Consider the following 452,810-nt stretch of genomic DNA (forward strand, 5'->3'; position numbering starts at 1 on the left):
ATGGTCGGCATCAGGAAGCGCGAATAGTGAGTTTCAAACTCCAGCTCCAGCGCGTTTTCCAGCCCGAATTGCTGCTGCAGGTGCCGTTGCCACCACTGGTTGACCCGCTGCACCAGCGCGCGGCCAATCTGCGCCGCCTGTTGTTCATCGTGCGGCTGTTTCAGCCACACGAAGGTGGAGTCGGTATCGCCGTAGATCACCTGGTAACCCTCGGCCTCGATCAGTTCGCGCGTCTGGCGCATGATCTCATGGCCGCGCAGGGTGATCGAGGAGGCCAGGCGAGGATCGAAAAAGCGGCAGCCGCTCGATCCCAATACGCCGTACAGCGCGTTCATGATGATCTTCAGCGCCTGGGACAAGGCCTTGTTGTGCTGGCGTTTGGCCGCCTCGCGGCCCTGCCAGATCTGCTCGACTATCGCCGGCAGGCAGTGTTTGCTGCGTGAGAAACGCGCATTGCGAAAACCGGCTACCGAATCGGCGTCACCCGGATGGCGCATGCCCTCCACCAGCCCGACCGGATCGATCAGGAAGGTGCGGATAATCGAGGGGTACAGGCTCTTGTAATCCAACACCAGCACCGAATCGTACAGACCGGGCTGTGAATCCATCACGAAACCGCCGGGGCTGTGCTCTTCCGGCTGCTCGCCGAGGTTGGGCGCGACAAAGCCCAACCGGTGCATGCGCGGCATGTACAGGTGGCTGAACGCCGCCACCGAGCCGCCGCTGCGGTCGGCCACCAACCCGGTGACGGTGGCGCGCTCCAGCAGGAAGTTGAGCAGATCGGTCTTGGCGAAAATGCGTGTCACCAGCTCGCAGTCTTTCAGGTTGTAACGGGCCAGCGCCGGTTTGTCTTCGGCGAAGCGCCGGTCGATCTCCGCCATGCGCTGGTAGGGATTGTCGATCGATTTGCCTTCGCCCAGCAAATCCTGAGAAACGTATTCCAGGCTGAAGGAAGGGAAGTTCCAGGTGGCCGACTTCAGCGCTTCGATGCCGTCGATAATCAGCCTGCCGGGGGCGGAGGCGAAAAAGTGATTCTGCTTGAAGCCGTGCTCGCGCCACTCCAACAGGTTGCCGCCGCGCCCCAGCCGCAGGGGGATCTGGTAGCGTTCGGCATGTTTTTGCAGCACCCGCAGATCGAACTGCACCAGGTTCCAGCCGATGATGGCGTCCGGATCGTAGCGTTCCAGCCACTGGTTCAACCGCTCCAGCATTTGCGGGCGGCTTACGCAGTACTCCAGCTCGAAATCCAGCGCGTCGTCACCGCCGTTGGCCGGCCCCAGCATGTAGACCTGCCGCTGGCCGCAGCCTTCCAGCGCGATAGAGTAGAGTTCGCCGTGGGCGGTGGTTTCGATGTCCAGCGAGACCAGCTTCAGCGCCGGGCGGTATTCCGGCGCCGGTTTCATCTGGCCGTTAAGCTGCGGGCCGTCGCCGTTGGGTTGGCCGCTGAACCACACCGGCGCGGTGATAAAGCGCTCCATCAGGTAGCGTTCCGGCGGCCGGATGTCCGCCTCGTAAACCGAGACGCCGCCTTCTTTCAGCAGCTTTTCCAGCTTGATCAACTGGCGATGCTGGCGGCAGTACAGCCCGAGCATCGGCCGGTGGTGGAAATCCGTCAGCGACAGCGGTTTCAGCTCCACCTGCCGCTCTTCGCGCAGCAGCAGTTCAGCGCGCTGGCGCTGTTCCGCGGGAATAAAGGCCACCGAGGTTTGCGGCGGCAGCCGCAGCCGCTGCGGCCCGGCGTCGGTCGCCAGCCAGAATTCCACTTCGGTGCCGGCGGGCGTGTCGCGCCAGTGGCGGGTGAGGATAAAACCCTGTTGAAGTGACATCACGCGGTTCCTGAGAGGCTAAACGGCAAGGCAATCGGCATAAGTTACAGTATGGGTTTTTATACAGGTATTGTCCACGGCTGTGCGGCATTGCCAAAAACGCATACAATTCATCGATTGACTCGTCTCCGGCTGCACCGGACAATCCTTCGCCCGCGCTTTGCCTAACGAACAGAGGTTTAATGGAAGCCTATTTACAGCATTTGATCACCCAGTCATTGGCTTTCACCCTGATGGTCGTCATGTTGGTCGCATTTTTGGAATCGCTGGCGTTGGTGGGGCTGTTGCTGCCCGGTACGGTAATGATGGCCAGCATCGGCGCGCTGATCGGCAGCGGCAAGGTGGACTTCTATTACGCCTGGGCGGCCGGCATCCTCGGCTGTTTGTTGGGAGACTGGATCTCCTACTTCATCGGCCGCGCCTTCAAGGGGCCGCTGCATCGCTGGTCATTTCTGAAGAAGAACAAGGCGATGCTCGACAAGACAGAGCACGCGCTGCACCAGCACAGCATGGCCACTATCCTGATTGGCCGTTTTGTCGGCCCGACGCGCCCGCTGGTGCCGATGGTGGCCGGTATGCTCGATCTGCCGCCGTACAAGTTCGCCCTGCCGAACATCATCGGCTGCGTCACCTGGCCGCCGGTGTATTTCTTCCCCGGCATTTTGGCCGGCGTGGCGATCGACATTCCCGCCAGCGCCGACAGCGCCATGTTCAAGTGGTTGCTGTTGGCGGCGGCGGTGCTTATCTGGCTGGCCGCCTGGCTGAGTTGGCGCTGGTGGCGCGAAGATAAGCGCCGCGCCGATCGGCTGAGCCGGTGGCTGTCGCCGGGGCGGCTGCGCATAGCCTGCGTGTTTAGCTGGCTCGCGGCGCTGGCGGTCGGTTATCTGCTGAGCCAGCAGCCGCTGATGCCGGTGTATCGGCATCTGTTGTGGAAGGTGTTGTCCGGGCAATGACAGCGGGGCGTTTGCCCCCGTTCGCTTTACTGGAAGAACGCCTCCAGCTGTTCGAACACCCGCACGTCTTCGCTGTGGCGTTTCACCTGCAGCACGTCCTCCAGTTTTTCCACCTGGCTTATCATCTGCACCAACCGCTGGTCGTCGGCCACCAGCAGCCAGATGCGGCTCTGCTGGCCGTCTTTCAACGGCATGCACAGGATGCCCTCGACGTTGAAAGCGCGGCGGGCAAACAGGCCGCAGACGTGCGACATCACGCCGGGATGGTTTCGTACCGCCAGCTCCAGGATCACCTGTGGTTTATCTTGTTGTTGCAGCATGGCTTATTCTCCAATCATGTCGATGTTGGCGGCGCCCGGCGGCACCATCGGGAACACTTTTTCGTTAATATCGATCAGCGCGTGGATCAGGCAGGGCCCTGGACGCTGAATCGCCTCGGCCAGGGCGGCCTGCGGATCTTCCGCGGCGTTCAGGTCGCAGGTGTCCAGCCCGAAACCGGCGGCGATCTTGAGGAAATCGGTGCGCTTAGGGTAGGCGGCGGCAAAGATGCGTTGCTGGTAGAACAGGGTTTGCTGCTGATGCACCAATCCCAGCGCCTGGTTGTTCATCAGAATGATTTTTACGTCCAGATCCTGCTCGACCGCGGTGGCCATTTCCTGAATGTTCATCATCAGGCTGCCGTCGCCGGAGAAGCACAGCACTTTGCGTTGCGGTTCGGCCAGCGCCGCGCCGATCGCCGCCGGCAGACCGAAGCCCATGGTGCCGAGGCCGCCGGAGGTCAGCCACTGGCGCGGGCGGCTCAGCGGATACGCCTGCGCCACCCACATCTGATGCTGGCCCACGTCGGTGGTGATGATGGCGCTGTCGTCCACGCAGCGTGCGGCGGCCAACACCAAACCATAGTGGCTCAGCGGATCTTGCGCATTCGGCATGTTGAACGGGAACTCGCGCTTCAGGTCGTTCACGGTGCTCAGCCATTCGCTGCGCGGCTGCGTCTCGATCAGCGGCAGCAGCTGCTGCAATACCTGGCCGACGTCGGCATGGATAGCCACGTTGGCCTGCTTCACCTTGCCCAGTTCGGCGCGATCTATGTCCACGTGAATGATGGCGGCGTTGGGGCAGAACTGTTCGGTTTTGCCAATCGCCCGATCGTCGAAGCGCGCACCCAGCACGATCAGCAGATCGGCCTCCTGCAGAATAAAGTTGGTGCTGCGCGCCGCATGCATCCCCAGCATGCCCAGCGACAGCGGATGCTCCACCGGCATCGCGCCCAGCGCCATCAGCGTCATGGTGGTGGGCAGGCCGGCGCGTTCCGCCAGCTCCAGCGCCTGTTGGTGGGCTTCGGCGCAGATAATGCCGCCGCCGAGGTAGAGGATCGGGCGCTTGGCCTGGTTGATCATCGCGGCGGCCTGCGCCACCTGCGCCGGTTCGAAGGCCGGTGCCGCATCGGGTACGGCGATCGGCGGCAGCTCATCCAATGTTATCTCGGCGGTTTGCACGTCTTTCGGGATATCGATCCACACCGGGCCGGGGCGGCCGGATTCGGCGATGCGGAAGGCGTCGCAGATCACCTGCGGCAGTTCGCGGATATCGCGCACCAGGTGGTTGTGCTTGGTGATCGGGATTGAGATGCCGTAGGTATCCACCTCCTGGAAGGCGTCGGTGCCGATCATCGAGGAAGGCACCTGAGCGGTGATGCACACCAGCGGGATGGAGTCGAGCTTGGCGTCGGCGATGGCGGTGACCAGGTTGGTGGCCCCCGGGCCGCTGGAGGCGATGCATACCGCCGCCTTGCCGTTGGCCCGCGCCATGCCCTGTGCCATAAAGCCGGCACCCTGTTCGTGGCGCGCCAATACGTGGTGGATGCGGGTGCTTTGGCTCAGCGCGTCATACAGCGGCAGCGCCGCGCCGCCCGGAATGCCGGCGACCGTGGTGATGCCCTGGCGCTCCAGCAGGTGAACGATCAGTTGTGCGCCGGTGAATCTGGTGCCTGGTTGAGACGTGCCCGAAATTGCCATGTTCCTGTCCTTTCTCGAGGCCGGTTGCTTTTCTGGGCAGGGTGCTAAAACAAGAAACCCCGCCCGGTTTGCGCCGGCGGGGTTTGGGAATCGATGCGTTGATTCGGACCCTACGGCGCATTGCCGACGACCACCACCACACGCACGACGACCACCGCGGCTGGTAGCGCGGTAACTAGTAGGGTCGAAGTCAGCGAGGATGCGATCACAGGGAACCTTATCATCAGTAAAAAAGTCAGGTTTTTATAAAACCACAGGCGAAAAATTCGCACAACAGGTTTATTTGCCCAGCATAAAAAACGCGCGTCCGATCACGCTTTATGCGCAATGCCCAGCACCTGCGCCTCCGGCGCGCTGCCGTCCAACAGGGCCTGCGTCGGGCCGTCGTAATAGATGCGGCCGTCCACCACCAGCAGCGTGCGCGGGGCGATGCGCGCGGCGTCGTCCAGGTTGTGCGACACCATCAGCAGCGTCAGGCTGCGCTGTTCGCACACCTCCTGCAGCAGCTGCAGCATTTCGTTGCGCAGCGCCGGATCGAGCGCCGAGAAGGGCTCATCGAGCAGCAGGATCGGCCGTTGGCGTATCAGGCAACGCGCCAGGGCGGCGCGCTGCCGCTGGCCGCCGGACAGCTGTGCCGGCAGGCGTTCAAGGTGTTCTTCCAGCCCGACCTGCCCGGCTATCTGCGCCAGCTGCCGCTGTTGCTGCGCATTCAGCCGCAGGCCGGGATCGAGGCCCAGCCCGATGTTCTGCGCCACCGTCAGGTGAGCGAACAGGTTGTTTTCCTGAAACAGCATCGACACCGGCCGTTTGGCCGGCGGCGTGGCGGTGTGCTCCTCGCCGTCGAGCAACAGTCTGCCGCTGGCCGCCGGCAGAAAACCGGCGATCAGGCTCAGCAGGGTGCTTTTGCCCGCGCCGCTGGGCCCGAGCACCGCAACGCGCTCGCCCGGCTGAATGTGCAGGTCAAAGCGCATCGGCAGGTGTTCATACAGGTAGGTCAGTTTTTCAAGCGTCAGCATAGGTTTTTCATTTTTCAAGTCGCCGCCTTGCAGCAGTTGCAATCTATTGAGCGGAGCGGCCCGGTAGACGTTCGATCAGGGTAAACAGCAGGAAGCACAGCAGCAACAGCAGCAGCGCGGTTACCGCCCCGTCGTTGCTGCGGTAGGCGCCAATCTGCTGATACAGGTAAAAAGGCAGGGTACGGAAATGCTCGTTGCCGAACAAGGCGACCACGCCGAAATCGCCGATGGACAGCACGCAGGCGAAGGCCAGCGCCTGCGCCAGCGGGCGGCGCAGCGCCTTCAGTTCGATCAGCCGCAGCCGCCGCCAGCCGCGCATGTCCAGCGACAGGCACAGCGGATTGTAGCGCTCGGCCAGATCGCGCATCGGGTTTTCCAGCACCTTCAGCGCATAAGGCACCGCCATCAGCGCATTGGTGAGGATCACCAGCGCGTAAGGCGACTGCGGCAGCCCGAGGGTGTCGCTCAGCAGCAGGAAGAAACCGGTGGCCAGCACGATGCCCGGCATCGCCAGGATCACCATGCCGCTCAGCTCCAGCGTTTGGCCCCAGCGCAGACGTTGGCGCAGCTTGAGCTCGCGGCTGCTCCACAGCAGCATCATGGTCAAGGCCACGCACAGCAGGCCGGCGCCGAGCGCGATGCGCAGCGAGGTGAACAGCGCCTGCCACAGCATCTGCTGTTGCAGCACGCTGACCATCGCCTGATTGGCGCCGTCGGCGACCACCGCCAGCAGCGGCGGCAGCAGCAGCAAGAGGGCGGCGGCGATCAGCAGGAAATCGCTGACGCGGCGCCACAGGCTGTCCTCCGGGTTGCGCCAGAGGTGTGCTTGGGTATGGCCCACCGGCAACGCCTGGCCCAGCCGCTGGCTGAGCACCACCAGGCCCAGGCAGCATGTCAGCTGGATCAGCGCCAGCAGCGCGGCGCGGCTGAGATCGTAGTCGTAGCTCAGCGCCTGATAGATAGCCAGTTCTATCGTGGTGGCCTGGGGCCCGCCGCCCAGCGACAGTACGGTGGCGAAACTGGCGAAGCACAGCATGAAAATCAAGGCGCCGCTCGGCAGGATCTGCCGGCGCAGCGCCGGCCATTCGACAAAGCGGAACTGCTGCCAGCCGTTCATGCCGAGCTGAGCCGCCAGCTGGCGCTGTTCGACCGGGATATGTTCCAGCGCCTGCATCAGCAGGCGGGTGGCCAGCGGCAGGTTAAAAAACACGTGCGCCAGCAGGATGCCCTGCAGGCCATACGGCGAGAAGCTGTAGTTGACGCCCAGCCAGCCGCACAGCGTCGCCAGCCAGCCCTGGCGGCCATAGACGCTGAGCAGGCCGAACACCGCCACCAGCACCGGCAGCACCAGCGTCATTGCGCACAGCCGGAGCAGCAGTTGGCGGCCGGGGAAGCGGCGGCGATACAGCGCCCGCGCCAGCAGGATGGCGGGCAGCACCGAGATCAGCGCAGACAGCAGCGCCTGCCGAAAGGTGAAGCGCACCACGTGCCACAGGTAGCTGTCCTGCCACAGGCCGCGCCAGTCGCTTTCCGGCGCGTGCCGCCACAGCGAGCCCATCGCCAGCGCGGCGATGGCCAGGATCAGCCCGGCGGCCAGCAGCCCCGGCCATAGCCAGCGGGGGATTACTGGCTGACGGCGGTTTGCCATGCCCGGATCCAACTGCCGCGTTGCCTGGCCACCTCTTCGGCGCTGTACTGCAGCGCGGTCTGTGGGACTATCATCTGTTCAAAGCCGGCCGGCAGCGGGGTGTTTATCACCGGGTACATCCAGTTGCCGGTCGGAATGCTGTTCTGGAACGCCGGTGTCACCATAAATTGCATGAAGCGCTCCGCCAGCGCCGGCTGTTTGGCGGCCTTCAGCTTGCCCGCCACTTCAACCTGCAAGTAGTGGCCTTCGCTGAAGTTGGCGGCGGCGTAGCCGTCTTTTTTCTCTTCAATCAGGTGATAGGCCGGGGAAGTGGTATAGCTGAGCACCAGGTCGCCTTCGCCCTTGAGGAACAGGCCGTAGGCTTCGCTCCAGCCTTTGGTGACGGTGACGGTTTTCTTCGCCAGCTGCCGCCAGGCCGCCGGCGCCTTGTCGCCATAGACCTTTTGCATCCACAGCAGCAGGCCGAGGCCCGGCGTGCTGGTGCGCGGATCTTCATAGATCACCTTCCAGTTTTGATCGCTGCTGACCAGTTCCTGCAGGCTTTTCGGCGGGTTTTTCAGTTTGTCCTTGTTGTAGACGAAGGCGAAGTAGCCGTAGTCATAAGGCACGAAGGTTTTATCCTGCCAGCCGCCCGGCACGGTCAGTTTGCCGGTATCCACGCCGCTCGGCGCGAACAGCCCGGTCTGCTGGGCGGCCTGCAGCAGGTTGTTGTCCAGGCCCAGCACCACGTCGGCTGCGCTGTTGGTGCCTTCCATGCGCAGGCGGTTCAGCAGCGACACGCCGTCTTCCAGCGCGACGAATTTCAGCTCGCAGTCGCAGTCGGCCTCGAAGGCTTTTTTCACCGCCGGGCCGGGGCCCCAGTCGGCGGCGAAGGAGTCATAGGTGTAGACCGTCAGCGTCGGCTTGGCGAGCGCCGGCGCGGCGCACAGCAGCAGTAAGCAGGGCAGATATTTTTTGACCACGTTGCACTCCTGAAAAATAAGGGGGCAAGGGCATCTGAGAGGGGCGAGGCGGCCAGGCCGGATCGCTATGCTCAAATCCCTCCGCCGGTATTGACCGGATCAGGTTCGACGGGTGTGCTCTCAGCGGAAAAGCGGGCTTTCTTCATCGCCTGCTTTCCGCACCCCGTTGAGACGGCGCTATTGTAAAGACTAACCGACGCAGGCGAAAGGCGCTTATGCCTCCGGCGGTGCAAACCAGGCGGATTTGAAGTCGAACCAGCCGAGGGTGTTCATGCGCACGCCGCGCATGCTGCGCTGGCCGTGCAGCTGCAGCCAGTGGTGGAACAGCGGATGCAGCTGGTGTCCGCTGACCAGCCGTTGGCAGAAATCCGCCAGCGGCAGGCGGTTGGCGCGCCACTGCGCGGCGTCCTGCGCCAGATCTTCATGCATGCAGTGCTGCAACAGCGGCAGCTCATACAGGGTGGCGAACAGCGAGAATTCCAGCGGCAGGGTAAAATTGGCGCTGCCGAGCCACAGATCGCTCTGCGCATCGCCCTTATGCCAGGTGGCGTAATCTACGGTCTGCACAATCAGCCTGACGCCATGCTGAGCCAGCAGCGGTTCGATGGCCTGGCGGATGGCGTGGAACTCCGAGTGCTCGTTGAAATAGGTGATCGTCAGCGCGGTCAGGCCCGCCGGTTTGGGCTGCTGCGCCAGCGCGCGATTGTGATGCCAGCGCGGCAGCAGGCCATAGGCCGGCGACCAATAGCGTTGGTAGACCGGCCCGGCGTTGCTCAATAGAGATATTGGGTTGATCAGTTCGCACAGCCAGCTGCGGATGGCCGGATCGGCCGCCAGCAGGGAACGCTGGTCGAACAGCAGAAAGTAGCAGCCTTCCTCCAGCCGGCTTTCCAGCTCGTTTTTGCCGGTGTCGTCGCCCTGCAGCTGGACGCCGGAGTGCACCAGCTCCTCGGTAACTTCCGGCAGCACCCAGATATTCACCTCGTCGATCAGCGCCCGGTAGCCAAAATAGTCATCGAAGGCGTGGATCTTCATCTGGCTGCGGTGGTTACGCACCACGCTGTATGGGCCAGTGCCTATCGGATGGCGGGCGAAATCCGGCAGGCTGCGCCATTCGCGCGGCAGGATCATCGCGTGCACGCTGCCCAGCAGCCAGGGTAGCCAGTAGTCGGGGCTGTTCAGGCGCACATCGATGACGTAAGGCGTCGGCGAGGTGACGCTCTCGATGTGTGAAAACAGCGGTTGCGGCATCAACCGGTTGAGCGAGCTGATGACGTCTTCCATCTCCAGTTCGCGGCCGTGGTGGAAATGGATCGCCGGGCGCAGGTAAAAACGCCAGTGCAGCGGTGTCAGGGCCTGCCAGTGATGGGAAAGATCGGACTCCAGTTCCCCGTTTTCCTCATTTATGCGCGTCAGACCGCTGAAGATTTGCCGGGCCAGGTGGGTTTCCGAACGCCGCAGCGCCGAGCCGGGCAACAGGTTGTACAACTGGCGATAGTAGAGCACCCGCAGAATGTGTTTGCCCTGGCGGAAGCTGCGGCCCAGCTGGGACAACAGCATCTGGCGCACCACGTTTTTGTCGCCGACCAGCTGTACCAATTGATCGATGCGATCCTGCTCCAGCAGCTCCTCGGCCCGCTGCTGCTGCAGCGCCAGGCCGGTATAGTGGAAGCTGAGCTGCGAACGCTTGCCGCGCCCCGACTCCGCCTGCCAGGTCAGCCAGCCCTGCTGCTGCATGGCGCTCAGCAGCGAGCGCACGTGGCGCCGCGAACAGCTGAGCACCTCCGCCAGTTCCTGCAGCGTGGTTTCGGTGGTTTCGCCATGGCAGCGCTGCCACAGGCGGATGAACTGCTGCTGCAATCTGGAGGTGGACATAAAAGAGGAACGCTCCCGCATCAATTCGTCAATTTATCTTTCCCTATATTACGCCGATAATTTTAATCAATGAAAGGGGGAGGGCGAATGATGAAAGCTTTCTTGTCAAAACGGTTCTATCAGCGCTATTTCAGCGCGGTGCGCCGCCAGCACGCCGACTGGCTGGGTCTGGTGCCTGAGCAGGCGCGGCTGGAGATGCTGGCCCACCTGACCCAGTGGGATATCAAGGACATGAGCGAAAAGCAGTACCGCGAACATCTTTGAACGACGCTGCGGCTTGAAATACGCGGGGCAAAAGAGTTTCTGAGTAATGGTGCAGTTTCACCAGCCAGTGGGGTAACCCACTGGTTTTTTTATTCGTGGTCCTGGCGAGGCGCTTGCATTTTTCCCGCCGTGGCCTAAGGTTTCCACTTCTGCTTTAAGGTCAGGGACGAAGATATGCAACGCCTGAGCTGGCTGTCACAACGTTTTAATCCCATTTTTGCCGCTTTCCTGCTGATCGCCTTTCTTTCGGGCATCGCCGGTGCCTTGCTGGCGCCGACGCTGAGCCTGTTTCTGACCACCGAGGTGAAGGTGCGGCCGCTGTGGGTAGGCTTGTTCTATACCGCCAACGCGGTGGCCGGCATTGTCGTTAGCTTCCTGCTGGCCAAGCGTTCCGACACCCGCGGCGATCGGCGCATGCTGATTCTGCTTTGCTGCCTGATGGCGGTCGGCAACTGCCTGCTGTTCGCCTTCAACCGCGACTACCTGACGCTGATCACCGCCGGCGTGCTGATGTCGGCGGTGGCCAATACCGCCATGCCGCAGATTTTCGCGCTGGCGCGCGAATACGCTGACAGCGAAGCGCGCGAGGTGGTGATGTTCAGTTCGGTGATGCGCGCACAGCTGTCGCTGGCCTGGGTAGTTGGGCCGCCGCTGTCTTTCGCGCTGGCGTTGAGCTACGGCTTCACGGTGATGTTCCTGATTGCCGCCGCTACCTTTGCCGCGTGTACGCTGCTGGTGTGGTTCGCCCTGCCGTCGGTGCCGCGTGCGGAAGAGGCGGGCGATAGCCTGCAGGGCGGCACCTCCGCGCCGATTGCGCCCGCCAGCGCCTGGCGCAACCGCGACGTGCGGCTGCTGTTTGTCGCCTCGATGCTGATGTGGACCTGCAACACCATGTATATCATCGATATGCCGCTGTATATCACCGCCGATCTCGGCCTGCCGGAGAAGCTGGCCGGGCTGCTGATGGGCACCGCCGCCGGGCTGGAGATCCCGGCGATGCTGTTGGCCGGTTATTACGTTAAACGCTTCGGCAAACGCAACATGATGCTGTTTGCGGTACTGGCCGGGGTGCTGTTCTACGGCGGGCTGATGGTGTTCACCGGTAAAACGGCGCTGATTGCGCTGCAGCTGCTGAACGCCATTTTTATCGGCATCGTAGCCGGTATCGGCATGCTGTATTTTCAGGATCTGATGCCGGGGCGGCCAGGCGCTGCCACCACGCTGTTCACCAACAGCATTTCCACCGGGGTGATCCTGGCCGGGGTGCTGCAGGGGGCGCTGGTGGAGAACCTGGGGCACTACGCCGTTTACTGGCTGGCGGCGCTGCTGGCGGTGGCGGCGTTGTGGATGAGCGCCCGGGTGCGCGAAGTGTGAGATCAAACGCCGTCATTATTGACGCAAGTCATTGAGAAGCTTAAACCAGACGCCCAAGCTAAACGGACACAGAACGCGTTCGCCGCGTTCTCGCCCATCTTGCAGCTGAGATGCCGATCCGTTTAGAAAAGTGGGTACGTTATGGATAAACTGACACCGCTCAAGCCTGTTCCTTCCCTGTGCGCCGTCGCCGCCACGCTGATCATTTGGTTTCTCATCCCGGTGCCGGAGGGGGTCGCCCCCAACGCCTGGCAGCTGCTGGCGCTGTTTATCGGCACCATCATCGCCATCATCGGCAAGGCGATGCCGATCGGCGCCGTTTCGACGATCGCCATCGCGCTGGTGGCGGTGACCGGCGTAACCAACCCCGGCAAGCCGGGCGCGGCGCTGGACGACGCGCTCAGCGGATTTTCCAACCCGCTGATCTGGCTGATCGGCTTTTCTATCATGATCTCCCTCAGCCTGAACAAAACCGGATTGGGCGCGCGCATCGGTTACTATTTCATCTCGCTGTTCGGCAAAAAAACGCTGGGTATCGCCTATGCGCTGACGCTGGCGGAAACCACGCTGGCGCCGGTAACCCCCAGCAACACCGCGCGCGGCGGCGGCATTATCCACCCTATCATGAGGTCTATAGCCGACAGCTTCGGCTCCAGGCCCGAGCTGAATACCTCCGGCAAAATCGGCCGCTATCTGTCGCTGGTCAACTACAACATCAACCCGGTCACCTCGGCGATGTTTATTACCGCCACCGCGCCTAACCCGCTGATCGTCAGCCTGATCGCCAAAGGCACTCACGGCAGCTTCGAGCTTTCCTGGTCGATGTGGGCGGTGGCCGCGCTGGTGCCGGGGCTGTGCTCGCTGATCGTTATGCCGCTGATAATCTATCTGCTGTACCCGCCCGAGGTGAAAAGCACCCCGGATGCGCCGCGTTTCGCCCGCGAGAAACTGCAGGCGCTGGGGCCGGTGACGCTGCCGGAGAAAATCACCCTGGCGGTGTTCGCACTGCTGTTGGCGCTGTGGGCCGGTATCCCGGCAATGATCTTCGGGCCGGCGCTGGCGGTTAATCCGACCACCGCGGCGCTGATTGGCCTGGCGGTGCTGCTGGCCACCGGCGTGTTGAGTTGGGAAGACGTGCTGAAGCACAAAGGGGCCTGGGACACCGTGGTGTGGTTCTCGGCGCTGGTGATGATGGCCAGCTTCCTCGGCAAACTGGGGCTGATCGGCTGGCTGTCGCAGACCGTGGGCAGCGGCATCGACCATATGGGCATGAGCTGGGTCGGCGGTACCCTGCTGCTTACCATTATCTATCTGTATTCCCACTACTTCTTCGCCAGCACCACCGCGCACGTTACCGCGATGTTCGCCGCCTTCTTCGCCGCCGGGATAGCGCTTGGCGCGCCGCCGGCGCTGCTGGGGCTGATTCTGGCGTTCTCTTCTTCGCTGATGATGTCGCTGACCCATTACGGCACCGGCACCGCGCCGATTATTTTCGGCTCCGGCTATGTGACGCTGGGCGAGTGGTGGAAAACCGGGCTGGTGATGAGCGTGATCAACCTGCTGATCTGGGTGTTGATCGGCGGGGCATGGTGGAAGTGGTTGGGTTATTGGTGAGAAAAAAATTCACCCGCCGGGCGGCGGGTGAAGGGGATTAATTCAGAAACGCCGGCTGCTGCGCCTCGTAGCGGGAGATGTCCGCTTCGTGCTGCAGCGTCAGGCCGATGCTGTCCAGCCCGTTGATCATGCAGTGGCGGCGGAAGCTGTCTATCTCGAACGGGTAGCTCTTGCCGCCGGCGCTGACGGTCTGGTTTTCCAGATCGACCACGAACTCGACGCCTTCGTGGTCCGCTACCAGCCTGAACAGCTCATCGACCTGCTGTTCGCTCAGGGTGACCGGCAGCAATTGGTTGTTGAACGAGTTGCCGTAGAAGATATCGGCGAAGCTCGGTGCAATCACCACCTTGAAACCGTAGTCGGTCAGCGCCCAGGGCGCGTGCTCGCGTGAGGAGCCGCAGCCGAAGTTTTCCCGCGCCAGCAGGATGCTGGCCCCTTTATAGCGCGGTTTGTTCAGCACGAAATCCGGGTTTGGCTGCTGGCCGGCGTCGTCGAGGAAGCGCCAGTCGTTGAACAGGTGCTGGCCGAAGCCGGTGCGCGTCACTTTCTGCAAAAACTGTTTTGGAATGATGGCGTCGGTGTCGACGTTTGCCGCATCCAAAGGCACCACCAAACCGGTGTGTTGAGTAAATTTAGCCACGGTCGTGCCCCTCAGTGAATGTCGCGAATATCGGCGAAATGGCCGGCAACGGCGGCCGCGGCGGCCATCGCCGGGCTGACCAGGTGGGTGCGCCCACCGCGGCCCTGACGCCCTTCGAAGTTACGGTTGCTGGTGGATGCGCAGCGCTCGCCCGGGTTCAGGCGGTCGTTGTTCATCGCCAGGCACATCGAGCAGCCCGGCAAACGCCATTCAAAACCGGCTTCGATAAAGATTTTATCCAGGCCTTCGGCTTCCGCCTGCGCCTTCACCGGGCCGGAGCCCGGCACCACGATCGCCTGCACGCCGCTGGCGACCTTGCGGCCTTTGGCGATCGCCGCCGCCGCGCGCAAATCTTCGATGCGTGAGTTAGTGCAAGAGCCGATAAACACTTTATCGATCGGCACTTCGGTCAGTTTGATGCCCGGTTTCAGGTCCATATAGGCCAGCGCTTTTTCGGCGGAGGCGCGCTCGACCGGATCGCTGAAGGATTCAGGTGCGGGGATCGCCTGGTTGACGGCGATCACCTGGCCCGGGTTGGTGCCCCAGGTGACCTGCGGCGCGATGTCTTCGGCGCGCAGCGTGACCACGGCGTCGAATTTAGCCGCGTCGTCGGATTTCAGCGTGCGCCAGTAGGCGACCGCCTGCTCCCAGCTGTCGCCGGTCGGCGCAAACTGGCGGCCCTTCAGGTAATCGAAGGTGGTGTCGTCCGGCGCCACCAGGCCCGCTTTGGCGCCCATTTCGATTGCCATGTTGCACAACGTCATGCGGCCTTCCATGCTCAGCGCCTCAATGGCTTTGCCGCAGAATTCCACCACGTGACCGGTGCCGCCGGCGCTGCCGGTTTTGCCGATCACCGCCAGCACGATATCCTTGGCGGTGATGCCTTCGGCGGCGTCGCCGGTAACTTCAATCTTCATGGTTTTGGCGCGGCCCTGCTTCAGGGTCTGGGTGGCCAGCACGTGCTCCACTTCAGAGGTGCCGATACCGAACGCCAGCGAACCGAACGCGCCGTGGGTGGCGGTGTGCGAGTCGCCGCAGACGATGGTCATGCCCGGCAGCGTCATGCCCTGCTCGGGGCCGATCACGTGCACGATGCCCTGGAACGGGTGATTCAGGTCATACAGCGAGACGCCGAATTCCGCGCAGTTCTTGATCAGCTCCTGCATCTGGATGCGCGCCATCTCGCCGCTGGCGTTGATGTCTTTGGTTTGGGTCGAAACGTTGTGATCCATGGTGGCGAAGGTCTTGCCCGGCTGGCGCACCTTGCGGCCCATGGCGCGCAGGCCGTCGAACGCCTGCGGCGAGGTGACTTCGTGCACCAAATGGCGGTCGATATACAGCAGCGGCGTTTCGTTCGGCGCTTCGTACACCACGTGGGCATCGTACAGCTTCTGATATAAGGTCTTGGCCATGTTATGCCCCCTGGGTTACAAAGCGGGCGATGATGTCGCCCATTTCATCGGTGCTGACGGCTTTGCCTTCACCGGCCAGATCGGCGGTGCGGTAGCCCTGTTCCAACGCCTGGTTGATGGCGCGTTCAACGGCGTCGGCCGCTTCATCGGCGCCCAGGCTGTAACGCAACAGCAGGGTGGCGGACAGGATCTGAGCTACCGGGTTGGCGATGCCTTTACCCGCTATGTCCGGCGCGGAGCCCCCGGCCGGCTCATACAACCCGAAGCCTTGTTCGTTCAGGCTGGCGGACGGCAGCATGCCCATCGAGCCGGTGATCATCGCGCACTCGTCGGACAGGATGTCGCCGAACAGGTTGGAGCACAGCAGCACGTCGAACTGGGACGGATCTTTAATCAGCTGCATGGTGGCGTTGTCGATGTACATGTGCGAGAGCGAGACGTCCGGATAGTCTTTGGCGACCTGATTGACCACTTCACGCCACAGGATAGAGCTTTGCAACACGTTGGCCTTGTCGATAGAGGTGACCTTGTTGCGGCGCTTGCGGGCGGATTCGAAGGCGATGCGCGCGATGCGTTCAATTTCGAAACGGTGATAGACCTCGGTATCAAAGGCGCGTTCCTGCATGCCCTGGCCTTCGCGTCCCTTCGGCTGGCCGAAGTAGATGCCGCCGGTCAATTCCCGCACGCACAGGATATCGAATCCGCGCGCGGCGATGTCGGCGCGCAGTGGGCAAAACGCTTCCAGGCCCTGGTACAAACGCGCAGGGCGCAGGTTGCTGAACAGCTTGAAGTGTTTGCGCAGCGGCAGCAGGGCGCCGCGTTCAGGCTGCTCGGCCGGCGGCAAATGCTCCCATTTCGGGCCGCCTACCGAACCGAACAGGATCGCATCCGCCTGCTCGCAGCCGGCGACGGTCGCAGGCGGCAGCGGGCTGCCGTGGCGATCGATGGCGATGCCGCCGACGTCGTATTCGGCGGTGGTGATGCGGATATCAAAGCGCTGACGCACCGCGTCCAGCACCTTGTGCGCCTGAGCCATTACTTCCGGGCCGATTCCGTCTCCGGGCAAGACGGCAATATGGTAAGTCTTCGTCATGTTCACACCGTTTCCTGATTATTTTGATGTTTGCTTTGCTGCAGACGCTGCTTTTCTTTTTCTACCTGCTGTGAGCGCCAAATATTATTCAATACGTGAACCATCGCCTTGGCGGAGGATTCGACGATGTCGGTCGCCAGGCCTACGCCGTGGAAGCGGCGGCCGTTGTAGGACACCACGATATCCACCTGGCCCAGCGCGTCGCGGCCCTGGCCCTTGGCGGTCAGCTGGTATTTCACCAGTTCGATAGGGTAATCGGTGATGCGGTTGATCGCCTGGTAGACCGCGTCGACCGGGCCGTTGCCGGTGGCCGCTTCGGCTTTTTCTTCGCCGCCGCAGATCAATTTCACCGAGGCGGTGGCCATAATGCTGCTGCCGGACTGCACGCTGAAGTAATCCAGGCTGAAATGCTCCGGCTCTTCCTGCTGCTTGTTAATGAAAGCCAAAGCTTCCAGATCGTAATCGAACACCTGGCCCTTCTTGTCGGCCAGCTTCAGGAAGGCGGCGTAAAGCGTGTCCAGGTTGTAGTCCTGTTCCTGATAGCCCATCTCTTCCATGCGGTGTTTCACCGCCGCGCGGCCGGAACGTGAGGTCAGGTTCAGCTGCACGTCTTTCAGGCCGATCGACTGCGGGGTCATGATTTCGTAGTTTTCGCGGTTCTTCAGCACGCCGTCCTGATGGATGCCGGAGGAGTGGGCGAAGGCGTTGGAACCGACGATGGCCTTGTTGGCCGGGATCGGCATATTGCACAGTTGGCTGACTATCTGGCTGGTACGGAAGATTTCCTGGTGGTTGATGTTGGTGTGCACGTTCATGATGTCCTGGCGCACCTTAATCGCCATGATCACCTCTTCCAACGAGCAGTTGCCGGCGCGTTCGCCGATGCCGTTCAGGGTGCCTTCGACCTGGCGTGCGCCGGCCTGCACCGCGGCGATGGAGTTGCCGACCGCCATGCCCAGATCGTCGTGGCAGTGTACGGAGATGATGGCTTTGTCGATGTTCGGCACCCGGTCGTACAGGGTGGTGATGATGCCGCCAAACTGGTTCGGCGTGGTGTAGCCGACGGTGTCCGGGATGTTGATGGTGGTGGCGCCGGCGTTAATGGCGGCTTCGACCACCCGACACAGGTTGTCGATCGGCGTGCGGCCGGCGTCTTCACAGGAGAATTCCACGTCGTCGGTGTAGTTGCGAGCGCGTTTGACCGAGCGCACCGCCATCTCCAGCACTTCATCGAACGAACGCTTCAATTTCGATTCGATGTGCAGGGTCGAGGTGGCCAGGAAAACGTGGATGCGGAAGGCCTCGGCGACGCGCAGCGCTTCGGCGGCCACGTCGATGTCTTTATCTACGCAGCGCGCCAGCCCGCAGACGCGGCTGTTCTTGATTTGGCGGGCGATGGTTTGCACGGATTCGAAGTCACCCGGCGAGGAGACCGGGAAGCCGACCTCCATCACGTCGACGCCCATTCTTTCCAGCGCCATCGCAATCTGAATCTTTTCTTTGACGCTCAGGCTGGCCTGCAGCGCCTGTTCACCGTCGCGCAGCGTGGTATCGAAAATAATGACTTGTTGGCTCATCGGGGCGTTCCTTATCGTGTTGATTTCACGCTAAGCGGGTAAAAAAAAACCCGCGCAGTAGCGCGGGTTTTTTATGGGGGATGGGCTGAATCAGCTCCGAATTCCATCCACCGGCATACCGCGCAAACAAGATGCGTTAAGTAGTAGGCCTAGTAGACGTTGAGTACGGATCATGAGGGTTCAGCTTCTCTTAATTTGTGTGTTGCCTAATTTGATACGTGATTGGCTTGGCGATGTCAACACCTGATTGAATGCGCGGGCAAGGCGGCGTCGATAAATTGGCGTCGGGGGAAAGTAGAGGATAGTTCGGTGAAAAAGCCTCTGGTCAGAGAAAAAACAGGGGGCGGTTTGCGCGCTGCTTAGCATAAACGAATCGAATATATACGGCGGCAATTGCTTCTGTTCCTCATTGGGTTAAAATTTATGGGAAGCAATAAGAGGTGCCGGCTGCGGGGAATAGGCTGTTTTTTATTGTTTTAGTAAATGATTTAAATAAAATGTATATATTTTATTTATTGCTTTAAGAATAACCCTCCCATAGCTGCGCCTTTACATACGTTATTGATGGGTTTTTAAGTAGTTTGATTGTTCATGATGTGTTTTTATAGTCTGGATTATTAATCCGGGGCCGGTTTTATAGCTTCATTGTTGTTGCTACCTATTTATTAGTACGGAATTGGCTGGGTACCTCTCGGTTGAGTGAGGGGTTTCTGATATGCGCCCTATATTCGTTTTATACCATGACATTTATCGACAGAATTGAAGGGTGCTGGTTGTGTCGTGTGGGAATAAATCAATGCGGCTTATCATTGTTTCTCCTACATAGGGATTGGATTATCTACACAGGATTGAGTGGAGTGAAATATGGCTGAATACGATTCAGAAGTGACCATGGTTAAAGAACCGTCGGATATTCATTTGCGCAGCGTCGATCTTAATTTGTTGACCGTTTTTGACTCTGTTATGCAAATGCAGAATATTACGCGAGCCGCTAATTCGTTGGGAATGTCGCAGCCGGCGGTGAGCAACGCCGTTGCGCGCCTGAAGGTGATGTTTAACGACGAACTGTTCGTGCGCTGCGGGCGCGGGATCCAGCCCACCATGCGCGCCAGACAACTGTTTGGGCCGGTACGCCAGGCGCTGCAGCTGGTGCAAAATGAGCTGCCCGGCGCCGAGTTCGAACCCTTCACCAGCGCGCGGGTTTTCTCGTTGTCGCTGTGCAGCCCGCTCGATTTACGCCTGGGAGCGAACATAATCAACCATGTTAAACAGATCGCGCCTCAGCTTAATTTACAAATAAAGTCATACATTAACGATAACATAGAACATCAATTGCGTTATCAGAATGTGGAATTCGTCATCGGCTACAGTCATTTTGAATCGGCGGAATTCCGCAATATAGCATTATTTGACGATGAGTTAGTGCTGGCGGTGGCTCAGGAACATCCGCGCATGACCGACGGCGTTACGCGGGATCAGATTTTAACGGAACAACATGCGGTAGTTTCTCTGGAAAGTTTCGGATCGTTCAGCAAACCTTACTATACCGATGAATTTATGCAGCGCGCGGTTATTCAACAATGCACTGACTTATACAGCGTATTGAATATGGTTTCCCTTACGGAGATGGTCGCCATTGCTCCGGCATGGCTGGTGCGACAGCAGGCGGCCTCACTGAAAATAAAAGCGCTGCCGTTATGGCGGGAAGAAAGTAAGGCGACCTGCTATCTGTCCTGGCATGATTCTTCGGAGAGAGATAAAGGGCATCAATGGATGAAATCCGTCCTGGCCGAAGCGGGGGCCCATAAATAAACCGGCGGTTGATTATTTCCAGGGCGTGATAATAACCATGATGATGGAGGAGACGTGACGAAAAGGTAAGAACTATCTGTGCTTTTATTAAGATGTTTCTTGGCGATAGGGTGATGCTTTAATAGTTTTTGACGTTGCCATGATGAATTTATGAGAAACAGTTAATATGAAGTTATATTCTGCTCCTGCCATTTTTACTGGTGTTTTTATCTGATGTTAAAGATCGGCCCGCAGGGGCCGCATTTTGTTGCCGGCATAAAACCTTTTCACCGCCCCTTTGTCCAATCTGTAGGTGCGGTGAGGGTTGCTAAAGTTTTGGCTCACACCTCTACGCTGAAAATGCTTTTCCCGCTGTCAGAGAGTAGGTAGACTGCGCGAAAAAAAGTAAACACGTGTAAGCTGAGATGCAGGGCGAAAGGCCCTTCGAGGCTAACTGTTTGATTCATTTCAGGCTCAGAGCGCTATGATCAATAATCTGCTGCAATACCATCTGACTCATCGTATACAGCACCAGGCTTCCCACCGCGCCGATCGCACAGCTTTTCGCCAATGGTCTCCCCAGGGAGAGACGCAGCTTAGCTGGCGGCAGGCCGATATGCACATTACCCGCATCGCCAGCGCGTTGCTGGCGCTGGGCGCCGAAGTTCAGGAACGTATCGCGATATTTGCCAATAACAGCATGGCCTGGTCGTTGGCCGATTTGGCCATTCTGCAGCTGCGTGGGGTCAGCGTGCCGCTGTATGCCACCAATACGCCGGCCCAGGCGGCCTTTATCATTAATGACGCTGATATTCGCATCCTGTTCGTCGGCGAGCAGGCGCAGCTGGATGCGGCGATCGCTCTGCGCGGCGTGTGCCCGCAGTTGAGCCACATTATCGCGTTCGATGACGGTGTGGATCTGCGTGGCTGTGAGATTGCCCGGCACCTGAACGCCTTTGAGCGGGAAACCGAGCCGGCGGCGTATCAAGCGCAGCGGCTGCAGCGCATCGCAGACTGCTGCCTGGAGGATCTTTTCACGCTGATCTACACCTCGGGCACCACCGGTGAGCCCAAGGGCGTAATGCTGGATTACCGCAACCTGGCGGCGCAGCTTTATCTGCACGATGAGCGCCTGACGGTAAATGACGAAGACGTCTCGCTCAGCTTCCTGCCGCTATCGCACGTATTTGAACGCGCCTGGAGCTTTTTCATTATGCATTCCGGCGCGCAAAACGTGTATCTGCCGAATACCGATTGGGTGCGCGAGGCGATGGCGCAGGTGCGCCCGACGCTGATGTGCGCGGTGCCGCGTTTCTACGAGAAGATCTTCAGCGCGGTACAGGAAAAGGTGGCGCGGGCCCCCTGGCTGCGCCGCGCGCTGTTCCATTGGGCGATCGTCTGCGGTGAACGCAAGTTCCTGCAGGAGCGCGCCGGTAAACCTCTGGGCAAGCTGTTTGTGCGCTCTCACCGCTGGGCCGATAAGCTGGTGCTGAGCAAGCTGCGCGGCATTCTTGGCGGACGGGTGCGATTCCTGCCTGCGGCGGGCGCCAAGCTGGATGACAACGTGATTCTGTTTTTCCAGGCGATAGGCGTCAACATCAAGTACGGCTACGGCATGACCGAAACCTGCGCCACTGTTTCCTGTTGGGAAGAGGGCACTTTCCGCTTTGGCTCTATCGGCAAGCCGCTGCCGGGCGTAGAGGTGCGCATTGGCGAGGAAAATGAGATCCAGCTGCGCGGGCCGATCGTTATGCGCGGTTATTTCAACAAACCGCTGGAAACTGCCGCTTCTTTTACCGCCGACGGCTGGCTGAAGACCGGCGACGCCGGCGCGATCGATGAAGAGGGCAACCTGTTTATTACCGAACGCCTGAAAGATTTGATGAAAACCTCCGGCGGCAAGTATATCGCGCCGCAGATGCTGGAGGGTGCGCTGGCGCAGGATCGCTTTATCGAACAGGTGGCTATCATCGCCGATGCGCGCAAGTTTGTTTCCGCGCTGATCGTGCCCTGCTTCGAATCCCTGGAAGAATATGCGAAGTCGATCAATTTGAAATATCAGGATCGGCTGGATCTGCTGCGCCACAGCCATATCATCGAGATGTTCGAGCACCGCCTGCGCGATATGCAAAAGGAGCTGGCGCGCTTCGAGCAGGTGAAGAAGTTTACCCTGCTGCCCGCGGCCTTCTCGATGGAGCTGGGCGAGCTGACGCCGACCCTGAAGCTGCGCCGCAAGGTGATCCTGCAGCGTTACCGGCGTGAAATAGATTCGATGTACGCAGAGCAGGCCTGAAACCGCCGCCGGCCCTGTCCGGCGAAAAAAACGGCAGATTCTCCGCCTGATATAGTTCTGTAATTCCCTACCGGTTTGAAACAATGCCTAGCCTGATCGCCACAGGGCTAGCGCATTGTTTTTATAAAGCGCCAATCTCCAGCCGCTTGGCAATAACCCTTGCATCGCTAAGCCATTTTGCCGTTTGCCTGCCCCATATTCTGACGTTATGTTAATCAGTTATAGTCAATCCATAAAAACGTTGGGGCATTAGCCCGCAGCAGGCGCCACGTTCCGGCGCCAGACAAGAATAAGCAAGCCTGGAGGCAAACCCATGGAGATGTTGTCAGGAGCCGAGATGGTCGTTCGATCGTTGATCGATCAGGGCGTTAAGCACGTATTCGGCTATCCGGGCGGGGCGGTACTCGATATCTACGACGCCCTGCATACGGTTGGGGGAATCGATCATATTCTGGTGCGCCACGAGCAGGGAGCGGTACACATGGCCGACGGCTATGCGCGCGCCACCGGTGAAGTCGGCGTGGTGCTGGTGACCTCAGGCCCTGGCGCCACCAACGCCATCACCGGTATCGCCACCGCCTATATGGACTCCATTCCGATGGTGGTGCTGTCAGGCCAGGTTCCCAGCTCGCTGATTGGCTACGACGCCTTTCAGGAGTGCGACATGGTGGGGATCTCGCGTCCGGTGGTGAAGCACAGCTTCCTGGTGAAGCGCACCGAAGACATTCCCGGCGTGCTGAAAAAAGCCTTCTATCTGGCGTCGACCGGCCGGCCCGGGCCGGTAGTGATCGACCTGCCGAAAGACATCGTCGGCCCGGCGGTCAGGCTGCCTTACGCCTACCCGCAAGAGGTGAGCATGCGCTCCTATAACCCGACGGTGCAGGGGCACCGCGGGCAGATCAAGCGTGCGTTGCAAACCATTCTGGCGGCCAAGCGGCCGGTGATGTACGTCGGCGGCGGGGCGATCAACGCGGCCTGCGACGCGGAACTGCTGGCGCTGGCGGAAAAGCTCAACCTGCCGGTGACCTGCACCCTGATGGGGTTGGGCGCTTTCCCCGGCACCCACCGTCAGAGCGTCGGCATGCTCGGCATGCACGGCACCTATGAAGCCAACAAGACCATGCACCACTCCGATGTGATTTTCGCCGTCGGGGTGCGTTTCGATGACCGCACCACCAACAATCTGGCCAAGTACTGCCCAGACGCCACCGTGCTGCACATTGATATCGACCCGACCTCGATTTCCAAAACGGTGGACGCCGATATTCCGATCGTCGGCGACGCCAGGCAGGTGCTGACCCAGATGCTGGAGCTGCTGGCGCAGGACGATAAAACGCAGGACCTCGATGCGCTGCGCGACTGGTGGCGGTCTATCGAACAGTGGCGCGCGCGCGACTGCCTGGGCTACGACAAGCACAGCGGCACCATCAAACCGCAGGCGGTGATAGAAACGCTGCATCGCCTGACCAAGGGGGACGCCTATGTGACCTCCGATGTGGGCCAGCACCAGATGTTCGCCGCGCTCTATTACCCGTTCGATAAGCCGCGCCGCTGGATCAACTCCGGTGGCCTCGGCACCATGGGCTTCGGCTTGCCGGCGGCGCTGGGCGTCAAGCTGGCGTTGCCGGACGAAACCGTGGTGTGCGTAACCGGCGATGGCAGCATTCAAATGAATATCCAGGAGCTGTCCACTGCGCTGCAGTACAATCTGCCGGTGGTGGTGGTGAACCTGAACAACCGCTATCTGGGCATGGTGAAGCAGTGGCAGGACATGATTTACTCCGGCCGTCACTCGCAATCTTATATGGATTCACTGCCGGACTTCGTCCGGTTGGCGGAGGCTTACGGCCATATCGGCATCGCCATTCGCACGCCGGACGAGCTGGAAAGCAAGCTGGCGCAGGCGCTGGCCGAAAAAGAACGGCTGGTGTTTGTCGACGTGACCGTCGATGAGACCGAACATGTTTATCCAATGCAGATCCGCGGTGGAAGCATGGACGAGATGTGGTTAAGCAAAACGGAGAGGACCTGATCATGCGCCGTATTTTATCTGTATTGCTGGAAAACGAATCCGGGGCGTTATCGCGCGTGGTTGGGCTGTTCTCTCAGCGCGGTTATAACATTGAAAGCCTGACGGTGGCGCCGACCGACGATCCTACGCTGTCGCGCATGACTATCCAAACCGTTGGCGATGAAAAGGTGCTGGAGCAGATCGAAAAGCAGCTGCACAAGCTGGTGGACGTGCTGCGCGTCAGTGAACTGGTGCAGGGCGCCCATGTCGAACGCGAAATCATGCTGGTGAAGCTGCAGGCCAGCGGCTATGGCCGCGAAGAAGTGAAGCGCTGCGCCGATATCTTCCGCGGCCAGATCGTTGACGTCACCGCCACGCTTTACACCGTTCAGCTGGCGGGCACCAGCGACAAGCTGGACGCCTTCCTGAACGCGGTGCGCGAAGTGGCGGAGATCGTGGAAGTGGCGCGCTCCGGCGTGGTCGGCGTATCGCGCGGCGACAAAATCATGCGCTGAAGTCTGGCTCAGTATAATCTGAGGGCGCGGCCCGGCTGCACCCTCAGATTTTCGGCGTTTTTTGCCCGTTTGCTGGCACCTTTCGGCAAAAGCGGTTGCTCGGCAGTGTTTTCTGCTGTTAGATCGCAGAGGCTGGATTGAATAACCGCACGGGATGCGATGGTTAATCCGAGCCCAGCTTACTCTTCTATTTTCAGCGTCATTAAGGGGTTAACGTGAAACTGGATGAAATCGCGCGTCTCGCGGGCGTTTCGCGCACCACGGCCAGTTATGTCATCAACGGCAAGGCGAAGCAGTATCGTGTCAGCGATAAAACCGTCGACAAAGTGATGGCCGTGGTCAGGGAGCACAACTATCACCCGAATGCCGTCGCGGCTGGGCTGCGCGCCGGGCGAACCCGTTCCATCGGGTTGGTGATACCGGATCTGGAAAATACCAGCTATACCCGCATCGCCAACTATCTTGAGCGCCAGGCGCGTCAGCGCGGCTATCAGTTGCTGATCGCCTGTTCGGAAGATCAGCCGGATAACGAAATGCGCTGCATTGAGCACCTGCTGCAGCGCCAGGTAGACGCGATTATCGTTTCCACCGCGTTGCCGCCGGAACACCCGTTTTATCAACGCTGGGCTAACGATCCGCTGCCGATCATCGCACTGGACCGTGCGTTGGATCGCGAGCATTTCATCAGCGTGGTGGGCGCCGATCAGGAAGACGCCTTTGCGCTGGCGCAGGAGCTGCGCACTTTTCCGGCGGAGTCGGTGTTGTATCTGGGGGCGTTGCCGGAGCTTTCCGTCAGCTTCCTGCGTGAGCAGGGGTTCCGCCAGGCCTGGCAGGATGACCCGCGCCATGTCGACTATCTTTATGCCAACAGCTACGAGCGCGAAGCCGCCGGCGCGTTGTTTGCCGAATGGCTGAAAACGCACCCGATGCCGCAGGCGCTGTTCACGACTTCGTTCTCTTTGCTGCAGGGAGTGATGGACGTTACGTTGAAGCAGCGTGGCCGCTTGCCGACCGATCTGGCGATCGCCACCTTTGGCGACCATGAACTGCTCGACTTCCTGGAGTGCCCGGTGCTGGCGGTGGCGCAGCGTCATCGCGACGTGGCTGAACGGGTGCTGGAGCTGGTACTGGCCAGCCTGGACGAGCCACGCAAACCGAAACCGGGCCTGACGCGCATTCGCCGCAACCTGTTCCGCCGCGGCAGCCTCAGCCGCAAGTAATCTGCATTATCTTCACGGTGCCCGTTTGCCGGGCGCCGTGAATAACCTCACGCGTACCCCGCAAGCATTTGCTGCCGCCGGCGCCAACGTTCCCCCCGGTGCTGACGCGAAGCGATTAAAATCCAACTTTCAAAAAAGTACATTAAAAACAATATGTTGAGATTTTTTGGTTTCAGCGGAGGAATTTTGCAGAAAAAATTGTGGGAATTAAGGTGCAAGAAAATGAAACCATAATTGTAAACAGGTATTTTGAGAATAATCTTACCGAATTGATTTGAATCGAAATTAGCTCTCCTCGTAATATCCGAGCCATTTATTTTTTCTGTGGTCTCATCATTAGCGCTGCAATTGAAGTAAAATAGCGCGCGGTTCCGTCGGCAATAACCGTTGAGCGTTATTAACTCAAGGGCTTATGGCATATTCCGCCGCCGATTGTGCTCAGCGCCGGGCCTTGGCCGACGCGGCCCGCCGCAGGATACAGGCATGCGATTGCCGAGCTGAAAAATGAGACATCGATTGCAGAAGGAAGTAATGAGTTAATTAATCGCCAATTTGTCAGGTTTTTAATCAGGCTCTTTCCGCTAAGAAAATTCTCTCCGTTTATCATGGTGTTAATTTTTAATCGTCGAATAAATAGAGTTCCTTTCGCGAGTCAGCTCCCAAAATGACCAGAGAAATATTGCCAAAGCGCAGCCGCTCTGGCTTGACAAGGTTTTCATACCCTCCGTAAACTCCATTATGTGGGAATTTGTGGGGTAAAGTGGTGAAAACGGTCATGAAGGGGTAGCTCAGGAATGTTCCGTGGAGCAACGATGGTCAACCTCGACAGCAAAGGGCGGCTTGCCGTACCAACCCGATATCGGGATTTGCTGAACGAGGAATCGCAAGGCCAAATGGTTTGTACCATTGACCTCCATCAGCCCTGCCTGCTGCTTTACCCGCTGCCCGAATGGGAAATTATTGAACAAAAATTGTCTCGTCTGTCGAGCATGAATCCCGCCGAGCGCCGCGTTCAGCGCTTGTTATTGGGGCATGCCAGTGAGTGTCAGATGGATAGTGCCGGTCGATTGCTGTTGGCAAGTACGCTCAGACAGCACGCCGGGCTTACTAAAGAAGTGATGCTGGTCGGGCAGTTCAACAAGTTTGAACTGTGGGATGAACAGACCTGGTATCAACAAGTCAAGGATGATATTGACGCTGAACAGTCGACTCAGGAACCGTTGTCTGAGCGGCTACAGGACTTGTCGCTATAAGCATGTTGGAAAACTATAAACACACCACCGTACTGTTGGATGAGGCGGTTAACGGCCTCAACATCCGCAGCAACGGCACATATATCGACGGTACTTTTGGCCGCGGTGGCCATTCGCGTCTGATTCTGTCCCAACTGGGGCCGGAAGGACGCTTGCTGGCAATTGACCGCGACCCTCAGGCGATTGCAGCCGCTGAATCTATTGACGACCCTCGTTTTACCATCGTACACGGCCCATTTTCCGATTTGTCACACTATGTGCGGGAACGCGAACTGGTGGGGCAAATTGACGGTGTTCTGCTCGATCTGGGCGTTTCTTCGCCGCAGCTGGACGACGCGGAGCGCGGTTTCTCCTTTATGCGCGACGGCCCGCTGGACATGCGCATGGACCCTTCCACCGGCCTGTCCGCCGCCGAATGGTTGATGAAAGCCGAAGCCGACGACATCGCCTGGGTGCTGAAAACCTTTGGCGAAGAGCGTTTCGCCAAGCGCATCGCCCGCGCCATCGTGGAAAAGAATCGGGTTGAGCCGATGACGCGCACCAAGCAACTGGCCGATCTGATCGCCGACGCCAGCCCGTTCCGTGAGAAGCACAAGCATCCGGCAACGCGCAGCTTCCAGGCGATCCGCATTTATATCAACAGCGAGCTGGAAGAGATCGAGCGCGCGCTCGACGGCGCGCTGGAAGTGCTGGCCCCCGAGGGCCGTTTGTCGATCATCAGCTTCCACTCGCTGGAGGATCGCATCGTCAAACGTTTTATGCGCCACCACAGTCGCGGCGCCCAGGTGCCGGCCGGTATTCCGCTGACCGAAGAGCAGCTGCGCGGCATGGGCGGGCGGACGCTCAAAGCGCTGGGCAAGATGATGCCTTCGGACGCTGAAGTGGCGGAAAACCCACGCGCCCGCAGTTCGGTGCTGCGTATTGCCGAGAGGATGCCCGCGTGATCGGTAACGAACGTCACGGCCTGGTCGGGGTGATTGGCGGCGACCTGCTGCGCAACGCCAAGATCCCATTGATTTTACTGGTTGCTTCGCTGGTCTCCGCCGTTTTTGTGGTGACCACCGCCCACCGCACCCGCCTGCTGACCGCCGAGCGCGAGCAGCTGGTGCTTGAGCGGGACGCGCTGGATATCGAGTGGCGCAACCTGATTCTGGAAGAGAACGCCCTCGGCGATCACAGCCGGGTTGAACGTATTTCGACTGAAAAACTGCAGATGCAACATGTTGATCCATCGCAGGAAAATATCATCGTTAAACAATGAATGGTTTAACCGGAATAATGACACGGAGTAGAAAGGAAACGCATGAAAGCAGCGCGCCCCGGTAAGTTGAAACGCCAGGAAGATCAGGCCAGCTTTGTAAGCTGGCGTTTTGCGTTGCTGTGCGGCTGTATTTTGTTGGCGCTGGTGGGGTTGATGCTGCGCGTGGCCTACCTGCAGGTCATCAATCCGGACCGCCTGGTGAAAGAAGGCGACTTGCGCTCGCTGCGCGTGCAGGAGGTGCCGACCTCGCGCGGCATGATCAGCGATCGCGCCGGACGGCCGTTGGCGGTGAGCGTGCCGGTCAACGCTATCTGGGCGGATCCTAAGGAGCTGAACGAGCGCGGCGGCATTACGCTGGACAGCCGCTGGAAGGCGCTGTCCGACGCGCTGAATATCCCGCTGGATCAGCTCTCCAACCGCGTTAACGCCAACCCTAAAGGGCGCTTCGTCTATCTGGCGCGCCAGGTCAATCCGGCGGTCGGCGATTACATCCGCAAGCTGAAGCTGCCGGGGATTCACCTGCGCCAGGAATCGCGCCGCTACTACCCGGCCGGGCAGGTCACCTCGCACATCATCGGCGTGACCAATATCGACGGCCAGGGCATCGAGGGCGTCGAGAAAAGCTTCGACCGTTGGTTGACCGGGCAACCGGGCGCCCGAACGGTGCGGAAAGACCGTTTTGGCCGGGTGATCGAAGACATTTCCTCGGTCGACAGCCAGGCCGCGCATAACCTGGTGCTGAGCGTCGATGAACGCCTGCAGGCGCTGGTGTACCGTGAATTGAATAACGCCGTGGCCTTCAACAAGGCCGAGTCCGGCACCGCGGTGTTGATCGACGTGAACACCGGCGAAGTGTTGGCGATGGCCAACAGCCCGTCTTACAACCCGAACAACATGGCCGGTACGCCGAAAGACACCATGCGTAACCGCGCTATCACCGATATTTTCGAGCCTGGTTCCACCGTGAAACCTATGGTGGTGATGACGGCGTTACAACACGGCGTGGTGAAAGAAAACAGCGTGCTGAACACCATTCCTTTCCGCATTCAGGGCCACGAAATTAAAGACGTGGCGCGCTACGCGGAGCTGTCGGTAACCGGGATCTTGCAGAAGTCGAGTAACGTCGGTGTTTCAAAGCTGGCGTTAGCGATGCCGTCCTCGGCGTTAGTAGATACTTACTCTCGTTTTGGACTGGGAAAGGCGACCAATTTGGGGCTGGTCGGAGAAAGCAGTGGCATATACCCAAAAAAACAACGGTGGTCTGACATAGAGAGGGCCACCTTCTCTTTCGGCTACGGGCTAATGGTAACTCCGTTACAGTTGGCGCGAGTCTACGCAACGATCGGCAGCCTGGGCGTGTATCGCCCATTGTCGATCACCAAGGTTGACCCTCCGGTCGCCGGCGAACGCGTTTTCCCTGAACCTCTGGTGCGCACCGTGGTGCACATGATGGAAAGCGTAGCCCTGCCGGGCGGCGGCGGCGTGAAAGCCGCCATCAAGGGATACCGTATCGCCATTAAAACCGGTACCGCCAAAAAGGTCGGTCCGGACGGCAAATACGTCAACCGCTATCTCGCTTATACCGCCGGCGTCGCGCCGGCCAGTAACCCCCGTTTTGCTCTGGTGGTGGTCATCAACGACCCGCAGGGCGGGAAGTACTATGGTGGCGCAATTTCCGCGCCGGTGTTTGGCGCCATCATGGGCGGCGTATTGCGCACCATGAACGTCGAACCGGATGCGTTGCCTACCGGTGATAAAAGCGAATTAGTGACTAACAAAAAAGAGGGTTCAGGTGGCAGATCGTAATTTGCGCGACTTACTCGCCCCGTGGGTGCCGACGGCGCCCGGGCGCGCGCTGCGGGAAATGACATTAGACAGCCGTATCGCGGCTGCCGGGGATCTGTTTGTCGCCGTTGCCGGCCACCAGACGGATGGACGCCGCTATATTCCGCAGGCCATCGCGCAGGGCGTCGCCGCCGTGATAGCCGAAGCTGACGGCCAGGCCGCAGACGGCGCCATCGTCGAAATGCACGGCGTGCCGGTTATCTACCTGAGCCAACTGAACCAGCGCCTTTCCGCGCTGGCCGGGCGTTTTTATCATCAGCCCGCCGAGCGTCTGCGCCTGGTCGGCGTGACCGGCACCAACGGCAAAACCACCACCACGCAGCTGCTGGCGCAGTGGAGCCAACTGCTGGGCGAAACCAGTGCGGTGATGGGCACCGTCGGCAACGGCCTGCTCGGGCAGGTGTGTCCGACAGAGAATACCACCGGTTCCGCAGTGGATGTTCAACATGTATTAAACGATCTGGCTGAGCAGGGCGCGACCTTCGCCGCCATGGAAGTGTCTTCCCACGGGCTGGTTCAGCACCGGGTAGCGGCCTTGCCGTTCGCCGCAGCGGTGTTCACCAACCTGAGCCGCGATCACCTGGATTACCACGGCGACATGGCTAATTACGAAGCGGCCAAATGGTCGCTATTCGCCGGCCACGAGGTGGGCCAGGCGATCATCAACGCCGATGACGAAGTGGGTCAACGCTGGCTGAGCAAGCTGCCGGATGCGGTGGCGGTCACCATGCAGGGCAACCTGCAGCCGGGTTGCCACGGCCGTTGGCTGAAAACCACGGCGGTTCGCTATCACGACAACGGCGCCACCATTCGCTTCAGCTCCAGCTGGGGCGACGGCGAGATTGAAAGCCGCCTGATGGGCGCCTTCAACGTCAGCAACCTGCTGTTGGCGCTGGCGACGCTGCTGGCGCTGGGCTATCCGCTGGAGCAGCTGGTGGAAACCGGCAGCCGCCTGCAGCCGGTCTGCGGCCGGATGGAAGTGTTTAACGCGCCAGGCAAACCGACGGTGGTGGTGGATTACGCCCACACCCCGGATGCGCTGGAAAAAGCGCTGGAAGCGGCGCGCCTGCACTGCCAGGGGCAGCTGTGGTGCGTGTTCGGCTGCGGCGGCGATCGCGACAAAGGCAAGCGCCCGCTGATGGGCGGCATCGCAGAACAGTTCGCCGATCGCGTGGTGATTACCGATGACAACCCGCGTACCGAAGAGCCTAAGGCCATCATTGCCGATATTCTCGCCGGGCTGCTGGATGCCGGGCAGGCGCTGGTGATCCACGGCCGCGCCGAGGCGGTGACCAGCGCCATCATGCAGGCGCAGGAGCAGGACGTGGTGCTGGTGGCGGGTAAAGGCCACGAGGATTACCAACTGGTGGGTAACCGCCGTCTGGATTACTCCGACCGCACCACGGTCGCCCGACTGCTGGGGGTGCTGGCATGATCCCTGTCTCTCTTCAGGCACTGGCTGAGGTATTGAGCGCTGAGCTTTACGGCGCCGATTGCCAAATTGTTGAGGTGACGACAGATACCCGCAAGGTGACCGAAGGTTGCCTGTTTGTGGCGCTGAAAGGCGAGCGTTTTGACGCTCACGATTTTGCTGCTGATGCCATAGCCGCAGGCGCCGGGGCGTTGCTGGTAAGTAAGCGCTTATTGGTGGACGTGCCGCAGCTGGTGGTGAAAGACACTCGTCTGGCGCTGGGGCAGCTTGGCGCCTGGGTGCGTCAGCAGGTGCCGGCGCGCGTTGTGGCGCTGACCGGCTCCTCGGGCAAGACATCGGTAAAAGAAATGACCGCCGCCATTCTGCGTGAATGCGGTGAAGTACTTTATACCGCCGGCAACTTCAACAACGATATCGGCGTGCCGCTGACGCTGCTGCGTCTGCAGCCGCAGCATGATTTTGCCGTGATTGAGCTGGGCGCTAACCATATTGGCGAGATTGCTTACACCACCGCATTGACGCGTCCGCAGACCGCTCTGGTGAATAACCTGGCGGCTGCTCACCTGGAGGGTTTCGGCTCATTGGCCGGGGTCGCCCAGGCGAAAGGTGAAATATTTACCGGCCTGCCGGCCGACGGCGTGGCGATCATCAACGCCGACAACAACGACTGGCCGCACTGGCAGAGCATGCTGGGCGGCAAAACCGTCTGGCGCTTCTCGCCGCAGGCGGCGGAAGGCGTGGACTTCTTTGCCGGCGACGTGCGGGTTAACGGCGCGGGCACGCAGTTTGTGTTGCACAGCCCGTTTGGCCACGCCGAGATAGCGCTGCCGCTGCCGGGCCGCCACAACGTAGCCAACGCCCTGGCGGCGGCCGCGCTGGCGATGTCGGTGGGCGCCACCCTCGAGGCGGTGCGCCAGGGGCTGAAACAGCTGGAAGCGGTGCCTGGGCGTTTGTTCCCGATCGCGCTGGCGGCAAACAAGCTGCTGTTGGACGACAGCTACAACGCCAACGTCGGGTCGATGACCGCGGCGGCGCAGGTGTTGGCGGAGATGCCGGGCTACCGCGTGATGGTGGTGGGCGATATGGCCGAGCTGGGCGCAGAAGCGGAAGAGTGTCATCGTCAGGTGGGCGAAGCCGCCCGTCTGGCCGGGGTAGACAAGGTGATCAGCGTCGGCGGTTTGAGCCAGGTGTTGAGCGCGGCGTCCGGCAACGGCGAACATTATCAGGACAAGGCAGCAGCGACCGCGCGCGTAGCGGAGCTCCTGTCGGAACATGCGGTAATTACCGTGTTAATCAAGGGTTCACGTAGTGCCGCAATGGAGCAGGTAGTACGCGCGTTACAGGAGAATGCACCATGTTAGTGTGGCTGGCCGAACATTTGGTCAAGTATTACTCAGGCTTCAACGTCTTTTCCTATCTGACGTTCAGGGCCATTGTCAGCCTGCTGACCGCGCTGTTCCTTTCCCTGTGGATGGGCCCGCGGGTGATCAAACGCCTGCAGGAGATGTCCTTCGGCCAGGTGGTGCGCAACGACGGCCCCGAGTCGCACTTCAGCAAGCGCGGCACGCCGACCATGGGCGGCATCATGATCCTGACCTCCATCACCATTTCGGTGCTGATGTGGGCTTATCCATCCAACCCATACGTCTGGTGCGTGCTGTTCGTGCTGGTGGGTTACGGCATCGTCGGCTTTGTCGATGACTACCGCAAGGTGGTGCGCAAAGACACCAAGGGGCTGATCGCCCGCTGGAAATACTTCTGGCAGTCGGTGATTGCGCTGATTGTCGCATTCGCCATGTACGCCGTAGGAAAAGACACGCCAGCCACCGAGCTGGTTGTGCCGTTCTTTAAGGACATCATGCCGCAGCTGGGGCTGCTGTATGTGCTGCTGGCTTATTTCGTGATTGTCGGCACCAGCAACGCGGTCAATCTGACCGACGGGCTGGACGGCCTGGCTATCATGCCGACGGTGTTCGTGGCCGCCGGTTTTGCGCTGGTGGCCTGGGCGACCGGTAACATGAACTTCGCCAACTACCTGCACATTCCGTATCTGCGTCATGCCGGTGAGCTGGTGATCGTGTGTACCGCCATCGTCGGCGCCGGTCTTGGCTTCCTGTGGTTCAACACCTACCCGGCGCAGGTGTTTATGGGCGACGTGGGTTCGCTGGCGCTGGGCGGCGCGCTGGGCACCATCGCAGTGCTGCTGCGCCAGGAGTTCCTGTTGCTGATTATGGGCGGCGTGTTCGTGGTTGAAACGCTGTCGGTCATTTTGCAGGTGGGATCGTTCAAGCTGCGCGGGCAACGTATTTTCCGCATGGCGCCGATCCACCACCACTATGAATTGAAAGGCTGGCCGGAACCGCGCGTGATCGTGCGCTTCTGGATCATTTCGCTGATGCTGGTGCTGATTGGCCTGGCGACGCTGAAGGTGCGGTAATCATGGCAGACTATCAGGGTAAAAAAGTGGTCATCATCGGGCTGGGCCTTACCGGCCTGTCCTGTGTTGATTTCTTTATGGCGCGTGGCGTAACGCCGCGCGTTATGGATACCCGCGTCTCGCCGCCAGGGCTGGACAAGCTGCCCGACAGCGTAGAGCGCCACCTGGGCGATTTGCATCAGGACTGGCTGCTGGCGGCGGATTTGATCGTCGCCAGCCCGGGCGTTGCGCTGGCCACTCCGGCGTTGAGCGCCGCAGCGCAAGCCGGGGTGGAAATCGTCGGCGACGTCGAGCTGTTCTGCCGCGAAGCCCAGGCGCCGATCGTGGCGATCACCGGTTCCAACGGCAAAAGCACCGTCACCACCCTGGTGGGCGAGATGGCGAAGGCGGCCGGCTGGGCGGTGGGCGTTGGCGGCAATATCGGCCTGCCGGCGTTGAGCCTGCTGCGCCAGGAATGCCGGCTGTACGTGCTGGAACTGTCGAGCTTCCAACTGGAAACCACCCATAGCCTGCGGGCGGCGGCGGCGACCATCCTGAACGTGACAGAAGATCATATGGATCGTTACCCGTTCGGCCTGCAGCAGTATCGCGGCGCCAAGCTGCGGGTGTACGAAAATGCCGAAGTGTGCGTGGTGAATGCGGATGACGCGCTGACCATGCCGGTGCGCGGTGCAGATGAACGCTGCGTCAGCTTCGGCGCAGACGTGGGCGATTATCACCTGAACCGTCAGCAGGGCGAAACCTGGCTGCGGGTGCGCGGTGAGAAAGTGCTGAATACCCGCGAGATGAAGCTAACCGGTCGGCATAACTACACCAACGCCCTGGCGGCGCTGGCGCTGGCCGACGCGGTGGATATCCCGCGCGCCTCCAGCCTGAAGGCGCTGACCACCTTTACCGGTCTGGCGCACCGCTTCCAGCTGGCGTGGGAGCACAACGGCGTGCGTTGGATCAACGACTCGAAAGCCACTAACGTCGGCAGCACCGAAGCGGCGCTGAACGGCCTGCAGGTGGACGGCACGCTGCATCTGCTGCTGGGCGGCGACGGCAAATCCGCCGATTTCTCGCCGCTGGCGCATTATCTGCAGGGCGACAGCGTGCGCCTGTACTGCTTCGGCCGTGACGGCGCCCAGCTGGCGCAGCTGCGGCCTGAAGCGGCGACCTTGACCGAGACCATGGAGCAGGCGATGCGCGTTATCGCCGGCCGGGTGCAGCCTGGCGATATGGTGCTGCTGTCGCCGGCGTGCGCCAGCCTCGATCAGTTCCGTAATTTTGAAGTGCGCGGCGACGAGTTCGCCCGCCTGGCACAGGAGCTTGGCGGATGAAACTACGCTTGCCGAATTTTGGGCTGACAGACCGGCTGAAAGACTGGGTGATGGGATCGCGCGACAACGATTCGGTCACCATGGTGCTGTACGATCGCACGCTGCTGTGGCTGACCTTTGGCCTGGCGATCGTCGGCTTCGTGATGGTGACCTCGGCCTCGATGCCGATCGGCCAGCGCCTGGCGGACGATCCTTTCCTGTTCGCCAAGCGTGACGCGCTGTATCTCGGGTTGGCCTTTGGCCTGTCGATGGTGACGCTGCGCATTCCGATGGAAGTCTGGCAGCGCTACAGCAACGTGATGCTGTTGATGTCGATCGTGATGCTGCTGATCGTGCTGGTCGTCGGCAGCTCGGTAAACGGCGCATCGCGCTGGATTGCGCTGGGGCCGTTGCGTATTCAGCCGGCGGAGCTGTCCAAGCTGTCGCTGTTCTGCTACCTGGCGAGCTATCTGGTGCGCAAGGTGGAAGAGGTGCGCAGCAATTTCTGGGGCTTCTGTAAGCCGATGGGCGTGATGGTGGTGCTGGCGGTGTTGCTGCTGGCCCAGCCGGACCTCGGCACCGTGGTGGTGCTGTTCATCACTACCCTGGCGATGCTGTTCCTGGCCGGCGCCAAAATGTGGCAGTTCCTGGCGATTATCGGCTCCGGCGCCTTTGCGGTAGTGCTGTTGATCATCGCGGAACCTTACCGTATGCGCCGCGTGACGTCGTTCTGGAACCCGTGGGCCGATCCGTTCGGCAGCGGCTACCAGCTGACCCAGTCGCTGATGGCGTTTGGCCGCGGCGAATTTTGGGGCCAGGGCCTCGGCAACTCGGTGCAGAAACTGGAGTATTTGCCGGAGGCGCACACCGACTTCATCTTCTCTATTTTGGGCGAAGAACTGGGCTATATCGGTGTGGTTTTAGCCTTGTTAATGGTATTCTTCGTCGCTTTTCGCGCGATGTCGATCGGCCGCCGCGCGCTGGAGATCGATCAGCGTTTTTCCGGCTTCCTGGCCTGCTCGATCGGCGTGTGGTTCAGCTTCCAGGCACTGGTTAACGTGGGGGCTGCCGCCGGCATGCTGCCGACCAAAGGTCTGACGCTGCCGCTGATCAGTTACGGCGGTTCGAGCCTGTTGATCATGTCGACGGCGATCGTGCTGTTGCTGCGTATTGATTATGAAACGCGTCTGGCCAAGGCCCAGGCGTTTGTGAAGAGGTAAGGGATGAGCGGGAAACCTAAGCGTTTAATGGTGATGGCAGGCGGTACCGGCGGGCATGTGTTCCCGGGGCTGGCGGTCGCGCATCATCTGATGGCGCAGGGCTGGCAGGTGCGCTGGCTTGGAACCGCAGACCGAATGGAAGCCGATCTGGTGCCGAAGCACGGGATCGAGATTGATTTTATCCGCATCTCCGGCCTGCGCGGCAAAGGGCTGAAGGCCCAGCTGAGCGCGCCGCTGCGCATTTGGAGCGCGGTGCGCCAGGCGAAGGCGATCATGCGCAATTTCCAGCCGGACGTGGTGCTGGGCATGGGCGGTTATGTTTCCGGCCCCGGCGGCCTGGCGGCCTGGCAGTGCGGTATCCCGGTGGTACTGCACGAGCAGAACGGCATCGCCGGCCTGACCAATCGCTGGCTGGCGCGCGTCGCCAAGACGGTATTGCAGGCCTTCCCCGGCGCGTTCCCGAACGCCGAGGTAGTGGGCAACCCGGTGCGCACCGACGTACTGGCCCTGCCGTTGCCGGCGGAGCGTCTGAACGGGCGTGAAGGCCCGATCCGCGTACTGGTCATTGGCGGAAGTCAGGGCGCGCGGGTGCTGAATCAGACAGTTCCTGAAGTCGCGGCGCGTTTGGGCGATAGAATTACGCTTTGGCATCAGGTAGGCAAGGGCGCACTGGATACGGTGCTGCGCGACTACGAGAGGGTAGGGCAGACGCAGCACAAGGTGACCGAGTTTATCGATGACATGGCCGCCGCCTACGCCTGGGCTGACGTAGTGGTATGTCGCTCCGGTGCGCTGACCGTCAGCGAAATCGCGGCGGCGGGCCTGCCGGCGATCTTCGTGCCGTTCCAGCACAAAGACCGTCAGCAATACTGGAACGCCCGTCCGCTGGAAGAAGCCGGCGCGGCGAAGATTATCGAACAGCCGCAGTTCAACGCCGATGCGGTGGCGGAACTGTTGGCGAGCTGGGACCGCCCGGCGCTGTTGGCGATGGCCGAAAAGGCGCGCGCGGTCGCCATCCCCGACGCGACCGAACGGGTGGCGGCGGAGCTGGTGCGGGTCGCCAAATAATATGCAGGGGCTCGGTATGCCGGGCCTGAATTGAAGAATTTGTAGGGGTCCGGCTACTCGGACCTGAATTAGAGAGACTGATGAATACACAACAACTGGCGAAACTACGTACTATAGTGCCCGAGATGCGACGCGTCCGGCACATTCACTTTGTCGGCATCGGTGGTGCCGGCATGGGTGGTATCGCCGAAGTGTTGGCTAACGAAGGTTATCAGATCAGCGGCTCAGACCTGGCGCCTAACCCGGTCACCCAGCAGCTGAGCGCGCTCGGGGCGACGATTTACTTCAATCACCGCCCGGAAAACGTGCTGGACGCAAGCGTGGTGGTGGTGTCTACCGCCATCTCCGCCGATAACCCGGAGATTGTCGCCGCCCGTGAAGCGCGCATCCCGGTGATCCGCCGCGCCGAAATGCTGGCCGAGCTGATGCGTTTCCGCCACGGCATCGCCGTCGCCGGCACGCACGGCAAGACCACCACCACGGCGATGGTGTCGAGCATTTATGCCGAAGCCGGCCTGGACCCGACCTTCGTCAACGGCGGGCTGGTGAAGGCGGCGGGTACCCACGCGCGTCTGGGTTCCAGCCGTTACCTGATTGCGGAAGCGGATGAGAGCGATGCGTCGTTCCTGCATCTGCAGCCGATGGTGGCGATTGTCACCAACATTGAAGCCGACCATATGGATACCTACCAGGGCGACTTCGAGAACCTGAAGCAGACCTTTATCAATTTCTTGCACAACCTGCCGTTCTACGGCCGCGCGGTGATGTGCGTCGACGATCCGGTGGTGCGCGAGCTGCTGCCGCGCGTGGGCCGCCATATCACCACCTACGGCTTCAGCGAAGATGCTGACGTGCGCATCGAGAGCTACAGCCAGGTTGGGCCGCAGGGGCACTTCACCCTGAGCCGTCAGGATAAACCTTTGTTGACGGTAACCCTGAACGCGCCGGGCCGCCACAATGCGTTGAACGCGGCGGCGGCGGTGGCGGTGGCGACTGAAGAAGGCATTGCCGACGAAGATATTTTACGCGCGCTGGCGGGCTTCCAGGGCACCGGGCGCCGCTTCGATTTCCTGGGCGAATTCCCGCTCGAGCCGGTCAACGGCAAAGCGGGCAGCGCGATGCTGGTGGACGATTACGGCCACCATCCAACGGAAGTGGACGCCACGCTGAAAGCGGCGCGCGCCGGCTGGCCGGACAAGCGCCTGGTGATGATTTTCCAGCCGCACCGCTACACCCGTACCCGCGATCTGTACGACGACTTCGCCAACGTGCTGTCGCAGGTGGATGTGTTGCTGATGCTCGACGTGTACGCCGCAGGCGAAGCGGCGATCCCGGGCGCGGACAGCCGCTCGCTGTGCCGCACCATCCGCAACCGCGGCAAGCTGGATCCGATTCTGGTTTCCGATGCCGATACCGTGCCGGAAACGTTGGCGCAGCTGCTGCAAGCCGAAGATCTGGTGCTGGTGCAGGGCGCCGGCAACGTGGGCAAAATCGCCCGCAAACTGGCTGAGCTGAAGCTGCAGCCGCAGAATAAAGAGGAGGCGCGTCATGACTGATAAAGTGGCCGTACTGTTGGGCGGCACCTCCGCTGAACGTGAAGTCTCGTTGCAATCCGGCACCGCAGTGTTGGCCGGGCTGCGCGAAGCAGGCATTGACGCGCACGGCGTCGACACCCGCGACTTCCCGGTAACTCAACTGAAAGAGCAGGGCTTCAGTAAGGTGTTTATTGCGCTGCACGGTCGCGGCGGCGAGGACGGCACCCTGCAGGGGCTGCTGGAATTCCTCGAGCTGCCTTATACCGGCAGCGGCGTGATGGCTTCGGCGCTGACCATGGACAAATGGCGCACCAAGATGGTGTGGCAGTCGATGGGCCTGCCGGTGGCGCCTTATGTGGCGCTGAATCGCCGGCAATACGCCGGCGGTGAGAAAGCCGCGCTGTTGGATCGCGTGGCGTCGCTGGGGCTGCCGGTGATCGTTAAGCCGAGCCGCGAAGGCTCCAGCGTCGGTATGAGTAAGGTCAGCGAAAGCGGCGCTCTCGAGGCGGCGTTGGAAGAAGCCTTCCGCCATGACGACGACGTGCTGGTGGAAAAGTGGCTGAGCGGGCCGGAATACACCGTAGCAATGCTGGGCGATCAGGTTCTGCCGTCGATCCGCATTCAGCCGGCCGGGGTGTTCTACGACTATCAGGCCAAGTACATTTCGGACGATACCCAATATTTCTGTCCGAGCGGCCTGAGCGCGGAGCAGGAAGCCGAGATGGCGGCGCTGGCGTTGCGCGCCTATCGCGGCCTGGACTGCAGCGGCTGGGGCCGCGTAGACGTGATGCAAGACAGCGATGGCAGCTTCTATCTGCTTGAGGTGAATACCTCTCCGGGCATGACCAGTCATAGCCTGGTGCCGATGGCGGCGCGCCAGTTTGGATTAAGCTTCTCGCAGCTGGTAGCGAGAATTTTGGAGTTGGCCGACTGATATGTCGCAAGCTGCCCTGAATGCGCGCGATCGCGAGGTGGACAATAACCCGCGCCGCAGCAATGGAACCCAATTGGCGGGAATGATCTTCCTGCTGATGGTGTTGGGAACGGTCCTGTGGAGCGGTTGGGCGGTGATTGGCTGGATGAAAGACGCCAGCCGCCTGCCGCTCTCGCGACTGGTAGTGACCGGGGAACGTCACTACACCACCAACGATGATATTCGTCAGGCGATTTTGGCGCTGGGCGCGCCGGGCACCTTCATGACGCAGGATGTCGATGTCATCCAGCAGCAGATTGAACGCCTGCCGTGGATCAAGCAGGCCAGCGTGCGCAAGCAGTGGCCGGATGAGCTGAAGATCCACCTGGTGGAGTATGTGCCGGTGGCGCGCTGGAATGATTTGCATATGGTGGATGCCGACGGCAAATCATTCAGCGTGCCGGCAGAGCGGGTAGGCAAACAGAAATTGCCGCTGCTTTATGGGCCGGAAGGCAGTGAACAGGACGTTCTGGAAGGCTATCGGACCATGAGCAGCATGTTGGCGGCCAGCAAATTTACGCTGAAAATGGCGGCGATGAGCGCCCGCCATTCCTGGCAGTTGGCTTTGGATAACGATGTTCGGCTGGAGCTGGGTCGTGACGACCGCGCCGGGCGTTTGCAGCGGTTTATCGAGCTTTATCCGGTATTGCTGCAGCAGGGCCAGGCGGAAAGCAAGCGCGTCAGCTACGTCGATTTGCGCTATGAATCCGGCGCTTCGGTAGGTTGGGCGCCGTTGCCCATCGAGCCGGCGGCTGGCGGTCAGCAAAACAGTAATCAGCAACAGAATCAGGCACAGGCAAAACAACAATGATCAAGTCGACGGACAGAAAACTGGTAGTTGGACTGGAGATCGGTACTGCAAAAGTCTCCGCATTGGTAGGGGAAGTTCTGCCCGATGGCATGGTCAACATTATCGGGGTGGGCAGTTGCCCGTCTCGCGGTATGGATAAGGGTGGCGTAAACGACCTGGAGTCGGTGGTGAAGTGCGTACAGCGCGCCATCGATCAGGCCGAGCTGATGGCGGATTGCCAGATTTCTTCGGTTTACCTCGCGTTATCGGGGAAACATATCAGCTGTCAGAACGAAATAGGGATGGTTCCTATTTCCGAAGAGGAAGTGACTCAGGAAGATGTGGAGAACGTGGTGCATACCGCTAAATCGGTACGCGTTCGCGACGAGCACCGCATCCTGCACGTTATCCCTCAGGAATACGCCATCGACTATCAGGAAGGCATCAAGAACCCGGTTGGGTTGTCCGGCGTGCGCATGCAGGCCAAGGTGCACCTGATCACCTGCCATAACGATATGGCGAAGAACATTGTCAAGGCCGTGGAACGCTGCGGCCTGAAGGTTGACCAACTTATTTTCGCCGGTCTGGCCGCCAGCTATGCGGTGTTGACCGAAGATGAACGCGAACTCGGCGTCTGCGTAGTGGACATCGGCGGCGGCACCATGGATATGGCGGTGTACACCGGCGGTGCGTTGCGCCACACCAAGGTTATCCCTTACGCCGGGAACGTGGTCACCAGCGATATCGCCTACGCCTTCGGCACGCCGCCGACAGACGCGGAAGCGATCAAGGTTCGGCACGGCTGTGCGCTTGGGTCGATTGTTAGCAAGGATGAGAGTGTAGAGGTGCCTAGCGTCGGGGGGCGTCCCCCGCGGAGTCTGCAAAGACAGACACTGGCTGAAGTTATTGAGCCACGCTACACCGAACTGTTGAATCTGGTTAACGATGAAATTTTGCAATTGCAGGAGCAACTGCGTCAGCAAGGGGTGAAGCACCATCTGGCAGCGGGTATCGTGCTGACCGGCGGCGCCGCCCAGATTGATGGCCTGGCAGCCTGTGCGCAACGGGTGTTCCACACCCAGGTACGCATCGGCCAACCCTTGAACATCACGGGTCTGACGGATTATGCGCAGGAGCCTTACTACTCTACGGCGGTAGGTCTGCTGCACTATGGAAAAGAGTCTCACCTGAGCGGTGAGGCAGAAGTAGAAAAACGCGCCTCGGTGGGCAATTGGTTTAAACGCATCAATAGCTGGCTGAGAAAAGAGTTTTAATGTTTCAACAAAGAGATCATGCTGAGTAATCTTTTTATGATCTCGCAGCGACAGGCACAAAACGGAGAGAAACTATGTTTGAACCAATGGAACTAACCAATGACGCGGTGATTAAAGTCATCGGCGTCGGCGGTGGCGGTGGCAACGCCGTTGAACACATGGTGCGCGAGCGCATCGAAGGTGTCGAATTCTTCGCCGTTAATACAGACGCTCAGGCGCTTCGTAAAACGGCAGTTGGCCAAACCATCCAGATTGGTAGCGGTATTACCAAAGGTCTGGGTGCGGGCGCGAACCCGGAAGTGGGTCGCAATTCAGCGGAAGAAGACCGTGAAGCCCTGCGCGCGGCGTTGGATGGCGCAGACATGGTCTTCATCGCAGCCGGCATGGGCGGCGGTACCGGTACCGGTGCGGCGCCGGTGGTGGCTGAAGTTGCCAAAGATCTGGGTATTCTGACAGTGGCCGTGGTTACCAAGCCTTTCAATTTCGAAGGCAAGAAACGCATGGCGTTCGCTGAGCAGGGTATCGCTGAGCTGTCCAAGCATGTGGACTCCCTGATCACTATCCCGAACGACAAACTGTTGAAAGTTCTGGGCCGCGGTATTTCTCTGCTGGACGCGTTCGGCGCGGCCAACGACGTGCTGAAAGGCGCGGTGCAGGGTATCGCCGAGCTGATCACCCGTCCGGGCCTGATGAACGTCGACTTCGCCGACGTGCGCACCGTGATGTCCGAAATGGGCTACGCGATGATGGGTTCCGGCATTGCCTGCGGTGAAGACCGCGCTGAAGAAGCGGCCGAAATGGCGATTTCCAGCCCACTGCTGGAAGACATCGACCTGTCCGGCGCGCGCGGCGTGCTGGTCAACATCACCGCCGGCTTCGACCTGCGTCTGGATGAGTTCGAAACCGTGGGTAACACCATTCGCGCCTTCGCTTCCGACAACGCCACCGTGGTTATCGGTACCTCGCTGGATCCGGAAATGAACGACGAACTGCGCGTAACCGTGGTTGCGACCGGTATCGGTATGGACAAGCGTCCTGAAATCACCCTGGTGACCAATAAGCAGGCCAGCCAGCCGGTGATGGATCACCGTTATCAGCAGCACGGCATGTCACCGCTGCCGCAGGAAGTGAAGCCTGCAGCCAAGGTGGTTAACGATCAAGCTGCGCAGCCGAATAAAGAGCCCGACTATCTTGATATTCCAGCCTTCTTGCGCAAGCAGGCGGACTAAGAATAACCTGAGAATTTGGAATCTCCGCTCTTTGTGCTAAACTGTCCCGCCGGCCCTGCTGTATGCTTGGCCGGTAGGATGGATAACATTGCGAGATAAAACGATGATCAAACAAAGGACATTAAAACGTATTGTTCAGGCGACTGGCGTCGGTTTGCATACCGGCAAAAAAGTCACGCTGACAATGCGCCCCGCGGCGGCTAATACCGGGGTCATCTATCGTCGCACTGACTTGAATCCACCGGTTGATTTTCCGGCTGATGCAAAATCCGTGCGTGATACCATGCTCTGTACTTGCCTGGTGAATGAGCATGACGTGCGTATTTCTACCGTTGAGCATCTCAACGCCGCACTGGCTGGGCTCGGCATCGACAACATCATCATTGAAGTTGACGCCGCCGAAATCCCAATCATGGACGGTAGTGCCAGTCCGTTCGTGTTCCTGTTGCTGGATGCCGGCATCGAGGAGCTGAACTCAGCGAAGAAATTCCTGCGTCTGAAAGACACCGTGCGTGTTGAAGATGGCGACAAGTGGGCCGAGCTGTCCCCGCATAACGGGTTCCGCCTGGACTTCACCATCGACTTCAATCACCCGGCTATCGACGCCAGTACGCAACGCTACCGTCTCGATTTCTCCGCCGACTCGTTCGTGCGCCAAATCAGCCGTGCGCGTACCTTCGGTTTCATGCGTGACATCGAATACCTGCAGTCCCGCGGTTTAGCCCTGGGCGGCAGCTTCGACTGCGCCATCGTGGTGGATGACTACCGCGTGCTGAACGAAGACGGTCTGCGTTTCGAAGACGAATTCGTGCGTCACAAAATGCTGGACGCCATCGGCGACCTGTTCATGTGCGGCCATAACATTATTGGCGCGTTCACCGCGTACAAGTCTGGCCATGCTCTGAACAACAAACTGCTGCAGGCCGTGCTGGCCAAGCAGGAGGCCTGGGAATACGTGACGTTCCAGGACGAAGCGGAAATGCCTCTGGCATTCAAGGCGCCGTCCACCGTATTGGCGTAAAGCCAGGACCCATTGCCTTCGGGATACCGGCAGGCGACAACCGATCCCCGAGAGCCTGGCTTGCCAGGCTCCGATGAACAGGTGTCGTCTGTGGGTCGCCTTGCAGATTAAGTGCCTTGTCGCTGGCTACTTATCACGACTGGTTGTGTTGGCACCCTCTCCGGCCAATGCCGCCAGTCGTTCCAATATCTTGCGCAGTTTCTCCGGGCTGCGGCTCGCCAAAACCTTCAGTTCTTCCGCGCTTTCTTGGCTCAAATGACGCAAAGGCGCCGTTTTTTCCGGCTTTTTCTCCGCATTCTGCAGTTGATTGCTGCCTTTCGCCATCAAGCCCGGATTAATCCTGATGTCGATCGACGACAATGATGGTAGAATTTGCGCTCGCAGTGCAGAGAGCAAGGCGGGCTGTTCGTAGCGCAAGCGCATCATCCAGCTGGCATTTGCCGTTTCTAGCACTAAAATACCCTGTCGGAAATTCGCGACGCGGCACCAGGGATGCAGTTGAGCGGGCAACAGGCCCTTCACTGCACGGTTAAGCTTGAGCAGCGCTACCGCGCGTTGCTGGACGTTATGCAGCGGCCCTTTGTCTGCTGCAGACGCGTCGTCGAACAGGACATCTAATAATTGTGGACGGCTATCGCGCATAATGGGCTCCGGCGGATTATAAACTCGTGATCGGTATTCTAAATCGTTGGCGACAATTTGGCAGACGTTATTTCTGGCCCCATCTCCTGTTAGGGATGGTTGCGGCCACGCTTGGCGCACCTTCAAATTTGTCCGGCGCACCCGATCAGGCCGCTCTGCCAAGCAGCTCGTCCAGCCTTAACCGGCAAAATTCAGCCAGCAGCGCCTTTAACAGCCTGGCGTTGCTGCAGGAAGCGCACCGTCGCCCGACCTTCAGCGTCGACTACTGGCAACAGCATGCGCTTCGCACCGTCATTCGTCACCTTTCTTTCGCGCTGGCGCCGCAGGCGGTCTATGCGCGGGTGCAGGAGAGCGAAACCGAAGCGGCAGAACCTCCGTTGCAGGTGGCGCAGCTGGCGTTGCTTTCCACCCTCAACGCGCTGCTGACGCACGAGCCGAAGCCGCCGACCATCATTCGTCATACCCATCTCGAGGTGCTGCCTGCGCTGGCGCAGCATCAGACCGGCCTATGGCTGGCGCAGGTTCAGGGCATCCGCGCCGGGCCTGCCGCACTCAGCTGACCTAGCCCGCCGGGCGAAAAAAACCGATAAAACAACAGCAAGTTGACTGCCGTTTTGGCCGTCACGACAGAGATATCAAACATCATGTTAGTGAAATTATTAACCAAAGTTTTTGGTAGCCGTAACGATCGTACGCTGCGCCGCATGCGCAAAGTGGTTGAGCAAATCAACCAGATGGAACCGGACATGGAAAAACTGTCCGACGATGAACTGAAAGCCAAAACCAACGAATTCCGCGCGCGCCTGGAAAAAGGCGAGGTGCTGGAAAGCCTGATCCCGGAAGCCTTCGCCGTGGTGCGTGAGGCGAGCAAGCGCGTGTTCGGCATGCGCCACTTCGACGTGCAGCTGTTGGGCGGTATGGTGCTGAACGACCGCTGCATCGCCGAGATGCGTACCGGTGAAGGTAAGACCCTGACCGCGACTCTGCCTGCCTACCTGAACGCCCTGAGCGGCCGCGGCGTGCACGTGGTTACCGTCAACGACTATCTGGCGCAGCGCGACGCCGAAAACAACCGCCCGCTGTTCGAGTTCCTCGGCCTGAGCATTGGCATCAACCTGCCGGGCATGCCTGCGCCGGCCAAGCGCGAAGCTTACGCTGCGGACATCACCTACGGCACCAACAACGAATACGGTTTCGACTACCTGCGCGACAACATGGCGTTCAGCCCGGAAGAGCGGGTTCAGCGCAAGCTGCACTATGCGCTGGTGGATGAGGTGGACTCCATCCTGATCGATGAAGCCCGTACTCCGTTGATCATCTCAGGCCCGGCTGAAGACAGCTCCGAGATGTACATCAAGGTCAACAAGCTGATCCCTAAACTGATCCGCCAGGAAAAAGAAGACTCCGACTCCTTCCAGGGCGAAGGCCACTTCTCGGTGGACGAGAAGGCGCGCCAGGTGCACCTGACCGAACGCGGTCTGATCCTGATCGAAGAAATGCTGGTTGACGCCGGCATCATGGAAGAAGGCGAGTCTCTGTACTCCCCGACCAACATCATGCTGATGCACCACGTGACTGCCGCTCTGCGCGCTCACGTGCTGTTCACCCGCGACGTCGACTACATCGTGAAAGACGGTGAAGTGATCATCGTCGACGAACACACCGGCCGTACCATGCAGGGCCGCCGCTGGTCCGACGGTTTGCACCAGGCGGTGGAAGCCAAAGAGGGCGTGGAGATCCAGAACGAGAACCAGACGCTGGCCTCGATCACCTTCCAGAACTACTTCCGCCTGTACGAGAAGCTGGCGGGCATGACCGGTACCGCCGACACCGAAGCCTTCGAATTCAGCTCTATCTACAAGCTGGATACCATCGTGGTGCCGACCAACCGCCCAATGATCCGTAAAGACATGCCGGATCTGGTCTACATGACCGAGCTGGAGAAAATTGGCGCGATCATCGAAGACATCCGTGAGCGCACCGCCAACGGCCAGCCGGTGCTGGTGGGCACCATCTCGATCGAGAAATCCGAGGTGGTTTCCCGCGAGCTGACCAAAGCGGGTATCGATCACAAGGTGCTGAATGCCAAATTCCACGCCATGGAGGCGGACATCGTCGCCCAGGCCGGCCAGAGCGGCGCGGTAACCATCGCCACCAACATGGCGGGCCGTGGTACCGATATCGTGCTGGGCGGCAGCTGGCAGGCTGAGGTCGCTCAGTTGGAAGAGCCGACCGAAGAGCAAGTCGCCGCCATCAAGGATGCCTGGAAAGTGCGCCACGATGCGGTGCTGGCGGCGGGCGGCCTGCACATCATCGGTACCGAGCGCCATGAGTCACGCCGTATCGACAACCAGCTGCGCGGCCGTTCCGGTCGTCAGGGCGACGCCGGTTCATCCCGCTTCTACCTGTCGATGGAAGATGCCCTGATGCGTATCTTCGCGTCGGATCGCGTATCCGGCATGATGCGCAAACTGGGCATGAAAGAAGGCGAAGCGATTGAGCACCCATGGGTGACCAAGGCGATCGCCAACGCCCAGCGCAAGGTGGAAAGCCGCAACTTCGACATTCGTAAGCAGCTGCTGGAATACGACGATGTGGCCAACGATCAGCGCCGCGCCATCTACAGCCAGCGTAACGAACTGCTGGACGTGTCTGACGTGAGCGAAACCATCGCCAGCATCCGTGAAGACGTGTTCAAGAGCACCATCGACAACTACATCACCCCGCAGTCGCTGGAAGAAGAGTGGGACATTCAGGGGCTGGAAGAGCGCCTGAAGAACGATTTCGACCTGGAGATGCCGATCGCCGAGTGGCTGGACAAAGAGCCGGAGCTGCACGAAGAGACGCTGCGCGAGCGCATTCTGGAGAACGCCAAGGCGCAGTACCTGCTTAAAGAAGAAGTGGTTGGCAGCGACATGATGCGCAACTTCGAGAAAGGCGTGATGCTGCAAACGCTGGACTCCCTGTGGAAAGAGCACCTGGCGGCGATGGACTACCTGCGCCAGGGCATCCACCTGCGCGGTTATGCGCAGAAGGATCCTAAGCAGGAGTACAAGCGCGAATCCTTCAATATGTTCGCCACCATGCTCGAGTCGCTGAAATACGAAGTGATCAGCGTGCTGAGCAAGGTGCAGGTGCGGATGCCGGAAGAGGTTGAAGCGCTGGAACAGCAGCGTCGCGAAGAAGCCGAGCGCCTGGCGCAGCAGCAACAGCTGAGCCATTACGAAGAGAACGCGCTGGTTACCGAAGATCCTAACGCACCGGCCAGCGCCGAGCGGAAAGTGGGCCGCAACGATCCTTGCCCGTGCGGTTCCGGCAAGAAATACAAACAGTGCCACGGCCGCCTGCAGAAGTAAGCTGAGTCGGGTTTAACGGGTTACATCAGGGGTTCAGCGTGCTGAACCCCTGCTTTTTGGCACCAATCAGGAGGGTGTGATGAAACATCTGAACATCGCCGTGGGCATTATTCGTAACGATCGGCAGGAGATCTTTATTACCCGCCGCGCCGCCGATTCACATATGGCGGGTTTTTGGGAGTTTCCCGGCGGTAAAATCGAGCAGGGCGAAACGCCGGAGCAGGCGCTGAGCCGCGAGCTGCGCGAAGAGACCGGCATCGAAACCGAACGCGCAACGCTGCTGGAGGTGCTGGAGCATCGCTTTAGCGACCGCATCGTCACGCTGAATTTCTATCTGGTGGAAGCCTGGCAGGGCGAGCCGTTCGGCCGCGAAGGCCAGCCGATGCGCTGGGTGAAGCAGGCGGATTTGCGAGAGGAAGAGTTCCCCGAGGCCAATATCAGCATTATCAAACTGCTGGTGCAGCAGGCCAACGCCGCGCAATAACACCAAAGGCCCGGCGGCGCCGGGCCGTCATTCGGCGATCAGCGGTCGTCGTCCGCTTCGCTCCAGTCATCGCTTTCCGACAGTTCGTTGTTGCTCGGAATGCGCTTCTCTTCATCGGCCCACTCGCCGAGATCGATCAGCTGGCAGCGCTTGCTGCAGAACGGGCGGAACGGGCTCACTTCTCCCCACACCACGCCTTTGCCACAGGTTGGGCATTTCACTACGGTCGTCATAACGGTTCCTTACGCCCTTTCATCTCTGACAGGGTTATTATTTCAAATGATTGTTCAACAACAGGCCAGTTCGAACGTCAGGCGTTCCGGCACCACGCCGCGCTCGCTGTCCAGCGGCAGGAAACGAATGGCATAGCGCGTTTTATGACCGGAAATCTGCGGATACAGCTGCGGCGCCAGGCTGATGCGCAGGCGCAGCAGATCGGCCCCTTCGGCGTTATCCTGGAAAAATCCGTTCAGGCTTATCTGGTTGCGGAACGGCCCCGACTGGCGGATCAGGTCCAGCACCATGGTCAGCGCCTGATTCAAAGGCTCCAGCGTCTGCAGCCATTCGACGACGTCGGCGTCGCGCTCCTGCTGTGGCGCGTGCATCCACATGTGCAGCGTCGGCAAATCGAAGCTGCAGCAACCGCCGGGAATGCTCAACCGCTGGCGGACCAGGCTAATCAGCCGGTCTTCGCGCAGCGCCTGGCCAAGACGCGGCGCCGACATCAGGGCGGAAGAACGCCCCTTCAGTTGGCTGCGCAATTGTTCGATCAGCGACATATCCACACCCGGCACATCGGCCCAGGCTAAAAGCTTCTGCTGTTGGCGCTCCAGCTCCTTCAGCAGTTCGGTGCGTACTTCGCCGCGTTCCAGCACGTCCAGCAGATCGGAAACGGTACGGAAGAAGGTCAGGGCGATGGCGGTTTCGCTCAGGGCGCGCTGGCCGTACAGCTGCTGAAGTAAAAATTCGATGCGCAGCCAGGTGCGCATTTTTTCATTCAGTGGATGTTCAAAGAGAACGCTTGGGGAAACATCACTCATGCAGTTTAATCCTGTTGGGTCGCTGATGCCGCCAGTTCGAGGTAGCGGCGATGCAGTGCGGCGACCAATGGCTCTATCCCCTGAGCGGCGCCGCTATTGTCAATGATGTCATCCGCCACGGCCAAACGCTGCTCGCGCGTGGCCTGGGCGGCAAGAATGTTTTGCGCCTGCTGGCGGCTGATGCCGTCGCGCGCCAGGGTTCGGGCCAACTGGGTTTCAACCTCGACGTCGACAACCAGCACCCGATCGGCGCGATGCTGCAGGCCGTTTTCCACCAGCAGCGGCACTACCCACAGCGCATAAGGGCTGGTGGCCTGCGCCAGCTGACGTTGGGTTTCCTGATGGATCAGCGGATGCAGTAATTGGTTCAGCCAGGTTTTATCATCAGGCTGGCTGAAGATTCGCTGGCGCAGCGCCGCGCGGTTTAAGCCACCGTCCGCCAGCAACATTTCATTACCAAAACGTTCGGCGATCGCGGCCAGGGCAGGGGTGCCCGGCTCGACAACCTGACGGGCAATCACGTCTGCGTCGACAACGGCAGCGCCGTGGCGCGCAAAGGCTTCCGCTACGGTCGACTTGCCGCTGCCGATACCGCCGGTCAACGCAACAATGTAGGCCATGGTGTTAGGTGCACCCGATATTCATAAAAAAATAATAGACGAATCATAAAGCGATCGCGCAGAAGTGCAAGTCGACAGGGTCGCTTGCCCGATGGCCTGCGTGATGCGGCGATAAAAAGCGCAGCCGAAAAGGGAAAGTGAGCGAGAGGTCACACTGCGGTTTCGCAGGTAAATTTGTCGGATTGTAGCGCAAATAATCGAGAATTCGCAGTCTTGTCCGGCGATTATTAGCGCGTATGATAACGTCACTGGAACTGGCATTACTCTACCCGTCGCCTTTCAAGCCGCAGCGTTGGCCCACCCCGGTCACTTACTGATGTAAGCTCCTGGGGATGAGCGCTCTGGTCGCCTGGCCGCAACTTGAAATTCGTCGGGTATAGGCTCGAATATTCTCCTGCGATCCGTCGCCATAAACCAGGAAATCATTAGTCATGCGTATTGAAGAAGATTTGAAGTTAGGCTTTAAAGATGTGCTGATCCGTCCTAAGCGTTCCACGCTGAAAAGCCGTTCTGAAGTTGAGCTGGAACGTCAGTTCACCTTTAAACATTCCGGCTGCAGCTGGTCCGGCGTGCCGGTTATCGCCGCCAATATGGACACCGTCGGCACCTTCCGCATGGCAGAGGCCCTGGCTTCCTTCGACGTTCTCACCGCGGTGCACAAACATTACAGCGTCGAACAATGGGCGGCTTTCGTACAGCGCGCGCCAGAGTCGGTGCTGCGTCACGTCATGGTTTCCACCGGCACCTCCGAAGCCGATTTCGCCAAGATGAAGCAAATTCTGGCGCTCTCCCCGGCATTGAAGTTTATCTGTATCGACGTGGCCAACGGTTACTCGGAGCACTTCGTCGCCTTCTTGCAGAAGGCGCGCGAGGCATGCCCAAATCATGTGATTTGCGCGGGCAACGTGGTCACCGGCGAAATGGTGGAAGAGCTGATCCTGTCCGGCGCAGACATCGTTAAAGTCGGCATCGGCCCCGGTTCGGTGTGCACCACCCGGGTAAAAACCGGCGTGGGCTATCCGCAACTGTCTGCGGTGATCGAGTGTGCGGATGCGGCGCACGGCCTGGGCGGCCAGATTGTCAGCGACGGCGGTTGTTCCGTGCCGGGCGACGTGGCGAAAGCCTTTGGCGGCGGCGCCGACTTCGTGATGCTGGGCGGCATGCTGGCCGGCCACGACGAATGTGAAGGCACGGTGGTGGAGGAGAACGGCGAAAAGTTCATGCTGTTTTACGGTATGAGCTCCGAGTCGGCGATGAAGCGTCACGTTGGCGGCGTTGCCGAATACCGGGCGGCTGAAGGTAAAACCGTCAAGCTGCCGCTGCGCGGCGAAGTTGAGTTCACCGTGCGCGACATCCTCGGCGGCCTGCGTTCCGCCTGCACCTACGTTGGTGCAGAACGCCTGAAGGAACTGACCAAGCGCACTACCTTTATCCGCGTGGCGGAGCAGGAAAACCGCGTCTTCGGCGCGAAATAACCCCGCGTTCCGGGCGCAGCAGGCTGCGCCCGTTATCTCACCGTTTATCCCAATACGTTCCCCAACTGAAAGATCGGCAGATACATGGCAATCACCAGCGCGCCGACGATCCCGCCAACCACCAACATCAGCAGCGGCTCCAGCGTTTGCGCCAGCGTATCGGCCAGCTCCAGCGTCTGCTGCTCATGCCATTGCGCCAGCTTGTCGAGCAGGCTGTCCAGCGAACCGGATTCCTCCCCCACTCGCACCAGTTGCCGGCACAGAGCGGGGAACAGCGGCTGTTGGCTCAAGGCATGATGGAAAGTTTCTCCTTGGGAAATCTGGTGTTGCACTTGTTCGAGCGCCTGCCGATAAAACAGGTTATCCACCGCCATTGCCGCGGCGCTCAAGCCGTCGACCAGCGTCAGGCCCGCCTGCTGGGTCATGGCCAGAATGCGAAATATTTGGCTTAACGCGCTGCCTTCGATCAGGCGGGCGATCAACGGCAGGCGTAGCTGTGCCGCCTGTTCGCGGCGGCGCCACTGCGTCTGCGGATGCAGCCAACGGCAGTAGCCGAAAATCAGGCCGCCCAGCAGCAAGGCAAGATAAGGCCCTGTGCCGATCAGCAGGGCGGAGAGGTGCAGCAGCCCTTGGGTAAACCAGGGCAGCGGCGCGTCGAACGACTGATAAACCCCGGCAAATTCCGGCAGCACCATCACCAGCATCAACACGCTGACCAGCAGCGCCACCGCGCAGATAAATAGGGGGTAACGCAGCGCCTTGACGACCTTGCTGTGCAGTTTTTGCCGGGATTCTTGCTGTTGCGCCAGCAGCAGGCAGCAACGTTCCAGGTTGCCGGTCAGCTCGCCAATGGCGATCAGCGGGCGGTAGATCTGCGGGAAGACGGCCCGCTGTTCGGCGACGGCTTCTGAAAAGGGTTGCCCCTGGCGCACTCGTTCCCCCAGTTGCCGCAGCAGGCAGCGCCAGGCGGCTGCCGGGTGTTCCGTGGCCAGCAGCTGCAGCGCGTTAACCAGCGGCAGGCCAGCCTGCAGCAGAGTGGCCAACTGGCGGGTGAAGTGAATCAGAGGTTCGCCGCGCCATTGGCCGTGGGGGATGCGTTTGCCGCGCTTTATCTGGCAAGGTTGCAGGCCCTGTTCGATAAGCTGCCGGCTGACCCGGCTTTTTTCGCTGCTCATCAGTTCGCCATGACGTATCTCTCCCTCTGCATCTATGGCTCGCCAGAGGAAAAGGCGACGGACCATCACTGCCGCTCCCCGCCACAGGCGGTAATATCCACCACGCGGTACAGCTCTTCAAGCGAAGTGACGCCTGCGGCAACCAGCGCCAACCCGGCCTGCAGCAGCGTTATCTGCCCCTGTTGGCGGGCGATATCCGCCAGTTGGCCCGGCGTGGCGTTCTGCAGCAGGCCGGCCTGCACTTCAGGGGTGACCGCCAGCAGCTCGTAAACGCCTATCCTGCCGTAGTAGCCGCTGAAGCAGTGTTCGCAGCCGTCGGCGCGCCAGGCGGTCAACGGCTCCGGCCAGATCGCCGCAGGGAACTGCGTCGGCCGGCTCTGCTGATAGCGGCAATGCTCGCACAACCGGCGCACCAGCCGCTGGGCGATCACCAGTTTGAGGCAGGCGGCGATCAGGTAACCGGGAATGCCCATGTGCGTCAGGCGCGTCAGGGTTTCACCGGTAGAGTTGGTGTGCAGCGTCGACAGCACCAGGTGGCCGGTCTGGGCGGCCTTGACGGCGATCTCTGCGGTTTCCTGGTCGCGTATCTCGCCGATCATGATAACGTCCGGATCCTGGCGCAGCAGCGCACGCAGCACTTTCGAGAAGCTCAGCTCGGTTTTGGCGTTCACCTGGGTTTGATTGACGCCAAATAAGGGGATTTCGATCGGATCCTCGACGCTGCACAGATTGCTCTGCGCGTCGTTCAACTGGCGCAGGCCGCTGTACAGCGTTACCGTTTTGCCGCTGCCGGTTGGGCCGGTCACCAGGATCATCCCTTGCGGGCTGGCCAGCGCCGCCGCATAGCTACCCAGCGCCGCCCGGCTCATGCCCAACCCTTCCAGCGGCAGCTCCTGCCGCTCGGTTTGCAAAATGCGCAGCACGACTTTTTCGCCGTGCAGCGTCGGCAATGTGGCGATGCGCATCGAATAGCGGGCGTTATCCAACCAGAGGCTGAGCTGCCCGTCCTGCGGCAGCCGGCGCTCTGCGATGTCCAGTTGCCCCATAATCTTCAGCCTGGCGCTCAGTCGCGCCGCCAACTCGGCCGGCGGCGAGGCGATGGCCTGCAGCACGCCGTCAATGCGCAATCGCACGCGAAACCGCTGCTGATAAGGCTCAAAGTGCACGTCCGAGGCGCGGCGCTGAATGGCCATGCGCAACGTCTGGTTGATAAACTGCACCACCGGCGTATCGCTCGCGTCGTCCAGAGACGCGGCAGCGGGCGCCCGCTCTGCGGCGGCCAGCGGTGGCGTTTCCGCCTGCAGATAACGCTGATTCAGCGCCAGCTCCAGCCGGGCCGCCGGCCATTGCTCCAGGTGGATGCGCTTCCCCGTGGCGAAGCGCAGCGCCGCCAGCAGTTCCTGAGGGGCTTCCTCGCTGAGCGCCACCGTCAGGGTGGTGTGATCTTCATTAAGCGCCAGGGTTTGGTAGCGGCGACACAGGTTGTGAACTTCTTCGCTGATCGCTTCAATCATTGCCGTTACTCCGCCGCGTTGTCAAAGCGGAACACTTCCTGGCAGACCTCAGTCAGGCTGGCGTTTTCGCTGGTGCACAGGCGGGTCCAGCGGGTCAGGCCGCCGGCGTTTTGCGTGGGCGTCAGCGCGACTTTCAACCCCAGCAACGTCTGTGCGCCGGTGAGGGTGATCACCCCCTTATCGACCTGCAGATCGCTGACGTAGCGCGAGGATCCGCCGGCGGGGATCCCTTTGCCGCCGGCGTTGCAGCCGGTTGGCTTGCCTTCGTCCAGTACGCAGAGCTCTACGGCCAGTTTGTAGGGCGCCATGGTCTGCAGCATGTCGGTCATCGCCGCCTTCTGGATATAGCGTTGGTAGGCGGGAATGCCGATGGCGCTCAGTATGGCGATAATGGCGATCACCACCATCAGTTCAATCAGGGTAAAACCGCGCTGCGTTTCCATTTTTTGTTTCCTCCATGTCAGTGTGGAGGGGACGGTAACCGGTCTGGCGGCGGGCTGCGATAACCTTTGGCGCGTTTCGCGGTGCGCTTCCGGCACATGCAGCTTCGGTTGCAACGGGATGAAAAAAACTGAGGTGCGGTGCGCAATTTTGGCGGGGGAAATGCCTTCCCGCGCAGCGGGAAGGCGGGGCGTTATTTGAAGCGCATCGACAGATCGAGCGCGGTCACGTGCTTGGTCAGCGCGCCAACCGAAATATAGTCCACGCCGGTTTCGGCAAAGGTGCGCAGCGTTTCACCGGTAACGTTGCCCGAAACTTCCAGCTGCGCTCGGCCCTGGGTCTGAGCCACCGCCTGGCGCATCATCTCGACGCTGAAGTTGTCCAGCATCACGATATCGGCGCCGGCGTCAAGCGCTTGCTGCAGCTCGTCGAGGGACTCTACCTCCACCTCGACCGGCACGTCGGGGTGCAGCCAGAAGGCTTTCTCCACCGCGTTTTTGATCGAGCCGGAGGCGATGATGTGGTTTTCCTTGATCAGGAAAGCGTCGGACAGCCCCAGCCGATGGTTGTTGCCGCCGCCGCACAGTACGGCGTATTTCAGCGCGGTGCGCAGGCCCGGCAGCGTTTTGCGGGTATCCAGCAGGCGGGTCTGGGTGCCCTGCAGCATCGCGACATAGCGGCTGACTTCGGTCGCCACGCCGGACAGCGTCTGCACAAAGTTCAGCGCGGTGCGTTCCCCGGTCAGCAGCACCCGGGCCGGGCCGCTGAGACGGCACAGAGGTTGGTTCGGCGTCAGGCGATCGCCGTCCGCCACCAGCCAGTCGACCTTCACCTGATTGCCCAGCTGGATAAAGACTTCGTTCAGCCAGCGCCGGCCGCAGAATACCCCGGCTTCACGAGTGATGACGGTGGCTTCGGCCTGTTTGTCGGCCGGTAACAATTGCGCGGTAATATCGCGCCCGGCATCGACTTCGCCCCCCAAATCTTCACGCAGCGCCTGGGCGACGGCATAGGGGATATCACTTTCAATTCGTTCAAGAAGCTCGGTGCGGCGGCTGTCGGCACTGTAGCGACGTGTCGGCATGGAAAACTCCGAAATGGACGGTTAGATCGTAGGGGAACATGCTACTCTGTTGCAGGAATAAGTACCACCGCGGAGAAGTGTCTGATGCAGTTGGAAAATGGCTGGATTGTCGGGGTGAGGCGGGTTGTTTCGCCACACAGCGATCGGCGGCCGGACGATGAAACGCCCTCGCTGCTGGTGATCCACAATATCAGCCTGCCACCCGGCGAGTTTGGCGGCCCCCATATCGATCGGCTGTTCACCGGCACGCTGGATCCCGCCGATCACCCCTATTTTGCCGATATTCATCAGCTGCGGGTCTCTGCGCACTGCCTGATCCGCCGCGACGGCGAAATCGTTCAATATGTGCCTTTCGATCGGCGCGCCTGGCATGCCGGCGTTTCTCTCTATCGGGGGCGTGAAAAGTGCAACGACTTCTCCATCGGCATCGAACTGGAAGGCACCGATCTATTGGCCTATGAGCCACAGCAATATCGCAGCCTGCAGGCGGTGACCGCACTGTTGGCTAGGCATTATCCGGGCCTGGCGGATAATATCACCGGGCACAGTGACATCGCCCCCGGGCGCAAGACCGATCCTGGCCCGGCGTTCGACTGGAAACGCTATCTGGCATCTCTGGAACAACGGGATGGCGCCGATAACGCTATGCTTGGCAAAAGAAAAAGGGAGAGGAATCGCGAATGACGCTGTTTACGCTGTTACTGGTTCTGGCGTGGGAACGCCTGTTCAAACTGGGTGAACACTGGCAGTTGGACCATCGCCTGGAAGTGGTGTTCCACCGGCTGCATCGGGTGTCGTTGGCGCAAACGCTGGCGATGACCCTCGCCTTTATGGTGGTGGTGTGGGGCATTTTGTGGCTATCTCAGGGACTGTTCTTCGGGGTGGTGACGCTGCTGCTGTGGATTGTCATCGATCTGCTGTGCGTCGGCGCCGGCGTTAAACGCAAGCATTATCGCGCCTATCTGAAGGCCGCGCGGCAGGGGGACAGCCACGCCAGCGATCAGATGGCGGAAGAGCTGGCGCTGATCCACGGTTTGCCGGTGGATTGCAGCGAAGAACTGCGCCTGCGCGAGCTGCAAAACGCATTGCTGTGGATTAACTTCCGCTACTATCTGGCACCGCTGTTCTGGTTTGTGGTTTGCGGGCCTTACGGGCCGATCGCGCTGGCGGGTTACTCTTTCCTGCGCGCCTATCAAACCTGGCTGGCGCGCCACAATACGCCGCTGGAGCGTTCGCAGTCGGGCATTGATCATCTGCTGAACTGGCTGGACTGGATCCCGGTGCGCCTGGCGGGGGTGGCCTACGCGCTGTTCGGTCACGGAGAGAAGGCGCTGCCGGCCTGGTTCGCTTCGCTGGGCGACCGCCACTCTTCGTCATATCAGGTGCTGACACGGCTGGCGCAGTTCTCGCTGGCGCGCGATCCGCATATGGATCCGGTGCAAACGCCGCGCGCGGCGGTGACTTTGGCGCGCAAGGTGACGATGATCATCGTGGTGGTGGTGGCGCTGTTGACCATTTACGGTACGCTGCTTTAAGCCGCAGCAACTAAAACGGGCGCCTTGGCGCCTGTTTTAGTTGCACTGCAAACTCAGAGTTTGGCGAAGCTGCGGCGCGCGGCGTCGATAGTGCGCTGGATGTCTTCCTTGCTGTGGGCTACGGACATAAAGCCTGCTTCAAAGGCTGAAGGCGCCAGATAAACCCCCTCCTCGAGCATCAGATGGAAGAAGCGCTTGAAGCGCTCCACGTCGCACCGCATCACGTCCTGGTAGCAGGTGACCGCCGGCGCGTCGGTGAAGAACAGGCCGAACATGCCGCCGACGTTGTTGACCACCAGCGGGATGCTTTCTTCTTTCGCCGCATGCAGCAGGCCATCCGCCAGCATTTCGGTCAGTTCGGTCAGCGTCTGGTGCACGCCCACCTGCGAGACTTCGGTCAGGCAGGCGTAGCCCGCCGCCATGGCGATCGGGTTGCCGGACAGGGTGCCCGCCTGGTAAACCGGGCCGGTCGGCGCCAGCGCTGCCATCACGTCGCGGCGGCCGCCGAAGGCGCCCACCGGCATGCCGCCGCCGATGATTTTGCCCAGGCAGGTCAGATCCGGCTCAACGTCGTAATAGGCTTGCGCCCCGGCCAGCGCTACGCGGAAGCCGGTCATCACTTCATCGATAATCAGCAGCGCGCCATATTTATCGCACAGCGCGCGCAGGCCCGGCAGGAATTCAGGCAGCGGCGGCACGCAGTTCATATTGCCGGCCACCGGCTCGACGATAATGCAGGCGATCTCCGAAGGGTATTGCTCGAACGCCGTGCGCACCGAATCCAGATCGTTATAGGTGCAGGTGAGGGTGTGCTTGGCGAAGTCCGCCGGCACGCCCGGGGAATTCGGCTGGCCGAGGGTCAGCGCGCCGGAGCCGGCTTTCACCAGCAGGCAGTCGGCGTGGCCGTGGTAGCAGCCTTCGAACTTGATTATCTTGTCGCGGTTGGTGTAGCCGCGCGCCAGGCGAATGGCGCTCATGGTGGCTTCGGTGCCCGAGTTCACCATACGCACCATGTCCATGGTCGGCACCAGCTCGGTGACCAGCTGCGCCATTTTGACTTCCATCTCGGTCGGCGCGCCGAAGCTCAGGCCGCGCTGCGCCGCTTCGATCACCGCGTCGCGGATCGCCGGGTGGTTGTGCCCCAGCACCATCGGGCCCCAGGAGCCAACGTAGTCGATGTAGGCTTTGCCATCGGCGTCGAACAGGTAAGCTCCGTCCGCCCGCTCGATAAACAGCGGCACACCGCCGACGCCGGTGAATGCACGCACCGGAGAGTTAACCCCGCCGGGGATCAACTGTTGCGCCTGGGCATACAGACTTTCGGACTTGCTGTGTAAGCTCATAAATCGGCTCCTGGATTCTCTTTTGAATGATTTGACCGCGCTATTCTAGAGGAGAGCGCCGCGTTATGAAACGATCACAGCCAGATACCTATTAACGGCGGCGGCCGGGGCGGGGGTAAGGTAGAATAGCCAGCTTACCTATTTGTATTACATTTGATCACACGAATGAATAACCCGTTATGACTGAAATGCAGCAACAGCCTTCAGCGGCGCCGCCGCGCCTGAAGCGCAGCGATGCGGTGCGGCAGTTTATCCGCCGCGACAAGACGCCGGTAGCGGTATTGATCATGGCCGCTCTGGTGGGCACGCTGGCCGGCCTGCTCGGCGTGGCGTTCGACAACGCCGTGAACTGGGTGCAACAGCAGCGGCTGACCGCGCTGGTTCAGGTGGCCGATTATTGGATCCTGGTGTGGCCGCTGGCGTTTATTTTGTCCGCCGCGCTGGCGGCGCTGGGCTATTACCTGGTGCGGCGCTATGCGCCGGAGGCGGGCGGCTCGGGCATTCCGGAAATTGAAGGCGCGCTGGAAGAGCTGCGGCCGGTGCGCTGGTGGCGGGTGATCCCGGTGAAGTTTATCGGCGGCATGGGTACGCTCGGCGCAGGCATGGTGTTGGGGCGGGAAGGGCCTACGGTGCAGATGGGCGGCAACGTCGGGCGCATGGTGCTGGATATTTTCCGCATGCGCGGCGCCGAGGCGCGTCATTCGCTGCTGGCCACCGGCGCGGCCGCGGGTCTCTCCGCCGCGTTCAATGCGCCGCTGGCGGGCATTCTGTTCATCATCGAAGAGATGCGCCCGCAGTTCCGCTACAACCTGATTTCGATTAAAGCGGTGTTTATCGGCGTGATTATGTCGAGCGTGGTGTTCCAGCTGTTTAACGGTTCCGGCTCGGTGATCGCGGTCGGCAAGCTGTCTTCGGCGCCGATCAATACGCTGTGGTTGTATCTGGTGCTGGGAGCGATATTCGGTGCGGTCGGGGTGATGTTCAACGCGCTGGTTTTCCGCAGCCAGGATATGTTCGCCCGCCTGCACGGCGGCCGGATGCGCAACGTGCTGCTGATGGGCGGCCTGCTCGGCGGCGTCTGCGGCATTCTGGGGCTGATCCAGCCGGAGGCGGCGGGCGGCGGCTTCGGGTTGATCCCGATCGCCGCGGCGGGCAACTACAGCGTCGGCATGCTGATGTTTATTTTCATCACGCGGGTGTTCACCACGCTGCTGTGTTTCGGCTCCGGCGCGCCGGGGGGGATTTTCGCGCCGATGCTGGCGCTGGGCACGCTGTTCGGCACCGCCTTCGGGCTGGCGGGCGCGCATCTGTTCCCGCAGTACGGCATCGAGGCGGGCACCTTCGCCATCGCCGGCATGGGTGCGCTGTTCGCCGCCACGGTGCGCGCGCCGCTGACCGGCATTGTGCTGGTACTGGAAATGACCGACAACTATCAGCTGATCCTGCCGATGATCATCACCTGTCTCGGCGCGACGCTGGTAGCGCAATTCCTTGGCGGTAAGCCGTTGTATTCGTCCATATTGGCCCGCACATTACGGAAGCAGGAAGCGCAGCAGGCGCGCGAAGCGGCGGAGAAAACAGGTAAAGAAAATACAACAAATGCGGTGAATACTTGAACGCAACACTCAGGTATCGGATAATCGTTAATATTAATCAGGCAGCCATTGTAGCGCTCTGATGCTGAACAATGTTGGGAGTAAAGAGTATGAGTGATGAAACAGCACTGCCCCTGCAATTCACCGAGGCAGCGGCAAGTAAGGTTAAGTTCCTGATTGCCGACGAAGAAAATCCTAACCTGAAGCTGCGGGTTTACATTACCGGCGGCGGCTGCAGCGGATTCCAGTACGGCTTCACTTTTGACGACAAGATCAACGACGGCGACATGACCATCGAGAAGCAAGGCGTGGCGCTGGTGGTGGATCCTATGAGCCTGCAATACCTGGTGGGCGGCTCGGTGGATTATACCGAAGGGCTGGAAGGCTCGCGCTTTGTGGTGACCAACCCGAACGCCAAAACCACCTGCGGCTGCGGTTCTTCGTTCAGCATCTGAAGCCCTTCACTGCACGATCAACCCGCCAGCCGCTCCGGCTCGCGGGTTTTTTTTATGCCCCTAGCGTTCGAGGATAAAGGCGGGCAGTTTGAGGTGCCAGCGGATAGCCGCCAGCCGGATGGCCAGAGTAATGACCATGCCCAGCATCATCGCCTGCTGCAGCGGCATGCCGAAGGTATGAAACGCGGTAGCGTGCACGATGCCGCCGATGATGCAGGCGGTTGCGTAGATTTCGGTGCGCAGGATCATCGGGATCTCGCGCGCCAACACGTCGCGGATAATGCCGCCGCCTACGCCGGTGATCACTCCCATGCAAATCGCCACCAGCGGGCCGGTACCGGCGGCGAAGGCCTTATTGACGCCGATGCCGACGAATACCGCCAGCCCGACGGCGTCCAGCACCGGCAGGATCCATTTCGGCAAGCGGCGCGGTTGGCGCACCAGCAGCAACGTCAGGACGCAGGTGATCATCGCCACCACCAGATCGGTGGGATCCTTTACCCAAAACACCGGGCCGTTGGCCAGCGCCATATCGCGGATGGTGCCGCCGCCGACAGCTGTCACCACGCCCAGCACCAGCACGCCGAACGGATCCATGCGCAATTTGCCGGCCAGCAGCACGCCGGAAATGGCGAATACCGCGGTGCCGAGAATATCCAGCCAGAACACCAGCATTAATGCATCTCCGCCAATTGGCTGCACAGCTGCTGCGCCGCCAGCACGATGCGTGGCCCCGGGCGGTTGAACCAATCCTCATTCAACGCGATCACCGGCACCTGCAGCTGCGGCGCCCAGAAGGCCTTCACGCTGGCGAGCTGTTGCGCGCCGCCGGTGATGACGATAGCCTGCGGCCGGCGGGCCAGCACCTGCTCACGGCTGATTTGCGGCCAGGGCATGCGGCTGTCGGCAAAGATGTTCTCGGCGCCGCACAGCGACAGCACCTGGCTTTGCAGGGTAGCGCCGGAGCCGGTGAACAGCGGCTGGGTACCGAACTGCAGCAGCACGCGGCGCGGTTGATTGCGGGCGTATTGCTGTTTCAGCGCCGCGGTTTGCCGGCGAACGGCGTCCGCCGCCTGATGCGCCTGCTCGGGATGCGGGCTGTATTGGGCAAGATCGTCCAGCGAACGGGCGATTTCGTCGAGGCTGCCGGCGTTCGCGTAATAGATAGGTATGCCGAACGAGGCGAGCTGATCCAACACCCGCTGCGGATTGCCGCCGCGCCACGCCAGGATCAGGTCCGGCTTCAGCGCCAGCACCCGTTCGATATTGACGCCCTGCCAGGAGGCCACCTGTTCAAGCTTGCCGGCCGCCGGCGGATAATCGGAAAAGGCGCTTACCGCCAGCAGGCTATCGCCCATGCCGGCGGCATAGGCAAGCTCGGTGGTGTTCGGCGCCAGGCTTATCACTCGCTGGGCAGCGCCGGCGGGCAGCGCCAGCCACAGCGTGAACAGCCACAGCAAAGAGGCGAAGCTCAGCTTCACATCAACCGCGCTTGGCCAGGGTTTGCAGCATGGCGTTTACCATCAGCGTCGACTGCTTGGCGGCCACGGTGAGGAATTCGTCGAAGCTCATGTGCGATTCGCTGTCGGCAACGTCGGAGATGGCGCGCACCACCACGAACGGCGTACCAAACAGGTGGCAAACGTGGCCGATGGCTGCGGCTTCCATTTCAACCGCGGCAACGGCCGGGAAGGTGGTGCGAATGCGCGCCAGCGGCTCTGCGCCGTTGATGAAGGCGTCGCCGCTGCAGATCAGGCCGCGCACCGCGTTCAGGTCCAGCTGTTTGATGCAGCCTTCCGCCAGGGCGATCAGCGCGTCGTCTGCCACGAACGCCGCCGGGCAGCCGGCCATTTGGCCCGGCTCGTAGCCAAAGGCGGTCACGTCGGCGTCGTGATAGCGCACTTCTTCGGATACCACGATATCGCCCACTTTCAGCGTGCTGGCCAGGCCGCCGGCGGAGCCGGTATTGATCACCACGTCCGGGCGGCAGTGCTCCAGCAGCAGGGTGGTGCCCATGGCCGCGGCGACTTTGCCGATGCCGGATTTCAGCAGCGCAACCTCAACGCCGCCGATCTGGCCGGTATAGATTTCACAGCCCGCGCGTTGAATGGTCTGACGATTTTCAATTTGATCGCGCAGCAGGGTGACTTCCTGCTCCATTGCGCCGATGATGCCTACTTTCATAAATAACACTCGCTGATTGGGTGTGGGAATTGCGCCATAGTCTATCATGGCTGTCAGAGAGAGATAATCCGTTGCATCCGCCGCAGGGAATTGTTATCACGGGGGCTGGGCGCAACCGCGGAGAAACAGATGTCCGGGATCGACTTCAAACAAAAAATCAGCTTCCAGCGGCCATTCAGCAAACCGATAGAGGCCGAGGAAGAGTATGACATCGTGCGGCAGTTCGAGAGCGATCGCGGGCGCATTGTCAACTCGGCGGCGATCCGCCGCCTGCAGCAGAAAACTCAGGTGTTTCCGCTGGAACGTAACGCGGCGGTGCGCAGCCGCCTGACGCATTCGATGGAAGTGCAGCAGGTGGGGCGGCATATCGCCAAAGAGATCCTCAACCGCTTCAAGCAGGAAGGGCGCATCGACGAGCTCGGCCTGGCCCGGCTGCTCGCGCCCTTCGAAAGCATCGTAGAAATGGCCTGCCTGATGCATGACATCGGCAATCCGCCGTTCGGCCACTTTGGCGAGTCGGCGATCAACGACTGGTTCGCCCAGCGGCTCGATCCCGCCAGCTGCGGCAGCGAGCCGGGCAGCCACGATCGCTGCCAGGTCGCGGTGCTGCGCCTGCACGAAGGAGAAAGCGATCTTAATCGGCTGCGCAGCCGTATCCGGCAGGACCTGAGCCATTTTGAAGGCAACGCTCAGGCGATCCGCATGGTCTATACCCTGCTTAAACTCAATCTGACCTATGCCCAGGTAGGCTGTATCTTGAAATATACCCGCCCGGCCTATTGGGCGAGCGAGATCCCGGCCGGCCGCAGTTATCTGATGAAAAAGCCCGGTTATTATCTGGCGGAAGAGGCCTTCGTCGATCGGCTGCGGCGCGAACTGCATATGGGCGAATTCGATCGTTTCCCGCTGACCTATATTATGGAAGCCGCCGACGATATTTCTTATTGCATTGCCGATCTTGAAGACGCGGTGGAAAAAAATATTTTCACCGTCGATCAGCTGTATCAGCATCTTATTCAAGAGTGGGGCGAAATTGCGCCGGGGGATTTATTCGATAAAACCGTTGCCAGCGCTTTCCGGAAAATCGATAAGGGCGGCGCGCGGCGCAGTGCGGAAGATCAATTCTTCATGTATCTGCGGGTATTTACCGTCGCGCGGCTGGTGCCGCACGCGGCGCAGCGCTTTATCGACAACCTGGAGGCGGTGTATCAGGGCCACTTTAATCAGGCGCTGCTGGAGGATTCCAGCCCGGCCTACCAACTGTTGAAAATATTCAAGAATGTGGCGCTCAAGCACGTCTTCAACCACCCGGAGGTGGAGCAGCTCGAGCTGCAGGGGTATCGGGTGATCAGCGGCCTGCTGGACATTTACAGCCCGCTATTGGCGATGCCGCTGGGCGACTTTACCCAGCTGGTGCAGGAAGACAGCCACCGCGCCTACCCGATTGAAACGCGGCTGTTCCACAAGCTGTCCACTAAGCACCGGCTGGCATATGTCGAAGCGGTTGAAGGGCTGCAGCATTTGTCGCAGGAACAGCAGGCAATCAGAGAATATTATTTCCGCGCGCGCTTATTACAGGATTACATCAGCGGAATGACCGATCTTTATGCTTACGATGAATACCGTAGATTAATGGCGGCGGAATAATTCATTGCCTCAATAATTACCAGCGAGGCCAAAGGATTGTCTGTCTCGAGTTTTGTAAAGACAGACAATATTTGTTTACTATTACCAATAACCTGCGCCGGAACTTCAGGCTATTAATCAACTCTGACTATGCACAAGACAGCAGTACTTTTCTGAACGACTTTATAAGAGACACACAGATGAAAAAAACCGCATTAGTTCTGAGCGCGCTGGCATTCAGTATCGGCATGGCGATGGGCCCGGTCACGGCCAACGCCGCAGAAACCGCGTCCTCCAGCACCCAACAGTTGCCAAGCCTGGCGCCGATGCTGGAAAAGGTGATGCCATCCGTGGTGAGCATCAACGTGGAAGGCAGCACCACCGTCAATACGCCGAGAATGCCGCAGCAGTTCCAGCAGTTCTTCGGCGAAGACTCGCCGTTCTGCCAGGACGGTTCGCCGTTCCAGGGCTCGCCGATGTGCCAGGGCGGGCAGGCCGGCCCGGATGGGGAGCCGCAGGGCACGCAGCAGAAATTCCAGGCGCTGGGCGCCGGGGTGGTGATCGATGCGGCTAAAGGTTATGTGGTGACCAACAACCACGTGGTGGACAACGCCAATAAAATCCAGGTACAGCTGAGCGACGGGCGCCGCTTTGACGCCAAGGTGATCGGCAAGGATCCGCGTTCAGACATCGCTCTGATCCAGCTGAAAGACTTCAAGAACCTGACGGCCATCAAGATGGCGGACTCCGATCAGCTGCGCGTCGGCGATTACACCGTGGCGATCGGCAACCCGTATGGGCTGGGCGAAACCGCCACCTCGGGCATCGTTTCCGCGCTGGGGCGCAGCGGGCTGAATATCGAAAACTACGAGAACTTCATCCAGACCGACGCGGCGATTAACCGCGGCAACTCCGGCGGCGCGCTGGTTAATCTGAACGGCGAGCTGATCGGCATCAACACCGCGATCCTGGCGCCGGACGGCGGCAACATCGGCATCGGTTTCGCCATTCCAAGCAACATGGTGAAGAACCTGACGGCGCAAATGGTTGAATATGGCCAGGTGAAGCGCGGCGAGCTGGGGATTATGGGCACCGAACTGAACTCCGAGCTGGCCAAGGCGATGAAGGTAGACGCGCAGCGCGGGGCCTTCGTCAGCCAGGTGATGCCGAAATCTTCCGCCGCCAAGGCGGGCATCAAGGCCGGTGACGTGATAGTGACCATGAACGGCAAAGCAATCTCGAGCTTCGCCTCGTTCCGCGCGGAAATCGGCACGCTGCCGGTCGGCAGCAAGATGTCGCTGGGCATCATTCGCGACGGCAAACCGGTCACCATTGACGTCACGCTGGAGCAGAGCACCCAGACCCAGGTTGAGTCCGGCAATATTTACACCGGTATCGAAGGGGCCGAGCTGAGCAACACGCAGATCGGCGCGCAGAAAGGCGTGAAGGTCGACAACGTGAAAGCCGGCAGCGCCGCGGCGCGCATCGGTCTGAAAAAGGGCGATGTGATCCTGGGCGTGAACCAGCAGCCGATCCAGAACCTGGGCGAGCTGCGTAAAATCCTCGACAGCAAGCCGTCGGTGCTGGCGCTGAATATCCAGCGCGGCGACAGCCAGCTGTATCTGCTGATGCAGTAATCCTGCTCCGCAGGAAACACAAGGCACGCTTCGGCGTGCCTTTTTAGGTTAGGCCTGGCGCTGATTGCCCAGGTGCGCGTGCGCCGCCTGGCATACCAGCTCGATTTCATCCAGCAGCTCCAGCCACTCAGGCTCCAGCTGGTCATGGCCGACGCCCTGGCGCAGCTGCTGTTCCAGATAGAAACACAGCTGCTTCAGGCGCGGCACGCCGCTGTAGCTGCAGCTGCCGTGCAGTTTGTGGATCAGATCGAGAATGCCGTCGTCCGGCCGGCCGTCGACCAACGCCTGCACCCGCTCGCGCACCTGCGGCAGGAAGTCGAGCAGCATTTGCAGCAGATCGCGCGCCAGATCCTGTTTGTTGGCCGCCTGGCGCAGCGCCAGCGGCCAGTCGAGCGACAGCGGCTGGCCGGCAGGGTGCTGCGCAGCGGCGTTCGGCTCGCCGCTGTGGTAGCGCGACAGCACGCGGGTCAGCATCGCTTCGTCAATCGGTTTGGCCAGGTAGTCGTCCATGCCGGCCTGCAGCAGATGTTCGCGTTCGCCGCTCACCGCATGGGCGGTAACGGCGACGATCGGCGTTGAATTATGGTGCGGCAGTTGGCGGATCAGCTCGCTGGTGCGAATGCCGTCGATCTTCGGCATCTGGATATCCATCAGGATCAGGTCCAGCACGTTGTCGCGCGCCAGCGCCAGCGCCTCTTCGCCGCTTTCGCACAGCAGGGTTTTCTCCACCTGTTCCGCCAGCAGGGTGCCGATCAGCTTCAGGTTGGCCGGGTTGTCGTCGACCGCCATCACCGTCAGCGGCAGGCGTTTACGCTCCGGCTGGGCGCTGAGGCGCAGCGGCTCCTCCATTTGCAACAGCGGGAACAGACGGTTGCTGGTGATGGGTTTGATCAGGCAGCCGAGCGCGCCCTGCTGCTTGAGCAGCTCGGCGTCGATCTGCGCCTGGCACGGCAGCGCCAGGATCACTCTGCCGGCCACCTTCAACGCCGCCAGCAGCTTGTCTTGATGCTGCGCCATATTGTTGCTGAAGGGGATAGGCACGCCAACCAGCAGGAAGTCGTATTCGTTTTTCGGCAACTGAGCCAGGGTCGGCGAGTGGGTGAGAGCCAGTTGGGTGACGCTGAGCATGTTGAGCGTCGCCTGCGCTGCTGTCGGGTTGGATTCGATGTAGGCCAGGGTTTTGCCGCGCAGATCCGGCAGGTTTGGCTGCAGCGACAGCATGCCTTCGTTCAGATCGAGCTGAATGTGGAACCAGAAGGTTGAACCGCGGTTCAGCTGGCTGTGGAAGCAAATATCGCCGCCCATCTCTTTCACCAGCTTCTGGGTGATCACCAGCCCCAGGCCGGTGCCGCCGTGGCGGCGGGAAATGCTGGCGTCCGCCTGGCGAAACGCCTGGAACAGCTGCGACTGCTGGCGCTCGGAAATGCCGATGCCGGTGTCGTGGATCTGCACTTCCAGCTCCACCTGACGTTCCAGCTGTTTGCGCAGCTCGACGCGGATGTCGATGTTGCCGGTCTCGGTAAACTTGACCGCGTTGCCCAGCAGGTTGGTGATGATCTGCTGCAGGCGCAGGGAGTCGCCGATCACCTGTTCCGGCACGTCGTTGTGCACGTCCAGCGTCAGCTCCAGCCCTTTCTCGTGGGCGCTGGGGGCCAGCAGCACGATCACTTCATCCAGCGTTTCGCGCAGCGAGAACGGGATATGCTCCAGCACCAGCTTACCGGCCTCCAGCTTGGAGAAGTCCAGCACGTCGTTGATGATGGTCAGCAGGTTATTGGCCGAGCGTTCGATGGTTTGCAGATAATCGGCCTGGGTAACGCTCAGGTCGGTTTTCAGCATCTGGCGGGTAAAGCCGATCACCCCGTTCAGCGGGGTGCGCAGTTCGTGCGACATATTGGCCAGGAACTCGGACTTGATGCGCGCCGCTTCCTGAGCGCGCTTTTTCGCCAGATCCAGCTCGACGTTCTGGATCTCCATTTGCTCCAGCGTTTCACGCAGGTCGGAGGTGGCCTGATCGATGTTCTGCTGCATCTCTTCGTGGTAGGCGGTGAGCGACATCGCCATCGAGTTGATGCCGTTCTTCAGCATGTGCAGTTCGCCGAGCATAAAGCCTTCGACGCGGCTGTCGAGCTGGCCGCGGCGAATGCGGTCGACGGTGTTCACCATGTTGCGGATCGGGCCGGTCACGTCGCGCATCAGGCGGTAGGCGAACAGAATGGCGATGCACATGCACAGCAACAGCAGCAGGGTGGAAACGAACACTTCTTTATACTGCTGCAGACGCACCGACTGCAGATCCAGCTCGATCGCCACATAGCCGAGATTGTTGTCGGGGTGGTTGCCGGCATCGGCGGCTTCGTCCGGATATTGGCTTTCCGACAGGATCGGCGTGCGCAGGATCAGCGAGTCGCCGCGCCGTGTCAGCATCAGATCGGTGGGCATTGGCACACCTTTCGGCAGCTGCAGCTGGGCGAAATTATGGTGATAATTGGAGGTGACAAACAGGTTGTTCTGCGCGTCGAACACCGTAATCGAACGCACGATGTCCGAATGACGGCGGTGCAGCAGGCTGACCAATTGCCGAACCGATTCGCGGCTGCGGAACGTCATGCCGTACTCGCTGGCCACCGCCAGCGGCTCGATAATGCTGGCGCCGGCGTCCACCAATTGCTCCTGCAGCTCGTTGTAGCGGTGCACCACGAAGAAGGTGCTGAGCAGCAAACCAATCAGCAAGGTTGGGGCCAGAATCAGGATCATCATGCGCGCACGCAGGCTGTATTTGGTCATGGGATTCCAATGTGGGAGAATTGACAGCTGACACTAGCTTAATGAACCAGCACACAATCGACAAATATGGCGCAATTCTACTCTCCCAAACGCCGCGTGACGACCCGGCAGAACTTACAAATGTTAACCGTGACGGTGAATGACCTCGATCCCTTCGGCCAGGGCGTGGCGCGCCATGACGGCAAGGCGATATTCGTGCCGGGAGTGCTGCCCGGCGAACAGGCGGAAATCCAGCTGACGGAAGACAAGCGCCAGTTCGCCAAAGGCAAGCTGAAGCGCCTGCTGACCCGCAGCCCGCAGCGGGTTGAGCCGCGCTGCCCGCACTTTGGCGTCTGCGGCGGCTGCCAGCAGCAGCACGCGGACGAGGCGCTGCAGCAGCAGAGCAAGGCGGCGGCGCTGGTGCGCATGATAGCCCGCGAAACCGGCGTTACGCCGCAGCAGGAGCCGGTGATCGCCGGGCCGCAGTATGGCTACCGCCGCCGCGCCCGTCTGGGCCTGAGCTGGCAGCCGAAGCAACAGCGGCTGGTGATGGGGTTTCGCCAGGCGGCCTCCAGCGAGCTGGTGCCGGTGCGCCATTGCCCGGTGCTGTGTCCCGAGCTGGAGCAACTGCTGGCGCCGCTGAACGCCTGCCTGAGCGCGTTGCAGGGCGCGCGGCGTTTGGGCCACGCGGAACTGGTGCTGGCGGACAACGGCCCGGTGTTGGTGTTGCGCCACCTCGATGCGCTGAAAGAGCCGGATCGTCAGGCGCTGTTGGCGTTTGCGCAGCAAAAAAACGTAACCATTTATTTGGCGCCGGACAGCGATCGGCTGGAAAAACTGTGCGGTGAAACGCCGTATTATCAGGTCGACGGGCTACGCTTAGACTTCAGCCCGCGCGACTTTATTCAGGTCAATGACGCGGTAAATCAGCAAATGGTGGCGCAGGCCCTTGAATGGCTCGAGGTTCAACCCAATGATCGGGTATTGGATCTGTTCTGCGGCATGGGCAATTTTACTCTGCCGTTGGCGCGCCGCGCCGCTGCGGTGGTGGGCATAGAAGGTGTTGCCACACTGGTAGCGAATGGGCAATATAATGCACATAAGAATAGGCTGAATAATGCTTCGTTTTTCCATGAGAATCTGGAAGACGACGTTGAGCGGCAACCTTGGGCAGCACAAGGATTTGATAAAGTGATGCTGGATCCCGCCCGCGCCGGCGCGGCTGGAGTGATGTCACACATTGTAAAACTGGCGCCAGAGCGGGTGGTCTATGTTTCCTGTAACCCCACCACGCTGGCACGCGACAGCAAAGTGCTGCTGGACGCCGGTTATCGTCTTGCGCGCGTGCGGATGTTGGATATGTTTCCGCACACGGGGCATCTTGAGTCAATGGCGCTGTTTATTAACGACACTGCGCCAGAGGTCGCTGCAGAGTAGGGAGAGGTTATGGTTGCGGTAAGAAGTGCACATCTGAATACGGCGGGTGAATTCGCTCTCGACGAGTGGATCGCCAGCTTGGGGCTACCTAACCCGCAGTCATGTGAGCGATTAGCCGCGACCTGGCGTTATTGTGAGCAGCAGACCCAAAACCATCCCGACGCGCCGCTGTTGCTGTGGCGCGGGCTTGAAATGGTGGAGATCCTCTCCACCCTGAGCATGGACAACGACAGCATGCGCGCCGCGCTGCTGTTCCCGGTGGTCGATGCCGGCATCGTGCAGGAAGATACCCTGACCGAAGAATTCGGCAAGGGCATTACCTATCTGGTGCACGGCGTGCGCGATATGGACGCCATCCGCCAGTTGAAAGCGACGCATAACGATTCGATGGCCTCCGAGCAGGTCGACAACGTGCGCCGCATGCTGTTGGCGATGGTGGAGGATTTCCGCTGCGTGGTCATCAAGCTGGCGGAGCGTATCGCCCACCTGCGGGAAGTGAAGGACGCGCCGGAAGACGAGCGCGTGCTGGCGGCCAAAGAGTGTTCCAACATCTACGCGCCGCTGGCCAACCGCCTGGGCATCGGGCAGCTGAAGTGGGAGCTGGAGGATTTCTGCTTCCGCTATCTGCACCCGGAAGAATACAAGCGCATCGCCAAGCTGCTGCATGAGCGCCGCATTGACCGCGAACAGTTTATCGACGATTTCGTCGCCTCGCTGCGCGGCGCGATGGCCGATGAGAGCGTCAAGGCCGAGATCTACGGCCGCCCGAAACACATCTACAGCATTTGGCGCAAGATGCAGAAAAAACATCTGGCCTTCGACGAGCTGTTCGACGTGCGCGCGGTGCGCGTGGTGGTCGAACGCCTGCAGGACTGCTATGCGGCGCTGGGGATTGTGCATACCCACTTCCGCCACCTGCCGGACGAGTTCGACGATTACGTCGCCAACCCGAAGCCTAACGGCTATCAGTCGATCCATACCGTGGTGCTGGGCCCGCGCGGCAAAACGCTGGAAATCCAGATCCGCACCCGCCAGATGCATGAAGACGCTGAGCTGGGCGTCGCCGCGCACTGGAAATACAAGGAGGGCGCGGTGGCGACCGTGCGTTCCGGCTACGAGGAACGCATCGCCTGGCTGCGCAAGCTGATCGCCTGGCAGGAAGAGATGGCGGACTCCGGCGAGATGCTCGACGAAGTGCGCAGCCAGGTGTTCGACGATCGGGTTTACGTGTTTACGCCGAAAGGCGACGTGGTGGATCTGCCGGCCGGCTCCACGCCGCTCGACTTTGCCTACCACATCCACAGCGACGTCGGCCACCGCTGCATCGGCGCCAAGATTGGCGGCCGCATCGTGCCTTTCACCTACCAGCTGCGCATGGGCGATCAGATTGAGATCATCACCCAGAAACAGCCGAACCCGAGCCGCGACTGGCTGAACCCGAACCTGGGCTATGTCACCACCAGCCGCGGGCGTTCGAAGATCCACAACTGGTTCCGCAAACAGGATCGCGACAAAAACATCCTCGCCGGCCGCCAGATGCTGGACAGCGAGCTGGAACACCTGGGCATCAGCCTGAAAGAGGCTGAAAAGCTGCTGATCCCGCGCTACAACATGAATTCGCTGGATGAAGTGCTGGCGGCGATCGGCGGCGGGGACATTCGTCTCAACCAAATGGTGAACTTCCTGCAGGGCAAGTTCAACAAACCGAGCGCCGAGGAGCAGGATCGCGAGGCGCTGCGCCAGCTGGTGCAGCAAAAAGCGCCGCCGCCGACCCGCAACAAGGACAACGGCCGGGTGGTGGTCGAGGGGGTGGGCAACCTGATGCATCACATCGCCCGCTGCTGCCAGCCGATCCCCGGCGACGACATCGTCGGTTTCATCACCCAGGGGCGCGGCATTTCCATCCACCGCGCCGATTGCGACCAGTTGGTTGATCTGCAGTCGCACGCGCCGGAGCGCATCGTCGACGCGGTGTGGGGCGAAAGCTATTCCAGCGGTTACTCGCTGGTGGTGCGGGTGATGGCTAACGATCGCAGCGGGCTGTTGCGCGACATCACCACCATCCTGGCCAACGAAAAGGTCAACGTGCTGGGCGTGGCCAGCCGGAGCGACACCAAAAAGCAGTTGGCCACCATCGATATGGATATCGAAATCTACAACCAGCAGGTGCTGGGCCGGGTGCTGGCGAAGCTTAACCAGCTGCCGGACGTGATAGACGCCAAGCGCCTGCACGGCAGCTAAATCCCCTGCGTATTTCGAGCCGCATCGTTGTTGGATGCGGCTCGGGATCCATGAGCTCCGGTGAACACGCCAGTGCGCCCCCTTTTTCTCAGAGATTTTTTTATGACCCAATCCACTCCGCTGCAGCGTCTGCTGAACATCATGAAAACGCTGCGCGACCCGCAGAACGGTTGCCCGTGGGACCGTCAGCAGACCTTCGCCACCATTGCGCCCTACACGCTGGAAGAAACCTACGAAGTGCTGGACGCCATCGAACGCCAGGACTACGCCGATCTGCGCGATGAGCTGGGCGATCTGCTGTTCCAGGTGGTGTTTTACGCCCAAATGGGGCAGGAACAGGGGCTGTTCGGCTTCGATGAGGTGTGCAACGCCATCAGCGGCAAGCTGGAGCGTCGCCACCCGCATATCTTCGGTGACGCCGATGCGGCGGACAGCGAAGCCGTGGCGGCCCGCTGGGAGCAGTTGAAGGCCGGTGAACGCGCCGAGAAAGCGCTGCATTCGGCGCTGGACGATATCCCGCAGGCGCTGCCGGCGCTAATGAAGGCGCATAAAATTCAAAAGCGCTGCGCCGCGGTGGGCTTCGACTGGCATACGCTCGGCCCGGTGCTGGACAAGGTGTACGAAGAGATCGACGAAGTGATGCATGAAGCGCAACAGGCGGTGGTCGACGAGCAGAAGCTGGAAGAGGAGATTGGCGATCTGCTGTTCGCCACGGTCAACCTGTCGCGCCATCTCGGCCACAAGGCGGAAAACGCGCTGCAGGCGGCCAACCGCAAGTTTGAACGCCGTTTCCGCCAGGTGGAAGAGATAGTCACACTGCGCGGCCTGTCGATGGAAGACGCCACCCTCGAGCAAATGGAAGAGGCCTGGCAGCAGGTGAAAAGCCAGGAAAACTAATTTCGGCGAGCGTTGTCCTATCTGTGTCGCAATGTTGATCGGCGACAAGGTTCACACAAGCTGAAACGGTTAAGCTTGAAATCATGCCAAGCTTAACCGCGAGGCAGCGGCAGGAAAATGCCAAGAAACTGAAATCTAAGGCGTTTTATCGTCGCAGAGTGGCGGTAAAATCAGATTTTCTCTGTTAACTCTTTGTTTTTGAAGGTGGGTTACAGGAGCGCCGACGGATTAAACCCCGATGAACGCCGGAGGGTGGTTGAGATGATGGGCAGCAAAACGATCGTTTGTAGGTCAAGAGAGGTTCGGGTATACTACTTTCCCGTCTTGGTTCTTCCATCGTCTTTAAACCTAAACTCTCAGGTTCAGCATGACAACTAATTATATTTTTGTGACCGGCGGGGTCGTATCCTCTCTGGGTAAAGGCATTGCCGCAGCCTCTCTGGCGGCTATTCTTGAAGCCCGTGGCCTCAACGTTACCATCATGAAACTGGACCCGTACATCAACGTGGATCCGGGCACCATGAGCCCGATTCAGCATGGGGAAGTTTTCGTCACCGAAGACGGCGCAGAAACCGATCTGGATTTGGGTCACTACGAGCGCTTCATCCGCACCAAAATGTCGCGCCGCAACAACTTCACTACCGGCCGTATCTACTCCGACGTTCTGCGTAAAGAACGCCGCGGCGACTACCTGGGCGCAACCGTACAGGTTATCCCGCACATCACCAATGCTATCAAAGAGCGCATCCTGGAAGGCGGCGAAGGCCACGATGTGGTGCTGGTGGAAGTGGGCGGCACCGTCGGCGATATCGAATCGCTGCCGTTCCTGGAAGCCATTCGCCAGATGGCGGTGGAAGTGGGGCGCGAGCACACGCTGTACATGCACCTGACGCTGGTGCCGTATCTGGCTGCCGCCGGTGAAGTGAAAACCAAGCCGACTCAGCATTCCGTAAAAGAGCTGCTTTCAATCGGTATTCAGCCTGATGTGCTGATTTGCCGTTCCGATCGCGCAGTTCCTGCTAACGAACGCGCGAAAATCGCACTTTTCTGCAACGTGCCGGAAAAAGCGGTTATCTCCCTGAAAGACGTTGATTCCATTTATAAAATCCCAGGCCTATTGAAATCTCAGGGGCTGGACGATTATATTTGTAAACGATTCAGCCTGAACGCACCGGAAGCGAACCTGGCCGAATGGGAACAGGTGATCTACGAAGAAGCCAATCCGGGCGGCGAAGTGACCATCGGCATGGTCGGCAAATATGTCGAACTGCCGGATGCCTACAAGTCGGTGATCGAAGCGCTGAAGCATGGCGGGTTGAAAAACCGTCTGACCGTGAACATCAAGCTGATCGATTCGCAGGATGTGGAAACCCGTGGCGTAGAAGTGCTGAAGGGGCTGGACGCGATCCTGATCCCTGGCGGTTTCGGCTACCGCGGCGTGGAAGGCAAGGTGATGACCGCGCGTTATGCGCGTGAGAACAATATCCCTTATCTGGGCATTTGCCTGGGTATGCAGGTGGCATTGATGGAGTTCGCTCGCAACGTTGCGGGTATGGAGAACGCCAACTCGACCGAGTTTATGCCAGACTGCAAATACCCGGTGGTGGCGTTGATCACCGAATGGCGCGACGAAGACGGCAACGTCGAAGTGCGCACTGAAGAAAGCGATTTGGGTGGCACGATGCGTGTCGGTAGCCAACAATGCCATCTGACCGACAATAGCCTGGTGCGCCAGCTGTACGGCGAGCCGACCATTGTTGAACGCCATCGTCACCGTTACGAAGTTAACAACATGCTGTTGAAGCAGATCGAAGCCGCCGGGCTGCGCGTAGCCGGCCGTTCCGCCGACAACAAGCTGGTTGAGATCATTGAACTGCCGAATCACCCGTGGTTTGTGGCCTGTCAGTTCCACCCGGAATTTACTTCAACGCCGCGTGATGGGCATCCGTTGTTCGCCGGCTTTGTGAAGGCCGCCGGTGAGCATCAGAAGCGCCAGGTGAAATAAAATATTTGGTGGGCGGCGCGCGGTGAGAACCGCGCGCTGTTTGTCTGGAGTTTTAGTTTAACTTGTACTGAGGAAAACCTAATGTCCAAAATCGTTAAAGTCATCGGTCGTGAAATCATCGACTCCCGTGGTAACCCGACTGTTGAAGCCGAAGTTCATCTGGAAGGCGGTTTCGTCGGTTTGGCTGCTGCGCCGTCAGGTGCTTCCACCGGTTCCCGCGAAGCTCTGGAACTGCGTGACGGTGACAAATCTCGTTTCCTGGGTAAAGGCGTACTGAAAGCCGTTGCTGCAGTAAACGGCCCAATCGCTCAGGCAGTACTGGGTAAAGATGCCAAAGACCAGGCGAACATCGACAAGATCATGATCGATCTGGACGGCACCGAGAACAAATCCAAGTTCGGCGCTAACGCCATTCTGGCGGTTTCTCTGGCTGCCGCTAAAGCTGCCGCAGCTTCCAAGGGCATGCCGCTGTACGAGCACATCGCTGAACTGAACGGCACCCCAGGCAAATTCTCCATGCCGCTGCCAATGATGAACATCATCAACGGCGGCGAGCACGCCGACAACAACGTCGACATTCAGGAATTCATGATCCAGCCGGTTGGCGCGAAAACCCTGAAAGAAGCGGTGCGCATCGGTTCTGAAGTGTTCCATCACCTGGCGAAAGTACTGAAAGCCAAAGGCATGAACACCGCAGTAGGCGACGAAGGCGGCTACGCGCCAAACCTGGGTTCCAACGCCGAAGCGCTGGCTGTTATCGCCGAAGCGGTAAAAGCGGCGGGCTACGAGCTGGGTAAAGACGTTACCCTGGCGATGGACTGTGCGGCGTCTGAATTCTACAAAGACGGCAAATACGTGCTGGCCGGCGAAGGCAACAAAGCCTTCACTTCCGAAGAGTTCACTCACTTCCTGGAAGATCTGACCAAACAGTACCCAATCGTCTCTATCGAAGACGGCCTGGACGAATCTGACTGGGATGGTTTCGCTTACCAGACCAAAGTGCTGGGCGACAAAATCCAGCTGGTTGGCGACGATCTGTTCGTGACCAACACCAAGATCCTGAAAGAAGGCATCGAGAAAGGCATCGCTAACTCCATCCTGATCAAATTCAACCAGATCGGCTCTCTGACCGAAACTCTGGCTGCCATCAAGATGGCGAAAGACGCCGGCTACACCGCGGTGATCTCTCACCGTTCAGGTGAAACCGAAGACGCTACCATCGCCGACCTGGCGGTAGGTACTGCGGCTGGCCAGATCAAAACCGGTTCCATGAGCCGTTCTGACCGCGTTGCCAAATACAACCAGCTGATTCGTATCGAAGAAGCGCTGGGTGACCGCGCGCCGTTCAACGGCCTGAAAGAAGTTAAAGGTCAGTAATTACCCTTTGGCCGATTGCTAAATACCAACCCGCCTCGGCGGGTTTTTTTTCGCTGAATACAGTAAATATTTCATTTAAAATAATGAGGTGGTTATATTTCGCGGATTTTTAACTTTATAATTTCATTGTAATAATAATATCCTTATTTTTATATTCCGTTTTTATTTGATTTATATTTTTTAGTTACTAGACTGCCAATGAGGCAGTGTTATTACCCGTCGTTCTGCCGAACCATTCCCTTAATCGTAACGCTTAGAAACTGCCGGCTCAGCGGCCGGTTGGGTGAGGGCTTGATGCGAAAAAGAATTGTTATTGTCGGTGGCGGAACCGGGGGCACCATATTAGCCAATTTGTTGGCCGCCAAGCTGCATCGGGAAATATTGAATAATAAAGTCGAGTTATTAATGATTTCGGATTCACCGGTTCATTATTATAAGCCGGCGTTTATGTATGTGGCGTTTAACGCATTTTTCAAACAGGAATTAACCCGTTCCCAACAAAGTTTGCTGCGGCCGGAAATACAATTTATTGTCGACAAGGCCGAGGCTTTTGAATTAAAGCAGCGGCGCATCATAACGCGCAGCGGTAAAAGCTACCCGTATGATTTTCTGGTGTTCGCCACCGGCTGTGTGCCCTGGCCGGAACGCATCGAGGGGCTGGCGCAAGCGGGCGATCATTTTTATCAGTACCAGGCCGCGCGCCAGCTGGCGCAGCGGCTGGCGACCATCGAAAAAGGCCGCATCTTCATTACCGTCTCTTTCCCGGAAACCCCCAACGTACCGCACCAGTGCGGCATCGCGCCGATCGAAACCACCCTGATGCTGGACGACTACCTGCGGCGGCGCGGCGTGCGCAAGGCGATAGAAATTGTTTATACCTACCCGACCATTTCCCAACTGCTGCGCAACTGCCTGTTTCTGCAGCGCCCGACGGGCGAGGCGCTGCCCGCCATTTTCGCCGCGCGCGATATTCGCCACCAGCGCGGCTTCACCCTCAGCCGGGTCGATGAGCAGCGCAACATCGCCTATTCCGCCGAAGGCGAGGAACAGCCGTTCGACATCCTGATGGCGACGCCGCCGATCCGCGCCGTCGAAGCGGTGCGCAATACCGGGCTGAGCGAGATTCAAAACGGCGAGGGCTGGCTGCCGACCGACCACCAGACGCTGCAGGTTTATGGCCAGCAGGGGGTGTATGTGATCGGCGATACCGTCGATCTGCCGGTCAGCAAGGCCGGCGGCTCCTGCCACAATCAGGCGCCGGTGATCGCCGACAATATCGTGGCGGAAATCCGGTTAGGGCAGACCATCAGCCATTATGACGGCAAAGTGCAGGCGATCGCTCAGATGGGGCTGCACGCCGGCATGCCGCTGGTGTACGACTATCGTCACGACGTGTTGCCGACCCCGGCCACCAAAGCGGGCGGCATGCTGCGCAACGGTTTTAACCGCGGCCTCTATTGGGCCACGGTGAGGGGGCTGATATGAGCGATAACGCAGAACATGAGCCGCTGGCGGCGCTGTTGGCCAAGCTGCAGCCGCTGCTGGCCGGCGGCAGGCTGGACAACGTAGTCGATCTGCTGTCGCTGCTGTCGGACCTGGTGGATATCGCCGACAACGCGCTGGTGGAGAAATTGGCCGGCGTGTTTGAAGGGCTGGTCACCGTGGGTTGGGAGGGGGGAACGGCGCTGAAGATGGCGCATAGCGAACTGCAGCTGAACCCGCCGGCGGCCAACTTTCGCGCGCTGTACGCTCTGTTGCGGCAGCCGGATACCCTGCTGGGGCTGATGCTGGTGCTACGCACTCTACAGATCGTCGGCCAGCGCACACGTCGCTGCGCATTGCCGCAGGACGACCCGGAGCGATAACCGAATTTGCTTTACTCACTCAGGTAAGGAGTTGTTATGTCTGCCACTTTTGGCCACGCCTTTGCCACCCGTGCGATTCACCACGGCTACGATCCGCAGCAGCATTTGGGGGCGCTTTGCCCACCGGTGTATATGAGCTCTACCTTCACCTTCCCCACGGCGGAATACGGCGGCGCCTGCTTTGCCGGCACCGAGTCGGGCTATTTCTATTCGCGTATCGCCAACCCGACGCTGAATCTGCTGGAACAGCGCATCGCCAATCTGGAAAGCGGGGAGGCGGCGGTGGCGTTCTCCTCCGGCATGGGGGCGATCACCGCCTGCTGCTGGACGCTGCTTAGCCCGGGCGATGAACTGATCGTCGATGAAACCATTTATGGCTGCACTTTCAGCTATTTTCATCAGGGTCTGGCGCGCTATGGCGTGAAGGTAACCCACGTCGATCTGACCCGGCCGGAACGGCTGGCGGCGGCGATCGGGCCGCGTACCCGGCTGGTGTATTGCGAGACGCCGGCCAACCCCAACATGCGGCTGATCGATATCGCCGCGGTAGCGGAGATCGCCCACCGTCAACGGGCGCTGCTGTTGGTGGATAACACCTACTGCACGCCTTATTTGCAACGGCCACTGCCGTTGGGGGCCGACATCGTGGTGCACTCGGCCACTAAATACCTCGGCGGCCACGGCGATTTGCTGGCCGGTTTGGCGGTGACCACTCAGGCTCTGGCGCAGGATATCCGGCTGGTGGGGCTGAAGGACATGAACGGCGCGGTGCTGTCGGCGCAGGATGCGGCGCTGCTGCTGCGCGGCCTGAAGACGCTGCCGCTGCGCATGGAGCGCCACTGCGACAACGCCCAACGGCTGGCGGAGATGCTGGCGCGGCATCCGGCGGTGGCGCGGGTTGACTATCCCGGGCTGGAAACCTTCCCTCAGCACGCCCTGGCACAGCGGCAAATGGCGCGCCCCGGCGGCATGCTGGCGTTCGAGCTTAAGGGCGGCATGGCGGCGGGTATCCGCTTCCTCAACGCGCTGCAGCTGATACTGCGGGCGGTCAGCCTGGGGGATTGCGAAAGCCTGGCGCAGCACCCGGCCAGCATGACCCACTCGGCTTACAGCGCCGAAGAGCGGCGGCGCCACCATATCAGCGACGGGCTGATACGGTTGTCCGCCGGGTTGGAGGCGTTTGAGGATCTGCAGGCGGATATCCTGCAGGCGCTGGAGCGCGCTGAATAAGCTACCCCGCAGTAGCCGGCCGACTGCGGGGTGGCGATTAACGCAGATCGGCCGCGATATCCGCCAGGATCCGCTCGTCGCGCAGCAGCGCGGCAGCGGCGGCGATATCAGGCGCCAGCCAGCGATCCTGATGATAAGGCGCCACATGCTGGCGCAGTTGCCGCCAGGCCCGTCCGGTGCCTTCGCCAAAACGTTGCGGCTGCAAAAACTCGAAAGCCTGCGCCGCCAGCAGATATTCTATCGCCAGGATTTGGTTGCAGTTATCCAGCGAGCGCCGCAGCCGCAGCGCAGCGCCGGTGCCCATGCTCAGATGGTCTTCCTGCAGCGCCGAGGTGACGTAGTTATCTACCACGCAGGGCTGGGCCAACTGACGGTTTTCGGCACACAGCGAGGCCGAAACGTATTGGGCGATCATCATGCCGGAGTTGACTCCCGGCTCGCTGACCAAAAACGCCGGCAGGCCGCTGACCAGCGGATTGATCAATCGATCGATGCGCCGTTCGGCGATGCCGCCCAGCTCGGCGATGGCGATTGCCAGCAGATCGGCGGCCATCGCCACCGACTCGCCGTGCGGGTTGGCCTGCGACATCACCCGGAAGGCATCCGGCGTGCCGAGCAACAGCGGATTGTCGCTGGTGCCGCCCAGCTCGGTCTCAATTTGCCGCTCGGCATGGGCGATTTGGTCGCGACAGGCGCCATGCACCTGCGGGATCGAACGAATGCTCAGCGCATCCTGGGTGCGGATGCCCTCGCTGGCGGCGATCACCTCGCTGCCGTTCAGCAGCGCACGCAGGTTCTCGCCCACCGACTGCATGCCGGGGTGCGGCTTCAGCGCCAGGATCTCCGCGTCGAAGGCGGCGATCTGCCCGCGCAGCGCTTCAAAGCTCATGGCGCCCAGCACGTCGGCCCAGCGGCTCAGCCGGGTCGCATCGGCCAGGGCCAGGCAGCTCAGCCCGGTCATGCAGGGCGTGCCGTTGACCAGGCACAGCCCGTCTTTGGCCCCCAGCGGCGGCAATTCCAGCCCCTCGGCCGCCAGCGCCTGCGCGGCGCTTACCACCTGGCCGCGGTAGCTGACCTCACCCAGGCCAAGCAGGGCAACGCCGACGTGCGCCATGTGGGTCAGATAACCGACTGAGCCCTGCGCCGGCACCTGCGGCGTGATGCCGCGGTTGAGCAGAGTCAATAGCATCGCCACCAGCGGCCGCTGGATGCCGGATTTGCCGTGGCTGTAGTTGACGATGGCGCAGCAGATAATGGCGCGCGTTTGTTCATCGCTCAGCGGCGCGCCGACGCCGCAGGCGTGGCTCATCAGCGTATTGCGCGACAGCTGCGCCAGCTGCTCGCGGCGCAGCGCCTGATTGCACAGTGCGCCCAGGCCGGTATTGACGCCGTAGGCGCGCTGCTCGCTGGCGACGATCTTTTGCACGATCGCCTGTGCGTTGTCGATGCGCGCCCAGGCGGCGTCAGACAGGTTGAGCGGCGCGCCGTAACGCGCTACCGCCACGACGTCCCGCCAGCGCAGCGGCTGGCTGTCGAGGGTCACGGAAGAAGGGTAATTCATCATGTTCTCCTCAGGCGCTGGCCATGATCATCGGGCGCGGCTTCTGCACGTTTTCATCCAGCGCCAGACGACGCTGCACGAAGCGGTTAACGTATTCATCCGCCGGGTTGTTAAGGATCTCCTGCGGAGTGCCGACCTGGATCAGCTTGCCGTCTTTCAGGATGGCGATCCGGTTGCCGATGCGCACTGCCTCGTCCAGATCGTGGGTGATGAACACCAGCGTTTTATGCAGCTCTTTTTGCAGCGCCAGCAGCTGATCCTGCATTTCGGCGCGGATCAGCGGATCGAGCGCGCTGAAGGCTTCGTCCAGCAGGATGATGTCGGTGTCGGTCGCCAGCGCGCGCGCCAGGCCGACGCGTTGGCGCATGCCGCCGGACAGCTGGTGCGGATAGGATTTCTCATAGCCTTTCAGCCCGACGGTGTCGATCCAGTGCCGCGCCCGCTCCTGATATACCTCTTTGGCTTCGCCGCGCACCTTCAGGCCATAGCCGACGTTGTCCAGCACCGTTTTGTGCGGCAGCAGGCCGAAGCTCTGGAACACCATGCTGATCTTGTGGCGGCGGAAGTGCTCCAGCTGTTTCTCGTCGTAGCGCAGGATATCTTCGCCGTCCACTAGGATCTGGCCGCTGGTAGGGTCGATCAATCGGTTGAAGTGGCGCACCAGCGTAGACTTGCCGGAGCCGGACAGCCCCATGATCACGAAGATCTCGCCGGCAGCGATCGACATCGAGAGATCGTGCACCCCGACCACGCAATCGGTGGCCGCTTGTACCTCTTGCTTGGTTTTGCCTTGCTGGCTCATCGCCAGCGCCGCCGCCGTTTTGTGGCCGAAAATCTTGTAAACGTTTTGGATTTCGATTTTGTTCATCGGGATTACCTCGCCACGGCGGAGCGGCCGTAGGCCTGAGTGATACGGTCAATAACCACGGCCAGAATGACGATCGCCAGACCGGCTTCCAGCCCCAGCCCGACGTTCAGCGTCTGGATGCCCACCAGCACGTCTTCGCCCAGGCCGCGCGCGCCGATCATCGAGGCCACTACCACCATCGACAGCGACATCATGGTGGTTTGGTTGATGCCGGCCATGATGCTCGGCAGCGCCAGCGGCAGCTGCACGCCAAACAGTTTCTGCCAGCGATTGGCGCCGAAGGCGGTGACCGACTCCATCACTTCCTTGTCGACCTGGCGGATCCCCAGGTCGGTGAGGCGGATCAGCGGCGGCGTGGCGTAGATCACCGTCGCCAGGATCGCCGGCACCTTGCCCAGGCCGAACAGCATCAGCACCGGGATCAGATACACGAAGCTCGGCATGGTTTGCATCACGTCCATCAGCGGCATCATCACCGCCCGCACCCGGTCGTTGCGCGCCGCCAGCACGCCCAGAGGAATGCCGATAACCACCGCCAGCAGCGTGGCCACCAGCACCAGCGCCAGGGTTTGCATCAGCTTGTCCCACATGCCGGCGGTGCCGACCAGCAGCAGCAGGCCGACAATCACCAGCGTCGGCAGCCAGCGGCGGGTGGCGTGCCAGGCCAGCAGCCCGACCGCCGCCAGCATCAGCCACCAGGGGGTGGCGCGCAGCAGGCTTTCAAGATGGATCACCGCCCACAGCAGGGTGTCGGAGATCTTGCGGAACATATCGCCATAGTTGGTGACCAACACATCGACCCAGCCATTGATCCAATCGGCGATGGAGAAGGTAAAGCGTTCTGGAAACATAAATTTTGCCCCTGTCCGGCCCGGGCCATGCAGGCACCGGGAGAGTGTTTACTGAAACCTGAAAATGCTTACAAGGAGGCCTGGATTTTTTTCGCCGCGTCTTCGCTCACCCACTGTTGCCAAATGTCCGGGTGCTGCTTGAAGAACTCCAGCGCCAGCTTCTGCGAGCTGATGCGTTCCTTGCTCATGCGCGCCAGATTCTGGTTAACCAGATCGAGCGGCAGATTCACTTTCGCCAGCACCTGCACCAACTCAGGCGCCTGCTGGTTAAACACGCTGGAAAGGCCGACCTTGATGTGAATGTTTTTGTCTACGCCCGGCTCTTCCAGCTTCACCAGATCGAGCTGGCCCATGATCGGCGTCGGCGACCAGTAATAGAACAGGATTGGCTCGCCGCGGCGGTAGCTGGAGAGGATGGCGGTATCCAGCGCCGGGCCGGTGCCGGGGCGGAAGTTGGTGAACTTGTCGTCCAGCTTGAATTTCTTCAGGATGGCGGTGTTGTCCAGCTCGCAGGTCCAGCCGGCCGGGCAGTTGTAGAAACGGCCTTTTTCCGGCTCTTCCTGATCGCGGAACAGCTGCGCGTATTTGGCCAGGTCCGGAATGCTCTTCAGATCCGGCGCCAGCGGTTTCAGCTTGCGCTTGGCATCGCCTTCAATCACGTAGCGCGGCACGTACCAGCCTTCTACCGCGCCGACGATCGGGGCGCCGACGCTGACGGCCTTACCTGCCTTCTCGGCCTTGTTCCATACTTCGCTGCGGCCGATCCACTCTTCGGCGAACACCTGAATATCGTTGGTGCCGACCGCCTGCTCCATGGTGATGGAGTTGCCGGGCAGCGAATCGGTTTTACAGTCATAGCCCTTCTGCAGCACGTACTGCATGACGTCGGTCAGCAGCATGCCGCTTTCCCAGTTCAGGCCGGCGAATTTCACCGGCTTGCCGGATTCGCACCAGCCTGCTGCGCGGGCCGAGAGGCTGCCGGTCATCAACCCGATCGCCAGGATCGGTAGCCATATTTTGTGTCGTGTTTGCATAGTGATACTCCGCTTTAATGACAAAGAGCCCGGGAACGGCGGGCTCATGGTTTTTAATAGCTTTGCGGTGTGGCTGCGACGGGTGAACCCCCGCCTTTTTTGCGCACCCACAACCAGTAAGCCAGGGTGAGGAAGGCGACCCACACCAGCCCCACGTACAGGGCGATGCGGCTTTCCTCAAAGTAGCCGAGCAGGCCGATGACGAACAGCATGAACGCCGTCGCCAATGCGGGGGCTACCGGCCACCAGGGCACCGGGAAGCTCAGCTGGCTGACCTCCTGCGGCGACAGGGTGCGGCGCATGGCTGCCTGCGACAGCAGGATCATCAGCCATACCCAAACGGTGGCGAAGGTGGCGATAGAGGCGATGATCATAAATACCTGTTTCGGGATCAGGTAATTGAGGATCACCCCCAGCAGCAGGGCGACCGACATCACCAGCACCGTCATCCAGGGCACGCCGCTGGCGGTCAGTTTGGAGAAGCTTTTCGGCGCCTGGCCATCCTGCGCCATGCCGTACATCATGCGGCCGGCGCCGAAGATGTCGCTGTTGATGGCCGAAATGGCGGCGGTGATCACCACCACGTTGAGCACGTTGGCGGCGGAGCTGATGCCGAGGTTACTGAAGATCTCGACGAACGGGCTGCCGTTCTGGCCGATGCTGTTCCACGGATAAATCGCCATCAGCACCAGCAGCGTCAGCACGTAAAACAGCAAGATGCGCACCGGTACGGCGTTGATCGCTTTCGGCAGCACCTTGGCGGGGTCTTTCGCCTCGCTGGCGGTAATGCCGATGATCTCGATGCCGCCGAAGGCGAACATCACCACCGCCAGCGAGGCGATCACACCGCCGATGCCGTTAGGCATAAAACCGCCGTGCTGCCACAGGTTGCTGATGCCGGTGGCGTGCTGCGTTTGGCCGAAGCCGAACAGCATCACCGCCGCGCCGCCGACAATCATGGCGACGATAGCGGCGACCTTGATCAGCGAAAGCCAGAATTCCATTTCGCCGAACACTTTGACGCTGCACAGATTGAGCGCGCCGATGAACATGATGATGCTGAGCACCCATACCCACTGGGCGACGTCCGGGAACCACAGCCCCATATAGATGCCGAAGGCGGTGACGTCCGCCAGGGCGACGATCACCATTTCGAAGGTGTAGGTCCAGCCGGTGAGGAAGCCGGCCAGCGGGCCGAGATAGTGGCTGGCGTAGTGGCCGAACGAACCGGAAACCGGCTGATGCACCGCCATTTCACCCAGCGCGCGCATCACCATAAATACCGCGGCGCCGCCCACCAGGTAGGCCAGCAGCACCGCCGGGCCAGCCAGCTGGATAGCGCCGGCGGAGCCGTAGAACAGGCCGGTGCCGATCGCCGAGCCGAGAGCCATAAAGCGGATGTGCCGCGCGTTTAGTCCGCGTCTGAGTTGTGTCGTGTCGTTACGCATGTTGCTTCCCGTTGAGTTTTTGCCGAACAGGCACGCGCTGCCCGCACCGGGTGGCATGCACCCGGTGGGACAGAACAAACTGCGTGGTCAGATTTTTTGTGGTTACGCCAGGCTAGGCAGCAGCGCTGCAGGCAGCAGCGATGTCAGGTGACCGGCCGCCAGCAGTTGGCTGGCGGCTTCAATGTCGGGGGCGAAGAAACGATCCTTGTCGTAGAAACTGACATGCTCGCGCAGCAAACGGCGCGCCTGCTCCAGGCCTGCGGTGGTTTTCAGACCGGTGCGGAAATCCAGACCCTGGCAGGCGGCCAGCCATTCGACCGCCAGAATGCCGCGCACGTTGTCGGCCATTTCCCACAGGCGGCGGCCGGCGGCCGGCGCCATGGAAACGTGGTCTTCCTGGTTGGCGGAGGTCGGAATGCTGTCAACGCTGGACGGGTGTGCCAACGCCTTGTTTTCACTGGCCAGCGCCGCGGCGGTAACCTGGGCTATCATAAATCCGGAGTTCACCCCGCCGTTTTCCACCAGGAACGGCGGCAGCTGCGACATGTGTTTATCCATCATCAGCGAGATGCGGCGCTCGGACAGCGAGCCGATTTCAGCAAACGCCAGCGCCAGGTTGTCGGCGGCCATCGCCACCGGTTCGGCGTGGAAGTTGCCGCCGGACAGCACGTCACCCTGTTCGGCGAACACCAGCGGGTTGTCGGACACCGCGTTGGCTTCGATTTCCAGGACTTCGCTGGCCTGGCGAATTTGCGTCAGGCAGGCGCCCATCACCTGCGGCTGACAGCGCAGGGAGTAAGGATCCTGCACTTTTTCGCAGTTGCGGTGCGAATCGGACACTTCGCTGCGCTCACCGAGCAAATGGCGGTAGGCGACGGCGGCGTCGATCTGGCCGCGTTGCCCGCGCACTTCATGGATTCGGGCATCGAACGGGCTGCGTGAACCCAGCGCCGCTTCCACCGTCAGGCTGCCCGCCACGGTCGCGGCGGCGTACAGGTCTTCTGCGTCGAATAAACCGCGCAGGGCGAAGGCGGTAGAAACCTGGGTGCCGTTCAGCAACGCCAGGCCTTCCTTCGCCGCCAGCGTCAGCGGTTTCAGGCCCGCCTTGGCCAACGCTTCGATCGCCGGCAGCCATTCGCCCTGATAGCGCGCCTTGCCTTCGCCCAGCAGCAGCAGGCTCATGTGCGCCAGCGGCGCCAGGTCGCCAGAGGCGCCCACCGAGCCTTTCAGCGGAATATGCGGGTACACTTCGGCGTTGACCAATGCGATCAGCGCCTGGATCACTTCCAGACGGATACCGGAGAAACCGCGCGACAGGCTGTTGATCTTCAACACCATAATCAGGCGAACCAGGTTGTCGTCGGTCGGGGCGCCCACGCCGGCGGCGTGAGACAGCACGATCGAACGCTGCAGGTTCTCCAGATCTTCCCGCGCAATGCGGGTGGAGGCCAGCAGGCCAAAGCCGGTGTTGATGCCGTAGGTGGTGCGGTTTTCTTCCACAATGCGTTCCACGCAGGCGACGCTTTGCTGGATGGCGGCGTAGGCGTTGTCGTCCAGTGTCAGGGTGACCGGATGCTGATACACGTCGCGCAGCTGCGCCAGGGTCAGTTTGCCGGGGCGGATAGTCAGCGCCTTCATGCTTTTCCTCCTTGAGTCGCGGCAACCATCGGCAGGTTCAGGCCTTGCTCGCGGGCGCAGTCGATGGCGATGTCGTAGCCGGCATCGGCATGGCGCATTACGCCGGTGGCCGGGTCGTTATGCAGTACGCGGGCGATGCGTTCGGCGGCTTCATCGGTGCCGTCACAGACGATCACCATGCCGGAGTGCTGGGAGAAGCCCATGCCGACGCCGCCGCCGTGGTGCAGCGAAACCCAGGTCGCGCCGCTGGCGGTGTTCAGCAGGGCGTTGAGCAGCGGCCAGTCGGAGACTGCATCTGAACCGTCTTTCATCGATTCGGTTTCACGGTTCGGGCTGGAGACCGAGCCGGAATCCAGATGGTCGCGGCCGATAACGATCGGCGCGGACAGTTCGCCGCGGCGCACCATTTCGTTGAACGCCAGGCCCAGCTTGGCGCGCTGGCCGAGGCCAACCCAGCAGATGCGCGCCGGCAGGCCCTGGAAGCTGATGCGCTCGCGGGCCATGTCCAGCCAGCGGTGCAGGTGTTCGTCGTCCGGGATCAGTTCTTTGACCATGGCGTCGGTTTTGTAGATGTCCTGCGGGTCGCCGGACAGCGCGGCCCAGCGGAACGGCCCGATGCCGCGGCAGAACAGCGGACGGATATAGGCCGGCACGAAGCCCGGGAAATCAAAGGCATTGTCGACGCCCACTTCTTTCGCCATCTGGCGGATGTTGTTGCCGTAGTCGAAGGTCGGCACGCCCATCTGCTGGAACGCCAGCATGGCTTTCACGTGTTCGGCCATCGATTGTTTGGCGGCGGCGACCACCTTGGCGGGTTCGGTCTGCGCGCGCTGGCGGTATTCTTCCCAGCTCCAGCCGTTTGGCAGGTAGCCGTTCAGCGGATCGTGGGCGCTGGTCTGGTCGGTGACCATGTCCGGGCGCACGCCGCGGCGCACCAGCTCCGGCAGAATTTCCGCCGCGTTGCCGCACAGCGCGATGGAGATGGCTTTGCCTTCGGCGGTGTACTGTTTGATGCGCGCCAGCGCGTCGTCCAGATCCTTGGCCTGCTCATCGACGTAGCGGGTTTTCAGACGGAAATCGATGCGGCTTTGCTGGCATTCGATGTTCAGCGAACAGGCGCCGGCCAGGGTGGCGGCCAGCGGCTGCGCGCCGCCCATGCCGCCCAGACCGGCGGTCAGCACCCAGCGGCCCTGCAGGCTGCCGTCGTAATGCTGGCGGCCCGCTTCGACGAAGGTTTCATAAGTGCCCTGGACGATGCCCTGGCTGCCGATGTAGATCCAACTGCCGGCGGTCATCTGGCCGTACATCGCCAGGCCTTTGGCATCCAGTTCGTTAAAGTGTTCCCAGGTGGCCCAGTGCGGCACCAGGTTAGAGTTGGCGATCAGCACGCGCGGCGCGTTGCTGTGGGTTTTGAACACGCCGACCGGCTTGCCGGACTGCACCAGCAGGGTTTCGTCGTCTTCCAGCGTTTTCAGGGTTTCGACGATTTTGTCGTAGCAATCCCAGTCGCGCGCGGCGCGGCCGATGCCGCCGTACACCACCAGCTCATGCGGGTTTTCCGCCACTTCCGGATCGAGGTTGTTCATCAGCATGCGTAACGGCGCTTCGGTCAGCCAGCTCTTTGCATTTAATTGTGTGCCGCGTGGCGCGCGTACATCGACATTGCGAACTTTGTTATTTGTAGTCACAGCATTTTCCTCAAACAGTATCGGTGCAGATCCCATGACGCGGTGGGGTAATCACCACGGCATAATAATGCGTAGGGTTTATTAACATATACTTGTATGTACAAGCATATGCAACACTGACCAGTTGCAGTGAAAAAAGGCATAAGATAAAATTATTTTTGTTTATTATCAGTTGATTATGGTTGTGGTGATTGCCCGCGTCATAAGGTGCACGCGAGAGAACAGTGAGCTGTTCAACAAAAATGAATTAAAATTGAGTCATTTTTGAGCGTTAAATCACAATATTTTTACACCCTCGTTACAGTTCGGCTTCGGCGATAAATAAATCCTATCGCTGGAAAGCAAAAAGCCCGCCTGGCGGCGGGCTTCTGCATTTATGCAGCGGGCTGTAGATGGGGTTTGCGGGTCATTTTGAACACCGTGGCTATGGCGGCGATCAGCGCCGGCACGCACAGGAACATCAGGATGCTTTGCACCTCCCACTGCATGGCCAGCAGCTGGGCGCCCATCATGGTGCCGGCAACGCCGCCAAAGCGGCCGATACCCTGCATCCAGGCGATGCCGGTGGCGCGGCTGTGGGTGGGATAGAAGGTGGCCGCCAGGGTTTGCAGGCCGGACTGCGCGCCGTTCATGGTGATGCCCATCAGGAAGATGAACGCGCCCAGCAGCACGATATGGCTGTCTTCAGTAGCCATCGCCACAATCAGCAGAGCGGTGATGACGAAGCCGCTCGACACCACCTTATGCGCATTCCAGCGATCCATCAGCCAGCCGGCCACCAGAATGCCCAGCGTGCCGCCGAAGGTGAACAGCGAGGTGAGGATCGCCGATTGCTCCAGCTGATACCCCAGCCCCTGCATCAGGATCGGCATCCAACTCAGCAGCACGTAGTAGATAACCAGCCCCATAAAATAGGTCAGCCACAGCATCAGCGTGCCGAGCAGGTAGGGGCGGGTGAACAGCAGGCCGACGCTGGTCTTCGACTGCGCCAGCTTCTCCTCATACAGATAAAAACGCGTCACGTGCTCAAGATTGTGGCTGACAAACCGCTGGGCGATGCGTTTGATTTTCATCGCGTCCTGGCCGCGGTTGACCATGTACTTGACCGACTCCGGCAGGAACAGGATCAGTAAAACGGTCAGCGCCAGCGGCGCAATCGCCCCCAGCAACAGCACGCTATGCCAGCCGTAGGCCGGGATCAGCCAGGATGAAATGGCGCCGCCGCCGGCCGCGCCCAGCGGGAAGCCGCAGTACATGGTATTGATCGCCAACGAACGGCAGCGCTGCGGCGCATATTCGGAGATCAGCGTGATGGCGTTAGGCATCGCCGCACCCAGCCCAAGGCCGGTGAGAAAGCGCCACAGCGTCAGGCTGTTGAGCGAGCCGGCGTAGGCGGTGGCCAGGCTCGACAGGCCGAAGAACAGGCAGGAGAACACCAGCACCCGTTTGCGGCCGATGCGATCCGAGATTGGCCCGGCGACCAGCGCGCCGAGCGACAGGCCGAGCAGCGCGGCGCTCAGCACCGGCCCCAGATCCTGTTTGACAATGCCCCAGTCTTTGGCGACCGAGGGCGCGATATAGCCCATGGCGGCGGTGTCAAAACCGTCGATGGCGAGGATCAGGAACCCGAGAATGATCAAGGTCCAGTGAAACAGCGAAAATTTGCTGTCGTCGATAGCCTGCTGAATATTCAACTCGGTGGAATGAGTCATGGCACCCTCTAAACGCAGATGTTGTCGTGATGGATACGTTACCGGAACTGTCGCCCGGCTTGTGTTTGCTTGTATATACATCTGCGCAGCGAGGCTTCATGTCAAATATATTTATCTTATTTGTTAACTCCGTGTTGTTTTCTGTCAGGCAGCATGCACCACCGATCGTCGAGGGTGGGTCAGGAAGAAAATTAAATAAGGGTCATAACCGGTGAGATATGCTGGCTGCGGCGTTGAGGATAAAATTTAATACAATTTTGGCCGTTTGGTCGCCGGGCCGGAATCTGCGATAATCGCTTTTTACCTTTCCAGATTGAGAAACCGATGCAGTACCCGATTAATGAGATGTTCCAAACCTTGCAGGGCGAAGGCTTTTTCACCGGCGTGCCGGCCATTTTTATCCGCCTGCAGGGCTGCCCGGTAGGGTGCAGCTGGTGCGACACCAAGCACACCTGGGAAAAGGAAGCCAATCGGGAAGTCGACATGCAGCGGATCCTGGTCAAAACCGAAGAAAGCGACGCCTGGGGCAGCGCCAGCGCCGAGCAGCTGCTGGCGGTGATGCGTCAACAGGGCTACACCGCGCGCCATGTGGTAATCACCGGCGGCGAGCCCTGCATCTACGATTTGACGCCGCTGACCGAGCTGTTTGAACAGCAGGGCTACGGCTGCCAGATAGAGACCAGCGGCACCCACGAGATCCGCTGTTCGGCCAAAACCTGGGTGACGGTTTCACCCAAGGTGAATATGCGCGGCGGCATGAAGGTGTTGGATCAGGCGCTGCGGCGCGCCGACGAAGTGAAGCATCCGGTGGCGCGTGAACGGGATATCGAGGCGCTGGACGCGCTATTGGCGACGCTGCAGGATGACAAGGCGCGCATTATCGCGCTGCAGCCGATCAGCCAGAAGGAAGAGGCGACCCGCCTGTGCATTGAGACCTGCATCGCGCGCAACTGGCGCCTGTCGATGCAAACCCACAAATATTTGAATATTGCTTAGTTGCCTGAGGCAAAAGCTTTCAAACTGCAGCCAACAACGCTGCAGCTTGAAAGATGAAGGGGATCAGCCTTTATATACGCACCCGGCGGTGCAGGTCTCTTTTACCATCACCGCCGTCAGTTCCGGCAACTGAGGTTTGAGCTGCTGCCAGATCCAGGCGGCGAGCACTTCGCTGGTGGGATTTTCCAATCCTGGAATATCGTTCAGATAATGGTGATCCAGGCGCTCCCAAATTGGCGAGAACACGGCCTTAAGCTCGGCGAAATCCATCACCCAACCGGTGTGGGCGTCCACTTCACCGGTTACTTCCAGACGCACCATAAACGAATGCCCATGCAGACGGCCGCATTTATGGCCCTCCGGCACGTGCGGCAAACGGTGTGCGGCTTCAAACTGAAAATCTTTAAACAGCGTGGTTGCCATTATTACGGCCTCATTGACTCAAAAACCGCCGCATAGTACCGGAAAGCGCGCCTGCTTGCCATTTATACCGCTTTGGTCTACGCCTGCGGCCGCAACCCCGGGGTTAACACTTTTTTTGTTTGGTGCGCGCGGCACCTATCGGCTGGGGTAATGAGAGGTAAATGCGATTCATTCAAAAATGGCAAAAAAAACAGGTTATATTTCAGCTGGATAAAAAACATTGTTTAACGCTTTAAGCGTTATGCCTTACCAGAAAAACAGCTTAGTCATTTTGGTTATTAATTATTGCTATCCCTTATTTATTCGTTGCTATTCTGCTCGGTAACCTTACAAACTCTCCTGATCTTTTCAGGACACCCGACTGAACGAACAGACAGCGACTGACACTGGCGAGCGCCGTTCACACAGGCGCTAAGTATAGGAAATAAGTACTGCAATGACGACTCAGGCTCCTCCAACATCTTTGCTCCCGCTGACGCCCGAACAGCTGGCGCGCCTGCAGGCGACGATTGGTGAATATTCGCCGACGCAGCTGGCGTGGCTGTCAGGCTATTTTTGGGGAATGGTTAACCAGCAGCCTGGCGCCGTAGCCATTGCGCCTGCCGCCCCTGCCGCCGCCAGCATCACCATCATTTCCGCTTCGCAGACCGGCAACGCGCGCCGCCTGGCGGAACAGCTGCGTGACGATCTGCTGGCCGCCAAGCTGAGCGCCACGCTGGTCAACGCCGGCGACTACAAATTCAAGCAGATCGCGCAAGAGCGCCTGCTGGTGATCGTCGCCTCCACCCAGGGGGAAGGAGAGCCGGCGGAAGAGGCGGTGGCGCTGCATAAGTTCCTGTTCTCGAAGAAAGCGCCGAAGCTTAGCGACACCGCTTTCGCGGTGTTTGGGTTGGGTGACACCTCCTATGAGAACTTCTGCCAGTCGGGCAAAGATTTTGACGGCAAGCTGGCCGAACTGGGCGCCGAGCGCCTGGTGGAGCGGGTTGACGCCGACGTGGAATACCAGGAGCTGGCCGCCGCCTGGCGCAAGCAGGTGGTGGAGGTGCTGAAGGCGCGCGCGCCGGCGGAAAACGCCGCGTCGGGCCAGTTTGCCAGCGGCGCGGTCGATCTGCTCGACAGCAGCCCGTACGGCAAGGAACAGCCGCTGACAGCCCAACTGGCGGTGAAGCAAAAGATCACCGGCCGCGGTTCGGATAAAGACGTGCGCCATATCGAAATTGATCTCGGCGACTCCGGCCTGCGTTATCGGCCGGGCGACGCGCTGGGGGTTTGGTTCGACAACGATCCGGCGCTGGTGGACGAACTGGTGCAGCTGCTGTGGCTGAAAGGCGACGAACCGGTTGAGGTGGAGGGCAAGACCCTGCCGCTGGCGCAAGCGCTGCGCAGCCACTTCGAGTTGACCCAAAACACCACGCCGATCGTCGATAAATACGCCGCGCTGTCGCGCGACGAGAAGCTTATCGGCCTGCTGGCGGATAAAGCCGCGCTGCAGCACTACGCGCACAATACGCCGATCGTCGACATGGTGCGCCAGGCGCCGGCCGATCTCAACGCCGAGCAGCTGATTGGCCTGCTGCGCCCGCTGACGCCGCGCCTGTATTCCATTGCCTCTTCGCAGGCCGAGACCGAAAACGAAGTGCATATCACCGTGGGCGTGGTGCGCTACGACATCGACGGCCGCGCCCGCGCCGGCGGCGCCTCGAGCTTCCTGGCGGATCGCCTGGAAGAGGACGGCGACGTGCGGGTGTTTATCGAACATAACGATAACTTCCGCCTGCCGGCCAACCCGGACGCGCCGGTAATCATGATTGGCCCGGGTACCGGCATCGCGCCGTTCCGCGCCTTTATGCAGCAGCGCGACGCCGACGGCGCGGGCGGCAAAAACTGGCTGTTCTTCGGCAACCCGCACTTTACCGAAGATTTCCTGTATCAGGTCGAATGGCAGCGCTACGTGAAAGACGGCCTGCTGACCCGCATCGATCTGGCCTGGTCCCGCGATCAACAACATAAAGTCTACGTACAAGACAAGCTGCGCGAACAGGGCGCGGAAGTGTGGCGCTGGATCCAGGAAGGCGCGCACATTTACGTCTGCGGCGATGCCAACCGCATGGCGAAAGACGTGGAAAACACATTACTGGAACTGGTGGCCGAGCACGGTGGCATGGATACCGAGCTGGCGGACGAATTTTTAAGTGAGCTGCGCCTTGAGCGCCGTTATCAGCGAGATGTTTACTGATGAGTGATAAACACCCGGGGCCCCTGGTGGTCGAAGGCAAACTGGCCGACGCCGAGCGCTTGAAGAAGGAAAGCAACTTCCTGCGCGGCACCATCGCCGAAGACTTGAATGACGGCCTGACCGGCGGCTTCAACGGCGATAACTTCCTGCTGATCCGTTTTCACGGCATGTACCAGCAGGACGATCGCGATATCCGCGCCGAGCGCGCCGAACAGAAGCTGGAACCGCGCCATGCGATGATGCTGCGCTGCCGTTTGCCGGGCGGCATCATCAGCCCGCAGCAGTGGCTGGGCATCGACAAGTTTGCGCAGGAAAGCACGCTGTACGGCAGCATTCGCATCACCAACCGCCAGACCTTCCAGTTTCACGGCATTCTGAAGGGCAACGTCAAACCGGTACATCAGCTGCTGAACCGGCTGGGGCTCGACGCGCTGGCGACCGCCAACGACGTCAACCGCAACGTGCTGTGCACCTCCAACCCGGTAGAGTCCGAGCTGCATCAGGAAGCCTACGAGTGGGCCAAGAAGATCTCCGAGCATCTGCTGCCGCGCACCCGCGCCTATGCGGAAGTGTGGCTGGATCAGGAAAAGGTGGCGACGACCGATGAGGAACCGATCCTCGGTGCCACTTATCTGCCGCGTAAATTCAAAACCACGGTAGTGATCCCGCCGCAAAACGATGTGGATCTGCACGCCAACGACATGAACTTTGTGGCGATCGCCGAGAACGGCAAGCTGGTGGGCTTTAACCTGCTGGTGGGCGGCGGACTGTCGATCGAACACGGCAACAAAAAGACCTATGCGCGCAAGGCCAGCGAGTTTGGCTATATTCCGCTGGAACATACGCTGGCGGTGGCGGAGGCGGTGGTGACCACCCAGCGCGACTGGGGCAATCGCACCGACCGTAAAAACGCCAAGACCAAATACACCCTGGAACGCGTCGGGGTGGATGTGTTCCGCGCCGAAGTAGAAAAACGCGCCGGCATTACCTTTGAACCGATCCGCCCATACGAATTCACCGGCCGTGGCGATCGCATCGGCTGGGTAAAGGGCATCGACAATCATTGGCACCTGACGCTGTTTATCGAGAACGGCCGGCTGCTGGATTACCCGGGCCGCCCGCTGAAGACCGGCGTGGCTGAGATAGCCAGGATCCATCAGGGCGATTTCCGCCTGACCGCCAACCAGAACCTGATCGTCGCCGGCGTGCCGGAAAGCGAGAAGGCGAAGATCGAAGCGCTGGCGCGCGATCACGGGCTGATCGACGACGGCGTCAGCGATCAACGCAAGAACTCGATGGCCTGCGTGTCGTTCCCGACCTGCCCGCTGGCGATGGCGGAGGCCGAACGCTTCCTGCCGGAATTTGTCACCAAAGTGGAAGGGATCCTGCATCAGCACGGCATGGGCGACGAGCACATCGTGTTGCGTATCACCGGCTGCCCGAACGGCTGCGGCCGCGCGTTGCTGGCCGAGCTGGGCCTGGTGGGCAAGGCGGTCGGCCGCTATAACCTGCATCTGGGCGGCAACCGCGAAGGCACGCGCATTCCACGTATGTATCGTGAAAACATCAATGAAGGGGAAATCTTGCAAGAGATCGACCAACTGGTGGGGCGTTGGGCGCAAGAGCGCCAGGCCGGCGAAGGCTTTGGCGATTTCACCATTCGCGCCGGCATTGTTCGCCCGGTGGTGGATTCGGCGCAGGATTTCTGGGACTGAGGCGGTGCGGGCCCTGGGCAGAGGGGCCGTGCAGGCAATCTTACAAGTATCAGGAGGCAGGCAACATGGCTGAATTCGATCTGGCGGCGCTGAATGCGCTGCCTAAATCCGGGCAGGCGCTGGCGCTGGCGGTAGTCAACGGCCAGTTGGAAAACCTTAGCGCCGAGCAGCGGGTGGAATGGGCGCTGGAGCATCTTCCGGGCGAGTTTGTGCTCTCTTCGAGCTTTGGCATTCAGGCGGCGGTGTGCCTGCATTTGGTCACCCGCATCCGGCCGGATATTCCGGTGATCCTCACCGATACCGGTTATTTGTTCCCGGAAACCTATCAGTTTATCGACCAGTTGGCCGACAGGCTGAAGCTGAATCTGCAGGTATTCCGCGCCGAGCACTCGCCGGCCTGGCAGGAAGCGCGCTACGGCAAGCTGTGGGAGCAGGGCGTTGACGGCATCGAAAAGTACAACCAAATCAACAAGGTTGAACCGATGAACCGCGCGCTGGAAACGCTGGGGGCGCAGACCTGGTTCGCCGGCCTGCGGCGCGAACAGTCCGGCAGCCGCGCTAACCTGCCGGTGCTGGCGGTGCAGCGCGGGGTATTCAAGATCTTGCCGATCATCGACTGGGACAACCGCAAGATTTACCAGTATCTGACCGAGCACGGCCTGAGCTATCACCCGCTGTGGGAGCAGGGCTACCTGTCGGTTGGCGACACGCACACCACCCAGAAATGGGAGCCGGGCATGAGTGAGGAAGAAACCCGCTTCTTCGGCCTGAAGCGCGAGTGCGGTTTGCACGAAGGCTGAATGCGGTAAATTATTTCAGGGCCCGGCAGACGCTGGGCCTTGTCAATTTAACCGCATATGCAGCGTCGCGGCCTGGAAGGGTCCTACGTCGTCAAGGCATTGCCATGCCGTCTGGATGAAGTGAACGTCATAGGGCGCGCCCAGGCTTTCTCGCGTGGCTTTCTGCGACAGCGTTTTTTGCGAACTCATAAGCGAGTCTCCGCTGAGGGATATTGTCAGCAATATACTCACCCCGGTGTTGTGGGCGAAATGGGTGCTGAATTTTATCCCCTGGAGATTACTTTTTCTTTGGCGTTTTCGGCGGATGCGCCTGCGCCAGTTCCTTGATCAGCGGCAGCAGGATTTGCACGCTCTCGCGGCTGCGCTTGTCGATGCGCCCCGGCAGGTAACGTTCCAGATACTGCAGGTTGTCATATTGTGGCCGGTGCCAGGTCACGCCCTGCGGGAAGTGCGGGCCGACGGCGCGCTGCTGGTAACCGTCCTTGTCGCCCAGCGACCAGTTGGTGGCTTCCACCGACAGTACCGGGATGCCGACGGCGTCGAACACTTCTTGATCGGAACAGCAGCCGGTGCCCCGCGGGTGCTCTTTGCTGCCCGGATTGGTGGCGGCGGCAATGCCGTAGCGGTGGGCGATATCCAGCGCGCGGTCGCGGCTCTGCTTCGCCACCTGCGCTGAGGTATGGCGCCCGGCGTTGAAGTAGAGGCGATCGCCGGTAATCAGGCTGTCGAGGTTGATCACCAGCGCGGTGTTTTGTTTCTCTTCCACGCTCATGCGCTGCAGATAATTCAGCGCGCCCAGCGAGCCTATCTCCTCGGCGCTGGTGGCCACGAAACGCAAGCCGTAAGCGGTGGGGATGTTCTTCAGGCGTTCCGCCAGCTCCAGCATCACGCCGATGCCGGAGGCGTTGTCATCAACCCCCTGCAGCGTCAGGCCGCCGAGGTTGTTGTCCAGATCGGCGTCGCTCTGCGGGGTGTAGGTGTCGAAATGGGCGACGATCACAATCTGTTTGGCGCTGTCGCCGTTGCGGGCGGCGATCACCGAGCTGGCGGTGACGTTGTTCCAGTTCTTCTTACCGTCTTTACTGCTGTAGAGATAGCGGGTATTGAAATTGCGGATATCGCTCTGATAGCCCATCTTGCTGAACTGCTGCTTCAGGTAGTCGGCGGCGAGCTGTTCGGCCGGGCTGCCCGCCATGCGGCCGGGGAAGTAGGTGGCGATATGGCGAGTCTGTTCGGCGGCGAATTTGCCCAGCGGGGCGTCTTTCGCGGGCTGCGTGGCGGCTGAAACGCTGAAGATGCCGCTCAGGGCGATGGCCAGCAGGCTGGTCTTCAGGTAAAAACGGGAAAACATACCGGAAAATCCTTCTCTGATATCGGCGATACCGATTATTTTTCTGCGGCGTTCAGTATGGGACGCCGGGCGGAATTACACAATTTCCCCGTCTCCTAATTTCAGCGCGGGCGCGCAATCTTTCGCCGCAGTTATCACCGCTTAGCCCCTGTGCTGCGGCCTATATTCCATAAAGTAACTAGTCATTCCTTTTGTTGTTATTTAACCAATTGAAATTTAAGTTATTTGTTGTTTTGTTGTCCACAAAATAACTGGGTAAGTGAAGCGGCCCCGCGGCGTCGGGGCTATCGTCCTCTTACCTTCTGGCGGCTCTGAAAAGTCTTTTGAATACGGCGAAAAGGATAAGTGCGTAGACCAGATTGACCGCGAAAAGCGCGGTAAACGTGACAGGGTCGGCGCCTTCCTCATAGCTACTGTTCAGTGAGTTTCCGAACGTTTGATAGGCGTAATCGGCTACGGCCAGCGTTGGGGTATTTAGCGGCATGCCGTGCATCGATAGCACAAATGCTATGATGAAGCACGCAACGAACAGGCCCCAGCTCTTAACGAATTTTGCAGTTGTCAAAGTCACTTGCTCCCATCACATCGACTCGGCCATAGACTGAAAGGATTAGGTTTCCTCTGCGTAATACCGTTTTTTTGGTCGACAATATTGCGCGTCGTACTGCCTGAAAATCGGACGGCTTAAAGAACGTGATGCAACCTTGGCTTATCCCACTGCCATCAGGGCGAACCGGATGAAGCCTGAAACTTCCGCGTGATACCCCATGAACAAAAACGCTATCGCTCATGCTGTTATCACTGAATAAACCAAACCACTGATCGTGCCGGTTACCTGAAATACGGTCCCATGCCCAGGCGCGAACCTGATTGGCTAAGCTGCCTTCCGGGCGGTCTACAATCCAATATCGCCCGACAGGTATTGAGCTATTTACCTGGTATGCGCAATTTGGATCGTTTGTGTACGGCTTTGAGCCACTGAATACGGGGAAGGTTCCAACGCCATAAACGTGCAATTTTGCCTCACCTCCGCCTTTGGTGAGATCGTCGTAATTCATCCTCATAATTCTCATATCTATCCCTAATAATATTGTCATTTTTGAGCACGACTCCGACACATTATGTCTTCTGTTCGATTGATGTTCAAACAGATGTCAGATGGGCAGGCGATGCACGTCATGCGGCATACATTCGCTAGTCATTTTATGATGGGAAAGGGCAATATTCTGACACTGCAAAAAATATTGGGACACGCGTCGATCGTGCAGACCATGATTTACGCTCACTTCGCCCCTGACTACCTGAATGATGCCGTTCGCTTGAACCCATTAGAGAACGTTTTGTAGCTCGGAAAATGTGGTCAATGCGGTGTCAAAGTGATCCACATTTTGCCCAAAATACTCGGATTAAAGCGGATTTCACCCTGCATTTTAGCCAGCCCGCGCCAGTCCAGCCCTTTCGCGGCTTGCCTTATTCCATTATCGAACTAGTCATTCCTTTTCGTCATTTCAGGGGCCAAATCTCAGCCCGTATAGTCAGACCATCTTTCTGTTATATGAAAAGGCTGTTGTGGACTATCTACCAATATTTGCCGATCTGAAACGACGCCCGGTGCTGGTCGTTGGCGGCGGTGAAGTGGCTGCGCGCAAGGTCGATCTGCTTCAGCGCGCCGGGGCTGAAATACGGATAGTTGCGCAGTCGCTCTCACCCGAACTCGAACAACAACGCCGGCAAGGGCAGGTTCTCTGGCTGGGGACGGCTTTCGATCCCCGCCAGTTGGACGAGGTGTTCCTGGCGATCGCCGCGACCGACGACGCCGCGCTCAACGCGCTGGTATTTGCCGAAGCGGATAAACGCCGGCTGTTGGCCAACGTGGTGGATGACCAGCCGCTTTGCTCGTTCATTTTCCCGTCGATTATCGACCGTTCACCGCTGGTGGTCGCCGTCTCCTCTAGCGGCCAGGCGCCGGTCTTGGCGCGCATGCTGCGTGAAAAGCTGGAGGCGCTGTTGCCCGCCAGCCTGGGGCAGATGGCCGAGGTGGCGGGGCGCTGGCGCGGCCGGGTTAAACAGCGGCTGGCGTCGATCGCTGAGCGTCGTCGCTTTTGGGAAAAAACCTTCGGCGGCCGTTTCTCTACGCTGGTGGCCAGTGGCCAGGCTGAGCAGGCGGAACGGCAGCTGGAACAGGATTTACAGCGCTTCGCCCTGGGCGGCGAAGGCGTGCAGGGCGAGATAGCGCTGGTGGGCGCAGGGCCGGGCGACGTGGGCCTGCTGACTCTGCGTGGGCTGCAGGTGATGCAGCAGGCGGACGTGGTGCTGTACGACCATCTGGTCAGCGAAGAGATCCTCGATCTGGTGCGCCGCGACGCCGAGCGCATCTGCGTGGGCAAGCGCGCCGGCGCGCACTCGGTGATTCAGGAAGAGACCAACCGGCTGCTGGTGGAGCTGGCGCAGCAGGGCAAACGCGTGGTGCGCCTGAAGGGCGGCGACCCGTTTATTTTCGGCCGCGGCGGTGAAGAGCTGCAGGTGGCGGCCGCGGCGGGCATTCCGTTTCAGGTGGTGCCGGGGGTAACGGCTGCGGCGGGGGCGACGGCCTATGCCGGCATTCCGCTGACCCACCGCGACCATGCGCAAAGCGTGACCTTTATTACCGGCCATTGTCGCCCCGACGGCGACGGGCTGGACTGGGCCGATCTGGCTCGGGCGCGCCAGACGTTGGCCATTTACATGGGCACCATGAAGGCGGCAGACATTAGCCGGCGGCTCATTGCCAACGGCCGCGCGGCGACTACGCCGGTAGCGGTGATCAGCCGCGGCACGCGCGCCGATCAGCAGGTGCAGACCGGCACGCTGCAGCAACTCGAAGAATTGGCCCAGGGCGCGCCGCTGCCGGCGCTGCTGGTGATCGGCGAGGTGGTGGAACTGCACCATCAAATCGCCTGGTTCGGGCATCAACCGCAGGCGGAACGGGCATCGCGCCCGGCCGTCGTGAATTTGGCTTAGGCAAGGCTTTTAAGGATCTGTTATGGACGAAAAACGACTCACTCATTTGCGGCAATTGGAGGCGGAGAGTATCCATATCATCCGTGAAGTCGCCGCTGAATTCGGCAACCCGGTGATGCTGTACTCCATCGGCAAAGATTCCTCGGTGATGCTGCACCTGGCGCGCAAGGCGTTCTTCCCCGGCACGCTGCCGTTTCCGCTGCTGCACGTGGACACCGGCTGGAAGTTCCGCGAAATGTACGAGTTCCGCGATCGCACGGCGAAAGAGTACGGTTTTGAACTGCTGGTGCACAAAAACCCGGAAGGGGTGGCGATGGGCATCAACCCGTTCGTGCACGGCAGCGCCAAGCATACCGACATCATGAAAACCGAGGGCCTGAAACAGGCGTTGAACAAGTACGGCTTCGACGCGGCCTTTGGCGGCGCCCGCCGCGACGAAGAAAAGTCGCGCGCCAAGGAGCGCATCTATTCCTTCCGCGATCGCTTCCACCGCTGGGATCCGAAAAACCAGCGGCCGGAGTTGTGGCACAACTACAACGGCCAGATCAACAAGGGGGAAAGCATCCGCGTCTTCCCGCTGTCGAACTGGACCGAGCTGGATATCTGGCAGTACATCTTCCTGGAAAAGATCGACATCGTGCCGCTGTATCTGGCGAAACCGCGCCCGGTGGTGGAGCGCGACGGCATGCTGCTGATGGTGGACGACGATCGCATCGATCTGCAGCCGGGCGAAGTGATCAGCCAGCGTATGGTGCGTTTCCGCACCCTGGGCTGCTGGCCGCTGACCGGCGCGGTGGACTCGGCGGCGCAAACGCTGCCGGAGATCATCGAAGAGATGCTGATCTCCACCACCAGTGAGCGCCAGGGACGGATGATCGACCGCGATCAGTCCGGCTCGATGGAGCTGAAAAAGCGTCAAGGGTATTTCTGAGGAGCCGCCGGATGAACAACGCAATTGCACAACAAATCGCTGAACAGGGCGGAGTCGAGTCTTACCTGCACGCACAGCAACATAAAAGCCTGCTGCGCTTTCTGACCTGCGGCAGCGTCGACGACGGCAAGAGCACCCTGATTGGGCGCTTGCTGCACGACACCCGCCAGATCTACGAAGATCAGCTGTCTACGCTGCACAGCGACAGCAAGCGCATCGGCACCCAGGGCGAAAAGCTCGATCTGGCGCTGCTGGTGGATGGCCTGCAGGCCGAGCGCGAGCAGGGCATCACCATCGACGTGGCCTACCGCTATTTCTCGACCGAAAAACGCAAATTTATCATCGCCGACACCCCGGGGCATGAGCAGTACACCCGCAACATGGCCACCGGCGCTTCTACCTGCGATCTGGCGATCCTGCTGATTGACGCGCGCAAAGGGGTGCTGGATCAGACCCGCCGCCACAGCTTTATCGCCACCCTGCTGGGCATTCGTCATCTGGTGGTGGCGGTGAACAAAATGGATCTGGTGGATTATCAGGAGTCGGTGTTCGAGCAGTTCAAACAGGATTACCTGAGCTTTGCTCAGCAGTTGCCGAACGATCTGGACATCAAGTTCGTGCCGCTCTCGGCGCTGGACGGCGACAACGTGGCGAGCGAAAGCGCGCACATGCCTTGGTACAGCGGCCCGACGCTGCTGGAAGTGCTGGAGAGCGTGGACGTGATCAGCGAGCGGGAAACCCAGCCGCTGCGTTTCCCGGTGCAGTACGTCAACCGCCCGAACCTTGATTTCCGCGGCTATGCCGGCACGCTGTCCGCCGGCGTGGTGCGGGTGGGGCAACGCGTGAAGGTGCTGCCATCCGGCGTGGAATCCACCGTGGCGCGCATCGTCACCTTCGACGGCGATCTGCAAGAGGCGGTGCCGGGCGAAGCCATTACGCTGGTGCTGAAGGATGAAGTGGACATCAGCCGCGGCGATCTGCTGGTCGACGCCGGCGAAACCCTGAAGGCGGCGCAGAGCGCGCTGGTGGACGTGGTGTGGATGGCCGAGCAGCCGCTGCTGCCGGGCCAAAGTTATGACATCAAGGTGGCCGGCAAGAAGACCCGCGCGCGGGTTGAGGGCATTCGTCACCAGGTGGAGATCAACTCGCTGGCGCAGCATCAGGCGGATACGTTGCCGCTGAACGGCATTGGCCTGGTGGAGCTGACCTTCGACGAGCCGCTGGTGTTGGACAGTTACCAGAGCAACCACGACACCGGTGGGCTGATCTTTATCGATCGCCTGAGCAACGTGACGGTCGGTGCCGGCCTGATCCGCGAAACGCTGCAGGGTGCTCAGGGGCAAGCCGGCGAGTTCAGCGCTTTCGAGCTGGAACTGAATGCGCTGGTGCGCAAGCACTTCCCGCACTGGGGCGCGCGTGACCTGCTCGGGGGGAAATAAGGTGGCGGAAGGCGAGCTGCGGCCGACCGGGCCGGATGATGAAAACGTAGTCTGGCATCCGCACGCAGTGGCGCGGGCGGACCGCGAGGCGCGCAACGGCCATAAGGGCGCGGTGCTGTGGTTTACCGGGCTGTCCGGCTCGGGCAAATCCACCGTCGCCGGGGCGCTGGAGCAGGCGCTGCATGCGCTGGGCGTCAGCACCTATCTGTTGGACGGCGATAACGTGCGCCACGGCCTGTGCCGCGATTTGGGGTTCTCCGACGATGACCGCCGCGAGAACATCCGCCGGGTCGGGGAAGTGGCCAAGCTGATGGTCGACGCCGGGCTGGTGGTGCTGACCGCGTTCATTTCGCCGCACCGCGCCGAACGGCAGATGGTGCGTGAAATGCTCGACGAGAATCGCTTTATCGAGGTGTTCGTAGATACGCCGCTGGCGATTTGCGAAGCGCGCGATCCCAAGGGATTGTACAAAAAAGCGCGCGCCGGCGAACTGCGAAACTTCACCGGAATCGATGCGGTTTACGAGGCGCCGCAGCGGCCGGATATTCACCTGGATGGCCAACAATTGGTAACAAATTTGATTGCGCAATTGTTAGACGTGCTGCGTGGTCAGGCTATTATCAAACCCTGAATTCAAAAAAGCGTGTGGCGTTTTGCGCCATGCGCTTTTTACTCGAAGCCCGCCGCAGAGCGTGCCGAATAACCAGGGATTACTATGCAAAATGTCACGCCTATCTTGATTGACTCAAAACAGGATAAAGAGGAACCCTCTTATTCTTTCCTGGGCGGTGTCTGCGGCTTTGCTTTTTACTGGCTGGCGTTTGCAGTGCCTTTCCTGGTCTACGGCTCCAATACCCTGTTCTTTCTGCTCTATACCTGGCCTTTCTTCCTGGCGCTGATGCCGGTTTCGGTGCTGATCGGCATTGCGCTCAGCATGTTGCTGCGCGGACGGTTGATTTTGACCCTGCTGCTGACCGGCGCCATCGTGCTGTGCCTGTTCTGGCTGGTGTTCAGCTTCCTGACCGGTTGGTGAAACCACGGGCGCCGTGATGGCGCCCGAGGGATTGCAATGCGGTGCTGAAGGTTACAAAACTTTGCTTAGAAACGCCTGGGTGCGCGGGTTGCCCGGATGGCTGAAAATCTGCTGCGGCGTCCCTTCCTCCTGAATGATCCCCTGATCGATAAACAGCACCCGGTCCGCCACTTCGCGGGCGAAGCCCATTTCATGCGTTACCACCACCATGGTCATGCCTTCGTGCGCCAGTGATTTCATCACCGCCAGCACTTCGCCCACCAGCTCGGGATCGAGCGCCGAGGTCGGCTCATCGAACAGCATGATCTTCGGCTCCATCGCCAGCGCGCGGGCGATAGCCACCCGCTGCTGTTGGCCGCCGGACAGGCTGTTGGGGTAGGCGTCGATCTTGTCCAGCAGGCCAACCTTGCGCAGCAACAGCTCGGCGCGTTCGATGGCCGCTGCACGCGGCAGTTTTTTCACGCCCATCGGCGCCATGATGATGTTTTCCAACACCGTCATGTGCGGGAACAGGTTAAAACGCTGAAACACCATGCCCACGCTTTCGCGCATCTTGTTCAGATCCGTTTTCTGCCGGTGAATGGCGAAGCCGTTCACGTCGATCTCGCCGCCGGACAGCGTCTCCAGCGCGTTGATGCAGCGCAGAAAGGTGCTTTTGCCCGAACCGGACGGGCCGATGATGCACACCACTTCGTTCGGCGCTATCTCACAGGAGATGCCGCGCAGCACGTGGCTTGCGCCGAATTGCTTTTGCAGGTTATGTACGCGAATCACTTTTACCGAACCTCTTTTCCATATGTTGCACCATCAGCGAGAGCAGGAAGGTGATGACCCAGTAGACCAGCGAGATGGTCAGGTAGGGCTCCCAGTAGGTGGCGTAGGCCCCGGAAACGGTGCGGGCGGCGTAGGCCAGATCGGCCAGGCCGATGGCGGAAGCCAGTGACGAATCCTTGACGATGGCGATGGCGTTATTGCCCAGCGGCGGCAGCATGCGGCGGAAAGCCTGCGGCAGGATCACCTTGCGCATGGTTTTGCCGTAGCTCATGCCCAGCGAACGGGAGGCCTCCATCTGGCCGCGATCGATAGACTGGATGCCGGCGCGGAAGATCTCCGAGACGTAAGCCCCGGCGTTGAGCGTAATCGCCACCACGCAGGACAGGAATGCGCCGTAGTCGGAGCGCAGCGCGCGGGCGAAATCGCTGCTCATCAGGCCGTTGGTGACCAGCAGGCCGTCGCGCGGGTTGATAAACAGCGGTACCAGCGCGAAGTGTACCACCATGATTTGCACAAACAGCGGCGTGCCGCGAAAGGCGCTGATGTAGATGCGCACCGGCCACTGAACGCCGTAGTGCAGGATAGGTTTCCAGATGCCGTGCGGCGCCTGCGCCAGGCGGCCCAACCCGAGGATTAGCCCCCAGGTGGTGCCCAGCAGCACGCAAATAATGGTGCATTTGATGGTCATCCAGGCGCCTTCCATAAACAGCGGGGCGTATTCCTGGATGATCTCCCAACGGAAATTCAAGGTCTGATCCTTATTTAAGAGTGTTGAGGCTACTGCACTGAGCAGCGCCAGGCGATTATTCAGCCGGCAGCGTCGGCACGTTGCTGTCGAACCAGCTTTGGTAGATTTTGGCGTAGGTTCCGTCGGCGACGATTTTCTTCAGGCCGGCGTCAATCTTGCTGCGCAGCTCGTCGTTGCCTTTGGCGACGGCGATGCCGAAGTATTGGCGCTCGAACCTGGCGTCGGATACCAGCTTGAACTCTTTCTCCGGGTGGGTCTTGATGTAGAACTTGGCTACCCCGACGTCGCCGACCGCGGCGCCGATGCCGTCCTCATACAATTCCTGCAACATCAGCGGCGTATTGTCGAAACGTTTGATAGCGGTGCTGTTTTTTCCCAATGCATCGGATACCACGATGTCGCCGGTGCTGGAGTTCACCACGCCGACCTTCAGCGCTTTCAGCGCGGCGATTGAGTCCACCTTGGAATCTTTAGGCACCACGATGGTCTGCTCTGCCGGGAAGTAGGGCGCCGAGAAGTCCACCATCTGCTTGCGCTTGTCGGTGATGGTGATGCCGGAAATGATGATGTCGCGATCGCCGGAGTTCAGCGTGGCAAAGATGCCTTCCCACGGGGTGTTGACCAGCTTGACCTGGAATCCTTCCGCTTTGGCCACCGCTTTGATGATGTCGATGTCAAAACCTTCCAGCTGCTTTTGGCTGTTCTCGAATTCGAACGGGCGATAGGTGCCGCCGGAGCCGACTACGTAGGTAGGTTCAGCCGCCAGAGCGGGCATGGACAGGGCGGCAGCCAGACAGGCGCCTATCAGAACTAAAGGTTTTAACATCACGATCCCCGATAATTAAAAGTTATATAATGAGTTTATTTATGCACTACCAGTGCATAAAAATAAGCTCCAATGAATGAAAACACAACCTTATCATGATGATTAACTTTCTAAAGGTGCTAAGTATGCAGTTTTGCTATGGCTTTGGCGTAAGCGTTGGCAAAATGACGGCGATCCAGTTTTTATTACTGCATAACCTGCTTTGGGTAGAGAGGCGATGGTTGGACGGGCACGGCGTTTTTCTGCGGCCAAAGTGGCTTTTTTTGCCGCTTTCGCGGCGGATTTAGGTTATAAACTCAGGAAATACTCATCCGTATTCTGAATTTGGCGCTGAAAAGCCGCTCTCAGTGTGGAGTCCAACGAAAAGTTGTGGGATGATTGGTCGGTTTTTCAGGGGGCGGAGATGGGAAAACTTACGCTGCTATTGCTGGCATTGCTCGGTTGGTTACAGTATTCACTGTGGCTGGGCAAAAATGGTATTCACGATTATGTGCGAGTCAATGAGGACGTTGCGGCCCAGCAGGGCAACAATGCCAAATTGAAAGCGCGTAACGATCAGCTGTTTGCCGAAATTGATGATTTGAACGGTGGTCAGGAAGCGATCGAAGAGCGTGCGCGTAATGAACTGGGCATGATTAAGCCCGGTGAGACCTTCTATCGTCTGGTTCCTGACCAATCCAGACGCAACGCGGCGTCCTCCTCGCAAAATAACGTACAAAAATAACGCATGAATCACTCCGCAGGAACCTTTCCATCGGTGATTGCCGTCCTGCCCGCTGCCGGTGTCGGCAGCCGTATGCAGGCGGACTGCCCGAAACAGTACCTCACCATCGGCCAACACAGCATCCTTGAACACGCTATTCACGCGCTGCTGCGCCACCCGTGCATTCAGCGGGTGATTGTGGCCATTGGCCCCGAAGACCGCCAGTTCGAACAGCTGCCGATTGCCCGGGATCCTCGGATAAGCGTCGCAGTCGGCGGCCGGCAGCGCGCCGACTCGGTAATGGCCGGCCTGAAGCTGGCGGGGGATGCGCAGTGGGTGCTGGTGCACGATGCTGCGCGCCCCTGCCTGCACGCCGATGATCTCGAGCGCCTGCTGGCGATAACCGAACACAGCAAGGTCGGCGGCATACTCGCCGCGCCGGTGCGCGACACCATGAAGCGTGCCGAGCCCGGCCAGAACGCGATTTCACACACCGTCGAGCGCCAGGACCTGTGGCATGCGTTGACGCCGCAGCTGTTCCCGCTGGCATTGCTCAAGCAGTGCCTGCAACGCGCGCTGGACGAAGGCGCGACCGTCACCGACGAAGCCTCGGCGCTGGAACACTGCGGTTATCATCCGCTGCTGGTGAGCGGGCGTTCGGACAATATTAAAGTAACGCGGCCGGAGGACCTGGCGCTGGCGGCGTTCTATTTGACTCAGTTGGACAACTAAGGAGCGCATCATGCGTATCGGTCACGGTTTTGACGTACATAAATTTGGTGGCGAAGGGCCGCTGGTGATCGGTGGCGTTCGCATCCCTTACGAAAAAGGTTTGCTGGCCCACTCCGACGGCGATGTCGCCCTGCATGCGGCGACCGATGCCCTGTTGGGCGCTGCGGCGCTGGGCGATATCGGCAAGCTGTTCCCCGATACCGATCCGGCGTTCAAGGGCGCCGACAGCCGCGAGCTGCTGCGTGAGGCCTGGAAACGCATTCGCGCCAAGGGGTACCGTCTGGGCAACCTGGATATCACCATTATCGCCCAGGCGCCGAAGATGGCGCCGCATATCCCGCAGATGCGCATCTTCCTGGCGGAAGACCTGCAGTGCCATATGGACGACGTTAACGTCAAAGCCACCACCACCGAACAGCTCGGCTTCACCGGGCGCGGCGAGGGCATTGCCTGCGAAGCGGTTGCCTTGTTGATCAAGGAATAACCGCATGGACATGGCTAACCTGACCTGGCTGCACGGCCGGCCACAGAGCAGCGGCGTGCTGAAAGCGAACCCGGAAGATTTCGTGGTGGTGGAAGATCTGGGTTTTGAACCGGATGGCGAAGGTGAACACGTGCTGGTAAACATCCGCAAGAACGGCTGCAATACCCAGTTCGTGGCGGATTATCTGGCGCGTTTCGCCGGCATTCATGCCCGTTCCGTCAGCTATGCAGGGTTGAAAGATCGCCACGCGGTGACCGAGCAGTGGTTCTGTTTGCATCTGCCGGGTAAGGAAACGCCCGATTTTTCCCAGTTTGCGCTGGAAGGCTGCGAAGTGCTGACCTACGCGCGCCACCTGCGCAAAATGCGTATCGGCACGCTGAAAGGCAACGCCTTTACGCTGGTATTGCGCCAAATCTCCGACCGTGATGAGGTTGAACGGCGGCTGCAGGCGATTGCCGCGGGCGGCGTGCCGAACTACTTCGGCAGCCAGCGTTTCGGCCGCGGCGGCAATAACCTGGTGATGGCGCGCCGTTGGGCGAATGACGACATTCGCGTCAAAGAGCGCAGCAAGCGCAGCTTCTATCTTTCGGCCAGCCGCAGCGCGTTGTTCAATCAGACCGCCAGCCGCCGCCTGGCCGACGGCCTGCAGCGCACCGTGCTGGAGGGCGATGCCCTGCAGCTCAGCGGCCGCGGCAGCTGGTTCGTCGCCAAGGCGGATGAACTGGAGACGCTGCAGCAACGCCTGGATGCCGGTGAATTGGCCGTTACCGCCCCGTTGCCGGGGGATGGCGAACCAGGCACCGCCGGGGAAGCGTTGAAATTTGAACAACAATGCTTGGCGGAGCAGCCGGAATTGCTTACGCTTTTAAAGCGCGAGCGCGTTGAACCCGCTCGCCGGGCCCTGCTGTTACAGCCGCAAAATATGCTGTGGAACTGGTGGGATGATGTCACCGTGGAATTGCGCTTTTGGCTGCCGGCAGGCAGCTTCGCCACCAGCGTCGTTCGCGAAATCATGCAGCAGGATAACAGTGATGCGGATATTGCTGAGTAATGATGATGGCGTTACCGCCCCGGGCATTCAGGTGCTGGCGGCGGCGCTGCGGGAATTCGCCGAGGTGCAGGTCGTCGCGCCGGACCGCAATCGCAGCGGTTCTTCCAATGCGTTGACGCTGGACTCGCCGCTGCGCACCCTGACGTTGGCCAATGGCGACATTGCGGTGCAACAGGGTACGCCGACCGACTGCGTGTATCTGGGGGCCAATGCGCTGATGCGCCCGGCGCCGGATATCGTGGTTTCCGGCATCAACGCCGGCCCGAACCTCGGCGACGACGTCATCTATTCCGGTACCGTGGCGGCGGCGATGGAAGGCCGCCATCTGGGCCTGCCTGCGCTGGCGGTGTCGCTGAACGGCCACCGGCATTACGCCACCGCGGCGGCCATCACCTGTCGCATATTGCGCGCGCTGCAGCGCGAGCCGCTGCGCACCGGCAAAATTTTGAATATCAACGTGCCGGATCTGCCGTTGGATGAGATTAAAGGTATCCGCGTAACCCGTTGCGGCAGCCGCCATCCCGCCGATAAGGTGTTTTGCCAGCAGGATCCGCGCGGTCAAAATCTCTATTGGATCGGGCCGCCGGGTGATAAGTTTGATGCCGGGCCGGACACCGACTTCGCGGCGGTGGAACAGGGCTACGTGGCGATCACGCCGCTGCAGGTGGATTTAACCGCCTATGCGGCCCAGGAGGTTGTGCAAACGTGGTTAACCAAAGCTGAGGTTAGCGGGGAATGGTGAACAAGCGCATGCAAACATTGCTGACGCAGCTGCGTCAGCAGGGGATCCGGGACGAGCGGTTGCTGCGGGCGATCGAAGCGGTGCCGCGAGAACGCTTTGTTGACGAGGCGCTTGACCACAAGGCCTATGAAAATACCGCGCTGCCTATCGGCTCCGGCCAAACCATTTCTCAGCCCTACATGGTGGCGCGCATGACCGAGCTGCTGAATCTGACGCCCACCTCGCGGGTGTTGGAGATTGGCACCGGCTCCGGTTACCAAACCGCCATTCTGGCGCATCTTGTCCAGCATGTTTGTTCCGTAGAGCGTATTAAGGGCCTGCAATGGCAGGCCAAGCGCCGCCTGAAGCAGCTCGATCTGCACAACGTATCCACCCGCCACGGCGACGGCTGGCAGGGCTGGGCGTCGCGCGGCCCCTTCGACGCGATCATCGTCACCGCCGCACCGCCGGAAATCCCGCAGGCGCTGGTGGAACAGCTGGACGATGGCGGCATTCTGGTGCTGCCGGTGGGCGAACAGGCCCAAACCCTCAAACGTATCCAGCGCCACGGCAATGAGTTTGTCGTCGACGCCGTTGAAGCGGTGCGTTTCGTGCCGCTGGTGAAAGGCGAACTGGCCTAGCGATTGTCTGATTTTTCAGTCGCCCGCGAAATCTGTTGCACTTTCATAACGTCTGGATAAGGTTTTATTGTTCCAATAAGACTAATTTTCAATACAATTGCCTTTCTGCGTAGTTGTCTTATGGTGCGGCGGCGCTAATGTGGTTAGCATTGGCGCGCTGTTTGATGCCTCGGCAGGAGATCACCTGGCGTTCAGGGATCGGCTGGGGCGCCTTTTCATCGCAGAAACTGAGAGAGTGGTAAAAGCTCAGCTACGATGTAAAGGGGATTTTGGATATATCGCTGATATTGCTGTGATGGGGGAAGCATGAGCACGGGAAGCCCAATGATTACTTTACGCCGGGTTGCGGTGTGTACGATGGTAAGTTTGTGGTTGGCGGGTTGTACGAATGATGCGTCGACATCAGCCCCTATCAGTAGCGTGGGCGGCGGTGGATCTGCCGCATCCGGCAACGCCGGCAATGCCGCCTCGCAGCAGGCCAGCAGCCCTGAAGGCCGGATTGTCTACAATCGCAGCTACGAGTCTATCCCCAAAGGGAGCTACAGCGGCAACACCTATACGGTCAAGCGCGGCGATACGTTATTCTACATCGCCTGGATCACCGGCAACGATTTCCGTGATCTGGCGCAGCGCAATAATATTCCCGAACCTTACAGTCTGAATGTTGGCCAAAGCATTCAACTTGGTAATGGTTCTGCCAACGGAAACGGCGGCATGCTGGCGGCGACCGACGCCACTAAAGGGGGCGTTCCTAAGCCGCCGTCCAGCTCTCAGATACAAACTGCGACGGTTGATTCTCCATCAACTAACGCGTATTCTGATAATTCGGGTAAACAGAATGTAGGTAAGATGTTACCTGCAGCAGGAGCCGTAGCGGTTGGGACCGCGGCAGCGCCTGTTACCGCCCCGGCAGCCGCTCCACCAGCGAGCAGCACCGTCAGCAACAGCGATCCGGTAAGTAGCTGGAGATGGCCGACTGACGGTAAGATTATTGATAACTTTTCCTCATCAGAAGGTGGGAATAAGGGTGTCGATATCGCCGGTTCCCGTGGGCAGCCTATCTTCGCTACCGCCGATGGCCGCGTAGTGTATGCAGGCAATGCTTTACGGGGTTACGGTAATCTAATCATCATCAAACACAATGATGATTACCTGAGCGCCTACGCTCACAACGACACAATGCTGGTCCGGGAACAACAAGAAGTGAAGGCGGGTCAAAAAATAGCCACCATGGGTAGCACCGGAACCAGTTCAGTACGTTTGCATTTTGAAATTCGTTACAAGGGGAAATCCGTAAACCCGCTGCGTTATCTTCCGCAGCGATAGATTGGGCAGAATACGCTGTATTCTGCTCGCGGTATCACGGGTAGGAGCAGCTTATGAGCCAAAATACGCTGAAAGTTAACGAGTTACATGATGATGCGGATTTCGACGAGAATGGAACTGAAGCTGAATCATTTGATGAAAAAGCGCTGGTAGAAGAAGAGGCCAGCGAGAATGATTTAGCGGAAGAAGAGCTGTTGTCTCAAGGCGTTACCCAACGTGTATTGGATGCGACGCAGCTCTATCTGGGTGAGATCGGTTATTCGCCTCTGCTTACCGCAGAGGAAGAGGTCTATTTTGCGCGGCGTGCTCTGCGCGGTGACGTGCCGTCCCGCCGCCGCATGATCGAAAGCAACCTGCGGCTGGTGGTGAAAATCGCCCGCCGCTATAGCAATCGCGGCCTGGCGCTGCTGGATCTGATTGAGGAGGGCAACCTCGGCCTGATCCGCGCGGTGGAAAAGTTTGACCCAGAACGCGGTTTCCGTTTCTCCACATACGCAACCTGGTGGATCCGCCAGACGATTGAACGGGCGATTATGAACCAAACCCGTACCATTCGTTTGCCTATCCACATCGTCAAAGAACTGAACGTCTATCTGCGCACCGCGCGCGAGCTTTCTCACAAACTGGATCATGAACCGAGCGCTGAAGAGATTGCCGAGCAACTCGACAAGCCGGTTGATGACGTCAGCCGCATGCTGCGCCTCAACGAGCGCATCACTTCGGTTGATACGCCGCTGGGCGGCGATTCAGAGAAGGCGTTGCTGGACATTCTGGCCGACGAGAAAGACAACGGGCCTGAAGACACTACGCAAGACGATGATATGAAACAGAGCATCGTCAAGTGGCTGTTTGAACTGAACGCCAAGCAGCGCGAAGTGTTGGCGCGGCGTTTCGGCCTGCTGGGCTACGAAGCGGCGACGCTGGAGGACGTGGGCCGGGAGATTGGCCTGACGCGTGAACGTGTCCGTCAGATCCAGGTAGAAGGTTTGCGCCGCCTGCGTGAAATTCTGCAGATGCAGGGCCTGAGTATTGAGGCGCTGTTCCGCGAGTAACGCCGGCGATTGACCGCATCAAATAAAAACGGTGAGCATTATGCTCACCGTTTTTTTATGCCTGCGATCCGGGGTGGATCACAACATGTTCTTCAGCCGGTAGAGCCACTCCAGCGCCTGGCGCGGCGACAGAGAATCCGGATCCAAGGCCTCCAGCGCTTCTACCGCCGGCGGAGTTTCCTCATTCAACAGCGTCATCTGGGTCGCGTCCACGGTGCCGGCGGCGGTGTGGTTGGAGATTGACTCCAGCTCACGCAGCTTCTGGCGCGCACGCTTGATAACATCGCGCGGTACGCCTGCCAGGGCGGCAACCGCCAGGCCGTAGCTTTTGCTCGCCGCGCCGTCCTGCACGCTGTGCATAAAGGCGATGGTGTCGCCGTGCTCCAGCGCATCCAGATGCACGTTGACCACGCCTTCCATTTTCTCCGGCAGGGTGGTCAGCTCGAAGTAGTGGGTGGCGAACAGCGTCATGGCCTTGATGCGGCTGGCCAGATTTTCGGCGCAAGCCCAGGCCAGCGACAAACCGTCGTAGGTGGAGGTGCCGCGGCCAATCTCATCCATCAGCACCAGGCTGTGTTCGGTGGCGTTGTGCAGGATATTGGCGGTTTCGGTCATTTCCACCATGAAGGTGGAGCGGCCGGAGGCCAGGTCGTCCGCCGCGCCGACGCGGGTAAAGATGCGGTCCACCGGGCCGATGCTGGCCTTGGCGGCCGGTACATAGCTGCCGATGTGCGCCATCAGCACTATCAACGCCGTTTGGCGCATATAGGTGCTTTTACCGCCCATGTTCGGGCCGGTAATGATCAGCATGCGGCGCTGCGGCGACAGCGAGAGCGGGTTGGAAATAAAGGGTTCGCTCAGCACCTGCTCCACCACCGGGTGGCGGCCTTCGGTGATGCGGATGCCCGGCTGTTCGCTCATGGTTGGGCAGGCGTAGTTCAGGGTATCGGCGCGTTCGGCCAGGTTGGCCAGCACGTCCAACTCGGCCAGGGCGGAAGCGCTTTGCTGCAGCTCCGCCAGATGCGGCAGCAGCAGATCGAACAGTTCGTCGTACAGGCCTTTCTCGATTGCCAGCGCCTTGCCTTTGGAGGTCAGAACCTTGTCTTCGTACTCTTTCAGCTCGGGAATGATGTAGCGCTCGGCGTTTTTCAGCGTCTGGCGGCGCACGTAATGGATCGGCACCAAATGGCTCTGGCCGCGGCTGACCTGAATATAATAGCCATGCACGCCGTTGAAGCCGACTTTCAGAGTATCGAGGCCCAGCTTTTCGCGTTCGCGAATTTCCAGCCGATCCAGGTAATCGCTGGCGCCATCCGCCAGCGCGCGCCATTCGTCCAGTTCGCTGTTGTATCCCGGGGCGATAACGCCGCCGTCGCGCACCAGCACCGGCGGGGATTCGACCACCGCGCGCTCCAGCAGATCCAGCAGCTCATCGAACTGGCCGACCTGCGACAGCAGATGCTGCACGTGCGGGGTTTCTACGTTTTGCAGCAACTGCCGAATATCCGGCAACTGCTGGAAGGCGTGGCGCATGCGCGCCAGATCGCGTGGGCGGGCGGTGCGCAGCGCCAGGCGCGCCAGAATGCGTTCCTGATCGCCAACCTGCCGCAGCGAAGGCTGCAGATCGCCATACAGATCCTGCAACGCGCCGATCGCCTGCTGGCGATCGTTCAGCACCTTGATGTCGCGGGTTGGCATGTGCAGCCAGCGCTTCAGCATGCGGCTGCCCATTGGCGTAACGGTGCGATCGAGGATCGCCGCCAGCGTATTGTCGCTGCCGCCGGACAGGCTCTGGGTCAGCTCCAGGTTGCGGCGTGTGGCGGCGTCCATGATGATGCCGTCCTGCTGGCGCTCCATGGTGAGGCCGCGGATATGCGGCAGCGAGGTGCGCTGGGTATCTTTGACGTATTGCAGCAAGCAGCCGGCGGCGCGCAGCGCCTGATGCGCCTGTTCTACGCCAAAGCCGGTCAGATCGCGGGTGCCGAACTGCAGGTTGAGCTGCTGGCGCGCGGTCTCCAGTTCGAATTCCCACAGCGGGCGGCGGCGCAGGCCGTGGCGCTGTTCGATCAGCGCCATCTGCTCGAAGGTTTCCGGGTACAGCAGCTCGGCAGGGTTGGTGCGCTGCAGCTCGGCGGCCATGGTTTCCAGATCCTGCGGTTCGGCGACGCGGAAGCGGCCGGAGCTGACGTCCAGCGTGGCGTAGCCGAAACCGCGCGCATCCTGCCAGATAGCCGCCAGCAGATTATCCTGGCGCTCCTGCAGCAGGGCTTCGTCGGTAATGGTGCCTGGGGTGACGATGCGTACTACCTTGCGTTCGACCGGCCCTTTGCTGGTGGCCGGATCGCCGATTTGTTCGCACAGCGCGACGGATTCGCCGAGCTGCACCAGCTTGGCCAGATAGTTCTCCACCGCGTGGTGCGGCACGCCGGCCATCGGGATAGGCTCGCCCGCCGAAGCGCCGCGCTTGGTCAGGGAGATATCCAGCAGCTGCGACGCGCGTTTGGCGTCGTCATAAAACAGCTCATAGAAGTCGCCCATGCGGTAGAACAGCAGAATTTCGGGGTGCTGCGCCTTGAGGCGCAGGTACTGCTGCATCATTGGCGTGTGCGAATCGAGCTTGTCGGTGCTATTCATAAGATTACTGTTTCCAATCCATTGAATGTAAAGTTAATTGCGATTTTGATTGTCGTCATTCGCTGCCACATCGTTTCACAAAAAATCACGCGGTTTGGCGGTTGCCGTGCAACGCCCATCAATTAATCAAAGGGCCAAACGGCGCAACGAAACGCCCAGACCTTTTACTGACGCTTATACTAGCCCAGCGGGCAATCGGCTGTCACAGGTAAAAATTGGGAGCCTTACGCAAAGTTGGCTTGCAATGGCAACGAGGTTTTGCAGCCGATGGCCGCGGAGAAAGCCGCCGCCCATGGGGCGGCGCTGTCATTGAGCGCGAGATAACGGCAGGGGAAGTTGGTAGATGTGGAAACTGTCGGGCACTTCGGTTTCGTGCCCCGGCAACAGGCGGTGGCGAATGCGTGATTCAGTGACAAAGGCGCAGCCCTGCGGCGTGACGGCCACATTGACCGGCGACTCCAGGCCTTCTCGAATAACCTCGATATGGTGCATGCCCGCCGCGCCCGGCGCGGCAATGCGCAGGATCCTGCCCTGGCCGCTGCTGATGGCATTTTCAAGCACGATCAGCGCGCCGTCCGGTGCCAGCCCCATGCCGTCCGGGTTTTCTATGGTGCGCGGCAACGTAATTTCGGCCAGCGCAGGCCGGGCATCCCCGTAGCTGAGGGTGTAGAGCCTGCCGGTGCCGAAATTGGCGATCGCCATCAGTGTGTCATCGAGGATCACTATGCCGGCGGCGCCGAGGCCGCTGGGCGCCGTCAACCTGTCGTCGCGATACAGCGTCCGGAATTTCGGCTCGCCCGGCCGCAGCCGCAGGATGCCGCCGCCTTTGGTTTCCGTCACGTAGACCGTGCCGTCTGCGCCGAGCACGATATCGTTGCCCATTTCGCCTGCCGGTAGCGGCAGGCTGCGGTTGAGCGTGGCATCCGCGACATTCAGGGCGTAAATGCGATTTGCGCGCGGTTTTCCGCCCGACAGGAAATCCGGCGAGTTTCCCCACAGCAGGCCATGCCGTTCATCCAGCCTCAGGGCGTTTGAAGCGAATACCGTCTCGGCGCCGGGGAAGAAGGTCTGCCAGTCTTCGTTCGGACGTTTGCGCAGAACGCGCCCGCTGGTAACCAGGCCGACATACAGCGTGCCGTCGGCTGCGCGGGCGACGCCGTTGGGGTAGAGTGCCCCCGGCGGCAATGTCATGGTGGCAGGGGCGCAGGCGGCCGGCGCGGACGTCGCCGGGGCTGCGATGGCCAGCAGCAAGGCCAGCAGGGCAGCCCGCGCGGGGAAGGGTGTTATCGCATATGGCATCGAGTCTCTCCTGTGGTAAGGGGAAGTCGCGCGGCTTTCCCATCGGGCGGAAGTTACCAGCGACGGATGGGCAGGCGTTGTTGCATGGGCGCTTCGAGCGACGTCATTTCTCCATCCGACAGCCTGAGGGAAAGCGCTTCGACGGCGTCCTGCAGGTGGTGCGGCCGCGACATGCCAACCAGGGCGGACGCTACGCCTTTTCTGGCCAACAGCCAGGCGAGCGCAATTTGCGCCGGCGACACGCCGCGTGCGGCGGCCACCTTTGCCACCGCGGCGATGGATTGATCCACTTCGCTGCGACCGCCATACCACTGCGGGGCTTGCTCATCCGTTCGGGCGCGCAGGGTGCCGGATTGCCCGGCGCCCGCCAGCAGGCCGCGCGCCAGGGGTGACCAGGGCGTCAGGCCAATGCCTTCCTCCTGGCACAGGGGGATCAATTCCTCCTCGTCCTCACGCGTGACCAGGTTGTATTGGCTTTGCATCGAAATAAACGTAGCCAATCGGTTATGCCTCTGAAAATCCAACATTTTCATAAAGCGCCAGGCGTGCATGGAGGAGGCGCCCAGGTAGCGGATCTTGCCCGCACGCACCAGGGCGTCGAGCGTTTCGGCGGTTTCTTCGATCGGCGTTTCGGGGTCGAACCGGTGCAGCACGAACAGGTCGATATAGTCAGTGCCCAACCGCTGCAGCGACGCTTCGACGCTGTGAATGAGGTGCTTGCGCGACAGGCCCCGGCCGTTGGGGGATTCGTCCATTGGAAAGAACGCCTTGGTGGCGATCACCATGTCATCGCGGCGCGCAAAATCTCGCAGGGCGCGGCCGATAATGCGTTCGCTTTCGCCCGCCGAGTAGATATTGGCGGTATCGAAAAAGTTAACGCCGGCCTCCAGCGCTTGCTGAATGAAAGGGCGAGCCTGGTCCTCTTCCAACACCCAGGGGCGCCAGGCCGGATCGCCGTAGGTCATGCATCCCAGACAGATCCGGGAAACCTTCAGGCCGCTGTGGCCGAGGCGGACGTAGTTCATCGCCTGGCCCCCTCAGCGTGAGCCGGCGATGGTGTAACCGCCGTCCACCAGCAGGCTTTGGCCGGTGATAAAGCGGGCCTCGTCCGTCGCCAGCCAGACCGCCACATCGCCGATATCTTCCGGTTGGCCCATGCGCCCGGCGGGGGTGTGGGTGATAAAGGGCGCGAAAGCGCTGGCATCGGTGACGCTGCTGTGCGCCATCGGCGTTTCGATGATGCCGGGGTTGATGTTGTTGATGCGGATGCCGTGGCCGCTATATTCGAGCGCCACCGCGCGGATCAGCGCGTCGAGCGCCCCTTTGCTGGCGGAGTAGCTCGATGAACCGGCGAGTGCTCCGTGGGTGAGCCAGGAAGACGTGTTGATGATGGCACCGCCGGCACCTTGCGCCAGGAACGTCTCAATCTGGTATTTGACCGAGAGCCAAACGCCGCGAAGATTGATGGCGATCACCTCATCGAAATCAGCGCTGCTTTGCTGGGTAATGGGCGCAAAGTTACCGAGAATGCCGGCGTTGTTGAACGCGACGTCCAGCCTGCCGTAGTGGCCGCTCACCGTTGCGATCAGGCGGCGGATATCTTCTTCCCGCGAAACGTCGGCCACCACCGCCAGCGCTTCTCCGCCCGCCTGCACCACGTCATGGGCGGCGGCCTCGATCTCTGCGGAGCGGCGACCCGCCAGCGCGACTTTCGCCCCGGCGCGGGCATAGGCCAGCACGGCCGCGCGCCCGATGCCGGTACCCCCGCCGGTCACCAGGACAACCTTTCCTTCCAAACGTTTTTGCACGGTGTGAGCTGAATCAGCATGTGTAGTCATGGTATGGATTCCGGGTTATTGATCACACCGCCATGCTATGTTGTTGCGAAAAAGATAACTATCCGTTAAAAATTCATTTCACTATTAAATTATTCGTATCAATCCAATGAAGAAACTCGAATTGTCCGGCCTGGCGGCTTTCGTGGCGATCGCCAATGAGCGCAGCTTCAGGCGCGCCGCCGCCCGGCTTGGCGTTACCCCGCCAACCCTCAGCCACACGATGCGTGAGCTGGAAGAGCAGGTCGGCCTGCGGTTATTGAATCGAACCACGCGCAACGTTTCGCCGACCGAAGCCGGTGAGCATCTGCTGGCCAGATTGATGCCCGCGTTTACCGATATCGACGCTGCGTTGGAAAGTCTGAACACCTTTCGCGAGCAGCCGCGTGGGCTGGTGCGGATCAATGCTTCCCGTTCGGCGATCGAGCTGGTGCTGTTGCCGCATTTGGGGAAATTGGCTCGCGATTACCCCGGCATCTCGCTGGAGATCGTGGCGCAGGAGGGGTTTGCCAACATCGTCGAACAAGGTTTTGATGCCGGTATCCGGCTGGGAGAAGACCTGCACAACGACATGCGTGCGGTACGAGTGTCGCCGGATCTGCGGCTGGCCATTGTCGCGACACCGGAATACTTCCAACGCTCTGGGAGACCAGATACGCCAAGCGATCTGTTAAACCATCGCTGCATAGGATGGCGTAAAATCTCTTCAGGCGAACTCTACAAATGGGAGTTTCGCCAAGGAGATAAGATACTTTCAGTCGCGGTAAACAGTTCGCTGATACTCGATGACGGCAGGCTGATGCAGCAGGCGGCGTTAGCGCATGCCGGCATCGCCTTCGCCATCGAGGACGAGGTAGCGGAGCATCTTGCCACCGGGCGCCTGGAGCGGGTGCTGGCGGACTGGTGCCCGTCATTCCCGGGGTTCTATCTGTATTATCCCAACCGCAGAAACCACCCGGTGGCTTTAACCACGGTAATAGATATGCTGCGTTTCCCAGGCTGAAGTCGCGGTATTGCGGCCCGGCGCGTTTTGCCTTCCCCTGCTGAATCTCTCTCCCTCAAGATGCCGTCTAATCAAGGGTAAACTATTCAATATTCATCCATAGGCGGGCGATGGCCCCGGCGCTCATATTAATCCATAAATATACTGTGTGTTTTTAACATATTGTTTATAATTGTTATTTGTTGATTTTTGACGGTCGGCTTTGGTTTTTAAGGGTTATTTGAGAGGTCAGTCACACTATTTTTTTATGTGAAATGTGAAGAGGGTCAATCCGCCAGGTCAATGATAGACGATTCTATTGGCCGCTGGCTTACCTGCCCGCTTCGCTGTCTCCGTATACTGTCGGCAACCAGGGCAACGTAACGGAAATTTCATAAGGAATGTGCGTGAGGCAATCGTGATTGCATCTGGCATACAAATGACACGGGGTTTTTTTGATTATCTTGAGGTGCTTGGTATGGAAAAGAAAAAAATCTATCTGTTTTGTTCTGCCGGTATGTCCACTTCTCTGTTGGTTTCCAAAATGAAAGCGCAGGCCGAGAAATACGAAGTGCCGGTGATCATCGCCGCTTATCCGGAAGCGCTGGCTGCGGAGAAGGGCGTCGAAGCGGATCTGATCCTGCTGGGGCCGCAGATTGCCTATACGTTGCCGGAAGTGCAAAAACAGTTGCCGAACAAGCCCGTCGAGGTGATCGACCCGCTGCTGTACGGCAAGGTCGACGGCCTTGGAGTACTGAAGGCGGCGGTGGCCTCCATCAAAAAAGCTAACCAGTAAGGGGGCGGCCGTGAATACCTTAATTGCCTCGCTTGAGAAGGTGATACTGCCGTTTGCCGTGAAAATCGGCAAGCAGCCCCACGTTAACGCCATCAAGAACGGATTTATCCGTTTAATGCCGCTGACCTTGACCGGCGCGATGTTCGTGTTGATCAACAACGTGTTCCTGAGCTTTGGCGAAGGATCTTTCTTCTTTTCTCTGGGCGTGCGCCTCGACGCCTCCACCATCGAAACGTTGAACGGGCTGAAGAGCATCGGCGGCAGCGTCTACAACGGCACCCTGGGCATCATGTCGCTGATGACGCCGTTCTTTATCAGCATGGCGTTGGCGGAAGAACGCAAGGTAGATCCCCTGGCGGCGGCGCTGCTGGCGGTGGCGGCCTTTATGACCGTCACCCCGTTCAGCGTCGGCGAAGCCTATGCGGTGGGCGCGAACTGGCTGGGCGGCGCCAATATCATCTCCGGCATGGTGATCGGCCTGGTGGTCGCCGAGATGTTTACCTTTATCGTGCGGCGCAACTGGGTGATTAGCCTGCCGGACAGCGTACCCGCTTCGGTCTCGCGCTCTTTCTCGGCGCTGATCCCCGGTTTTGTCATTCTCTCCATCATGGGGGTGCTGGCCTATTGCCTGACGCTGTGGGGCACCAACTTCCACCAGATCATTATGGACAGCATCTCGGCGCCGCTGGCGAAGATGGGCAGCGTGGTGGGCTGGGTATACGTGATGTTCTCCTCGCTGCTGTGGTTCTTCGGGGTGCACGGCTCGATGGCGCTGGCGGCGCTGGACAGCGGCATCATGACGCCGTTCGCGCTGGAAAACGTCGAGCTTTACAACAAGTACGGTTCGGTGGAGGCCGCGGTGGCCGCCGGCAAAGAATTCCACATGTGGGCCAAGCCGTTCGTCGATTCCTATATTTATCTGGGCGGCACCGGTTCGACGCTGGGGCTGATTATCGCCATCTTCATTGCTTCGCGCCGGGAAGACTATCGCCAGGTGGCCAAGCTGGCTACGCCGTCGGGCATCTTCCAGATCAACGAACCCATTCTGTTCGGTCTGCCGGTGATCATGAACCCGGTGATGTTTATTCCGTTCATCCTGGTACAGCCGGTGCTGACCATCATCACCACGCTGGCTTACTACACCGGGCTGATCCCACCGATCACCAACATCGCTCCCTGGACCATGCCGGTCGGGCTTGGCGCGTTCTTCAACACCAATGGCAGCGTGGTCGCCATGCTGCTGAGCTTCTTCAACCTGGCGGTAGCTACCGTGATTTATCTGCCGTTCGTGATGATTTCCAACAAGGCGCAGAGCCAGATCGATGAGGCGACCGAAAGCGAAGAAGACATCGCCAGGGCGCTGAAATTCTAACCGTCAAGACGGGGCGGCTATGGCCGCCCCTTGAGGATGCGTGGATGAACTATCAATTTGCCGGCGATTTTTGGTGGGGAAGCGCCACTTCCGCGCCGCAGTCCGAAGGTGCAGCCGCCCGCGACGGCAAGAGCCGCAACATCTTCGATTACTGGTATGAGATTGCCCCCGAGCGCTTCCATAACCGGGTCGGCCCAGCCGAAGCCTCGACCTTTTACGATCGTTTTGGCGACGATATTCGGCTGCTGAAAACCCTGGGCCACAACAGTTTCAGGACCTCGATATCCTGGTCCCGGCTTATCCCGGACGGTGATGGCGAAGTGAACCCGCAGGCGGTGGCCTTTTACAACCAACTGATCGACGGCCTGCTGGCCGAGGGCATCACCCCCTTCATCAACCTCTACCACTTCGACATGCCGCTGTGCATGCAACAGCGAGGCGGCTGGGAAAGCCGGGAAGTGGTCGCGGCCTATGGGCGCTATGCCAAAACCTGCTTCAGCCTGTTCGGCGATCGGGTGCAGCACTGGTTCACCTTCAACGAACCCATTGTGCCGGTGGAGGCCGGTTACCTGAACGACCTGCACTACCCGTGCGTGGTGGACTTCCGGCGGGCGGTGACGGTGGCCTATCACAGCGTGCTGGCGCACGCCACCGCGGTGGGGCACTACCGGGCGCTGGGGCAAACGGGAACCATCGGGATTATCCTGAATCTGAGCCCGACCTATCCGCGTTCAGGTTCGGAAGAAGACCTGCTGGCCGCGCACCATGCCGATCTGCTGCTGAATAAAAGCTTCCTCGATCCGGTCACTAAGGGGCGTTATCCGGCGGCGTTGCTCGCGCTGCTGGAACGGCATGGGCTGTTGCCGCACTGCGAACCGCAGGATGCGCAGCTGATCGCCGCCGGCACGGTGGATTTGCTGGGTGTCAATTACTACCAGCCGCGCCGGGTGATGGCGAAAGAGGGCTATCGGCCTGGGGAGGCGATCGCTTTACCGGAGGATCTGTTCAGTTACTATGCCATGCCGGGCCGCAAGATAAATCCACATCGCGGCTGGGAAATCTATGAGCAAGGGCTGTATGACATTCTGATGGATCTCAAGGAAAACTACGGCAACCTGCCCTGCTATATTTCGGAAAACGGCATGGGCGTTGAGGGTGAAGAGGCGTTTATCGGCGCCGACGGCCGGGTGGAAGACGACTACCGCATCGATTTCATTCGCGAGCATTTGCAGTGGCTGCATCGGGCGCTGGAGGAAGGCTCGAACTGCAAAGGTTACCATTTATGGACCTTTATCGATTGTTGGTCCTGGTTGAACGCCTACAAAAATCGTTATGGGTTGGTGCGGCTGGAACTGGCGAGCCAGCGGCGCACCATTAAAAAAAGCGGCTACTGGTTTGCCGAGACGGCCAGGAAAAACGGCTTTGACTAACGGGGGAGCTTGCTGTGTCTGAGGATCTGGTTTCGCTGAATGCGGGCGACGTTAAGCTGATTCGTGAGCAGGATTTTTTCAACTGCAAAGATTTCCACCTGTTTATCTATAACAAGGTGGAGAGCGCCACCGGGCTGCATCAGCACGATTATTATGAGTTCACCATCGTTCTGAGCGGCAAATGCTATCAGGAGATCAACGGCAAGCGGGTACTGTTGGAGCGCGGAGACTTTGTCTTTATTCCGATAGGCTCGCGCCACCAGAGTTTTTATGAGTTCGGCGCGGCGAAAATCTTCAACGTGGCGGTCAGCAAGGTGTTCTTCGAAGAACACTATCTGCAGCAGCTGCCACGTTGCTTTGTCGCCTCGCAGGCTTACAGCCTGAGGAGCGAATTTCTGGCTTATATCGAGTCGGTGGTCGGCTCACCGCAGTTCCGCGAGGACGATTTTGCCGAGTTTCTGGAAACCCTGACCTTTTATGTCATCAGCCGCATTCGCCATTATAAGGAAGAGGCTGACGAAGGGGATGCGATCCCTCAATGGCTGAAGAACACGTTGGCGGGCATGCATGATAAAGCGATGTTCGGTGAAAAGGCGCTGCTGAATATGGTCGAGCTTTCGGGGAAAACGCAGGAATACCTGACCCGGGCAATGCGTCGTTACTACCAGAAAACGCCGATGCAGGTGATTAATGAAATTCGCATCAACTTCGCCAAAACACAGCTTGAAGTCACCAACTATTCGGTTGCGGATATCGCCTTCGACTCCGGCTACGGCGACGTAAGCCTGTTTATTAAAAACTTTAAACGGCTCACCGACGTGACCCCGGGCAATTACCGAAAAAAGTTCTACGGCCCTATTTAGGGCCGATCCCGATAAGCATCAACGCCGACAGCATCAGGCCGCCATACGCCTGATGAAATAATTTTTCTAAGCGAACGAGCATGCCGCGCCTGACGGACGGCATTCTTTTGCCCAAAATGTGTTAAGCGAGTGCCTAAATGGAAAAGTTACTGATAGTGAATGCCGACGATTTTGGCCTGAGCAAGGGCCAGAATTATGGCGTTATCGAGGCGTTTCACTACGGGGTTGTTTCCTCAACCACCGCGATGGTGAACGGGGAAGGGGCGCAGCACGCGGCTGCGCTCAGCCGGGCGTGCCCGGGTTTGCCTATCGGCCTGCATTTTGTGCTGACCCACGGCCGCCCGCTGAGCGCCCTGGCCTCGCTGGTCAATGAACAGGGCGAACTGGGCAAATGGCTGTGGGCCAAAGCCGAGTCCGGCCCGCTGGCGCTGGAGGAAATCCAGCTTGAACTGCAGTGCCAGTTCGATCGGTTTGTGGCGCTGTTCGGCCAGCCGCCGAGCCATATCGACAGCCACCATCATGCGCACATGCTGCCGCAGATCTACCCGCTGGTAGAGGCATTCGCCGAGGCCCATTCCATCCCCTTGCGCATCGGCCGCGACGAAGCCCGGCAGCGCGGCATCCAGCTGCGCTACCCGCACAGCACCGAAGCCTTCGAGGCCGGCTTCTACGGGGAGGCTATCTCGGAGGCGCTGTTCCTGCAGGTACTGGCGCATGCCGACCGGCAGGGCGTCAACTCGGTGGAGATGATGTGTCATCCGGCCTTTCTCGACCGGGCGATACTGGCGAGCAAGTACTGCTATCCCCGGCTCGCCGAGGTGGACGTGCTGACATCACCCACGCTGAAAGCGGCGATCGCCGAGCGCGGTTACCGGCTGGGATCGTTCCGCGATCTGTAATCACGCCCTTTTTACAGCATGGCGTGCGCCTTTTTCAGACCGGTGTCTTCGTCGGGATCGGCGCCCTGGGGCTGCAGTTCGTCGTTTTCCGCTGCTTCAGCCGCCGGCGGATCCTCTGGATCGGGCGCCGCTTCCGGTGGCGGCATAGTGTCGTGGATGATCTGTTCATCGAAGGTCGGGTTCAGCGCCGGCGACAGCGGTGAACTGGCCAGGCTGTCCGGCAGCGGAATATGCGGTACCGGCGCATCCTGCACGAACTGAGATTCGTCCTGCTTCACCGTCCGGCTGAAGGTGACCAGCAGCACGCCGCACAGTGCGAAGAACGCATAGAGGATATTGCCGCCCAGCGGCTGGATCAGTGCGCCGACCGCCAGCGGGCCGATACTGGCGCCGACGCCGAACGCCATCAGCAGACAAGCCGCCAGCGAGACGCGGCGCTCCGGTTCGATCAAATCATTGGCCAGCGCCACCACCAGCGGGTAGAGCGTGAACTGCAACATGCTGACGATAAAGCCGACCGCCAGCAACACCGGAAAATCGATGTGCGGCACCAGCGCCAGCGGCAGCGCCGCCACGATCAGTAAAATGGCGTTGATGCGCATCAGCAGGGTGCGGTTGTAGCGATCCGACAGCCAACTGAGCGGGAACTGCGCCACCAGCCCGGCAAAAATCGAAATCGCCATGAACAGGCCGGTCTGCTGGGTGCTCAGCGTTTGCAGGCTGGCGTAGACCGGCGCCAGGCCGTAAAACGATCCCACTACCATGCCGATCACCAACGTGGTGGCCAGCACCTTGGGAATGGCGCCGACAAAATAGCGCAGCTCCATCGGCGCCGGCGACATATGGCGGGCATTGGTGCGGGTGGTAAGGGCGATCGGCACCAGGCACAGCGCGAAGCACAGCGCGATCACCAGCAGGGTGGTGATGCCCAGATTGCTCTGCAGCATCAGCACCACCTGGCCCAGCGACATGCCGAGGTAGGTCGCCGCCATATAAAAGCCGAACACCATGCCGCGCTGGTTGGATTCCGACTGATCGTTGAGCCAGCTTTCCAGCACCATAAACTGGCACATCATGCACAGGCCGATAATCAGACGCAGCATCACCCAGACAGGAATATAATCCGTCAGGCCATGGCCCAGCACTGCGGCGGTGATAATGCCGGCGCAGGCGACATAGGCGCGGATATGGCCGACGCGGGCAATCAGAAAGTGGCCGACCTTGCCGCCGATCACCAGGCCAATGTAGTTGGCGGCGATGATGGCGCCGATCAGCGCGCTGCTGACGTGGGCGGAGGTCAGGCGCAGCGAGACGTAGGTGGTGAGCAGGCCCGAACCCAGCAGCAGCAGCAGGGTGGTGGTGTATAACGGAAAGAATACGCCTAACGTTTTTTTCACTCTATCATCCTAATTTCGGTCTGATGCGCCCTGGGCTGCCTCCGCCGGCGGCGCGCAGCCCCTGTGATATTCCTTGTGTTGACGCTTCTCCTCCTGAACGGGGCGCCTTCCTTGATACTAGCAGCTTGGTCGGGCGCTTAAAACCGCAGCACTTGCGCGGTGCCGTGCATTTCTGACGGCGGTTCTTCTGGCCGGCTTGATAAATGCTACTATCGGGCGCATATACCTGATTCGCGAAGGAGGGGTTATGAGTGAAAGCCAACTGCGCCAACTCGGCATTCTGGCGGGGGAAAAACTGAAGGCCAACGGCCGCTGGATCACCTGTGCGGAATCTTGCACCGGCGGCGGCATCGCCAAGGCCATCACCGATATCGCCGGCAGTTCTGCCTATTTTGATCGCGGGTTCGTGACCTACAGCAATGCGGCCAAGCACGATCTGCTGGGCGTGGCGGAAGGCACGCTGGCGGCCCACGGCGCGGTCAGCGAGGCGGTGGTACGCGAGATGGCGGTAGGGGCGCTGCATGCGGCGCGGGCCGATCTGGCGCTTTCGGTGAGCGGCATCGCCGGCCCGGACGGCGGCAGCGAGGAAAAACCGGTAGGCACGGTGTGGTTCGGCTTTGCCGACGGCGTGGGCAGGGTGCTGGCGCGCAAAGTGCAATTTACCGGCGATCGCGATGCGGTGCGGCTTCAGGCGACGATTTTCGCGCTGCAGACCGCCATTGACGAATTTTTGTAAAATTAGGCTTGATACTGTATGACCATACAGTATAATTAGCGACATTTCCTGCACAACATACATTCAGTGGCAGTGTGGGGTAACACCGGCATTGCGAAACGAGGAGCAAAAATGGCTATTGATGAGAACAAGCAAAAGGCGTTAGCTGCGGCACTGGGCCAGATTGAGAAACAGTTCGGCAAAGGCTCCATCATGCGTCTGGGTGAAGACCGCTCCATGGACGTGGAAACGATCTCCACCGGCTCACTGTCACTCGATATCGCGCTGGGCGCCGGCGGTTTGCCGATGGGCCGTATCGTCGAGATCTATGGCCCGGAATCTTCCGGTAAAACTACCCTGACGCTGCAGGTTATCGCCGCCGCGCAGCGCGAAGGCAAAACCTGTGCGTTCATCGACGCCGAGCATGCGCTGGACCCGATCTACGCCAAGAAGCTGGGCGTCGACATCGACAACCTGCTGTGTTCCCAGCCGGACACCGGTGAGCAGGCGCTGGAAATCTGTGATGCGCTGACCCGCTCCGGCGCGGTCGACGTGATCATCGTCGACTCCGTGGCGGCGCTGACGCCGAAGGCGGAAATCGAAGGCGAAATCGGCGACTCGCACATGGGTCTGGCGGCGCGTATGATGAGCCAGGCGATGCGTAAGCTGGCCGGTAACCTGAAGAACGCCAATACCCTGCTGATTTTCATCAACCAAATCCGCATGAAGATCGGCGTGATGTTCGGCAACCCGGAAACCACCACCGGCGGTAACGCCCTGAAGTTCTACGCCTCCGTTCGTCTGGATATCCGCCGCATCGGCGCCATCAAAGAAGGCGATGAAGTGGTGGGCAGCGAAACCCGCGTGAAAGTGGTGAAAAACAAAATTGCCGCGCCGTTCAAGCAGGCTGAGTTCCAAATCATGTACGGTGAAGGCATCAACAGCCGCGGCGAACTGGTCGACCTGGGCGTTAAGCACAAGATGATCGAGAAAGCCGGCGCCTGGTACAGCTACAACGGCGAGAAAATCGGCCAGGGCAAGGCGAACGCCTGTAACTTCCTGAAAGAAAACCCGGCCATCGCCGCCGAACTGGACAAGAAACTGCGTGACCTGCTGCTGCACAACACCGGCGAACTGGTTGCCGCCGCCGATGACGACTTCGGTGATGACGAAGCGGAAACCAGCGAGCAGTTCTAATCGCTGACGATCGTGCGCCGCCTTGGTGGGGCGCACGCATCCAGACTAATCAGGCTTGAATGATGAATGACTTGCTAAGCCGCGCCATGCGCCTGCTGTCGCAACGCGATCATAGTGAAGCTGAACTGCGCCGCAAGCTTGCGGCGCAGCCATTTATGGCGAAAGCCAGATTCGGCAGCAAAACGCCGAATGCACCGCACCCGGCGCCAATTGCCGAAGAGCCCATCGATCCCGCCGTTATCGAACAGGTGATCGCTTACTGCTACCAGCATAACTGGCTGGATGATTCACGTTTCGCCCGCAGCTATATCGGCAGCCGCAGCCGCAAAGGGTACGGCGCACAGCGCATCCGTTCTGAGTTAGCCCAAAAGGGCGTGGATAAAGAGCAAGTGCAGGCAGCGCTGGCGGATTGCGATATCGACTGGTGTGAACAGGCCAAACAGGTTGCGCAGCGGAAATTTGGCGATGCCTTGCCGACAGACTGGAAAGAGAAGGCGAAAGTGCAGCGTTATCTGCTCTACCGCGGCTTCTTCCAGGAAGAAATTCAGTCAATTTACCGTGATTTTGCGCAATGAGCGCACACGGGGTTTTACTTCCCTCTGAAGAAAATTTATCTTATCCCCACTTTTTGTTCGTGAGCTAGCGGATATCGTTAGGATGTCGCGCTTCTTGCTCACGTGTCGTTATTCTAGCCTTTCCGGGAAAATTATGAGCAAGAGCACCGCTGAGATCCGTCAAGCGTTTCTCGATTTCTTTCATAGTAAGGGTCATCAGGTTGTAGCAAGCAGCTCCCTGGTGCCTAACAATGATCCGACATTGCTGTTTACCAATGCCGGCATGAACCAATTTAAAGATGTTTTCCTGGGGCTGGATAAGCGCGCCTATTCCCGAGCGACCACCTCGCAGCGGTGCGTGCGTGCGGGCGGCAAGCATAACGATCTGGAGAACGTCGGGTATACCGCACGTCACCACACCTTCTTTGAAATGCTGGGCAACTTCAGCTTCGGCGACTACTTCAAGCATGACGCTATCAGCTACGCCTGGGAACTGCTGACCGGTGAGAACTGGTTCAACCTGCCAAAAGAAAAGCTGTGGGTCACCGTCTATGAAACCGATGACGAAGCCTTCGACATCTGGCAGAAACAGATCGGCGTGCCGGCTGAGCGCATTATCCGCATCGGCGATAACAAAGGCGGTGCCTTTGCTTCCGACAACTTCTGGCAGATGGGCGATACCGGCCCGTGCGGCCCGTGCACCGAGATCTTCTACGATCACGGCGACCACATCTGGGGTGGCCCTCCGGGCAGCGCGGAAGAAGACGGCGATCGCTACATCGAGATCTGGAACATCGTCTTCATGCAGTTTAACCGCCAGTCCGACGGTACCATGCTGCCGCTGCCGAAGCCTTCGGTAGATACCGGCATGGGCCTCGAGCGTATCGCCGCGGTGCTGCAGCACGTCAACTCCAACTATGAGATTGACCTGTTCCGCACGCTGATCGCCGCAGTGGCGAAAGTGACCGGCGCGACCGATCTGGACAACAAATCCCTGCGCGTTATTGCCGACCATATCCGTTCCTGCGCCTTCCTGGTGTCTGACGGCGTGATCCCGTCGAACGAAAACCGCGGCTATGTGCTGCGCCGCATCATTCGCCGCGCGATCCGTCACGGCAACATGCTGGGTGCGAAAGACACCTTCTTCTACAAGCTGGTGGCACCGCTGATTGAAGTGATGGGCCCGGCCGCAGACGAATTGAAGCGCCAGCAGTCGCTGGTGGAGCAGGTGCTGAAAACCGAAGAAGAGCAGTTCGCCCGTACGCTGGAACGCGGCCTGGCGCTGTTGGACGAAGAGCTGGCTAACCTGAAAGGCGATACCCTGGATGGCGAAACCGCTTTCCGTCTGTACGACACCTTCGGTTTCCCGGTCGATCTGACCGCCGATGTCTGCCGCGAGCGCGGCCTGAAGGTTGACGAAGCCGGCTTCGAACAGGCGATGGAAGCGCAGCGCCGCCGTGCGCGCGAATCCAGCGGCTTTGGCGCCGACTATAACAGCATGATACGCGTGGACGGCAGCAGCCAGTTCAGCGGCTATGACCACGAAGAGCAGCAGGCGACGGTAATCGCGCTGTTCCGCGACGGCCAGCCGGTGGAGCAGATCAACGCCGGTGAAGAAGCGGTAGTGGTGCTGGATGAGACGCCATTCTACGGCGAGTCCGGCGGCCAGGTGGGCGACAAGGGCGTGCTGAAAGCCGCCGGCGCCGACTTTGTGGTGAGCGACACCCAGAAATACGGCCAGGCTATCGGCCATCAGGGCAAGTTGTCGCAGGGGTCGCTGAAGGTGAAGGACCGCGTTGATGCGCAGATCGACACCGAGCGCCGCAACCGCATTCGCCTGAACCACTCGGCGACTCACCTGTTGCACGCCGCTCTGCGCCAGACGCTGGGCGAGCACGTGGCGCAGAAAGGCTCGCTGGTTAACGACAAATACCTGCGTTTCGACTTCTCGCATTTTGAAGCGATGAAGCCGGAACAAATCCGCGCGGTGGAAGACCTGGTGAACGAGCAGGTGCGTCGCAACCTGCCGGTACAAACCGAAGTGATGGCGCTGGACGATGCCAAAGAGAAGGGCGCGATGGCGCTGTTCGGTGAGAAGTACGACGACAACGTGCGCGTGCTGACGATGGGCGACTTCTCCACCGAACTCTGTGGCGGCACCCACGCCAGCCGCACCGGTGATATCGGCCTGTTCCGCATCCTGACCGAATCCGGCACGGCGGCGGGCATTCGCCGTATTGAAGCGGTGACCGGCGAAGGCGCCATCGCCACGTTGCACCAACAAAACGATCTGTTGCAGGATGTTGCTCACCTGGTGAAAGGCGACAGCAACAATCTGACCGATAAGGTGCGTGCGGTGCTCGATCGCACCCGCGCGTTGGAAAAAGAGCTGCAACAGCTGAAGGATCAACAGGCGGCGCAGGAAAGCGCGTCCTTGTCCAGCCAGGCTAAAGTGGTTAACGGCGTGAAGCTGTTGGTCAGCCAATTGGATAACGTTGAGGCTAAAATGCTGCGCACTATGGTGGATGATCTGAAAAATCAGCTGGGTTCAGCCATCATCGTGCTGGCCACTACCGCTGATGATAAGGTTAGCCTGATTGCCGGCGTGACCAAGGATCTGACTGACCGGGTGAAAGCCGGGGAGCTGATCGGCAACGTAGCGCAGCAGGTAGGCGGTAAGGGCGGTGGCCGCCCGGATATGGCGCAGGCGGGGGGAACCGATGTCAGTGCCCTGCCGGCGGCGTTAAACAGCGTAGAAGCCTGGGTGGCCTCGAAGCTGTGAATATAAATAAATAGCATGCGTAAACGCCATAACTCTTTGTCAGTTATGGCGTTTTTAAACTGTGCTAACACAATTTAGTTACAATTGCGGGAACAAAGTTTTTCAGGTCGGCTAAACTTATCATTATCTGAGGTGAGACCAAGTCTGCTTACACTTATTGTGGGTTACATGGCTTACGTTTTCACAACATATGATGGATAATGACGGGGAAACTGAGAGACCCGACTCTTTTAATCTTTCAAGGAGCAAAGAATGTTAATTCTGACTCGTCGAGTTGGTGAAACCCTCATGATTGGCGATGAGGTCACGGTCACAGTGCTAGGGGTAAAAGGCAACCAGGTGCGTATTGGTGTGAATGCCCCCAAAGAGGTGTCTGTGCACCGCGAAGAAATCTATCAGCGCATTCAGGCAGAGAAGTCTCAACAGACGACTTACTGATTTCGAAGCAGCGTCTCGTTGCTCAGCGAGACGCTACTGCGCTTTTTTGTGCCCATCCCATCAGTTTCCCATTTTTCTCTTCGTTATTTTCCCCCGGTTTGTTTCTCGCTTTGTTGCGGTATCCCTGCGGTTGCCTGTTGATAAAACACCCTTTTTGCCGTGAAATCGCCCATGTTGGACGTGAATTGTGCAAACGCGCATGAGTTGGGAAAAATTGTTTGACTTACAAGTCGGAGAAAGTAATATGTGCGCCACGCAGTGCCGATGAGCTTCTCCAAAGCAAGTTAGGCACAATTCGCAAGAAGCGTATGGTGAGGTGGCCGAGAGGCTGAAGGCGCTCCCCTGCTAAGGGAGTATGCGGTCAAAAGCTGCATCCGGGGTTCGAATCCCCGCCTCACCGCCATTTGCATCCATAGCTCAGCTGGATAGAGTACTCGGCTACGAACCGAGCGGTCGGAGGTTCGAATCCTCCTGGATGCACCATATTTTGCAGTATGGTGGGGTAGTAACAACGTACCATACGGTATCAAAAAAGAATTCCTGTGCATCCATAGCTCAGCTGGATAGAGTACTCGGCTACGAACCGAGCGGTCGGAGGTTCGAATCCTCCTGGATGCACCATTCTTTCAAGTGATGTTTCACGGAACGAAATCATTCGCTGTAACAAATAGACTGCATCCATAGCTCAGCTGGATAGAGTACTCGGCTACGAACCGAGCGGTCGGAGGTTCGAATCCTCCTGGATGCACCATCTAAGAAAAACCCGCTTCGGCGGGTTTTTCGCTTTTCCGACCGCGAGGAGAGCGGTTGGAGGTTCGAGCCGAGCGTAGCGAGACAACGTTGCTTCAGCAACGGCCCGTAGGGAGAGGCGCAGCCGAATCATCCTCCTGGATGCACCATCTAAGAAAAACCCGCTCCGGCGGGTTTTTCGCTTTTCCGACCGCGAGGAGAGCGGTTGGAGGTTCGAGCCGAGCGTAGCGAGACAACGTTGCTTCAGCAACGGCCCGCAGGGAGAGGCGCAGCCGAATCATCCTCCTGGATGCACCATCTAAGAAAAACCCGCTTCGGCGGGTTTTTCGCTTTCCGGTTTCCCCGTGCAATATCAGCCTCTTTCTCCCGTCATCTCCAGAGCACATTCCGCCATTACGCAGTCAGCGACAACCTACCGGCTTTACGCTAAAGTAGTTTTCTTTCCTCAACGATCATGGAGTAACGATGTACGACCGCTATCAGGGTCTTATTTTCGACATGGACGGCACTATTCTTGACACCGAGCCTACGCACCGCAAAGCGTGGCGTGAGGTGCTGTCCCGTTACGGTATGACGTTTGATGAGGCGGCCATGGTGGCGCTCAGCGGTTCCCCAACCTGGCGCATCGCTCAGGCGATCATCGCCAGCCATCAGGCCGATCTCGATCCCCATCATTTGGCCGCAGAAAAAACCCGTGCGGTGGAGGCGATGCTGCTGGACAGCGTGCGCCCATTGCCACTGATTGAGGTCGTCAAGGCTTATCACGGCCGCCGGCCAATGGCGGTAGGCACCGGCAGCGAACACCGCATGGTGGAAACCCTGCTGCGCCACCTGGGGCTGCTTAACTGCTTCGACGCCATCGTCGGCGCCGATGACGTACAGCGCCATAAGCCGGAACCGGACACCTTTCTGCGCTGTGCCGAACTGATAGGCGTGCCGCCGGAGAAATGCGTAGTGTTTGAAGACGCGGACTTCGGTATTCAGGCGGCGAAAAGCGCCAATATGGCCGTGGTAGACGTCCGTACGCTGTGAGTAGTACGCTAGCCGTACTGTCGTTGTTCGGCAGCAGTTTCCTTAGTGCGACGCTGCTGCCGGGAAATTCAGAGGTTGTTTTGGTCGCCTTGCTGGCCAACGGCCGCGGTTCACCGGAGTTGCTGGTGCTGGCCGCGACCTTGGGCAATACCCTCGGCGGGTTGACCAATGTCATTATCGGGCGCCTGTTACCGGCGTTGAAACCTCAACGGGGGCTGGAAACGGCGCTCGGGTGGTTGCAACGCTTTGGCCCGGCTGCGCTGTTGCTCAGTTGGGTGCCGGTAGTGGGCGATTTGTTGTGCGTGTTGGCAGGTTGGCTGCGCATGCCCTGGGGCTCTGTCGCGCTGTTTCTGTGTATCGGAAAGGCGTTGCGTTACATTATCTTGGCTATGGTAACGGTACAGGGAATCGCCTGGTGGCATTAACCAAGTGAATATAAGTCAATATTCTCTTGGGAGCGGATTCAGTATGCTTACGAGTTATCGTTTTTAGAGCGGGAGGTCAATTTGATCCCGGACGTATCACAGGCGCTTTCTTGGTTGGAAGCCCATCCCCAGGCATTAAAAGGCATCCGTCGCGGCATCGAGCGTGAAACGCTGCGAGTCACTCCCGACGGTACGCTGGCGACGACCGGACATCCGGAAAAGTTGGGGGCGGCATTAACGCACCACTGGATCACCACAGACTTTGCCGAGGCGCTGTTAGAGTTTATTACGCCGGTTGATGACAATCTCGACCATCTGCTGACTTTCCTGCGCGATATCCACCGCTATGTGGCGCGTAACCTGGGCGAGGAACGCATGTGGCCGCTCAGCATGCCGTGCTTTATCGAGGCCGAGCAGGATATTGAGCTGGCCCAGTTCGGTTCGTCGAACATCGGGCGTATGAAGACGTTGTACCGCGAGGGCTTGAAGAACCGCTACGGCGCGCTGATGCAGACCATCTCCGGCGTGCATTACAACTTCTCGCTGCCGCTGGAGTTTTGGCAGGCGTGGGCAGGCGTGGAGGACGCAGAGAGCGGCAAAGAGCAGATCTCTGCGGGCTATTTCCGCCTGATCCGCAACTACTATCGGTTTGGCTGGGTGATTCCGTATCTGTTCGGCGCTTCGCCGGCGATCTGTTCTTCGTTCCTGAAAGGGCGCGAGACCAATCTGCCGTTCGAACGTACCGAGCAGGGCATGTGTTACCTGCCGTACGCCACCTCGCTGCGCCTGAGCGATCTCGGCTACACCAACAAATCGCAGAGCAATCTGGGCATTACCTTTAACGATTTGCACACCTATGTGGCGGGACTGAAGCGGGCGATAGTGACGCCATCCGAAGAGTTCGCCCAGCTGGGCGTGAAGGACGGCGATCGTTACCTGCAGTTGAACAGCAACGTGCTGCAGATTGAGAACGAGCTGTATGCGCCGATCCGGCCGAAGCGCGTGACCAAAAGCGGCGAGACGCCGTCAGATGCGTTGCTGCGCGGCGGTATCGAATATATCGAGGTCCGTTCGCTGGACATCAACCCGTTCTCGCCTATCGGCGTGGATGCGGTGCAGGCGCGCTTCCTGGACCTGTTCCTGGTGTGGTGCGTTCTGGCGGATGCGCCGGAGATGAACAGCGAAGAGCTGCTGTGCACGCGTCAAAACTGGAACCGGGTGATCCTGGAAGGGCGCAAACCGGGCCAGACCATCGGCATCGGCTGCGACGACAGCCGCGAACCGCTGGATAAAGTGGGCAAGGCGCTGTTCGACGATCTGCGCCGCGTGGCGGAAGTGCTGGATGGCGAAGCCGGCGATCGGCAGTACCAGCAGGTTTGCGACGAACTGGTCGCGGCGTTTGACGATCCCGATCTGACCTTCTCGGCGCGTATTCTGAAAGCGATGAAGGAAGAGGGCACTGGCCGCGTCGGGCTGGAGCTGGCGGAGCAATACCGCAAAATGCTGATCGAAGAGCCGCTGGAAATCCTGAACGAAGCCGAGCTGGCCAAAGAGCAGGAAGCCTCATGGCAACGTCAGCGCGACATAGAAGCCGGCGATACGCTAAGCTTTGAAGAGTTCCTGAAGCAGAACGGCGGGAGCTGAAAAAGAAAAAGGCCACATCAATGTGGCCAAATATGCATCTCTGATGACAGGGATGATGATAACAAATGCGCGTCTTTCACATACTCAGACTCGCTGGGTTGGAAAAGGTTTCCTGGTTAGATAAAAAAGTTTCGAAATAAATACTCTTTTACGAGGAGGTAACGAAATGCCACTGCTGGATAGCTTTACCGTAGACCATACCCGCATGGCAGCCCCGGCTGTCCGCGTCGCGAAAACCATGAAAACTCCTCATGGCGATACCATCACCGTGTTCGATCTGCGCTTTTGTCGCCCGAACCTGGAAGTGATGCCTGAGCGCGGCATTCATACGCTGGAACACCTGTTTGCCGGCTTTATGCGTGACCATCTGAACGGGCAGGGCGTTGAGATTATCGATATCTCCCCGATGGGCTGCCGCACCGGCTTCTACATGAGCCTGATCGGCGTGCCGGAAGAGCAACGCGTTGCCGATGCCTGGAAAGCGGCGATGGCCGACGTGCTGAAGGTGACCGACCAACGTAAAATTCCCGAGCTGAACGAGTTCCAGTGCGGCACTTACCATATGCACTCGCTGGAAGAGGCGCAGGAAATCGCCAAGCACATTCTCGACCACGACGTGGTGGTGAACCACAACGAAGAGCTGGCGCTGCCTAAAGAGAAACTGCAGGAACTGCACATCTAGCCTGCCGCCGGAAAGCAGCGATAAAAAAAGACGCGATATTCGCGTCTTTTTTCTTTTTGGCTGCCGGTCAGTGGTTTTCTACGCTGGACTGCAGCGGTTTGATTGGCGTTACACGCACCTGCTTGATCATGTTTTCCTGCACGTCGAGGATTTCCACTTCGTAATGGCCGACGCGCACCCGGGTGCCGATCTCCGGGATCTCTTCCAACTCTTCCAGCAGCATGCCGTTGATGGTGCGGGCCTCTATAGCCGGCAGATTCCAGTTGAACGCTTTGTTAAGCTCACGCACGTTGGCGGTGCCGTCGATCAATACCGAACCGTCGCTCTGCGGGTTAACCTCTTCCGCCAGCGTTGGCGACATCGAGGTGGTGAAGTCGCCGACGATCTCCTCAAGGATATCTTCCACCGTCACCAGCCCCTGAATATCGCCGTATTCGTCGACCACGATACCGACCTTCTCTTTGTTGCGCTGGAATTTCACCAGCTGCACGTTGAGCGGCGTGCCTTCGGGCACAAAGTAAATTTCATCGGCGGCGCGCAGCAGGTTCTCTTTGTTGAACTCTTTTTTCTCGGTCATCAGGCGATAGGCTTCACGCACCCGCAGCATGCCGATAGCGTCGTCCAGCGAGCTGCGGTACAGCACGATGCGGCCGTGCGGCGAATGGGTGAGCTGGCGCATGATCGACTTCCAGTCGTCGTTGACGTCGATGCCGACGATTTCATTGCGCGGCACCATGATGTCGTCGACCGTCACTTTTTCCAGATCCAGCACCGAGATCAGCATGTCCTGATTGCGGCGCGAAATTTGCGACTGGGACTCTTTCACGATGGTGCGCAGCTCGTCCTTGCTGACGGCGTCGCTGATGCGCACGTTGGTGCGGATGCCAAACAGCCGCAGCACCAGGCTGGTGATGCCGTTCAGCAACCAGACCAGCGGGAACATCACCTTTTGCAGCGGCGCCAGCAGCATGCTGCTGGGGAAGGCGATGCGCTCCGGGTAGAGCGCGGCGAAGGTTTTGGGCAGCACCTCGGCGAACAACAGCACGGCGAAGGTCAGCACGCCGGTGGCGATCGCCACCCCGAGGTCGCCATACAGCCGCATGCCGACGATGGTCGCCAACGCCGAGGCGAGAATGTTCACCAGGTTGTTGCCGATAAGCACCAGGCCTATCAGGCGATCGGGCTTTTGCAGCAGCTTTTCCACCCGGCGGGCAGAGCGGTTGCCCTGCTTGGACAGGTGGCGCAGGCGATAACGGTTGAGCGTCATCATGCCGGTTTCGGAGGCCGAGAAGTAAGCTGAGACCACAATCATGATCACCAGAATAATGATCAGGGTCCCTGTCGATACGTGCTCCAACGCGGTATTCCTTATGTAGGGGAAAGGGGCTTAGCGCACCATAACCTGCTGAATCAGACGGCTGCCGAAATAGGCGAGCGTCAGCAGGAAGGCGCCGGCAAAGCTGAACCAGACGACGCGGCGGCCGCGCCAACCTTCATGATAATGGCCCCACAGCAGCACGATGTACACGAACCACGCCATGATGGACAGCACGGCTTTGTGCACGTTCTCTTTGCTGAACAGGTTATCCATATAAAGCAGGCCGGTGCACAGGGTGAGCGTCAGCAGCACCACGCCTATCTGGGTGATGTGAAACATTTTGCGCTCGATGCTCATCAGCGGCGGCATATCGGCGCTGAAGGTAAGCTTCTTGTTCTTCAACAGATAATCGAGCCAGGCCAGCTGCAGCGCATACAGCGCGGCGATAATCAGCGTGGCGTAGGAGAACAGCGCCAGGCCGATATGCACCATCAGCTCCGGGCTGGCTTCCAGGTGAGTGATAAATTCGCCGGGCATAAAGCTGGCGAACGCCAGGTTGATCATCGCGAAGCTGTAGACGATCGGCAGCAGGAACCAGCCGCGATCGCGCGAGGCGACGAAGGTCATCACCGAGCAAATGATCAGGCTGACGATCGAACCGATATTCAGCAGGCTGAGGTTTTGCCCGGCGCTGACGTCAAAAATGCGCTGCTGCAGCGCGATGGCGTGGCAAATCAGCGCCACCACCGCCGAGACGAGAGCAAGCCGACGGTATGCGCTGTTCTTCCGCAACAAGCTGGGAATAATCAGTCCAAGGCTGAGCAGGTAGGCCATCAAAGCCACAATGGAGAAAACTGGCATAGCGTTTAATTTTGCTTCGGCGTGGTTAATTGGATTGTCAGTATAACGTTGCGCGCGTTCCACTCCAACCGATCTCCAACGCTGAGGCAGAGATCCTGTCCACTTCGTGTTATCATCGCCGCAATTGTGTCGCCAGTGCGGCCTGTCATTACACGTTGAGCATGAGACGATGTTTGAAAATTTAACCGATCGATTGTCGCGCACTCTGCGCAATATCAGCGGCCGTGGGCGGCTGACCGAAGAAAATATCAAGGAAACCCTGCGTGAAGTGCGCATGGCGCTGCTGGAAGCGGACGTTGCGCTGCCGGTGGTTCGCGACTTCATCAACCGCGTCAAAGAAAGCGCGGTTGGCCATGAAGTCAACAAGAGCCTGACGCCGGGGCAGGAATTCGTCAAGATCGTCAAGAGCGAGCTGATTGCCGCGATGGGCGAAGTGAACACCGAGCTCAACCTGGCGGCGCAGCCGCCGGCGGTGGTGCTGATGGCGGGCCTGCAGGGCGCCGGTAAAACCACCAGCGTCGCCAAGCTCGGCAAGTTCCTGAAAGAAAAACAGAAGAAAAAAGTGCTGGTGGTGTCTGCGGACGTTTACCGCCCGGCGGCGATTAGGCAGCTGGAAACGCTGGCGGAAGGCGTTGGCATCGATTTCTTCCCGTCTGACGTCAAAGAAAAGCCGATCGACATCGTCAACCGCGCGCTGCAGCAGGCCAAGCTGAAGTTCTACGACGTGCTGATCGTCGATACCGCCGGCCGTTTGCACGTCGACGAAGCGATGATGGACGAGATCAAACAGGTGCACGCGGCGATCAAGCCGGTGGAAACCCTGTTCGTGGTCGACGCCATGACCGGCCAGGACGCCGCCAATACCGCGAAGGCCTTTAACGAAGCGCTGCCGCTGACCGGCGTGGTGCTGACCAAGGTCGACGGCGACGCGCGCGGCGGTGCCGCGCTGTCTATTCGCCACATCACCGGCAAACCGATCAAGTTCCTCGGCGTGGGCGAAAAGACCGACGCGCTGGAGCCTTTCCATCCGGATCGCGTGGCGTCGCGCATTCTGGGCATGGGCGACGTGCTGTCGCTGATTGAAGATATCGAAAGCAAGGTTGACCGCGAACAGGCGGAAAAGCTGGCCAACAAGCTGAAAAAGGGCGACGGTTTCGATCTGACCGACTTCCTGGAGCAGTTGAAGCAGATGCGCAACATGGGCGGCATGGCGAGCATGCTGAGCAAGCTGCCTGGCGCCGGTCAGTTGCCGGATAACGTGAAATCGCAGATGGACGACAAGGTTCTGGTGCGCATGGAAGCCATCATCAATTCGATGACGCTGAAAGAGCGCGCCAAGCCGGAAATCATCAAGGGATCGCGCAAGCGCCGCATCGCGATGGGTTCCGGTATGCAGGTGCAGGACGTCAACCGCTTGCTGAAGCAGTTTGATGAAATGCAGCGCATGATGAAAAAGATGAAAAAAGGCGGGATGGCGAAGATGATGCGCGGCATGAAAGGTATGATGCCGCCGGGCTTCCCGGGCCGCTGACCGGCGCTGGCCTCGAGGGGGCTGGCGCCTTAAAGCATTCGCCGTTCGCGGCGAAAACTGCCCGAAATTTGACTGGCTGCAAAAGTTGTCCATCGCGATCTACGCTTTAGATTGCTTTTTGCGCCAAAATGAGTAAAATTTTCGGGCTTTTTATATTGCAACCGGGCCCCGTCCCTCAATGGGGCCCGGCTGTTTTATTAACTAAAGAGGATGTTATGGTAACAATTCGTTTGGCACGTGGCGGCGCTAAAAAGCGTCCGTTCTATCAAGTAGTAGTGACCGACAGCCGCAACGCTCGTGATGGTCGTTTCATCGAGCGCGTAGGCTTCTTCAACCCGATCGCTTCTGGTCAGGCTGAAGCACTGCGTCTGGACCTGGACCGCATCGCACACTGGGTCGGTCTGGGTGCAACCGTTTCTGATCGCGTTCACGCGCTGATCAAAGACGCTAAGAAAGCAGCTTAATCTGTCGCGGTGGTGGCAATGAGCAAGCAACTCAAACCGGTAGCACCTAAGCAGCCGATTGTACTCGGTAAAATGGGGTCTACTTACGGCATTCGTGGTTGGCTCAGAGTGTTTTCATCCACCGAGAACGCCGAAAGCATTTTTGACTATCAGCCCTGGTTTATCCAGCAGGCGGGTCAGTGGCAGCTTGTCGAGTTGGAAGACTGGAAGCGCCACAGTCAGGATCTGATCATCAAGGTCAAAGGCATTGACGATCGGGACGCGGCGAATCTGCTGACTAATCGCGAGATTATGGTGGATTCTGAGCAACTTCCTCCGCTGGAGGGTGATGATTACTACTGGAAAGACCTGATGGGCTGCCAGGTAGTCACCACCGCCGGTTACGAACTGGGTAAAGTCGTCGATATGATGGAAACCGGTTCGAACGATGTGATGGTTGTGAAAGCGAACCTGAAAGATGCGTTCGGCATGAAGGAGCGGTTGATTCCGTTTCTTCATGGGCAGGTTATCAAGAAAGTCGATCTCGCTGCTCGAATCATCGAAGCAGATTGGGATCCTGGTTTTTGATCTCCGGATCAGACGGTCGAAGCAAGTGGAATAACAGTATGGGGATTGGCTTGTGTTCATTGGTATTGTAAGCCTGTTTCCTGAGATGTTCCGCGCAATCACCGATTACGGAGTGACGGGCCGGGCAGTAAAAAATGGCCTGCTGAGCGTGCAGTGTTGGAGTCCGCGTGACTTCACCTACGACCGGCATCGTACCGTGGACGATCGCCCATACGGCGGCGGCCCGGGAATGCTGATGATGGTGCAACCCTTGCGGGAAGCCATTCATGCAGCGAAAGCAGCGGCAGGCGAGGGAGCAAAGGTGATTTATCTGTCGCCTCAGGGGCGCAAGCTGGATCAAACCGGCGTGTGCGAACTGGCGGCCAATCAGAAGATGATTCTGGTGTGCGGTCGTTACGAAGGGATAGACGAGCGCGTGATCCAAACCGAAATTGACGAAGAATGGTCAATCGGCGATTACGTTCTCAGCGGCGGGGAACTGCCGGCAATGACTCTGATTGATTCAGTCGCCCGATTCATACCGGGTGTGCTGGGCCATCAGGCCTCAGCGGAAGAAGACTCTTTCGCCGACGGATTGCTGGACTGCCCGCACTATACCCGCCCCGAGGTGTTGGAAGGGATGGAGGTTCCGCCGGTTCTGCTGTCGGGCAACCATGCCGAGATACGTCGCTGGCGCTTAAAGCAGTCGCTGGGCCGTACCTGGCTTAGAAGACCTGAACTTCTAGAAAGCCTAGCTCTGACTGACGAGCAAGCGGTGTTGCTGGCTGAGTTCCAACGGGAACATCAGGCCAGGCAACAGGACTATGAAGGGAACGTCTGACATCAGACGAGACCGATATAATCAGTTTACCTAGGGTAAGAGACATATTATGAGCAACATTATTAAGCAACTCGAACAAGAGCAGATGAAGCAAGACGTACCTGCATTCCGTCCAGGTGATTCCCTGGAAGTTAAGGTATGGGTCGTTGAAGGCAGCAAAAAACGTCTGCAGGCATTCGAGGGCGTGGTTATCGCTATCCGTAACCGCGGTCTGCACTCTGCATTCACTGTTCGTAAGATTTCCAACGGCGAAGGTGTTGAGCGCGTATTCCAGACTCACTCCCCAGTAATCGACAGCATTACTGTTAAACGTCGTGGTGCCGTTCGTAAAGCCAAACTGTACTACCTGCGTGAGCGTACTGGTAAGGCTGCTCGTATCAAAGAGCGCCTGAACCGCGTAGGCTAACGCTGCATCCAAAAGTTAATAGCTATGAAGGGGTTGGCACTGTGCCAACCCCTTTTTTATGCCTCGAGGCCGGTCTGCCTGCTGCCTGCGGGCGTAAAAAAGCCCGCTTGCGCAGGCTATTTTTGCTCACAACGCCGCGGTGTGCTGCTTGGCTTTCTCCGGGTGCGGCTGTGCCGGAATGATGTCCCCCGGTTTGACAATCACCCGCGCGACGGACTCGTGCGTGGCGAAAGTGCAGCTGCAGTTAATGTTCTGGCATTGATGGTAACGTTCCTTGGTCGACTCGCTCAGGTAACGGCTGGAGCGAGTGTGGGCCACGTTGCCGCAGAGTGGACAGTGCATCATAAAAACCCCCTTGAACAAATTAAGTGAAAGTTGGTTCGGCATGGGCCTGCGATAAAGTGAATGAGTGTCTTCTTCATCATGCGGCTCCGATACCTTTCAGGCACAGTGCGCGTTCGGCCGACCGTCGTCGCTCCAGTCCCTTGTTTGCCTTACCCTTGACGTAAATCCAGCGCGGCAATTGATCGCATGCTTGTCGCCATTGATGCTGCCGAAGAAAGTAGGCCAGCGTAGAATCACAGGCCGCCTTGACGCCCACGTTGAAGGCAAAGGCGATCGCCGTATCATAAATCTCCTGCGGCAACGCCTGTGGCAGGCAGGCCGCCATACCCTGCTCGGTGCGGCGAATATCGCTGACTAAATCCGCCGCGGCTCTCTGTTCACTGATGGGCTCGCCAGGCGTTACGCCGGCGGTATGCCCGATGCCCTGTGTCCAGACACCGGCGCTGCATTGGTAGGGGGAAAGCCGACACCCTTCCAGATCGGCGATCAGCCGGAGGCCTGATTCAGAAGTTTTAAGCTCGTCAAATTGCGGCAGCAGCATGGCGATCGCCAGAACGGCGGTGACGCTGCAGCGTTTAACGATTGCATTCATCGTAAATTCTCCTCCTGGATGCCGCATCGCGCTCTATGGACTTCAATACCTGCAGGCTTTTTCGCCGGTAGTACCAATTCACCAGGAAGGTGCCAATACCCACCGCCGCCCCAACCAGAAAAGCGATGTCCTGGGGGGAAAGCTTGCCAAGCCAGGCAAGAAACAGCGCCATGGCATAAGTAATGAATGAGGTGACTTTTTCCATGGCTCACGCTCTCTCTTGTTCGTCTTGCGTCCCGGTTGGCGGAACGCCGTTGGCAAGAAACGGAGATGCAGGCTCTGTGATATAGAAATCTTTCATGCTCCACTCTCATGCAATAATTACTGTATATGCATACAGTATTAAGCTATTTGCTAAAGTCGTCAATAGCGCGATGAATATTTTTAGCAAAATGTATAAAAGGTGAGCGGCAGGCATAAAAAAAGCCCATCAGTGATGGGCTTAGGAGTAAGAAGGGGGAGTTACAGGCCGTAGACCAGCGTCACCGAGGTCGTGGTATCGGTGCTTTTAGGCGCCGATGCCGGCGGTTCGCTGTTGTAGGTTACGGTGTAAGCCACGCGCAGCGAGAACTTTTCGTTGATTGCTACGTTCAGGGCCGTTTCCGAGTTCAGCGTGACGTCTTCGTTCGCCAGCGCAGAAACGCCCTGGGTGAATTTCGTGTTGTCGGTCAGCTGATACGCATAGTTGGCTGCACCGTAGGCCAGCGCTTTGGTGGCGCGGCCGCCGCCGTGGTATTCATCGTGACGAACCCCCGGGCCAAATTCCACCCGCAGGTCGCTGAGCGGCCCGTTCAGGATTTGGCGACCGTAACCGCCGGTCAGCGTGGAGCGGGAGTCGTAGCCGTTGAAACGATCGCTCAGCCAGCTGGCCTGGCCGAACAGGTAGTTACGGTCGGTCAGGTTGTAGCGGGTGCGGCCGCCGGCCTGGTATTTTTCGGATGAGCGCACGTTGGAGGAAGTGGTGTTGTTGGCCGCCCCCCATAGGCTGTACGCCGCGTCGCTATTGAACCAGGTCATGTTGGTGTTGGCCAGCAGGGTAGAGCTCTGCGAGTTGCCGGACTGGGCGTTGTAACCCGCTTGAACGTTGCCTTCAAACGGCTTTTTGGCGGTGGCCGGATCGTCCATCGCGGTGAAAAGCGTATTGTCGGCCAAGGCTGAAGCACTGGTGAAGGTCGTCAAGCAGCAAATATACAGTGGAATGGCGCGGCGGGCGCGTAAAGAGAGCATTTTGGATCCAGTTGTTAAGAGTGATTATTGGTGATAACGATCACATTATATCGGTTCGCCAGTGCGACAAAAATAGCCTCGATTAGCTTAAGTTTTTAATTTCACCACTGCACTTATACATTTTTCTTCTACTTAATTAACCGCTTCCGGCGGCATATCATGCTGAGTACCCCTAGATTTTTATGGGGGATTCTGGCCGAGTGTCGCCTGCCGGCAACAGATCAATTTGCGCCTGTTCGCTCGCCGGGGTGGCATCTCCGGTTGCCTGTAAAATTGATTGTAAATTAATATTTACGATATCGGCTGATTTTTCGAAACCGAAAAACCCAGAAATGGTAAGATTTCAATCGGCATGATTGAGGTAAAATATACCTTATTATCAGTTAGTTGGTTTTTAATTTATGCCAATTCATGGTATGGATTCAGTCTGGGCTACCGGGTGGTAATATTTTATTTACGCATTTCGGATTGAAATCTTTACATCACATGGTAAGGTGGTGCTCTGAAACGCTCAATGTTCCATTTCAACGCATAACGGCAAACGACAGGAATAGCATCATGCAAAAAGACGCGCTCAATAACGTACATATCAGTGCAGAACAGGTTTTGATCACCCCGGAAGAGCTGAAAAACCAGTTCCCGCTCAGCGCCGACGATGAAAATGAAATCGCCACCGCGCGCAAAACCATCGCTGATATTCTGCAGGGGCGCGATCACCGCCTGCTGGTGGTGTGCGGGCCTTGTTCCATCCACGATCCGGATGCGGCGCTGGATTACGCCCGTCATTTGAAAACCCTGGCGGCTGAATTGAGCGATCAGCTGTATATCGTTATGCGCGTTTATTTTGAGAAACCCAGAACCACTGTCGGCTGGAAAGGTTTGATCAACGATCCGTACATGGATGGTTCGTTTGACGTTGAAGCAGGTTTGCACATTGCGCGCCGCCTGCTGTTGGACCTGGTGGGCATGGGGCTGCCGCTGGCGACCGAAGCTCTGGATCCGAACAGCCCGCAATACCTCGGGGATCTGTTCAGCTGGTCGGCGATCGGCGCACGCACCACCGAGTCGCAGACGCACCGCGAGATGGCCTCGGGCTTGTCGATGCCGGTCGGTTTCAAAAACGGCACCGACGGCAGCCTGGGCACCGCTATCAATGCCATGCGCGCCGCCGCTATGCCGCACCGCTTTGTCGGCATTAACCAGGCGGGGCAGGTCTGCCTGCTGCAAACCCAAGGCAACCCGGATGGCCATGTGATCTTGCGCGGCGGCAAGACGCCGAACTACAGCGCGGAAGATGTCGCCGCCTGCGAAAAACAGATGCTGGACGCGGGACTCCACCCCTCCTTGATGATAGATTGCAGCCATGGCAACTCGAATAAAGATTATCGCCGTCAGCCGGCGGTTGCCGAGTCCGTGGTTGAGCAGATCAAAGCGGGCAACCGTTCTATCACCGGCATCATGCTGGAAAGCCATCTGCACGAAGGCAATCAGTCTTCCGAGCAGCCGCGTGCGGATATGCGTTACGGCGTCTCCGTCACCGACGCCTGCATCAACTGGGAGAGCACGGAAACCCTGCTGCGCCATATGCACCAGGAACTTGGCGCTGTGCTGACGGCCCGCACTGGAGAGTAGTGAGTTATGGTGGCTGAACTGACCGCGTTGCGCGATCAAATCGACGAGGTAGACAAAGCGCTGCTGGATCTGCTGGCGAAACGCCTGCATCTGGTGGCGGAGGTCGGTGAGGTGAAAAGCCGGCACGGGCTGCCGGTTTATGTGCCTGAGCGTGAGGCGGCGATGCTGGCCTCGCGCCGTAAAGAGGCGGAAAACCTCGGCGTGCCGCCGGACCTGATCGAAGACGTGCTGCGCCGCGTAATGCGCGAATCTTACGTCAGTGAGAATGATAAAGGCTTTAAAACCCTGTGCCCTGGGCTGCGGCCGATCGTTATTATCGGCGGCAACGGGCAAATGGGGCGGTTGTTCAATCGCCTGTTGACGCTCTCCGGCTACCGGGTCAAGGTGTTGGATCAGGAAGACTGGCCGCAGGCGGAGCAGCTGCTGGCGGATGCCGGCATGGTGATTGTCAGCGTGCCTATCCATGTGACCGAGCAGGTGATTAGCCGCCTGCCGCCGTTGCCGGACGACTGTATTTTGGTGGATTTGGCCTCGGTAAAGAACCGCCCGCTGAACGCGATGCTGGCGGCGCACGGCGGCCCGGTGCTCGGTTTGCACCCGATGTTCGGCCCGGACGTAGGCAGCGTAGCCAAGCAGGTAGTGGTCTATTGCGACGGGCGGCAACCGGAGGCTTACCAGTGGTTGCTGGAGCAGCTGCAGGTGTGGGGCGCTCGTTTGCACCGCATCAGCGCGGTGGAGCACGACCAGAATATGGCTTTTATTCAGGCGCTGCGCCATTTCGCGACCTTTGCCTACGGCCTGCATCTGGCGGAGGAGAACGTTCAGCTGGAACAGCTGCTGGCGCTGTCTTCCCCCATCTACCGGCTGGAGCTGGCGATGGTCGGCCGGCTGTTCGCGCAGGATCCGCAGCTGTACGCCGATATCATCATGTCTTCGGAAGAGAACATCGCGCTGATCAAACGCTACTATCAGCGTTTCGGCGAAGCGATAAAGCTGCTGGAGCACGGCGACAAACAGGCGTTCATCCAGAGCTTCCAGAAGGTGGAGCACTGGTTCGGCGATTACGCCCAGCGCTTCCTGGTGGAGAGCCGCACGCTGTTGCGGCAGGCCAACGACAGTCGGCAATGAGACACGGGGTTCGGCAATGCCGAACCCTTTTTCATGGCTTCAGGATGGATTGACCGGCACTACGGTGTCGCTTGGGTAACAGCCCAGCACTTTCAACGAGCGGGTAATGTTCGCCAGATCCCGCAGCGCTTTTTGCATCGCTTCGGAGCGCAGGTTAGCCTGCACGTCAATATAAAACATCTCTTCCCACGGGTTACCGTTGATTGGCCGCGATTCCAGCTTGGTCATGATGATGCCGTTGTCGCGCAGTACCAGCAGCGCTTCAACCAGAGCGCCCGACTGCTGGCCGGTGGCCATGATCAGCGTGGTTTTGGCCGGCACCTGTTCGGAAACCTCAATCGCTTTGCGCGCCAGCACGATAAAACGGGTGATGTTCTGCTGCTGGTTGGCCAGGTTGTGTTCCAACACCTGCAGGCCATACAGCGCGCCGCCGGCTTCGCTGCCCAATGCCGCCGCTTTCGGCGAGTTCAGCTTGGCGACTTTTTCCATCGCTGCGGCGGTGCTTTCGGTGTATTCGATTTTCCAGTGCGGGTAGCGGTTGATGAACTGGCTGCACTGCTGGAACGGCTGCGGGTGGCTGTAGACTATCTCTATCTGGCTCAGATCGCTGTCGCCGGCCACCAATACGCAGTGGTTGATCGGGTTGGTCAGCTCGCCGACGATCGACAAGCTGGTGTGCTGCAGCAGATCGTAGACGTCGTTAATCGAGCCGGAACTGGTGTTTTCGATCGGCAAAATGGCGTAATCCGCCTGGCCGGTTTCCACCTGGGCGAAGATATCCTGAAACTTCTGGCAGCCACACTCGATCAGTTGATCGAAGTGGCGGGCGGCGTATTGGCGCGCCGCCAGGTGCGAGTAGGAACCTTTTGGCCCCAGGAAGGCAATGCGGGCGGAATGCTGGCTGATGGGGTTGAGCTGGTGTTGCAGCAGCGCCTGCTGGGTCAGCACCGAATCTTCGATAATCAACTGGAACAGGCGGGTGATGTAGAAACCGTCGAGGTCATAAGGCTTGGCGGCGGCGATCAGCGCATCGAGCAGGTCGCGTTCGCGCTCTTTATCGCGGATCGGCCGGTGAGAATGCAGCTTGGTTTTACCTACTTCCACCGCCAGCTCACGGCGTTCCGCCAGCAGAGCCAGCAGCTTCAGGTCCAGGGCGCTGATGCGTTCGCGCAGCACCAGTAACGGGTTGTCAGTCATAATCAGCTTCCGCCTTCTGTTTTTATACGTTGTAAAATAGCCATAAAAAAAGCCCCCTGTTTCCAGGAGGCTTTGCTGTTCGTCTTCGCATTCTTTATCACACGACGAAACGCCTCCCAATCAGGGGAAGGTAAAAAAGAATGCGAAGAAGAACGGGGTGCGCGTCATGTCTCATCCAACGTCGGTGCGAAGAGGTTTTAAAGTAACCGCTGGCTTTTACCCCGTCAACAAAAAACCAGACAAAAAACGCGCCCTCGGGCGCGTTTGATGCGAAACAGCCGTTAAACGGTTATTCCTCTTCCGGCGACACTTCCGGAACGATGTCTTTCACGCTGGCGGCAGCGCGGCGCGCTTCACCCTTGTGTTGCACCTTGTTCAACTGACGCTCCAGCTTGGCGATCAGATCGTTAACGGCGGTATACATGTCATCATGTTTGGCGCTGGCGACCAGCGGGCCGTTAGGTGTGGTGATGGTGGCGTCGGCCACAAACCCTTTAGGTTCTTTGGACAAAACGATATGCGGGTTAATTAGCTGGGCCTGCCATTTTTCCAGTTTGGTGAGACGGTCTTCGACGTGGCTGCGGATTGCGGGAGTGATATCCATTTGTTTGCTGGTAATGTTCAATGTCATATAACTTACCTCTCTGTCTTTCCGTCTTGGTGAACCCAGCATACCCCGCTTTTTGCTTAAATGCGTGATGAAAATCACGTTTTTTTGTCACTTTTTGCAAAGTTAGTTCAATCTGTGATTCAGCATCTGAATCGGCCATCTAGGGCTTGAGTCTTGTCGCCGGATGGCGCATTATCGATAGGTTGACCGGCGTTGCAGTGTTGCTAACACCGTGTTTTTTCTTGTGTATTTTCCCAGTAAAAAACAGCGTCAGCGCCAATGAAAACGGCAGCCGAGGCTGCCGTTTTGTTTTCTTGCCGTTGCCGGCCCGGTTATTGCGGGTTGGCGGCGATCACTTTGGCCACTTTGTCGGCCTGGCCGTTCAGTTGCAGCTGCTTGTAAGCATTTTCCATCAGCGGCAGTGCGTCACGCGTCGCCTTGGTGTCCGGATATTCACGCAACATCTGCTCGGCGCGATTAACGACCGCGACGTAAGCCCCGCGTTTAGTGTAGTATTCCACCACCGAAAGCTCATACTTGGCCAGGCGGTCTTTCAGGTACACCAAACGCTTGTTGGCGTCGGTCACGTACTGGCTGTTCGGATACTGCTGAATCAGCTGGCTGAAGTCGCGGAACGCGGCGCGGGCGTGCTGTGGATCGCGGTCTGAACGGTCGACCCCGAAGAAGCCCTGCAACGCACTGTCATCCAGCGCCATATCGGTCAGACCACGCATGTACATCACGTAATCGATGTTCGGGTGCGTCGGGTTCAAACGCATGAAGCGATCGATAGACGCCTGAGCCAGCGGTAAATCGGCAGATTTATAGTAGGCATAAATCAGATCCAGCTGAACCTGCTGAGAGTACGGCCCGAAAGGATAGCGGTTATCTAACGCTTCGAGTTGCGTAATCGCGCCCTTAAAGTTACCGTCCTGCAGCTTTTGCTGGGCAGTAGCATAGATTTCCGAAGGTGGGTTGTCGGGAACCGCATCCTTGGATGTGGAGCAACCTGCCAGCGCCAGGCTCAACGTGGCTGCCGCCACCAGATATTTCATACGCGTCATGACGTTTTGATTATCCTCAGGGTGTTATTCCGGGAGACTGTCCGTTAAGCTCCCGACAAAGACCAGGTACAATAGCACATTATATTAAACGGCATCGCCGTGAAAACCCAACGTTAACGAAGAAGCTGCATATGGCACAACAAGTACAACTCACCGCAACGGTGGCCGAATCTCAACTCGGACAACGTTTAGATCAGGCTTTGGCCGAATTGTTCCCTGATTATTCACGATCTCGCATAAAAGAGTGGATCCTGGAAGATCGGGTGCTGGTCAATGGCAAAACGTCAAACAAGCCGAAAGAGAAGGTGCTGGGGGGAGAGACGGTCGCCATTGATGCACAGATAGAAGAAGACGCCCGTTGGGAACCGCAGGACATCGCGCTGGATATCGTCTATGAAGACAGCGACATTCTGGTGATCAACAAGCCGCGCGGTTTGGTGGTGCACCCCGGCGCCGGCAACCCGGACGGCACGGTGCTCAACGCGTTGCTGCACTACTACCCGGAAATCGCCGATGTGCCGCGCGCCGGCATCGTGCACCGTCTGGACAAAGACACCACCGGCCTGATGGTGGTGGCGAAAACTGTGCCGGCGCAAACCCGGCTGGTGGAAGCGCTGCAGGCGCGCGAAATCACCCGTGAATACGAAGCGGTGGCGATTGGCACCATGACCGCCGGCGGCACGGTGGAGGAGCCTATCTCTCGCCACTCCACCAAGCGCACCCATATGGCCGTTCACCCGATGGGCAAACCGGCGGTGACCCACTACCGCATCATGGAGCACTTCCGCGCCCATACCCGCCTGCGCCTGCGCCTGGAGACCGGCCGCACCCACCAGATCCGCGTGCATATGTCGTACATTAGCCACCCGCTGGTGGGCGATCCGCTGTACGGCGGCCGCCCGCGCCCGCCAAAAGGCGCATCGGAAGCCTTCATCAATACGCTGCGCGGCTTCGACCGCCAGGCGTTGCACGCCACCATGCTGCGTTTGTACCATCCGATCAGCGGTATTCAGATGGAGTGGCATGCGCCGCTGCCGCAGGATATGGTCGATCTGATCAACGCGCTGAAGGCTGATACCGAAGAGTTCAAAGATCAGATGGACTGGTAATGACGTCGCTCATTCTGCCCGACTGGCCGTTGCCTGCGGGGGTTAACGCCTGCAGTACCACCCGTCACGGCGGCGTCAGCCTGCCGCCTTACCATTCGCTGAACCTCGGGACCCACGTCGGGGACGAGGCGCAGGCGGTGGCGCGCAATCGCGAAGCGCTGGTGGCGGGCGCAGGTTTGCCGCAGATGCCGGCGTGGTTGGATCAGGTGCACGGCACCCGCGTAGTGCGGCTGGAAGGGGAAACCCCGGCCGATCTGCGCGCCGATGCGGTATACAGCAACCTGCCGGGGCAGGTGTGCGCGGTGATGACGGCGGATTGCCTGCCGGTGCTGTTCTGCTCGCAGGCCGGAGACGAAGTGGCCGCTGCCCATGCCGGCTGGCGTGGGTTGTGCAACGGTGTGCTGGAACAGACCGTCGCGGCGTTTACGGCGCCGGCGGGCGCCATCAGCGTCTGGCTGGGGCCGGCGATTGGCCCGCAGCAGTTTGAAGTGGGGCCGGAGGTGCGTGCCGCCTTTGTCGCGGCGGACCGCGCCGCCGCCGCCGCTTTTATGCCTCACGGCGATAAATTTCTGGCGGATATCTATTTATTGGCCCGCCAGCGCCTGCAGCGCGCCGGCATTCATGCTGTTTACGGCGGTGAGCGCTGCACGGTTAGCGAAAAGAGTCATTTTTTCTCCTATCGGCGCGATGGAATAACCGGACGTATGGCAAGTTTAATCTGGCTGATATAACCTATTGAATTAGGACGGTCCAACGACGCATGATGGCAGTACCGAAAATTTAGAGTCGAAATAACCTTGAAAATTTGAGGGATGACCTCATTTAATCTCCAGTAGCAATTTCGACCCATCTTGGAGGTGTTATGCGTCTGGATCGTCTTACCAACAAATTCCAGCTTGCCCTCGCCGATGCCCAATCTTTAGCCCTTGGGCACGACAACCAATTTATTGAACCGTTACATCTGATGAGCGCCCTGCTCAATCAGGAAGGGGGCACGGTTCGCCCACTGTTAACTTCCGCCGGTATCGATGCCGGGCGCGTACGCACCGAAATCGAACAGGCGCTGTCCCGTTTACCTCAGGTCGAGGGCACCGGTGGCGACGTTCAACCGTCCCACGAGCTGGTGCGCGTACTGAATCTGTGCGACAAGCTGGCACAGAAACGCGCGGACAAATTCATTTCTTCCGAGCTGTTCGTCCTCGCGGTGCTTGAAGACCGCGGTAATTTGACCGACCTGCTGAAAGCGGCCGGTGCGACAGCCGACAAAATCAGCAAAGCCATTGAACAAATGAGAGGCGGTGACAGCGTGGAAGATCAGGGTGCTGAAGACCAACGTCAGGCATTGAAGAAATATACCATCGACCTGACCGAGCGCGCCGAGCAGGGCAAACTTGACCCGGTTATCGGCCGTGACGAAGAAATCCGCCGCACCATCCAGGTGCTGCAACGCCGCACCAAAAACAACCCGGTGCTGATCGGCGAACCCGGCGTGGGTAAAACCGCCATCGTCGAAGGCCTGGCGCAGCGCATCATTAATGGCGAAGTGCCGGAAGGGCTGAAACACAAGCGCGTGTTGTCGCTCGATATGGGCGCGCTGATCGCCGGCGCCAAATACCGCGGTGAGTTTGAAGAGCGTCTGAAAGGCGTGCTGAGCGACCTGGCGAAACAGGAAGGCAGCGTGATCCTGTTCATCGACGAACTGCACACCATGGTGGGCGCAGGCAAGGCCGACGGCGCCATGGACGCCGGCAACATGCTGAAACCTGCGCTGGCGCGCGGGGAACTGCACTGCGTTGGCGCCACCACGTTGGATGAATACCGTCAATATATAGAGAAGGATGCGGCGCTCGAACGTCGTTTCCAGAAAGTGTTTGTTGCGGAGCCGAGCGTTGAGGACACCATCGCCATTCTGCGCGGCCTGAAAGAACGCTATGAGCTGCACCACCACGTGCAGATCACCGACCCGGCTATCGTGGCGGCGGCGACCCTGTCGCACCGTTATATTTCCGATCGTCAGCTGCCGGACAAGGCTATCGACCTGATCGACGAAGCGGCGTCCAGCATTCGCATGCAGATGGACTCCAAGCCGGAATCGCTCGATCGCCTGGAGCGCCGCATCATTCAGCTGAAGCTGGAACAGCAGGCGCTGAATAAAGAGTCGGATGACGCCAGCAAGAAACGTCTGGAAATGCTCAGCAGCGAGCTGGAGCAGAAAGAACGCGAATATTCTGAGCTGGAAGAAGAGTGGAAAGCCGAAAAAGCCTCGCTCTCCGGCACCCAGAATATCAAGGCCGAACTTGAGCAGGCCAAGATAACCCTCGAGCAGGCGCGCCGTACCGGCGATCTGGGGCGAATGTCCGAGCTGCAGTACGGCAAAATCCCTGAACTGGAGAAACAGCTCGAAGCCGCTACCCAGGCCGAAGGCAAAACCATGAAGCTGCTGCGCAACCGGGTCACCGATGCGGAGATCGCCGAGGTGCTGGCGCGCGCCACCGGTATTCCGGTAGCCAGAATGCTGGAGGGCGAGCGCGATAAGCTGCTGCGCCTGGAGCAAGAGCTGCATTCACGGGTGATAGGCCAGGATGAAGCGGTCAGCGCGGTATCCAATGCGATTCGCCGCAGCCGCGCCGGGCTTTCCGATCCGAACCGGCCGATCGGTTCTTTCCTGTTCCTCGGCCCTACCGGGGTGGGGAAAACCGAGCTTTGCAAGGCGCTGGCTTCGTTCCTGTTCGACAGCGACGACGCCATGGTGCGCATCGACATGTCCGAGTTTATGGAGAAACACTCGGTATCGCGGCTGGTGGGCGCACCTCCAGGCTATGTCGGCTATGAAGAGGGCGGTTACCTGACCGAAGCGGTGCGCCGCAGACCTTATTCGGTGATCCTGCTGGATGAGGTAGAGAAAGCGCACCCGGACGTGTTCAACATTCTGCTGCAGGTATTGGATGACGGGCGTCTGACCGATGGCCAGGGCCGTACCGTCGATTTCCGCAATACCGTGGTGATCATGACCTCGAACCTGGGCTCGGATCTGATCCAGGAGCACTTCGGCCAGATGAACTACGCGCAGATGAAAGAATCCGTCATGGAAATGGTGAGCCATCACTTCCGTCCGGAATTCATCAACCGTATAGATGAGGTGGTGGTGTTCCACCCACTCGGCCAGAAACACATTGCCGAGATCGCCAAGATTCAGCTGGCGCGTCTGTATAAACGTTTGGAAGAGCGCGGTTACGAAGTCACCATGACCGAGCCGGCGTTGGAGCTGTTGGGTAAAACCGGTTTCGACCCTGTCTATGGTGCGCGTCCATTGAAACGCGCCATCCAGCAGGAGATCGAAAACCCGCTGGCGCAGGAAATCCTGTCCGGCAAGCTGGTCCCAGGGTTGCCGGTCACGCTGGACGTGGAAGGCGAGCACATCGTTGCCCGTCAGTAACGGCGTTTAAGAGTAATAAAGAGAAAAAGGGAGCGGGCAACCGCTCCCTTTCTTTGTCTCTATGGTGTTGGGTTTACCGAGTTTGACGCTCTGGCCGTGACCAAAAGCCGTTTTTCTGGCTAATAAATATCCTAAAATGGCGTTATTGGTGGTTATTTGAGCGCTTGAAAAGTTTTTTGCATTTAGGGGTTGCGGCCTTCGGAGAACTCCCTATAATGCGCCTCCACTGACCGGGAACAACGACAAACACGTCGCCCAGTCAGGAAGAAGCAAGCCGGTGAAAACACCGTTTCTTAATAAGAAAAAAGCTTGACTCTTCAGCGGGAAAGCGTAATATGCACCTCCCGCGTTACCGAGAGTTATCTCTCAGTAACCAACGCTCTTTAACAATTTATCAGACAATCTGTGTGGGCACTCCACAAGACGATATCCAGCATCTTCGGATGCGAAAAAATATCAAGTCTTGAAGAGTGACTAACTGAAGTAAAATTCATGCAGTAACCTTTGAGCATCGCTTCACGAGTTGAAGCAAATCAAGCTTTTAATTGAAGAGTTTGATCATGGCTCAGATTGAACGCTGGCGGCAGGCCTAACACATGCAAGTCGAGCGGTAGCACGGGGGAGCTTGCTCCCTGGGTGACGAGCGGCGGACGGGTGAGTAATGTCTGGGAAACTGCCTGATGGAGGGGGATAACTACTGGAAACGGTAGCTAATACCGCATAACGTCTACGGACCAAAGTGGGGGACCTTCGGGCCTCACGCCATCAGATGTGCCCAGATGGGATTAGCTAGTAGGTGGGGTAATGGCTCACCTAGGCGACGATCCCTAGCTGGTCTGAGAGGATGACCAGCCACACTGGAACTGAGACACGGTCCAGACTCCTACGGGAGGCAGCAGTGGGGAATATTGCACAATGGGCGCAAGCCTGATGCAGCCATGCCGCGTGTGTGAAGAAGGCCTTCGGGTTGTAAAGCACTTTCAGCGAGGAGGAAGGGTAGTGTCTTAATACGGCATTGCATTGACGTTACTCGCAGAAGAAGCACCGGCTAACTCCGTGCCAGCAGCCGCGGTAATACGGAGGGTGCAAGCGTTAATCGGAATTACTGGGCGTAAAGCGCACGCAGGCGGTTTGTTAAGTCAGATGTGAAATCCCCGCGCTTAACGTGGGAACTGCATTTGAAACTGGCAAGCTAGAGTCTCGTAGAGGGGGTAGAATTCCAGGTGTAGCGGTGAAATGCGTAGAGATCTGGAGGAATACCGGTGGCGAAGGCGGCCCCCTGGACGAAGACTGACGCTCAGGTGCGAAAGCGTGGGGAGCAAACAGGATTAGATACCCTGGTAGTCCACGCTGTAAACGATGTCGATTTGGAGGTTGTGCCCTTGAGGCGTGGCTTCCGGAGCTAACGCGTTAAATCGACCGCCTGGGGAGTACGGCCGCAAGGTTAAAACTCAAATGAATTGACGGGGGCCCGCACAAGCGGTGGAGCATGTGGTTTAATTCGATGCAACGCGAAGAACCTTACCTACTCTTGACATCCAGAGAACTTTCCAGAGATGGATTGGTGCCTTCGGGAACTCTGAGACAGGTGCTGCATGGCTGTCGTCAGCTCGTGTTGTGAAATGTTGGGTTAAGTCCCGCAACGAGCGCAACCCTTATCCTTTGTTGCCAGCGATTCGGTCGGGAACTCAAAGGAGACTGCCGGTGATAAACCGGAGGAAGGTGGGGATGACGTCAAGTCATCATGGCCCTTACGAGTAGGGCTACACACGTGCTACAATGGCGTATACAAAGAGAAGCGAGCTCGCGAGAGTAAGCGGACCTCATAAAGTACGTCGTAGTCCGGATTGGAGTCTGCAACTCGACTCCATGAAGTCGGAATCGCTAGTAATCGTAGATCAGAATGCTACGGTGAATACGTTCCCGGGCCTTGTACACACCGCCCGTCACACCATGGGAGTGGGTTGCAAAAGAAGTAGGTAGCTTAACCTTCGGGAGGGCGCTTACCACTTTGTGATTCATGACTGGGGTGAAGTCGTAACAAGGTAACCGTAGGGGAACCTGCGGTTGGATCACCTCCTTACCTAATGATATTGATTCGAGTGAAGTGCTCACACAGATTGTCTGATAGAAAGTAACGAGCAAAGCGCTACCTGTTGATGTAATGAGTCTGCGACTCATGCTGATACGAGAAACGGTTAAACCCTGGTTTAATCGGATTTTGTGTCCCCATCGTCTAGAGGCCTAGGACACTGCCCTTTCACGGCTGTAACAGGGGTTCGAATCCCCTTGGGGACGCCATTCCGATAATGAGTGAAAGACATTATCACCGGTTATTCGTAACCTAAAATCTTAAAGATGACTCTTGCGAGTCGTGTTTAAGATATTGCTCTTTAACAATCTGGAACAAGCTGAAAATTGAAACATGACGGCTGAAATTTATCCCTCCGTAGATGTACTGGGATAAAGAGTAACCTGTCATAGAGTCTCTCAAATGTTTGCAGCACGAACGATGGAAACATCTTCGGGTTGTGAGGTTAAGTGACTAAGCGTACACGGTGGATGCCTAGGCAGTCAGAGGCGATGAAGGGCGTGCTAATCTGCGAAAAGCGTCGGTAAGGTGATATGAACCGTTATAACCGGCGATACCCGAATGGGGAAACCCAGTGCAATTCGTTGCACTATCGTTAAGTGAATACATAGCTTAACGAGGCGAACCGGGGGAACTGAAACATCTAAGTACCCCGAGGAAAAGAAATCAACCGAGATTCCCCCAGTAGCGGCGAGCGAACGGGGAGGAGCCCAGAACCTGAATCAGTTCTTGTGTTAGTGGAAGCGTCTGGAAAGTCGCGCAGTAAAGGGTGATAGCCCCGTACACTAAAATGCATTGACTGTGAGTTCGATGAGTAGGGCGGGACACGTGACATCCTGTCTGAATATGGGGGGACCATCCTCCAAGGCTAAATACTCCTGACTGACCGATAGTGAACCAGTACCGTGAGGGAAAGGCGAAAAGAACCCCGGCGAGGGGAGTGAAATAGAACCTGAAACCGTGTACGTACAAGCAGTGGGAGCACCTTCGTGGTGTGACTGCGTACCTTTTGTATAATGGGTCAGCGACTTATATTTTGTAGCAAGGTTAACCGTATAGGGGAGCCGTAGGGAAACCGAGTCTTAACTGGGCGAATAGTTGCAAGGTATAGACCCGAAACCCGGTGATCTAGCCATGGGCAGGTTGAAGGTTGGGTAACACTAACTGGAGGACCGAACCGACTAATGTTGAAAAATTAGCGGATGACTTGTGGCTGGGGGTGAAAGGCCAATCAAACCGGGAGATAGCTGGTTCTCCCCGAAAGCTATTTAGGTAGCGCCTCGTGAACTCATCTTCGGGGGTAGAGCACTGTTTCGGCTAGGGGGCCATCCCGGCTTACCAAACCGATGCAAACTCCGAATACCGAAGAATGTTATCACGGGAGACACACGGCGGGTGCTAACGTCCGTCGTGAAGAGGGAAACAACCCAGACCGCCAGCTAAGGTCCCAAAGTCATGGTTAAGTGGGAAACGATGTGGGAAGGCATAGACAGCCAGGATGTTGGCTTAGAAGCAGCCATCATTTAAAGAAAGCGTAATAGCTCACTGGTCGAGTCGGCCTGCGCGGAAGATGTAACGGGGCTAAACCATGCACCGAAGCTGCGGCAGCGACGCTTAGGCGTTGTTGGGTAGGGGAGCGTTCTGTAAGCCGTTGAAGGTGGCCTGTGAGGGTTGCTGGAGGTATCAGAAGTGCGAATGCTGACATAAGTAACGATAAAGCGGGTGAAAAGCCCGCTCGCCGGAAGACCAAGGGTTCCTGTCCAACGTTAATCGGGGCAGGGTGAGTCGACCCCTAAGGCGAGGCCGAAAGGCGTAGTCGATGGGAAACAGGTTAATATTCCTGTACTCGGTGTTACTGCGAAGGGGGGACGGAGAAGGCTAGGCTAGCCGGGCGACGGTTGTCCCGGTTTAAGCGTGTAGGGGGAGTGACCCGGTAAATCCGGTTGCTTATTCAACCCTGAGGCGTGATGACGATGCACCACGGTGCAGAAGTAGTTGATGCCAAGCTTCCAGGAAAAGCCTCTAAGCATCAGGTAACACAGAATCGTACCCCAAACCGACACAGGTGGTCAGGTAGAGAATACCAAGGCGCTTGAGAGAACTCGGGTGAAGGAACTAGGCAAAATGGTGCCGTAACTTCGGGAGAAGGCACGCTGGCGCGTAGGTGAAGTCCCTTGCGGATGGAGCTGAAGCCAGTCGCAGATACCAGCTGGCTGCAACTGTTTAATAAAAACACAGCACTGTGCAAACACGAAAGTGGACGTATACGGTGTGACGCCTGCCCGGTGCTGGAAGGTTAATTGATGGGGTCAGCCGCAAGGCGAAGCTCTTGATCGAAGCCCCAGTAAACGGCGGCCGTAACTATAACGGTCCTAAGGTAGCGAAATTCCTTGTCGGGTAAGTTCCGACCTGCACGAATGGCGTAATGATGGCCAGGCTGTCTCCACCCGAGACTCAGTGAAATTGAACTCGCTGTGAAGATGCAGTGTACCCGCGGCAAGACGGAAAGACCCCGTGAACCTTTACTATAGCTTGACACTGAACATTGAGCCTTGATGTGTAGGATAGGTGGGAGGCTTTGAAGCGTGGACGCCAGTCTGCGTGGAGCCAACCTTGAAATACCACCCTTTAATGTTTGATGTTCTAACTCGGCCCCGTAATCCGGGGTGAGGACAGTGTCTGGTGGGTAGTTTGACTGGGGCGGTCTCCTCCCAAAGAGTAACGGAGGAGCACGAAGGTTAGCTAATCACGGTCGGACATCGTGAGGTTAGTGCAAAGGCATAAGCTAGCTTGACTGCGAGAGTGACGGCTCGAGCAGGTACGAAAGTAGGTCTTAGTGATCCGGTGGTTCTGAATGGAAGGGCCATCGCTCAACGGATAAAAGGTACTCCGGGGATAACAGGCTGATACCGCCCAAGAGTTCATATCGACGGCGGTGTTTGGCACCTCGATGTCGGCTCATCACATCCTGGGGCTGAAGTAGGTCCCAAGGGTATGGCTGTTCGCCATTTAAAGTGGTACGCGAGCTGGGTTTAGAACGTCGTGAGACAGTTCGGTCCCTATCTGCCGTGGGCGTTGGAAGATTGAGAGGGGTTGCTCCTAGTACGAGAGGACCGGAGTGAACGCACCACTGGTGTTCGGGTTGTCATGCCAATGGCACTGCCCGGTAGCTAAGTGCGGAAAAGATAAGCGCTGAAAGCATCTAAGCGCGAAACTTGCCTCGAGATGAGTCTTCCCTGGGCCTTTAAGGCCCCTGAAGGAACGTTTAAGACTAAGACGTTGATAGGCTGGGTGTGTAAGTGCAGCGATGCATTGAGCTAACCAGTACTAATGATCCGTGAGGCTTAACCTTACAACACCGAAGGTGTTTTAGAGACAAAATCGTCGGGAACGATTTTGAACGTCGCTTGCGACGGCCCCGTAGGGGTGAGTATCAGGATGATACGAATAACTCTAGATTTTCAGCGAAGTTCTTAGATTGGTTTCAATGGCGGCACGAGAGTGACGCGGTTGGAATGAAACAGAATTTGCCTGGCGGCAATAGCGCGGTGGTCCCACCTGACCCCATGCCGAACTCAGAAGTGAAACGCCGTAGCGCCGATGGTAGTGTGGGGTCTCCCCATGCGAGAGTAGGACACTGCCAGGCATCAAATAAACGTTACCAGCCTGACATCTGGTAATGAGCGAAATCGCCGAGGCGGTTTTGCCGGCATCGCGAGATGCAACGTAAAAGAATCGGTGGAGCGGTAGTTCAGTTGGTTAGAATACCTGCCTGTCACGCAGGGGGTCGCGGGTTCGAGCCCCGTCCGTTCCGCCACTTAATTGATAAGCCCTGAGTCTCTGACTCAGGGCTTTTTCATATGCAAAAATGCCGCAGTCCGGTGCCTTTTCAGCAAAATCTACGCCGCCGCTCCGGCTATTGTTGCCTATTAATCAAAAGTGTTATGCACAATAGGGCGTTTTTGATCAACAAAACAGTTGCCATAATCTCCGTCATATCGCATCTATTCGCTAACGAGAGAAAGACATTATGAGCATCCCCGCATTTGGTTTAGGTACCTTCCGCCTTCAGGATCAGGTTGTTATTGATTCGGTGCGCACCGCGCTGGAGCTGGGTTACCGCGCGATCGACACCGCGCAGATCTACGAGAATGAAGCGGCCGTCGGCCAGGCCATCGCCGCCAGCGGCGTCAAGCGCGAAGACCTGTTCATCACCACCAAGATTTGGATCGCCAACCTGGCGAAAGGCAAACTGATCCCCAGCCTGCAGGAAAGCCTGAGCAAGCTGCAGACCTCTTACGTCGATCTGACGCTGATCCACTGGCCGTCGCCGAACGACGAGGTGCCGGTGGCGGAGTTTATGGCCGAGCTGGTTGAGGCCAAGAAGCTGGGGCTGACCCGCCAAATCGGCATCTCCAACTTCACCATCGATCTTATGCAGCGGGCGATCGATGCCGTCGGCGCCGACCAGATCGCCACCAACCAGATTGAGCTGTCGCCGTATCTGCAGAACCGCAAAGTGGTGGAGTTCGCTCAACAGCACGGCATCGCCGTTACCTCCTACATGACGCTGGCTTACGGCAAGGCGCTGCAGGACGAGACCATTAAGCGCATTGCGGCGCGCCATCACGCCACCCCGGCGCAGGTGATCCTGGCTTGGGCATTGCGGCTGGGTTACGCGGTGATCCCGTCATCCACCAAACGTGAGAACCTGGCGAGCAATCTGTTGGCACAGCAGCTGCAGCTGACCGACGAAGACATGGCGCAGATCGCCACCTTGGAAAACAACGGCCGCCTGGTTAGCCCGGAAGGTCTGGCGCCAGACTGGGATTGATCCCCCTCGCTATACGTCATCAGGGCGCCCTTGGGGCGCCTTTTTTATTGTGCCAGGCGTTCGCTGACAAAATCGATAAAGCTGCGCAGACGGTTGCTGACTGCGCTGTCGCTGTAGTACACCGCATTAATCGGCATAGCGACCGGCAGGGTTTCTTTCACCAGAATCGGCACCAGATCGCCGCGCTTAATGTCTTCATCGATCATAAAGTCCGACAGGCAGGCGATACCGTTACCGTGCAGGCACAGGTGGCGTTGGGTCTCACCGCTGTTGGTGGTCAGCCCTGGGGTGATTTCCAGCTGGCGGCCGTCGGCACAGGCCAGCGGCCAGCGGTTCAGGCTGGGCAGATCGTTAAAACCGATGCAGCAGTGGTGTTCCAGATCTTCCACCTTTTGCGGGGTGCCGTTTTGCGCCAGGTAGGTGGGGGAGGCCAATAGGCGGCGGTAGCTGGTCATCAGTTTGCGCGCTTTCAGGCTGGAATCGGTCAGTTCGCCGACGCGGATGGCGATATCCACTTTACGCTCGATCAGATTGATAAAGTTTTCCGACGATACCAACGACAGCGACATCTCCGGATAGCGCGAACGGAATTCCGCGACCAGCGGCGTCAGCACGTGCAGCACCACCGGCGTGGCGGCGTCAACCCGCAACAGCCCCTGCGGGCGCTGGCGGCTTTCCATTAAGGCATTCTCCGCGGCGGCCATGTCGCTCAAAACCTTTTGCACCTGGCGGAAATAGCTTTCCCCTTCCTGAGTCAGGCTGATTTGGCGCGTGGTGCGGTTGAGCAGCGTGACGCCCAGCTTGGTTTCCAGCTTCTTCACGGTGCGGCTTACCACGGAATTGGCCTGTTCCAGGCGTTCCGCCGCCCGGCTGAAGCTGCCGCTTTCCACCACGGTGACGAAGGTGATCAATTCGTCGGAGTTTGCTTTCATTTTTGCTCCATTGGCAAAATTTATTTGAAATTTTGAGCATTTTTATCATTTAAGCATAGGCCGATAATAGCCGTCATCAACCTGAACGCTATTTTGGAGTAAAAAATGCCTCTCGCATTACTTGCATTGACCATCAGTGCCTTTGCCATCGGCACTACGGAGTTTGTGATCGTCGGCCTGATCCCGACCATTGCGGAACAGCTTGGGGTGACGGTGCCGTCCGCCGGGCTGCTGGTGACCATCTACGCCATCGGCGTGGCGATCGGCGCCCCGGTGCTGACGGCCCTGACCGGCCGCGTACCGCGCAAGTTGCTGTTGGTTGGGCTGATGGTGCTGTTCACTCTCGGCAACCTGCTGGCCTGGCAGTCGCCGAGCTATGAGTCGCTGGTGATCGCCCGCCTGCTGACTGGCCTGGCGCACGGCGTGTTCTTCTCGATCGGTTCCACCATCGCGACCAGCCTGGTGGCGAAAGAGAAGGCGGCTTCCGCCATCGCCATCATGTTTGGCGGCCTGACCGTGGCGCTGGTGACCGGTGTGCCGTTGGGCACCTTTATCGGCCAACACTTCGGCTGGCGGGAAACCTTCCTGGCGGTGTCGTTGATCGGCGTGATCGCTACCGTCGCCAGCATTATTTTGGTGCCGAACAACATTAAAAATCAGGCCAGCGCAAGCATTGGCGAGCAGCTTAAAGTGCTGACCCATCCGCGCCTGCTGCTGATTTACGCTATCACCGCTCTCGGTTACGGCGGGGTGTTCACTACCTTTACCTTCCTGGCGCCGATGATGCAGGAACTGGCGGGCTTCTCCGCTCCGGCGGTGAGCTGGATCCTGCTGGCGTACGGCATTGCGGTCGCCGTCGGTAACATCTGGGGCGGCAAGCTGGCGGACCGTCACGGTGCGGTGCGGGCGCTGAGCTTAATCTTCGCCGCGCTGGCCGCGCTGTTGCTGGTATTTCAGTTCACCGCCAGCCACAGCATCGCCGCGCTGGCGACGGTGATTGTGATGGGGGTGTTCGCCTTCGGCAACGTACCGGGCCTGCAGGTTTACGTAGTGCAGAAAGCCGAACAGTACACGCCGAATGCGGTAGACGTGGCCTCCGGCCTGAACATCGCGGCCTTTAACGTTGGCATCGCCCTTGGCTCGGTGATTGGCGGCCAAACCGTTGCTTCACTGGGGCTGGCGCAAACGCCGTGGATTGGCGCGCTGATTGTGGTGGGCGCACTGTTGCTGGTTGGCCTCAGCGGCCGGTTGGACAAAAAGTATCAGCCCCAGACCGCCTGACAGGCTAATGTCGCTGTCACTCAGGCCCGCTTTGCGGGCCTTTTCGCATTTCTCACCCGTTGTTGCTCACCTTTACACAGCTATACCCTCGGAAGATTGAAATCCCTCCCTGTCCCCCCTATAACTGAAAGGATATGCCCCGTAAAAGCCATGCCTTGAGCGTAAGGCGGGCGTATAATCTATGCATTGTTGGCGGATCTCTCTCCGTCAGTTTCATCCTAATGGGAAATAGGCGAATAGCGTGCCGAAACGAACTTATGCAATGAGGTATGTTGCAGGCCAGCCGGTTGAGCGAATTTTCCCTGGCGCCATCAATCAACCATTGCCGCCAGGGGCCGCATTGCCGACGGCCGGCGCTCTGCGCGTGATGGTGTGGAACATCTTTAAGCAGCAACGGGCCGATTGGCTTTCAGTGCTGAAAAGCTACGGCAAAGATGCGCAGCTGGTGCTGTTGCAAGAAGCGCAGACCACGCCAGAGCTGGTGAGCTACGCGACCGCCAACTACCTGGCGGCCGATCAGGTGCCGGCATTCGCGTTGCCGCAGCATCCTTCCGGCGTGATGACGCTGGCGGCGGCGCATCCGGTATATTGCTGCCCGCTGCGGGAGCGCGAACCTTTGTTGCGCCTGGCCAAATCGGCGCTGATTACCGTCTATCCGCTGTTTAACGGCCAGCTGTTGATGGTGGTGAATATCCATGCGGTGAACTTTAGCCTGGGTGTTGACGTTTACAGCAAACAGCTGGGGCCGATTGGCGAGCAGATCGCCAGCCATCAGGGGCCGGTGATTATGGCGGGGGACTTTAATGCCTGGAGCCGCAAACGCATCAATGCGTTGTATGAGTTCGCCGGCGACATGGCGTTGCGCGAGGTGAGCTTCACTGACGATCACCGCCGCAAGGCCTTTGGGCGGCCGCTCGACTTTGTGTTTTACCGTAACCTGGGCGTGGCCGAAGCCTCGGTGTTGGTGACCAGCGCTTCGGATCATAACCCGCTGTTGGTGGAGTTCCATCCGGAGAAAGACAAACCGCACTGGTGAATGTCAGACAATAAAAAAGCACCCCGAAGGGTGCTTTTTTGTGCCGGAAATTTAGGTCTCCGGCGTCAGTTTGTTGCCGACAAACAAGGTCAGCTTCAGACCGGGCTGCAGGCTGTTGCCTTTGCCGAGCGTTGAGTTCCAACGCATCACGTCGTTAATATCGACGCCGTGACGACGTGCGATACTGGCCAGCGAGTCACCTTTACGAACCTGATAGGTGATGCTGCTGTTACTGCCGGTATTGCTGGCCACTTGCAGGGTTTGCCCAACTTTTAAGGCACTCTTGGTGCGCAAGTTGTTCCAACTCTGCAAATCGCTGGTCTTGATATTCAACCGCTTTGCAATGCCCGATAAGGTGTCGCCGGAGCGCACTTTATACGAGCTGCCGCCAGACAAGCCGCTGTTTTTCGCCAACTGGGTGGTTGGCTGAGCTACAGCGATCTGGCCATCGGCCAGCGAGTCTTTCAGCTGATCGGCATTGCCTTTGGGAACCATGATGTAATGGGGCCCGTTGGGTGCCGTAACGCCTTTTTTGTAACCTGGGTTGTAAGCCTTCATCTTGGTGACCGAAAGCCCAGCCATCTCAGCCGCCTGAGTCAACTGTATTTGCTGCCCGACATCGATTCGCGCCAGCGCACGGGTTTCATCAGTCTTAGGAAGCTTGATGCCGTACTTTTTGCTGTTTTTGATGATGTCGCTCAGCGCCAGCATTTTCGGGACATAAATTGACGTTTCACGCGGAAGCGACAGTGCCCAGAAATTGGTTGGCTTACCCTGACGTTTGTTTGCCTTCACCGCTTGCATCACGCGGCCTTCACCACTGTTATAGGCGGCTACGGTCAGTAACCAGTCGCCATTAAACATGCGGTTCAAGCGCTGCATCATGTTAAGCGCAGCGGTCGTCGAGGCCACGACATCACGTCGCCCGTCATACCACTGATTGTTTTTCAAACCATAATTACGACCCGTTTGCGGCACGATTTGCCATAGCCCTGCGGCATTGGCACTTGACGTGGCGTGTGGGTCAAAAGCGCTCTCCACTATGGGTAGCAGTACCAGTTCCATCGGCATATTGCGTTTCTTAATCTGCCCGACTATCCAGTACATGTACGGCTCTGCCCGTAATGTTACATCGTGGAGATAGCTCTTACTTTTTAAGTACTTTCTTTTTTGATCACGGATCCGGGAATTTTCCGGAACCCCCATCTTCAGCTCGTCGCTAATGAAGTTCCACAGGTCTTGTTGCGCGGCCGGGCTATTATTATCTAGCCACCGCGCCGAGCTCGCTCGACCATTCGCTGTGTACTCTCCTGCTTCACTTTCTTGACCTGCCGAAGACAAACTCTGTGCATGCTGTTCTGGGGCCGGCGCGTCCTGCCTGGACGACTGGCACCCCACTAGCAAGACTGAGGCGAGAAATATCGCTTTAGCCTTCATGTGTGTGTCAATATAGTTGCTTAAAAGACGAGCAATCATACTTTGCTTCGTCAAATAACACAACTAAAAGCTCAGAAGTTATCTTTCCGCAGGCGTAATTCGGAAAAAACCGAATGAAGGCTTTCGGGGGGCGAATTAAAGCCTAATTTGTTTTGTAAATCAGTGTCATGGCAGCGTAAAAATAGGTTAATTTTACGCTCTAATTGCAGCGTAGTGGGCACGCTGGGTTGGCCTTTTGCCCTTAAGGCTTCAACATGTTGTTGATATGTTTCAATCTCTCGATCTTCCGGCAAAATAGCCCGCGCAAACTTAAGATTTGAAAGAGTATATTCATGCGCGCAGCAAATTAAGGTGTTATCGGGAAGTTGCGCGAGTTGTTGAAATGCGTCGTACATTTGTTTTGCCGTGCCTTCAAATAATCTTCCGCAGCCGGCGGAAAAAATTGTGTCGCCGCAAAACAGGTAAGGCGCACTATAGAATGCCACGTGGCCTAAGGTATGTCCGGGAACCGCGATCGTTGCGTACTGGCGCCCATTGATTTCGAAGCTATCACCGTCACGTACGATATGATTCGCGCCTTTATCCGCCGTTTCCTGCGGCCCGTATACCGGCAGGCCGGGGTACTGCGCCGTTAGCTGCGCCACGCCGCCAACGTGATCGTGATGATGGTGGGTCAGCAGAATCGCATCCGGCGTCAGCTGCAGGCGTTGCAACGCCTCAAGCACCGGCTGCGCCTCGCCCGGATCGACGATCGTGCAGTGGCCCCGCCGGTCATCCAATAACCAAATGTAATTGTCCTGGAAGGCGGGAATGCTGATAAGATTCATGTTGTACCTCTCGTTGGCAACGGCTTGAAAGAAGATAATAAATCATGAAACCAGCCCATACTCTACAAAAGCTCACCGGCCCACAGTCATGGGCCGAGCTGCCGTGGGGGGAATACTATCGTGAGGCGCTTGAGCGGCAGTTGCAACCCTGGTGGTCAAAGCTGTTCGGTTTCCACCTGCTGAAGCTCGGCAACCTCAGCGCCGGTTTGGCGACGGACAAATGCGCCATTTCGCATCAGGTCAACGTGGGCCTGGAGGGAGAAGGGCTGCAGGTGATCGCCGATGCCTACCAGCTACCGTTCGCCGCCAAGTCGGTCGATGCCTGCCTGCTGGCACATACGCTGTCCTATGCGGACGATCCGCACCGCCTGCTGCGCGAAGTTGACCGGGTGTTGATCGACGACGGTTGGCTGGTCGTCAGCAGTTTCAATCCGTTCAGCCTGCTGGGATTGGGCAAGCTGGTGCCTGGGCTGCGCCATCGCCAGCCCTACGCCAGCCGCATGTTTACCCAGATGCGGCTGCTGGATTGGCTCAGCCTGCTGAATTATGAAGTGCTGCACCAGGCGCGGTTTCACGTGCTGCCGTGGCACCGCAAGGGCGGCAAGTTTTTGTGTACGCACCTGCCGGCGCTGGGATGCATGAGCGTGATTGTGGCGCGCAAGCGAACCTTGCCGCTGACGCCGACGCCGATGAAGGTGGGAGCGAGGAAACCCTCTCTCAGCCGCGCGGTGGGCGCGACCAAGAGTTATCGCAAACTGCCTTAGGCTTCCGGTTTGTAACCCACGTCTTCCTGGGTCGGATTACCGGCTGCATCGCGCGCCAAAACGTCGCAACGTTCGTTCTCCGGGTGGCCGGCGTGGCCTTTGACCCATTCCCATTTAACGTTGTGGCGCTGAATGGCCAGATCCAGCCGTTGCCACAGATCGACATTTTTGACCGGTTTTTTGTCGGCGGTTTTCCAGCCGCGCTTTTTCCAGTTGTGGATCCAGCTGGTGATGCCCTGGCGCACATACTGGCTGTCGGTGCTGAGGATCACTTCGCACGGCGAAGTCAGCGCTTCCAATGCGACGATTGCCGCCATCATCTCCATGCGGTTGTTGGTGGTCAGGCGATAGCCTGCGCTGAAGGTTTTCTCAACCTGCTTGTAGCGCAAGATTGCGCCGTAACCACCGGGGCCGGGGTTGCCAAGGCAGGAGCCGTCGGTGAAAATTTCTACCTGTTTGAGCATCTCTGGTAGACTCTTCCTATCAGTTTTATAAAAGCCAAGTCTGACATAAACGAGCGCTGTGAGCACTGCAATATGATCTCAACCACCACTACCAGACAGATCGTCCTCGATACCGAAACCACCGGTATGAACAAACTCGGGGTGCATTACGAAGGTCACCGCATCATCGAAATCGGTGCGGTGGAAGTGATTAACCGCCGTCTGACCGGGCGTCATTATCACGTCTACGTCAAGCCGGACCGGCTGGTGGACCCGGAAGCCTATGGCGTACACGGCATCAGCGACGAGTTCCTGGCCGACAAACCGACCTTTGATCAAATCGCCGACGAGTTCCTCGACTTCATTCGCGGCGGCGAGTTGGTGATCCATAACGCGGCGTTCGACATCGGCTTTATGGATCACGAATTCCGCATGATGCAGCGGGGCATTCCGAAGACCGAGACCTTCTGCACCATTACCGACAGCCTATTGATGGCGCGCCGCCTGTTCCCGGGCAAGCGCAACAACCTCGACGCCCTGTGCGGCCGTTATGAGATAGACAACAGCAAGCGTACGCTGCACGGCGCATTGCTCGATGCCGAGATCCTGGCGGAAGTCTATCTGGCGATGACCGGCGGCCAGACGTCGATGGCGTTTCAGATGGAGGGCGACACCCAGCAGGCCGACGCCACCCAGGATATTCAGCGCATTGTTCGCCCGGCGACCGCCATGAAGGTGGTTTACGCCAGCGATGAAGAAGTGCTGGCCCATGAGGCGCGCTTGGATCTGGTGGCTAAAAAGGGCGGCAGCTGCCTGTGGCGGGCGGAAACAGCCGAATAATAGCCTGTGGCGCGCCTTCGCTGAAAAACTGTGCAAACGGTTCATTTGGTGAGAAAAAGGCGTTGACGGAATTGAGGGGCGTCCGTAATATGCGCCTCGTTCCCCCGCAAGAGGGAATGGCGCGGAGCGGTAGTTCAGTTGGTTAGAATACCTGCCTGTCACGCAGGGGGTCGCGGGTTCGAGCCCCGTCCGTTCCGCCACTATTCAGACCCCAAGCTTTAACGAGCTTGGGGTTTTTCGTTTTTGTGGCTTAGCTGCTGCAGCATCACGATCGCCCCAATATATTATCCTCGCACTAAGCGACGAGGTATTTTCCTCCCCCTGCCCGGTATTATTTCTTGGCCGGCCGCTGCGGCAAAGCCGATTTACCGAGATTGTTGCCCATACGGTTTTTTAATGTCGATAGGCTATAGAGGCCAATCTGATTGGGTTGGCGTTGGCTGATATCGGCATCAAACCTCGTCAAGGGGGTTCCCGCCGCTCTCGGCACGGCAGGTGGAGACATCAGTTGTTGATAACAGTCGTAGGGTAACGCCCGATATCCATTGATCTCAACCTCCATGCACGAGCTTGCCGGCGCGGCGGGGCTGGCACCGTCCGCATAACAGTACATCGATGCGCCATACAGCAGCAGCGCCGACGCAATCTTGTTCTTCAATCGATTTTTCATCGGAATATCATCCGCGAGTGTGAAGGATGGCGCCGCATATTCGTTTACGGCGACGGCAGGTTCCATACCCTCTTTCTTATAGCAATCGATATCGTTGGGCAATAAACCGGGAAAATAATAATAAAACGGTCATAAATTACGGTTAGGTTACTGTTTGCATCCTCGTGCTGCGTCCTCATTTCACTGTTATATGCGCTGGGATTTAAGTGAGAAAAATCACTCTTCTACCGTTAACCGGACGCCATTTGCTGTTAGTTCTGTGGGTTGTCAGTGCTTTCGTCTGGCCTGGCGGGGGCGCAACGGCGACGCGGGATGGTGCGAATCAACAGATGAATTTCGATATTCCCTCATTGCCGTTATTTCAGGCATTGGCGCGTTACGGTGAGATATCGGGTTTCGCCGTATTGGTGGATAGCGATCTGGCGGCCAACCGGCGTTCTGCGGCGATTAAGGGGCGTTTTGACCCCTATTCGGCCTTGCGATATTTACTCCAGGGGACCGGGTTAAACGCACACTACGCCGGCGCCAGCGCCTTCACGCTTGTGGCGGCCAGCCCGGGAACGCAGCGGGAGAGGGAGGCGGCAGGCGGCGGTGATGTCTCCACGCCTGGGCTGGGGGGGCATCGGTTTGGCGTATTTTTGCAGCAGTCGCTGCTGCGCGCATTATGCCAAACGCCACAAACCCGCCCCGGCAATTACCGGGCGGTCATACAGATCTGGCTGAATGCACAAGGTTTGGTCGAGCGGGTCAGGCTGATAGATTCAACAGGATCACTACAACGGGATAATGCCATCCTGAAACAAATAAAAGGATTACGTCTGGCTGGGGAAATGCGCGTGCGTTTGCCTCAGCCGCTGACAATTTTAGTTTTGCCGGAGGAAGGAACCGCAAAGGCGTGCCGAACGCATGACGCATAACGGCATTTACTGGGGGAAGAAGAAAAATGCGCCGGCACTTTCTTGCTTACTATGATGCATTACGCAAAAGGCTTAAATATCGCCTGGGTTCCGAAGATTTGGCGAACGATGTCCTGCACGAAACTTACCTGCGAATAGAACAGCGCGACGATGAGCTGAAGGTGCGCAATCCTCAGGCCTATTTGTATCGCACCGCTCTGAACGTCGCTTATGATCAGCACGTCAACACGCCCCGTTTGCTGAACGTGGATGAAATCGATGAACTTTTGTTGTTGGAAGATGAGACGCAGGATCCGGCGCGAATTGTGCACGCCAGGAATGAAGTGAACGAATTACAAAAAGTGTTGCATCAACTGCCCTGGCGGCAGCAAGAAATCTTGATCGCCTCGCGTCTGGAGGGCATTTCGCATCGGGAGATCGCGCAACGTTTTCATATTTCGACCAGAATGGTGGAGAAGGAATTGAAAGCGGCGCTAACGGTTTGCGGCAGGCGCATGGCGCGAAAAGTCATCCAGCAGTTCGGTCCCGGGGCGGAAAAAACGTCTAAATAATGCCCTCCGGGGCGAGGTTGAAATGTGCTGATGTTTCCGGGCCTGAAATGGCCGATACGGGCATGAAGGAGAAGTTTTGAGTCATGAGCTATTTTGAATGGCGGGCGAAGAACCTGTTGGCGCGTGAGGCCAGAAACTGGCTGGTGCATCTTACTTCGGGGCGTGCGACCACCGACGATGCGGACGCTTTTCGTCAATGGTACCAGAAAAGCCCGCAACATTACGCTGCGTTCAATGAGGTAAAACGCCTGTGGCGGCAGCTGGAGCCGGCGATGGCCGCCACACTTGCACCCGATGCGGGGTCCCGGCGCGATAGCGCATCGGTGCCCAACTGGGGGCGCAGGGCATTTCTGGGCGCCGCCGCGGCATCTGCCGGCGCTTTTTTGCTTAAGCCGGATTTCTTCCTGAATCCTGAAGTGAGCTTTCAGGGGCTGACGAGCGATTATCAAACGGCGACCGGCGAGCAAAAGAATATCTTGCTGCAAGGCAACGTCTCGGTCGAGATGAACACGCTGACGCGTATCGATCTGCGCCCGGCAGGCATTGCTCTGAAGACCGGCGAGGCGCAAATTCGCGCTCAGGCGATGAGCATTCCGCAGCTGGTGGTGTATGCGAACGGCGGCGAAGTGTATGCCAAAACGGCCGATTTCAATATTCGCAATTTGGACAATCAGGTCAGCGTCACCTGCCTGGCCGGCGAGGTGTCCGTGATGTGTCAGGCGACGAAACGCGGGCTGCAAGCCGGTCAACAGCTGACCTACAGCGCATCCGGCATGGGGCCGGTGGTGCAGGCCAATACCGAGCAAGTCATCGCCTGGCAGCGGCGCCTGCTTATTTTCAATCATCAGCCCCTCTACCTGGTTATCGAAGAAATTAATCGCTACAGGCCGGGCAAAATCATTTTGTTGAACAGCCAGCTGGGGCAGCGCCTGGTTCAGGCGCGGTTTAAGCTGGATCAGCTGGAAACCGTGGCTGCGCTTATTCGCGATGCCTACGGCGCCAGGGTAACGAATCTGCCGGGGGGGATCGTGGTGCTGAGCTAAGGGCGGCCATAGACCATTAAGTTTTTATGACATCAGTTCGGTCATCGCGGCGGATCGCAGTCATTCACTGAGTAAGCCGCAGCGATCGTTGGCAAGCCAGGAGCCTGTCCGGTGGCGCTGAGGTATGGGTATCAAGCCTGCGAACCTGGAAGGAACAGTGATGATGTCGCCTCGCAATGCCGCGCAAATTCAGAGAAATTCTGCTCGTTCGACGAGCGATCTTCGTCGTTCTTCGGTGAACGGTAGCGCATTCCCGATTAAACCTATCGCCTATGCCGTCGGCTTGGTGCTGTTGTCCACCGGGGCTCAGGCCGCAGGGCCACGCCCGTTCAGCGGCGGCTGGTTCAACGCCAAGGGCGTCAGCCAGGTCGGCGTGGCGCCGGGCGGCCAACCGGCAGCCGCCGTGCCCGGAACCCCACCACCTTTGGCGCAGCAGCAGCAGGCGAATAAGCAACTGCAACGCTCCATCGCCAACCTCGGTAAAACCGCCTCGGCCATCGCCGCCCAGCAAGCGGCGATGGCCGCCGCGCGTCAGGCCGCATTGGCGGCCGGCGCCAGCGTGCCGGACGGTTTGGTCGAGGGCGGTCTGAAGGTTGATCGCAATCCGGCTACCCAGGGCTGGCTCAACGCCGACGCGCCGACGCAGCAGGCGGCGAACGGCCGTACCACCGTCAGTATCAACCAAACCAAAGATAAGGCCATCCTGAACTGGGAAACCTTCAACGTGGGCAAAAATACCCAGGTCGCCTTCCAGCAGCAAAAAGACTGGGCGGTGCTCAACCGGGTTAACGATCCCAAGGCGCGGCCGAGCCAAATTCAAGGGCAGATCAAGGCCGACGGCACCGTGTTGGTGATTAACCGCAACGGTGTGATATTTACCGGCAGCAGCCAGGTCAACGTACGCAATCTGGTGGCGGCCGCCGCGAATATCAGCGACGGCCAGTTCCAGAAAAACGGCATCTACAGCGCCCAGAGCGGCGGCGATTTCGGCCCCAGCTTCACCGAGGCAATGGGAAGCATCGAGGTTCATCCCGGCGCTCAGATAACGACGCGGCCAGCCTCCAGCGTCACCGAAGGCGGCGGCTATGTGTTGTTGCTGGGCCACGAGGTGAATAACGCCGGCGTGCTGACCGCCGTCAATGGGCAAGCGGCGCTGGCCGCAGGCGACAACTTCATTATTCGCAAAGGCGTGGGCACCGCCGGCAACCAGAATTCCAGCACGCGCGGCAATGAGGTTTCCCCCCGGTTTATCGCCGACAGCAGCGCGGGCCGCGTCACCAACAGCGGGATCATCTCGGCGCCAACCGGGGACATCACGCTGGCCGGGCGTGATATCAAACAGGACGGCGTCTTGCTCGCCACCTCGTCGGTCGATAGCCGCGGCACGCTCCATCTGCTGAATTCCGCCAGCGATCGGGCCGGCAGCATCACGCTCACGCCGCGCAGCGTCAGCGCCGTGCTGGTGGACGCCAATAACGCCACCGCGCTGGACGCACAGCGTGATGCACTGATCGTCAATAAAACGGGTGAGAACAGCTACGCGCAGAACAACAACGATCCTCTGACCGTTGCAGGGCAAATCTTCGATAATTTGAGCACGTTGGGCGATAGGCGCGACCTGTCCCGGGTGGAGATCGTCAGCGGCGGCACCGTCGAGTTTCAGGGTGATTCGCTCACGTTGGCCACCGGCGGCCAGGTGGCCGTGTCCGCCGCCCGGCGGGCCCTGGTGGCGGCCAACGCCGACATCGACGTCTCAGGCGCCATCGGTGTGCAGGTGGCGATGGAGTCGAACAACCTGAATATCAACGTGCAGGGCAACGAACAGCGCGATGCGCCGATTAACCGTGACGGCAAGAATCTCAATAACAGCGATCTGTGGGTGGACCGGCGTTCGCTGATCTATGTGGCGCCCGGCGTCGGCGGCTACGCCAATGCGCGCTGGTACACCGCCGGCGGCCTGCTGGAGGTTGGCGGTTACCTGAGCACCGCAGGGCATGGCTACGGCGAATGGGCCGCGCAGGGCGGCACCGTGCAGCTCAGCGGCGGTGAAGCTATCACTCAGCGAGATTCGCGCATCAATCTCTCGGGCGGCACGCTGGACGTGCAGACCGGCGTCATCAATTTGAGCTGGCTGCGGGGCGCGGATGGGCAGCTGCATGAGGTATCGAAGGCGCCGGGCGACCTGTTGTACACCGGTTTGTATCAGGGCTTTGAAGATCTGCACGCGCGCTGGGGCGAGAAAACCACCCGCTATTTCTACAATACGCTGATCGCGCCGCGGCAACGTCTGGAAAGCGGTTATACCACCGGGCGAGATGCCGGGCGGCTGGTGGTTTCGACCGACGCCGCTCTGCTGGAAGGAAACATCGAGGCCGGCGCATATCAGGGGCCGCAGCAGAACAAAGCGCCGGCAGCGTTGGCGGACGGCTACAAACAGTCGCAGAGCGCGCTGGCCAGAGGCGCTCAACTGATCGTTGGCCGTTACGATCCGGTCTTCGACGTGAAGGCCGGGGAGGTTTTTTACAATCTGGGGATCACTCAGGATCGGGTGCTGTTCGACAGCCATCAGCCAGATATCGCAGATGCGTTGGGGTTGACGGCGGCGTTGCCGGAAGAGCGTAAGGCCACGCTGTACCTGAACACGGATCGGTTGAACGCCTCCGGGCTGGGTGGCGTGATGGTGGCGGCGAAGGAGATCGCGGTAGAGGATGCGCTGACGGTCAGGCCGGGCGGCGCCATTGAACTGTACGGTGGGCGGACGGCGATCAACGCGGATCTGACCGCGCGCGGCGGTGCCATCAAGATCGATAATACGCTGCGCACCCTGACGGTCGCCACGCCGTTGGTCCCAGCGCAACAGCGCAACGACGCCATCATCGCCGGGTTGCCCGCTAACCCGTCGCAGCCGGGCATCGTCCTGGCCGAGGGGGTAAGGCTGGATGCGCGCGGCATATGGAGCAATCAGCTCACCGACGCCGGCGCGCAAGCCGGCCAGGGGCTGGTGGACGGCGGCAAGGTAGCGCTGCGCCTGAGCGGCGAGGGCGACATTGTATTGGGGCAGGGCAGTCTGATCGACGTGTCCTCGGGTGCCGCTGTGCGGGTAGACAAGACGATCGTTGGCGGACGAGGCGGCGATGTGACGTTGCTGACCAACAATCCGCTGCTGCAGACCGACAAATCTTTCGCCAGCGGCAGCCTGGGGCAGGTGTCGCTGGGAGGCGAGCTGCGCGGCTATGGCGTCTCTGGCGCCGGTACCCTGAAGATCCTGTCTGGCGGTGAGGTTGTCATTGATGATCAACCGGGCCACAGCCAGGGCTTCCTGGCGGCGGGTGAGGCCGCGCCGGACGCGCTGCGGCTGCGGGAGGATCTGGCGCTGGCGCAAGGGCAGTCGGCGCCTTTTGACATGAGCTATCTGAGCGCCAGGCAGCACCTCAATGCCGGTGAAACTATCCAACCGGGGGATGTGGTGGTGGCGTCCAGCGCGCAGCCCATTAAGGTTGAAGGAGGGGATCCCAACGACGCGTCCACCTGGCTGGTGGTGCCTCCGTGGGTGGTGTTGGTGACCTCCGCGGGGCAATATCTGTACGCCGGAAGCAGCGTGCCGCCAGGCACTCTGGTGACCACCATCTACAGCCCTGAACAGCTCGCAGGCTACAAGATCCCCAGCCTGTATTTCCCGCAGGGGTTACCGCTGCAGCCAAAAACCATCAAGGTGAAAGCGCACGACATTTTGCCGGAAGACGGCGTGTTGCGGAAGGGGGCATGGTTGCCGGCGGGAGCTGTTCTGGATATTTCGGTGGCGGTGCAGCCGGCGTTGTGGCTGGAACCCACGCGTTTCCAAACCGGCTTTGCTCACTATGACGTCACGGGGCTGGACGGCGTGACCGTCGCGGCGAATACGCAGCTGAACGTCACCCGCCCGGTATACCTGCCGGCCGATGACGCCTGGCGGCTGCCGGGGGGGCTGGCGCCGGAACAGGCGATGCAGACCTGGCTGGCGCCGCTGTATCTGGAAGATCCGCTGGCCGCGAAGCTGACGCAGCGCGCGGGGGCCGGGCTGGCGCTGCACGCCGGCGATTCGGTCGCCAGCACGAGTGCGAATCAGCGGCCGGGCCTGGCGGCGCAGGTTGAAAAGGGGGCGACGATCGGCGTGGATCCGGGGCAGTCCATTGAAATCGGCAGCCTCAACCAACTGACGGTGCAGGGTACGCTCAATGCCTGGTCGGGCAGCATTCTGTTGAATCAATACAAGCCAGAGCTCCAGCTCGGCGCCTCCGGCAAGGCCAACGGCCGGTCAATTTGGATCGGCGAGACCGCCCGGCTCGATGTGGCCGCGCGCGCCGCGACCGCGACAGACGTCTATGGGCGCCGCTATGGCTGGGTGCCCGATGGCGGCACTATCCGCATCGGCGGTCATTTGAACCCCGAAACGGGGGCCGCTGAGGCGGTGACGGCCAATGCCCCCGAAGCCTTCGTGGTCGTTCGGCCGGGGGCGGTGCTGGATGCGTCGGGAACGCAGGCCGTATTGAGCGTGACGCAGCCTGCGCCGGCTGAAAACGCCAACTCGCCGTTGGGGGGCCTGCGCCTGCAGCCGGATGTCGCCAGGCCGGCCTGGAACGATGTCAGGGTCGCCAGCAATGGCGGCAGCATCGAACTGGTTTCCTACCATGGCCTGTACGTGGACGGTGAATTAAGCGCGCGCGCCGGCGGCCCGGGAGCCGCCGGCGGCACGCTGGCCATCGCGCTGGAGGCGCCGGAATATGGCACTTATAACGTGTCCTGGGATGGCAGCATGTTCCCTAATCCGAACGTAGACGATCGGGTGCTTGCGCCGCGTGAGATGGTGTTGGCGCAGCAGCAGGGCGGCAGCCTGCTAGCCGGCGATTTGCTGCCCGGCGAACTGAGCGATGATCTGGCGTACGGCACAGCCCGCCTGGGCGTTGACCGCATTCAGGCCGGGGGCTTCGACAATCTGGCGCTGCTCAGCAACGGCGTTCTCAGCTTCGATGGCGATGTATCACTGGCCCTCGGCAAGAGTCTGCAGCTGTACGCCGGCTCGCTGGCGCTGGCGGAAACCGCGGCTGCGGATACGCGCGTCGATCTGTCCGCACCCTATCTGCGTCTGGCGGGGCCGACCAACCTGACCGCCAAGGCGGATTATTTCCGGCACTTCACGGTGCTGGGCGGCACGTCCACCCGGGGATCGCAGGCGCGGTTGCATATCTCCGGCGATCTGATCGACGTGCGCGACAGCGTGACGATAGGCGCGCACGGCGACCTCAAGGGGATGAAAGACATTCCTGGCGGCACGGCGCATTACGACTGGCGCGGATTCGAGGAAACGGAGCTGGTCAGCCGCGGCGATATTCGTTTCCTGAAGAGCGTGGGGCTGACATCCAAAAACCATACCGCGACCGTCACTGAGCTGCAGGCGGGCGGCAACCTCAGCCTCACGGCGGCGCAGCTGTACCCGGCGACCCACGCCATCGCCAACCTGAGTGCAGGGTTCATCGGTAAAATAGACCAATTTGGCAACAGCTCCGCCAGTTACGATCCCGACAGCGTATTGACCCTGAATCGCTACGGTGATGAGCCGAGGTTGCCTTATTCCGCGTTTGGCATGCTCACGTTGAACGGCGGCACCATCAACCAGGGCGGCATTCTGCGTGCGCCTCAGGGGCAGCTGTTTATCGGTTCCGGCGGCCGGGTGAATCTGTTGCCGGGGAGCCTGACCTCACTTAGCGCGGCAGGCTTGCTGATGCCTTACGGCGGCACCACCGACAATGTGCACTACACCTACGACGGAAAGGACGTGGCGCTGGTCGGCATGGGAGCGTTCAGCCAACTGATGTTTAATGCGCAGAGCGTTAAGGTGGATGCGGGGGCGGTGCTTGATCTGTCGGGAGGCGGCGAACTGACCGGCGCCGGGTTTGTCTCCGGGCGCGGCGGTTCTACCGATGCGCGCTATACGCCGCTGGTTCAGGTGGGAAGCCGGGGCGGCTTCCGGCTGCCGGGATTGGCCACCAACCCGATCTACGCCTTGGTGCCGGGCGAGCAAGCCGGCTATGCGCCGGTGGCGGTGGAGGGGGGCGCGGTCGATCCGCAGGTCGGCCGACAGATAGTTATAGGTACCGGCGTGCCCGGATTGCCGGCCGGCACCTATACCCTGATGCCATCGACCTATGCATTGCTGCCGGGCGCTTTTCGCGTCGAAATCAACGGACTCGCGGGACAGGCGGCCGCCAACGGGCCACGTGTGCTGCGCAATGGTTCTTATGCGGTATCGGCCACGTTGGGTACGGTGAACACCGCCTTGCGCGATGCGCTGCCGTCCGAGGTCATTCTCACGCCGGCGGCCCTGCTGCGCCAATATTCGCAGTATAACGAGATGGGGTATGCCGACTTTGCGCGCGCCGACGCCATACGCGCCGGGGTGCCGAGGGCGGAGTTGCTGGCCGACGGCAAACGGCTTGGGCTGCAGCTGCGCGCGGGCGAAAGCGATAGGCGCATGTTTACGTTCGACGGCGTTGGCCGTTTTGCGGCGGCGGAGGGCGGCTATGGCGGCACCATGCTGCTGCTCGGCGATTTCAGCGGCAATAACCGCATCGAAGTGCTTCCGGAGGGGGGGCGGCCCACCGAGGGCTACCTGTCGTTCTATGCCGACGATCTCAACGCCATCAACGCTACGCGCATGATAATCGGCGGCGATTACGCCATCAACTATACCGGTGCCGACGGCAGCCACCGGGGGGCCAACTATGTGCGCTTCAGGGGCCAGTCTACCGAAGTCGCGCTGCGCGACGGCGCGCTGCTGGCGGCGCCGGAGGTCTTTCTTCTCAGCACCGACCGCATCAGCCTGGACCCGGGCGCATCCATCAATACCCTCGGCCGCGGCAAAGGCGGTTTTGACGCTAACGACGGGTTGATTTACGCGTCGGATCAGAACAATGTCCTGGCGGTATCCAATGGGCGGTTGCAGATACTGCCGCCTTCGTCCAGCAATCGCATAGGCGACATCCGCATCGGCGTCTGCGAACAGGGCGCCTGTGCCGTACCGGCCAGCCTATATTCTGAAGGCAGCATCGTGATTGCGGCGCAGGACAAGTTTTCCCTGGATCCCGGCACCCGGTTCGGCACGCGCCGGCTGGTGCTGGCGCAGCCTAACGTGAATGTGGGCAGTGAACGGGATCTGTCCGCTGCAGGCGCCCGCGGCGTGCTGCCGCCTGGCATGCAGCTCTCGCAGGCGTTGTTGGATCGTTTGCTGAGGCAGGATGGCAGCGTTGGCGCACCGGCGCTCCAGGAACTGGAGCTGGCGGCGGGCAACAGCTTCAACTTCTATGGCAGCGGCGGTCTCAGCACGCTGGATCCGGCGACCGGCCAATCCTTTATCGATCGCTTGATCCTGAACACTCCCGCCATTTACGGTCTCGGCGCGGCGGATGACGTGGCCCGCATCGATACCGGCACGTTGGTATGGACCGGCGCCACCAATGAGCCGGGGGCGGTGGTGAACGGCGGCGCCGGCACCGGCGGCGGGGCGTTGCAAATCAACGCGAAGCGCATCGAGTTCGGCTATGGGCCGCAGACGCAGCCCGACACCTTGGGAGAGCATGAGCGTTTGCTGCTGGGTTTCCGCGACGTCACGCTCAGCGCCAGCGAGCGCATCACCGCCAACAACCGGGGCGGCCTGGCGGTTTACCAGCGCCAGGGAGACTACAGTGCGGAAAAAGGTTATGCCTACAGCGGCGGCAACCTGCATGTAAACACCCCGCTGCTCACCGGTGAGGCCGGTTCTATCAACCACCTCAGGGCCGGCGGCAGTCTCAGCGTCACATCACCGGCGGCGGCCGGCCCGGCGGGCGAGAAGAACGACGCGCTGGGCGCTGAGCTGTCTCTGACGGCGGAGAGCATCGATCTTGACACCCGCATCACCCTGCCCAGCGGCAAGCTCACGCTTGCGGCGTCGCAGAATATCGCGCTGCGGGATGGCGCGCGCATCGACGTGGCCGGCATGGCGGTGCCCTTTAACGACATCACCAAATATAGCTGGGGCGGTGAGGTGGTGCTGCAAAGCGAACGGGGCGATATCAGCCAAGCCCCGGGGGCGATCGTCGATCTGTCGGCGCAATATAATCGCGGCGGCATTCTCAGGGCCGTCGCGCTGGGAGCCGAGGCCGGAACGCTCGATCTGCGGGGGCAGATCCTCGGCGGCGCCAGCGGTGAATACGACGCCGGCGGCACCTATGTGCCCTACGATGCGGGTGGGGTGGAGTTGCGCGCTCAGCGTATCGAAGATTTCGCCGCGCTTAACCGGCGTTTGAACGACGGTGCGGTGTTCGGCGCCCGCAGTTTTCAAATCAAGCAAGGCAGCCTGACGATCGGGGATGAGGTTAAAGCGCGCGCGATTGATATCTCGTTGGATGGCGGCAGCCTGAGGGTGTCCGGCGTTGTCGACGCCAGCGGCGCGCAGGTGGGCAGCATCCGCCTGGCCGCGCGGGACGGCCTGACGCTGGGGAGCGAGGCCGTGCTGGATGCGCGGGGTACGGCGCTGCGGGTTGACAGCTACGGCCGAATTATCGACAGCCCGAACCGGGCGACGGTGGAGCTGAACGCCGGTAACGGCCGCTTGGTATTGCAAGACGGCGCGCTCATCGATCTGCGCCACGGCACTGAAACGGCGACGGGCGACGGCCCGGGCCAGAACGATGGCCAGATGCGCGGCACCCTGGAATTGAACGCGCAGCGGCTCGGCGGCGCTCAGGGTGATGACGTCGCCATCGATGCCGGCGGCAGCCTGGATATCCGCGGTGCGCGTTCCATCGCCGTCAACGGCGTGCAGCGTTACGACGATGCGGGCTATGGCACCGATCCCGCCGCCGCCGGGCGGCCTTATCAGGTGATAGACCAGGCTTACCTGGATGCCAAACATGCCGACAGCCAGGTATTCATGTCCCGCCTGTTGGCCAACGACGGCGGGCTGCGGGCGCGTCTGGCCGGTTTGCGCCGCTATAGCGACGCTTTCCATTTGCGCCCCGGGGTCGAGATTGTCAGCCGAACGCCGGATGGCGACATGGTCGTGCAGGGGGATCTGGACCTGTCGGGCTACCGCTACGCCGGCGTTAATCCGCATACGCGGCAAACGGCGGTCTATGGCTCGGGGGAGCCGGGCACGCTGGTGGTTCGCGCCGGTGGCAGCCTGGATATCTACGGCAGCGTTAACGACGGTTTTTCCCCGCCGCCGGCGACGCCGGATGACAATGGCTGGGTGCTGACCGCCGGGCTCTCTTCCTTCGACGGCCAGGTGGTGGTGCCGCAAGGCGGTCTGACGCTGGCGACCGGCACCCAGTTCAGGCCGGGGGTGGTGTTGAATTACGACGTGCCGCTGCAGGCGAGCCAGCTTGGCAAAGGGGTCCGCCTGCCGGTTGCGGCGACGCTGGAGCAAACGCTGACGCTGTCCGCCGGCACCGTGCTTTCGGGCGATGTGTTCGACGCGACCCATGCCCTGTTGTATCGGGCGGGGACGCTGCTGTCGCAGGATGTCACGCTACAACCGGGAGCGACGCTGGGCGTTGGTACAGTGATGCCGCAAAGTGCGGCGGTTCAGGCGCTGCTCTGGCCGAAAGGAGTGCCGTTGCCGGATAACGGTTTCAGCGCGAATGAAGGCATTATGTGGAAGCTGGCCGCCGATACGGCGCTGCCGGTGGGGGCGTTGATCCCAACCGATACTACGGTTGTGCTGCCGGGCGGCGTCGGCAGCGTCGCGTTGCGCGCGCCTGCGGCTGGCCGGCAGGGCGGTAACTGGGCGCTGGCGCCGATGCTGCCGGAAGGTTCACAATCCTGGTCGATGCGTTGGGTGAGCGGCGCCGATACCGCCGCCGCCGATACCCGCGCGACGCAGCCCGCTGCTGACGCCGGGAGCCTGCGCCTGGCCGATACGCATTACAGCGTGCGCATGGCGAACCAGCTGGTGCCGGGGACGGGCACGCCGGGCAAATACATTTGGGGCCCGGGCGCAGGAGAAGTCGGTTTCGAGCCCGGCGCGCCAATGGACGATTATTGGGTGCAGCTGCTCACCGATTGGGATGCGATCGGCGACCCGTATTATGCCGAACAGATCGAACCCGGTAAGCCGGCGGAATACGCGCCGGCTCCTGTGCCTAATGCACCGGCGCTGAGCGTGCTGCGCACCGGTACCGGCGATTTGGATCTGGCGGCGGCGGGGGATTTCCGTTTCGTCAGCCCTTACGGCATTTATACGGCTGGCTCACCTTCGGCTCCGCTTGCCGCGGCAGACGGAAGCGACCGCTACAACCAGCGGCGCGGCCATAGCGGCAATAAAGTTGCGGGTTCGGTATTGGGCCCGGTGAATGCCGAATATGAATCTTTGGTTGATGGCGGCAGCCAATATCAGGCTTGGTATCCCGAGAAGGGCGGCAATGTGCTGGTACGCACGGGCCGCAACGTGCTCGGCGACATTATGTTGAGGCAGCAAACGCAGGCCGATCCGGCGGATCCTTATAACCGACTGCCGAGTTCGACCCTCAGCGCCGGCGTCGGCAATTGGCTGTGGCGGCAAGGCGGCGGCAGTGCGGCCGATGATGTGCCGACCTCATGGTGGATCAACTTCGGTACTTATGCGGTGCAGACCCCCTATGCGTTGGATGGCGCGGCGGCTTTCCAAAGCGGCTTTGTCGGCATCGGCACCCTGGGTGGCGGCAATCTGACGCTGGACGTCAGCGGCAGCCTCGGCACCCAGGATGTGCTGGCGACCCGTTCCGAGCAGAACTATGGGCAAGGCGGCGTACGCAGTCAGGGGCTGGTGCTGGCCGTCGGCAGTACGGGGCGGGTTGCGCCCGGAGGGGCGTTGCTGCTGACCGGCGGCGGCGACCTGTCCGTGCGGGTGAGCGGTTTGACCAACCCCAACGTGGCGGCCAGCAGCATACAAAGCGGTTACGGCGTGCTCGATGCGCCCGATATCAACGGGGTATTGGTTAATTTACGCGGCCACGCCCGATTCGACAGCGGCGCCATTGGCGCCGTAGATCCGTTGTACAAACTGGTGAGCAACGAGATCGATGCGCTGCATCCTTATGATATCCGCGCCTTCGACGCTTTCGAGGCGGGCAGCGCCAATACCTCCGGGGGGCTGGTGGTGATGCCGGGCGATGCCACCTTCAGTCTGAATACGCGCGGCGATCTGGTGTTGTCGGCGGCCGGCGATCCGGGGCGCGTGCCGATCAACAATGCGGTGCCCTTTACCCATAACGGTTCGCCATTCGAAGGCGGTCTGAGCTGGTTCTCGCTGTGGGCCCCGCACACCGCCATCGATCTGTTTTCCGCCGGCGGCAACCTGACGCCTATTTCGTCCCTGAATCAGGACATTGCGAACATACGGGCATCGAACTATCTGCCCAGCGACGGTCGCTATGTTTACCCGTCAATCCTGCGCGCCGCCGCCGCCAGCGGCAGCCTGTACTACGGTAACTCGCTGTCGCAAACCGATTTGCCCTATGGCCTGTTGCTGGCCCCTTCAACCTCCGGCGAGGGCCAGTTGGAACTGCTGGCGCGCCACTCTATCTATGCCGGCGGCATGACGATAAGCCAGTCTGGCGCGCAGCCTGCGGCGATGGCGACGCCGTTCAATCCGGGGTTCATCGGTTTTTCCGATTGGGATGTGGTGGCGCGCAACGAAAGCAGCGAGGGTATCCTGAGCCGGTTTACCGGCGGCACCCAGCGTTACCCGCTGTTTGCCTTCGGGCCCAACAGCGCCGCCGATGGGCAGGTTGTGTCGAACCCGGCGCGCTTCTATGCGGTTGATGGCGATATCGTCGGCCTGCGCACCGGGGCGATTTTTACCTTCAGCGCCGGCCCGCGGGTGGGCCAGTCATGGTATGAGGGCGGCCCGGTGAGGATCATGGCCGGCAGGGATATCGTCAATGCCGGGACGCCGCTGGGGAAAGCCATCAGCGGTCCGCAGGAGATTGGCAACGACGGCTTTGCCAGCTCGAGCATCACCAGCAACCTGATCGTGCACGGTAACCCCAACGATATCTCGCTGGTTTCCGCCGGCCGCGACATCCTTTACGGCAATTTCAACATCGCCGGCCCCGGTTTGCTGGAGATAACCGCCGGCCGAAACCTGCTGCAGGAGGATAAAGCCGCGCTCAACAGCATCGGCCCGATAACGACGGCGATCAATCAGGACGGCAGTCGCGCCGGCGGCGCAGGCATTACGGTATCGGCGGGCATGGGCGCACAGGGGGCGGACTACGCCGGTTTTGCGCAGCGCTACCTGGATGCGGCCAATCAGGCGCAGGCCGGGGTTCCGCTTGCCGATCAGCCGGGCAAGGTGGCGAAAACCTACGAAAGCGAGCTGAGCGGCTGGCTGGCGGCGCGCTTCGGCTTTAGCGGCGCGGCCGACGAGGCGCTGGGGTACTTCCTGGCGCTGCCGGCCGAGCAGCAGCGGGTGTTCCTGCGCCAGATCTATTTTGCCGAACTGAAAGCCTCCGGCCGCGAATATAACGACGTCAGTGACTCCCGCTGGGGCAGCTATTTGCGCGGGCGGCAGGCGATCGCCCTGCTGTTCCCCGAAACCGATGCGCAGGGGCGGCCGCGCGTTTACCGGGGAGACGTGTTGATCTACGGCGATGCCGGCATTCAGAGCCAATTCGGTGGCGATATCCAGGTATTGACGCCGGGCGGCGCCCAGACCTACGGCCGGGAAGGCGAAGCGCCGCCGGCCCGGCTGGGAACGCCGGGCGTCATCACCCTGGGGTCGGGGGATATCCAGATGTATGCGCTGAACAGCATTCTGCTGGGCCAAAGCCGCATCATGACCACCTTCGGCGGCGCCATTCAGGCCTGGTCGGCCGAAGGGGACATTAACGCCGGACGGGGCTCCAAAACCTCGCTGGTCTACACGCCGCCCAAACGCGAATATGACGGCTGGGGCAACGTTACCCTGTCGCCACAGGTGCCGAGCACCGGCGCCGGCATAGCGACCCTGAACCCGATCCCGGAAGTGCCGCCGGGCGATATCGACCTGATCGCGCCGCTGGGCACCATCGACGCCGGCGAGGCCGGCATCCGTTTCTCCGGCAACCTGAACATCGCCGCGCTGCAGGTGGTGAATGCGGCGAATATCCTTGGCCAGGGCAAGGCGACGGGGATACCGATGACCGCGGCGGTAAATGTGGGGGCGCTGACGGCGGCCAGCCAGGCGGCGGGCAGTGCGGTGCAGGCGGTGGAGCAGGCGTCGAGGCAGGCGCAGCGCAATCAGCCGTCGCTGATCAGCGTTGAGGTGCTTGGCTACGGCAATGAACGGCTGGAAGCGGGGGGGAGCGATGGCGCCGCCTCAGCAGCCGTGCCGGTTAGCTATAACTATGGCAGCCAGGTGCAGGTGCTGGGGGCGGGGCCGCTGAGCCCGCAATCGCGCCGACAGCTAACGCCGGAGGAGCAGCGCAAGCTGTCCCTGTAAATCGTCGGTTTCGTTCGAACAAGCCGTTATCTCCCGCTGGGAGGTGGCGGCTTTTTTTTGCCTGTTTTCGCATTTTCCCCGCCGTTTGCTGCCGGTTCTCGCAATTTTGTGAAGTTTTGGTGACAAGCGTTCGGTCTTCGCCGGCGCCAGCCGTCTAGATAGTGTCAGTCGATATCGGTGATGGATACAGACCGATTCAGTTCCGGGTTGCGGCTATTGCTCATCAGCCGAAGGGCAATGTGTCAGCGGGGTTTGGTTTCCTCAAGAACAGAGTTCATCCAATGCATGACGTTGAAAAGACGAAGCGGTGGTTTTTTTGCCTGGGAGTGCTGGCCGCGGCAGTGCCGGTGATGTCGCCAGCGGCGTTTGCAGCGCAATCCGCCGGCGCGGAACAGGCCCCTGCCGCCGCGTCGCCGCAGGTCAATATTAACGAGTATATCGTGCGCGGCAATACGGTGCTCAGCGCACGGGAAATCGAAAAGGCGGTGTACCCCTTTCTGGGGCCGCAGCGAACCCTGGCCGATGTCGAAGGCGCGCAGCAGGCGCTGCAGCAGGTCTACCACAGCAAGGGTTATCAGTCGGTCTATGTCGCGCTGCCGGAGCAGCAGGTCAGCGGCGGCGTCGTTTACCTGCAGGTGACGGAAACCAAAGTCGGGCGGGTGCGGGTGCTGGGAGCGAAATACCATTCACCGCTGACGATCCGCGATGAGGTCCCCGCCCTGGCCGAAGATAAGGTGCCCGATTTCGGTAAGGTTCAGGAGGAATTAACCGCCATCGGCCGCAGCGGCAAGCGGCAGGTCACGCCAACGGTGAAAGAAGGCCTGGTGCCGGGCACCATGGATGTCGATCTGAACGTTGACGACAAAAGCCCCTGGAGCGGCAACCTGACGTTGAATAACGATTACAGCGCCGACACCAGGCCGCTGCGCACCATCGCCTCCTTAAGCAACAGCAACCTGTGGCAGAAAGGGCACGGCGCCTCACTGACCTTCTTTACCGCGCCGGAAAAAATGGATAACGCGAAAGTGTGGTCGGCCAGCTACAGCCTGCCGCTTGCCGACCAATGGGCGCTGCGCTTTTCGGGTTATACCTCGAACAGCGAGGTGGCGAGCGTCGGCGGCACCAATGTGCTGGGTAAAGGGCACTCCTACGGCGCGGCGGTGATATATACCCTGCCGTCCGAGGGGGACTGGACGCATCAGCTGACGCTGGGGCTGGACTTTAAAAACTTCGACGAAAACGTGACCTATGGCGGCGCCGCTGACAAGGTGCCGCTGAAATACGCTCCCTTCACCTTTTCCTATAACGGCTATTACTTCAGCGATCGCCGCCAGGGCAACCTGGGGCTGAGCATCGTCGCCGCCACCAGTGATTTGCTTGGCTACGGCAGCGATTTCGCCGCGTTTGATCGTAAACGCTACCGGGCCAGCACGGATTTCGCGGTGTTGAAAGGCGAAGCCGGCCTGACCGAGCAGCTTGGCGCCGACTGGCAGCTGGCGATGAGCGGCGCCTTCCAGGTCGCCTCCGGCCCCTTGGTTTCCAATGAACAGTTCTCGGCAGGCGGTGCGACCTCCGTGCGCGGTTATTTGGCGGCCGAACGCGCCGCCGACGACGGCGTTATGGGGACGGTGGAGCTGCGCACGCCGTCGATAGCGGGTTGGGTAGGCTCGCCGCTTACCGAACTGCGCTTGCACCTGTTTACCGATGCGGCGCAGCTGTGGCTGCGCGATGCGCTGCCCGAGCAGAAAGACAGTTTCAATATGGCCAGCGTCGGCGTGGGGGCCAGCGCCGGCGTTTCCGATTGGCTGTCCGGCAATCTCGATTTGGGGCTGCCCCTGATTGCAGGGGCGAACACTGAGAAAAACGATCCGCGCGCGCAGTTCAGCGTGAGCGCGAACTTCTGACTATTCGGGGTGTGAACCCACACCGTCACTCTTAACACAGCGCTATTTCGGAGCTTTTGACCATGCAACGCTTATTGATGTTAATGCTCGTCTGCCTAAGCACGCTACTGACGCCGTTGGCGGCGCACGCCTGGTGGCAGGACGACTGGAACTATCGCAAGCCGATCGCTATCGACACCACGCCGGAAGGGGCGGCCTTGAGCGAGCGCGTCGGGCGGATGCCGCTGCTGGTGCGCCTGCATACCGGCAATTTTGCCTTCGACGGCACCCAGGACAAGGGCGGGGATTTACGCTTTGTCGCCGCCGATGACAAGACGGTGCTGAATTATCAAATTGAGGACTTTGACCCGCTGATGGGCATCGCCCATGTGTGGGTCGACATTCCCGAGGTGGTCGGCGGGCAGCGGCAAGACATCTGGATGTACTACGGCAACGCGAAAGCGCCCGCCACCGCCAACGGCCAGCTGAGCTTCGACCCCGACTACACCCTGGTTTACCATTTTGACAGCGCGCCGGGCGCCGCGCCGCGCGATACCACCGCCTACGCCAATAATGCGCAAACGCCCCCCGGCGGCATCATCGACGGTGTATTGGGCCACGCCGCGCAGTTCACCGGCGCGGCGCCGATGCTGCTGCCGGCGGCGCCCTCTCTGGCGATCCCGGCCTCGGGAACCTTTACCTTCAGCGCCTGGATCCGCACCGATCGGCCGACGGGCGAGCAGCTGATTTACGCCCGGCACGACTCCGGCAATACGTTTTTGATCGGCCTGGCACAGGGGGCGCCGTTCGTTGAGATCAATGGGCAGCGCAGCGCTGCGGCGCAGCCGGTGGCCGTCGCACAGTGGCAGCACCTCGCCGTCACCGCCGACGCCGGGGGGATCAGGCTGTACCTGAATGGCCGGGAGGCCGGCAATCTGGCTGCGGCCTTGCCGCCGTTGAACTCGGTGGCCGCCATTGGGGGGGACGTCGCTGAGGCGACGGCGGAAGGCGCATCCCTGGAAAGTGGCGCCGCACAGGGCAACCGGGCGTTTGTCGGCGCTATCGACGAGCTGCGGCTGTCGAAGGTCGCCCGTCCGGCGGCGCTGCTGATGTCCGATTTCCTGGCGCAGGGGGCGGACTCGAAGCTGGTGGCGTATGGCACCGATGAGAAGCAGTCAGGTTTCGGCTTCGGCAGCCTGGGCTTTCTGCTGCATGCGGTGCCCGTCGACGCCTGGGTGATTATCGCCATCCTGTGCCTGATGATGATCCAGTCCTGGGCGATCATGATCCGCAAAAACCGCAACGTCAGCCGCGTTGAGCAAGCCAATAAAACCTTTCGCCAGGCTTTTGCCGACGTCGGCACCCGTTTGGAGGCCCTGGCTGACGATGCGCCATTGGCAAACCGGCTCCAGCATTCCACGCTGTGGCGCATTTACGCCGTGGCGGTGCATGAGCTGCGCACCCGCCGCAGCCAGTCGGGGGGGCGGGTGGTAACGCTGTCCCTGGCCACGCTTGAAGCGATACGCGCCTCCATGGATTCGGTTCGCACCGAAGAGAATCGCAAGCTGGGGGCGCGCATGGGGATATTGTCCAACGCCATCGCCGGAGGCCCGTATATCGGCCTGCTGGGGACGGTGCTGGGCATCATGGTGGTGTTTCTCGGCACGGCGATGGCGGGTGACGTGAACATCAACGCCGTGGCGCCGGGCATGGCGGCCGCGCTGCTGGCCACCGCGATGGGGCTGCTCGTCGCTATCCCGGCGCTGTTCGGCTACAACCGGCTGGTTGCGCGCAATCGCAATGTGAGCGCGGATATGCGGGTGTTCCTCGATGAATTCATTGCGCGCATGGCTGAAGTTCATGGCGCGGACGGCAAAGAAGCGGCAGGAGGGGAACGCTAATGGCTTCGATGAACCTTTCCCATGACGACGATGACCAGGACGGCCCGGTAGACGGCATCAACATCACGCCGCTGGTGGACGTGCTGATGGTGGTGTTGGTGATGTTCATTTTGACCGCCACGGCCCAGATCGCCGGGATCCAGGTCAATTTGCCGAAGGCCAGCGCCTCTGTATCGCTGTCGGAGCAGAAAACCAAGGCGATTTCGATAAACGACGCCGGGCAGGTTTTTCTCGATGCTTATCCGGTCACGCTGGCTGAACTGGAGGACCGCCTGCGCACCGAGAAAGCGTTGGATCCGAATTTTCCGGTGATCGTGCGCGGCGATGCCGGCGTGCAATACCAGAAAGTGGTGGAAGTGCTCGATTTGCTGCGTCGCCTCGAATTGTCACAGGTGGGGCTGGTGACGGGTAAACCCCGTCAATAAAACAATGCGCCCGGGGAAAAACATGTTGTTTCACTCAAAGCAATCAAACGAGCCGGCAGCGTACGCAGTTAGCGGCAAAAAATCGCCGATGTTTTATCTCCGGCTGCTGCTGGCCCTGGCGCTGGCGGCCGGCATCGGGGTGATTATCTGGCAATGGGCTCAGGATATGAGCGGCGTGCGCCGCGAGGCGCCCAAGGTACCGATGATCATTCCATTGCCGCCACCGCCACCGCCGCCGCCGGAACCGCCAAAGCAGCCGGAGCCTGAGCCGGAAAAGGTGGCGGAGCCCGAGCCGCCGCCGGAGCCGAAACCGACCGAACAGCCAAAACCGCAAGAAGAAGCGCCGAAGCCGGCGGACGATATGGCCAAGGCGATGGAAATGGACGGCAGCGCTCAGGCCGGGGGCGACGCTTTTAACATCGGCGCCGGTTCGGGAAGCGGCATGAGCGGCAGCGGTGGCGGCGGTGGGCTGGGCAACGCCACCTATGGCCAATACCTGTCGCATATCTTCCAGAAGATCCTGCGGGAGGACGAAAGCACCCGGCTGTTGAGTTTTCGTCTGCAGCTCAACCTGTGGCTTAACGAAGCCGGGCAGGTAACGCGCGTGGACATTGTGAAATCAAGCGGAGAGAAGGATATCGACAACAAGGTTGTCGCCGCATTGCGCAGCGCGCCGGCCATGAGTCAAAAACCGCCGAAGTCGTTGTCGTTGCCGGTACGGATTTTGTTACAGGGGCGCCGCCCAGGCTGACCCACTACTCACTTTATTCATCGTCTTATTGCGGAGCTGCGTGAAAATGAATTTCCAGATTAATGGTTTGGCAACCCTGATTGCCATGGGCCTGATGCTGTCTGCGGGGACGGCGCTGGCGGCCCCTTCGGAAAACGCCACGGTAAACCTGATACGGCTATTGGTGAAGCAGGGCGTGCTGACGGCGGAACAATCCGAAGCGCTGGTGCGCCAGGCGGAGGCGGAGGCGCAACAGGCTCGCCAGGCGCAGCAGCATGCCGGCGCTGCGGCGGCGGCTGGCCCGGAAGTGCAGCCTGGGGATGTGCGCGTGCCCTATATCCCCGAAACCGTGCGCGACCAAATTCGTGACGAGGTGAAAGGGGAAGTGATCGCGCAGGCGAAGTCAGAGAAATGGGCCGCGCCAAATACCTTCCCGGATTGGGTATCGCGGATTAAAGTGACCGGCGACGTGCGAACGCGCGAAGAATCTCGCTTTTATTCCGGCGGAAACAGCGATCAGATTATTGATTTCAACGCGCTCAATAACGGCGGGCCTTATGACGTCAACACCAATACCAACTCGTCCTTGCCGCCGTTATTAAACACTCGCCAAAACCGGGAGAACCGTTTCCGCCTGCGGGCCCGCCTGGGCGTCGAAGCCGCGTTGACCGACAACTGGAGCAGCGCGATACGCGTCGCCACCGGTAGCGATGACAGCCCGGTATCCACTAACCAGACGCTGGGGGATAACGCGAAGAAAAAGAATATCTGGCTGGATCGCGCCTGGATCGGTTGGCGCTCGACGGATAGGGTCTGGGACGCCAGGTTCGGCCGTACGGCCAATCCCTTCGTCTCTACCGACATCTTGTTCTCGAATGAGTTGAACCTGGATGGGATCGCACTCGGCGCCTCGAAGCTGAATATCGCGGATAACGCCAGCCTGTTTGGCACCTTAGGCGCTTTCCCGCTGGAATATGGCTCGGATTCCTGGCCTGCGCGCAGCCAGAATAAAGGGAAAAGCGAAGATAAATGGCTCTTCGGTGCCCAGGTCGGTACCGAATGGCAAATTAACGAAGCCAATAAATTGCGCGGTGCGCTGGCTTATTACTATTTCGACAACGTCGAGGGGCAGCGATCCTCTTCCTGCAGCCTCTATACCGGCGATCCGGCCTGCGATACGGACTGGTCGCGCCCGGGCTTCATGCAAAAGGGCAACACCTTATTCCTGCTGCGCAATATCGCTCTGGATCCTAATAACCCGCAGCAAACGCCGCTGCCGCAGTACGTCGGCCTGGCGTCCGAGTTTAACCTGCTGGATCTGAATCTGATTTGGGATACCGAAACCTTCAATGCGTTGAAGCTGCGCCTGCAGGGCGATTACGTGCGTAATCTGGCCTATGACGCCGGTAAAATGCAGCGGCGCTCGGAAGGGCAAATTATCAATAACCTCAGCGGCGACGGTGCGATTCAGAGCGGGGCCAATGCCTGGATGGTGCAGGCGATGCTGGGCCGGGCGATGGAGATGAGCCATGAAGGCGATTGGAACCTGTACGCCGGTTATAAATATATCCAACCGGACGCCTTGCCGGATGCCTATAACGATTCCAGTTTCCACCTTGGCGGCACCAATGCGAAAGGGTATTACCTGGGCGCCAACTATGCGCTCACCAATAACGTTTCGGTGGAAGGGCGCTGGAGCAGTTCAAATGAAGTTTATGGCGACCCGTTGTCGATCAACGTGTTCCAGCTCGATCTGAACGCGCGTTTCTGACGCCCGTGAAACGTTGGGAGAAAGGGTATGAATAAACCATATTTCCGCCGCGGGGTGGGGAAAATGTGCCTGTTGTTGATCCTGGCGGGTTTGCTGACGCCCGGTCGGGGGCAGGCGGCGGATCAAACGCTGGAGGAGCGTTTGCGCACCCAGTTGCGCAGCACCAACCAACAGCTGCAGGCGTTGCAGGCGGGGCAGGCGCAAATGCAGGCGGCGAGCAACGCCGCCGAGGCCCAGTTGAAAGCGGCGCAGGAGCAGGTGAAACGGCTGCAGGCGGCGCTGGAGCAGGCGCAGGGTGAGAGCAAAACGTTGACGCAACGGCAAGAAAGCCTGCGCAGCCAGGCCGCCGCCCAGATTGCGGCAAGCCAACAGCAAACCGGGCAGTACAAGCGCGCCTACGACGAGTTGTTGGGGCTGGCGCGGGGCAAAGAGACGGCGCGGGCGAGCCTGCAGGGGCAGCTGCAACAGCATCAGGCGGCGCTGGCGTCTTGCACCCTTAAGAATCAAAAGCTGTATGCGTTGGGCAAAGAGGTGCTGACGGAATATGAAAGCCTGGGCACCGGCAGCCTGTTGAAGATGCGGCAGCCTTTCGCCACCGCTGCGCGCGTCAAGTTTGACGAAATCGCGCAGAGCTATGGCGACAAAATGTATGAAAACCGGGCGGATGCGCGCCAGCCAACTCCGCAACCTTAATCCCATGTAGCTAATGCGAGAAAATGTCCATGAATGAACATGAAGCCATTGAAACCGTTAATCCAAGGCTATTAACGGAAGTGTTGCAGTCCGCAGGGTATCGAACCAACCAGGTCGAACAGAACGGGGCTGTACAATTGCTCAGCGCCAGCCAGGGGATCGGTTTTGCGCTGCGTTTCGGCAACGCCGGCAAGGCGCCCGGCGAGTACCTGGATTTTACCCTCAGCACCACCCTGCGCATCGAAGGCGTGCTGCCTGGCGGGCTGGTGGCCCAATGGAATCAGTCCAGACGCTTCTCGCGCCTGACGGAGCAAAGCGGTTTTCTGGTGCTGGATATGGACGTGCCGGTCGCCGGCGGGGTGATGCGCAATTACCTGCAGGCGAACCTGGAGCTATGGGACCGGCTGTTGCAGGAGTTTCTGCTGTATTTGCGCCATGTTATTCAGACAGAAAATGAGAAAGCGCCGGCCAATGGCGAAGAGGGCCCGGCGGCTGCCGAGCGGCAGGAAGCGAATGACGCATTGGCCTCCTGAAAACCGCGGGTAGAGCGCGCTGAGTATTGACGGGGGCACCATGTGGTTTGCAAACAAAGCATTTTTTATATCCTGGCGTCGGCGCGCTCTGGGCGCGATAGCCATGCTGCGCGGCAAGACCGCCGCAGCGCCCGTCGTCGACAGACGGAACGAATGGCGTGACTATGCGTTGGCGGTGGGCGCCTCATATCAGCGATTTTTGGCCGGGGACGCCGCCGCCGTCCAGCGGCTGCGCGCCTTTCTCGGCGCACAGCCCGATCGTAAACAGCGGGGGCTGCCCCCTTCCATCACGCTGCGTATTTGGCTGGACGCGGAAGGTCGGGTCGAACGCCTGGTGATCGTCTCGGCGTTGGACCAGGGGCCGACAGAGGCCGATTTGCGGCAGGTGTTAACCGCTCAGCCGCTGGAGAAGCGCCCACCGCCAGGGATGCCGATGCCTTTATTGCTGCGATTATGGTTACGGCATGAGGGGAAGTATGGCGTTGACTGAAGAGGAGTGCGCAACAAGCCGCAATACGACGCCGCTGGATCTGGAGACGCTGCGGGCGAACGGCGCGTGGCTGAGCCTTTTTGGCGGCGATGAGGTTATCGCGCGGCAATTTATAACCATTGCGCGCAGCGGGAGTTTAAAGCAGGCGTCCCGGCAGTTTGGCGTGCGCGTCGACAAACTGCGCGCGGAGCTGAATAAAATTGAGACGGCATTGGGAGGGAAATTATTGATAAGAAATAAACGCGTGTTTGAGCTGACTCCAATAGGCCACCAGATTTATACCCTGGTTTACGACGCGTTATTTTCTGGCCCGGTTCTGGCGCCCGCCACGGCGGTTGAGCAAATAAAACTGTCGATGCCGCCGCTATTGCTCGAGGGGTTTCTTTTACGCCCGCTGATAGCGTGGCTGCATAAAGGGGCCGGCAAGAACGTGGTGGCGATCGATTCCAGGCGGCAGGATGAAGGCGAAGCGGACATTCGCATTTGGCTTGCTCAGCCGGGCAGGCGGCAGTGTGAACCCTGGGCCGTGTCAAAAAGGCGCCTGATTTCACTTTCCTTCATGCCGTTTATTGCCAGCAGTTACGCCAGCAAGCTGATTACGCCTTACTGCCTGGAAGATCTCGACGACTATATGCTGATCCAATTTAGCGGGTATCAAGATTATCCGACGCTCGACCCCTGGAATCGCTTTATTTCCCGGCGAGCCCGTTCGGTGATGCATGTCTCCTCTTATGAACTGGCGGCGGAGCTGGTCAGATGGTCCGGCGTTATTGGTTTGCTGCCGACGGGGCTGCCGCGGTTCAACAGCAACCTGCTGCCTTTGCCGACGCTGTTTGACGGGGCGATGATGTTGGACGTTTGGATAGGTTTAACCGCCGAGGGCGAGCGCAATCCCGAAGTCCGGCGTATCTTTGACCTGTTCGAACGTAATATCATCAGCGCCGTCAGGGAATAAAGGCGGCGCTGACGTTTACCAGGGAATATCCGGCCTGACGGCCGGGCTAATCCTTGCTCAATTCGGTTTTGGCAAAGGTCACCGCCTGATTGGCCGCCCATTCGCGGCGGGCGATAATGCGGTAACAGCCGCCGCCCAGCGCCGCGCCGATAAACCAGCTGAAGTTGGCCACCTCATGCAGGCTGGGCGTGAAGCTGATGGCCAATCCAATGGCAACCGACGGCACCAGCGCCCAGATGGCGTTCGGGTTGAAGCCGTTCTTGTACCAGTAGCGTCCGCCCGGCGTGGCGTTGTACAGATCGTCCACGTGCAGCTCGCCGCGTTTGATAATGTAGAAGTCCACCAGCAGGATGCCGAACAGCGGTCCGATAAACGCGGCCAGCACGTCCAGCGTGTAGTGGATCAGCTCCGGCGACTGAAACAGGTTCCACGGTGTCAGCAGGAAGGAGCCGACCGCGGCGATCATGCCGCCGGTGCGGAAGCTGATTTTCTGCGGCGAACAGTTGGAGAAATCGAACGCCGGCGACACGAAGTTGGCCACGATGTTGATGCCGATGGTGGCGACGATCATGGTCAGCAGGCCGAGCGCTACGGCGATGTCGCTGTCGATGCGGGTAACGGTTTCTATCGGATCGGTAATCAACTGGCCGAACAGCGGCAGGGTGCCGGAGACGATCACCACGGTCACCAGCGAAAACAGCAGATAGTTGAACGGCAGCCCCCAGCGATTGCCGCGTTGCACCTCGGCAAAGCTTTTGCCGTAGCGCGTGAAATCGCCGAAGTTCAGCAGCGGCCCGGAGAAGTAAGAAACCACCAGTGCGGTAGCGGTCAGCATCAGCCAGCCCTGTTCACCGGCGCTCAGGCTTTTGCTGGCCAGCGTAAGGGACAGGTTAGAGAACCCCACCCGATAAATAATCCAGCCGGCCAGCGCGAACATCACTACGTAAACCGCCGGGCCGGCGATATCGATAAAGCGTTTGATCGCCGCCATGCCGCGCCAAAACACCATCGCCTGCAGCAGCCACATGATGATGTAACATCCCCAGCCGAGCTGCGACAGGCCAAGAAAATGCGGTATGGTCATCGGCTCCAGCGAGGGAAAGAACTTCAATAGCGTCAGCATCAGGGCGTTGGAAGCCAGGTAAGTTTGTATGCCATACCAGGCAAAGGCGATCATGCCGCGGATCACCGCCGGAATATTGGCGCCGAACACCCCGAATGCCTGGCGGCTCAGCACCGCATAAGGCACGCCGCCCATCTGGCTGGGTTTAGCCACCAGATTGGCGCAGAACTGCACGATGCAAATCCCCACCAGCAGGCAGATCAGCACCTGCCAGCTCGACAGCCCAAGGGCGAAGAAGCTGGCGGCCACCACATAGCCGCCCATGCTGTGCACGTCCGACATCCAAAAAGAAAAAATGTTGTACCAGCTCCAGTTCTGGTCGCGCGTCGGCGCCAGATCGTCGTTGCACAGTTTGGGGCTGTAGTTTTCATTAGGGTTTGGCATAAATCGTGCTCCTCTCAAGAACGGGCGCCAGGGCGGTGGCAAAGGTCGTTGACAGGGCTTTTGCAGGATTCAGGCCAAATTTATCTTTTTTGTATACAAAATATCTTGTTCTTGTATACGATTTGATTATCTAAGGGTATAGGGAGCAGCAAGATGATCGGCACGACGATCGGCGCCAACGCCGCGCAGCATGGGCAATCCGCCGCCTATTTCACTGAGGATCGGGACGATCATATTTACAACTCGCTGGTAAAGGCGATCGTTGAGCATCGGCTGTTGCCCGGCGGCAAACTGCCGGAAGAAGCGCTGGCGGCGGCCTTTGGCGTTAGCCGCACCGGCATCCGCCGGGTGCTGCAGCGCCTTGCCGCAGTGCAGCTTGTGACTCAGTTGCCCAAACGCGGTGCACTGGTTGCCAAGCCGGGGGAAGAAGAAGCGATCAATGTGTTCCAGACGCGCAAAATGTTGGAGTGCGCCAATGTGCCGCAGGTGATCGCCCACTGCGGCCCGGAACATCTGCGGGCGATGGCGGCCATTGTCGAACAGGAACAGCAGGCGCACCTGGAGCGGGACGGCGCGGCGGCGATCCGGCTGTCCGCCGCGTTTCACGTTCAGCTGCAGGCCATTGCCGGCAATGCGGTGCTGACCGAGCTGGTGTCGCAGCTGACGCTGCGTTCGTCGCTGGTGATTGCGCTGTATGGCGCCCCCTGGCAGCAGGGCTGCCGCTGCCACGATCACCGCGATCTGCTGGCGCTGTTGCAGCAGCGGAAGGGCGCGGCGCTGGCGCAGCAGATGGCCCACCATTTTGACGATATCCTGGCCAATTTGCGTTTTACCCAGAGCGACGATGACTCCCCTGATTTTACACGCCTCTTTGCGGCGCAAGAAAAGGGGGCGTTATGAGCGGCCGCTGCCTGATCCAGGTGATCAACCCGAACACCAGCCCGGCGATGACGGCCACCATCGGCGCCGCCGCGCGCGCCGTGGCCGCGCCGGGCACCGAGATCCTGGCGGTGTCTCCGCAGGCGGGCGCGCCGTCCATCGAAGGGCATTTTGATGAGGCGATCGCCGCCGTGGGCGTGCTGCAGCAGGTGAAGCTTGGCCGCGAGGCCGGCGTGAGCGGGCACGTCATCGCGTGCTTTGGCGATCCGGGGCTGTTGGCGGCGCGTGAGCTGGCCTGCGCGCCGGTGATTGGCATTGCCGAAGCCGCGATGCACACCGCCACCCTGCTGGCGACGCGCTTTTCCATCGTCACCACGCTGCCGCGCACGCTGACCATCGCCCGCCATTTATTGCATCAATACGGTTTTGAACGCCACTGCGCGGCGCTGCACGCCATCGATCTGCCGGTGTTGGCGCTGGAAGACGGCAGCGGGCTGGCGCAGCAGAAGGTGCGTGAGCAGTGCCTGCAATCCCTGAAGCAAGACGGCTGCGGCGCCATCGTGCTCGGCTGCGGCGGCATGGCCGATCTGGCGCGTCAGCTAACGCAGGAGCTGGCGATCCCGGTGATCGACGGCGTCAGCGCGGCGGTCAAAATGATCGAGTCGCTGCACGCGCTGGGGTTGAGCACCAGCAAGCACGGCGATCTGGATTTTCCGTTGGCCAAGCCGCTGTCCGGCATGTTTGACGGTTTTAATTCGTAATCTGAATGGGAAGCGGCGATGAATCAGCCCCAATTTGATAAAGACTACCCGCGCGATCTGATCGGCTACGGCGGCCGCCCGCCGCACGCTCGCTGGCCGGGAGACGCCCGCATCGCGGTGCAGTTCGTTCTCAACTATGAAGAAGGTGCGGAAAATAACGTGCTGCACGGCGACGCCGGCTCTGAGCAGTTCCTTTCCGACATCATCGGCGCGGCCAGCTACCCGGATCGGCATATGTCGATGGATTCACTGTACGAATACGGTTCGCGCGCCGGTTTCTGGCGGATCCATCAGGAGTTTCAACGCCGCGGTTTGCCGCTGACGGTGTTTGGCGTCGCCATGGCGCTGGCGCGCAATCCGCAGGTGGTGCAGGCGATTAAAGAGGCCGATTATGACGTGGTGAGCCACGGCTGGCGCTGGATCCACTACCAGCAGATGGACGAGGCCACCGAACGCCGGCATATGCAGCAGGCGATCGCGACGCTGCGCGAACTGTTCGGCCAGGCGCCGACGGGCTGGTATACCGGCCGCGACAGCCCGAATACCCGCCGGCTGCTGGTGGAGCAAGGCGGCTTTTTATATGACAGCGACTATTACGGCGACGATCTGCCGTTCTGGACCGAGGTGCAGTGCGCCAACGGCGAGAACAAGCCGCATTTGATTGTGCCTTATACGCTGGAAGCCAACGATATGCGCTTCGCTTCGCCGCAGGGCTTCAACACCGGCGAGCAGTTCTTCACCTATCTGCAGGACAGCTTCGACGTCCTGTACGAAGAGGGCGAAACCTCGCCGAAGATGCTGTCGATCGGCATGCACTGCCGCCTGCTGGGGCGCCCCGGCAAGTTTCGCGCGCTGCAGCGCTTTCTGGATTATATCCAGCGGCACGATCGGGTATGGGTCTGCCGACGGCAGGAAATCGCCGAGCATTGGGCGGAGCATCATCCGTTCTGCAAATGAAAAGGGCCGGCATTGCCGGCCCTTTTGCATAGGATCAGAACAAGACCGAATAGTTCAGGCCGAAGGTGCGGCCGCGGCCTTTATAGCTGTACAGCTCAGGCGAGCCGTAGGTTGGGCTGTACAGGATCGGCGCGCGCTGGCCCCAAACGGTGGTGTATTGCTTGTCCAGCAGGTTTTCCACGCTGAAGCTGAGTTTGCCCACCGGCAGGGCGTAGCTGCCGAGGAAGTCGATGGTGTTGTAACCGTCGATCTTGCGGCCTTGGGTGGAGTTGGCCTTGGTGTAATCGCCGTCGTCCGACACGTCGAAGGTCTGCTGCGACTGCAGGCGCAGGTTCCAGTCGCCCGGCGCCCAACCGACGTAAGCGGTGACTTTGGATGGGCTGGCGGTGTCGACCACCAACTTTTTCCACTCGCCGTTGACCTTGGTCTCGGAGCGGATGAGGTTGAAGTTGCTGCCGGCGCTCCAGTCGCTGTCTGCGAAGAAGTAGTCCACCGCGCCTTCCAGCCCGTAGATGCGGCGCTTGTCCGAGTTGACGTTAATGGTCATGTCGGTTTTGTTGATGGAGATGCTCTTGTCGGACAGTGAATAGTAGGCGGCGATCTGGGTGCGCAGGTTGTCGCCGGTGTAGCGCCAGCCGAGCTCGTAGGCGTTGACCTTGATGCCTTCCAGCTTGGAGTCGCCGACGTTGATGCTCTTGTTAAGCTGATAGTGGCCGTTGTTCAGCGCATAGGTGCCGTTGCCGTAATACTTGCCCGGATCCGGGATCTCGAAGCCCTGCGAGAAGTTGAACCAGGTTTGCTGGCGCTCGGTCAGGTGCGCCAGCAGGCCGGCGTTGAACAGGGCGTTATTGTAGTCGGTCTTGCCGCCCGGGATGGCGTCGGCGGAGGTTGCCGCGCCGGTGGCGATGGCTTGCTGTTGGTTGTAGCCGACGAAGTCATCGATCTTGTTTTCGGTGTACTGATAACGCACGCCGCCGCTCAGGGTAAAGATCGGGTTGATGTCGTAGCTGGCCTGCAGGAACGACGCCAGGTTAGTGGTGGTGTAGCCCGGATAACGCCCGGTGTTGTAGGCGTTTTCCAAATCCATGCCGCCGGATTGCTTGGCCTTCGCCAGGTCGAAGAACTGCTGATTGGCGTTGAAGCTTTCATGTTCGGCGTCAATGCCATAGGTCAGCGTCAGGGCGTCGACAGGCTTGCTGTTCAGCGTCAGCTTGCCGCCGTAAAAGTCGGTTTTCTGCTGGGAGGCGCCGATGCTGGTGACGGCTTTGCCCGTCGAATTCAGCGTTGGGAACGGGTAGAAGGTCAGCGACTCGTCACGATAATAAACCTGCGCCACCAGATCCTGGCCGAGGAAGTCGGTGTTGGAATACTGCAGGTTGATCAGGTGGCGCTCGGTGCCCGGGATACGGTCGGCGTTCAGGTTGCCGCCGTTGTACGCCTTGGCGTCGCCGGTGACCGCCGAGAAGTCTTTGCCCAGATACAGGCCGTGATCGCCGTCGGACTGGCTTTTGTAATACTGGGTGGTCAGCTGCAGCTGCTGGTGATCGTCGATATTGATGGTGCCGGTGCCCATCACGTCGAGGCGATCGGAATACTGCAGGCCGGTTTGGGTATTGTCGATCAGCACCTCGTTGCCTTTGCCGTCGTACCAGCCGCCGTAGCGCTGATAGGAGACCGACAGGCGGCCCGAGGCATTGTCGTTGCCGCCGCTGACCGCCGCCGCGACGTTTTCGTCGTGGTCGTTGTGGCCGCCGAAGCCGGTTTTGCCGCCGACCTGCAGCTCAACCTGCTGCTCTTTCTGGCCTTTCTTGGTGACGATATTGATCAGGCCGCCGGTGCTGCCGCCGCCGTACAGCGCGGTGGCGCCGGAGATCACCTCAATGTGAGCGATATTGAACGGGTCGATCGAATCCAGCTGGCGGCTGTCGCTGCGCGATGAATTCAGGCGCACGCCGTCGATCATCACCATCATCGAACGGCCGCGCAGGTTCATGCCGTAGTTGGTGCGGCCCTGGCCGCTGACGTCCATGCCCGGGATCAGCTGCGCCAGCACGTCCTTGATTTCCTTGCCGCCCTGCACCTGTTGCTCAATCTCCTGGCTCTCGATAACCCAGGTGGTCTGCGCCATTTCAGCGACGGTGCGGTGTGAGCGACTGGCGGAAACTACCACCTGCTCATCGTTATTTTTTTGCTCTTCCGCCCAGGCCGCCGGCGCAAGCATCGCCAGCAGACACGGATTCAATACCCAAAGGTGTTTGCGCTTCATCGTTATTTTTCCAGTGTTCCCATGTGGTGTGTGGTTAAAACTCGGTGTAATTGAGCATGACGTGTTCAGCGCGGGCGGGCGTGCCCGGTTGCTGACTGCGCCATTGGATCACAGCCGGGGTGGACGTTAAATCGAACTGGTCGCGTCCTAAAACCCGGTTGAGAATGCGCGCCGATCGCCAGGCCATCAGGCTGAGCTGGGGTTCGGCAATGCCGTGGCTGTGCATGCCGGCGTTGACGGCAAACAGGCAATTTTCCTGCGGCCCCTGCCATTCCAGGCTGAAGTCCGGGGCGATGCGGTATTGGTCATCGGCGGTGGTCAGCAGGCGATCGGCCAAAGGCGCCAGGAAAGCCGGCCGATCCTGCTGGTAACCGGTGGCGAAGATCGTCACGTCGGTATCGAAGATTTCCCGGCCCTGATCGAGATGGTGATGCGTCACCAGCCGGTACCCGTCGCCGTTGGCGTGCATCGCCGCCAGCGAACGGCTTGGCAGCAGGCGCGCCCAGGGCTTTTCTCGCAGCACTTCAAAGCGGTGATACATCGCGCGGTAGATGGCCAGCAGCGACTCGCTGGTGATGCCGTCGGAGGTCATCTTCTGTTCGGTCAGCATGCGATGTTTGGCGCCGTCGTTGAGGCCGTAGAAGCTGTCGACGTAGTCCGGCGTGAAGTATTCGTTGGCGAAGGCCGCTTCATCCAGCGCGTTGTAGTTGTTGCGGCGCGAGATCCAGTTGAGCTGCGCCGGTTGGCCCCATTCGCCGCGGAACATGTTCAGGAACAGGTCGGCGCCGCTCTGGCCGCCGCCCACCAGGGTAACGCGTTTGCCGGCCAGATCCGGGCTGCGCAGCACCATTTCGCCGGCGTGGAAGCAGCGGTCGTTTTGTTCGGTAACGCAGTCCGGCAGCTTGATGCGTTTGCCGATGCCGAGGCAGACGTGGCGCGCGCGGTAGACATTACGCTGGGTGGTGACCACAAACTGGCGCTGCTGGTCGTCAAAATCCACGCTCTGAATGTCCTGGCTGAACTCCAGCGAACTGAGCCCGTTGGCGGCCCAGTCGAGGTAGTCGGCGAACTCTTCGCGCGACACCGTGCGCAGCTCGGTGGTCAGGAAACGGTAGAACTTTTTCCGTTTAACCAGATAGTTGAGAAAGCTGTACGGGTTGGTCGGCGACACCGCGCTCACCAGATCCTTCAGGAAGCTGGTTTGCATGTGGCAATCCGGCACCATCATGCCGGGATGCCAGGAAAAGTGCGGTTTGCGCTCAAGGAATTTACTGTTAAAGCCGTTCACTTCGCTGCCAAGCGCGGCGATGCTGAGGTTGAACGGGCCGACGCCGATGCCGATGAAATCCAGAGGCTGATTCATTGGGCAAGCTCCTTGGTGACCAGATAAAGAGGGTTATCGAGATCCTGCAGGTAGTTCGGCAACATGCGGCTGCCGCCGTCCTGCTCTGAATAGGTGAGTTTGACCGGGTTCAGCACCACGCGAATAATCTGCGGCTTGAACAGGTCGAACAGCGCGAAGCGGTCCGCCATTTCCGGATGCCGCGCCATATATCCTTGCAGCACCTGCGCCAGCAGCTGATAGAAACGCGCTTCGCTTATCCCGCAGGACGACATCAGCGGTGAGATGAAGCGCAGCACGGTGACGAAGTGGCCGGTCTGCAGATCGTGGATCAGGTAGTCGGCGGAAAGGCGCACGGTGACATCCTTCACCACCTGCGGCAGCGAGGCCGCTTCGGGGAAGTCCCGATCCACCAGGCGCATGTCGCCCTGGAAATCCTTCAGCAACACGCGCTGCGGCACGTGATCCTTCATCACCAGCGTGATGTTCTGGCCGTGGGCGATCAGGGCCACGCCGTAACGGCACATCAGGTGGTACATCGGCAGCACCACCGCGCTGAACATCTGTTGCAGCCAGGCTTCGGCGCTCAGGCCGGAGCGCGCGATATAGGCGGCGATCAGCGGCTCATCCCGGTTGTCGGTTTCCATCAGCGTCGCCATCAAGATGGCTTGCTCGCCCTCCTGCAGGTAACAGGACGGGTTCTCACGCCAGATCACCCCAAGCATTTCCTGATAGCGGTACGGCGCTTTGGCCAGCGAGGCATAGGTTTGGTGGGGCATGTAACCCGCCGCCGGTTCGCCGAGGATCTGGGCGCCGCTGGCGCTCAGGGTGGGGTCTTCGGCAAAGATTTCCTGCAGCCAGCGCGAGGCGGCCGGGCCGGCGCTGATGTACTTGCCCGGAATGCCGCGGTAGCACGAGGTGTTGTAAATGGTCAGCGGCAGCTTGATGTCGAACGCCGAACTGCGGCTGACGTTGGTCAGGGTGCGCAGCGATTGTTGCGCCAGGTAACGATCGCCGAATTCGCCCAGTTCGATCAGCTCGCCCTCGGCCAGCTGCGGCAGGAAATGCAGCGCAATTTTTTGCTGCCATTGCCAGGGGTGCAGCGGCACCGGGATCCAATCGTCACCCAGCTTCAGCTCGCGCCAGCGGCGCTCGAAGCGCTGACGTTCGCTCTGATCCATGGCGCTGTCGAGCAGGCTGTCCAGCGGGAATTGCGCGTCGGCGCACCAAACGAAGCCGCCGCGTTTGGCCGCGATCCAGTGCAGGCGGAACTGGCCCTGATACTCCGGCGCATACTGCTGCAGCGCGTTCAGGCCCCAGCCGCGGCGGCCCTTGTTGAAAATGAACTTCGGGTGGCCGGCCAGCAGGCACTGCAGCGCGTCGGTATCGAGGGCGATCAGATCCTGCGCGCTCATGCCGTGGCGTGCGGCCAGCAGCTGCATGTCGCCGCGCAGCGTGGCGTACAGGTCTTCCAGGTGTTCGGCTATCTGCGCATCGTCCATTTTCAGCACCTGAGCCAGCTGACGCAGCGTTTGGTCGGCGGCCAGCGGCAACCGATCGCAGCTCAGCGTAGCGGGGTCGATATGCAGCCAGCCCCAGATGCCGCGGGTGGCGCTGAAGCCGTAGCTGGCGTCGCCCAGGGCGATGCGCCATTTTCCGTCGTGCGATTCCGCCTGCAGCGTGCGTTCGTATTCCAGTTCGGCCAGGATCTTGGCGATCATCTGGCGGTTGACGCGCTGCCAGTCAGCGTAGTCATGAGCGATCATACCGACGTCTCCCGAAAGAACGCGTCGCGTTGGTTGAGGATCAGGCGCGAACGCTTGTGCGGGAAATCGAACTCCTTCAGGGTGTGATAACCGGCGGCCGGCAGGTGGCGGAACAGCCGCTGGTTGTCGGCGCGCGGCTCGGCGACCACCCGGGTGGTACGCGGCTCGTCCAGATACAGATAGTGGGTCAGGCCGCGCAGCCAGCTGCGGATGTACTGCGCGCCGCGGCGATCCTCTTCACCCACCAGCATATGCAACCCGCGATCGAACGGCTGCCAGCGGTAGTGGCGGCCGATGCGGTCTTCCGGCGCCCAGTAGACTTCGAAGTAACCGAACGGACGATCGTCGAAACAGCCGAGCAGCGGATAACAGTAGCTGGAGTCCAGCTGGCGCTGCAGATAGGCGGCCTGCACCTCGAGCGGGCCGCTCATTTCCCAGAAGGCATCGACGCGCGGCGAATTCATCCAGCGGGTGAACTGTTCGGCGTCGCGTTCGACCTCCGGCAGGCGGAAGCTCAGGCTATGTTTGACCTGCGGATCGTAACGGCGATAAACCTCGCCGTTCGGCCGCGCCGGGCGCTGCGGGAACCAGATATGGCGTTCGGCGTCATAGTGCATCTGGCCGGAGGCGCGGTTGCGTTCGCCGCTCAGCCACAGCGGCAGCTGGTAGAAAACTTCGCGCGCCAGGTAGTCGCCGCTGGCCAGGGCAAACAGCGCCTGAGCCTGCGGTTCTTCCCGCCATTCGGCGTAAGGCAGCGCCACGCCGCTGAGCTGCGGCGCGGCGATCAGCAGCTGATCCAGCGCCTGCACCAGCCAGCCCTGCGGCAGGGCGCCCGGGTAATGCAGCACGGCGCTGCCGTCCAGGCCGAGGCCCAGCTGCAGATCCTGTTCCAGCCGTTCGCAGCGGAAACCGCTGCCGGCATGCGTCAGTTTGGCGAATGGCGTCATTGGGCGGCCCCTGTGAACAGTGGATTGACGAAATCGAAGTAGATCACCGCCGGATCGACGATGGTGTTCTCGTTATGATCGTGCAGGTAACAGAAGAAGTTGCCTTTACAGTTCCAGTGCGGGCTGTCGAGCACGTAGTCCAGACACAGGGTATTCCTGGCGGTGGCGCGCAGGCCGCCAAGCGCGTCGCGTACCCGGGCCATCAACGATTCTTCGCTGTCGAAACCGGCCGCGGCCAGCGCGGCGGTGACCGCCAGGCTGGAATTCACCAGCAGATAATAAGGGAAGTAGCGCAGCAGCTGCCGTTCGCTGAAGCGGTTTTCCGCCTCGGCTTCGCCGATCTCCTCCAGCCACGGGGTGGCGTCGCGGGTAAAGCCGCTGCCCTGACAGTCGCGGTACAGCATGCCGACCGGCAGATCCTGCTGCATCTCCACCAGGATGTTTTGCTGATGCGCCAGCAGCACCAGGCCGTAGTCGGCTTCGGTGCTGAACAGCGGCAGCAGCACCTGTTGGCAGTAGGCGTCCAGCCAGCAGTACGCCGCCTGCCGCAGCGGCAGGTTCAGGCGGGCGGCCAGGCGGCGCACCGCGGCGGCCAGCAGGCTGTCGCCGCCGTCCGGCGCGGCCTGGGTCAGGGTCACCAGCACGTTGGTCTGGCTTTCCGGCTGTTCGAACAGCAGGTTGTCGCGAAATGCCATCAGGCTCTCTTCCTGAATGGCGCCCTCGACGGAGCGCAGGCCGGCCCAGCCGTCTTCCTGCATCACGCGGAAGGTTGGGTAGCGCGCCTGCAGCTGCTGCCAGCGCGGGGTTTGCGCCAGGCGAGCCAGGCGGATGCCGCGCTTCACTTCCTTGACCGACAGGGTGCGCACCGAATTGGTCAGGCGCACGCTGAGGGAGAACTTAATCATGTCGCGGTTGCCGGCGCTGTACAGCGAGCGGGACGAACTGGTCGGCAGCCAGCGTTCGCCGGCCTCGCCCAGATCGCGCAGCAGATCCTGGTTAACCAGATCCTGGCACCAGGCCTGCGTCAGCAGATGATCGGCCTGCCAGGGGTGCATCGGCAGCAGCCAGACGTCATCGGTGAAATGCGCCAGCAGCTGCGGCGCGCTCTCGGCGACGAAGCGTTGCAGACGTTGCTGCAGCGTCAGGTTCAGGCTGTCGCCGCACAGGAAACGGTGGTCGACGGCGAACCAGCGCAGCGGGAAACGGGCGGCGAAGTCCGGCAGATAACGGTGCGCCTGGCGTTCGTCGAAGGGTTCGTGGGATTTGGGCGCCGGATGGAAGGCGTGGCCCACCAGCAGCCCCTGTTCCGCCTGGGCGAAATTCAATGGCCGGTCGCGCAGCGCCGGCCAGTCCAGACGGATAGCGATCGCCTGTTGGGTATTATCATGACTTTCCAGCACCCGCTGGCGGAAACGCTCGACCACCTCGGCGGCCAACTCGCCTTTCACCGCCGGTTTTTCCAGCAGCAGGCTCACCAGCCGTTCGACGCTCAGCGCCTCACCGGCGCCGTCATCCTGCTGATGCAGGCGGGCGGGGAACAGGTATTGGTGATGCTGGGTTGGCGAAATATGGCGTAAAGCGATGCGAATGGCCTGGGTAGATGAAAGAGGAATGTGAAGCTGCGGATGTTGCTGGTGATCGGTGGCCGGAACGATTTGCCAGTCCCGGGTTTCACGCATTAGTGCGTTCAAAAAACACTGCGCAGCCACGTCTGTTGCCGCGGTTTCAAACTGGATTGTCATGATCCCATTTCACTGTTGAATCAATTGAGAATGATTCTTATATCAATAATATTTATTGTTATCAATAATCCTATGATACAATTTTTCAATGATTCTCACATAAGCATATAATTTTATTAACGGTAAATTTACTTTTGATGAGTATTTCTCCCTCCCCAAAATCGTCGACAATTGGGAATGCGTCGCCTTCCAATTGGCCGCTGGCGTTTTGCGCCGGTTTGCTGGGCATCGGGCAAAACGGGCTGTTGGTCGCGTTGCCGATGTTAGTCAGTATGACCCAGCTGTCGCTGTCCGTCTGGGCTGGGCTGTTGACGCTCGGCTCGATGCTGTTTCTGGTCGGCTCGCCCTGGTGGGGGCGGCAGTCGGAAATTCGCGGCTGCAAGTTTGTGGTAACCATGGCGTTAGCGGGGTATTTGTTCAGTTTTGCTTTACTGGCGCTGGCGGTGTGGGGGCTTGCGGCCGGCTGGCTGTCGCCGATGGTCGGATTGGGCGGCCTGATCGCGGCGCGCATTATCTACGGGTTGACGGTTTCCGGCATGGTGCCGGCCAGCCAAACCTGGGCGCTGCAGCGCGCCGGTTATGAACAGCGCATGTCGGCGCTGGCCACCATCAGCTCGGGGCTGAGTTGCGGCCGGCTGCTCGGGCCGCTGTGCGCCGCGCTGGCGCTGTCGATCCATCCGATGGCGCCGCTGTGGCTGATGGCCATCGCACCGCTTATCGCACTGCTGGTGGTCTGCCGGCAGCATAACGATCCGCCGCTGCCGCCGGTGGCGCATCAGCAAAATCGTCTGCGCCTCAGCATGGCTCCGTATCTGCTGTGCGCGGTGCTGCTGGCGGCGTCGGTCAGCCTGATGCAGCTCGGCCTGTCACCGCATTTGGCCCGGCTGTTCAGCCATTCCGCCACCGCCGTCAGCCATCATGTGGCGGTGTTGCTGAGCGTGGCGGCGGGCTGTACGCTGCTGGCGCAGTTCCTGGTGGTGCGCCCGCAGCGTTTCAGCGCGCCCCAGCTGCTGCTGCTCGCCGCGCTACTGATGGCCGCGGGGCTGGCGATGATGTGCGCTCAACCCTTGGCGCTGTTCTATGTCGGCTGTGCGCTGTCTTCCTTCGGCGCGGCGATGGCGACGCCGGGCTACCAGCTGATGCTGAACGATAAGTTGTCCACCGGCAAAGGGTCCGGCGCGATAGCCACCAGCCATACGCTGGGCTACGGCCTGAGCGCGCTGATGGTGCCGGTGGTGGCGAAGTTTTATGGTGAGTCGCAGCTGATCGCTGCGGCGCTGGCGATGGCCGTCCTGCTGGGCGGCGTCAGCGGCTGGCTGTGGCGCCGGCATCGCATAACGATCAATTCCGCGGGAGAGTAATCGACATGTCCGGCGCATCAAGCTACAGAATTTTTGATATCAAATTGAAAAGCAAAGAAAACGTCTCGCCTTCATTGCTGCGTTGCGTGTTCGAGGGGCCGGAGGTGCATCGCATGAAGCTGGAGGCGCCGGATCAGCGCATCAAGCTGTTGTTCCCGGCCGCCGACGGCCAGACCCCGCAGTTGGAAAACGGCGCGGACTGGTACAGCCATTATATGGCGATCCCGAAAGAACGGCGCCCGGTGATGCGCACCTATACGCTGCGGGCGCTGCGTCAGGCGCAAAATCAGATGGAGGTGGAGTTCGTGCTGCACGGCGTGAACGGCCCGGCCTCCGCCTGGGCGACCCACGCCGCGCCGGGCGACGCCATACAGGTGGTGGCGCCCAATGCCGAGTTCGGCGGCGACAGCGGTGGCTATGAGTGGGCGCCGCCGGCGCAGCTGCAGCAGGCGTTGCTGATTGCCGACGAAACGGCGGTGCCGGCGGCGATGGGCATTCTGGAGCAGCTGGCGCGCCAGGCCAATCCACCGCGGGTGCAGGCGTTCTTCGAGGTGCCGGTGGCGGGGGACTGTCTGAATCTGGACAACTTCCCGTTCGCCGAAGTGTACTGGCTGCCGCGCGACGTCGGGCATCAGCAGATGCACGGCACGCTACTGGTGGAAGCGGTGTGCCAACGGGTGAATATCCCCGCCTCGGCGCGCGCCGAGGCGCAGTCGCTGGCGGAAAACAGCCTGGGCGGGGATCTGCTGTGGGAACGCGCCGAGGGGGCGAACAGCTTCTACGCCTGGGTGGCGGCCGAGTCCTCGGCGGTGAAATCGCTGCGGCGTTATCTGATTGGCGAATGCGATTTGGACCGCTCTACCGTCAACTTTATGGCCTACTGGTGCTGACCACGAGCCGGCTTCGCTTTGGCGCCGCCATGCCGGGTTACCCCATTACACTGACGTGCGCCGCCACGATGCGCCAGCCGCAGGGCAGCTTCACCCAGGTTTGCATCTGCCGGCCGATGCTGTCGCTGCCCGGGCGGCGAAATTCGGTGCTGGCCACCGCCATGTCGTCGCCATAGGTGGTGATTTGGGTGTTTTCCAACTGACGCTCCAACCCCTGCGACGGGCGCTGCAGGCGGAAGGCGCGGATCTGATCGATACCGTACAGATTCTCGCTGGCGCCGTAGCGCACCGTGCGGCCGTCGTGCCAGAACAGCTCATCCAGCACCTCGATATCGTTGCTTATCAGCGCCTGCTCATAGCGATAAAAGGCGGCGTTCACCTCCGCCAGCACCGCCGGCCGGTCGATATATTCACTTTTCATGGATTGATCCTGTTTTGCGTTAACACACAGCGGGTTACGCCGCGCTGTTCCAGCGCATAGGCGGCGCGCAGCGCCAGATCCTCACGCCATGGCGGGGCGATGAGTTGTACGCCCAGCGGCAGGCCGGCGGCGGTTGTCAACGGCACGGTCACCACCGGCAGGCCGAGGAACGAAATCGGCTGCGTCAGCATGCCCATACTGGCGCGGGTCGGCAGATCGGCGCCGTTGATGCGCATCGTCTCCTGGCCAATGGGGGTAGCGCCGCACGGCGTGGCCGGGGCGATCAGGATGTCCCAGCGCTCGAACAGCGGCAATGCCTGCTGTTGAAAATGAGCGCGGAAACGCTGAGCCTGCACGTACCAGGCGGCGGGCAGCATGGCGCCGGCCAGCAGCCGTTCGCGCGACAGCGGTTCAAAACGTTCGGGTTGGCTGCGCAGCAGCGGCAGGTAGTGGTTGCCGCCTTCGGCGCCGCTGATGATAAAGGCCGCCGCGCGCGCCAGCTCGGCCTGCGGCAGCTCGGCCTCGGCGGTCGCCTCCAGCGCCTGCGCCACCTGGCGGACGGCCGCTTTGGCGTCTTCATCGCACCACTGCTGGAAATAGCCGCCCAGCACCGCGCAGCGCAGCCCCTGTTGGGCGCGCGGCAACAGCGCTTCGGTGTGGGTTACCGGTTTGTCGGCCTGAAAGCGGTCTTGAATATCGGTCCCCTGCATTGCGTCGTAGACCGCCGCCAGGTCGCGTACCCGGCGGGCTAAGGGGCCAATATGATCGAGGCTGGCGACGAACGGCTGGCTGCCGCTGCGCGACAGGCGGCCGAAGGTGGGCTTCAGGCCGTAGATGCCGCACAGCGAAGCGGGCACGCGGATGGAACCATTGGTGTCGCTGCCGAGTGAAAAATTCACCAGCCCGGCGGCGACCGCCGCCGCCGAACCGCCGGAGGAACCGCCGGCGATGCGGGTGAGGTCATGTGGATTGCGGGTGGCGCCGTAATGGCTGTTTTCGGTGGTGAAGCCGTAGGCATAGGCATCCATATTCAGCATGCCGGAGAGCAGAGCGCCTTGCCCGGCCAGCCGGGAAATAGCCCAGGCGTCCCGCTTGGCCGGCGGCCGATCGCTGAACAGACTCGCGCCGGCCAGGGTGGTTTCCCCGGTCACGTCGAACAGGTTTTTCACCGCGTAGGGGATGGCGGCCAACGCGGGCAGCGGCTGGCCGTTGGCGCGGGCGCGATCGAGCTTGTCGGCCTCGCTCAGCATGCGCTCGGCGGTAACATGGGTATAGGCATTCAGCGCCGGATTAAGCCGTTCAATATGATCCAGCGTTTGCTGGGCTATCTCGCGGGCGGAGATGGCCCCCCGCTGCAGGGCGGCGCGGATCTCGGCAATCGACATTGAGCTTGGCGAATTCATGCGCGGTATACCCCCGCGATCTCCAGCCGCTGGTCGAGCGGAAAGGCCATCAGCGGCTCGGCCATGGCGGCGATGCGCCGGAACTGGGTCAGCAGTTCCTGGCGGCGGGCATCGTTCAGTTCCAACGCCAGGAGGGTTTCCATCTGGCGAATGTAGGTCGCCCAGTCGGCGGCGGTTTGGTGGTCCATAGGTTCTCCCGGTAATCAAAGGTGGCTAGAAGCCGGCGGCGCTGCCGTTGCTGCGCGGATCGAAGGCGCCTTCGAGCATGCCGTTGGTATGCCGCACGATGGCGCCGGCGTGGCCGACCGCTTCGCTGAAGTCCGGCAACAGTTCAACCTCATGGCCGCGCTGGCGCAGGTAGGCGAGGGTCTCGGCGCTGAAGCGGGCTTCCAGCTTCAACGAGTCGGAGCTTTCGCCCCAGGTGCGGCCGAGCAGCCAGCGCGGCGCGCTGATTGCCTGCTGCAGCGGCAGCCCTTGCACCACGTGGCGGACAAACAGCGCCGCCTGGGTTTGCGGCTGGCCGTCGCCGCCCATCGAGCCGTACACCAGCGTGCGCCCGTCGTACAGCCTGGCGGCGGCCGGGTTCAGGGTGTGGAACGGCTGTTTGCCCGGCGCCAAAGCCAGCAGGTGGGCGGGGTCCAGGCTGAAAGAGGCGCCGCGGTTTTGCCACAGTACGCCGCTTTGCGGCAGCACCACGCCGCTGCCGAATTCATGATAGATGCTCTGAATGAAAGAGACCGCCAGCCCGCTGCTGTCCATCACCCCCATCCACACGGTGTCGCCCGGCCCCTTGCCCTGGCCCCAGGGCGCGGCCTGCCGAGCGTCGATGCGCTTCGCCAGGGCATCCAGATGTTCGGCCGCCAGCAGCGCCTGCGGTTCCTGGGTCATCTGCTCAGGATCGGTGATGTATTGGTCGCGCAGCCCGAACGCCAGCTTGGTGGCCTCTACCACGGCGTGCACCACGGCGCCTTCGGGCTGGCCGACCAGCGGCAGGCGGTCGGTCAGCCCGAGGATGGCCAGCGATACCAGCCCCTGGGTCGGCGGCGTCAGGTTGAAAATCTCGCCTTTTTGGTGCTCCAGGCGCAGCGGGGTGCGGCGGCGTGGCCGGTAATCCGCCAGATCCTGCGCGGTGAGCGGCATGCCCAGCGTCGCCATGTCCATCGCCATGCGCTGGGCCAGCGGGCCGCGATAAAAACTGTCTAACCCGTCCTCGGCCAGGGCGATCAGCGTATCGGCCAGCTGCGGCTGGCAGAAGCGTTGGCCGGCGTGCGGGATCTCTCCCTGCGGCAGGTAGGTGCGGGCGAAGTGTTCGTTATCCGCCAGCTCATGGTATTTGCTGCGCGTCGCCGCCTCCTGGGACGCAGTGACCGGAATGCCGTCGGCCGCATAGCGGATGGCGTCGGCCAGCAGGCGCGGCAGCGGCAGCTGATCGCCCCCCAGCTCGGCGGAATAGGCCAGTGCCTCCTGCCAGCCGCCGACGGTGCCGGCCACGGTCAGCGCCGCCTTCGGCCCGCGATGCGGAATACGGCTCTCGCCGGCGTAGAGCGCCAGCGTCGCCAGCGAACCGGCCGCGCCGCTGGCGTCGATCGCCAGAGGATCGCCCTGCGGCGGCACAATCAGCCAAAAGCCGTCACCGCCGATGCCGTTCATGTGCGGGTAAACCACGGCGATAGTGGCGGCGGCGGCCACCATCGCCTCAATGGCGTTGCCGCCTGCGCGCAGCACCGCCAGCGCGCTTTCGCTGGCGAGGTGGTGGGGCGTGACCGCCATGCCCAATGGCGCGGTGTTGCTGTTAATCATCTCTTGGCCCTTTTGTGAGGTCAGCGTTGGGTTAGAGACAAGCAAGAGGCGTTCCACTTTTCTCGGCTGGATGAAGCGTGCTATGTTCCGCTGAAACAAAGGTTACATCGGGAATCACAATGCAACAGATTGATGAGCGGCTGCGCAGCGCATACCCGCAGCTGACGCCGCAGGAGCAGCGGGTGGCCGATTTTATCTTTGACCACTTCGATGACCTGATCAGCTATAACAGCGCCGAGCTGGCGCGTTTGAGCGGCGTTTCCAAAGCCACGGTCAGCCGGTTGTTCAAGCGGCTGGGCTACCAAAGCTACCGCGAGATGCGCGATGAGTTGCGCACCTTGCGCCAGAGCGGCATGCCGCTGACTGACAACCGGGATGCGGTGCAGGGCAACACCCTGCTGGCGCGGCACTACAAGCAGGAAATGGCCAACCTGACTCAGTGGGTGAACCATATCGATGCGCACCAGTTTAATGCGGTGATCGCCGCGCTGGTGCAGGCGCGCCGCGTGGTGCTGATGGGGTTCCGCAACAGCTACCCGGTGGCGATGCACCTGCGCCAACAGCTGCTGCAGGTGCGGGAAAGGGTGATGCTGGTACCGCAGCCCGGCCAGACGCTGGCGGAAGAGCTGGCCGATCTGGCGCCGCAGGACGTGGCGGTAGTGGTGGCGTTTCGCCGCCGGCCGCGCCAGCTCAGGGCGGTCCTGACGCAGTTGCAGGCTCAGCGGGTGCCGACGCTGTTGATCTGCGAGCCGCAGGCGCAGGCGCTGATCCCATTGGCCAACTGGCATTTGGCCGCGCCGCTCGACAGCGTGTCGGCGTTCGACAGCTACTCCGCCGCCATGAGCCTGGCCAATCTGCTCAGCAACGCGCTGCTGCACGAGACGCTGGCGCAGGGAAGGCAGCGCATCCATCAAATCGCCGATTTATATCAGGATCTGGACGAACTGGAACAGCGCTGAATCCGGCGCTGTTTTGGTGCTTACGCACCTTTATGGTGCTTCTCTCTCTCCAATTTCATTCCCCTCCCACCGCAGCGTTCGCGGGGGAATGCCGATGAGTATCCGATAACCTGCGGGCATTAAAGCAGATCGTTCATCGCATTTTCTTTTGGCACATTAGTTGCAGAGTGATAATCAAAGAATCTTTTGTTTCATCATTCCAACATTGGGGATAGGCTATGAACATCAAGAAAACACTGTGGGTTGCTTTGGCGGCGGTCGCGCTGATGGCGCAGGCGGCTTCGGCGCAGGCGGATCAATTGCAGGATATCCAGCAACGCGGCGTGCTGCGCGTGGCGGTGCCGCAGGACTTCCCGCCGTTTGGGTCGGTCGGCACCGATCTGCAGCCGCAGGGTTATGACATCGACATGGCGCGTTACCTGGCCGACAAGATGAAACTTAAGTTGCAGCTGGTGCCGGTAACCAGCGCCAACCGCGTGCCTTACCTGCAGACCAACAAGGTGGATCTGGTGATCTCCAGCCTGGGCAAAAACCCGGAACGCGAGAAGGCCATCGCGTTTAGCCGCGCCTATGCGCCGTTTTTCCTCGGCGTATTCGGCCCGCAGGACGCCGCACTGGGCGATGCCGCACAGCTGGACGGTAAAACCGTCGGCGTAACGCGCGGCGCGGTGGAGGACATGGTGCTGAGCGACACCGCACCCAAGGGGGCGCAGATCAAGCGCTATGAAGACAACAACACCACGCTGTCGGCTTATTTGTCCGGCCAGGTGCAGTACATCGCCACCGGCAACCTGGTGGTGAGCGCCCTGGCGCGCCAGAACCCGGGCAAGGCGCCGGTGGCCAAGTTTATGCTGAAGGATTCGCCGTGCTTTGTAGGGCTGCGCCTGGGCGAACCGGCGCTGAAGGCCAAAGTGGACGCATTGATTGAGCAGGCGTTGCAGGACAACACCCTGAACGGCCTGTCGGAGAAATGGCTGAAAGCGCCGCTGCCCGCCAACCTTGGCGCATAACGGGGGCGCCTGATGACCTATCAGCTGAATTTCCCCGCCCTGTGGCCCTATCTGCCCGAGCTGCTGGCGGGCCTGCTGACCACCGTCGAGCTGTCGGCGCTGGCGACCCTGATGGGCGTCGCGTTGGGGATTTGCGGGGCGGCGATCCGCAGCGGCAAGGCCACGCCGCTGAGCCGCCTGTGGGGCGTTTATGTCGAAGTGGTGCGCAATACGCCGTTCGTGGTGCAGCTGTTCTTTATCGTGTTCGGGCTGCCGAGCCTGGGCTGGAAGCTGAGCGCCGGACAGGCGGCGCTGTTGGCGATGGTGATTAACCTCGGCGCCTACAGCACCGAGATTATCCGCGCCGGCATTCAGGTGACGCCGAAAGGCCAGTGGGAAGCGGGGCGGGTGCTGGGCTTCAGCCGCAGCCAGACTTTTCTGCGCATCGTGCTGCCGCCGTCGCTGCAGCGCATTTATCCGGCGCTGGTCAGCCAGTGCATTATCGTGATGCTCGGGTCATCGGTGGTGTCGCAGGTGTCGTTCGAAGAGCTGACCTTCGCCGCCAACCTGATCCAGTCGCGCACCTTCCTCAGTTTTGAGGTTTATCTGGTGACGACGCTGTTCTATCTGCTGTTGTCGGTGTTGATGCGCCAGCTGCTGCTGGCCGCCGGACGGCGCTTTTTGGGGAGCCAGGGCTGATGCTGACCTTTACCGACTGGGATATCGTGCGCAACCTGCTGCTGGCGGCGCGCTGGACGCTGCTGCTGTCGCTGACGGCGTTTTTCGGCGGCACGCTGGTGACGCTGCCGCTGTTGTTGTTGCGCCTGAGCAAACGCCGCTGGGCGCTGCGGCTGGTGCGGCTCTACGCCGAACTGTTTCAAGGCACGCCGCTGTTGATGCAGCTGTTTTTGGCGTTCTTCGGCCTGGCGCTGTTCGGTATCGACGTCAGCCCCTGGGCCGCCGCCGCGCTGGCGCTGACGCTGTTCACCAGCGCTTTTCTGGTGGATATCTGGTCAGGCAGCATCGCCGCCTTGCCGAAGGGCCAGTGGGAAGCTTCGCGCTGCCTGGGGCTGAGCTTCGGCCAGACCCTGGTGCGGGTGATCGTGCCGCAGGCGGTGCGCATCGCTATCGCGCCAACCGTCGGGTTTTCGGTACAGGTGATCAAGGGCACCGCGCTGGCGTCGATCATCGGTTTCGTCGAGCTGACCAAGGCCGGCACCATGCTGAACAATGTGACTTACCAACCCTTTAAGGTGTTTGGCCTGGTGGCGTTGGGCTATTTCCTGATGTGTTACCCGCTGTCGCGCTACAGTCATTATCTGGAGAAGAAATTCCATGCCGCTCATCACAATTAATCAGGTTCAAAAATATTACGGTCAAAACCATGTGCTGAAGGGCGTGGATCTGGATATCGACATGGGGCAGGTGATCTCGATTATCGGCCGCAGCGGGTCCGGCAAGAGCACGCTGCTGCGTTGCATCAATGGGCTGGAAGGTTATCAGGAAGGCAGCATCAAACTGGGCGGCATGACCATTACCGACCGCGATTCGCAGGCGCGTGAGATCAGCCGCTCAATCGGCATGGTATTCCAGAACTTCAACCTGTTTCCGCACATGAGCGCGCTGGAAAACGTGATGCTGGCGCCGCGCCGGGTGCTGAAAAAGAGCCCGGCCGAGTGTCGCCGGCTGGCGGAAGAGATGCTGAACAAAGTCGGGCTGGGCGAACGGATGCACTATGCGCCGGCCAACCTCTCCGGTGGGCAGCAGCAGCGGGTGGCGATCGCCCGCGCGCTGGCGATGAAGCCGAAAGTGCTGCTGTGCGACGAGATAACCTCGGCGCTGGATCCCGAGCTGGTGGGCGAAGTATTGAAGGTGCTGGAGCAGTTGGCCAACGAGGGCATGACCCTGATCCTGGTGACGCACGAGATGAACTTTGCCCGTGAGGTCGGCGACCGGGTGGTCTTTATGCACCAGGGTAAAGTCTGGGAGCAGGGCGACAGCCGCACGCTGTTCGCCAACCCGCAAACGCAGGAATTAAAACAGTTTATCGCTTCGGTTCGCGGCTTGTCGGAAGCCTGAGAACGGGGTGTTGAATATTAAGTTATTAAGCTGGTAAGGAAATAACATGTTGGATATCGCAAAATACGATCAGATTAATCCCCCCGCCCGTTTGCTGATGGGGCCAGGGCCGATCAACGCCGATCCGCGCGTGTTGCGCGCCATGTCGAGCCAGCTGATCGGCCAGTACGATCCGGCGATGACCGGCTACATGAACCAGGTGATGGAGCTGTACCGCGCGCTGTTCCGCACCGAGAACCGCTGGACGATGCTGGTGGACGGCACCTCGCGTTCCGGCATCGAGGCGATGCTGGTCTCCTCCATTCGCCCCGGCGACAAGGTGCTGGTGCCGGTGTTCGGCCGCTTCGGCCACCTGCTGTGCGAAATCGCCCGCCGCTGCCGCGCCGAAGTGCACGCCATCGAGGCGCCGTGGGGGGAAGTGTTCAGCGCCGATCGTATCGAGGACGCCATCAAAAAGGTGCGTCCACGCCTGCTGCTGACGGTGCAGGGCGACACCTCCACCACCATGCTGCAGCCGCTGGAGCAGTTGGGCGATATCTGCCGCCGCCACGGCGTGCTGTTCTACACCGACGCCACCGCCTCCTTTGGCGGCAACCCGCTGGAAACTGACGCCTGGGGGCTGGATGCGGTGTCCGCCGGCCTGCAAAAATGCCTGGGCGGCCCGTCCGGCAGTTCGCCCGTCACCCTCAGCCCGCAGTTTGAAGAGGCAATCCGCCGTCGCAAATGCGTGGAACAGGGCATTCGCACCGCCGATCACGCCGACGGCGATGACGAGATGATCTACTCCAACTATTTCGATCTCGGCATGATCATGGATTACTGGGGCCCCGAGCGGCTTAATCACCACACCGAAGCCACCAGCATGCTGTTCGCTGCCCGCGAATGCGCCCGGGTGATTCTGGAAGAGGGGCTGGATAACGCTATCGCCCGCCATCAGCTGCACGGCGCAGCGATGCTGGCCGGCATTCAGGGCATGGGGCTGGAGGTGTTCGGCGATCTCGACCACCGCATGAACAACGTGCTGGGGGTGGTGATCCCGCCGCAGGTGCACGGCGAGCAGGTGCGGCAGATGCTGCTGAACGACTTCGCCATCGAAATCGGCACCTCGTTCGGGCCGCTGCAGGGTAAGATCTGGCGCATCGGCACCATGGGCTACAACGCGCGTAAAGACTGCGTGCTGCAGACCCTGACCGCGCTGGAGGCGGTGCTGAACCGCCTGGGCTTCTCCAGCAAGCAGGGCGAGGCGCTGCAGGCGGCCTGGAATGCCTACGACGCCGGGAGCCGCTGAGCATGGCGCCGTTGACCGCCCAGGAGGCGGAACAGGCTGCGGCGCAGGTGATGGCGCGGTGCGATGCGCTGGCGGCGATCACCGCCGTGCCGGGCCAGTTGACGCGTACCTATCTTTCCCCGGAGCATCAGCGCGCCAACCTGCTGGTGGGCGACTGGATGCGCAGCATCGGCATGGCGGTGTGGCAGGACAGCGTCGGCAACATCTGCGGCCGCTATGAAGGGCAGACGCCTGGCGCACCGGCGCTGCTGCTCGGTTCGCACCTGGATACGGTGCGTAATGCCGGGCGTTACGACGGCATGCTCGGCGTATTGGCCGCGCTGGAAGTGGTGGCGCACCTGCACCGCCGGCAGCGCCGTCTGCCGGTGGCGGTTGAGGTGATCGGCTTTGCCGATGAAGAGGGCACGCGCTTTAGCGTCGCCCTGCTGGGCAGCCGCGGCATCACCGGCCGGTGGCCGGAGGAATGGCTGGCGCGCACCGATGCCGACGGCGTCAGCGTGGCGCAGGCGCTGCGCGATTTCGGCCTGGATCCGGCCGAAATCGGCCAGACGCGCCGCGCGCCAGGCGATATCTGCGCCTATCTGGAGCTGCATATCGAACAGGGCCCCTGCCTGGAGGCCGCCGGGCTGGCGCTGGGGGTGGTGACGGCGATCAACGGCGCGCGCCGCCTCAACTGCACCTTTACCGGCCTGGCCGGCCATGCGGGCACCGTACCTATGGGGCAGCGCAAAGACGCGTTGGCGGCGGCGGCGGAATGGATGGTAGCGGTAGAAGCCGTCACCGCCGCCGCCGATCCGCATCTGGTGGCGACGGTGGGATGCATTGAAAGCCTGCCGGGTGCGGTTAACGTTATCCCTGGCGAGGTGAAGCTGACGCTGGACGTGCGCGGCCCGGAAGATGGCCCGCTGGCGAGGCTGCTGGCGCAGCTGTTGCAGCAGGCGCAGGCGATCTGCGAACGGCGCGGGCTGCAGTTCGCCAGCGAGGAGTTTTACCGCATCGACGCGACGGCGTGCGACGCCGGATTGCAGCGGCGCTGGCATGACGGCGTGCGGCAGGTGCAGGGGAGCAGCATGGCGCTGCCGAGCGGCGCCGGGCACGACGCCATCGCCGTGGCGGCAGAGTGGCCGGTGGGCATGCTGTTTGTGCGCTGTGACCGGGGCATCAGCCATCACCCGGCGGAGGCGGTAACCGCATCCGACGTGGCGTTGGCGATCCGCGCCTACTGCCAAACGGTGGCAAGCTGGGGGAACGCCTGATGGAACTGCAACGTTTTAACCGGCTGTCGGCGGCGGAGGCGGAGCGGCTGCTGCGCCCCTGCGTGGATATCGACAGCTGGATCGCGGCGCTGATTGCCGCACGGCCGTTCAGCGGCGTAGACGCCGCGTTGGCGGCGGCGCGGCAGGCCGCGTTACGCTGGCGGCCGGACGACGTCGCCCGGGCGCTTGCCGCGCATCCGCGCATCGGTGAACGGGCGCAGGGCCAGGGGGCTGAAGCGCAGTTCTCCCGGCGTGAGCAGTCGGCGGTCGACGGGAAGGATGCGGCGCTGCAACAGGCGCTGCTGGCGGGCAACCGGCGTTATGAAGAGAAGTTTGAACGGGTGTTTTTAATCCGCGCCGCCGGGCGCGACGGGCAGGCCATCCTGCGCGAACTGGAGCGCCGGTTGCACAACGATGCGCCGCAGGAACAGCGTGAAACCGCCGAACAGCTGCGTGAAATCACCCTGCTGCGTTTGAAGGAGTTATTGAGCGATGAGTAACATCAGCACCCATATTCTGGATACCTCGGTCGGCAAGCCCGCAGCGGGCGTGCGGGTGTGGTTGGAACGGGAGCACGGCGGCCAGTGGCTGGCGCTGGCGGCAAGCCGCACCGACGCCGACGGCCGCGCCCGCGAGCTGACGCCGGCGGGGTTAGCCGCCGGCCATTACCGGCTGCATGCCGATCTCGGCGCTTATTTTGCCGCCGACGGGCGTGACACTTTGTATGCCACGGCGATTATCGATTTCGTCATCGGCGACCCGGCGCAGCATTACCACCTGCCGCTGCTGATCGCTCCGTACGCCTACTCAACCTACCGCGGCAGTTGACTGCCGTGCTGCGCGCCAGCTTCAGTCGTGGCGCAGGAAGCTGTCGGCGTCGCGCCAGGCGGGGAAGGCGCTGCGATAATTTTGCAGGTTTTCCAGCGACAGCTCGGCGTCCAGCCGCGCGGTCGCACCGGCCTCGGCCTCGGCCAGGATCTCACCCTGCGGGCTGAGGATCAGGCTGTCGCCGCTGTAGTTCAGGCCGTTGCCGTCTTCGCCGACGCGGTTGCAGCCGGCCACGTACGCCTGATTCTCAATCGCCCGCGCCGCCAGCAGCGTTTGCCAGTGTTTGTTGCGCGGCGCCGGCCAGTTGGCGACATACAGCGCCAGATCGTAATCCTGCTGATAGCGCGACCACACCGGGAAGCGCAGGTCGTAGCAAATCTGCGGCAGGATGCGCCAGCCGCGCCATTCGAAAATCTCGCGCCGCTTGCCGGCGCGGTAATGCAGGTGTTCGCCGGCCATGCGGAACAGGTGGCGCTTATCGTAAGCGTGCACCCGGCCGCCCGGCTCCACCAGCAGGAAACGGTTGACCGCGCCCTCGGCGGTTTTCAGCGCCACGCTGCCGCCCACCAGCGCGTGGGTTTTCACCGCCCAGCCATGCAGCCAGTCGATCACCTGCTGTTCGGGCAACGCGCTTTCGCCGGCATCCATGGCGAAACCGGTGGTGAACATCTCCGGCAGCACGATCAGATCGCGGCCGGCTATCGGGGCCAGCAGCGCATCGAAATGGCGCAGGTTGGCGGCGCCGTCACGCCAGACCAGCGGTTGCTGCAACAGGGTAATTTTTAAAGTCGACATAACCGCTCCGCAGCTGCATCCAGCGTGTCGTCCTGTTTGGCGAAGCACAGCCGAATCAATTTATGGGGGAAAGGATCGGCACAGAAGACCGACAGCGGAATGGCCGCCACGCCTGCGTGCTCGGTTAACCAACGGCAGAACGCCACATCGTCCAGATCGGAGATGGCGCTGTAGTCCGCCAGCAGAAAGTATGTACCTTCGCAGGGCAAAATTTCCAGTCGGCTGTTCGCCAGCGCCTGGATGAAGCGATCGCGCTTGGCGCGGTAGAACGCCGGCAGCTGCTGCCAGTGTTCCGGCGCGGCGCGCAGCATGTCCGCCAGCGCCAGCTGCGCCGGCGTATTGACCGCAAAGGTCAGGTATTGGTGCACCTTGCGCACTTCGGCGCTCAAGGCGGCGGGCGCCACGCAGTAGCCCACTTTCCAGCCGGTCATGTGGAAGGTTTTGCCAAAGGAAGAGACGGCGATTGCCCGCTGGCGCAGCTGCGGGTGAGCCAAGACGCTGGCATGGCCGCCCCCGGCGAAGCAGATATGCTCGTAGACTTCATCGCTGAGCACGTAAATTTCGCGTTCGGCGATGGCATGCCACAGCTGCTGCATGTCCTCCGCCCGCCAGGCGGTGGCGGACGGGTTGTGCGGGGTATTGACGATCACCAACCGGGTGCGCGGCGACAACAACGCGGCGAACTGCCGCCAGTCGACGCTGAAGCCTGGCGGCTGCAGGGCGATGCGCTTCAGCGTGCCGCCGGACAGCGTCACCGCGGGCGCATAGCTGTCGTAGCTGGGATCGAAACAAATCACTTCGTCGCCGGGGCGCACCAGCGCGCTGATGGCGGCGAACAGCGCCTCGGTGGCGCCGGCGGTCACCGTCACTTCCGCGGCGGCGTCCGGTTGCCAGCCATACAGCTGAGCGGTTTTCTCGGCGATGGCCTCGCGCAGCGGCGCGACGCCGGTCATCGGCGCATATTGATTGGCGCCCTGGGCGACGTGCCAGGCGAGACGCTCTTTCAGGTAGGCCGGGCCATCGAAATCGGGGAAGCCCTGCGACAGGTTGATCGCCTGATGCTGCTGCGCCAGCGCGCTCATCTGGGTAAAGATGGTGGTGCCCAGTGCAGGCAGTTTGCTTTCGGGAATCAATGCGGAAGTGCTCATGGTCGGCTCAAACTCCTGGCGCTTATGTTGCCGTCAATATAACACGATGTTAGTATTTGGCAATCAAGACGCTTAGATGGCTAAATGCGAAAAAGTTCTTACCGCGACGCCGGCCATTCTAAGCCGCATCGGCTGGCGACCTTACAGATCGGGAAACGATAATGACGGATAATCCGCAACTTGCAGCGTTATTGGCGGCCTGCCACTGGATCGGCGAGAAGGGCTGGTGCCCGGCGACCGGCGGCAACATGTCGCTACGCCTCGACGATAGCCAGTGCCTGGTTACCGAGTCCGGCAAAGACAAGGGCAGCCTGACCGAGGCGGACTTCCTGCGGGTGGAAACCGCCAACAACCACGTGCCGAGCGGCCGCACGCCGTCGGCGGAAACCGGGCTGCACACCCTGATTTACCGCCTCTATCCGCAGATTGGCGCGGTGCTGCACACCCATTCGGTCAACGCCACCGTGCTGTCACGCGTCGAACGCAGCGAAGCGCTGGTGCTGCAGGGCTATGAAATGCAAAAATCGCTCGGCGGCCAGAGCAGCCATCTGGACAGCGTGACGATCCCGATCTTCGACAACGATCAGGATATTCCGCGGCTGGCGGCGCGCGTGGCGGCCTATGCCGAAACCACGCCGCTGCGGTACGGTTTTCTGGTGCGCGGCCACGGTCTGTACTGCTGGGGCCGCCAGGTGGCGGAGGCCCGCCGCCATCTTGAAGGGCTGGAATTCCTGTTCCAGTGCGAACTGCAACGCCGCTTACTGGAGGCGAAATGATCCGCGCCATCGTTACCGATATTGAAGGCACCACCAGCGATATCCGCTTTGTGCATCAGGTGCTGTTCCCCTACGCGCGCGCGCGGCTGGCGGATTTTCTGCGCAGCCACGCCGAAGACGCCGAGGTGGCCGCACCGCTGGTTGCCCTGCGTCAGGAAATTGAACGGCCGGAAGCGGACATCGAACAGCTGACAGCCGCGCTGTACCGTTTTATGGATGAAGATCGCAAGTCCACCGCGCTGAAGGCGCTGCAGGGCATCATTTGGCGCAGCGGCTACCTCAACGGTGATTTCCGCGGCCATCTGTACCCGGAGGTGGCCGCGCAGCTGGCGGCCTGGCAGCGGCAGGGGCTGCGGCTGTACGTTTACTCCTCCGGCTCGGTAGAGGCGCAGAAGCTGCTGTTCGGCTACAGCGACGCCGGCGATTTGCAGCCGCTGTTCAGCGGCTATTTCGACACCCACGTCGGCGCGAAGCGCGAAACCGCATCGTACCGCAATATCGCCCAGGCCATCGGCCTCGCGCCCGATGAACTGCTGTTCCTGTCCGACATTCATCAGGAGCTGGACGCCGCCCTGGCCGCCGGCTGGCATACCTGCCAGCTGATCCGCGACCAGGCGGATGCGCACAGCCGGCACCCGCAGGTTAACCGTTTTGATCAGATCGATTTAAGGGAGTTCGCCTCATGAGTGGATTGACCATTTTCAGCGACCAGGAGCCGCAGCAGCCGCTGTGGCAAAGCCATGATGCCGAGGCGATCCAGCAACGGCTGGCGCAGATCGGGGTGCGTTTCGAGCGCTGGCGGGCGGATCGGGAACTGGGCGAGAACCCGCAGCCGCAGGCGGTGATCGCGGCTTATCAACACGAGATCGACCGGCTGGTGGCGGAGAAGGGCTATCAGAGCTGGGATGTGATCAGCATGCGCCCGGACAACGAGCAGCGCCAGGCGCTGCGCGACAAGTTTTTATCGGAACATACCCACGGTGAAGACGAAGTGCGCTTCTTCGTCGAAGGCGCGGGGCTGTTTTGTTTGCATCTGGATGGCAAGATCTTCCAGATCCTGTGCGAGAAGAACGATCTGATCTCGGTGCCGGCCAACACCCGTCACTGGTTCGATATGGGATCGGCGCCCAACTTCACGGCGATCCGCGTATTCGACAATCCGGAAGGCTGGGTGGCGCATTTCACCGGCGACAAGATTGCCGACGCCTACCCACGACTCGACTGATTACTCCTGTGCGGGCGTTACCCTAGCGCCCGCTGAAAAATCCCGTCTTTAACCTGCCGTGGCGTAATCACGCCGCTGTCGAACACCCAGGCATCGATCAGCGCCGCAGGCGTCACGTCGAACGCCGGGTTATGCACCGGCGCATCGGGCGGCGCCCATTGGCATGCGCCAAAACTGCCGGCTGCGCCGGTGACCTCGGCTGCCGCGCGTTGCTCGATCGGGATGGCCGCGCCGTTCGGGCAGTGCGGATCGTGCGTGGTGTGCGGGGCGGCGACGTAGAACGGAATGCGGTGATAGTGCGCCAGCACCGCCAGGCTGTAGGTGCCGATTTTATTGGCCACGTCGCCGTTGGCGGCGATGCGGTCCGCGCCGACCCACACGGCGTCGACCTGCCCCTGGGCCATCAGGCTGGCGGCCATCGAATCGCAAATCAGCCGATAGGGAATGCCCAGCTCGCCCAGCTCCCAGGCGGTCAGGCGGCCGCCCTGCAGCAATGGCCGGGTTTCATCGACCCACACCTGCTGCACTTTGCCCTGCTGATGGGCGCGCAGCAGCACGCCGATGGCGGTGCCGATGCCGGCAGTGGCTAAACCGCCGGTGTTGCAATGGGTCAGCAGGCGACTGCCGGGTTGCACCAGCGCCGCGCCGCGATCGGCGATGCGGTCGCACAACTGCCGGTCTTCTTCCACCAGGCGCAGCGCCTCCGCCGCCATCGCCGGCGCCCAGTCAGGCTGAGCCAGCGCCAGCTTCATTCGATCCAGGTTGTTCATCAGGTTCACCGCCGTCGGCCGGGCGGCGCGCAGCGTTTGCAACGCCTGTTCCAACTCGGCGCGCGGCAGGCCGCGCTCCGCCAGCAGCGCCAGCAACAGGCTGGCGGACAGGCCAATCAACGGCGCGCCGCGTACCCGCAGGCTGTGGATATGCCCCACTAATTCTTCCACGCTGTCGCAGGTGCGCCACTGCGTTTCCTGCGGCAGGGCCTGCTGATCGAGGATCCAAAGTCGGTTGTCACGCAGGGTCAAACTGGTGGTGTTAAGCGCTTGCATCGGCGGTTAATTCCTCGTTGCGTAGTTATTGCATCTGGAAAGCTATTCTGCCAACATGACTTCCAGATGTATAGACGTCCAAATGCTTTTACGTCTAAAAAATAAAACTGCCGCATCAGTGAGCAAGAACAGAGGGGTTGGGGAATGTCGCTTTATCGTACGTTTACGGCTGCCGATGCCGTTGAATATGCTCGCCAATATGGGCAGCTGGCCGATCCGCAGGCGCTGGTGAGCGCCGACGAAATTGGCGACGGCAATCTGAATCTGGTGTTCAAGATCCGCGATCGCGATGGCGTAAGCCGGGTGATCGTCAAACAGGCGTTGCCGTACGTCCGCTGCGTGGGCGAATCCTGGCCGCTGACCCTGGACCGGGCGCGCATCGAGGCGGAAACCTTGCTGATCCACGGCGGTTTTTGCCCGCGGCACACGGTGAAGGTGCTGCATCACGATCCCGATCTGGCGGTGATGGTGCAGGAAGATCTTTCCGACCATCGCATCTGGCGCAGCGAGCTGGTGCAGGGCAACTACCATCCGCTGGCGGCGGGGCAGCTGGCGGAATATCTGGCGCAAACCCTGTTCCATACCTCCGATTTTTATCAGCCGGCCCAGCAGAAAAAGGCCGAGGTCAGCCGTTTTACCAACCCTGAGCTGTGCCAGATAACGGAAGATCTGTTTTTTACCGATCCTTATGTCGACCATGAGCGCAATCAGTTTGATCCGGCGCTGCTGCCGCAGGTGCAGGCGCTGCGTGACGATGCGGCGCTGAGGTTGGCGATCGCCGGGCTTAAGCATCGTTTCCTGAGCAAGGCGGAAGCCCTGCTGCACGGGGATATTCACAGCGGTTCGATCTTTGTCGGCGAAGGCCGGCTGAAAGCGATAGACGCCGAATTTGGCTTCTATGGCCCGATAGGTTTTGACGTCGGCACCGCATTGGGCAACTTGCTGTTGAACTATTGCGGGCTGCCGGGCCTGTTCGGGCCGCGCGACGCCGACGCCGGGCGCGAACAGCGCCTGCAGGACGTGCGCGAGCTGTGGCTGATTTTCGCCGATCGCTTCCTGTCGCTGTGCCATCAGCAGAGCCGCGATCCGGCGCTGGCGGCGCCGGGTTACGCCGAACAGTTTCTGCAGCAGGTGTGGGCGGATGCGCTGGGCTATTGCGGCAGCGAGCTGATCCGCCGCACCATAGGTTTGGCGCACGTCGCCGATCTGGACAGCATCGACGACGCCGAAATGCGCCTCGCATGCCAGCGCAACGCGCTGGGACTGGGCCGCGCGCTGATCGTCAATGCGCCGCAGATTGAGCATATCGATGCCTTGCTGGCGCGTATCCGGCAGCAGGGGTGAAAAGGCGGGTGCTCTAATCCGATTATCCCTGCCGTTAAATTAGCCGTTCCGCCAAGGTTGCGGCCCGCTGCGCATTTTGTGGCGCCGCAAAAGAAAAAGGGGCGATATTCATCGCCCCTTTGCTGATTTGGCCTGCGCCCGCGTTATGCCGCTTCGGTGTGCTGCTGGCGCTTAGACGGCGCCGCCGGCTTTGCCGGCTTGCTGGCCGCCAGCGCATCCGGCGCGAAGTCATCGACGTTAATGGAACGCAGGCGGCTTTCCTCGGCTTTCACCAGGATCTGCGCTTCGTCTGCGCTGATCTTGCCTTCTTCCAGCGCGCGTTCGGCCAGGCGATCCAGGCGGGTGAACGGCAGGTTTTTGCCGGCCGCCTTGCACAGGCGTTCGTGGATAGGCTCGGCGGCGATCACGTCCGCCAGCGCGGCTTCCAGCAGGCCGACCGGGTTATGCTCGCTCGGCGTCAGGTACTGGCCGCGGCCCAGGCGGCTGCGGGTGGCGGAAGGCACCTGCAGGATTTTCGCCAGCTGGTGATCCAGACGGTCGGACGGCGCGGTGTGCACGCGGCCGAACGGGAATACCACCAGACGCATCGCCCCGGCGATAAAGCGGTTCGGGAAGTTGCGCAGCAGGTCATCCAGCGCCTGCTCGGCCTTGTGCAGGCTGTCCTGCACGCTCCAGTGCACCAGCGGCAGGTCTTCTTTCTGGCGGCCTTCGTCGTCAAAGCGTTTCAGCGCCGCAGACGCCAGGTACATCTGGCTGAGGATATCCCCCAGGCGGGCGGAGATGCGCTCGCGGCGTTTCAGGCTACCGCCCAGCACGCCCATGGAAACGTCCGACAGCAATGCCAGGTTGGCGCTCAGGCGGTTCAACTGCTGATAATAGCGACGGGTCGCGTCCTTGGTCGGCGCGGCGCTGGTGCGGCCGTTGGTCAGGCCCAGCCAGAAGCTGCGCACCTTGTTGCTGCCGACGTGGCCCAGATGGCCGAACAGCAGCTTGTCGAAGGCGTTCAGATCGTTGCTCTGCGCCGCCGCCATTTCATCCAGCACGTAAGGATGGCAGCGAATGGCGCCCTGGCCGAAGATCATCATGGTGCGGGTCAGGATGTTGGCGCCTTCCACCGTGATGGCGATTGGCGCACCCTGATAGGCGCGGGCCAGGAAATTGGACTCGCCCAGCATGATGCCTTTACCGCCGGCGATGTCCATCGCGTCGATAATCGACTGCTGGCCTCTGTGGGTACAGTGGTATTTAACGATGGCCGACAGTACCGCCGGTTTTTCGCCCTGCACCAACGCATAGGTGATCAGTGAAGCGGCGGCGTCCATCACATAGGTGTTGCCGGCGATGCGCGCCAACGGCTCTTCGATACCTTCCATCTTGCCGATGGAAATCTTGAACTGACGGCGAATGTGCGCGTAAGCGCCGGTCGCCAGTGCGATAGACTTCAGGCTGCCGGTGGAGTTGGACGGCAGGGTGATGCCGCGGCCTACCGACAGACATTCAACCAGCATGCGCCAGCCCTGGCCGGCCATTTTCGGGCCGCCGATGATGTAGTCGATCGGCACGAACACGTCGGTGCCGCGGGTTGGGCCGTTCTGGAACGGCACGTTCAGCGGGAAGTGACGGTTGCCGATTTCCACGCCCGGCGTGCTGGTCGGGATCAGCGCACAGGTGATGCCTGGCGAAGCGTTGTCGCTCAGCAGGTGGTTCGGGTCATACAGCTTGAAGGCCAGGCCCAGTACGGTGGCGACCGGCGCCAGCGTGATGTAGCGTTTGTTCCAGGTCAGGCGCATGCCCAGCACCTGCTGGCCTTGCCATTCGCCCATGCACACGGTGCCGACGTCCGGAATGGCGCCGGCGTCTGAACCCGCTTCCGGGCTGGTCAGGGCGAAACAAGGGATTTCGTCGCCGCGCGCCAGGCCCGGCAGGTAGTGATCTTTCTGTTCATCGGTGCCGTAGTGTTGCAGCAGTTCGCCCGGGCCGAGGGAGTTAGGCACGCCGACGGTGATCGCCAGGATGCCGGAAACGCCGGCCAGTTTTTGCAGCACGCGCGCCTGAGCATAAGGAGAGAACTCCAGGCCGCCGTACTCTTTCTTGATGATCATGGCGAAGAAGCGGTGCTCTTTCAGGTACGCCCACAGTTCCGGCGGCAGATCGGCCAGTTCGTGGGTGATCTGGAAGTCGTTGGCCATGCGGCAGGCTTCTTCCACCGGGCCGTCGATAAACGCCTGTTCTTCTTCCGTCAGCTGCGGTTTCTGGTAGTTATGCAGCTTGTTCCAGTCCGGCGCGCCGCGGAACAGATCGCCTTCCCACCAGGTGGTGCCGGCGTCGATGGCCTCTTTCTCGGTGGTGGACATCGGCGGCATCACCTTGCGGAAGGCGCGCAATGCCGGTGCAGACAGCAGAGAACGGCGCAGCGAGGTGAGATTAAGCGGCAGCAGAACGATCGCCAGCGGCAGCAACATCCAGAAGCTCCACAGGCCAATTGCGCCCATGGCGGCGGTGTAGGCCACCAGGATCAGGCTGCTGAGGGTAAGGTTCACTCGGTGGTAAAACACCACGCCAATGAGTGCCAGTAAAACAACAATACTAAGAACCATCATAAGAAGCTCCGAAGTAGTAAGAGGTCTGACCTGTTGTGTATATGTAATAGGTTTTAGTACAAGGCCAGATTTTTATCAATGCATTTACAGTTTAATTACAACTCAGGTCACAAACCGACAGCACCAAACATCAAAAATCTCACCGGAACCTCAACCGCCGCGCCGTTTGACCGACAGTGCTTCTCGGTTTTTCCGCGATCCGGTACACTGCGGGGCGGAAGATTGACGATAACAAGAGGTTCCTCATGTACCACGACCTTATTCGCAGTGAACTGAACGAAGCGGCTGATACCCTGGCGAAATTTATCAGCGACGATGCCAATATCGATGCCATTCAACGCGCCGCCGTCCTGCTGGCGGACTCTTTTAAAGCCGGCGGGAAGGTGATCTCCTGCGGCAACGGCGGCTCCCATTGCGACGCGATGCACTTCGCCGAAGAGCTGACCGGCCGCTACCGCGAAAACCGCCCGGGCTACCCGGCGATTGCCATCTCCGACGTCAGCCATCTGTCCTGCGTCAGCAACGACTTCGGCTACGACTACGTGTTCTCGCGCTATGTGGAAGCGGTTGGCCGTGAAGGCGACGTGCTGCTGGGCATCTCTACCTCCGGCAACTCCGGCAACATCATCAAGGCCGTCGAAGCGGCGCGCGCGAAAGGGATGAAAGTGATCACCCTGACCGGCAAGGACGGCGGTAAAATGGCGGGTTCCGCCGACGTGGAAATCCGTGTGCCGCACTTCGGCTACGCCGACCGCATTCAGGAAATCCATATCAAAGCGATTCACATCTTGATTCAGCTGATCGAAAAAGAGATGGTTAAGGCTTGATGGCCTCGGGGGGCTGCGGTTCCCCATTAATTATAGTACGGGCGCCGCATGCCGCGTCCGTTAGGCAGTGTCAGTGTGGTTAAGGAGTGCTGGCGATGTGTGAACTGCTCGGGATGAGCGCAAACGTACCGACCGATATTTGCTTCAGCTTTACCGGGCTGGTACAGCGCGGTGGCCGCACCGGGCCACATAAGGATGGCTGGGGCATTACCTTCTATGAAGGGAACGGCTGCCGCACGTTCAAGGATCCTCAGCCGAGCTTCAACTCGCCGATCGCCCGCCTGGTGCAGGATTACCCGATCAAGTCCTGCGCGGTGGTGTCGCATATTCGCCAGGCCAACCGCGGCGAAGTGGCGCTGGAAAACACCCATCCCTTTACCCGCGAACTGTGGGGCCGCAACTGGACCTACGCGCACAACGGCCAGCTCAAGGGCTACCGGCGCCTGGAAACCGGCACCTTCCGCCCGGTCGGCCAGACCGACAGCGAGTACGCCTTCTGCTGGCTGCTGCACCAGCTGTCGCTGAAATATCCGCGCACCCCGAGCCATTGGCCCTCGGTATTCCGCTATATCGCGCTGTTGGCGGATCAGATGCGGCAGAAGGGGGTATTCAATATGCTGTTGTCGGACGGGCGCTTCGTGATGGCCTACTGCTCCACCAATCTGTATTGGATCACCCGCCGCGCGCCGTTCGGCAAGGCCACGCTGCTCGATCAGGACGTTGAGATTGATTTTCAGCAGCAGACCACACCTAACGATGTGGTCACGGTGATCGCCACCCAGCCGCTGACCGCCAACGAAACCTGGCACAAGATTGCGCCAGGCGAGTTCGCGTTATTTCACTTCGGTGAGCGGCTTGTTCTGGGCGAAGGGATTGGTGTTGGGCGTCGGGCTGGCTGACGCGTACTGCGTCATCTGGCTGCTGCTCATCAGCGGCTGGCCGAGCACGTACTGGCCGTTGGCCACGCCCATCATCGGCGGCTGATGGTTTTTGACGAAGTAGTCGTAACCCGGCTTCAGCTGGCGCCAGAAGGCGATATAGCTCGATGAACCGTGGCGCTTCAGGTTCTGTTCGGTCATGCGGAACGGATAGATGCTGATATCTATACGGCTCTGGCCATAGGCGAAAGCGGCTTCGACGTAGCGGTAAATCTCATCCATATAGGTGTTGGTCATCGCGTAGCAACCAATCGATTTACATTCCCCGTGGATCATCAGATAGGCGCCGGAATAACCCTGCGACTTGTCGTAATCATTTGGGAAACCGATATTAATCGCCCGGTAATACTTGCTGTCGGGTTTCAGATGGCGCGCGTCGACGCTATAAAAACCTTCGGGGCTTTTAAAGTCGCCTTCCCGACGTTTCGGTCCGAGGCCGCCGGAGAAATTACAGATGCGGAAGCTATTCACCAGGCGGAATTCGTTGCCCATTTTGGCATACAATTCCAGCGTGCGTTCCTCTTTGAAGATCTGAATATAGACCGGTGAACCGACCAATTGCTGTTTAACTACCGGCACCTCGGCTACCTGCTCGCTGGCGCTGCAGGCCGTGATCATCGGCATAGAAAAAAGCATCGCAAACAACAGCGCGATTTTGCTCATTATTATTCCTGCTTATATTTGTCTTATCTGTTGGCTTAATGACCACCGCCAACATGCCACTGATTATTGTTTTACTGCTGCAAAACACCGTCAGATTACCAGTGTGTTTATTTTTAGCAATATGCCATATGTATAAAAAAACGACAAAGCTCGATAAAAGTGAATCGACGGGCAGATTTTAACGATAGGTAGAGTAAAACAGCCAAAATTTAATTGCGTTTGCTTGACTCAGGTCACTGCGCAATGCAGAACAATGTTGCGAAAAATGTTAATATTCCGTCTTCAATTTAATGCGCTGTGATGATTGAAGCGAAAGGGATTATGCCATTAACCCCAAGTGTTTCATGGGCTATTTGCCGCAGATTGTTAACAGCGTTTTCTATCGCGCAAACAAGGGACGGAGGGAGTGGATCAAGGGATGCGCGTAACTCCATTTTGCAGTGCGATAGATTTCACGTTGGGCGCCCGGTCAGCGCGCCTGACCCTGAGGCCGCTCCCGTTCGGCAGCCTCATCATCCTGGCATCGTCCGCACCTGCCTCTGGGGCCGGTAAGACGTGTAAACCATTAAAAATCGTATAATCCTATGATTAAAATCAGAAAAGGGTTGGATCTGCCTATAGCCGGAGCACCGGTTCAGACAATCCACGACGGCCCAAACATTCAGCATGTCGCCCTGCTTGGGGCAGAGTATGTCGGAATGCGTCCCTCCATGCTGGTGCAGGAGGGCGATACCGTGAAGAAAGGCCAGGCGTTGTTCGAAGATAAAAAGAACCCCGGGGTTTTCTTCACGGCTCCCGCCAGCGGCCGCATCGTCGCCATTAACCGCGGTGAACGCCGGGTGCTGCAGTCGGTAGTGATTGCGCTGGAAAACGGCGGCGATGAGCAAGTGGCGTTCGCGCATTATCCGGTTGGCGAATTGGCGGTGTTGCCGCGTGAACAGGTGGAGAGCGAACTGATCGCCAGCGGCCTGTGGACCGCGCTGCGCACCCGCCCATTCAGCAAAACGCCGCGCCCCGGCAGCACGCCGCGCGCCATTTTCGTCACCGCCATGGACACCCAGCCGCTGGCCGCCGATCCGCAGGTGATTATCGCCGAGCAGCAAGCGGCGTTTAACGCCGGGCTGACGCTGCTGACGCGCCTGACCGAAGGCAAGGTGCACGTCTGCCACGCCGCCGGCGCCAAGCTGGGCCAACAGGCCGGCGCCCAGGTAACCTACAACGAATTCGCCGGCCCGCATCCCGCCGGGTTGGTGGGCACGCACATTCACTTCCTCGAGCCGGTCAGCCTGAAGAAAACCGTCTGGCATATCGGCTATCAGGACGTTATCGCCATCGGCACCTTGTTCACCACCGGCCGGCTCGATACCCGCCGGGTGGTGGCGTTGGCCGGGCCGCAGGTGGCGCAGCCGGCGTTGCTGCGCAGCCGTTTGGGCGCCAGCCTCGATGAGCTGACCGCCGGTCGCCTGAAGGCCGGTGAAAACCGGGTGATCTCCGGTTCGGTGCTGAACGGCGTGCAGGCCACCGGGCCCAACGCCTGGCTCGGGCGCTTCCATTCACAGGTTTCGGTGCTGGAAGAGGGGCGCGAGAAGGAGCTGTTCGGCTGGATCGCGCCTTCGCCGAACAAATTCTCCATTACCCGCACCACGCTGGGCCACTTCCTGAAGAACAAACTGTTCGCCTTTTCGACCACCACCCACGGCGGTGAACGCGCGATGGTGCCGATCGGCAACTACGAGCGGGTGATGCCGCTGGATATCCTGCCGACCCTGCTGCTGCGCGATCTGCTGGCGGGAGACAGCGACAGCGCCCAGGCGCTGGGCTGCCTGGAGCTGGACGAAGAAGATCTGGCGCTGTGCACCTTCGTTTGCCCCGGCAAGTATGAATATGCGCCGGTGCTGCGCGACGTGCTGACCAAGATTGAGCAGGAAGGATAACCGATGGGCCTGAAGAATTTTTTTGAGAAGATTGAGCATCACTTCACGCCGGGCGGCAAGCTGGAAAAGTGGTACCCGCTGTATGAAGCGACCACCACGGTGTTCTACACCCCCGGCACGGTAACGCGCGGCGCTTCGCACGTGCGCGACGCCATCGATCTGAAACGCATGATGATCCTGGTGTGGCTGGCGGTATTCCCGGCGATGTTCTGGGGCATGTACAACGTCGGCCAGCAGGCGATCCCGGCGCTGCATCACCTGTACAGCGGCGATCAGCTGCAGCAGGCGTTGGCGGGCGACTGGCATTATCGCCTGGCGCAGTGGCTGGGCGCCTCGCTGGCGGCGGACGCCGGCTGGATCAGCAAAATGGTGCTGGGCGCCTGCTACTTCCTGCCGATCTACGCGGTGGTGTTTATCGTCGGCGGCTTCTGGGAAGTGCTGTTCGCGGTTATCCGCAAGCATGAGATCAACGAAGGCTTCTTCGTCACCTCAATCCTGTTCGCGCTGATCGTGCCGCCGACCCTGCCGCTGTGGCAGGCCGCGTTGGGCATCACCTTCGGCGTGGTGGTGGCCAAAGAGATCTTCGGCGGCACCGGGCGCAACTTCCTCAACCCGGCGCTGGCCGGCCGCGCCTTCCTGTTCTTCGCTTACCCGGCGCAGATCTCCGGCGACCTGGTGTGGACCGCCGCCGACGGCTTCTCCGGCGCGACGCCGCTGGCGCAGTGGAGCGCGGGCGGGGCGCACAGCCTGAGCAACGTGGCCACCGGCCAGTCGATCGGCTGGATGGACGCCTTCCTCGGCAACATTCCCGGCTCGGTGGGGGAGGTCTCCACGCTGATGATCCTGATCGGCGGGGCGATTATCCTGTTCGGCCGCGTGGCCTCCTGGCGCATCGTCGCCGGCGTGATGCTCGGCATGGTGGCCTCGGCGATGTTGTTCAACGCCATCGGCTCCGCCACCAACCCGATGTTCGCCATGCCCTGGTACTGGCACCTGGTGTTGGGCGGCTTCGCCTTCGGCATGATCTTTATGGCTACCGACCCGGTTTCCGCCTCGTTCACCAACAAGGGGAAGTGGTGGTACGGCATTCTGATCGGCGTGATGTGCGTGCTGATCCGAGTGGTCAACCCGGCCTACCCGGAGGGCATGATGCTGGCGATCCTGTTCGCCAACCTGTTCGCGCCGCTGTTCGATTACCTGGTGGTGCAGGCCAACATCAAGCGGAGAAAAGCCCGTGGCGAATGAATCTAAAAACGACGGCATCGGCAAAACATTGCTGGTGGTGCTGCTGCTGTGTCTGGTGTGTTCGGTGGTGGTGGCGGGTTCCGCCGTCGGCCTGAAGCCCAAACAGCAGGAGCAGAAGCTGCTCGACAAGCAGCGCAATATCCTCGACGTGGCCGGCCTGCTGCAGCCGAAAATGGAAGGCGAGCAGGTGAAGAGCCTGTTCAGCCAGCGCATCGAACCGCGCCTGTTGGATTTGAACAGCGGCGAGTTTGCGGCAGGCAAGGCGGCGGCGTTCGATCTGGCGGCCGCGCTGCGCGACGACGACAAGAGCGCGGCGCTGGCGGCGAGCGACGATCCGGCCGGCATCAAGCGCCGCAGCAACCAGGCGGAAATCTACCTGGTGCGCGACGAAGGCGGTGCGGTGAGCAAGATTGTGCTGCCGGTTTACGGTACCGGCCTGTGGTCGATGATGTACGCCTTTGTCGCGCTGGACAGCGACGGCAATACGGTAAAAGGCATCACCTACTACGACCAGGGGGAGACCCCAGGGCTGGGCGGAGAGGTAGAGAACGCCGGCTGGCGCCGGCAGTGGGTCGGCAAAAAGCTGTTTGACGCCAACGGCCAACCGGCGATCCGCGTGGTGAAAGGCGGGGCGCGCCCGGGGGATGAGCATGGGGTGGACGGCCTGTCCGGCGCCACGCTGACCTCCAACGGCGTGCAGCATACGTTTGATTTCTGGTTGGGCGAGCACGGCTTCGGCCCGTTCCTGAAAAAAGTTCGTGAAGGAGCGCTGAAAAATGGCTGATTCCAAAGAGATTAAGCGGGTCCTGCTGGGGCCGCTGTTCGACAACAACCCGATCGCCCTGCAGGTGCTGGGCGTCTGTTCGGCGCTGGCGGTGACCACCAAGCTGGAAACGGCGGTGGTGATGACCATCGCGGTAACGCTGGTGACGGCGTTCTCCAGCTTCTTCATTTCATTGATTCGCCACCATATTCCGAACAGCGTGCGCATCATCGTGCAGATGGCGATCATCGCCTCGCTGGTGATCGTGGTGGACCAGCTGCTGCGCGCCTACGCATTCGAGATCTCCAAGCAGCTGTCGGTGTTCGTCGGCCTGATCATCACCAACTGCATCGTGATGGGGCGCGCCGAGGCTTACGCCATGAAGTCGCCGCCGATCGAAAGCTTTATGGACGGCATCGGCAACGGGTTGGGCTATGGCGTGATCCTGGTGCTGGTGGGCTTCCTGCGCGAGCTGATCGGCTCCGGCAAGCTGTTCGGCATTCCGGTGCTGGAGACGGTGCAGAACGGCGGCTGGTATCAGCCGAACGGTCTGTTCCTGCTGGCGCCGAGCGCGTTCTTTATCATCGGCCTGCTGATCTGGGTGCTGCGCACCCTGAAGCCCGCCCAGATCGAAAAGGAGTAATGGCGGATGGAACACTATATCAGCCTGTTTGTGCGCGCGGTGTTCGTTGAGAACATGGCGCTGGCGTTCTTCCTCGGCATGTGCACCTTCCTGGCGGTGTCGAAGAAGGTGTCTACCGCCTTCGGTCTGGGCGTGGCGGTCACCCTGGTGCTCGGCATTTCGGTGCCGGTGAACAACCTGGTCTACAACCTGGTGCTGCGCGACGGCGCGCTGGTGGAAGGCGTCGATCTGAGCTTCCTCAACTTCATCACCTTCATCGGCGTGATTGCGGCGCTGGTGCAGATCCTGGAGATGATCCTCGATCGCTTCTTCCCTTCGCTGTACAACGCGCTCGGCATCTTCCTGCCGCTGATCACCGTGAACTGCGCCATCTTCGGCGGCGTGTCCTTTATGGTGCAGCGCGACTACAACTTCGCCGAATCGGTGGTGTACGGCTTCGGTTCCGGCACCGGCTGGATGCTGGCGATTGTCGCCATGGCGGGGATCCGCGAAAAACTCAAGTATGCCAATGTCCCCGCAGGGTTGCGCGGCCTGGGCATTACCTTTATCACCACCGGGCTGATGGCGCTGGGCTTTATGTCCTTCTCCGGTGTTCAGTTGTAAAGGCGGGAAGAATTTATGGAAATTATTTTAGGCGTGGCAATGTTTACCGGCATCGTGATGGTGCTGGTACTGCTGATTTTGTTCGCCAAATCGAAGCTGGTGAACACCGGCGACATCGCGGTGGAAATCAACGGCAGTCTGGATAAAAGCTTCAGCGCGCCGGCGGGCGACAAGCTGCTCAACATGCTCTCCAGCCAGGGGATCTTCGTGTCCTCGGCCTGCGGCGGCGGCGGCTCCTGCGGCCAGTGCCGGGTGGTGATCAAAGAGGGCGGCGGCGACATCCTGCCGACCGAGCTTTCGCACATCAACAAGCGCGAAGCGAAAGAGGGCTGCCGCCTGGCTTGCCAGGTGAACGTGAAGCAGAACCTGAAAATCGAGCTGCCGGAAGAGATCTTCGGCGTGAAGAAGTGGGAGTGCGAGGTTATCTCCAACGATAACAAAGCCACCTTTATCAAAGAGCTGAAGCTGAAAATCCCCGACGGCGAAGACGTGCCGTTCCGCGCCGGCGGGTTTATCCAGATCGAAGCGCCGGCCCACGACGTCAGCTACGCCGGCTTCGAGGTGCCGCAGGAGTACCGCGGCGACTGGGACAGGTTCAACCTGTTCCGCTACCGCTCGGTGGTTGCCGACACTACGGTGCGCGCCTACTCGATGGCCAACTACCCGGACGAAAAAGGCATCATCATGCTCAACGTGCGCATCGCCACGCCGCCGCCGAACAACCCGGAGGTGCCGCCGGGTATCATGTCTTCGTATATATGGTCGCTGAAGGCCGGCGACAAGGTGACCATCTCCGGGCCGTTCGGCGAGTTCTTCGCCAAGGACACCGACGCCGAAATGATCTTCATCGGCGGCGGCGCCGGCATGGCGCCGATGCGCTCGCACATCTTCGATCAGCTGAAGCGCCTGAGCTCGAAGCGCAAGATCACCTTCTGGTACGGCGCGCGTTCGCTGCGTGAAATGTTCTACGAGGATGACTTCAACCAGCTGCAGGCGGAGAATGACAACTTCACCTGGCACGTGGCGCTGTCCGATCCGCAGCCTGAGGATAACTGGACCGGTTATACCGGCTTTATTCATAATGTTCTGCTGGAGAACTATTTGCGCAACCATCCGGCGCCTGAAGACTGCGAGTTCTATATGTGCGGGCCGCCGATGATGAACGCCGCGGTGATCAAGATGCTGAAAGATCTGGGCGTCGAGGACGAAAACATCATGCTGGATGACTTTGGTGGCTAAATGCGCGCATTGATGATGAAAGGTTGGCTGGCGGCGGTGGCGCTTGGCGCCACCCTGCTGCTGACCGGCTGCGGGCCGGAGCAGGTGAACCTGGAAGGCAAAACCATGGGCACCGCGTATTCGATTCGCTATGTGACCGGCGACGGTACGCCGTCGGCGCGGGAGATGCAGGCGGAGATCGACAGGCGACTGGAGCAGGTGAACGATCAGATGTCCACCTACCGGCCGGATTCCGAGCTGAGCCGCTTCAACGCCAGCCGCGCAGTGGATGAGCCTTTCCCGGTTTCGCCGGCCACCGCCGAGGTGGTGCTGGAGGCGCTGCGCATCAATCGGGTGACCGACGGCGCGCTGGACGTGACCGTCGGGCCGCTGGTCAACCTGTGGGGCTTTGGCCCGGAAGGGCGGCCGGACAAGGTGCCGAGCGCCGCCGCACTGGAACAGCGGCGCGCCTGGACCGGCGCCGACAAGCTGTCGGTGCGGGGCAATGCGCTGGTGAAAAGCATTCCCGAACTGTATGTCGATCTCTCGTCGATCGCCAAAGGCTACGGCGTGGACGTGATTGCCGGGTATCTGCAGTCGCAGCGGGTTAAAAACTACATGGTGGATATCGGCGGCGAGGTGCGCACCCGCGGGCACAACGGCGAACAAAAACCCTGGCGCATCGCCATCGAGCGGCCGGCCGCCGGCGCGCAGCAACGGGCGCAGCTGGTGATCCAGCCGGGCGAGATGTCGATCGCCACCTCGGGGGATTACCGCAACTACTTCGAGCAGGACGGCGTGCGCTACTCGCACACTATCGATCCGATCACCGGCCGGCCGATCCATCACCGGCTGGTGTCGATCACCGTGCTCAGCCCAACCTGCATGACCGCCGACGGCCTGTCCACCGGGCTGAACGTGCTGGGGCCGGAGCGCGGCATGGCACTGGCCAACCTGCTGGGGATCCCGGTCTTCATGATAGTGAAAACCACCGACGGCTTTGAAGAGCGCTATTCCGACGCCTTCAAGCCCTATCTGAAAAAGCGTTCGTGAGGCCGCTATGCTGACGGTATTTGTCGCCACCTTCGCGTTGTTTCTGCTGGTTATCGGCGGCATGTCGCTGGGCTACGTGTTTAAACGCAAGAGCCTGCAGGGCAGCTGCGGCGGCATCACCGCGCTGGGGATGGACAAGGTTTGCGACTGTCCGGAGCCCTGCGACGCGCGCAAGAAGCGCGAAGCCAAAGCGGCGCTGCGGCGCGAGCAGTTGGACAAGCACCGCATTCTGTAGCGAAAGCCCGGCCTTGGCCGGGTTTTTATTTGGGGGGGCTATTTGATTTTGAATAGGCCAAGTTGCCGAGTACACCACCCACGCAACAGCACAACACCAGGCTAATCGTCAGCAACTCGAAGTTAGCCGACATCTGATCCTCGCCCTCAACGTGGCCAATAATCCAGTCTGAGAGAAAAGGAAAAGCCAGGAGCATGAGGCCGATACCTATTATCGCACCGGCAATAATTGCTGCTATCCGTTTCATATCACCTGCCAGAACCAGACTTCTTTTGATTTAAAGAAATCGCTAAAACGCCCATTGTAATCTTTAATCTTACTGAGGATTAAATCGTAAGGTCGATACATCTCTCATTTTAGAATTATTCGGATCTTCCTGATAATTCTCAGTAGGTTAGTCTGTTGACTCGGTTGGTGAAAATATCGTCTCATTAGGTTTCTTTTGGATTCAGGGAGTTCCAGGATGGGACAACAACAAGAAGGGATAAAACGGGCGTTAACGGTGGGTGAAATTAATTTGGCCCGTTCGGTGTTTGGCAGTTCAGTTTTCTATGAGAAGGTGTTTGTCCACTGCGATAGCTATCTGCCGTTTGGACTGCAAGCCAGCAGAACGGCGATGGCGCCCAACGGAGAAGTCTGGTTTAGACAAGCCTTGTATAAGGCTGATTTTTTCACGGCCGCCGCAGGTTTCCAGCATGTATTTATCCACGAAATGAGCCATGTCTGGCAGTACCAAAAAGGTATGTGGGTGAGAACCCGAGGGCTATTGAGTTGGGCTGCCGAATACAAATATCGACTCGATGGTAAACAGCTGTTGCATAACTACTCCATGGAACAACAGGCTTCAATCATCGCTGATTATTGGTTCCTGAAGAAGTATGGTTACACTATCTGGCTGGGCGCGATTAACAATGGCGTGAATTTTCAGGGCGTAACGGATAAAGCGATCGCCAGAAAATACGAATATGCGCTTTCTCAGTTTTTTAAGCAGAGGTAACAGGATGAACCGCATTATTTTGGCTGGAACGCTGACTTTGCTGCTCGCCGGCTGTATGCATATGAACGATCCGAGGCCAAAGAACTATGCGGCCAGCGTCACTGTCGTTGATAACCACGTTTGTGTGCGGGTTCAGCCGGAAGGGGATGAGCGGTTGGCCGGCGTCATTATCGAAGAAATCGGCAACGCCAACGCTATCTTCGGCAAGAACTTCGCGGATAACGAGATGCCCGTGGTCACAGCGGTTACGTGCATTATCGACGATAACTATAAATTCGAAGACGGGAAGTCTTACGGGGTATCGGTGACGCTGTTGTCGCGGGAGAAACGACGTAAAGGCATTGAACCTGCCGCCCGGCTATTTGGTGCTGGGTTTAGTGCGCACAATGAAAATGGCATCATCCAGGTGGTTCCTGCTCACTAACGGACGTTGAAAGTCGGGCAGGCATAAAGTGGGTTTGTCGAACCGCCTTATGCCGTTAGCCGATGGTTTATTTCGCCTTGCGGAAGCTTTTCGCCGCGGCCGGCGAGTTGACCATCACCCCATCGGCGCCCAGCGCCAGCGCCTGCTGGTACTCCTGCGGCGAATTGACGCCGAACAGAATGATGTGCGCCGGGCCTTGCGAACGGAAGCAGTCCATCGATTCCTTATCCCAGGTCAGAAACGCCCTGGAGCGCCCTTCGCCCAGGGTATATTTCTCCACCACCTCCACTTCGCGCTTCAGCTCCAGCCCGTACCAACGCGGCTGCTGGGCATCCGGCTTAACGTCGCACTGGTGCGCCATGGTGATATTGGCCAGCAGGCTGCGGGTTTGGTCGCGGTTCTCGAAGCGTTTGATCTGCGACGGCAGCGCCTGCAGGTAGTTGGCGTCGGTGGAGTAGACGCGGGTGCGGTTCAGGCTATCGGTATCCTGCAGCGTCGCCAGCAGCGCTTTGCCGAACTGCGCCGGGTCGGCGTCCGGCGATTTGATGTCCAGATAGAAGGTGACGCGCGGGAAGGCCTGCAGCACCTCGTCGAGCCGCGGAATGCCGATGCCCTGGCCGCGGAACGGATGAGCCTCGCCTTTGGCGAACGACCAGCCGGCGTCAGCCCTGGCCAACTGCTCGGCGGTGTAGGCGGAAACCGGCCCCTGCTGATTGGTCAAGGCCTTCAGATCCGAAGGGCGGTACAGCACGATGACGCCGTCTTTGGACTGCTGCAGGGTGATCCAGATGGCGTCGGCGCCGTTTTTCAGCGCGGTTTCAATGGCGATGCGGGTATTTTCCGGCGCGTCGGCGGTGCCGCCACGGTGGGCGATAATCGCCGGCGCATGGCCGGCAGCGGCGCCTGCGGCCAGCGAGCAGAGCGACAGCGCGGAGGCCAACAGCAAATGGGAAAACCTGATCATGCGGGATACCTTTATGAGGAAGCGAATGGCGAAGCTGCGGAAATCATACTATTGAAAAATTAAGCTTTTTTAACAACGCGGAAATATCTGCCGAAAACGGTGTTTTCCCCGAGCCAACCGAGCCTTGAGCTTTCGATAACTGGCTGTATACTTATACAGTGTTATTGGAGGGTGCGATGCGTAAAATCATTCATGTCGATATGGACTGCTTCTTCGCGGCGGTGGAAATGCGCGACGATCCCAGCCTGCGCGATATTCCGCTGGCGATTGGCGGCAGCGCCGATCGGCGCGGGGTGATCAGCACCGCCAACTACCCCGCGCGCCGCTACGGGGTACACAGCGCCATGTCGACGGCGATGGCGCTCAAACTGTGCCCGCATCTCACCCTGCTGCCGGGCCGCATGGCGGCCTACAAGGAAGCTTCGCTGCACATCCGCGAGATCTTCGCCCGCTACACCCCGCTGATCGAGCCGCTGTCATTGGATGAAGCCTATCTGGACGTGACCGACAGCCGCCAGTGCAACGGATCGGCAACCCTGATCGCCCAGGAAATCCGCCAGGCGATCGCCGACGAACTGAACCTCACCGCCTCGGCCGGCATTGCGCCGATCAAATTCCTCGCCAAGATCGCCTCCGAGCTGAACAAGCCGAACGGGCAGTATGTGATCACGCCGGCGCAGGTGCCGGCGTTTTTACAGCAGCTGCCGCTGAGCAAGATCCCCGGCGTCGGCAAGGTGACCGCCAAGCGGCTGGAAGAGGTGGGGTTAATCACCTGCGCCGACGTGCAGCAGTACGATCTGGCGCTGCTGCTCAAGCGCTTCGGCAAGTTTGGCCGGGTGCTGTGGGAACGCTGCCAGGGCATTGACCTGCGCGAGGTTTCCTCTGAGCGGTTGCGTAAGTCGGTAGGGGTGGAGCGCACGCTGGCGGAGGACATCCACGACTGGGAAGAGTGCGAGGCGCTGATTGTCGATAAACTCTACCCCGAACTGGAGCTGCGGCTGCGCAAGGTGAAGCCGGACCTGCATATCGCCCGCCAGGGAGTGAAGCTGAAGTTTCAGGATTTTCAGCAAACCACCCAGGAGCACGTTTTCCCGGTGCTGAATCGGCAGGATTTGCTGGAGGTGGCGCGGCAGGCGTGGCGCGAGCGCCGGGAAGGGCGCGGCGTGCGGCTGGTGGGGCTGCACGTGACGCTGCTGGATCCGCAGCTGGAGCGACAGCTGCTGCTGCCATGGGAATGAAAAAGGCCGGCGAGATGCCTAGTGCTGGTCAGTTAACGTATTTCTGAGGGTGTTGGTGAAGTTTTCGGTCGATAAAGGTGAGATGCACCATGAGACTCACGCGCCTCGACCGAGCAAGGGGCCGTAGGCGCGGCCCCTTGCAACCCGCGCCCTTGCCCAATCAGCCGGTTGGCTGCGTCAACGTTACTCGGCCCATCCTTGGGCCTCGCCCCTTCGGGGCCGCTGCAAGCAGCGTTCAAATCTGTTCCTGACAGATTTGTCCCTCCGTCACAGCGCATCACGGCCGGCTACGACAGGCGTCCCTGCCTGTCTCGCCTGAAACCGCCGTCCCTGGCGGTTTCGCCTATGCGCCGCTCCTGCGTTCGGCGTCTTCAAGGGCGCCCAACACCCTGCTCATCTCACTATTTTCACTGCCTTCCAGAACGCAATATCAAACTGAGGGGACAAATTGCCCGGTGGCGGCAGATTCGGGTGTTGACCTTGGGCGCGCATCATCGGCTGCCGAGCAAAACGGCGTTGTCAGGGGCAACCGGCCAGGGAAGGCCGGTTGAGGCGAGACTAACAGGGACGTTTGTCGTAGCCGACCCGCCCGACAACGCGGGTGCAGCGAGGACAAATCTGCCGGGAGCAGATTTGAACGCTGCTTGCAGCGGCCCCGAAGGGGCGAGGCCCAGGACGGGCCGAGTAATTCCCGCAGGACAGACGGTGTTAAGCGAGGGCGCGGGTGGAGGGGCCGCGCCTTCGGCCCCTCCAATTGCCGTTCATTGCGGTAGCAGAGAAATGCAGGGTATTTACGGCAATTCATCCTGCGCAGAGCGTACAGAGATTGGATAAAAAAATGCCAGTCAGGCTTAACTGACCGGCATTAGGCGAAACGCCGGCCTTTTTACGTTACGCGGCGATTAGGCGCGTTCGGGGATCGCTTTCAGCAGCGCGGTCAGCAGCTTCCAGTACAGGCCGACGCTTTCGATATGCACCTGCTCATCCGGCGAATGCGGGCCGGTGATGGTTGGGCCGATCGATACCATGTCCATGTTCGGGTACGGCTTTTTGAACAGGCCGCATTCCAGACCGGCGTGGATCACCATGATGTTCGGCGTCTTGTTGAACAGGTCCTGGTAAATTTCGCGCACCAGCTTCATCACCGGTGAGGCTGCGTCCGGCTGCCAGCCCGGGTAACCGCCCTTCGGCGCCACTCTGGCGCCGGCCAGCTGGCCCAGCGCGGTCAGCATCTCGACCACGTAGTCTTTGCCGCTGTCGATCAGCGAACGGATCAGGCAGATGATTTCCGCTTCGTTCTCGCTGGTGGTGACCACGCCGACGTTCAGCGAGGTCTCCACCACGCCTTTCACCGCGTCGCTCATGCGGATCACGCCGTTCGGCGTGCCGTTCAGCAGCGCCAGGAAACGTTGCTGGCTGTCGGCGGTCAGCGCCTGCGCGCTGCTGTCGGTTGGCTCCAGCAATACGGTGATGTTCTTCTCTTTGGCGGCAAGCTCGTTCTGCAGGGTCGCCAGGTATTCCTGGCTCAGCGCTTTCAGCGCGTCGGCTTTGCCGGCCGGCACGGCGACGATCGCCGAAGCCTCACGCGGGATGGCGTTGCGCAGGGTGCCGCCGTTCAGATCCAGCACGCGCAGGTTCAGTGCGTTGGCATGGGCGAACAGGAAGCGCGCCAGCAGCTTGTTGGCGTTGCCCAGGCCGACGTGGATTTCCGCGCCGGAGTGGCCGCCCTTCAGGCCTTTCAGGGTCAGCTTCAGGGTTTGGTAACCGGCCGGCACCGCTTCACGCTGCAGCGGCAGGCTGGTGATGAAGTCAATACCGCCGGCGCAACCCATATAGATTTCGCCTTCCTCTTCGGAATCGGTGTTGATCAGAATGTCCGCCTGCAGCCAGTTGGGTTGCAGGCCGAACGCGCCGTCCATGCCGGCTTCTTCGGTCATGGTCAGCAGCACCTCCAGCGGGCCGTGCTCGACGCTGTCGTCGGCCAGCACCGCCAGCGCGGACGCCATGCCGATGCCGTTGTCGGCGCCCAGGGTGGTGCCGCGCGCCTTGATCCACTCGCCGGCGATGTACGGCTGGATCGGATCCTTGGTGAAGTCGTGCACGGTGTCGTTATTCTTCTGCGGCACCATGTCCAGGTGCGCCTGCAGGGCCACCGGCTTGCGGTTTTCCATGCCCTTGGTCGCGGGTTTGCGCAGCAGGATGTTGCCGACCTGGTCGCGCTCGGCGTGCAGGTTTTTCTCTTTCGCCCAGTCGAGGATGTGCTGCGCCAGCGCTTCTTCATGATAAGAAGGGTGCGGAATAGAGCAGATCTTGGCAAAAATATCCCACAGCGGCTGTGGCGAAAGTTGAGACAATTCAGACACTATAAGTCTCCTGTAACGGCATTCCGGCGGGGCGGCGATACCGTGCGGTTAGGGTAAGTGGGCATCTGTGCGCGGCGGCACGATCCCCAGAGAATATCACTTTATTTCAGCGGGTGCGCGCACCCTATTGTGCGGTTTAAGCGCTTGATCACACGGCTTTGCCGCGAACTTGTTCACTTTTACAGCATCAATCACCAGTATCCGCGCCAGAGGAAATACTTATGATTTCCTCGGTACAACTGGTATTCGGCGCAGCCAGTCTCTATAATCTCGCGCAACCTTTTTTCCCCTGATTACTGAGTAAGCCACACCACTGCTGGCTGGGACACCATTCTATGAGCGAAAAATACGTTGTTACCTGGGACATGTTGCAAATGCAAGCGCGCAAGCTGGCGCATCGCCTGCTGCCTGCTGACCAATGGACGGGCATTATTGCCGTAAGCCGCGGCGGCCTGGTGCCGGCGGCCTTGCTGGCGCGCGAACTGGGCATCCGCCACGTGGATACCGTCTGCATTTCCAGCTATGACCATGACAACCAACGCGAAATGAAGGTGCTCAAGCGCGCTGAAGGCGACGGCGAAGGCTTCATCGTGGTGGACGACCTGGTGGATACCGGCGGCACCGCGAAAGCGATCCGCGAGATGTACCCGAAAGCCCATTTCGTCACCATCTTCGCCAAGCCGGCGGGCCGCCCGCTGGTGGACGACTACGTGGTCGACATCCCGCAGGACACCTGGATCGAACAGCCGTGGGATATGGCGGTGACCTTCGTGCCGCCGATCGGCGGCCGTTAATCCCAGCTCGCTCCCGTAAAACGCCCGGTTATGCCGGGCGTTTTCGTTATTTTGGTTTCTTGAGACAGAGTTAGGTACACTACCTCCAGTTAAGTAGGCTGTTTGCGGCCTACGGCCAGATTTACGGAGGCTGTTGTTACCATGGCACAGGCCAACCTTTCTGAAATCCTGTTCAAACCCTCATTCAAACACCCCGAAACCTCTACGCTGGTGCTGCGCGCGCGCAATAAAGTGAGCGCCGATCTGCACTCCGCGCTGGAAGGCGACACCACCGGCAACTGGTACCGCATGCTGAACCCGCTGCTGTGGGCCTGGCGCGGCGTCAGCCCGATCGAAATCAACGAAGTGCTGGCGCGCATCGCCGCCTCGGACGCCGAACGCAGCAAGCCGCAGCACCTCGATACCGTGGTGGGCTACCGCAACGGCAACTGGATCTACGAGTGGATCCACCAGGGCATGCAGTGGCAACAACGCGCGCTGGAGCAGCAGGATCCGCTGATCGGCGGCCAGTATTGGCTGAAGGCGGTCAACTTTTACAGCATCGCCGGCTACCCGCACCTGAAGGGCGACGAGCTGGCCGAGCAGGCGGAAATGCTGGCCAACCGGGCCTATGAAGAAGCGGCGCTGCTGTTGCCGTATCAGCTGAAAGAGCTGGAGTTCCGCATCGAAGGCGGCGGCAGCGTCACCGGCTTTCTGCACCTGCCGGCCAAGGGCGAGGCGCCGTTCCCGACGGTGCTGATGTGCGGCAGCCTGGACACCCTGCAGACCGACTATCACCGGCTGTTCCGTGAATACCTGGCGCCGCACGGCATCGCCATGCTGACCCTCGACATGCCCTCGATCGGCTCCTCCTGCAAATGGAAGCTGACGCAGGACTCCAGCTACCTGCATCAGCAGGTGCTGATTCAGCTGGCCTCGGTGGCCTGGGTGGACCACCAGCGGGTCACCGCCTTCGGCTTCCGCTTCGGCGCCAACGTGGCGGTGCGGCTGGCCTACCTGGAGCCGCAGCGGCTGCGCGGCGTGGCCTGCCTGGGGCCGGTGGTGCATCGCCTGCTGTGCGACGGCGGCACCCAGCAGAACGTGCCGGACATGTATATGGATGTGCTGGCCAGCCGGATGGGGATGGCCAACGCCTCCGACAACGTGCTGAAGGTGGAGCTGAACAGCTACTCGCTGAAAACCCAGGGGTTGCTGGGCCGCCGCTGCCCGACGCCGATGCTTTCCGGCTACTGGGAGCGCGATCCGCTCAGCCCGAAAGAGGAATCGCAGCTGATCGCCTCTTCCTCGCTGCGCGGTAAACTGCTGGCCATTCCGCGCACGCCGGTTTACGACGGTTTCCACAAGGCGTTGCTGCAGATGTCCAGTTGGCTAAAAGATAAAATGCGTTAATTAGTTGCTAAATTTTAACAGTTTGTTAAAAAGAGTGGTCTACATTGAGGAGGTTAGAGAATGACGTTACCGAGTGGTCACCCTAAAAGCCGACTAATGAAACGCTTCGCCAGCTTGGGGCCGTACCTGCGTGAAGGGCAATGTGAGAACGACCGTTTTTTCTTTGATTGTTTAGCCGTCTGCGTCAATGTAAAGCCCGTTCCTGAGAAGCGCGAGTTCTGGGGCTGGTGGATGGAGCTGCAGGCGGATGAGGCGCGCTTTACCTATTCCTACCAGTTTGGCCTGTTCGACAAAGAAGGGCAGTGGACGGCGGAAAAGATTAAGGATGCTGAAGTAAAAACCAAGCTGGAAACCACGCTGCGCGATTTCCATCGCCGCCTGGGCGAGCTGCTGGCGACCATGGAACTGGCGCTGGAACCCGCCGCCGATTTCAAAGAAAAACTGATCAAACTCTCCGCCTGACCCCGTTTGACCACAGTATTGTGCTGATTTCGCGTTGTGCCTGTTGGCATAACGCGTCTCTCCTGTTACAAAGTCCTTTGCATCCTCATTCTCATCTACACGGCAGAAATACTATGAACGGCAGCCAGACATTGGTTGTGAAATTGGGCACCAGCGTGTTGACCGGCGGATCGTTGCGCCTGAACCGCGCCCACATTGTCGAACTGGTGCGCCAGTGCGCACAACAGCATGCAGCGGGCCACCGCATCGTTATCGTCACCTCCGGCGCGATTGCCGCCGGCCGCGAGCACCTGGGCTACCCCGAGCTTCCCGCCACCATCGCCTCCAAGCAGCTGCTGGCGGCGGTTGGGCAGAGCCGATTGATCCAGCTGTGGGAGCAGCTGTTTTCCATTTACGGCATTCACGTCGGGCAGATGCTGCTGACGCGCGCCGATCTGGAAGACCGCGAACGCTTCCTCAACGCGCGCGACACCATGACGGCATTGCTGGACAACCGCATCGTGCCGGTAATCAATGAGAACGACGCCGTCGCCACCGCGGAAATCAAAGTGGGCGACAATGACAACCTGTCGGCGCTGGCGGCCATTCTGGCCGGGGCCGACAAACTGCTGCTGCTGACCGATCAGCAGGGCCTCTACACCGCCGATCCGCGCAACAACCCGCAGGCCGAACTGATCCGTGAAGTGCACGGCATCGACGACGCGCTGCGCGCCATCGCCGGCGACAGCGTCTCCGGGCTGGGCACCGGCGGCATGGGCACCAAGCTGCAGGCGGCCGACGTGGCCTGCCGCGCCGGCATCGACGTGGTGATCGCCGCCGGCAGCAAGCCGGGCGTGGTGGCGGACGTGATTGAAGGCAAGCCGGTGGGCACCCGCTTCCATGCGCTGGAAACCCCGCTGGAAAACCGCAAGCGCTGGATCTTCGGCGCGCCGCCGGCCGGCGAGATCACCGTCGACGACGGTGCGGTGGAGGCGATGATGGCGCGCGGCAGCTCGCTGCTGCCGAAGGGCATCCGCGAAGTGAAGGGCGACTTCTCGCGCGGCGAAGTGATCCGCATCCGCAACCTGGCGGGGCGCGACCTGGCGCACGGCGTCAGCCGCTATAACAGCGACGCGATGCGCATGATAGCCGGGCACCACTCGCAGGAAATCAGCGAGATCCTCGGTTACGAATACGGTCCGGTGGCAGTGCACCGCGACGACATGATTGTCAGTTAAGGAGTGAGCATGCTCGAGCAGATGGGGAAGGCCGCCAAGCAGGCCTCCTGGCAACTGGCGGTGCTGAGCACGGCGAAGAAGAACCAGGTGCTGTCGGTGATGGCCGACATGCTGGAAGCCAACAGCGAAGCTATCCTGCTGGCCAACGAACGGGACATGGCGCAGGCGCGCGCCACCGGCATGAGCGAGGCGCTGCTCGATCGCCTGCTGCTGACCCCGGCGCGGCTGGCGGCGATCGCCAACGACGTGCGCCAGGTGTGCCGCCTGAACGATCCGGTCGGCCACGTATTGGACGGCAGCCTGCTGGACAGCGGGCTGAAGCTGGAACGCCGCCGGGTGCCGCTCGGGGTGATCGGCGTGATTTACGAGGCGCGGCCGAACGTCACCATCGACGTCGCCAGCCTGTGTCTGAAGACCGGCAACGCGGTGATCCTGCGCGGCGGTAAGGAAACCCACCACACCAACCAGGCGACGGTGAAAGTGATCCAGCAGGCGCTGGAACAGTGCGGCCTGCCGGCGGCGGCGGTGCAGGCGATCGACAGCCCGGACCGCGCGCTGGTGAACGAACTGCTGCGGCTGGACCGTTACGTCGACATGCTGATCCCGCGCGGCGGCGCCGGCCTGCACAAGCTGTGCCGCGAGCAGTCGACCATTCCGGTGATCACCGGCGGCATCGGCGTTTGCCATACCTATGTGGACGACAGCGTCGATTTCGACAAGGCGCTGGCGGTGATCGAAAACGCCAAAATCCAGCGCCCAAGCGCCTGCAACTCGCTGGAAACGCTGCTGGTGAACCGCAGCATCGCCGAACAGTTTCTGCCGGCGCTGAGCGCGCGCATGGCGGCGGCGGGCGTGACGCTGCACGCGGCCGAAAACGCCTTGCCGCTGCTGCAGGATGGCCCGGCGACGGTAGTGCCGGTGAACGCGGAAGATTACGACGACGAATGGCTTTCGCTGGATCTGAACGTGCTGCTGGTGGATGACATCGATCGGGCCATCGACCACATCCGCACCCACGGCACCAGCCACTCCGATGCGATCCTCACCCGCTCGCTGAGCAGCGCCGAGCACTTCGTGCGTGCGGTGGACTCCTCGGCGGTGTACGTGAACGCCAGCACCCGCTTCACCGACGGCGGCCAGTTCGGCCTGGGCGCCGAAGTGGCGGTGAGCACCCAGAAGCTGCACGCCCGCGGCCCGATGGGCCTGGATGCATTGACCACCTACAAGTGGATCGGTTACGGCGATGATTTGGTGCGCAGCTAAGGCCGCGTTGCGGTATTGACGATGTCAGGGCGCAGCTTGCTGCGCCCTGATTGTTTCTGGCGGTTGTGACGGGTGGGCCGGCGTTGATGGGCATCGGCACCTGATAGCCCCAATTGCCGGAGTGGCTCAATCCAGCGAGCGGGGCCGGCCAGCCTCTGATAGACTCTTGCAAACGCAAGCTGCATGGCGCAGCCTCAAAAATTGCAGGTATAGTCCCACCAATTATTCAACGGGTTCAGAAGCGAAGATGACAAAACTCACCTTACAAGAGCAGATGCTAAAAGCGGGTTTAGTGACCAGCAAAAAAGTGGCCAAGGTTCAAAGAACGGCGAAAAAGTCACGCGTCCAGGCGCGTGAGGCCAGAGAGGCGGTGGAAGAAAATAAAAAAGCCCAGCTCGAGCGTGATAAGCAGCTGAACGAGCAGCAAAAACAAGCCGCGTTATCCAAAGAATATAAAGCGCAGGTGAAGCAGCTGATTGAAATGAACAGAATCGACATTTCAAAAGGCGATATTGGTTTTAACTTCACAGACAACAATTTAATTAAAAAAATCGTTGTGGATAAGCCGACGCAGGCCCAGCTGATCAGCGGCCGCCTGGCCATTGCCCGTTTGGTGATGGATAACGGCGGCGAAAGCCAATATGCCATCATCCCGGCGAGCGTCGCCGATAAAATTGCGCAGCGGGATGCGGGCAGTATCGTGTTAAACAGCGCGCTGAGTCAGGAAGAGCAGGATGAAGACGATCCTTATGCCGACTTTAAAGTGCCCGATGATTTGATGTGGTAACCCGCGCCTCGGGCGCCTTCGTGGCGGCCCGAGGCGCGGCTGCCGCTCTCAGAACGGGCTTGCATGCTGGGCTTTTACCCACTCTTCGCTGATGGGGTGAACAAAGTGCAGCTCACTGGCGTGCAGCATCAGGCGCGGGGTGCGTTCGGTGCCTGGCGGCAGGCGGCCGCCATACAGGTCACAGCCCCAAATCGGGTGGCCCAGCTGCTGGCAATGGATGCGCAGTTGATGCGTGCGCCCGGTTTCCGGGGTTAGCCGTACCCGCGTCAACGGCAGTAATCCCCCATCCGCCAGTTCATGGTAAAAGCGCTCGACCACCCGATAGCGTGAGCGCGCGGGCTTGCCGCGCAGGGCGCAAATCGACATCAGCGGAAACAGCGCCGGGTCTTTGGCGATCGCGGCGTCTATCATCCCTTCGTTGTCGCCCACGTGCCCGCACAGCAGCGCGCTGTACACTTTGGTCACCGTGCGTTGGCTGAACTGCCGGCAAAGGGCGGCATTGATAGCCCTATTGCGGGCAATCACCATCAGGCCGGAAGTGCCGAAATCCAGGCGGTGCACCAGGGTGCAGCCGGGGAATGTCTGCACCAGCCGGTGATGCACCGAATCCAGATTTTGCGGATTTTTCCCCGAAAGGCTAAGCAGCCCGGCGGGTTTATTGATAAGCGCCAGGTGCTCGTCCTGATAGAGGATTTCTATCTGGTCATGGCACGGCGGGGCGATAAAGGTATCGAAAATCGTAGACATCAGGCTGCCGGGTGAAGAGTGGGAGCGGATAATAACCAATTTTCGGCCGGCTGACGAATCCGGGGCCTTCAGCCCGCGAAAGCCTTTTGCCGGTTAAACAGCCGTTTACTTATCTGCTGCTATCATTAAGCTGATTTGGCGTTGCGAGCGCGGGTATTTGCCGCTGCTGCGCAAGCCTGTGTTGCAGTGCGGCTATCTGTGGCGCTGCATTTGGTCATGCCGGTGGTTCGGTGCAAGAAAGGAGAAGTATGATATGAGCAGAAAAGACAAGCTCGCTGCGGCCCTGTTGGCCATCTTCCTGGGGGGGCTGGGCATTCACAAATTTTATCTGGGCATGAAGTGGTGGGGGCTGTTCTATCTGGTATTCTGCTGGACGGGGATCCCGTCTGTTATCGGCTTTATTGAAGGTATCTACTATCTCTTCCTGTCGGAAGACAAGTTCAACCAGAAATATAATCCTGGGTTGATTTAACGTCTTCTTGCGCCGCTGCCTTTTCCTAAAGGAAGCGGCGTATTTCTTTGTCGTTATGGCTTGATCATCATTATTCTGCTGAAGATATCTATGTAGTCTTTATGGTTACATATATCTGTTTGGTGTGATTCAATAAAATATCCTTGGCCTTTGAATATATTTTATTCTTTTTTTATTTTTGGGGCGTTGGCCAGCATTAATTAATCGTGGCGTTAGCTGGCTTGGAAGGATGATGAACAAAGCGGGTTTCAGCCTTGCTCATAGATCACATCGCGCCTCAGCGCTTCTTCAGCCGCGGCAGCATGCGCACCAGCGCATTGTCCTTAACGATGTAATGATGGAACAGCGCGGCGGCGGCGTGCAGGCCAATCAGCCAATAGCCGAACGACGCCAGCGTCTTGTGCCAGCCGATAATCATCCGCGCCTGCGGCCGATCCGCCACGTCGGCAAAGGGCATCGGCAGGCCGAACAGGAACCACTCCTTGCCGCCCAGGTAGCGCGAATACACGCCCAGCACCGGCAGCGTCAGCAACAGCAGGTAGATGAGGGCATGCACCAGATGCGCCATGCCGGTTTGCCATTTCGGCGGTTTGGGCGTGATGGCGGGGGCGGTGTGGCGCCAGCGCAGCAACAGGCGTGCGAGCATCAATACGAACACCGTGACTCCGCAGCTGAAGTGGGTGACGACCAGCGTGTACCACAGCGCGGTACCCGGCTCGGCAAAGCCGCGCAGTTCAATGGCGGTGCAGGTGATGACCAACAGGATCGCAACCAGCCAGTGCAGACGGATCTGCATCGGCATATAAGTGTTCTGCACCGGGTTACCTTTTGATGTTAAATCGCATGTCTGCCGATAGTAACCAAATGTTACCGGGGGAGAAAGCGCCGGGAGCAATTTCTCCCGGCGAGAGGAGGCCTGGTTTCCTTCAGCTTTAGTTCAGCTTGGCCTTGGCGAAGTCGCTGCCGTTCACGTCAACCACGTAGCCGCTCAGGTTGCTGCGGGTGGCGTAGAACACCTTGCCGGTCGCCAACGGCAGCCAGGGAGCCTGCTGGGCGAAAATCACCTGCGCTTGCTGATAGAGCTTGGCGCGCTCTTCCGGTTTGCTCACCTGAATCGCCTGCTGGATCAGCCGATCGTAGTCCTTGTCGCACCAGCGCGATACGTTGGCGCCGCTTTGCACGCCGGCGCAGCTGAGCAGGGTGGCGAAGTTGTCCGGATCGCCGTTATCCGACACCCAGCCATACAGCGCGCTCTGTTGTTCCCCTTTGCGCAGCCCGGCCAGATACTGGCCCCACTCCCAGGTGACAATCTTGGCCTTTACCCCTACCTTGGCCCAGTCGCTCTGGATCATCTCGGCGATGCGTTTGGAATTGGGGTTGTAAGGGCGTTGCACCGGCATCGACCAGATATCGGTCTCGAAGCCTTTCTCCAGCCCGGCCTGCTTCAGCAACGCGCGCGCCTTCTCGGGATCGTAGCCGTACTCCGGCAGCTTGCCGTTGTAACCCAGCATGCCCGGCGGCAGCACCGAATAGGCCGGGGTACCGCTGTCTTTGAACACCGCGGCGACGATCGCCTTCTTGTCCACCGCATAGCTCAGCGCCTGGCGCACCAGCAGGTTATCGAACGGCTTTTTCTGGGTGTTGAACGCCAGATAACCGACGTTCAGGCCGGTAATGTTGTGCAGCTGCAGGTTTTTATCGGCGTTGATGGCGTCAAACTGTTCCGGCAGCGGGGCGGGGATAATCTGGCATTCGTTGGTTTTCAGCTTGGCCAGCCGGGTTTGCGGATCCGGGGTGATGGAGAAGATCAGATGCTTGCTGGCCACTTCGCCCTGCCAGTAGTGCGGATTGGCGACGTAGCGGATCAGCGAGTCCAGCTTGTACTGTTGCAGGGCATAGGGGCCGGTGCCGATCGGCCAGTTATCGACGTTTTCCGGCGTGCCCTTCTTCAGCATCGCATCGGCGTACTCGGCGGAGAGAATAGAGGCGAAATCCATGCTCCAGTCGGCCAGGAAGGCGGCGTTGGGCTGGCTCAGGGTAAAGCGCACGTGGCTGTCATCCACCGCCTCCACCTTGTCGATCAGCTTGTCCAGCCCCATGTCGGTGAAGTACTCGTAGTTGCCGCCGGACACCTTGTGATACGGGTTATTGGCGTCTTTCTGGCGCATCACGGTGAACACCACGTCTTCGGCGTTGAAGTCGCGCGTCGGGGTGAAGTATTTGTTGCTGTTGAATTTCACCCCTTTGCGCAGCGTAAAGGTATAGGTTTTGCCGTCCGGGCTGATGGTCCATTCGGTGGCCAGCGAAGGCGCCGGAGTTTTATCGCTTTCGCGCAGCGTCACCAGGCGGTTGTACAGCACCTGCGAGGTGGCGATAAAGGTTGGCCCGGAGCTGGAAAGCTGCGGATTGAACGACTCCGGCGAAGCCACGGTGCAGTACACCAGGGTGTCTGAGGCGGCCAGCGCGCTGCCGGCGCCGAGCATGCCGGCGCCCGCTAACAGCAAAGCGGCGGTAGGGTGTTTTAAAGGCATCAAGGCAATATTCTCTCTGGTTGGTGAGCGCCGCGAGGCAAACTGATTTAACTATAGATAATGGATGGCGGGAGGTGAACCTGTTCATTCTGTGCGCCCTCCATTGCTCGCCGTTGCGCGGCAGATCTACACTGCAAATATTCGCCCAATTTCCAAGGACTCGCCATGACTCACTTTCGCCCCGTCGCCCTCGAACACGCCAGCCGCCTGCTCAACCACGGCCCGACGGTATTGATCACCAGCCGCAGCCGCGACGGCGCCAAACGCAACCTGATGGCGGCCGCCTGGTCGATGCCGGTAGAGTTCAGCCCGCCGCGCATCGCCATCGTGGTGGACAAGGGGGCGCACAGTCGGCAAATGATCGAGGAGAGCGGCGCGTTCGGCATTTGCGTGCCGGCGGCGATGTTCATCGACACCACCTACGCCGTCGGCAGCGTCTCCGGGCTGGAAGAGGACAAGTTTTCCCGCTTCAATATCACCGCGGCCCCCAGCGCCACGCTGAATGTGCCGCTGATCGAACAGGGCTGCGTCGCCTGGCTGGAGTGTCGGCTGCTGCCGGAGAGCGGCGCGCAGGAAAAATACGATACCTGCTTTGGCGAGGTGCTGAGCGCGGCGGCGGATGAGCGGGTGTTCCAGCATGGCCGCTGGAATTTCGCCGACGCCGATGCGAGCCTGCACACCATCCATCACCTGGGCGCCGGCAATTTTATCCGCAGCGGCGATACGCTGCGGGCCAAAACGCCCTGAGGGCAGGCGGCGCCATTAGTTATTGGCGTCGTAACGTTCGCGGGCGGCATCCAGTTCGGGGAAGTGGTATTCGGCCCATCTGTCGAGCGTCGCCAGGGTGTCGACCAGCGAACAGGCCACGGCGGTGAGGCGGTATTCAACGTGCGCCGCTTTTTTCACGCTGAAGTCCAGTCGTTCAATCAGGCCGTTGCGTTCCAGCTGCCGCAGCGTTTGCGTCAGCACCTTCTGCGAGATCCCCTCGACGCGCCGCAACAGTTCGCCATTGCGCATCGGCCGGGCGGCCAGCGCCGGCAAGATCAGCATCACCCATTTTCCTGAAATCAGCGCCAGCGCATCGCGCGCAGAGCACTTGCTGGAATACACGTCGCCGGGAAACGCCATCGGGTGGTTACCTCCAGGTGCGTAATTGAAAACGGATGCGGAAAGCCACAGCATAGCAGCACACCCCGATTTTTGGAGAGGCACGATGAAGGTTCTGATTGTACTGGCGCATCCCGAACCGCGATCCTTTAACGCGCATCTGGCGGAGCAGGCCCGGCTGGCTTATCAGGCGCAGGGGCATCAGGTAAAGGTTATCGATCTCTATCAGGAAGGCTTCGATCCGCGGGAAGGGGCAGGCAATTATCCCGGCAGAAAGAACGCGGACAAATTCGATCCGATGCAGGAGCAGCGGCACCACTGGAATAACCAACAATTGCCCGCAGAGGTCCAGCGCCATATCGATTTGCTGCGCGAGGCCGATATGCTGATCCTGCAATTTCCCTTCTGGTGGTTCGGCGCGCCGGCCATCATCAAGGGCTGGATGGATCGGGTATTCGTTTACGGCGGTTTGTACGACAGCCGCCACCGCCATGAGAACGGCGTGATGCGCGGCAAGCGGGCGCTGCTGGCCGTTACCGCCGGCGCTTCCGCTCAGGCCTGCGCGCCCGACGGCCGGGATGGCGACATGCGGCTGATGCTGTGGCCGATCATGCATGCGCTGCACTATATCGGTTTTAGCGTGTTGGAGTCGTTTCTGGTCTATGGGGTGCGCGGCGGGCTGGCGGGCGAGGAACTGCGGGCGCAAACCGCCGCGCTGGCGCAGGTGGCGCAGGATTATCGGGCCAGATTGGGCTCCCTGGCGGCCTGGCCGGAGGTGCCGTTCAATCGCAACGAAGATTTCACCGCTGAGCTGGCGCTGAAACCCGGCGCGCCGGAATACAGCCCGTTCGTGCGGCACCGCGATCCGGTTTAGAAGCCCGCCTTCAGCAGCTCCTCGCGCAAATCGTCGATAATCGCCGGTTCGATGTCGGGGAACTGCTGCTGGATATCGGCGATGGCGTCGGCCACGCTGTGGCCGCTGAAGGTGCCCGAGAAGGGCACCAGCGGCAGGTTGGCGTCGCTGTCCGGCAGCTCGCCGCGGAGGGTGCCGGTGATCATGCCCGCTTTTTTTTCCGCCGTGAGGTCGTATTCCCCCACGTTTTTGTCGATAGGTTTCATTGGCTGCCTCGCAGTCGGTGAGTGTTTATCCTGTTCTGTTAAAGCATAGTGTTTCAGACAATGAATACCAATCAATGTATATAATATTAATATAAAACAATATGATGCGATTTTTTGTCGTTTGACGTTCACCGGGGGCCGGCGCTATGCTCTTGGCGCTAAGGGACCTTCCTTAATGACAGGGACAGACGACATGAAAAGACTGAAAAGTGCGGCGCTGTTGTTGCCGCTGTTGGCGCTCAGCGCCTGCGCCAATCACGCCGGCAGCGCGGAACAGCACGCCAGGCACTACGTTTACCAGACTCGCGACGATTTCGATCCGCAGTTCCGCACCCATGTTAACGGCAGCATTAAAAACGCCATTCCGATGTTCGAGCAATTTTATCAGCTGGGCAAAAAAGACCGGGCGGCGGGCGTCGCCAGAAGCGCAGCGCAGAAGAAGGCCGATTACCTGGCCAGCGCCGAATTCCAACAGGGAATGGAACGCAAAAACGTATTCATCAATCACAGCTATAGCGGCACCGCCAACGCCAAATACAAGCGGGTATTGTCGCAGGAGGCCGTTGGCGCTTTCTGGGACGGCTATGAAGGGCGCTGAGCTTAATCCCATATAAACAGCAGGTAATAAAGACTGGTCATAGACGCATTATTTGATTATAAACACCGCCATTAAGGACGATGTCCAAACCTGAAATGGAGTGTTTATGTTAAAGCGTTCGATTGCCGCTGCGTTACTGATGCTGCTGCTGCTGCTGCTGCCCGCCGCCCATGCGGCCGATTACCGTGCGGGCGAGCAATACACCCGGCTGGATAAGCCGGTGGCCACCGCGCCGGCGGTAGTGGAGTTTTTCTCCTTCTACTGCGGCCCTTGTTATCAGTTCGCCGATACCTATCGCGTAGGCAGTACCGTTGCTCAGGCGCTGCCCGCCGGCGAGAAGCTGACCAAGTATCACGTCAGCCTGATGGGCAAACTGGGCAATGAGCTGACCGAAGCCTGGGCGGTGGCGACGGTGTTGGGCGTAGAAGACAAGATTGAAGGGGCGATGTTCGACGCGGTGCAGAAACAGCGCGCCGTCAACAGCGCCGAAGATATTCAGCGGGTGTTCACGGCGGCCGGCGTGGATGCCGCTACCTATGAAAACGCGCGCCACAGCCTGCTGGTCAAAGGATTGATCGCCAGGCAGAACGAAGCGGTGAAGGCGCTGGACGTGCGCGCCACACCGTCGTTCTACGTTGCCGGCAAATACAAGATAGACAATGCCGGCATGGCCAGCACCAGCGTTGAAGGCTACGCCAAAGAGTACGCTGCGGTGGTGCGTTACCTGTTGGATACGCAGCCCTAAATCGGGCGGAGTTATTTCTCGGCCGGCAGATCCAGCGCCTGGCGCAGCTCATCGCGAGCCTGGCGGTATTGCTGCTGGAAGTCCTGCTGGTGCGAGATCTGCTGGCTGATCACGCTGCCGGCAATGCGGCCCATCTCGATGTCGGACGGGTAATGAATGCCCGCCACCACGCGGTTATCGCCGTATTGCCAGGCGCGGGTCATGATTTCCGCGCGCTTCTCCGGCACCATGTTGGCCAGGGTAATGCCCATCAGCGTGCCCAGCGTGGTATGGCCGGAGGGCCAGGAGCCGGAGCTGGAGCGCTTGACGATAGGTTCAATGCGGCTGTCCAGCATGTGCGGGCGTGGGCGCTTCCAAAAATCTTTGGCGGGATCGACCACCGCCGCTTCGGTCGCAACGATGCGATCGAAGAATGCGCCCACCGCCGGCAGCGCCTTGGCGTTGAATTTCGGCCCCATCACATTGCCGTAGACCCACACATTTTCTTGCGCATCCGCCTTGGCCTGGCTGGCCATTTCCGGGGTGCGTTTCTGCTGCATATCAACCACTTCCTGCAGCTCCCGCCGGGTTTGCGCCGAGTCGTTGGCCGGCGGCGGCGGCAGAATGCGCGTCAGGTCTACCTGCTGGGCAGTGGTGAACGGCTGCGCTTCTTCCGCAGCATAAACGCTGAACGCCGGCAGGGCGCCGGCGGTGAACAGGCACAGGGCTAAGGTCGATTTTTGTAGGAATTTCATTGCGCAATGTCCGTGGTGTCAAATGGGAGGAATGGGCTGCGCTCTATATTTGGCGATTAATATGACGTTCGCATGGCGCTATTGTGGCGGATTGATGACGTGCCCAGCGTTTTCTGCAGAGAGGGGAGTGATAACGGCTGACGGGGCCAGCCGTTGCGGCGCATCAGGAGCTCAGGGTCGCCAGGCGGGTGGCGAAACCGAGGAACAGCAGGCCGATCAGACCGTTGCCTAATTTGGCCAACCCTTTCTTATGGTTGAAGAAGTGCGCCAACATTGCGCCGGAGAAGATCAAGGTGGTCATATAGATAAAGCTGACCGACTCGAGGATCAACGCCAGAATGGTGAACGACAGCCCGGTGTGCGCATAGTTGAAGTCGATAAACTGCACGAAGAACGAGACGTAAAACAGGATTGCCTTGGGGTTGGTCAGGCTTAGCGTCAGCGATTTGCGCAGAATGCTGTGGCTGCCTTCAACCTGCTGCTGTTGCGCTGCGGCCTTTTGCACAAAGGTGGCGTAGAGGATCTTCGCACCAAGGAACAGCAGGTAGATAGCGCCGAGGAAGCGCACCAGGGTAAACAGGAACGGCGTGGTGCGGATCAGCGAGGCCACGCCGATATAGGCGCAGAAAATCAGGATCGCATCGCCGATAAACACCCCCAGCGCGGCGGTATAGCCGGCGCGCACGCCGCGTGATACGCCGGTCTTCAGCACGTACAGCGTATTCGGGCCCGGCAAAATGATGATGAAGATCACACCGGCCAAATAGGTCCACAGGTTCAGGACGCCAAAACTCTCTAACACAATAACCTCTCCATGCGCGCAACAAACAGGCAAAAACACTGGCCACGCCGGTGGCCGGCCGCGATCCTAACGCTGCATGCGCGGGTTGGCAACGTAATAAACTTCATGTTGTTGCCCAAAAATTGTCATGGCGGGCGTTCCCGCAGAATTAAAAAGCAAGACCCGAAGTGTTTGCTTTCCGGCTCACCGCTATGCTGTTCAACACAGACCTACCGCAGTGAGGAACGGATGATGAAACAAACAATCGACAGCGCCGACCCGCGCTGGCAGGCGATCGTCAGGCGCGATAAAAACGCCGACGGCAGCTTTATCTACGGGGTAAAAACCACCGGCGTGTACTGTTCGCCCTCATGCCCGTCGCGCCAGCCTAACCTGCGGAACGTTGAGCTGTTCGACGACGCGGCGCAGGCCGAGGCGGCCGGCTACCGGCCGTGCAAACGCTGCCGCCAGGGGCTGACCCCGCTGTCGGAACAGCACGCGCAGCAGATAGCCAAAGCCTGTCGCTATATCGAACAGGCGGAAAAGGCGCCTTCGCTGCAGGCGCTGGCCAGCCACGTCGGGCTGAGCAGCTATCATTTTCACCGCCTGTTCAAGGCCATCACCGGGCTGACGCCGAAAGGCTACGCCGATGCGCACCGCAGCCAACGGCTGCGTGAACGGTTGGCGCAGCAGGAGACGGTCACCGACGCGATATTCGACGCCGGGTACGGCTCTAACGGGCATTTTTATCAACAGTCCAACGCCACGTTGGGCATGACGCCGAAAGCGTTTCGTGCGGGAGGTAAAGGCATGCACATTCATTTCGCGGTAGGGCGCTGTTCGCTGGGGGATATTCTGGTGGCGCAAAGCCAGCTGGGCATCTGCGCCATTTTGCTGGGCGACGATGCCCAGCAACTGGTGCAGGACCTGCAGGATAAATTCCCCAACGCCGAGCTGATCGGCGGCGATGCGCAGTTTGAAGCGCTGATGGCGCAGGTGGTGGGCTTTATCGAAGCGCCGGGCGCCGGGCTGGCGCTGCCGCTGGACATTCGCGGCACCGCGTTTCAGCAGCGGGTGTGGCAGGCGCTGCGCACCATTCCGGTCGGCCAGACCTTCAGCTATGCCGATATCGCCCGCCTGATTGGCGCGCCGAAGGCGGTGCGCGCGGTGGCCGGCGCCTGCGCCGCCAATATGCTGGCGGTGGCGATCCCCTGCCACCGGGTGGTGCGCAACGACGGGGCGTTGTCCGGTTACCGGTGGGGCGTGGAGCGCAAGCGTGCGCTGCTGGATCGGGAGGCGCAGTCATGATGAGCAGGCTGGAGGCGCGGCTGGCGGCGCTCGACTGGCCGGAAACGCTGCGCCAGCTCGACGCGCAGGGATGCGCCCGCCTGCCGGCGCTGCTCAACGCCGACGAGTGCCGCCAGCTGGCGGCGCTGTATCCGCAGGGCGAGCATTTTCGCAGCCATGTCATCATGGCGCGCCACGGCTTTGGGCGCGGCGAATACCGCTATTTCGCCTACCCGCTGCCGCCGCTGGTGGCCGGGCTGCGCAGCCGGCTCTATGCGCGGCTGGCGCCGGTGGCCAACCGCTGGAACGCCATGATGGGCATCGACGTCAGCTATCCGGCGGCGCATGAGGATTACCTGGCCGATTGCCATCGTGCGGGCCAGCTGCGGCCAACGCCGCTGCTGTTGCAGTATGCGGCGGGAGATTACAACTGCCTGCATCAGGATCTGTATGGCGAGCGGGTGTTTCCGCTGCAGGCGGCGTTTTTGCTTTCCGCGCCGCAGCGGGATTTTACCGGCGGTGAGTTCGTGCTCACCGAACAACGGCCGCGCATGCAGAGCCGGCCGGAGGTGGTGCCGCTGCAGCAGGGGGACGCGGTGGTCTTCGCCGTGCATCACCGGCCGGTACAGGGCGGCAAAGGCTATTACCGGGTGAACATGCGCCACGGCGTCAGCCGCATTCGCAGCGGGCAGCGCCACACCCTGGGGGTGATATTCCATGATGCGCTATAGCTTGCGCGCCAGCAGCGTGGCGAACCGCAGGGAAATGCGGTTACCGGCGGCATCGGTCTTGTGCAACTGCCCCAGCTCTTCGTTGTACTTGAGGATTTCCCAACCTCGATAATAGCGGCTCAGTTCTCCCGGCTTGAAGGTGAACGGGAAGGGCAGCGGGCAAGGGGTGTTCGGGGTATCCATCGCCGCGACGATCAGGTTGTGGCCGCCGCTGAGAGTGCTGTCCTGCATAGTCTGAATGAGGCTCGGTATTCGCTGCGCATCAAGGAACATCAGCACCACGGTGGAGAGAATGAAATCGTACTGGCCGCTGAAACTGTGGCTGTTGAGATCCTGCACCCCGGCGCGCAGGCGCAACAGCCGCTCCGCGTCGATAATCTGATTGAGGCGCTCAATCGAAGGCGCGTGCTTGTCCCAGGCGGTGACGTCGAAGCCTTTCAGGTTCAGGTACAGCGCGTTGCGCCCGCCGCCGCAGCCCAGATCCAGCGTCTTGCCCGGTGCGATGCGCGCGGCGGCTTCGATCACTTCGGAGTGGGTGCGCGTCAGCGAGTATTTTTTATGGTAGTAATCTTCCGGCGTGCAGTAGAAGGCCAGCCGGCAAGCCATGTCGTCCGAGCAGGAGACGATGCGGTGCCACTGCTGCGGCTCGATAAACGGCGGCTGGCTTTCGGGGGTGAACTGCCAGGTTTCGGTAGTCTCGCCTTCTTCGGTCATTATGGCGAAGGTCAGGCTGCCGCTCAGCAGCGTCAGCTTCGCCCAGGTGCCGCTCTGGGTGTTATGCCGTTGGCGAAAGGCCTCCGGCAGGGTGGCGCTGTTCCATTCGGGCAAGGTTTTATAGCAAAGCAACCGATCCATTAATCTCTCCTCAAGCTTGGCGAACAAAGTGATTTTATATGATGTATGTAAAATACATCTTTTTGGTCACCTTGCACATGTTTGAAAACCTCAAAGAGGCTCGGCGTGATTTAAACTGGATTGTGCCCGCCGGCTGGGCTAACTTCACAGCAGCCTATGCATAACGATCAGGGAAAAGATGCCATTACGCCGTGTGATTCAATCCAAACTCTTGCGCCCGTTGAGCCTGGCCGCGCTGCTGGTGCTGGCCGGGTGCGCCAGTAAAACCGCCACCACTCCCCCTGCGGCGCGCCCCGCCGACGTGAAGGCGCAACTGGTGCGGCTGATGCCGGCCAACGCCAGCGATCGTCAGGGCTGGGCCACCGACATCACCGCCGCGTTCGCCGCCCAGGGCATCGAACCGAGCAACGAGAATTTGTGTTCCGTGCTGGCGGTGACCGAGCAGGAGTCGACCTTCCAGGCCAGCCCGCAGGTGCCGGGGCTGGCGAAAATCGCCTGGAAAGAGATCGATCGGCGCGCCGACCAACTGCATATCCCTAATTTCCTGGTGCATACCGCCTTGCTGATCAAATCGTCTAACGGCAAGAGCTACAGCGAACGGCTGGACAAGGTGCGCACCGAGAAAGACTTGAGCGATATCTTCGATGACATGATCAACCGGGTGCCGATGGGGCAGACGTTGTTCGGCAAGCTGAATCCGGTGCATACCGGCGGCCCGATGCAGGTGAGCATCGCCTTTGCCGAAGCGCATGCGAAAGGGTATCCGTATCCCATCGACGGCTCAGTCCGCCGTGAAGTGTTCAGCCGCCGCGGCGGCATGTATTTCGGCATCGCGCACCTGTTGGGTTATCCGGCCGACTACAGCCGGCCGATTTACCGCTTCGCCGATTTCAACGCCGGCTGGTACGCCAGCCGCAACGCGGCGTTCCAAAGCGCGGTCAGCCGGGCGAGCGGCATTCCGCTGGCGCTGGACGGCGATCTGATCAACTACGGCACCGACAAACCCGGCTCCACCGAGCTGGCGGTGCGCACCCTCGGTAAGCGGCTGGACATGAGCGATTCCGCCATTCGCCGGGCGCTGGAAAAGGGCGATCGGCTCGACTTTGCCGACACCGATCTCTATGAGCGAGTTTATGCGTTGGCGGAGAAAACCACCGGCGGCAAATTGCCGCGGGAAATGCTGCCGGGCATCCAGCTGGAAAGCCCGAAAATCACCCGCAAGCTGACCACCGCCTGGTTCGCCAAGCGGGTGGACGAGCGGCGGCAGCGCTGCATGGCGCGGGCCGGCGGTTAAGTCTGAGGTGCAGCGCCGTGAGTGACGGGGTACGTCACCCGCGGCGCATCGGCCCTACGCGCTGCGGCGCGGGTTGGTCAGGCCGAAGTTGAAGTTATTGCAGCGGTTGCAGAACTCTTTCATTACCGGCGGGGTGTCCATCATCGGCACCTTCACTTCAATAAACGCCAGCCGATCCTGCCGCGAGGCGTGTTCCAGCGCCATCTCCAGCTGCTGGGTGGTTTCCACCGCCACGCTGAACGGTGCGGCGCCGGTATTCAGCACCGCCGGCAATCTGGCGTAGTCCCACGGCCCGATGTCGTTGTAGGACGAATTTTCCCCAAGAATATAGCGTTCGATGGTGTAGCCCGCGTTATTGATCAGGAAGATGATCGGCTTTTGCTCGCAGCGCAGCAGGGTAGAGATTTCCTGCGCGGTAAGCTGGAAGGAGCCGTCGCCGATAAACAGCAGATGCCGCCGCTCCGGCGCCGCCATCAGGGTACCGAGCAGCGCCGGCAGGGTGTAACCGATCGAGCCCCAAATGGGCTGGTTCACCACCGTCACGCCGTCGGGCATGCGCATGCCGCCGATGGCTGCGCCCGAGGTGCCGTTTTCCACCACCAATACGTCATCCTGCCGAATAAAGCGCTGCATGCGTTGCCAGAAGTAGGCCTGATCGATCGCCGCTTCGCCCGGCGTGGCCAGTTTATCACGCGGGTTAGGCAGCGGTGCCTGAGGGGCCGCCGCCGGCCCTTCATCCAGCTCCAGCAGCGCCTGCAGCAGGTCCGCCGCCGCCACCGCCGGATAGGAGGTGTTGTCCAGCTTCATCGAGAATGGCTGAATGTCGATCTGTGCGGCCGCAGGGATTTGATGCGAGAAGTAACCGGTGGTGGAATCCACCAGGCGCACGCCGAAGCTCAGCACGCAGTCGGCATGGGCCATGTGATCGTACAGCTCGGGGCGCGACAGGTTGCCGCTGTAACCGCCCATCCAGCCTGGGGTGCTTTCCGGGATGATGCACTTGGCCGTGGGCATAGCGGTCAACGGGATGGCGAAGCGCTGCGCCACCGCGATCGTCAGCTGCTGCAGCTGGTAGCGATCGACCATCTGGTCGACCAGAATAATCGGCCGCTGTGCGCGCCTGATCCGCGCCAGCAGCGCCATGGCGGCAAGCTGGACGTTATATTTATCGCTGGTCGGCAGCTGCGGCGGCGTGGGCTTTGCCGCTATTTCAATTTCCACGTCGCAAATATCCGAAGGCAGCTGCAGATAGACCGGTTTCTTTTCTGTCCAGGCACGGGAAATAACCCGTGGGATTTCCTGCGCCGCATTTTCCGGCGTAATTAATGCCTGAGCGACGGTAAATTGTTTGAAGCAGTTCATCACGTTGTCGAAATTGCCATCGGCCAGCGTATGGTGCAGCAGCTGGTGGTTTTTCATTGCATGCAATGGCGGCGTGCCGGACAGGCAAATAACCGGCGCCGATTCGGCATAGGCGCCGGCGATGCCGGACAGGGCGGCCAGGTCCCCCACGCCATAGGTGGTGATCAACGCGCCCGCCCCCTTCAGCCGCGCATAGCCGTCTGCCGCATAGGAGGCATTCAGCTCATTGCAGTTGCCGATAAACGTCAGCTGCGGGTCCTGCTCAAGCAGTTCCAGCAGGCTCAGGTTATAGTCGCCCGGCACGCCATAAATGCGATCGATGTTCAGGGCGCGAAGCTGTTGCAGAATGAATGACCCGATAGTTATTTTCATTGGTTGCTCCGGATTATTTATTTTTCTTTTTCAGGCAGAAACAGCAAAGTAGATTGCTGGCGATGTTGTGCTGCGATAATTAACAGTTATTTAAACCTGAGGGTTGTTCAAGCCGGAGCGGGCAGGTGGAAAATAGGCGGTTGTAGCAGGCGGTTTACGTCGCTAATTGCCTGTACGAGTCGTATGGCTATTTAAGTGCGTGGGCAGGTGGTATTTTTCATTGGCGCGATATCAGCATGAAAATGGCCAGAGACCGTGCGGCATAAAGCAACAAGTATTCAACGCGGGTACTTTTAACGGAGAGGGAAATCCCGGCGCGCTGTTTCGCTGATTTTCTATGAATGCGCGCTATGAAGAAAAACCGGCTGCGTACAAATTGCATGAAACCAACGCGTAACCTGATTGGAACAAAATTATAACAATTGCAAATGCGGCCCATCGCCGACGCGTCATGTTTGCTTTACGGCTTTCATCGCCCGCGCAGCGGCGCGATTGTGCCGCAACCCCGTCTACGGGCAGCAAGCATAACGTGGCGGCCATCACACTATGCCCGGAAATGTGCGTAAACTATTCTCTACAATCGGAAGGCGAGTGCATTTTATGCCGGTAATGCGGAGTTTTCCGACAGACCGCCCCTTGAACGAAACGTAGGCTGAGCGCCCAGCCCGGCAACGGGTCTTACTACGGCTAAACTTAACCAAAGCACAATGAGCCGTTGGATAAATTAGATACAGCTTGATCTTGCCTAAACGATAGGTAAGAATCCTCGGCCGTATTTTTTACAGGAGCTTTACGATGTTTTTTCAACGGACTCTTTTAGCATGTTCACTGGCGTTGATATTTCCTGCACTACCTTCTTACGCTGAGGTTGGTGCAGAAAGTAGCAACTCCGTACAGGCTGAAAAACCGGGTCTATGGCAGCGCTTCACCGATAACGTGGCGGAGACCTGGAACAACTCGCCCAACCACGATCTCTATATCCCGGCCATCACCTGGCACAACCGTTGGGCTTACGATGACGAGCACATCGACAAGTACAACGAACGCCCGTGGGGCGCCGGCTACGGCATTTCCCGCTACGACAGCGACGGCGATTGGCACGGCATCTATGTGATGGCGTTCAAGGACTCGTTCAATAAGTGGGAGCCGATCGGCGGCTATGCCTATGAGAAGATCTGGCGCCCGCTGGAAGACAAAGATTTCCGCCTGGGGCTGGGCTTTACCGCCAGCGTCACCGCGCGTGACAACTGGAACTACATCCCTATCCCGGCGCCGCTGCCGTTGGCCTCTGTCGGCTATAAACGGCTGACTTTCCAGGCCACCTATATTCCGGGTACCTATAACAACGGTAACGTGTTCTTCGCCTGGCTGCGCTGGCAGTTCTGAGTGGCGGCGGAAAATTACCTGAATTCCTAAAAAGGCCGCGGCCGACAGAGATAAAGGAACTTGTCCCTTTTGGCGGCGTCGGAAGAGATGACCCGGCGCATTGCGCTGATTGCACGCCGTTATTACAGGAGTTTTACCACCATGAACACCAAACATCGTTTACTGCTGGCGCTGACTTTGACCGCAACACTGGCCAGCGGCGCATCCCAGGCCGCCGGGCTGATGGACTCCCTCAGCAGCGCAGCCGGCGAGCTGAGCAAATCATCGGGCAGCGGTAACGGCGGCATGTCTCTTTCATCGCTGACCGGGCTGTTGAACGGCGGCGACAAAGCCTTGAGCTCCAACAGCATGACCAACGCCGCCGGCATTTTGCAGTACTGCGTGAAAAACAATGTGCTGTCGGCTAGCGGCACCGAAGGGGTTAAAGACCAATTGCTCAGCAAGTTGGGCATCAGCAGCACGGAAAACGCCAAAAGCGAGGGCTACCAGCAAGGGTTAGGCGGCCTGCTGCAGACCGGTGAAGGCAAGAGCCTGGATCTGAACAACCTGGGCACCGCGCAAATCACCGAAAAAGTGAAGCAAAAAGCCTGCGATCTGGTGCTGAAGCAGGGCAAGTCCTTTATCTCCTGACAGACCTGGCGGCGGAGCGCTCCGCCGCTTTCTCATTTGCATAAGCCGAAAAATGAAAAAGACTCTGATGATCGCCCTGTTCGCGGGGATAGGCATGCTGCAGGGGTGCGCTACGAAAACCAACGACGCGCCGCCGCCGCCGCAGGCGAAACCGATAGGTATGGCGAATCCCGCTGACGTGTACTGCACGGAGATAGGCGGCAAGCTGAACGCCAAGCAAAACGCCGACGGCCAGTACTCCACCTGCACCTTGCCGAATGGCCAGGAAGTTGAAAGTTGGGCGCTGTTCCGCCGCGACCACCCGGTGAAGAAATAACGCCCGCGCGTTAAAATTCGCCGTCGCTGATGGCGTGAAACTGCTCGCCGCTGCCGGTTTGTAGCGTCAGCGGCATGCGCCAGCCGCTGTTTTGCCCCAGAATGAAGGGCCGGGAGCGGAAGCTGCAGCCGCTTTTGATATTCTTGATTTTCATTACGTATTCCTTCGCCAAATCCACTTTGACGTCGAAGCTGCCGGCGGTAGGAATAAACACCTCGGCCAACTGCTGCGGCGCGCCCGCGGTTTCCAGCTTGACCAATACCGCAAAAGCATTGCCCCGATTATCCAGCGTCAAGCGATGCGCATTGCCGCCTGCCCGGCGCTCGGGTTGGTGCAGGTAGCCGGCCGATGGCGGCCAGGGCTGCCCGGCGTTGTCGTGCAGCGGGCCGCCGCACGGCTCGCGCGCCTCGCGCAGCGGCATTTCGCGCTTGATGGCGCGGTTGTAGTCGGCGGGCGACGCGGTGACCGACTCATCGTCATGCTGATGCGCGCGCAAATAGCGTTTAGCGCTGAGTACCCCGAGGGCAACCAGCATAAAGAAGACAAAAATCGTCAGGCGACTTTTGAAAATCAGCCCGAACAGCCTACCCGGTAATTGAAACAGCCACCTTGCGATTGTCGATAACATCATTTTCCCTTAACGCCCAGGCCGTTACGTCTGCGGTAACGTTGCCTGCCTCAGTATAGCCAACATCCTGCGGGCTAAAATCCCTCATCGGCATTTTCTTCAGCAAAAAGCATTGTACGATTTTGTACGTTTATGTACATTTGTGATCACTTATGCGCCACCGGAAAAAGTCGATGTCCAAACTGCTGCCCAATGAACGCCACCAGGCGATCCTCGCCGCGCTCCAGCAGGAGGGGCGGGTGCTGGCGCTGGAAATGGCGCAACGGCTGAACACCACCGAGGCGACTGTTCGCCGCGATCTCCGCCAGCTGGCGGCGCAGAACCTCTGCAAACGCATCTATGGCGGCGCATTGGCGCCAACCCCGGCCAACGGCCCCGTTGCCGAACGCCTGATGCTGAGCGGCGATGAGAAGCAGGCGCTGGCGCAGGCTGCGTTGGCGCTGCTGGGGGAAGGCCAGCTGATATTTCTCGACGCCGGCAGCACCCATCTGTACCTGGCCGATCTGCTGCCGCGCGACAGGCGGCTGACGGTGGTCACCAACGCACTGAGTATCGCCGGCAAAATGCTTGAGCGCCCCGGGATCCGCACCATCCTGATCGGCGGCGAGCTGGACGCCGAAGTAGGGGGCTGCGTGGACGCCAGGGCGGCGGCGGAGATCGACGGTTTTCATTTCGATATCGTCTTTACCGGCATCTGCGCCTATGACCCGATCGGCGGCTTCTCGGCCCTGAGTTATCAGGATGCCCAGTTCAAGAAACGGCTGCTCACCCGCGCCGGCAGCGTGGCGGTGCTGTGCACCCGCGACAAGCTCAATACCTATGCTCCCTATCCCTTCATGCCCGCCGGGCGGGTGGATCACTTGATCACCGCGCAGGGGCGGCACCCGCAGCTTGAACAGCAGGTGGCGCAGGGCGGCGGCAAGGTGCTGTACAGCGATTTATCAACCGGAGAGTGATGATGAAAATAGCCCATGTTGCATTATGGACCCGCGATATCGACGCGCAGCTGGCGTTCTGGCAGCGCTATTTCAACGCAACGGCGGGGGAGGAGTACGTCAGCCGCAACCGGCCTGGGTTTGTCTCGCGGTTTATCAGCCTGGCTTCAGGCCCGACGCTGGAGATCATGCGCCTGCCTCAGCTGTTGCCGCCGCAGGCGCAGGAGGAACGCGTCGGCTGGGCGCATATCGCCCTGTCGCTCGGCAGCGAGCAGCAGGTCGACGGCCTGGCGCAGCGCGCGCAGCGGGATGGCATTCTGCAGGCCGCGCCGCGCCGGACCGGCGACGGTTTCTATGAGGCGATCATTCGCGATCCGGACGGTAACGCCATCGAAATTACCGCCTGATCACTCCTCTTCAATCTCGGCGAACTGCTGCCCAAGATAGTCGAGCAGCAGCCGCACCGCCGGCAGCAGGCCGCGGCGTGACGGATAAACCGCATGCACCACGCCGCCCTGCGGCTGCCAGCCGGGCAACAGCTGCACCAGTTCGCCGCGCAGCATGTCGTCGCGCATCATCATCGACGGCAGCTGCACGATGCCGGCGCCGGCAATAGCGGCGGTGCGCAGCATCAGCATATCGTCGGTCACCAGCCGTGGCGCGTGCTCCCATTCCACCTTTTCACCCTGCGGCCCGGTTAGCCGCCATTGATGCTGCGCGCGCGCCGGGCCGAGATCGAGCGTTGGGTATTTACGCAGATCTTCCGGCTGACGCACCGGCCCCAGCGTGCGTACCAGCGCGGGGCTGGCGGCCACGCACCAGGTTCGCTGCGCCAGGATCTTCAGCACCAGATCGCTGTCTTCCAGCGGCGGCGGCCGCACGCGGATCGCCAGGTCCAGGCCTTCCCCCACCACGTCTACCCGCCGGTTAGTCGCCTCGAGATGGACGCTAACCTTGGGATAATCAGCCATAAAGGCCGCTACCATGCTGCCGACGCGGGTGTGCAGGATCGCCACCGGGCAGGACATGCGCACCGTGCCGCAGGGTTCGGCGCGGGTCCGTTCGATCGCCTGCTGCGCGGCTTCCGCCTCAACCAGCATCGCCTTGCAATGCGCGTAATAGTTCTGGCCGACGTCGGTAACGGAGAAACGCCGGGTCGAGCGCTGAATTAAGCGCACGCCCAGGCGTTCTTCCAGCAGCGCCACCCGGCGGCTGAGCTTGGATTTGGGGATGCCGAGCGCCCGCCCGGCAGGGGCGAACCCTTGGTGATCGACCACGCTGGCGAAGAAAAACAGATCGTTCAGATCGGTAAACATCATGGCCCCATCGTTCCATCAGTAGAACGCTGAGTGTACATCTTGCCTACTACTTCAGCAAACCCGGTTGAATTAAACTTCTGCCATCAACTTAAGGTCGTGAGACCTGAAACAGGAGTTCAAGATGAAAAAGATCCTCGGTATTAACAACAGCCCTGAAGCCCACTGGGTCGGTAATGGTTTCCTGGTGAATTCGCTGTTCTCCTACAACGATCTGGGGGCGGAAATGAGCCCGTTCCTGCTGTTGGATCACGCTGCGCCAACCAAATTCCGCTCCGCCTCCGGCACCCGCGGCGTTGGCCAGCACCCGCATCGCGGTTTTGAGACGGTGACCATCGTTTATCAGGGTGAAGTGGAGCATCGCGATTCCACCGGCAGCGGCGGGGTAATTGGCCCCGGCGATGTGCAGTGGATGACGGCCGCTTCCGGCATTCTGCACGAAGAGTTCCATTCCCGGGACTTCTCGCGTAACGGCGGCACCATGGAAATGGTGCAGCTGTGGGTCAACCTGCCGGCCAAAGACAAAATGGCCGCACCGGGTTACCAGACGCTGCTGAACGCCGATATTCCGGTAGTTTCGCTGGCGGATGGCGCAGGGCAGGTGCGGGTGATCGCCGGTAACTTCGACGGCCACGCCGGCCCGGCGCGCACCTTCAGCCCGCTTAACCTGTGGGATATGAAGCTGAATGCCGGCCACAGCACCACCCTGCGGGTGCAGGAAGGCCATACTCTGGCGCTGGTGATGCTGCATGGCGCCATTTTGGTCAACGGCGAAGAGGTGGTGCGTGAAACCCAGATGGTGCGTTTTGACCGCGCAGGGGATTCCGTCACCCTCGAAGCCAACAACGACGTCACCTTGCTGGTGCTGAGCGGCGAGCCGATTGAAGAGCCTATCGTCGGTTACGGGCCATTTGTAATGAACAGCGATGCGGAAATTCAGCAGGCGTTCAGCGATTTCAACAGCGGCAAGTTCGGCAGCATGAAAGCGGAGGCTGACGGCGTCTGAGGCCGGGCCGAGCCGGGGCGTTTTCCCCGGCTCGGTAACTACACTTAACCTACCTTCTGCCCGTCCGGCTGTGCGGCCGGAGGGCAGACATCCGCAACCATCAAACCCCAAAAGGAGAAAACCATGGCTGCAAATTACCAACGCCTCGACAAGGACCAGGCTGCCGTATTGCTGGTTGACCATCAGGCAGGGCTGCTTTCGCTGGTGCGCGATATCGATCCCGATCGTTTCAAAAACAACGTACTGGCGCTGGGTGATTTAGCGAAGTACTTCAATCTGCCGACCATTCTGACCACCAGTTTCGAGAACGGCCCCAACGGCCCGCTAGTACCGGAACTGAAGGCCCAATTCCCCGACGCCCCTTTTATTCCTCGCCCTGGGCAGATCAACGCCTGGGATAATGACGACTTCGTCAAGGCAGTGAAGGCCACCGGCCGCAAGCAGCTGATTATCGCCGGCGTGGTGACCGAGGTATGCGTGGCGTTCCCGGCGATCTCGGCGCTCAAGGAAGGTTTTGAGGTGTTTGTGGTTACCGACGCCTCCGGAACCTTTAACGAGCTGACGCGCCAGTCAGCCTGGAGCCGGATGGAGGCCGCAGGTGCGCAGCTGATGACCTGGTTTGGCGTGGCCTGTGAGCTGCACCGCGACTGGCGTAACGACGTGGAAGGTCTGGGGGCGCTGTTCTCCAACCATATCCCCGACTACCGTAACCTGATGACCAGCTACAACCAGCTGACCGGCGGTAAATAATCTTGCTCGGGGCAACGTTTAGTTGCTCCTTTTTACATAAAAAATCTGTTTTATTTACGCTAACCGTTTGTTTCTATAATGGTATTTTCAAGTTTCGTCCTGCTAAGAGTAATTTCGTAATTTCATCAATTATTTAAATGATTCATTAACTATAGATTTCTTTAGGCAACAATCTATCTTTTTGTTCTTTGTGATTTGTTTTCAGACTTTCCCATCTGGTTTTGATTTAGCCAATCCCATCTGCTATATAACTCATGTTTAAGAATAATTCTAATAAATAAAACAGGTTTTATTATTTTTGCCTGATTTTTTGTAAAAAAGGTATATGGACATAAGAAATTAATATTACAGAATTTCGACACAGCAAGAGGGATGAGTAATGAATGCATTCAGAGATAAGCTTAAGGCTCATGTTCATCACGTGGCCTCGGTAGGGCAGCATTGCAATACGGAAGAAACGACTAAACAGGCGCTCATCTTGCCTTTATTAGAAACACTGGGTTTTCATCCTTATGATCCCACAAAGGTAAAGGCTGAGTATGGTGCTGATTTTCCTGGGGTAAAGGTCGGGGAGCGAGTGGATTATGCTCTTTTTTGTCATGCGGTCCCGGTCATGTTTATTGAGGCTAAGTCTTTCAGCCAAAATTTAACAAACCATAGCCCTCAACTTTCTCGCTATTTTAACGCAACCCCAGAGGTGACAGTTTCTGCGATAACTAATGGAAAAGAGTGGCGATTCTTCACCGATCTGAAAGATAAAAACATCATGGATGATGCGCCATTTTTAAAGATAGATTTTAGTGATTTAAATGATTCTGATATTGAACAGCTTTATAGATTTAGACATGACCAGTTCCAACCGGAAGCGTTAAGAACTTTGGCAGAAGAAAGTATCTATCTGACATCGTTTACAAAAACGATTAGTGCCAGTCTAAGAGATGTTGACTTAGATTTTGTAAGGTATGTAGCGAATCGTTCCAATGTACAGCGCCAACTGAACCAACGCTTTCTTGAAACAATCACTCCGCTGGTACGTCTTGCCGTCGAAAAAGCCGTTAGTGCGATGGTAGTTTCTGGGCTGTCAGTGACTACGGAAAGCGCAACTGGGCTAGCTTTGGAAAGTGGCGATGTGAACCAACTTGATCCCTTAGCTCCAATCGTTGACCCAGAAAACAGCAAAATAGTGACAACCTATACTGAAAGGGCACTATTCGATAATGTAGCGATGATCCTGGGTGGCGAAGCAGATCTCAGCGCCAAGGATACTGAGAGCTATTACAGTATTCTTTTCCAGGGCAAAACGACACGATGGATCTTACGTTACTTCGACAATAAGCAACGGCCTACTATTTTACTTCCGCTGGAGATCGATGATGCCCGGCACGCGGAAATCACCCGAGCAGGTTTGGAGCTTGCAGCTGGGGGGCATATCATCATTGATCGCCCAGAAAATATCTTGAGATTAACTGGATTGATCATTGATTCTTATAAGTATTGTATTGATGACGAGAACTTCAGGCAAAAGAAAAAAGACAAGCCAGGTAGTTAGATTGTGTTAGGTAGGATTGGCTCTTGCGACTGCTACTTCATATCAAGCCGCAGGAGCTTGATCCGTATAACCTTTCGATTTTCCCCGTGCGACACGCTGCAAAAACACCGTGATTCTTACAAAATCCTTAGCCTTTCATTACGTTAATCCCCGGATGTAAGCAAAGATCATCGGGGTGAAAAGGTGTCGAAAAGCGCCTTTCTCATTGGCCGGGAGCGGGGTAGCTTAGCCTCTCTCCCGGCAAATGAGGCTAATAACATGAAACAAATGATGAAAGTTCTGGCGTTACCCTGCATCGGCGCGGCAATGCTGTTCAGCGCTGGCGTGATGTCCGCTCCGGCGCCGCTGGCCAAAGAGGCGCCGCCTGCAGATCAGGGGCCGCACATGCCGTTTCCCGGCGGGCACATGCCCAAACCCGGCTTCTGCCATGGCGGTGAACTGTTCTGCGCCACCTCGGCCAGCGATAACCCGGTCGATACCATCAATAAGCTGACGTCGGTGATCCCGGCCGGCACCGCCAGGCACTATGAGGTGCGCATCTCGGTGGTGGCGCTACCTGATGCTCCGCCGGCGCCGCCAAAAGCGTAACGGCCAGGTTCATCCTGCTGGCCCCGGCGCGCGATGCGCGTTAGGCTGAATGCTCCAGCGTGCAGGAGGCAGGATGAATTCTCTATCGCCCCACTCTTATCTTGGGCCCGACGATCGGCTGCTGCTGTTCGACGGCGAATGCAACCTGTGCCACGGGCTGGTGAGGTTTTTGGTTCGCGCCGATAAACGCCAGCGCATTCTGTTAGCCACGGTGCAGTCTGCCGAAGGGCAGGCGATCCTGCGTGGGCTGGGGCTGCCCGTCGATCGGTTCGATTCCATCGTTTACCTGGAGCAGGGGGAGCACTGGCTGCGTTCGGCGGCGTTTTTCCAGGCGCTGCGCCAACTGGGCCGGCCATGGCGGCTATTGGCGTCGGCGCGTTTTTTGCCGCCGCGCATGGCAGACGGCATTTACAACGCCGTGGCGCGTAACCGCTACCGGCTGTTTGGCCGCAATGACGGCACCGCCTTGCCCGGTGCAGGGCAGCCGGGGCGTTATCTGCGCCATCGCGGCGATCCGCCAGGCTGAACTTTACGCTTCTTTACCCTTGAATCGCTTGAAATATCAGCGCCCTGGCTCCATATAATGGAACGTTCAGCCAACAAGGAGCGCGTATGGGAATCAGCGAAGAAGAGCACATCCGCCGTCTTACCCAGGAGAAGAATGCCGTGGGCAATACGGCGAAGTGGGTAGCGATTGTTTCTGCCGTGTATTTTGCCCTGATGGTGTTTTACGGCCACCCGATCGGCGTGCTGACCATGTCCGGGCTGATATTTATCGTCTCCACCACCACCTGGCTGAAGAAACGCCAGAAGGTCAAATCCTACCGTATGGCGCTGGCGAAAATCGGCGACGATCGGCCCTGATAGTCGCTGCGCGGCAGCGTATAAATCAGGCTCGGCGCTGCGCCGGGCACGTCGTCCAGCGTATCCACCAAACGTAAACCCGCCTTTTCCAGCACGCGCCGCGAAGCCTGGTGGTTTTCGCGCACGACAGCAGATATTTCATCCAGCTCCAGCCCCTCGAAACCAAACTTCAGCGCCGCCAGCGCCATCTCCGTCGCGAGCCCCATGCCCCACACGCCGGTGTCGAAGCGATAGCCCAGATTGATGGAGCGCTGCGCGCCAAGCGGAACTTTGGAAAGGCCGCCAAAGCCAATCACCTGTTCCGGCCGCTCCCGCAGCGCCAACGCCCATGAGTCGAAGCCGTGGCTCTGCCATCGGCCGGCGCGTTCGTTAAAAACCCGCCGGGCCTGTTCCCGGTCGGTCAACGGGCCGGCGGGATTAAAGCGTTGGGTTTCCGGATTGCTGTAGATAGCATAGTAGCGCTCGAAATCTGCGGCGACCGGGGGGCGCATCAGCAGCCGAGCGCTGGTGACCGGCGCTGAGGGGATAAAGTGCGGCATTGTTTTCCCTTTTCTGGATGAATAAACAGTATTTACTGTAGACCAGAATGGCAAAACGAGAAACCCTCTCTCCGCGAAGAGAGGGTGAGGATCAAATAAAGGAATCGTCGTCGTCGTTGTAGTCGTCGGAGAAACCAGAATCGTCGTTCTGATAATCTGCGTTCTGGAAGCCGTTGTCCTGGTTCAGGAACCCCCCGTTACCGTTGTTGAAGGTGTCGAGGTTGTTGGAGGCGTCGAAATCACGCATCGCGCTATCGTCCAGCGGCGCCGGCGTTTCATCGATAATATTGACGATTTCCTGTGGCTGCGAGTGGCGGAACATGCCGGTCAGCATGTCGGCCAGCACCACCCCGCCGGCCACGCCCGCTGCGGTTTGCAGGGCGCCGCCAAGGAAGCCGCCGGCGCGTGAAGGCGCCGCCTGTTGCGGCTGAGCGTAAGCCGGCTGCTGCTGCTGCGCATAGCCGCCCTGAGCCTGGTTGTTCCACGCCGCGTTGTTCTGCTGCTGCGCCTGGTACTGCTCGCGCGGGCTTGGCGTGCTGCGGCTGCCGCCGCCGAACAGGCCGGCGAGAAAACCGCCGCTGCTCTGCTGGCTGCCGGCGTTTTGCTGCAGCTGGGCAATCTGGCCTTCCAGATCTTTAACCCGCTGGTCCAGCTGCTTCAGCGCCGCTTCCTGAATGATCATCGCCTGCGCCATATAATAAGGGGCGGACGGCTGCTCACGGATATGCTGATTGATTTGCTGCTCTGCCTGGAGATCCCTTGGGCCCGTCTTGGTCTCGGCTTCTTTCAGGCGGCCAAACAGACCATCGATAAGACGTTGTTCTTCGGATTGCATAGGACTACCTCTAGGAGATGAATAACGGTACTGGATGATGATTATCATCGGCAGTGATTACCCTAGCGCGTTTATATGAAGCAATAAATAAATGGTGGGTAAACCTGTCTATGAATTTGTTACCAATTACGGCAAAGGGATCAGCATCACCAGCTTCAGGCTGCCGTTTTCCGCCGGGTGGAAGGTGAGCTGGCGGTAGCGCAGCGGCCCCTGCTGCGGGTGTTCGAACGCCCGCTCGCCGCCTTCGCGGGCCATCACGTCATGCTGTTTCCACCAGTGATGAAAGGCTTCGCTGTTGTGGGTCATATTGCGCACGAAGGCGCGCATCTCTTCGGTGTTCTGGTGATGGCTGGTTTCGGCGCGGAACTCGGCCACTATTCGCCGTGCGCGAAGTTCCCAATCACTGACCAGGGTTTTCGCCAGCGGGTGGAAGAACATGAAGTGCAGCAGGTTGGGGGTATTGGTTTGGCCCAGCCAGCCGCTGAACAAGGCTTCCGCCTGCGGGTTCCAGGCCAGGATATTCCAGGTGACGTCCAGCAGGTAGCAGGGCACCGTCATCTGGTGCACGCTTTGCAGCATCGCGCTGTCGGCGGTTTCCCGCTGCTGTTCTTGCTCGGGGTCCGCCACCCGCGCCAGAGTGAACAGATAGTGGCGCTCGGCGGGGCCGAGCCGCAGCGCTTTGGCGATACGCGACAGCGTATAGGGCGAGATGGAAACCTCGCGGCCCTGTTCGATCCAGGTATACCAGGTGGCGCTGATGCCGCTGATTTGCGCCAGCTCCTCGCGGCGCAGGCCGCTGGTGCGGCGCCGGGGCGCGCTGGGCAGGCCCAGCATCTCGGGCGTGATGCGTTCACGATGCGCGCGCAGGAAAGCGCCGAGGGCTTTCGGCCCGGACAAGGCTTCTGATTGCATAGCATGGTACCTCTGGATACTAGGATAACTGCTTATATTGTACCCGTATATTAGCCTGATTATAGTAGCTGAAAGCCACCCGGCACAGGCGCAAGCCCGACAATAACAGGAGCAAACATGAGCAACGGCAACAGCCATAAAAATGCGGTAGAAAGCCAGTTTGGCGAGCAGGCCAACGCCTATTTAACCAGTGCGGTGCATGCGCAGGGCCGCGATCTGCAACGCCTGTCGCGTTTGCTGGAACCGCACGCCGCGGCGCGGCTGCTCGATCTGGGCTGCGGCGCCGGGCATGCCAGCTTCACTGCGGCGGCCAGGGTGGCGCAGGTGGTGGCCTACGATTTATCGGCGCAGATGCTGGCGGTGGTGGGCCAGGCGGCGGTGGAAAAAGGCCTGGACAATATCCAACTGCAGCAGGGTGTCGCCGAGTCATTGCCGTTCGAAGACGCCAGCTTTGATGTGGTTATCAGCCGTTATTCCGCCCATCATTGGCAAGATGTGGGCCAGGCGCTGCGCGAAGTGAAACGCGTGCTGAAGCCGGGCGGCAAAGCCATCTTTATGGATGTGGTATCACCGGGGCATCCGCTGTTGGATATCTATCTGCAAACCGTCGAGGTGCTGCGCGATACCTCCCACGTGCGCAATTATGCGCCGGGCGAATGGCTGGCCCTGCTGACCGAATCAGGGTTGGCGGTGCGCGAGGTGACGTCGGATCGACTGTATTTGGAGTTTGGCAGTTGGGTGGCGCGCATGCGCACGCCGGCGCATTTTGTCACGGCGATCCGCGCATTGCAGCAGGCGGTTTCCGAAGAGGTGGTAGAACATTTCGCCATTCAGCCGGAGGGTTCCTTCACCAGCGACATCATGATGTTCGAGGCGACGAAAGGCTAAAAACAGCAGGGCAGCCGAAAGGCTGCCCTGATAAACGTAATCAAATACCGCTTAATTACTTTTTGTCTTCCAGCAGGCAACGATAAATCAGGCCGCCGATAACGCCGCCGACCAATGGCACCAGCCAGAATACCCACAGCTGTTGCAATGCCCAGGTACCCTGGAAGATTGCCACGCCGGTGCTGCGCGCCGGGTTAACTGAAGTATTGGTAACCGGAATGCTGATCAGGTGAATGAGCGTTAACGTCAGGCCAATCGCCAAAGGTGCAAATCCTGCCGGCGCGCGCTTATCGGTAACGCCGTGAATAACGATCAGGAAGAATGCGGTCAGCACCAATTCAATAACGATAGCGGACTGCAGAGAATATCCACCCGGCGAGTGTTCACCGTAACCGTTGGAGGCAAAGCCGCCTGCGGTAGCGTCAAAACCGGCTTTCCCGCTGGCGATCAAATACAGCACTGCAGCAGCGGCAATACCGCCAATCACCTGAGCAATAACGTAAGGAATAACGTCTTTAGCCGCAAAGCGGCCGCCGGCGAATAATCCCACGGTGATTGCCGGGTTAAAGTGCCCGCCAGAAATATGGCCGACGGCATAAGCCATTGTGACCACGGTAAGGCCGAAAGCGAGCGCTACACCGAGAAAACCAATACCCAATTGTGGAAATGCCGCGGCTAATACTGCGCTGCCACAACCGCCGAACACCAACCAAAATGTGCCAAAAAATTCAGCAAAAAGTCGCTTTGACATAGATTCCCATCCTACGGAAAATACTAACGGGCGTTAGCACTAAAAACTATAGAACACCTTTTTCAATTAATGCAGGTTTCTATAGAATTTTCTTAATGCACCTTGAATAAACGACGGCTATTAAATCCGCAACAATTTATTTTGTCTATGCGAAAACCACTGATTTTTTCTTTTCCACTGCGCGTTTGTCGATTTTTTTATCTTTCATATAAGAATTTACCCTAAGAATAAAATCATCAGCGATGAGCATTAAAATCGGCGGCATAACGCAATTGTTTTCCATTCGATTTCCCCGTTCAAAGTATTGCGGTTAATTGCTCATTCCTATTTGCCTGCGGCGTTTATTGGGAGTAATCCGCCGTCGAGTGCCGTTGTCATCCAAATGTCATGCTAGATTAATATCTTGGCAGGTTACTTTTCCCCTAACGCACGAGCAGGAACCATGAAAATAAAGTCGTCTTCGTTGCTGATTGCCTCGCTGTTTCCCGTGTTTTCTTACGCCGCCGATGTCGAAGTGGCGCGCTATGTCGTCAGCTTTCCCGGCGGTGAACGCGTCAGTTATCAAGGGGCGTTCGCCAAAAATTTCCCGCAGGGATTACCGATGGGGATAGGCTCCGGCCTGGCGTTCAATGGCCGGAAAGACGGGGATTTGCTGCTGACTACCCTGACCGACCGCGGCCCTAACGCCGATGCGCCAAGGGTGGGCGAGCAGGAAGCGAAAATTTTTGCCAATCCGCAATTCACGCCGCTGTTGATGGATATCCGCATCGGCGGCGGCAAGGCCGTCGCCGGCAACCCGCGGCCGCTGCATGATGAGCAGGGGCCGATCGGCGGGCTGCCGCTGCCGGGCGAACTGATCGGCGCCACCAATGAAGTGGCGCTGAGCGATACGCTGCAAGCGTTGCACGGCGACCGGCGCGGGCTGGACACCGAGGGCGTCACCGGCGACGGCAACGGCGGCTACTGGTTATGCGATGAATACGGCCCGTTCCTGATCCACGTCGACGGCCAGGGCAAGATCCTCGCCAAGCATGGGCCGACGGCGCTGCCGGGCGAACAGGCGGTGGCCGGTGGCCTGCCGAACATCATCAAATGGCGCCAGCCGAATCGCGGTTTTGAAGGGCTGACCCGTCTGCCGGACGGGCGCATTCTGGCGGCGGTGCAAAGCACGCTGGACGTGGACGGCAAGAGCAAAAACAAGGCGCAGTTCACTCGTCTGGTCAGCTTTGATCCGGCCAATGGCAAAACCGCGATGTACGGTTACCCGATCGATATCGACAGCTATAAAAAGGCCAAGGACGCCAAGATCGGCGACATTGTCGCGCTGGATAATCAGCGCATTTTGCTGATTGAGCAGGGAACGGATAAAGACAAGCAGATGATCAACAAGATCTACCTGGTCGATCTCGCGCAGGCCAGCGATCTGAGCGAGTTCGACGGCAAGGGCAAGGCGCTGGAGTTCGACGATGCCAAGGCGCTCGCCAAGCGCGGCGTGAAGCTGGCGCAAAAGCGCGAAGTGGTGGATCTGCGCAAGCTGGGCTGGCGCCAGGAGAAAGTTGAAGGGCTGACGCTGATTGACGAGCGTACGCTGGCGGTGATCAACGATAACGACTTCGGCCTGCAGGCAAAATTGGTTGACCCGCAGCCGAAGGGCAAGAAGATCGACGATTATCAGCTGGATAAGCAGGGGCGCCTGCGCCTGGACGGTGAAAAGGTGTCGACAAGCATTGAACTGCGCCCGTTGGCCCAGCCGGAGTCGCTGAGCGAGCTTTGGGTGCTGACGCTGCCTCAGGCGTTGAAATAACCGGTGTCGGGGGCGTCGCCGCCCCCGACAGGTTCAGAAGCCGGCCTGCTCCCGGCGATGCGGCGTTCTGCCGCGTGAAATGCTCTCCCAAATCGCTACCGCCACCATAATCAGGGTGGTCAGGCCGTTGACCATCAGCAGATCGGTGAAATAGGCGATGGGCGTCAACACCGCCAGTGCTATTAACCCCACCAGATGCGACAGCGGGAAGCGGCGATACACTAACCGCTTATACAGCGCATTGGCGAACAGATAGATGGCCGGGCCGAGGATCAGCACCGCCACCCGGGTGTTTTGCATAGGGCCGTCGGGATGAGCGATCACCAATTCGTTGGCCACGGCGCAGACGATGATCGCGCCAACCAGCACCACATGCACATAATGGAAATTGGCGCCCAGTTGGCCGGGGTTTTCCGCCTGGCTGATGGCGTGGCTGCCGGCTTTGCTGCTGGTGTCGAAATAGACCCACCACATCGCCAGGCTGCCGATAAAAGCGACCAGCGAGGCGATCAGCGTCGGCGCGCTCCAGACTTCCATCTCGCTCAGGGTGGAGCCGGTGATCAGAATGGTTTCCCCCAGTGCGACAATCACAAACAGCTGGCAGCGTTCCGCCAGGTGGTGGCCCTCAATGGTCCACTCGCTGCTGCTGTCTGAACGGCCAAGCACCGGCAGGCGGAAGCCGAACATTGGCGAAACGTATTCACAGAGTACGGCGATAGCCCACAGCAGCAGGCGCATATTGCCTTCCGCCAGGCCGCCGCCAAGCCAAAATACCGCGGAGATGCACAGCCAGCCGAGAATGCGCCGGAAGTTTTGCTTCAACGGGTGCCCGGCCTCCAATAGCTTCAGCACCGCCAGCGAACGCCCGACCTGAATCGCGACGTAGAACAGGGCGAAGATCAGCCCGCGTTCACCGAAGGCCTGCGGCAGCGCCGCGGCGGCGAACAGCCCCAACAGCATAATGGCGAACAGCAACAGGCGGATCTGGCGGGTATCCGGATTAAACCAGTTGGTGACCCAGGCGGTATATTGCCAGGCCAGCCAGACGGCAAACCACAGCAGCAGCGTTTCCAGCGCGCCGGTAAGCGTCAGATGGTGCAACAGGTAGTGGGAAAGTTGGGTAACGGCAAAAACGTAGATCAGATCGAATAGCAGTTCCGAGAACGAAACCGAGGCGCCACGACCATCGCGCACACGCAGTAAGGCTTGCGACATAAGCGTTCTTCCTGAAATGATAAGTCACAACATCAGCGTAGCTTAGCAGGCGGCGGCGAGTGAAATATCTTAAAAACGAGCGGCCTCCCCCTCTTTATGGCAAACCGTCTTTAATTCTCCATAAAATAGCGGTAAGGTTTCCTTATAAAGAGCGTTTCTGGTTATTGAGCAACACCTGCTGTTACTTCCTCCTTATTTCCCTCACAATGATTGATGTTCTTTACATTGCATTACGCCGGCTTGCATTTATTAGCGGATAATTATCATCACTGACAACGAGCTAATAAACAAAAACACCTGGAGTCCATCATGAAACTATTACCCAGCATCGCAGCCGTAGCGATCGCCACCGCTTCCTTTGCCACCTTCGCCGCGCCGCTGTCGTCGGTTACGCAGGTGAACAGCGAACAGGCCGCCGGCCTGCAAAGCATCGGCGTAGTCTCGGTTTCCGGCGTCAGCGGATCGCCGCATGACGCGATCCACGCGCTGAAAGAAAAGGCCGCGGCGGATGGCGCCAGCCATTATCGCATTATCGGTCTGGACACCCCCGGGGATTCCAGCAACTGGCGCGGCAATGCGGAAATTTATCGCTAATCGCTACGCGTTTTTATTTCCCTGAAAGTGGTTGATTGGTCAATAAAATAAACGGTCGTAATAATAATCTGAATAATAAGGCATTGTCTGCTTACCTTCAGGTCATTATTACGGCCGTTTTTCTTTTTTCCGCACCCCGACGGTTGCATTTTATTACAACTGTGTCGGTCGCTTTCGGAGTGATGTTAATGAATACTTAAGAAATTACGCTCAGATTGGGGGTACTCAACCCAAGGAGGCCCCAATGTTAAATGCGACCCGGCTGCACCTGAAGAACCACTTTTCCTATCTCCAGCAGTTTATGGCTTCACCGCGCACTATCGGCACTCTGGCGCCTTCTTCTCCCTGGCTGTGCCAGGCGATGCTGAATCAGGTGGAGTGGACGCGCACGCTGTCGATAGCGGAGCTGGGCGCAGCGGACGGCGTACTGACCAAGCGCATTTTAGGCCGCATGCGGGCGGACGCGGCGTTGGAAGCCTACGAGATCCAACCCAACTTCGTGCACCAGCTGCGCAAGATCAACGACAGCCGACTGCAGGTGATGGCGCATTCGGCGGAGGAGATGGCCACCGATTACGACGTGGTGTTCTCCTGCCTGCCGCTGCTGTCGATCCCGCTGCGGATCAGCATGCGCATTCTGCAGCAAGCCCGGCAGTGCTTGCTGGCGCGCAACGGTACGCTGGTGCTGTTCCAGTACAGCCATCTGTCGGAAAAGCTGCTGTCGCGCTACTTTCATTGGAAGCGGGTGCGGGTGGTGCGCAACTTCCCGCCGGCCTTGGTGTATATCTGCACCCCGCGTTAGCTACAGCTTTTTCTCCATAACCACCACTTCGCCGCCATGCTGCCGCCTGCGCTCAAGGGGCCGCCAGCCCCAGGCGGCATACAGCGCCTCCGACTTGTCGGTGATCAGGTGCAGCGCGGCATGATTGCGTTGGCGCGCCTGCCGCACTATCGCCGCCTCCAACCGCTGAGCGATGCCCTGGCGGCGGTGATCCGGGTGAACGAATAGCCCGGCCAGCCAGGGCGACAGATCCCTCCGCTGACGATCGTCGCTTGGCCACAGGCTGGCCATGCCCAGCGGGCGCTCGCCGTCGAGCGCCATCAGCGTCAAATGGTCGTCACTGGCCTGGGCGCACAGAATGAAGCGCTGACGGGTGCGATCCAGCGAACCGCCGCGCTGCGAACCCCATTGGCCAAAGGCCCAGGCGGCGCAGACGTCGGCGAACTGCGGGCACTCCGCCAGCGGAATAATACGTAGGGTCATGCCTCTCTCCTGATTGTTGGCGCTCATCTCTCCATTTAATCGGTTTTCGGGCCGTTTTTTTAACTTTTTAAAGCGGCATTTTCAGCGGTTTTACGCGTATCTACGCTGAAACGGCGTGATTCGGCCCGCATAGGCGAGTTTGGATTGAAAGTGTTAATGAGAGTGATTATCATGCGCAGATTATTTTTTCTGCTCCGGTTCACTCATGCGCAATTCCCTCATTTTACTGCTGCTTTCGCTGGCGTTGGGCGCGTTCTCTACCCAGGCGAAAACCGTCACCGACATCACCGGCCGCCAGGTGGCGGTGCCGGATAACCCGCAGCGCATCGTGGTGGGGGAAAGCCGCATGCTGTATACGCTGGCTTTGCTGGAGCCGGGCAATCCGGCGCAGCGCATCGTCGGCTGGCCGCAGGATCTGGCGCGTTTCGATGCGCAAAGCTGGCAGCTGTACAGCCATCAATACCCGCAGATCAAAGATATCCCCGTCATCAGCGGCAATAACTTCCGCCAGGTCAATATTGAAAGCCTGATCCAGCTGAAGCCGGATCTGGTGATTTTGGCGCGCTATGCGCGTGAAGACGGCGACAACGATCTGCTGCTCAAGGCGTTAGACAAAGCGGGCATTGCGGCTATCTACGTGGATTTGCGCATCGATCTGTTGAACAACACCGTGCCAAGCGTGCGGCTGCTGGGCGAGGTGCTTAATCGCCAGCAGCGCGCCGAGCAGTTCATCCGTTTCTATCAGCAGCATATGGCGGTGATCCAACAGCGGCTGGCGGGCTACCGCGGGCCGAAGCCCAAGGTGATGCTGCACCTGCATCTGGGGCGGCGCGAAACCTGCTGCACCACCGCCGCTCATGGCAATCTCGGCGATCTGCTGGCCTTCGCCGGCGGCGACAATATCGCCAGCGCCAGCATCAAAGGGGTGTACGGCGAGCTGAACCCGGAAACCATCCTCACCGCCAATCCCGACATTTATATCGCCACCGGCATGGCCGGGCCGCAGGGCAAGCGGGTGTCCGATCTGCGTTTGGGGCCGCTGGTCAGCCAACAGGATGCCGACGCCAGTTTCCGCCAACTGATGGCCAAACAACCGATGCTCGCCAGCCTGTCGGCGGTGAAAAACCGCCAGGCCTGGAGCATTTGGCACAATTTTTATCTCAGCCCCTACCACGTGGTGGCGGTTGAGATGTTCGCCAAAGCCTTCTATCCGGATCTGTTTGCCGACCTTAACCCGCAGCAGACCTTCAAACAGCTGTACCAGCAATTTTTGCCGTTGCCTTTTTCAGGGACCTATTGGAGTCAATTAAATAATGAATAACAACAAGCGCCGTTGGTTGAGCGCATTGCCTTTGGCTGCCTGCGCGGTTGCGCCGGCCATCGCTGCGGAAAAAGCGGCGGAAAAAGGGGAAAGCCTGGTGGTGCTGGGCCAGAAAAGCGTCGACGGCGTGCAGAGTTATCAGCCGTTGAGCAGCGTTACCGGCACCCGCAGTGAAACCAGCCTGCTGAACGTGCCGCAGGCCATCGACGTGGTGCCGCCGCAGGTGATTACCGATCAGGCGGTCAGCAGCCTGGATGAGGCGCTGTACAACGTCAGCGGCATCACCCAGGCCAACACGCTGGGCGGCACTCAGGATGCGGTGATGAAGCGCGGCTTCGGCGACAACCGTGACGGCTCTATCCTGCGCGACGGCGTGCGCTCGGTGCAGGCGCGCAACTTTACCCCGACCACCGAACGGGTCGAGGTGCTGAAAGGCCCGGCCTCGATGCTGTACGGCATGGGCGAGCCGGGCGGGATGATCAACATGATCACCAAGAAACCGCAGCTGCAACAGCACACCCATGTGGAAGGCTGGGGCAGCAGCTTTAACGGCGGCGGCGGCCAGCTCGACGTGACCGGGCCGCTCGGTACCTCGGGCTTCGCCTACCGAATGATCGTCGATCACGATGAGACCGATTACTGGCGCAACTTTGGCCGCAACCGCCAGACGGTGATTGCGCCCTCGCTGATGTGGTATGGCGAAAGCACCACCGTGCGGCTGGCCTACGAACATATGGAATACCTGGTGCCTTTCGATCGCGGCACCATCATCGATTCGCGCACCGGCAAGCCGGTGAATACGCCGCGCGACCGCCGCTTCGACGAAGCTTACAACGCCACCCGCGGCGATCAGGACAGCGTCACCCTGCAGGTTGACCAGGTGCTGAACGAGAGCTGGAAGAGCTCGCTGACCTATGCCTACAGCCGCAACAGCTACAGCGACAATCAGGCGCGCGCCACGGCGCTGAACCCGAAAACCGGCGTGCTGACGCGCCAGGCCGACTCTACCGCCAACGCCGTCAGCCATGCCAATGCGGTGCAGCTGACGCTCAACGGCGACGTCGACTGGGGCAGCATCAACCACCAGATGCTGTTCGGCTTCGACTTCGAAGACAATCGCACTTACCGCGGCGACATGATCCGCGGCAAAAAGAACAGCGATTTCAACATTTACGACCCGGTCTATGGGCTGATGCCGGCATCGACCACCGTCAGCGCGGCCGACAGCGATCAGCGCGAAAATCTCACCAGCTACGGCTGGTTTATGCAGGACTCCATACAACTGACCGACAAATGGCTGGTGATGGGCGGCCTGCGTTACGATGCCTTCGACGTGTTCGCCGGCAAGGGGCGGCCGTTCGTCACCAACACCGACAGCTCGGACAGCAAGCTGGTGCCGCGCGCCGGGGTGGTGTACAAGCTGACGCCGTACGTATCGCTCTACGGCAGCTATACCGAATCCTTTAAGCCGAACTCCTCCATCGCCACCCAGATCGGCTCGCTGCCGCCGGAGCAGGGCAAGTCCTGGGAAGTGGGCGGCAAGGTGGCGTTGCCGAACGGCGTTACCGGTACCCTGGCGCTGTTCGATATCACCAAGCGCAACGTGATGGTCAGTGAGCTGGTGGATGGTGAAACCGTCACCCGCACCGCCGGCCGGGTGCGCTCGCAGGGCGTGGAGCTGGATGTGGCCGGCAATATCACCGACTCGCTGAGCCTGATTGGTTCCTACGCCTATACCGACGCGCGGGTGGTGGACGACCCGGACAATAAGGGCAAAGAGATGACCAACGTGGCGCGCCACACCGCCTCGCTGTTCCTGACGCAGAACCTGGGATCGCCGGGCCTGTACAGCGGCGACGAGGTGCGCATCGGCGCCGGTGCGCGCTACGTGGGCCGCCGCCCGGGCGATGCCGCCAACAGCTTCTACCTGGACAACTACACCGTTGCCGACGCCTTCGCCGCTTACACCATGCCGATCAACGGTTACCGGGTGAAATGGCAGCTGAACGTGAAGAACCTGTTCGACAAAACCTATTACCCTTCCAGCGGCGGCAACCTGCGCGTGGCGGTTGGGGAGCCGCGTGAGGTGGTGCTGCGCGGCAGCATCGATTTCTAGGCCGCCGGCGGTGAAATCTGGTTAAATAGCCGGCCCTGACGTTAAGGAGAACCCATGAGCCTGCATATTCGTCTGGCGCGTCTGCAGGATGTTGCGCAGTTGATGGCCGTTGAGCGCTCGGCGGCGCAGCTGTTCCGCCGGCAGCCCGCATGGCGGTTTATCGCCGACGGCGACGTGATGAGCGCGCAGCAGCACGCCGGCTTTATCGCGCGGCAGTCTGAGTGGCTGGCGGAAAGTCCGGAAGGGGAAGTCGCCGGCTTTATCGCCGTGCTGGCGCAGCCGGCGGACTGGCACATCGCCGAGCTGTCGGTGGCCGGCGACTGGCAGCGGCGCGGCGTTGGCCGCCGGCTGATCGCCGCGGTCGCCGCAGAGGCTAAACGCCGGGGCGCCAGCCGCCTGACGTTGACCACCTTCGCCGAGGTGCCCTGGAACGCGCCTTACTATCGGCGGTTGGGCTTTCGGCCTATCGCCGCAGAGCACCTGACGCCAGCGCTGCGGCGGCATCTGGCCGAGGATCTGGCGCATGGATTTGCCGCCGACAGTCGCTGTGCCATGGAATTTACATTATCGTAAATATTGAAATACAGGCTGATGGCGGTATGATGCTGCATCCACGCCATCACGCTCGTTCGTCGGCCGGCATTTCGGTATGCAATGCACTCAAGTCACCGTATAAGGGACAACCCGTAATGACACAAACCCTGTTCATGGTAGGCGCTCGCGGAGCCGGCAAGACTACGGTCGGCAGCGCGCTGGCGCTGGCATTGGGCTATCAATTCGTCGATACCGATCTGTTTATGCAGCAGGCGGCGCAGATGAGCGTGGCGGAAATAGTCGAACGCGAGGGTTGGCTGGGTTTCCGCCGCCGCGAGACCATCGCTCTGCAAACCGTGACAAAACCGTCAACTATAGTTGCCACCGGCGGTGGTGCGATCCTGGCGGAAGAGAACCGTCAGTTTATGCGTGAGCACGGCACGGTGATCTATCTGCGCGCCCCGGCCGGCGTGCTGGCGCAGCGGCTGGAGGAATACCCTGAAGACGCCCAGCGCCCTACGCTGACCGGCCGGCCGATTGCGGAAGAAATGCTTGAGGTGCTGGCGGCGCGCGAAGCGCTGTATCAGGAGGCGGCGCACTACGTGATGGACGGCACCGGCAACCCTCAGCAGGTGGTGGATCAGATCCTCGCGGTGTTGCAGCGTGAAACGGTGAAGTAGTTCGCCTTGGGTTTTTCCTTTGGGCACAGTGGGTTGTGCCCATCCTCCGCGTTTTTCTCCTGGTTGCGCACAAATTGTTGGTGGCTGCGGCTTGTCTTTATAGATGATGAGTGACATATATAAAATAAATGGCATCTGTCATTTATAAATCGTCACCGCTCGTTTATGAGGTATCCCATGAAATACACCACCTTTGGCCGCAACACCGGCCTGCGCGTTTCTGAATTGGCTTTGGGCACCGGCAATTTCGGCACCGGCTGGGGTTATGGCTCCGAAAAACAGGAGGCCAGGCAGGTTTTCGATCGCTACGTGGAAGCCGGGGGCAACTTTATCGATACCGCCGACGGTTATCAGCTGGGCCAGTCGGAGCAGATGGTCGGGGAGTTTATCGCCGCCGAGCGCGACAGCTTCGTGCTTGCCACCAAGTATACGCTCGGCGCTTCGGCGGCGGGCGGCATCGGCCAGACCGGCAACAGCCGTAAAAACATGATTGCCTCGGTAGAGGCCAGCCTGAAGCGGCTGAACACCGATCGCATCGATCTGCTGTGGGCACACTTCTCCGATAACCTGACGCCAATGGAGGAGATCGTGCGCACCTTTGACGATCTGATCCGCGCCGGCAAGATCCAGTATGCCGGGCTGTCCAATTTCCCTGCCTGGCGAATTGCCCGCGCGGATACGCTGGCAGAGCTGCGCGGCTGGTCGCGCATTGCCGGTATTCAGGTGGAGTACAGCCTGGTGGAGCGCAGCGCGGAGCGCGAGCTGCTGCCGATGGCCGAAGCGCTGGGCATGGCCGCCGCGCTGTGGTCACCGCTGGGCGGCGGCCTGTTGACCGGTAAATATCGCCACAGCGACGCGGGCCGCCTCGTCGGGCTGGGTGGGCGTCTGGTGCACGTTGAGCATGACACCCGGCTGCTGGATGAAGTGCTGGCGATTGCCCAGGAGTGGCAGGCGCAGCCGGTTCAGGTGGCGATTGCCTGGCTGCGTCACCGGGCGGCGCATGCCGCCACCAGCCTGATCCCAATTCTCGGTTCCCGCACCCGGCAGCAGTTGGACGACACGCTGGCGGCGCTGACGCTGACGTTGAGTGAACAGCAGATAGCGCGGCTGGATCAGGTCAGCGCTATCGAACCCGGCACGCCGCACCGGCAGATTGCCGAGACGCTGGCGCGGACCCAGGGCGGCGACAGCGGCCGCTTTGCGCCGCTGCGCATTCCGCGCGCCTGAGTCTTTTGGATGAAGGGCATCATCTATTGAGCCTCTGCGGAGGATAACCTAAGATGATGCCTGGTTGATCAGGAGAAACAACATGGCCCGAGTATCCAAACAGCAGATGGAGCGCAATCGCGAGGCGATTGAGCTGGTCTCTTCGCAACTGTTCCGCGAGCGCGGTTTGAACGGCGTCAGCGTTAACGATCTGATGGCGGCGGTGGGGCTGACCCACGGCGGTTTCTATGGTCATTTTGCGTCCAAGGACGAATTGGCGGCGGTGGCCGGCCGGCGGGCGGTTGAAGAGTCCACCCTGCGTTGGGAAAATACGCCGGGTGAGCATAGCCTGCAGGCGCTGGTCGACGGCTATCTGGATGTCAAACACCGCGATTGCCCGGCGGAAGGCTGTGTGGTCGCCGCGTTGGCGAGCGACGTAGCCCGCGAAGGGCCAGACAAACCGGTGCATCAGGCCTACCTCGGCGGCGTACGGGCGATGCTGGCGCGGCTGGAGGCGCTGGCGCCGCAGCAGGATCGGCAACAGGCGCTGGCGCAGATGGCGATGCTGGTGGGCGCCCTGACGCTGGCGCGCGCCACCCGGGGTGATGCGTTGTCGGAACAGTTCCTCAATGCGGCGCATCAGGCGCTGCTGCAGACTCAGGCAGAGTAAAATAGCCGCCCGGCGTCACGCCAAAGCGCCGGCGGAAGGCGGCGATAAAGGCGCTGACGTTGTCATAGCCACAGTGGTGTGCCACCAGGCCGACGGGTTCGCCGCGCGACAGCGGCTCCAGCGAGCGCAGCACGCGCGCCTGCTGGCGCCAGCGCGCAAAGCTGACGCCGGTTTCATGCATAAAACGGCGGCTCAGGGTGCGCGGGCTCAGCCCGGCCCAGGCGGCCCACTGATGTTGAGTGCGCTCGTTGGCGGGATCGTTCAGCAGCGCCCGGGCGATGTTCAATAGCCGGGCGTCCTGCGGCAACGGCAGCTGCAGCGGCGCGCTGCTCTCCCTTTGCATCTCATCCAATAACACCTGCAGCATGCGCTGCTGCGGATCGCCCCAGGGGCCATCGGCAAATTGCGCCAGGCGTTCAACCAGCGCCTGCAGCAACGGGGTGGCGGCGCACAGCCGCGGCTGCGGCGGCAGGCCGGTTGCGCTCCCCGGCGGCAAATACAAGCTCCAGCCCGCCACTTTGCCGCAGGCCAGCGCCTGATGCGCACAGTGCGGCGGCAGCCAGCCGAGGTTGCCGGCGGTGATCGCCCATTGTTGGCCGGGCAGCTCCATCGCCAGCATGCCGCGCGTCAGCAGGTAGATCTGCCCGTCCGCATGCTGATGCCAGGGCGTGAGGTGTTTTTTCTCGTGCAGCAGCCTTTGGCTGCGTATCGCTATCATTTTTGGCCGTTTAGCATTATTCAAAGTCTTAATACGGCTATTATGCCAGCGACGTGGCGCGTTAGGATCGTCGCTTGTCCCCTTTTTTGGAGCAACAGCATGCATTCGCTTACCCCCCTGGAACGGGTGCTTGACGCCTTGCAGCAGGTCGTCGCCAACCCGCTGCATCAACCGGCGCTGATCGCCGAGCGCTTTAGTGAGGATTATCGCCAACAGGTGGACGGCAACTCGCTGAACTATCAACAGTTTGTGCAACATATGGCGTTGCTGAAACAGCTGACGCACCGCATGACGCTGGAGGTTATCGCGGCGGCGGAGCAGGGCGATGCGGTGCTGACACACCATCTGGTGCAGGTGGAAAAGCGCGACGGCACTCGCAGCAAGGTGCGGGTGCTGGCGCATTTTCGCGTGCGCGAAGGCAAGATTTACGCCTGCGACGAGCTGACGCAGCTGCTGGAGGGCGCTCGCGGCGACCGGGATCTCGGCTCGTGCGTGCTGGACTGAGGGCGGCTGCTATACTTGCTACTGTGTGAATCACACGGGAGAACAGCATGCGCGAAAATGACCAACCCGGCTACCCAAGAAGCGCCCGCGTAGTGGCGGTTTTTCGGGGAGACCCCAGTCTGCATATGCGCCGTTTCGAAGTGCGCACCGACGACATTGAGCCGAATACGCTGCTCAGTGAACATGAAACCGAGCTGGAAGCGCTCGACGCCAAACACCGTTATGAGGATCCGGCGTTAGAGGATTAACCTGTCGCAGTCAGGAGCCGGCGTTCTGCCGGTTCCTTATTGGTTTTTCAGTCCGATCCCCCCGCCGCGCTTGACTCTGCGCCATGATCGCATTTCGCGTCAAAAACCAGTGACAGATCAATCGCGATCCCCCAATATGGATTTTCCATCAAGATGATTACGCGGGTGCCAGTCTATGCTGAAAGTAAATGAATATTTTGCCGGAAAAGTGAAGTCTATCGGTTTTGACAGTAGCAGCATCGGTCTTACCAGCGTGGGGGTAATGGAAGAGGGAGAGTACACCTTCAGCACCGCACTGCCGGAAGAAATGACGGTGATCACCGGGGCGCTGAAAGTGCTGCTGCCGGGCTCGCCGGACTGGCAGGTGTTTACGCCGGGTGAGAAGTTCTTCGTGCCGGGGCACAGCGAGTTCAATCTGCAGGTGGCCGATGCGACCGCCTACCTGTGCCGTTACCTGAGCAAATAAGGTCTTTGCTCGCTGGGAACGCAGGGCTCGGCAGACGCCGGGCCCTGATTGTTTCTGGGGGGGATTAACGCTGGGCTTCGCCGCCGAGCGCTTCGACGGTGTTTTTGATCAACGCCGCCAGCTCGCTGGTCATCAGGATAAAATCGGCGTCAAAACGCTGGGCGAAGTCGTCGCGATCGATATCGTCGTTCTGGTCACGCAGCGTGTCGGCGAATTTCAGGCGCTTTAGCGAGCCGTCGTCCGACAGCATCAGTTGAATACGTTCCTGCCAGTCCACCGCCAGCTTGGTCACCAGCTTGCCGGCTTCGATGTGCACCGCGATTTCATCGCTGATCAGGTTTTGTTTCTTGCAGCGGATCACGCCGCCTTCTTCCAGAATCGCCTTCAGCTCCGCTTCGTCCTGAATGGCGAAACCGGCCGGCATTTCGCCGGAGCGTACCCATTCGGTCAGCGTCAGCTCAATTGGGCTTTCCATGGTCAGAGGCACCACCGGCAACGAGCCCAGGCTTTTGCGCAGCAGGGCCAGGGTATCTTCGGCGCGCTTGGCGCTGGCGGCGTCGACCATGATCAGATCGTTGACGGTGTCGATCCACATAAAGGTTTGGTTGAAGCGGCTGAAGGCGCGCGGCAACAGGCTGTGCAGCACTTCGTCCTTCAACGCGTCCTTCTCGGTTTTCTTCAGCTTGCGGTGCTGCTCGCCTTCCAGGCGTTCGATCTTGGCCTGCAGTTCCTGCTTGATCACCGGCGACGGCAGGATTTTTTCTTCCTTGCGCGCGCAGATGACGATCTGGCCGTTGACTGAATGCGTCAATGCATCGCTGTGCGAGCCCATCGGGGAGACCCAGCCGGTTTTCGCCATGTCCTGGCTGCCGCACGGGGTGAAGGCAAACGCGCTGAGCTGTTTTTCCATTTCATCCGCATTTAGCGCCACTTCGCGGCTCAAACGGTAAACCATCAAATTCTTAAACCACAGCATAATGTTATCCCTGGCTGGGCGTGCGTTTGGCACGCTGATTCGTCAAAAGCAGGGCGGCATGATAACGAATTGACGACGAAAAATCGCCTCATTCCCTCCTAATTGCGTCGTCCGATGCGTTTCGCCGGCGCGCCCGTTGCAGCGCCAACGCCAGCTGCCGCTGGCTGAACGGCTTGCGCAGCAGTTCGATGTCCGCCAGCTCGCCGGCGTCATGCTGGCGCAGGTCCTGGCCGCTGATCAGCAGCGTGGTCAACTGCGGATTAAGCGCCCGCGCCCGGGCGATCGTCTGCGCGCCGTTCAGCTCGCCGGGCAGCATCAGGTCGCTGATCATCAGCCTGATGTCCGGCGTCTGGGCCAGCAGCGCCAGCGCCTCGCGGCCGTCGGCGCAGTCGAGCGTCAGGTAACCGAGCTGATGCAGGTGCTCGCACAGCGTCTGGCGCACGTCGTTTTCATCCTCCAGCACCAGCACCAGATGATCGGCGCTGTCGCGGTCTTCGGGCTGGACGGCAACGGCTTCGGCCGCTCTTGGCGTTGGCGCGCGCGGCAGCTGCAGGCGAACCAGCGTTCCTTCGCCCGGCCGGCTTTCAATTTGCACCCGCCCGCCGGACTGGCGCACGAAGCCGTAGACCATCGACAGGCCCAGACCGCTGCCGCTGCCCACCGCCTTGGTGGTGAAGAAGGGTTCGAACGCCTGCACCTTGACCTCTTCCGACATACCGCTGCCGCTGTCGATCACCTCCAGCGCTACCATGTCCTGCTTTTTGCCGTCGCTGCGCACCACCCGTTGGTTATAGATACGGATTTTCACCACGCCGCTGCGGCCTTCCATCGCATCGCGGGCGTTGACCACCAGGTTGATCAGCGCGTTTTCCAACTGGTTGGCGTCGATCCACGCCAGCCAGCCGGGCTGCTGCGCCTCGATGTTCAACGACAACGTCGGCGGCAGCGAATGGCTCAGCAGTTCCTGCAGATTTTCCACCAAGGCGCGCAGCACCACGGCCTGCGGATGCAGCGCCTGTTTACGTGAGAACGCCAGCAGCCGCTGCGTGAGCTGCGCGCCGCGCTCGGCGGCCTTCAGCGCCCGGGCGATGCGCTGCCCGGTTTGGGCATCCTGGGATTGCCCGGCGGTGAGCTCCAGGCTGCCGATGATCACCGCCAGCAGGTTGTTGAAATCGTGCGCCAGCCCGCCGGTCAACTGACCGACCGCCTTCATCTTTTGGCTGTGCAGCAACGCCTCTTCCAGCGCCTTGCGCTCGGTGCGCTCAAGCACCACGTTGACCACCCCGCGGTTGGGCACCGGGCTGAAACGCAGTTCGACGGTGCGTCCGTCGCTCAGGCGCAGCTCCTGCGGCTGCGGCAGTTCGCTGGTCAGGTTGGCCAGCACCGCTTCCCAGCGCTGGCCCGGCGGCGGCGTCACGTGCTGCAGCAGTTCGCGATAGTGCTGGCCGCGGTGCAACTGGTGTTCACGCAGCCCCAGCAGCAGCGGGTACTGCGGGTTCCACACCACCAGCTGGCCGGCGTTGTCGAACAGTGCAAAACCGTCGCGCATCGCCAGAAAGGTAGTTTCCAACTGGGTGCTTTTCTCTTTCAGCAGGCGGGAGGTTTGCTCCAGCGAGGCGGTGTTGCGTGCAAACACGTTGAACGCCCGCGCCAATTCCCCCAACTCATCGCGGCGCTGCAGCGCCGGCACGCCGACGTCGCGTTCACCGCGCGCCAGCCGCGTCATGGCGTTGGCGATCGCCGTCAGGTTGGAGCCGAGGTTGCGGTAGATATACAGCCCGGCGAAGCCGGTTATCACCAGGGCCAGCAGGGCGAACAGGGCGATAAAAATGCTGATGGAGCTGAGCTCGCGGTGCGTCTGGTGGGTGCGAAGATCCGATTCGCCGGCCACCTTTTGCACATAGAGGTTGATGTCGTCGTTGAGCATCGCGACCAGCGCCTTGATGTGGTAGGTGTAATAGGCCAGCGCCAGGTCGCTCTGTTCCAGTTCGAGGGTTTCGGGCAGCAGGCGCTGCTGGCTGTTGCGGAATTGCCGCATTTTGTCATTCACCAGCCCATCCGGGCTGTGCGGCGGCCAGTAGGCCATCACGCTGTCGAGCTGTTGCGCGGCGGCCTTGGGGGTTGGCGTCTGGATGGCGACCGACAACAGCCGGTCGATCTGGCTCAGCAACGCCTGCGGCGGCTGGCCCGGATGGCCGTGCTGATTCATGCTGGCGATATGGCGCAGCGTGCTTTGGCTCTGATACAGCCCGCTGAGCAGGATATTGCGCTGCAGGTGGCGCGCATGGCCGAGCTCCAGCATGCGGGTGACGCTGCTCTCCAGCGCGTTGCTGCGGCTGATGATGCGGCGGACCAGCTCCGGCTCGCTGCGCGCCAGCGGGGCGTCCGCCAGCCGCGAGAGCGACGCCTGCAGCGCCAGTTGGGTTTGCTTGAGCCGGGCGGATTCACTTTGGTATTCCAGCGCGCCAACCACCTGCGACAGCCGAATGGCGGCGGTCGCCACGTTGGAGGTATCGCGGCTCAGGGCCATGCTGCCGTTCATTTCTTTCAGCGTTTGCGCCTGCACCTGTTCCTGCAGCTTGCCCGCATGGTTAAAGCCGACGATCGCCACGCCGCTGACCATCAGCGTCACCGCCACCACCAGCAGGTTGAACATCAGCAGGCGCCCGCGCGCACCGGCAAGGAAAGGCAGTCTGCGCATGGTATTCCCCCGTAACCGACTGTTCGCAGTATAAATCCGCGCTTCATTAACAATATGACAAAGATGAATGGATGCTGACATTTTGCATTTATTTGCCCGTGGTTAACTGCGCTTACTCCAAACCGCAACCCGAGGGATGACGATGAGCGCGACCCCGATTCTGGAAATGCACGGCATCGCCAAGCGTTTTGGGCAGTTTTATGCCCTGAAAGGCGTCGACTTGACGGTGTATCGCGGTGAGATCCACGCGCTGATGGGGGAAAACGGCGCGGGCAAAAGCACCTTAATGAAAATCTTGGCCGGCGCCTATATCGCCAGCAGCGGGGAAATTTTTATCGACGGGCAGCCGTTCGCCATCAAAGGGCCAAAAGACGCCCTGGCGGCCGGCATCACGCTGATTTACCAGGAAATGAATCTGGCGCCTAACCTGACGGTGGCGGAGAACATCTTCCTGGGCAGCGAGATCCAGCGCGGCGGCCTGGTGCAACGCCGGCAGATGTTGCTGGAAGCGCAGAAGGTTGTCGATCGGTTGGGCGCGCAGTTCAGCGCCGGCGATCGGGTGATGAAGCTGACCATCGCCGAGCAGCAGCAGGTGGAAATTGCCCGCGCGCTGCACCGCAACAGCCGCATTTTAGTGATGGACGAGCCCACGGCGGCGCTCTCTTCACGCGAGACGCAGCGCCTGTTCGCGCTGATCAAACGGCTGCGCGACGAGGGCATGGCGATCATTTACATCAGCCACCGCATGGCCGAAGTGTACGAACTGTCGGATCGCGTCAGCGTGCTGCGCGACGGCCAGTACGTCGGCAGCCTGATGCGTGACCGGCTTTCCGCCAGTGAACTGGTGCGCATGATGGTGGGGCGGCCGCTGAGCGACCTGTTCAATAAGGAGCAGGGCATGGCGGTGGGCGAACCCCGCTTGACGCTGCACGGCCTGACCGACGGCAAGAAGATCGGGCCGATCGACCTGCAGGTACGCGCCGGCGAGATTGTCGGCCTGTCCGGGCTGGTGGGCGCCGGGCGTTCCGAGCTGGCGCAGCTGATTTTCGGCGTGCGCAAATCCACCGGCGGAACGGTGGAGATCGACGGCAAACCGGCCAATATCCAGTCGCCGCGCGATGCCATCGCTCTCGGCATCGGATTTTTGACCGAAAACCGCAAGGAACAGGGGCTGTTCCTCGACCTGGCGGCGCATGAAAACATCGTGATGGCGACGCTGGAGCGCGATGGCCGCTACGGCCTGCTCAACCGGCGCAAGGCGCAGAGCATTTCGCGCGATGCCATCGAGCTGCTGAATATCCGCGTGCCGCACGCTCAGGTGCGCGCCGGCGGGCTGTCCGGCGGCAACCAGCAAAAGCTGCTGATCTCCCGCTGGGTCGCGATCGGCCCGCGCATTCTGATCCTCGATGAGCCGACGCGCGGCGTCGACGTCGGCGCCAAGAGCGAAATCTACCGCATCATGAGCCAGATGGCGCAGCAGGGCGTGGCGATCCTGATGATTTCCAGCGAACTGCCGGAGGTGGTGGGGATGAGCGACCGGGTGTATGTGATGCACGAGGGCAACATCGCCGGCCAGCTGAGCGGCGCGGATATCACCCAGGAAAACATCATGACGCTGGCCACCGGCGCCGAAGAGAATGCTGCCAATGAATAATTCCATCCCTACGCTCAAGGAGCCTGCCATGACTTCCAACCCGCTGCCGCCAGGCGCCAAATCCCCGACGCTGAAGCGGGCGCTGCTGGGCGATATGATGCAAACCGTCGGCATCTTGCCGATATTGATCCTGATCGTCGCGGTTTTCGGCTTCGTCGCCCCCAACTTTTTTACCGACGCCAATCTGCTGAATATCGCGCGGCAGGCGTCTATCAACATCGTGCTGGCGGCGGGCATGACCTTCATCATCCTGACCGGCGGCATCGATCTGTCGGTAGGCTCGATGCTGGGCACCACCGCAGTGGTGGCGATGGCGGTCTCGCTGATGCCGGGCATGGCCGGGCTGTCTATCCCGCTGGCGCTGTTGGCGGGCCTGGGCATGGGGCTGTTCAACGGCATCCTGGTAGCCTATGCCGGGCTGCCGCCGTTTATCGTCACCCTGGGCACCTATACCGCGCTGCGCGGCGCCGCCTATCTGCTGGCGGACGGCACTACCATCATCAACTCCAACATCAGTTTCGAATGGATCGGCAACGCCTATCTGGGGCCGATCCCCTGGCTGGTGATCATTGCCTTTGCGGTGATCGCGCTGTGCTGGTTCATCCTGCGCCGCACCACGCTGGGCGTGCACATCTACGCGGTGGGCGGCAACATGCAGGCGGCGCGTCTGACCGGCATCAAGGTAGGTGCGGTGCTGCTGTTCGTTTACGGCATGAGCGGCCTGCTGTCCGGCCTTGGCGGGGTGATGAGCGCCTCGCGGCTGTACAGCGCCAACGGCAACCTCGGTATGGGCTATGAGCTGGACGCCATCGCCGCGGTGATCCTTGGCGGCACCAGCTTTGTCGGCGGCATCGGCACCATCACCGGCACGCTGGTGGGGGCGCTGATCATTGCGACGTTGAACAACGGCATGACGCTGATGGGCGTCTCTTACTTCTGGCAATTGGTGATCAAAGGGGCGGTGATCATCATAGCGGTGCTGATCGACAAATACCGTACCCGCAACTATCAACATTAGGTAGCAGAGCTTCAAAACATCGGATAATAACGAGGAAAACACTATGCGTTTCAAGCCATTGATTACCGCTTTGCTGATTACCGCCGCGTTGGGCGGCGCCGCGTCGGCGCAGGCGAAAGAGCTGAAGTCGATCGGGGTGACGGTGGGCGACCTGGCCAACCCGTTCTTTGTACAGATCACCAAGGGCGCCGAGCTGAAGGCGCGCGAGCTGGCGGGCGACAAGGTTAACGTCACGCTGGTGTCGAGCGGTTACGATCTCGGCCAGCAGGTGGCGCAGATTGATAACTTCATCGCCGCCAAGGTGGATATGATCATCCTCAACGCCGCCGATTCCAAGGGCATCGGCCCGGCGGTGAAACGCGCCAAAGACGCCGGCATCGTGGTGGTGGCGGTCGACGTGGCGGCCGAAGGCGCCGACGCCACCATCACCTCGGACAACACCCAGGCCGGGGCGATGGCCTGTAAATACATCAGCGACAGGCTGAAAGAGAAAGGCAATGTGGTGATCATCAACGGGCCGCCGGTCTCTGCGGTGCAAAACCGCGTGGAAGGCTGCATGACCGAGCTGAAGAAACATCCGGACATCAAGCTGCTGTCTTACAACCAAAACGCCAAAGGCAGCCGGGAAGGCGGCCTGGAGATCATGACTTCGCTGCTGGCGGCCAATCCGAAGATCGACGGCGTATTCGCCATCAACGATCCGACGGCGATCGGTGCCGATCTGGCGGCCAAGCAGGCGCAGCGCAGCGAATTCTTTATCGTTGGCGTGGACGGTTCGCCGGACGGGGAAGAAGCGCTCAAGCGCAGCAATTCGCTGTTTGTGGCGACGCCGGCGCAGGATCCGCAGGTAATGGCGGCCAAGGCGGTAGAGATAGGTTACGGCATTCTGCAGGGCAAACCGGCGCCGACCGCACCGGTACTGATCCCGGTAACCATGATCGATAAAAACAACATCGCCGGCTACAAGGGCTGGACGGTGAAATAACCGCCGATCGGGGCCTGCGCGCAGCGGGCCCCCTTTACCGCTTCCGGAGGCGCCATGAATCGTTCCGAAGTGAACCGGATCCTGCAGCAAACCCAGCACTTCTTCGCCCGTTTTGATGTTCATTTGCCGCCCTTCGCCCATTTCAGCCCATCGGTATGGCGCCGGCTCGATCGCCGTTCGTGGCAAGAGGTGTTCGACCTGAAGTTGGGGTGGGACGTCACCGCCTTTGGCGGCGAGGATTTTGCCCGCTGCGGCCTGACGCTGTTCACCCTGCGCAACGGTTCGCCCGGTGGGCGGCCATACGCCAAGGGCTACGCGGAGAAGGTGATGCACTGCCGCGAAGCGCAGGTGACGCCGATGCATTTTCACTGGCGCAAGCGGGAAGACATCATCAATCGCGGCGGCGGCAACCTGATTGTGGAGTTGCACAACGCCGATCCTCAGGAGCACCTGGCCGGGGAGGCGGTGACCGTTACCCTGGACGGCTGTCGCCAGACCCATGCCGCGGGTTCGCGCCTGCGGTTGGCGCCGGGGGAAAGCATCTGCCTGACGCCGGGGATTTACCATAGCTTCTGGGGCGAGGAAGGCTTTGGCGACGTGCTGGTGGGCGAGGTGTCTTCGGTGAATGACGACGACAGCGACAACCGCTTCCTGACGCCGCTTCCCCGCTATAGCGCGATTGAAGAGGACCAGCCGCCGCAGTGGCTGCTGTGCCATGAATATTTGCGCTTTATCGACTGAAGGACAACCGATGTGGCGTTGATTTCACTGGCGCATGCCGGAGCGGCCGGGCTCTGTCAGGCGGCCACCGGTTGGCTGACGTCGGCGGCGAACACATAGCCCAGCCCGCGAATGGTGCGGATCAGCTCGGGCTGGTGGGGATTGATCTCGATCTTGCGCCGCAGCCGCATGATCAGCACGTCGATGGTGCGATCGAACACCTCGAGCGTTTCGCTGTGGGTCAGCTCCAGCAGACGATCGCGCGTCAGCACCTTGCGGGCATGCTGCACCAGCGCCAGCAGCAAGCCGTATTCGCCCTGGGTGAGATCGACGGTTTGTCGCTGCGGGTTTTGCAGGGTGCAGCGGGCGGTGTCCAGGCACCAGCCGTTGAACTGCCAGCCCTCGCTCTTGCCCTGAGCGGCGGCGGGCTCCAGCGCCAGCGCACCGCTGCGGCGCAGCACCGCCTTGGCGCGGGCGACCACCACGCGCGGGTTAAAGGGTTTGGCGATGTAGTCGTCGGCGCCCATTTCCAGGCCAACCACCACGTCGGATTCTGAGCCCATTCCGGTCAGCATCACCACCGGCAGATCCGGCCGCAGGCGGTGGATTTGCTGCAGCACCAGCAGGCCGTTGGTGTCCGGCAGGATCAGATCGAGCAGCACCAGCGCAATGTCCGGCTGCTGATTAAGCAACGTTAGGGCGTCGCTGCCCCGGTGGCAGGCGTGAACGGTAAATACGTGTTCGTTGAGCACGTCGCAAAGTACATCGCAAATGGCGGGATCGTCATCGACAATCAATACGGCAGGTTTCATCGCTGCTCTCCGGATTTTATTATGGGGAAATGTTATCGGATGGTTAAAACCAGTGTACCCGATGGCTAATTAATAAGCGGCAGTGGGTGGGGATCTGATGCGGAAATTGCCATCGGCGTCACATTCGGCGCTAATTGAGCGATCGCGAAAACCGGTTACATTAGGCTGTGGCAATGTTGTGGTGCATTGAGGAGAAAAAACGTGCGCATTGGTATCGATTTGGGCGGCACTAAAATTGAAGTGATTGCGTTGGCGAACGACGGGCGGGAGCTGTTCCGCCACCGCGTCGCCACGCCGCGCCATGACTATCGGCAGACGCTGGCGGCCATCGCGGGTTTAGTGGCGCTGGCTGAAGAGAAGACCGGCGAGCAAGGTTCGGTCGGCGTCGGCATTCCCGGCACGCTGTCGCCGTTTACCGGGTTGGTGAAGAACGCCAACTCGGTGTGGCTCAACGGCCAGCCGCTGGACAAGGACCTGTCGGCGATGCTGGCGCGGGAAGTGCGCATCGCCAACGACGCCAACTGTCTGGCGGTGTCGGAAGCCACCGACGGCGCCGGCGCGGGCAAAAAAACCGTGTTTGCGGTGATTATCGGCACCGGCTGCGGTTCCGGGGTGGCGCTTAACGGTCAGGCACATTCGGGCGGCAACGGCATCGCCGGCGAGTGGGGGCATAACCCGCTGCCCTGGATGGATGAAGACGAACTGCGTTACCGCAGCGAAGTGCCGTGCTACTGCGGTAAACAGGGCTGCATCGAGACCTTTATTTCCGGCACCGGCTTCGCCACCGACTATGCGCGCCTGAGCGGCAACCCGCTGCAGGGGCATGAAATTATGGCGCTGGCCGGGCGGGGCGATGCTCAGGCCGAGCGGGCTATCAGCCGTTATGAAATGCGCCTGGCGAAATCGCTGGCTCATGTGATCAATATTCTGGATCCGGACGTGGTGGTGCTGGGCGGCGGCATGAGCAATGTCGATCGCCTGTATCAAAACGTCCCGCAACGGGTGAAGTCCTGGGTGTTCGGCGGTGAATGCGAGACGCCGATCCGCAAGGCTGTCCACGGTGACTCCAGCGGCGTGCGCGGCGCGGCCTGGCTGTGGCCGCAGCTGTAACCCTTGCATGGCAATGCGGCCGGGTGTTTGACGCCCGCCGCAGGCTATTTCACCTCGCTTTCGCTGCGCACCCGTTCGATATGAATGGTCAGGAACATCATCTCTTCGGTGGTCAGCTGATGCTGGTAGTTTTTTTCGACGTGCCGGTTAATTTTGCCGGCGCAGGCGAATGACTCGCGGTATTTTTCCTTCACCACCTGATAGAGCGAATCGTCGTCGCTGTCGACGTAGTTTTTCCCCAGCAGCCGTTGGGCGAAGAACTTCAGGTGGGTGACGAAGCGGTGATAGCTCAGCGCCTCTTCGTTGTAATCAAAGCGGAAATGGTATTTGACGATATTGAGGATCTCTTGCATCACGCGGGTAATGTGCAGGGTGTTGTGCATTTCGTCGTTGAGCTGAGCGTTGACCAGGTGCAGCGCGATAAAGCCGGCTTCGTCTTCCGGCAAAGTGGCTTCCAGCCGCTGGGCAATCAGCGCCAGGGCCTCCAGCCCGACGGCGAACTCGGCCGGGTAGAGTTTCTTGATTTCCCACAGCAGCGCGTTGCGGATATCCAGCCCCTGCGCATGGCGCTGCAGGGCGAAATGGATGTGGTCGGTCAGCGTGATATAGACGATGTTGTGCAGCTTGCCCGGCAGGCGCTGGCGGGCGAGGGTGATGATTTTGTCGGCGGTGGTCACGCAGGCCAGCGGGATCTCCGCCAGCAGTTCCTTATAGCGTTCGGCCATTTCGCTGCCGTTATGGGTGAACACCTTCTCGATCAGGCTTTCGTCCAGCGTATCGCCGGCCCTCTTCTTGAAGCCGATGCCGCGGCCCATCACCACCGTCTCTTCCTGACGTTCGTCCAGCGTAATCACTACGTTATTATTGAGTATTTTAGCGATTTTCATGGTTATTCCCGGATGTTTCAGCGCGCTGAAAACGAAAAAACCTGACGCCCGGAAGCGATCCCGTGCGTCAGGTTTTGCCTGCATGTTATCTACAGTAACAATCCTGTTATGCCTGCATAATAGCCTGTGCTGCCAGCGGCTCAACGGTTTTCACCGCGGAGTGCCGCCGCGGTCACACTTCTGCGCCGTCCGGCTGAATCATGCCAGCTTGAACTGCGGTTCCAGCCGGCTGATGCCGAGGCCGTTGACCTTTTTCACCTTAATTTGCACCGGGATGCGCTCTTTCATCGCTTCGACATGGCTGATCACGCCGATGGTTTTGCCGGAGGCGTTCAGGCTGTCCAGCGCATCCAGCGCGGTGTCGAGGGTTTCCGCATCCAGCGTGCCGAAGCCTTCGTCAAGGAACAGCGAGTCGATACTGGTTTTGTGGCTCACCAGATCGGAGAGCGCCAGCGCCAGCGCCAGGCTGACCAGGAAACTCTCGCCGCCGGACAGGGTGCGGGTGTCGCGCAGCGCATCGGCCTGCCAGGTGTCCACCACCTGCAGTTCCAGCGCGTCGCTGGTTTTGCGCTGCAGCAGATAGCGTCCGTGCAGCCGGCCGAGCTGGTTATTGGCCAGATAAACCAGGTGATCGAGCGTCAGCCCCTGGGCGAAACGGCGGAACTTGTCGCCTTCTTTGGAGCCGATCAGCTGGTTGAGGTAGCTCCAGTCGTCGTATTGCCGCTGGCTTTGGCTGATTTGCTCAAACAGCGACTGCTGATTGAGGCGGCGGGCGGCGTCGCTCTCCAACTGGTTGCGCACCTCGCCTTGCCGCAGCTGCAGCGCCTTCAGCTGCTGCGCCAGTTCGGCCAGCGCCTGGCTGAGCGCTTCGGCGTCGGCGTGGGTTTCGTCCATCCCTTCGGGGCGGTTTTGCAGGTGCTGTTCCAGAGACTGCGCGGCCTGCGCCAACAGCGCGGCGGCTTCAACCTGCCGCTGTTGCAACTGCTCCTTGCGCTGCTGCAGTTGCTGGCGCTGGCTGTCATCCAGCAAGGCGGCGCTGAAGGCGGCTTCGTTGGCGAATTCGCTGCCCGTGAGCGCCTGCAGCCAGGCCTGTTCCGCCTGCTGCAGCCGTTCGCCTTGCTGCAGCTGTTGCTGCTGCAGCCCGGCCAACTGGCCGCTCAGGCGATCGCGCAGCTCCTGCGCCTTTTGCCATTGCTCGGCGGCCTGTCGGCTGGCCTGTTCGCAGGCCGCCTGAGCGGCGCGCAGCTGCTCGCGCACCTGGGCTATCTGCCGTTCGCCAAACAGCGCCTGCCGCTGGACGCGCTGCTCGGTCAGGTTTTTTTCGCCGTCCTGCCACTGTTGCTGCAGGCGCCGTTGCTGCAGCAGGCTGTCGGCGTGGTTCTTCTGCAACAGCGCATAGCGTTCATCCAGCAGCGCCTGCTGCTGCTGCGCCTGCTGATGCCGCACCTGCAGCGCGGCCAGTTGGTCTTTGGCCTGCTGCACCGCGCGCGCCGCCTGTTCGTGCTGCAACAGCAACTGCTGCCCCTGGCGTTCTTCTTCGTCGCAGGCGTTCAGCCAGGCGTGCAGCGCATCCGTATCCGCCAGGGTGAAAGCGAACGCCAAAGGGGCGCTGAGCGTTTGCCACTGCTGCTGTTGCGCCGCCAGCTGCCGCTCGTCCTGCGCTATCGCCTGCTGCTGGCGCTGTTGTTGCTCCTGCAGGCTTTCGCTGCGGGTGCGCAGCTCGGTGCCCTCGGTATATAGCGCCTCGGCTTTAGCGCGAATTTCGGCCAGGCGGCGTTCGGTTTCCGAAGGGGTCACCGCCTGATATTGCTCGACGGCCGGATGGCTGGTGGAGCCGCACAGCGGGCAGGGGGCGCCGCTTTGCAGCAGCGCGCGCTCGGCCTCCAGGCTGACGATGCGTTTTTCCAGCTCGTGGATTTTCTCCACTTCCTGCTGCTGCGCCTTGTGCTGTTTGTACTGCTGTCGGGTGTTTTCCAGCCGCAGCTGCAGTTCGGCCAGCTGCGCCTGACGCGCCGCCTGTTCCTTGCGCTGCTGCTGCAGCCGTTCGTCGGTTTGGCGGTACAGCGAAGACAGGCTGAACAGCTGCTGGCGCGCGGGGCGCAGATCCGCCAGCTCGGCTATACGCCGGCGCAAGGTTTCCTGCGGCGCCTGCGTTTCCAGCGCCTGATGCCGTTGCTGCTGGGTGGCCAGCGCGGCGGTCAGCGCGTTCAGCTGTTCCTGATGTTGCGCGGTCTGCGCCGCCAGTTGGCTGCGCTGGGCGTTGAGCTGTTCCAGAGCCTGCTGCTGCTGCGCACACTGTTGCTCTGCGGTTTCGCCGGCCTGGCGTCGTTCAGCCTGGGTGAGCTGCAGCTGGGCGATTTGATGATCGAGCGGCGCGACCTGCTCATCGATCAGCGCCTGCTGCTGTTGCATCTGCTCGGCCTGCGTCTGCTGGGCGAGGCGGGTTTTTTCTACCGCCAGCTGCAGCGGCGCCACCTGTGCCTGCTGTTGCTCCTGTTGCTGCGTCAGTTGGACGATGTGTTGTTGCAGCTGATCGCGTTCACTGCGGCAGCGATCGCGTTCGTTGCGCAGCGGGCGCAGCTTTTCGGCCGGTTCGCTGCGCGCCAGTTGCTGCAGCTGCGGGGCGGCGTCGGCCTGTTCTCGCTGTACGTTGTCCAACCGTTGCCGGCAGCTGCCTTGCTGCTGCTGGAGGCGCTGCCACTGTTGCAACCAGCTCAGCGCCTGCTGCTGCCGCTGGTTTTGCTGGTTGAACGCCTGTTCCTCCGTCGCCAGCGCCGCTAACCGATCTGCCAACAGCTGGCGCTGCTCGTCATTCAGCAGCTCAATGCCGCTGGCGCGCTGGTGCAATGCGTCCAGATCGGCCTTGGCCTGTTTGTGTTGTTCGAACACCTGCTCCGACAGGCGGCCGTATATCTCGGTGCCGGTCAGTTCTTCCAGCAGTTCGGCGCGATCGTTGGCGTCGGCGTTGAGAAAGGCGGCGAACTGCCCCTGCGACAGCATCATCGATTTGGTGAAGCGGCCGAAATCCAGCCCGGTGATGGCGGCGGTCAGCTCCAGTTTATCGCGCACTTTGTCCGCCAGGATCTTGCCGTCTTCCCGCAGCGCCAGCTCGACCTTCGGCGCCTGCAGGTTGCCGTCCGGGGCGTTTTTGGCCCGGCGCTGGCTCCAGAAGGCGCGGTAACCGACGCCTTTCACCTCAAATTCGACTTCCGCCAGCGATTCTGCGGTGTGGCGGGTCATCAGCTCGTTCTGGCTCGGCGTGACGTTGAGGCGCGGCGTCTGGTGATACAGCGCCAGGCAGATGGCGTCGAGCAGCGTGGTTTTACCGGCGCCGGTCGGCCCGGTGATGGCGAACAGCCCGTTGCTGGCGAAAGGCTCGGCGGTGAAATCTATCTTCCATTCGCCCTGCAACGAGTTGAGGTTTTTTAACCGCAGGCTGAGGATTTTCATTGGTCCGCCTCCTGCTGCTGTACCCTCTCGACCACCTGATGGAACATCTGGCGCATCCGCTGCCGGCGCGCTTCGGCCATTTCCGGTTCTTGCGCCAGCCGCCGCTCGAACACTTCGTTGACGCTCAGCTCATTGAGCGTTTCTTTGTCCTGCTGTTCGATCGCCTGTCGGCGCTGTTCTTTGCTGCGCCGCAGCAGCACCACTTCCACCGGCAGCTCATCCGCCAGCAGCTGGATGCGGCGCTGGATGTCGCTGAGGTAATCCTGCGTCGCCACTTCGATATCCAGCCACACCGGCAATTCTCCCTGATAATCGGCGAACTGCCGCAGTTGCTGCTCTATCTGCGGCAAATCGCCCTTGATCAGCTGCATTGGTTGGAAGTTTGGGATCTCCAGCGGCGTTACCTGCTGCAGGGCACCGGCGCTGAAGTCGACCATAAACACGCTTTTGGCCTTGCCCAGTTCGTCGAAGCTGAGCGGGATAGGCGAGCCGCTGTAGCGAATATGCTCTGACTTGGCCACGTTCTGCGCACGGTGGATATGGCCCAGCGCGATGTAATCGGCGGGGGGAAACGCCTGAGCCGGGAACGCGTCAAGCGTGCCGATGTAGATATCGCGCACCGAGTCGGAGGCGGTGACGCCCACGGTGGTCAGATGCCCGGTGGCGACGATCGGCAGCGGCAGCCCCAGTTGGTCGCGCCGGGCGCAGGCCGCCTGATACAGCGTCTGATAGTGTTCGGCGATCGCTTCCTGCAGCGCCTGCTGCTTCTGCGCGCCGGATTCGCCGGCGCGGCTGGTGAGCAGATCGCGCGGCCGCAGAAAGGGGATGGCGCACAGCACCGCGCCCGGCTGGCCGTCGCGCTGGTTCAGCACCAGGATTTGCCGTTCAATGTCGCTTTGGGCATTGGCGATGACGGTGGTATTCAGGCAGGAAAGCAGTTCGCGCGACTCGTTCAACGTCGCCACGGAATCGTGGTTGCCGCCCAGCACCACCAGCTGGCAGCCGGTACGTTGCAGCTCCACCACGAAACGGTTATACAGCTCGCGGGCATAGCTGGGTGGGGAGCCGGTATCGAACAGATCCCCGGCGACGATCAGCGCATCCACCTGCTGTTGCTCGATCTGTTCGATCAGCCAGCGCAAAAAAGCCTGATGCTCGGCGGCGCGGCTTTTGGTGAAAAAGTACTGGCCAAGATGCCAGTCAGAGGTGTGGATCAGGCGCATGACACTCCCGGGGCGAAAAGGTAATGGCGGGGATTATAAAGGGAATATGATGTTTCTGCGTCCTTTGAAATAGTCGCTATGCTTACTGCCTGTAACAACCGGTTTTTTTCATGGCTATTTATTTCATAAATCTGTCACAAAACTGACGCATAATGGCGCCCGCAATCAACTGTGATCGCTAACACATTGGCAGGATTGACGATGGCAAGACGCATACTGGTGGTGGAAGACGAAGCGCCGATCCGTGAGATGGTGTGCTTTGTGTTGGAACAGAATGGTTACCAACCGTTGGAAGCCGAGGATTATGACAGCGCCGTGACGCGCCTGTCTGAGCCGTTCCCTGATTTGGTGTTGCTCGACTGGATGTTGCCCGGAGGTTCCGGCATTCAGTTTATCAAACATATGAAACGTGAAGCGCTGACCCGCGATATACCGGTGATGATGCTGACCGCACGCGGCGAAGAAGAAGATCGGGTGCGCGGGCTGGAAGTGGGGGCGGATGATTATATCACCAAGCCGTTTTCCCCCAAGGAGCTGGTAGCGCGCATCAAGGCGGTCATGCGCCGCATATCCCCGATGGCGGTGGAAGAAGTGATTGAAATGCAAGGGCTGAGTCTGGATCCTTCCTCCCACCGCGTGATGGCCAACGATCAGGCGCTGGAGATGGGGCCGACCGAATTCAAGCTGCTGCACTTCTTTATGACCCATCCGGAGCGTGTTTATAGCCGCGAACAGTTGCTTAATCACGTTTGGGGCACTAACGTTTATGTGGAAGACCGTACCGTTGACGTGCATATCCGTCGGCTCCGCAAGGCGTTAGAGACCAGTGGTCATGACAAAATGGTTCAAACCGTTCGGGGCACCGGCTACCGGTTCTCAACGCGCTACTGATCGCGCCGCGCTGGAGAATACGCCGTGTTAGAACGTCTGTCGTGGAAGAGGCTGGCTCTGGAGCTGGCTCTTTTTTGTTTGCCTGCTTTGCTGCTGGGGCTGATTTTCGGTTATCTGCCCTGGTTCCTGCTGGCGTCCGCTTTGGCGGCGCTGGTGTGGAATTTTTACAATCAACTCAAACTTTCCCACTGGCTGTGGATCGACCGCAGCATGACGCCGCCCCCCGGGCGCTGGAGCTGGGAGCCGCTGTTCTACGGGCTGTACCAGATGCAGCAGCGCAACCGCCGCCGCCGCCGCGAGCTGGCGTTGTTGATCAAGCGCTTTCGCAGCGGGGCCGAGTCGCTGCCCGATGCGGTGGTGATGACCACCGTCGAAGGCAATATCTTCTGGTGCAACGGGCTGGCGCAGCATTTGCTGGGCTTCCGCTGGCCGGAAGATAACGGCCAACACATTCTCAACCTGCTGCGTTACCCGGAGTTCAGCCACTATCTGCAACAGCAGGAGTTTTCACGCCCGCTGACGCTGCAGCTGAACAACGAACACTACGTCGAATTCCGCGTGATGCCCTATTCCGAAGGCCAACTGCTGATGGTGGCGCGCGACGTGACGCAGATGCGTCAGCTGGAAGGCGCGCGGCGCAACTTCTTCGCCAACGTCAGCCACGAGCTGCGCACGCCGTTGACGGTGCTGCAGGGCTATCTGGAAATGATGAGCGACGAAGAGCTGGACGGTTCGCTGCGCGGCAAGGCGCTGGGCACCATGCAGGAGCAGACCCGGCGCATGGACGGGCTGGTCAAACAGTTGCTGACGCTGTCGCGTATTGAGGCGGCGCCCAACGTGGACATGAACGAACGGGTGGATATCCCGCTGATGCTGCGGGTGTTGCAGCGCGAGGCGCAGTCGCTGAGCGGCGGCAATCATGAGATAAGCTTCCGGGTGAACGAGCAGCTTAAGGTGTTCGGCAATGAAGACCAGTTGCGCAGCGCGGTGTCGAACCTGGTGTATAACGCGGTCAATCACACGCCGAAGGGCACCAATATCGAAGTGAGCTGGCAACAGACGCCGCACGGCGCGCAGTTCCAGGTCAGCGATAACGGGCCGGGCATCGCCGCCGAGCATATTCCGCGCCTGACCGAACGCTTCTACCGCGTCGATAAGGCGCGCTCGCGACAGACCGGCGGCAGCGGGCTGGGGCTGGCGATCGTCAAGCATGCGCTCAGCCACCACGATGCGCGGCTGGAAATCCTCAGCGAGCCGGGCAACGGCACGCGATTCATCTTTACCTTGCCTAACCGGTTGATTGTTCCCGCAGCTTTATCAGAGAATGCGGTGAGAAATTAACGCGAGAGACAGGTATGACCCGAATTTCCCGATGGCTGTTGCTTTGCCTGGCGCTGCTGGCCGGCCGTGGCGCGCTGGCGCAACCGGACGGCATGCTGTCGGGCAACCTGTCCAGCGTCGGTTCCGATACCCTGGCGAATCTGATGGCGCTGTGGGGGCAAGATTTCAGCCAGCATTACCCCAACGTTAACCTGCAGATCCAGGCCGCCGGTTCTTCGACCGCGCCAACCGCGCTGGCGGCGGGCGCCGCGCAGCTTGGGCCGATGAGCCGGCCGATGAAGGCGGCGGAGGTCTCTGCGTTCGAACACCGCTACGGCTATGCGCCGCTGGCGGTGCCGGTAGCGGTGGACGCGCTGGTGGTGCTGGTGCATCAGGACAACCCGCTGCGCGGCCTTAACCTGCAGCAGCTTGATCGCGTTTTCTCCGCCACCCGGCGCTGCGGCGAAAGCCGCCCGTTAACGCGCTGGGGCGAGCTGGGGCTCAGCGGCGACTGGGCTGCGCGCGCGCTGCAGCGTTTTGGGCGCAATTCCGCTTCCGGCACCTACGGTTATTTCAAGCTGCGCGCGCTGTGCGGCGGCGATTTTATGCCGCGGGTCAATGAGCTGCCCGGTTCTGCCTCGGTGGTGCAGGCGGTGGCCGGTTCGTTGAACGGCATTGGCTACGCCAGCATCGGCTTTCGCGCCAGCGGCGTGCGCCTGCTGCCGCTGGCGGAAAACGGCACTGACTATATCGCGCCTACCGACGTCAACGTGCGTAACGGCAGCTACCCGCTGGCGCGCTATCTGTACATCTATATCAACAAGGCGCCCAATCAGCCGCTGGAGCCGCTGACCGCCGCCTTCCTCGATCGGGTACTGTCGGACACCGGGCAGGGGCTGGTCAACCACGACGGCTACCTGCCGCTGCCGCCCGCTACGCTGCAGAAAACCCGCCGGGCGCTGGGCCTGAAATAACCCGGCGCAGCCAGCGCATCCCGCGCGAAAACAGCTGCTTTATTGGCGTTTTCGCGCGGTTAGTTAGCATATGCTTCACGTTTTGTGAGAAGGTTGCTCAAAAATGATACAAATCATGTAGTGTATATTTATTGATAGCCAATATGATCGACTGGTGGCTAAACTTTATCTGGTCAATAACTCTGCTTTTCGCCGTGCGCCTTGCCTTGAAGCGCTATAAACGTTTACCTTAGCCCTCGTTGTCGGATTAAACCTCCATTTTTATAACTCTTAAAACTCTGCCCATCACCATGAGTGGTTACTTTCAAATAAGGACAAAACGCCGGACGTCACGCGTTTTTTGCACTTATTGCTCTGAGGATGAAACGGCGGGCCGGCAACCGGTGGGGCTTAACGCACCACGCTATCGGACACTTTTTTTCATTTGAACAGGCAACACGACATCGTATGACTCATCGTTTAACGTCAAAAGATATTCTGGCATTGGGATTTATGACCTTTGCCTTGTTCGTCGGCGCCGGGAATATCATTTTCCCGCCGATGGTGGGGCTGCAGTCTGGTGAACACGTCTGGACCGCGGCGATCGGCTTTCTGATCACCGCCGTGGGCCTGCCGGTGATGACCGTGATTGCGCTGGCGCGCGTTGGCGGCGGCATCGACGCCCTCAGCACGCCGATTGGCCGCAGCGCGGGCCTGCTGCTGGCGACCGTCTGCTATCTGGCGGTCGGCCCGCTGTTCGCCACGCCGCGCACCGCCACCGTATCCTTTGAAGTGGGTATCGCCCCGCTGACCGGCGACGGCGCCATGCCGCTGTTTATCTACAGCCTGGTGTATTTCGCGCTGGTGATCGGCATTTCTCTGTATCCGGGCCGCTTGCTCGATACCGTCGGCCACGTGCTGGCGCCGCTGAAAATCGTTGCGCTGGGCGCGTTGGGCATCGCCGCGCTGCTGTGGCCGGCGGGTGCGCCTATCCCGGCGACCGAGATTTATCAGAACGTTCCTTTCTCTTCCGGTTTCGTTAACGGCTATCTGACCATGGATACGCTGGGCGCGCTGGTGTTCGGCATCGTCATCGTCAACGCCGCACGTTCCCGCGGCGTGAAAGACGCCGGCCTGCTGACGCGCTACACCATTCTGGCCGGGCTGATCGCCGGCGTGGGGCTGACGCTGGTTTACCTGAGCCTGTTCAAACTGGGTTCCGGCAGCGGCGTGCTGGTGCCTGACGCCACCAACGGCGCGCAGATCCTGCATGCCTACGTGCAAAACACCTTCGGCGGCCTGGGCAGCTTCTTCCTGGCGGCGCTGATCTTTATCGCCTGCATGGTCACCGCGGTAGGCCTGACCTGCGCCTGCGCCGAGTTCTTCGCCCAATACCTGCCGTTCTCTTACAAAACGCTGGTGTTCATTCTGGGCCTGTTCTCGATGGTGGTGTCCAACCTGGGCCTGAGCCATCTGATCCAGATCTCCATCCCGGTGCTGACCGCGATTTACCCGCCGTGCATCGTGCTGGTGGTGCTGAGCTTCACCCTGCGCTGGTGGCACAGCGCGCCGCGCATCATCGCGCCGGTGATGTTAGTCAGCCTGTTGTTTGGTATCCTTGACGCGGTGAAAGCGTCCAGCCTCCAGCATCTGCTGCCGGCCTGGAGCAATCACCTGCCGCTGGCGGAGCAGGGCTTGGCATGGTTGTCGCCTTCGCTGTTGATGCTGGCGCTGGTCGCGATTTATGATCGGGTGTGCACGCGTACTGAAGTTACCGCGCACCAATAAAATACCGGTCTGAATTTTGGGCCACGGACTTGTCCGTGGCTTTTTTACGTTTAAAAACACGGGTCATTTTCATGCAACAACAGTCACCCACCACCGCCCCCGCCAATAAGCTGAAGCGCGGTCTCAGCACCCGTCACATCCGCTTTATGGCCCTCGGCTCGGCCATCGGCACCGGGCTGTTCTACGGTTCGGCGGACGCCATCAAAATGGCCGGCCCGAGCGTGCTGCTGGCCTATCTGATCGGCGGCGTCGTGGCCTTTATCATCATGCGCGCGCTGGGCGAAATGTCGGTCAACAACCCGCAGGCCAGTTCGTTTTCCCGCTACGCGCAGGACTATCTCGGGCCGATGGCCGGCTACATCACCGGCTGGACCTACTGCTTCGAGATCCTGATCGTCGCCATTGCCGACGTGACCGCCTTCGGCATCTATATGGGCGTGTGGTTCCCGGAGGTGCCGCATTGGATCTGGGTGCTGAGCGTGGTGTTGATCATCGGCGCCATCAACCTGATGAGCGTCAAGGTGTTCGGCGAGCTGGAGTTCTGGTTCTCGTTCTTCAAGGTCGCCACCATCATCATCATGATCGCCGCCGGTATCGGCATCATCGTCTGGGGGATTGGCAACGGCGGGCAGCCGACCGGCATCCATAACCTGTGGTCCAACGGCGGCTTCTTCAGCAACGGCTTTATCGGCATGATCCTGTCGCTGCAGCTGGTGATGTTCGCCTACGGCGGCATCGAAATCATCGGCATTACCGCCGGCGAAGCCAAAGACCCGAAAAAATCGATTCCGCAGGCCATCAACTCGGTGCCGTGGCGCATTCTGGTGTTCTATGTCGGTACGCTGTTCGTCATCATGTCGATCTACCCCTGGAACCAGGTGGGCACCAACGGCAGCCCGTTCGTGCTGACCTTCCAGCATATGGGCATCACGGTCGCGGCGGGCATCCTCAACTTCGTGGTGATCACCGCTTCGCTGTCGGCGATTAACAGCGACGTGTTCGGCGTCGGCCGCATGCTGCACGGCATGGCCGAGCAGGGCCATGCGCCGAAGATGTTCAGCAAGGTTTCTAAACGCGGCATTCCGTGGGTGACGGTGGTGGTGATGATGCTGGCGCTGCTGTTGGCGGTGTATCTCAACTACATCATGCCGGAAAGCGTGTTCCTGGTGATCGCCTCGCTGGCCACCTTCGCCACCGTGTGGGTGTGGATCATGATCCTGTTCTCGCAGATCGCCTTCCGCCGCAGCCTGAGCAAGGACCAGGTAAAACAGCTGGCGTTTCCGCTGCGCGGCGGCGTGTTCACCTCGGTGGCGGCGATCCTCTTCCTGGTGTTTATCATCGGCCTGATCGGCTACTTCCCGACCACCCGCGTCTCCTTGTATGCCGGGCTGGTATGGGTAGCGGTGCTGCTGGCGGGGTATTACTTCAAGGTTAACCGTCAGAAGAAACGGGCGGTGCTGGCGCCACAGCAGGATTGAAAATAACAACACCGGCGGGGCGCCGGTGTTTTTTTATCGGGAAGAGGTTAGGCAAAATCCAGCTTATGCAGCCTGGAGACGTCTATATTTTGTCTGGCATGCCACAAATCGTAAGCATCCTGCAGGCCCATCCAGACCTGCTCGGAACTGCCGATGACGATGGACAGGCGGATGGCCATTTCTGGTGAGATATCAGATTTGCAGGTAATCAGCCGCTGAACCGTCGATGGGGCCACGTCCAGCGCCTTGGCCAAACCGCGTGCGCTTAGGTTCAGCGTTTCCATGGTTTCCTTGAGCAACTCTCCGGGATGAGGGGGGTTATGCATGCGGTTCATTAGTGGTAGTCCTCATAGTTGACGATATAAACATCGCCCTCGAACAGTTCAAACGTAATACGCCAGTTGCCGGTAACGGTGACAGACCATTGCCCGTTGCGATCCCCTGTTAATGAGTGCAAAAAGAAACCGGGCAGATCTACATCGTTGATTTCTTTAGCCAGATCCAACACGCTCAGGCGCAGTGAAATTTTTTTCGCCTGTTTTGCATCGATGCCCGCCGTTGAACCGGTTTCAAAGAATTTTTTGAGTCCTTTATGCCTGAAGCTTTTTATCATCCTGATGGCTCCATGGGGTGTTGCGTTATGCGCATCATAATGGGGGGCTGCGTATGACGCAACGATATAGAGGGTTTTTGTTCGGCAGATGCCTACCGCTTTTCCTCCGGCTCATCGTCACCCGAAGCGCGCGCTTCGAGACGCGGGCAGCCGTCGTTCAGCCGTTCCTCGCTTTCCTCGCCGGCGCAGCGCGCCAGCACTTCGCGGATATCCTGCAGGTTGTTGCTCAGGGCGCTCAGCGCCGGCTGCAGGTTGCTGTTCATGCGGCTTTCGTCCAGCGATGCGCTGTGCAGGCAGCCGACGAACAGCAGGGTGGCCAGCAGGGTAAACAGCCGGTGACGTAAAGGTTTCAGCAATCCTCTCTCCTTCTGCGGGCCAGGGAGACGCCTATGCCGGCTGCAGCATGCTGCGCATGTCGTTGCCGGTCGGCGTTTGGTGAACGCGCAGATCGAATTCGCCAATCACCGCCAGAATATGATCGAAGATATCCGCCTGAATGCTTTCGTATTCCGCCCAGGCTGTGGTGTTGGTGAAGGCGTAAATTTCCAGCGGCAGGCCTTCCGGCGTCGGCGCCAGCTGGCGCACCATCAGGGTCATATTCTGGTGAATGCGCGGATGAGCGCGCAGATAAGCCGTCAAATAGGCACGCAGGGTGCCGAGGTTGGTCAGGCGGCGGCCGTTGAGCGGCGAAGCCAGGTCCACCTCAATTTGTCGGTTATGCTGGCTCAGCTCCTGGTCTTTATCGTTCAGATAGCTTTGCAGCAGCGGGTTGCGCTTCAAACGCAGCCGTTCTTCATCCGACAGGAAATGCACGCTGGCGGTATCGATATTGATGCTGCGCTTGATGCGCCGCCCGCCGGATTCGGACATCGAACGCCAGTTTTTGAATGAGTCGGAAATCAGCGCGTAAGTGGGAATGGTGGTGACGGTGTTGTCCCAGTTTTTGACCTTGACGGTGGTCAGGCCAATGTCAGTCACCGCCCCGTCCGCGCCATATTTCGGCATTTCCAGCCAGTCGCCGATTTTCAGCATGTCGTTGGCGGAAAGCTGAATGCCCGCCACCAACCCGAGGATCGGGTCTTTGAACACCAACATCAGCACCGCGGTCATGGCGCCAAGGCCGCTGAGCAGCAGCAGCGGCGATTTTCCCATCAGCAGCGAGACGATCATGATGCCGATCAGGATCGCCGCCACCAGCTTCAGCCCCTGGAAAATACCGCGCAGCGGCAGCTGGTTGGAAATGGGATTCTGGCGCAGCATCGCCAGCAGGGTATCCAGCAAAGAAAACAGCGACAGCAGCGCGAAGGCGAGGATCCACACCTGCGCGGCGGTGGCGATCACCGCCTGCGTTTGGCTGCCGGCCTGCAGCCACAGCATCGCCTGCACGTTGATGATTACCCCTTGCAGCAACAGCGCCATGCGCTGGAACAGCTTGTACTGGGTGATGGCCTGCTGCCAGACGCGCTGCGACTGCCGGCCGCGCCGCTGAATGGCGGCCAGCACCACGCGGTGCAGCACCAGGTGGATCACTACGGAAATCAGCAGGATCAGCCCCAGCACCATCAGTAGAGACATCATTCCGCCGAATTCCAGCCCAAACTGTTCCAGCCAACGCGTTATCTGTTGTTGCATTGCCGCTCCTTAAAAAATACGCAAAAAATATCCAATATGCTCAAAAGACGTTAGCCTAAGGGTTAAGCGGCAACATTTGTGCCTGTTTACCTTTTTTTACATAGGGTTAGCATTGTTTTTCGCTCTCCGCCCCCCGGCTCATCCCTGGGTTTTGCGGCCAGAGATGAGGGGGAGTTGCGCTCAACGTGGCATTGTTCGGGGCATTGGGCAACGTCGTCGATTTCGTTTGGTACAGCAGGAGAAAAGTATGCTTAACGCCTGGCATCAACCGGTCCCGCCTTTCGTGGTGAAGAAGGGGCAACGTCTGGATATCACGCTGTGGTTACAGGGTGATGAATTCCCCGAGCAGGTGTTTTTGCGCGCCGAGCCGGATAACGAAGAGTGGCTGCTGATCATGAAGGCGCAGCGGGTTGACGGCATGCGCCGCTACCAGGCCAGCCTGACGCTGAATGAGGGGGAACCGACCCGGCGCTACTGCTTCAAGCTGCTGTGGGCCGATCGCCAACAATGGTTCGGCCCCGAGGGCTGGTCGCTGACGCCGCCGGGCCAGCTGGCGCAATTTGCGGTCGACGAACCCGACCACAGCCCCGCCTGGGTGGCGGACCAGCTGTTCTACCAGATTTTCCCCGATCGCTTTGCCAGCAGCGGCGGCGAGCATGGCATCCAAAGCGGCAGTTACCGCCATCATGCGGCGGGTGCAGAAGTCGTGCGCCGCGACTGGCAGCATCCGTTGGAAGAGCACCATGCCGCTTCTACGTTCTACGGCGGCGATCTGGACGGCATCAGCCGGCAGCTGCCGTACCTGCAGCAGTTGGGCGTGACGGCGCTGTACCTGAACCCGATCTTTACCGCACCGAGCGTGCATAAGTACGACACCGAGGACTATTACCAGGTCGATCCCCATTTTGGCGGCAATGCGGCGCTGCAGCGTTTGCGAGTGAGCACTCACAAGGTAGGGATGAAACTGGTGCTCGACGGGGTGTTTAACCATACCGGCGATTCGCATCCGTGGTTCGATCGGCACCGGCAAGGCGAAAACGGCGCCTGTCATCACCCGGAGTCCCCGTACCGCGGCTGGTTTAATTTCTACCCGGACGGCCGCGCGCTGGACTGGAAGGGCAACGCCAGCCTGCCAAAGCTCAACTTCGCCGAACCGCAGGTGGCGGAGGCGATTTATCGCGGCGACGGCAGCGTGGTGCGCCATTGGTTGCGCCCGCCGTACAGCATCGACGGCTGGCGGTTGGACGTAGTGCATATGCTGGGAGAGAACGGCGGCGCTACCGGCAACCTGCAGCACCTGGCGGGCATCTACCAGGCGGTAAAACAGGAAAACCCGCAGGCCTATGTGCTGGGTGAACATTTTGGCGACGCACGCCGCTGGCTGCACGCCGGCGTCGAAGATGCGGCGATGAATTACATGGGGTTTGCGCTGCCGGTGCGCGCTTTTCTGGCTGGGGTGGACGTGGCGTATCATCCGGTGCAACTGGACGCCGGCGGCTGCGCGCAGTGGATGGACGGCTATCGGGCCGGCCTGCCGCACGGGCGCCAGCTGATTCAGTTCAACCAGTTGGACAGCCATGACACGGCGCGCTTTCTGACCCTGCTGCAGGGCAATCAGGCGCGCATGCGCATGGCGGCGGTGTGGCTGCTGAGCTGGATTGGCGTTCCCTGCCTGTATTACGGCGACGAAATCGGCCTGGACGGCGGCAACGATCCCTTCTGCCGCAAGCCCTTCCCCTGGGATGAAAGCCAGTGGGATCGCTCGTTGCTGGCGCTGTTCCAGCGGATGGCGGCGCTGCGCAAACAGAGCCTGGCGCTGCGGCGCGGCGCCTGCCAGGTGCTGCGCGCCGACGGCGAAACGCTGGTGTTTGTGCGCGTCTATCAGCAAGAGCAGGTGTTGGTGGCGCTGCAGCGCGACGGCAGCGGCGAGGCGGCGCTGCCGCACAGCCCGCTGCTGGCGGAAGGCAAATGGCGGCGGCTGGAAGGGGACGGCGAGCTGAACGAGCGGCACGATGGCATTAGCCTGCGGCTGGCGGCGGAGTCGGTTACCCTGTGGCGGCGTGAAGGGTAAGGGGATAACGGGGCCGGCGAACCGGCCCCTGATAGGGTGAGTGGGTGTTTACATCATCAATAACCGATGGCCGAACCGGCCGGGCGGCGCACGTCATTGGCGCCGTACAGGTAGCCTTCGCGCACCTTGCCGGACACCGCAGAGTCGTTGCCTGAGTTGGCCGGGCTAACGCCCGCCGCGCCCGGCAGCCCCACCAAAATCAGTTCGGCGGCGCCCCACGGCGTTTGCTCCACCATCTTGTAGCCCATGCCGCTGAGCAGCTTCAGCGTGTCGGCGGACACCCCGCGTTGTTCGTAATACACTTCGTCCGGCAGCCACTGGTGGTGAATGCGCGGCGCATCCACCGCCTCCTGCGGCGCCATACCGTGGTCGATCACGTTCAGTGCGGTCTGCAGGGTGATGGTGATGATGCGCGAACCGCCCGGCGAACCCAGCACCATGAAGATTTTATTGTCTTTGGTGACCAGCGTCGGGCTCATCGACGATAGTGGGCGCTTACCGGGGGCAATGCTGTTGGCGGTGCCCTGCACCAGGCCATAGAGGTTTTTCTCGCCGACCTTCACGGTGAAGTCGTCCATTTCGTCATTGAGGAAGAAACCTGTGCCCGGGGCAATCACCACCGCGCCAAAGCGGCCATTGACGGTATAGGTGGTGGAGACGGCGTTCCCTTCATGATCGACAATCGAATAGTGGGTGGTTTCCGGCTTTTCATGCGGTTCCATACCCGGCTGCACTTTCTCGGAAGGGGTGGCCTGGTCCGCAACGATTTTCTTGCGAATTTCTTCGGCATAGCTTTTGCTGATCAGCCGGTCGATCGGGTTTTTGATGAATTCCGGGTCGCCGAGGTAAGTATTGCGGTCCATATAGGCGTGGCGCATCGCTTCGGTCATGGTATGGATGGCCGCCGCGGAGTTGAAGCCCATGCTCTTCAGGTCATAGCCTTCCACCACGTTGAGGATTTCACACAGCGTCACGCCGCCGGAGCTGGGCGGGGGGGCCGAGACGAACTTATAGCCGCGGTAGCTGCAGGCGATCGGCGGGGTTTCGGTAACCTTGTAATTGGCGAAGTCCGCCGCGGTCAGGATGCCGCCGCCCCGTTTGGCCGCCGATTCCACCGCCTGCGGGATCCTGCCTTTATAGAAGGCGTCGGTGCCGCCTTTGGCGATGGCTTCCAGCGTATTGGCCAGATCGCTCTGCACCAAGCGATCGCCCGGCTGCAGCGGGGTGCCGTCCGGGCGCAGGAAGATTTTGGCGGATTCGGCATCCTGCCTGAAGCGCGCGATGGTGGTGTCGAGGATATCGGTGTCGGCGCGGGTCAGCACGAAACCTTCGCGCGCCAGCTTGATAGCCGGCGCCAGCACCTGCTCACGGCTCAGCTTGCCGTATTTCTCGCGCGCGGTTTCCATGCCCAGCACCGTGCCGGGCACCCCCGAAGCCAGATAGCCGTACAGGCTGGCGTCTTTCTTCACCTTGCCGTCGGCGTCCAGGTACATGTTGGCGCTGGCCGCCGCCGGGGCGGTTTCGCGGAAGTTGATAAAGGTGTCGGTGCCGTCGGCCAGGTGGACGGTCATAAAGCCGCCGCCGCCGATGTTGCCGCAGCAGGGGTTGACCACCGCCTGGGCGTAACCGACCGCCACCGCGGCGTCAATGGCGTTGCCGCCCATTTTCAGGATGTCGACGCCGACCTGCGAGGCCAGGTGTTGCGAGGTCACCACCATGCCGTTTTGGGCTTCTACCGCCGGATTGGATGCCGCATACAGGCTGCCGCTGACCAGCAGCGCCGCCATGGTCAGGGGCTTGCTCCATTTCTGTAAAAACATAGTTATTCCTACCCTGTCAGTTTTCTTATTGTGTTGTGCTGGTCTGGCTTGCAATCTGCGGGCCAGCGTTAAAAGCGTAGCTACAGATGAGGGATTGCGCGGTAGTCAGGCTGGAAAATGTGAGCGGAAACAGGGAAATAAAGCACGGAATGTGGGCATGTCGCCCTAAAAAAGGGCAAAAAAAACCGGCCACGCGGGCCGGTTGAGTCGCTTGCAGGCTGAAATTACAGCTTGGAAGCGTTTTCGGACAGGTATTTAGCTACGCCGTCTGGTGATGCGCCCATGCCCGCTTTGCCTTTTTCCCACTGAGCCGGGCACACTTCGCCGTGTTGCTCGTGGAATTGCAGTGCGTCAACGGTACGGATCATTTCGTCGATGTTACGGCCGATTGGCAGGTCGTTAACTACCTGAGCACGTACCACACCGTCTTTGTCGATCAGGAAGGAGCCGCGCAGCGCAACGCCGGCTTCCGGGTGCTCGATGCCGTAAGCTTTCTGAATTTCACGCTTGATGTCAGCAACCATCGCGTATTTCACTTCACCGATGCCGCCGTTTTCGACAGGGGTTTTACGCCATGCGTTGTGAACGAATTCTGAGTCGAATGAAACGCCTACCACTTCAACGCCACGCTTCTGGAACTCTTCATAGCGGTGATCGAAAGCGATCAGCTCGGAAGGGCACACGAAGGTGAAGTCCATTGGCCAGAAGAACAGGACAGCTGGCTTGCCGTTCAGGTGCTTCTTCAGGTTGAAGTTTTCAACGATTTCGCCGCTGCCCAGTACGGCAGCTGCAGTGAAGTCAGGGGCTTGACGAGTTACCAGGACCATAATTACTCCTGTAATAGGTATTTAAGGGTTGATGAAAAAACTACGGGCCAGTATAGGGACCGCGACTTGCTGAATAAAGGGTAAAAGACCAATCGATGAGATAGCTTTTACCTATTAAAGTTGTTGATTAATTTTGGCAATTTTAAAAAATAACCTTTTCACGCAAAAGGGCAAGGCCCAAAAGGCATTTTCTTGCAAAGTGCTGCAATTTCAAAATGCCGGTCTTGACCTTAGAGCTTTTTGTCTTTCGCCTGCTGCATCATCTGCGGGTAAAACTGCCAGAACTGTATTTCAAGCTGATGATAGTGGCTCTCTACGTCGGCGAAAGATCCCGCCAGCGCACCGAGACGCGGCCGCCGGCTCGCCATGCCCGCCAGCACGTTGGCGATGAACGGCAGCTCGGCATAACGCTCCAGCCAGCGCTCCGGCCACAGATAGCCGTTCAGGTTCTGAAAGCGCGGCGGCGTCGCCGACAGGTGCGGCACGATCTGGCTGCGCGCTTGCTGGGTGAAGCCGTGCAGGCTGACCGAGGGCTCCAGCTGCTGCCAGTGACGCGCCAGAAAGTGGTCCCACACGACGTCGAGGGTGATCGGCGCAACGCGGCGATGTTGTTCGCTGAAGTAGTCGCGGCAGGCTTTTACCTGCGGCAGGCTGTCGGTCAGTACGTCAACGCGGCGGTGCATCATGATGCCGGCCACCACCTCGGGGGCGTACTCGCCGGCCGGATTGCCGCGCACGAAGTCCGCCAGCAGGTTGCCCAGCAGCGAGCTGTCCGCCAGCATGGCCAAATGGAGATGAGCGAGAAAATTCATCCGGCCAGTATATCTGAAGTGGCGCAAATCCTCCTTATTTCTTGCCGCTGACCGCCCACGGCTTTAGACTAGGCCGCCTGTTTTTTACCAACCAGTCCCATATTGAAGAAGTGAATACCCATGCGCGTCGCCGATTTTTCGTTTGAACTTCCCGAATCCCTGATTGCTCATTACCCACAGCCTGAACGCAGCGGTTGCCGCTTGCTGCAGCTGGACGGGCCGAGTGGGGAGCTGACGCACGGCGTATTCACCGATCTGCTGAACGAGCTGGAAGCCGGCGATCTGCTGGTGTTCAACAATACCCGGGTGATCCCGGCGCGCATGTTTGGCCGCAAGGTCAGCGGCGGCAAGCTTGAACTGCTGGTGGAGCGGGTGCTGGACGATCACCGCGTACTGGCGCACGTGCGCGCTTCCAAGGCGCCGAAGCCGGGCGCCGAGCTGCTGTTGGGCGATGACGAAAGCATCGCCGCCACCATGGTGGCGCGCCACGACACGCTGTTCGAGCTGCGCTTCAACGACGATCGCGACGTGTTCAGCATTCTCAACGCCGCCGGCCATATGCCGCTGCCGCCGTATATTACCCGCCCGGACGAAGACGCCGATCGCGAGCTGTATCAGACGGTCTACAGCGAGAAGCCGGGCGCGGTCGCGGCGCCGACCGCCGGCCTGCACTTCGACGAACCGCTGCTGGCCGCGCTGCGCGACAAAGGCGTGGAGATGGCCTTCGTGACCCTGCACGTCGGCGCCGGCACCTTCCAGCCGGTGCGGGTGGAGACCATTGAAGAGCACGTGATGCACGCCGAATACGCCGAAGTGCCGCAGGAGGTGGTGGACGCGGTGTTGGCCTGCAAGGCGCGCGGCAAGCGCGTGGTGGCGGTGGGCACCACCTCGGTGCGTTCGCTGGAAAGCGCCGCCAACGCCAGCAAAGACGCGCTGATTGCGCCGTTCTTCGGCGATACCAGCATCTTTATCTACCCGGGCTACCATTATCAGGTGATCGACGCGCTGGTGACCAATTTCCACCTGCCGGAATCGACGCTGATCATGCTGGTGTCGGCCTTTGCCGGCTATAAAAACACCATGAACGCCTATCAACGGGCGGTGGCCGAGCAGTACCGGTTCTTCAGCTACGGCGATGCGATGTTCATCAGCCGTAACCCGCAGGCGGAAAACGAGTCCGTCGGCGGCTAAATTCTCGGGCTGCGCGCACGGCGCGGCCCCGTTTCAACGACATCAGACTGTTTATCTGATGCTCATGCGGCAACATGAGTTAGGGCGTGTGTTTGTTTCGTTGTAAAAACATCAACTTACAAGAGAAATTCTTACAGCGTCGTTTGTGCTTTCGGTGTCCTGTGCCAAAAACGTGACAATGCCGCTGAACTTACTCAAATGCTCACCACTTAGGTGGGCATATTTATTAACCATCTCCAGCTTCTCCCATCCCCCCAGTTCTTTCAACACCATCAACGGGGTTCCGTTCTGAACATGCCAGCTTGCCCATGTGTGGCGGAGATCGTGAAAGCGAAAATCCGTGATACCAGAAAGCAGAAGTGCACGTTCGAAATCCGTCCTGTTTATGTACCCTTCCTTTTCGCCGTCAGCCGAGAACACATACTCATTGTTGAACGGGATTTCTCTCATCACTGCGACCGCGTCGTCATTCAGCGGTAATGGTCTGGCCTTTCCTGACTTTGCGTTTTCGGCAGTAACAACGGCCACACGACGCCCCAGATCAACATCCTTCCATTTCAGCGACAAAATCTCCCCAAGACGAGCGCCAGTCAGCAAAGCAAACGAACACACCCACTTCATCCATTGATGGTGTAAATTTGCGATCAGCGACTTTGCCTCGCTCTTTTCTATCCACCGAACTCTAACCGTTGGCTCTCTCAACGACTGCGCGTAAGGCTGTCTATCAAGCCATCCACTTTTATCGGCGAGCGAGAAGCCTCGCATAATGAATGAGCGGTATCGGTTTTTGGTGGCGTTAGCCAGGCGCTTTCTGGTAGCCAGGTTATGAGTCGGCAGGTTATCAACTATCTCTTCCCCGGTGATGGAGGACACGACTCTACCGCCGAAGATGCCAAGCCAGTACCGGGCGTAGATCTGCTTGTTCTCATAACTTGATTGCCCCTCGGCATCTCTCAGCGCCAAGACGACCATATCTTCGAACAGCCTCTCCGGTCGCTTGTCCAGGTTGGCTACAGCCCAGAACTCATGCTTTAACTTGTCGTGAAGTTGCTGAGCCTTTACCTTTTCCTCGGTGCCAGCAGAGCGTCTAATTCTCGTTCCGTCTGGCGCGGAGATATCAATCCAGTATTTTTTACCCCTCTTGAAGATCGGCATCTTTTTAACTCCTTGCTGCCGACCACAGCCAGTCGGAAGACATTGTTATTGGTCTGCGAGAATTTTTCTATGCTTTCTTTGTTGGCCCTCCACGATCCGCCGACTTTGAACATGTGAAACTTCGCGGGGTTTCGGTATATCGTATAGGGGGAGACTTGAATTTTTTCCGCGTACTCTTTGAGCTTCATGAATTTGGCCTCGTCCGAGGCTGCGCGGGTGTCGGCCATGGTTACCTCATTACTTCCCCTCCCGCACCCGATGAACCTCACAGCAAAGGCGCAGCCAAACCGGCGGAGACTTCGGCCAGTATGGGGCTATCTTCACTGCGTGCTTATCGAGTAACTGACGGAGGGTTAAATTGTTGGAAGGGGAGTCGAAATCTCTTAAAAGCTCTCTGGCTGTACTGCGGAGAAGGTTTTTCTGGTGGAGTCCATATCATGCAACGCTTGCCTCCATCGTTATGCCTTTTCCTATGCGTAGGAGTTCGTCTCTGGATATGGTTGAGAACTGGCACCGCGGCTTGATAAATGGTCGCCAGATGAATAGCAGGCTGCCTTTGCTGTTGCCGTTCTTACCCGGCTTGCCCGTTGCGGAATTAATAAATGCCAGGCGGCCATCGGTGATAAAACGGACTTCATCGACTGACTGCAGCGCCAACGAAAACCAGCCCGTTGATGTGTCCGCCGGCAACAGCATCACGATCGGCTGATTCTGCACGCGGCATTGCTCCGCAGCCTTAAGCACCCACGGGGTGATGTCGCTGTATGGCGGATTGCACCAGATGGCACCGTAGCTCACCCATTCGACCGACAGCGCGTTATCCAGCTCGGTCAGGTAATGAGCGCATAGTGCGTTGCCATCGTCTGCCGCTGCATCCAGGAAGAAACCAAATTCAACATCCAGTGCGTTGAAAACTTCGATAGGGGTTTGCCATCGGTCTTTGTGTTCTGGTGGCGTGTTGCTGGCAAAAACGGTGCTCAATGCTCATTCCCCCAGTTGCGTGCCGCAGCGTTGACACAAAAATCGATGCGGATGTTGATCCAGACAATGTCAACGGCATGTGCAATGCTCAGGGACTTGCGCCACACCTCCGCCGCCTCGGTAAACATGCCATTGCGTTCAGCTTCACCAGCGATGCGGGCGATATTTCGATATGCATGATTCATGATGATTTTCCGTTAGTAGGCGCGCTGGTGGGTTACGGTGGCTAAAAGCTGGTTAAACTGCTGAACAAGTAAAATCATCCGGCCAACTTCGGGAGGCTCACTACGGATATAGCTATCGGTATATTTTCCCGATGAATATGGCGACTTAACTCGGGCATAGTTGTTGTAAATTGGGGAAACAGAGATGATTTTGTAGGCTATCTTGTTGCCTTCTACGATTTTGCTCTTTGCTGTAATGAGGGTAGAGTTTTGAATGGCTCCGCGCAGGGATTTAATATGATTTTCAGTGAGCCCTGGGAACTTGGTTTTAATCCGTTTGAAATGTCCAGCGGCTGTATACCAGCCCTCGTCCTCAATGAGGAATAACAGCATTTCATAATTCGTCATATCAGATCCTTATCTGGTTGTTGTAGCGCTCGTGGGACATAACCTCCCATGAGTTGCCGTTGTCTTTTGACAGCAATCGCCAGCAGCGGGCCACAGGCAGCGTTAAATGCTTGTGTTGGTATGTCCGGTTGGGTTTCTTTTTGCCCTCCCTGTAGGCGCATAGAACCCCCTCAGCTTTGATGCTGATTCGTTGCGGAATTCGTGGTTTCATTTTTACCGGTGGGTTATTTGGTGATTGGCGCCCAGCATGCGGATCTGATGCCAGGGCGGCGGACTTTCTCAACGGCGTTTTCTTTTTCCAGCTTAATCAAGCGCTGGCGGATGGCTTTACCGGTCATACCGTTGTAGCCGGCACAGCGGAGAAGACTTGCGACAGAATCCGGCGCTGAACCGGCAATGCTGAGACGCGAGATGATTTCGTTATCGTCGGGTATCGTGATCATTCCCACCCTCCGGCGCTGCTGCCATGACCTCGCCGCAGTGTACGCCGCAGTGATCAAAATGCTGATGGGTTGTGTGTCCGCAGGCGGCGCACTTAACCCAGGCGTGATCGGCGGGTTTGTTCTGCTCCGGCGCTGCTGCCAGCATTACACGGTACGCGGTGCGTATGGATAAAGCTCCCGATGCTAACGCTGCATTTATCATTTCTGCTGTCGGCTCAACTGGAACCAGCTTCCAGCCTTCAGGCAACGTGTAACCGCTACTTACAGGTTGAGCCAGCATTGCGGCGCGGCAGGAGTTAAAGCCTTTCACCCACTGCACATAATTGCTCTTCTTGACTTTGTACTTGCTCATCGCGATGCCGCCGGTCATTTCCTCCGGCACTGCTGGCGCTGGCGGGGCGGTGAACAGCTTTACGTTCACATAACCATGCTTAGTGATTGCGTCGCTGCAATCGCTCTGTGGTGTTGCCTTTAACCAGCTACCAAACTCATCCCGCTCAGCATGATAAAGCCCATAACCTGCAAACTTACCCGTTAGCACAGGCATCGCCTCCCGGTTAGCCAGCAGTAGCCACATTTCAACTTCTTGGGCATTGGCAGTAACACATACACCGGTATTCCATTCCTTAACCCAAACCCCTGCGCGCTGCTCAATGAAGAAATCCAGTCCCAGCGATTCTGCGCGCACTCTTAGCTGCTCTGTCGTTAGTGTCTGTGTCATGGCTCATTGCCCCCTGAGCATGGTGATAATTGCATCCAGCGCCGCTTCCCTTTCGCGTTGGCGCTGTGCGCGCTTCCGGTCGCGCGCGTCTGCCCGGCGCTGCTCATCTGATTTAGTCGTCATGGCCATCCCCGCCAAAGTCCGCGCGCTTAAGCATCTCAGCGCGATAGTCTTCAAGGATGTCATATTCCGGCACTGCTGGCGCTGGCGGCGTGGCATAGAGCGGGACATAAACGTCAGCATCATCGGCCGCATTCGGTTGCTGCTCCAATGTCATGCATACACCTGAGAATTTGTTCATGTAGGCCACCGGCTGCGCCTCTCGGTTAGTCGCCAATTCCTCAAATGCGGCGGCGTCGCTCATTAGCCTGTTGGCCTTGCCTGCGTGGCCTATGTCCCGCCATTGCCCAGCTTTAGCTCGTAAATGTGCCGCGCGCGCTCTCAACTGCTCAGTCGTTAGTGTCTGTGTCATGCATCCCCCTTAACCTGCTGTTGAGTGAACTTGGTTAGGAAAATCGAGCTTGTAGCCAGCAAAATCAGCACCGACTTTTGACGCCGCCATGCAAAATTCACCGCCGTTTTCTTCCTGTTCGTCTTCAATTTCCTGCAAACGTGAAGCATCGATAACCCCGAGGTACGGATCGCCAATGGTGTAGAACCCCAGGCGTTTCGACGGGCAGCGATTCAGCACCTCCTGCAACTCGTCCAGCCATTTCTTTTCTGCTTTGGTTAGCTTTGCCATCCTACTCATCCCCCTCTACGGTGAAAGTAACGCCAGCATCACTTAGCGCGCTCAATACCGCACGATAGCCTATGGACTCGTAGCCATAATCGTTGACGTCAGGCTCGGGCAACCGCACCGGCGTAGCCAGCTTCTGCTCTGCTACCTCAGCTCGCTCGGTCAGATTCATTGCTTTGGCGCACATCACATCAACTCTGGCGTTTGCCGCATCAATTTCACTATCCTTCGCTTCCAGCTCTGCCAGCAGGGCGGATACGTACTCTTGCGAGTAGACCCCTTCTTGAGATTCTGGAATACCCACAGTTGATTTCCACACTGTCATTTGCCCGTGGATCATTCGCCCAGACTTCATCAGGTCGATGTCAGATTTAAAAGAAACACCGATCGGCTTGCTCAGTTCGCTCAGCTTTTTGTCCATGTGAAATTACCCCTTTTGAACGCATGCAGTTTTGAAGTAATATTTGACGTCAGCAAGTCGTCCGACTTCATTGGCAGCCATGACGCATGCCCCTTGAGAGTTAAATTCTTGAAATCCAACCGCAGGCGACGTTCCGTTATATCCACCCATCGCCACGACAATCAAAATCCAAGTGCTCATAATGCTTTCTCCTGGGCTTCATTCCATTCAACAAGTCCGACTTCATGGCCGCAGTGGTCGCACTGAAAACCATCACTATTGCCGCTCATGTCTGAATCAGACTCGTGCAGCGTCATTGTTTTGAAGTGACACTTTGGCCAATTCGGATCGATGTGAGGGGATGCTTCGTTGCTCTTGCGCTTAGCCATGCTGGGTCTCCTCAAGAATCGCCATAGCGAATATTTTTCTGGTCGTGGTGGACTTCGGTTACCAACTGCTTGAAAACCTCTTCTGCTTCTTTCTTTTCAAGGCCGAATTGACGCACCATAAACTCAATAATTTCTGGATGGCTTTTCTTGAAAATTATTTGGTGCTTGATGATTTTTAAATCGTCACTGCATAGTTTTTCGTTCATGCCACATCCTCTTTTTCAAATTCGTTTTCATCAGCGTTCTGAAACGGCTCACACGATGAAGTGCAGCCGTCGCCGTCGTCAGGGTTGGTTTTAGTCAGATAGATAAGCCGTTGCCGGTCTTCAAGCTGTGCATCGGCCATAAGCTGATCGGTATCGCGCTTACGCCGCCACCATGTGTGTCCGCTGACGGCCTTCACCATGCCGAACTTCTGCTCCATCTCCCGATTCCATGCGAACCACTCCGGATGTTCATGGGCGATCAGGTACAGCTTTGCATCGCTCTTCTTGAAGCAAGTAAGGCAGTTTCCATGGTGGGGTGGGATGTTCAGCTTGAACGGCATGGCGTCCCAGAAGTCGTTCACGTCCTGCTTGTCGAATCCGCCCCAGTGGCAGAGCGGATAAACAAGGTTGTAGCGTTTCGTTGATGCCTTATCCATATCGGCCCGCTGAGGCTCATCAGCACGCATACCGATCGCCGTCTTTGCAGACCAGCCGCGGCGAGCCAGGCCAACTTCACGCATCCATGACCTGATCGTCTGGGTTTTCAGATAATCGCTGCACTTCTGCCGAGACACATTGGGGATACCTTCGACGCTGATCAACTGCTCGAATGGTTCGCCGTTCCGCGCTGCGGTTTCGAATGTCACGGTATTATGCCTAACGCCTTTGCCGTGCTCACTAGTAACCACAGCTTCCAGCCAACGTAGATTAAGCTTGAAATGCCTATCGCAAGCATCAACAAAAGAAAGAGTCTCGTCATGTTCGCGTCCTGTATTGGCAAAGACAAAATGGAATTCATAGTCATCGGCATAGTTCTGCAGCAGGAAGTCGCACATGAACGCCGACGACTGGCCGCCGGAGAAGCTGACGACCATCGGCTCTTTTGGCTTCAGTTCATTTGCTGGCATCACGCACCTCCACCCTGTCCATGAATACCGCGCGCGATGGCGACCAGTCGCAATATGTGTCAGTTTCAACGTGGCCGAAAATTGCCTTGCACCGGCGAATATGCGCACAGTCTCCGCACGTCTTGCCAGAAGGGAGTTTCATCTTGTTCGGATCGGTTGGGTCAAAGTTGAGCTCTTTCATTTGGCCTCCGTCTCTACATCCGCCAATCGCATTTTAATGACGGGAATCAGAGCACGATAAATTTGACCATCAACGCTATCGCTATGACGCTCATTAACCGCAGATTCAAATTCATCGATCGTGCCGGAGAAACAACCGCGGCAAACCACAATGGAGTTGTCGCGCTGTCTGAATGCGGTAAGCATTCCGTTTTCAGAGCCGATTGGGCCGATAGTAATAAAGTGCGCATCGCCGGACACCCACGCATCGCCGGACACCCACGCATTGCCGTACACCCGCGCATTGCCGGACACCCGCGCATCGCCGTACACCCACGCATCGCCGGACACCCACGCATTGCCGGACACCCGCGCATTGCCGTACACCCACGCATCGCCGGACACCCACGCATTGCCGGACACCCACGCATTGCCGTACACCCGCGCATTGCCGGACACCCGCGCACCGCCGTACACCCACGCATTGCCGGACACCCGCGCATTGCCGTACACCCGCGCATCGCCGTACACCCGCGCATTGCCGGACACCCGCGCATCGCCGTACACCCACGCATTGCCGGACACCCGCGCATTGCCGTACACCCACGCATCGCCGGACACCCACGCATTGCCGGACACCCGCGCATTGCCGTACACCCGCGCATCGCCGTACACCCGCGCATTGCCGGACACCCACGCATTGCCGGACTGATCCAGAGACTCCTCCTTTTCTATCCAGCCGCCCAAATCACCTTTCTCTACATCACCAAAAGAAATGAGAGCGCGAATGCGGAATAATTTTTTACCGAAAAACTCTTTTGTCATTTCGGCTACAAGTTCAAATTTTTTCATTTTATTTTCCATTATTTGGCCTCACGCAGCTCAGTGGTGATATAGCAGCGAGCCATCATCTCTGCTGCGCTCATGCAGCTTTTAGTCCGACTGTCTGATGTGTCGATGGCGCGTTGATGCATCACATCAGCGAAACGCTCAATTGTCCGTAACTCTATAGCGGCAAGTGCTGCGGAGGTGGCTGGGGTTTCGAGTTCACGAACGGCCTCATTGACCAGTGCTGATATCGGGTTAGGGTACGTGTTGCGGTTACCAGTGGATTCCATTAGCCCGCGATGCAGCGCCGGGCTGTGATATCCGGCGGAGAACACGTCATTGCAGGTTTCCAGTGCATTCTTTGCAAGAGTCTCGCGCGACAGCTTCAACGCCGCATTCTCGACAGTCAGCGCATCGCGCTCAGCCTTCAGGGCTTCATAGGTCAATACTTCTGTCATAGGTCATCCTTAGCCCGCACCACAGCATCAACTGGCAGGCATTCGTAAGAAGAGGGGAGTTTTTGCGCGGCGATGTCAGCAGTGCAGTTCTGGTAATCCGGGTAGATGTAGCCAGCAGATTGATAGCTGCAGATATCCGCGCCGGTAGTGCAGATGAGAAGAAATAGTCCGAACATGATGCTTCCTATTCAGTTTCGCTAAAGCGCCATTTCTGATGCCTTTCAAGCGACATGCCGAGCGCCTTGGCCTTCTGGTCAGCTTTCCAAAAATCAGGGATTCTCTGGCCGTCTGGGAACTCCCAGCAGCTTCCGACGATGCGAACTACCGATATGGTTTTGGTGTTTTTATCCATCTTCGTTTTCTCACTGGCAGGTCGAAGTTCAGGCAATAAAAAAGCCGCGTTTTTAGCGGCTGTCCTGGTCATCATCTTGTTGGAGCGTTCGTGAGTTTCTCCGCGCTTTAGGCTGTCAAAAGCCGCAAGGCATCCCGCGACTATTTCCGCGTATTGTTCTTTCATGAGTGGTTACCTGCGGCTTTGAGTTACCTAGAAGGGAATATCGTCGTCGAATTCCATAGAGTGTTCGCTATCCTGCTTATGCTGTTGTGTCTGGCTATTTTGTTGCTTTGGTTGGCTATCTCGTTCGCGCTTTCCTCCTATCATTTGCATCGTGCCTCCAACGCCAACCAGAACCTCTGTAGAGTACCTCTCGACTCCTGACTGATCTGTCCATTTGCGAGTGCGCAACTTTCCTTCCAAATAAACCTCAGAGCCTTTCCGCAGGTACTCGCCGGCAATCTCTGCCAGCTTCCCACTCAGTACGATACGATGCCATTCTGTATGCTCTTTCTGCTCTCCTGTTTGCTTATCTCGCCATTGCTCTGATGTGGCAACTGTAAGGTTGGCAAACGCAGCGCCAGAAGGCGCATAGCGCACTTCCGGATCCTGACCTAATCGACCTACGATGATTGCCTTATTAACGCCTTTGCTGCTCATGCTGTTTGCTCCAGTTCTGCTTTTCTTAATTGGTAAACGTGTTTCGCTTTATCGTGCTCCGGGTGGCCCAGGAGGCGTCGATCTGCGCTTTTCCAGTATCTCTCCAGCGCGCCAAGGTCGGCTTCAGCTATTGCTGAAGTAAAGCCGTTCAAAATCTCTTCGCTAGGGTTAATTCCGGATTCCAGCCAGTCGAGAAGCATTTTTCCGGTCGATTCGCTGATAACCAGCGGGTCTGAATTGGAGAACAGCTTTGTACGGTCTTTACTTGCGATCGCATGATGCGTTTCATGGGCAATATCCAGCACGGTGGTGAACTCATATTCAACGCCGTCACGCTGCTCAGACTTCATGCCAAGTTTCGCGACCTTCTTACGGCCGTTCTCTTCTACCTGTGCCGTTTCAGTCTTACTGCGCATGGTTGCAATGATGTGCATAGGCGAACGTAAAATTGCGTCGAGGAACAAGCGGTGGCGAGGGTTGATTTCACTCCATGCAGACCAGCTGTTGCCGCGGTATTTTGCCTTTGCGATGGTATCGACCAGTTCCAGGCACCCGCCGACACCGCCCCATTCGTGGGTGATACTATCGATGATCAACGTCTCATACCCGGCATCCTCGGCTGCCTGGATAGCCTCAATGAAGCGCTCAGGTGAAAAGGGTGGCTCCAGCTCCAAAACGTCAAACTCTGCGATGTCAGAATAGAGCGAGGCGCTACCCTTTTCGGTATCAATAACAGCTATCTTGCCGCCGATCCCCTTTGCAATTAGGAGAGCGCTGTATGTTTTTCCTGAACCGCTCGGCCCGGTAAGTGCCAGCCGTAGCTTGGCTTTCTTTCTCATGGCTTTTTCAAATTTCATAATTGCCTCTTAGCTAAAGTTTCCTGCAAATTCATCCCAAGTAACGGATGGGCTTTGACGATCCGAACCGTTCCAGCGAGTGTCTGTCTGCGCCTGTGATTCGGTAAGCTGCCTCTCCAGTTCTGACGTCATGTGAGAGATAAATTTCTCATCGCTCTCAAGTACTACGCTGCTCATGCGACCGCCTTATTTTCTGTTACCGTATATCCATTCTCTGCAAGCCACTCGAACACAGCTTTGATATCGAGCTGAGGCATGATCTTCTTCTCATCGACATGCCCGAACAAAGCGACGCCGTCCGCCTCAATGCGAACCTCACCCTGTCGCTGGCCAGCTTTGGCGTGATACTCGGTGCATACGAACGTCATTTTCATTTCATCCCCCGATAGAAAAGGTGGTTAGAAACCTGGAACAGGTCTTTGTCGCCTAGCCTCACTGACTCGCGGGCTAGCAGGCTGATAACATGCTGCAGCTGTGTCATGCGAATGCCTCCCGATTTGGCTTTGCGCCAGCGATTAAATATTGATGGATGCGGTCGAGCAGTGTTTTTGCGACGCCAATAGCGCCGCCGATAGCTTTTGCCATTGGCGTTTTCCTGTTGATTGATAGGTATTCATTGCTGAACCAACTCGTAAATTGGCTTAGCGATGGGAATAAAAAAGCCGCACTTAGGCGGCTGATATAAACTTGACGTCCGCAGGAAGAAACTCCCTGATGGTTCCATCTTCTAGCTCGACAATGGCTACGGAGTAATTCCCCGGACCATTATCAAATTCCTCATAGCAACAGCCCCACTGATGGAAAATTCCTGAAAAAACCTCCTTTGTTTCTTTTCTGGTTCCATTTTCGTATGAGTACTTAGTGGGCGTGCATTCAACTTTTCGCATAGATACTCCGGTTAAAAAAATGGCCGCACAATGGCGGCCTAAAGGGTGTCGAGGCTTCTCTAAACATCATCAAGCTCACTGTGTAATGAGCTTTGTGATGGTCAGTTACCTAACGCTTTTTTGATTGCTTTCTCTGCCATTACATGAACCCTGTCGTATTCCTTCACGCTTTCAGGCGAGAGGAAACCGCCTTCAGGCTTTGTTGTATCCCACAACCTTCCATAGAGGCGGCTGAACTCATGAAGAGCCTCAAGAAGCTCTGGCGCAGCAGCTATCAGCTTGGCATTGGCAATTCTTACGTCATAGCCAAGTTCAGTGTAATCTCCTGCCCATTTAGTCAATCCAACTGCACAGTCACAGATTTGCCAACCATCGGTTTCGTCTGCGAATGCCCCATCACCGCTATCCCCGCCAAGCTGGCTAAATACATCGGTTGAGTTCATTACCTCCCAAGGCCCCGGAGTTCCTTTAAATCCTTCCATCACATAACCCTCATAAATCCAATAACCCCGCCACACCAGAAGAGGGCGCATGAAACCAACATACAAAACCAAATCTTTCCTCTGAAGCTCATGATCGCCTCCAAAAATAAAGGCCGCGTTATGCAGCCTCTTCGGTTTCGGGCTCGTTAACCCATTCGGGGTGCTCACCAGCGCCAAGATAAAAATCGATAATTTTCAGCAGGCGCGGATAGAATTTCAGCGCCTTCTTGCCGTCCATTTCTGCGATTTCTCGTTTGGTGAATTTGCGCCATTGTTCAACGGTGTGGTTTTGGCAGCCTGCGCGAACATATTCGCCGTTCGAAATCTGCAGATAGTAGGGCTCACCCATGATTACGAATGTGTGATCAGGAAGGTTGGCATCGCACAGGTTGGCATCGCGCAGGTTGGCACCGCGCAGGTCGGCACCGCACAGGTTGGCATCGCGCAGGTTGGCACCGCGCAGGTTGGCATCGCGCAGGTCGGCATCGCACAGGTTGGCACCGCGCAGGTTGGCATCGCACAGGTCGGCATCGCACAGGTTGGCACCGCGCAGGTTGGCATCGCACAGGTTGGCATCGCGCAGGTCGGCATCGCACAGGTTGGCACCGCGCAGGTTGGCATCGCACAGGTTGGCATCGCGCAGGTTGGCACCGCGCAGGTCGGCACCGCACAGGTTGGCATCGCGCAGGTTGGCATCGCACAGGTTGGCACCGCGCAGGTTGGCACCGCGCAGGTTGGCACCGCGCAGGTTGGCACCGCGCAGGTTGGCTCTTGATCCGCTTTCGCGTAACGACGTTACCCAGACCTTGTGAAGTGACAATATTTCTTTCAACTCAGTTGTGTTCATATACACCCCGTATTTTTAAATTCACCATGTAAAATTTCTGAATATTTTGAGTGCGCTTCAATTGCCGCTATCTTTTCCTCAAACAAGCCAATGGTCTTCCTTACACCGTTAGCGCATATATCAACTCGCCACTTCTTAGCCCTCTTGCTCCAGCTAACTCCTTTAAATCCAGATGTGTTATTTTTGGGTTTTTTCCTATTCATCTGATTTTGCGAATGAGTGGCTATTCTTAAGTTACTTATTCTATTGTCATGCTTAACTCCATTAATGTGGTCAATTTCAACCCCATCTACGGAACCATTCACATATATCCATGCGAGACGATGTGCGTAATATCTCTTCCCACTGATAACCATCGAGTGGTAACCAGACCGGCCAACACTTCCTGCGATATCCCCAGAAACTCCGGTAGGACTAACAGTCTTGACCCATCTGAAGTCTCCAGATAGTTCGTCGTACTCAAGAATCTTGCGTAAATCAGTGGCGTTCATATTGACCTCAATAAAAAAGCCGCCGAAGCAGCTTGATGAAAAAGAAAAGCCTCCGAAGGGGCTTTGTGTTTGCGCTTTCCCCAGACATAACATCCGTGTTAATCGACTATGTGCACTTGATTTGATCTTTTGAAATCTGGTTTAGCTTGTTAAAAACATCTCGGAAAATTGGATATTCTTCTTTAGGTACCTTGCTCAAATATCGGTGAGCAATAAGTCCTGTCTTTTCATCCAGAACTATTCGACCACTAGTGACGCCGGTTACGAAGAAGAAGCGCGGAAACTTTCTCCACTGTGTTATCAGTCCGTCGCTTATTGCCGACTGGATGTAGTCAGGCAGACTCACAGATTCAACTAGCGTGATTTTTAATTCTTCGCGCTCTATAGCCTCTTTGGTCCTTTTGATGCTGCTGTCCAGCGCTCGAAGAGAATCGCTTTGCTTATCCCACTTATCGAGAGTGGCGCGGCCGTTGCGCTTATCATTAAGGGGCTGTCCGTTGGCCTGAGCTACGGTATCGAAATGATGCTGTAGCTTTTCATTAAACAGAGCCTCTTTCTTGGATAACGACACCCTAAGTATTTCAAGTCGGCGACTCATCACTCACCCCTTCATAACGTGATATGGATTCGTGTAATTCTCACTTCGGTTTCCTGCAGCGAACATCGCCACCTCTGGCAGGCACATCGCGCCACCTTCTGATGTTTCGCGAACCGGGCGAGGACAAGCTTTGTAGTCAATCAGCGATAATGCCTTGGCTACTTTTGAGCTGCCTACAAGGGCTGTAGCGATGCTCTTACTCAGCCTAATATCCTTGTTTGCCTCTGCACGTTCAGCAGCCCTACGGAGCGTTCTGCGCAGCTTGCAGCGTTCTCTTGCGTTCATGGTTAATCTCCAGTGGATTGGCTTTGGTGGTAAGCACAGCGGGGTGACTAATTCCCGTCGCTACTTTGCAAAGTGCCACCTGTCACAGGCATCTTCTGCACTTACCCCAAAGCCAACTTCACTTTGGGTACACCTTTCGGCATACAATCTGATTGTTAAAGAAGCAGCCTGACTTCATGTCTGGCGCGGCTGGTAGTTCCGTCTGCCGCATCGTGTTTCGTTTCGATGGGGTGACTTTATCTAAATGATAAATTAATGGCAATAGCAAAATGATAAATAATCGAGGGGTCGTATTTATCATTTTGAACTTATTGATAATTTATTTTCACTTTCCCCACCCAAAACCCATCGCACCTAGCCAAAAGCAGGTATTCGGGCGTAAAGTTGGATGAAATTCAAACGGAGGTTGATATGGAAAAGACAGATGAGTTTTTCGAACAGGCGCACCCGCACGTAGTTTCGGTACTGGGAACAGCGCTCATGCAGTTGTTGGTCGAGGAAAGGGAGTTATCGAGAGAGGCGTTAGTAGAGATGATTCAGGTGCTGTATCAGGATGATGATTTTGACTTAGCGGCTGAGTTGGCTATCGATGTGCTGAGGTTGCCGAAAGAGGGTGGTTAACGATGTCACCAATGGTTAACGGTTTTCCAGAAGTGATGCCGTTAACCAGGTGCGGTGTCTATCAAGCCTATAGATAGACATAGTGTCGATGGTGTCGGTCATGGTGACCGGTAGACACAAAAAACCCGGCTCGGTGGCCGGGTTTGTGGGTTAATCCTTTGATATTGTCGAGGCATTACCTTTCTCTATGACGCCAGCGCGAATTGTATAACTTCCCAATATCCTCACGGATTTGTTTTCTTTCATGGCATCGAACAACAACGAAATTTCATCTTTGTCATCGATAAACGATGTGTCGACGGAGACAGGGAAGCTTTCATCACTTGATGGCTCTCGACAGCTAAGAGTTAATTTTTCTGATGTCCTCTTGATGCTATCAATAACTACTTCGAGATTCCGTTCTTCCTTCTTTGCTTTTTCGATGGGGTTTTTAATAAGTTCATGGACATCCTTTTGAGAAAGGTTAACCTTGGTCGCGCCTTCAATTTCGATTCTATCAGCATCACTAGCTGATTTTAGCACGCCAGTATAGGCTTTGGTCACATGCTCTTGAATGCCCTCAGCTCTCTCAATGGTATCTACGCCAGCATTTTCGCGCATGGACTGAAGCATGCCGTCTTTAAGGATGGTTAGTCTCTCATTCTCAGATTTAATCTTGGCTTCTTGTTGTTTTGTCTCTTCTTTTTTTACAGCGATTTCAGTCTCTGAGTTTAGATATGACGTGCCAGCCCATGCTCCGCCAAATAGAGCTATGGCAAAGAGAAAGCATGTTGTCTTCTGGGTTGGGCTCATCCCTTGCGTCACCTTGTCAAATGCATTGCCACAAGCCTTGGCTAGATCAGTAAGCGCAGTTATAATTTCTGTGCATCCTGGGTTTATGGAGAAGATTATTTCAGCATCTTCTCTATCGTCACTGCCTAGTCTCTGAAGGTTGTCAGTTTTATACCTGATTAGAGTATAGACTTTATACATCTCTGTTTGAAACTCGCAAAGCCCTTGTGCGAGCGATGCTGGCAGCGTCCCATTATAACGTGCGGGATCACCAAAAATCTTGATTTTTACAGAGTCAAATAACTCGACCTTTAGCTGCTCAATCAATATTTCCTCGCCTGATTGCAGGCGGTTAAATACGTTTTCAAGCGAGTCTATGCTGTTTATTGGTATGATATTATTCACTTATAATCCTTTTCCTAGCCTCACCACCCCACCTACCCGAACACCTTTTCAGGCCACTAGCTATGGCAGGCGCTCCCACTTGATATCAACAACCACGCCGATGATCTTGCAGTCATCATTGATGATAGTTGGCGGATGGTGTGGGTTTAGGGCCCTCAGATATCTGCGCCCAGCGTCAACCATGTACTGCTTAAAGGTTGCTTCGTTGTCATTGGTAAGCTTTGCCACCACTAGATTCCCGCTGGCATATTCTTTTGCAGGGTCAACCAGGATAATCATGCCCTCTGGAACGGTAAACCCTGATGGTGCTGTCATCGAATCACCCTTAACACGCAGCCAGAAAGAGTCAGGGCTGGCGTCAACTGTTGTTTCCGGCCAGGAATCTATCTCATCCTTGCGGTAAGGCTCTATCGCCTCCAACCAGCATCCAGCGCTTACCCAACTAATCAGCGGGAACTCTCTCGATGGTTTCGATTTACCTACATAGCTGACATTTGACTCAATTGCTGAATTTTCTGTCTTTAATGTATCCATCCACCCAGTAGGCAGCTTAAGAGCAACCTCGATTTTTCTCGCTAAATTCCCACCAATATTTCGGAATGAATTTTCCCCCGATAACTGGCTCAACTGCGCAGGCGCTAACCCGCATAGCTCCGCAAACTCAGCGCGTGTCGATCCTGGGTTCTTTTCCAAGTGGTCTTTCATTAAGGCTGCAAGGTTTGCTCGCCGAATGTCTTTAGTTTCCATACTTCGATTTTCACACCATTTAGCAGTGCGATAAATATGCAAATTGATAAATATAAGTTGCAGTAAATTTATCATAACGATAAACTTGCCTCAGATATAACCATGAGGACAAGACCATGAGTAATGATTTACTCCGGTGGAGAAAGGAGGCTAGTTCTGACGAATGGTCAAGGCTGGCAACCATTGCAGGAACCTCAGTTGGTTACCTAGATCAAATTGCTTACGGCTTTCGCCGTGCCTCACCAGGAAAAGCAAAGCAGATTGAGGCAGCAACTGAGAAGTTTGAATCCATAACTCCAGTAACGAAAGAAAACTTGGTATTTGCAGTCGTTCGCGCTTCAGCTGCATAGAACCGCCGCTCTTTAACATCGATACCGGCTGCAGCAATGTGGCCACCAATATCAAGTGGCAATCCCCACGGATGCCGCACGTAACTATTTAACCAACATGGACATTCTACGAAATGGACTTAGCAAACTACAGCAAACCAACAGAACAAGAGATTAACCGGGCCGAGACTGACTTACTTCTGACGCTATCACTGGTCAGCAATAGGGAGTTCGCTCGCATGGCTGGATGCCATGAATCGAAGATTAGCCGCACTGACTGGCGCTATATCGCAACCATTCTCTGTGTAGCCAAGAAGTCACTGGAGTTTAGTCCTCTGGGGATGATGGTGCAGGAGGTGGTAAATGCGGTGAACGCCAAAAAGAAGAAAACCCCGGTGGCAGCCGAGGTTTCTGAACAACAAATCACTATCAATTTCTGAGGTAATTATACATGCAAAAATCATCGGCAGCAAAAAACAAAAAGGTCGTGTGCTGGGTCATTCAGGAGGAGGACGAAGGCGGTTGCGAGATCGTTTTCCATCACCACGGACTTGCAGCACGTCGCATTGGCATTAACGCGCATGGTGGTTGTGATAGTGACACCTATGGATACACGATTCGCCGCGCCCCTGAGTTTGATTGCTTTGTTGAGAAGGGTTTTGTTCCTATCAAGGCGCAGCTTGAGGCGGGGTGGTGGGTTCATACCAGTGGCGAAGGAACGCGCATTTGCCACGACGACGTTGATGATGATGAAAGTGAGCTCATCCTCGATGCCTTGGTTTTCACGCAGGACGAGAAGGGGGTTTACCTCAATATCGATGAATGCCATCAGCATGCCCTAGATATCAACGCCAGAGACGATAAATACAGGGTATTCAAAAAGCAGATAACCGAGGCTTGGCCTGAGCTTGAATTTACCAAGTGGCAAGGTGGTTATCCGTGGATAACGTTCAGCGTGAGCTTTATGTTTCCCGGCGCTCAGTATGGCGGCTCAATCCATTGGGATTCTGATAAGCCAGAAGAGCCAACGAATATGTTTATGTCCAATGGCGACAAGGACGCATGGGTGACTTTCTACAAGCAAATTCGCCCGGAGGCTGCCGCCTGATGAGCACAGCAAAATTCTATGACCTAAGCGCGGAACGTGAGCGCAGGAGCAACAGGATGGAGAACCAGAAGCTTGGTTATGTCCCGTTGTACCGAAGCATCAAGAAGAAACCATGGGCGAAGGATGTTTATCTCCGAACCCTTTGGGAAAACCTGCTACTGGAAGCGCAACGGCAGCCACGTACAGTGAATTTCAAAGGCAACCAATGGAATCTTCAAGCCGGTCAACTGGTCGTGACAGCGGCTGATTTGGGGCTTTCTCTGTGCGATAGAGATGGCAAGCCAACGAGCCGTGATGCGGTGGGCAGGATGCTCTCATTTTTTGCAAAAGAAGGGATGATTTCTATCGATGGCGAGAAGAGGAAAGGGACGGTGATCACCATCCTGAATTACTCCGAATATGCCGAAAAAATAGACAATTTACCCGCACATAAGTCCGCACAAATCCCCGCACATAGCGAAGCCAGTAATGGCGCGGGTTCAAATGGTGGTGCCGCACATAAGTCCGCACAAATCCCCGCACATCATGAACAAGAAGGTAATAACAAGAATATTAAAAGACTATCGTCCGAGAATTCTGGCGAATCCTCAAACGCCCGCTTGGAAAAATTTCTATCAGCCCATCCGGATGCGTTTGTCTACTCACCCACTGGTGCTAAGTGGGGAACCGAAGACGACGAGAAAGCTTGCCGTTGGATGTACAGCCAAATCCTCACAGTCAATGCCGCAGCCAAGGAGCCAACTTGGGCAGACTGGGCAAACGCAGTTAGGCTGATGAGACAGCAAGACGATCTCACCCACAAAGAAATTTGTGAAGTTTTCCGCTGGGCTAACCGAGATGTTTTCTGGTGCTCAAACATCCTTTCCCCTGCAAAGCTCCGAGAAAAATGGGGAACCCTGTCAGCCCAGAAGGGGCAGCCTAACCGAAAACAACGTCCGGATGCAGAACCTGTGCCGCACTGGAACAGCCGCGAGTCGTGGGAGGAGTTCATATGACCAAGAAGCTGATGACCGCCATCGCCAGCCGAGACGGGGCGACACTGGCAAAACTCTACGGTAGTTCCCCTGCACCCGTGCAGAGTATCGTAAACCCGGAAGCAGAAAAGCTCGTAGACGCGCTATTCAGGCAGCTTAAGCAGGTATTCCCTGCGGCCAGCCAGACCAACCTGAGAAGCGAAGCGGACGAGTCAGCAGCGAAGAAGCAGTGGATCGCCGCATTCGCCGAGAATGGAATCCGCAGCCGTGAACAACTGTCCGCTGGTATGCAACATGCCCGCGCCAGTGAATCACCGTTCTGGCCTTCGCCGGGTCAATTCATCGCGTGGTGCAAGCAGGGAGTTATCAGAGCATCAGGGCTACCAGACGACAGTGAGCTGTACGAAATGGTGATGGTTTACAGCGCTAAACGCGGCCTGTATGACACGCCAGAAGCTTACCCGTGGAAGAGTAACGCCTGCTACTGGATGGTGACGAAGCTCTACAGCGAAATGCGCGGACTCAACCTGGCAGAGGCAGAACTGCGCAAACGTTGCAGCAAAGAGCTGTCCGCAATGTCGAAGCGCATCGAAGCTGACGAGCCAATCCCGGCACCGGTAGTGCAAATCCCCAAACTGCATACGCCGGTAAGCCAAGAGAAAGCCTTGGACAAAATCGCAGAGATTCGCGCCAAGCTAAATCTGCCACGAAGGGGATAACGGTAATGCCAAGAAAAAACTGGAAGCAATGGGAGCTCGACTACCTCAATGACTCCCTGGATTCGAAACCTCGCCCGGAAATCGAGCGAAAGTTAGGACGCAGCTGGAGAGCAATTTGCCAGCAGGCACGCAACCTCAACCTCGATCACAAAATACCACGCCGTCAGCACATGAGCATTTTCGATCACTGCCGGTGCAACAGCCGGGTTTATAAGCTCGATCTGCTGCTGAGAACTGTAGCTGACCTGCTACGCAAAGGAGATAACCAGTGCTAGGCCAGTACATCAAGCATCAAATCCGCCAGAAAGAACAGCAAGAATCCGACCACCGCTTTAACACCCTATGCAAGCTACCAGCCAACACCTTCGCAGCCATTTACGATGACTGTGCACCAGTTTGGGCCGGATGTCGCTATAACGATGAGTATTACAGCGAGTGGGAAATTTACGCAGCATCACTGAAGCGCGATGAAGGATACGAGGATTTTCTATGAGCAAAGAGCACACCGAATTACCGAAGCACATAGCATTCGCACTGCTGGCCGATCAGCGATTTTCACAGTGCTTGGATGAGAGCCTTAAAACTGAGGAACTTGTCGAACAGTTTGAGCGGTTGTATGGCGTTGCTCGCCCACGGAGAGCTACCAACCACATGGTGGCGATGGTCGATAAAGTTACCGGCTATACCGATGACCAGTATCGCAAGTTCTTTTCCGTCTTCATCCCGTTCGTCTACGACTGTGTTTACACCCGCATTTGCGAGAACCCGATTTTACCCGAGGTTAACCATGGATAAGCTACGCCATATTGCAAACACGATTTTCGGCATGTACCAATTTCCATTTTGCCCAATGTGGGATGAAGTGCTGAACAAAATTATGGACGATTGCGAAGTAACAGAGTTTTGTGAACACACAATTACCTTCGGCACTAACCGCGTCCAGGTTTGCGTTTGGTGCTCGAACAAGTGGTATGCGTTCGGACATGTATATCGAGTTAATGATGAATGGGTTGGCAGTGAGAACGATAGACGCCCACGGTTCACAACAATGCAAAGGCTTCATCGCATTCATTCAAGGTTGTGGAGAGAAAAACTAAAATCCGAATATAGCAGCATAATGGAGAAGGTAAGTGACTAAACAGGTCTTCTACCTAAGAAGCCCACAGATACGCCAGAACCTGATAGAGCATATCAAAAACCTACCGCTAGACCAGTCCAAGCCAATCGAAGTCGAAGTATCCACACCTAAACGAACACTTTCACAGAACCGCAAGATGTGGCCGCTGCTGCATGACCTTGCGCTGCAAGTCGTTTGGTATGGCGAACGATACGACGAAGATGACTGGAAGGACATGATCACCGCCCTTGTAGCCAAGACCCAGAAACAGGAACAGAGAACCGCACCAGGTATTGGCGGTGGCGTTGTGATGTTCGGTCAGCGTACTAGCAAGATGCGTGTAGGGCAGATGGTTGATGTCATCGAGGCAATCTACTGGTTCGGCACTGAACAGGGCGTGAAGTTCAGCGATGAGTCCCGCGAGCGCATAGAGTGGGCGCAGCGCTGGGGCGAGGCAAACAAACAGAAACAGGTGGCCTAATGACTCGAAGGCGTAAATCAGTCTGGGACAGACTAGAAGAAAAGCTGATATTCAAACCAACAACCCGCACTCCCCGCAAGAAGCAATTACTACCAACCGAAATAATCACATTTAATTATACCGCGACGCTGATAGACAGCATGTGGCTGCGTCGTCGCGCCCGGAGGAAGCCATGACCGATTACAGCGAAATTAATGACCACGTAATTAACTGCAAAGTCGCAAAAATAACAGGCGATTCAGCGCCAGTGGTAGAAGATTGTGGGATAAGTCGTCGGGTTCCTGATTATTGCAATGACCCTTCCTATGCGTGGCCGATTATCGAACAAAATTATATCAGCCTAACTTTTGACGGGATTTCATGGGATGCATCATCCGCGCTGAGTGAAATCACCTATAACGCTTGGAAAACCCACCCATACCAGCCTCTCAGGCTAGCGATGGTCGTCTTCCTCATGATGAAGGAGTCCGAACAATGCTCATCCTAACCATATTGGCCTGCACCTACTGCTTTGTGGCTGGTCAGTGCTACGAATTTTACAGCAAAGGGTACCCACCGGTACCGGCCACAAAAAACCTGTTACTCAGTTTGGCGTGGCCCGGCAATGTCGTCACGTTTCTGGTGATGAGGTGCGGGCGATGATCTGCGCCGATTGCGGAAAGGAACTGCAGGACACGGAAGTTTATGTGTGTGATTCCTGCGACCAGGAGCAACGGAAATTCATCGACTCAGTGATGGGAGAGGATAACGATGGCTAAAGGCATCAAACTGCCTAAGCCGAAGAAATGCCGAATGTGTCCCATCAAGTTTACCCCTCGTAACTCCCTCCAAATCGTCTGTAGTCCAGCATGTGCAATCCAACACGCCAAGAAGAAATCAGAGCGCAAGCAAAAGCAATCTGAGGCATCTGCACGTCGTGAGTGGAACAAGCGCAAGGCTGACGTGAAGCCATTGAAACACTGGGAAGATTTAACTCAGCGCGTGGTTAACGACTACATCACAAAGGGTCGGGACGTTAACGAACCGTGCATCAGTTGCGGAACGTGGGAGACGGTGCAATGGGAAGCAGGGCATTTCAGGTCAAGAGGCGCGGCATCTCACCTTCGGTACAACGAAGACAATATTCACAAGCAGTGTCATCGGTGTAATGACGAGCTATCAAGCAACGCTGTTCAGTACCGCATCCACCTTGTGCTGAAAATCGGACTTGATCGCGTCTTGGCGCTTGAAAACGACAACAACCCTCACCGATACACCCGCGAAGAGCTAGAGGCGATTAGATCGCGTTACAGAGCGAAATTGCGGGAACTGAAAAAACTCCAGGAGGCAGCCTGATGTTCACAAGCATACCTGCAGCAATCGAAGAGGCGAGATTTCTCCGCGCACTCACCGGCAGATGTCATGGAGTGGTTCAACGCCCGGGCGGGAACATGGTCGTCAGGGTAATCGACCGGCGAGGAATGCATACGTTGTTCACCACAAAACAAGACCGGCACGGAACGGTTAAGACGGAGGGCATATCGTGAACATCAGCAAATTTGAGCTGGATGATGATCAGCACCAGTGGGTAAACGGCTGGCTTGAGTTGTGGGGTGCATGGGTTTACTCCGGCCGACTCGAGCGACGCATGAGCAACATGATCGCCAAGTTCATGGAAAGCGTAGAGCCAAGCAAGAATCCAAGCAGGCCAATGTGCAATGACGATGATGGAATGTTGATTTCTCAGGTCGTAGATTCCGTTATGTACATTGACCAAAAAGCCTATGGCATTTTACTCAGCTACTACGCGCATGGTTCTTCTAAACGAGCCATTGCATCTTACTATCACGCGACTGCAAAGCCCCGCAAGTTCGTCAGCGGCAGGAAAGGAGATGGTTGGCGACGGCCATCTATGGGAACTTGCAGAAACGAGGTAGAACAGATACTCAATGCAAGCCTGTTCATGTTGTATCAACCGCTACAAAATGCATTCATCAGCCGCAAACGCGTCGATAAAATTACGCATGTTGGAGATAAGTGGCTTGACAAAGCTTTAGCCATTTAGCCATAATATCCGTATATGGTGTGACAAGTGTGTCCATAGCTTGCAACCTCCCAAACTTTAAGGCTGCCTCAGGGCGGCCTTTTTTCATTTCAGCCCCAGCCAACAGCGACACACTCCATGGCATCCTATTAGTAGCTGATCGTCTACGGCTGTGGGCTGAACCTATTCGACTACATCACAGCCAACATAAACGTTGGAGGTGAAATCTATGGCCAAGAATATGCAAGACAAAGAAAGCGTTGCTGGCATTAGTTGGCTCTTGCTGCTGGTTCTCGCGTGCTGGGGTGGAATCGTTCGTTACCTCATTGACGTGAAACAAAACAGGGCATCCTGGAGTTGGGTTAATGCCATTGCTCAAATTGCTGTGTCTGGATTTACAGGCGTAATTAGCGGCCTAATCAGTATTGAGAGTGGGCTTAGTATTTACATGACGCTGGCTGCAGCCGGAATTAGCGGGGCGATGGGTTCTGTTGCCTTAACATATTTCTGGGAGCGTCTTACGGGGATAAAGACAGATGCAAATCAGTAATAGAGGCATCGACTTCCTGAAGCGCCAAGAGGGTGAAAAGCTCTCAGCATACAAAGACACGCGCGGCATCCCCACGATCGGCGTCGGTCACACTGGGCTGGTAGATGGCAAGCCGGTTGCAATGGGCATGACCATCTCGAAAGAGAAATCATCCGATCTGCTGCGCCTTGATCTGCAGTGGACAGAGCGAGCTATCAATTCGGCGAATGTCGGGCTGAGCCAGAACCAATACGACGCGTTATGCAGCCTGGTTTTCAACATCGGAGCATCGGCATTCAACGGCTCGACACTGCTACGCAAGCTTAAGGCTGGAGATTATTCTGGTGCTGCAGATCAGTTCCTGGCATGGAAGCGAGCAGGTAACGATCCGGATATTCTTCTTCCTCGCAGGCAGCGGGAACGATCGCTGTTTCTGTCATGAGCAGGCTAACAATAATCGTCACTGGCCTTATCGCTTGCCTGACAGTTTCGCTGGGATGGGTGGTTAATCATTACCGAGATAATGCCACCGAATACAAGCGTCAGCGCGATGAGAAAACTAATGAGCTGAATCAGGCGAACGCCACCATCACTGATATGGAAACCAGGCAGCGCGATGTTGCCACACTGGATGCCAAATACTCGCAGGAGTTAGCGGATGCAAAAGCTAAAAATGATGCTCTGCAGCGCAAGCTTGATAATGGTGGTCGGGTGCTCGTCAAAGGCAAGTGTTCTGTGTCAGCCACAACCGAAGCTGCCAGCTCCTCCGGCATGGGCAATGATGCCTCCATCGAACTCTCTTCAACTGCTGGAAGAAACGTTCTCGGTATCAGAGCCGGTATCGTCAGCGACCAAACAGCACTGAAAGCGCTGCAGGAATATATCAACACGCAGTGTTTGAAATGAATTCCCCCCCCGAAAAGGAATAAGACTGTGTTACCTAGCAGGAGGTGATCACGTCTTGGCAGCCGGAAAGACGGAAGTGGCCTAGCAACTCTGACAAGCGTGGCAACGCTGCGAAACCAATCAAAGAGGTGCCTATGGATGAATACGAAGAAGCATCGATACCTATCGAAAACCATCCGCTGATCGGCACAAAGCTTGGCATCCGCGTAGATAAACTTGACTTGGATTGCACCCTTGAGGTTGAAAGCGTCTGGATAGACGATGAAGGCGACATCTCGGTTTACGGCTTAGTTAGCCCACTGATTGACGGCCTTGACCACCTTGAGGCACCAATAGAATACACAAATACAATTCATTAAGGATAAGGCAATGACCAAACCAGATTGGGAGGCCATCGAATCGGCATACCGAGCTGGCTTGATGTCTCTGCGTGAAATTGCTTCTCAACACAACATTAGTGAAGGGGCAATACGCAAGCGGGCAAAGCGCGATGACTGGTCACGCGACTTGGCTGCAAAGGTAAAAGAGCGTGCTGATGATTTGGTACGCAAAGCAGAGGTACGCAAACAAGTACGCGCAGAGAACAGTTTTAGCGAGCGCGTACTTGTTGAAGCTACTGCTGAGGTCATTGCTACCGTCAGGATGGAGCACAGGGGCGACATTCGCCGGGCACGAGAAATCACCAACTCTTTGTTTGATGAGCTTGGGGCAGAATGTGCAGATGTCGAGTCGCTACGTAAACTGGGTGAGATGATGCTTGACCCTGATGAGAATGGCCGTGATCGCCTTAATGAGGTGTATCAGTCGATCATCAGCATGCCTGAGCGCGTGAAGTCAGTGAAAGCACTTAGCGATGCGCTGAAAAACCTCATCGGCCTTGAGCGGCAGGCCTACGATATTGATGGCCCAGAAGGCGACAACTCTGTTAAGAAGCTTTCTGACCTGATGGACTCACTGTCTCAGGGGGCGTAATGAAACCTGAGCACCTCAAGCTGCTGGCGAATAAAGACTGGCGGCTGAATAACCTCTACTGGATCACCGACAAAGAAGGCAAGCCGATACGATTCAGAATGACACCTGAGCAGCGGGAATATTTCGAAGGCATCCATACTCGCAACATCATCCTCAAGGCGCGCCAGCTCGGTTTCACGACCGAGGTTTGCATCATTCAACTTGATGCAGCGCTATTCGAGTCAGCAAAGTGCGCCCTGATCGCCCACACGCTTAACGACGCCAAGCGATTGTTTCGCGAAAAGGTGAAATACGCCTACGACAACCTGCCTGATGAAATCAAAGCCGCCAACCCAGCGAGCAATGACTCAGCCGGGGAGTTGGTGTTTAAGAAGGGCGGCTCACTGTATGTAAGCACCTCATTCCGTGGCGGTACGCTGCGTTACCTGCACGTTTCAGAGTTCGGAAAGATATGCGCTAAGTATCCAGATAAGGCCCGTGAGATTGTCACAGGCGCGTTTGAGGCCGTATCAACCGGATGCTTTGCCACTATCGAGAGCACTGCTGAAGGTCGCGCCGGTTATTTCTTCGATTACTGCCAGTCGGCAGAGAAAGCACAGTTGCAGGGTAAAAAACTATCAGCACTGGACTGGAAGTTTTTCTTCTTCTCCTGGTGGAAAAATCCGCAGTACGCAATTGACCCTGTAGAGCCAATCCCGCAGCGTCTGGTTGATTACTTCAGCGAGATGGAAGCCAAGCATGGCGTAACTCTCAACGAGCGACAGAAAGCCTGGTACTACGCCAAAGAAAAGACCCTTGGCGATGACATGAAGCGGGAATATCCAACCATCCCCGCCGAAGCATTCCAGCAATCAGTCGAGGGCGCGTATTACGCCAAACAGTTCCGCTGGCTCTACACCAACAAGCGGATCGGTGCGCTACCTGATAACTCACATCTACCGGTTCACACGTTCTGGGATATCGGTGTGGGTGACTCTACGGCCATCTGGTTCGTGCGTGAAGTGGGTGAAGAATTCCACATCATCGACTACTACGAGAACTCTGGCGAGGGCTTGCGGCACTACATGAAAGTGCTTAAAGACCGCGGCTATAAGTACGGCGACCACTGGGGTCCGCACGACATTGAAAACCGGGAGTTTGGTTCTGATGCTAAATCCCGAAAGGAACTGGCGCGCGAAGGCTACGAAATCGACGGTCAGGTTTATTCCATGACATTCAAAGTGGTTCCGAAAACTGGCGTTGATACCGGCATTGAATCCGTGCGTGAAATCCTACCGAAATGTGTCTTTGACGATGAGAAGTGTGCAGAAGGCATCACTCATCTGGAAGGCTACCGTAAGGAATGGGACGACAAGCGCGGCTGCTGGAAAGACAAGCCATTACATGACCACACCTCTCACGGCTCTGATGGTTTCCGCTACTTTGCTGTAGCCAAGAACAACCACAAACAAGTCGGCGCTATACTCTTCTAAGGAGCCACTCAGTGAGTGAACAAAAAGACGAGATTCAGTTCCTCGTAAATACCCTCGCTGAAACAATGGCGGTGGGACGCCAGCGAGCTTTGTATGCTGGTCAATTCAACGGGAACACTAAGCGAACCAAGCTTTGGGATGAATTCGGGTACCCGGACGCCGTAAGCTTTGACATGCTTTATCGTGCATACCGGCGTAACTCTGCTGCATATGCTGGCATCCACAAGACGCTGGATTCCTGCTGGGTAGATAAGCCAGTGATTATTGATGGCCCAGTTGCGGATAAATCCAAGAAAGAAACCGAATGGGAAAAAACAGTTACCAAGTTGTTGAAGAAGCACTGGGCAAAAATCAAAGATGCTGACCGACGCAACATGGTTGGGCATTACTCGGCGATCATCCTGCAGATAAAAGACAATCGGGCATGGTCTGAGCCTGTAGATACAGAACTTGTAGGTAAACTTGGCGAGGCAGCTCTTGTGAAGCTCATTCCCGCATGGGAATCACAAATTAAGCCTGGCAACTACGATATTGACACCCTCTCAGATACGTATGGTCAACCAGTAAATTACACGTTCAATGAGCAGCCTGTTGGCGATGATGGCACTTATGGAAATGTCCGTAGCGTCACTGTACACCCGAGTCGCGTGATAATCATCGCAGAGGGCTCTGAAGACGAAAACATGTTATCTGGCATCCCGCTTAACGAGGCCGGATACAACGACCTTCTCGACATTGAAAAGGCCAAGGGTGGGAGCGCTGAAGGTTTCCTGAAGAACGCAAGTCGTCAACTTGGCATCCAATTCGATGGTCAAACAGATATGCAAACCATCGCTCAGCAGGCGAAGGATGCAGGTTATAAAGACCTCGGCGAAGCGATGAATGACAAAATCAGCAAGCTTAACCGAGGTACTGACTCTGCGCTGGTAACACAATCAGGCACGACATCGGTTCTATCAGTAGCTGCAGCAGACCCCACACCGACCTGGACGGTATCAGCAAATAGCTACGCATCGACCATCCGCTGCCCGTTCAACATCCTATTTGGCAAGCAAACAGGTAATCTGGCATCCACAGAAGACAAAAAGGCATGGGCGGCCACTTGCAACGAGCGTCGTGGGAGCTTTATGTCGTGGATCATCACGACCGTCATTGAACGTTGGTGTGATATCGGCGTCATCCCTCAGCCGAATAACGGGGAAATCACTGTTGATTGGTCTGATTTACTTGCGCCAGGCGACAGCGAAAAACTCGACAACATGGGCAAGATGGCCGACGTGGCTTACAAAACCCAACAGGCGTTTGGAACATCAGCCGTAGAAATTAACGAGGTCAGGGCAGCTGGTGAGCTTGAACCAATCAAGGAGCCAGCCAAGCCTAACCCAGATGAGAAACTCACCGATAAGGACCCGCTGACAGATGATAACGACAGCGAAACCCCGAATCGGGACGCCAATAGTACCCCGTAACAAAGCCGACCCTACTCAGTCATACCGCCAAGTCAACAAGATGTTCAGGGATATCGAATCCAGATACCTTGGCATCAAGACTGCGCTTAGGTCGCTATTAGATCAGCGGCTAGTAGGGCGAGAAATCGCAAGCAATGCACAAGCAGCCCATGCCATGCACGATGGGATACTTTATCAGGTCAATGCCGGGGCGTTCATCTATGACATGACAGCGCAACAGTTGGCTGACTTGCTGGAGCATGTGCAGGTGATTTTAGATGACTACCTGCTTGAAGGTATTGGCCAGGACATATGGGCGCTAACGTACATCGCTGAGGAATATCAACGAGGCACGTTAAACGCCTACACCAACCTTTCTGCTCAATCGCCGATATATGAGTCGCAAACCACGCTTGTGCAGCTTCTATCATCCCCTGCCTATCAGAACCAAATAGGTGCGGCATACGTATCAGCTTATAGCGACTGGAAGGGTATTAGCGATAAAGCCAGGACAGACCTTGCCAATGTTATTGCGGATGCCATCGGTCGGGGAATAAGCCCGAGAGAAACGGCAAGAATCGTCAGCAAACGCCTTGATGTCAGCATGACGCAAGCCAAGGTCATCGCTCAAACAGAGCAAGTGGGCGCACTGAGGCAAGCACAGTGGCAAGAAACAGACTGGGCAAGGGATAGGCTTGGCCTAAACACGAAAGTGCTATGGCTGTCCGCTCTCAAGCCAACAACACGAGCATGGCATGCCGCACGACATGGCAGGACGTATACCACTGAAGAGGTTAAGGCGTTCTATGCCGAGAATGGCAACCGCTATAACTGCTACTGCGCAAACATCCCTGTGCTTGTCGATGATGACGGCAAGGTGGTCAACGAAGGGATGGTGTCGCGGCTAATTGAAGAGAAAAAGCAGTGGCAAGATGAATATCAGAAGGCTGCCTGATGGCGGCCTTTTTTATTGCCTGAAATCCACCAAAGAGGACACAGCATGTCGCGTAAAAGCGTCAACGTGCTGACCGTCATCAACTCAGCCTCAAACATTACAACCGAAACCATCAATGGTAGCGAGCATATCGTCGTGAAAGGCGTCGTGCCGATTGTTGATGACGTGGTGATGAACGGCGGGTTGTACCCGGCAGCAGAGATTAACCAGGGGTTCGGGACAATGGAGCGAAAGCTCATGCCTCTCGGGCATCCTAAAGTCGATGGGAACTATGTCAGCGCTAACGACCCCGTAGCTGTTAATGACTTCCATGGCGGGGCGTTCGCTATGAACGTAACCAAGGCAGATGGCCGGGTAGTCATGGATATGGCCGTTAACCGCCGGTATGCCGAGGCACACCCGAAAGGCGCGAAGCTGCTTGAGCGGCTTGATGCGATGGTAAACAAAGAGCAGGTAGAGCCAATCCATATTTCAACCGGGCTGCTGCTTAACAAGCAGGCGAGCAAGGGTGAGTCCCGCGGGAAAAAGTACACCTGGATTGCTAGCAACATGCAGTTCGACCACATCGCTATTCTTCTTGATGAACCCGGCGCAGCGACCCCGGATGATGGCGTAGGCATCTTCGTAAACGCTGCTGGCGATCAGCTTCAAATCGAAACAGTAAACCTCGCTGACGGCGCGGATTGCACGAAAGAAGGGCTGATCAACAAAACCAAATTCTTCTTCACGAACGCCTCCAACTTCTCCTTCGACGATATCCAGCGAGCGCTGAGCCAGAAGCTTCGCGAAGGCAAGCCTGATGACTGTTATGCATGGCCTGATTCTGTATGGCCAGACAAGTTTATCTATAGCGCTGAAGGCAAAACATACCAACAGAAGTACCTCATCGACGATGACGGCACCGCTGAATTCGTCGGCGAACCTGTAGAAGTCGTGCGCAAACCCACTGAGTACGAAATTAAAACCAACGGAGCTAATAACCCGATGAAAGACATGATTGTTAACGCACTGAAAGCGAAAGGTAAGCCGACTGAAGGCAAGACCGACGCAGAGCTTTTCGATGCATTCAACCAAATGAATGCGGAGGAAGCGGCCGCAAAAACTGAGACGCCGGAAGAGAAAGCGGCTCGATTGCAGAAAGAGGCTGACGACAAAGCAGCAAAAGACAAGGCGAATAACAGTGAACAGGCTCCTGCCTGGTTCGCACCGTTTGCAGAAAAACTGAACGCCATCGAAACCGGCATGACCGCCAACTCCGATAAAGAGAAGGGCGAGAAGCGCTCAGCAGTGAAAGCCAAGTTCGGCATGACCGATACAGCTGTTAACGCGCTGGACGGCGAGGCCCTGAACGAGCTGTTCGCAAAATGCCCAACCTCTACTGGTCTGAACGGCTCTTTCCGTCAGGTCAATTCCAATGAAACTTTCAGCGAAATGCCGGAGTAAATAATGGCTAAAGATGGGAAACATATTATTCATGCGGGTGGTGTCTATCCAAACCCATTACTTAATCGTGAAGGTGCAGCAGCCGCTTCGACGCCTCCTGGCACGATCGGTTTCTTTGCTGCGGACAAATTCACCGCTTCCGTTGCCGGTAATGAAGCCGCAATCCTCTATGTTGCCAACAAGGATTATCTGCGCTGCCTTTCCGTTGATGATGCCATTCCCGCCGGTGAGCTGGTCGTAGGCATTCAACCGCTTCAAGGGATGTTCCTGAACGTGCGAGCAGCAGCCGGCACTTACACCAAAGGCCAGGCTCTTTCTGTCGCAAATGGTCGCGTGAAGGTTGCAGCAGGTGATGAGTCTGTTCGCTGCTACGTGGAAGAAGACAAGCCATATACCACGGCAGCAGGCGATCTGCTGCGCGTCGTAATTAAGTAAGGAGCACTGAATGTTAGTTTATTCAAAGAAAATCGGTCAGGAAACTGGCAACCTGGAGATTAACCAGGAGCAGTTCAATTCTCTGACGGCAGAACGTAACGCGGGTGCTCAGGCCGCAGCAGACTTTATTGCACGAGCACAATTCCGTGGCATGGCAGAGCAAGCTCCGCGACTGGACGCGGTTAACGCAGTAGATGATATTCGTCGCCTGTACCGCGCATTTGACACCACGGTCCTGCAGCAGTTTGAGCCAAACACTGAGTTCACCCTGCTGAACGACCTGATGCCGTTGTCTCGCTCTGTTCGTCTGGAGCAATCACGCTATGACTATGCTCGTACCGGTGGCCGTGGCTGGGCGCATACGTCCATGTCTGGTCAGGTTGGTGCCGCGTTAGATGCTCGTTCCTACACCTTTGACGGCACCATGGTTCCGATCCATGACTCCGGCTTTAAGTTCGAGTGGCGTGATCCGATCTTCAATAGTCCATCAGCACTGCAGTCTCAGTCTGATGCTCAGCGTGGTTCTGTTGAGGATGTTCAGCGTCGCTACGTTGACTACATCTATAACGGATTCCGCGATAAAACCGGCGGGTTTGCCGTTTTTGACGGTTTAACCTGGAAGGGGTTGAAAGATGATGAGCGAGTAGCTCAAATCGATCTGGGTGCATCCGGTCTCAACGTCGACTTCACCTCTGCATCGGCTACGTCTCAAGCTCTGCGTGCAGGGGCTATCGCATTGCGCGATCAGTTGCGCCGCATCAACAACCAATATGCAGACCAGACTTGGTATGTTTCAGGTGAAATTATTTCCAACTTGGAACGCTATTTCTCCGATAACTTCCAGTCAGGTACGGTCATGTCAGAAATCCTGAAATTGACCGGCATCTCTGCGATCAAAGAAGACAGTCAGCTTTCTGGAAACGAAATCGTCATCGTCCCACTGCGTGCTGGTGTTATCGCTCCGATCGTCGGCCAAGCAATCGGGACTGTTGCCTCTCCGCGCCCGGAATACAACAGTGACTATATCTGGCGTACATGGGGTGCGATGGGGTTGATGGTCAAGCAGGACATCAACAACAAATACTCCGTAATCCACGCATCTAGTTAAGGGATAAATCATGGCACTGGTAGAAATAGTGGCAAGTAATCTGCACGCCGGTGCCAACCTTCGCAAGCTGGGGGTTGGTGAGGTTGTAGAGGTTGATGATTCAACTGCAGAGCGGTGGAAGGCATCAGGCAAGGCGAAGGCTACTGAAGAGAAGAAAGGCGAAAAGTTAGTTTTTGAAGTAGCCAGCCCGGGTAAAGCAGAATCAGCAGCTAAGAAGGATAAGTAAAGATGGCAACCCCGCTTACGCCAGAAGATGTGCAAGCCTTTCTCGCTGAGCTGGGCTATACCATCCCATCCGCCTTGCTGACACCAATCCTTTGTCGCGTTAACTCCATCATCGATTGCTTGGATGGGGCAGGCTATGACGACTGCACGCAAACACTAATCATGATGTATGCGGCTGCGCTAATGTCTGCCTCATCCGGTGCCAGGAAGATTAAATCTCAAAGCGCACCGTCTGGAGCAAGCAGATCATTCGAGTACGGTGAGGATTCAGTTACCTGGTTACGCAATTCACTGCTGTCTCTGGATACCGCTGGTTGCACGGGTGCGCTGCCAATATCTGCAGGGCCATCGGTTGGCTTTTTTGACGTTGTTGGAGGGTGCTGATGGCTGATAGAGAAAAGGGAGGTTGGCTTCCAGGAATTATTCCACGGCATGAACCAGATTCAGAAATAGAGCAGATTGATTCCAGAGTAGATATTTTTTTGGTAGAGCCTGAATTATCGAGATTTAATTCAAGGCGGACTGACTGCGAAAAATGCCCTGATTGCCCCGGCTGTCCTGACCAATACGAGGAGTATCTCTCATGAGTGCCGCCGCAAATTGGAGTTACACGGCACTGGCTACCGTGTGGAAAAAGGATGGGCCTCCTGACGAATACGGAAAGCAGAAGTGGTTAGCTCCAATTTCCATCATGTGCGACTACGGCGGTGATGCTACTGCGCGGCTTGGTGACATCGGTTTAGAGTTTGTCGTAAAAAACACGCACTGGACTGAGTATGCTCTCGCCGAGCAGGGAGATTACATCCTGATAGGCGCATCTGCAGCGATTGACCCAACCAAAGTCGAAGGAGCTGACGAGGTTCGCCATATCATCCGTTACGCCGACACGTTTGACCGCATAGCCGACGACTACGCAATAATCACGGGAGTTTGATATGGGCGTTAAGGTGAAAGGCGTCCGTGAAGCTCAGGCCAATCTGGATAGGATGATAGGCGACATCCGGGGGCGCAAGGTAGTAAGGGCTATCCAGTCTGCTCTGCTGATTGGTGGCAGCCAAGCCGCTTTATATACCCCAATCGACACATCCACTCTACTAAATAGCCAGTATCGTGAAATATCAGTCAATGGCTCCAGGGTAACTGGAAGGGTTGGTTACTCGGCAAATTATGCCGTTTATGTTCATGACCCGAACATCCCGCAAACATTCCGCCGCGCTACCGCCAAGAAAGAGTTCCTGACCAAGGGATTCGAAGACACCAAGGCGCAAATCGACCGAGCCATTAAGAAGGAGATGCAGCTATGACACCTGCTATGCATCGCCGGGTGCGCGACTACTTTGTGGATGCTGGGCTGACTACTGGATTTATCACGCAGATGCTTCGCTGGCGGGACACAGGGAAAGATGTCGATAAGTTCCTGGTATTCAGGCCAAACAGCGGTAGCGCAATTCGCAATGACTTGGGCAGCGAGTATTTAGTCATGGTCGATGTTGTGGGCGCTATCAACGAAGACGAAGAGGCTGACAATGCCACTCAGGCAATTATCGGCCATATCCAGGCTAACCCCATGCCAAATGACTGCATAGGCCACATAGAGAACGTCGGTGGCATTCCATCCCCAGTTTCAACAACTGAAGGGCGATTAGTCTATCGCCTGCAATTCGCTTGCCTGTATGGCGAGTAATCAATAATCAAAGAGGTAAGCAAATATGCAAGGTTGCTCAACTGACAACTCCAAGTTGTTCGGTCGTGGAATTGTGCTTGAGGTAGCTCTGGGCTGCCCTGATACGGTTCCTGCAGAGAGCGAATGGCAATCGCTGATCGCCGGTACATCCAAGGGATTCGATTTTAGCCCAAATACTGTGACATCCGATGCGGATGATACCAAGGGCTACGTTGAAAACCTGGTCACAAACTCTGACTTTACACTGAGCTTTGAAGGTGAAGTTCGCAAGCGCGACAAGTTGGATCAGTTCGGCGTGGCTAAATTCGTCAAGTATTACAATGACGAGATTAAAGCTGCTCGACAGCCAACACTCTGGGTGCGTGAAGAGTATGGCCCGATCACTTTCATCGGCTACATGGTCATCACAGCCTTAAGCTCTGACGGCGGCACTAACGACATCGTTACGCTCTCCACGGAGTTCAAGGTCGCTGACTCTGACACTATTCAGGTAATCGACACCCCGGTTGATGTAGCTGTGACTGGTGTAACCGTAACTCCTACCAGTGGTAGCGTAGCTGTTGGTGCCACAACCACTTTCGCAGTGAACATTGCACCAACTGACGCAACAGACAAGACGTACGCTGTCACATCGTCTGCGCCAACTAAGGCGACCGCAACACTATCCGGCAGCACGGTAACTGTCACCGGCGTAGCGACCGGCACAGCAAACATCGTTGTCACTACAACTGACGGCAGCAAAACTGCAACATTCGCGGCCACCGTCACTGCGTAACTATCACAAAGGGCATGCATGTGCCCTTGATGATAATTATTCGAGGCAACCATGACCCCATTAACTGAAATCGGCGAGATGCTCATATCAGATGCCAGTCGAGACTACTTCTTCAGGCCATCATTCGGAAACATGTCGCGTATAGGCTCTCCTGCGGAGATTGTAGAACGCTTTGCAGAACTCCATACCAGTGAGGCGCCGAGATTGCTTTCTGCTGCAGTGGCAGCGTATGGCGAGATTCCAGGGTGGTTGCTTGCCTATATCAACTCACCATCGTTTAGCAGTTCAGCTATCTTTGCCGGGATGATCGTCATGCAGGCCTGCTGTGATGACGATATCAGCGCGCTGGTGGGTGAGCTGCGGCCAAGTAAACGAGGGCGAAGGGCGTTCGTGTTCCGTCGCGGAAGTTTGCCGGCGAGCGACATTATCATCCTCGGGCAGTCGCTGATCACTCACGGTATCATCGGAAAAGCCAAGGTTCGTCGTCTCCAGCGGCATGAGACAAACAGCTTCGTCAGTGAGTTCAGCGCGTTCGAGTACATCAGCGCTGCTCGTAATCACTTCAGCATGCCGCGCGCCGAGGCTGAGCAGCTGACCATGACGGAATTTCAGCTGCTGATTAACGCTAAATACCCAGATCAGAAAGGGTTCACCGCTGAAGAGTACGATGCTGTCGCGGATGAGTACATGAAGAAGAAAGCACGACGCCTGGCTAAGGCCGCGTAGAAGCGCTGGCAGGCGAAAGGAAAGTAGCCAACTATGCCTCGGGTTTTTTCGTTGCCAGCCGCGCGCCATCTGCTACGATTCCCCTATCTTTGATTGATGGGGATAGGGATGTGAACCTTTCAGGATTTTCTCCCGATAAAGTGTCCTGGTTCAGGGGTTGGGTACTTAAAAAGAATTTTATGGAAGTTGCTGATCTTCACTTCCAGTTAACGGAGGCGGTTAGGCAACATTACAGGCTTCGCAATGATGAAAAGCACCTACTTATAGCGATTAGCGCATGTGAATACATGATTTGCATGTCTGACATTGCAATGGATGCTTTGATAGCCAAGGCTTTTTACCAGATTTATGAGTATGAGCGAGTTGTTGGGGATTACCCACACCCGAAAACCTTCTATCGACCTGGACATCAAGGATATTATCAGCTAGGAGTTTTGCTTCGAAAGAGCAAGAAAAAAGAGCGTGAAAAGTTTTTAATGGAGAAGATGACTTCCGAGGGGTGGGGATCTGGCTCCATAGAGTTGTCAAAATTATCATGCCGTTATTCCATAAGTGATAAAGCTGGTTGATTGGCTTGCCATCATTGTCTTCCCTGCTAACATATGACAACTTGTAACTTGTGGGGGTATGGGTGTGAATAAAATATTTGGATTATTGGCCTTGGTTTGTTTTTGTGTGGCCGTTTATTTTGGCATGCGTGAAGTAATGTCATTGTTAATAATTATACCTATCTCGTTGTTATGCATGTCAGGAATGGATAAATTCGGTGTAATACCATGCTGTATTGGTGTTATTGCAGTATCTATAGCCACGGTGCTATGGGTAAACTCAGTCACACCTATTTTTGGCGAAGGCTATGCTTCTAGACAGAACGCAAAATCACTGGAGCAGGATGCAAACAAAGAGGCAGTAGCTATTATTATTTCAGGGCAGAATGCAGTAAAAGAAAAAGTAAAAGACCCAAGTTCTGCAAAGTTCATGAATGACTTTACAAGTTTTCATGATGGGAAGGGATATTACTGCGGTCTAGTAGACGCCAAGAATAGCTTTGGCGCCTACACTGGTATGCAAAGGTTTGTATCCAATGGCAAAGCGTCTGGGACATTTTTGCAAGAAGAAGTTAATGACTTCTCATCGGTGTGGGACAGATTTTGCAAGTAACTTTTAGGTCACATGACCCGCTACGGCGGGTTTTTTTATGCCCGGAGAATGGTTATGGCAAGCAAAGAACAAGTTGGTAATATAGTTTATGAAGTAGAAATGAATGTTGCCAATCTGCTCAAGGCGCAACGCCAAGTAAACGAACGGCTGGACACAATGGATGAGCGTTTTAAACGCTCAGCAAAATCATCCGACACGCTATCTACCTCCGTAACACGTCTGGCTGGTGCTGTTTCGGCCGCAATTTCAGTGCAACAGGTAGCGAAGTATGCTGACGCTTGGACGACAGTAAATAACAAGCTCGCAAACTCGGTTAAGGCAAATGAGGATCTTGCGACAGTAACGCAACGAGTTTTCTCCATTGCTCAAGATACGAGAGCGGCGCTTGATGCCACAGCTTCTTTGTATCAGCGCCTTGAAAGGGCAACACGAAGCTATGGAACCAGTGTTGATGATGTAGCTCGATTAACAACGATCATTAACCAAGGTTTTGTCGTTTCAGGTGCTACAGCTCAGGAAGCAAGTAACGCTGTTATTCAGCTGTCTCAAGGCCTAGCTTCTGGCGCGCTTCGTGGTGAGGAGTTCAATTCTGTAACTGAACAAGGTGGTCGGCTGGCTACGGCCTTGGCTGATTCCTTGGGAGTTAATATTGGCCAGCTTAGAGCAATGGCTGCTGAAGGTAAGCTGACAACCGATGTAGTTGTTAAGGGTCTTCTCTCTCAGGGAGATGCGATAGGGAAAGAGTTTGCGAATACTACGACTACTATTGGACAGGCGCTTGAGATTGCCAATAACAATATAACTCAATTCATTGGCAGCTCAACGACAGTTAAGTCTACTGTTTCACTATTTAACAGCTCAATTATTACGCTGAGCGAAAATCTTGATGTAGTTGCGAAAGTAATCGGTTCAGTTGCTGCAATCGTCGGTACTCGTTACGCAGCAGCTCTTACGCTTGCTGTCGCAGGACAGGTTAAGCTGGCCGCAACCGCGTTTGCCGCCTCAACCTCTCTATCTGCATTCGGCGCTGCTGCTGCTCTGGCTAGGGGGGCGCTTGCGCTAATCGGTGGCCCAGCAGGGGCTGCTGTGCTCGCAGCTTCTGCAATCTTTTACTTTTACCAACGAGCAAAAGAGGCGCGTCAGGCGGCCATTGAGTTAGCCGACGGCGTAAACACTCTGTTAGGCAAGATGAAAGATATGTCCGCTACGGAGATCGCAGCCAGTATCGCAAAACTACGTGGTGCAATCCCTGAATTAACTGGAGCCGTCAAAGATGCAAGCGACGAGTATGATAAGGCGTCAAAGCGCGTTGCAAACCTTCAGCGAGAAGTTGAACAATGGGGAACTGGCACTACACGTGGGCGCCAGGCAGCCGAGGCATTAACCGGGGCAGTTGATAACCAAAGCATAGCTTTTGCAGAGCTTGATAGAGCCCAGAGAAATCTCAGCCAAACACAAAGTGCTGTAGGGATTGCTTCGGCGCAGTTGAATGGCACCTTTGAACAAGGGATTGGGTTGCTTTCCCGCCATGGTGAGCAAGCTGGTTTTGCTGCCGGAATGATGAATCAACTCGGTAGGCAATTAAATTTTGCAGCCGGGGCTCAGGAAAAGTTCAATGCATCCAACCTGAAAATAACCAGACCAAAGAACGTCCAAGACTACCTTGACGGTCTTCAAGATCAGGTTGAGCTTCAGGCGGAATTAAACGATAAGAAGCGAGCTCAGCTTAAAGCGGAGCAACAAATAAGACGGCTGGGAGGAACAGAGGCTGATGTTGTTTTGGCAAGAGAGCGCGCTGCTGCTGAATATGACTCTCTTCAGGCGCAGCAGGAGCAGAAGAAGGCAACCAAGGAAGGAATAGCGGAGGGCAAGAAGTCAGCCAGCCAGGCGGAAAGCGTAGCCCAGAAGCTGGCAAACCTGAAGCAGCAGTCTGAACTTGCGGCGAGCTCAACAACTGAGCTTAGCCGAGAGCAAGCGATCCTGACCGCACAGCAATCACTCGGTAAAGGCGCGACGCAAGCACAGGTAACCCTGGCCGGGGAATATGCCGCAAAAGCATGGGATGCCGCCGCCGCAGCCAAAGGCGTCACTGAGGCGATCAAGGCTATGCCTGAGAAGGCAGAGAATAAATCCTATGCCGAATCAATGCAGAACCTGAAAGCTGCACTGGATGCAGGGAAGATTGATCTTCAGGAGTACAACACAGCCACCGAGAAAATGGCGCTGGAGCATCAGAACAACTTAGCGAAGATTAACTCTCAGGCTGTAGTTAACCCTGTTGCATCTGCACGAGCTGAAGTTGATCCGGTTCAGCAGTTGGCGAATGAGAATGCTCAGAAGCTGGCGCTGATGCAGCAGTATCAACAGCAGGAGCAGGCGATACTGCTGCAGAGTTACCAGCAGGGAAAAATCAGCTATGACCAATTCATCTTGGCTAAACAGGCCACGGATGATCAGTACCTAGCTTTGCGCACTGCCCAGGAGAAGCAGTACCAGGAGCAGCAGACGGCGGCGCAATGGCAGCTGTTGAGCCAGCAGAGCGTTGGTTACGACATGCTGACGAGTGCTGTTGATGCTTTCTCTGGTAATGCCTCAAACGCTATAACAGGGCTGCTTACCGGCACAATGTCGGCACAAGAGGCGATGAGGTCGCTTGGCAACACCATCCTGAACAGCGTGATAAACAGCATCGTTCAGGTGGGTGTTGAGATGCTGAAGAACTTTATCATTGGACAGGCGCTGGGAAGCGCATCTACAGCCAATGGTCTGATGCAGGCTGCATTGCTAACTAACGCATGGACACCTGCAGCATATGCAGCATCTGTTGCTACAGGTGGTGCGGCCGCAAAAGTCGGCGCAGTGGCATACGGATCAGGGTTAGCAACTTCTATGGCGCTGAGTAATGTGGCTGGCGCGCGTTATAACGGCGGCCCTGTGAGCGCTGGCGCGATGTACCAGGTGGGTGAGCGAGGCAAGCCAGAAATTTACCAAGCGAGCACAGGGAAGCAGTACATGATCCCCGGTGACAACGGCAAGGTGATCAGCAATAGGGACATGCAGGGGGGAGGCGGTGTTAATGTCCAGGTAAACGTGAACAACCAGACATCCGGCACTGCTGTTCAGAATGCTGATGCCTACATGCAGGATGGCAATGTCGTAGTTGATCTGCTGCTAACCGATCTGGAACGAGGGGGGCCCGTATCATCCCAGATGCAGCAAACCTTCGGCCTAAATCGCAGGGCATCAGGCAGCTTTTAAACTTCACCCGCTACGGCGGGTTTTTTTATGCCCGGAGGAAACGTGGCAACAGTTTCATACCCGGATTTACTGCCGCTTCCGCAGCGCGCAGACCAGAACATGACGCAGGATACTGGATGGCTGACGACGCAGCCAGCAGTTGGCCCTGCGATATTCACTCCAATCACGACAGACATTAAGGCCACCTGGACGCTCCAATGGATTTTCACGCTGCAGCAGGCGGAGCGGTTTAAGTCATGGCTTCGCTCCCCGACGTACTGCGACCGTGGTCGTAACTGGTTCCAGATGCCTATCGACTTGGGCGACACGCAGGGCGTTCAACTTCAGACGCTGCATTTCGTCAACATGCCGGTACAAACCAGCAAAAACGGCAATGTCGTGACATGGGCTGCGACGGTCATTAGCAACGGGATTGACGACATCACTGAGGATTACGACGACTGGATCGTCGGTGCTCAGACCAACCACGGATACTGGCTGGATCTGCTGGTTACTGAAATTATCCCGGAGAAAACCTAATGCCGACACTGAGAGAGTGGAAAGAACGGCGTCCGGCGAGCGATATCAAACAGACGGTAGAGTTTTATCACCCATCGTTTGGCTATTACCGTGTCGTAAACAATCTGTTCAGGGCTGCGACGTTTGGGGGGAATGAGTTCGAGCCAGCGCGCTTTAGTGTGACTGAGCCAGCTCAGGACGGTACAGCAGTCATATCAATGACCATCACTTTTATTGCTGCCTCGGAGCACGTCAGACAGACATTGAAGACCTGGCGCGGAGCTGGCCGGATGACCCCCATTAACTGTTTGTATCAGCAGTGGAATGCGATAGGCGATGCCGTCTCTATGAAAAATTGGACGCTTTTTGTCACTGATATCTCTGCTGATGGCGGCAATGTGACCGTTAACTCGGGCAAAACAAATCCATTGACGCTGGCAAACCCCATCATCTACACCACGAAAGACTACCCAGGGTTGATTACTGTATGACGCAAAATGAATTTATCCGGCTTGTTAACGGCAAGCCGTGGGCTAATCGCGCCTGCAGCTTTGACGCCATGGACTGCTGGGCTCTTGTGGTTCTTTATTATCGGCATGTATTGGGACTGGAACTGCACCATGTCGCAGGTTATGAGTCCGGCGCTGATTTCATCACATGCTATGAGCAGGAGGCTGAACACTGGTTGGCAGTGCCAGTGGCCGCAGCAGGGTGTATTGCGGTTTTTTACCGCGGTGACTCTCCGTCGCATATCGGCGTCATGACCAGTCCTGTTAAATGCCTGCATTCTCGTGGCGAGTTCGGTTTTGTGCGCAGTGATAGTCCTGTGGCACTTCTCAAAATTTATAGCCGAGTGGAGTACATGGTACATGCCTCGATATGAGTTACAGCGCCTCCCTGGTGCGCCAAAGCAGCGTGGTGACGTCGAAACTGGCTCGATGCTGATTAACCTTCTCGATGGGTTAAATCTGCACAACGACGTTGTTATTAAGCTTAACGGGCGCCAGATTGAAGATGATTTCGATATCAGCTACAAGCTACAACGAGATGATGTTGTGGCCGTGTTCGATCAGCCGGAGGGTGGAGTAGGTAAGCTGGTAACAACAATACTTCGGCCGGTAACAAAAATCCTGTCCGGTGCGTTGAAGGTTTTTGGTCTATCAAACAAACCGAGCGCGTCAGTATCAGTAGCAACTGGGGAATCACCCAACAACGATCTAACAGGACAGACGAACCGTGCGAGACTTTACAAGGGTCGGCCAAATGTCTACGGCCAGCGTCGAGTTTTCCCCGATCTCATTCAAGAAGCACTTTTCGAGTTCGTTGACAACAATAAGTATCTTACAGAGTGGTTTGAAGTTGGGTTCGGTAAGTACACCATCTCGTCTGTAAGATATTCTGAATCGAACCTCGGTAGCCTGGCTGGTGCCAGCTATCAGGTTTTTGACCCTGGCGTTAGCATCGGGAGAATTGATGTCGGATATCAGTTTGATGATGTCGACAATGAAACAGTTCCCGGGCTGAACGAATCACAAGATTTCCCAGCACAGACGGCGACGACAAATTCGCCGACTGAGGTCGCAATCGAGAGCAATCAACTTAAGGCGACTGTGCTCTCTAACGATGATAACTTCTCGTATTTTGCGGCGTTGGCCGTCCCGCACCCTGTGAATTTTGTTATCAATGCGACATGGAGCGAGGGCGGGAACATGGTAACGCGCAGCGTTACCGGCAGCGGAAACATCATCTCGTCTGAGAGCTTTATCGGCGAGGATCTTCAGTCATACACGACGTTTTACATTGCAGAAATGACAGGGGAGATCACATCACTGCCGGGAAGCGCAATAACAAACAACACATTGTTCACCCTCAACGACCAAACACCGCTTGTTATCGGCCCGTCAGTGTCGCCCATTGCCTCATCTCAGGTTTGGGTGCATGTGCTCGTTCAACTGGGCGCCACGGCTGGCACAACGCGCTATCGCGTCAGGTTCTGGAAAGTGGATGACAATAACAACCAGATCCCCGGCACAGCTGAACAGTACGATTATTTCTTCGACAACGATTTCCAGGTGACGACGAGATATTTTCGTACCACGCATAAGTTCACGCCGGCGGCCGGCAGCGGTCGCTATGCGGTAACTATCCAGCGCCTGGATAATAGCAATGACGCTAACGTTGTAACGCTGATGGCGATTCACGCGGTGAATATCCGTGAAAATGTGGTCTACCCAAACGACACAATCGCACGAGTGACGATTAAGGGGAGCAACGACAGCAACAGTAACCGAGAGCAGAAATACAACATGCTCGCTCATCGACACACAATCAGTTATGACCGATCTACGGGGCTGGTAGACTACACGCTTCGCCCGAGTCGTTCATTCGCCGATGCCGTGCTGCACGAGTGGGTAGTCGTAGGACAGCAGCCGGTATCTGGCATCGATGTTGCTGCGCTTTATGCTATCGCTGACTCGCTTCCAGATCCGCAGCTTGGTTACTTCGATTACACCTTTTCGGATGAAAATATGTCGCTCGGCGAACGTATTCAGACCATCTGCAATGTAGCCCGCGTGGACGGGAATGATATCGGCGACGTGCTGACGTTCTGGCGAGACGAAAAGGTTGATAACCCTGATGCCGTTTTTGCGCGCTCTAACATGTTCTGGGACGAGTATAAAATCGCCTGGCAAATGTCACTCCCTGGGGGATATGACGGAGTTACGCTGGACTATGTCGACCCGCTGACGAACAAGAAAGCCTACATCTACCTCAACATCGACGGCAACGGCATTACTGAGGTCGAAGATGCTACGGTAAATGCGTTGCAGGTCAGCCTGGATGGCTGCAGCAACAGCGTTCAGGCATACGACAGGGCATGGCTTGAGGCGCGAAAAATCTTGTTCTCTCGCGTCACAATGACAGTGAAAGCGCTGGAGTCCACCCAGGTGGTTCGCGGAACAGTCGTTCAGTGCCCAGACATGTACGACAACGCCCAACAGAACGGATATATCACTGGCAGAAATGGCGACGTGTTTACGACCTCAGAGCGTATCGATTTCAGCTTGGGTGATATGTGGGTGGTGATGACAGACAGCCTCGGTGATTATCGTGGCCGTTGGCGCGCTTATCCAGTGATTGGCAATCCAAAAGCGTTTCAGGCCGCAGCTGGCTCATTTGACTTAAACATTTATGATCGGGTCAGCGTACAAAATGCCAGTCGTTATTTCATCGCAACAGACTCGGAACTGAACTCTACGATCTGGCGAGTTGACAGCGCCAAGCCAAATGGAGATGAGACGCAAACGCTAAGCCTTACCGAATATTCCGAACAGATATACCAATAACCGTTAAAAACAAATTTATCAGATTAATTTCTGAGGCATATATACGCCTGTAATCATGAGGTAGCATAATGGCTAATACCTATTTAGGCATTCCAGTTCCTACGCCTACGCAAGACCCCGTACCAAGTACAAAAATTCAAGACCATGTATTTGCAGGTGCAAAACTGGATGAGTGGGCAACGTCAGAACAAGAAACGTATGTTGATCGACTGGGAAATTCCCATCTTACTAATGCAGGGTTGATCGCTAATTTATCTCCCCTTGGGAAAACGTACACTCAAGAGCAGGCGGCGGCAGCCATTGCATCGGGAGAAATTCCAGACGGGGCATTTTATTTCATCTGGTCTGATGATGAAATGACCATAGCTGAGCAATATAAAAACGCAGGTGGGGCACAAGAAAAAACAGGCAAGGTTATATTAAATGATGCCGGGATAAAACAACTGATTGAGTTTTATATCCGACAGGGCTTGTACATGCCTGATTATTTTCCTATTGCATTTGACAGGGCGGGTAATGTGCTGATGTGGTCAGATAATGGAGGGTTAGACGCAAATAAATTCGGGCCCGTCCTTTGGTCATTCATCAACGACTTTGTCAAAGGATTTCTAAAACAAGGCGTATTCTCTCCAGATTATTTCCCTGTCGCATATGACCGTGATGGTAACGTTCTGTTATGGTCGGATGATGGGGCCATTGATGCAAATAAATTCGGCCCGTCATTACGTCAGAATGTTATAGATATAGTAAATCACTCGGGAGTTTCGAGTGCCCAGCCGGGTGAAGCCCTGCATAAACAAAAATGGAAGAAGGCAAGGGGAGACACAGGAACACCGAGCAAATTAGTTTATGCGTATACGGGGAATTCATGGACGGATTTAAACGACATTCCTATTGCGCTGCAAAACGTGATGACTGCCGGAGGTATGACAGCCGGAGACCAGGGCTACGCTGATTTCAACCCGGCGTCGGCACAGCGAATGAATAACACTGTTGCATCGCTGACTAATTTCACTCAACAGTATTCAGATAGCGAGAGCCATGGGGCTAATCCCCCTCAATTCGGCGTCGGCCCGAACGGGAAATCATATACGTGCGTGACAACAACGGGTGTGGCGCAGATAACCGGCCTGCGAGGGACAAACATCGATCTGTATTTCTGGAATAAATCAGCAAGTTTTGAGATTTCAATCGATGGCTCTGCGCCCGTCACATTGACGGGAAACGGCAGTGATAGCACAGGGAAATACTCAGTGTCCGGGCTTTCTTCTGGCTCTGCTCACACGATACGAATCACAACGACAACGAACACCGGGACAGTATCTATTTTCGGTGTTAATGCGTGGTCGCCTGCCAATTCAGGCTTTACTGTACATAAGCTGGGGCATAATGGTGCTATAGCTGATGACTATACGCGGTTCACGTCGTGGATTACCCCGGTAGTTAAAGACCTGGATATCGACGTGCTATTTATCATCTGCTGTACAAATGATTTTCGCCGCAGTCGTGGTGTTGCAGAATATAAAAATGGCATCAGGGCCATCGTTAATGCGTATCGTGCAGCAACGCCAACAATCGGGATTTGTCTTGTTACAGAGCCGCAAATGAACGCTACGGGCAATCCTCAGCTCTCGGCATACGATAATGCAAACGCAGACTTGGCTATTGAATTTGGCTGTGAACATTATTCAGGATATGAGAATTTCCCAAAAAGTTATTCCGTCTCAAGCGGGCAGATGGGCATGTTTCGTGACGCGTGGCATCTTAATGGGCTGGGTGCCCGGTATTTAACTAACGACCAATATAAGGCGTATATCAAATGACCATCTCATCACTGTTTTTAGACACAGTATTGCCAGCCGGTACATATAAACAACTCAGCGATTTTGAAATTCCTGATACGTTCAGCGCTCAGCCTGGGCCGATCACGATGCTGGGCGCATATAATTTAAAACGCAGCGGGAACAACATCCGTGCAAATCAGGCGGATTTGGCATTCCCCGCGTACGAAATTGGCAGTGTAATCAGGCAGGAAAATAGCTGTCTTTTAGGGCGTGATGGCTATTTAGACACGAAATTAAACCCTGCCATTCCGTGGTCTGCTGCGTTTCTAATTAAAAAACCAGCGGACACTGCACAGCGCTGGGTGTTTGGGAATTTTCTCGGCGCAAATAATACCGGTATTGCGATTATGTACACTGACACAATCATTCGTCTGTTTATCAGTGTAACAAACAGCTCGGGGACGGCGGTACTAGCAGATACAACGCAGAATATACCGGCTGGCACGGCAGTGGGGGCCGGCGTTGGCTTTAGCATTCAGATTAACCCCACAGGGGCAACACTGAGTGTTTATAACCCCGGCACAGACAACATTTCATTCTCAGCAGCGGGCGGGATATCAACGATAACTGCAGAAAGAACGATGCTGCTCGGCTCTAAATACGATGGCATGACTGCGTCGCTGTCCGAGGTTGTCTATGCGCTAATCTATGCCGGACCTCTCAGCGAGGCGCAACATAAATCAGTTCCGAAATATCTACTGACTCTGTAACGAATCGCTGGGACGGAACCCGGCTATTTAACTTTGGGATTTGATGCTGCCCATTGTGTCACTCCGGGGATGGTCGTGGAGTAATGGTAGCTGGTGGTGAGAAATTGAGGCGGGAGGTGTGACAGATTTGTGCCAAAACGCTGACACAAACCAACAATGAAAGGCAAAAATCAGCAAACGCACTTTGTAGCGACTGGCTTGTGGTGCGGCTTTGGCTGTTAGTTTAGAATACGCACCCTTTGTATATCATCAGACTGTTTATCTGGTGCTGGAGGCTTTGTGAAGTACGAATTAGACACTACCGATGGCCGCGCTCGCCGCGGCCGCCTGATCTTCGATCGCGGCGTTGTGGAGACCCCGGCCTTTATGCCGGTCGGCACCTACGGCACGGTCAAGGGCATGACGCCGGAAGAAGTAAAAGAGACCGGCGCGCAAATCCTGCTGGGCAACACCTTCCACCTGTGGCTGCGCCCGGGCCAGGAGATCATGAAGCTGCACGGCGACCTGCACGACTTCATGCAGTGGCACGGCCCGATCCTCACCGATTCCGGCGGCTTCCAGGTGTTCAGCCTGGGGGCGATGCGCAAGATCAAAGAGGAAGGCGTGTATTTCCGCAACCCGATCAACGGCGACAAGGTGTTCCTGAGCCCGGAAAAATCGATGGAAATCCAGTATGACCTGGGTTCCGACATCGTGATGATCTTCGACGAGTGCACGCCGTACCCGGCCGACTGGGACTACGCCAAGCGTTCGATGGAAATGTCGCTGCGCTGGGCGCAGCGCAGCCGCCAGCGCTTCGACGAACTGAATAATAAAAATGCGTTGTTCGGCATTATTCAGGGCGGTGTTTACGAAGATTTACGTGATGTTTCAGTAAAAGGGCTGGTGGATATCGGCTTTGATGGTTACGCTGTTGGCGGCTTGGCTGTAGGCGAGCCAAAAGAGGATATGCATCGCATTCTCGAGCATGTTTGCCCGCAAATTCCGGAAGATAAGCCACGCTATCTGATGGGCGTCGGCAAGCCGGAAGATCTGGTGGAAGGCGTGCGTCGCGGCATCGATATGTTCGACTGCGTCATGCCGACGCGCAACGCCCGCAACGGCCATCTGTTCGTGACTGACGGTGTGGTAAAAATCCGTAATGCCAAGCACAAGGATGATACTTCTCCGCTGGATAAAGACTGTGATTGCTACACCTGTCGCAATTACAGCCGCGCCTACTTGCATCATCTCGATCGTTGCAACGAAATACTGGGTGCCCGACTGAACACTATTCATAACCTGCGCCACTACCAACGCCTGATGGCGGGTTTACGCCAGGCTATTGAAGAGGGTAAATTAGAGCTGTTTGTTGCGGATTTCTACGGTCGGATCGGCAAGCCGATTCCACCTTTAAATACCCAATAGATTTCAAGGTGCGGCCAGGCGGCGACCGCATGGATCTCCGGGGGCTTGCATTGCCAAGCGCCTAGGGCGAAAGAGGGAAGCCAACACCGCTGCAGTTTGAAAGATGAAGGGTAGAAATGCTTGATCTAATAATTGATAACTTAATGAGGGAATTTCAATGAGCTTTTTCATTTCTGACGCCGTCGCATCCGCAGGGGCTCCGGCTCAGGGAAGCCCGTACTCTCTGATCATTATGCTGGTTGTGTTCGGCCTGATCTTCTATTTCATGATCCTGCGTCCACAGCAAAAACGCGCTAAAGATCATAAAAAACTGATGGACTCCATCGGCAAGGGCGACGAAGTGCTGACCACCGGTGGCCTGATTGGCCGCGTGACCAAAGTGGCCGACACCGGCATCATCGCCATTGCGCTGAACGACACCACGGAAGTGATGATCAAGCGTGACTTCGTGGCGGCCGTTCTGCCGAAAGGTACCATGAAGGCCCTGTAATTTTTTTTCCCTAAGGGAATTGCCGTGCTAAACCGTTATCCTTTGTGGAAGTATCTGATGTTGATCGTGGTGATCCTCATCGGTCTGCTTTATGCGCTTCCCAACATCTACGGTGAGGATCCGGCCGTACAAATCACTGGCGCGCGCGGCGTCGCCGCCAGTGAAACTACGCTGGACCAGGTCCGTACCGTATTAGAAAAAGACCATATTGCGAGCAAGTCGATTGCGTTGGAAAACGGCGCCATCCTGGCTCGCTTTAAAGATCCCGACGTTCAGCTGCGCGCCCGTGAGGCCCTGATGGCGGAGCTGGGTGACAAATTCGTCGTTGCGCTGAACCTGGCCCCGGCCACGCCGGCCTGGCTGGCGATGCTGGGCGCCGAACCGATGAAACTCGGCCTTGACCTGCGTGGCGGCGTGCACTTCCTGATGGAAGTCGACATGGACACCGCGCTGAGCAAGCTGCAGGAACAGACCATGGACACCCTGCGCAGCGAGCTGCGCGAGAAGGGCATTCCTTACGCGTCTATCCGCAAGCTGGACAACAGCGGCGTGGAAGTTCGCTTCCGTGACGATGCCGCCCGCGATCAGGCCATCAGCTACATTGGCCCGCGCCAGCGCGATCTGGTGCTTTCCGCCAATGGCAGCAACACCATGAAGGCCAGCCTGACGGACGCTCGCTTGAGCGAAGCGCGCGAATACGCGGTGCAGCAGAACATCACTATCCTGCGTAACCGCGTGAACCAGCTTGGCGTCGCCGAACCGCTGGTGCAGCGTCAGGGCTCCGACCGCATCGTGGTTGAGCTGCCGGGCATCCAGGATACCGCGCGCGCCAAAGAAATTCTGGGCGCCACCGCGACCCTGGAATTCCGTCTGGTGAACACCAACGCGGACACAACCGCCGCAGCCAATGGCCGCGTACCGGGCGATTCCGAGGTGAAAAACACCCGTGATGGCCAGCCGGTCGTGCTGTACAAACGCGTGATCCTGACCGGTGACCACATCACCGACTCCACCTCGAGCACCGACGAGTACAACCAGCCGCAGGTTAACATCTCGCTGGACAGCGCCGGCGGCACCGCGATGTCCAACTTCACCAAGGACAACATCGGCAAACCGATGGCGACCCTGTTCGTGGAGTACAAGGACAGCGGCAAGAAAGACGCCAACGGCCGTGCGGTTCTGGTGAAGCAGGAAGAAGTGATCAACGTGGCGAACATTCAGTCGCGTCTGGGCAACAGCTTCCGCATCACCGGCATCGGCAACCCGAACGAAGCGCGCCAGCTTTCGCTGCTGCTGCGCGCCGGTGCGCTGATTGCGCCTATTCAGATCGTTGAAGAACGCACCATCGGCCCAACCCTGGGGCAACAGAACATTACCCAAGGTCTGGAAGCCTGCCTGTGGGGCCTGGTGGCATCCATCGTCTTCATGGTGGTTTGGTACCGCAAGTTCGGCATGATCGCCACCACGGCGCTGGTCGCCAACCTGGTGCTGATCGTCGGCGTGATGTCCCTGCTGCCGGGGGCGACGCTGACCATGCCGGGTATTGCCGGTATCGTGCTGACGCTGGCGGTGGCGGTAGACGCCAACGTACTGATAAACGAACGTATCAAGGAAGAGCTGAAGAACGGACGTTCCGTTCAGCAGGCTATCCATGAGGGCTATAAAGGCGCGTTCTCCAGTATCGTCGACGCCAATATTACCACGCTGATCACCGCGATCATTCTGTACGCAGTGGGCACCGGTTCGATCAAAGGCTTTGCGATTACCACCGCAATCGGTGTGGCGACGTCCATGTTCACCGCGATTGTCGGTACCCGTGCCATCGTCAACCTGCTTTACGGCGGCAAACGCATTAACAAGCTGTCTATCTGAGGAGTGCGTTGTGGCACAGGATTATACTGTTGAGCAACTCAACTACGGCCGTAAAGTCTACGACTTTATGCGCTGGGATTACGTGGCCTTCGGCATCTCATTGCTGCTGTTGGTCGCGTCAATCGCCACCATGTCGGTGCGCGGGTTTAACTGGGGTCTGGATTTTACCGGCGGTACGGTAATTGAAATCAACCTGGAAAAACCGGCCAACCTCGACCTGATGCGCGATACGCTGGAAAAAGCCGGGTTCCAGGACCCGGTTATCCAGAACTTCGGCAGCAGCCGCGACGTCATGGTGCGTATGCCACCGGCGACCGGCACCGCAGGCCAGGAACTGGGCAATAAGGTGATCGGCGTGATCAACGACGCGGTGGACAAAAACGCCACCGTGAAGCGCATCGAGTTCGTCGGCCCGAGCGTGGGCAGCGAACTGGCGCAAACCGGCGGCATGGCGCTGCTGGTGGCGTTGATCTGTATTCTGATCTACGTGGGTTTCCGCTTCGAATGGCGCCTGGCGCTGGGGGCGGTTATCGCGCTGGCGCACGACGTGATCATCACCATGGGCGTGTTGTCGCTGTTTCGCATCGAGATTGACCTGACCATCGTCGCTTCACTGATGTCGGTTATCGGTTACTCGCTGAACGACAGCATCGTGGTTTCCGACCGTATTCGTGAGAACTTCCGCAAGATCCGTCGCGGCACGCCTTACGAAATCATGAACGTGTCGCTGACCCAAACGCTGAGCCGTACGCTGATGACCTCCGGCACCACCCTGATGGTGGTACTGATGCTGTACATCTTCGGCGGCGCGATGCTGCAAGGCTTTTCGCTGGCGATGCTGATCGGCGTGTCGATCGGTACCGTGTCCTCCATCTACGTCGCGTCCGCGCTGGCGTTGAAGCTGGGTATGAAACGCGAGCACATGCTGCAGCAGAAAGTGGAAAAAGAGGGCGCAGATCAGCCTTCGATTCTGCCGTAAACCCGGCGATACACCGCCAAATAATAAGGAGCGCCGATTGGCGCTCCTTTTTTTTGCCTGCGTCTCAGTTTTGCTGCACCACCGCCGGCTGGGCGGTTGGCACTACGCTGTGCAGGCGGACGAAACCGAGTTGATCCGGCGTCAGGCCGCTGAAACGCAGCTCGAACGTTTGCCCGGATTTCGGTAGCAGCGAATCGGCGCTGGCGATCGGTTGTGACAGAGCTTCGGCTTCCAGCGGTTTGCCGGTGGCGGCGTCCAGCTGGCCCCAGTCCACCACCGCTTTAAAGGCCGGCAGCGTGGCCTGGGAGAGAATGCGCAGGTGCAGCTGCGCCTGGGTGCCGTTGGCCTCGCTCCTGATGTTGCTCAGCGACACGCTCAGCTCGCCGAGGCTGCTCTGCAAGCGGGCGGCGGTATTGGCCGCCGGCAGCAAATAAACGCCGCTGTCGGAACGCTGATTGAGCTGATTCTGCTGCTCCAGCGCAGCGGCCTGATTGGTCAGCCGGTTCACTTTCTGGCTTAACTCGACCACCTGATGGCGCAGCGTCGGCACCTCAGGATCCTGCGCGCAGCCCGCCAGCAGAACGGCGGCGGCGAGCAGGCAGACTTTTGGATAACTGGTTGTCATGGCGGCGATTTCCTATTCAATGTCTCCTGTTATCAGCTTAGTCCGGCTGGCGGCGAAAGTCATGCCGGCGGCCCGTTCAGCGCAGCCGATCGCAACAAATGGCCCGCGGCCTTTGTTGTGGGTGCACTTCGGGTTAAACTGCTCTTATCTATGAAAACGTTTATCAGGACGTGTTATGCATTGCCCTTTCTGCGCCGCCGTTGATACCAAAGTAATTGATTCCCGCCTGGTGGGCGATGGCTCGCAGGTGCGCCGTCGCCGTCAGTGCCTGGTGTGTAACGAACGCTTCACCACCTTCGAAGTGGCCGAGCTGGTGATGCCGCGGGTGATAAAAAGCGATGAGGTACGCGAACCCTTCAACGAAGACAAAATGCGCCGTGGCATGCTGAAAGCGCTGGAAAAGCGCCCGGTAAGCTCCGACGACGTGGAAAACGCCATCAACCATATCAAATCTCAGCTGCGCGCGACCGGCGAGCGGGAAGTGCCGACCAAGCTGGTGGGTAACCTGGTGATGGACGCGCTGAAAAAGCTGGATAAGGTTGCCTATATTCGCTTCGCGTCGGTTTACCGCAGCTTTGAAGACATCCGCGAATTCGGCGAAGAGATCGCCCGTTTGCAGGACTAAAGGATCTTTCATGCATAACGACGAATTTTACATGGCGCGCGCCTTTGAGCTGGCGCGGCTGGGGCGCTTTACCACCGCGCCTAATCCGAACGTCGGCTGCGTTATCGTGCGCGATGGCGAAATCGTCGGAGAAGGCTATCATCTTCGCGCCGGTGAGCCCCATGCGGAAGTACATGCGCTGCGTATGGCGGGTGAGAAGGCGCGCGGCGCCACCGCTTACGTTACGCTCGAACCCTGCAGCCACCATGGCCGCACGCCGCCGTGCGCCGATGCGCTGGTGGCCGCCGGCGTGAGCCGGGTGGTCGCGGCGATGCAGGATCCCAACCCGCAGGTCGCGGGGCGGGGGCTATACAAGCTGCAGCAGGCCGGTGTGGAGGTGCGTCATGGCCTGATGCTGGCCGAGGCCGAAGCGGTGAACCTGGGCTTCCTGAAGCGCATGCGCACCGGTTTTCCCTATGTGCAGCTGAAGCTGGGCGCGTCGCTGGACGGCCGCACGGCGATGGCTTCGGGAGAGAGCCAGTGGATCACCTCGCCCGAGGCGCGGCAAGACGTGCAGCGCCTGCGGGCGCAAAGCGCCGCCATTCTCAGCACCAGTGCCACGGTGCTGGCGGACAATCCGTCGCTGACGGTGCGCTGGGAGGAGCTGGACGCCGAAACGCAGCGCGTTTATCCGCATGAGAATCTGCGCCAGCCGCTGCGCATTATCCTCGACAGCCAAAATCGGGTAACGCCGCAGCACCGGGTGACGCAGCAGCCTGGCGCCACCTGGCTGGCGCGCCTGCAGCCGGACGAGCAGGTGTGGCCGCCGGAGGTGGAGCAGCTGGCCTTCCCGGCGCACGGCGGCGGCGTCGATCTGGTGGTGATGATGATGCAGCTGGCGAAACGTCAGGTGAATTCGATCTGGGTCGAGGCGGGCGCAACGCTGGCCGGCGCGCTGCTGCAGGCCGGGTTGGTGGATGAGCTCATTTTGTACATCGCGCCAAAACTGTTGGGCGATAATGGCCGTGGCCTGTGCCATCTGCCGGGGCTTGAGCAACTGGCTGACGCCCCTGAGTTTGTCTTCAGCGAAGTGCGGCAGGTCGGCCCCGATCTGCGTCTGCGCCTGCGGGCCAAACACTGAATGTCACCTCTGCGTGTCGGTCCGGTTGCCGTTTTAAAAAAACGCCCGCACAGGTGGAGGTACCCTGAATAATTGAAGTTGCATCCCGGCGGCAGGGGGGCTTATCCCGCAGAGCTTGCTCGAGTTAGTGATTCGGGTAAGCGGCGCAGCCAACACAGATGCAGCTTCAAGTATGATGGGTATAAAGAATATGATAGAATCCGCCCCCCTGCGGGGTACTGAACCCATTTTTAAGGAAAGCCCATGAAAGTTATCGAAGGTGTTGTTGCTACTCCAAATGCCCGTGTGGCGATCGCAATTGCACGTTTTAACAATTTCATCAACGACAGCCTGCTGCAAGGCGCCATCGACGCGCTGAAGCGTATTGGCCAGGTTGCTGACGACAACATCACCGTTGTCTGGGTCCCGGGCGCTTACGAGCTGCCGCTGACTGCGCGCGTACTGGCCAACACCGGCAAATACGACGCGGTTATCGCACTGGGCACCGTTATCCGTGGGGGCACCGCGCACTTCGAATATGTGGCGGGCGAAGCCAGCTCCGGCATCGGTAGCGTTTCACTGAACACCGAAATCCCGGTTGCCTTTGGCGTGCTGACCACCGAAAGCATCGAACAGGCTATCGAACGTGCCGGCACCAAAGCGGGCAACAAGGGCGCTGAAGCTGCTCTGACCGCACTTGAAATGATTAATGTTATCAAAGCTATTAAAGCCTGAATTTAGTTAAGGGGAATTCCGTGAAACCTGCTGCTCGTCGCCGCGCTCGTGAGTGCGCTGTTCAAGCGCTTTACTCTTGGCAGTTGTCTAAAAATGACATTGCCGATGTTGAACACCAGTTCCTGACGGAGCAGGATGTCAAAGATGTTGACGTCGCCTATTTTCGCGAGTTGCTGTCCGGCGCGGCGGTGAATGCAGGTATGTTGGATGAGCTGATGGCTCCCTACCTGTCGCGCCAGCTCGATGAGCTGGGCCAGGTGGAGCGTGCGGTTCTGCGCATTGCGCTGTTTGAGCTGAAAATGCGTGAGGATGTCCCTTACAAAGTGGCTATCAACGAAGCGATCGAGCTGGCGAAAACCTTCGGCGCTGAAGACAGCCACAAGTTTGTGAACGGCGTGCTGGATAAAGTGGCACCCACCATTCGCAAGAAAAAATAAAAATTAAGGCCGGTATCCCCGGCCTTAATTTCTTCTATTGGAATATCGACCATGGCATGCGGCGAATTTGACCTCATTGCCCGCTATTTTGACCGGTTTAAGAGCGTACGCCGGGACGTACAGTTGGGCATTGGAGATGACTGCGCACTGTTGACAGTGGCAGAAAAACAACTTTTGGCCGTCAGTACCGATACCCTGGTTTCTGGCGTTCATTTCCTGCCGGATATCGATCCGGCCGATCTCGGCTACAAGGCGCTGGCGGTAAATCTGAGCGATCTGGCGGCGATGGGCGCCGATCCGGCCTGGCTTTCGCTGGCCCTTACCCTGCCTGAAGTGAACGAAACCTGGCTGAAGGCCTTCAGCGACAGCCTGTTCGAGCAGCTTAATTACTACGGCATGCAGCTGATTGGCGGCGACACCACGCGCGGCCCGCTCAGCATGACGTTGACCATCCAGGGGCTGATCCCGGCCGGGCGGGCTTTGACCCGCAGCGGCGCGCGCATCGGCGACTGGATCTACGTGACCGGCACGCTGGGCGACAGCGCGGCCGGGCTGGCGGTGATTCAGCGTCGTTTGCAGGTTGCCGATGCGCAGGCGCGGGATTACCTGATTGGCCGCCACCTGCGGCCGCAGCCGCGGGTATTGCAGGGCCAGGCGTTGCGAGATTTGGCCAGCTCGGCGATCGACATCTCCGACGGCCTGATCTCCGACCTGAAGCACGTGCTGAAGGCCAGCGAATGCGGCGCGCGCATCGATCTGGATGAGCTGCCGCTGTCGCAGGCGCTGAGCAGCCAGGTAGATGCCGAACAGGCGTTGCGCTGGGCATTGACCGGCGGCGAAGATTACGAGCTGTGCTTCACCGTGCCGGAAATCAACCGCGGCGCGCTGGAAGTGGCGTTGAGCCATCTCGGGGCGGATTACACCTGTATCGGCCAGATTGGTCCGCTGTCGGAAGGCATCAAATTCTACCGCAACGATGAGGCGGTGGAGCTGGCGTGGAAAGGGTTCGATCATTTCAGCGCGGAGCAGAGCAAGCATGGATGAAGCCAAACGCCGCCTGCGGATGAGTAATCCGTGGCATCTGCTGGCTACCGGCTTCGGCAGCGGTTTGTCGCCGGTTATGCCGGGCACCATGGGGTCGCTGGCGGCAATTCCGGTCTGGTTGCTGCTGATCCAACTGCCCTGGCAGCTCTACTCGCTACTGGTGATGTTTAGCATCTGCATCGGTGTGTATCTGTGCCATCAGACCGCCAAAGACATGCGGGTGCACGATCACGGCAGCATCGTCTGGGACGAGTTTGTCGGCATGTGGATCACGCTGATGGCGCTGCCGGTCAACGATTGGCAATGGGTAGCCGCCGGCTTTGTGATTTTCCGCATTCTGGATATCTGGAAGCCCTGGCCGATCCGCTGGTTCGATCGCAACGTGCACGGCGGCATGGGCATCATGGTGGACGACATCGTCGCCGGGGTGTTGTCCGCCGGCATCATCTATCTGATTGGCCATTACTGGCCTATCGGTCTGTTCTGATTGCAGGGCGCGGCATGCCGCGCCCTCGCTTCGTCATTCAAACCCCGTTACATGATGCGGCACATAGGCCGTCTCCAGCTCGGCCACTTCTTGCGGCGTCAGGCTCAGATCGACGGCGGCAATGGCGTCGGCCAGCTGTTCGCTGCGCGATGCGCCAACGATGGGCGCGCTGACAGCCGGTTTGCTCAACAGCCAGGCCAGGGCGATCTGCGCCCGCGACACGCCGCGCTCTTCAGCGAGGCTGGCCACGCGTTCGGCGATGATGCCGTCGATGCCTGCGGTTTCATCGTACAGATTTTTACCGACCTGATCGGACACCGTGCGCGCCGTGGTTTCTCCCCAGGGGCGGGTCAGCCTGCCGCGCGCCAACGGGCTCCAGGGCAGCACCGCAATGCCTTCGGCGGCGCACAGCGGGTGCATTTCGCGTTCTTCTTCGCGCTGGATCAGGTTGTACTGATCCTGCATGCTGACAAAGCGCGTCCAGCCGTGCAGATCGGCGGTATACAGCGCCTTGGCGAACTGCCAGGCATACATAGAAGAAGCGCCGATATGGCGCGCCTTGCCGGCCTTGACCACGTCGTGCAGCGCTTCCAGCGTTTCCTCCAGCGGCGTTTCATAGTCCCACCGGTGGATTTGCAGCAGATCGACATAGTCGGTGCCCAAACGGCGCAGACTGTCGTCGATGGACTGCATGATTTTAGCGCGTGACAGGCCGCGCTCCAGGTTGCTCAGCGGAAAATAGACCTTGGTGGCGATCACCACCTCATCGCGGCGCGCAAAGTCGCGCAGCGCCCGGCCGACGATCTCTTCGCTGCTGCCGTCGGAATAACTGTTGGCGGTGTCGAAAAAGTTGATGCCCGCCTCCAGCGCCTGCTTCAGCAGCGGCCGGCTGCTCTCCTCCGGCAGCGTCCAGGCGTGGTTACCGCGATGGGGTTCGCCATAGGTCATACAACCCAGGCAGATGCGTGAAACGTTAAGATCGGTGTTGCCCAGTTTCAAGTACTTCATGCTTGCCTCCGATTCGCTGCTCAGACATTAACTGTAGCGCGCCGGAAACAAAAACGCCCCCGCAAGCGGAGGCGTTGGTCAGGCAAGGGCGGAAATTACTGCGCCAGCCAGTTTTCGATACTGCGCTGAATGCCGGCGGCGTCCAGCCCCAGCTCGGCGCGGACTTCTTCCTGGCTGCCCTGGGAAACAAAGCTGTCCGGCAGGCCGATATTCAGCACCGGCACCGGGCGACGTTTGGCCATCAGCAGCTCGTTAACGCCGCTGCCGGCGCCGCCCATGATGGCGTTCTCTTCCAGCGTCACCAGCACCTCGTGGCCGACGGCCATCTCCAGCACCAATTGCTCGTCCAGCGGTTTGACGAAGCGCATGTCCACCAGCGTGGCGTTGAGCGCCTCCGCCGCTTTCGCGGCCTCCGGCAGCAGGGTGCCGAAGTTGAGGATAGCGATTTTCTCGCCTTCTCGGCGCACGATGCCTTTACCTATCGGCAACGCCGCGAGCGGCGCCAGCGTAGCGCCGGTGCCGGTGCCGCGCGGGTAGCGAACCGCGCTTGGCCCCTCGCCGTAGTGATAACCGGTGTACAGCATCTGGCGGCACTCGTTCTCGTCGCTTGGCGTCATGATCACCAGGGTCGGGATGCAGCGCAAGAACGACAGATCGAAGGCGCCCTGGTGGGTTTGGCCATCGGCGCCGACGATGCCGCCGCGGTCGATGGCGAACAATACCGGCAGCTTTTGGATTGCCACATCGTGGATCACCTGGTCGTAGGCGCGCTGCAGGAAGGTGGAGTAGATAGCCACCACCGGCTTGTAGCCGCCGATCGCCAGCCCGGCGGCGAAGGTCACCGCATGCTGTTCGGCTATCGCCACGTCAAAATATTGCTGCGGGTATTCGCGCGAGAACTGCACCATGCCGGAGCCTTCGCGCATCGCCGGCGTGATGGCCATCAGCATGCTGTCTTTGGCGGCGGTTTCACACAGCCAGTCGCCGAAGATTTTCGAATAGCTCGGCAGGCCGCCGGCGCTCTTCGGCAGCGTGCCGCTGGCAGGATCGAATTTCGGCACTGCGTGGAAGCTGATCGGATCCTTTTCCGCCGGCGCGTAGCCGCGGCCTTTCTTGGTCATGATGTGCAACAGCTGCGGGCCTTTCAGGTCGCGCATGTTTTTCAGCGTGGCCGCCAGCCCCTGCACGTCGTGGCCGTCGACCGGGCCGATATAGTTGAAGCCCAACTCTTCGAACAGCGTGCCGGGTACCACCATGCCTTTCAGATGTTCTTCGGTGCGTTTCACCAGCTCTTTGATGGGCGGCAGCCCGGACAGCACTTTTTTGCCGCCTTCGCGCAGCGTGGAGTAGAGCTTGCCGGACAGCAGCTGCGCCAGATGGTTGTTCAGCGCGCCGACGTTTTCTGAGATCGACATTTCGTTGTCGTTCAGCACCACCAGCATATCCGGATTGATATCCCCGGCGTGATTCATCGCTTCGAAGGCCATGCCGGCGGTGATGGCGCCGTCGCCAATCACGCACACCGTGCGGCGGCCTTTGCCTTCACGCTCCGCCGCCACCGCCATGCCGAGGCCGGCGCTGATTGAGGTCGACGAATGGCCAACCGACAGCACGTCGAATTCGCTTTCGTCGCGCCACGGGAAAGGGTGCAGGCCGTCTTTCTGGCGGATGGTGGCGATGCGATCGCGGCGGCCGGTCAGAATTTTGTGCGGGTAGGCCTGGTGGCCAACGTCCCATACCAGATGATCGAACGGCGTATTGTAGACGTAGTGCAACGCCACCGTCAGTTCGACGGTACCCAGCCCGGAGGCGAAGTGGCCGCTGGAACGGCTGACGCTGTCCAGCAGGTATTGCCGCAGTTCGTCACACAGCTTCGGCAGGCTCTCTTTCGGCAGCGAGCGGAGTTCTTCAGGATTTTCCACTAGCGCCAAGGTCGGGTATTTGGCTATATCAAGACTCATTCGATACTCGTATCAGAGGATTTTACCCTTACCTTTCATGCCGCATCGGTGTTGGCTGCAGCGTGAAATCTATTGGGTATAACGTCACACGTTAATTGTCGCGTTCAATAATGAAGCTGGCTAACGCTCGCAATGGCGCTGTGTTATAAGATTCCGCTGCCAATATGTCTAATGCAGCTAATGCTTCCTGATAGAGATCCCACGCTTTTGCCTTCGCGCTGTCAAGCCCGAGCAAAGCAGGATAGGTGCTCTTTCCGTGTTGTTGGTCCGCTCCCTGGCGTTTTCCGATTTTTTCTGTTTCGCCGACAACGTCCAGAATGTCATCCTGCACCTGAAACGCCAGGCCGACAGCAGCGGCATAGCGATCCAGCTGCGGCAGCGCCGCCCGGCCTGGTTCACCGGCGGCGAGGGCGCCGAGGCGGATAGCCGCGCGGATCAACGCGCCGGTTTTGTGACGGTGGATCTGCTCCAGCGCTTCCAAATTGATTTGCTTGCCTTCGGCTTCCAAATCCAACGACTGGCCGCCGCACATGCCGGCGACGCCGCTGGCGGTCGCCAATTCGGACACCATGGCCAGCCGATCGCGCAGCGCTACGTCGGGCATCTCGGCGTCGGCCAAAATGGTAAAGGCCAGGGTCTGCAGCGCATCGCCGGCCAGGATCGCGTTGGCTTCGCCGAATTTGATATGGCAGGTTGGCTGGCCGCGGCGCAGATCGTCGTCGTCCATCGCCGGCAGATCGTCATGGATCAGCGAGTAGGCGTGGATGCACTCCACCGCGGCGGCCGGCGCATCCAGATTATTCAGCGCCACGCCAAACATTTGCCCGGTAGTGTAGACCAGGAACGGCCGCAGGCGTTTGCCGCCCAGCAGCGCGCCGTGGCGCATCGCCGCCACCATGTTGCCGTCGTTGAACGGCAGGGGGGCGATAAAATCCAACAGCGTGCGATCGGCGCGCTGGCGGAAAGCCTGCAGCTGATCGGCAAAGGCGGCGGATGAGGCGATCTCAGACATGGCGGTTACTCGGCATCCGGGGTGAAAGGCGCCAGCGGCGCATCTTCGGCGCTGTCGTTCAGTAATATTTGCACGCGCTGTTCCGCCTGCTGCAGCTTTTGCTGGCCCTGGCGCGCCAGCTGTACGCCGCGTTCGAATTCGTTCAGCGCGTCTTCCAGCGGCAATTCACCTGATTCCAGACGCGTGACGATGCTTTCCAGTTCGCTGAGGGAGCTTTCGAAGCTGACATTTTGCTCTGTACTGTCTGATTGTGCTGGTTTTTTCGGCATAATTTTCTTTTTACATCATCATGTGAACAGTGGCGCCAGAGCCTATCCTAGCGGATCTTGATTAGCAAATCATGGCGCGCTTGTATGGTTTTGTGCGCAGAGCCCGGCGATATGGTGATATACTCCGCGCCGTAATTCTTATCTGACAACAAAGACCGCCATGAAGTTTATCATTAAATTGTTCCCGGAAATCACCATCAAGAGCCAATCTGTGCGCTTGCGCTTTATCAAGATCCTCTCGACCAATATTCGCAACGTCCTGAAGCAGTATGATGAAACGCTGGCGGTTGTCCGTCACTGGGATCATATCGAAGTTCGCGCCAAAGATGAAAATCAACGGCCGGTGATTGCCGACGCGCTGACGCGCATTCCCGGCATCCACCATATTCTGGAAGTGGAAGACCGCGCTTATACCGATATCCACCACATCTTCGAACAGACGCTGGAAGCTTACCGCGAACAGCTGGAAGGGAAAACCTTCTGCGTGCGGGTTAAACGCCGCGGCAAGCAGGCGTTCAACTCGCAGGACGTGGAGCGCTACGTCGGCGGTGGGCTGAACCAGCATATCGAAAGCGCGCGGGTGAATCTTTCTCGGCCGCAGGTCACGGTGAACCTGGAGATCGAAGACGACAAGCTGATGCTGGTCAAGGCGCGCCGCGAGGGCATCGGCGGCTACCCGGTCGGCACCCAGGAAGACGTGCTGTCGCTGATTTCCGGCGGCTTTGACTCCGGCGTGTCCAGCTACATGCTGATGCGCCGCGGTTGCCGCGTGCATTTCTGCTTCTTCAACCTGGGCGGTGCGGCGCATGAGATCGGCGTCAAGCAGGTGGCTCACTACCTGTGGAACCGCTTTGCCAGTTCGCACAAGGTGCGTTTCGTCGCCATCGACTTCGAGCCGGTGGTGGGCGAGATCCTGGAGAAAGTCGACGACGGCCAGATGGGCGTGGTGCTCAAACGCATGATGGTGCGCGCCGCTTCCCAGGTGGCCGAACGCTACGGCGTGCAGGCGCTGGTGACCGGCGAGGCGCTGGGGCAGGTATCCAGCCAGACGCTGACCAACCTGCGCCTGATCGACAACGCGTCCGACACCCTGATCCTGCGGCCGCTGATTTCTCACGACAAAGAGCACATCATTAAGGTGGCGCGCGAGATCGGCACCGAAGACTTCGCCAAAACCATGCCTGAATACTGCGGCGTGATTTCGAAAAGCCCGACGGTGAAGGCCATCAAAGCCAAAATCGAAGAAGAAGAAAGTCATTTCGATTTCGCCATTCTTGACCGGGTGGTCAGCGAAGCGAAGAACGTCGACATCCGCACCATCGCCGAACAGGCGCAGGAGCAGGTGGCCGAAGTGGAAACCGTGGCGCAGTTTGGCGCCGACGAAGTGATCCTCGATATCCGCTCGAACGATGAACAGGAAGACAAACCGCTGAAGCTGGAGCAGGTGGAAGTCAAACCGCTGCCGTTCTATAAGCTCAGCACCCAGTTTGGCGACCTGGATCAAAGCAAGACCTACCTGCTGTACTGCGAGCGCGGCGTGATGAGCCGCCTGCAGGCGCTGTATCTGATCGAGCAGGGCTACAGCAACGTGAAGGTCTATCGGCCTTAAGCGCAAACGACCGGGCCCGGCGTTATCTGACGCCGGCCCGCCATTAAGCTTCTCCGTTTAGCCCGTTAACGCCACCCGCCCGCTGCGTTATTTTGCTCCCCGATTGCTGATTAATATAAATAGCTTTATATATTCTAATTTCAAATGAGTTAACCCTGCCCGTTCATGTGACAGCGTATTTTATTATTGTTGTTAATATATCTTTTAATAAGGCGACAACTGCCATAACATTAATATTCGTCGTTCTATTTTATGGCGACGAGTTTTGTTGTTAATTTATTCGTATGGCCAAGAATACGCGGTAATTGTATTTATTTAAATAATGAATGGCCAATATGGATAAATAAAATGGATAGTATCAATAAAGGAAATATCTAATGCAATTAAACAAAACAAGGCTTTTATTCTCGATGCTGGTGCTGTGGGGGCACAGCGCTCTGGTGATGGCCGAAATCGTTCCGCAAAACGGGACGCCCGACAGCGTCAATCAGGTGCCGGTCGTCAATATCAACGCGCCTGGCGCAGACGGCGTATCGCATAACCGCTATTCGCAGTTTGATGTGGGGACTCAGGGCGCCATCCTGAATAATAGCGCCACGGAGAGCCATACCGCCCTGGCCGGGAAGGTGGCCGGCAATAATCAGCTTGGCGGCCGCGGCGCAGCGGTTATTTTGAATGAGGTCAACTCATCTAATAAGAGCGTGCTTAACGGTTTGGTTGAGGTGGCGGGCCAGCGCGCCGACGTGGTGATTGCCAATAAGGCCGGCATTACCTGCAACGGCTGCGGCTTTATCAATGCGCGCAATGGCGTATTAACCACCGGGGAGCTGCAGTTTAAAAATGGCGCTTTTAGCGGCTACAAGGTTGAACAGGGAAATATCCTGGTTGAAGGCCAGGGCATGAAAAAGGGGGACGTCGACTATACCGCTATCCTGGCCCGCACTGAGACTATCAGCGCCTCTGTGCATGCCGAGTCCTTGCTGGTATCCGCCGGGAAAAAAAACATTTCCGCCGATTTAACGCAAATAAACCCAGCCGCATTTTCTAAAGATAAACCAGATGTATTGATTGATGTTGCTGAACTGGGCGGGATGTATGCCGGCAAGATTAAGCTGGTCGCCACGGAGAACGGCGTGGGCATCAATTCCACAGGCGCGCTGGTTCCCGTCGGCTTGGTCAACCGCGGCCATATTCAGGCGCAGCAGGGCGGTGTCGCTATCGCTGCGGATGCGCTGGTCAACCATGGAGACATTGCTTCAACAGGGCAATTGGGCATCAGCACCGGCCTGCTGCAGAACAATGGGCGGGTACAGGCGAACAATGACGTTGCCATCGACGCGATCCTGTTGAACAACACCGGCAGCCTGCGGGCAGAGAACGGCGCGATGGCGCTGCGAAGCAACAGCCTTAACAACGGCGCGGAAATCCGTGCCGAGCGCGATATGCAGCTCAGCACCACGCAGCTGAACAATTCCGGCAGCGTCCAAACCGCAAAGGGGAGCCTGCGGCTCATGGCCGCCAGCGTTAACAACATCGGCCAGATTCAGGCTGGGCAGGGGCTGCAGCTCAGCGCCACCCAGTTGAGCAATCTCGGCGGCATTCGCACTGAAAACGGCGGGCTGAGCATCCTGACCACCAGCCTGAACAACGGCGGGCAGGTTCAGTCGGGGGGCGCGCTGCATATCAACAGCGCGAACGTGTTGAATTTCTCCAACGGCACCCTTGCGGCGCAGGATGACGTCAACATCCAGGGATCTTCTATCGACAATTTTGGCCGCATCGTCTCGCGCTCTTCCTCGGTCGGTTTCAATAGCGTACGTCTCTATAATCGCGGGGAAGTCGAGGCCGCCGGCGACATCAGCAGCCGCGGGCTGCTTTTCAGCAATCCCGGCTCGATGGTTTCCTCCACCGGGGTGGTGACGCATAACGGCAAGGCCATCAAAAAGCCTGTGCACTGATAAAGGTGTGCCGCTCCGCCGGGTTTATGGAATAGCCCGGCGGAGCGGCGGGAATATCCCTCCGCCATGGCGCGGGGGGAAGGATAAGTGGGCATGAAAAGGGATTTTTTTATTCTTTGCTGCGGGCTGTTAATCAGCTGCGGCGGTCACGCTGGCTCAGCGGCCGCGCTGCTACCCAAAGAAAGCGTCGCTCAGGAAAGCCTCATCAGTGAGGCGCAGCGCAAACTGTTGCCGATCCTGCGCCCGGCCTTGGTGCCGCAGGCGGCAACGCCCGCGGATGACGGGCTGTTTATTGCGGAAACCCCATGCGGGGCCATCGGCACCGTTGAATTGGCGCCGTCAACGCCAGCGTTTTTGAATGCTGTCGCGCAGAGCGCCCGTGGCCACTGCATTGGCGCCAACGGGCTGGCGCGTTTGCAAAGAAAACTGCAAAACGAGCTGATTGCGCGCGGCTACATTACCTCCCGGCTGTCGCTGGCCGTGGACGGGCGCAACGCGGAAACCTTAGTCGTTGCGGTCCATTACGGACGGGTGGGGCAACTCAGGCTGTCGGCGGGCAGCAGCCCGCGCTTTCACCCCGCTTTCACCTTTCCGCTCGCCCCCGGCGACGTGCTCAACCTGCGGCAAATAGAGCAGGGCCTGGAAAATATCGGCTTAATTCCCGATGTCGTCAGCGACATTCGCATCACGCCCGGCAGCGCGCCGGGTGAGAGCGACATCGAAATTTATCGCCGGCAGGACAAGTATTGGCGCATGGCGGCGTGGATGGACGACAGCGGAGCGCGCTCAACCGGCCGCTATCAGGCAGGAGGGGCGCTATACCTGGATAACCCGAGCGCGCTGAATGACGTGTTTTATGCGTCGATGGCGCGCAGCGTCTTCACCTCATCGCGTAAGGGCAATGAAAGCCGTGCGCTCTACTACAGCCTGCCCTTTGGCTTCTGGAGCGTTAACCTGTTCGCCGGCGACAGCCGTTATCATCAAACCATCAACGGCAACGCCACGGCGTACCGTTATCAGGGGCGCTCCGCCTACTGGGGAGGGCAGGCCGGCTACACCCTGTCTCGCAGCAGCAGCCAAAGAACCGCACTGAGCGCGCAGCTATTGCAGCGGGTATACCGTTATTACCTGAATGACACCGAAATCGAGTTGCAGCGGGCAAGACTGACGAATATGAAATGGGGGATCAGTCATCTGCGGTATAGAGATAGCGATCAGATTGCCCTTTCTGCCGACATCATCACCGGGAGCGGCGAGCGGGCGGAAAATATGCTGAAGTTCGGCGCCAGTATTTTAAAACCCTTCAGCATGGCGGGAGGCCGCCTGCGCTATCTTGGCGAGCTGTCGGGCCAGGTGGCGCACGCTGCGCCGCCAATCCAGGATAAATCTTTTATTGGCGACCGTTCGACGGTAAGAGGATTTCGCGGCGACTATAAGCTGATTGGCAGCAGCGGAGGCTATTGGCGCAACACCTGGCTGCTGGATGCCGGTGCGCTGCAGCCCTATGTGGGCCTGGATTACGGGCAACTGAGCAGACAGGGGGAGGACGGCGGGCGGCTGGCGGGCGGGGTGATTGGCCTACAGGCGCTCAGGGGCGCTCTTTCCGCTGACCTATTCGTTGGCGCGCCGCTGGAGAAGCCGGCTCAATTGCCGGCGGATCGGGGAATTGTGGGGTTTTCCAGCCAGGTAAGGTTTTGAATTGCAGCCGGGGTTCTCAGCCTCGGCCCGCTGGCGTGACAGGCCGCGGGATGGGGTTATGCCTCGTCGCGATAGTCGTACATCCCCGGGATCAGCACCAGCTGTGCGGCAATTTCCGCCGCTTTGGCCTTGCCGAGCAGCAGGTCGATCAGTTTTAGCGCAAATTCCATGGCGGTTCCCGGCCCCTGGCTGGTGAGCAGGTTGACGCGCGGGTCATACACCACCCGCCGTTCTATCCATTTGTCCGCCGGGATTTTATCCTTCAGCCCCGGGAAGCCGGTCATATTCCCGATCGGGAACAAATCGTGATGCTGCAACACCAGCGCCGGTGCCGCGCAAATGGCGGCGACGATGTTGCCCTGCAGGTGCATTTGGCGCACCTTCTCGACCAGCAGCGGGCTGTCGCGGAAGCATTCCGCCCCCTGCAGGCCGCCAGGCAGCACGATGGCGTCGAACGGATCGTCGACGATAGACACCAGCGGTGCGTCGGCCAGCAGCTTTACGCCGCGCGAGCAGACGATAGTCAGATCGCCGTCGCCTGCCACGCTGGCGGTGGTGACCTTGACGCCCGCCCGCACCAGCAGATCGATGGCGGTGACGGCTTCGGTTTCTTCGCTACCAGGTGCCAGGCAGACCAGCGCCGATACGCTCATATTCATTTTCCTTTCGCTTAATCAGTTCAAACAGCCGCGCATTTTCCGGCAGGGTGACGCCGTGGCTGCGTGCGCGCCGCAGCAGGTAGCCGGTAATATAGTCGATTTCGGTGTGCCGCTGGCTGCGGATATCCTGCAGCATCGACGATACGTTGTCTGCGGTGCTTTGGATCACTTCCATCACGTACTGCATCAGCCCTTCGCAGGAGGTGTGGTAACCCTCCATCTCCATCACGCTGGAGACTTCGCGGCAAATGGCTTCAATTTGCTGCGGATAGCGCTGCAGATCGCCGTTGCGGCAATCGTACAGCGCCGTCAGCGGGTTGATCACGCAGTTGACCGCCAGTTTGCGCCAGTTGGCCGAGGCGATGTTGTTGTGCCAGGCGACGTCCGGCAGCGCCTGATGCAGCACCTCCGCCAGATGGCTGAGATGCTGCGCCGCCGGTGAGGTAGGGCCGATATGGGTGGTGCCGCCGGCCACGTGGACGATGGTGCTGCCGTCGTGGCGCGCCGCATGGGTGGTGGTGCCCTGCAGGATCGGCTGGCCGTTGGGCGGCAGTTCATCCTGGGTGCCCATGCCGTTATGCAGCAGCAGAATGGCGCAGCGGGGGTTCAGCTTCGGCAGCAGCGCGCTGACTGCGCCGGAAACCTGCCAGGCTTTCAGCGTAACCAGCAGCAGTTCGCTTTGCGCCAGGTGTTCGGGATCGTTGGTGGGTAAATTGCGGTTGAACGAGGCGCCTTCCGGCTCAATGACGTTCACCGCGCAGAAGGGCTGGGGCACCCTTAACCATCCCTGTACGTCGTGGCCCTGCTGATACAGCCGGGAGAGCCACAGTTGCCCGAGCGCGCCGCAACCAAGAACAGTTATTTTCATCCAGTCTCCTTGGGTACACGGGAATACCGCTCAATTACCGTCATTTAACTATAGGCTTTCCCGCCGCCCTGGGCGTTATCCCTCCGTGCATTCAGCAGATTTTGCCTGGAAGGGTAAAGCGGTTATCATGCTCGGCATCAAAATCGCCTAAGCTATTAGGCACTCATTCAGGAGGAAGAAGTATGCCATCTTTCGACATCGTTTCCGAAATTGATATGCAGGAAGTACGTAACGCCGTTGAGAACGCTACGCGCGATCTCAGCACCCGCTGGGATTTTCGCAACGTGCCGGCCAGCTTTGAGCTGAACGAGAAAAACGAAAGCATCAAGGTCGCCAGTGAGTCCGATTTTCAGGTGCAGCAACTGCTGGATATCCTGCGTGAAAAGCTGAGCAAGCGCAATATCGAAGGCAGCGCGCTGGAGATCCCGGAAGAAATGACCCACAGCGGCAAAACCTACAGCGTGGAAGCCAAGCTGAAGCAGGGGATCGAAACCACCCAGGCGAAGAAAATCGTCAAGCTGATTAAAGACAGCAAGCTGAAGGTGCAGGTGCAAATCCAGGGGGATGAAGTGCGCGTGACCGGTAAATCGCGCGACGACCTGCAAAGCGTGATGGCGCTGGTGCGCGGCGCGGATCTGGGGCAGCCGTTCCAGTTCAAGAACTTCCGCGATTAAAAACATCAGGGCCAGCAAAGCTGCAGTGTGGAATGCAAATATAAAGGTTAACTGGAACGTCTGCCTTGCTTGCGCGATAGCACTGCTGAGTACCCGCCTCACTACTAGCGCTGAACTTGAGGCGGGGAAAGTGAAGCTGGGTTGGAAAACGGCTCTCTCTTATGAAGGCCGTTTTATTGCCAGCGTTTAAGGAGCGGATAATCACTCCTTACCATCGACATTATGAACATAATGGTGGGCTATTTGTCTGCGCTTTTTTGGGTATTATCTGGCAAAAGACTATAAAGGATGCAGCCCACAACAAATACGCAAAAGGGAACGATAAAAGTTAGAAAGCCCCGATCGTAAAACCAGACAATCGAGAACAGTACCCCATTGAGTGTCAGCATCCAGATGATGAATCTGATTATGCCATATGGCCAGGATGGCAGCAGATTAAAGGCTTTCAATTTCATGGATAACCTTCTCAAAGGTGGCTCGATCTTTGTGGTAGAGACGATCAAGTAGCAGAAATTTATCCAGCGAGCTCTCGGCAAGAAAATAGAGCATATCCCAGTTCCTTTTCTTCAGCTCGTAATACAGTTTCGGGTTTTCATTCAGAAGGTTACGAGATGAACGCGCCGCACGTGCTATTGTGCCCTGGACCATTACAGCAGAAATCAGAGCGATGGTATTGATTCGTGCAAATCTGGAAACAAATGATGATAGAGAGGTTCCTTTGATTACCCGGCTCGCGATAGCATAGCTGACAATAGCTTGCGCCTGCGTCTTTGAAATATAAGTCGATCCCGATAAGGTTACACCCTCAAGGATTTTCTTTACTGCGGGCTCCGGGAGTTTTTCTAGAACATCATTAACAATAAATTTTATCATGTCGAACAGGACATTGGGCTTTTTGGCAACCTGAGTCAGTCCCTTCAAAAATCGGTCATCTTCAGCACGATTCCGGTTTTGATAGAGGATCCCGCCGGCAGTGAGATTCAAATCTTCAAAGCTTCGTTCAAGCCCAAAGTACACATCGGCAGGAATAGTAATCACTCCATCGTAAACCGATTTAGCGAGATCATAAACACGCATTTTGTTCCCTCATATATGCGATGTGACTCGAGTGTATAGCCTTAAAAAGCGCTGAACAATCCTGAACAGTCATCGATATGTTTGCAGCGTGAAGAAAATCACGTTGATACCCGGTAGTGTGAGCTTGTTTGAGATGCGCAATAATTTGCTCCATCTTGCAATGGTCACCGATGTAGTTAGCAACGCGGAGTGTCTACCGTTGATATACCACGCTCGCGCATAATGGGGCGAGGTCGAAGTGGCACGCCGCAGTGCGGGGGCGGTGGTGCATATGCTCGAAGGGCTAGCACCTTTTCCCCAACTTGGCATCAAAGGCATGAGCCAAGAGCGGTAAAAAAAGAAGCCGCAACGTTACCCGTGGCGGCTTCTCAAAAGCTTAGTTGGCAAGCATTACATCATTTTCTGGTTTTTACAGTGAATTCACCAGCGCTTCGAGCTGGCCGCGGTTGGTCTGCTTGGTATCCACCTTGACGTAGGCGCTGCGCTCCTCCGGCACCACAATCGCTTCCGCCACGCCCGGCTGGGCCTTCAGGCGGCCTTCCAGCGCAGAGTCTTTCACCGCCAGTTCCGACAGCGTAATGCGCAGGCTGCTGACGTAGGGCGGCTCTTTCATGGTGCTGCTGACCAGGAACCAGACGGCGGCCAGCACCGCGCCGGCGATAAACACCAGCCCTGCGCCCTGCAGGCCATACAGCCAGCCGCCCAGGCTGCCGCCGATCGCCACGCCGATAAACTGGCTGGTGGAGTAAACCCCCATCGCCGTGCCCTTGTAGCCGGCCGGGGATTCTTTGCTGATCAGCGAAGGCAGAATGGCTTCCATCACGTTGAACGCCATAAAGAACAGCTGCACCCCGGCGATGATGCCCCACAGGTGAGCGCCAGACAGCCACAGCAACGCTTCGGCGCAGAACAGCACCGCCACGCAGCCCATGAATACCTGCTTCATGCGGCGGTATTTTTCGGCGTAGATGATAAAGGGCACCACGGCAGCGAACGACACCAGCATGGTTACCAGGTAAACGATCCAGTGTTCGCTGGCCACCAGCCCGGCTTTTTCCATCGCCAGCGGCAGCGCCACGAAGCTCGACATCAGCAGAATATGCAGGCACATAATGCCGAAATTAAGCTTCAGCAGCCGCGAGTTGCTCAGCACTTTGCTGAAGCTGCCGCGCACGATGCTCGATTCGCGGTTCAGCACGTGGCTGCTGGCGGAAGGCACGACCGCCAGGGTGATGACGATGCCGGCTAACGCCAGCACGGCGATCGTCCAGAACAGCGCATGCAGGCCGTAGGCGTGGGTGACGATCGGCCCCAGCACCATCGCGATGGCGAAGGTGATGCCAAAGCTCACGCCGATAAAGGCCATGGCCTTGGTGCGATTCTGTTCGCGAGTCAGGTCCGACAGCAGGGCCATCACCGCCGCTGCAATGGCGCCGGAACCCTGCAGCGCACGGCCGAGGATAACCCCCCAGATAGAATCAGTAGCGGCGGCGATCGCGCTGCCGAGCGCGAAGATCAGCAGACCGCCGACGATCAACGGCTTGCGGCCGATGCGATCGGAAATCAGGCCGAACGGGATCTGAAAAATCGCCTGCGCCAGGCCGTAGATGCCGATGGCGATGCCGATCAGCGCCTCGCTGGCGCCGTTGAGCGCCATGCCGTAGGTGGTCAGCACCGGCAGCACCATAAACATGCCGAGCATGCGCAGTGAGAATACGGTGCCCAGCCCCCAGGTGGCGCGGAGCTCCAGTGGGGTCATTGAATTATCGTTCACGTCAAACCTCGGTAAAAACTATTCCGTCAGGTACTGGATATAGCGCCTGATGGAATGGTTTCTGTAAAAGCTGCGTCATTTTAGTGTGAAGGGCAGGGGGGGTAAATCTAATGTTGTTTAACAGATATTACAGCTGTTCCTTTATGCCTGAAGCCACATCGGCGTTGGCGGCGGTGCCGGGCGGGCAAATAAAATGGGCCGCAGAAGCGGCCCATTCACAGACGATTTGGCTTACCAGACGTAGGTCACCAGCGCTTCAGGCGCCGCCGTGGCGCTGAAGTCGATCGACATCATCACGCTCAGAGAGGTGATGGCGACGATGGAGAACACAAAGAGTTTGCGCGCCCAGATGCTGTCGTTTTCGGTCTTGTAACCGCGCAGCGCCATGCCGAGCCACCATACGCTCACCGCCGCAGCGACGATCAGGTATTTGTAGCCGGCGTAGCCGCTGAGGGTCAACATCAGCGTGGCCACCATAAACGCCACGATATAGACCGTGATGTGGTTCTTGGCGACGGAGATGCCTTTCACCACCGGCAGCACCGGAATGTTGGCCGCCTGGTAATCTTTAAAGCGGAAGATGGCGATCGCATAGGAATGCGGCATCTGCCACAGGCTAAAGATAGCCAGCAGGATCAACGCGCCGGCGTCGAACTCGTTGGTCACCGCGCAGTAGCCGATAACCGGCGGCGCAGCGCCCGACAGGCTGCCGATCAGCGTGCCGTATACCGAGTGGCGCTTCATGTACAGGCTATAAACGCCGACATAAACCACGAAGCCCATCACCGCCAGCCACATGGCCAGCGGGTTGGCGCCGATATACAGCAGCGCAAAGCCCGCAATACCCAAAACGGTAGCATAAACCAGGGTTACACTCGGCGCGATCAGGCCTTTTACCAGCACCCGGTTCTTCGTTCTCTCCATTTTCTTGTCGATGTCGCGGTCAATGTAGTTGTTAAACACACAGCCCGAGGCGACAACCAACGAGACACCCAGCAGGGTGGCGAGAAACAGGGGATAATCGATGCTTCCTTTGGAAGCAAGCAGGAATCCCCCAACGACAGAAATTAAATTGCCGAAAATAATTCCTGGTTTAGTGACTTGCAGGTATTGCTTAATCATCACGTGCAGCTCGACTCTTAACTGACCATCATATTGATGTTGAGGTTGTACATAATCCAGAGTGAACCCACAACAACGATACCGATGATCATAGCGGTGAACAGCAATGCCACCAGGTTCCAGCGCTCTTCCGATGAGGTGTTCATGTGCAGGAAGTAAATCAGGTGAACAACCACCTGAATGACCGCCATGCCGACAACAACCGCCAGGATGGTTGAATGAGAGGCAGTGCCGTTCATCACCATCGCAAATGGAATTACCGTCAGGATGATCGACAGGATAAAGCCGATCAGATATGACTTAACGCTACCGTGGCTTGCGCCGCCGTGAGAAGTTTCATGGGATGAATGGCTCATGACATAACCCCCAGCAGATAGACAACGGTAAATACGCAGATCCACACCACGTCCAGGAAGTGCCAGAACAGGCTCAGGCACATCAGACGGGTTTTGTTGGTTGAGGTCAGGCCGCGTTTGCTCACCTGGATCATCATGATGATGATCCACACCAGGCCGGTGGTCACGTGCAGACCGTGGGTCGCAACCAGCGCGAAGAAGCTGGACAGGAACGCACTGCGATCCGGACCGAAGCCTTCGGCGATCAGGTGATGGAACTCATAGATTTCCATCGCGACGAAGCCCAGACCAAACAGGAAGGTCAGGAACAGCCAGGTGTTTACGCCGCCAACCTTGCCTTTGTTCATGGCGATCATCGCCATGCCGTAGGTGATGGAGCTGAACAACAGCAGGAAAGTTTCAACCAGGACAAACTTCAGATCGAAGATGTCTTTGCCAGAGGGACCGCCAGCGGTCCCGTTCACCAGTACTGCATAGGTCGCGAACAAGCTCGCGAACAAAATACAGTCGCTCATCAGGTAGATCCAGAATCCGAAGACTTTGGTCTCTCCCGCGTCGTGGTGCCCATGCTCTGCATGGGCTGCGTTATGGTTAGTCAGAGTATCAGTTGACATGTTTCACGCCTGCTTTGCTGATTTGTTCATAGTGTTGGTTTTCAATGCGCTCGATCTCATCAACCTGCACATAGTAATCAACATCTTCATCGAAGCTCTTGGCAATCCAGGTCACGATCATACCCAGGAAGGCAGCGATCGCCATCCACCAGATGTCCCAGATCATCGCGAAACCGAATACCAGGCTGAAACCAGCAATAATCACGCCGGCGCCGGTATTTTTCGGCATATGAATCGGCTCGTATTTCGCCGGTTTCTTATAGGCTTCGCCTTTTTCTTTCATGTCCCAGAATTCATCACGGTCGTGAATCTGCGGCACTACGGCGAAGTTATAGAACGGCGGTGGAGACGAAGTAGACCACTCCAGCGTACGAGCACCCCATGGGTCACCGGTCAGATCGCGGTTCTGATCGCGATCGCGCACGCTGACGAAGATCTGAATCAGCTGGCACAGGATGCCGCAGGCAACCAGCGCCGCACCGCCGGCCGCTACCAGCAGCAGAGGGTGGAACTCAGGGTTGATGTTCTGGCTGATACGACGCGTCATGCCCATAAAGCCCAGAGCGTACAGCGGCATGAAGGCCACGAAGAAACCGATGATCCAGAACCAGAACGCGCGGATGCCCCATTTTTCGTTCAGCGTGAAGCCGAAGGATTTAGGGAACCAGTAGGTCAGACCGGCGAAGCAACCGAACACCACGCCGCCGATGATCACGTTATGGAAGTGAGCAATCAGGAACAGGCTGTTGTGCAGCACGAAGTTCGCGCCCGGCACCGCCAGCAGCACGCCGGTCATACCACCCACGGAGAAGGTGATGATGAAGCCAACGGTCCACAGCATTGCGGAGTTGAGCTGAATGCGGCCCTGATACATGGTGAACAGCCAGTTGAAGATTTTCACCCCGGTCGGGATGGAAATGATCATGGTGGCGATACCGAAGAAGGCGTTAACGTTCGCGCCGGACCCCATGGTGAAGAAGTGGTGCAGCCATACGATGAACGACAGAACGGTAATCGCGATGGTTGCCCATACCAGTGAGGTATAGCCGAACAGGCGTTTTCTGGAGAAGGTCGCGGTAACTTCGGAGAACACGCCGAACACCGGCAGCACCAGAATATACACCTCTGGGTGACCCCAGGCCCAAATCAGGTTGATGTACATCATCATGTTGCCGCCCATATCATTGGTGAAGAAATGGGTGCCCAGATAGCGATCCAGGGTCAGCAACGCGATGGTGACGGTCAGAATTGGGAAAGATACGATGATCAGGACGTTAGTACACAGCGCCGCCCAGGTGAACACCGGCATCTTCATCAGAGGCATGCCGGGAGCACGCATCTTCAGGATGGTGGCGAAGAAGTTCACGCCGGTCAGCAAGGTACCGATACCGGAAATCTGCAAACTCCAGATCCAGTAATCCACCCCGACGCCGGGACTGTACTCCTTGCCCGACAGCGGCGGATACGCCAGCCAGCCGGTCTGCGCGAACTCGCCAACCCCCAGAGAGAGGTTGATCAGCACGACGCCCACCACGAAGAACCAGAAGCTCAGGGAGTTCAGGAACGGGAAGGCGACGTCGCGCGCACCGATTTGCAACGGCACCACGACGTTCATCAGGCCGACCACGAAAGGCATCGCCATGAAGAAGATCATGATGACGCCGTGGGCGGTGAAGATCTGGTCGTAGTGGTGCGGCGGCAGGAATCCGGCCTCGCCGGCGGACGCAAGCGCCTGCTGGCTACGCATCATGATGGCATCGGCGAAACCACGCAGCAGCATAACCATTGCCACGATGATGTACATGATACCAATTTTCTTATGGTCGACCGAAGTCAGCCATTCGCTCCACAGCCACTTCCATTTGCCGAAATATGTTATCAGCGCCAGCAGAGCCAGGCCTCCAACAATAATTGCAGCTACGGTGACCATGATGATCGGTTCGTGGTACGGAACCGCATCAAGTGTTAATTTTCCCAACATCAGATTATTCCTCGGCTCCGGCGTGAGCATGTTCACCCATGTCCATACCCTGGCTCATGTCCATGCCTTCGTGCGCGGTAGCGCCTTTGTGCATGTCCATATCACCCATGAATTTGGCAATAGTTTCTTTGAACAAATTCGGTTTGACACTGGAGAAGTACTCGACCGGGTTATTTTCACTCGGCTCTGCCAGTTTGTTAAAGTCGCTGGTGGCGTTTAGGTTATTAGACGATTCTTTCACCTTGGCAACCCACTGATCGAAGTCGCCTTCGGTCGGAGTCACAATCGCGGTGAATTTCATGCCGGAGAACCCGCGGCCGCTGAAGCTGCTGGAAATACCGTCGTATTTGCCCGCTTCGTTGCCGATCAGGTGCAGTTTGGTCTGCATCCCGGCCATCGCATAAATCTGCCCACCTAACTGAGGAATAAAGAACGAGTTCATTACCGAGTTAGAGGTGATCTTGAATTCGACTGGAACATCTTTCGGGAAGGCCAGCTCATTAACCGTCGCAATACCCTGTTCCGGGTAGATAAACAGCCATTTCCAGTCCAGCGACACCACTTCGATCGTCATTGGCTTCTTGTCGGTGACAATCGGCTTGAACGGATCGAGTTCGTGCGTCGTTTTCCAGGTAATGGTGCCAAGGATGGCGATGATAATGATAGGAATGGTCCAGACGACCGCTTCGATCTTGTTGGAGTGTGCCCAGTTCGGACTGTATTTGGCGTCTTTGTTGGAAGCACGGTACTTCCAGGCAAAGGCGAACGCCATAAAGATAACTGGTATCACCACGATCAACATCAATGCGATTGCGGTGATAATCAGTGTCCGTTGCTCAACACCAATTGCTCCTTTGGGGTTCATCAATACCATATTGCAGCCGCTGAGCATTACAGTTGCCGCAATTAATGACATCATCCCAATACTTTTATTGTATTTCTTAAGTCTCATCTAACGACCTCAATTACAAAGGCTCTATTGTCGTTTCATGTGTGCGGGCATTTTACGGGAAGGTTGCAGTACTGTAAACATGCTTAAGGGAGTGTCAGCGCCTTGTTGACACTTTCTGTTAAGGGGGTCACAGATGTCACCCTGCGTGACAATTTACCAATGGCAACAACGCGTTGGCACGCTGAATCGTGCCGGGTAGACCCTATGTTAAGGAAAACTAAAGGTATGATGAATCGGGAGGCGGAAAGTGCTTTTTTAAAATACGCAGGAAAGGTTTATTTAATGTAAAATAATTGTGTCTTAAAGGTGAATTTAATTTTATTTCTGAGTGCGGCACGCGGATAAAAAAATAATTTTCGCGACAATTATATTTTTTAACCAAATAAATTCGCTGCGGCGACGCCTTTTGCCGACCGGCGCGAACGCCGGCCGGTCAGGATCATGCCGGCTGAGTGCGGCGCAGCGCCAGATAGTCCAGCAAGCTGCCCATCACGATGCCCACCAGGCTCAGCGCCGCGCCGATCTGCAGCGTGCGGTCGGCCAGGTTCGGCAGCTGCGTCCAGCCCAGCGCATGGGTAATCAGCAACAGCAGCCACAGCCCCAGCAGCGTACAACCCAGCGTCAGCAGGCGCAACGCCCAGCGATAGGCGCCGGCGAAGGCGTCGCGCGGCATAAAATCACCGGTCTTTTGGGTGTACTCCAGCGTTTGGCGGCAAATGCCCAGCAGCAGCAGGCCGGGCAGGGCGGCGGCGATCGAGAATAAATAGAACAGCGCCCAGCCATTGGCCTCGACAAACCAGCCGGCGATCGGGCCGACATACACGCGGCCCACCGCGGAAAGCGCGGAAAGCAGCGCGAACTGGGTGGCGGAAAACGAGCGGTTGCACAAGGTCATCAGCAGCGCGACGAAGGCCGCGGTGCCCATGCCGCCGCACAGGTTCTCGAGGAAGATGGCGCTGCCCATGGTGACGATGTTTTTGTCGGTCACCGCCAGGATCCAATAGCCGAGGTTGGACACCGCCTGCAGGATGCCGAACAGCATCAGGGCGCGGAACAGGCTGAGCCGTTGCATCAGCACGCCGCCGAACAGCGCGCCGACGATGGTGGCGAACAGGCCGAGGGTTTTGTTCACCAGCCCCACTTCACCGGCGTCGAAGCCGACGCCGCGGATCAGGAAGGTGGTGCTGAGGCTGCCGGCGAAGGCGTCGCCCATTTTGTACATCACGATCAGCAGCAGGATCAGCCAGGCGTTGTTGCGCGCAAAGAAATCGCGCAGCGGCGCCACCACCGCCTGTTCCATGGTGCGCGGCGCCGGGATGCTTTCGTCCGGTTCGGGCGCCATCAGGGTGGCGGCGATGCCGATCAGCATCAGGCCGGCCATCAGCCAATAGGTGGCCTGCCAGCCGAAATAACGGTCCGCCAGCCACAGCGCCAACCCGCCGGAAACCAGCATCGCCAGCCGGTAGCCGAGCACCGATATCGCCGCGCCGGCGCCGCGTTCTTCGGCGCTCAGCAGGTCGGTTTTGTAGGCGTCAAAAACAATATCTTGCGAGGCGGAACAGAACGCCACCAGCACGGCCAGCGCCGCCAACCACCATAAATGCTGGGCCGGCTGCATAAAGCCCATCGCCACTATCGCCGCCACCAGCAGAATTTGGCTGATCAACAGCCAGCCGCGCCGCCGCCCGAGGAACGGCGGGGTGTAGCGGTCCATAAAGGGGGACCAGAGAAATTTGAAGACATAGGCCTGGCCGACCAGCGAGAAGATGCCGATGGTTTTCAGATCGATGTTTTCGACGGTCATCCAGGCTTGCAGCGTGCCGGAGGTCAATGCCAGCGGCAAACCCGATGCAAAGCCCAGCAGCAGGAGAATGGCGGAGTTACGCTGGGTGAAGATGTTCAGATACTGTTTCGACATGAGTTCCCTGTCTGTGCCACCCGCTTAACCGGGCGGCACAAGGCGTTCGCGGATTAACGCGCGTTCTGCTTGATAAAGTCGTTGACGCTGGTGTCCTGCGCCATATCGGCGATCACGTCGCCCAGCACGCTGTTGACCGCATCGGTGATTTTTTCGTTGGTGGCGGTGAACGCGCCCTGCACGTTATAGGTGGAGCGGTAGTTCTTCACCTGCTTGTTGCCGTTCTTCGCCTGGGCGATGATCGAGATATCGGCCTTGGTGGTGATGTTGTAGCGCAGGTTGCCTTCGGCGACGTCGGCATACAGGTTGTTGACCACGATCTGCAGATCAACCGCGCCGTCGGCGCCGATCATGTAGCCGCGGGCACCCATTTGTTTCTCCAGCACTTCCTGCAGCAGGAAGCGCAGATCGCGTGATGGCGTCAGGGCGACCAGCTGGCCGTCGCGGTTCACTTTGGCCAGCGCCTGATCCTTGCGCTGATCGGCGCCGTTAATGCTGAGGGTCACGCCCTGCAACGTGGGATCCTGCTGCGGCAGCACGATTTTCGGCGTCACGTTCAGGGTGTTGCTGCTGGTCGCGCAGCCGGCCAGCATCAGCGCGGCCAGCAAGGGAAGACAAAGTTTTTTTAACATGTTTACTGTCTCATTCTCGATGGATTTAGTTGTAATCAGAGCGGGATAGCCAACAACGAATTGCCGACATCATAGCATCGCCGCCGCCCGGTGGAAGCGCCGAACGCGCCTGAGTGGCAAATTTTTACCTGTCGTTGATAAAAACACGCTTTTTTGGCCGGCTCAATCAGATTTGCCCCAAGCGCCGTGGGGCGTTGGCCATTATTTGCCCGGCAAGAAACAGAAATTTGTCCCGGCGATGGTCTAACCGGGGCAAAACCGGCTAATATTGAACTAGATGGGGACGGTCCTCTGCCGGTGTTGTAAGGAGATCCTATGATTCGCGAGCAAATAGAAGCAAAGTTAAGGGCGGCGTTTGAGCCCGCGTATCTGGAAGTCGTTGATGAAAGCTATCGTCATAACGTTCCGGCGGGCTCAGAAAGCCATTTCAAGGTGGTATTGGTCAGCGATCGCTTTGTCGGCGAACGTTTCCTGACGCGCCACCGCTCCATCTACGGGGTGTTGTCGGAAGAGCTGGCGGACGGCGTGCATGCGCTGGCATTGCACACCTACACCCTGAAAGAGTGGGAGGGCCTGCAGGATACGGTGCCGGCTTCGCCACCCTGTCGCGGGGCCGGGACGTTGGCCTGACGGCTAAAATTTGCGGTATCAGTGGAACTTTGCCCCTGATTTGGGGTATTACTACTGACGAATTTTGGAACGGCCTGCGGGCCGTTTCTGTTTTTGACGACGACACGGCCGATGCGCAACCGGGGTCATCGCGGGTCGGTTTTGGCGGCCTTTTGGCGATCAAATCGGCAAAAGTGTGAGTTTTAGCGCGCCAGCGCCGCCTCGTTTCCTCGACTCGCCACGCATGCGCCGCTATAATGTCGCGTCTTATTTTTCCGGAATGGTTTCGGGACGCTTCTGTCATCAGGGAACTCGGTTCTGTAATGTAGCCGTCCTGGTTCTTGGAACGGAGTTGACCGAGCACTGTGATTTTTTTGAGGTAACAAGATGCAAGTTTCAGTAGAAACCACTCAAGGCCTTGGGCGCCGTCTCTCTATTACTGTACCGGCTGATACTATCAATCAGGCTGTGAAGAAAGAGCTGATCAACGCGGCGAAAAGCGTGCGTATCGACGGTTTCCGTAAAGGCAAAGTGCCGATGAACATCGTTGAACAGCGTTACGGCGCCTCTGTTCGCCAGGACGTGCTGGGCGAAGCGATGCAGCGCAGCTTCGTTGACGCAATCATCAAAGAAAAGATTAATCCGGCCGGCGCGCCAAACTATGTGCCGGGCGAGTACAAAGAAGGCGAAGACTTCTCTTTCGCCGTTGAGTTCGAAGTGTATCCGGAAGTTGAGCTGAAAGGCCTGGACAGCATCGAAGTCGAGAAGCCAGTGGTTGAAGTTAACGACGCTGACGTCGACACCATGCTGGACACCCTGCGCAAGCAGCAGGCGACCTGGAAAGACAGCGATCGCGCAGCAGAAGCTGAAGACCGCGTGACCGTTGACTTCACCGGTTCTATCGACGGCGAAGAGTTCGAAGGCGGCAAAGCCTCTGATTTCGTTCTGGCCATGGGCCAGGGCCGCATGATCCCAGGCTTCGAAGAAGGTCTGGTCGGTCACAAGGCCGGTGAAGAATTCACCATCGACGTTAACTTCCCGGAAGACTACCACGCAGAAAACCTGAAGGGCAAAGCGGCTAAGTTCGCTATCGTTCTGAAGAAAGTGGAAGAGCGCGAGCTGCCTGAGCTGACCGAAGAGTTCATCAAACGTTTCGGCGTGGCTGATGGTTCTGTTGCCGGTCTGCGCGCCGAAGTGCGTAAAAACATGGAGCGCGAGCTGAAAGGCGCAGTGCGTAACCGCATCAAAACTCAGGCGATCGACGGCCTGGTCAGCGCTAACGACATCGACGTTCCTGCTGCGCTGATCGACAGCGAAGTAGACGTTCTGCGCCGTCAGGCGGCACAGCGTTTCGGCGGCAACGAGAAGCAAGCGCTGGAACTGCCACGCGAACTGTTCGAAGAGCAGGCCAAGCGCCGCGTTGTGGTCGGTCTGCTGCTGGGCGAAGTGATCAGCACCAACGATCTGAAAGCTGACGAAGATCGCGTGAAAACCCTGATCGAAGAAATGGCATCCGCCTACGAAGATCCAAGCGAAGTTGTTGAGTTCTACAGCAAAAATAAAGAGCTGATGAACAACATGCGCAACGTTGCTCTGGAAGAACAAGCGGTTGAAGCCCTGCTGGCAAAAGCGAAAGTGACTGAGAAAGCCACTACCTTCAGCGAGCTGATGAACCAAACTCAGCAGGCGTAATGCCTGTTTGCAGGGGGGCACGCCGTTGCGCCCTCGGGTTCGGCCGCAGAACCCCTGCATGATGCAAAAGCCCGTAACCTCCGGTTGCGGGCTTTTCTTTTGCCACGTTGCTGATTAATCTCAGGTTAAGCGCAGCAATATGCACTATATTTACTCTGTTGCGCCGGGGATTGGCTGGCATGATGGTTGCCGGCCCAAGAGCATGCGCGGGCGGAAGCGATAAAATCACCGTCTGGGCTTGAAAATCCGCCGTCGCTCCCCAATCTGTAAAAAAGAATCTGGGGGCTGTTTGCCAGAATGCGCGGATGCAATAACCGTCGGGTACGGGTGGCGCGGGTCGAGTGCTTGAGCATAGTCATCATGACCGTTCTCAAGTAGAATCGGTGCATTAGGGTGTAACCCTGGCCGCCAAGGCAATTTCTATTAGGAGACGGTAATGTCATACAGTGGCGAACGAGATCAATTTGCACCTAACATGGCCCTGGTGCCGATGGTGGTAGAGCAGACTTCACGCGGGGAGCGTTCTTACGACATTTATTCCCGCCTGCTGAAAGAGCGCATTATTTTCCTGACCGGCCAGGTCGAAGACCATATGGCCAACCTGATTGTGGCGCAAATGCTGTTCCTCGAAGCGGAAAGCCCGGAAAAAGACATTTTCCTCTATATCAACTCGCCGGGTGGCGTGATCACCGCAGGCATGTCAATCTATGACACCATGAAGTTCATCAAGCCGGACGTCAGCACCATCTGTATGGGCCAGGCGTGCTCGATGGGCTCCTTCCTGCTGACCGCCGGCGCCAAGGGCAAGCGTTTCTGCCTGCCGAACTCGCGGGTGATGATTCACCAGCCGCTGGGCGGCTACCAGGGTCAGGCGACGGACATCGAAATCCATGCGCGTGAAATCCTGAAGGTGAAGGCGCGCATGAACGAGCTGATGGCGGAACATACCGGCCAGTCGCTGGAGCAGATCGAACGCGACACCGAGCGCGATCGCTTTATGACCGCGGAAGAAGCCGTAGAATACGGTCTGGTTGACGGCATTCTGACACACCGCAGCTAGAACCACGCGGCGCCGATAGACTATAGTAATCAGAGCGGGCGTGGCTCGCTCTGCTAGGATTATCGGCGTTCCCGGTATGAGTTTGGGCGCACTGCCGCCGTGATTTTCCTGCGGGACAAAGACTAAAGAAGAGGTTTACTGATGACAGATAAGCGCAAAGACGGTTCAGGAAAGCTGCTGTACTGCTCTTTCTGCGGCAAAAGCCAGCATGAAGTGCGTAAGCTGATTGCCGGTCCGTCAGTGTATATCTGCGATGAATGTGTTGACCTGTGTAACGACATTATTCGCGAAGAGATTAAAGAAGTTGCCCCGCATCGTGAGCGCAGTGCGCTGCCGACGCCGCACGAAATCCGCCATCACCTGGATGACTACGTCATTGGCCAGGAACAGGCGAAGAAAGTGCTGGCGGTTGCGGTGTACAACCACTACAAACGCCTGCGCAACGGCGATACCAGCAACGGTATCGAGTTGGGCAAGAGCAACATTCTGCTGATTGGCCCGACCGGCAGCGGCAAAACGCTGCTGGCTGAAACGTTGGCGCGTTTCCTGGATGTGCCGTTCACCATGGCCGACGCCACCACGCTGACCGAAGCCGGTTACGTGGGCGAGGACGTGGAGAATATTATCCAGAAGCTGTTGCAGAAGTGTGACTACGACGTGCAGAAAGCACAGCGCGGCATCGTCTATATCGATGAAATCGATAAGATTTCCCGCAAGTCTGACAACCCGTCAATCACCCGCGACGTGTCGGGCGAGGGCGTGCAGCAGGCGCTGCTGAAGCTGATCGAAGGCACCATCGCCGCGGTTCCGCCGCAGGGTGGGCGCAAGCATCCGCAGCAGGAATTCCTGCAGGTCGACACCTCGAAGATCCTGTTTATCTGCGGCGGCGCCTTTGCCGGCCTGGATAAGGTGATCGGGCAGCGCGTCAATACCGGTTCCGGCATTGGCTTCGGCGCGACCGTCAAGGGCGAATCCGAAAAAGCGACCGAAGGCGAGCTGCTGCTGCAGGCCGAGCCGGAAGATCTGATCAAGTTCGGCCTGATCCCTGAGTTCATCGGCCGTCTGCCGGTGGTGGCGACGCTGAGCGAGCTGAGCGAAGACGCGCTGATCCAGATCCTGAAAGAGCCGAAAAATGCGCTGACCAAGCAGTATCAGGCATTGTTCAATCTGGAAGGCGTGGAGCTGGAGTTCCGCGACGAAGCGTTGAACGCCATCGCCAAGAAGGCTATGGCGCGCAAAACCGGCGCCCGCGGCCTGCGTTCCATCGTGGAAGGCGCGCTGCTCGACACCATGTACGATCTGCCGTCGATGGACAGCGTAGATAAAGTGGTGATCGACGAGTCGGTGATCGCCGGCCAATCGAAGCCGCTGCTGATTTACGGCAAGCCGGAAGCGCAGGCTTCTGGCGAATAATTCGCCAGCCAAACCAGAACGTTAATAGCAAAATGGGGGATTTTATCCCCCATTTCTTTTTCCTGCATTCTTGCCGTTGAATGTAAGAGATTCATCCCCATATACTCATTAACCAGATTTTATGAAACGTTTGATGCTTGCGTCTCATGAGATTCCCCCTCAACCTGGCGGAAATTAAACTAAGAGAGAGCTCTATGAACCCTGAGCGTTCCGAACGCATTGAAATCCCCGTCTTGCCGTTGCGCGACGTGGTGGTTTATCCGCACATGGTGATCCCGTTATTTGTTGGCCGGGAAAAATCGATTCGGTGCCTCGAAGCAGCAATGGATCATGATAAAAAGATCATGCTGGTGGCACAGAAAGAGGCCTCAACGGATGAACCTGGCATTAACGACTTATTCTCCGTCGGCACAGTAGCGTCTATCTTGCAGATGTTGAAGCTGCCGGACGGCACGGTAAAAGTGTTGGTGGAAGGCCTGCAGCGCGCGCGCATCACCACGCTTTCCGATAGCGGCGAGCATTTTGCCGCCCAGGCGGAGTACCTCGAATCGCCGGCTATCGACGAGCGCGAGCAGGAAGTGCTGGTGCGCACGGCGATCAATCAGTTTGAAGGCTATATCAAGCTGAACAAGAAGATCCCACCGGAGGTGCTGACTTCCCTGAACAGCATCGACGACGCCGCACGCCTGGCGGACACCATCGCCGCGCATATGCCGCTGAAGCTCAGCGACAAGCAATCGGTGCTGGAGATGTTCGACATTACCGAACGTCTTGAATACCTGATGGCGATGATGGAATCGGAGATCGACCTGCTGCAGGTTGAAAAGCGCATCCGCAACCGCGTCAAGAAACAGATGGAAAAGAGCCAGCGCGAGTACTATCTGAATGAGCAGATGAAGGCGATTCAGAAAGAACTGGGCGAGATGGACGACGCGCCGGACGAGCATGAAGCGCTGAAGCGCAAGATTGAAGCGGCCAAAATGCCGAAAGAGGCGCGCGAAAAAACCGAAGCGGAACTGCAAAAGCTGAAAATGATGTCGCCGATGTCTGCGGAAGCTACCGTGGTGCGCGGCTATATCGACTGGATGCTGCAGGTGCCGTGGAATGCGCGCAGCAAGGTGAAAAAAGACCTGGTCAAGGCGCAGGAAGTGCTGGATACCGATCACTACGGCCTGGAGCGCGTCAAGGATCGCATCCTTGAGTACCTCGCAGTGCAGAGCCGCGTCAGCAAAATCAAGGGGCCGATCCTCTGTCTGGTGGGGCCGCCGGGCGTGGGTAAAACCTCGCTGGGGCAGTCGATCGCCAAAGCGACCGGCCGCCAGTACGTGCGCATGGCGCTGGGCGGGGTGCGGGACGAAGCGGAAATCCGCGGGCACCGCCGTACCTATATCGGTTCGATGCCGGGCAAGCTGATTCAGAAAATGGCCAAGGTAGGGGTGAAGAACCCGCTGTTCCTGCTGGATGAGATCGACAAAATGTCTTCGGACATGCGCGGCGATCCGGCTTCGGCCCTGCTTGAGGTGCTGGATCCTGAGCAGAACGTGGCGTTTAACGATCACTACCTGGAAGTGGATTACGATCTGTCCGACGTGATGTTCGTGGCCACCTCGAACTCGATGAACATTCCTGCGCCGCTGCTGGACCGTATGGAAGTGATCCGCCTGTCGGGTTACACCGAGGACGAGAAGCTCAACATCGCCAAGCAGCACCTGCTGCCGAAGCAGCTTGAGCGCAACGCACTGAAGAAAGGCGAACTGACGGTAGACGACAGCGCCATCGTCGGCATTATCCGCTTCTACACCCGTGAAGCCGGGGTGCGTAGCCTGGAGCGTGAAATCTCCAAGCTGTGCCGTAAAGCGGTGAAAACGCTGCTGATGGACAAGAAGATCAAGCACATCGAGATCAACGGCGACAACCTGAAGGATTACCTGGGCGTGCAGCGCGTCGACTACGGCCGTGCGGATACCGAAAACCGCGTGGGCGAGGTGACCGGCCTGGCGTGGACGGAAGTGGGCGGCGATCTGCTGACCATCGAAACCGCCTGCGTGCCGGGCAAGGGCAAGCTGACCTACACCGGCTCCCTGGGTGAAGTGATGCAGGAATCGATTCAGGCTGCGCTGACCGTGGTGCGTGCGCGCGCGGAAAAACTGGGTATCAACGCTGATTTCTATGAAAAGCGCGACATCCACGTCCACGTGCCGGAAGGGGCGACGCCGAAAGACGGGCCGAGCGCCGGTATCGCGATGTGCACCGCGCTGGTGTCTTGCCTGACCGGTAACCCGGTGCGCGCCGATGTGGCGATGACCGGCGAGATCACGCTGCGCGGCCAGGTGTTGCCGATCGGCGGCCTGAAAGAGAAGCTGTTGGCGGCGCATCGCGGCGGCATCAAAACCGTGCTGATCCCGTACGAAAACAAGCGCGATCTGGAAGAAATCCCGGACAATGTTATTGCCGATCTGGAGATTCATCCGGTGCAGCGAATCGATGAAGTTTTGAACATTGCGTTGCAAAACCCGGCCTTCGGCGCATTGCCGGTGGCGGTAAAATAGTGACGAATCGCAAAAACCATTGATAAAACTTATGCTGGCAAGTCATTTCGTACTTGCCAGTATTTTTTTGTACGGCTAAGTTAGAAAGCTATCGGCCCGCGTTTTGCCGCCCAGGCGGTGGCTTGCCAAGGCTCGATGGGATTGATATAACAGCTGCGCTGTCGTAACCGTAGGGATTTTTCGGTGCGACGATTGAATTCTAGAGGGGATGATAGAGTGAATAAGTCACAACTGATCGACAAGATTGCCGCAGGTGCTGATATTTCCAAAGCGGCAGCTGGGCGTGCTTTAGACGCAGTAATTGCTTCTGTTACCGACTCCTTGAAAGCAGGGGATGACGTGGCCCTGGTTGGTTTCGGCTCCTTCACCGTGCGTGAGCGTTCGGCCCGTACCGGCCGCAACCCGCAAACCGGTAAAGAGATCAAAATCGCGGCAGCCAAAGTTCCGGCCTTCCGTGCAGGGAAAGCGCTGAAAGACGCAGTAAACTGATAGTTTGCGTCTAACCGTTTAGCGAGACAGGGTTTTGTAATAAACAATCACCTGACGCAACGGTGCTGGTAAGGTAAGATACAAGGCGCATCGGATTGATGCGCTTTTTTTATTTTTGTCGCAGGGAACGCGCCTGCACAAGGGTTTTTAATCCACATCACAGCGGAGTGTTGTCACACTATGATGGACAATTTACGCGCGGCTGCTAATCACGTCGTGCTCAAAATCATCCTGGCCCTGATCATCCTGTCATTCGTATTGACCGGGGTGGGTAACTACCTGATCGGCGGCTCCGGCGATTATGCTGCGAAAGTAAATGGCCAGACGATCGAACGCGCTCAGCTGGAACAGGCTTTCCAAAGCGAACGCAGCCGCATGCAGCAGCAACTGGGTGACCAGTTCTCCGCGCTGGCGGGCAACGAAGGCTATATGCAGCAGATGCGCCGCCAGGTGCTGTCACAGTTGATCGACAACATGCTGCTGGACCAATACGCCAAAAAATTAGGTCTGAGCGTCAGTGACGATCAGATTAAAGACGCCATCCGCAAGGCGCCTTACTTCCAGACCAACGGTCAATTTGATAACGCCAAATACCTCGACCTGATCGGCCGCATGGGGTACACCGCAGATAACTTCGCGCAGTCGATGCGCCAGCAGCTGGTTAACCAGCAGGTGATCCAGGCCTTCGGCGAATCCGGCTTCGTGCTGCCTTCCGAGTCCCAGGCCATGGCCGCTCTGGTGCTGCAGGAGCGCGACGTGCGCCTGGCGACCATCGATCTGAAAGCGTTGCAGGCCAAGCAGAGCGTCAGCGACGACGAACTGAAAGCCTACTATGACCAGAACAAGAACAGCTTTATCGCCCCTGAGCAGCTCAAAGTGAGCTATATCCCGATGGACGCCGCGTCCATGCAGGACAAAGTGAAGGTCACCGACGCAGATATCAGCGCCTACTACGATCAGCACAAGAGCAGCTACGGCCAGCCGGAGCGCAAGAATTACAGCGTGATCCAGCTGAAAACCGAGGCGGAAGCCAACGCGGTGCTGGATGAGCTGAAAAAGGGCGGTGATTTCGCCACCCTGGCGAAGGATAAATCCACCGACATCATCTCACGCCGCACCGGCGGTGAGCTGGGATGGCTGGAGCCGGAAACCACCGCCGACGAGCTGAAACAGGCGAACCTGACCGAGAAAGGCCAGCTGTCCGGCGTGGTGAAATCTTCCGTCGGCTACCTGGTTGTGCGCCTGAACGACATCGAACCCGAGAAAGTGAAGCCGCTGAGCGAGGTGCATGACGCCATCGCCAAGCAGGTTCAGCAAGAGAAAGCGGTAGACGCCTATTACGCGCTGCAGCAGAAGGTGAGCGAGGCGGCGACCAGCGACAACGAATCTCTGGCCTCGGCCGAAGAAGCGGCCGGCGTGAAAGCGGCGCAAACCGACTGGTTTACCCGTGACCAGATCCCGGCGGCGTTGAACTTCAAACCTGTGGTGCAGGCGCTCTTCGACGGCTCGCTGATTGGCGAGAACGGCGCGCCGGGCAGCAACTCGGACGTGATTACCGTCGACGGCGATCGCGCCTTCGTCGTGCGCGTGAGCGGCCACAAGCCGGAAGGCATCGAGCCTTTCGATCAGGTTAAGGATCGCGTGGCGGAGCTGGTGAAACGCAACAAGGCGGTGCAGGAAGCGAAACTGCAGGGCGAGAAGCTGCTGGTTGAGCTGAAGCAGGGCAAGGGCGACGAAGCGATGAAAGCCGCCGGCCTGAGCTTTGGCGGCGTGCAGAAGATGGCGCGCGCGCCGGAAGACAGCCAGCTGGTGGAAAGCGTGTTCGCGCTGCCGCACCCGCAGGAAGGCAAACCGGTTTACGGCATGTCGCAGGATCGTCAGGACAACGTGGTTCTGATTGCGCTCGACGCGGTTAACCCGGGCACCCTGCCGGCCGACGAAATGAAAACCTTCGTGGGCAAGATGCAGGAGGGCGCCACCGGCGTTTCCTTCGATTCTCTGCTGGCTAGCCTGCGTAAAGACGCCAAGATTAAAATGGGCGCCGCTGAGCAACAGCCTCAGTAAACGCCGCATTTTTCTGTAACGCAATGCAATAACCAAAGGCCGCTTTCGCGGCCTTTTCCACATCTGAAATCTGCCGATTGCTGAATATCCGCCGCCGCGGCAAGGTGGCCTTGCTGTCAAACACAAGGAGGATACAGCATGCAACATACAGAGAAAAAAACGTCTAACGGTTATGGGTGCCGCGCCAGGGCGATGCTGGCGGCCTGTCTGCTGAGCCTGACGGGGCCTGCGGCGGCGGTAGCGGCGCAGAGCGCGCCTCAGCCGGTGCTTTCGGTACCGGCGGCCGGGCAAAGCGCGGCAACGCCGGTTGCGGAAGAGGCGACCGTGAGCATCAACCAGGCGGACGCCGAGCAGCTGGCCAGCATACTCAAGGGGGTTGGCCTGAAAAAGGCGGAAGGCATAGTGCGTTACCGTGAACAGAACGGGCCTTTCACCCAGATTGAGCAGCTGCAGGAGGTGCCGGGCATTGGGCCGGCGCTGTTCGAAAAAAATCGGGCGCGGCTGAAAATGTGATCCCGATCGCGGCTGCGCAGCAAAGTGCCCTTGCAGCCGTTTTTCCTCTGCTACATTTTACAGGTCTTACCAGTTTGGCGCGTTGACCAAACGGGCGAGGGGGCTCCAGTGGGCCCCCCTCTTTCTGTAATCACCAGGCAGGAGCTGTCGTTTCTTATGCAAACCTTTATCAAAGTCCGCGGTTATCACATGGATGTCTATCAGCACGTTAACAACGCCCGCTATCTGGAGTTTCTTGAGGAGGCGCGTTGGGAGTGGCTGGAACATGAGGAAGGTTTTCGCTGGATGACGGAAAACAACATCGCCTTCATCGTGGTGAACATCAACATCAACTATCGCAGCCCGGCGGTGTTGGGGGACAAGCTGCGCATCGACAGCCAGATGGTGCAGTTGAACGGCAAAAGCGGCGTGCTGAGCCAGAAAGTGACGCAGGATCCGGCCGGTACGCCGGTGGCGGATGCGATGCTGACCTTCGTGTGCGTCGATCTGAAAACCCAGAGGGCGCTGCCGATCGAAGGGCCGCTGCGCGAACACCTGCAGGCGATGCTGGCGCCGGAAGAGAAGTCGTAACCTATACGGGCGGCAATCCTGCCGCCCATTTCACTCAGGCCAAACCGGTCTTCTGTTTCAGGCTCGCCATCACTTCCGCCTGGTTGATTTGGTACTGCTTCAGCCCGTTGGCGCGCAGATGGCACGCCGCACACTCACCGCAGCCGTCGCCCTTGATGCCGTTGTAGCAGGTCAAGGTGTCCTGGCGCACGCGATCCAGCTGATGATAGTAATCCGCCAGCGCCCAGGTTTCCGCTTTGTCCAGCCACATCAGCGGCGTTTCGAAGCGGATATCGCGGGCGATGCCCAATACCACCGCCTGGTTCAGCGCCTTGACGAACTCGTCGCGGCAGTCCGGGTAACCGGAGAAGTCGGTTTCGCACACGCCGGTGATCACCGCTTCCGCTTCAACCTGGTAGGCATAAATCGCCGCCAGCGTCAGGAACAGGATGTTGCGGCCCGGCACGAAGGTGCTCGGCAGCGCATTTTGTTCGGGGTTATAGGCGGGAACCGGAATGTTGTCACGGGTCAGGCTGCTGACTGCCAGCTCGTTCAGCAGCCTGACGTCCAGCAGCTTGTGCGCCTTGGCGCCGAGGGCGACCGACAGCTCTTGAGCCACCTCGATCTCGGCGCGATGGCGCTGGCCGTAGTCGAATGTGACGCAGTGAACTTCGTCATACTGCTGCAATGCCTGGATCAAGCAGGTCGTGGAGTCTTGTCCACCGCTGAAAACGACAACCGCGCGCTTCATAAAATCACCTTAGTTGGATTTGGCCATTCCCGATACACATTCGGGCGGCGGGATAAAAATGCGTTGCGGCAGCAATGGTAGCAGAAATAGCGGGATACCGCAGGGCCGCACCCGCGTTCAGTCTGGCTGAGAGGGGCCGGGGTTATCCACCGGCGGCGGCAGCCAGGCCTGGCAGAAATCAAACCAGCCGTGGGCGGTCAGCGTCACGCCGTGAATGCGCGGCGGCGCGCTGATCTGATACTGGTAGTGGAACAGCGGCGTAATGATGGCGGCGCGCATCAGCTGCAGATAGTAATTTTTCAGCTGCTCAAAGCGTGGTTGCTGCGGCTGCAGCTGCTGAATGCGCTGCAGCGTCTCCTGTTGCCGCCGCCAGGCGCCGTCGGTCAGGATGCCGCGCCACAGGGTATCCTGCCGCAGCCAGCTTTCCAGCGTCGCCTCCGGCGCCTCGCCAATCAGGTTATCCGCCAGCAGCAGGTCGGCCTGGGCGATTTGCTCCGCGCTTTGCCAGCGCTTGCCCGGGGAGTAGCGCAGTTCCAGCTCGCAGCCGTGCTGCGCCAGCAACTGCTGCAGGGCGACGGTGACGCTTTCCAACTCCACCGGCGGGCGGTACAGCAGCGTCAGTTTGGCGGGCAGCGCGATATCCCCGGCGACCCGCTGTTGGGGAATGCGCCAGCCGGGCAGCATTTCGCTGCTGGGGGCGATCACGCTGTTGGGGATCGGCAGGTTGCCCAGCAGGCCGGATTGCTGGATCAGCATCAGCAGCTTTTGCCCCTGCGCCTGGTTGAGCATGCCGTGTTTCAGGTTCACCGCCAGGTAACACCAGCCCAGGCTCATGCTGCGCTGCACCGGCCTGGCCTGCGCCAGATCTTCCTGCTGGCCGATGGTGATGCGCACCGGGTGCTGGCAGCTGGTATAGGCATCGTTTAGCGGTAAATCGGGGGTGATCCAGTATTCTATATTTTCCAGGTACGGGTGCTGGAGGTGATAAAAAGCGTGCTGTTCCAGTCGCACCAGGTGTGGTTCATTCAGCGCCAGCTTGAACGGCCCGGCGCCGATGGCCGGCAGTTCGGGATGGGTGAGCAGGCAGGGCAGTTCCGCCAGCCGGTGCGCCAGCCAGTAATCCGGCAGCTGCAGATCAAACTGAATGCACAGCGGATGCGGCAGGCTGACGGACGCCACGTTGGCCAGGCTGGGCTGGCTGCGCGGATGCTGCCGTAGCTGTTCCAGCGTTTGCAGCAGCTGTTGGCCGGTAATGGGATCGCCGTTATGCCAGCGCAGCCGGCTGCGCAGGAAAAACTGCCAGCGCCGGCCGTTATTGCCAATCTGCCAGTGATGGGCCAGGTCCGGCTGCGGCTCCGGGTTGCCGGTGGTCAGCCGCGTCAGCCCGGCATGCAGGGTTGAAACCAGGTGCTGTTCGGCGCGCCCGGTGAGCGTGAGCGGATCGAGGTTTTCCAGCGTGCGGTAATAAGGAATGCGCAGCGTTGGGCTGCCGGCCTGCCACTGGCCGCCGAGATGCGGGCTGAGCAGGCCTTGCAAACGCTGAGGATCCAGCTGCGCCATCTCTAGCGCCCCCTGATGGTTGCCCTGCAGCAGCAGCTGTTGCAGCAGCTGTGCGCGCAGTTCGTCCGGGGTTTTCAGGCAGTGCAGGCGCGCGCGTTTGCCGCGGCCCGGCTGCGATTGCCAGCTCAGCCAACCCTGTTCCTGCAGCTGTTGCACCAGGGTGCGCGCATGGCGTTCGCTGCAGTAGAACATCGCCGCCAGCTCACCGATGGTGATCGCCACCGGCGCGCTGCCGAGCCGTTGGTGCAAGCGTTGATATTGGCTGAGACGATGGACCAGGCGCATGGGGATGAAATCCGGAACGGTTTTCACGAATTGTTCACTATTACTTCCGCAAATACCACCTCATACTGCACTGATTGCAATCATCTTCACATTCATAAGAGGTCTCTATGTATCGCCTGGCAGCTTTCGATATGGACGGCACATTGTTGATGCCGGATCACCGCGTTGGCCCAGAAACGCTGGCGGTACTGAACCAGCTGGTGGAAAGAGGGATGGCGGTGACCTTCGCCACCGGCCGCCATTACCTCGATGCGCAACCGATTATGGCGCAGCTTGGCCTGCAGGGGTATCTGATCACCGGCAACGGCACGCGGGTGTACGACAATCAGGGGCGGCAGCTGCACGCCACCGATCTGCCCGGCGAAGTGGCCGAAAGGGTATTGCAGCACCGCTGGCGCACCGAAGCCAGCATGCACGTGTTTCGCGACGAAGGCTGGATGACCGAGTTCGCCGTGCCGGAAGAGATGCTGCTGGCCCACCACCTGAGCGGCTTTCGCTTCCAGCTGGCTGAACCTCGCCGGCTGCCGGCGACAGGCAACAGTAAGGTGTGCTTCGTGGGGGCGCATGAGGAACTGTTGGAACTCCAGGAGCAGCTGCAGGCGCAGCTTGGCGATGCCGCAGACCTGTGCTTTTCCGCCTACGAGTGCCTGGAAGTGTTGCCGGTCGGCTGTAACAAGGGCTCGGCGCTGGAGGCGCTCAGCGGCCATCTCGGTTTGACCATGGCCGACTGCATGGCGTTTGGCGATGCGATGAATGACAAAGAGATGCTGGCGGCGGTGGGGCACGGCGTGGTGATGGGCAACGCCCTGCCGCAGCTGAAATCCTTGCTGCCGCAGCTGCCGGTTATCGGCCACTGCCGGCAGCAGGCGGTGGCTCATTATTTAGCACATTGGCTGCGTTCACCTGGCCTCACCTATTCCCCCGAATTATGAGGTTTATTACAGCCGGCCGGGTATTGCTACCCGGCTTTTTTTATAAGTCGGCCAGCTGCGCCAGATACTGCTGCAGGTCGCCGATATTATTGCTGACCCACTCTTCGTTGTAATAGGTATCCAGATAGCGTTCGCCGCTGTCGCACAGCAGGGTGACGATCGCGCCCTGTTCGCCTTTTTCCCGCATCTGTTTCGCCAGCTGCAGCGCGCCCCATACGTTGGTACCGGTGGAGGCGCCGACCTTGCGGCCCAGCACTTTTTCCAGCCAGTGAATGGTCGCGACGCTGGCGGCGTCCGGCACCCGCAGCATGCTGTCGACCACCGAAGGGATGAACGAGGGTTCGGCGCGCGGGCGGCCGATGCCTTCGATACGGCTGCCGCAGCTGCCGATCAGGGTGCGGTCGCCATGGTGGAAGCAATCGTAGAATACCGAGTTTTCCGGATCGACCACCGTCAGCTGCGTGTCATGGCCCTGATAGCGGATATAGCGGCCCAGGGTGGCGGAAGTGCCGCCGGTGCCGGCGCTCATCACGATATGTTTCGGCACCGGGAAGGGTTCGCGCGCCATCTGGCGGAAAATGCTGTCGGCGATATTATTGTTGCCGCGCCAGTCGGTGGCGCGCTCGGCGTAGGTGAACTGATCCATATAGTGGCCGTTCAGCTCCTTCGCCAACTGCTCGGAGGCGGCGTAGATCTGCGCGGCATGATCGACAAAGTGACAGCGGCCACCATAGAAGGCGATCTGTTCCACCTTGCGGCGTGCGGTGCAGGAGGGCATCACGGCGATAAACGGCAGGCCGAGCAGGCGGGCGAAATAGGCTTCAGATACCGCGGTGCTGCCGGAGGAAGCTTCGATAATGGTGGTGTTCTCGGTGATCCAGCCGTTGCACAGACCGTACAGGAACAGCGAGCGCGCCAGGCGGTGCTTCAGGCTGCCGGTCGGGTGGGTGCTCTCGTCTTTCAGGTACAGGCAGATGCCGGGAAATGCCGGCAGGTTCAGGCGAATCAGGTGGGTGTCGGCGGAGCGTTGAAAATCCGCTTCTATTTCGCCGATAGCATATTTTACCCAAGAGTTTGTCATCGTTTGGCCTCAGAATAGGGGGCTGGTTTATGGCGTAGCATAGCCTGTTGCACGGAAAAAAGGATTGCCATTTTCCCTGTTTAATCGCCTAATGGGAGAAAATTTTTCTCCAGGTTGGCGCTATGTTAGATAAAACAGACCGTAAGCTGCTGTGCATGCTGCAGCACGACTGCACCCAGTCGCTGCAGGCGCTGGCCGAAGCGGTGAATTTGACCTCCACCCCGTGCTGGAAACGGCTGAAGCGGCTGGAGGACGAAGGCTATATACGCGGCCGGGTGGCGCTGCTGGACAGCGAAAAACTGGGCCTGGGGCTGACGGCCTTTGTGCTGATCAAAACCCAGCAGCACAGCAGCGAGTGGTATCAGACCTTCGTGCAGCTGACCGCGCAAATGCCTGAAGTCTTGGCGTTCTACCGCATGGCGGGGGAATACGACTACCTGATGCAGGTGGAGGTGGCGGACATGAAGAGCTACGACAGCTTCTACAAGCGGCTGGTCAACGGCGTGCCGGGCCTGATCGACGTCACCTCCAGCTTCGCCATGGAAAAAATCAAATACACTACCGCGCTGCCGGTGCCAGAGTGAAAAGTTCACCGAATTGGCGATGCAACGGTGGTATCCTGCTTCGTTGAGGCGGAACAACAGATAAACCCCATAAAATCCTGGAAACAAACTGCGTGAGATTATTTGCTCAAATCGGCTGGTATTTCCGCCGAGAGTGGCGCCGCTACCTGGGGGCGGTGGTGCTGCTGATCGTCATCGCCATTTTGCAACTGCTGCCGCCCAAGCTGGTGGGCATCATCGTGGATGGCGTCACTGAAAAACAGATGTCGACCGGCGTGCTGATGGCCTGGCTTGGGCTGATGCTCGGCACCGCGATTATTGTTTACCTGCTGCGCTACGTGTGGCGGGTACTGCTGTTTGGCGCCTCCTACCAGTTGGCGGTTGAGCTGCGCGAGAATTTCTACCGCCAGCTCAGCCGGCAGAACCCGGCGTTCTATCTGCGCCACCGCACCGGCGATCTGATGGCGCGCGCCACCAATGACGTGGATCGCGTGGTGTTCGCCGCCGGTGAGGGCGTGTTGACGCTGGTGGACTCGTTGGTGATGGGGCTGGTGGTGCTGGTGGTGATGAGCACCCAAATCAGCTGGGAGCTGACGCTGCTTTCGCTGATCCCGATGCCGCTGATGGCGATCGCCATCAAATATTACGGCGACCAGCTGCATCAACGCTTTAAATCGGCGCAGGCGGCATTTTCCAGCCTGAACGATCAGGCGCAGGAAAGCATGACCAGCATCCGCATGATCAAAGCCTTTGGTCTGGAAGATCATCAGTCTAACCAGTTCGCCGAGGTGGCGGCGCAAACCGGCGCGAAGAACATGCACGTGGCGCGGGTCGATGCGCGTTTCGATCCGACGATTTATATCGCCATCGGCGCCTCCAACCTGCTGGCGATCGGCGGCGGTAGCTGGATGGTGGTGAACGGCTCCCTGACTCTGGGGCAGCTGACCAGCTTCGTGATGTATCTCGGCCTGATGATTTGGCCGATGTTGGCGCTGGCCTGGATGTTCAACATCGTTGAGCGCGGCAGCGCGGCGTACAGCCGCATCCGCAGCCTGCTGGAGGAAGCGCCGGCGGTGCAGGACGGGCAACGGGCATTGCCGGCCGGCCGCGGCGTGCTGGCGGCGGATATTCGCGCCTTCCATTATCCGGAGAATAAGCAGCCGGCGCTGCACGATGTCCGGCTGAGGCTGGAGCCGGGGCAGATGCTGGGGCTGTGCGGCCCCACCGGCGCGGGAAAATCGACGCTGCTGTCGCTGATCCAGCGCCAGTTCGACGTGGACGAGGGGCAAATCAGTTATCACGGCCTGCCGCTGACCGAGATCAAGCTCGACGACTGGCGTTCACGCCTTTCGGTGGTCAGCCAAACGCCGTTCCTGTTCTCAGACAGCGTGGCGAACAATATCGCGCTGGGCAACCCGGGCGCGACGCAGGAGCAGATCGAGCAAGCGGCGCGCTTAGCCAGCGTGCACGAGGATATTCTGCGCCTGCCGCAGGGCTATGAAACCGAAGTGGGCGAACGCGGCGTGATGCTGTCCGGCGGCCAGAAGCAGCGCATCTCCATCGCCCGCGCGCTGCTGCTGGACGCGGAAATTCTGATCCTGGACGACGCGCTGTCGGCGGTGGACGGCCGCACCGAGCATCAGATCCTGCACAACCTGCGCAGCTGGGGGCAGAACCGCACGGTGATTATCAGCGCGCACCGGCTGTCGGCGTTGACCGAGGCCAGCGAGATCCTGGTGATGCAGCACGGCGGCGTGGCGCAACGCGGCGAACATGCGGCGCTGGCGGCGCAGCCGGGCTGGTATCGCGACATGTACCGCTACCAGCAGCTGGAGGCGGCGCTGGATGAGGCGCCGGAAGCGGGTGAGGAGGCGTTAGCCAATGAATAAAGTACAAAAGCTGTGGCCGACCTTGAAACGGCTGCTGGCTTACGGCTCGCCGTACCGCAAACCGCTGGGGATTGCGGTGCTGATGCTGTGGGTGGCGGCGGCGGCGGAAGTCGCCGGGCCAATCCTGATCAGCTATTTCATCGACAACTACGTCGCCAAAGGGCAGTTGCCGCTGGCGATCGTCGGCGGGCTGGCGGCGGCCTACGTGCTGCTGGAGCTGCTGGCGGCGGCGTTGCACTATTTTCAGGCGCTGCTGTTCAACCAGGCGGCGGTGGGGGTGGTGCAGCGTTTGCGCACCGACGTGATGGACGCCGCACTGCGCCAGCCGCTCAGCGCCTTCGACACCCAGCCGGTCGGGCAGCTGATTTCGCGCGTGACCAACGATACCGAGGTGATCAAGGATCTGTACGTCATGGTGGTCTCCACGGTGCTGAAAAGCGCCGCGCTGATCGGCACCATGCTGGTGGCGATGTTCAGCCTCGACTGGCGCATGGCGCTGGTGGCTATCTGCATTTTCCCGGCGGTGTTTGTGGTGATGGGCATTTACCAGTACTACAGCACGCCGATCGTGCGCCGGGTGCGCAGCTATCTGGCGGACATCAACGACGGCTTCAATGAAGTGATCAACGGCATGGGGGTGATCCAGCAGTTTCGCCAACAGATCCGCTTCGGCGAACGCATGAGCGCCGCCAGCCGTTCGCATTATACCGCACGCATGCAAACCCTGCGGCTGGACGGCTTTCTGCTGCGGCCGCTGTTGAGCCTGTTTTCGGCGCTGGTATTGTGCGGCCTGCTGATGCTGTTCGGCTTCAGCGGTGAGGGCGCGATCGGCGTCGGCGTACTGTACGCTTTTATCAACTACCTGGGCCGCCTGAACGAGCCGCTGATCGAGCTGACCTCGCAGCAATCGATTTTGCAACAGGCGGTGGTGGCCGGCGAACGCATCTTCGAGCTGATGGATCGCAGCCAGCAAAGCTACGGCGCCGACGATCGCCCGCTGGCCAGCGGCCGCATCGACATCGACGATCTGAGCTTCGCCTATCGCGCGGACAAAAAGGTGCTGCAGCATATTTCGCTGTCGGTGCCTTCGCGCGGTTTCGTGGCGCTGGTTGGCCACACCGGCAGTGGCAAGAGCACGCTGGCCAACTTGCTGATGGGCTATTACCCGGTCGGCGAGGGTGAGGTGCGCCTCGACGGTCGCCCGCTATCCAGCCTGTCGCACCGCACGCTGCGCCAGGGCATGGCGATGGTGCAGCAGGATCCGGTGGTGATCGCCGAATCGGTATTGGCCAACGTCACGCTGGGGCGCAACATCTCGGAACAGGCGGTGTGGCAGGCGCTGGAGAGGGTGCAGCTGGCGGAGCTGGTGCGCGGTTTCCCGCAGGGTATTCATACTCGCCTGGGCGAGCAGGGCAATAACCTGTCGGTGGGCCAAAAACAGCTGCTGGCGCTGGCACGGGTGCTGGTGCAAGCGCCGCAGATCCTGATCCTCGACGAGGCGACCGCCAACATCGACTCGGGAACCGAGCAGGCCATCCAGCGCGCGCTGCGGCTGATCCGCGAGCACACCACGCTGGTGGTGATCGCTCACCGTCTGTCGACCATCGTCGACGCCGATTCGATTCTGGTGCTGCACCGCGGGCAGGCGGTGGAGCAGGGCAATCACCAGCAGCTGCTGGCGCAGCAGGGCCGTTACCATCAGATGTATCAGCTGCAGCTGGTGGGCGAAGAGCTGGCGGCGGCAACCCGCGAAGAGAGCCAACCCGCCTGATGCCCGGGGGCCGGTTGCGGCCCCCGCATTACCCCGGCGCACCATAAACAGGCATAGATCCGTTTCAAATCCCCCTCGCTGCACTTTTTCGACGCGCAGCGCACCAAATTAGTGCGCAAAATTTAACCGCCGATGGCCGGTGCGCCCTGCGCCCGGCCGCTTGCCCGCCGTTCCCACGCTGCCCTGCCAGGTAATCCGCTGAATTCGCATACAAAACCATTTATGGCACAGCCTTTGCTTTATTCAGCCCGTATCGGGGTGAGTTTGGGCTTAATTCGTGGAGGGGCAATATGAAGCTGGTGACCGTGGTGATCAAACCATTCAAGCTGGAGGACGTGCGTGAAGCCCTATCCTCTGTGGGCATTCAGGGGCTGACCGTAACCGAAGTCAAAGGCTTTGGCCGCCAGAAGGGGCACGCTGAGCTTTATCGTGGAGCTGAATACAGCGTCAATTTCCTGCCTAAGGTGAAAATCGATATCGCAATTGCCGACGACCAATTAGATGAAGTGGTTGATGTCATTAGCAAAGCCGCCTACACCGGCAAGATCGGTGACGGCAAAATTTTCGTTGCCGAATTGCAACGTGTCATTCGCATTCGCACCGGCGAAACCGACGAAGCAGCACTGTAATCACAGGCTCAGTTAAGTAATGGGGATGGATTGATAATGAAAAAACTTTTATCCATGTTGGGCCTGAGTACGGTAACCATGGTTCCCTCTTTGGCCCTGGCCGCTCCGGCGGTCGCAGACAAGGCAGACAACGCGTTCATGATGATCTGCACCGCTTTGGTGCTGTTCATGACGCTGCCGGGCGTCGCGCTGTTTTACGGCGGTTTGCTGCGTTCCAAGAACGTGCTGTCGATGCTGACTCAGGTCACCGTCACCTTCGCGCTGGTGTGCGTGCTGTGGGTGTTGTACGGCTACAGCCTGGCCTTCAGCGAGGGCAACGCGTTCTTCGGCGGTTTCCAGACGGCGATGCTGAAAGGCATCGGCATCGACAGCGTGACCGGCACCTTTAACCAGATGATCCACGTGGCGTTCCAATGCTCCTTCGCCTGCATCACCGTGGCGCTGGTGGTGGGCGGCTTCGCTGAACGCATCCGCTTCTCGGCGGTGGTGATCTTCGCCGCCATTTGGTTCACCATCTCCTACCTGCCGATTGCCCACATGGTGTGGGGCGGCGGTTTCCTGGCCGCCGATGGCGCGCTGGACTTCGCCGGCGGCACCGTGGTGCACATCAACGCCGCCAGCGCCGGCCTGATTGGCGCCTACCTGTTGGGCAAACGCGCCGGCTTCGGCAAGGAGGCGTTCAAACCGCATAACCTGCCGATGGTGTTTACCGGCGCTTCCATCCTGTATATCGGTTGGTTCGGTTTCAACGCCGGTTCCGCCAGCGCGGCGAACGGCATTGCGGCCCTGGCGTTCCTGAATACCGTGATTGCTACCGCAGGCGCCATCCTCTCCTGGACCTTCGCCGAGTGGATTGCGCGCGGTAAACCGTCGCTGCTGGGCGCCTGTTCCGGCTGCATCGCCGGGCTGGTCGCGGTCACGCCGGCTGCGGGCACCGTGGGCGTCGGCGGGGCGCTGATCATCGGCCTGGTGGGCGGCGTTGCCGGCCTGTGGGGCGTGGTCACGCTGAAGAAATGGCTGAAGGTGGACGACACCTGCGACGTGTTCGGCGTTCACGGGGTGTGCGGTATCGTCGGTTGTCTGTTGACCGGCGTATTCACCGCCTCTTCACTGGGCGGCACCGGCTATGCGGAAGGCGTGACCATGGGCCACCAGGTGTGGGTCCAGCTGCTGAGCGTAGCGATCACTCTGGTGTGGTCTGGCGTCGCTGCCTTTATCGCCTTCAAGATCGCCGGGGCCATCGTTGGCCTGCGGGTGCCGGAAGAGCAGGAGCGCGAAGGCCTGGACGTCAACAGCCACGGCGAGAGCGCCTACAACCAGTAAGGCTGGAAGAAGGGCAGTGCGCTAAATAACAATAAAATAATGATGATGCAAAAAAGGGCGATGGTGACATCGCCCTTTTTATATTTTAGGCGTCGCGCTGGCGAATCACCCCTTCCTGCACCGTAGTGGCGACCAGCACGCCGTCGCGGGTGTAGATCTGCCCGCGCACGAAACCGCGCGCGCCGGAGGCGGAGGAGCTTTCCACCGCGTACAGCAGCCAGTCATCCAGGCGGAACGGGCGGTGGAACCACATCGAGTGGTCGATGGTGGCCACCTGCATGCCCGGCTCGAGGAAACCGACGCCGTGCGGCTGAAGCGCCGTCGGCAGGAAGTTGAAGTCGGAGGCGTAGCCCAGCAGATACTGATGAATGGCCGGATCGTCCGGCATGCTGCCGTTGGCGCGGAACCACACGTAACGGTGTGGCTCTTCCACGCTGCCTTTCAGCGGGTTGTGGAACTTCACCGGCCGCATTTCGAGCGGTTTCTGGCCGATAAACTTATCGCGCACCTTTTCCGGCAGCATATGCGACAGCTTCTGGGCGATTTCCGATTCGGACATCAGCCCTTCCGGCGGCGGCACGTCCGGCATGCGGTTCTGATGTTCAAAACCGGTCTCCGGGCTTTGGAAGGAGGCGGTCATGTAAAAAATCGGCTTGCCGTGCTGAATGGCGCTGACGCGGCGAGCGCTGAAGCTGTTGCCGTCGCGCAGGGTTTCCACGTCATACACGATAGGCTTGCTGCTATCGCCCGGGCGCAGGAAGTAGCTGTGGAACGAATGCACGCTGCGCTCCGCCGGCACCGTTTGCTTGGCGGCATACAGCGCCTGGCCCACGACCTGGCCGCCGAACACCTGACGCAGGCCCAGATCTTCACTTTGGCCGCGGAACAGCCCTTCTTCGATTTTCTCCAGATCCAGCAGATCGAGGAGGTTTTGTAATGCCTGGCTCATAAAGTTATTACCTTTCTAATAATCATTTTGCGCAGTGTGCGGAATATCACGGCGGGACGTCAACATCTTGCGTTATGGGGCCGCTAAAATTACCTTAATAGTGAGCATTATCAGCAGGGGAAGTGATTAATAGGCGGAGCTAAATGGATTTTTCAGTATTTTGTGCTAAGTTTATTGAGTGAGGTGGTGAAAGCCACCAACATGTTGATAATAAAAAAGGAGACCGATCCATGAAACTCTGGCAAATCGTAGGCGGAGCAGCAGCATTGACGATGGCTCTGGCGGGCTGTGCCCAAAAGAGTGCGGATGTGCCTACCCCGACGGCAGGAAACCCGACCGCGCAAACGCAGATTCAGGGCCCGGCGGTGACTGGTTCGGTTAACATTCGCCAGCGCATTGCGCTGCCGCCGGATGCCGTACTGACGGTTACTCTCTCTGACGCCTCGCTGGCGGATGCGCCGTCGAAAGTCATTGCCCAGCGAGCTGTGCGCACCGACGGCAAACAGGCGCCGTTTAATTTCGTCCTGCCGTACAACCCGGCCGACATCCAGCCGAATGCGCGTATCATTCTGAGCGCGGCGGTGACGGTGAATGGTCAAATGATCTTTATCACCGACACTATCCAGGAAGTGGTCAACCGCAACGGCACTCGCGCCGATCTGCTGCTGGTTCCTGTACAGGGCGTGCCGGTTCAGGCTGCGCCAACGGCGATGCCGTAAGCTCGGTTTTCCGAGCGCCTGACAGCAACAGCCTTTGCGCTTCGGCCAAAGGCTGTTTTGTTTTTTTACCCGCGCCAGCCGTACAGCTGAAAGTCCACCGTGCTGTGTGGGCCAAAAATGATGCCCTCCGCCAGCAACGCCTGCCGCTGGCGCTGAAAGTCTTCCCCTTGCTGCGAAATCTGCCCGTGACGGTTAATCACCCGATGCCAGGGGAGTGAGGTGCCTTCCGGTAAACGCCGCAGGACGCCGCCGACCTGGCGCGCCGCGCGCGGCGAACCCGCCAGCTGCGCCACCTCGCCATAGGTGGTGACTTTGCCATAGGGAATGGCGGCCACCACGTGGAATACGCGTTGGCTAAAGGAGGCGTCTTCTGGTTTCATGTTTGTCTTCCCGCATGAGTAAAACCCCAGGCGGAGAGTGTGCCACAGGAGAGGTGGGTAAGAAAACAGCGGTTGACCTCGGTTGGCTTGCTATTTGGTGGGGCATCGCCGATAATGCCCACCGCTTCGAAGTACAGAAGCCGTCAATGGAGGCCCTGTTGGTTCTCCCGCAACACTAACTTGTGAACTCGGTCAGATCCGGAAGGAAGCAGCCGCAGCAGGTGACGTGTGTGCCGGGATGTAGCTGGCAGGGCCTCCACCCATTTCAGCTCCCGGCATTTTTTTCTCTCCGTTTTATCTGCCCCATAAGAGTTATTTCTGGCGCCATATTTTTTCCCCGGCGTTTAAAATTGTTTTTTATAACAGGCACTCAATAAGTCAGCGCCGCTACGCCATTCGCGCGAAAAAATATGAAGGGTATTTTGCGAAAATTCTTAAAGTTGCGCGCCTGTTGGTATGGGGTTAATATTGATTATTACCTGCGCTAAAGGACGCCGTTCCCGTCCGTCGGCGATGGCTGTATTGGCCTAAATAAGTTCAAATAATAACCAGTGTGCTCTACCAGGCAGCAATATGATTTACATCATTGATAAAGATATCAGGTTTAATACTGAAAACGGTTCGCTAAAGAGTATAAAGAAAGGCCATGAAGTTTTCCTATCCAGCGTGAATGCAAGAGTATTCAAGTGTTTGCTTGAGCATGGCAGTGAAGCGGTCAGCCGCGAGACGTTGCTTAAGCAGGTCTGGGCCGACCATGGTTTGAGCGCGTCGTCGGCTACCCTGAATCAATATATCTGCCTGACCCGGCGTGCGCTGGCTTCTGTCGGATTCAATGAACGTCTGATCATCACCCTGGCCAAGAAAGGTTACAGGTTAAATAATTTTATACAAATTAACAAGTTAGCCGTTGACTGCGTCGAAGGCGGCATCCCAAATGCGCCAGTGCCGGCCAGCCATGGCTATCGTTATTCTTTTATTCTGCTGAGAAGCTTATCGATAGTGTTGCCGTTATCTTTCCTGGCGCTGTGCTTTTTTTATTATAAGCACCACCGCGCAGCAGAGAAGAAGCAGCTGTTATCCTATGTGGGCAGCGTCAACGGCTGCGAGGTTTATTATGCCGGTAATTTTTTGGAGAGTAATAAGGGCAATTATTTGCAGTTTTTGGCCAGAAAAGATCTTTACGGGCAGCGCTGTCGCCCAGGAGAGATAGTCCTTACCAGGGTTAACCGTTCTCTCAATGCCAACGAAGACAGCGGGCGGCAGTTTATCGCCAAATGCGCGAAAGATCGTCGTTCTATTCTGCATCATTGTGAGAGTGAGTACATTCGGGCATGGACAAAAAGTTAAACCTGCTATCGGCTATTCTGGTTGCCCTGTGCGTTTTTGCCGCTGCGATAGTTTACTCCCTCACTCGCAGTCAGCATGATTTTGGCGACTTGTCCTGTGAGGCAAACGCCACCTTCAGTTATTTCAACTCCCTGGACAGGCTGGCGGGATCCGACGATATCCAACTGGTATTGAAAATTAATTATGTGTTTTTATCGGGCCAGAAAGGCGTGCTTATTCTTTCCGGCGTAGCGAACGATGGAGAAAAGAGGTTCTTCGTAAACCGCAGAATAAATTTTACCTATACTCTGCAGGGGGATTTTTACAAATTCTACTACGGCGAGGCGCTTCACTCACCGCGTGACACTTTGCCTGAAAATATTTACTCTTACTTCTTCAGCAGCGAATCCAGTTTTTACCATATCAGATATATCGATAGCAACACGCTGATCTTCAACAGCGCCTACTCGCCGATGTTTTTATGTAACGTTAACTCCTGAAGCATTATCCTGCCTTAACGCCAATAAAGAGCGATAAGTTGTTCGCAAAAAAAGTTATTTTATTTGCTCTTTATGCCGATCCTGAAAATTCGTTTTTCCTATCCGGGGCAATAACATCAGTTGTTATGTTTGCATCGATTAATATGATTTTTTTATCTTATTTAATATAAATTAATATTTTTATATTTCAGGTTAAGTTGTTGTTTTTATTGTTTATTTATTTAGCTTGCGCGATTATTAATTTTATATAATTTATTTTTTGAAATAGGTTGCGTGAATGTTTTATGCGTGATTTATTAGCCAGGCTCTTGAGCTTTTACTCCATTGTTTTTATGAAAAACCATTTTTACGGCCATGGGCTGTGGCTATGGGGCTAAGAGCATTGGGATTTTATCAATATAATAGGCGAGAGATGGACGTACATAAGATTGCTCTGAACGACACCCTGCTTGAAAATGATGCCGTTATATTAAACAATAACGATAAGACGCTGTTGTTTAAAAAGGAAAAGGTTATTATTGAGATGACCGAATTGCAACGGCGATTCATGCTTTGTCTGCTCAGCGGGATATATAAGAAGAACGATATTATCCGTGCGGTATGGTTCTGCAACCATGAAACGATCAGCGACAATAACTATTATCAGATGATATTCCAGTGCCGCTCTTTGCTGTCGCGGCATGGCATTCCCGCTGAGGTGATCAAGACCATACCCCGTTTTGGCGTCATGCTGAGCTTCCAGACCGGCGGGCGAAAAAGCGCCGCCGTCGCCGGAGGTGAGCACGCCGGCGGCGCGTGGTTAAAGCGGGTAAAGCGCCGTTTAGAGGCCGTCAATTACAAAATCGCGCTGACAATAACGCTGATTTTTTCAGTGGCGGTGTGCGTGGGGATCTCGGTGTAGCGCCTGGATTGCGATTGCTGTGGCATTAATGTGATTTCCCGAGGCGTAAGTGAGCAAGCGGTTCATTGGCTATGTCTTTTCGTTTTTCTTTTTGCTGAATCTGGCGTTTATATTTTCTCAACTGTGGAAAATAACCCACATCGGCGCGGCAACAGAGCCAGCGCCGGCCGCGCCGCGCCATGTCGGGTTTCCTGCGGCGGATGATGCGGGCGTTATCGGCGCGCTCAACTTATTTGGCCGCTATGCGCAGGCAAAGGGCGGGCAACGGGGGGAGGAGGGCTATAGGGTGAGGCCGCAGGGAATTACCGACCAAATCATTCGTGATGCGCCAGAGTCCCGGCTGGCGGGGAAAATTACCGGTTTACTGCTCAGCGGCAATGAAAATAAAAGCCTGGTTATCATAGAGCGCGCTGGAAAGCAGGCCAGCTATGGCATCGGTGAGCGCATTATCGACAGCAACGCCGTTATATTGCGCATATTGCACGATAAGATATTGCTTAATGAAAATGGATACTATGCCTCGATGATTTTAAAAGAGTAGGCGTGCTTTCTTTTTTTGATGGAAAATTTTTCAGGTCATAAGGCTGTATTGTGATTACGCATATTGTTTATCTTCTGGGCCATCAGTGGCGCCACGTTTACTGGCGGCGGCTGGCGATGATTTCCCTGCTGGCCGTTTTTTCCGGCCCGGCGCATGCCGAATCTTTTTCCGCCAATTTTAAAGGCACGGATATTCAGGAATTTATTAATACCGTCAGTAAAAATCTGGGGAAAACCATCATCATTGACCCGGCGGTGAAAGGTAAGGTCACCGTGCGCAGCTATGAGCAGCTTAACGACAAACAATATTATCAATTCTTCCTGAACGTGCTGGACGTTTACGGCTATGCGGTGATCGGCATGCCCAATAACGTGCTGAAAGTGATAGTGGCGAAAGAGGGGAAACGAGCCGCGCTATCGCAGGCGGGCGGCGCCGAGGCGGCGGAAGGGGATGAGGTGGTGATGCGCATCGTTCCGCTGCGCAACATCGCGGCCAAGGATATTGCGCCGTTATTGCGCCAGCTTAACGACAGCGTGGGCGTCGGCAGCGTGGCGCATTACGAGCAGGGCAACGCCTTGCTGATCACCGGCAGGGCCGGCGTGGTCAATGGGCTGATCGATATTGTCCGCGAGATGGATCAGGATGACGGCAACCAGATAGAAACCATAACGTTGAAACATGCGGCGGCGGCCGAGATTGTGCGCATGGTCAATGAGCTGTTCCGCGAAGAGGGCAAGCAGCGGATGGCGGGTGCCGCGACGCTGCGGCTGGTGGCGGATGAAAGAACCAACAGCCTGATGCTGACCGGCGACGATCGGATCCGCGAATACGTTAAATCGATGGTTTATCAGCTGGATAACAAGAGCGTTAGCCAGGGCAACACCAAAGTCATTCAGCTGAAATACGCCAAGGCGCAGAGCCTGGTCGAGGTGCTGACCGGGGTGAGCTCGGGCTTGCAGAATGAAAAGGAAGCGGCCGCAACCAACGTGGCGCTGCTGAAAAATGTGGTGATCAAGGCCGACGAGCAAACCAACGCGCTGATCATCACCGCCGCGCCGGACGTGATGCGCGATCTGGAAGAGGTGGTCACCAAGCTGGACGTGCGGCGTGCGCAGGTGCTGGTGGAGGCGGTGATTGTCGAGGTGCAGGACGGCCAGGGGCTGAATATCGGCGTTCAGTGGGCGAATAAGTACGGCGGCGGCACGCAGTTTGCGGGCAATGCCCCCGGCGTTGCCTCGGGGTTCGAGGGCGGCATGCTCGAGGCCTTCGGCAAGGCCAACGGACTGATGACCGGTTTCTACAGTGGCAACTGGGGCCTGTTGCTCTCCGCCATCGCCAGCAATAACCAAAACAATATTCTGGCCACGCCGAGCATCGTCACTCTGGATAACGCCGAGGCGGAGTTCAGCGTCGGTCAGGATGTGCCTATTCTAACCGGTTCGCAAACCACCAACAGCGATAACGTGTTCAATACCGTTTCGCGTAAAACCGTGGGGATAAAACTTAAGGTCAAGCCGCAGATTAACAAGGGCCAGTCGGTTCTGATGCAGATTGAACAAGAGGTTTCCAGCGTTGCCGACAACGCGCAGATCGCCGCCGATTCTTTGGGCGCCACCTTTAATATCCGCACGGTCAACAACACCGTATTGGTCGACAGCGGCGAAACGGTGGTGGTAGGCGGCCTGCTGGATAAAACCAACTCGGAAGTGGAGAGCAGCGTTCCGCTTCTGGGGCGCATTCCGCTGCTGGGCGCGCTGTTCCGCTCGACCTCGGTGAAGGAAAGCAAGCGTAACCTGATGCTGTTCATTCGGCCCACCATCATTCGCACCACCGAGGGTTATAGCCGGCAGAGCCGGCGTAAAGTCGGCAAATTCGACCTCGAGCAACAGAAGGACAGCGAGCTGAAGCAGGCGCTGCGCGACGAGCTGGCGCAGGGCAGAGGCGCCGGAGACAACAAGGCGTTTCTGAACGTTATTGCGCAAATCGATGCCTTCTATGGCCGGGAAGGCAAAAAATGACCCAGAGCCCTGCCGGCCATTTGCTGCCTTTTGCCTGGGCGCGCCAACATGGCGTGCTGGCGGTGACGCAGGCGCAGGGGATCGCGCTGTATTGCCACCGGCAAACGACGCTCGACGCGCTGATGGAGGCCCATCGTTTTCTGCCCGGCGAACCCTTGCCGGTGCGGCTGGAGGCGGAACTGTTCGAACAAAAACTGGTGGCGCACTACCAGCAGGAAACCGGCCATGCGCAAAGGATGATCGAGGATCTGGGCAGCGAGCTGGACTTTTATACCCTGGCGGAAGAGCTGCCGGAGCAGCAGGACCTGTTGGATGAGCAGAACGACGCGCCGATTATTCGCCTGATCAACGCCATGCTGAGTGAGGCGATCAAAGAGCGGGCCTCCGACATTCATATCGAGACCTATGAGAGTGAATTGGCGATCCGCTTTCGCATCGACGGCGCGTTGCGGCGTATTTTGGCGCCGCAGCGCAAGCTTTCCGCCCTGCTGGTTTCCCGCATCAAGGTGATGTCAAAGCTGGATATTGCCGAGAAGCGCGTGCCGCAGGATGGCCGCATGACGCTGAAAGTGGGGGGCCGGGCGATCGACGTGCGGGTGTCGGTGATGCCGGCCAGCCACGGTGAACGGGTGGTGATGCGTTTGCTGGACAAGAGCAGCGTCAGGCTGGATCTGCCCAGCCTGGGCATGACGCCGGATCGCCAGCAGGCGCTGCTGCGCCTGATTCAGCAGCCGCACGGCATTATCCTGGTTACCGGCCCGACCGGCTCAGGCAAAAGCACCACGCTGTACACCCTGCTGAACCAGATCAATGACGAAAACCGCAACATCATGACCATTGAAGATCCCGTCGAGTATGAGCTGAGCGGCGTTGCGCAGACCCAGGTGAACCCGAAGGTGGACATGACCTTTGCCCGCGGGCTGCGCGCGCTGCTGCGGCAGGATCCTGACGTGGTGTTGATCGGTGAGATCCGCGACGGCGAAACGGCGCAGATTGCGGTGCAGGCCTCTTTGACCGGGCACCTGGTGTTGTCCACGCTGCATACCAATACCGCGATTGGCGCCATTACCCGGCTGCGGGATATGGGGGTGGAGCCATTTTTGCTGTCCAGTTCGCTCAGCGGCGTGCTGGCGCAGCGTCTGGTGCGGCGGCTCTGCCCGCAGTGCCGTGAGCCCTATGCATTATCCGAGCGACAACGGCAGACGTTTGATTGGCCGGCGGAGCAAAGCCCTACCTGTTGGCGGCCGGTGGGCTGCGACGCCTGCGGCGGCCAGGGATACCGCGGCCGTATCGGCCTGCACGAACTGCTGCTGCTGGATGAGGCCATGCGTCTGGCGATCCATCGCGGAGACAGCGAAATCGACATCATGCGCCTGGCCGCCTCGCGTTATCAGTCGTTGCGTCAGGATGGTATCGCCAAAATGAGCGCCGGCGAAACCAGTCTGGAAGAGGTATTGCGGGTCACCCGTGAAGGGGATGGCGATGAAGTGTGATTACCGCGCCTGCGATCGGCAGGGGCGCGCCCAGCGCGGTTCGCTTGAGGCCGATTCTCTGCGCCATGCCCGCGATATGCTGCGCGAAAAAGGCTGGCGAGTGCTCGAGGTCAGGGGCGCAAAGACGCGCGGCCCCGGCAGGCTGTATGGATTCAAGCTTGGTACCGGCGTCGGCAGCGGCGATCTGGCGCTGGCCACCCGCCAGCTGGCGACGTTGATGTCCGCCGCGCTGCCGTTGGAAGAAGCGTTGATGGCGGTGGCGCGGCAGACGGAAAAAAAGGCGCTGCAGGCGGCGTTGGTGCAGGTTCGTCAGCGGATCCTGGAAGGTTTTTCGCTGGCGCACGCCATGGGTCAGTACCCGCGTATTTTTGAGCGACTGTACTGCGCCATGGTGGCGGCCGGCGAAATCTCCGGCCATTTGGCGCCGGTGCTGGAGCGGTTGGCCGACTACGTCGAACAGCGCCAACAGATGAAAAACAAAATCACCCAGGCGCTGGTGTATCCGCTGGTGCTGACGGTGGTGGCGATCGGAGTGGTGACTATCCTGCTCGCGGCGGTGGTGCCCAAGGTGGTGGAGCAGTTCGTGCATATGAAGCAGGCCTTGCCGCTGTCTACTCGGCTGCTGATCGGCGCCAGCGCCGCCATTCGGCAGTGGGGGCTGGTGGCGCTGGCGCTGGTGCTGACGGGCATGGTGTGTTTTCGCTACGCCCTGCGCGATCCGGCGCGGCGCTGCCGCTGGCACGCTTTTATTCTGCGGCTGCCGGTGGTCGGCAAGCTGGCCCTCGGCGTCAACACCGCGCGCTATGCCAAAACCCTGAGCATTTTGAATGCCAGCGCGGTGCCGCTGCTGGAAGCGATGCGCATCAGCGCCAGCGTGCTGGGCAACGATCACGCCCGCCGGCGTCTGCTGGCGGCGATGGAGCGGGTGCGGGAAGGAGAGGGACTGTCGCCGTCGCTGGAGGGCACGGCGCTTTTTTCACCGATGATGCGCCATATGATCATGTCCGGCGAGCGCAGCGGTGAACTGGACATGATGCTTGAACGGGCGGCGAATATGCAGCAGGACGCCTTTGCCCGGCACATCGCCCTGGCTCTGGGACTGTTTGAACCTTTATTGGTGATCCTGATGGCCAGCTCGGTGCTGTTCATCATTCTGGCTATCCTGCAGCCGATATTACAACTCAACAATATGATTGGATAATCAATATGTTAATAGATAGCAAAATGCGCAAAGTCAGGCAGGCGGACCATGAGCGGCAAAAGGGATTTACGCTTTTGGAAATTATGGTGGTGATTGTCATTTTGGGGTTATTGGCCAGTCTGACCATTCCCAGCCTGATGGGCAACAAAGAGAAAGCGGATAAGCAAAAAGCGGCCAGCGATATTGTCGCCCTGGAAAATGCGCTGGACATGTACCGGCTGGACAATGGCCGCTACCCCAGCTCGGAGCAGGGGCTGGCGGCGCTGGTGGCCAAGCCCGAACGCCCGCCGCTGCCGCGAAATTACCCGGAAGACGGCTATATCCGCAGGCTGCCGCAGGACCCCTGGGGCAATGCGTATCAGCTGCGCAACCCCGGCAAACACGGCAAGCTGGACGTGTTCTCCATCGGCCCGGACGGCCTTGCCGACACCCAGGATGACATCGGCAACTGGCTGGACAAGCCGGCGGGGCAGGCAGAGTAGCGATGAAGCGTGCGGGCGGCTTTACCCTGCTGGAAATCATGCTGGTGCTGCTGCTGTTGGGGATCGCCAGCAGTCTGATTATGCTGCGTTTTCCCGCTCCGGGGGGGCAGCTGGCGCAGCAGGGCGAACTGTTGGCCTGGCGGCTGTCCGAGGCGGCGGAACGGGCCGAGCGTGAAGGGAAAACCTATGGCGTGGCGTTCAGCGACGGCGGCTGGCGCATCGTCGCCGAGGGGGAGCGGCAGGGACGAGACGCCTCGTCTTTACCGGCCGGGATGGCGTTGCAGCTGGCGCTGGAACGGCAGAACATCGCGCTGGACGCGGCGTGGCCGCCGACGGAACCGCAGGTCTGGCTGTATCCGGGCGGTGAAACTTCCGTCTTTACCGTTACCCTGCTGCAGGGTAAATGCCGTTGGCAGCTCTATGCGAGCGGCTTTTTGGCATTCGAGACAACGGCAGCGCGCTGCGATGAAAGCTGACGATCAACGGCAGCGGGGCATGACCCTGCTGGAAGTGGTGGTCGCCCTGATGATTTTCGCCATTGGCTGCATGGCGGTGATCAAAACCACCGGCCAACAGGTGCGAAGCCTGGGTGAACTTGAGGCCAGAAACCTCGCCCTGTGGGTGGCGGATAACCAGCTGGCGTTATTGCAACTTGATGCGGCGCCGCCGGCGCCGGCGTGGCGAGAGGGAACGACGGAGATGGCGGATGAAATCTGGTATTGGCGCTACCGCGGCAGAGAAACCACCGATGCCGGGCTGTGGGCGATAGAAATAGAAGTTCGGCGCGAGCCGCAGGCGCACAACGCCTTGATCGCACTGCTGGCTTACCGGGAATTGCCGTGAACAGTCGCCCGCAGCGCGGGTTTACCCTGGTGGAAATGATGCTGGCGATCGTTATTTTTTCTTTGCTGTCGCTGTTGGCGCTGATGATTTTTCAGGGCGTGTTGAAGAACAGCGAAATCGTTCAGGGCAAAGCGGCGCAAATGGTTCAGCTGCAGCGGGCGTTGAACGCCGTTGAACGGGACTTTTCCCATGCGCTTGCCCGGGTGCCGGTCAACCTGGCCGCCCAACCCGGCATACCGGAGTTTGAGGCGCGCCAGGCGGCGGACGGCGCCGGCAACTACCGGGTGATGCTGATCCGACACGGCTGGCAGAACCCCGGCGGCAGATTGCCGCGCTCGACGCTGGAGCGGGTGGAATACCGGCTGGAACAGGGGCGGCTGACGCGCCTGAGCTACCCCGAGCTGAACGGCCCGGCCTCTGCGGCGCTCCGGGTGACGCTGCTGGCCGGGGTGCGGCGGTTCCAACTGCGTTTTTATTATCAGGGCGAATGGCTGGCGGCGTGGCGCGCCAGCACCTGGCTGCCGCAGGCGGTCGAGATCGCCGTTGACAGCGGGGATTTAGGCCCGGTAAGGCGCATTGTTCTGCTGCCGTCGGAGGATAAATCATGAATAAACAGCGGGGAATGGCGTTGCTGATGGTGTTGTTAATGATGTCAGTGATGGCGATTATTGCGGTGAATATCAACGGCTACTGGCAGCGGGCGATGACGCGCGCGCAGTCGCAGCAGGATCAGTTAAGGGCCAAGTGGCTGCTGCTGGGCGGGGAAATCTATGCCAAAAGATGGCTGCAGCGGTCGTTGGATAAACAGCCCTCGGTGAATTTGGGCCAGGCGTGGGCGCGCGAGGATATCGCCATGCGCACCGAACAGGGCGAGGTCTCGGTGCGCATCATCAACGCCGACGCCTGTTTTAATCTGAATGCGCTGGCCGCGGCGTCGCCGGCGGAAGATCGCGGCGACGCCGCGGCGAAAATAGCGCCGGAAAAGCGAATATTCATGTTGTTGCTCAGTAATCTGGCGGTTGCCGAACCGCAGGCCGAGGCTATCGCCGAGGCCATTATCACCAAAATAACCGGCCGACGCGGCGTGGCTGAAACCGCTTATCTGTTTGCAGACGTCAGCGAGCTGCGGGAGATGAACTTCATGAGCCGCGAGCTGTATGCGCGCCTGGCGCCGCTGGTGTGCGCCCGCCCGGATAACCAACTGCAGATCAACCTCAACACCGTCACCGCGCAGCAGCTGCCGTTGATCAGAGCGATGTTGCAGAACGCATTGAGCGCTGAGCAGGTGCTGGCGTTAATTGGCGGCCGCCCTCGGGAGGGTTGGCGTTCGCTGGACTTTTTTACCGCCGATAACTACCCCGAATTGGGCAAACTGCAGGATGACCGGCTGGCCGACAGGCTGGCCATCAGCGGCAGCCGCTTTACGGCGGAGCTGCGGGTGACGTTGGCCGATGGCCGCTATCGCCTGACCAGCGCATGGCGGCGTGGCGATAGCGGCGTCAGGGTGATTCGGCGCCAGTTCGGCTGGGGGGAGGGTTAAACCATGTCGGACAATATGCTGCTCATCGCCCTGGGGCACGACGCCATGGCCGAGGTGCGCTGGGGTAAGGCGGGAGAGGCGCATAGCGCCTTCAGCGCCCGGGTGGATCTGAGCGACGGCGGCGAAGAGCTGGCGGTGATGGCGTGCAACAGCAGGGTGGTGGTGCTGGTTCCGGCGCGGCATGTGGTGCTGCGCGAGGGGGGATTTCAGGGTAAATCCCGCCAGATGACGCCGATGGCGTTGGCCTACCAGCACGAAAGCGAGCTGCTGGCGGATGTGGAACAGATGCACTGGGTGCTGCTGGGCAAAGAACAACAGCGGTACGGCATCGCCGGGGTTGCGCTGGCGCAGATGGCGGCCTGGTGCGAGCTGCTGAACGCCTGTGGCCTGCGGGCCGATAAAATGCTGCCGGATGTGCTGGCGCTGCCGTTGCCCGGCAGCTGCAGCGCGCTGCAGGCCGGAGATCGCTGGCTGATAAGAAGCGGGCCGTGGCGGGGCATGGCGCTGCCGCATGCCTGGGCGGCAACGGCGCCGCCGGTGACGCCGGATCTGTGCCTGCATGCCGACGCCGATGTCCCGCCGGGGTGGGAGAACGCCTCTCGCGTTGAGGATCCGTTATGGCTGCTGGCCGACGAAGCCTGGCGCAGCAAGAACAACCTGCTGCAGGGAAAGTTCAGGCCGGCCGCCAGCTGGCCGCGCTTTATGCCGGGGAAAACCGCCTGCGCGCTGATGCTGGCGAGCTGTTCGCTGCTGGCGTGCGGCCTGTATCACCAACTGATGGCCGGGCAATTCGAACGGCAGGCGGCTGCCGTAACCCAGCGCCTGTTGCCGGGGCTGCCGCCGGGCGTTTCCGCCGCCGAGACGGCCAGCAGGCAGGTCAGGCAAATGCAAAATATCATCAATGAGCCGCAGCTGTTTACGCTGTTGCCTTACGCCAGCGAGGCGCTGTCGCTATGGGAACAGCCTCAACTGCAGTCGTTAACCTTTGACGGCGCCAAAAACGAACTGACGATCACGCTGTTCAAAGAGCAGGTAACGCTGCCGCCGCCCAGCGAGGACAGCGGCATTCACATTTCGATGACGCAAGGCGCGGCGCCGGATGTGGCGATCCTGAGGGTGGGGGGAGAGCAATGAAACAGCGTATCGCCGATTTTCGCGTCGATAAACGCCTGCAGGCGGCGGTTGCCTGGAGCCTGCTGTTGCTGGCGGCGTTCGGCTACTGCCTGTATCAGTTTTATCTGATGAAACAGCATGCGCAGCGCCTGGAGGCGCTTAATGGGCGGGTGGCAGCCGTCACCCAGCTGCGGGCGCGGCTGCCGCCAACGGCGGCGCCGGCGTCTTTGCTGCAGCAGCGTCTGCGGCAGAGCGCGCAAGAACGCCAGATCCCTATCGCTCGCCTGTCGGACAGCGAGCAGGGCGTGCAGATAATCTTGCCGGCGCTGCCGTTCGGCCGGCTCATCGCCTGGCTGGCGGAGCTGCAGCGCGAGCAGGGGATTCGGGTGGTGCGGCTGGCCGTGGAACGGGAGCAGCAGCCGGGCAGGGTCAAGGTGCTCCAGCTGCTGGTTCGGGCGCAGCCCCCCATTTTATAATCATTTACCTTTTATACCCTCAGAGGCAGATATGTTAACCGCTATTGAAAATATGGCCGATGAGCGCTGGCTGTTATTTAGCGCCGCGCTGAGCCTGTGCGTCGGCAGCTTTATTAATGTGCTGATTTATCGCTTGCCGAAAATGCTCGATGGCGATGCCGAGGCCGGTAATAACCCAGTCCGGCTTGCGTCATTTAATTTATTTTTCCCGGCCTCGCGTTGTCCGCACTGTTCGGAAAATATAAAGCCCTATGACAATATTCCATTGGTCAGCTGGGTGGTACTGCGCGGACGATGCCGCTATTGCCGGCAGAATATTTCGCTGCGCTATCCATTGATTGAAATGGCGGTGCTGTTGGCGGGGGTGGCGACGGCGGCTTTTATCGGCATGGGTATCGACTGGTTATTTATGGTGGCGTTATTTTCGTTATTGCTGGCGTTAACGGCGATCGATATGGAACGGCAGCTGCTGCCCGATTGCCTGACGCTGTCATTGCTCTGGGTCGGGTTGCTGTGGCACGGCATTGCGCATCCGCAGTTTCTGCCGGCGGCGGTGATGGGCGCGATTGCCGGCTACCTGAGCCTGTGGCTGCTTTATTGGGGATTCAGGCTGTTGACCGGGCGCGAAGGGCTGGGATATGGCGACTTCAAGCTGCTGGCCGCCCTGGGGGCATGGACGGGTTATGAAACCCTGCCGCATATTTTGCTGATTGGCTCGTCCTGCAGCCTGACCTGGCTGGCGCTGCAGCGCGTGATGGGTGGCCGCAGCTGGTCACAGCCCTTGCCTTTTGGGCCCGGGCTGGCGTTGGCCGGCGCAGCGATGGCGGCCTACCTGTGGATGATCCCGCCGCTGGTCGGTTAACGCGTTTGGGCGAGGAATTGCGCCAGCGATTGATTGAGGCTGCTGCATTTTTCGCTTAGCGGGGTTGCGTCTGCATTCAGCCGTTCGAATACCCCGTTGGCCGCTTCGGAGAGCCGTGAGCGATCGATTGCCCGGCTCGGCCACCCCTTTTTGTCCGCCGCGCTTAATGCCGCCCCGGCTAATTTATCGTCTGCGGGAATATCGGCGCGGTTGCACTTCACCCTGAGAAACTGCGCGGCGCCGACCAGCGATGACAGCTGCGCCAGCTGATGGTCGATCGCCGGCGGCGCCGTTTTATTTCCTGCGGTCTGCTGACAGCCGGATAACAACGCGGCGGATAGACACCATGCGGAAAGGTTTTTTAACATTATTGGCTTCTTATTGAAGAGGTGTTTATTATTAAGCATTCTAACCCCGGCTAAATAACCTTTCAATATGCGGAGCGCTTTTTAAGCGTTATTTAAAACCTTTAAGATAGCGATGGCCATTAGTCTTCATTAACTTAATGCAACCTAAGTGTCGGGGCTATTTTTCTTCAGGGTATTATTTCAGGGCGGAATTTCCGCATTTCTTAGAACAGTAAATGATTCGGCTGGGAATTATTTGGTTCTCTCGGTTGAAACCAAGAAATTAAACTGGAGTAATAATGAAATTATCAAAAATTGCCCTGATGATGGCAACGCTCGCCGCGTCTTCGGCCGCTTGGTCACACGGTTATATTGAGGTGCCAGAGAGCCGCGCCTATAAATGCAAGTTGGGTTCCAACACCGACTGCGGCCGCGCGCAGTGGGAACCGCAGAGCGTTGAGCAAGAGTCCGGCTTCCCGTTTAAAGACAAACCGCGCGACGGCCAGCTGGCCAGCGGCGGCGTGGGCGGCTTTGAGCCGCTGGACCGTCAGGGCACCAACCTATGGGCGCTGAATACCATCAAGGCCGGCCCGCAGGCCTTCACCTGGTACCATACCGCCAAGCATAAAACCAACAACTGGCGTTACTACATCACCAAGCAGAACTGGGACGTGAACAAGCCGCTGTCGCGCGATGCCTTCGAGAAAGAACCTTTCTGTGAGGTTGACGGCCATGCCCAGCCGCCAAAAGATCGTGAGGTTCACCAGTGCGTGGTGCCGGAAAGAACCGGTTACCAGGTGATTTATGGCGTATGGGAAATTAACGACACGGTAAACAGCTTCTATCAGGTGGTCGACGTTAACTTTGAAGACGGCGGCATCGTTTCCGAGTGGAACAAGCAGCTGCAGGGGCAAATCAACGGTAAAGATCTGCAGGTTGGCGACAAGGCCATCGCGCGTTTCTTCAGCGATGACGGCGAAGTCACCGCCATGCAGACCGAAATCGCCATCGTCAACGAGCAGCTGACCGACAAAAACCGCTGGAGCCTGGCGCTGGCGGAAAAAATCAACGCCGGCCATAAAGACGTGCGCGCCGGGGTTAAAGACAAGGACGGCAACGTCAACCCAATCGCCGGCAATAACTATGTCTTCGCCAAAAAAGGCAGCTCCCTGACGAACGTGCTGATTTCTTATGAGGAAGAGGCGCCGAGCATTACCGAAGAGATCCGCCTCGGCGGCCTGTCCAGCACCAAGATCAAAGACGGCAAATCAAACCTGACCTTCACTGCCGAGGTGAAGGGCAAGCTGACCCTCGAGGCGCGCGTATACGATCATCACCAGGTTGAGAAGGGTTACCTGAAGACCCAGCTCGAAGACGCCAGCCAGCCGTTGATCATGGATTTGAACAACGTCAGCGAAGGCCATCATATGCTGAAGGTGATTGCGACCAACGATAAAGGCAACAGCATTCAGCCAGACGTCGAGAACTTCGATCTGGTGGCGGAGTCCACCGGCGGTGGCGGCGGCGACTATAAATACGTGTTCCCGAATGAGCTGAACAAATACGCCGCCGGCACCACAGTGCTGCAGCCGAAGGACGGCAAGGTCTATGAGTGCAAACCTTTCCCTTACAGCGGCTGGTGCGGGCAGTGGAACAGCGGCGCAACGCATTATGAGCCGGGCGTGGGCTCCAACTGGCAGGATGCCTGGGTTGTGAAGAAGTAAGCGACCCGCCAACGAACTGAATATTCAGCGGCCAGCGATGGCCGCTTTTAAGGGGGTTTTATGCCACATCAAACCGAGACGATCGCTATCCGCACGCGCTACGATCTCTTCAGCCGCCTCTTGCATTGGGTGATTGCCGTCACGATGATTTACGTCATGATCGTCGGGTATTCGCTGCACTTTATGCCGAATGAGCGGATATTTACCTTTTTCTCCGAAACCAATATGTCGTTGGCCCTGGTGCTGACGCCGTTGATGGTGATGCGTTTCCTGTGGCGGTATTTCAGGCCGACGGTTCCCTATGGCGAAATGCTGAAAGGACATGGGAAAGGGCTGGTGCACCTGCTGCACGAGATTTTCTACCTGCTGATTTTCGTGGTGTTGGTCAGCGGTTTTTTAATGCTGGAAAAGGGGTTTCAGGTCTTTGGCGTGATAGATTTCCCCCGGCCGGTCACCAACCTGGAAGTGAACAGGTTCTTTTTTACCCTGCATCGCTATTCATGCATCGCGCTGGCGGGAATGATCTTGCTCCACGTGGCGGCGGTGATAAAGCATCAGTGTTTTGAAAAGAATGCCATTCTGCGCCGCATGTTGTAACCCCTGGGGTTTGGCGCGCCGGTTTGTCGGCACGCCGCAGTGGATCAGTGTTTCACCAACGTGGCGAAGTAATAGGCCAGCGGGATCGCCAGCAGGTAGAGCCCGGCCGGCACCTCGCGCCATTTGCCCGCAATCACCTTGATGATGATATAGAACAGCAGCCCGCCGGCGATGCCGGTGCCGAAGCTGTTGGCGATCAGCGTGATCATGACCATCATCAGCACCGGCAGGCCGTCGGTGAAGTTCGCCAGATCCACCTTGCGCAGCCCGCTGAACATATTCAGGCCGATCAGGATCAACGCCGGCGCGGTGGCCTCTTTCGGGATCATCAGGGCGACAGGGGTAAACAGCAGCATCAGCAAGAACATCACCGCCGCCGCCAGCGAGGTCAGGCCGGTTTTGCCGCCGGCCTCCGCCGCCGCCGAAGACTCGATCAGCGCCGTTGCGGCGGGAATGCCGACCCAGGGGCCAAGCGCCGCAGCGATGGAGTCCACCATAAACGGCCGGTTGATGTGCGGCATGTTGCCATGCTCATCCAGCAACCCGGCTTCACCGCCCACGGCCAACGTGGTGCCCATGGTGGAGAAAAACTCCGAGGCGAAAAACACAAACAGGTAGGGCAAAAAGGCGATATTCAGCGCACCGATCATATCGACCTGGCCGAGCACCGGCGTGAGGGAATGCGGCATCGCCATCAGGCTGTCCGGCAGGCGGGTCACGCCGAACGGAATGCCGACCAGCGTAGCGAACAAAATGGCCCACAGGATGGCGCCCGGCACCCGGCGGGCCTGCAGGGCGATGGCCAGAAACAGGCCGCTCAGGGCGATCAAGGCGCCCGGCGCGGTGAAGTCGCCCAGCATCAGCGCGTTGGACTTGGCGTTGGCCAGCACCAGCCCGGCGTTGCGAAAGCCGAGCACCGCCACGAACAGCCCGATCGAGGCGGTCAGCCCCAGCTTGATCGACTGCGGCACCGAACGGGTCACCACCTCACGCAGCCCGAGGCGGGTCAGCGCAAAGAACAAAATGCCGGACCAGCAGGCGATGCCGAGGCCAATCTGCCAGCTGATGCCTTCGCTGCCCGCCAGCGTCACCCCGACCAACACCGAGCCGCCGATGCCGGGCCCGACGATAAACGGCAGGTTACCGTAAAACGCCATTAGCAGCGTGCCGAGCACGAACACCAGAATGGTGCCGGTGGTCGCCGCGCCCTTGTCCATGCCGCCCACCGCCAGCAGGCCGGGGATCACCACCAACAGATAGGCGGCGGCCAGGAAGCCGGTTACCCCGGCCAGGCATTCGGTTTTGACGCTGCTTTGCCGCGCGTGCAGTTGAAAACGCCGCTGCAGCCAGCTCCCCGGCGTTGGAGCATTTACTGAATTGTCCGCCATATCGGCAGTCTCCCGTGCTGTCTCATTATCGTAATTATTATTGCGCCGGGGTTTCCCAGCAGGCGATCAGCGGATCGACAATCTGGCGCGTCGCGCCGTCGGTCAGGCCGAGATCGGTCAGGTGCGGCCCGGCGTTGCACGCCAGGCAGGTGCCTTCTATCGCTTTGAAAACCCGATAGGGCGGTTCCCAGTCGGCCACCTGCGCGCTGAGTTCGCGCAGGTTTTTAAATTGCCGCGCCAGCTCGGCGGCGGGTAAGTCGGACAGCATGCCGGCGATCGGCATCGCCACCTGCGCCAGCAGCGCGCCGTTTTGGCTGAGGGCCATGCCGCCGCCGCTGGCGATCAGCGCGTTGGCGGCCAGCGCCATATCCACGGCGTTGCGCCCCAGCACCACCAGGTTGTGCGAATCATGCGAATAGCTGGTGGCGATGGCGCCGCGCAGTTCCCCCCAGCCTTCCAGCAGCGCCAGCTGCGGCTTGGCTGGGTGGCGGCCGTGGCGGTGCTGTACCCAGATCAGGCTAAAACCGGGCGGGAGCTGCACTTCACCTGCACGTACCTCGACCGTGGTTTCGCTCCACTGGGTGAAGCGGGCGCCTTTGATATGGCGCAGCGTCGCCTGCCCGTGGCGGATGCCCGGAATTTTCATGATAAAGTCGGCGGCGGCCAGCGGTGGCAAACGCAGCGTATCGCGCGGCGCCGTCACCGCCGGGGTGTCGCTCAGCGGCGCCAGCAATTTCTCCTGCTGCGCCGTCAGTTTTCCCGCTACGTACACCGCCCGAGCCTTAAGCTGCGACAGCGAATCAAACACCACCAGGTCGGCGATACGCCCGGCGGCAATCAGCCCCAGGTCGTTGCGCTGCAGGCGAATGGCGGCATTGAGCGTTGCCATTCGCAGCGCGTCGGTTGCCGGCAAGCCATGCTCAATCAACAGGTTGAGCAGGGCGATGATGCCGCCTTTCTCCAGCAGGATATCCGGCGGCACGTCGTCGGTGCACAGGGTGATTTGCGAAGACAGATGCGGCAGCGTCAGCAGCGCCGCGACAATTTCCGGCAGCAGATAAGGGTGCGAGCCGCGGATCTCCAGCGTCAGGCCGGCGCGCAGTTTTTCCAGCGCATCGGCGGCGGAAGTCAGCTCGTGATCCGAAGTGACGCCGGCCGCCAAATAGGCCTGCAGTTGGGCGCCGCTTAGCCCGCGTGCGTGGCCTTCGATCAGTTTGCCGCTGTTCAGGCCGGCGTTAAGGATTTCCAACATCCGTTCGCTGCCGTTGAGCACGCCGTGCATGTCCATCACTTCGGCGACGCCGGCCACTTCGGGCCAGGCCAGCATGGTCTCCATTTCCTCTCCGGCGAAGTCGGCGCCGGACATCTCCAGGCCGGGAGTGGAGGGCACGCTGGACGGCGCCGCGCAAATGACCCGCAGCGGCAGGCCGCGGCTGGCGTCGATGGCATAGCGCACGCCGGCGACGCCAAGCACGTTGGCCAGCTCATGCGGATCCCAAAAAATGGTGGTGGTGCCCTGCGCAACCACGATCTCGGCATAGCGCGCCGGCGGCAGATGCGAACTTTCTACGTGTACATGGGTGTCAATCAGCCCAGGGCAGAGATAGGCGCCGGCCAGATCCTGAATTTCCGCGGCGTCCGCTGCGGTGCCGCAGGGGTGAACGCTGGCAATCAGCGAGCCGACGATGCCGACGTCGGCCGGGCGAATTTCGCCGGTCGCCATGTCGACCAGCGCCGCGTTGGTCAGCAACAGATCGTAGGGAGCCTGCCCCAGCGCGGCCTTGATTGCGCGCCGGCGTTCGGAATAAGAGGTCATGGTAGTTACCTGCATGATGACAGGGGAGTTACTCTAGGGGGGCTGCCGGGGTTTGCCCAGATGATTTAATTTATTGCGTGATAAGAAACGTTTATGCTGTGGCAAACGTTTCCCTGCCCTGACGGAAGGCTGATATGTCCGAACCCTGGCGCCGTCTGCCCGCGCTCTCTTTAAAGCAGATCCAATACTTCGTGACGCTGGCGCAGTTGCGGCATTTTACCGATACCGCGAACCGTTTGGCGATCAGCCAACCGGCGTTGAGCAGCGCGCTGCGGCAGGTTGAATCCGTGCTGGGGGGCAAACTGATGAACCGTACCGCCTCTGCGGTGACGCTGACAGAATTGGGCACGGCTATTCTGCCGCACGCCGAACGCGTGTTGAACGTGGCGCAGGCGGCATTCGACGACATGCAGCGCATCGTGCTGGCGGGGGGCGACGGCACCTTGCGCGTTGGGCTGGTGCCCTCGGTCGGCAGTCTGCTGTTCCCGGCGGTGCCGCAGCTGTTGGCCGAGCATTTTCCCCGCTTGCGCATCGAGTTTCACGATCAAACCAATGACTCTCTGTTGCTGCAGTTGGAGAACGGCCAGATTGACTTTGGCATAGGCGCGCTCGACAGCTCGGTGCCGGACAGCCTGGAAATACACCCGCTGCAGGAAGATCCTTTCGTGGTGGTCATGCGGCGCGACGATCCTCTGGCGGAATCGCATCATCTGCCGTGGCGGCAGTTATCCCGGCGCAATATTGCGGTTTTTTCGAAGGGTAATATCAGCCGATTGGTATTGGCGTTGGCGGAAAGCCATCGCCTGAATTTAACTGCCGCGTATCAGGTGGACTTTCTCGAGACATTATATGGGTTAGTGCGTTCGAATTTAGCGGTGGCTATTTTGCCGCAGCTTTATACCGTGCATCTGCAGGACGAGGAATTAACCGTGGTTCATCTGCAACAACCATTACTCAGCCGCACCATTGCATTAATGCGCAGCGCTCATCAAAGCCGCCCGCCATTAATAGAAAATTGTTTTCAGCTATTATTGCAGGAATTTCAAAAAAGAATGAAGCCTTAGCAAGTCAATAAGATAAATACTAAAAAAACGGGCATTGAGGCCGACAACCGCATCGGCTCAACGCGTTGCTGCCTGGGTTATCTTACGTACTTCCAAACGGCCGTGGGGATTTTATCATACAGTTTGTTCATGGTGAGTTCCGCCAGGCGATGATCGGCGGCCGAGTAAAACAGCTCCAGCTCATCGTCGGAAAGCTCATACTTATTCTTCTCAATAACGCGTTCGAGGGTGTCAATGGTGGTGCATTTACGCAAACGCATTAGATAGTCGATTTTTGTCATGATGGCCTTTAATTTTATAAACCGCTAAATAGGTTGGGGAATAATTATCCCCTAAGTTTTCATTGTCGTACAGATGCCCTCTCCTGAGAACATTCTGAATAATCTCGCCTTGGTTTTTTGCCAACGACGAAGATCGGAATCATTGATACCGTAGCTGCTGAACAACGTATAGGTATCGTCGAGATATTCTTCGACTAACTCCGACAGGTCTGTTTCATCCATGTATTTAATTTTATAACTCATCACAAACGAAGCAATATGTTCAATCAACTCATTAAGCTGGAGGTTGACGGAAGAGGTTGGATCGTTCACCCACCCGTGGTGGCTGTCTCCCAGGGTGGCGATGCCTTCATCATACAAATTTTCGCACAAGAATTTGAGTTGAGCAATATCATGTCGCTTAGGCGAATACTCATCCATATCATCCCCTCCGTAAGTCTTAATTTCGGTGTTGATAACACTATGTGAGTAAGCTGATTTACATCATGGACGGAGGCAGCTTAACGGTAACTAAATAAACTTCTCGTCTAATGAATATAAATCATTTTTTCGTGTCTGGCCTGCTGTTATTACGTAAACTTACAATTCATCTGCGGTTGATGGGCGTGAGTTATCAATGATGTCGAAGGTTAATCCCCGCTCGCTCAGCTTGAACCCGACGCTGTCGCTGTTGAATGCATCTGCATTGATATCCAGACAGGCGTTGAAAATTTGCCATTTATAGCGATAACTCATTGAATAATCGCCATTGCCTGTCTCTTTTATATCAAGTATTTCTAATGAATCTTCTACATAGCGCGCACTTTCTGAATAAAAGCTCAGTCCGCTGGTCAATGCAGGCACTAACTCGGTTATTTTACCCTCGATCACTTTCTTTAGTTTTTTAACAGAAAGTGCGCTGGTTTTCAGATCGCAAGCAAGGATTACGTGCATTAACGTCGAGCCGGAGAGCAATTTAATCCGTTTATCTTACTCCTTTTTACCGGCCGCCGGTAAAAATTTCGCTTTGCCGATGCTTTTTTTACCTTAAAAGCACATTTCCCTAATGGAGTAATAACCCTGAGTTTTTTCCGTATATCCATACGCTGAGGGGCAGCTGCCGGGCTGTTACGTTCCGTTGCATTATTGCCGGGCGGAGGGCTTGAGCTGACGCATGATTTGTGATGTTATATTATAACAATTTCTTTGCTTTTGGCTAAAACATTGACTCCCACACCACGCGATGACGCAGCGCCGTTCCTGAACTCGTTATTTACCGCCTCCGCCATCGTGCGTTGCGGGGTTGCCGCCATACTGCTGGCCCTGCTGTGGCTGGGCATTTACTGGGCGGTAGCGCTGCCATGATCGCTTTGCAACAGGCCGAGATTGGCTATGGCGCCGCGCCTTTGTTTCCAGCGCTCAGCGGCCATTTTGCCTCAGGTTCCCTGACGGCGGTGGTCGGGGTTAACGGCGCAGGCAAATCGACATTGCTGAAAACGCTGGCAGGGTTGCAGCCGTTGCAGGGCGGCAGCCTGCATTTTAGCGGCGGCAGGCCGCCACGCATGGCCTATTTGCCCCAGCAGGCGGAGCTGGATCGCCAGTTCCCGATCCTGGTCAGCGATCTGGTGGCGATGGGCGCTTGGTCGCAAAGCGGTATCTTCGGCGGGTTGAGCCAACGCGTGGCGCGGCAGATAGCCGAGGCGTTGGCAAGCGTCGGCATGACGGCGTTGGCGCGCAGCCCGGTTGGTGAGCTTTCCGGCGGCCAGCTGCAGCGCGTGTTGTTTGCCCGTTTGCTGGTGCAGCAGGCGCCGCTGATCCTGCTGGATGAACCTTTTACCGGCATCGACAGCGCTACCACCCAACTGCTGCTGCAGGTGATCGATCACCTGCACCGCCAGGGGCGCACGCTGATCGCCGTACTGCACGATATGTCGATGGTGGCCAATCACTTCCCCCAGGCGCTGTTGCTGACCCCGCAGTGCTGCCACTGGGGGGATGCCGATCGGGTGCTGGAGCATATTCCGGCGCTGAACGTCGCCAGCCGGCCCCACTGCCTTAAGGCGGTAGCGCCATGATGTTGCTGCATGCGTTGATCGATCCCTTCGCTTCCTTCGGTTTTATGCGCCGTGCGCTGGTGGCCTGCCTGGCGCTGTCGCTCAGCGCCGCGCCGCTGGGCGTCTTTTTGCTGCTGCGGCGCATGAGCCTGGTGGGTGATGCGCTGTCGCATGCGGTATTGCCCGGCGCGGCGATAGGCTATCTGATTTCCGGCATGTCGCTGGTGGCGATGGGCGTCGGCGGCTTTATCGCCGGGCTGGCGGTGGCGATGCTGTCCGGGCTGGTCAGCCGCCGCACGCCGCTAAAAGAAGACGCCAGCTTCGCCGGTTTCTATCTGGGATCGCTGGCGTTGGGGGTCACGCTGGTATCGCTGCGCGGTTCCAGCGTCGATCTGTTGCACGTGCTGTTTGGCTCGATTCTGGCGGTGGACACTCACGCCATGCTGATGGTCGGCGCAATCACCAGCTTTTCTCTGATATCGCTGGCGGTGCTGTACCGCGCGCTGGTGATCGAATCTTTCGACGCCACTTTCCTGCGGGTCAGCGCGCCGCGCCTGCTGGCGTTGATACAGGGGCTGTTTCTGGCGCTGGTGGTGATCAATCTGGTGGCGGGCTTTCAAATCCTCGGCACCCTGATGTCGGTCGGGCTGATGATGTTGCCCGCCGCCAGCGCGCGCTTTTGGGCGCGCAACCTGCCACACACGTTGGCGGCGGCGATGGGTATCGGCATGCTCTCCAGCCTGATTGGCCTGGAATGGTCATATTACGCCTCATTGCCCGCCGGCCCGGCGATCGTGCTCAGCGCCAGCCTGATCTTTTTTGTTTCGATTCTGTTTGGAACGCGCGGCGGGATCTACTCCCTCGCGCGCCGTTGAGAAGTGCCATATGCAAGGAGAAAGTATGAAATGTTTACCTATATCGCTGGCGGTCGCTGCTCTGCTGTCCAGCCCAATGGCGATGGCGAAGACCGTCGACGCCGTCGCCAGCTTTTCCATCCTCGGCGATATCGTCAAGCAGGTGGGGGGAGAGCATGTCAAGGTCAGCACCCTGGTGGGGCCAGACGGCGATCCGCACGGCTTTGAACCTTCACCGCAAGACAGCAAGCTGCTGTCGCAGGCCGAGGTGGTGTTCGTCAGCGGTTTGGGGTTGGAAGGGTGGATCGATCGCCTGGTGAGCGCCTCGGGTTATCGGGGGCCGGTGATCACCGCGTCACGGGGAATTGATTCGCGGAAAATGGAAGAAGACGGCAAGCAGGTGACCGATCCTCACGCCTGGAACAGCATGAAAAACGGCGTGCACTACGCCACTAACGTGATGAATGCGCTGATCGCCGCCGATCCGCAAGACGCCAACTACTTCCGCCAGCGCGGCGCGGAGTATATCCAGCAGCTGCACAAGTTGGATCTGTGGGCAAAAACGCAGTTTGCCGCAGTACCCCAGCAGAAGCGCAAGGTGCTGACCAGCCATGATGCTTTCGGTTATTTTGGGCAAGAGTATGGCGTCACCTTCCTTGCCCCGGTCGGTTTCTCCACTGAGGCCGAAGCCAGCGCCAGCGACGTGGCCGGCCTGATCAAACAGATCAAGCAGGAGCGGGTTAACGCCTACTTTATCGAGAACCAGACCGATCCGCGCCTGGTGAAGCAGATTGCCGCCGCCACCGGCGCTAAGGCCGGCGGCGAGCTGTACCCGGAAGCCTTGTCCAAAGCCAACGGCCCGGCGGCCACCTATGCAGAGGCGTTCAAGCACAATGTCGATGCGCTGCTCGGCAGCATGAAATAACGCATTCGCCCTGTCGCTGCGGCAGGGCGCTTGCGGCGTTCGCTCTTTCTCCATAAAAAAAGCCCCGTTGAGCAGCAACGGGGCTTTGCGACAGATGACATCTCGGGTTAACGCTTTTTCTTACGCCCCTGTACCGCTTTGAAACGCGGGTTGGTTTTACAGATCACATAGATGCGGCCCTT

General features: G+C 58.8%; 444 protein-coding genes, 7 tRNA genes, 3 rRNA genes, 3 other RNA genes, 1 pseudogene, 1 riboswitch and 1 other annotated feature (2 of these 460 cut by a window edge). Of the genes and pseudogenes, 290 read left to right on the forward strand and 168 right to left on the reverse strand.

What is annotated here, in order from left to right:
- On the reverse strand, nt 1-1,826 hold the 5' portion of the coding sequence (locus KHA73_RS03195) for a DNA polymerase II (protein ID WP_234588771.1). It extends 538 nt beyond the left edge of the window; 1,826 of the gene's 2,364 nt are visible here — the first part of the coding sequence; its start codon is at nt 1,824-1,826; its stop codon lies off the left edge, out of view.
- A gap of 182 nt (nt 1,827-2,008) precedes the next feature.
- Between KHA73_RS03195 and KHA73_RS03200 the strand changes: the two genes are divergently transcribed.
- Nucleotides 2,009-2,779: a DedA family protein gene (locus KHA73_RS03200; protein ID WP_234588773.1), complete on the forward strand. Its 771-nt coding sequence runs from the start codon at nt 2,009-2,011 to the stop codon at nt 2,777-2,779.
- A 26-nt stretch (nt 2,780-2,805) separates the two neighbouring features.
- Here KHA73_RS03200 and ilvN (KHA73_RS03205) read toward each other — a convergent pair whose 3' ends face one another.
- From ilvN (KHA73_RS03205) to sgrR, 7 genes are all read right to left on the reverse strand, one after another.
- Nucleotides 2,806-3,099, reverse strand: coding sequence for an acetolactate synthase small subunit (ilvN, locus tag KHA73_RS03205; RefSeq protein ID WP_234588775.1), 294 nt, complete (start codon nt 3,097-3,099; stop codon nt 2,806-2,808).
- 3 nt (nt 3,100-3,102) lie between these two features.
- Entirely contained in the window at nt 3,103-4,797 is a 1,695-nt protein-coding gene (ilvB, locus tag KHA73_RS03210) for an acetolactate synthase large subunit (RefSeq protein ID WP_234588776.1), read from the reverse strand.
- A 110-nt stretch (nt 4,798-4,907) separates the two neighbouring features.
- Nucleotides 4,908-5,021: an ilvB operon leader peptide IvbL gene (gene ivbL / locus KHA73_RS03215; protein WP_154747116.1), complete on the reverse strand. Its 114-nt coding sequence runs from the start codon at nt 5,019-5,021 to the stop codon at nt 4,908-4,910.
- An 87-nt stretch (nt 5,022-5,108) separates the two neighbouring features.
- A complete protein-coding gene (gene thiQ, locus KHA73_RS03220) occupies nt 5,109-5,813 on the reverse strand; it encodes a thiamine ABC transporter ATP-binding protein ThiQ (protein ID WP_234588778.1) in 705 nt (234 codons plus the stop codon).
- A 43-nt stretch (nt 5,814-5,856) separates the two neighbouring features.
- On the reverse strand, nt 5,857-7,461 hold the full coding sequence (thiP, locus tag KHA73_RS03225) for a thiamine/thiamine pyrophosphate ABC transporter permease ThiP (RefSeq protein WP_234588780.1): 1,605 nt from the start codon (nt 7,459-7,461) through the stop codon (nt 5,857-5,859).
- The gene (gene thiB, locus KHA73_RS03230; RefSeq protein ID WP_234588788.1) at nt 7,437-8,423 is read right to left on the reverse strand and encodes a thiamine ABC transporter substrate binding subunit; all 987 of its coding nucleotides are present in this window, start codon (nt 8,421-8,423) and stop codon (nt 7,437-7,439) included. The genes thiP and thiB overlap by 25 nt, the downstream gene beginning before the upstream one ends.
- 58 nt (nt 8,424-8,481) lie before the next feature.
- Nucleotides 8,482-8,599: riboswitch (TPP riboswitch) on the reverse strand.
- A gap of 37 nt (nt 8,600-8,636) precedes the next feature.
- The gene (gene sgrR / locus KHA73_RS03235; RefSeq protein WP_234588790.1) at nt 8,637-10,298 is read right to left on the reverse strand and encodes an HTH-type transcriptional regulator SgrR; all 1,662 of its coding nucleotides are present in this window, start codon (nt 10,296-10,298) and stop codon (nt 8,637-8,639) included.
- Nucleotides 10,299-10,385: 87 nt separating this feature from the next.
- Between sgrR and sgrT the strand changes: the two genes are divergently transcribed.
- From sgrT to KHA73_RS03250, 3 genes are all read left to right on the forward strand, one after another.
- Nucleotides 10,386-10,562 (forward strand): glucose uptake inhibitor SgrT, encoded by a 177-nt coding sequence (gene sgrT, locus KHA73_RS03240; RefSeq protein WP_234588791.1) that lies wholly within the window; start codon nt 10,386-10,388, stop codon nt 10,560-10,562.
- Nucleotides 10,563-10,736: 174 nt separating this feature from the next.
- On the forward strand, nt 10,737-11,936 hold the full coding sequence (locus KHA73_RS03245; RefSeq protein ID WP_234588793.1) for a sugar efflux transporter: 1,200 nt from the start codon (nt 10,737-10,739) through the stop codon (nt 11,934-11,936).
- A gap of 141 nt (nt 11,937-12,077) precedes the next feature.
- Nucleotides 12,078-13,550, forward strand: coding sequence for a DASS family sodium-coupled anion symporter (locus KHA73_RS03250; RefSeq protein WP_234588794.1), 1,473 nt, complete (start codon nt 12,078-12,080; stop codon nt 13,548-13,550).
- Between the two features lie 37 nt (nt 13,551-13,587).
- Here KHA73_RS03250 and leuD read toward each other — a convergent pair whose 3' ends face one another.
- The 5 genes from leuD to leuL form a co-directional block, all read right to left on the reverse strand.
- Nucleotides 13,588-14,190 carry a 3-isopropylmalate dehydratase small subunit gene (gene leuD / locus KHA73_RS03255; RefSeq protein WP_234588796.1) on the reverse strand — a complete coding sequence of 201 codons (603 nt, stop codon included), beginning with the start codon at nt 14,188-14,190 and terminating at the stop codon, nt 13,588-13,590.
- Nucleotides 14,191-14,201: 11 nt separating this feature from the next.
- Nucleotides 14,202-15,602 (reverse strand): 3-isopropylmalate dehydratase large subunit, encoded by a 1,401-nt coding sequence (leuC, locus tag KHA73_RS03260; protein ID WP_234588798.1) that lies wholly within the window; start codon nt 15,600-15,602, stop codon nt 14,202-14,204.
- Between the two features lies 1 nt (nt 15,603).
- The gene (gene leuB, locus KHA73_RS03265) at nt 15,604-16,695 is read right to left on the reverse strand and encodes a 3-isopropylmalate dehydrogenase (RefSeq protein ID WP_234588800.1); all 1,092 of its coding nucleotides are present in this window, start codon (nt 16,693-16,695) and stop codon (nt 15,604-15,606) included.
- Between the two features lie 2 nt (nt 16,696-16,697).
- Nucleotides 16,698-18,272 (reverse strand): 2-isopropylmalate synthase, encoded by a 1,575-nt coding sequence (gene leuA / locus KHA73_RS03270; protein WP_234588802.1) that lies wholly within the window; start codon nt 18,270-18,272, stop codon nt 16,698-16,700.
- 90 nt (nt 18,273-18,362) lie between these two features.
- On the reverse strand, nt 18,363-18,446 hold the full coding sequence (gene leuL, locus KHA73_RS24640) for a leu operon leader peptide (protein ID WP_380739776.1): 84 nt from the start codon (nt 18,444-18,446) through the stop codon (nt 18,363-18,365).
- A gap of 690 nt (nt 18,447-19,136) precedes the next feature.
- Here leuL and leuO point away from each other — a divergent pair.
- The 21 genes from leuO (at nt 19,137) to lpxC (ending at nt 44,741) form a co-directional block, all read left to right on the forward strand.
- A complete protein-coding gene (gene leuO, locus KHA73_RS03275) occupies nt 19,137-20,084 on the forward strand; it encodes a transcriptional regulator LeuO (protein ID WP_234588826.1) in 948 nt (315 codons plus the stop codon).
- A gap of 463 nt (nt 20,085-20,547) precedes the next feature.
- Nucleotides 20,548-22,356: an AMP-dependent synthetase/ligase gene (locus KHA73_RS03280; protein WP_234588828.1), complete on the forward strand. Its 1,809-nt coding sequence runs from the start codon at nt 20,548-20,550 to the stop codon at nt 22,354-22,356.
- A gap of 313 nt (nt 22,357-22,669) precedes the next feature.
- Nucleotides 22,670-24,388, forward strand: coding sequence for an acetolactate synthase 3 large subunit (gene ilvI, locus KHA73_RS03285; RefSeq protein WP_234588830.1), 1,719 nt, complete (start codon nt 22,670-22,672; stop codon nt 24,386-24,388).
- A 2-nt stretch (nt 24,389-24,390) separates the two neighbouring features.
- Nucleotides 24,391-24,882: an acetolactate synthase small subunit gene (ilvN, locus tag KHA73_RS03290; RefSeq protein WP_004950121.1), complete on the forward strand. Its 492-nt coding sequence runs from the start codon at nt 24,391-24,393 to the stop codon at nt 24,880-24,882.
- A gap of 215 nt (nt 24,883-25,097) precedes the next feature.
- Nucleotides 25,098-26,102, forward strand: a complete 1,005-nt coding sequence (gene cra, locus KHA73_RS03295; protein ID WP_234588832.1) for a catabolite repressor/activator — start codon at nt 25,098-25,100, stop codon at nt 26,100-26,102.
- Nucleotides 26,103-26,896: 794 nt separating this feature from the next.
- On the forward strand, nt 26,897-27,355 hold the full coding sequence (gene mraZ, locus KHA73_RS03300; RefSeq protein WP_061794955.1) for a division/cell wall cluster transcriptional repressor MraZ: 459 nt from the start codon (nt 26,897-26,899) through the stop codon (nt 27,353-27,355).
- Nucleotides 27,356-27,357: 2 nt separating this feature from the next.
- Nucleotides 27,358-28,299 (forward strand): 16S rRNA (cytosine(1402)-N(4))-methyltransferase RsmH, encoded by a 942-nt coding sequence (rsmH, locus tag KHA73_RS03305; RefSeq protein ID WP_234588847.1) that lies wholly within the window; start codon nt 27,358-27,360, stop codon nt 28,297-28,299.
- On the forward strand, nt 28,296-28,616 hold the full coding sequence (gene ftsL / locus KHA73_RS03310) for a cell division protein FtsL (RefSeq protein ID WP_234588848.1): 321 nt from the start codon (nt 28,296-28,298) through the stop codon (nt 28,614-28,616). The genes rsmH and ftsL overlap by 4 nt, the downstream gene beginning before the upstream one ends.
- A 42-nt stretch (nt 28,617-28,658) precedes the next feature.
- A complete protein-coding gene (locus KHA73_RS03315; RefSeq protein ID WP_234588850.1) occupies nt 28,659-30,422 on the forward strand; it encodes a peptidoglycan glycosyltransferase FtsI in 1,764 nt (587 codons plus the stop codon).
- Nucleotides 30,409-31,896: a UDP-N-acetylmuramoyl-L-alanyl-D-glutamate--2,6-diaminopimelate ligase gene (gene murE / locus KHA73_RS03320; RefSeq protein ID WP_234588852.1), complete on the forward strand. Its 1,488-nt coding sequence runs from the start codon at nt 30,409-30,411 to the stop codon at nt 31,894-31,896. The genes KHA73_RS03315 and murE overlap by 14 nt, the downstream gene beginning before the upstream one ends.
- The gene (gene murF, locus KHA73_RS03325; RefSeq protein ID WP_234588854.1) at nt 31,893-33,254 is read left to right on the forward strand and encodes a UDP-N-acetylmuramoyl-tripeptide--D-alanyl-D-alanine ligase; all 1,362 of its coding nucleotides are present in this window, start codon (nt 31,893-31,895) and stop codon (nt 33,252-33,254) included. Before murE ends, murF begins: the two co-directional genes overlap by 4 nt.
- On the forward strand, nt 33,248-34,330 hold the full coding sequence (gene mraY, locus KHA73_RS03330; RefSeq protein WP_061794961.1) for a phospho-N-acetylmuramoyl-pentapeptide-transferase: 1,083 nt from the start codon (nt 33,248-33,250) through the stop codon (nt 34,328-34,330). The genes murF and mraY overlap by 7 nt, the downstream gene beginning before the upstream one ends.
- A 2-nt stretch (nt 34,331-34,332) precedes the next feature.
- Nucleotides 34,333-35,652 carry a UDP-N-acetylmuramoyl-L-alanine--D-glutamate ligase gene (gene murD / locus KHA73_RS03335; RefSeq protein WP_234588856.1) on the forward strand — a complete coding sequence of 440 codons (1,320 nt, stop codon included), beginning with the start codon at nt 34,333-34,335 and terminating at the stop codon, nt 35,650-35,652.
- A complete protein-coding gene (gene ftsW / locus KHA73_RS03340) occupies nt 35,649-36,851 on the forward strand; it encodes a cell division protein FtsW (RefSeq protein ID WP_234588858.1) in 1,203 nt (400 codons plus the stop codon). The genes murD and ftsW overlap by 4 nt, the downstream gene beginning before the upstream one ends.
- Nucleotides 36,852-36,854: 3 nt before the next feature.
- On the forward strand, nt 36,855-37,919 hold the full coding sequence (gene murG / locus KHA73_RS03345) for an undecaprenyldiphospho-muramoylpentapeptide beta-N-acetylglucosaminyltransferase (protein WP_234588860.1): 1,065 nt from the start codon (nt 36,855-36,857) through the stop codon (nt 37,917-37,919).
- An 80-nt stretch (nt 37,920-37,999) separates the two neighbouring features.
- Complete coding sequence (gene murC, locus KHA73_RS03350; protein ID WP_234588862.1) at nt 38,000-39,475, forward strand: UDP-N-acetylmuramate--L-alanine ligase; 1,476 nt, start codon at nt 38,000-38,002, stop codon at nt 39,473-39,475.
- Nucleotides 39,468-40,388 (forward strand): D-alanine--D-alanine ligase, encoded by a 921-nt coding sequence (locus tag KHA73_RS03355; protein ID WP_234588864.1) that lies wholly within the window; start codon nt 39,468-39,470, stop codon nt 40,386-40,388. Before murC ends, KHA73_RS03355 begins: the two co-directional genes overlap by 8 nt.
- A 1-nt stretch (nt 40,389) precedes the next feature.
- Entirely contained in the window at nt 40,390-41,238 is an 849-nt protein-coding gene (ftsQ, locus tag KHA73_RS03360) for a cell division protein FtsQ (RefSeq protein WP_234588866.1), read from the forward strand.
- Nucleotides 41,235-42,491 (forward strand): cell division protein FtsA, encoded by a 1,257-nt coding sequence (gene ftsA, locus KHA73_RS03365; RefSeq protein WP_004950148.1) that lies wholly within the window; start codon nt 41,235-41,237, stop codon nt 42,489-42,491. The genes ftsQ and ftsA overlap by 4 nt, the downstream gene beginning before the upstream one ends.
- A 74-nt stretch (nt 42,492-42,565) precedes the next feature.
- Nucleotides 42,566-43,720, forward strand: a complete 1,155-nt coding sequence (gene ftsZ / locus KHA73_RS03370) for a cell division protein FtsZ (RefSeq protein WP_061794968.1) — start codon at nt 42,566-42,568, stop codon at nt 43,718-43,720.
- A 103-nt stretch (nt 43,721-43,823) separates the two neighbouring features.
- Nucleotides 43,824-44,741 carry a UDP-3-O-acyl-N-acetylglucosamine deacetylase gene (gene lpxC / locus KHA73_RS03375; protein WP_234588868.1) on the forward strand — a complete coding sequence of 306 codons (918 nt, stop codon included), beginning with the start codon at nt 43,824-43,826 and terminating at the stop codon, nt 44,739-44,741.
- 126 nt (nt 44,742-44,867) lie between these two features.
- Here lpxC and KHA73_RS03380 read toward each other — a convergent pair whose 3' ends face one another.
- Nucleotides 44,868-45,383: a DUF721 domain-containing protein gene (locus KHA73_RS03380; RefSeq protein ID WP_234588870.1), complete on the reverse strand. Its 516-nt coding sequence runs from the start codon at nt 45,381-45,383 to the stop codon at nt 44,868-44,870.
- 26 nt (nt 45,384-45,409) lie between these two features.
- Here KHA73_RS03380 and secM point away from each other — a divergent pair, with 26 nt between their 5' ends.
- The 3 genes from secM (at nt 45,410) to mutT (ending at nt 49,223) form a co-directional block, all read left to right on the forward strand.
- Nucleotides 45,410-45,943: a secA translation cis-regulator SecM gene (gene secM, locus KHA73_RS03385; protein WP_234588871.1), complete on the forward strand. Its 534-nt coding sequence runs from the start codon at nt 45,410-45,412 to the stop codon at nt 45,941-45,943.
- 84 nt (nt 45,944-46,027) lie between these two features.
- Complete coding sequence (gene secA, locus KHA73_RS03390) at nt 46,028-48,739, forward strand: preprotein translocase subunit SecA (protein WP_234588888.1); 2,712 nt, start codon at nt 46,028-46,030, stop codon at nt 48,737-48,739.
- Between the two features lie 79 nt (nt 48,740-48,818).
- A complete protein-coding gene (gene mutT / locus KHA73_RS03395; RefSeq protein WP_234588890.1) occupies nt 48,819-49,223 on the forward strand; it encodes an 8-oxo-dGTP diphosphatase MutT in 405 nt (134 codons plus the stop codon).
- A gap of 38 nt (nt 49,224-49,261) precedes the next feature.
- On the opposite strand, the gene yacG is transcribed toward mutT, so the two are convergent.
- From yacG to coaE, 3 genes are read right to left on the reverse strand one after another with little or no spacing between them, the layout of a single operon-like run.
- A complete protein-coding gene (gene yacG, locus KHA73_RS03400; protein ID WP_234588892.1) occupies nt 49,262-49,456 on the reverse strand; it encodes a DNA gyrase inhibitor YacG in 195 nt (64 codons plus the stop codon).
- A gap of 54 nt (nt 49,457-49,510) precedes the next feature.
- Nucleotides 49,511-50,263 carry a cell division protein ZapD gene (gene zapD, locus KHA73_RS03405; RefSeq protein WP_234588894.1) on the reverse strand — a complete coding sequence of 251 codons (753 nt, stop codon included), beginning with the start codon at nt 50,261-50,263 and terminating at the stop codon, nt 49,511-49,513.
- Nucleotides 50,264-50,268: 5 nt separating this feature from the next.
- Entirely contained in the window at nt 50,269-50,883 is a 615-nt protein-coding gene (coaE, locus tag KHA73_RS03410) for a dephospho-CoA kinase (protein WP_234588896.1), read from the reverse strand.
- A gap of 431 nt (nt 50,884-51,314) precedes the next feature.
- On the opposite strand from coaE, the gene KHA73_RS03415 reads away from it, so the two are divergent.
- Nucleotides 51,315-52,358 (forward strand): GMP reductase, encoded by a 1,044-nt coding sequence (locus KHA73_RS03415; protein WP_234588898.1) that lies wholly within the window; start codon nt 51,315-51,317, stop codon nt 52,356-52,358.
- 44 nt (nt 52,359-52,402) lie between these two features.
- Here KHA73_RS03415 and hofC read toward each other — a convergent pair whose 3' ends face one another.
- The 4 genes from hofC to nadC form a co-directional block, all read right to left on the reverse strand.
- Nucleotides 52,403-53,602, reverse strand: a complete 1,200-nt coding sequence (hofC, locus tag KHA73_RS03420; RefSeq protein ID WP_234588900.1) for a protein transport protein HofC — start codon at nt 53,600-53,602, stop codon at nt 52,403-52,405.
- Nucleotides 53,599-55,047, reverse strand: coding sequence for a type II secretion system protein GspE (gspE, locus tag KHA73_RS03425; RefSeq protein ID WP_234588901.1), 1,449 nt, complete (start codon nt 55,045-55,047; stop codon nt 53,599-53,601). Before gspE (KHA73_RS03425) ends, hofC begins: the two co-directional genes overlap by 4 nt.
- Nucleotides 55,048-55,052: 5 nt before the next feature.
- Entirely contained in the window at nt 55,053-55,490 is a 438-nt protein-coding gene (ppdD, locus tag KHA73_RS03430) for a prepilin peptidase-dependent pilin (RefSeq protein ID WP_234588903.1), read from the reverse strand.
- A 191-nt stretch (nt 55,491-55,681) separates the two neighbouring features.
- The gene (gene nadC, locus KHA73_RS03435) at nt 55,682-56,572 is read right to left on the reverse strand and encodes a carboxylating nicotinate-nucleotide diphosphorylase (protein WP_234588905.1); all 891 of its coding nucleotides are present in this window, start codon (nt 56,570-56,572) and stop codon (nt 55,682-55,684) included.
- A gap of 84 nt (nt 56,573-56,656) precedes the next feature.
- Between nadC and ampD the strand changes: the two genes are divergently transcribed.
- Nucleotides 56,657-57,256: a 1,6-anhydro-N-acetylmuramyl-L-alanine amidase AmpD gene (gene ampD, locus KHA73_RS03440; protein WP_234588907.1), complete on the forward strand. Its 600-nt coding sequence runs from the start codon at nt 56,657-56,659 to the stop codon at nt 57,254-57,256.
- Nucleotides 57,253-58,107 carry a beta-lactamase regulator AmpE gene (ampE, locus tag KHA73_RS03445; protein WP_234588909.1) on the forward strand — a complete coding sequence of 285 codons (855 nt, stop codon included), beginning with the start codon at nt 57,253-57,255 and terminating at the stop codon, nt 58,105-58,107. The genes ampD and ampE overlap by 4 nt, the downstream gene beginning before the upstream one ends.
- A 53-nt stretch (nt 58,108-58,160) precedes the next feature.
- Here ampE and hemL read toward each other — a convergent pair whose 3' ends face one another.
- Entirely contained in the window at nt 58,161-59,450 is a 1,290-nt protein-coding gene (gene hemL, locus KHA73_RS03450; protein ID WP_234588910.1) for a glutamate-1-semialdehyde 2,1-aminomutase, read from the reverse strand.
- A 179-nt stretch (nt 59,451-59,629) separates the two neighbouring features.
- Between hemL and clcA the strand changes: the two genes are divergently transcribed.
- Both clcA and erpA read left to right on the forward strand, forming a co-directional pair.
- Nucleotides 59,630-61,066 (forward strand): H(+)/Cl(-) exchange transporter ClcA, encoded by a 1,437-nt coding sequence (gene clcA / locus KHA73_RS03455; protein ID WP_234588912.1) that lies wholly within the window; start codon nt 59,630-59,632, stop codon nt 61,064-61,066.
- An 89-nt stretch (nt 61,067-61,155) separates the two neighbouring features.
- Nucleotides 61,156-61,500, forward strand: coding sequence for an iron-sulfur cluster insertion protein ErpA (erpA, locus tag KHA73_RS03460; protein ID WP_234588914.1), 345 nt, complete (start codon nt 61,156-61,158; stop codon nt 61,498-61,500).
- A 60-nt stretch (nt 61,501-61,560) separates the two neighbouring features.
- On the opposite strand, the gene KHA73_RS03465 is transcribed toward erpA, so the two are convergent.
- Genes KHA73_RS03465 through mtnN form a run of 3 tightly spaced genes read right to left on the reverse strand, consistent with a single transcriptional unit; the run spans nt 61,561 to nt 63,684 of the window.
- The gene (locus tag KHA73_RS03465) at nt 61,561-62,175 is read right to left on the reverse strand and encodes a TRIC cation channel family protein (protein WP_234588916.1); all 615 of its coding nucleotides are present in this window, start codon (nt 62,173-62,175) and stop codon (nt 61,561-61,563) included.
- The gene (gene btuF / locus KHA73_RS03470; RefSeq protein ID WP_234588918.1) at nt 62,175-62,981 is read right to left on the reverse strand and encodes a vitamin B12 ABC transporter substrate-binding protein BtuF; all 807 of its coding nucleotides are present in this window, start codon (nt 62,979-62,981) and stop codon (nt 62,175-62,177) included. Before btuF ends, KHA73_RS03465 begins: the two co-directional genes overlap by 1 nt.
- Before the next feature lies 1 nt (nt 62,982).
- Nucleotides 62,983-63,684: a 5'-methylthioadenosine/S-adenosylhomocysteine nucleosidase gene (gene mtnN, locus KHA73_RS03475; protein ID WP_234588920.1), complete on the reverse strand. Its 702-nt coding sequence runs from the start codon at nt 63,682-63,684 to the stop codon at nt 62,983-62,985.
- Between the two features lie 129 nt (nt 63,685-63,813).
- On the opposite strand from mtnN, the gene dgt reads away from it, so the two are divergent.
- Together dgt and degP are read left to right on the forward strand one after the other, a co-directional pair.
- On the forward strand, nt 63,814-65,331 hold the full coding sequence (dgt, locus tag KHA73_RS03480; protein ID WP_234588922.1) for a dGTPase: 1,518 nt from the start codon (nt 63,814-63,816) through the stop codon (nt 65,329-65,331).
- A gap of 179 nt (nt 65,332-65,510) precedes the next feature.
- On the forward strand, nt 65,511-66,947 hold the full coding sequence (gene degP / locus KHA73_RS03485) for a serine endoprotease DegP (RefSeq protein ID WP_234588924.1): 1,437 nt from the start codon (nt 65,511-65,513) through the stop codon (nt 66,945-66,947).
- A gap of 48 nt (nt 66,948-66,995) precedes the next feature.
- Here the strand turns inward: degP and barA are convergent, their stop codons facing one another.
- Nucleotides 66,996-69,734: a two-component sensor histidine kinase BarA gene (barA, locus tag KHA73_RS03490; RefSeq protein ID WP_234588925.1), complete on the reverse strand. Its 2,739-nt coding sequence runs from the start codon at nt 69,732-69,734 to the stop codon at nt 66,996-66,998.
- 66 nt (nt 69,735-69,800) lie between these two features.
- Between barA and rlmD the strand changes: the two genes are divergently transcribed.
- From rlmD to KHA73_RS03530, 8 genes are all read left to right on the forward strand, one after another.
- Nucleotides 69,801-71,150 carry a 23S rRNA (uracil(1939)-C(5))-methyltransferase RlmD gene (gene rlmD, locus KHA73_RS03495; protein ID WP_234588935.1) on the forward strand — a complete coding sequence of 450 codons (1,350 nt, stop codon included), beginning with the start codon at nt 69,801-69,803 and terminating at the stop codon, nt 71,148-71,150.
- Nucleotides 71,151-71,159: 9 nt separating this feature from the next.
- Complete coding sequence (gene relA, locus KHA73_RS03500; RefSeq protein WP_234588937.1) at nt 71,160-73,391, forward strand: GTP diphosphokinase; 2,232 nt, start codon at nt 71,160-71,162, stop codon at nt 73,389-73,391.
- A gap of 102 nt (nt 73,392-73,493) precedes the next feature.
- Complete coding sequence (gene mazG, locus KHA73_RS03505) at nt 73,494-74,288, forward strand: nucleoside triphosphate pyrophosphohydrolase (RefSeq protein WP_234588939.1); 795 nt, start codon at nt 73,494-73,496, stop codon at nt 74,286-74,288.
- 367 nt (nt 74,289-74,655) lie between these two features.
- A complete protein-coding gene (pyrG, locus tag KHA73_RS03510) occupies nt 74,656-76,293 on the forward strand; it encodes a glutamine hydrolyzing CTP synthase (protein ID WP_234588940.1) in 1,638 nt (545 codons plus the stop codon).
- Between the two features lie 81 nt (nt 76,294-76,374).
- Nucleotides 76,375-77,670 carry a phosphopyruvate hydratase gene (gene eno / locus KHA73_RS03515; protein ID WP_234588942.1) on the forward strand — a complete coding sequence of 432 codons (1,296 nt, stop codon included), beginning with the start codon at nt 76,375-76,377 and terminating at the stop codon, nt 77,668-77,670.
- Between the two features lie 294 nt (nt 77,671-77,964).
- Nucleotides 77,965-79,155, forward strand: coding sequence for an NAD(P)/FAD-dependent oxidoreductase (locus KHA73_RS03520; RefSeq protein WP_234588944.1), 1,191 nt, complete (start codon nt 77,965-77,967; stop codon nt 79,153-79,155).
- Nucleotides 79,152-79,535 carry a hypothetical protein gene (locus KHA73_RS03525; RefSeq protein WP_234588946.1) on the forward strand — a complete coding sequence of 128 codons (384 nt, stop codon included), beginning with the start codon at nt 79,152-79,154 and terminating at the stop codon, nt 79,533-79,535. Before KHA73_RS03520 ends, KHA73_RS03525 begins: the two co-directional genes overlap by 4 nt.
- A 36-nt stretch (nt 79,536-79,571) precedes the next feature.
- Entirely contained in the window at nt 79,572-80,765 is a 1,194-nt protein-coding gene (locus tag KHA73_RS03530) for a methionine gamma-lyase (RefSeq protein ID WP_234588948.1), read from the forward strand.
- Between the two features lie 37 nt (nt 80,766-80,802).
- Here KHA73_RS03530 and KHA73_RS03535 read toward each other — a convergent pair whose 3' ends face one another.
- The 8 genes from KHA73_RS03535 to KHA73_RS03570 all read right to left on the reverse strand — a co-directional run bounded on the left by KHA73_RS03535 (nt 80,803) and on the right by KHA73_RS03570 (nt 91,565).
- A complete protein-coding gene (locus KHA73_RS03535) occupies nt 80,803-82,326 on the reverse strand; it encodes an HAL/PAL/TAL family ammonia-lyase (protein WP_234588950.1) in 1,524 nt (507 codons plus the stop codon).
- Between the two features lie 10 nt (nt 82,327-82,336).
- Nucleotides 82,337-83,194, reverse strand: coding sequence for a quaternary amine ABC transporter ATP-binding protein (locus KHA73_RS03540; protein WP_234588951.1), 858 nt, complete (start codon nt 83,192-83,194; stop codon nt 82,337-82,339).
- A gap of 5 nt (nt 83,195-83,199) precedes the next feature.
- On the reverse strand, nt 83,200-84,045 hold the full coding sequence (locus KHA73_RS03545; RefSeq protein ID WP_234588953.1) for an ABC transporter permease: 846 nt from the start codon (nt 84,043-84,045) through the stop codon (nt 83,200-83,202).
- A gap of 68 nt (nt 84,046-84,113) precedes the next feature.
- Nucleotides 84,114-85,079, reverse strand: a complete 966-nt coding sequence (locus tag KHA73_RS03550) for an ABC transporter substrate-binding protein (RefSeq protein WP_234588955.1) — start codon at nt 85,077-85,079, stop codon at nt 84,114-84,116.
- A 53-nt stretch (nt 85,080-85,132) separates the two neighbouring features.
- Nucleotides 85,133-86,527, reverse strand: coding sequence for an amino acid permease (locus tag KHA73_RS03555; RefSeq protein ID WP_234588957.1), 1,395 nt, complete (start codon nt 86,525-86,527; stop codon nt 85,133-85,135).
- Nucleotides 86,528-86,629: 102 nt separating this feature from the next.
- On the reverse strand, nt 86,630-88,165 hold the full coding sequence (hutH, locus tag KHA73_RS03560; RefSeq protein ID WP_234588959.1) for a histidine ammonia-lyase: 1,536 nt from the start codon (nt 88,163-88,165) through the stop codon (nt 86,630-86,632).
- The gene (hutU, locus tag KHA73_RS03565; protein WP_234588961.1) at nt 88,162-89,853 is read right to left on the reverse strand and encodes a urocanate hydratase; all 1,692 of its coding nucleotides are present in this window, start codon (nt 89,851-89,853) and stop codon (nt 88,162-88,164) included. Before hutU ends, hutH begins: the two co-directional genes overlap by 4 nt.
- Before the next feature lie 374 nt (nt 89,854-90,227).
- Entirely contained in the window at nt 90,228-91,565 is a 1,338-nt protein-coding gene (locus tag KHA73_RS03570) for an MFS transporter (protein ID WP_234588963.1), read from the reverse strand.
- Between the two features lie 324 nt (nt 91,566-91,889).
- Between KHA73_RS03570 and queE the strand changes: the two genes are divergently transcribed.
- The gene (gene queE / locus KHA73_RS03575) at nt 91,890-92,561 is read left to right on the forward strand and encodes a 7-carboxy-7-deazaguanine synthase QueE (RefSeq protein WP_234588965.1); all 672 of its coding nucleotides are present in this window, start codon (nt 91,890-91,892) and stop codon (nt 92,559-92,561) included.
- 63 nt (nt 92,562-92,624) lie between these two features.
- On the opposite strand, the gene queD is transcribed toward queE, so the two are convergent.
- Complete coding sequence (gene queD, locus KHA73_RS03580) at nt 92,625-92,984, reverse strand: 6-carboxytetrahydropterin synthase QueD (protein WP_020825254.1); 360 nt, start codon at nt 92,982-92,984, stop codon at nt 92,625-92,627.
- A 436-nt stretch (nt 92,985-93,420) separates the two neighbouring features.
- On the opposite strand from queD, the gene cysJ reads away from it, so the two are divergent.
- From cysJ to KHA73_RS03595, 3 genes are all read left to right on the forward strand, one after another.
- A complete protein-coding gene (gene cysJ, locus KHA73_RS03585; protein WP_234588966.1) occupies nt 93,421-95,220 on the forward strand; it encodes an NADPH-dependent assimilatory sulfite reductase flavoprotein subunit in 1,800 nt (599 codons plus the stop codon).
- Entirely contained in the window at nt 95,220-96,935 is a 1,716-nt protein-coding gene (gene cysI / locus KHA73_RS03590) for an assimilatory sulfite reductase (NADPH) hemoprotein subunit (protein WP_234588976.1), read from the forward strand. Before cysJ ends, cysI begins: the two co-directional genes overlap by 1 nt.
- 65 nt (nt 96,936-97,000) lie before the next feature.
- Complete coding sequence (locus KHA73_RS03595; RefSeq protein WP_234588978.1) at nt 97,001-97,735, forward strand: phosphoadenylyl-sulfate reductase; 735 nt, start codon at nt 97,001-97,003, stop codon at nt 97,733-97,735.
- Nucleotides 97,736-97,777: 42 nt separating this feature from the next.
- Here KHA73_RS03595 and KHA73_RS03600 read toward each other — a convergent pair whose 3' ends face one another.
- The 3 genes from KHA73_RS03600 to KHA73_RS03610 form a co-directional block, all read right to left on the reverse strand.
- Nucleotides 97,778-97,924 (reverse strand): hypothetical protein, encoded by a 147-nt coding sequence (locus KHA73_RS03600; RefSeq protein WP_234588980.1) that lies wholly within the window; start codon nt 97,922-97,924, stop codon nt 97,778-97,780.
- An 88-nt stretch (nt 97,925-98,012) separates the two neighbouring features.
- Complete coding sequence (locus tag KHA73_RS03605; RefSeq protein WP_234588981.1) at nt 98,013-99,086, reverse strand: aminopeptidase; 1,074 nt, start codon at nt 99,084-99,086, stop codon at nt 98,013-98,015.
- 542 nt (nt 99,087-99,628) lie between these two features.
- Nucleotides 99,629-100,144, reverse strand: a complete 516-nt coding sequence (locus KHA73_RS03610) for a DUF2778 domain-containing protein (RefSeq protein ID WP_234588991.1) — start codon at nt 100,142-100,144, stop codon at nt 99,629-99,631.
- A gap of 99 nt (nt 100,145-100,243) precedes the next feature.
- Here KHA73_RS03610 and KHA73_RS03615 point away from each other — a divergent pair.
- From KHA73_RS03615 to KHA73_RS03640, 6 genes and pseudogenes are all read left to right on the forward strand, one after another.
- A pseudogene (locus KHA73_RS03615) lies at nt 100,244-100,432 on the forward strand (tyrosine-type recombinase/integrase); the annotation flags it as partial.
- Nucleotides 100,433-100,655: 223 nt separating this feature from the next.
- Nucleotides 100,656-102,086: a siroheme synthase CysG gene (gene cysG, locus KHA73_RS03620; RefSeq protein ID WP_234588993.1), complete on the forward strand. Its 1,431-nt coding sequence runs from the start codon at nt 100,656-100,658 to the stop codon at nt 102,084-102,086.
- A gap of 22 nt (nt 102,087-102,108) precedes the next feature.
- Nucleotides 102,109-103,017, forward strand: coding sequence for a sulfate adenylyltransferase subunit CysD (gene cysD / locus KHA73_RS03625; protein WP_234588994.1), 909 nt, complete (start codon nt 102,109-102,111; stop codon nt 103,015-103,017).
- An 11-nt stretch (nt 103,018-103,028) separates the two neighbouring features.
- A complete protein-coding gene (gene cysN, locus KHA73_RS03630; RefSeq protein WP_234589002.1) occupies nt 103,029-104,456 on the forward strand; it encodes a sulfate adenylyltransferase subunit CysN in 1,428 nt (475 codons plus the stop codon).
- On the forward strand, nt 104,395-105,087 hold the full coding sequence (gene cysC / locus KHA73_RS03635) for an adenylyl-sulfate kinase (protein ID WP_234589004.1): 693 nt from the start codon (nt 104,395-104,397) through the stop codon (nt 105,085-105,087). The genes cysN and cysC overlap by 62 nt, the downstream gene beginning before the upstream one ends.
- Nucleotides 105,088-105,171: 84 nt before the next feature.
- Nucleotides 105,172-105,489 carry a DUF3561 family protein gene (locus tag KHA73_RS03640; protein ID WP_234589006.1) on the forward strand — a complete coding sequence of 106 codons (318 nt, stop codon included), beginning with the start codon at nt 105,172-105,174 and terminating at the stop codon, nt 105,487-105,489.
- A 51-nt stretch (nt 105,490-105,540) separates the two neighbouring features.
- Here KHA73_RS03640 and KHA73_RS03645 read toward each other — a convergent pair whose 3' ends face one another.
- The 3 genes from KHA73_RS03645 to KHA73_RS03655 all read right to left on the reverse strand — a co-directional run bounded on the left by KHA73_RS03645 (nt 105,541) and on the right by KHA73_RS03655 (nt 107,837).
- Nucleotides 105,541-106,263 (reverse strand): amino acid ABC transporter ATP-binding protein, encoded by a 723-nt coding sequence (locus KHA73_RS03645; RefSeq protein WP_234589015.1) that lies wholly within the window; start codon nt 106,261-106,263, stop codon nt 105,541-105,543.
- The gene (locus tag KHA73_RS03650; protein WP_234591181.1) at nt 106,247-106,966 is read right to left on the reverse strand and encodes an amino acid ABC transporter permease; all 720 of its coding nucleotides are present in this window, start codon (nt 106,964-106,966) and stop codon (nt 106,247-106,249) included. Before KHA73_RS03650 ends, KHA73_RS03645 begins: the two co-directional genes overlap by 17 nt.
- Before the next feature lie 100 nt (nt 106,967-107,066).
- Nucleotides 107,067-107,837 (reverse strand): basic amino acid ABC transporter substrate-binding protein, encoded by a 771-nt coding sequence (locus KHA73_RS03655; protein WP_234589017.1) that lies wholly within the window; start codon nt 107,835-107,837, stop codon nt 107,067-107,069.
- A 403-nt stretch (nt 107,838-108,240) separates the two neighbouring features.
- Here KHA73_RS03655 and ftsB point away from each other — a divergent pair, with 403 nt between their 5' ends.
- From ftsB to rpoS, 8 genes are all read left to right on the forward strand, one after another.
- Nucleotides 108,241-108,561 (forward strand): cell division protein FtsB, encoded by a 321-nt coding sequence (gene ftsB, locus KHA73_RS03660; protein ID WP_234589018.1) that lies wholly within the window; start codon nt 108,241-108,243, stop codon nt 108,559-108,561.
- A gap of 3 nt (nt 108,562-108,564) precedes the next feature.
- Entirely contained in the window at nt 108,565-109,272 is a 708-nt protein-coding gene (gene ispD / locus KHA73_RS03665; protein WP_234589020.1) for a 2-C-methyl-D-erythritol 4-phosphate cytidylyltransferase, read from the forward strand.
- Between the two features lie 10 nt (nt 109,273-109,282).
- Nucleotides 109,283-109,756 carry a 2-C-methyl-D-erythritol 2,4-cyclodiphosphate synthase gene (gene ispF / locus KHA73_RS03670; RefSeq protein WP_004950274.1) on the forward strand — a complete coding sequence of 158 codons (474 nt, stop codon included), beginning with the start codon at nt 109,283-109,285 and terminating at the stop codon, nt 109,754-109,756.
- A 4-nt stretch (nt 109,757-109,760) separates the two neighbouring features.
- Nucleotides 109,761-110,807, forward strand: coding sequence for a tRNA pseudouridine(13) synthase TruD (gene truD, locus KHA73_RS03675; protein WP_234589022.1), 1,047 nt, complete (start codon nt 109,761-109,763; stop codon nt 110,805-110,807).
- Nucleotides 110,788-111,549 (forward strand): 5'/3'-nucleotidase SurE, encoded by a 762-nt coding sequence (gene surE, locus KHA73_RS03680; RefSeq protein ID WP_234589024.1) that lies wholly within the window; start codon nt 110,788-110,790, stop codon nt 111,547-111,549. Before truD ends, surE begins: the two co-directional genes overlap by 20 nt.
- Nucleotides 111,543-112,169, forward strand: a complete 627-nt coding sequence (locus KHA73_RS03685) for a protein-L-isoaspartate(D-aspartate) O-methyltransferase (protein WP_234589026.1) — start codon at nt 111,543-111,545, stop codon at nt 112,167-112,169. Before surE ends, KHA73_RS03685 begins: the two co-directional genes overlap by 7 nt.
- Nucleotides 112,170-112,493: 324 nt before the next feature.
- Entirely contained in the window at nt 112,494-113,495 is a 1,002-nt protein-coding gene (nlpD, locus tag KHA73_RS03690; RefSeq protein ID WP_234589028.1) for a murein hydrolase activator NlpD, read from the forward strand.
- Between the two features lie 53 nt (nt 113,496-113,548).
- Nucleotides 113,549-114,547 carry an RNA polymerase sigma factor RpoS gene (gene rpoS, locus KHA73_RS03695; protein ID WP_234589037.1) on the forward strand — a complete coding sequence of 333 codons (999 nt, stop codon included), beginning with the start codon at nt 113,549-113,551 and terminating at the stop codon, nt 114,545-114,547.
- A gap of 78 nt (nt 114,548-114,625) precedes the next feature.
- On the opposite strand, the gene mutS is transcribed toward rpoS, so the two are convergent.
- From mutS to KHA73_RS03715, 4 genes are all read right to left on the reverse strand, one after another.
- Nucleotides 114,626-117,181 (reverse strand): DNA mismatch repair protein MutS, encoded by a 2,556-nt coding sequence (gene mutS / locus KHA73_RS03700; RefSeq protein WP_234589039.1) that lies wholly within the window; start codon nt 117,179-117,181, stop codon nt 114,626-114,628.
- A 306-nt stretch (nt 117,182-117,487) separates the two neighbouring features.
- Complete coding sequence (locus KHA73_RS03705; RefSeq protein WP_234589041.1) at nt 117,488-118,480, reverse strand: NHL repeat-containing protein; 993 nt, start codon at nt 118,478-118,480, stop codon at nt 117,488-117,490.
- Between the two features lie 53 nt (nt 118,481-118,533).
- Entirely contained in the window at nt 118,534-119,505 is a 972-nt protein-coding gene (locus tag KHA73_RS03710; RefSeq protein ID WP_234589051.1) for an aldo/keto reductase, read from the reverse strand.
- Between the two features lie 12 nt (nt 119,506-119,517).
- The gene (locus tag KHA73_RS03715) at nt 119,518-120,318 is read right to left on the reverse strand and encodes an SDR family NAD(P)-dependent oxidoreductase (RefSeq protein ID WP_234589060.1); all 801 of its coding nucleotides are present in this window, start codon (nt 120,316-120,318) and stop codon (nt 119,518-119,520) included.
- Between the two features lie 106 nt (nt 120,319-120,424).
- On the opposite strand from KHA73_RS03715, the gene KHA73_RS03720 reads away from it, so the two are divergent.
- The 6 genes from KHA73_RS03720 (at nt 120,425) to chbG (ending at nt 126,657) form a co-directional block, all read left to right on the forward strand.
- Nucleotides 120,425-121,318: a LysR family transcriptional regulator gene (locus KHA73_RS03720; RefSeq protein ID WP_234589062.1), complete on the forward strand. Its 894-nt coding sequence runs from the start codon at nt 120,425-120,427 to the stop codon at nt 121,316-121,318.
- Between the two features lie 457 nt (nt 121,319-121,775).
- Nucleotides 121,776-122,093, forward strand: a complete 318-nt coding sequence (locus KHA73_RS03725) for a PTS sugar transporter subunit IIB (protein ID WP_234589064.1) — start codon at nt 121,776-121,778, stop codon at nt 122,091-122,093.
- 10 nt (nt 122,094-122,103) lie between these two features.
- Nucleotides 122,104-123,465, forward strand: a complete 1,362-nt coding sequence (gene chbC / locus KHA73_RS03730) for a PTS N,N'-diacetylchitobiose transporter subunit IIC (protein WP_234589066.1) — start codon at nt 122,104-122,106, stop codon at nt 123,463-123,465.
- Between the two features lie 44 nt (nt 123,466-123,509).
- Nucleotides 123,510-124,895, forward strand: coding sequence for a glycoside hydrolase family 1 protein (locus KHA73_RS03735; protein WP_234589067.1), 1,386 nt, complete (start codon nt 123,510-123,512; stop codon nt 124,893-124,895).
- 14 nt (nt 124,896-124,909) lie between these two features.
- Complete coding sequence (gene chbR, locus KHA73_RS03740; protein ID WP_234589069.1) at nt 124,910-125,758, forward strand: transcriptional regulator ChbR; 849 nt, start codon at nt 124,910-124,912, stop codon at nt 125,756-125,758.
- Between the two features lie 137 nt (nt 125,759-125,895).
- The gene (gene chbG, locus KHA73_RS03745) at nt 125,896-126,657 is read left to right on the forward strand and encodes a chitin disaccharide deacetylase (protein ID WP_234589077.1); all 762 of its coding nucleotides are present in this window, start codon (nt 125,896-125,898) and stop codon (nt 126,655-126,657) included.
- An 11-nt stretch (nt 126,658-126,668) separates the two neighbouring features.
- Here chbG and KHA73_RS03750 read toward each other — a convergent pair whose 3' ends face one another.
- Entirely contained in the window at nt 126,669-128,054 is a 1,386-nt protein-coding gene (locus KHA73_RS03750; protein ID WP_234589079.1) for an MFS transporter, read from the reverse strand.
- A 247-nt stretch (nt 128,055-128,301) separates the two neighbouring features.
- Between KHA73_RS03750 and pncC the strand changes: the two genes are divergently transcribed.
- From pncC to luxS, 15 genes are all read left to right on the forward strand, one after another.
- Nucleotides 128,302-128,790, forward strand: a complete 489-nt coding sequence (pncC, locus tag KHA73_RS03755) for a nicotinamide-nucleotide amidase (RefSeq protein WP_234589081.1) — start codon at nt 128,302-128,304, stop codon at nt 128,788-128,790.
- Nucleotides 128,791-128,901: 111 nt separating this feature from the next.
- Nucleotides 128,902-129,966 (forward strand): recombinase RecA, encoded by a 1,065-nt coding sequence (gene recA / locus KHA73_RS03760; protein WP_234589083.1) that lies wholly within the window; start codon nt 128,902-128,904, stop codon nt 129,964-129,966.
- A 62-nt stretch (nt 129,967-130,028) separates the two neighbouring features.
- Nucleotides 130,029-130,541 (forward strand): recombination regulator RecX, encoded by a 513-nt coding sequence (gene recX, locus KHA73_RS03765; protein WP_234589084.1) that lies wholly within the window; start codon nt 130,029-130,031, stop codon nt 130,539-130,541.
- 133 nt (nt 130,542-130,674) lie between these two features.
- Complete coding sequence (alaS, locus tag KHA73_RS03770; protein ID WP_234589086.1) at nt 130,675-133,302, forward strand: alanine--tRNA ligase; 2,628 nt, start codon at nt 130,675-130,677, stop codon at nt 133,300-133,302.
- Nucleotides 133,303-133,554: 252 nt separating this feature from the next.
- A complete protein-coding gene (gene csrA / locus KHA73_RS03775; protein WP_004091602.1) occupies nt 133,555-133,740 on the forward strand; it encodes a carbon storage regulator CsrA in 186 nt (61 codons plus the stop codon).
- A gap of 310 nt (nt 133,741-134,050) precedes the next feature.
- Nucleotides 134,051-134,143 (forward strand) — tRNA-Ser (locus KHA73_RS03780).
- Between the two features lie 3 nt (nt 134,144-134,146).
- Nucleotides 134,147-134,223, forward strand: a tRNA-Arg gene (locus KHA73_RS03785).
- Nucleotides 134,224-134,284: 61 nt separating this feature from the next.
- Nucleotides 134,285-134,361 (forward strand) — tRNA-Arg (locus KHA73_RS03790).
- Between the two features lie 53 nt (nt 134,362-134,414).
- Nucleotides 134,415-134,491, forward strand: a tRNA-Arg gene (locus tag KHA73_RS03795).
- Between the two features lie 28 nt (nt 134,492-134,519).
- A non-coding RNA gene (locus KHA73_RS03800) (RtT sRNA) lies at nt 134,520-134,639 on the forward strand.
- 28 nt (nt 134,640-134,667) lie between these two features.
- Nucleotides 134,668-134,787, forward strand: a non-coding RNA gene (locus KHA73_RS03805) — RtT sRNA.
- 168 nt (nt 134,788-134,955) lie between these two features.
- Nucleotides 134,956-135,522: a fructose-1-phosphate/6-phosphogluconate phosphatase gene (gene yqaB / locus KHA73_RS03810; RefSeq protein WP_234589088.1), complete on the forward strand. Its 567-nt coding sequence runs from the start codon at nt 134,956-134,958 to the stop codon at nt 135,520-135,522.
- Nucleotides 135,519-135,947, forward strand: a complete 429-nt coding sequence (locus KHA73_RS03815) for a YqaA family protein (protein WP_234589089.1) — start codon at nt 135,519-135,521, stop codon at nt 135,945-135,947. Before yqaB ends, KHA73_RS03815 begins: the two co-directional genes overlap by 4 nt.
- 81 nt (nt 135,948-136,028) lie before the next feature.
- Entirely contained in the window at nt 136,029-137,591 is a 1,563-nt protein-coding gene (gene gshA / locus KHA73_RS03820; protein WP_234589091.1) for a glutamate--cysteine ligase, read from the forward strand.
- A gap of 166 nt (nt 137,592-137,757) precedes the next feature.
- A complete protein-coding gene (gene luxS / locus KHA73_RS03825; protein WP_020825287.1) occupies nt 137,758-138,273 on the forward strand; it encodes an S-ribosylhomocysteine lyase in 516 nt (171 codons plus the stop codon).
- A 67-nt stretch (nt 138,274-138,340) separates the two neighbouring features.
- Here luxS and KHA73_RS03830 read toward each other — a convergent pair whose 3' ends face one another.
- Nucleotides 138,341-139,630: an HlyC/CorC family transporter gene (locus tag KHA73_RS03830; RefSeq protein ID WP_234589093.1), complete on the reverse strand. Its 1,290-nt coding sequence runs from the start codon at nt 139,628-139,630 to the stop codon at nt 138,341-138,343.
- Nucleotides 139,631-139,660: 30 nt separating this feature from the next.
- Entirely contained in the window at nt 139,661-140,452 is a 792-nt protein-coding gene (locus KHA73_RS03835) for a cytochrome C assembly family protein (protein WP_004932506.1), read from the reverse strand.
- Nucleotides 140,453-140,621: 169 nt separating this feature from the next.
- Here KHA73_RS03835 and ffh point away from each other — a divergent pair, with 169 nt between their 5' ends.
- The 5 genes from ffh to rplS all read left to right on the forward strand — a co-directional run bounded on the left by ffh (nt 140,622) and on the right by rplS (nt 144,240).
- Entirely contained in the window at nt 140,622-141,983 is a 1,362-nt protein-coding gene (gene ffh, locus KHA73_RS03840) for a signal recognition particle protein (protein WP_234589095.1), read from the forward strand.
- Between the two features lie 215 nt (nt 141,984-142,198).
- Nucleotides 142,199-142,447: a 30S ribosomal protein S16 gene (rpsP, locus tag KHA73_RS03845; protein ID WP_234589097.1), complete on the forward strand. Its 249-nt coding sequence runs from the start codon at nt 142,199-142,201 to the stop codon at nt 142,445-142,447.
- A gap of 18 nt (nt 142,448-142,465) precedes the next feature.
- Nucleotides 142,466-143,014: a ribosome maturation factor RimM gene (gene rimM / locus KHA73_RS03850; protein ID WP_234589099.1), complete on the forward strand. Its 549-nt coding sequence runs from the start codon at nt 142,466-142,468 to the stop codon at nt 143,012-143,014.
- A 52-nt stretch (nt 143,015-143,066) separates the two neighbouring features.
- Nucleotides 143,067-143,834, forward strand: a complete 768-nt coding sequence (gene trmD / locus KHA73_RS03855) for a tRNA (guanosine(37)-N1)-methyltransferase TrmD (protein WP_004932485.1) — start codon at nt 143,067-143,069, stop codon at nt 143,832-143,834.
- A gap of 49 nt (nt 143,835-143,883) precedes the next feature.
- Entirely contained in the window at nt 143,884-144,240 is a 357-nt protein-coding gene (gene rplS, locus KHA73_RS03860; RefSeq protein WP_061795059.1) for a 50S ribosomal protein L19, read from the forward strand.
- A gap of 126 nt (nt 144,241-144,366) precedes the next feature.
- Here the strand turns inward: rplS and KHA73_RS03865 are convergent, their stop codons facing one another.
- From KHA73_RS03865 to KHA73_RS03880, 4 genes are all read right to left on the reverse strand, one after another.
- A complete protein-coding gene (locus tag KHA73_RS03865; RefSeq protein ID WP_234589101.1) occupies nt 144,367-144,585 on the reverse strand; it encodes a DNA-binding transcriptional regulator in 219 nt (72 codons plus the stop codon).
- Nucleotides 144,586-144,661: 76 nt separating this feature from the next.
- A complete protein-coding gene (locus KHA73_RS03870) occupies nt 144,662-145,177 on the reverse strand; it encodes a lysozyme (protein WP_234589103.1) in 516 nt (171 codons plus the stop codon).
- On the reverse strand, nt 145,161-145,382 hold the full coding sequence (locus KHA73_RS03875) for an HP1 family phage holin (protein WP_234589105.1): 222 nt from the start codon (nt 145,380-145,382) through the stop codon (nt 145,161-145,163). The genes KHA73_RS03870 and KHA73_RS03875 overlap by 17 nt, the downstream gene beginning before the upstream one ends.
- Before the next feature lie 257 nt (nt 145,383-145,639).
- Nucleotides 145,640-146,404 carry a DUF481 domain-containing protein gene (locus KHA73_RS03880; protein WP_234589107.1) on the reverse strand — a complete coding sequence of 255 codons (765 nt, stop codon included), beginning with the start codon at nt 146,402-146,404 and terminating at the stop codon, nt 145,640-145,642.
- Nucleotides 146,405-146,962: 558 nt separating this feature from the next.
- Between KHA73_RS03880 and KHA73_RS03885 the strand changes: the two genes are divergently transcribed.
- Nucleotides 146,963-148,036, forward strand: a complete 1,074-nt coding sequence (locus KHA73_RS03885; protein ID WP_234589109.1) for a 3-deoxy-7-phosphoheptulonate synthase — start codon at nt 146,963-146,965, stop codon at nt 148,034-148,036.
- Between the two features lie 6 nt (nt 148,037-148,042).
- Nucleotides 148,043-149,164 (forward strand): bifunctional chorismate mutase/prephenate dehydrogenase, encoded by a 1,122-nt coding sequence (tyrA, locus tag KHA73_RS03890; RefSeq protein WP_234589119.1) that lies wholly within the window; start codon nt 148,043-148,045, stop codon nt 149,162-149,164.
- Between the two features lie 39 nt (nt 149,165-149,203).
- On the opposite strand, the gene pheA is transcribed toward tyrA, so the two are convergent.
- From pheA to bamD, 4 genes are all read right to left on the reverse strand, one after another.
- On the reverse strand, nt 149,204-150,361 hold the full coding sequence (gene pheA / locus KHA73_RS03895; RefSeq protein ID WP_234589121.1) for a bifunctional chorismate mutase/prephenate dehydratase: 1,158 nt from the start codon (nt 150,359-150,361) through the stop codon (nt 149,204-149,206).
- A 42-nt stretch (nt 150,362-150,403) separates the two neighbouring features.
- Nucleotides 150,404-150,530 (reverse strand) — a sequence feature (Phe leader region).
- Entirely contained in the window at nt 150,482-150,529 is a 48-nt protein-coding gene (pheL, locus tag KHA73_RS03900) for a pheA operon leader peptide PheL (RefSeq protein ID WP_103946649.1), read from the reverse strand. (Overlaps the previous feature by 48 nt.)
- Nucleotides 150,531-150,650: 120 nt before the next feature.
- A complete protein-coding gene (gene raiA, locus KHA73_RS03905; RefSeq protein ID WP_234589123.1) occupies nt 150,651-150,992 on the reverse strand; it encodes a ribosome-associated translation inhibitor RaiA in 342 nt (113 codons plus the stop codon).
- A 311-nt stretch (nt 150,993-151,303) separates the two neighbouring features.
- Nucleotides 151,304-152,035: an outer membrane protein assembly factor BamD gene (gene bamD, locus KHA73_RS03910; RefSeq protein WP_234589125.1), complete on the reverse strand. Its 732-nt coding sequence runs from the start codon at nt 152,033-152,035 to the stop codon at nt 151,304-151,306.
- 131 nt (nt 152,036-152,166) lie between these two features.
- On the opposite strand from bamD, the gene rluD reads away from it, so the two are divergent.
- From rluD to dkgB, 9 genes are all read left to right on the forward strand, one after another.
- Nucleotides 152,167-153,144, forward strand: coding sequence for a 23S rRNA pseudouridine(1911/1915/1917) synthase RluD (rluD, locus tag KHA73_RS03915; protein ID WP_234589127.1), 978 nt, complete (start codon nt 152,167-152,169; stop codon nt 153,142-153,144).
- Complete coding sequence (gene yfiH / locus KHA73_RS03920; protein WP_234589128.1) at nt 153,144-153,875, forward strand: purine nucleoside phosphorylase YfiH; 732 nt, start codon at nt 153,144-153,146, stop codon at nt 153,873-153,875. Before rluD ends, yfiH begins: the two co-directional genes overlap by 1 nt.
- Before the next feature lie 131 nt (nt 153,876-154,006).
- Nucleotides 154,007-156,580: an ATP-dependent chaperone ClpB gene (gene clpB, locus KHA73_RS03925; RefSeq protein WP_234589130.1), complete on the forward strand. Its 2,574-nt coding sequence runs from the start codon at nt 154,007-154,009 to the stop codon at nt 156,578-156,580.
- 542 nt (nt 156,581-157,122) lie between these two features.
- Nucleotides 157,123-158,663 (forward strand): 16S ribosomal RNA (locus KHA73_RS03930).
- 142 nt (nt 158,664-158,805) lie between these two features.
- Nucleotides 158,806-158,881: transfer RNA gene (locus KHA73_RS03935), tRNA-Glu, on the forward strand.
- A 234-nt stretch (nt 158,882-159,115) separates the two neighbouring features.
- Nucleotides 159,116-162,024: ribosomal RNA gene (locus KHA73_RS03940) — 23S ribosomal RNA — on the forward strand.
- Nucleotides 162,025-162,202: 178 nt separating this feature from the next.
- Nucleotides 162,203-162,318 (forward strand): 5S ribosomal RNA (rrf, locus tag KHA73_RS03945).
- Together the 16S, 23S and 5S rRNA genes with 2 tRNA genes alongside form the textbook arrangement of a ribosomal RNA operon.
- Before the next feature lie 94 nt (nt 162,319-162,412).
- Nucleotides 162,413-162,489: transfer RNA gene (locus KHA73_RS03950), tRNA-Asp, on the forward strand.
- Between the two features lie 213 nt (nt 162,490-162,702).
- On the forward strand, nt 162,703-163,506 hold the full coding sequence (dkgB, locus tag KHA73_RS03955) for a 2,5-didehydrogluconate reductase DkgB (protein ID WP_234589132.1): 804 nt from the start codon (nt 162,703-162,705) through the stop codon (nt 163,504-163,506).
- 44 nt (nt 163,507-163,550) lie between these two features.
- On the opposite strand, the gene yafC is transcribed toward dkgB, so the two are convergent.
- Nucleotides 163,551-164,438, reverse strand: coding sequence for a DNA-binding transcriptional regulator YafC (gene yafC / locus KHA73_RS03960; RefSeq protein WP_234589134.1), 888 nt, complete (start codon nt 164,436-164,438; stop codon nt 163,551-163,553).
- 105 nt (nt 164,439-164,543) lie between these two features.
- Here yafC and KHA73_RS03965 point away from each other — a divergent pair, with 105 nt between their 5' ends.
- Entirely contained in the window at nt 164,544-165,719 is a 1,176-nt protein-coding gene (locus KHA73_RS03965) for an MFS transporter (RefSeq protein WP_234589136.1), read from the forward strand.
- A 241-nt stretch (nt 165,720-165,960) separates the two neighbouring features.
- Nucleotides 165,961-166,755, forward strand: coding sequence for an endonuclease/exonuclease/phosphatase family protein (locus tag KHA73_RS03970; RefSeq protein ID WP_261082638.1), 795 nt, complete (start codon nt 165,961-165,963; stop codon nt 166,753-166,755).
- A 51-nt stretch (nt 166,756-166,806) separates the two neighbouring features.
- On the opposite strand, the gene mltD is transcribed toward KHA73_RS03970, so the two are convergent.
- Complete coding sequence (gene mltD, locus KHA73_RS03975; protein ID WP_234591183.1) at nt 166,807-168,192, reverse strand: murein transglycosylase D; 1,386 nt, start codon at nt 168,190-168,192, stop codon at nt 166,807-166,809.
- 71 nt (nt 168,193-168,263) lie between these two features.
- A complete protein-coding gene (gloB, locus tag KHA73_RS03980) occupies nt 168,264-169,019 on the reverse strand; it encodes a hydroxyacylglutathione hydrolase (RefSeq protein ID WP_234589146.1) in 756 nt (251 codons plus the stop codon).
- A gap of 44 nt (nt 169,020-169,063) precedes the next feature.
- Here gloB and KHA73_RS03985 point away from each other — a divergent pair, with 44 nt between their 5' ends.
- Nucleotides 169,064-169,783 carry a class I SAM-dependent methyltransferase gene (locus KHA73_RS03985; protein ID WP_234589147.1) on the forward strand — a complete coding sequence of 240 codons (720 nt, stop codon included), beginning with the start codon at nt 169,064-169,066 and terminating at the stop codon, nt 169,781-169,783.
- Here KHA73_RS03985 and rnhA read toward each other — a convergent pair.
- Nucleotides 169,780-170,247 (reverse strand): ribonuclease HI, encoded by a 468-nt coding sequence (rnhA, locus tag KHA73_RS03990; protein ID WP_380740773.1) that lies wholly within the window; start codon nt 170,245-170,247, stop codon nt 169,780-169,782. The two genes, KHA73_RS03985 and rnhA, sit on opposite strands and share 4 nt — an antisense overlap.
- A gap of 75 nt (nt 170,248-170,322) precedes the next feature.
- Between rnhA and dnaQ the strand changes: the two genes are divergently transcribed.
- Both dnaQ and KHA73_RS04000 read left to right on the forward strand, forming a co-directional pair.
- Nucleotides 170,323-171,066, forward strand: coding sequence for a DNA polymerase III subunit epsilon (dnaQ, locus tag KHA73_RS03995; RefSeq protein WP_380740780.1), 744 nt, complete (start codon nt 170,323-170,325; stop codon nt 171,064-171,066).
- Between the two features lie 123 nt (nt 171,067-171,189).
- A tRNA-Asp gene (locus KHA73_RS04000) sits at nt 171,190-171,266 on the forward strand.
- 131 nt (nt 171,267-171,397) lie between these two features.
- On the opposite strand, the gene KHA73_RS04005 is transcribed toward KHA73_RS04000, so the two are convergent.
- The gene (locus KHA73_RS04005; RefSeq protein ID WP_234589151.1) at nt 171,398-171,802 is read right to left on the reverse strand and encodes a hypothetical protein; all 405 of its coding nucleotides are present in this window, start codon (nt 171,800-171,802) and stop codon (nt 171,398-171,400) included.
- A gap of 263 nt (nt 171,803-172,065) precedes the next feature.
- Between KHA73_RS04005 and KHA73_RS04010 the strand changes: the two genes are divergently transcribed.
- From KHA73_RS04010 to KHA73_RS04070, 13 genes are all read left to right on the forward strand, one after another.
- Nucleotides 172,066-172,653 carry a secretin and TonB N-terminal domain-containing protein gene (locus KHA73_RS04010; RefSeq protein ID WP_234589156.1) on the forward strand — a complete coding sequence of 196 codons (588 nt, stop codon included), beginning with the start codon at nt 172,066-172,068 and terminating at the stop codon, nt 172,651-172,653.
- 26 nt (nt 172,654-172,679) lie between these two features.
- Nucleotides 172,680-173,204 carry an RNA polymerase sigma factor gene (locus KHA73_RS04015; protein ID WP_234589157.1) on the forward strand — a complete coding sequence of 175 codons (525 nt, stop codon included), beginning with the start codon at nt 172,680-172,682 and terminating at the stop codon, nt 173,202-173,204.
- 83 nt (nt 173,205-173,287) lie between these two features.
- The gene (locus tag KHA73_RS04020) at nt 173,288-174,247 is read left to right on the forward strand and encodes a FecR family protein (RefSeq protein ID WP_234589158.1); all 960 of its coding nucleotides are present in this window, start codon (nt 173,288-173,290) and stop codon (nt 174,245-174,247) included.
- A 163-nt stretch (nt 174,248-174,410) separates the two neighbouring features.
- The gene (locus tag KHA73_RS04025) at nt 174,411-187,724 is read left to right on the forward strand and encodes a filamentous haemagglutinin family protein (RefSeq protein ID WP_234589159.1); all 13,314 of its coding nucleotides are present in this window, start codon (nt 174,411-174,413) and stop codon (nt 187,722-187,724) included.
- A 281-nt stretch (nt 187,725-188,005) separates the two neighbouring features.
- Nucleotides 188,006-189,628 carry a ShlB/FhaC/HecB family hemolysin secretion/activation protein gene (locus KHA73_RS04030; protein WP_234589160.1) on the forward strand — a complete coding sequence of 541 codons (1,623 nt, stop codon included), beginning with the start codon at nt 188,006-188,008 and terminating at the stop codon, nt 189,626-189,628.
- 62 nt (nt 189,629-189,690) lie between these two features.
- Entirely contained in the window at nt 189,691-191,508 is a 1,818-nt protein-coding gene (locus KHA73_RS04035) for a DUF2341 domain-containing protein (RefSeq protein ID WP_234589161.1), read from the forward strand.
- Nucleotides 191,508-191,933, forward strand: coding sequence for an ExbD/TolR family protein (locus KHA73_RS04040; RefSeq protein ID WP_234589162.1), 426 nt, complete (start codon nt 191,508-191,510; stop codon nt 191,931-191,933). The genes KHA73_RS04035 and KHA73_RS04040 overlap by 1 nt, the downstream gene beginning before the upstream one ends.
- A gap of 88 nt (nt 191,934-192,021) precedes the next feature.
- Entirely contained in the window at nt 192,022-192,684 is a 663-nt protein-coding gene (locus KHA73_RS04045) for an energy transducer TonB (RefSeq protein WP_234589163.1), read from the forward strand.
- 46 nt (nt 192,685-192,730) lie between these two features.
- The gene (locus KHA73_RS04050) at nt 192,731-194,434 is read left to right on the forward strand and encodes a putative porin (protein WP_234589164.1); all 1,704 of its coding nucleotides are present in this window, start codon (nt 192,731-192,733) and stop codon (nt 194,432-194,434) included.
- A 27-nt stretch (nt 194,435-194,461) separates the two neighbouring features.
- Nucleotides 194,462-195,127, forward strand: coding sequence for a hypothetical protein (locus KHA73_RS04055; RefSeq protein WP_234589165.1), 666 nt, complete (start codon nt 194,462-194,464; stop codon nt 195,125-195,127).
- Between the two features lie 29 nt (nt 195,128-195,156).
- Entirely contained in the window at nt 195,157-195,660 is a 504-nt protein-coding gene (locus KHA73_RS04060; RefSeq protein WP_234589166.1) for a YbjN domain-containing protein, read from the forward strand.
- Nucleotides 195,661-195,700: 40 nt separating this feature from the next.
- Nucleotides 195,701-196,150, forward strand: coding sequence for a hypothetical protein (locus KHA73_RS04065; RefSeq protein WP_234589167.1), 450 nt, complete (start codon nt 195,701-195,703; stop codon nt 196,148-196,150).
- On the forward strand, nt 196,137-197,105 hold the full coding sequence (locus KHA73_RS04070; RefSeq protein WP_234589168.1) for a LysR family transcriptional regulator: 969 nt from the start codon (nt 196,137-196,139) through the stop codon (nt 197,103-197,105). Before KHA73_RS04065 ends, KHA73_RS04070 begins: the two co-directional genes overlap by 14 nt.
- Before the next feature lie 46 nt (nt 197,106-197,151).
- On the opposite strand, the gene KHA73_RS04075 is transcribed toward KHA73_RS04070, so the two are convergent.
- Nucleotides 197,152-198,612, reverse strand: coding sequence for an NCS1 family nucleobase:cation symporter-1 (locus KHA73_RS04075; protein WP_234589171.1), 1,461 nt, complete (start codon nt 198,610-198,612; stop codon nt 197,152-197,154).
- 153 nt (nt 198,613-198,765) lie between these two features.
- Here KHA73_RS04075 and KHA73_RS04080 point away from each other — a divergent pair, with 153 nt between their 5' ends.
- The 3 genes from KHA73_RS04080 to puuE are packed head-to-tail and all read left to right on the forward strand — an operon-like array spanning nt 198,766 to nt 201,209.
- Nucleotides 198,766-199,512 (forward strand): GntR family transcriptional regulator, encoded by a 747-nt coding sequence (locus tag KHA73_RS04080; protein ID WP_234589172.1) that lies wholly within the window; start codon nt 198,766-198,768, stop codon nt 199,510-199,512.
- The gene (gene hpxA / locus KHA73_RS04085; RefSeq protein WP_234589173.1) at nt 199,509-200,252 is read left to right on the forward strand and encodes an allantoin racemase; all 744 of its coding nucleotides are present in this window, start codon (nt 199,509-199,511) and stop codon (nt 200,250-200,252) included. The genes KHA73_RS04080 and hpxA overlap by 4 nt, the downstream gene beginning before the upstream one ends.
- An 18-nt stretch (nt 200,253-200,270) precedes the next feature.
- Entirely contained in the window at nt 200,271-201,209 is a 939-nt protein-coding gene (puuE, locus tag KHA73_RS04090; RefSeq protein WP_234589176.1) for an allantoinase PuuE, read from the forward strand.
- Nucleotides 201,210-201,243: 34 nt separating this feature from the next.
- Here puuE and KHA73_RS04095 read toward each other — a convergent pair whose 3' ends face one another.
- Genes KHA73_RS04095 through KHA73_RS04115 form a run of 5 tightly spaced genes read right to left on the reverse strand, consistent with a single transcriptional unit; the run spans nt 201,244 to nt 209,272 of the window.
- Complete coding sequence (locus KHA73_RS04095) at nt 201,244-203,475, reverse strand: TonB-dependent siderophore receptor (protein WP_234589177.1); 2,232 nt, start codon at nt 203,473-203,475, stop codon at nt 201,244-201,246.
- 34 nt (nt 203,476-203,509) lie between these two features.
- Nucleotides 203,510-204,838, reverse strand: coding sequence for a lysine N(6)-hydroxylase/L-ornithine N(5)-oxygenase family protein (locus tag KHA73_RS04100; protein WP_234589178.1), 1,329 nt, complete (start codon nt 204,836-204,838; stop codon nt 203,510-203,512).
- Nucleotides 204,835-206,583, reverse strand: a complete 1,749-nt coding sequence (gene iucC / locus KHA73_RS04105; RefSeq protein WP_234589179.1) for an IucA/IucC family protein — start codon at nt 206,581-206,583, stop codon at nt 204,835-204,837. The genes KHA73_RS04100 and iucC overlap by 4 nt, the downstream gene beginning before the upstream one ends.
- Nucleotides 206,580-207,530 carry a GNAT family N-acetyltransferase gene (locus tag KHA73_RS04110; RefSeq protein WP_234589181.1) on the reverse strand — a complete coding sequence of 317 codons (951 nt, stop codon included), beginning with the start codon at nt 207,528-207,530 and terminating at the stop codon, nt 206,580-206,582. Before KHA73_RS04110 ends, iucC begins: the two co-directional genes overlap by 4 nt.
- Entirely contained in the window at nt 207,527-209,272 is a 1,746-nt protein-coding gene (locus KHA73_RS04115) for an IucA/IucC family protein (RefSeq protein ID WP_234589183.1), read from the reverse strand. The genes KHA73_RS04110 and KHA73_RS04115 overlap by 4 nt, the downstream gene beginning before the upstream one ends.
- A 137-nt stretch (nt 209,273-209,409) precedes the next feature.
- Between KHA73_RS04115 and KHA73_RS04120 the strand changes: the two genes are divergently transcribed.
- Both KHA73_RS04120 and KHA73_RS04125 read left to right on the forward strand, forming a co-directional pair.
- Nucleotides 209,410-210,633 carry an MFS transporter gene (locus KHA73_RS04120; RefSeq protein ID WP_234589193.1) on the forward strand — a complete coding sequence of 408 codons (1,224 nt, stop codon included), beginning with the start codon at nt 209,410-209,412 and terminating at the stop codon, nt 210,631-210,633.
- A 5-nt stretch (nt 210,634-210,638) separates the two neighbouring features.
- On the forward strand, nt 210,639-211,523 hold the full coding sequence (locus KHA73_RS04125; RefSeq protein ID WP_234589194.1) for a siderophore-interacting protein: 885 nt from the start codon (nt 210,639-210,641) through the stop codon (nt 211,521-211,523).
- A gap of 37 nt (nt 211,524-211,560) precedes the next feature.
- Here the strand turns inward: KHA73_RS04125 and hpxZ are convergent, their stop codons facing one another.
- The 4 genes from hpxZ to KHA73_RS04145 are packed head-to-tail and all read right to left on the reverse strand — an operon-like array spanning nt 211,561 to nt 215,147.
- On the reverse strand, nt 211,561-211,944 hold the full coding sequence (hpxZ, locus tag KHA73_RS04130; RefSeq protein ID WP_234589195.1) for an oxalurate catabolism protein HpxZ: 384 nt from the start codon (nt 211,942-211,944) through the stop codon (nt 211,561-211,563).
- Complete coding sequence (locus KHA73_RS04135) at nt 211,941-213,347, reverse strand: AtzE family amidohydrolase (RefSeq protein ID WP_234589196.1); 1,407 nt, start codon at nt 213,345-213,347, stop codon at nt 211,941-211,943. Before KHA73_RS04135 ends, hpxZ begins: the two co-directional genes overlap by 4 nt.
- Nucleotides 213,344-213,535 (reverse strand): oxalurate catabolism protein HpxX, encoded by a 192-nt coding sequence (hpxX, locus tag KHA73_RS04140; protein ID WP_234589197.1) that lies wholly within the window; start codon nt 213,533-213,535, stop codon nt 213,344-213,346. The genes KHA73_RS04135 and hpxX overlap by 4 nt, the downstream gene beginning before the upstream one ends.
- 25 nt (nt 213,536-213,560) lie before the next feature.
- Nucleotides 213,561-215,147: a gamma-glutamyltransferase family protein gene (locus KHA73_RS04145; RefSeq protein WP_234589198.1), complete on the reverse strand. Its 1,587-nt coding sequence runs from the start codon at nt 215,145-215,147 to the stop codon at nt 213,561-213,563.
- Nucleotides 215,148-215,266: 119 nt separating this feature from the next.
- Between KHA73_RS04145 and KHA73_RS04150 the strand changes: the two genes are divergently transcribed.
- From KHA73_RS04150 to uraH, 9 genes are all read left to right on the forward strand, one after another.
- Nucleotides 215,267-216,106 (forward strand): MurR/RpiR family transcriptional regulator, encoded by an 840-nt coding sequence (locus tag KHA73_RS04150; protein WP_234589200.1) that lies wholly within the window; start codon nt 215,267-215,269, stop codon nt 216,104-216,106.
- 218 nt (nt 216,107-216,324) lie between these two features.
- The gene (locus KHA73_RS04155; RefSeq protein WP_234589202.1) at nt 216,325-217,116 is read left to right on the forward strand and encodes a transporter substrate-binding domain-containing protein; all 792 of its coding nucleotides are present in this window, start codon (nt 216,325-216,327) and stop codon (nt 217,114-217,116) included.
- Nucleotides 217,117-217,128: 12 nt separating this feature from the next.
- A complete protein-coding gene (locus KHA73_RS04160) occupies nt 217,129-217,794 on the forward strand; it encodes an amino acid ABC transporter permease (RefSeq protein WP_234589203.1) in 666 nt (221 codons plus the stop codon).
- Nucleotides 217,794-218,450, forward strand: coding sequence for an amino acid ABC transporter permease (locus KHA73_RS04165; RefSeq protein ID WP_234589204.1), 657 nt, complete (start codon nt 217,794-217,796; stop codon nt 218,448-218,450). The genes KHA73_RS04160 and KHA73_RS04165 overlap by 1 nt, the downstream gene beginning before the upstream one ends.
- Nucleotides 218,431-219,174 carry an amino acid ABC transporter ATP-binding protein gene (locus tag KHA73_RS04170; RefSeq protein ID WP_234589206.1) on the forward strand — a complete coding sequence of 248 codons (744 nt, stop codon included), beginning with the start codon at nt 218,431-218,433 and terminating at the stop codon, nt 219,172-219,174. The genes KHA73_RS04165 and KHA73_RS04170 overlap by 20 nt, the downstream gene beginning before the upstream one ends.
- Nucleotides 219,175-219,220: 46 nt before the next feature.
- Nucleotides 219,221-220,462, forward strand: coding sequence for a pyridoxal-phosphate-dependent aminotransferase family protein (locus KHA73_RS04175; RefSeq protein ID WP_234589207.1), 1,242 nt, complete (start codon nt 219,221-219,223; stop codon nt 220,460-220,462).
- 2 nt (nt 220,463-220,464) lie between these two features.
- Nucleotides 220,465-221,718 carry an allantoate amidohydrolase gene (hpxK, locus tag KHA73_RS04180; protein WP_234589210.1) on the forward strand — a complete coding sequence of 418 codons (1,254 nt, stop codon included), beginning with the start codon at nt 220,465-220,467 and terminating at the stop codon, nt 221,716-221,718.
- Nucleotides 221,718-222,218: a 2-oxo-4-hydroxy-4-carboxy-5-ureidoimidazoline decarboxylase gene (gene uraD / locus KHA73_RS04185; protein ID WP_234589219.1), complete on the forward strand. Its 501-nt coding sequence runs from the start codon at nt 221,718-221,720 to the stop codon at nt 222,216-222,218. The genes hpxK and uraD overlap by 1 nt, the downstream gene beginning before the upstream one ends.
- Nucleotides 222,211-222,546, forward strand: coding sequence for a hydroxyisourate hydrolase (gene uraH, locus KHA73_RS04190; RefSeq protein WP_234589231.1), 336 nt, complete (start codon nt 222,211-222,213; stop codon nt 222,544-222,546). The genes uraD and uraH overlap by 8 nt, the downstream gene beginning before the upstream one ends.
- Nucleotides 222,547-222,567: 21 nt before the next feature.
- Here uraH and KHA73_RS04195 read toward each other — a convergent pair whose 3' ends face one another.
- Both KHA73_RS04195 and KHA73_RS04200 read right to left on the reverse strand, forming a co-directional pair.
- On the reverse strand, nt 222,568-223,341 hold the full coding sequence (locus tag KHA73_RS04195; RefSeq protein WP_234589232.1) for an amidohydrolase: 774 nt from the start codon (nt 223,339-223,341) through the stop codon (nt 222,568-222,570).
- Nucleotides 223,329-224,489: a pyridoxal phosphate-dependent aminotransferase gene (locus tag KHA73_RS04200; protein ID WP_234589234.1), complete on the reverse strand. Its 1,161-nt coding sequence runs from the start codon at nt 224,487-224,489 to the stop codon at nt 223,329-223,331. Before KHA73_RS04200 ends, KHA73_RS04195 begins: the two co-directional genes overlap by 13 nt.
- Nucleotides 224,490-224,650: 161 nt before the next feature.
- On the opposite strand from KHA73_RS04200, the gene KHA73_RS04205 reads away from it, so the two are divergent.
- The 3 genes from KHA73_RS04205 to KHA73_RS04215 are packed head-to-tail and all read left to right on the forward strand — an operon-like array spanning nt 224,651 to nt 226,490.
- Nucleotides 224,651-225,265: a methylthioribulose 1-phosphate dehydratase gene (locus KHA73_RS04205; protein ID WP_234589236.1), complete on the forward strand. Its 615-nt coding sequence runs from the start codon at nt 224,651-224,653 to the stop codon at nt 225,263-225,265.
- Nucleotides 225,262-225,951: an acireductone synthase gene (gene mtnC / locus KHA73_RS04210; RefSeq protein WP_234589238.1), complete on the forward strand. Its 690-nt coding sequence runs from the start codon at nt 225,262-225,264 to the stop codon at nt 225,949-225,951. Before KHA73_RS04205 ends, mtnC begins: the two co-directional genes overlap by 4 nt.
- The gene (locus KHA73_RS04215) at nt 225,948-226,490 is read left to right on the forward strand and encodes a 1,2-dihydroxy-3-keto-5-methylthiopentene dioxygenase (RefSeq protein WP_234589240.1); all 543 of its coding nucleotides are present in this window, start codon (nt 225,948-225,950) and stop codon (nt 226,488-226,490) included. Before mtnC ends, KHA73_RS04215 begins: the two co-directional genes overlap by 4 nt.
- A gap of 17 nt (nt 226,491-226,507) precedes the next feature.
- Here KHA73_RS04215 and mtnA read toward each other — a convergent pair whose 3' ends face one another.
- Nucleotides 226,508-227,536 (reverse strand): S-methyl-5-thioribose-1-phosphate isomerase, encoded by a 1,029-nt coding sequence (gene mtnA, locus KHA73_RS04220; protein ID WP_234589246.1) that lies wholly within the window; start codon nt 227,534-227,536, stop codon nt 226,508-226,510.
- 144 nt (nt 227,537-227,680) lie between these two features.
- Here mtnA and mtnK point away from each other — a divergent pair, with 144 nt between their 5' ends.
- A complete protein-coding gene (mtnK, locus tag KHA73_RS04225) occupies nt 227,681-228,880 on the forward strand; it encodes an S-methyl-5-thioribose kinase (protein WP_234589247.1) in 1,200 nt (399 codons plus the stop codon).
- Between the two features lie 143 nt (nt 228,881-229,023).
- On the opposite strand, the gene fadE is transcribed toward mtnK, so the two are convergent.
- The gene (fadE, locus tag KHA73_RS04230) at nt 229,024-231,480 is read right to left on the reverse strand and encodes an acyl-CoA dehydrogenase FadE (RefSeq protein WP_234589249.1); all 2,457 of its coding nucleotides are present in this window, start codon (nt 231,478-231,480) and stop codon (nt 229,024-229,026) included.
- Between the two features lie 245 nt (nt 231,481-231,725).
- Between fadE and lpcA the strand changes: the two genes are divergently transcribed.
- Nucleotides 231,726-232,307, forward strand: coding sequence for a D-sedoheptulose 7-phosphate isomerase (lpcA, locus tag KHA73_RS04235; protein ID WP_234589250.1), 582 nt, complete (start codon nt 231,726-231,728; stop codon nt 232,305-232,307).
- Between the two features lie 95 nt (nt 232,308-232,402).
- On the forward strand, nt 232,403-233,206 hold the full coding sequence (locus KHA73_RS04240; RefSeq protein WP_234589252.1) for a class II glutamine amidotransferase: 804 nt from the start codon (nt 232,403-232,405) through the stop codon (nt 233,204-233,206).
- Here the strand turns inward: KHA73_RS04240 and dpaA are convergent.
- A complete protein-coding gene (dpaA, locus tag KHA73_RS04245; RefSeq protein WP_234589257.1) occupies nt 233,141-233,908 on the reverse strand; it encodes a peptidoglycan meso-diaminopimelic acid protein amidase in 768 nt (255 codons plus the stop codon). The genes KHA73_RS04240 and dpaA overlap by 66 nt on opposite strands.
- Before the next feature lie 584 nt (nt 233,909-234,492).
- On the opposite strand from dpaA, the gene KHA73_RS04250 reads away from it, so the two are divergent.
- Genes KHA73_RS04250 through nqrM form a run of 8 tightly spaced genes read left to right on the forward strand, consistent with a single transcriptional unit; the run spans nt 234,493 to nt 241,602 of the window.
- Entirely contained in the window at nt 234,493-235,842 is a 1,350-nt protein-coding gene (locus tag KHA73_RS04250; RefSeq protein ID WP_234589258.1) for a Na(+)-translocating NADH-quinone reductase subunit A, read from the forward strand.
- Nucleotides 235,843-235,845: 3 nt separating this feature from the next.
- Complete coding sequence (locus KHA73_RS04255; protein ID WP_234589260.1) at nt 235,846-237,087, forward strand: NADH:ubiquinone reductase (Na(+)-transporting) subunit B; 1,242 nt, start codon at nt 235,846-235,848, stop codon at nt 237,085-237,087.
- Nucleotides 237,077-237,871: a Na(+)-translocating NADH-quinone reductase subunit C gene (locus tag KHA73_RS04260; protein WP_234589261.1), complete on the forward strand. Its 795-nt coding sequence runs from the start codon at nt 237,077-237,079 to the stop codon at nt 237,869-237,871. The genes KHA73_RS04255 and KHA73_RS04260 overlap by 11 nt, the downstream gene beginning before the upstream one ends.
- The gene (locus tag KHA73_RS04265; protein ID WP_234589262.1) at nt 237,864-238,493 is read left to right on the forward strand and encodes an NADH:ubiquinone reductase (Na(+)-transporting) subunit D; all 630 of its coding nucleotides are present in this window, start codon (nt 237,864-237,866) and stop codon (nt 238,491-238,493) included. The genes KHA73_RS04260 and KHA73_RS04265 overlap by 8 nt, the downstream gene beginning before the upstream one ends.
- Nucleotides 238,494-238,499: 6 nt before the next feature.
- A complete protein-coding gene (gene nqrE, locus KHA73_RS04270; RefSeq protein ID WP_061796119.1) occupies nt 238,500-239,096 on the forward strand; it encodes an NADH:ubiquinone reductase (Na(+)-transporting) subunit E in 597 nt (198 codons plus the stop codon).
- A 15-nt stretch (nt 239,097-239,111) separates the two neighbouring features.
- Nucleotides 239,112-240,335 (forward strand): NADH:ubiquinone reductase (Na(+)-transporting) subunit F, encoded by a 1,224-nt coding sequence (nqrF, locus tag KHA73_RS04275; protein ID WP_234589263.1) that lies wholly within the window; start codon nt 239,112-239,114, stop codon nt 240,333-240,335.
- A complete protein-coding gene (locus tag KHA73_RS04280) occupies nt 240,336-241,367 on the forward strand; it encodes an FAD:protein FMN transferase (RefSeq protein ID WP_234589264.1) in 1,032 nt (343 codons plus the stop codon).
- Nucleotides 241,368-241,374: 7 nt separating this feature from the next.
- Nucleotides 241,375-241,602 carry a (Na+)-NQR maturation NqrM gene (nqrM, locus tag KHA73_RS04285; RefSeq protein ID WP_234589267.1) on the forward strand — a complete coding sequence of 76 codons (228 nt, stop codon included), beginning with the start codon at nt 241,375-241,377 and terminating at the stop codon, nt 241,600-241,602.
- A 25-nt stretch (nt 241,603-241,627) separates the two neighbouring features.
- Here nqrM and KHA73_RS04290 read toward each other — a convergent pair whose 3' ends face one another.
- Nucleotides 241,628-241,849, reverse strand: coding sequence for a hypothetical protein (locus KHA73_RS04290; protein ID WP_234589271.1), 222 nt, complete (start codon nt 241,847-241,849; stop codon nt 241,628-241,630).
- 216 nt (nt 241,850-242,065) lie between these two features.
- On the opposite strand from KHA73_RS04290, the gene KHA73_RS04295 reads away from it, so the two are divergent.
- Nucleotides 242,066-242,599: a type IV secretion protein Rhs gene (locus KHA73_RS04295; RefSeq protein ID WP_234589272.1), complete on the forward strand. Its 534-nt coding sequence runs from the start codon at nt 242,066-242,068 to the stop codon at nt 242,597-242,599.
- Between the two features lie 4 nt (nt 242,600-242,603).
- A complete protein-coding gene (locus KHA73_RS04300; protein ID WP_234589273.1) occupies nt 242,604-243,023 on the forward strand; it encodes a putative T6SS immunity periplasmic lipoprotein in 420 nt (139 codons plus the stop codon).
- Nucleotides 243,024-243,090: 67 nt separating this feature from the next.
- Here KHA73_RS04300 and KHA73_RS04305 read toward each other — a convergent pair whose 3' ends face one another.
- Nucleotides 243,091-243,987, reverse strand: coding sequence for a glycerophosphodiester phosphodiesterase family protein (locus KHA73_RS04305; RefSeq protein WP_234589274.1), 897 nt, complete (start codon nt 243,985-243,987; stop codon nt 243,091-243,093).
- A gap of 176 nt (nt 243,988-244,163) precedes the next feature.
- On the opposite strand from KHA73_RS04305, the gene dinB reads away from it, so the two are divergent.
- A complete protein-coding gene (gene dinB / locus KHA73_RS04310; protein WP_234589276.1) occupies nt 244,164-245,225 on the forward strand; it encodes a DNA polymerase IV in 1,062 nt (353 codons plus the stop codon).
- Nucleotides 245,226-246,127: 902 nt separating this feature from the next.
- Here the strand turns inward: dinB and pepD are convergent.
- Nucleotides 246,128-247,588, reverse strand: coding sequence for a beta-Ala-His dipeptidase (gene pepD, locus KHA73_RS04315; RefSeq protein WP_234589277.1), 1,461 nt, complete (start codon nt 247,586-247,588; stop codon nt 246,128-246,130).
- 335 nt (nt 247,589-247,923) lie between these two features.
- Between pepD and gpt the strand changes: the two genes are divergently transcribed.
- From gpt to KHA73_RS04345, 6 genes are all read left to right on the forward strand, one after another.
- Nucleotides 247,924-248,382 carry a xanthine phosphoribosyltransferase gene (gpt, locus tag KHA73_RS04320; protein WP_234589297.1) on the forward strand — a complete coding sequence of 153 codons (459 nt, stop codon included), beginning with the start codon at nt 247,924-247,926 and terminating at the stop codon, nt 248,380-248,382.
- 141 nt (nt 248,383-248,523) lie between these two features.
- The gene (gene frsA / locus KHA73_RS04325; RefSeq protein ID WP_234589305.1) at nt 248,524-249,771 is read left to right on the forward strand and encodes an esterase FrsA; all 1,248 of its coding nucleotides are present in this window, start codon (nt 248,524-248,526) and stop codon (nt 249,769-249,771) included.
- 60 nt (nt 249,772-249,831) lie between these two features.
- Nucleotides 249,832-250,233, forward strand: a complete 402-nt coding sequence (gene crl, locus KHA73_RS04330) for a sigma factor-binding protein Crl (RefSeq protein WP_234589306.1) — start codon at nt 249,832-249,834, stop codon at nt 250,231-250,233.
- 113 nt (nt 250,234-250,346) lie between these two features.
- A complete protein-coding gene (gene proB, locus KHA73_RS04335; RefSeq protein ID WP_015376738.1) occupies nt 250,347-251,450 on the forward strand; it encodes a glutamate 5-kinase in 1,104 nt (367 codons plus the stop codon).
- 9 nt (nt 251,451-251,459) lie between these two features.
- Nucleotides 251,460-252,713 (forward strand): glutamate-5-semialdehyde dehydrogenase, encoded by a 1,254-nt coding sequence (proA, locus tag KHA73_RS04340; RefSeq protein ID WP_234589307.1) that lies wholly within the window; start codon nt 251,460-251,462, stop codon nt 252,711-252,713.
- 247 nt (nt 252,714-252,960) lie between these two features.
- Nucleotides 252,961-253,500, forward strand: coding sequence for a DUF2058 domain-containing protein (locus KHA73_RS04345; RefSeq protein ID WP_234589308.1), 540 nt, complete (start codon nt 252,961-252,963; stop codon nt 253,498-253,500).
- A gap of 48 nt (nt 253,501-253,548) precedes the next feature.
- Here the strand turns inward: KHA73_RS04345 and KHA73_RS04350 are convergent, their stop codons facing one another.
- Nucleotides 253,549-254,247: an RluA family pseudouridine synthase gene (locus KHA73_RS04350; protein ID WP_234589310.1), complete on the reverse strand. Its 699-nt coding sequence runs from the start codon at nt 254,245-254,247 to the stop codon at nt 253,549-253,551.
- A gap of 253 nt (nt 254,248-254,500) precedes the next feature.
- Between KHA73_RS04350 and KHA73_RS04355 the strand changes: the two genes are divergently transcribed.
- Complete coding sequence (locus KHA73_RS04355) at nt 254,501-254,719, forward strand: TM2 domain-containing protein (RefSeq protein ID WP_234589312.1); 219 nt, start codon at nt 254,501-254,503, stop codon at nt 254,717-254,719.
- Between the two features lie 277 nt (nt 254,720-254,996).
- Here the strand turns inward: KHA73_RS04355 and cybB are convergent, their stop codons facing one another.
- Together cybB and KHA73_RS04365 are read right to left on the reverse strand one after the other, a co-directional pair.
- Nucleotides 254,997-255,521, reverse strand: a complete 525-nt coding sequence (gene cybB / locus KHA73_RS04360; protein ID WP_234591185.1) for a cytochrome b561 — start codon at nt 255,519-255,521, stop codon at nt 254,997-254,999.
- Between the two features lie 130 nt (nt 255,522-255,651).
- The gene (locus KHA73_RS04365; protein ID WP_234589313.1) at nt 255,652-257,250 is read right to left on the reverse strand and encodes an ABC transporter substrate-binding protein; all 1,599 of its coding nucleotides are present in this window, start codon (nt 257,248-257,250) and stop codon (nt 255,652-255,654) included.
- A 165-nt stretch (nt 257,251-257,415) separates the two neighbouring features.
- Here KHA73_RS04365 and KHA73_RS04370 point away from each other — a divergent pair, with 165 nt between their 5' ends.
- Nucleotides 257,416-257,997: a flavin reductase family protein gene (locus tag KHA73_RS04370; protein ID WP_234589315.1), complete on the forward strand. Its 582-nt coding sequence runs from the start codon at nt 257,416-257,418 to the stop codon at nt 257,995-257,997.
- Nucleotides 257,998-258,012: 15 nt separating this feature from the next.
- Here KHA73_RS04370 and KHA73_RS04375 read toward each other — a convergent pair whose 3' ends face one another.
- Nucleotides 258,013-258,378, reverse strand: coding sequence for a winged helix-turn-helix transcriptional regulator (locus KHA73_RS04375; protein WP_234589317.1), 366 nt, complete (start codon nt 258,376-258,378; stop codon nt 258,013-258,015).
- 85 nt (nt 258,379-258,463) lie between these two features.
- Between KHA73_RS04375 and KHA73_RS04380 the strand changes: the two genes are divergently transcribed.
- Nucleotides 258,464-259,231, forward strand: coding sequence for an NAD(P)H-dependent oxidoreductase (locus KHA73_RS04380; RefSeq protein WP_234589319.1), 768 nt, complete (start codon nt 258,464-258,466; stop codon nt 259,229-259,231).
- Here the strand turns inward: KHA73_RS04380 and KHA73_RS04385 are convergent.
- Complete coding sequence (locus KHA73_RS04385; protein WP_234589321.1) at nt 259,228-259,476, reverse strand: hypothetical protein; 249 nt, start codon at nt 259,474-259,476, stop codon at nt 259,228-259,230. The genes KHA73_RS04380 and KHA73_RS04385 overlap by 4 nt on opposite strands.
- 193 nt (nt 259,477-259,669) lie before the next feature.
- Here KHA73_RS04385 and KHA73_RS04390 point away from each other — a divergent pair, with 193 nt between their 5' ends.
- Entirely contained in the window at nt 259,670-260,074 is a 405-nt protein-coding gene (locus tag KHA73_RS04390; protein WP_234589323.1) for an Exc2 family lipoprotein, read from the forward strand.
- Nucleotides 260,075-260,180: 106 nt separating this feature from the next.
- Nucleotides 260,181-260,819: a DsbA family protein gene (locus KHA73_RS04395; protein ID WP_234589324.1), complete on the forward strand. Its 639-nt coding sequence runs from the start codon at nt 260,181-260,183 to the stop codon at nt 260,817-260,819.
- Nucleotides 260,820-260,830: 11 nt separating this feature from the next.
- Here KHA73_RS04395 and KHA73_RS04400 read toward each other — a convergent pair whose 3' ends face one another.
- A complete protein-coding gene (locus KHA73_RS04400) occupies nt 260,831-261,553 on the reverse strand; it encodes an acid phosphatase (RefSeq protein ID WP_234589326.1) in 723 nt (240 codons plus the stop codon).
- 163 nt (nt 261,554-261,716) lie between these two features.
- A complete protein-coding gene (gene leuE / locus KHA73_RS04405) occupies nt 261,717-262,355 on the reverse strand; it encodes a leucine efflux protein LeuE (RefSeq protein WP_234589328.1) in 639 nt (212 codons plus the stop codon).
- 231 nt (nt 262,356-262,586) lie between these two features.
- Between leuE and ada the strand changes: the two genes are divergently transcribed.
- Nucleotides 262,587-263,642 (forward strand): bifunctional DNA-binding transcriptional regulator/O6-methylguanine-DNA methyltransferase Ada, encoded by a 1,056-nt coding sequence (ada, locus tag KHA73_RS04410; RefSeq protein WP_234589330.1) that lies wholly within the window; start codon nt 262,587-262,589, stop codon nt 263,640-263,642.
- Nucleotides 263,639-264,352 (forward strand): 2OG-Fe(II) oxygenase, encoded by a 714-nt coding sequence (locus tag KHA73_RS04415; protein WP_234589331.1) that lies wholly within the window; start codon nt 263,639-263,641, stop codon nt 264,350-264,352. The genes ada and KHA73_RS04415 overlap by 4 nt, the downstream gene beginning before the upstream one ends.
- On the opposite strand, the gene tehB is transcribed toward KHA73_RS04415, so the two are convergent.
- A complete protein-coding gene (tehB, locus tag KHA73_RS04420) occupies nt 264,347-265,207 on the reverse strand; it encodes an SAM-dependent methyltransferase TehB (RefSeq protein WP_234589333.1) in 861 nt (286 codons plus the stop codon). The genes KHA73_RS04415 and tehB overlap by 6 nt on opposite strands.
- A gap of 178 nt (nt 265,208-265,385) precedes the next feature.
- Between tehB and KHA73_RS04425 the strand changes: the two genes are divergently transcribed.
- Nucleotides 265,386-266,501 carry a DUF1615 domain-containing protein gene (locus KHA73_RS04425; protein ID WP_234589342.1) on the forward strand — a complete coding sequence of 372 codons (1,116 nt, stop codon included), beginning with the start codon at nt 265,386-265,388 and terminating at the stop codon, nt 266,499-266,501.
- A gap of 54 nt (nt 266,502-266,555) precedes the next feature.
- Here KHA73_RS04425 and KHA73_RS04430 read toward each other — a convergent pair whose 3' ends face one another.
- Complete coding sequence (locus tag KHA73_RS04430) at nt 266,556-268,235, reverse strand: alpha-keto acid decarboxylase family protein (RefSeq protein ID WP_234589344.1); 1,680 nt, start codon at nt 268,233-268,235, stop codon at nt 266,556-266,558.
- 795 nt (nt 268,236-269,030) lie between these two features.
- On the opposite strand from KHA73_RS04430, the gene pagP reads away from it, so the two are divergent.
- The 3 genes from pagP (at nt 269,031) to KHA73_RS04445 (ending at nt 270,567) form a co-directional block, all read left to right on the forward strand.
- Nucleotides 269,031-269,621, forward strand: a complete 591-nt coding sequence (gene pagP, locus KHA73_RS04435; protein WP_234589345.1) for a lipid IV(A) palmitoyltransferase PagP — start codon at nt 269,031-269,033, stop codon at nt 269,619-269,621.
- Nucleotides 269,622-269,762: 141 nt separating this feature from the next.
- Nucleotides 269,763-270,251: a DUF2501 domain-containing protein gene (locus tag KHA73_RS04440; protein ID WP_234589347.1), complete on the forward strand. Its 489-nt coding sequence runs from the start codon at nt 269,763-269,765 to the stop codon at nt 270,249-270,251.
- 52 nt (nt 270,252-270,303) lie between these two features.
- Nucleotides 270,304-270,567 (forward strand): putative hemolysin, encoded by a 264-nt coding sequence (locus tag KHA73_RS04445; RefSeq protein WP_234589349.1) that lies wholly within the window; start codon nt 270,304-270,306, stop codon nt 270,565-270,567.
- Nucleotides 270,568-270,577: 10 nt separating this feature from the next.
- On the opposite strand, the gene KHA73_RS04450 is transcribed toward KHA73_RS04445, so the two are convergent.
- On the reverse strand, nt 270,578-271,195 hold the full coding sequence (locus tag KHA73_RS04450; protein WP_234589351.1) for a hypothetical protein: 618 nt from the start codon (nt 271,193-271,195) through the stop codon (nt 270,578-270,580).
- A gap of 173 nt (nt 271,196-271,368) precedes the next feature.
- On the opposite strand from KHA73_RS04450, the gene KHA73_RS04455 reads away from it, so the two are divergent.
- Together KHA73_RS04455 and KHA73_RS04460 are read left to right on the forward strand one after the other, a co-directional pair.
- Nucleotides 271,369-272,151: a DeoR/GlpR family DNA-binding transcription regulator gene (locus KHA73_RS04455; RefSeq protein WP_234589352.1), complete on the forward strand. Its 783-nt coding sequence runs from the start codon at nt 271,369-271,371 to the stop codon at nt 272,149-272,151.
- Nucleotides 272,152-272,153: 2 nt separating this feature from the next.
- On the forward strand, nt 272,154-272,537 hold the full coding sequence (locus tag KHA73_RS04460; RefSeq protein ID WP_234589354.1) for a VOC family protein: 384 nt from the start codon (nt 272,154-272,156) through the stop codon (nt 272,535-272,537).
- Here the strand turns inward: KHA73_RS04460 and KHA73_RS04465 are convergent, their stop codons facing one another.
- A complete protein-coding gene (locus tag KHA73_RS04465; RefSeq protein ID WP_234591187.1) occupies nt 272,538-273,446 on the reverse strand; it encodes a LysR family transcriptional regulator in 909 nt (302 codons plus the stop codon).
- 124 nt (nt 273,447-273,570) lie between these two features.
- Between KHA73_RS04465 and KHA73_RS04470 the strand changes: the two genes are divergently transcribed.
- The 6 genes from KHA73_RS04470 to KHA73_RS04495 all read left to right on the forward strand — a co-directional run bounded on the left by KHA73_RS04470 (nt 273,571) and on the right by KHA73_RS04495 (nt 278,203).
- Nucleotides 273,571-274,452 (forward strand): pirin family protein, encoded by an 882-nt coding sequence (locus KHA73_RS04470; protein ID WP_234589356.1) that lies wholly within the window; start codon nt 273,571-273,573, stop codon nt 274,450-274,452.
- Nucleotides 274,453-274,575: 123 nt separating this feature from the next.
- Nucleotides 274,576-275,202 carry an isochorismate family cysteine hydrolase YcaC gene (gene ycaC, locus KHA73_RS04475; RefSeq protein ID WP_234589357.1) on the forward strand — a complete coding sequence of 209 codons (627 nt, stop codon included), beginning with the start codon at nt 274,576-274,578 and terminating at the stop codon, nt 275,200-275,202.
- 379 nt (nt 275,203-275,581) lie between these two features.
- A complete protein-coding gene (locus tag KHA73_RS04480; RefSeq protein WP_234589358.1) occupies nt 275,582-276,751 on the forward strand; it encodes a type I restriction endonuclease in 1,170 nt (389 codons plus the stop codon).
- A gap of 258 nt (nt 276,752-277,009) precedes the next feature.
- Nucleotides 277,010-277,339: a hypothetical protein gene (locus KHA73_RS04485; RefSeq protein ID WP_234589359.1), complete on the forward strand. Its 330-nt coding sequence runs from the start codon at nt 277,010-277,012 to the stop codon at nt 277,337-277,339.
- Between the two features lie 73 nt (nt 277,340-277,412).
- Nucleotides 277,413-277,865: a thiol-disulfide oxidoreductase DCC family protein gene (locus tag KHA73_RS04490; protein WP_234589360.1), complete on the forward strand. Its 453-nt coding sequence runs from the start codon at nt 277,413-277,415 to the stop codon at nt 277,863-277,865.
- An 86-nt stretch (nt 277,866-277,951) separates the two neighbouring features.
- Complete coding sequence (locus tag KHA73_RS04495) at nt 277,952-278,203, forward strand: ABC transporter ATP-binding protein (RefSeq protein ID WP_234589365.1); 252 nt, start codon at nt 277,952-277,954, stop codon at nt 278,201-278,203.
- Here the strand turns inward: KHA73_RS04495 and KHA73_RS04500 are convergent.
- The 3 genes from KHA73_RS04500 to KHA73_RS04510 form a co-directional block, all read right to left on the reverse strand.
- Nucleotides 278,161-278,742 (reverse strand): GNAT family N-acetyltransferase, encoded by a 582-nt coding sequence (locus KHA73_RS04500; protein ID WP_234589366.1) that lies wholly within the window; start codon nt 278,740-278,742, stop codon nt 278,161-278,163. The genes KHA73_RS04495 and KHA73_RS04500 overlap by 43 nt on opposite strands.
- A gap of 91 nt (nt 278,743-278,833) precedes the next feature.
- Nucleotides 278,834-279,577: a DUF2076 domain-containing protein gene (locus KHA73_RS04505; protein WP_234589367.1), complete on the reverse strand. Its 744-nt coding sequence runs from the start codon at nt 279,575-279,577 to the stop codon at nt 278,834-278,836.
- Between the two features lie 126 nt (nt 279,578-279,703).
- A complete protein-coding gene (locus KHA73_RS04510) occupies nt 279,704-280,489 on the reverse strand; it encodes a helix-turn-helix transcriptional regulator (RefSeq protein WP_234589369.1) in 786 nt (261 codons plus the stop codon).
- Between the two features lie 117 nt (nt 280,490-280,606).
- Here KHA73_RS04510 and KHA73_RS04515 point away from each other — a divergent pair, with 117 nt between their 5' ends.
- Entirely contained in the window at nt 280,607-281,377 is a 771-nt protein-coding gene (locus tag KHA73_RS04515) for a class I SAM-dependent methyltransferase (protein ID WP_234589371.1), read from the forward strand.
- A gap of 55 nt (nt 281,378-281,432) precedes the next feature.
- Here KHA73_RS04515 and aqpZ read toward each other — a convergent pair whose 3' ends face one another.
- Entirely contained in the window at nt 281,433-282,128 is a 696-nt protein-coding gene (aqpZ, locus tag KHA73_RS04520; protein WP_234589372.1) for an aquaporin Z, read from the reverse strand.
- Nucleotides 282,129-282,273: 145 nt separating this feature from the next.
- Complete coding sequence (locus tag KHA73_RS04525) at nt 282,274-282,411, reverse strand: hypothetical protein (RefSeq protein WP_234589374.1); 138 nt, start codon at nt 282,409-282,411, stop codon at nt 282,274-282,276.
- A gap of 159 nt (nt 282,412-282,570) precedes the next feature.
- Here KHA73_RS04525 and KHA73_RS04530 point away from each other — a divergent pair, with 159 nt between their 5' ends.
- The gene (locus tag KHA73_RS04530) at nt 282,571-283,932 is read left to right on the forward strand and encodes an esterase-like activity of phytase family protein (RefSeq protein ID WP_234589375.1); all 1,362 of its coding nucleotides are present in this window, start codon (nt 282,571-282,573) and stop codon (nt 283,930-283,932) included.
- Between the two features lie 33 nt (nt 283,933-283,965).
- On the opposite strand, the gene KHA73_RS04535 is transcribed toward KHA73_RS04530, so the two are convergent.
- A complete protein-coding gene (locus tag KHA73_RS04535; protein ID WP_234589376.1) occupies nt 283,966-285,147 on the reverse strand; it encodes a low temperature requirement protein A in 1,182 nt (393 codons plus the stop codon).
- Between the two features lie 309 nt (nt 285,148-285,456).
- On the opposite strand from KHA73_RS04535, the gene KHA73_RS04540 reads away from it, so the two are divergent.
- Nucleotides 285,457-285,741 carry a YdgH/BhsA/McbA family protein gene (locus tag KHA73_RS04540; RefSeq protein ID WP_234589377.1) on the forward strand — a complete coding sequence of 95 codons (285 nt, stop codon included), beginning with the start codon at nt 285,457-285,459 and terminating at the stop codon, nt 285,739-285,741.
- 244 nt (nt 285,742-285,985) lie between these two features.
- Complete coding sequence (locus tag KHA73_RS04545) at nt 285,986-286,543, forward strand: class I SAM-dependent methyltransferase (protein ID WP_234589378.1); 558 nt, start codon at nt 285,986-285,988, stop codon at nt 286,541-286,543.
- On the opposite strand, the gene KHA73_RS04550 is transcribed toward KHA73_RS04545, so the two are convergent.
- Nucleotides 286,544-287,005 (reverse strand): GNAT family N-acetyltransferase, encoded by a 462-nt coding sequence (locus KHA73_RS04550; RefSeq protein ID WP_234589379.1) that lies wholly within the window; start codon nt 287,003-287,005, stop codon nt 286,544-286,546. It lies immediately after the preceding gene.
- Nucleotides 287,006-287,210: 205 nt separating this feature from the next.
- On the opposite strand from KHA73_RS04550, the gene KHA73_RS04555 reads away from it, so the two are divergent.
- The 6 genes from KHA73_RS04555 to KHA73_RS04580 all read left to right on the forward strand — a co-directional run bounded on the left by KHA73_RS04555 (nt 287,211) and on the right by KHA73_RS04580 (nt 293,532).
- Nucleotides 287,211-288,326, forward strand: a complete 1,116-nt coding sequence (locus KHA73_RS04555; RefSeq protein WP_234589380.1) for an ABC transporter substrate-binding protein — start codon at nt 287,211-287,213, stop codon at nt 288,324-288,326.
- Nucleotides 288,319-290,442: a TonB-dependent siderophore receptor gene (locus tag KHA73_RS04560; protein WP_234589381.1), complete on the forward strand. Its 2,124-nt coding sequence runs from the start codon at nt 288,319-288,321 to the stop codon at nt 290,440-290,442. Before KHA73_RS04555 ends, KHA73_RS04560 begins: the two co-directional genes overlap by 8 nt.
- A 54-nt stretch (nt 290,443-290,496) precedes the next feature.
- Complete coding sequence (locus KHA73_RS04565) at nt 290,497-291,015, forward strand: GNAT family N-acetyltransferase (protein ID WP_234589382.1); 519 nt, start codon at nt 290,497-290,499, stop codon at nt 291,013-291,015.
- A 116-nt stretch (nt 291,016-291,131) separates the two neighbouring features.
- Entirely contained in the window at nt 291,132-291,656 is a 525-nt protein-coding gene (aroL, locus tag KHA73_RS04570; RefSeq protein ID WP_234589390.1) for a shikimate kinase AroL, read from the forward strand.
- A 177-nt stretch (nt 291,657-291,833) separates the two neighbouring features.
- On the forward strand, nt 291,834-292,883 hold the full coding sequence (locus KHA73_RS04575) for an aldo/keto reductase (RefSeq protein ID WP_234589391.1): 1,050 nt from the start codon (nt 291,834-291,836) through the stop codon (nt 292,881-292,883).
- An 82-nt stretch (nt 292,884-292,965) separates the two neighbouring features.
- Nucleotides 292,966-293,532: a TetR/AcrR family transcriptional regulator gene (locus KHA73_RS04580; RefSeq protein WP_234589393.1), complete on the forward strand. Its 567-nt coding sequence runs from the start codon at nt 292,966-292,968 to the stop codon at nt 293,530-293,532.
- On the opposite strand, the gene KHA73_RS04585 is transcribed toward KHA73_RS04580, so the two are convergent.
- Nucleotides 293,489-294,250: an AraC family transcriptional regulator gene (locus KHA73_RS04585; protein ID WP_234589394.1), complete on the reverse strand. Its 762-nt coding sequence runs from the start codon at nt 294,248-294,250 to the stop codon at nt 293,489-293,491. The two genes, KHA73_RS04580 and KHA73_RS04585, sit on opposite strands and share 44 nt — an antisense overlap.
- Nucleotides 294,251-294,349: 99 nt before the next feature.
- Here KHA73_RS04585 and KHA73_RS04590 point away from each other — a divergent pair, with 99 nt between their 5' ends.
- The 3 genes from KHA73_RS04590 (at nt 294,350) to ppnP (ending at nt 295,468) form a co-directional block, all read left to right on the forward strand.
- Nucleotides 294,350-294,754 (forward strand): nuclear transport factor 2 family protein, encoded by a 405-nt coding sequence (locus KHA73_RS04590; protein ID WP_234589396.1) that lies wholly within the window; start codon nt 294,350-294,352, stop codon nt 294,752-294,754.
- A 47-nt stretch (nt 294,755-294,801) separates the two neighbouring features.
- Entirely contained in the window at nt 294,802-295,002 is a 201-nt protein-coding gene (locus KHA73_RS04595) for a YaiA family protein (protein ID WP_234589398.1), read from the forward strand.
- A gap of 175 nt (nt 295,003-295,177) precedes the next feature.
- The gene (gene ppnP, locus KHA73_RS04600; RefSeq protein WP_234589400.1) at nt 295,178-295,468 is read left to right on the forward strand and encodes a pyrimidine/purine nucleoside phosphorylase; all 291 of its coding nucleotides are present in this window, start codon (nt 295,178-295,180) and stop codon (nt 295,466-295,468) included.
- A gap of 64 nt (nt 295,469-295,532) precedes the next feature.
- Here the strand turns inward: ppnP and rdgC are convergent, their stop codons facing one another.
- Both rdgC and KHA73_RS04610 read right to left on the reverse strand, forming a co-directional pair.
- A complete protein-coding gene (gene rdgC, locus KHA73_RS04605) occupies nt 295,533-296,444 on the reverse strand; it encodes a recombination-associated protein RdgC (RefSeq protein WP_234589401.1) in 912 nt (303 codons plus the stop codon).
- A gap of 88 nt (nt 296,445-296,532) precedes the next feature.
- Complete coding sequence (locus tag KHA73_RS04610) at nt 296,533-299,145, reverse strand: ATP-binding protein (protein WP_234589403.1); 2,613 nt, start codon at nt 299,143-299,145, stop codon at nt 296,533-296,535.
- A gap of 142 nt (nt 299,146-299,287) precedes the next feature.
- Here KHA73_RS04610 and KHA73_RS04615 point away from each other — a divergent pair, with 142 nt between their 5' ends.
- Genes KHA73_RS04615 through KHA73_RS04630 form a run of 4 tightly spaced genes read left to right on the forward strand, consistent with a single transcriptional unit; the run spans nt 299,288 to nt 303,543 of the window.
- A complete protein-coding gene (locus KHA73_RS04615; RefSeq protein WP_234589405.1) occupies nt 299,288-300,799 on the forward strand; it encodes a sugar ABC transporter ATP-binding protein in 1,512 nt (503 codons plus the stop codon).
- Nucleotides 300,800-300,827: 28 nt separating this feature from the next.
- Nucleotides 300,828-301,817, forward strand: a complete 990-nt coding sequence (locus KHA73_RS04620) for an ABC transporter permease subunit (protein ID WP_234589406.1) — start codon at nt 300,828-300,830, stop codon at nt 301,815-301,817.
- A 43-nt stretch (nt 301,818-301,860) separates the two neighbouring features.
- A complete protein-coding gene (locus tag KHA73_RS04625) occupies nt 301,861-302,802 on the forward strand; it encodes an ABC transporter substrate-binding protein (RefSeq protein WP_234589408.1) in 942 nt (313 codons plus the stop codon).
- Between the two features lie 54 nt (nt 302,803-302,856).
- Nucleotides 302,857-303,543, forward strand: a complete 687-nt coding sequence (locus tag KHA73_RS04630) for a D-lyxose/D-mannose isomerase (protein WP_234589410.1) — start codon at nt 302,857-302,859, stop codon at nt 303,541-303,543.
- Between the two features lie 56 nt (nt 303,544-303,599).
- Here the strand turns inward: KHA73_RS04630 and KHA73_RS04635 are convergent, their stop codons facing one another.
- Nucleotides 303,600-304,334: a response regulator gene (locus tag KHA73_RS04635; RefSeq protein WP_234589412.1), complete on the reverse strand. Its 735-nt coding sequence runs from the start codon at nt 304,332-304,334 to the stop codon at nt 303,600-303,602.
- A 201-nt stretch (nt 304,335-304,535) separates the two neighbouring features.
- Here KHA73_RS04635 and mak point away from each other — a divergent pair, with 201 nt between their 5' ends.
- Nucleotides 304,536-305,444, forward strand: coding sequence for a fructokinase (mak, locus tag KHA73_RS04640; protein WP_234589413.1), 909 nt, complete (start codon nt 304,536-304,538; stop codon nt 305,442-305,444).
- A gap of 44 nt (nt 305,445-305,488) precedes the next feature.
- Here mak and licT read toward each other — a convergent pair whose 3' ends face one another.
- The 3 genes from licT to sbcD form a co-directional block, all read right to left on the reverse strand.
- Complete coding sequence (licT, locus tag KHA73_RS04645; RefSeq protein ID WP_234589417.1) at nt 305,489-306,331, reverse strand: BglG family transcription antiterminator LicT; 843 nt, start codon at nt 306,329-306,331, stop codon at nt 305,489-305,491.
- A gap of 198 nt (nt 306,332-306,529) precedes the next feature.
- The gene (gene sbcC / locus KHA73_RS04650; RefSeq protein WP_234589418.1) at nt 306,530-309,781 is read right to left on the reverse strand and encodes an exonuclease subunit SbcC; all 3,252 of its coding nucleotides are present in this window, start codon (nt 309,779-309,781) and stop codon (nt 306,530-306,532) included.
- Nucleotides 309,778-311,004, reverse strand: a complete 1,227-nt coding sequence (gene sbcD / locus KHA73_RS04655; RefSeq protein ID WP_234589420.1) for an exonuclease subunit SbcD — start codon at nt 311,002-311,004, stop codon at nt 309,778-309,780. Before sbcD ends, sbcC begins: the two co-directional genes overlap by 4 nt.
- A gap of 201 nt (nt 311,005-311,205) precedes the next feature.
- Between sbcD and phoB the strand changes: the two genes are divergently transcribed.
- From phoB to proY, 5 genes are all read left to right on the forward strand, one after another.
- On the forward strand, nt 311,206-311,895 hold the full coding sequence (gene phoB, locus KHA73_RS04660; protein WP_234589422.1) for a phosphate response regulator transcription factor PhoB: 690 nt from the start codon (nt 311,206-311,208) through the stop codon (nt 311,893-311,895).
- Between the two features lie 24 nt (nt 311,896-311,919).
- A complete protein-coding gene (gene phoR / locus KHA73_RS04665; RefSeq protein ID WP_234589423.1) occupies nt 311,920-313,236 on the forward strand; it encodes a phosphate regulon sensor histidine kinase PhoR in 1,317 nt (438 codons plus the stop codon).
- Nucleotides 313,237-313,250: 14 nt separating this feature from the next.
- A complete protein-coding gene (locus KHA73_RS04670; protein WP_234589425.1) occupies nt 313,251-314,189 on the forward strand; it encodes a PstS family phosphate ABC transporter substrate-binding protein in 939 nt (312 codons plus the stop codon).
- A 447-nt stretch (nt 314,190-314,636) separates the two neighbouring features.
- Nucleotides 314,637-315,956 carry a branched-chain amino acid transport system II carrier protein gene (gene brnQ / locus KHA73_RS04675; RefSeq protein WP_234589427.1) on the forward strand — a complete coding sequence of 440 codons (1,320 nt, stop codon included), beginning with the start codon at nt 314,637-314,639 and terminating at the stop codon, nt 315,954-315,956.
- 71 nt (nt 315,957-316,027) lie between these two features.
- Nucleotides 316,028-317,434 carry a proline-specific permease ProY gene (gene proY, locus KHA73_RS04680; RefSeq protein WP_234589429.1) on the forward strand — a complete coding sequence of 469 codons (1,407 nt, stop codon included), beginning with the start codon at nt 316,028-316,030 and terminating at the stop codon, nt 317,432-317,434.
- Between the two features lie 47 nt (nt 317,435-317,481).
- On the opposite strand, the gene KHA73_RS04685 is transcribed toward proY, so the two are convergent.
- The 4 genes from KHA73_RS04685 to KHA73_RS04700 form a co-directional block, all read right to left on the reverse strand.
- Nucleotides 317,482-317,769: a HigA family addiction module antitoxin gene (locus tag KHA73_RS04685; RefSeq protein WP_234589431.1), complete on the reverse strand. Its 288-nt coding sequence runs from the start codon at nt 317,767-317,769 to the stop codon at nt 317,482-317,484.
- Complete coding sequence (locus KHA73_RS04690) at nt 317,769-318,047, reverse strand: type II toxin-antitoxin system RelE/ParE family toxin (RefSeq protein ID WP_234589432.1); 279 nt, start codon at nt 318,045-318,047, stop codon at nt 317,769-317,771. Before KHA73_RS04690 ends, KHA73_RS04685 begins: the two co-directional genes overlap by 1 nt.
- 92 nt (nt 318,048-318,139) lie before the next feature.
- Entirely contained in the window at nt 318,140-318,403 is a 264-nt protein-coding gene (locus KHA73_RS04695; RefSeq protein ID WP_234589434.1) for a hypothetical protein, read from the reverse strand.
- Between the two features lie 31 nt (nt 318,404-318,434).
- Entirely contained in the window at nt 318,435-319,679 is a 1,245-nt protein-coding gene (locus KHA73_RS04700) for a mechanosensitive ion channel family protein (RefSeq protein ID WP_234589436.1), read from the reverse strand.
- 247 nt (nt 319,680-319,926) lie between these two features.
- Here KHA73_RS04700 and malZ point away from each other — a divergent pair, with 247 nt between their 5' ends.
- Nucleotides 319,927-321,750, forward strand: coding sequence for a maltodextrin glucosidase (gene malZ / locus KHA73_RS04705; protein ID WP_234589437.1), 1,824 nt, complete (start codon nt 319,927-319,929; stop codon nt 321,748-321,750).
- Nucleotides 321,751-321,806: 56 nt separating this feature from the next.
- Here the strand turns inward: malZ and ggt are convergent, their stop codons facing one another.
- From ggt to KHA73_RS04720, 3 genes are all read right to left on the reverse strand, one after another.
- Nucleotides 321,807-323,570 (reverse strand): gamma-glutamyltransferase, encoded by a 1,764-nt coding sequence (ggt, locus tag KHA73_RS04710; RefSeq protein WP_234589439.1) that lies wholly within the window; start codon nt 323,568-323,570, stop codon nt 321,807-321,809.
- Between the two features lie 224 nt (nt 323,571-323,794).
- Entirely contained in the window at nt 323,795-324,397 is a 603-nt protein-coding gene (locus KHA73_RS04715) for a peroxiredoxin C (protein ID WP_234589440.1), read from the reverse strand.
- 230 nt (nt 324,398-324,627) lie between these two features.
- Entirely contained in the window at nt 324,628-325,209 is a 582-nt protein-coding gene (locus tag KHA73_RS04720) for an ACP phosphodiesterase (RefSeq protein ID WP_234589441.1), read from the reverse strand.
- Nucleotides 325,210-325,329: 120 nt separating this feature from the next.
- Between KHA73_RS04720 and queA the strand changes: the two genes are divergently transcribed.
- Nucleotides 325,330-326,400 carry a tRNA preQ1(34) S-adenosylmethionine ribosyltransferase-isomerase QueA gene (queA, locus tag KHA73_RS04725; protein ID WP_234589442.1) on the forward strand — a complete coding sequence of 357 codons (1,071 nt, stop codon included), beginning with the start codon at nt 325,330-325,332 and terminating at the stop codon, nt 326,398-326,400.
- A 111-nt stretch (nt 326,401-326,511) separates the two neighbouring features.
- Here the strand turns inward: queA and KHA73_RS04730 are convergent, their stop codons facing one another.
- The 27 genes from KHA73_RS04730 to KHA73_RS04855 all read right to left on the reverse strand — a co-directional run bounded on the left by KHA73_RS04730 (nt 326,512) and on the right by KHA73_RS04855 (nt 339,515).
- On the reverse strand, nt 326,512-327,555 hold the full coding sequence (locus KHA73_RS04730) for a site-specific integrase (RefSeq protein WP_234589443.1): 1,044 nt from the start codon (nt 327,553-327,555) through the stop codon (nt 326,512-326,514).
- 435 nt (nt 327,556-327,990) lie between these two features.
- On the reverse strand, nt 327,991-328,536 hold the full coding sequence (locus KHA73_RS04735) for a phage N-6-adenine-methyltransferase (RefSeq protein ID WP_234589444.1): 546 nt from the start codon (nt 328,534-328,536) through the stop codon (nt 327,991-327,993).
- Entirely contained in the window at nt 328,533-328,721 is a 189-nt protein-coding gene (locus KHA73_RS04740) for an ANR family transcriptional regulator (protein WP_234589445.1), read from the reverse strand. Before KHA73_RS04740 ends, KHA73_RS04735 begins: the two co-directional genes overlap by 4 nt.
- 12 nt (nt 328,722-328,733) lie before the next feature.
- Complete coding sequence (locus KHA73_RS04745; RefSeq protein WP_234589448.1) at nt 328,734-329,108, reverse strand: hypothetical protein; 375 nt, start codon at nt 329,106-329,108, stop codon at nt 328,734-328,736.
- Between the two features lies 1 nt (nt 329,109).
- Complete coding sequence (locus tag KHA73_RS24710; RefSeq protein ID WP_072265302.1) at nt 329,110-329,319, reverse strand: ParE family toxin-like protein; 210 nt, start codon at nt 329,317-329,319, stop codon at nt 329,110-329,112.
- Nucleotides 329,320-329,332: 13 nt separating this feature from the next.
- Nucleotides 329,333-329,551, reverse strand: coding sequence for a hypothetical protein (locus tag KHA73_RS04750; RefSeq protein ID WP_234589449.1), 219 nt, complete (start codon nt 329,549-329,551; stop codon nt 329,333-329,335).
- Nucleotides 329,529-330,272, reverse strand: coding sequence for a hypothetical protein (locus KHA73_RS04755; protein WP_234589450.1), 744 nt, complete (start codon nt 330,270-330,272; stop codon nt 329,529-329,531). The genes KHA73_RS04750 and KHA73_RS04755 overlap by 23 nt, the downstream gene beginning before the upstream one ends.
- A gap of 112 nt (nt 330,273-330,384) precedes the next feature.
- Complete coding sequence (locus tag KHA73_RS04760; RefSeq protein WP_234589451.1) at nt 330,385-330,744, reverse strand: hypothetical protein; 360 nt, start codon at nt 330,742-330,744, stop codon at nt 330,385-330,387.
- A 9-nt stretch (nt 330,745-330,753) separates the two neighbouring features.
- On the reverse strand, nt 330,754-331,014 hold the full coding sequence (locus KHA73_RS04765; protein ID WP_234589453.1) for a hypothetical protein: 261 nt from the start codon (nt 331,012-331,014) through the stop codon (nt 330,754-330,756).
- Nucleotide 331,015: 1 nt separating this feature from the next.
- Complete coding sequence (locus KHA73_RS04770) at nt 331,016-331,432, reverse strand: hypothetical protein (RefSeq protein ID WP_234589454.1); 417 nt, start codon at nt 331,430-331,432, stop codon at nt 331,016-331,018.
- A 6-nt stretch (nt 331,433-331,438) separates the two neighbouring features.
- Nucleotides 331,439-331,612: a hypothetical protein gene (locus KHA73_RS04775; RefSeq protein ID WP_234589456.1), complete on the reverse strand. Its 174-nt coding sequence runs from the start codon at nt 331,610-331,612 to the stop codon at nt 331,439-331,441.
- Entirely contained in the window at nt 331,609-331,800 is a 192-nt protein-coding gene (locus KHA73_RS04780; protein ID WP_234589457.1) for a hypothetical protein, read from the reverse strand. The genes KHA73_RS04775 and KHA73_RS04780 overlap by 4 nt, the downstream gene beginning before the upstream one ends.
- Before the next feature lie 11 nt (nt 331,801-331,811).
- Nucleotides 331,812-332,006, reverse strand: coding sequence for a hypothetical protein (locus KHA73_RS04785; RefSeq protein WP_234589459.1), 195 nt, complete (start codon nt 332,004-332,006; stop codon nt 331,812-331,814).
- The gene (locus KHA73_RS04790) at nt 332,003-332,914 is read right to left on the reverse strand and encodes a phosphoadenosine phosphosulfate reductase domain-containing protein (RefSeq protein ID WP_234589460.1); all 912 of its coding nucleotides are present in this window, start codon (nt 332,912-332,914) and stop codon (nt 332,003-332,005) included. Before KHA73_RS04790 ends, KHA73_RS04785 begins: the two co-directional genes overlap by 4 nt.
- Nucleotides 332,901-333,095 carry a hypothetical protein gene (locus tag KHA73_RS04795; protein ID WP_234589461.1) on the reverse strand — a complete coding sequence of 65 codons (195 nt, stop codon included), beginning with the start codon at nt 333,093-333,095 and terminating at the stop codon, nt 332,901-332,903. Before KHA73_RS04795 ends, KHA73_RS04790 begins: the two co-directional genes overlap by 14 nt.
- On the reverse strand, nt 333,092-333,925 hold the full coding sequence (locus tag KHA73_RS04800; RefSeq protein ID WP_234589462.1) for an LbetaH domain-containing protein: 834 nt from the start codon (nt 333,923-333,925) through the stop codon (nt 333,092-333,094). The genes KHA73_RS04795 and KHA73_RS04800 overlap by 4 nt, the downstream gene beginning before the upstream one ends.
- A gap of 11 nt (nt 333,926-333,936) precedes the next feature.
- Nucleotides 333,937-334,359, reverse strand: coding sequence for a hypothetical protein (locus KHA73_RS04805; protein ID WP_234589463.1), 423 nt, complete (start codon nt 334,357-334,359; stop codon nt 333,937-333,939).
- A complete protein-coding gene (locus KHA73_RS04810; protein ID WP_234589464.1) occupies nt 334,356-334,535 on the reverse strand; it encodes a hypothetical protein in 180 nt (59 codons plus the stop codon). Before KHA73_RS04810 ends, KHA73_RS04805 begins: the two co-directional genes overlap by 4 nt.
- An 8-nt stretch (nt 334,536-334,543) precedes the next feature.
- Nucleotides 334,544-334,876, reverse strand: coding sequence for a hypothetical protein (locus KHA73_RS04815; RefSeq protein WP_234589465.1), 333 nt, complete (start codon nt 334,874-334,876; stop codon nt 334,544-334,546).
- Nucleotides 334,877-334,903: 27 nt separating this feature from the next.
- Nucleotides 334,904-335,353 (reverse strand): single-stranded DNA-binding protein, encoded by a 450-nt coding sequence (ssb, locus tag KHA73_RS04820; protein ID WP_234589466.1) that lies wholly within the window; start codon nt 335,351-335,353, stop codon nt 334,904-334,906.
- Nucleotides 335,350-336,210, reverse strand: coding sequence for an ATP-binding protein (locus KHA73_RS04825; RefSeq protein WP_234589467.1), 861 nt, complete (start codon nt 336,208-336,210; stop codon nt 335,350-335,352). Before KHA73_RS04825 ends, ssb begins: the two co-directional genes overlap by 4 nt.
- Before the next feature lie 9 nt (nt 336,211-336,219).
- On the reverse strand, nt 336,220-336,387 hold the full coding sequence (locus KHA73_RS04830; RefSeq protein WP_234589468.1) for a hypothetical protein: 168 nt from the start codon (nt 336,385-336,387) through the stop codon (nt 336,220-336,222).
- Nucleotides 336,384-336,584, reverse strand: coding sequence for a hypothetical protein (locus KHA73_RS04835; protein WP_234589469.1), 201 nt, complete (start codon nt 336,582-336,584; stop codon nt 336,384-336,386). Before KHA73_RS04835 ends, KHA73_RS04830 begins: the two co-directional genes overlap by 4 nt.
- Before the next feature lie 614 nt (nt 336,585-337,198).
- On the reverse strand, nt 337,199-337,579 hold the full coding sequence (locus tag KHA73_RS04840; RefSeq protein ID WP_234589471.1) for a hypothetical protein: 381 nt from the start codon (nt 337,577-337,579) through the stop codon (nt 337,199-337,201).
- 118 nt (nt 337,580-337,697) lie between these two features.
- Nucleotides 337,698-338,426, reverse strand: coding sequence for a pentapeptide repeat-containing protein (locus KHA73_RS04845; protein ID WP_234589473.1), 729 nt, complete (start codon nt 338,424-338,426; stop codon nt 337,698-337,700).
- The gene (locus KHA73_RS04850; protein ID WP_234589474.1) at nt 338,423-338,917 is read right to left on the reverse strand and encodes an HNH endonuclease; all 495 of its coding nucleotides are present in this window, start codon (nt 338,915-338,917) and stop codon (nt 338,423-338,425) included. The genes KHA73_RS04845 and KHA73_RS04850 overlap by 4 nt, the downstream gene beginning before the upstream one ends.
- 106 nt (nt 338,918-339,023) lie before the next feature.
- Nucleotides 339,024-339,515, reverse strand: coding sequence for a hypothetical protein (locus KHA73_RS04855; RefSeq protein WP_234589475.1), 492 nt, complete (start codon nt 339,513-339,515; stop codon nt 339,024-339,026).
- A 696-nt stretch (nt 339,516-340,211) separates the two neighbouring features.
- Here KHA73_RS04855 and KHA73_RS04860 point away from each other — a divergent pair.
- Nucleotides 340,212-340,421 (forward strand): hypothetical protein, encoded by a 210-nt coding sequence (locus KHA73_RS04860; protein ID WP_234589476.1) that lies wholly within the window; start codon nt 340,212-340,214, stop codon nt 340,419-340,421.
- Between the two features lie 150 nt (nt 340,422-340,571).
- Here the strand turns inward: KHA73_RS04860 and KHA73_RS04865 are convergent, their stop codons facing one another.
- Nucleotides 340,572-341,597: a hypothetical protein gene (locus KHA73_RS04865; RefSeq protein WP_234589477.1), complete on the reverse strand. Its 1,026-nt coding sequence runs from the start codon at nt 341,595-341,597 to the stop codon at nt 340,572-340,574.
- 60 nt (nt 341,598-341,657) lie between these two features.
- Nucleotides 341,658-342,419 carry a LexA family protein gene (locus tag KHA73_RS04870; RefSeq protein WP_234589478.1) on the reverse strand — a complete coding sequence of 254 codons (762 nt, stop codon included), beginning with the start codon at nt 342,417-342,419 and terminating at the stop codon, nt 341,658-341,660.
- Between the two features lie 41 nt (nt 342,420-342,460).
- Between KHA73_RS04870 and KHA73_RS04875 the strand changes: the two genes are divergently transcribed.
- The 43 genes from KHA73_RS04875 (at nt 342,461) to secF (ending at nt 377,339) form a co-directional block, all read left to right on the forward strand.
- Nucleotides 342,461-342,694: a transcriptional regulator gene (locus KHA73_RS04875; RefSeq protein WP_234589479.1), complete on the forward strand. Its 234-nt coding sequence runs from the start codon at nt 342,461-342,463 to the stop codon at nt 342,692-342,694.
- A 113-nt stretch (nt 342,695-342,807) separates the two neighbouring features.
- Nucleotides 342,808-343,113, forward strand: coding sequence for a CII family transcriptional regulator (locus KHA73_RS04880; protein WP_234589480.1), 306 nt, complete (start codon nt 342,808-342,810; stop codon nt 343,111-343,113).
- An 11-nt stretch (nt 343,114-343,124) separates the two neighbouring features.
- On the forward strand, nt 343,125-343,781 hold the full coding sequence (locus KHA73_RS04885; protein ID WP_234589481.1) for a hypothetical protein: 657 nt from the start codon (nt 343,125-343,127) through the stop codon (nt 343,779-343,781).
- Between the two features lie 56 nt (nt 343,782-343,837).
- Nucleotides 343,838-344,776, forward strand: coding sequence for a replication protein (locus KHA73_RS04890; protein WP_234589482.1), 939 nt, complete (start codon nt 343,838-343,840; stop codon nt 344,774-344,776).
- Nucleotides 344,773-345,474 (forward strand): replication protein P, encoded by a 702-nt coding sequence (locus tag KHA73_RS04895; RefSeq protein WP_234589483.1) that lies wholly within the window; start codon nt 344,773-344,775, stop codon nt 345,472-345,474. Before KHA73_RS04890 ends, KHA73_RS04895 begins: the two co-directional genes overlap by 4 nt.
- Before the next feature lie 268 nt (nt 345,475-345,742).
- Nucleotides 345,743-345,967 (forward strand): hypothetical protein, encoded by a 225-nt coding sequence (locus tag KHA73_RS04900; protein ID WP_234589484.1) that lies wholly within the window; start codon nt 345,743-345,745, stop codon nt 345,965-345,967.
- Nucleotides 345,964-346,269 carry a hypothetical protein gene (locus KHA73_RS04905; RefSeq protein ID WP_234589486.1) on the forward strand — a complete coding sequence of 102 codons (306 nt, stop codon included), beginning with the start codon at nt 345,964-345,966 and terminating at the stop codon, nt 346,267-346,269. Before KHA73_RS04900 ends, KHA73_RS04905 begins: the two co-directional genes overlap by 4 nt.
- A gap of 335 nt (nt 346,270-346,604) precedes the next feature.
- Nucleotides 346,605-347,072 carry a recombination protein NinB gene (locus KHA73_RS04910; RefSeq protein ID WP_234589488.1) on the forward strand — a complete coding sequence of 156 codons (468 nt, stop codon included), beginning with the start codon at nt 346,605-346,607 and terminating at the stop codon, nt 347,070-347,072.
- Nucleotides 347,072-347,248, forward strand: a complete 177-nt coding sequence (locus tag KHA73_RS04915) for a NinE family protein (RefSeq protein WP_234589490.1) — start codon at nt 347,072-347,074, stop codon at nt 347,246-347,248. The genes KHA73_RS04910 and KHA73_RS04915 overlap by 1 nt, the downstream gene beginning before the upstream one ends.
- A complete protein-coding gene (locus tag KHA73_RS04920) occupies nt 347,245-347,559 on the forward strand; it encodes a phage protein NinX family protein (protein WP_234589492.1) in 315 nt (104 codons plus the stop codon). The genes KHA73_RS04915 and KHA73_RS04920 overlap by 4 nt, the downstream gene beginning before the upstream one ends.
- A 263-nt stretch (nt 347,560-347,822) precedes the next feature.
- Nucleotides 347,823-348,407: a recombination protein NinG gene (locus tag KHA73_RS04925; RefSeq protein ID WP_234589494.1), complete on the forward strand. Its 585-nt coding sequence runs from the start codon at nt 347,823-347,825 to the stop codon at nt 348,405-348,407.
- Nucleotides 348,408-348,594: 187 nt separating this feature from the next.
- Nucleotides 348,595-349,116: an antiterminator Q family protein gene (locus KHA73_RS04930; protein WP_234589495.1), complete on the forward strand. Its 522-nt coding sequence runs from the start codon at nt 348,595-348,597 to the stop codon at nt 349,114-349,116.
- A gap of 220 nt (nt 349,117-349,336) precedes the next feature.
- Entirely contained in the window at nt 349,337-349,645 is a 309-nt protein-coding gene (locus KHA73_RS04935; protein ID WP_234591188.1) for a phage holin family protein, read from the forward strand.
- Nucleotides 349,632-350,066 carry a lysozyme gene (locus tag KHA73_RS04940; protein WP_234589496.1) on the forward strand — a complete coding sequence of 145 codons (435 nt, stop codon included), beginning with the start codon at nt 349,632-349,634 and terminating at the stop codon, nt 350,064-350,066. Before KHA73_RS04935 ends, KHA73_RS04940 begins: the two co-directional genes overlap by 14 nt.
- Nucleotides 350,063-350,530, forward strand: coding sequence for a lysis protein (locus KHA73_RS04945; protein WP_234589497.1), 468 nt, complete (start codon nt 350,063-350,065; stop codon nt 350,528-350,530). Before KHA73_RS04940 ends, KHA73_RS04945 begins: the two co-directional genes overlap by 4 nt.
- A gap of 134 nt (nt 350,531-350,664) precedes the next feature.
- A complete protein-coding gene (locus KHA73_RS04950; RefSeq protein WP_234589498.1) occupies nt 350,665-350,889 on the forward strand; it encodes a hypothetical protein in 225 nt (74 codons plus the stop codon).
- Nucleotides 350,890-350,899: 10 nt separating this feature from the next.
- A complete protein-coding gene (locus KHA73_RS04955; protein ID WP_234589499.1) occupies nt 350,900-351,502 on the forward strand; it encodes a hypothetical protein in 603 nt (200 codons plus the stop codon).
- On the forward strand, nt 351,502-352,974 hold the full coding sequence (locus tag KHA73_RS04960) for a terminase (RefSeq protein ID WP_234589500.1): 1,473 nt from the start codon (nt 351,502-351,504) through the stop codon (nt 352,972-352,974). The genes KHA73_RS04955 and KHA73_RS04960 overlap by 1 nt, the downstream gene beginning before the upstream one ends.
- 11 nt (nt 352,975-352,985) lie before the next feature.
- Nucleotides 352,986-354,443: a DUF1073 domain-containing protein gene (locus KHA73_RS04965; protein ID WP_234589501.1), complete on the forward strand. Its 1,458-nt coding sequence runs from the start codon at nt 352,986-352,988 to the stop codon at nt 354,441-354,443.
- Nucleotides 354,394-355,377 (forward strand): phage minor head protein, encoded by a 984-nt coding sequence (locus KHA73_RS04970; RefSeq protein ID WP_234589502.1) that lies wholly within the window; start codon nt 354,394-354,396, stop codon nt 355,375-355,377. Before KHA73_RS04965 ends, KHA73_RS04970 begins: the two co-directional genes overlap by 50 nt.
- Before the next feature lie 45 nt (nt 355,378-355,422).
- Nucleotides 355,423-356,820: a DUF2213 domain-containing protein gene (locus tag KHA73_RS04975; RefSeq protein WP_234589503.1), complete on the forward strand. Its 1,398-nt coding sequence runs from the start codon at nt 355,423-355,425 to the stop codon at nt 356,818-356,820.
- Between the two features lie 3 nt (nt 356,821-356,823).
- On the forward strand, nt 356,824-357,255 hold the full coding sequence (locus tag KHA73_RS04980; protein WP_234589504.1) for a hypothetical protein: 432 nt from the start codon (nt 356,824-356,826) through the stop codon (nt 357,253-357,255).
- A gap of 10 nt (nt 357,256-357,265) precedes the next feature.
- Complete coding sequence (locus tag KHA73_RS04985; protein ID WP_234589505.1) at nt 357,266-358,363, forward strand: major capsid protein; 1,098 nt, start codon at nt 357,266-357,268, stop codon at nt 358,361-358,363.
- A gap of 10 nt (nt 358,364-358,373) precedes the next feature.
- On the forward strand, nt 358,374-358,589 hold the full coding sequence (locus tag KHA73_RS04990; RefSeq protein WP_234589506.1) for a hypothetical protein: 216 nt from the start codon (nt 358,374-358,376) through the stop codon (nt 358,587-358,589).
- Between the two features lie 2 nt (nt 358,590-358,591).
- Nucleotides 358,592-358,972 carry a DUF7370 family protein gene (locus KHA73_RS04995; RefSeq protein ID WP_234589507.1) on the forward strand — a complete coding sequence of 127 codons (381 nt, stop codon included), beginning with the start codon at nt 358,592-358,594 and terminating at the stop codon, nt 358,970-358,972.
- Nucleotides 358,973-359,171: 199 nt separating this feature from the next.
- The gene (locus KHA73_RS05000) at nt 359,172-359,522 is read left to right on the forward strand and encodes a hypothetical protein (protein WP_234589508.1); all 351 of its coding nucleotides are present in this window, start codon (nt 359,172-359,174) and stop codon (nt 359,520-359,522) included.
- Between the two features lies 1 nt (nt 359,523).
- The gene (locus KHA73_RS05005; protein WP_234589509.1) at nt 359,524-359,892 is read left to right on the forward strand and encodes an HK97 gp10 family phage protein; all 369 of its coding nucleotides are present in this window, start codon (nt 359,524-359,526) and stop codon (nt 359,890-359,892) included.
- On the forward strand, nt 359,889-360,272 hold the full coding sequence (locus KHA73_RS05010; RefSeq protein WP_234530874.1) for a phage tail termination protein: 384 nt from the start codon (nt 359,889-359,891) through the stop codon (nt 360,270-360,272). Before KHA73_RS05005 ends, KHA73_RS05010 begins: the two co-directional genes overlap by 4 nt.
- 25 nt (nt 360,273-360,297) lie before the next feature.
- Nucleotides 360,298-361,047, forward strand: coding sequence for an Ig-like domain-containing protein (locus KHA73_RS05015; RefSeq protein ID WP_234589510.1), 750 nt, complete (start codon nt 360,298-360,300; stop codon nt 361,045-361,047).
- Nucleotides 361,048-361,098: 51 nt separating this feature from the next.
- Complete coding sequence (locus KHA73_RS05020; RefSeq protein ID WP_063990951.1) at nt 361,099-361,773, forward strand: DUF6246 family protein; 675 nt, start codon at nt 361,099-361,101, stop codon at nt 361,771-361,773.
- A 110-nt stretch (nt 361,774-361,883) separates the two neighbouring features.
- Complete coding sequence (locus KHA73_RS05025; protein ID WP_234589511.1) at nt 361,884-362,342, forward strand: hypothetical protein; 459 nt, start codon at nt 361,884-361,886, stop codon at nt 362,340-362,342.
- Nucleotides 362,343-362,406: 64 nt separating this feature from the next.
- Complete coding sequence (locus KHA73_RS05030) at nt 362,407-362,934, forward strand: hypothetical protein (protein ID WP_234589512.1); 528 nt, start codon at nt 362,407-362,409, stop codon at nt 362,932-362,934.
- A gap of 54 nt (nt 362,935-362,988) precedes the next feature.
- Nucleotides 362,989-366,192, forward strand: coding sequence for a tape measure protein (locus tag KHA73_RS05035; protein WP_234589513.1), 3,204 nt, complete (start codon nt 362,989-362,991; stop codon nt 366,190-366,192).
- Nucleotides 366,193-366,234: 42 nt separating this feature from the next.
- On the forward strand, nt 366,235-366,711 hold the full coding sequence (locus tag KHA73_RS05040) for a hypothetical protein (RefSeq protein WP_234589514.1): 477 nt from the start codon (nt 366,235-366,237) through the stop codon (nt 366,709-366,711).
- Entirely contained in the window at nt 366,711-367,181 is a 471-nt protein-coding gene (locus KHA73_RS05045; RefSeq protein ID WP_234589515.1) for a hypothetical protein, read from the forward strand. The genes KHA73_RS05040 and KHA73_RS05045 overlap by 1 nt, the downstream gene beginning before the upstream one ends.
- Nucleotides 367,178-367,573, forward strand: a complete 396-nt coding sequence (locus tag KHA73_RS05050; protein WP_234589516.1) for an NlpC/P60 family protein — start codon at nt 367,178-367,180, stop codon at nt 367,571-367,573. Before KHA73_RS05045 ends, KHA73_RS05050 begins: the two co-directional genes overlap by 4 nt.
- Nucleotides 367,560-370,037, forward strand: coding sequence for a host specificity factor TipJ family phage tail protein (locus tag KHA73_RS05055; RefSeq protein WP_234589517.1), 2,478 nt, complete (start codon nt 367,560-367,562; stop codon nt 370,035-370,037). The genes KHA73_RS05050 and KHA73_RS05055 overlap by 14 nt, the downstream gene beginning before the upstream one ends.
- Before the next feature lie 68 nt (nt 370,038-370,105).
- Nucleotides 370,106-371,860, forward strand: a complete 1,755-nt coding sequence (locus tag KHA73_RS05060; protein ID WP_234589518.1) for an SGNH/GDSL hydrolase family protein — start codon at nt 370,106-370,108, stop codon at nt 371,858-371,860.
- Nucleotides 371,857-372,591 (forward strand): hypothetical protein, encoded by a 735-nt coding sequence (locus KHA73_RS05065; protein WP_234589519.1) that lies wholly within the window; start codon nt 371,857-371,859, stop codon nt 372,589-372,591. Before KHA73_RS05060 ends, KHA73_RS05065 begins: the two co-directional genes overlap by 4 nt.
- Before the next feature lie 279 nt (nt 372,592-372,870).
- Complete coding sequence (gene tgt / locus KHA73_RS05070) at nt 372,871-373,998, forward strand: tRNA guanosine(34) transglycosylase Tgt (RefSeq protein ID WP_234589520.1); 1,128 nt, start codon at nt 372,871-372,873, stop codon at nt 373,996-373,998.
- Nucleotides 373,999-374,155: 157 nt separating this feature from the next.
- Nucleotides 374,156-374,488, forward strand: a complete 333-nt coding sequence (gene yajC, locus KHA73_RS05075) for a preprotein translocase subunit YajC (protein ID WP_004940391.1) — start codon at nt 374,156-374,158, stop codon at nt 374,486-374,488.
- A 24-nt stretch (nt 374,489-374,512) separates the two neighbouring features.
- Entirely contained in the window at nt 374,513-376,360 is a 1,848-nt protein-coding gene (gene secD, locus KHA73_RS05080) for a protein translocase subunit SecD (RefSeq protein WP_234589521.1), read from the forward strand.
- Between the two features lie 10 nt (nt 376,361-376,370).
- Complete coding sequence (gene secF, locus KHA73_RS05085) at nt 376,371-377,339, forward strand: protein translocase subunit SecF (protein ID WP_234589522.1); 969 nt, start codon at nt 376,371-376,373, stop codon at nt 377,337-377,339.
- Nucleotides 377,340-377,403: 64 nt separating this feature from the next.
- Here the strand turns inward: secF and KHA73_RS05090 are convergent, their stop codons facing one another.
- Nucleotides 377,404-377,964, reverse strand: coding sequence for a SadB/YajI family lipoprotein (locus KHA73_RS05090; RefSeq protein ID WP_234589523.1), 561 nt, complete (start codon nt 377,962-377,964; stop codon nt 377,404-377,406).
- Between the two features lie 175 nt (nt 377,965-378,139).
- On the opposite strand from KHA73_RS05090, the gene nrdR reads away from it, so the two are divergent.
- The 6 genes from nrdR to pgpA all read left to right on the forward strand — a co-directional run bounded on the left by nrdR (nt 378,140) and on the right by pgpA (nt 382,391).
- Nucleotides 378,140-378,589, forward strand: a complete 450-nt coding sequence (gene nrdR, locus KHA73_RS05095; RefSeq protein WP_234589524.1) for a transcriptional regulator NrdR — start codon at nt 378,140-378,142, stop codon at nt 378,587-378,589.
- 10 nt (nt 378,590-378,599) lie between these two features.
- Complete coding sequence (gene ribD, locus KHA73_RS05100; protein ID WP_234589525.1) at nt 378,600-379,709, forward strand: bifunctional diaminohydroxyphosphoribosylaminopyrimidine deaminase/5-amino-6-(5-phosphoribosylamino)uracil reductase RibD; 1,110 nt, start codon at nt 378,600-378,602, stop codon at nt 379,707-379,709.
- Nucleotides 379,710-379,952: 243 nt separating this feature from the next.
- A complete protein-coding gene (gene ribH, locus KHA73_RS05105; protein WP_234589527.1) occupies nt 379,953-380,423 on the forward strand; it encodes a 6,7-dimethyl-8-ribityllumazine synthase in 471 nt (156 codons plus the stop codon).
- A 20-nt stretch (nt 380,424-380,443) separates the two neighbouring features.
- Complete coding sequence (gene nusB / locus KHA73_RS05110) at nt 380,444-380,860, forward strand: transcription antitermination factor NusB (protein WP_061796250.1); 417 nt, start codon at nt 380,444-380,446, stop codon at nt 380,858-380,860.
- A gap of 51 nt (nt 380,861-380,911) precedes the next feature.
- The gene (gene thiL, locus KHA73_RS05115) at nt 380,912-381,904 is read left to right on the forward strand and encodes a thiamine-phosphate kinase (protein WP_234589528.1); all 993 of its coding nucleotides are present in this window, start codon (nt 380,912-380,914) and stop codon (nt 381,902-381,904) included.
- On the forward strand, nt 381,897-382,391 hold the full coding sequence (gene pgpA, locus KHA73_RS05120; protein ID WP_234589530.1) for a phosphatidylglycerophosphatase A: 495 nt from the start codon (nt 381,897-381,899) through the stop codon (nt 382,389-382,391). Before thiL ends, pgpA begins: the two co-directional genes overlap by 8 nt.
- Nucleotides 382,392-382,424: 33 nt before the next feature.
- Here the strand turns inward: pgpA and KHA73_RS05125 are convergent, their stop codons facing one another.
- The 4 genes from KHA73_RS05125 to xseB all read right to left on the reverse strand — a co-directional run bounded on the left by KHA73_RS05125 (nt 382,425) and on the right by xseB (nt 386,641).
- Nucleotides 382,425-383,399: an aldo/keto reductase gene (locus tag KHA73_RS05125; RefSeq protein WP_234589531.1), complete on the reverse strand. Its 975-nt coding sequence runs from the start codon at nt 383,397-383,399 to the stop codon at nt 382,425-382,427.
- Between the two features lie 95 nt (nt 383,400-383,494).
- On the reverse strand, nt 383,495-385,360 hold the full coding sequence (gene dxs, locus KHA73_RS05130; RefSeq protein ID WP_234589533.1) for a 1-deoxy-D-xylulose-5-phosphate synthase: 1,866 nt from the start codon (nt 385,358-385,360) through the stop codon (nt 383,495-383,497).
- Between the two features lie 91 nt (nt 385,361-385,451).
- On the reverse strand, nt 385,452-386,372 hold the full coding sequence (gene ispA / locus KHA73_RS05135) for a (2E,6E)-farnesyl diphosphate synthase (protein WP_234589535.1): 921 nt from the start codon (nt 386,370-386,372) through the stop codon (nt 385,452-385,454).
- 5 nt (nt 386,373-386,377) lie between these two features.
- Nucleotides 386,378-386,641, reverse strand: coding sequence for an exodeoxyribonuclease VII small subunit (gene xseB / locus KHA73_RS05140; RefSeq protein WP_061796258.1), 264 nt, complete (start codon nt 386,639-386,641; stop codon nt 386,378-386,380).
- Between the two features lie 160 nt (nt 386,642-386,801).
- Here xseB and thiI point away from each other — a divergent pair, with 160 nt between their 5' ends.
- From thiI to KHA73_RS05155, 3 genes are all read left to right on the forward strand, one after another.
- A complete protein-coding gene (gene thiI, locus KHA73_RS05145; RefSeq protein ID WP_234589537.1) occupies nt 386,802-388,250 on the forward strand; it encodes a tRNA uracil 4-sulfurtransferase ThiI in 1,449 nt (482 codons plus the stop codon).
- Nucleotides 388,251-388,627: 377 nt separating this feature from the next.
- Nucleotides 388,628-390,208, forward strand: coding sequence for a filamentous hemagglutinin N-terminal domain-containing protein (locus KHA73_RS05150; protein WP_234589539.1), 1,581 nt, complete (start codon nt 388,628-388,630; stop codon nt 390,206-390,208).
- Nucleotides 390,209-390,301: 93 nt separating this feature from the next.
- A complete protein-coding gene (locus KHA73_RS05155) occupies nt 390,302-391,906 on the forward strand; it encodes a ShlB/FhaC/HecB family hemolysin secretion/activation protein (protein ID WP_234589540.1) in 1,605 nt (534 codons plus the stop codon).
- A 56-nt stretch (nt 391,907-391,962) separates the two neighbouring features.
- Here the strand turns inward: KHA73_RS05155 and yajL are convergent, their stop codons facing one another.
- Nucleotides 391,963-392,559 (reverse strand): protein deglycase YajL, encoded by a 597-nt coding sequence (yajL, locus tag KHA73_RS05160; RefSeq protein ID WP_234589542.1) that lies wholly within the window; start codon nt 392,557-392,559, stop codon nt 391,963-391,965.
- Nucleotides 392,522-393,433: a 2-dehydropantoate 2-reductase gene (panE, locus tag KHA73_RS05165; protein ID WP_234589543.1), complete on the reverse strand. Its 912-nt coding sequence runs from the start codon at nt 393,431-393,433 to the stop codon at nt 392,522-392,524. Before panE ends, yajL begins: the two co-directional genes overlap by 38 nt.
- 182 nt (nt 393,434-393,615) lie before the next feature.
- Here panE and KHA73_RS05170 point away from each other — a divergent pair, with 182 nt between their 5' ends.
- Nucleotides 393,616-394,107: a YajQ family cyclic di-GMP-binding protein gene (locus tag KHA73_RS05170; protein ID WP_234589545.1), complete on the forward strand. Its 492-nt coding sequence runs from the start codon at nt 393,616-393,618 to the stop codon at nt 394,105-394,107.
- 435 nt (nt 394,108-394,542) lie between these two features.
- Here the strand turns inward: KHA73_RS05170 and KHA73_RS05175 are convergent, their stop codons facing one another.
- From KHA73_RS05175 to KHA73_RS05215, 9 genes are all read right to left on the reverse strand, one after another.
- On the reverse strand, nt 394,543-395,184 hold the full coding sequence (locus KHA73_RS05175; RefSeq protein WP_234589547.1) for a hypothetical protein: 642 nt from the start codon (nt 395,182-395,184) through the stop codon (nt 394,543-394,545).
- Between the two features lie 409 nt (nt 395,185-395,593).
- Complete coding sequence (locus tag KHA73_RS05180) at nt 395,594-396,958, reverse strand: MFS transporter (RefSeq protein WP_234589549.1); 1,365 nt, start codon at nt 396,956-396,958, stop codon at nt 395,594-395,596.
- Nucleotides 396,959-397,189: 231 nt separating this feature from the next.
- Nucleotides 397,190-398,080 carry a heme o synthase gene (gene cyoE, locus KHA73_RS05185; RefSeq protein WP_234589550.1) on the reverse strand — a complete coding sequence of 297 codons (891 nt, stop codon included), beginning with the start codon at nt 398,078-398,080 and terminating at the stop codon, nt 397,190-397,192.
- A gap of 17 nt (nt 398,081-398,097) precedes the next feature.
- Nucleotides 398,098-398,436, reverse strand: a complete 339-nt coding sequence (locus KHA73_RS05190; RefSeq protein WP_061796267.1) for a cytochrome o ubiquinol oxidase subunit IV — start codon at nt 398,434-398,436, stop codon at nt 398,098-398,100.
- The gene (locus KHA73_RS05195) at nt 398,433-399,050 is read right to left on the reverse strand and encodes a cytochrome o ubiquinol oxidase subunit III (protein ID WP_234589551.1); all 618 of its coding nucleotides are present in this window, start codon (nt 399,048-399,050) and stop codon (nt 398,433-398,435) included. The genes KHA73_RS05190 and KHA73_RS05195 overlap by 4 nt, the downstream gene beginning before the upstream one ends.
- Complete coding sequence (cyoB, locus tag KHA73_RS05200) at nt 399,040-401,031, reverse strand: cytochrome o ubiquinol oxidase subunit I (RefSeq protein ID WP_234589552.1); 1,992 nt, start codon at nt 401,029-401,031, stop codon at nt 399,040-399,042. The genes KHA73_RS05195 and cyoB overlap by 11 nt, the downstream gene beginning before the upstream one ends.
- A gap of 4 nt (nt 401,032-401,035) precedes the next feature.
- The gene (gene cyoA / locus KHA73_RS05205) at nt 401,036-401,983 is read right to left on the reverse strand and encodes a cytochrome o ubiquinol oxidase subunit II (RefSeq protein ID WP_234589553.1); all 948 of its coding nucleotides are present in this window, start codon (nt 401,981-401,983) and stop codon (nt 401,036-401,038) included.
- A 439-nt stretch (nt 401,984-402,422) separates the two neighbouring features.
- Nucleotides 402,423-403,901: a muropeptide MFS transporter AmpG gene (gene ampG, locus KHA73_RS05210; RefSeq protein WP_234589554.1), complete on the reverse strand. Its 1,479-nt coding sequence runs from the start codon at nt 403,899-403,901 to the stop codon at nt 402,423-402,425.
- Nucleotides 403,902-403,954: 53 nt separating this feature from the next.
- A complete protein-coding gene (locus KHA73_RS05215) occupies nt 403,955-404,533 on the reverse strand; it encodes a lipoprotein (protein WP_234589555.1) in 579 nt (192 codons plus the stop codon).
- A gap of 315 nt (nt 404,534-404,848) precedes the next feature.
- Between KHA73_RS05215 and bolA the strand changes: the two genes are divergently transcribed.
- The 9 genes from bolA (at nt 404,849) to KHA73_RS05260 (ending at nt 415,492) form a co-directional block, all read left to right on the forward strand.
- Nucleotides 404,849-405,163 carry a transcriptional regulator BolA gene (gene bolA, locus KHA73_RS05220; RefSeq protein WP_004940361.1) on the forward strand — a complete coding sequence of 105 codons (315 nt, stop codon included), beginning with the start codon at nt 404,849-404,851 and terminating at the stop codon, nt 405,161-405,163.
- A 366-nt stretch (nt 405,164-405,529) separates the two neighbouring features.
- A complete protein-coding gene (tig, locus tag KHA73_RS05225; protein WP_234589556.1) occupies nt 405,530-406,834 on the forward strand; it encodes a trigger factor in 1,305 nt (434 codons plus the stop codon).
- Nucleotides 406,835-407,270: 436 nt separating this feature from the next.
- Complete coding sequence (gene clpP, locus KHA73_RS05230) at nt 407,271-407,894, forward strand: ATP-dependent Clp endopeptidase proteolytic subunit ClpP (RefSeq protein WP_061796281.1); 624 nt, start codon at nt 407,271-407,273, stop codon at nt 407,892-407,894.
- Nucleotides 407,895-408,035: 141 nt separating this feature from the next.
- Complete coding sequence (gene clpX, locus KHA73_RS05235) at nt 408,036-409,307, forward strand: ATP-dependent protease ATP-binding subunit ClpX (RefSeq protein WP_004940354.1); 1,272 nt, start codon at nt 408,036-408,038, stop codon at nt 409,305-409,307.
- A 194-nt stretch (nt 409,308-409,501) separates the two neighbouring features.
- A complete protein-coding gene (gene lon, locus KHA73_RS05240; protein ID WP_234589557.1) occupies nt 409,502-411,856 on the forward strand; it encodes an endopeptidase La in 2,355 nt (784 codons plus the stop codon).
- 216 nt (nt 411,857-412,072) lie between these two features.
- Entirely contained in the window at nt 412,073-412,345 is a 273-nt protein-coding gene (hupB, locus tag KHA73_RS05245) for a nucleoid-associated protein HU-beta (protein ID WP_004940351.1), read from the forward strand.
- A 180-nt stretch (nt 412,346-412,525) separates the two neighbouring features.
- Nucleotides 412,526-414,409 carry a peptidylprolyl isomerase gene (ppiD, locus tag KHA73_RS05250; RefSeq protein ID WP_234589558.1) on the forward strand — a complete coding sequence of 628 codons (1,884 nt, stop codon included), beginning with the start codon at nt 412,526-412,528 and terminating at the stop codon, nt 414,407-414,409.
- A gap of 138 nt (nt 414,410-414,547) precedes the next feature.
- Entirely contained in the window at nt 414,548-414,922 is a 375-nt protein-coding gene (locus tag KHA73_RS05255) for a ComEA family DNA-binding protein (protein WP_234589559.1), read from the forward strand.
- A 156-nt stretch (nt 414,923-415,078) separates the two neighbouring features.
- Nucleotides 415,079-415,492: an acyl-CoA thioesterase gene (locus KHA73_RS05260; protein WP_234589560.1), complete on the forward strand. Its 414-nt coding sequence runs from the start codon at nt 415,079-415,081 to the stop codon at nt 415,490-415,492.
- A gap of 34 nt (nt 415,493-415,526) precedes the next feature.
- On the opposite strand, the gene queC is transcribed toward KHA73_RS05260, so the two are convergent.
- Nucleotides 415,527-416,222: a 7-cyano-7-deazaguanine synthase QueC gene (queC, locus tag KHA73_RS05265; RefSeq protein WP_234589561.1), complete on the reverse strand. Its 696-nt coding sequence runs from the start codon at nt 416,220-416,222 to the stop codon at nt 415,527-415,529.
- Nucleotides 416,223-416,339: 117 nt separating this feature from the next.
- A complete protein-coding gene (locus tag KHA73_RS05270) occupies nt 416,340-418,067 on the reverse strand; it encodes an SgrR family transcriptional regulator (protein WP_234589562.1) in 1,728 nt (575 codons plus the stop codon).
- Between the two features lie 107 nt (nt 418,068-418,174).
- Here KHA73_RS05270 and cof point away from each other — a divergent pair, with 107 nt between their 5' ends.
- Nucleotides 418,175-418,999, forward strand: a complete 825-nt coding sequence (gene cof, locus KHA73_RS05275) for an HMP-PP phosphatase (RefSeq protein ID WP_234589564.1) — start codon at nt 418,175-418,177, stop codon at nt 418,997-418,999.
- A gap of 40 nt (nt 419,000-419,039) precedes the next feature.
- Here the strand turns inward: cof and KHA73_RS05280 are convergent, their stop codons facing one another.
- Nucleotides 419,040-420,080 carry a PLP-dependent cysteine synthase family protein gene (locus KHA73_RS05280; RefSeq protein ID WP_234589566.1) on the reverse strand — a complete coding sequence of 347 codons (1,041 nt, stop codon included), beginning with the start codon at nt 420,078-420,080 and terminating at the stop codon, nt 419,040-419,042.
- A 122-nt stretch (nt 420,081-420,202) separates the two neighbouring features.
- Here KHA73_RS05280 and KHA73_RS05285 point away from each other — a divergent pair, with 122 nt between their 5' ends.
- From KHA73_RS05285 to amtB, 5 genes are all read left to right on the forward strand, one after another.
- On the forward strand, nt 420,203-420,664 hold the full coding sequence (locus KHA73_RS05285; protein WP_234589567.1) for an Lrp/AsnC family transcriptional regulator: 462 nt from the start codon (nt 420,203-420,205) through the stop codon (nt 420,662-420,664).
- A gap of 92 nt (nt 420,665-420,756) precedes the next feature.
- The gene (gene smdA, locus KHA73_RS05290; RefSeq protein WP_234589568.1) at nt 420,757-422,532 is read left to right on the forward strand and encodes a multidrug efflux ABC transporter permease/ATP-binding subunit SmdA; all 1,776 of its coding nucleotides are present in this window, start codon (nt 420,757-420,759) and stop codon (nt 422,530-422,532) included.
- Nucleotides 422,525-424,303: a multidrug efflux ABC transporter permease/ATP-binding subunit SmdB gene (smdB, locus tag KHA73_RS05295; protein ID WP_234589569.1), complete on the forward strand. Its 1,779-nt coding sequence runs from the start codon at nt 422,525-422,527 to the stop codon at nt 424,301-424,303. Before smdA ends, smdB begins: the two co-directional genes overlap by 8 nt.
- Before the next feature lie 290 nt (nt 424,304-424,593).
- Nucleotides 424,594-424,932, forward strand: a complete 339-nt coding sequence (gene glnK / locus KHA73_RS05300) for a P-II family nitrogen regulator (protein WP_004949337.1) — start codon at nt 424,594-424,596, stop codon at nt 424,930-424,932.
- Between the two features lie 36 nt (nt 424,933-424,968).
- Nucleotides 424,969-426,255: an ammonium transporter AmtB gene (gene amtB / locus KHA73_RS05305; RefSeq protein WP_234589570.1), complete on the forward strand. Its 1,287-nt coding sequence runs from the start codon at nt 424,969-424,971 to the stop codon at nt 426,253-426,255.
- Nucleotides 426,256-426,340: 85 nt separating this feature from the next.
- On the opposite strand, the gene tesB is transcribed toward amtB, so the two are convergent.
- A complete protein-coding gene (tesB, locus tag KHA73_RS05310) occupies nt 426,341-427,204 on the reverse strand; it encodes an acyl-CoA thioesterase II (RefSeq protein ID WP_234589571.1) in 864 nt (287 codons plus the stop codon).
- Between the two features lie 230 nt (nt 427,205-427,434).
- Here tesB and KHA73_RS05315 point away from each other — a divergent pair, with 230 nt between their 5' ends.
- On the forward strand, nt 427,435-427,923 hold the full coding sequence (locus KHA73_RS05315) for a YbaY family lipoprotein (protein WP_234589572.1): 489 nt from the start codon (nt 427,435-427,437) through the stop codon (nt 427,921-427,923).
- Between the two features lie 65 nt (nt 427,924-427,988).
- Here the strand turns inward: KHA73_RS05315 and KHA73_RS05320 are convergent, their stop codons facing one another.
- Entirely contained in the window at nt 427,989-428,303 is a 315-nt protein-coding gene (locus KHA73_RS05320) for an MGMT family protein (protein WP_234589573.1), read from the reverse strand.
- 156 nt (nt 428,304-428,459) lie between these two features.
- Here KHA73_RS05320 and ffs point away from each other — a divergent pair.
- The 16 genes from ffs (at nt 428,460) to KHA73_RS05400 (ending at nt 441,599) form a co-directional block, all read left to right on the forward strand.
- An RNA gene (ffs, locus tag KHA73_RS05325) (signal recognition particle sRNA small type) lies at nt 428,460-428,556 on the forward strand.
- A gap of 320 nt (nt 428,557-428,876) precedes the next feature.
- Nucleotides 428,877-429,650 (forward strand): winged helix-turn-helix domain-containing protein, encoded by a 774-nt coding sequence (locus tag KHA73_RS05330; protein WP_234589574.1) that lies wholly within the window; start codon nt 428,877-428,879, stop codon nt 429,648-429,650.
- Complete coding sequence (locus KHA73_RS05335) at nt 429,635-430,129, forward strand: FidL-like protein (protein ID WP_234589575.1); 495 nt, start codon at nt 429,635-429,637, stop codon at nt 430,127-430,129. Before KHA73_RS05330 ends, KHA73_RS05335 begins: the two co-directional genes overlap by 16 nt.
- Nucleotides 430,130-430,541: 412 nt before the next feature.
- Complete coding sequence (locus KHA73_RS05340) at nt 430,542-431,030, forward strand: winged helix-turn-helix domain-containing protein (protein WP_234589576.1); 489 nt, start codon at nt 430,542-430,544, stop codon at nt 431,028-431,030.
- 49 nt (nt 431,031-431,079) lie between these two features.
- Nucleotides 431,080-431,571: a type II secretion system protein N gene (locus KHA73_RS05345; protein ID WP_234589577.1), complete on the forward strand. Its 492-nt coding sequence runs from the start codon at nt 431,080-431,082 to the stop codon at nt 431,569-431,571.
- A gap of 116 nt (nt 431,572-431,687) precedes the next feature.
- Nucleotides 431,688-433,589 (forward strand): type II secretion system secretin GspD, encoded by a 1,902-nt coding sequence (gspD, locus tag KHA73_RS05350; RefSeq protein WP_234591190.1) that lies wholly within the window; start codon nt 431,688-431,690, stop codon nt 433,587-433,589.
- The gene (gene gspE / locus KHA73_RS05355) at nt 433,586-435,082 is read left to right on the forward strand and encodes a type II secretion system ATPase GspE (protein WP_234589579.1); all 1,497 of its coding nucleotides are present in this window, start codon (nt 433,586-433,588) and stop codon (nt 435,080-435,082) included. The genes gspD and gspE (KHA73_RS05355) overlap by 4 nt, the downstream gene beginning before the upstream one ends.
- On the forward strand, nt 435,072-436,283 hold the full coding sequence (gspF, locus tag KHA73_RS05360; protein WP_380739953.1) for a type II secretion system inner membrane protein GspF: 1,212 nt from the start codon (nt 435,072-435,074) through the stop codon (nt 436,281-436,283). The genes gspE (KHA73_RS05355) and gspF overlap by 11 nt, the downstream gene beginning before the upstream one ends.
- 23 nt (nt 436,284-436,306) lie before the next feature.
- On the forward strand, nt 436,307-436,765 hold the full coding sequence (gene gspG, locus KHA73_RS05365; RefSeq protein WP_234589582.1) for a type II secretion system major pseudopilin GspG: 459 nt from the start codon (nt 436,307-436,309) through the stop codon (nt 436,763-436,765).
- Nucleotides 436,766-436,767: 2 nt separating this feature from the next.
- On the forward strand, nt 436,768-437,241 hold the full coding sequence (locus KHA73_RS05370) for a prepilin-type N-terminal cleavage/methylation domain-containing protein (RefSeq protein WP_234589584.1): 474 nt from the start codon (nt 436,768-436,770) through the stop codon (nt 437,239-437,241).
- A complete protein-coding gene (gspI, locus tag KHA73_RS05375; protein WP_234589586.1) occupies nt 437,231-437,608 on the forward strand; it encodes a type II secretion system minor pseudopilin GspI in 378 nt (125 codons plus the stop codon). Before KHA73_RS05370 ends, gspI begins: the two co-directional genes overlap by 11 nt.
- Nucleotides 437,605-438,216: a type II secretion system minor pseudopilin GspJ gene (gene gspJ, locus KHA73_RS05380; protein ID WP_234589587.1), complete on the forward strand. Its 612-nt coding sequence runs from the start codon at nt 437,605-437,607 to the stop codon at nt 438,214-438,216. The genes gspI and gspJ overlap by 4 nt, the downstream gene beginning before the upstream one ends.
- Nucleotides 438,213-439,148 (forward strand): type II secretion system minor pseudopilin GspK, encoded by a 936-nt coding sequence (gene gspK / locus KHA73_RS05385; RefSeq protein ID WP_234589588.1) that lies wholly within the window; start codon nt 438,213-438,215, stop codon nt 439,146-439,148. Before gspJ ends, gspK begins: the two co-directional genes overlap by 4 nt.
- Nucleotides 439,149-439,151: 3 nt before the next feature.
- On the forward strand, nt 439,152-440,282 hold the full coding sequence (gspL, locus tag KHA73_RS05390) for a type II secretion system protein GspL (protein WP_234589589.1): 1,131 nt from the start codon (nt 439,152-439,154) through the stop codon (nt 440,280-440,282).
- Nucleotides 440,279-440,737: a type II secretion system protein GspM gene (gspM, locus tag KHA73_RS05395; protein ID WP_234589590.1), complete on the forward strand. Its 459-nt coding sequence runs from the start codon at nt 440,279-440,281 to the stop codon at nt 440,735-440,737. Before gspL ends, gspM begins: the two co-directional genes overlap by 4 nt.
- Nucleotides 440,738-440,768: 31 nt before the next feature.
- Nucleotides 440,769-441,599, forward strand: a complete 831-nt coding sequence (locus KHA73_RS05400; protein ID WP_234589591.1) for a prepilin peptidase — start codon at nt 440,769-440,771, stop codon at nt 441,597-441,599.
- Here KHA73_RS05400 and gspS read toward each other — a convergent pair.
- Nucleotides 441,596-441,967 carry a type II secretion system pilot lipoprotein GspS gene (gene gspS / locus KHA73_RS05405; RefSeq protein WP_234589592.1) on the reverse strand — a complete coding sequence of 124 codons (372 nt, stop codon included), beginning with the start codon at nt 441,965-441,967 and terminating at the stop codon, nt 441,596-441,598. The two genes, KHA73_RS05400 and gspS, sit on opposite strands and share 4 nt — an antisense overlap.
- A gap of 278 nt (nt 441,968-442,245) precedes the next feature.
- Here gspS and gbpA point away from each other — a divergent pair, with 278 nt between their 5' ends.
- Nucleotides 442,246-443,670: an N-acetylglucosamine-binding protein GbpA gene (gene gbpA / locus KHA73_RS05410; protein WP_234589593.1), complete on the forward strand. Its 1,425-nt coding sequence runs from the start codon at nt 442,246-442,248 to the stop codon at nt 443,668-443,670.
- A gap of 60 nt (nt 443,671-443,730) precedes the next feature.
- Nucleotides 443,731-444,267, forward strand: coding sequence for a cytochrome b (locus KHA73_RS05415; RefSeq protein ID WP_234589594.1), 537 nt, complete (start codon nt 443,731-443,733; stop codon nt 444,265-444,267).
- A gap of 44 nt (nt 444,268-444,311) precedes the next feature.
- On the opposite strand, the gene KHA73_RS05420 is transcribed toward KHA73_RS05415, so the two are convergent.
- Both KHA73_RS05420 and KHA73_RS05425 read right to left on the reverse strand, forming a co-directional pair.
- Complete coding sequence (locus KHA73_RS05420) at nt 444,312-445,655, reverse strand: NCS2 family permease (protein ID WP_234589595.1); 1,344 nt, start codon at nt 445,653-445,655, stop codon at nt 444,312-444,314.
- A gap of 37 nt (nt 445,656-445,692) precedes the next feature.
- Nucleotides 445,693-447,471 carry an adenine deaminase gene (locus KHA73_RS05425; RefSeq protein ID WP_234589596.1) on the reverse strand — a complete coding sequence of 593 codons (1,779 nt, stop codon included), beginning with the start codon at nt 447,469-447,471 and terminating at the stop codon, nt 445,693-445,695.
- Between the two features lie 134 nt (nt 447,472-447,605).
- Here KHA73_RS05425 and KHA73_RS05430 point away from each other — a divergent pair, with 134 nt between their 5' ends.
- Nucleotides 447,606-448,535, forward strand: a complete 930-nt coding sequence (locus tag KHA73_RS05430) for a LysR family transcriptional regulator (protein WP_234589598.1) — start codon at nt 447,606-447,608, stop codon at nt 448,533-448,535.
- 77 nt (nt 448,536-448,612) lie between these two features.
- On the opposite strand, the gene KHA73_RS05435 is transcribed toward KHA73_RS05430, so the two are convergent.
- The 3 genes from KHA73_RS05435 to KHA73_RS05445 all read right to left on the reverse strand — a co-directional run bounded on the left by KHA73_RS05435 (nt 448,613) and on the right by KHA73_RS05445 (nt 449,749).
- Nucleotides 448,613-448,816 (reverse strand): HHA domain-containing protein, encoded by a 204-nt coding sequence (locus KHA73_RS05435; RefSeq protein ID WP_061796337.1) that lies wholly within the window; start codon nt 448,814-448,816, stop codon nt 448,613-448,615.
- A 51-nt stretch (nt 448,817-448,867) separates the two neighbouring features.
- Nucleotides 448,868-449,236 (reverse strand): Hha toxicity modulator TomB, encoded by a 369-nt coding sequence (gene tomB, locus KHA73_RS05440; protein ID WP_234589600.1) that lies wholly within the window; start codon nt 449,234-449,236, stop codon nt 448,868-448,870.
- A 159-nt stretch (nt 449,237-449,395) separates the two neighbouring features.
- Nucleotides 449,396-449,749: a hypothetical protein gene (locus tag KHA73_RS05445; protein ID WP_234589601.1), complete on the reverse strand. Its 354-nt coding sequence runs from the start codon at nt 449,747-449,749 to the stop codon at nt 449,396-449,398.
- Nucleotides 449,750-450,019: 270 nt separating this feature from the next.
- Here KHA73_RS05445 and KHA73_RS05450 point away from each other — a divergent pair, with 270 nt between their 5' ends.
- Genes KHA73_RS05450 through KHA73_RS05465 form a run of 4 tightly spaced genes read left to right on the forward strand, consistent with a single transcriptional unit; the run spans nt 450,020 to nt 452,628 of the window.
- Nucleotides 450,020-450,160: a hypothetical protein gene (locus KHA73_RS05450; RefSeq protein ID WP_234589603.1), complete on the forward strand. Its 141-nt coding sequence runs from the start codon at nt 450,020-450,022 to the stop codon at nt 450,158-450,160.
- The gene (locus tag KHA73_RS05455; protein WP_234589605.1) at nt 450,157-450,870 is read left to right on the forward strand and encodes a metal ABC transporter ATP-binding protein; all 714 of its coding nucleotides are present in this window, start codon (nt 450,157-450,159) and stop codon (nt 450,868-450,870) included. Before KHA73_RS05450 ends, KHA73_RS05455 begins: the two co-directional genes overlap by 4 nt.
- Entirely contained in the window at nt 450,867-451,724 is an 858-nt protein-coding gene (locus KHA73_RS05460; protein ID WP_234589606.1) for a metal ABC transporter permease, read from the forward strand. The genes KHA73_RS05455 and KHA73_RS05460 overlap by 4 nt, the downstream gene beginning before the upstream one ends.
- A 25-nt stretch (nt 451,725-451,749) precedes the next feature.
- Nucleotides 451,750-452,628 (forward strand): metal ABC transporter solute-binding protein, Zn/Mn family, encoded by an 879-nt coding sequence (locus KHA73_RS05465; protein WP_234589608.1) that lies wholly within the window; start codon nt 451,750-451,752, stop codon nt 452,626-452,628.
- Between the two features lie 107 nt (nt 452,629-452,735).
- On the opposite strand, the gene ykgO is transcribed toward KHA73_RS05465, so the two are convergent.
- A protein-coding gene (ykgO, locus tag KHA73_RS05470; protein WP_012005563.1) for a type B 50S ribosomal protein L36 crosses the window boundary here: on the reverse strand, nt 452,736-452,810 show its 3' portion. It continues 66 nt past the right edge of the window; only the last 75 of its 141 coding nucleotides appear in the window; the start codon falls outside the window, past its right edge; the stop codon is at nt 452,736-452,738.

This window comes from Serratia entomophila, assembly GCF_021462285.1.
Classification (GTDB): Bacteria; Pseudomonadota; Gammaproteobacteria; order Enterobacterales; family Enterobacteriaceae; genus Serratia; species Serratia entomophila.

Excerpts from the sequence above, each read along its gene's own strand:
- KHA73_RS03200 (WP_234588773.1), top strand. The coding sequence starts at position 2,009 with ATGGAAGCCTATTTACAGCATTTGATCACCCAGTCATTGGCTTTCACC.
- ilvN (WP_234588775.1), bottom strand. The coding sequence starts at position 3,099 with ATGCTGCAACAACAAGATAAACCACAGGTGATCCTGGAGCTGGCGGTA.
- ilvB (WP_234588776.1), bottom strand. The coding sequence starts at position 4,797 with ATGGCAATTTCGGGCACGTCTCAACCAGGCACCAGATTCACCGGCGCA.
- ivbL (WP_154747116.1), bottom strand. The coding sequence starts at position 5,021 with ATGATAAGGTTCCCTGTGATCGCATCCTCGCTGACTTCGACCCTACTA.
- thiQ (WP_234588778.1), bottom strand. The coding sequence starts at position 5,813 with ATGCTGACGCTTGAAAAACTGACCTACCTGTATGAACACCTGCCGATG.
- thiP (WP_234588780.1), bottom strand. The coding sequence starts at position 7,461 with ATGGCAAACCGCCGTCAGCCAGTAATCCCCCGCTGGCTATGGCCGGGG.
- sgrR (WP_234588790.1), bottom strand. The coding sequence starts at position 10,298 with ATGTCCACCTCCAGATTGCAGCAGCAGTTCATCCGCCTGTGGCAGCGC.
- sgrT (WP_234588791.1), top strand. The coding sequence starts at position 10,386 with ATGATGAAAGCTTTCTTGTCAAAACGGTTCTATCAGCGCTATTTCAGC.
- KHA73_RS03245 (WP_234588793.1), top strand. The coding sequence starts at position 10,737 with ATGCAACGCCTGAGCTGGCTGTCACAACGTTTTAATCCCATTTTTGCC.
- KHA73_RS03250 (WP_234588794.1), top strand. The coding sequence starts at position 12,078 with ATGGATAAACTGACACCGCTCAAGCCTGTTCCTTCCCTGTGCGCCGTC.
- leuC (WP_234588798.1), bottom strand. The coding sequence starts at position 15,602 with ATGGCCAAGACCTTATATCAGAAGCTGTACGATGCCCACGTGGTGTAC.
- leuB (WP_234588800.1), bottom strand. The coding sequence starts at position 16,695 with ATGACGAAGACTTACCATATTGCCGTCTTGCCCGGAGACGGAATCGGC.
- leuA (WP_234588802.1), bottom strand. The coding sequence starts at position 18,272 with ATGAGCCAACAAGTCATTATTTTCGATACCACGCTGCGCGACGGTGAA.
- leuL (WP_380739776.1), bottom strand. The coding sequence starts at position 18,446 with ATGATCCGTACTCAACGTCTACTAGGCCTACTACTTAACGCATCTTGT.
- leuO (WP_234588826.1), top strand. The coding sequence starts at position 19,137 with ATGGCTGAATACGATTCAGAAGTGACCATGGTTAAAGAACCGTCGGAT.
- KHA73_RS03280 (WP_234588828.1), top strand. The coding sequence starts at position 20,548 with ATGATCAATAATCTGCTGCAATACCATCTGACTCATCGTATACAGCAC.
- ilvI (WP_234588830.1), top strand. The coding sequence starts at position 22,670 with ATGGAGATGTTGTCAGGAGCCGAGATGGTCGTTCGATCGTTGATCGAT.
- ilvN (WP_004950121.1), top strand. The coding sequence starts at position 24,391 with ATGCGCCGTATTTTATCTGTATTGCTGGAAAACGAATCCGGGGCGTTA.
- mraZ (WP_061794955.1), top strand. The coding sequence starts at position 26,897 with ATGTTCCGTGGAGCAACGATGGTCAACCTCGACAGCAAAGGGCGGCTT.
- rsmH (WP_234588847.1), top strand. The coding sequence starts at position 27,358 with ATGTTGGAAAACTATAAACACACCACCGTACTGTTGGATGAGGCGGTT.
- KHA73_RS03315 (WP_234588850.1), top strand. The coding sequence starts at position 28,659 with ATGAAAGCAGCGCGCCCCGGTAAGTTGAAACGCCAGGAAGATCAGGCC.
- murF (WP_234588854.1), top strand. The coding sequence starts at position 31,893 with ATGATCCCTGTCTCTCTTCAGGCACTGGCTGAGGTATTGAGCGCTGAG.
- mraY (WP_061794961.1), top strand. The coding sequence starts at position 33,248 with ATGTTAGTGTGGCTGGCCGAACATTTGGTCAAGTATTACTCAGGCTTC.
- murD (WP_234588856.1), top strand. The coding sequence starts at position 34,333 with ATGGCAGACTATCAGGGTAAAAAAGTGGTCATCATCGGGCTGGGCCTT.
- ftsW (WP_234588858.1), top strand. The coding sequence starts at position 35,649 with ATGAAACTACGCTTGCCGAATTTTGGGCTGACAGACCGGCTGAAAGAC.
- murG (WP_234588860.1), top strand. The coding sequence starts at position 36,855 with ATGAGCGGGAAACCTAAGCGTTTAATGGTGATGGCAGGCGGTACCGGC.
- murC (WP_234588862.1), top strand. The coding sequence starts at position 38,000 with ATGAATACACAACAACTGGCGAAACTACGTACTATAGTGCCCGAGATG.
- KHA73_RS03355 (WP_234588864.1), top strand. The coding sequence starts at position 39,468 with ATGACTGATAAAGTGGCCGTACTGTTGGGCGGCACCTCCGCTGAACGT.
- ftsQ (WP_234588866.1), top strand. The coding sequence starts at position 40,390 with ATGTCGCAAGCTGCCCTGAATGCGCGCGATCGCGAGGTGGACAATAAC.
- ftsA (WP_004950148.1), top strand. The coding sequence starts at position 41,235 with ATGATCAAGTCGACGGACAGAAAACTGGTAGTTGGACTGGAGATCGGT.
- ftsZ (WP_061794968.1), top strand. The coding sequence starts at position 42,566 with ATGTTTGAACCAATGGAACTAACCAATGACGCGGTGATTAAAGTCATC.
- lpxC (WP_234588868.1), top strand. The coding sequence starts at position 43,824 with ATGATCAAACAAAGGACATTAAAACGTATTGTTCAGGCGACTGGCGTC.
- KHA73_RS03380 (WP_234588870.1), bottom strand. The coding sequence starts at position 45,383 with ATGCGCGATAGCCGTCCACAATTATTAGATGTCCTGTTCGACGACGCG.
- secA (WP_234588888.1), top strand. The coding sequence starts at position 46,028 with ATGTTAGTGAAATTATTAACCAAAGTTTTTGGTAGCCGTAACGATCGT.
- mutT (WP_234588890.1), top strand. The coding sequence starts at position 48,819 with ATGAAACATCTGAACATCGCCGTGGGCATTATTCGTAACGATCGGCAG.
- yacG (WP_234588892.1), bottom strand. The coding sequence starts at position 49,456 with ATGACGACCGTAGTGAAATGCCCAACCTGTGGCAAAGGCGTGGTGTGG.
- zapD (WP_234588894.1), bottom strand. The coding sequence starts at position 50,263 with ATGAGTGATGTTTCCCCAAGCGTTCTCTTTGAACATCCACTGAATGAA.
- coaE (WP_234588896.1), bottom strand. The coding sequence starts at position 50,883 with ATGGCCTACATTGTTGCGTTGACCGGCGGTATCGGCAGCGGCAAGTCG.
- KHA73_RS03415 (WP_234588898.1), top strand. The coding sequence starts at position 51,315 with ATGCGTATTGAAGAAGATTTGAAGTTAGGCTTTAAAGATGTGCTGATC.
- gspE (WP_234588901.1), bottom strand. The coding sequence starts at position 55,047 with ATGATTGAAGCGATCAGCGAAGAAGTTCACAACCTGTGTCGCCGCTAC.
- ppdD (WP_234588903.1), bottom strand. The coding sequence starts at position 55,490 with ATGGAAACGCAGCGCGGTTTTACCCTGATTGAACTGATGGTGGTGATC.
- nadC (WP_234588905.1), bottom strand. The coding sequence starts at position 56,572 with ATGCCGACACGTCGCTACAGTGCCGACAGCCGCCGCACCGAGCTTCTT.
- ampD (WP_234588907.1), top strand. The coding sequence starts at position 56,657 with ATGCAGTTGGAAAATGGCTGGATTGTCGGGGTGAGGCGGGTTGTTTCG.
- ampE (WP_234588909.1), top strand. The coding sequence starts at position 57,253 with ATGACGCTGTTTACGCTGTTACTGGTTCTGGCGTGGGAACGCCTGTTC.
- hemL (WP_234588910.1), bottom strand. The coding sequence starts at position 59,450 with ATGAGCTTACACAGCAAGTCCGAAAGTCTGTATGCCCAGGCGCAACAG.
- clcA (WP_234588912.1), top strand. The coding sequence starts at position 59,630 with ATGACTGAAATGCAGCAACAGCCTTCAGCGGCGCCGCCGCGCCTGAAG.
- erpA (WP_234588914.1), top strand. The coding sequence starts at position 61,156 with ATGAGTGATGAAACAGCACTGCCCCTGCAATTCACCGAGGCAGCGGCA.
- KHA73_RS03465 (WP_234588916.1), bottom strand. The coding sequence starts at position 62,175 with ATGCTGGTGTTCTGGCTGGATATTCTCGGCACCGCGGTATTCGCCATT.
- mtnN (WP_234588920.1), bottom strand. The coding sequence starts at position 63,684 with ATGAAAGTAGGCATCATCGGCGCAATGGAGCAGGAAGTCACCCTGCTG.
- dgt (WP_234588922.1), top strand. The coding sequence starts at position 63,814 with ATGTCCGGGATCGACTTCAAACAAAAAATCAGCTTCCAGCGGCCATTC.
- degP (WP_234588924.1), top strand. The coding sequence starts at position 65,511 with ATGAAAAAAACCGCATTAGTTCTGAGCGCGCTGGCATTCAGTATCGGC.
- barA (WP_234588925.1), bottom strand. The coding sequence starts at position 69,734 with ATGACCAAATACAGCCTGCGTGCGCGCATGATGATCCTGATTCTGGCC.
- rlmD (WP_234588935.1), top strand. The coding sequence starts at position 69,801 with ATGGCGCAATTCTACTCTCCCAAACGCCGCGTGACGACCCGGCAGAAC.
- relA (WP_234588937.1), top strand. The coding sequence starts at position 71,160 with ATGGTTGCGGTAAGAAGTGCACATCTGAATACGGCGGGTGAATTCGCT.
- mazG (WP_234588939.1), top strand. The coding sequence starts at position 73,494 with ATGACCCAATCCACTCCGCTGCAGCGTCTGCTGAACATCATGAAAACG.
- pyrG (WP_234588940.1), top strand. The coding sequence starts at position 74,656 with ATGACAACTAATTATATTTTTGTGACCGGCGGGGTCGTATCCTCTCTG.
- eno (WP_234588942.1), top strand. The coding sequence starts at position 76,375 with ATGTCCAAAATCGTTAAAGTCATCGGTCGTGAAATCATCGACTCCCGT.
- KHA73_RS03520 (WP_234588944.1), top strand. The coding sequence starts at position 77,965 with ATGCGAAAAAGAATTGTTATTGTCGGTGGCGGAACCGGGGGCACCATA.
- KHA73_RS03525 (WP_234588946.1), top strand. The coding sequence starts at position 79,152 with ATGAGCGATAACGCAGAACATGAGCCGCTGGCGGCGCTGTTGGCCAAG.
- KHA73_RS03530 (WP_234588948.1), top strand. The coding sequence starts at position 79,572 with ATGTCTGCCACTTTTGGCCACGCCTTTGCCACCCGTGCGATTCACCAC.
- KHA73_RS03535 (WP_234588950.1), bottom strand. The coding sequence starts at position 82,326 with ATGAATTACCCTTCTTCCGTGACCCTCGACAGCCAGCCGCTGCGCTGG.
- KHA73_RS03540 (WP_234588951.1), bottom strand. The coding sequence starts at position 83,194 with ATGAACAAAATCGAAATCCAAAACGTTTACAAGATTTTCGGCCACAAA.
- KHA73_RS03545 (WP_234588953.1), bottom strand. The coding sequence starts at position 84,045 with ATGTTTCCAGAACGCTTTACCTTCTCCATCGCCGATTGGATCAATGGC.
- KHA73_RS03550 (WP_234588955.1), bottom strand. The coding sequence starts at position 85,079 with ATGCAAACACGACACAAAATATGGCTACCGATCCTGGCGATCGGGTTG.
- KHA73_RS03555 (WP_234588957.1), bottom strand. The coding sequence starts at position 86,527 with ATGCGTAACGACACGACACAACTCAGACGCGGACTAAACGCGCGGCAC.
- hutH (WP_234588959.1), bottom strand. The coding sequence starts at position 88,165 with ATGAAGGCGCTGACTATCCGCCCCGGCAAACTGACCCTGGCGCAGCTG.
- KHA73_RS03570 (WP_234588963.1), bottom strand. The coding sequence starts at position 91,565 with ATGACTCATTCCACCGAGTTGAATATTCAGCAGGCTATCGACGACAGC.
- queE (WP_234588965.1), top strand. The coding sequence starts at position 91,890 with ATGCAGTACCCGATTAATGAGATGTTCCAAACCTTGCAGGGCGAAGGC.
- queD (WP_020825254.1), bottom strand. The coding sequence starts at position 92,984 with ATGGCAACCACGCTGTTTAAAGATTTTCAGTTTGAAGCCGCACACCGT.
- cysJ (WP_234588966.1), top strand. The coding sequence starts at position 93,421 with ATGACGACTCAGGCTCCTCCAACATCTTTGCTCCCGCTGACGCCCGAA.
- cysI (WP_234588976.1), top strand. The coding sequence starts at position 95,220 with ATGAGTGATAAACACCCGGGGCCCCTGGTGGTCGAAGGCAAACTGGCC.
- KHA73_RS03595 (WP_234588978.1), top strand. The coding sequence starts at position 97,001 with ATGGCTGAATTCGATCTGGCGGCGCTGAATGCGCTGCCTAAATCCGGG.
- KHA73_RS03600 (WP_234588980.1), bottom strand. The coding sequence starts at position 97,924 with ATGAGTTCGCAAAAAACGCTGTCGCAGAAAGCCACGCGAGAAAGCCTG.
- KHA73_RS03605 (WP_234588981.1), bottom strand. The coding sequence starts at position 99,086 with ATGTTTTCCCGTTTTTACCTGAAGACCAGCCTGCTGGCCATCGCCCTG.
- KHA73_RS03610 (WP_234588991.1), bottom strand. The coding sequence starts at position 100,144 with ATGAATTACGACGATCTCACCAAAGGCGGAGGTGAGGCAAAATTGCAC.
- cysD (WP_234588994.1), top strand. The coding sequence starts at position 102,109 with ATGGACGAAAAACGACTCACTCATTTGCGGCAATTGGAGGCGGAGAGT.
- cysN (WP_234589002.1), top strand. The coding sequence starts at position 103,029 with ATGAACAACGCAATTGCACAACAAATCGCTGAACAGGGCGGAGTCGAG.
- cysC (WP_234589004.1), top strand. The coding sequence starts at position 104,395 with ATGCGCTGGTGCGCAAGCACTTCCCGCACTGGGGCGCGCGTGACCTGC.
- KHA73_RS03640 (WP_234589006.1), top strand. The coding sequence starts at position 105,172 with ATGCAAAATGTCACGCCTATCTTGATTGACTCAAAACAGGATAAAGAG.
- KHA73_RS03650 (WP_234591181.1), bottom strand. The coding sequence starts at position 106,966 with ATGGAAGGCGCCTGGATGACCATCAAATGCACCATTATTTGCGTGCTG.
- KHA73_RS03655 (WP_234589017.1), bottom strand. The coding sequence starts at position 107,837 with ATGTTAAAACCTTTAGTTCTGATAGGCGCCTGTCTGGCTGCCGCCCTG.
- ftsB (WP_234589018.1), top strand. The coding sequence starts at position 108,241 with ATGGGAAAACTTACGCTGCTATTGCTGGCATTGCTCGGTTGGTTACAG.
- ispD (WP_234589020.1), top strand. The coding sequence starts at position 108,565 with ATGAATCACTCCGCAGGAACCTTTCCATCGGTGATTGCCGTCCTGCCC.
- ispF (WP_004950274.1), top strand. The coding sequence starts at position 109,283 with ATGCGTATCGGTCACGGTTTTGACGTACATAAATTTGGTGGCGAAGGG.
- truD (WP_234589022.1), top strand. The coding sequence starts at position 109,761 with ATGGACATGGCTAACCTGACCTGGCTGCACGGCCGGCCACAGAGCAGC.
- surE (WP_234589024.1), top strand. The coding sequence starts at position 110,788 with ATGCGGATATTGCTGAGTAATGATGATGGCGTTACCGCCCCGGGCATT.
- KHA73_RS03685 (WP_234589026.1), top strand. The coding sequence starts at position 111,543 with ATGGTGAACAAGCGCATGCAAACATTGCTGACGCAGCTGCGTCAGCAG.
- nlpD (WP_234589028.1), top strand. The coding sequence starts at position 112,494 with ATGATTACTTTACGCCGGGTTGCGGTGTGTACGATGGTAAGTTTGTGG.
- rpoS (WP_234589037.1), top strand. The coding sequence starts at position 113,549 with ATGAGCCAAAATACGCTGAAAGTTAACGAGTTACATGATGATGCGGAT.
- mutS (WP_234589039.1), bottom strand. The coding sequence starts at position 117,181 with ATGAATAGCACCGACAAGCTCGATTCGCACACGCCAATGATGCAGCAG.
- KHA73_RS03705 (WP_234589041.1), bottom strand. The coding sequence starts at position 118,480 with ATGCCATATGCGATAACACCCTTCCCCGCGCGGGCTGCCCTGCTGGCC.
- KHA73_RS03710 (WP_234589051.1), bottom strand. The coding sequence starts at position 119,505 with ATGAACTACGTCCGCCTCGGCCACAGCGGCCTGAAGGTTTCCCGGATC.
- KHA73_RS03715 (WP_234589060.1), bottom strand. The coding sequence starts at position 120,318 with ATGACTACACATGCTGATTCAGCTCACACCGTGCAAAAACGTTTGGAA.
- KHA73_RS03720 (WP_234589062.1), top strand. The coding sequence starts at position 120,425 with ATGAAGAAACTCGAATTGTCCGGCCTGGCGGCTTTCGTGGCGATCGCC.
- KHA73_RS03725 (WP_234589064.1), top strand. The coding sequence starts at position 121,776 with ATGGAAAAGAAAAAAATCTATCTGTTTTGTTCTGCCGGTATGTCCACT.
- KHA73_RS03735 (WP_234589067.1), top strand. The coding sequence starts at position 123,510 with ATGAACTATCAATTTGCCGGCGATTTTTGGTGGGGAAGCGCCACTTCC.
- chbG (WP_234589077.1), top strand. The coding sequence starts at position 125,896 with ATGGAAAAGTTACTGATAGTGAATGCCGACGATTTTGGCCTGAGCAAG.
- pncC (WP_234589081.1), top strand. The coding sequence starts at position 128,302 with ATGAGTGAAAGCCAACTGCGCCAACTCGGCATTCTGGCGGGGGAAAAA.
- recA (WP_234589083.1), top strand. The coding sequence starts at position 128,902 with ATGGCTATTGATGAGAACAAGCAAAAGGCGTTAGCTGCGGCACTGGGC.
- recX (WP_234589084.1), top strand. The coding sequence starts at position 130,029 with ATGAATGACTTGCTAAGCCGCGCCATGCGCCTGCTGTCGCAACGCGAT.
- alaS (WP_234589086.1), top strand. The coding sequence starts at position 130,675 with ATGAGCAAGAGCACCGCTGAGATCCGTCAAGCGTTTCTCGATTTCTTT.
- csrA (WP_004091602.1), top strand. The coding sequence starts at position 133,555 with ATGTTAATTCTGACTCGTCGAGTTGGTGAAACCCTCATGATTGGCGAT.
- yqaB (WP_234589088.1), top strand. The coding sequence starts at position 134,956 with ATGTACGACCGCTATCAGGGTCTTATTTTCGACATGGACGGCACTATT.
- luxS (WP_020825287.1), top strand. The coding sequence starts at position 137,758 with ATGCCACTGCTGGATAGCTTTACCGTAGACCATACCCGCATGGCAGCC.
- KHA73_RS03835 (WP_004932506.1), bottom strand. The coding sequence starts at position 140,452 with ATGCCAGTTTTCTCCATTGTGGCTTTGATGGCCTACCTGCTCAGCCTT.
- ffh (WP_234589095.1), top strand. The coding sequence starts at position 140,622 with ATGTTTGAAAATTTAACCGATCGATTGTCGCGCACTCTGCGCAATATC.
- rpsP (WP_234589097.1), top strand. The coding sequence starts at position 142,199 with ATGGTAACAATTCGTTTGGCACGTGGCGGCGCTAAAAAGCGTCCGTTC.
- rimM (WP_234589099.1), top strand. The coding sequence starts at position 142,466 with ATGAGCAAGCAACTCAAACCGGTAGCACCTAAGCAGCCGATTGTACTC.
- rplS (WP_061795059.1), top strand. The coding sequence starts at position 143,884 with ATGAGCAACATTATTAAGCAACTCGAACAAGAGCAGATGAAGCAAGAC.
- KHA73_RS03865 (WP_234589101.1), bottom strand. The coding sequence starts at position 144,585 with ATGATGCACTGTCCACTCTGCGGCAACGTGGCCCACACTCGCTCCAGC.
- KHA73_RS03870 (WP_234589103.1), bottom strand. The coding sequence starts at position 145,177 with ATGAATGCAATCGTTAAACGCTGCAGCGTCACCGCCGTTCTGGCGATC.
- KHA73_RS03875 (WP_234589105.1), bottom strand. The coding sequence starts at position 145,382 with ATGGAAAAAGTCACCTCATTCATTACTTATGCCATGGCGCTGTTTCTT.
- KHA73_RS03880 (WP_234589107.1), bottom strand. The coding sequence starts at position 146,404 with ATGCTCTCTTTACGCGCCCGCCGCGCCATTCCACTGTATATTTGCTGC.
- KHA73_RS03885 (WP_234589109.1), top strand. The coding sequence starts at position 146,963 with ATGCAAAAAGACGCGCTCAATAACGTACATATCAGTGCAGAACAGGTT.
- tyrA (WP_234589119.1), top strand. The coding sequence starts at position 148,043 with ATGGTGGCTGAACTGACCGCGTTGCGCGATCAAATCGACGAGGTAGAC.
- pheA (WP_234589121.1), bottom strand. The coding sequence starts at position 150,361 with ATGACTGACAACCCGTTACTGGTGCTGCGCGAACGCATCAGCGCCCTG.
- raiA (WP_234589123.1), bottom strand. The coding sequence starts at position 150,992 with ATGACATTGAACATTACCAGCAAACAAATGGATATCACTCCCGCAATC.
- bamD (WP_234589125.1), bottom strand. The coding sequence starts at position 152,035 with ATGACGCGTATGAAATATCTGGTGGCGGCAGCCACGTTGAGCCTGGCG.
- rluD (WP_234589127.1), top strand. The coding sequence starts at position 152,167 with ATGGCACAACAAGTACAACTCACCGCAACGGTGGCCGAATCTCAACTC.
- yfiH (WP_234589128.1), top strand. The coding sequence starts at position 153,144 with ATGACGTCGCTCATTCTGCCCGACTGGCCGTTGCCTGCGGGGGTTAAC.
- clpB (WP_234589130.1), top strand. The coding sequence starts at position 154,007 with ATGCGTCTGGATCGTCTTACCAACAAATTCCAGCTTGCCCTCGCCGAT.
- dkgB (WP_234589132.1), top strand. The coding sequence starts at position 162,703 with ATGAGCATCCCCGCATTTGGTTTAGGTACCTTCCGCCTTCAGGATCAG.
- yafC (WP_234589134.1), bottom strand. The coding sequence starts at position 164,438 with ATGAAAGCAAACTCCGACGAATTGATCACCTTCGTCACCGTGGTGGAA.
- KHA73_RS03965 (WP_234589136.1), top strand. The coding sequence starts at position 164,544 with ATGCCTCTCGCATTACTTGCATTGACCATCAGTGCCTTTGCCATCGGC.
- mltD (WP_234591183.1), bottom strand. The coding sequence starts at position 168,192 with ATGAAGGCTAAAGCGATATTTCTCGCCTCAGTCTTGCTAGTGGGGTGC.
- gloB (WP_234589146.1), bottom strand. The coding sequence starts at position 169,019 with ATGAATCTTATCAGCATTCCCGCCTTCCAGGACAATTACATTTGGTTA.
- KHA73_RS03985 (WP_234589147.1), top strand. The coding sequence starts at position 169,064 with ATGAAACCAGCCCATACTCTACAAAAGCTCACCGGCCCACAGTCATGG.
- rnhA (WP_380740773.1), bottom strand. The coding sequence starts at position 170,247 with ATGCTCAAACAGGTAGAAATTTTCACCGACGGCTCCTGCCTTGGCAAC.
- KHA73_RS04005 (WP_234589151.1), bottom strand. The coding sequence starts at position 171,802 with ATGGAACCTGCCGTCGCCGTAAACGAATATGCGGCGCCATCCTTCACA.
- KHA73_RS04010 (WP_234589156.1), top strand. The coding sequence starts at position 172,066 with ATGAATTTCGATATTCCCTCATTGCCGTTATTTCAGGCATTGGCGCGT.
- KHA73_RS04015 (WP_234589157.1), top strand. The coding sequence starts at position 172,680 with ATGCGCCGGCACTTTCTTGCTTACTATGATGCATTACGCAAAAGGCTT.
- KHA73_RS04020 (WP_234589158.1), top strand. The coding sequence starts at position 173,288 with ATGAGCTATTTTGAATGGCGGGCGAAGAACCTGTTGGCGCGTGAGGCC.
- KHA73_RS04025 (WP_234589159.1), top strand. The coding sequence starts at position 174,411 with ATGTCGCCTCGCAATGCCGCGCAAATTCAGAGAAATTCTGCTCGTTCG.
- KHA73_RS04030 (WP_234589160.1), top strand. The coding sequence starts at position 188,006 with ATGCATGACGTTGAAAAGACGAAGCGGTGGTTTTTTTGCCTGGGAGTG.
- KHA73_RS04035 (WP_234589161.1), top strand. The coding sequence starts at position 189,691 with ATGCAACGCTTATTGATGTTAATGCTCGTCTGCCTAAGCACGCTACTG.
- KHA73_RS04040 (WP_234589162.1), top strand. The coding sequence starts at position 191,508 with ATGGCTTCGATGAACCTTTCCCATGACGACGATGACCAGGACGGCCCG.
- KHA73_RS04045 (WP_234589163.1), top strand. The coding sequence starts at position 192,022 with ATGTTTTATCTCCGGCTGCTGCTGGCCCTGGCGCTGGCGGCCGGCATC.
- KHA73_RS04050 (WP_234589164.1), top strand. The coding sequence starts at position 192,731 with ATGAATTTCCAGATTAATGGTTTGGCAACCCTGATTGCCATGGGCCTG.
- KHA73_RS04055 (WP_234589165.1), top strand. The coding sequence starts at position 194,462 with ATGAATAAACCATATTTCCGCCGCGGGGTGGGGAAAATGTGCCTGTTG.
- KHA73_RS04060 (WP_234589166.1), top strand. The coding sequence starts at position 195,157 with ATGAATGAACATGAAGCCATTGAAACCGTTAATCCAAGGCTATTAACG.
- KHA73_RS04065 (WP_234589167.1), top strand. The coding sequence starts at position 195,701 with ATGTGGTTTGCAAACAAAGCATTTTTTATATCCTGGCGTCGGCGCGCT.
- KHA73_RS04070 (WP_234589168.1), top strand. The coding sequence starts at position 196,137 with ATGGCGTTGACTGAAGAGGAGTGCGCAACAAGCCGCAATACGACGCCG.
- KHA73_RS04075 (WP_234589171.1), bottom strand. The coding sequence starts at position 198,612 with ATGCCAAACCCTAATGAAAACTACAGCCCCAAACTGTGCAACGACGAT.
- KHA73_RS04080 (WP_234589172.1), top strand. The coding sequence starts at position 198,766 with ATGATCGGCACGACGATCGGCGCCAACGCCGCGCAGCATGGGCAATCC.
- hpxA (WP_234589173.1), top strand. The coding sequence starts at position 199,509 with ATGAGCGGCCGCTGCCTGATCCAGGTGATCAACCCGAACACCAGCCCG.
- puuE (WP_234589176.1), top strand. The coding sequence starts at position 200,271 with ATGAATCAGCCCCAATTTGATAAAGACTACCCGCGCGATCTGATCGGC.
- KHA73_RS04095 (WP_234589177.1), bottom strand. The coding sequence starts at position 203,475 with ATGAAGCGCAAACACCTTTGGGTATTGAATCCGTGTCTGCTGGCGATG.
- KHA73_RS04100 (WP_234589178.1), bottom strand. The coding sequence starts at position 204,838 with ATGAATCAGCCTCTGGATTTCATCGGCATCGGCGTCGGCCCGTTCAAC.
- iucC (WP_234589179.1), bottom strand. The coding sequence starts at position 206,583 with ATGATCGCTCATGACTACGCTGACTGGCAGCGCGTCAACCGCCAGATG.
- KHA73_RS04110 (WP_234589181.1), bottom strand. The coding sequence starts at position 207,530 with ATGACGCCATTCGCCAAACTGACGCATGCCGGCAGCGGTTTCCGCTGC.
- KHA73_RS04115 (WP_234589183.1), bottom strand. The coding sequence starts at position 209,272 with ATGACAATCCAGTTTGAAACCGCGGCAACAGACGTGGCTGCGCAGTGT.
- KHA73_RS04120 (WP_234589193.1), top strand. The coding sequence starts at position 209,410 with ATGAGTATTTCTCCCTCCCCAAAATCGTCGACAATTGGGAATGCGTCG.
- KHA73_RS04125 (WP_234589194.1), top strand. The coding sequence starts at position 210,639 with ATGTCCGGCGCATCAAGCTACAGAATTTTTGATATCAAATTGAAAAGC.
- hpxZ (WP_234589195.1), bottom strand. The coding sequence starts at position 211,944 with ATGAAAAGTGAATATATCGACCGGCCGGCGGTGCTGGCGGAGGTGAAC.
- KHA73_RS04135 (WP_234589196.1), bottom strand. The coding sequence starts at position 213,347 with ATGAATTCGCCAAGCTCAATGTCGATTGCCGAGATCCGCGCCGCCCTG.
- hpxX (WP_234589197.1), bottom strand. The coding sequence starts at position 213,535 with ATGGACCACCAAACCGCCGCCGACTGGGCGACCTACATTCGCCAGATG.
- KHA73_RS04145 (WP_234589198.1), bottom strand. The coding sequence starts at position 215,147 with ATGATTAACAGCAACACCGCGCCATTGGGCATGGCGGTCACGCCCCAC.
- KHA73_RS04150 (WP_234589200.1), top strand. The coding sequence starts at position 215,267 with ATGCAACAGATTGATGAGCGGCTGCGCAGCGCATACCCGCAGCTGACG.
- KHA73_RS04155 (WP_234589202.1), top strand. The coding sequence starts at position 216,325 with ATGAACATCAAGAAAACACTGTGGGTTGCTTTGGCGGCGGTCGCGCTG.
- KHA73_RS04160 (WP_234589203.1), top strand. The coding sequence starts at position 217,129 with ATGACCTATCAGCTGAATTTCCCCGCCCTGTGGCCCTATCTGCCCGAG.
- KHA73_RS04165 (WP_234589204.1), top strand. The coding sequence starts at position 217,794 with ATGCTGACCTTTACCGACTGGGATATCGTGCGCAACCTGCTGCTGGCG.
- KHA73_RS04170 (WP_234589206.1), top strand. The coding sequence starts at position 218,431 with ATGCCGCTCATCACAATTAATCAGGTTCAAAAATATTACGGTCAAAAC.
- KHA73_RS04175 (WP_234589207.1), top strand. The coding sequence starts at position 219,221 with ATGTTGGATATCGCAAAATACGATCAGATTAATCCCCCCGCCCGTTTG.
- hpxK (WP_234589210.1), top strand. The coding sequence starts at position 220,465 with ATGGCGCCGTTGACCGCCCAGGAGGCGGAACAGGCTGCGGCGCAGGTG.
- uraD (WP_234589219.1), top strand. The coding sequence starts at position 221,718 with ATGGAACTGCAACGTTTTAACCGGCTGTCGGCGGCGGAGGCGGAGCGG.
- uraH (WP_234589231.1), top strand. The coding sequence starts at position 222,211 with ATGAGTAACATCAGCACCCATATTCTGGATACCTCGGTCGGCAAGCCC.
- KHA73_RS04195 (WP_234589232.1), bottom strand. The coding sequence starts at position 223,341 with ATGTCGACTTTAAAAATTACCCTGTTGCAGCAACCGCTGGTCTGGCGT.
- KHA73_RS04200 (WP_234589234.1), bottom strand. The coding sequence starts at position 224,489 with ATGAGCACTTCCGCATTGATTCCCGAAAGCAAACTGCCTGCACTGGGC.
- KHA73_RS04205 (WP_234589236.1), top strand. The coding sequence starts at position 224,651 with ATGACGGATAATCCGCAACTTGCAGCGTTATTGGCGGCCTGCCACTGG.
- mtnC (WP_234589238.1), top strand. The coding sequence starts at position 225,262 with ATGATCCGCGCCATCGTTACCGATATTGAAGGCACCACCAGCGATATC.
- KHA73_RS04215 (WP_234589240.1), top strand. The coding sequence starts at position 225,948 with ATGAGTGGATTGACCATTTTCAGCGACCAGGAGCCGCAGCAGCCGCTG.
- mtnA (WP_234589246.1), bottom strand. The coding sequence starts at position 227,536 with ATGCAAGCGCTTAACACCACCAGTTTGACCCTGCGTGACAACCGACTT.
- mtnK (WP_234589247.1), top strand. The coding sequence starts at position 227,681 with ATGTCGCTTTATCGTACGTTTACGGCTGCCGATGCCGTTGAATATGCT.
- fadE (WP_234589249.1), bottom strand. The coding sequence starts at position 231,480 with ATGATGGTTCTTAGTATTGTTGTTTTACTGGCACTCATTGGCGTGGTG.
- lpcA (WP_234589250.1), top strand. The coding sequence starts at position 231,726 with ATGTACCACGACCTTATTCGCAGTGAACTGAACGAAGCGGCTGATACC.
- KHA73_RS04240 (WP_234589252.1), top strand. The coding sequence starts at position 232,403 with ATGTGTGAACTGCTCGGGATGAGCGCAAACGTACCGACCGATATTTGC.
- dpaA (WP_234589257.1), bottom strand. The coding sequence starts at position 233,908 with ATGAGCAAAATCGCGCTGTTGTTTGCGATGCTTTTTTCTATGCCGATG.
- KHA73_RS04250 (WP_234589258.1), top strand. The coding sequence starts at position 234,493 with ATGATTAAAATCAGAAAAGGGTTGGATCTGCCTATAGCCGGAGCACCG.
- KHA73_RS04255 (WP_234589260.1), top strand. The coding sequence starts at position 235,846 with ATGGGCCTGAAGAATTTTTTTGAGAAGATTGAGCATCACTTCACGCCG.
- KHA73_RS04265 (WP_234589262.1), top strand. The coding sequence starts at position 237,864 with ATGGCTGATTCCAAAGAGATTAAGCGGGTCCTGCTGGGGCCGCTGTTC.
- nqrE (WP_061796119.1), top strand. The coding sequence starts at position 238,500 with ATGGAACACTATATCAGCCTGTTTGTGCGCGCGGTGTTCGTTGAGAAC.
- nqrF (WP_234589263.1), top strand. The coding sequence starts at position 239,112 with ATGGAAATTATTTTAGGCGTGGCAATGTTTACCGGCATCGTGATGGTG.
- KHA73_RS04280 (WP_234589264.1), top strand. The coding sequence starts at position 240,336 with ATGCGCGCATTGATGATGAAAGGTTGGCTGGCGGCGGTGGCGCTTGGC.
- nqrM (WP_234589267.1), top strand. The coding sequence starts at position 241,375 with ATGCTGACGGTATTTGTCGCCACCTTCGCGTTGTTTCTGCTGGTTATC.
- KHA73_RS04290 (WP_234589271.1), bottom strand. The coding sequence starts at position 241,849 with ATGAAACGGATAGCAGCAATTATTGCCGGTGCGATAATAGGTATCGGC.
- KHA73_RS04295 (WP_234589272.1), top strand. The coding sequence starts at position 242,066 with ATGGGACAACAACAAGAAGGGATAAAACGGGCGTTAACGGTGGGTGAA.
- KHA73_RS04300 (WP_234589273.1), top strand. The coding sequence starts at position 242,604 with ATGAACCGCATTATTTTGGCTGGAACGCTGACTTTGCTGCTCGCCGGC.
- KHA73_RS04305 (WP_234589274.1), bottom strand. The coding sequence starts at position 243,987 with ATGATCAGGTTTTCCCATTTGCTGTTGGCCTCCGCGCTGTCGCTCTGC.
- dinB (WP_234589276.1), top strand. The coding sequence starts at position 244,164 with ATGCGTAAAATCATTCATGTCGATATGGACTGCTTCTTCGCGGCGGTG.
- gpt (WP_234589297.1), top strand. The coding sequence starts at position 247,924 with ATGAGCGAAAAATACGTTGTTACCTGGGACATGTTGCAAATGCAAGCG.
- frsA (WP_234589305.1), top strand. The coding sequence starts at position 248,524 with ATGGCACAGGCCAACCTTTCTGAAATCCTGTTCAAACCCTCATTCAAA.
- crl (WP_234589306.1), top strand. The coding sequence starts at position 249,832 with ATGACGTTACCGAGTGGTCACCCTAAAAGCCGACTAATGAAACGCTTC.
- proB (WP_015376738.1), top strand. The coding sequence starts at position 250,347 with ATGAACGGCAGCCAGACATTGGTTGTGAAATTGGGCACCAGCGTGTTG.
- proA (WP_234589307.1), top strand. The coding sequence starts at position 251,460 with ATGCTCGAGCAGATGGGGAAGGCCGCCAAGCAGGCCTCCTGGCAACTG.
- KHA73_RS04345 (WP_234589308.1), top strand. The coding sequence starts at position 252,961 with ATGACAAAACTCACCTTACAAGAGCAGATGCTAAAAGCGGGTTTAGTG.
- KHA73_RS04350 (WP_234589310.1), bottom strand. The coding sequence starts at position 254,247 with ATGTCTACGATTTTCGATACCTTTATCGCCCCGCCGTGCCATGACCAG.
- KHA73_RS04355 (WP_234589312.1), top strand. The coding sequence starts at position 254,501 with ATGAGCAGAAAAGACAAGCTCGCTGCGGCCCTGTTGGCCATCTTCCTG.
- cybB (WP_234591185.1), bottom strand. The coding sequence starts at position 255,521 with ATGCCGATGCAGATCCGTCTGCACTGGCTGGTTGCGATCCTGTTGGTC.
- KHA73_RS04365 (WP_234589313.1), bottom strand. The coding sequence starts at position 257,250 with ATGCCTTTAAAACACCCTACCGCCGCTTTGCTGTTAGCGGGCGCCGGC.
- KHA73_RS04370 (WP_234589315.1), top strand. The coding sequence starts at position 257,416 with ATGACTCACTTTCGCCCCGTCGCCCTCGAACACGCCAGCCGCCTGCTC.
- KHA73_RS04375 (WP_234589317.1), bottom strand. The coding sequence starts at position 258,378 with ATGGCGTTTCCCGGCGACGTGTATTCCAGCAAGTGCTCTGCGCGCGAT.
- KHA73_RS04380 (WP_234589319.1), top strand. The coding sequence starts at position 258,464 with ATGAAGGTTCTGATTGTACTGGCGCATCCCGAACCGCGATCCTTTAAC.
- KHA73_RS04385 (WP_234589321.1), bottom strand. The coding sequence starts at position 259,476 with ATGAAACCTATCGACAAAAACGTGGGGGAATACGACCTCACGGCGGAA.
- KHA73_RS04390 (WP_234589323.1), top strand. The coding sequence starts at position 259,670 with ATGAAAAGACTGAAAAGTGCGGCGCTGTTGTTGCCGCTGTTGGCGCTC.
- KHA73_RS04395 (WP_234589324.1), top strand. The coding sequence starts at position 260,181 with ATGTTAAAGCGTTCGATTGCCGCTGCGTTACTGATGCTGCTGCTGCTG.
- KHA73_RS04400 (WP_234589326.1), bottom strand. The coding sequence starts at position 261,553 with ATGAAATTCCTACAAAAATCGACCTTAGCCCTGTGCCTGTTCACCGCC.
- ada (WP_234589330.1), top strand. The coding sequence starts at position 262,587 with ATGAAACAAACAATCGACAGCGCCGACCCGCGCTGGCAGGCGATCGTC.
- KHA73_RS04415 (WP_234589331.1), top strand. The coding sequence starts at position 263,639 with ATGATGAGCAGGCTGGAGGCGCGGCTGGCGGCGCTCGACTGGCCGGAA.
- tehB (WP_234589333.1), bottom strand. The coding sequence starts at position 265,207 with ATGGATCGGTTGCTTTGCTATAAAACCTTGCCCGAATGGAACAGCGCC.
- KHA73_RS04425 (WP_234589342.1), top strand. The coding sequence starts at position 265,386 with ATGCCATTACGCCGTGTGATTCAATCCAAACTCTTGCGCCCGTTGAGC.
- KHA73_RS04430 (WP_234589344.1), bottom strand. The coding sequence starts at position 268,235 with ATGAAAATAACTATCGGGTCATTCATTCTGCAACAGCTTCGCGCCCTG.
- pagP (WP_234589345.1), top strand. The coding sequence starts at position 269,031 with ATGTTTTTTCAACGGACTCTTTTAGCATGTTCACTGGCGTTGATATTT.
- KHA73_RS04440 (WP_234589347.1), top strand. The coding sequence starts at position 269,763 with ATGAACACCAAACATCGTTTACTGCTGGCGCTGACTTTGACCGCAACA.
- KHA73_RS04445 (WP_234589349.1), top strand. The coding sequence starts at position 270,304 with ATGAAAAAGACTCTGATGATCGCCCTGTTCGCGGGGATAGGCATGCTG.
- KHA73_RS04450 (WP_234589351.1), bottom strand. The coding sequence starts at position 271,195 with ATGTTATCGACAATCGCAAGGTGGCTGTTTCAATTACCGGGTAGGCTG.
- KHA73_RS04455 (WP_234589352.1), top strand. The coding sequence starts at position 271,369 with ATGTCCAAACTGCTGCCCAATGAACGCCACCAGGCGATCCTCGCCGCG.
- KHA73_RS04460 (WP_234589354.1), top strand. The coding sequence starts at position 272,154 with ATGAAAATAGCCCATGTTGCATTATGGACCCGCGATATCGACGCGCAG.
- KHA73_RS04465 (WP_234591187.1), bottom strand. The coding sequence starts at position 273,446 with ATGTTTACCGATCTGAACGATCTGTTTTTCTTCGCCAGCGTGGTCGAT.
- KHA73_RS04470 (WP_234589356.1), top strand. The coding sequence starts at position 273,571 with ATGAAAAAGATCCTCGGTATTAACAACAGCCCTGAAGCCCACTGGGTC.
- ycaC (WP_234589357.1), top strand. The coding sequence starts at position 274,576 with ATGGCTGCAAATTACCAACGCCTCGACAAGGACCAGGCTGCCGTATTG.
- KHA73_RS04480 (WP_234589358.1), top strand. The coding sequence starts at position 275,582 with ATGAATGCATTCAGAGATAAGCTTAAGGCTCATGTTCATCACGTGGCC.
- KHA73_RS04485 (WP_234589359.1), top strand. The coding sequence starts at position 277,010 with ATGAAACAAATGATGAAAGTTCTGGCGTTACCCTGCATCGGCGCGGCA.
- KHA73_RS04490 (WP_234589360.1), top strand. The coding sequence starts at position 277,413 with ATGAATTCTCTATCGCCCCACTCTTATCTTGGGCCCGACGATCGGCTG.
- KHA73_RS04495 (WP_234589365.1), top strand. The coding sequence starts at position 277,952 with ATGGGAATCAGCGAAGAAGAGCACATCCGCCGTCTTACCCAGGAGAAG.
- KHA73_RS04500 (WP_234589366.1), bottom strand. The coding sequence starts at position 278,742 with ATGCCGCACTTTATCCCCTCAGCGCCGGTCACCAGCGCTCGGCTGCTG.
- KHA73_RS04505 (WP_234589367.1), bottom strand. The coding sequence starts at position 279,577 with ATGCAATCCGAAGAACAACGTCTTATCGATGGTCTGTTTGGCCGCCTG.
- KHA73_RS04510 (WP_234589369.1), bottom strand. The coding sequence starts at position 280,489 with ATGCAATCAGAAGCCTTGTCCGGGCCGAAAGCCCTCGGCGCTTTCCTG.
- KHA73_RS04515 (WP_234589371.1), top strand. The coding sequence starts at position 280,607 with ATGAGCAACGGCAACAGCCATAAAAATGCGGTAGAAAGCCAGTTTGGC.
- aqpZ (WP_234589372.1), bottom strand. The coding sequence starts at position 282,128 with ATGTCAAAGCGACTTTTTGCTGAATTTTTTGGCACATTTTGGTTGGTG.
- KHA73_RS04525 (WP_234589374.1), bottom strand. The coding sequence starts at position 282,411 with ATGGAAAACAATTGCGTTATGCCGCCGATTTTAATGCTCATCGCTGAT.
- KHA73_RS04530 (WP_234589375.1), top strand. The coding sequence starts at position 282,571 with ATGAAAATAAAGTCGTCTTCGTTGCTGATTGCCTCGCTGTTTCCCGTG.
- KHA73_RS04535 (WP_234589376.1), bottom strand. The coding sequence starts at position 285,147 with ATGTCGCAAGCCTTACTGCGTGTGCGCGATGGTCGTGGCGCCTCGGTT.
- KHA73_RS04540 (WP_234589377.1), top strand. The coding sequence starts at position 285,457 with ATGAAACTATTACCCAGCATCGCAGCCGTAGCGATCGCCACCGCTTCC.
- KHA73_RS04545 (WP_234589378.1), top strand. The coding sequence starts at position 285,986 with ATGTTAAATGCGACCCGGCTGCACCTGAAGAACCACTTTTCCTATCTC.
- KHA73_RS04550 (WP_234589379.1), bottom strand. The coding sequence starts at position 287,005 with ATGACCCTACGTATTATTCCGCTGGCGGAGTGCCCGCAGTTCGCCGAC.
- KHA73_RS04555 (WP_234589380.1), top strand. The coding sequence starts at position 287,211 with ATGCGCAATTCCCTCATTTTACTGCTGCTTTCGCTGGCGTTGGGCGCG.
- KHA73_RS04560 (WP_234589381.1), top strand. The coding sequence starts at position 288,319 with ATGAATAACAACAAGCGCCGTTGGTTGAGCGCATTGCCTTTGGCTGCC.
- KHA73_RS04565 (WP_234589382.1), top strand. The coding sequence starts at position 290,497 with ATGAGCCTGCATATTCGTCTGGCGCGTCTGCAGGATGTTGCGCAGTTG.
- aroL (WP_234589390.1), top strand. The coding sequence starts at position 291,132 with ATGACACAAACCCTGTTCATGGTAGGCGCTCGCGGAGCCGGCAAGACT.
- KHA73_RS04575 (WP_234589391.1), top strand. The coding sequence starts at position 291,834 with ATGAAATACACCACCTTTGGCCGCAACACCGGCCTGCGCGTTTCTGAA.
- KHA73_RS04580 (WP_234589393.1), top strand. The coding sequence starts at position 292,966 with ATGGCCCGAGTATCCAAACAGCAGATGGAGCGCAATCGCGAGGCGATT.
- KHA73_RS04585 (WP_234589394.1), bottom strand. The coding sequence starts at position 294,250 with ATGATAGCGATACGCAGCCAAAGGCTGCTGCACGAGAAAAAACACCTC.
- KHA73_RS04590 (WP_234589396.1), top strand. The coding sequence starts at position 294,350 with ATGCATTCGCTTACCCCCCTGGAACGGGTGCTTGACGCCTTGCAGCAG.
- KHA73_RS04595 (WP_234589398.1), top strand. The coding sequence starts at position 294,802 with ATGCGCGAAAATGACCAACCCGGCTACCCAAGAAGCGCCCGCGTAGTG.
- ppnP (WP_234589400.1), top strand. The coding sequence starts at position 295,178 with ATGCTGAAAGTAAATGAATATTTTGCCGGAAAAGTGAAGTCTATCGGT.
- rdgC (WP_234589401.1), bottom strand. The coding sequence starts at position 296,444 with ATGCTGTGGTTTAAGAATTTGATGGTTTACCGTTTGAGCCGCGAAGTG.
- KHA73_RS04610 (WP_234589403.1), bottom strand. The coding sequence starts at position 299,145 with ATGCGCAGACTGCCTTTCCTTGCCGGTGCGCGCGGGCGCCTGCTGATG.
- KHA73_RS04615 (WP_234589405.1), top strand. The coding sequence starts at position 299,288 with ATGAGCGCGACCCCGATTCTGGAAATGCACGGCATCGCCAAGCGTTTT.
- KHA73_RS04620 (WP_234589406.1), top strand. The coding sequence starts at position 300,828 with ATGACTTCCAACCCGCTGCCGCCAGGCGCCAAATCCCCGACGCTGAAG.
- KHA73_RS04625 (WP_234589408.1), top strand. The coding sequence starts at position 301,861 with ATGCGTTTCAAGCCATTGATTACCGCTTTGCTGATTACCGCCGCGTTG.
- KHA73_RS04630 (WP_234589410.1), top strand. The coding sequence starts at position 302,857 with ATGAATCGTTCCGAAGTGAACCGGATCCTGCAGCAAACCCAGCACTTC.
- KHA73_RS04635 (WP_234589412.1), bottom strand. The coding sequence starts at position 304,334 with ATGAAACCTGCCGTATTGATTGTCGATGACGATCCCGCCATTTGCGAT.
- licT (WP_234589417.1), bottom strand. The coding sequence starts at position 306,331 with ATGAAAATCGCTAAAATACTCAATAATAACGTAGTGATTACGCTGGAC.
- sbcC (WP_234589418.1), bottom strand. The coding sequence starts at position 309,781 with ATGAAAATCCTCAGCCTGCGGTTAAAAAACCTCAACTCGTTGCAGGGC.
- sbcD (WP_234589420.1), bottom strand. The coding sequence starts at position 311,004 with ATGCGCCTGATCCACACCTCTGACTGGCATCTTGGCCAGTACTTTTTC.
- phoB (WP_234589422.1), top strand. The coding sequence starts at position 311,206 with ATGGCAAGACGCATACTGGTGGTGGAAGACGAAGCGCCGATCCGTGAG.
- KHA73_RS04670 (WP_234589425.1), top strand. The coding sequence starts at position 313,251 with ATGACCCGAATTTCCCGATGGCTGTTGCTTTGCCTGGCGCTGCTGGCC.
- brnQ (WP_234589427.1), top strand. The coding sequence starts at position 314,637 with ATGACTCATCGTTTAACGTCAAAAGATATTCTGGCATTGGGATTTATG.
- proY (WP_234589429.1), top strand. The coding sequence starts at position 316,028 with ATGCAACAACAGTCACCCACCACCGCCCCCGCCAATAAGCTGAAGCGC.
- KHA73_RS04685 (WP_234589431.1), bottom strand. The coding sequence starts at position 317,769 with ATGAACCGCATGCATAACCCCCCTCATCCCGGAGAGTTGCTCAAGGAA.
- KHA73_RS04690 (WP_234589432.1), bottom strand. The coding sequence starts at position 318,047 with ATGATAAAAAGCTTCAGGCATAAAGGACTCAAAAAATTCTTTGAAACC.
- KHA73_RS04700 (WP_234589436.1), bottom strand. The coding sequence starts at position 319,679 with ATGCAACAACAGATAACGCGTTGGCTGGAACAGTTTGGGCTGGAATTC.
- malZ (WP_234589437.1), top strand. The coding sequence starts at position 319,927 with ATGCTTAACGCCTGGCATCAACCGGTCCCGCCTTTCGTGGTGAAGAAG.
- ggt (WP_234589439.1), bottom strand. The coding sequence starts at position 323,570 with ATGTTTTTACAGAAATGGAGCAAGCCCCTGACCATGGCGGCGCTGCTG.
- KHA73_RS04715 (WP_234589440.1), bottom strand. The coding sequence starts at position 324,397 with ATGGTCCTGGTAACTCGTCAAGCCCCTGACTTCACTGCAGCTGCCGTA.
- KHA73_RS04720 (WP_234589441.1), bottom strand. The coding sequence starts at position 325,209 with ATGAATTTTCTCGCTCATCTCCATTTGGCCATGCTGGCGGACAGCTCG.
- queA (WP_234589442.1), top strand. The coding sequence starts at position 325,330 with ATGCGCGTCGCCGATTTTTCGTTTGAACTTCCCGAATCCCTGATTGCT.
- KHA73_RS04730 (WP_234589443.1), bottom strand. The coding sequence starts at position 327,555 with ATGCCGATCTTCAAGAGGGGTAAAAAATACTGGATTGATATCTCCGCG.
- KHA73_RS04740 (WP_234589445.1), bottom strand. The coding sequence starts at position 328,721 with ATGAATCATGCATATCGAAATATCGCCCGCATCGCTGGTGAAGCTGAA.
- KHA73_RS04745 (WP_234589448.1), bottom strand. The coding sequence starts at position 329,108 with ATGACGAATTATGAAATGCTGTTATTCCTCATTGAGGACGAGGGCTGG.
- KHA73_RS24710 (WP_072265302.1), bottom strand. The coding sequence starts at position 329,319 with ATGAAACCACGAATTCCGCAACGAATCAGCATCAAAGCTGAGGGGGTT.
- KHA73_RS04750 (WP_234589449.1), bottom strand. The coding sequence starts at position 329,551 with ATGATCACGATACCCGACGATAACGAAATCATCTCGCGTCTCAGCATT.
- KHA73_RS04755 (WP_234589450.1), bottom strand. The coding sequence starts at position 330,272 with ATGACACAGACACTAACGACAGAGCAGCTAAGAGTGCGCGCAGAATCG.
- KHA73_RS04760 (WP_234589451.1), bottom strand. The coding sequence starts at position 330,744 with ATGACACAGACACTAACGACTGAGCAGTTGAGAGCGCGCGCGGCACAT.
- KHA73_RS04765 (WP_234589453.1), bottom strand. The coding sequence starts at position 331,014 with ATGGCAAAGCTAACCAAAGCAGAAAAGAAATGGCTGGACGAGTTGCAG.
- KHA73_RS04770 (WP_234589454.1), bottom strand. The coding sequence starts at position 331,432 with ATGGACAAAAAGCTGAGCGAACTGAGCAAGCCGATCGGTGTTTCTTTT.
- KHA73_RS04775 (WP_234589456.1), bottom strand. The coding sequence starts at position 331,612 with ATGAGCACTTGGATTTTGATTGTCGTGGCGATGGGTGGATATAACGGA.
- KHA73_RS04780 (WP_234589457.1), bottom strand. The coding sequence starts at position 331,800 with ATGGCTAAGCGCAAGAGCAACGAAGCATCCCCTCACATCGATCCGAAT.
- KHA73_RS04785 (WP_234589459.1), bottom strand. The coding sequence starts at position 332,006 with ATGAACGAAAAACTATGCAGTGACGATTTAAAAATCATCAAGCACCAA.
- KHA73_RS04790 (WP_234589460.1), bottom strand. The coding sequence starts at position 332,914 with ATGCCAGCAAATGAACTGAAGCCAAAAGAGCCGATGGTCGTCAGCTTC.
- KHA73_RS04795 (WP_234589461.1), bottom strand. The coding sequence starts at position 333,095 with ATGAAAGAGCTCAACTTTGACCCAACCGATCCGAACAAGATGAAACTC.
- KHA73_RS04800 (WP_234589462.1), bottom strand. The coding sequence starts at position 333,925 with ATGAAAAAATTTGAACTTGTAGCCGAAATGACAAAAGAGTTTTTCGGT.
- KHA73_RS04805 (WP_234589463.1), bottom strand. The coding sequence starts at position 334,359 with ATGACAGAAGTATTGACCTATGAAGCCCTGAAGGCTGAGCGCGATGCG.
- KHA73_RS04810 (WP_234589464.1), bottom strand. The coding sequence starts at position 334,535 with ATGTTCGGACTATTTCTTCTCATCTGCACTACCGGCGCGGATATCTGC.
- KHA73_RS04815 (WP_234589465.1), bottom strand. The coding sequence starts at position 334,876 with ATGAAAGAACAATACGCGGAAATAGTCGCGGGATGCCTTGCGGCTTTT.
- ssb (WP_234589466.1), bottom strand. The coding sequence starts at position 335,353 with ATGAGCAGCAAAGGCGTTAATAAGGCAATCATCGTAGGTCGATTAGGT.
- KHA73_RS04825 (WP_234589467.1), bottom strand. The coding sequence starts at position 336,210 with ATGAAATTTGAAAAAGCCATGAGAAAGAAAGCCAAGCTACGGCTGGCA.
- KHA73_RS04830 (WP_234589468.1), bottom strand. The coding sequence starts at position 336,387 with ATGAGCAGCGTAGTACTTGAGAGCGATGAGAAATTTATCTCTCACATG.
- KHA73_RS04835 (WP_234589469.1), bottom strand. The coding sequence starts at position 336,584 with ATGAAAATGACGTTCGTATGCACCGAGTATCACGCCAAAGCTGGCCAG.
- KHA73_RS04840 (WP_234589471.1), bottom strand. The coding sequence starts at position 337,579 with ATGGAAGGATTTAAAGGAACTCCGGGGCCTTGGGAGGTAATGAACTCA.
- KHA73_RS04845 (WP_234589473.1), bottom strand. The coding sequence starts at position 338,426 with ATGAACACAACTGAGTTGAAAGAAATATTGTCACTTCACAAGGTCTGG.
- KHA73_RS04850 (WP_234589474.1), bottom strand. The coding sequence starts at position 338,917 with ATGAACGCCACTGATTTACGCAAGATTCTTGAGTACGACGAACTATCT.
- KHA73_RS04855 (WP_234589475.1), bottom strand. The coding sequence starts at position 339,515 with ATGAGTCGCCGACTTGAAATACTTAGGGTGTCGTTATCCAAGAAAGAG.
- KHA73_RS04860 (WP_234589476.1), top strand. The coding sequence starts at position 340,212 with ATGGAAAAGACAGATGAGTTTTTCGAACAGGCGCACCCGCACGTAGTT.
- KHA73_RS04870 (WP_234589478.1), bottom strand. The coding sequence starts at position 342,419 with ATGATAAATTTACTGCAACTTATATTTATCAATTTGCATATTTATCGC.
- KHA73_RS04875 (WP_234589479.1), top strand. The coding sequence starts at position 342,461 with ATGAGTAATGATTTACTCCGGTGGAGAAAGGAGGCTAGTTCTGACGAA.
- KHA73_RS04880 (WP_234589480.1), top strand. The coding sequence starts at position 342,808 with ATGGACTTAGCAAACTACAGCAAACCAACAGAACAAGAGATTAACCGG.
- KHA73_RS04885 (WP_234589481.1), top strand. The coding sequence starts at position 343,125 with ATGCAAAAATCATCGGCAGCAAAAAACAAAAAGGTCGTGTGCTGGGTC.
- KHA73_RS04890 (WP_234589482.1), top strand. The coding sequence starts at position 343,838 with ATGGAGAACCAGAAGCTTGGTTATGTCCCGTTGTACCGAAGCATCAAG.
- KHA73_RS04895 (WP_234589483.1), top strand. The coding sequence starts at position 344,773 with ATGACCAAGAAGCTGATGACCGCCATCGCCAGCCGAGACGGGGCGACA.
- KHA73_RS04905 (WP_234589486.1), top strand. The coding sequence starts at position 345,964 with ATGAGCAAAGAGCACACCGAATTACCGAAGCACATAGCATTCGCACTG.
- KHA73_RS04915 (WP_234589490.1), top strand. The coding sequence starts at position 347,072 with ATGACTCGAAGGCGTAAATCAGTCTGGGACAGACTAGAAGAAAAGCTG.
- KHA73_RS04920 (WP_234589492.1), top strand. The coding sequence starts at position 347,245 with ATGACCGATTACAGCGAAATTAATGACCACGTAATTAACTGCAAAGTC.
- KHA73_RS04925 (WP_234589494.1), top strand. The coding sequence starts at position 347,823 with ATGGCTAAAGGCATCAAACTGCCTAAGCCGAAGAAATGCCGAATGTGT.
- KHA73_RS04935 (WP_234591188.1), top strand. The coding sequence starts at position 349,337 with ATGCAAGACAAAGAAAGCGTTGCTGGCATTAGTTGGCTCTTGCTGCTG.
- KHA73_RS04940 (WP_234589496.1), top strand. The coding sequence starts at position 349,632 with ATGCAAATCAGTAATAGAGGCATCGACTTCCTGAAGCGCCAAGAGGGT.
- KHA73_RS04945 (WP_234589497.1), top strand. The coding sequence starts at position 350,063 with ATGAGCAGGCTAACAATAATCGTCACTGGCCTTATCGCTTGCCTGACA.
- KHA73_RS04950 (WP_234589498.1), top strand. The coding sequence starts at position 350,665 with ATGGATGAATACGAAGAAGCATCGATACCTATCGAAAACCATCCGCTG.
- KHA73_RS04955 (WP_234589499.1), top strand. The coding sequence starts at position 350,900 with ATGACCAAACCAGATTGGGAGGCCATCGAATCGGCATACCGAGCTGGC.
- KHA73_RS04960 (WP_234589500.1), top strand. The coding sequence starts at position 351,502 with ATGAAACCTGAGCACCTCAAGCTGCTGGCGAATAAAGACTGGCGGCTG.
- KHA73_RS04970 (WP_234589502.1), top strand. The coding sequence starts at position 354,394 with ATGATAACGACAGCGAAACCCCGAATCGGGACGCCAATAGTACCCCGT.
- KHA73_RS04975 (WP_234589503.1), top strand. The coding sequence starts at position 355,423 with ATGTCGCGTAAAAGCGTCAACGTGCTGACCGTCATCAACTCAGCCTCA.
- KHA73_RS04980 (WP_234589504.1), top strand. The coding sequence starts at position 356,824 with ATGGCTAAAGATGGGAAACATATTATTCATGCGGGTGGTGTCTATCCA.
- KHA73_RS04985 (WP_234589505.1), top strand. The coding sequence starts at position 357,266 with ATGTTAGTTTATTCAAAGAAAATCGGTCAGGAAACTGGCAACCTGGAG.
- KHA73_RS04990 (WP_234589506.1), top strand. The coding sequence starts at position 358,374 with ATGGCACTGGTAGAAATAGTGGCAAGTAATCTGCACGCCGGTGCCAAC.
- KHA73_RS04995 (WP_234589507.1), top strand. The coding sequence starts at position 358,592 with ATGGCAACCCCGCTTACGCCAGAAGATGTGCAAGCCTTTCTCGCTGAG.
- KHA73_RS05000 (WP_234589508.1), top strand. The coding sequence starts at position 359,172 with ATGAGTGCCGCCGCAAATTGGAGTTACACGGCACTGGCTACCGTGTGG.
- KHA73_RS05005 (WP_234589509.1), top strand. The coding sequence starts at position 359,524 with ATGGGCGTTAAGGTGAAAGGCGTCCGTGAAGCTCAGGCCAATCTGGAT.
- KHA73_RS05010 (WP_234530874.1), top strand. The coding sequence starts at position 359,889 with ATGACACCTGCTATGCATCGCCGGGTGCGCGACTACTTTGTGGATGCT.
- KHA73_RS05015 (WP_234589510.1), top strand. The coding sequence starts at position 360,298 with ATGCAAGGTTGCTCAACTGACAACTCCAAGTTGTTCGGTCGTGGAATT.
- KHA73_RS05020 (WP_063990951.1), top strand. The coding sequence starts at position 361,099 with ATGACCCCATTAACTGAAATCGGCGAGATGCTCATATCAGATGCCAGT.
- KHA73_RS05035 (WP_234589513.1), top strand. The coding sequence starts at position 362,989 with ATGGCAAGCAAAGAACAAGTTGGTAATATAGTTTATGAAGTAGAAATG.
- KHA73_RS05045 (WP_234589515.1), top strand. The coding sequence starts at position 366,711 with ATGCCGACACTGAGAGAGTGGAAAGAACGGCGTCCGGCGAGCGATATC.
- KHA73_RS05050 (WP_234589516.1), top strand. The coding sequence starts at position 367,178 with ATGACGCAAAATGAATTTATCCGGCTTGTTAACGGCAAGCCGTGGGCT.
- KHA73_RS05055 (WP_234589517.1), top strand. The coding sequence starts at position 367,560 with ATGCCTCGATATGAGTTACAGCGCCTCCCTGGTGCGCCAAAGCAGCGT.
- KHA73_RS05060 (WP_234589518.1), top strand. The coding sequence starts at position 370,106 with ATGGCTAATACCTATTTAGGCATTCCAGTTCCTACGCCTACGCAAGAC.
- KHA73_RS05065 (WP_234589519.1), top strand. The coding sequence starts at position 371,857 with ATGACCATCTCATCACTGTTTTTAGACACAGTATTGCCAGCCGGTACA.
- yajC (WP_004940391.1), top strand. The coding sequence starts at position 374,156 with ATGAGCTTTTTCATTTCTGACGCCGTCGCATCCGCAGGGGCTCCGGCT.
- KHA73_RS05090 (WP_234589523.1), bottom strand. The coding sequence starts at position 377,964 with ATGACAACCAGTTATCCAAAAGTCTGCCTGCTCGCCGCCGCCGTTCTG.
- nrdR (WP_234589524.1), top strand. The coding sequence starts at position 378,140 with ATGCATTGCCCTTTCTGCGCCGCCGTTGATACCAAAGTAATTGATTCC.
- ribD (WP_234589525.1), top strand. The coding sequence starts at position 378,600 with ATGCATAACGACGAATTTTACATGGCGCGCGCCTTTGAGCTGGCGCGG.
- ribH (WP_234589527.1), top strand. The coding sequence starts at position 379,953 with ATGAAAGTTATCGAAGGTGTTGTTGCTACTCCAAATGCCCGTGTGGCG.
- thiL (WP_234589528.1), top strand. The coding sequence starts at position 380,912 with ATGGCATGCGGCGAATTTGACCTCATTGCCCGCTATTTTGACCGGTTT.
- pgpA (WP_234589530.1), top strand. The coding sequence starts at position 381,897 with ATGGATGAAGCCAAACGCCGCCTGCGGATGAGTAATCCGTGGCATCTG.
- KHA73_RS05125 (WP_234589531.1), bottom strand. The coding sequence starts at position 383,399 with ATGAAGTACTTGAAACTGGGCAACACCGATCTTAACGTTTCACGCATC.
- dxs (WP_234589533.1), bottom strand. The coding sequence starts at position 385,360 with ATGAGTCTTGATATAGCCAAATACCCGACCTTGGCGCTAGTGGAAAAT.
- ispA (WP_234589535.1), bottom strand. The coding sequence starts at position 386,372 with ATGTCTGAGATCGCCTCATCCGCCGCCTTTGCCGATCAGCTGCAGGCT.
- xseB (WP_061796258.1), bottom strand. The coding sequence starts at position 386,641 with ATGCCGAAAAAACCAGCACAATCAGACAGTACAGAGCAAAATGTCAGC.
- thiI (WP_234589537.1), top strand. The coding sequence starts at position 386,802 with ATGAAGTTTATCATTAAATTGTTCCCGGAAATCACCATCAAGAGCCAA.
- KHA73_RS05150 (WP_234589539.1), top strand. The coding sequence starts at position 388,628 with ATGCAATTAAACAAAACAAGGCTTTTATTCTCGATGCTGGTGCTGTGG.
- KHA73_RS05155 (WP_234589540.1), top strand. The coding sequence starts at position 390,302 with ATGAAAAGGGATTTTTTTATTCTTTGCTGCGGGCTGTTAATCAGCTGC.
- yajL (WP_234589542.1), bottom strand. The coding sequence starts at position 392,559 with ATGAGCGTATCGGCGCTGGTCTGCCTGGCACCTGGTAGCGAAGAAACC.
- panE (WP_234589543.1), bottom strand. The coding sequence starts at position 393,433 with ATGAAAATAACTGTTCTTGGTTGCGGCGCGCTCGGGCAACTGTGGCTC.
- KHA73_RS05170 (WP_234589545.1), top strand. The coding sequence starts at position 393,616 with ATGCCATCTTTCGACATCGTTTCCGAAATTGATATGCAGGAAGTACGT.
- KHA73_RS05175 (WP_234589547.1), bottom strand. The coding sequence starts at position 395,184 with ATGCGTGTTTATGATCTCGCTAAATCGGTTTACGATGGAGTGATTACT.
- cyoE (WP_234589550.1), bottom strand. The coding sequence starts at position 398,080 with ATGATTAAGCAATACCTGCAAGTCACTAAACCAGGAATTATTTTCGGC.
- KHA73_RS05190 (WP_061796267.1), bottom strand. The coding sequence starts at position 398,436 with ATGAGCCATTCATCCCATGAAACTTCTCACGGCGGCGCAAGCCACGGT.
- KHA73_RS05195 (WP_234589551.1), bottom strand. The coding sequence starts at position 399,050 with ATGTCAACTGATACTCTGACTAACCATAACGCAGCCCATGCAGAGCAT.
- cyoB (WP_234589552.1), bottom strand. The coding sequence starts at position 401,031 with ATGTTGGGAAAATTAACACTTGATGCGGTTCCGTACCACGAACCGATC.
- cyoA (WP_234589553.1), bottom strand. The coding sequence starts at position 401,983 with ATGAGACTTAAGAAATACAATAAAAGTATTGGGATGATGTCATTAATT.
- ampG (WP_234589554.1), bottom strand. The coding sequence starts at position 403,901 with ATGTCGAAACAGTATCTGAACATCTTCACCCAGCGTAACTCCGCCATT.
- KHA73_RS05215 (WP_234589555.1), bottom strand. The coding sequence starts at position 404,533 with ATGTTAAAAAAACTTTGTCTTCCCTTGCTGGCCGCGCTGATGCTGGCC.
- bolA (WP_004940361.1), top strand. The coding sequence starts at position 404,849 with ATGATTCGCGAGCAAATAGAAGCAAAGTTAAGGGCGGCGTTTGAGCCC.
- tig (WP_234589556.1), top strand. The coding sequence starts at position 405,530 with ATGCAAGTTTCAGTAGAAACCACTCAAGGCCTTGGGCGCCGTCTCTCT.
- clpP (WP_061796281.1), top strand. The coding sequence starts at position 407,271 with ATGTCATACAGTGGCGAACGAGATCAATTTGCACCTAACATGGCCCTG.
- clpX (WP_004940354.1), top strand. The coding sequence starts at position 408,036 with ATGACAGATAAGCGCAAAGACGGTTCAGGAAAGCTGCTGTACTGCTCT.
- lon (WP_234589557.1), top strand. The coding sequence starts at position 409,502 with ATGAACCCTGAGCGTTCCGAACGCATTGAAATCCCCGTCTTGCCGTTG.
- ppiD (WP_234589558.1), top strand. The coding sequence starts at position 412,526 with ATGATGGACAATTTACGCGCGGCTGCTAATCACGTCGTGCTCAAAATC.
- KHA73_RS05255 (WP_234589559.1), top strand. The coding sequence starts at position 414,548 with ATGCAACATACAGAGAAAAAAACGTCTAACGGTTATGGGTGCCGCGCC.
- KHA73_RS05260 (WP_234589560.1), top strand. The coding sequence starts at position 415,079 with ATGCAAACCTTTATCAAAGTCCGCGGTTATCACATGGATGTCTATCAG.
- queC (WP_234589561.1), bottom strand. The coding sequence starts at position 416,222 with ATGAAGCGCGCGGTTGTCGTTTTCAGCGGTGGACAAGACTCCACGACC.
- KHA73_RS05270 (WP_234589562.1), bottom strand. The coding sequence starts at position 418,067 with ATGCGCCTGGTCCATCGTCTCAGCCAATATCAACGCTTGCACCAACGG.
- cof (WP_234589564.1), top strand. The coding sequence starts at position 418,175 with ATGTATCGCCTGGCAGCTTTCGATATGGACGGCACATTGTTGATGCCG.
- KHA73_RS05280 (WP_234589566.1), bottom strand. The coding sequence starts at position 420,080 with ATGACAAACTCTTGGGTAAAATATGCTATCGGCGAAATAGAAGCGGAT.
- KHA73_RS05285 (WP_234589567.1), top strand. The coding sequence starts at position 420,203 with ATGTTAGATAAAACAGACCGTAAGCTGCTGTGCATGCTGCAGCACGAC.
- smdB (WP_234589569.1), top strand. The coding sequence starts at position 422,525 with ATGAATAAAGTACAAAAGCTGTGGCCGACCTTGAAACGGCTGCTGGCT.
- glnK (WP_004949337.1), top strand. The coding sequence starts at position 424,594 with ATGAAGCTGGTGACCGTGGTGATCAAACCATTCAAGCTGGAGGACGTG.
- amtB (WP_234589570.1), top strand. The coding sequence starts at position 424,969 with ATGAAAAAACTTTTATCCATGTTGGGCCTGAGTACGGTAACCATGGTT.
- tesB (WP_234589571.1), bottom strand. The coding sequence starts at position 427,204 with ATGAGCCAGGCATTACAAAACCTCCTCGATCTGCTGGATCTGGAGAAA.
- KHA73_RS05315 (WP_234589572.1), top strand. The coding sequence starts at position 427,435 with ATGAAACTCTGGCAAATCGTAGGCGGAGCAGCAGCATTGACGATGGCT.
- KHA73_RS05320 (WP_234589573.1), bottom strand. The coding sequence starts at position 428,303 with ATGAAACCAGAAGACGCCTCCTTTAGCCAACGCGTATTCCACGTGGTG.
- KHA73_RS05330 (WP_234589574.1), top strand. The coding sequence starts at position 428,877 with ATGATTTACATCATTGATAAAGATATCAGGTTTAATACTGAAAACGGT.
- KHA73_RS05335 (WP_234589575.1), top strand. The coding sequence starts at position 429,635 with ATGGACAAAAAGTTAAACCTGCTATCGGCTATTCTGGTTGCCCTGTGC.
- KHA73_RS05340 (WP_234589576.1), top strand. The coding sequence starts at position 430,542 with ATGGACGTACATAAGATTGCTCTGAACGACACCCTGCTTGAAAATGAT.
- gspD (WP_234591190.1), top strand. The coding sequence starts at position 431,688 with ATGATTTCCCTGCTGGCCGTTTTTTCCGGCCCGGCGCATGCCGAATCT.
- gspE (WP_234589579.1), top strand. The coding sequence starts at position 433,586 with ATGACCCAGAGCCCTGCCGGCCATTTGCTGCCTTTTGCCTGGGCGCGC.
- gspF (WP_380739953.1), top strand. The coding sequence starts at position 435,072 with ATGAAGTGTGATTACCGCGCCTGCGATCGGCAGGGGCGCGCCCAGCGC.
- gspG (WP_234589582.1), top strand. The coding sequence starts at position 436,307 with ATGCGCAAAGTCAGGCAGGCGGACCATGAGCGGCAAAAGGGATTTACG.
- KHA73_RS05370 (WP_234589584.1), top strand. The coding sequence starts at position 436,768 with ATGAAGCGTGCGGGCGGCTTTACCCTGCTGGAAATCATGCTGGTGCTG.
- gspI (WP_234589586.1), top strand. The coding sequence starts at position 437,231 with ATGAAAGCTGACGATCAACGGCAGCGGGGCATGACCCTGCTGGAAGTG.
- gspK (WP_234589588.1), top strand. The coding sequence starts at position 438,213 with ATGAATAAACAGCGGGGAATGGCGTTGCTGATGGTGTTGTTAATGATG.
- gspL (WP_234589589.1), top strand. The coding sequence starts at position 439,152 with ATGTCGGACAATATGCTGCTCATCGCCCTGGGGCACGACGCCATGGCC.
- gspM (WP_234589590.1), top strand. The coding sequence starts at position 440,279 with ATGAAACAGCGTATCGCCGATTTTCGCGTCGATAAACGCCTGCAGGCG.
- KHA73_RS05400 (WP_234589591.1), top strand. The coding sequence starts at position 440,769 with ATGTTAACCGCTATTGAAAATATGGCCGATGAGCGCTGGCTGTTATTT.
- gspS (WP_234589592.1), bottom strand. The coding sequence starts at position 441,967 with ATGTTAAAAAACCTTTCCGCATGGTGTCTATCCGCCGCGTTGTTATCC.
- gbpA (WP_234589593.1), top strand. The coding sequence starts at position 442,246 with ATGAAATTATCAAAAATTGCCCTGATGATGGCAACGCTCGCCGCGTCT.
- KHA73_RS05415 (WP_234589594.1), top strand. The coding sequence starts at position 443,731 with ATGCCACATCAAACCGAGACGATCGCTATCCGCACGCGCTACGATCTC.
- KHA73_RS05420 (WP_234589595.1), bottom strand. The coding sequence starts at position 445,655 with ATGGCGGACAATTCAGTAAATGCTCCAACGCCGGGGAGCTGGCTGCAG.
- KHA73_RS05425 (WP_234589596.1), bottom strand. The coding sequence starts at position 447,471 with ATGACCTCTTATTCCGAACGCCGGCGCGCAATCAAGGCCGCGCTGGGG.
- KHA73_RS05430 (WP_234589598.1), top strand. The coding sequence starts at position 447,606 with ATGTCCGAACCCTGGCGCCGTCTGCCCGCGCTCTCTTTAAAGCAGATC.
- KHA73_RS05435 (WP_061796337.1), bottom strand. The coding sequence starts at position 448,816 with ATGACAAAAATCGACTATCTAATGCGTTTGCGTAAATGCACCACCATT.
- tomB (WP_234589600.1), bottom strand. The coding sequence starts at position 449,236 with ATGGATGAGTATTCGCCTAAGCGACATGATATTGCTCAACTCAAATTC.
- KHA73_RS05445 (WP_234589601.1), bottom strand. The coding sequence starts at position 449,749 with ATGCACGTAATCCTTGCTTGCGATCTGAAAACCAGCGCACTTTCTGTT.
- KHA73_RS05455 (WP_234589605.1), top strand. The coding sequence starts at position 450,157 with ATGATCGCTTTGCAACAGGCCGAGATTGGCTATGGCGCCGCGCCTTTG.
- KHA73_RS05460 (WP_234589606.1), top strand. The coding sequence starts at position 450,867 with ATGATGTTGCTGCATGCGTTGATCGATCCCTTCGCTTCCTTCGGTTTT.
- KHA73_RS05465 (WP_234589608.1), top strand. The coding sequence starts at position 451,750 with ATGAAATGTTTACCTATATCGCTGGCGGTCGCTGCTCTGCTGTCCAGC.